Origin of the sequence: Citrobacter sp. Cb023 (genome assembly GCF_030336805.1) — a bacterium.
GTDB classification, from domain to species: domain Bacteria; phylum Pseudomonadota; class Gammaproteobacteria; order Enterobacterales; family Enterobacteriaceae; genus Citrobacter; species Citrobacter braakii.
The window spans coordinates 852,240-1,233,489 of sequence record NZ_JAOWCV010000038.1 but is presented as its reverse complement, the minus strand read 5'-3'; the positions used below and the strand labels follow the sequence as shown (position 1 = coordinate 1,233,489).

The 381,250-nt window shown below is 52.3% G+C and carries 341 protein-coding genes, 3 tRNA genes, 1 other RNA gene, 6 pseudogenes and 1 other annotated feature (1 of these 352 running past the window's edge); of the genes and pseudogenes, 199 read left to right on the top strand and 152 right to left on the bottom strand.

Going from position 1 to position 381,250, the window contains the following annotated elements; translation table 11 throughout:
• Positions 1 to 237 precede the first annotated feature (237 nt).
• Positions 238 to 1,041, top strand: coding sequence for a 2,5-didehydrogluconate reductase DkgB (gene dkgB, locus OGW44_RS19640; RefSeq protein WP_075846670.1), 804 nt, complete (start codon positions 238 to 240; stop codon positions 1,039 to 1,041).
• Positions 1,042 to 1,061: 20 nt separating this feature from the next.
• Here dkgB and yafC read toward each other — a convergent pair whose 3' ends face one another.
• The gene (yafC, locus tag OGW44_RS19635; RefSeq protein WP_047357608.1) at positions 1,062 to 1,976 is read right to left on the bottom strand and encodes a DNA-binding transcriptional regulator YafC; all 915 of its coding nucleotides are present in this window, start codon (positions 1,974 to 1,976) and stop codon (positions 1,062 to 1,064) included.
• A gap of 104 nt (positions 1,977 to 2,080) precedes the next feature.
• On the opposite strand from yafC, the gene OGW44_RS19630 reads away from it, so the two are divergent.
• The 3 genes from OGW44_RS19630 (at position 2,081) to OGW44_RS19620 (ending at position 5,035) form a co-directional block, all read left to right on the top strand.
• Positions 2,081 to 3,256: an MFS transporter gene (locus OGW44_RS19630; protein WP_103284442.1), complete on the top strand. Its 1,176-nt coding sequence runs from the start codon at positions 2,081 to 2,083 to the stop codon at positions 3,254 to 3,256.
• A 131-nt stretch (positions 3,257 to 3,387) separates the two neighbouring features.
• On the top strand, positions 3,388 to 4,188 hold the full coding sequence (locus OGW44_RS19625; RefSeq protein WP_029139415.1) for an endonuclease/exonuclease/phosphatase family protein: 801 nt from the start codon (positions 3,388 to 3,390) through the stop codon (positions 4,186 to 4,188).
• Positions 4,189 to 4,264: 76 nt separating this feature from the next.
• On the top strand, positions 4,265 to 5,035 hold the full coding sequence (locus tag OGW44_RS19620; RefSeq protein ID WP_049271174.1) for a class I SAM-dependent methyltransferase: 771 nt from the start codon (positions 4,265 to 4,267) through the stop codon (positions 5,033 to 5,035).
• 49 nt (positions 5,036 to 5,084) lie between these two features.
• On the opposite strand, the gene mltD is transcribed toward OGW44_RS19620, so the two are convergent.
• Both mltD and gloB read right to left on the bottom strand, forming a co-directional pair.
• Positions 5,085 to 6,443, bottom strand: a complete 1,359-nt coding sequence (mltD, locus tag OGW44_RS19615) for a murein transglycosylase D (RefSeq protein WP_029139416.1) — start codon at positions 6,441 to 6,443, stop codon at positions 5,085 to 5,087.
• A 71-nt stretch (positions 6,444 to 6,514) separates the two neighbouring features.
• The gene (gloB, locus tag OGW44_RS19610) at positions 6,515 to 7,270 is read right to left on the bottom strand and encodes a hydroxyacylglutathione hydrolase (protein ID WP_185654200.1); all 756 of its coding nucleotides are present in this window, start codon (positions 7,268 to 7,270) and stop codon (positions 6,515 to 6,517) included.
• Between the two features lie 33 nt (positions 7,271 to 7,303).
• On the opposite strand from gloB, the gene OGW44_RS19605 reads away from it, so the two are divergent.
• Entirely contained in the window at positions 7,304 to 8,026 is a 723-nt protein-coding gene (locus tag OGW44_RS19605) for a class I SAM-dependent methyltransferase (RefSeq protein WP_047417097.1), read from the top strand.
• Here OGW44_RS19605 and rnhA read toward each other — a convergent pair.
• On the bottom strand, positions 8,023 to 8,490 hold the full coding sequence (gene rnhA / locus OGW44_RS19600; RefSeq protein ID WP_016151805.1) for a ribonuclease HI: 468 nt from the start codon (positions 8,488 to 8,490) through the stop codon (positions 8,023 to 8,025). The two genes, OGW44_RS19605 and rnhA, sit on opposite strands and share 4 nt — an antisense overlap.
• Positions 8,491 to 8,554: 64 nt before the next feature.
• Here rnhA and dnaQ point away from each other — a divergent pair, with 64 nt between their 5' ends.
• Complete coding sequence (gene dnaQ / locus OGW44_RS19595; protein WP_029139417.1) at positions 8,555 to 9,283, top strand: DNA polymerase III subunit epsilon; 729 nt, start codon at positions 8,555 to 8,557, stop codon at positions 9,281 to 9,283.
• A 134-nt stretch (positions 9,284 to 9,417) separates the two neighbouring features.
• A tRNA-Asp gene (locus OGW44_RS19590) sits at positions 9,418 to 9,494 on the top strand.
• A 155-nt stretch (positions 9,495 to 9,649) separates the two neighbouring features.
• Here OGW44_RS19590 and OGW44_RS19585 read toward each other — a convergent pair.
• Together OGW44_RS19585 and OGW44_RS19580 are read right to left on the bottom strand one after the other, a co-directional pair.
• Complete coding sequence (locus OGW44_RS19585) at positions 9,650 to 10,168, bottom strand: FidL-like protein (RefSeq protein ID WP_016155747.1); 519 nt, start codon at positions 10,166 to 10,168, stop codon at positions 9,650 to 9,652.
• 1 nt (position 10,169) lies between these two features.
• A complete protein-coding gene (locus OGW44_RS19580) occupies positions 10,170 to 10,853 on the bottom strand; it encodes a winged helix-turn-helix domain-containing protein (protein WP_223307926.1) in 684 nt (227 codons plus the stop codon).
• 750 nt (positions 10,854 to 11,603) lie between these two features.
• Here OGW44_RS19580 and OGW44_RS19575 point away from each other — a divergent pair.
• From OGW44_RS19575 to OGW44_RS19535, 9 genes are all read left to right on the top strand, one after another.
• Entirely contained in the window at positions 11,604 to 12,152 is a 549-nt protein-coding gene (locus OGW44_RS19575) for a fimbrial protein (protein ID WP_016155749.1), read from the top strand.
• A gap of 69 nt (positions 12,153 to 12,221) precedes the next feature.
• The gene (locus OGW44_RS19570) at positions 12,222 to 12,770 is read left to right on the top strand and encodes a fimbrial protein (protein ID WP_019076063.1); all 549 of its coding nucleotides are present in this window, start codon (positions 12,222 to 12,224) and stop codon (positions 12,768 to 12,770) included.
• A 41-nt stretch (positions 12,771 to 12,811) separates the two neighbouring features.
• Positions 12,812 to 15,283: a fimbria/pilus outer membrane usher protein gene (locus OGW44_RS19565; protein ID WP_016155751.1), complete on the top strand. Its 2,472-nt coding sequence runs from the start codon at positions 12,812 to 12,814 to the stop codon at positions 15,281 to 15,283.
• Between the two features lie 26 nt (positions 15,284 to 15,309).
• Positions 15,310 to 16,086, top strand: coding sequence for a fimbrial biogenesis chaperone (locus tag OGW44_RS19560; protein ID WP_046275745.1), 777 nt, complete (start codon positions 15,310 to 15,312; stop codon positions 16,084 to 16,086).
• Positions 16,087 to 16,098: 12 nt separating this feature from the next.
• The gene (locus OGW44_RS19555) at positions 16,099 to 16,704 is read left to right on the top strand and encodes a fimbrial protein (RefSeq protein WP_185654201.1); all 606 of its coding nucleotides are present in this window, start codon (positions 16,099 to 16,101) and stop codon (positions 16,702 to 16,704) included.
• On the top strand, positions 16,701 to 17,765 hold the full coding sequence (locus OGW44_RS19550; protein WP_016155754.1) for a fimbrial protein: 1,065 nt from the start codon (positions 16,701 to 16,703) through the stop codon (positions 17,763 to 17,765). The genes OGW44_RS19555 and OGW44_RS19550 overlap by 4 nt, the downstream gene beginning before the upstream one ends.
• A gap of 9 nt (positions 17,766 to 17,774) precedes the next feature.
• Positions 17,775 to 18,317, top strand: a complete 543-nt coding sequence (locus OGW44_RS19545) for a fimbrial protein (RefSeq protein ID WP_016155755.1) — start codon at positions 17,775 to 17,777, stop codon at positions 18,315 to 18,317.
• A gap of 1 nt (position 18,318) precedes the next feature.
• The gene (locus tag OGW44_RS19540; protein WP_185654202.1) at positions 18,319 to 19,986 is read left to right on the top strand and encodes an O-antigen ligase family protein; all 1,668 of its coding nucleotides are present in this window, start codon (positions 18,319 to 18,321) and stop codon (positions 19,984 to 19,986) included.
• 1 nt (position 19,987) lies between these two features.
• Positions 19,988 to 20,707: an EAL domain-containing protein gene (locus tag OGW44_RS19535; protein WP_016155757.1), complete on the top strand. Its 720-nt coding sequence runs from the start codon at positions 19,988 to 19,990 to the stop codon at positions 20,705 to 20,707.
• Between the two features lie 15 nt (positions 20,708 to 20,722).
• Here the strand turns inward: OGW44_RS19535 and OGW44_RS19530 are convergent, their stop codons facing one another.
• From OGW44_RS19530 to fadE, 3 genes are all read right to left on the bottom strand, one after another.
• Entirely contained in the window at positions 20,723 to 21,133 is a 411-nt protein-coding gene (locus OGW44_RS19530; RefSeq protein WP_181598568.1) for a Spy/CpxP family protein refolding chaperone, read from the bottom strand.
• Positions 21,134 to 21,310: 177 nt separating this feature from the next.
• Positions 21,311 to 22,078 (bottom strand): amidohydrolase, encoded by a 768-nt coding sequence (locus OGW44_RS19525; RefSeq protein ID WP_016151813.1) that lies wholly within the window; start codon positions 22,076 to 22,078, stop codon positions 21,311 to 21,313.
• Between the two features lie 110 nt (positions 22,079 to 22,188).
• On the bottom strand, positions 22,189 to 24,633 hold the full coding sequence (fadE, locus tag OGW44_RS19520) for an acyl-CoA dehydrogenase FadE (RefSeq protein ID WP_185654203.1): 2,445 nt from the start codon (positions 24,631 to 24,633) through the stop codon (positions 22,189 to 22,191).
• Between the two features lie 239 nt (positions 24,634 to 24,872).
• On the opposite strand from fadE, the gene lpcA reads away from it, so the two are divergent.
• Both lpcA and OGW44_RS19510 read left to right on the top strand, forming a co-directional pair.
• Positions 24,873 to 25,451: a D-sedoheptulose 7-phosphate isomerase gene (gene lpcA, locus OGW44_RS19515; RefSeq protein ID WP_016155760.1), complete on the top strand. Its 579-nt coding sequence runs from the start codon at positions 24,873 to 24,875 to the stop codon at positions 25,449 to 25,451.
• A 149-nt stretch (positions 25,452 to 25,600) separates the two neighbouring features.
• Complete coding sequence (locus tag OGW44_RS19510) at positions 25,601 to 26,368, top strand: class II glutamine amidotransferase (RefSeq protein WP_016151816.1); 768 nt, start codon at positions 25,601 to 25,603, stop codon at positions 26,366 to 26,368.
• On the opposite strand, the gene dpaA is transcribed toward OGW44_RS19510, so the two are convergent.
• Positions 26,339 to 27,079, bottom strand: coding sequence for a peptidoglycan meso-diaminopimelic acid protein amidase (gene dpaA, locus OGW44_RS19505; protein WP_016151817.1), 741 nt, complete (start codon positions 27,077 to 27,079; stop codon positions 26,339 to 26,341). The two genes, OGW44_RS19510 and dpaA, sit on opposite strands and share 30 nt — an antisense overlap.
• 349 nt (positions 27,080 to 27,428) lie before the next feature.
• On the opposite strand from dpaA, the gene OGW44_RS19500 reads away from it, so the two are divergent.
• Positions 27,429 to 28,190: a C40 family peptidase gene (locus OGW44_RS19500; protein WP_169330346.1), complete on the top strand. Its 762-nt coding sequence runs from the start codon at positions 27,429 to 27,431 to the stop codon at positions 28,188 to 28,190.
• Between the two features lie 38 nt (positions 28,191 to 28,228).
• On the opposite strand, the pseudogene OGW44_RS19495 reads toward OGW44_RS19500, so the two are convergent.
• Positions 28,229 to 29,947 (bottom strand): annotated as a pseudogene (locus OGW44_RS19495) (flagellar biosynthesis protein FlhA); the annotation flags it as partial.
• Between OGW44_RS19495 and lafU the strand changes: the two are divergent.
• The 3 genes from lafU to dinB all read left to right on the top strand — a co-directional run bounded on the left by lafU (position 29,859) and on the right by dinB (position 32,583).
• On the top strand, positions 29,859 to 30,764 hold the full coding sequence (gene lafU, locus OGW44_RS19490) for a putative lateral flagellar export/assembly protein LafU (protein ID WP_200045164.1): 906 nt from the start codon (positions 29,859 to 29,861) through the stop codon (positions 30,762 to 30,764). The pseudogene OGW44_RS19495 and the gene lafU overlap by 89 nt on opposite strands.
• A gap of 55 nt (positions 30,765 to 30,819) precedes the next feature.
• Positions 30,820 to 31,461, top strand: a complete 642-nt coding sequence (locus OGW44_RS19485; RefSeq protein ID WP_016151861.1) for a hypothetical protein — start codon at positions 30,820 to 30,822, stop codon at positions 31,459 to 31,461.
• 66 nt (positions 31,462 to 31,527) lie between these two features.
• Positions 31,528 to 32,583, top strand: a complete 1,056-nt coding sequence (dinB, locus tag OGW44_RS19480) for a DNA polymerase IV (RefSeq protein WP_016155765.1) — start codon at positions 31,528 to 31,530, stop codon at positions 32,581 to 32,583.
• A 53-nt stretch (positions 32,584 to 32,636) separates the two neighbouring features.
• On the opposite strand, the gene pepD is transcribed toward dinB, so the two are convergent.
• Positions 32,637 to 34,094: a cytosol nonspecific dipeptidase gene (gene pepD / locus OGW44_RS19475; protein WP_016155766.1), complete on the bottom strand. Its 1,458-nt coding sequence runs from the start codon at positions 34,092 to 34,094 to the stop codon at positions 32,637 to 32,639.
• Positions 34,095 to 34,355: 261 nt separating this feature from the next.
• Between pepD and gpt the strand changes: the two genes are divergently transcribed.
• The 3 genes from gpt (at position 34,356) to crl (ending at position 36,616) form a co-directional block, all read left to right on the top strand.
• Positions 34,356 to 34,814 carry a xanthine phosphoribosyltransferase gene (gene gpt / locus OGW44_RS19470; protein WP_003031380.1) on the top strand — a complete coding sequence of 153 codons (459 nt, stop codon included), beginning with the start codon at positions 34,356 to 34,358 and terminating at the stop codon, positions 34,812 to 34,814.
• Positions 34,815 to 34,912: 98 nt separating this feature from the next.
• Entirely contained in the window at positions 34,913 to 36,157 is a 1,245-nt protein-coding gene (gene frsA, locus OGW44_RS19465; RefSeq protein ID WP_016155767.1) for an esterase FrsA, read from the top strand.
• 57 nt (positions 36,158 to 36,214) lie between these two features.
• Positions 36,215 to 36,616: a sigma factor-binding protein Crl gene (gene crl, locus OGW44_RS19460; RefSeq protein WP_016151866.1), complete on the top strand. Its 402-nt coding sequence runs from the start codon at positions 36,215 to 36,217 to the stop codon at positions 36,614 to 36,616.
• A 57-nt stretch (positions 36,617 to 36,673) separates the two neighbouring features.
• Here crl and phoE read toward each other — a convergent pair whose 3' ends face one another.
• The gene (gene phoE / locus OGW44_RS19455) at positions 36,674 to 37,729 is read right to left on the bottom strand and encodes a phosphoporin PhoE (RefSeq protein ID WP_016151867.1); all 1,056 of its coding nucleotides are present in this window, start codon (positions 37,727 to 37,729) and stop codon (positions 36,674 to 36,676) included.
• A 289-nt stretch (positions 37,730 to 38,018) separates the two neighbouring features.
• Here phoE and proB point away from each other — a divergent pair, with 289 nt between their 5' ends.
• The 13 genes from proB (at position 38,019) to OGW44_RS19390 (ending at position 52,169) form a co-directional block, all read left to right on the top strand.
• Entirely contained in the window at positions 38,019 to 39,122 is a 1,104-nt protein-coding gene (gene proB, locus OGW44_RS19450; RefSeq protein WP_003031373.1) for a glutamate 5-kinase, read from the top strand.
• Positions 39,123 to 39,133: 11 nt separating this feature from the next.
• Complete coding sequence (proA, locus tag OGW44_RS19445; protein ID WP_016151868.1) at positions 39,134 to 40,387, top strand: glutamate-5-semialdehyde dehydrogenase; 1,254 nt, start codon at positions 39,134 to 39,136, stop codon at positions 40,385 to 40,387.
• Between the two features lie 281 nt (positions 40,388 to 40,668).
• Positions 40,669 to 41,388, top strand: coding sequence for a Crp/Fnr family transcriptional regulator (locus OGW44_RS19440; RefSeq protein WP_103765892.1), 720 nt, complete (start codon positions 40,669 to 40,671; stop codon positions 41,386 to 41,388).
• Between the two features lie 595 nt (positions 41,389 to 41,983).
• Positions 41,984 to 42,571, top strand: a complete 588-nt coding sequence (gene ecpA, locus OGW44_RS19435; protein WP_046276283.1) for a common pilus major fimbrillin subunit EcpA — start codon at positions 41,984 to 41,986, stop codon at positions 42,569 to 42,571.
• 53 nt (positions 42,572 to 42,624) lie between these two features.
• The gene (locus tag OGW44_RS19430; protein WP_046276284.1) at positions 42,625 to 43,302 is read left to right on the top strand and encodes an EcpB family pilus assembly chaperone; all 678 of its coding nucleotides are present in this window, start codon (positions 42,625 to 42,627) and stop codon (positions 43,300 to 43,302) included.
• A 47-nt stretch (positions 43,303 to 43,349) separates the two neighbouring features.
• Positions 43,350 to 45,842 (top strand): CS1-pili formation C-terminal domain-containing protein, encoded by a 2,493-nt coding sequence (locus OGW44_RS19425; RefSeq protein ID WP_094169205.1) that lies wholly within the window; start codon positions 43,350 to 43,352, stop codon positions 45,840 to 45,842.
• A 4-nt stretch (positions 45,843 to 45,846) separates the two neighbouring features.
• Positions 45,847 to 47,463 carry a fimbrial adhesin EcpD family protein gene (locus OGW44_RS19420; RefSeq protein ID WP_046276285.1) on the top strand — a complete coding sequence of 539 codons (1,617 nt, stop codon included), beginning with the start codon at positions 45,847 to 45,849 and terminating at the stop codon, positions 47,461 to 47,463.
• A complete protein-coding gene (locus tag OGW44_RS19415) occupies positions 47,460 to 48,155 on the top strand; it encodes a fimbrial biogenesis chaperone (protein WP_047417050.1) in 696 nt (231 codons plus the stop codon). The genes OGW44_RS19420 and OGW44_RS19415 overlap by 4 nt, the downstream gene beginning before the upstream one ends.
• A 144-nt stretch (positions 48,156 to 48,299) precedes the next feature.
• Positions 48,300 to 49,031: a winged helix-turn-helix domain-containing protein gene (locus tag OGW44_RS19410; RefSeq protein ID WP_019076099.1), complete on the top strand. Its 732-nt coding sequence runs from the start codon at positions 48,300 to 48,302 to the stop codon at positions 49,029 to 49,031.
• Positions 49,006 to 49,479, top strand: a complete 474-nt coding sequence (locus OGW44_RS19405; RefSeq protein ID WP_046276288.1) for a FidL-like protein — start codon at positions 49,006 to 49,008, stop codon at positions 49,477 to 49,479. Before OGW44_RS19410 ends, OGW44_RS19405 begins: the two co-directional genes overlap by 26 nt.
• 342 nt (positions 49,480 to 49,821) lie before the next feature.
• A complete protein-coding gene (locus tag OGW44_RS19400) occupies positions 49,822 to 51,270 on the top strand; it encodes an EAL domain-containing protein (protein ID WP_185654205.1) in 1,449 nt (482 codons plus the stop codon).
• Between the two features lie 193 nt (positions 51,271 to 51,463).
• A complete protein-coding gene (locus OGW44_RS19395; protein ID WP_047417042.1) occupies positions 51,464 to 51,928 on the top strand; it encodes a methyltransferase family protein in 465 nt (154 codons plus the stop codon).
• Between the two features lie 165 nt (positions 51,929 to 52,093).
• A tRNA-Thr gene (locus tag OGW44_RS19390) sits at positions 52,094 to 52,169 on the top strand.
• Between the two features lie 251 nt (positions 52,170 to 52,420).
• Here OGW44_RS19390 and cbdX read toward each other — a convergent pair.
• The 13 genes from cbdX to puuD form a co-directional block, all read right to left on the bottom strand.
• A complete protein-coding gene (gene cbdX, locus OGW44_RS19385; RefSeq protein ID WP_094169194.1) occupies positions 52,421 to 52,510 on the bottom strand; it encodes a cytochrome bd-II oxidase subunit CbdX in 90 nt (29 codons plus the stop codon).
• A gap of 13 nt (positions 52,511 to 52,523) precedes the next feature.
• Entirely contained in the window at positions 52,524 to 53,660 is a 1,137-nt protein-coding gene (gene appB / locus OGW44_RS19380; protein ID WP_137352770.1) for a cytochrome d ubiquinol oxidase subunit II, read from the bottom strand.
• A gap of 11 nt (positions 53,661 to 53,671) precedes the next feature.
• On the bottom strand, positions 53,672 to 55,216 hold the full coding sequence (gene appC / locus OGW44_RS19375; protein WP_075846732.1) for a cytochrome bd-II oxidase subunit 1: 1,545 nt from the start codon (positions 55,214 to 55,216) through the stop codon (positions 53,672 to 53,674).
• A gap of 89 nt (positions 55,217 to 55,305) precedes the next feature.
• Positions 55,306 to 56,163, bottom strand: coding sequence for a hydrogenase expression/formation protein (locus tag OGW44_RS19370; protein ID WP_185654206.1), 858 nt, complete (start codon positions 56,161 to 56,163; stop codon positions 55,306 to 55,308).
• 1 nt (position 56,164) lies between these two features.
• Positions 56,165 to 56,563, bottom strand: a complete 399-nt coding sequence (gene hyaE, locus OGW44_RS19365) for a hydrogenase-1 operon protein HyaE (protein ID WP_047417026.1) — start codon at positions 56,561 to 56,563, stop codon at positions 56,165 to 56,167.
• Between the two features lie 5 nt (positions 56,564 to 56,568).
• A complete protein-coding gene (gene hyaD / locus OGW44_RS19360) occupies positions 56,569 to 57,150 on the bottom strand; it encodes a hydrogenase 1 maturation protease (protein WP_046276295.1) in 582 nt (193 codons plus the stop codon).
• Positions 57,147 to 57,881: a Ni/Fe-hydrogenase b-type cytochrome subunit gene (gene hyaC, locus OGW44_RS19355; RefSeq protein WP_185654207.1), complete on the bottom strand. Its 735-nt coding sequence runs from the start codon at positions 57,879 to 57,881 to the stop codon at positions 57,147 to 57,149. Before hyaC ends, hyaD begins: the two co-directional genes overlap by 4 nt.
• 18 nt (positions 57,882 to 57,899) lie before the next feature.
• Positions 57,900 to 59,693 carry a Ni/Fe-hydrogenase large subunit gene (gene hyaB, locus OGW44_RS19350; protein WP_016155782.1) on the bottom strand — a complete coding sequence of 598 codons (1,794 nt, stop codon included), beginning with the start codon at positions 59,691 to 59,693 and terminating at the stop codon, positions 57,900 to 57,902.
• Positions 59,690 to 60,817: a hydrogenase 1 small subunit gene (gene hyaA, locus OGW44_RS19345; RefSeq protein ID WP_185654208.1), complete on the bottom strand. Its 1,128-nt coding sequence runs from the start codon at positions 60,815 to 60,817 to the stop codon at positions 59,690 to 59,692. Before hyaA ends, hyaB begins: the two co-directional genes overlap by 4 nt.
• 208 nt (positions 60,818 to 61,025) lie before the next feature.
• Entirely contained in the window at positions 61,026 to 62,306 is a 1,281-nt protein-coding gene (locus OGW44_RS19340) for an NAD(P)/FAD-dependent oxidoreductase (RefSeq protein WP_016155784.1), read from the bottom strand.
• Positions 62,307 to 62,308: 2 nt separating this feature from the next.
• Positions 62,309 to 63,796, bottom strand: coding sequence for an aldehyde dehydrogenase PuuC (gene puuC / locus OGW44_RS19335; protein WP_185654209.1), 1,488 nt, complete (start codon positions 63,794 to 63,796; stop codon positions 62,309 to 62,311).
• Between the two features lie 137 nt (positions 63,797 to 63,933).
• Positions 63,934 to 64,491 carry an HTH-type transcriptional regulator PuuR gene (gene puuR / locus OGW44_RS19330; protein WP_016151913.1) on the bottom strand — a complete coding sequence of 186 codons (558 nt, stop codon included), beginning with the start codon at positions 64,489 to 64,491 and terminating at the stop codon, positions 63,934 to 63,936.
• A gap of 25 nt (positions 64,492 to 64,516) precedes the next feature.
• Positions 64,517 to 65,281, bottom strand: coding sequence for a gamma-glutamyl-gamma-aminobutyrate hydrolase (gene puuD, locus OGW44_RS19325; RefSeq protein ID WP_016151914.1), 765 nt, complete (start codon positions 65,279 to 65,281; stop codon positions 64,517 to 64,519).
• 211 nt (positions 65,282 to 65,492) lie between these two features.
• On the opposite strand from puuD, the gene OGW44_RS19320 reads away from it, so the two are divergent.
• The 3 genes from OGW44_RS19320 to OGW44_RS19310 all read left to right on the top strand — a co-directional run bounded on the left by OGW44_RS19320 (position 65,493) and on the right by OGW44_RS19310 (position 69,415).
• On the top strand, positions 65,493 to 66,911 hold the full coding sequence (locus OGW44_RS19320) for a glutamine synthetase family protein (protein ID WP_046276299.1): 1,419 nt from the start codon (positions 65,493 to 65,495) through the stop codon (positions 66,909 to 66,911).
• Between the two features lie 386 nt (positions 66,912 to 67,297).
• Positions 67,298 to 68,686, top strand: a complete 1,389-nt coding sequence (locus tag OGW44_RS19315) for an APC family permease (RefSeq protein WP_016151916.1) — start codon at positions 67,298 to 67,300, stop codon at positions 68,684 to 68,686.
• Between the two features lie 165 nt (positions 68,687 to 68,851).
• Entirely contained in the window at positions 68,852 to 69,415 is a 564-nt protein-coding gene (locus tag OGW44_RS19310; protein WP_016151930.1) for a DJ-1/PfpI family protein, read from the top strand.
• 49 nt (positions 69,416 to 69,464) lie between these two features.
• Here OGW44_RS19310 and OGW44_RS19305 read toward each other — a convergent pair whose 3' ends face one another.
• Both OGW44_RS19305 and OGW44_RS19300 read right to left on the bottom strand, forming a co-directional pair.
• Positions 69,465 to 70,211, bottom strand: coding sequence for an SAM-dependent methyltransferase (locus OGW44_RS19305; RefSeq protein WP_109017856.1), 747 nt, complete (start codon positions 70,209 to 70,211; stop codon positions 69,465 to 69,467).
• 11 nt (positions 70,212 to 70,222) lie between these two features.
• Positions 70,223 to 70,480 (bottom strand): YjhX family toxin, encoded by a 258-nt coding sequence (locus tag OGW44_RS19300; RefSeq protein WP_016151932.1) that lies wholly within the window; start codon positions 70,478 to 70,480, stop codon positions 70,223 to 70,225.
• 1,318 nt (positions 70,481 to 71,798) lie between these two features.
• On the opposite strand from OGW44_RS19300, the gene pepT reads away from it, so the two are divergent.
• The 7 genes from pepT to foxA all read left to right on the top strand — a co-directional run bounded on the left by pepT (position 71,799) and on the right by foxA (position 81,184).
• The gene (gene pepT / locus OGW44_RS19295) at positions 71,799 to 73,055 is read left to right on the top strand and encodes a peptidase T (RefSeq protein ID WP_185654210.1); all 1,257 of its coding nucleotides are present in this window, start codon (positions 71,799 to 71,801) and stop codon (positions 73,053 to 73,055) included.
• The gene (dcuC, locus tag OGW44_RS19290) at positions 73,052 to 74,413 is read left to right on the top strand and encodes a C4-dicarboxylate transporter DcuC (RefSeq protein ID WP_016151934.1); all 1,362 of its coding nucleotides are present in this window, start codon (positions 73,052 to 73,054) and stop codon (positions 74,411 to 74,413) included. Before pepT ends, dcuC begins: the two co-directional genes overlap by 4 nt.
• 527 nt (positions 74,414 to 74,940) lie before the next feature.
• Complete coding sequence (locus OGW44_RS19285; RefSeq protein ID WP_016151935.1) at positions 74,941 to 75,576, top strand: DUF2913 family protein; 636 nt, start codon at positions 74,941 to 74,943, stop codon at positions 75,574 to 75,576.
• A gap of 91 nt (positions 75,577 to 75,667) precedes the next feature.
• Positions 75,668 to 75,907, top strand: coding sequence for a hypothetical protein (locus tag OGW44_RS19280; protein ID WP_016151936.1), 240 nt, complete (start codon positions 75,668 to 75,670; stop codon positions 75,905 to 75,907).
• 208 nt (positions 75,908 to 76,115) lie between these two features.
• Positions 76,116 to 77,684, top strand: a complete 1,569-nt coding sequence (locus OGW44_RS19275) for a methyl-accepting chemotaxis protein (RefSeq protein ID WP_075846754.1) — start codon at positions 76,116 to 76,118, stop codon at positions 77,682 to 77,684.
• 286 nt (positions 77,685 to 77,970) lie between these two features.
• A complete protein-coding gene (locus tag OGW44_RS19270) occupies positions 77,971 to 78,954 on the top strand; it encodes a helix-turn-helix transcriptional regulator (RefSeq protein ID WP_185654402.1) in 984 nt (327 codons plus the stop codon).
• A gap of 121 nt (positions 78,955 to 79,075) precedes the next feature.
• Positions 79,076 to 81,184, top strand: a complete 2,109-nt coding sequence (gene foxA, locus OGW44_RS19265; RefSeq protein WP_185654211.1) for a ferrioxamine B receptor FoxA — start codon at positions 79,076 to 79,078, stop codon at positions 81,182 to 81,184.
• A 106-nt stretch (positions 81,185 to 81,290) separates the two neighbouring features.
• Here the strand turns inward: foxA and OGW44_RS19260 are convergent, their stop codons facing one another.
• The 4 genes from OGW44_RS19260 to OGW44_RS19245 form a co-directional block, all read right to left on the bottom strand.
• Positions 81,291 to 81,800 (bottom strand): hypothetical protein, encoded by a 510-nt coding sequence (locus OGW44_RS19260; RefSeq protein ID WP_223307927.1) that lies wholly within the window; start codon positions 81,798 to 81,800, stop codon positions 81,291 to 81,293.
• Positions 81,801 to 81,983: 183 nt separating this feature from the next.
• Entirely contained in the window at positions 81,984 to 83,078 is a 1,095-nt protein-coding gene (locus OGW44_RS19255) for a 4Fe-4S binding protein (RefSeq protein WP_185654212.1), read from the bottom strand.
• Positions 83,079 to 83,297: 219 nt separating this feature from the next.
• Positions 83,298 to 84,686: a diguanylate cyclase gene (locus OGW44_RS19250; protein ID WP_016151942.1), complete on the bottom strand. Its 1,389-nt coding sequence runs from the start codon at positions 84,684 to 84,686 to the stop codon at positions 83,298 to 83,300.
• A gap of 79 nt (positions 84,687 to 84,765) precedes the next feature.
• Positions 84,766 to 85,398 carry a LysE family transporter gene (locus tag OGW44_RS19245; protein WP_065554254.1) on the bottom strand — a complete coding sequence of 211 codons (633 nt, stop codon included), beginning with the start codon at positions 85,396 to 85,398 and terminating at the stop codon, positions 84,766 to 84,768.
• A 273-nt stretch (positions 85,399 to 85,671) separates the two neighbouring features.
• On the opposite strand from OGW44_RS19245, the gene yahO reads away from it, so the two are divergent.
• On the top strand, positions 85,672 to 85,947 hold the full coding sequence (gene yahO, locus OGW44_RS19240; RefSeq protein WP_016151944.1) for a DUF1471 family periplasmic protein YahO: 276 nt from the start codon (positions 85,672 to 85,674) through the stop codon (positions 85,945 to 85,947).
• A gap of 32 nt (positions 85,948 to 85,979) precedes the next feature.
• On the opposite strand, the gene prpR is transcribed toward yahO, so the two are convergent.
• Positions 85,980 to 87,590, bottom strand: a complete 1,611-nt coding sequence (gene prpR, locus OGW44_RS19235) for a propionate catabolism operon regulatory protein PrpR (RefSeq protein ID WP_046275626.1) — start codon at positions 87,588 to 87,590, stop codon at positions 85,980 to 85,982.
• A 252-nt stretch (positions 87,591 to 87,842) separates the two neighbouring features.
• Here prpR and prpB point away from each other — a divergent pair, with 252 nt between their 5' ends.
• The 4 genes from prpB to prpE all read left to right on the top strand — a co-directional run bounded on the left by prpB (position 87,843) and on the right by prpE (position 93,390).
• Complete coding sequence (prpB, locus tag OGW44_RS19230) at positions 87,843 to 88,724, top strand: methylisocitrate lyase (RefSeq protein WP_016151946.1); 882 nt, start codon at positions 87,843 to 87,845, stop codon at positions 88,722 to 88,724.
• An 80-nt stretch (positions 88,725 to 88,804) separates the two neighbouring features.
• Positions 88,805 to 89,974, top strand: a complete 1,170-nt coding sequence (gene prpC / locus OGW44_RS19225; protein ID WP_016151947.1) for a bifunctional 2-methylcitrate synthase/citrate synthase — start codon at positions 88,805 to 88,807, stop codon at positions 89,972 to 89,974.
• A gap of 38 nt (positions 89,975 to 90,012) precedes the next feature.
• Positions 90,013 to 91,464: a bifunctional 2-methylcitrate dehydratase/aconitate hydratase gene (locus tag OGW44_RS19220; RefSeq protein ID WP_016155798.1), complete on the top strand. Its 1,452-nt coding sequence runs from the start codon at positions 90,013 to 90,015 to the stop codon at positions 91,462 to 91,464.
• A gap of 39 nt (positions 91,465 to 91,503) precedes the next feature.
• A complete protein-coding gene (gene prpE / locus OGW44_RS19215) occupies positions 91,504 to 93,390 on the top strand; it encodes a propionate--CoA ligase (RefSeq protein ID WP_047357650.1) in 1,887 nt (628 codons plus the stop codon).
• 44 nt (positions 93,391 to 93,434) lie between these two features.
• Here prpE and OGW44_RS19210 read toward each other — a convergent pair whose 3' ends face one another.
• The 4 genes from OGW44_RS19210 to OGW44_RS19195 all read right to left on the bottom strand — a co-directional run bounded on the left by OGW44_RS19210 (position 93,435) and on the right by OGW44_RS19195 (position 99,456).
• Entirely contained in the window at positions 93,435 to 93,707 is a 273-nt protein-coding gene (locus tag OGW44_RS19210) for a YceK/YidQ family lipoprotein (RefSeq protein ID WP_016151950.1), read from the bottom strand.
• Between the two features lie 155 nt (positions 93,708 to 93,862).
• Entirely contained in the window at positions 93,863 to 95,116 is a 1,254-nt protein-coding gene (locus tag OGW44_RS19205) for an MFS transporter (RefSeq protein WP_046275623.1), read from the bottom strand.
• 52 nt (positions 95,117 to 95,168) lie between these two features.
• A complete protein-coding gene (locus tag OGW44_RS19200; RefSeq protein ID WP_185654213.1) occupies positions 95,169 to 98,252 on the bottom strand; it encodes a beta-galactosidase in 3,084 nt (1,027 codons plus the stop codon).
• A gap of 121 nt (positions 98,253 to 98,373) precedes the next feature.
• Positions 98,374 to 99,456, bottom strand: a complete 1,083-nt coding sequence (locus OGW44_RS19195) for a LacI family DNA-binding transcriptional regulator (protein WP_047497888.1) — start codon at positions 99,454 to 99,456, stop codon at positions 98,374 to 98,376.
• Between the two features lie 164 nt (positions 99,457 to 99,620).
• On the opposite strand from OGW44_RS19195, the gene OGW44_RS19190 reads away from it, so the two are divergent.
• From OGW44_RS19190 to OGW44_RS19145, 11 genes and pseudogenes are all read left to right on the top strand, one after another.
• Positions 99,621 to 100,229, top strand: a complete 609-nt coding sequence (locus tag OGW44_RS19190; RefSeq protein WP_185654214.1) for a class I SAM-dependent DNA methyltransferase — start codon at positions 99,621 to 99,623, stop codon at positions 100,227 to 100,229.
• Positions 100,230 to 101,187: 958 nt separating this feature from the next.
• Positions 101,188 to 102,975: pseudogene (locus OGW44_RS19185) on the top strand (VENN motif pre-toxin domain-containing protein); the annotation flags it as partial.
• A 290-nt stretch (positions 102,976 to 103,265) separates the two neighbouring features.
• Positions 103,266 to 103,400: pseudogene (locus OGW44_RS25690) on the top strand (DUF6862 domain-containing protein); the annotation flags it as partial.
• Between the two features lie 30 nt (positions 103,401 to 103,430).
• Positions 103,431 to 104,114, top strand: a complete 684-nt coding sequence (locus OGW44_RS19180; RefSeq protein ID WP_019076113.1) for a hypothetical protein — start codon at positions 103,431 to 103,433, stop codon at positions 104,112 to 104,114.
• Positions 104,115 to 104,228: 114 nt separating this feature from the next.
• Positions 104,229 to 104,714, top strand: coding sequence for a hypothetical protein (locus tag OGW44_RS19175; protein WP_019076114.1), 486 nt, complete (start codon positions 104,229 to 104,231; stop codon positions 104,712 to 104,714).
• Between the two features lie 352 nt (positions 104,715 to 105,066).
• Complete coding sequence (locus OGW44_RS19170) at positions 105,067 to 105,549, top strand: tRNase toxin domain-containing protein (protein WP_019076115.1); 483 nt, start codon at positions 105,067 to 105,069, stop codon at positions 105,547 to 105,549.
• 146 nt (positions 105,550 to 105,695) lie between these two features.
• Positions 105,696 to 105,917: a hypothetical protein gene (locus OGW44_RS19165; RefSeq protein WP_047416988.1), complete on the top strand. Its 222-nt coding sequence runs from the start codon at positions 105,696 to 105,698 to the stop codon at positions 105,915 to 105,917.
• A gap of 273 nt (positions 105,918 to 106,190) precedes the next feature.
• Entirely contained in the window at positions 106,191 to 106,970 is a 780-nt protein-coding gene (locus OGW44_RS19160) for a hypothetical protein (protein WP_047416986.1), read from the top strand.
• 256 nt (positions 106,971 to 107,226) lie between these two features.
• Positions 107,227 to 107,817 (top strand): annotated as a pseudogene (locus tag OGW44_RS25840) (hypothetical protein); the annotation flags it as partial.
• 394 nt (positions 107,818 to 108,211) lie between these two features.
• The gene (locus tag OGW44_RS19150) at positions 108,212 to 108,457 is read left to right on the top strand and encodes a YmjA family protein (RefSeq protein WP_075846769.1); all 246 of its coding nucleotides are present in this window, start codon (positions 108,212 to 108,214) and stop codon (positions 108,455 to 108,457) included.
• Positions 108,458 to 108,543: 86 nt separating this feature from the next.
• Complete coding sequence (locus tag OGW44_RS19145) at positions 108,544 to 109,020, top strand: cold-shock protein (RefSeq protein ID WP_016151966.1); 477 nt, start codon at positions 108,544 to 108,546, stop codon at positions 109,018 to 109,020.
• Between the two features lie 127 nt (positions 109,021 to 109,147).
• Here the strand turns inward: OGW44_RS19145 and OGW44_RS19140 are convergent, their stop codons facing one another.
• Positions 109,148 to 109,456: a putative quinol monooxygenase gene (locus OGW44_RS19140; protein WP_046275619.1), complete on the bottom strand. Its 309-nt coding sequence runs from the start codon at positions 109,454 to 109,456 to the stop codon at positions 109,148 to 109,150.
• A gap of 135 nt (positions 109,457 to 109,591) precedes the next feature.
• On the bottom strand, positions 109,592 to 110,404 hold the full coding sequence (locus OGW44_RS19135; protein WP_046275638.1) for a DNA-binding transcriptional regulator: 813 nt from the start codon (positions 110,402 to 110,404) through the stop codon (positions 109,592 to 109,594).
• 192 nt (positions 110,405 to 110,596) lie between these two features.
• On the opposite strand from OGW44_RS19135, the gene OGW44_RS19130 reads away from it, so the two are divergent.
• The 9 genes from OGW44_RS19130 to mmuM all read left to right on the top strand — a co-directional run bounded on the left by OGW44_RS19130 (position 110,597) and on the right by mmuM (position 120,764).
• Positions 110,597 to 112,261, top strand: coding sequence for a bifunctional 3-(3-hydroxy-phenyl)propionate/3-hydroxycinnamic acid hydroxylase (locus OGW44_RS19130; RefSeq protein ID WP_047357658.1), 1,665 nt, complete (start codon positions 110,597 to 110,599; stop codon positions 112,259 to 112,261).
• Position 112,262: 1 nt separating this feature from the next.
• A complete protein-coding gene (gene mhpB / locus OGW44_RS19125; protein WP_095715145.1) occupies positions 112,263 to 113,207 on the top strand; it encodes a 2,3-dihydroxyphenylpropionate/2,3-dihydroxicinnamic acid 1,2-dioxygenase in 945 nt (314 codons plus the stop codon).
• A gap of 28 nt (positions 113,208 to 113,235) precedes the next feature.
• Positions 113,236 to 114,102 carry a 2-hydroxy-6-oxonona-2,4-dienedioate hydrolase gene (gene mhpC / locus OGW44_RS19120; protein ID WP_149380636.1) on the top strand — a complete coding sequence of 289 codons (867 nt, stop codon included), beginning with the start codon at positions 113,236 to 113,238 and terminating at the stop codon, positions 114,100 to 114,102.
• 9 nt (positions 114,103 to 114,111) lie between these two features.
• On the top strand, positions 114,112 to 114,921 hold the full coding sequence (gene mhpD / locus OGW44_RS19115; RefSeq protein WP_016151974.1) for a 2-keto-4-pentenoate hydratase: 810 nt from the start codon (positions 114,112 to 114,114) through the stop codon (positions 114,919 to 114,921).
• Entirely contained in the window at positions 114,918 to 115,868 is a 951-nt protein-coding gene (gene mhpF, locus OGW44_RS19110; RefSeq protein WP_046275615.1) for an acetaldehyde dehydrogenase, read from the top strand. Before mhpD ends, mhpF begins: the two co-directional genes overlap by 4 nt.
• Positions 115,865 to 116,878 (top strand): 4-hydroxy-2-oxovalerate aldolase, encoded by a 1,014-nt coding sequence (mhpE, locus tag OGW44_RS19105; RefSeq protein WP_016151976.1) that lies wholly within the window; start codon positions 115,865 to 115,867, stop codon positions 116,876 to 116,878. The genes mhpF and mhpE overlap by 4 nt, the downstream gene beginning before the upstream one ends.
• A 68-nt stretch (positions 116,879 to 116,946) precedes the next feature.
• Positions 116,947 to 118,158, top strand: a complete 1,212-nt coding sequence (mhpT, locus tag OGW44_RS19100; RefSeq protein ID WP_286454246.1) for a 3-(3-hydroxy-phenyl)propionate transporter MhpT — start codon at positions 116,947 to 116,949, stop codon at positions 118,156 to 118,158.
• A 274-nt stretch (positions 118,159 to 118,432) separates the two neighbouring features.
• Positions 118,433 to 119,836 carry an S-methylmethionine permease gene (gene mmuP, locus OGW44_RS19095; RefSeq protein WP_032931277.1) on the top strand — a complete coding sequence of 468 codons (1,404 nt, stop codon included), beginning with the start codon at positions 118,433 to 118,435 and terminating at the stop codon, positions 119,834 to 119,836.
• On the top strand, positions 119,823 to 120,764 hold the full coding sequence (gene mmuM / locus OGW44_RS19090) for a homocysteine S-methyltransferase (RefSeq protein ID WP_016155818.1): 942 nt from the start codon (positions 119,823 to 119,825) through the stop codon (positions 120,762 to 120,764). The genes mmuP and mmuM overlap by 14 nt, the downstream gene beginning before the upstream one ends.
• Positions 120,765 to 120,834: 70 nt before the next feature.
• Here the strand turns inward: mmuM and fbpC are convergent, their stop codons facing one another.
• The 11 genes from fbpC to hemB form a co-directional block, all read right to left on the bottom strand.
• Complete coding sequence (fbpC, locus tag OGW44_RS19085; RefSeq protein ID WP_016155819.1) at positions 120,835 to 121,881, bottom strand: ferric ABC transporter ATP-binding protein; 1,047 nt, start codon at positions 121,879 to 121,881, stop codon at positions 120,835 to 120,837.
• Positions 121,882 to 121,892: 11 nt separating this feature from the next.
• Positions 121,893 to 123,971: an ABC transporter permease gene (locus tag OGW44_RS19080; RefSeq protein WP_016155820.1), complete on the bottom strand. Its 2,079-nt coding sequence runs from the start codon at positions 123,969 to 123,971 to the stop codon at positions 121,893 to 121,895.
• Positions 123,972 to 124,040: 69 nt separating this feature from the next.
• A complete protein-coding gene (locus OGW44_RS19075; RefSeq protein ID WP_016151983.1) occupies positions 124,041 to 125,072 on the bottom strand; it encodes an ABC transporter substrate-binding protein in 1,032 nt (343 codons plus the stop codon).
• Positions 125,069 to 126,373, bottom strand: a complete 1,305-nt coding sequence (gene uhpC / locus OGW44_RS19070) for an MFS transporter family glucose-6-phosphate receptor UhpC (protein WP_016155821.1) — start codon at positions 126,371 to 126,373, stop codon at positions 125,069 to 125,071. Before uhpC ends, OGW44_RS19075 begins: the two co-directional genes overlap by 4 nt.
• An 85-nt stretch (positions 126,374 to 126,458) precedes the next feature.
• Entirely contained in the window at positions 126,459 to 128,000 is a 1,542-nt protein-coding gene (locus tag OGW44_RS19065; RefSeq protein ID WP_016155822.1) for an MASE1 domain-containing sensor histidine kinase, read from the bottom strand.
• A complete protein-coding gene (locus tag OGW44_RS19060) occupies positions 128,000 to 128,629 on the bottom strand; it encodes a response regulator transcription factor (protein ID WP_032931278.1) in 630 nt (209 codons plus the stop codon). The genes OGW44_RS19065 and OGW44_RS19060 overlap by 1 nt, the downstream gene beginning before the upstream one ends.
• Before the next feature lie 229 nt (positions 128,630 to 128,858).
• The gene (locus OGW44_RS19055) at positions 128,859 to 129,641 is read right to left on the bottom strand and encodes a YaiO family outer membrane beta-barrel protein (RefSeq protein WP_278085862.1); all 783 of its coding nucleotides are present in this window, start codon (positions 129,639 to 129,641) and stop codon (positions 128,859 to 128,861) included.
• The gene (locus OGW44_RS19050) at positions 129,638 to 130,267 is read right to left on the bottom strand and encodes an LbetaH domain-containing protein (protein WP_047357665.1); all 630 of its coding nucleotides are present in this window, start codon (positions 130,265 to 130,267) and stop codon (positions 129,638 to 129,640) included. The genes OGW44_RS19055 and OGW44_RS19050 overlap by 4 nt, the downstream gene beginning before the upstream one ends.
• Complete coding sequence (locus OGW44_RS19045) at positions 130,206 to 131,402, bottom strand: glycosyltransferase family 2 protein (RefSeq protein ID WP_115190908.1); 1,197 nt, start codon at positions 131,400 to 131,402, stop codon at positions 130,206 to 130,208. The genes OGW44_RS19050 and OGW44_RS19045 overlap by 62 nt, the downstream gene beginning before the upstream one ends.
• 4 nt (positions 131,403 to 131,406) lie before the next feature.
• Complete coding sequence (locus OGW44_RS19040; protein ID WP_016151990.1) at positions 131,407 to 132,048, bottom strand: PIG-L deacetylase family protein; 642 nt, start codon at positions 132,046 to 132,048, stop codon at positions 131,407 to 131,409.
• A 510-nt stretch (positions 132,049 to 132,558) separates the two neighbouring features.
• Positions 132,559 to 133,533 carry a porphobilinogen synthase gene (gene hemB, locus OGW44_RS19035; RefSeq protein WP_016151991.1) on the bottom strand — a complete coding sequence of 325 codons (975 nt, stop codon included), beginning with the start codon at positions 133,531 to 133,533 and terminating at the stop codon, positions 132,559 to 132,561.
• Between the two features lie 510 nt (positions 133,534 to 134,043).
• Between hemB and ehaB the strand changes: the two genes are divergently transcribed.
• Both ehaB and iprA read left to right on the top strand, forming a co-directional pair.
• Positions 134,044 to 136,968, top strand: coding sequence for an autotransporter adhesin EhaB (ehaB, locus tag OGW44_RS19030; protein ID WP_075846787.1), 2,925 nt, complete (start codon positions 134,044 to 134,046; stop codon positions 136,966 to 136,968).
• Positions 136,969 to 137,057: 89 nt separating this feature from the next.
• Positions 137,058 to 137,681 carry a hydrogen peroxide resistance inhibitor IprA gene (gene iprA / locus OGW44_RS19025; protein ID WP_016155830.1) on the top strand — a complete coding sequence of 208 codons (624 nt, stop codon included), beginning with the start codon at positions 137,058 to 137,060 and terminating at the stop codon, positions 137,679 to 137,681.
• A 1-nt stretch (position 137,682) separates the two neighbouring features.
• Here iprA and ampH read toward each other — a convergent pair whose 3' ends face one another.
• Positions 137,683 to 138,840, bottom strand: a complete 1,158-nt coding sequence (ampH, locus tag OGW44_RS19020) for a D-alanyl-D-alanine-carboxypeptidase/endopeptidase AmpH (protein ID WP_185654216.1) — start codon at positions 138,838 to 138,840, stop codon at positions 137,683 to 137,685.
• A 383-nt stretch (positions 138,841 to 139,223) separates the two neighbouring features.
• Here ampH and sbmA point away from each other — a divergent pair, with 383 nt between their 5' ends.
• Entirely contained in the window at positions 139,224 to 140,444 is a 1,221-nt protein-coding gene (gene sbmA / locus OGW44_RS19015) for a peptide antibiotic transporter SbmA (RefSeq protein ID WP_016155831.1), read from the top strand.
• Between the two features lie 16 nt (positions 140,445 to 140,460).
• Positions 140,461 to 141,564, top strand: a complete 1,104-nt coding sequence (locus tag OGW44_RS19010; RefSeq protein ID WP_047416936.1) for a DUF1615 domain-containing protein — start codon at positions 140,461 to 140,463, stop codon at positions 141,562 to 141,564.
• On the opposite strand, the gene OGW44_RS19005 is transcribed toward OGW44_RS19010, so the two are convergent.
• A complete protein-coding gene (locus OGW44_RS19005) occupies positions 141,549 to 141,872 on the bottom strand; it encodes a DUF2755 family protein (protein WP_016151998.1) in 324 nt (107 codons plus the stop codon). The two genes, OGW44_RS19010 and OGW44_RS19005, sit on opposite strands and share 16 nt — an antisense overlap.
• A 264-nt stretch (positions 141,873 to 142,136) precedes the next feature.
• Here OGW44_RS19005 and OGW44_RS19000 point away from each other — a divergent pair, with 264 nt between their 5' ends.
• Positions 142,137 to 142,358, top strand: coding sequence for a DUF2754 domain-containing protein (locus OGW44_RS19000; protein WP_019076140.1), 222 nt, complete (start codon positions 142,137 to 142,139; stop codon positions 142,356 to 142,358).
• A 25-nt stretch (positions 142,359 to 142,383) separates the two neighbouring features.
• On the opposite strand, the gene ddlA is transcribed toward OGW44_RS19000, so the two are convergent.
• Complete coding sequence (gene ddlA / locus OGW44_RS18995; protein WP_103766482.1) at positions 142,384 to 143,478, bottom strand: D-alanine--D-alanine ligase; 1,095 nt, start codon at positions 143,476 to 143,478, stop codon at positions 142,384 to 142,386.
• Between the two features lie 301 nt (positions 143,479 to 143,779).
• Here ddlA and OGW44_RS18990 point away from each other — a divergent pair, with 301 nt between their 5' ends.
• The 5 genes from OGW44_RS18990 to adrA all read left to right on the top strand — a co-directional run bounded on the left by OGW44_RS18990 (position 143,780) and on the right by adrA (position 148,613).
• On the top strand, positions 143,780 to 144,976 hold the full coding sequence (locus tag OGW44_RS18990; RefSeq protein WP_153646518.1) for a multidrug efflux MFS transporter: 1,197 nt from the start codon (positions 143,780 to 143,782) through the stop codon (positions 144,974 to 144,976).
• 249 nt (positions 144,977 to 145,225) lie between these two features.
• Positions 145,226 to 145,468 carry a sigma-S stabilization anti-adapter protein IraP gene (locus OGW44_RS18985; RefSeq protein WP_016152002.1) on the top strand — a complete coding sequence of 81 codons (243 nt, stop codon included), beginning with the start codon at positions 145,226 to 145,228 and terminating at the stop codon, positions 145,466 to 145,468.
• Between the two features lie 104 nt (positions 145,469 to 145,572).
• Positions 145,573 to 146,988 carry an alkaline phosphatase gene (gene phoA / locus OGW44_RS18980; protein ID WP_019076143.1) on the top strand — a complete coding sequence of 472 codons (1,416 nt, stop codon included), beginning with the start codon at positions 145,573 to 145,575 and terminating at the stop codon, positions 146,986 to 146,988.
• Between the two features lie 97 nt (positions 146,989 to 147,085).
• Positions 147,086 to 147,406 carry a phosphate starvation-inducible protein PsiF gene (psiF, locus tag OGW44_RS18975; RefSeq protein WP_003830956.1) on the top strand — a complete coding sequence of 107 codons (321 nt, stop codon included), beginning with the start codon at positions 147,086 to 147,088 and terminating at the stop codon, positions 147,404 to 147,406.
• Positions 147,407 to 147,497: 91 nt separating this feature from the next.
• Complete coding sequence (adrA, locus tag OGW44_RS18970) at positions 147,498 to 148,613, top strand: diguanylate cyclase AdrA (protein ID WP_088583121.1); 1,116 nt, start codon at positions 147,498 to 147,500, stop codon at positions 148,611 to 148,613.
• Positions 148,614 to 148,630: 17 nt separating this feature from the next.
• Here adrA and proC read toward each other — a convergent pair whose 3' ends face one another.
• A complete protein-coding gene (gene proC / locus OGW44_RS18965) occupies positions 148,631 to 149,440 on the bottom strand; it encodes a pyrroline-5-carboxylate reductase (protein WP_016152005.1) in 810 nt (269 codons plus the stop codon).
• A 148-nt stretch (positions 149,441 to 149,588) separates the two neighbouring features.
• Between proC and OGW44_RS18960 the strand changes: the two genes are divergently transcribed.
• The 5 genes from OGW44_RS18960 (at position 149,589) to ppnP (ending at position 152,274) form a co-directional block, all read left to right on the top strand.
• Positions 149,589 to 150,044, top strand: coding sequence for a YaiI/YqxD family protein (locus OGW44_RS18960; protein WP_016155837.1), 456 nt, complete (start codon positions 149,589 to 149,591; stop codon positions 150,042 to 150,044).
• A 185-nt stretch (positions 150,045 to 150,229) separates the two neighbouring features.
• A complete protein-coding gene (gene aroL / locus OGW44_RS18955; RefSeq protein ID WP_016155838.1) occupies positions 150,230 to 150,775 on the top strand; it encodes a shikimate kinase AroL in 546 nt (181 codons plus the stop codon).
• 26 nt (positions 150,776 to 150,801) lie between these two features.
• On the top strand, positions 150,802 to 150,993 hold the full coding sequence (gene yaiA, locus OGW44_RS18950) for a protein YaiA (protein WP_016155839.1): 192 nt from the start codon (positions 150,802 to 150,804) through the stop codon (positions 150,991 to 150,993).
• A gap of 247 nt (positions 150,994 to 151,240) precedes the next feature.
• Positions 151,241 to 151,918: an AroM family protein gene (locus OGW44_RS18945; protein WP_016155840.1), complete on the top strand. Its 678-nt coding sequence runs from the start codon at positions 151,241 to 151,243 to the stop codon at positions 151,916 to 151,918.
• Positions 151,919 to 151,989: 71 nt separating this feature from the next.
• Positions 151,990 to 152,274, top strand: coding sequence for a pyrimidine/purine nucleoside phosphorylase (gene ppnP, locus OGW44_RS18940; RefSeq protein WP_016152010.1), 285 nt, complete (start codon positions 151,990 to 151,992; stop codon positions 152,272 to 152,274).
• Positions 152,275 to 152,324: 50 nt separating this feature from the next.
• On the opposite strand, the gene rdgC is transcribed toward ppnP, so the two are convergent.
• On the bottom strand, positions 152,325 to 153,236 hold the full coding sequence (gene rdgC, locus OGW44_RS18935) for a recombination-associated protein RdgC (protein ID WP_185654217.1): 912 nt from the start codon (positions 153,234 to 153,236) through the stop codon (positions 152,325 to 152,327).
• 91 nt (positions 153,237 to 153,327) lie between these two features.
• On the opposite strand from rdgC, the gene mak reads away from it, so the two are divergent.
• Entirely contained in the window at positions 153,328 to 154,236 is a 909-nt protein-coding gene (gene mak, locus OGW44_RS18930; protein ID WP_016155842.1) for a fructokinase, read from the top strand.
• Positions 154,237 to 154,263: 27 nt separating this feature from the next.
• On the opposite strand, the gene araJ is transcribed toward mak, so the two are convergent.
• The 3 genes from araJ to sbcD form a co-directional block, all read right to left on the bottom strand.
• On the bottom strand, positions 154,264 to 155,436 hold the full coding sequence (araJ, locus tag OGW44_RS18925; protein ID WP_047416924.1) for an MFS transporter AraJ: 1,173 nt from the start codon (positions 155,434 to 155,436) through the stop codon (positions 154,264 to 154,266).
• Between the two features lie 187 nt (positions 155,437 to 155,623).
• Entirely contained in the window at positions 155,624 to 158,770 is a 3,147-nt protein-coding gene (sbcC, locus tag OGW44_RS18920; RefSeq protein WP_185654218.1) for an exonuclease subunit SbcC, read from the bottom strand.
• Entirely contained in the window at positions 158,767 to 159,969 is a 1,203-nt protein-coding gene (gene sbcD, locus OGW44_RS18915) for an exonuclease subunit SbcD (protein ID WP_016155845.1), read from the bottom strand. The genes sbcC and sbcD overlap by 4 nt, the downstream gene beginning before the upstream one ends.
• Positions 159,970 to 160,159: 190 nt before the next feature.
• On the opposite strand from sbcD, the gene phoB reads away from it, so the two are divergent.
• From phoB to malZ, 5 genes are all read left to right on the top strand, one after another.
• On the top strand, positions 160,160 to 160,849 hold the full coding sequence (gene phoB / locus OGW44_RS18910) for a phosphate response regulator transcription factor PhoB (protein ID WP_003021496.1): 690 nt from the start codon (positions 160,160 to 160,162) through the stop codon (positions 160,847 to 160,849).
• A gap of 50 nt (positions 160,850 to 160,899) precedes the next feature.
• Positions 160,900 to 162,195: a phosphate regulon sensor histidine kinase PhoR gene (phoR, locus tag OGW44_RS18905; RefSeq protein WP_016155846.1), complete on the top strand. Its 1,296-nt coding sequence runs from the start codon at positions 160,900 to 160,902 to the stop codon at positions 162,193 to 162,195.
• Positions 162,196 to 162,600: 405 nt separating this feature from the next.
• Entirely contained in the window at positions 162,601 to 163,920 is a 1,320-nt protein-coding gene (gene brnQ, locus OGW44_RS18900) for a branched-chain amino acid transporter carrier protein BrnQ (RefSeq protein WP_016152017.1), read from the top strand.
• Between the two features lie 80 nt (positions 163,921 to 164,000).
• Positions 164,001 to 165,374 (top strand): proline-specific permease ProY, encoded by a 1,374-nt coding sequence (proY, locus tag OGW44_RS18895; protein ID WP_016152018.1) that lies wholly within the window; start codon positions 164,001 to 164,003, stop codon positions 165,372 to 165,374.
• 138 nt (positions 165,375 to 165,512) lie between these two features.
• Positions 165,513 to 167,330, top strand: coding sequence for a maltodextrin glucosidase (gene malZ, locus OGW44_RS18890; RefSeq protein WP_016152019.1), 1,818 nt, complete (start codon positions 165,513 to 165,515; stop codon positions 167,328 to 167,330).
• Here the strand turns inward: malZ and OGW44_RS18885 are convergent.
• Positions 167,324 to 168,226, bottom strand: a complete 903-nt coding sequence (locus OGW44_RS18885; protein ID WP_047357684.1) for a LysR family transcriptional regulator — start codon at positions 168,224 to 168,226, stop codon at positions 167,324 to 167,326. The two genes, malZ and OGW44_RS18885, sit on opposite strands and share 7 nt — an antisense overlap.
• A 273-nt stretch (positions 168,227 to 168,499) precedes the next feature.
• Between OGW44_RS18885 and OGW44_RS18880 the strand changes: the two genes are divergently transcribed.
• The 5 genes from OGW44_RS18880 (at position 168,500) to OGW44_RS18860 (ending at position 175,920) form a co-directional block, all read left to right on the top strand.
• Positions 168,500 to 169,141, top strand: coding sequence for a hydrolase (locus OGW44_RS18880; protein ID WP_047416914.1), 642 nt, complete (start codon positions 168,500 to 168,502; stop codon positions 169,139 to 169,141).
• Positions 169,142 to 169,314: 173 nt separating this feature from the next.
• The gene (locus OGW44_RS18875; protein WP_016152022.1) at positions 169,315 to 169,860 is read left to right on the top strand and encodes an antibiotic biosynthesis monooxygenase; all 546 of its coding nucleotides are present in this window, start codon (positions 169,315 to 169,317) and stop codon (positions 169,858 to 169,860) included.
• Between the two features lie 21 nt (positions 169,861 to 169,881).
• Positions 169,882 to 171,750, top strand: coding sequence for an amidohydrolase (locus OGW44_RS18870; protein ID WP_016155848.1), 1,869 nt, complete (start codon positions 169,882 to 169,884; stop codon positions 171,748 to 171,750).
• A 136-nt stretch (positions 171,751 to 171,886) separates the two neighbouring features.
• Positions 171,887 to 174,529 (top strand): DUF2339 domain-containing protein, encoded by a 2,643-nt coding sequence (locus tag OGW44_RS18865; protein WP_185654219.1) that lies wholly within the window; start codon positions 171,887 to 171,889, stop codon positions 174,527 to 174,529.
• Entirely contained in the window at positions 174,526 to 175,920 is a 1,395-nt protein-coding gene (locus tag OGW44_RS18860) for a DUF3999 domain-containing protein (RefSeq protein WP_016155850.1), read from the top strand. Before OGW44_RS18865 ends, OGW44_RS18860 begins: the two co-directional genes overlap by 4 nt.
• A 48-nt stretch (positions 175,921 to 175,968) precedes the next feature.
• On the opposite strand, the gene OGW44_RS18855 is transcribed toward OGW44_RS18860, so the two are convergent.
• On the bottom strand, positions 175,969 to 176,571 hold the full coding sequence (locus tag OGW44_RS18855) for a peroxiredoxin (protein WP_003021524.1): 603 nt from the start codon (positions 176,569 to 176,571) through the stop codon (positions 175,969 to 175,971).
• Between the two features lie 168 nt (positions 176,572 to 176,739).
• Positions 176,740 to 177,321, bottom strand: a complete 582-nt coding sequence (gene acpH / locus OGW44_RS18850; protein WP_016155851.1) for an ACP phosphodiesterase — start codon at positions 177,319 to 177,321, stop codon at positions 176,740 to 176,742.
• Between the two features lie 217 nt (positions 177,322 to 177,538).
• On the opposite strand from acpH, the gene queA reads away from it, so the two are divergent.
• The 7 genes from queA (at position 177,539) to OGW44_RS18815 (ending at position 184,255) form a co-directional block, all read left to right on the top strand.
• Positions 177,539 to 178,609, top strand: a complete 1,071-nt coding sequence (gene queA / locus OGW44_RS18845; RefSeq protein ID WP_003021529.1) for a tRNA preQ1(34) S-adenosylmethionine ribosyltransferase-isomerase QueA — start codon at positions 177,539 to 177,541, stop codon at positions 178,607 to 178,609.
• A 55-nt stretch (positions 178,610 to 178,664) separates the two neighbouring features.
• Positions 178,665 to 179,792, top strand: a complete 1,128-nt coding sequence (gene tgt, locus OGW44_RS18840; RefSeq protein WP_003021535.1) for a tRNA guanosine(34) transglycosylase Tgt — start codon at positions 178,665 to 178,667, stop codon at positions 179,790 to 179,792.
• 22 nt (positions 179,793 to 179,814) lie between these two features.
• Positions 179,815 to 180,147 carry a preprotein translocase subunit YajC gene (gene yajC, locus OGW44_RS18835; RefSeq protein ID WP_003021544.1) on the top strand — a complete coding sequence of 111 codons (333 nt, stop codon included), beginning with the start codon at positions 179,815 to 179,817 and terminating at the stop codon, positions 180,145 to 180,147.
• Between the two features lie 27 nt (positions 180,148 to 180,174).
• Complete coding sequence (gene secD / locus OGW44_RS18830; RefSeq protein WP_003021547.1) at positions 180,175 to 182,022, top strand: protein translocase subunit SecD; 1,848 nt, start codon at positions 180,175 to 180,177, stop codon at positions 182,020 to 182,022.
• 10 nt (positions 182,023 to 182,032) lie between these two features.
• Complete coding sequence (gene secF / locus OGW44_RS18825) at positions 182,033 to 183,004, top strand: protein translocase subunit SecF (protein WP_003021550.1); 972 nt, start codon at positions 182,033 to 182,035, stop codon at positions 183,002 to 183,004.
• Between the two features lie 169 nt (positions 183,005 to 183,173).
• On the top strand, positions 183,174 to 183,539 hold the full coding sequence (locus OGW44_RS18820; protein WP_016152028.1) for a VOC family protein: 366 nt from the start codon (positions 183,174 to 183,176) through the stop codon (positions 183,537 to 183,539).
• 23 nt (positions 183,540 to 183,562) lie between these two features.
• Positions 183,563 to 184,255 (top strand): helix-turn-helix transcriptional regulator, encoded by a 693-nt coding sequence (locus tag OGW44_RS18815; RefSeq protein ID WP_049270178.1) that lies wholly within the window; start codon positions 183,563 to 183,565, stop codon positions 184,253 to 184,255.
• 45 nt (positions 184,256 to 184,300) lie between these two features.
• Here OGW44_RS18815 and OGW44_RS18810 read toward each other — a convergent pair whose 3' ends face one another.
• Both OGW44_RS18810 and OGW44_RS18805 read right to left on the bottom strand, forming a co-directional pair.
• Complete coding sequence (locus OGW44_RS18810) at positions 184,301 to 185,164, bottom strand: nucleoside-specific channel-forming protein Tsx (protein WP_003021561.1); 864 nt, start codon at positions 185,162 to 185,164, stop codon at positions 184,301 to 184,303.
• A 298-nt stretch (positions 185,165 to 185,462) separates the two neighbouring features.
• A complete protein-coding gene (locus tag OGW44_RS18805) occupies positions 185,463 to 186,002 on the bottom strand; it encodes a SadB/YajI family lipoprotein (protein WP_016155853.1) in 540 nt (179 codons plus the stop codon).
• Positions 186,003 to 186,155: 153 nt separating this feature from the next.
• On the opposite strand from OGW44_RS18805, the gene nrdR reads away from it, so the two are divergent.
• From nrdR to pgpA, 6 genes are all read left to right on the top strand, one after another.
• Complete coding sequence (gene nrdR, locus OGW44_RS18800; RefSeq protein ID WP_016152032.1) at positions 186,156 to 186,605, top strand: transcriptional regulator NrdR; 450 nt, start codon at positions 186,156 to 186,158, stop codon at positions 186,603 to 186,605.
• Positions 186,606 to 186,608: 3 nt separating this feature from the next.
• Positions 186,609 to 187,712, top strand: coding sequence for a bifunctional diaminohydroxyphosphoribosylaminopyrimidine deaminase/5-amino-6-(5-phosphoribosylamino)uracil reductase RibD (ribD, locus tag OGW44_RS18795; protein WP_185654220.1), 1,104 nt, complete (start codon positions 186,609 to 186,611; stop codon positions 187,710 to 187,712).
• Positions 187,713 to 187,798: 86 nt separating this feature from the next.
• Positions 187,799 to 188,269 carry a 6,7-dimethyl-8-ribityllumazine synthase gene (ribH, locus tag OGW44_RS18790; protein WP_016152034.1) on the top strand — a complete coding sequence of 157 codons (471 nt, stop codon included), beginning with the start codon at positions 187,799 to 187,801 and terminating at the stop codon, positions 188,267 to 188,269.
• 19 nt (positions 188,270 to 188,288) lie between these two features.
• Positions 188,289 to 188,708: a transcription antitermination factor NusB gene (gene nusB / locus OGW44_RS18785; RefSeq protein WP_000801129.1), complete on the top strand. Its 420-nt coding sequence runs from the start codon at positions 188,289 to 188,291 to the stop codon at positions 188,706 to 188,708.
• Between the two features lie 77 nt (positions 188,709 to 188,785).
• Positions 188,786 to 189,763, top strand: a complete 978-nt coding sequence (gene thiL / locus OGW44_RS18780) for a thiamine-phosphate kinase (protein ID WP_075846808.1) — start codon at positions 188,786 to 188,788, stop codon at positions 189,761 to 189,763.
• Positions 189,741 to 190,259, top strand: coding sequence for a phosphatidylglycerophosphatase A (pgpA, locus tag OGW44_RS18775; protein WP_016152036.1), 519 nt, complete (start codon positions 189,741 to 189,743; stop codon positions 190,257 to 190,259). The genes thiL and pgpA overlap by 23 nt, the downstream gene beginning before the upstream one ends.
• Positions 190,260 to 190,359: 100 nt before the next feature.
• Here pgpA and yajO read toward each other — a convergent pair whose 3' ends face one another.
• From yajO to xseB, 4 genes are read right to left on the bottom strand one after another with little or no spacing between them, the layout of a single operon-like run.
• Positions 190,360 to 191,334, bottom strand: a complete 975-nt coding sequence (gene yajO, locus OGW44_RS18770) for a 1-deoxyxylulose-5-phosphate synthase YajO (RefSeq protein WP_131347881.1) — start codon at positions 191,332 to 191,334, stop codon at positions 190,360 to 190,362.
• A gap of 56 nt (positions 191,335 to 191,390) precedes the next feature.
• On the bottom strand, positions 191,391 to 193,253 hold the full coding sequence (dxs, locus tag OGW44_RS18765) for a 1-deoxy-D-xylulose-5-phosphate synthase (RefSeq protein WP_049042283.1): 1,863 nt from the start codon (positions 193,251 to 193,253) through the stop codon (positions 191,391 to 191,393).
• Positions 193,254 to 193,277: 24 nt separating this feature from the next.
• Positions 193,278 to 194,177 carry a (2E,6E)-farnesyl diphosphate synthase gene (gene ispA, locus OGW44_RS18760; protein WP_016152039.1) on the bottom strand — a complete coding sequence of 300 codons (900 nt, stop codon included), beginning with the start codon at positions 194,175 to 194,177 and terminating at the stop codon, positions 193,278 to 193,280.
• Positions 194,178 to 194,420 carry an exodeoxyribonuclease VII small subunit gene (xseB, locus tag OGW44_RS18755; RefSeq protein ID WP_016152040.1) on the bottom strand — a complete coding sequence of 81 codons (243 nt, stop codon included), beginning with the start codon at positions 194,418 to 194,420 and terminating at the stop codon, positions 194,178 to 194,180. It abuts the gene before it with no gap.
• Between the two features lie 208 nt (positions 194,421 to 194,628).
• Here xseB and thiI point away from each other — a divergent pair, with 208 nt between their 5' ends.
• Positions 194,629 to 196,077 carry a tRNA uracil 4-sulfurtransferase ThiI gene (gene thiI / locus OGW44_RS18750; RefSeq protein WP_185654221.1) on the top strand — a complete coding sequence of 483 codons (1,449 nt, stop codon included), beginning with the start codon at positions 194,629 to 194,631 and terminating at the stop codon, positions 196,075 to 196,077.
• 99 nt (positions 196,078 to 196,176) lie between these two features.
• On the opposite strand, the gene OGW44_RS18745 is transcribed toward thiI, so the two are convergent.
• Genes OGW44_RS18745 through panE form a run of 3 tightly spaced genes read right to left on the bottom strand, consistent with a single transcriptional unit; the run spans position 196,177 to position 198,752 of the window.
• On the bottom strand, positions 196,177 to 197,256 hold the full coding sequence (locus OGW44_RS18745) for a hypothetical protein (RefSeq protein ID WP_046276092.1): 1,080 nt from the start codon (positions 197,254 to 197,256) through the stop codon (positions 196,177 to 196,179).
• Between the two features lie 31 nt (positions 197,257 to 197,287).
• Positions 197,288 to 197,878, bottom strand: a complete 591-nt coding sequence (gene yajL / locus OGW44_RS18740) for a protein deglycase YajL (protein ID WP_016152043.1) — start codon at positions 197,876 to 197,878, stop codon at positions 197,288 to 197,290.
• A complete protein-coding gene (gene panE, locus OGW44_RS18735; RefSeq protein WP_016155860.1) occupies positions 197,841 to 198,752 on the bottom strand; it encodes a 2-dehydropantoate 2-reductase in 912 nt (303 codons plus the stop codon). The genes yajL and panE overlap by 38 nt, the downstream gene beginning before the upstream one ends.
• 174 nt (positions 198,753 to 198,926) lie before the next feature.
• Here panE and OGW44_RS18730 point away from each other — a divergent pair, with 174 nt between their 5' ends.
• On the top strand, positions 198,927 to 199,418 hold the full coding sequence (locus OGW44_RS18730) for a YajQ family cyclic di-GMP-binding protein (protein ID WP_003831002.1): 492 nt from the start codon (positions 198,927 to 198,929) through the stop codon (positions 199,416 to 199,418).
• Between the two features lie 94 nt (positions 199,419 to 199,512).
• On the opposite strand, the gene OGW44_RS18725 is transcribed toward OGW44_RS18730, so the two are convergent.
• Entirely contained in the window at positions 199,513 to 200,877 is a 1,365-nt protein-coding gene (locus OGW44_RS18725; RefSeq protein WP_016152045.1) for an MFS transporter, read from the bottom strand.
• Between the two features lie 182 nt (positions 200,878 to 201,059).
• On the opposite strand from OGW44_RS18725, the gene OGW44_RS18720 reads away from it, so the two are divergent.
• The 3 genes from OGW44_RS18720 to OGW44_RS18710 are packed head-to-tail and all read left to right on the top strand — an operon-like array spanning position 201,060 to position 202,344.
• Positions 201,060 to 201,542, top strand: coding sequence for an Hcp family type VI secretion system effector (locus OGW44_RS18720; protein WP_016155861.1), 483 nt, complete (start codon positions 201,060 to 201,062; stop codon positions 201,540 to 201,542).
• An 11-nt stretch (positions 201,543 to 201,553) separates the two neighbouring features.
• On the top strand, positions 201,554 to 202,021 hold the full coding sequence (locus OGW44_RS18715; protein WP_016155862.1) for an STM2901 family protein: 468 nt from the start codon (positions 201,554 to 201,556) through the stop codon (positions 202,019 to 202,021).
• Positions 202,021 to 202,344, top strand: a complete 324-nt coding sequence (locus tag OGW44_RS18710; protein WP_016152048.1) for a DUF1493 family protein — start codon at positions 202,021 to 202,023, stop codon at positions 202,342 to 202,344. Before OGW44_RS18715 ends, OGW44_RS18710 begins: the two co-directional genes overlap by 1 nt.
• Positions 202,345 to 202,403: 59 nt before the next feature.
• Here OGW44_RS18710 and cyoE read toward each other — a convergent pair whose 3' ends face one another.
• The 7 genes from cyoE to OGW44_RS18675 all read right to left on the bottom strand — a co-directional run bounded on the left by cyoE (position 202,404) and on the right by OGW44_RS18675 (position 209,755).
• Positions 202,404 to 203,294, bottom strand: coding sequence for a heme o synthase (cyoE, locus tag OGW44_RS18705; protein ID WP_003831005.1), 891 nt, complete (start codon positions 203,292 to 203,294; stop codon positions 202,404 to 202,406).
• Positions 203,295 to 203,305: 11 nt separating this feature from the next.
• Entirely contained in the window at positions 203,306 to 203,635 is a 330-nt protein-coding gene (locus OGW44_RS18700) for a cytochrome o ubiquinol oxidase subunit IV (RefSeq protein WP_003831006.1), read from the bottom strand.
• Positions 203,635 to 204,249, bottom strand: a complete 615-nt coding sequence (locus OGW44_RS18695; protein ID WP_003831007.1) for a cytochrome o ubiquinol oxidase subunit III — start codon at positions 204,247 to 204,249, stop codon at positions 203,635 to 203,637. The genes OGW44_RS18700 and OGW44_RS18695 overlap by 1 nt, the downstream gene beginning before the upstream one ends.
• Positions 204,239 to 206,230 carry a cytochrome o ubiquinol oxidase subunit I gene (gene cyoB / locus OGW44_RS18690; RefSeq protein WP_185654222.1) on the bottom strand — a complete coding sequence of 664 codons (1,992 nt, stop codon included), beginning with the start codon at positions 206,228 to 206,230 and terminating at the stop codon, positions 204,239 to 204,241. The genes OGW44_RS18695 and cyoB overlap by 11 nt, the downstream gene beginning before the upstream one ends.
• A 19-nt stretch (positions 206,231 to 206,249) precedes the next feature.
• On the bottom strand, positions 206,250 to 207,197 hold the full coding sequence (gene cyoA, locus OGW44_RS18685; protein ID WP_003847580.1) for a cytochrome o ubiquinol oxidase subunit II: 948 nt from the start codon (positions 207,195 to 207,197) through the stop codon (positions 206,250 to 206,252).
• A gap of 459 nt (positions 207,198 to 207,656) precedes the next feature.
• Positions 207,657 to 209,132 (bottom strand): muropeptide MFS transporter AmpG, encoded by a 1,476-nt coding sequence (ampG, locus tag OGW44_RS18680; RefSeq protein ID WP_047357698.1) that lies wholly within the window; start codon positions 209,130 to 209,132, stop codon positions 207,657 to 207,659.
• Between the two features lie 44 nt (positions 209,133 to 209,176).
• Entirely contained in the window at positions 209,177 to 209,755 is a 579-nt protein-coding gene (locus OGW44_RS18675; RefSeq protein ID WP_016152050.1) for a lipoprotein, read from the bottom strand.
• Between the two features lie 306 nt (positions 209,756 to 210,061).
• Between OGW44_RS18675 and bolA the strand changes: the two genes are divergently transcribed.
• The 9 genes from bolA to fadM all read left to right on the top strand — a co-directional run bounded on the left by bolA (position 210,062) and on the right by fadM (position 220,481).
• Positions 210,062 to 210,379: a transcriptional regulator BolA gene (gene bolA / locus OGW44_RS18670; protein WP_016152051.1), complete on the top strand. Its 318-nt coding sequence runs from the start codon at positions 210,062 to 210,064 to the stop codon at positions 210,377 to 210,379.
• Between the two features lie 344 nt (positions 210,380 to 210,723).
• Positions 210,724 to 212,022 (top strand): trigger factor, encoded by a 1,299-nt coding sequence (gene tig / locus OGW44_RS18665; RefSeq protein WP_003021622.1) that lies wholly within the window; start codon positions 210,724 to 210,726, stop codon positions 212,020 to 212,022.
• A gap of 247 nt (positions 212,023 to 212,269) precedes the next feature.
• Positions 212,270 to 212,893 (top strand): ATP-dependent Clp endopeptidase proteolytic subunit ClpP, encoded by a 624-nt coding sequence (gene clpP / locus OGW44_RS18660; protein ID WP_003021624.1) that lies wholly within the window; start codon positions 212,270 to 212,272, stop codon positions 212,891 to 212,893.
• Positions 212,894 to 213,019: 126 nt separating this feature from the next.
• The gene (gene clpX / locus OGW44_RS18655) at positions 213,020 to 214,294 is read left to right on the top strand and encodes an ATP-dependent protease ATP-binding subunit ClpX (RefSeq protein ID WP_003831013.1); all 1,275 of its coding nucleotides are present in this window, start codon (positions 213,020 to 213,022) and stop codon (positions 214,292 to 214,294) included.
• A 184-nt stretch (positions 214,295 to 214,478) separates the two neighbouring features.
• Positions 214,479 to 216,833: an endopeptidase La gene (lon, locus tag OGW44_RS18650; protein ID WP_016152052.1), complete on the top strand. Its 2,355-nt coding sequence runs from the start codon at positions 214,479 to 214,481 to the stop codon at positions 216,831 to 216,833.
• A 190-nt stretch (positions 216,834 to 217,023) separates the two neighbouring features.
• A complete protein-coding gene (gene hupB / locus OGW44_RS18645) occupies positions 217,024 to 217,314 on the top strand; it encodes a nucleoid-associated protein HU-beta (protein ID WP_219352570.1) in 291 nt (96 codons plus the stop codon).
• Positions 217,315 to 217,581: 267 nt separating this feature from the next.
• Positions 217,582 to 219,456, top strand: coding sequence for a peptidylprolyl isomerase (gene ppiD, locus OGW44_RS18640; protein ID WP_185654223.1), 1,875 nt, complete (start codon positions 217,582 to 217,584; stop codon positions 219,454 to 219,456).
• Positions 219,457 to 219,602: 146 nt separating this feature from the next.
• Positions 219,603 to 219,977 (top strand): helix-hairpin-helix domain-containing protein, encoded by a 375-nt coding sequence (locus tag OGW44_RS18635; RefSeq protein ID WP_185654224.1) that lies wholly within the window; start codon positions 219,603 to 219,605, stop codon positions 219,975 to 219,977.
• Positions 219,978 to 220,082: 105 nt separating this feature from the next.
• A complete protein-coding gene (fadM, locus tag OGW44_RS18630) occupies positions 220,083 to 220,481 on the top strand; it encodes a long-chain acyl-CoA thioesterase FadM (protein WP_016152055.1) in 399 nt (132 codons plus the stop codon).
• 106 nt (positions 220,482 to 220,587) lie between these two features.
• On the opposite strand, the gene queC is transcribed toward fadM, so the two are convergent.
• Positions 220,588 to 221,283 carry a 7-cyano-7-deazaguanine synthase QueC gene (gene queC, locus OGW44_RS18625; RefSeq protein WP_185654225.1) on the bottom strand — a complete coding sequence of 232 codons (696 nt, stop codon included), beginning with the start codon at positions 221,281 to 221,283 and terminating at the stop codon, positions 220,588 to 220,590.
• 64 nt (positions 221,284 to 221,347) lie between these two features.
• Positions 221,348 to 223,048 carry an SgrR family transcriptional regulator gene (locus OGW44_RS18620; RefSeq protein WP_016152056.1) on the bottom strand — a complete coding sequence of 567 codons (1,701 nt, stop codon included), beginning with the start codon at positions 223,046 to 223,048 and terminating at the stop codon, positions 221,348 to 221,350.
• A 217-nt stretch (positions 223,049 to 223,265) separates the two neighbouring features.
• Here OGW44_RS18620 and cof point away from each other — a divergent pair, with 217 nt between their 5' ends.
• Positions 223,266 to 224,084 (top strand): HMP-PP phosphatase, encoded by an 819-nt coding sequence (cof, locus tag OGW44_RS18615; RefSeq protein WP_109018129.1) that lies wholly within the window; start codon positions 223,266 to 223,268, stop codon positions 224,082 to 224,084.
• A 49-nt stretch (positions 224,085 to 224,133) separates the two neighbouring features.
• On the opposite strand, the gene OGW44_RS18610 is transcribed toward cof, so the two are convergent.
• Positions 224,134 to 225,189, bottom strand: coding sequence for a PLP-dependent cysteine synthase family protein (locus OGW44_RS18610; protein WP_094168793.1), 1,056 nt, complete (start codon positions 225,187 to 225,189; stop codon positions 224,134 to 224,136).
• Positions 225,190 to 225,305: 116 nt separating this feature from the next.
• On the opposite strand from OGW44_RS18610, the gene decR reads away from it, so the two are divergent.
• The 5 genes from decR (at position 225,306) to amtB (ending at position 231,265) form a co-directional block, all read left to right on the top strand.
• Complete coding sequence (gene decR / locus OGW44_RS18605; RefSeq protein WP_016152059.1) at positions 225,306 to 225,764, top strand: DNA-binding transcriptional regulator DecR; 459 nt, start codon at positions 225,306 to 225,308, stop codon at positions 225,762 to 225,764.
• A 44-nt stretch (positions 225,765 to 225,808) separates the two neighbouring features.
• The gene (locus OGW44_RS18600; protein ID WP_016155869.1) at positions 225,809 to 227,581 is read left to right on the top strand and encodes a SmdA family multidrug ABC transporter permease/ATP-binding protein; all 1,773 of its coding nucleotides are present in this window, start codon (positions 225,809 to 225,811) and stop codon (positions 227,579 to 227,581) included.
• On the top strand, positions 227,574 to 229,352 hold the full coding sequence (locus OGW44_RS18595; RefSeq protein WP_016152061.1) for a SmdB family multidrug efflux ABC transporter permease/ATP-binding protein: 1,779 nt from the start codon (positions 227,574 to 227,576) through the stop codon (positions 229,350 to 229,352). Before OGW44_RS18600 ends, OGW44_RS18595 begins: the two co-directional genes overlap by 8 nt.
• A 256-nt stretch (positions 229,353 to 229,608) precedes the next feature.
• Positions 229,609 to 229,947: a P-II family nitrogen regulator gene (gene glnK / locus OGW44_RS18590; protein ID WP_003021657.1), complete on the top strand. Its 339-nt coding sequence runs from the start codon at positions 229,609 to 229,611 to the stop codon at positions 229,945 to 229,947.
• A gap of 31 nt (positions 229,948 to 229,978) precedes the next feature.
• Complete coding sequence (gene amtB / locus OGW44_RS18585) at positions 229,979 to 231,265, top strand: ammonium transporter AmtB (protein ID WP_008783954.1); 1,287 nt, start codon at positions 229,979 to 229,981, stop codon at positions 231,263 to 231,265.
• A 49-nt stretch (positions 231,266 to 231,314) separates the two neighbouring features.
• Here the strand turns inward: amtB and tesB are convergent, their stop codons facing one another.
• The gene (gene tesB / locus OGW44_RS18580) at positions 231,315 to 232,175 is read right to left on the bottom strand and encodes an acyl-CoA thioesterase II (protein ID WP_016152062.1); all 861 of its coding nucleotides are present in this window, start codon (positions 232,173 to 232,175) and stop codon (positions 231,315 to 231,317) included.
• A 212-nt stretch (positions 232,176 to 232,387) separates the two neighbouring features.
• Here tesB and OGW44_RS18575 point away from each other — a divergent pair, with 212 nt between their 5' ends.
• On the top strand, positions 232,388 to 232,957 hold the full coding sequence (locus tag OGW44_RS18575; protein WP_104651308.1) for a YbaY family lipoprotein: 570 nt from the start codon (positions 232,388 to 232,390) through the stop codon (positions 232,955 to 232,957).
• 31 nt (positions 232,958 to 232,988) lie between these two features.
• On the opposite strand, the gene OGW44_RS18570 is transcribed toward OGW44_RS18575, so the two are convergent.
• Positions 232,989 to 233,300 carry an MGMT family protein gene (locus tag OGW44_RS18570; protein WP_137379482.1) on the bottom strand — a complete coding sequence of 104 codons (312 nt, stop codon included), beginning with the start codon at positions 233,298 to 233,300 and terminating at the stop codon, positions 232,989 to 232,991.
• 162 nt (positions 233,301 to 233,462) lie between these two features.
• Between OGW44_RS18570 and ffs the strand changes: the two genes are divergently transcribed.
• From ffs to OGW44_RS18555, 3 genes are all read left to right on the top strand, one after another.
• An RNA gene (gene ffs / locus OGW44_RS18565) (signal recognition particle sRNA small type) lies at positions 233,463 to 233,559 on the top strand.
• Between the two features lie 197 nt (positions 233,560 to 233,756).
• On the top strand, positions 233,757 to 234,008 hold the full coding sequence (locus OGW44_RS18560; RefSeq protein WP_047501909.1) for a hypothetical protein: 252 nt from the start codon (positions 233,757 to 233,759) through the stop codon (positions 234,006 to 234,008).
• Positions 234,005 to 234,223: a hypothetical protein gene (locus OGW44_RS18555; RefSeq protein WP_016152066.1), complete on the top strand. Its 219-nt coding sequence runs from the start codon at positions 234,005 to 234,007 to the stop codon at positions 234,221 to 234,223. The genes OGW44_RS18560 and OGW44_RS18555 overlap by 4 nt, the downstream gene beginning before the upstream one ends.
• Positions 234,224 to 234,282: 59 nt before the next feature.
• Here the strand turns inward: OGW44_RS18555 and yczR are convergent, their stop codons facing one another.
• A complete protein-coding gene (gene yczR, locus OGW44_RS18550) occupies positions 234,283 to 235,710 on the bottom strand; it encodes a MocR-like transcription factor YczR (protein WP_185654226.1) in 1,428 nt (475 codons plus the stop codon).
• Positions 235,711 to 235,797: 87 nt separating this feature from the next.
• Here yczR and yczE point away from each other — a divergent pair, with 87 nt between their 5' ends.
• The gene (gene yczE / locus OGW44_RS18545) at positions 235,798 to 236,427 is read left to right on the top strand and encodes a membrane protein YczE (RefSeq protein WP_016155872.1); all 630 of its coding nucleotides are present in this window, start codon (positions 235,798 to 235,800) and stop codon (positions 236,425 to 236,427) included.
• A gap of 64 nt (positions 236,428 to 236,491) precedes the next feature.
• Entirely contained in the window at positions 236,492 to 236,845 is a 354-nt protein-coding gene (locus OGW44_RS18540; protein ID WP_003831033.1) for a DUF1428 domain-containing protein, read from the top strand.
• Positions 236,846 to 236,896: 51 nt separating this feature from the next.
• Here OGW44_RS18540 and pdeB read toward each other — a convergent pair whose 3' ends face one another.
• Entirely contained in the window at positions 236,897 to 238,450 is a 1,554-nt protein-coding gene (gene pdeB / locus OGW44_RS18535) for a cyclic di-3',5'-guanosine monophosphate phosphodiesterase PdeB (protein WP_185654227.1), read from the bottom strand.
• Positions 238,451 to 238,638: 188 nt separating this feature from the next.
• On the opposite strand from pdeB, the gene OGW44_RS18530 reads away from it, so the two are divergent.
• Together OGW44_RS18530 and ykgO are read left to right on the top strand one after the other, a co-directional pair.
• Positions 238,639 to 238,899 carry a type B 50S ribosomal protein L31 gene (locus OGW44_RS18530; protein WP_016152070.1) on the top strand — a complete coding sequence of 87 codons (261 nt, stop codon included), beginning with the start codon at positions 238,639 to 238,641 and terminating at the stop codon, positions 238,897 to 238,899.
• Between the two features lies 1 nt (position 238,900).
• Entirely contained in the window at positions 238,901 to 239,041 is a 141-nt protein-coding gene (ykgO, locus tag OGW44_RS18525; RefSeq protein ID WP_005125190.1) for a type B 50S ribosomal protein L36, read from the top strand.
• A gap of 78 nt (positions 239,042 to 239,119) precedes the next feature.
• Here the strand turns inward: ykgO and OGW44_RS18520 are convergent, their stop codons facing one another.
• From OGW44_RS18520 to acrA, 6 genes are all read right to left on the bottom strand, one after another.
• Positions 239,120 to 239,590: a YlaC family protein gene (locus tag OGW44_RS18520; RefSeq protein ID WP_047416865.1), complete on the bottom strand. Its 471-nt coding sequence runs from the start codon at positions 239,588 to 239,590 to the stop codon at positions 239,120 to 239,122.
• Between the two features lie 116 nt (positions 239,591 to 239,706).
• Positions 239,707 to 240,258 carry a maltose O-acetyltransferase gene (gene maa, locus OGW44_RS18515; protein ID WP_185654228.1) on the bottom strand — a complete coding sequence of 184 codons (552 nt, stop codon included), beginning with the start codon at positions 240,256 to 240,258 and terminating at the stop codon, positions 239,707 to 239,709.
• Positions 240,259 to 240,438: 180 nt separating this feature from the next.
• On the bottom strand, positions 240,439 to 240,657 hold the full coding sequence (gene hha, locus OGW44_RS18510; protein WP_002892050.1) for a hemolysin expression-modulating protein Hha: 219 nt from the start codon (positions 240,655 to 240,657) through the stop codon (positions 240,439 to 240,441).
• A gap of 27 nt (positions 240,658 to 240,684) precedes the next feature.
• Complete coding sequence (gene tomB, locus OGW44_RS18505; RefSeq protein WP_019076175.1) at positions 240,685 to 241,059, bottom strand: Hha toxicity modulator TomB; 375 nt, start codon at positions 241,057 to 241,059, stop codon at positions 240,685 to 240,687.
• 487 nt (positions 241,060 to 241,546) lie between these two features.
• Positions 241,547 to 244,696 (bottom strand): efflux RND transporter permease AcrB, encoded by a 3,150-nt coding sequence (acrB, locus tag OGW44_RS18500; protein WP_016152073.1) that lies wholly within the window; start codon positions 244,694 to 244,696, stop codon positions 241,547 to 241,549.
• Between the two features lie 22 nt (positions 244,697 to 244,718).
• A complete protein-coding gene (gene acrA, locus OGW44_RS18495) occupies positions 244,719 to 245,912 on the bottom strand; it encodes a multidrug efflux RND transporter periplasmic adaptor subunit AcrA (protein ID WP_185654229.1) in 1,194 nt (397 codons plus the stop codon).
• Between the two features lie 141 nt (positions 245,913 to 246,053).
• On the opposite strand from acrA, the gene acrR reads away from it, so the two are divergent.
• Complete coding sequence (gene acrR, locus OGW44_RS18490) at positions 246,054 to 246,704, top strand: multidrug efflux transporter transcriptional repressor AcrR (protein WP_016152075.1); 651 nt, start codon at positions 246,054 to 246,056, stop codon at positions 246,702 to 246,704.
• Between the two features lie 127 nt (positions 246,705 to 246,831).
• Entirely contained in the window at positions 246,832 to 250,197 is a 3,366-nt protein-coding gene (gene mscK, locus OGW44_RS18485) for a mechanosensitive channel MscK (protein WP_016152076.1), read from the top strand.
• A 74-nt stretch (positions 250,198 to 250,271) separates the two neighbouring features.
• Here mscK and rsmS read toward each other — a convergent pair whose 3' ends face one another.
• Both rsmS and priC read right to left on the bottom strand, forming a co-directional pair.
• Entirely contained in the window at positions 250,272 to 250,433 is a 162-nt protein-coding gene (gene rsmS / locus OGW44_RS18480; RefSeq protein ID WP_019076177.1) for a pleiotropic regulatory protein RsmS, read from the bottom strand.
• A gap of 14 nt (positions 250,434 to 250,447) precedes the next feature.
• Positions 250,448 to 250,975, bottom strand: a complete 528-nt coding sequence (priC, locus tag OGW44_RS18475; protein WP_016152078.1) for a primosomal replication protein N'' — start codon at positions 250,973 to 250,975, stop codon at positions 250,448 to 250,450.
• A gap of 69 nt (positions 250,976 to 251,044) precedes the next feature.
• On the opposite strand from priC, the gene OGW44_RS18470 reads away from it, so the two are divergent.
• The 8 genes from OGW44_RS18470 to hemH all read left to right on the top strand — a co-directional run bounded on the left by OGW44_RS18470 (position 251,045) and on the right by hemH (position 259,212).
• Positions 251,045 to 251,422: a DUF454 family protein gene (locus OGW44_RS18470; protein WP_029139439.1), complete on the top strand. Its 378-nt coding sequence runs from the start codon at positions 251,045 to 251,047 to the stop codon at positions 251,420 to 251,422.
• Between the two features lie 193 nt (positions 251,423 to 251,615).
• Positions 251,616 to 252,167 carry an adenine phosphoribosyltransferase gene (gene apt, locus OGW44_RS18465; protein WP_006685676.1) on the top strand — a complete coding sequence of 184 codons (552 nt, stop codon included), beginning with the start codon at positions 251,616 to 251,618 and terminating at the stop codon, positions 252,165 to 252,167.
• 118 nt (positions 252,168 to 252,285) lie between these two features.
• A complete protein-coding gene (gene dnaX / locus OGW44_RS18460) occupies positions 252,286 to 254,214 on the top strand; it encodes a DNA polymerase III subunit gamma/tau (protein WP_016152081.1) in 1,929 nt (642 codons plus the stop codon).
• Positions 253,547 to 253,611, top strand: a sequence feature (DnaX frameshifting element). It overlaps the preceding gene by 65 nt.
• 58 nt (positions 254,215 to 254,272) lie before the next feature.
• Entirely contained in the window at positions 254,273 to 254,602 is a 330-nt protein-coding gene (locus tag OGW44_RS18455; RefSeq protein WP_003021764.1) for a YbaB/EbfC family nucleoid-associated protein, read from the top strand.
• On the top strand, positions 254,602 to 255,207 hold the full coding sequence (gene recR / locus OGW44_RS18450) for a recombination mediator RecR (protein WP_016152082.1): 606 nt from the start codon (positions 254,602 to 254,604) through the stop codon (positions 255,205 to 255,207). The genes OGW44_RS18455 and recR overlap by 1 nt, the downstream gene beginning before the upstream one ends.
• A 110-nt stretch (positions 255,208 to 255,317) precedes the next feature.
• Positions 255,318 to 257,192: a molecular chaperone HtpG gene (htpG, locus tag OGW44_RS18445; protein ID WP_016152083.1), complete on the top strand. Its 1,875-nt coding sequence runs from the start codon at positions 255,318 to 255,320 to the stop codon at positions 257,190 to 257,192.
• Positions 257,193 to 257,424: 232 nt separating this feature from the next.
• Positions 257,425 to 258,069: an adenylate kinase gene (gene adk / locus OGW44_RS18440; protein WP_003021773.1), complete on the top strand. Its 645-nt coding sequence runs from the start codon at positions 257,425 to 257,427 to the stop codon at positions 258,067 to 258,069.
• 180 nt (positions 258,070 to 258,249) lie between these two features.
• Entirely contained in the window at positions 258,250 to 259,212 is a 963-nt protein-coding gene (hemH, locus tag OGW44_RS18435; RefSeq protein WP_185654230.1) for a ferrochelatase, read from the top strand.
• On the opposite strand, the gene aes is transcribed toward hemH, so the two are convergent.
• Entirely contained in the window at positions 259,209 to 260,168 is a 960-nt protein-coding gene (gene aes / locus OGW44_RS18430; RefSeq protein WP_185654231.1) for an acetyl esterase, read from the bottom strand. The genes hemH and aes overlap by 4 nt on opposite strands.
• A 152-nt stretch (positions 260,169 to 260,320) precedes the next feature.
• On the opposite strand from aes, the gene gsk reads away from it, so the two are divergent.
• Entirely contained in the window at positions 260,321 to 261,625 is a 1,305-nt protein-coding gene (gsk, locus tag OGW44_RS18425) for an inosine/guanosine kinase (RefSeq protein WP_185654232.1), read from the top strand.
• A 45-nt stretch (positions 261,626 to 261,670) separates the two neighbouring features.
• Here gsk and ybaL read toward each other — a convergent pair whose 3' ends face one another.
• Positions 261,671 to 263,350: a YbaL family putative K(+) efflux transporter gene (ybaL, locus tag OGW44_RS18420; RefSeq protein ID WP_016152087.1), complete on the bottom strand. Its 1,680-nt coding sequence runs from the start codon at positions 263,348 to 263,350 to the stop codon at positions 261,671 to 261,673.
• Positions 263,351 to 263,574: 224 nt separating this feature from the next.
• Positions 263,575 to 264,795 (bottom strand): fosmidomycin MFS transporter, encoded by a 1,221-nt coding sequence (gene fsr / locus OGW44_RS18415; protein ID WP_016155879.1) that lies wholly within the window; start codon positions 264,793 to 264,795, stop codon positions 263,575 to 263,577.
• A 297-nt stretch (positions 264,796 to 265,092) separates the two neighbouring features.
• On the opposite strand from fsr, the gene ushA reads away from it, so the two are divergent.
• The gene (ushA, locus tag OGW44_RS18410; RefSeq protein ID WP_016155880.1) at positions 265,093 to 266,745 is read left to right on the top strand and encodes a bifunctional UDP-sugar hydrolase/5'-nucleotidase UshA; all 1,653 of its coding nucleotides are present in this window, start codon (positions 265,093 to 265,095) and stop codon (positions 266,743 to 266,745) included.
• Between the two features lie 181 nt (positions 266,746 to 266,926).
• Here the strand turns inward: ushA and ybaK are convergent, their stop codons facing one another.
• The 10 genes from ybaK to OGW44_RS18360 all read right to left on the bottom strand — a co-directional run bounded on the left by ybaK (position 266,927) and on the right by OGW44_RS18360 (position 278,520).
• The gene (gene ybaK / locus OGW44_RS18405; RefSeq protein WP_016152092.1) at positions 266,927 to 267,406 is read right to left on the bottom strand and encodes a Cys-tRNA(Pro)/Cys-tRNA(Cys) deacylase YbaK; all 480 of its coding nucleotides are present in this window, start codon (positions 267,404 to 267,406) and stop codon (positions 266,927 to 266,929) included.
• A 200-nt stretch (positions 267,407 to 267,606) separates the two neighbouring features.
• Positions 267,607 to 268,401 carry a TraB/GumN family protein gene (locus OGW44_RS18400; RefSeq protein WP_137352722.1) on the bottom strand — a complete coding sequence of 265 codons (795 nt, stop codon included), beginning with the start codon at positions 268,399 to 268,401 and terminating at the stop codon, positions 267,607 to 267,609.
• A 202-nt stretch (positions 268,402 to 268,603) separates the two neighbouring features.
• Positions 268,604 to 271,105, bottom strand: a complete 2,502-nt coding sequence (copA, locus tag OGW44_RS18395; RefSeq protein ID WP_185654233.1) for a copper-exporting P-type ATPase CopA — start codon at positions 271,103 to 271,105, stop codon at positions 268,604 to 268,606.
• Positions 271,106 to 271,251: 146 nt separating this feature from the next.
• On the bottom strand, positions 271,252 to 272,022 hold the full coding sequence (locus tag OGW44_RS18390; protein ID WP_185654234.1) for a heme ABC transporter ATP-binding protein: 771 nt from the start codon (positions 272,020 to 272,022) through the stop codon (positions 271,252 to 271,254).
• A complete protein-coding gene (locus OGW44_RS18385) occupies positions 272,019 to 273,011 on the bottom strand; it encodes a FecCD family ABC transporter permease (RefSeq protein WP_220131618.1) in 993 nt (330 codons plus the stop codon). The genes OGW44_RS18390 and OGW44_RS18385 overlap by 4 nt, the downstream gene beginning before the upstream one ends.
• 51 nt (positions 273,012 to 273,062) lie before the next feature.
• Complete coding sequence (chuY, locus tag OGW44_RS18380) at positions 273,063 to 273,686, bottom strand: anaerobilin reductase (RefSeq protein ID WP_016152097.1); 624 nt, start codon at positions 273,684 to 273,686, stop codon at positions 273,063 to 273,065.
• The gene (gene hutX / locus OGW44_RS18375) at positions 273,686 to 274,180 is read right to left on the bottom strand and encodes a heme utilization cystosolic carrier protein HutX (RefSeq protein ID WP_185654235.1); all 495 of its coding nucleotides are present in this window, start codon (positions 274,178 to 274,180) and stop codon (positions 273,686 to 273,688) included. Before hutX ends, chuY begins: the two co-directional genes overlap by 1 nt.
• Before the next feature lie 3 nt (positions 274,181 to 274,183).
• Positions 274,184 to 275,530, bottom strand: coding sequence for a heme anaerobic degradation radical SAM methyltransferase ChuW/HutW (gene hutW / locus OGW44_RS18370; protein ID WP_185654236.1), 1,347 nt, complete (start codon positions 275,528 to 275,530; stop codon positions 274,184 to 274,186).
• An 18-nt stretch (positions 275,531 to 275,548) separates the two neighbouring features.
• Positions 275,549 to 276,373: a heme/hemin ABC transporter substrate-binding protein gene (locus OGW44_RS18365; RefSeq protein WP_185654237.1), complete on the bottom strand. Its 825-nt coding sequence runs from the start codon at positions 276,371 to 276,373 to the stop codon at positions 275,549 to 275,551.
• A 2-nt stretch (positions 276,374 to 276,375) separates the two neighbouring features.
• Positions 276,376 to 278,520 carry a TonB-dependent receptor plug domain-containing protein gene (locus OGW44_RS18360; RefSeq protein ID WP_185654238.1) on the bottom strand — a complete coding sequence of 715 codons (2,145 nt, stop codon included), beginning with the start codon at positions 278,518 to 278,520 and terminating at the stop codon, positions 276,376 to 276,378.
• 290 nt (positions 278,521 to 278,810) lie between these two features.
• On the opposite strand from OGW44_RS18360, the gene cueR reads away from it, so the two are divergent.
• Positions 278,811 to 279,221, top strand: coding sequence for a Cu(I)-responsive transcriptional regulator (gene cueR / locus OGW44_RS18355; RefSeq protein ID WP_029139441.1), 411 nt, complete (start codon positions 278,811 to 278,813; stop codon positions 279,219 to 279,221).
• Here cueR and OGW44_RS18350 read toward each other — a convergent pair.
• The 4 genes from OGW44_RS18350 to OGW44_RS18335 are packed head-to-tail and all read right to left on the bottom strand — an operon-like array spanning position 279,218 to position 283,440.
• Positions 279,218 to 279,934 carry a DUF3142 domain-containing protein gene (locus OGW44_RS18350; protein ID WP_185654239.1) on the bottom strand — a complete coding sequence of 239 codons (717 nt, stop codon included), beginning with the start codon at positions 279,932 to 279,934 and terminating at the stop codon, positions 279,218 to 279,220. The two genes, cueR and OGW44_RS18350, sit on opposite strands and share 4 nt — an antisense overlap.
• On the bottom strand, positions 279,904 to 282,048 hold the full coding sequence (locus tag OGW44_RS18345; protein WP_185654240.1) for a PA5441 family protein: 2,145 nt from the start codon (positions 282,046 to 282,048) through the stop codon (positions 279,904 to 279,906). The genes OGW44_RS18350 and OGW44_RS18345 overlap by 31 nt, the downstream gene beginning before the upstream one ends.
• Positions 282,049 to 282,067: 19 nt before the next feature.
• Positions 282,068 to 282,526, bottom strand: coding sequence for an NfeD family protein (locus OGW44_RS18340; protein ID WP_016152105.1), 459 nt, complete (start codon positions 282,524 to 282,526; stop codon positions 282,068 to 282,070).
• Positions 282,523 to 283,440 carry an SPFH domain-containing protein gene (locus OGW44_RS18335; RefSeq protein WP_016152106.1) on the bottom strand — a complete coding sequence of 306 codons (918 nt, stop codon included), beginning with the start codon at positions 283,438 to 283,440 and terminating at the stop codon, positions 282,523 to 282,525. Before OGW44_RS18335 ends, OGW44_RS18340 begins: the two co-directional genes overlap by 4 nt.
• A 134-nt stretch (positions 283,441 to 283,574) precedes the next feature.
• Between OGW44_RS18335 and fetA the strand changes: the two genes are divergently transcribed.
• Positions 283,575 to 284,252, top strand: a complete 678-nt coding sequence (gene fetA / locus OGW44_RS18330; protein WP_181626382.1) for an iron efflux ABC transporter ATP-binding subunit FetA — start codon at positions 283,575 to 283,577, stop codon at positions 284,250 to 284,252.
• The gene (gene fetB, locus OGW44_RS18325; RefSeq protein ID WP_047358028.1) at positions 284,239 to 285,018 is read left to right on the top strand and encodes an iron efflux ABC transporter permease subunit FetB; all 780 of its coding nucleotides are present in this window, start codon (positions 284,239 to 284,241) and stop codon (positions 285,016 to 285,018) included. The genes fetA and fetB overlap by 14 nt, the downstream gene beginning before the upstream one ends.
• Before the next feature lie 78 nt (positions 285,019 to 285,096).
• Here the strand turns inward: fetB and OGW44_RS18320 are convergent, their stop codons facing one another.
• Genes OGW44_RS18320 through tesA form a run of 3 tightly spaced genes read right to left on the bottom strand, consistent with a single transcriptional unit; the run spans position 285,097 to position 287,432 of the window.
• Entirely contained in the window at positions 285,097 to 285,951 is an 855-nt protein-coding gene (locus OGW44_RS18320) for a co-chaperone YbbN (protein WP_185654241.1), read from the bottom strand.
• A gap of 58 nt (positions 285,952 to 286,009) precedes the next feature.
• Positions 286,010 to 286,780: an SDR family oxidoreductase gene (locus tag OGW44_RS18315; RefSeq protein WP_019076196.1), complete on the bottom strand. Its 771-nt coding sequence runs from the start codon at positions 286,778 to 286,780 to the stop codon at positions 286,010 to 286,012.
• Positions 286,781 to 286,808: 28 nt separating this feature from the next.
• A complete protein-coding gene (gene tesA, locus OGW44_RS18310; RefSeq protein WP_029139446.1) occupies positions 286,809 to 287,432 on the bottom strand; it encodes a multifunctional acyl-CoA thioesterase I/protease I/lysophospholipase L1 in 624 nt (207 codons plus the stop codon).
• Between tesA and ybbA the strand changes: the two genes are divergently transcribed.
• The 6 genes from ybbA to OGW44_RS18280 all read left to right on the top strand — a co-directional run bounded on the left by ybbA (position 287,403) and on the right by OGW44_RS18280 (position 294,628).
• Positions 287,403 to 288,089, top strand: coding sequence for a putative ABC transporter ATP-binding protein YbbA (gene ybbA, locus OGW44_RS18305; protein WP_016152113.1), 687 nt, complete (start codon positions 287,403 to 287,405; stop codon positions 288,087 to 288,089). The genes tesA and ybbA overlap by 30 nt on opposite strands.
• Positions 288,086 to 290,500: a putative ABC transporter permease subunit YbbP gene (gene ybbP, locus OGW44_RS18300; protein ID WP_185654242.1), complete on the top strand. Its 2,415-nt coding sequence runs from the start codon at positions 288,086 to 288,088 to the stop codon at positions 290,498 to 290,500. The genes ybbA and ybbP overlap by 4 nt, the downstream gene beginning before the upstream one ends.
• Before the next feature lie 187 nt (positions 290,501 to 290,687).
• Positions 290,688 to 291,821 (top strand): porin, encoded by a 1,134-nt coding sequence (locus OGW44_RS18295; protein WP_016152115.1) that lies wholly within the window; start codon positions 290,688 to 290,690, stop codon positions 291,819 to 291,821.
• A 245-nt stretch (positions 291,822 to 292,066) separates the two neighbouring features.
• Positions 292,067 to 292,897 carry a MetQ/NlpA family ABC transporter substrate-binding protein gene (locus tag OGW44_RS18290; RefSeq protein ID WP_185654243.1) on the top strand — a complete coding sequence of 277 codons (831 nt, stop codon included), beginning with the start codon at positions 292,067 to 292,069 and terminating at the stop codon, positions 292,895 to 292,897.
• A gap of 62 nt (positions 292,898 to 292,959) precedes the next feature.
• The gene (gene sfbB, locus OGW44_RS18285; RefSeq protein WP_047358079.1) at positions 292,960 to 293,976 is read left to right on the top strand and encodes a virulence-associated ABC transporter ATP-binding protein SfbB; all 1,017 of its coding nucleotides are present in this window, start codon (positions 292,960 to 292,962) and stop codon (positions 293,974 to 293,976) included.
• Entirely contained in the window at positions 293,969 to 294,628 is a 660-nt protein-coding gene (locus OGW44_RS18280) for a methionine ABC transporter permease (RefSeq protein WP_003831085.1), read from the top strand. The genes sfbB and OGW44_RS18280 overlap by 8 nt, the downstream gene beginning before the upstream one ends.
• Here OGW44_RS18280 and mnmH read toward each other — a convergent pair whose 3' ends face one another.
• The 5 genes from mnmH to ppiB form a co-directional block, all read right to left on the bottom strand.
• The gene (gene mnmH, locus OGW44_RS18275; RefSeq protein ID WP_185654244.1) at positions 294,629 to 295,714 is read right to left on the bottom strand and encodes a tRNA 2-selenouridine(34) synthase MnmH; all 1,086 of its coding nucleotides are present in this window, start codon (positions 295,712 to 295,714) and stop codon (positions 294,629 to 294,631) included.
• A gap of 97 nt (positions 295,715 to 295,811) precedes the next feature.
• On the bottom strand, positions 295,812 to 296,879 hold the full coding sequence (purK, locus tag OGW44_RS18270) for a 5-(carboxyamino)imidazole ribonucleotide synthase (RefSeq protein WP_185654245.1): 1,068 nt from the start codon (positions 296,877 to 296,879) through the stop codon (positions 295,812 to 295,814).
• Positions 296,876 to 297,385 carry a 5-(carboxyamino)imidazole ribonucleotide mutase gene (purE, locus tag OGW44_RS18265; RefSeq protein WP_016152120.1) on the bottom strand — a complete coding sequence of 170 codons (510 nt, stop codon included), beginning with the start codon at positions 297,383 to 297,385 and terminating at the stop codon, positions 296,876 to 296,878. Before purE ends, purK begins: the two co-directional genes overlap by 4 nt.
• Before the next feature lie 173 nt (positions 297,386 to 297,558).
• Entirely contained in the window at positions 297,559 to 298,281 is a 723-nt protein-coding gene (gene lpxH, locus OGW44_RS18260; protein WP_181626378.1) for a UDP-2,3-diacylglucosamine diphosphatase, read from the bottom strand.
• 2 nt (positions 298,282 to 298,283) lie between these two features.
• Positions 298,284 to 298,778, bottom strand: a complete 495-nt coding sequence (ppiB, locus tag OGW44_RS18255; RefSeq protein ID WP_003021875.1) for a peptidylprolyl isomerase B — start codon at positions 298,776 to 298,778, stop codon at positions 298,284 to 298,286.
• Positions 298,779 to 298,951: 173 nt separating this feature from the next.
• On the opposite strand from ppiB, the gene cysS reads away from it, so the two are divergent.
• Entirely contained in the window at positions 298,952 to 300,337 is a 1,386-nt protein-coding gene (gene cysS / locus OGW44_RS18250; protein ID WP_006685638.1) for a cysteine--tRNA ligase, read from the top strand.
• A gap of 90 nt (positions 300,338 to 300,427) precedes the next feature.
• On the opposite strand, the gene OGW44_RS18245 is transcribed toward cysS, so the two are convergent.
• The 3 genes from OGW44_RS18245 to folD all read right to left on the bottom strand — a co-directional run bounded on the left by OGW44_RS18245 (position 300,428) and on the right by folD (position 302,156).
• The gene (locus tag OGW44_RS18245; protein ID WP_019076201.1) at positions 300,428 to 300,952 is read right to left on the bottom strand and encodes a metal-dependent hydrolase; all 525 of its coding nucleotides are present in this window, start codon (positions 300,950 to 300,952) and stop codon (positions 300,428 to 300,430) included.
• 123 nt (positions 300,953 to 301,075) lie between these two features.
• Positions 301,076 to 301,288, bottom strand: a complete 213-nt coding sequence (gene ybcJ, locus OGW44_RS18240) for a ribosome-associated protein YbcJ (protein ID WP_016152124.1) — start codon at positions 301,286 to 301,288, stop codon at positions 301,076 to 301,078.
• Between the two features lies 1 nt (position 301,289).
• Positions 301,290 to 302,156, bottom strand: a complete 867-nt coding sequence (gene folD / locus OGW44_RS18235; protein ID WP_003021887.1) for a bifunctional methylenetetrahydrofolate dehydrogenase/methenyltetrahydrofolate cyclohydrolase FolD — start codon at positions 302,154 to 302,156, stop codon at positions 301,290 to 301,292.
• A gap of 575 nt (positions 302,157 to 302,731) precedes the next feature.
• Between folD and fimA the strand changes: the two genes are divergently transcribed.
• The 6 genes from fimA to sfmF all read left to right on the top strand — a co-directional run bounded on the left by fimA (position 302,732) and on the right by sfmF (position 308,801).
• Positions 302,732 to 303,286, top strand: coding sequence for a type 1 fimbrial major subunit FimA (gene fimA, locus OGW44_RS18230; protein WP_032946983.1), 555 nt, complete (start codon positions 302,732 to 302,734; stop codon positions 303,284 to 303,286).
• 77 nt (positions 303,287 to 303,363) lie between these two features.
• Positions 303,364 to 303,897, top strand: a complete 534-nt coding sequence (gene fimI, locus OGW44_RS18225) for a type 1 fimbrial protein subunit FimI (protein WP_286454242.1) — start codon at positions 303,364 to 303,366, stop codon at positions 303,895 to 303,897.
• Between the two features lie 41 nt (positions 303,898 to 303,938).
• Complete coding sequence (fimC, locus tag OGW44_RS18220) at positions 303,939 to 304,631, top strand: type 1 fimbria chaperone FimC (RefSeq protein ID WP_016152127.1); 693 nt, start codon at positions 303,939 to 303,941, stop codon at positions 304,629 to 304,631.
• Between the two features lie 7 nt (positions 304,632 to 304,638).
• Entirely contained in the window at positions 304,639 to 307,260 is a 2,622-nt protein-coding gene (locus OGW44_RS18215) for a fimbrial biogenesis usher protein (protein ID WP_185654246.1), read from the top strand.
• A 4-nt stretch (positions 307,261 to 307,264) separates the two neighbouring features.
• Complete coding sequence (gene fimH, locus OGW44_RS18210) at positions 307,265 to 308,272, top strand: type 1 fimbria D-mannose specific adhesin FimH (RefSeq protein WP_046276059.1); 1,008 nt, start codon at positions 307,265 to 307,267, stop codon at positions 308,270 to 308,272.
• On the top strand, positions 308,265 to 308,801 hold the full coding sequence (gene sfmF / locus OGW44_RS18205; protein WP_047416795.1) for a fimbria assembly protein: 537 nt from the start codon (positions 308,265 to 308,267) through the stop codon (positions 308,799 to 308,801). Before fimH ends, sfmF begins: the two co-directional genes overlap by 8 nt.
• A 49-nt stretch (positions 308,802 to 308,850) precedes the next feature.
• On the opposite strand, the gene fimZ is transcribed toward sfmF, so the two are convergent.
• The 3 genes from fimZ to fimW form a co-directional block, all read right to left on the bottom strand.
• Entirely contained in the window at positions 308,851 to 309,483 is a 633-nt protein-coding gene (fimZ, locus tag OGW44_RS18200) for a fimbria biosynthesis transcriptional regulator FimZ (RefSeq protein ID WP_016152131.1), read from the bottom strand.
• 587 nt (positions 309,484 to 310,070) lie between these two features.
• On the bottom strand, positions 310,071 to 310,793 hold the full coding sequence (fimY, locus tag OGW44_RS18195) for a fimbria biosynthesis regulator FimY (protein WP_153646845.1): 723 nt from the start codon (positions 310,791 to 310,793) through the stop codon (positions 310,071 to 310,073).
• A 385-nt stretch (positions 310,794 to 311,178) separates the two neighbouring features.
• The gene (gene fimW / locus OGW44_RS18190) at positions 311,179 to 311,772 is read right to left on the bottom strand and encodes a fimbria biosynthesis transcriptional regulator FimW (protein WP_016155913.1); all 594 of its coding nucleotides are present in this window, start codon (positions 311,770 to 311,772) and stop codon (positions 311,179 to 311,181) included.
• Between the two features lie 36 nt (positions 311,773 to 311,808).
• Here fimW and OGW44_RS18185 point away from each other — a divergent pair, with 36 nt between their 5' ends.
• Together OGW44_RS18185 and OGW44_RS18180 are read left to right on the top strand one after the other, a co-directional pair.
• Positions 311,809 to 311,988 (top strand): hypothetical protein, encoded by a 180-nt coding sequence (locus tag OGW44_RS18185; RefSeq protein ID WP_016152134.1) that lies wholly within the window; start codon positions 311,809 to 311,811, stop codon positions 311,986 to 311,988.
• A gap of 39 nt (positions 311,989 to 312,027) precedes the next feature.
• Positions 312,028 to 312,104: transfer RNA gene (locus OGW44_RS18180), tRNA-Arg, on the top strand.
• On the opposite strand, the pseudogene OGW44_RS18175 reads toward OGW44_RS18180, so the two are convergent.
• Positions 312,105 to 312,865, bottom strand: a pseudogene (locus tag OGW44_RS18175) (site-specific integrase); the annotation flags it as partial.
• Between OGW44_RS18175 and OGW44_RS18170 the strand changes: the two are divergent.
• The 4 genes and pseudogenes from OGW44_RS18170 (at position 312,747) to OGW44_RS18160 (ending at position 314,782) form a co-directional block, all read left to right on the top strand.
• Positions 312,747 to 313,313 carry a baseplate wedge 1 family protein gene (locus tag OGW44_RS18170; protein WP_185654403.1) on the top strand — a complete coding sequence of 189 codons (567 nt, stop codon included), beginning with the start codon at positions 312,747 to 312,749 and terminating at the stop codon, positions 313,311 to 313,313. The pseudogene OGW44_RS18175 and the gene OGW44_RS18170 sit on opposite strands and share 119 nt — an antisense overlap.
• A gap of 2 nt (positions 313,314 to 313,315) precedes the next feature.
• Positions 313,316 to 313,816: a hypothetical protein gene (locus OGW44_RS18165; RefSeq protein ID WP_185654247.1), complete on the top strand. Its 501-nt coding sequence runs from the start codon at positions 313,316 to 313,318 to the stop codon at positions 313,814 to 313,816.
• A 278-nt stretch (positions 313,817 to 314,094) separates the two neighbouring features.
• Positions 314,095 to 314,364 (top strand): annotated as a pseudogene (locus tag OGW44_RS25835) (gp53-like domain-containing protein); the annotation flags it as partial.
• A 265-nt stretch (positions 314,365 to 314,629) separates the two neighbouring features.
• Positions 314,630 to 314,782: a hypothetical protein gene (locus OGW44_RS18160; protein ID WP_185654248.1), complete on the top strand. Its 153-nt coding sequence runs from the start codon at positions 314,630 to 314,632 to the stop codon at positions 314,780 to 314,782.
• A 205-nt stretch (positions 314,783 to 314,987) separates the two neighbouring features.
• Here the strand turns inward: OGW44_RS18160 and OGW44_RS18155 are convergent, their stop codons facing one another.
• From OGW44_RS18155 to torS, 3 genes are all read right to left on the bottom strand, one after another.
• Positions 314,988 to 316,217: a DUF6056 family protein gene (locus OGW44_RS18155; RefSeq protein WP_185654249.1), complete on the bottom strand. Its 1,230-nt coding sequence runs from the start codon at positions 316,215 to 316,217 to the stop codon at positions 314,988 to 314,990.
• A complete protein-coding gene (locus OGW44_RS18150) occupies positions 316,204 to 316,662 on the bottom strand; it encodes a hypothetical protein (RefSeq protein ID WP_185654250.1) in 459 nt (152 codons plus the stop codon). The genes OGW44_RS18155 and OGW44_RS18150 overlap by 14 nt, the downstream gene beginning before the upstream one ends.
• 447 nt (positions 316,663 to 317,109) lie before the next feature.
• Positions 317,110 to 319,944: a TMAO reductase system sensor histidine kinase/response regulator TorS gene (gene torS, locus OGW44_RS18145; protein ID WP_185654251.1), complete on the bottom strand. Its 2,835-nt coding sequence runs from the start codon at positions 319,942 to 319,944 to the stop codon at positions 317,110 to 317,112.
• Between the two features lie 82 nt (positions 319,945 to 320,026).
• Here torS and torT point away from each other — a divergent pair, with 82 nt between their 5' ends.
• Positions 320,027 to 321,058 (top strand): TMAO reductase system periplasmic protein TorT, encoded by a 1,032-nt coding sequence (gene torT / locus OGW44_RS18140; RefSeq protein ID WP_095715165.1) that lies wholly within the window; start codon positions 320,027 to 320,029, stop codon positions 321,056 to 321,058.
• Here the strand turns inward: torT and torR are convergent.
• On the bottom strand, positions 321,031 to 321,723 hold the full coding sequence (torR, locus tag OGW44_RS18135) for a two-component system response regulator TorR (protein WP_019076211.1): 693 nt from the start codon (positions 321,721 to 321,723) through the stop codon (positions 321,031 to 321,033). The two genes, torT and torR, sit on opposite strands and share 28 nt — an antisense overlap.
• Before the next feature lie 131 nt (positions 321,724 to 321,854).
• Between torR and torC the strand changes: the two genes are divergently transcribed.
• The 3 genes from torC to torD are packed head-to-tail and all read left to right on the top strand — an operon-like array spanning position 321,855 to position 326,174.
• The gene (gene torC, locus OGW44_RS18130) at positions 321,855 to 323,033 is read left to right on the top strand and encodes a pentaheme c-type cytochrome TorC (RefSeq protein WP_016152138.1); all 1,179 of its coding nucleotides are present in this window, start codon (positions 321,855 to 321,857) and stop codon (positions 323,031 to 323,033) included.
• Positions 323,023 to 325,563 carry a trimethylamine-N-oxide reductase TorA gene (torA, locus tag OGW44_RS18125; protein WP_185654252.1) on the top strand — a complete coding sequence of 847 codons (2,541 nt, stop codon included), beginning with the start codon at positions 323,023 to 323,025 and terminating at the stop codon, positions 325,561 to 325,563. The genes torC and torA overlap by 11 nt, the downstream gene beginning before the upstream one ends.
• Entirely contained in the window at positions 325,560 to 326,174 is a 615-nt protein-coding gene (gene torD, locus OGW44_RS18120) for a molecular chaperone TorD (RefSeq protein WP_016152140.1), read from the top strand. The genes torA and torD overlap by 4 nt, the downstream gene beginning before the upstream one ends.
• A gap of 240 nt (positions 326,175 to 326,414) precedes the next feature.
• Here torD and uspF read toward each other — a convergent pair whose 3' ends face one another.
• Complete coding sequence (gene uspF, locus OGW44_RS18115) at positions 326,415 to 326,843, bottom strand: universal stress protein UspF (protein ID WP_003021923.1); 429 nt, start codon at positions 326,841 to 326,843, stop codon at positions 326,415 to 326,417.
• A 528-nt stretch (positions 326,844 to 327,371) separates the two neighbouring features.
• On the opposite strand from uspF, the gene OGW44_RS18110 reads away from it, so the two are divergent.
• Positions 327,372 to 328,466 (top strand): NapC/NirT family cytochrome c, encoded by a 1,095-nt coding sequence (locus tag OGW44_RS18110; protein ID WP_016155916.1) that lies wholly within the window; start codon positions 327,372 to 327,374, stop codon positions 328,464 to 328,466.
• A gap of 20 nt (positions 328,467 to 328,486) precedes the next feature.
• On the top strand, positions 328,487 to 330,931 hold the full coding sequence (locus tag OGW44_RS18105) for a trimethylamine-N-oxide reductase 2 (protein ID WP_016152143.1): 2,445 nt from the start codon (positions 328,487 to 328,489) through the stop codon (positions 330,929 to 330,931).
• A gap of 69 nt (positions 330,932 to 331,000) precedes the next feature.
• Here the strand turns inward: OGW44_RS18105 and OGW44_RS18100 are convergent, their stop codons facing one another.
• The 6 genes from OGW44_RS18100 to cusR all read right to left on the bottom strand — a co-directional run bounded on the left by OGW44_RS18100 (position 331,001) and on the right by cusR (position 335,721).
• On the bottom strand, positions 331,001 to 331,804 hold the full coding sequence (locus tag OGW44_RS18100; RefSeq protein ID WP_016155919.1) for an MBL fold metallo-hydrolase: 804 nt from the start codon (positions 331,802 to 331,804) through the stop codon (positions 331,001 to 331,003).
• 80 nt (positions 331,805 to 331,884) lie between these two features.
• Positions 331,885 to 332,136: a membrane lipoprotein lipid attachment site-containing protein gene (locus OGW44_RS18095; RefSeq protein WP_016155920.1), complete on the bottom strand. Its 252-nt coding sequence runs from the start codon at positions 332,134 to 332,136 to the stop codon at positions 331,885 to 331,887.
• 14 nt (positions 332,137 to 332,150) lie between these two features.
• Positions 332,151 to 332,654, bottom strand: coding sequence for a hypothetical protein (locus tag OGW44_RS18090; protein ID WP_185654253.1), 504 nt, complete (start codon positions 332,652 to 332,654; stop codon positions 332,151 to 332,153).
• A gap of 369 nt (positions 332,655 to 333,023) precedes the next feature.
• Complete coding sequence (locus tag OGW44_RS18085) at positions 333,024 to 333,350, bottom strand: PcoE/SilE family metal-binding protein (RefSeq protein ID WP_016152147.1); 327 nt, start codon at positions 333,348 to 333,350, stop codon at positions 333,024 to 333,026.
• Positions 333,351 to 333,596: 246 nt separating this feature from the next.
• Complete coding sequence (locus OGW44_RS18080) at positions 333,597 to 335,048, bottom strand: Cu(+)/Ag(+) sensor histidine kinase (RefSeq protein WP_016155923.1); 1,452 nt, start codon at positions 335,046 to 335,048, stop codon at positions 333,597 to 333,599.
• Positions 335,038 to 335,721 carry a copper response regulator transcription factor CusR gene (gene cusR, locus OGW44_RS18075; protein ID WP_016152149.1) on the bottom strand — a complete coding sequence of 228 codons (684 nt, stop codon included), beginning with the start codon at positions 335,719 to 335,721 and terminating at the stop codon, positions 335,038 to 335,040. The genes OGW44_RS18080 and cusR overlap by 11 nt, the downstream gene beginning before the upstream one ends.
• Positions 335,722 to 335,916: 195 nt before the next feature.
• Here cusR and OGW44_RS18070 point away from each other — a divergent pair, with 195 nt between their 5' ends.
• The 4 genes from OGW44_RS18070 (at position 335,917) to OGW44_RS18055 (ending at position 342,203) form a co-directional block, all read left to right on the top strand.
• Positions 335,917 to 337,299: an efflux transporter outer membrane subunit gene (locus OGW44_RS18070; RefSeq protein ID WP_016155924.1), complete on the top strand. Its 1,383-nt coding sequence runs from the start codon at positions 335,917 to 335,919 to the stop codon at positions 337,297 to 337,299.
• Between the two features lie 32 nt (positions 337,300 to 337,331).
• The gene (cusF, locus tag OGW44_RS18065; protein WP_016155925.1) at positions 337,332 to 337,679 is read left to right on the top strand and encodes a cation efflux system protein CusF; all 348 of its coding nucleotides are present in this window, start codon (positions 337,332 to 337,334) and stop codon (positions 337,677 to 337,679) included.
• A 76-nt stretch (positions 337,680 to 337,755) separates the two neighbouring features.
• The gene (locus tag OGW44_RS18060; protein WP_016155926.1) at positions 337,756 to 339,048 is read left to right on the top strand and encodes an efflux RND transporter periplasmic adaptor subunit; all 1,293 of its coding nucleotides are present in this window, start codon (positions 337,756 to 337,758) and stop codon (positions 339,046 to 339,048) included.
• An 11-nt stretch (positions 339,049 to 339,059) separates the two neighbouring features.
• Entirely contained in the window at positions 339,060 to 342,203 is a 3,144-nt protein-coding gene (locus OGW44_RS18055; protein WP_016152153.1) for a CusA/CzcA family heavy metal efflux RND transporter, read from the top strand.
• Positions 342,204 to 342,254: 51 nt separating this feature from the next.
• Here the strand turns inward: OGW44_RS18055 and rclR are convergent, their stop codons facing one another.
• Positions 342,255 to 343,109 carry a reactive chlorine-specific transcriptional regulator RclR gene (gene rclR / locus OGW44_RS18050; protein WP_185654254.1) on the bottom strand — a complete coding sequence of 285 codons (855 nt, stop codon included), beginning with the start codon at positions 343,107 to 343,109 and terminating at the stop codon, positions 342,255 to 342,257.
• 235 nt (positions 343,110 to 343,344) lie between these two features.
• Between rclR and rclA the strand changes: the two genes are divergently transcribed.
• The 6 genes from rclA (at position 343,345) to OGW44_RS18020 (ending at position 348,390) form a co-directional block, all read left to right on the top strand.
• Complete coding sequence (gene rclA, locus OGW44_RS18045; protein WP_185654255.1) at positions 343,345 to 344,670, top strand: reactive chlorine resistance oxidoreductase RclA; 1,326 nt, start codon at positions 343,345 to 343,347, stop codon at positions 344,668 to 344,670.
• A 164-nt stretch (positions 344,671 to 344,834) separates the two neighbouring features.
• Positions 344,835 to 345,071 carry a reactive chlorine resistance periplasmic protein RclB gene (gene rclB, locus OGW44_RS18040; RefSeq protein WP_029139445.1) on the top strand — a complete coding sequence of 79 codons (237 nt, stop codon included), beginning with the start codon at positions 344,835 to 344,837 and terminating at the stop codon, positions 345,069 to 345,071.
• 11 nt (positions 345,072 to 345,082) lie between these two features.
• Positions 345,083 to 345,643: a reactive chlorine resistance membrane protein RclC gene (gene rclC / locus OGW44_RS18035; RefSeq protein WP_016152157.1), complete on the top strand. Its 561-nt coding sequence runs from the start codon at positions 345,083 to 345,085 to the stop codon at positions 345,641 to 345,643.
• A gap of 579 nt (positions 345,644 to 346,222) precedes the next feature.
• Positions 346,223 to 346,909 carry a flagellar brake protein gene (locus tag OGW44_RS18030; protein WP_016152158.1) on the top strand — a complete coding sequence of 229 codons (687 nt, stop codon included), beginning with the start codon at positions 346,223 to 346,225 and terminating at the stop codon, positions 346,907 to 346,909.
• A 30-nt stretch (positions 346,910 to 346,939) separates the two neighbouring features.
• The gene (locus tag OGW44_RS18025) at positions 346,940 to 347,521 is read left to right on the top strand and encodes a helix-turn-helix domain-containing protein (RefSeq protein WP_170975097.1); all 582 of its coding nucleotides are present in this window, start codon (positions 346,940 to 346,942) and stop codon (positions 347,519 to 347,521) included.
• A gap of 101 nt (positions 347,522 to 347,622) precedes the next feature.
• Entirely contained in the window at positions 347,623 to 348,390 is a 768-nt protein-coding gene (locus OGW44_RS18020; protein WP_016155930.1) for a putative bifunctional diguanylate cyclase/phosphodiesterase, read from the top strand.
• Between the two features lie 189 nt (positions 348,391 to 348,579).
• On the opposite strand, the gene OGW44_RS18015 is transcribed toward OGW44_RS18020, so the two are convergent.
• The 3 genes from OGW44_RS18015 to OGW44_RS18005 form a co-directional block, all read right to left on the bottom strand.
• Positions 348,580 to 357,912 (bottom strand): autotransporter outer membrane beta-barrel domain-containing protein, encoded by a 9,333-nt coding sequence (locus OGW44_RS18015; RefSeq protein ID WP_185654256.1) that lies wholly within the window; start codon positions 357,910 to 357,912, stop codon positions 348,580 to 348,582.
• 196 nt (positions 357,913 to 358,108) lie between these two features.
• Positions 358,109 to 358,687: a helix-turn-helix transcriptional regulator gene (locus tag OGW44_RS18010; RefSeq protein ID WP_016152163.1), complete on the bottom strand. Its 579-nt coding sequence runs from the start codon at positions 358,685 to 358,687 to the stop codon at positions 358,109 to 358,111.
• Positions 358,688 to 359,305: 618 nt separating this feature from the next.
• Entirely contained in the window at positions 359,306 to 360,481 is a 1,176-nt protein-coding gene (locus tag OGW44_RS18005) for a coiled-coil domain-containing protein (RefSeq protein WP_016152164.1), read from the bottom strand.
• 246 nt (positions 360,482 to 360,727) lie between these two features.
• Between OGW44_RS18005 and pheP the strand changes: the two genes are divergently transcribed.
• From pheP to OGW44_RS17980, 5 genes are all read left to right on the top strand, one after another.
• Entirely contained in the window at positions 360,728 to 362,122 is a 1,395-nt protein-coding gene (gene pheP / locus OGW44_RS18000; protein WP_032931079.1) for a phenylalanine transporter, read from the top strand.
• A 165-nt stretch (positions 362,123 to 362,287) separates the two neighbouring features.
• The gene (locus tag OGW44_RS17995) at positions 362,288 to 363,529 is read left to right on the top strand and encodes an MFS transporter (RefSeq protein ID WP_185654257.1); all 1,242 of its coding nucleotides are present in this window, start codon (positions 362,288 to 362,290) and stop codon (positions 363,527 to 363,529) included.
• Positions 363,530 to 363,544: 15 nt separating this feature from the next.
• Positions 363,545 to 364,573, top strand: coding sequence for a sugar phosphate isomerase/epimerase family protein (locus OGW44_RS17990; protein ID WP_185654258.1), 1,029 nt, complete (start codon positions 363,545 to 363,547; stop codon positions 364,571 to 364,573).
• Positions 364,570 to 365,721, top strand: a complete 1,152-nt coding sequence (locus OGW44_RS17985) for a Gfo/Idh/MocA family protein (RefSeq protein ID WP_016155935.1) — start codon at positions 364,570 to 364,572, stop codon at positions 365,719 to 365,721. The genes OGW44_RS17990 and OGW44_RS17985 overlap by 4 nt, the downstream gene beginning before the upstream one ends.
• Positions 365,722 to 365,798: 77 nt before the next feature.
• Complete coding sequence (locus OGW44_RS17980; RefSeq protein ID WP_016155936.1) at positions 365,799 to 366,779, top strand: LacI family DNA-binding transcriptional regulator; 981 nt, start codon at positions 365,799 to 365,801, stop codon at positions 366,777 to 366,779.
• A 3-nt stretch (positions 366,780 to 366,782) separates the two neighbouring features.
• Here OGW44_RS17980 and OGW44_RS17975 read toward each other — a convergent pair whose 3' ends face one another.
• The 4 genes from OGW44_RS17975 to OGW44_RS17960 form a co-directional block, all read right to left on the bottom strand.
• Complete coding sequence (locus tag OGW44_RS17975) at positions 366,783 to 368,027, bottom strand: mechanosensitive ion channel family protein (protein WP_016152170.1); 1,245 nt, start codon at positions 368,025 to 368,027, stop codon at positions 366,783 to 366,785.
• 64 nt (positions 368,028 to 368,091) lie between these two features.
• On the bottom strand, positions 368,092 to 368,745 hold the full coding sequence (nfsB, locus tag OGW44_RS17970) for an oxygen-insensitive NAD(P)H nitroreductase (RefSeq protein ID WP_016155937.1): 654 nt from the start codon (positions 368,743 to 368,745) through the stop codon (positions 368,092 to 368,094).
• Between the two features lie 119 nt (positions 368,746 to 368,864).
• Entirely contained in the window at positions 368,865 to 369,233 is a 369-nt protein-coding gene (locus tag OGW44_RS17965; RefSeq protein WP_016152172.1) for an MmcQ/YjbR family DNA-binding protein, read from the bottom strand.
• Positions 369,233 to 369,814 carry a TetR/AcrR family transcriptional regulator gene (locus OGW44_RS17960; protein WP_016152173.1) on the bottom strand — a complete coding sequence of 194 codons (582 nt, stop codon included), beginning with the start codon at positions 369,812 to 369,814 and terminating at the stop codon, positions 369,233 to 369,235. Before OGW44_RS17960 ends, OGW44_RS17965 begins: the two co-directional genes overlap by 1 nt.
• A 189-nt stretch (positions 369,815 to 370,003) precedes the next feature.
• Here OGW44_RS17960 and OGW44_RS17955 point away from each other — a divergent pair, with 189 nt between their 5' ends.
• Both OGW44_RS17955 and OGW44_RS17950 read left to right on the top strand, forming a co-directional pair.
• Positions 370,004 to 371,116 carry an MBL fold metallo-hydrolase gene (locus OGW44_RS17955; RefSeq protein WP_016152174.1) on the top strand — a complete coding sequence of 371 codons (1,113 nt, stop codon included), beginning with the start codon at positions 370,004 to 370,006 and terminating at the stop codon, positions 371,114 to 371,116.
• Between the two features lie 17 nt (positions 371,117 to 371,133).
• Entirely contained in the window at positions 371,134 to 371,475 is a 342-nt protein-coding gene (locus OGW44_RS17950) for a RamA family antibiotic efflux transcriptional regulator (protein WP_003021996.1), read from the top strand.
• A 21-nt stretch (positions 371,476 to 371,496) separates the two neighbouring features.
• On the opposite strand, the gene OGW44_RS17945 is transcribed toward OGW44_RS17950, so the two are convergent.
• Together OGW44_RS17945 and OGW44_RS17940 are read right to left on the bottom strand one after the other, a co-directional pair.
• Positions 371,497 to 371,745: a DUF1158 domain-containing protein gene (locus OGW44_RS17945; protein ID WP_185654259.1), complete on the bottom strand. Its 249-nt coding sequence runs from the start codon at positions 371,743 to 371,745 to the stop codon at positions 371,497 to 371,499.
• A gap of 66 nt (positions 371,746 to 371,811) precedes the next feature.
• Entirely contained in the window at positions 371,812 to 372,930 is a 1,119-nt protein-coding gene (locus OGW44_RS17940) for a YbdK family carboxylate-amine ligase (RefSeq protein WP_019076232.1), read from the bottom strand.
• 169 nt (positions 372,931 to 373,099) lie between these two features.
• Here OGW44_RS17940 and OGW44_RS17935 point away from each other — a divergent pair, with 169 nt between their 5' ends.
• Positions 373,100 to 373,804 carry a GNAT family N-acetyltransferase gene (locus OGW44_RS17935; protein WP_016152177.1) on the top strand — a complete coding sequence of 235 codons (705 nt, stop codon included), beginning with the start codon at positions 373,100 to 373,102 and terminating at the stop codon, positions 373,802 to 373,804.
• A 75-nt stretch (positions 373,805 to 373,879) separates the two neighbouring features.
• Here the strand turns inward: OGW44_RS17935 and OGW44_RS17930 are convergent, their stop codons facing one another.
• From OGW44_RS17930 to OGW44_RS17915, 4 genes are read right to left on the bottom strand one after another with little or no spacing between them, the layout of a single operon-like run.
• Positions 373,880 to 375,388: an FGGY family carbohydrate kinase gene (locus OGW44_RS17930; protein WP_047358062.1), complete on the bottom strand. Its 1,509-nt coding sequence runs from the start codon at positions 375,386 to 375,388 to the stop codon at positions 373,880 to 373,882.
• A gap of 32 nt (positions 375,389 to 375,420) precedes the next feature.
• The gene (locus OGW44_RS17925) at positions 375,421 to 376,839 is read right to left on the bottom strand and encodes an L-fucose/L-arabinose isomerase family protein (RefSeq protein ID WP_047358063.1); all 1,419 of its coding nucleotides are present in this window, start codon (positions 376,837 to 376,839) and stop codon (positions 375,421 to 375,423) included.
• A gap of 37 nt (positions 376,840 to 376,876) precedes the next feature.
• Positions 376,877 to 377,824 carry a transketolase family protein gene (locus OGW44_RS17920; protein ID WP_047358064.1) on the bottom strand — a complete coding sequence of 316 codons (948 nt, stop codon included), beginning with the start codon at positions 377,822 to 377,824 and terminating at the stop codon, positions 376,877 to 376,879.
• Positions 377,817 to 378,647 carry a transketolase gene (locus OGW44_RS17915; RefSeq protein WP_016152181.1) on the bottom strand — a complete coding sequence of 277 codons (831 nt, stop codon included), beginning with the start codon at positions 378,645 to 378,647 and terminating at the stop codon, positions 377,817 to 377,819. The genes OGW44_RS17920 and OGW44_RS17915 overlap by 8 nt, the downstream gene beginning before the upstream one ends.
• Positions 378,648 to 378,963: 316 nt before the next feature.
• On the opposite strand from OGW44_RS17915, the gene OGW44_RS17910 reads away from it, so the two are divergent.
• Positions 378,964 to 379,914, top strand: coding sequence for a sugar-binding transcriptional regulator (locus tag OGW44_RS17910; RefSeq protein ID WP_047358065.1), 951 nt, complete (start codon positions 378,964 to 378,966; stop codon positions 379,912 to 379,914).
• A gap of 81 nt (positions 379,915 to 379,995) precedes the next feature.
• Here the strand turns inward: OGW44_RS17910 and OGW44_RS17905 are convergent, their stop codons facing one another.
• On the bottom strand, positions 379,996 to 381,084 hold the full coding sequence (locus tag OGW44_RS17905; RefSeq protein WP_103283601.1) for an ABC transporter permease: 1,089 nt from the start codon (positions 381,082 to 381,084) through the stop codon (positions 379,996 to 379,998).
• Between the two features lies 1 nt (position 381,085).
• Positions 381,086 to 381,250: the end of a sugar ABC transporter ATP-binding protein gene (locus OGW44_RS17900; protein ID WP_185654260.1), read on the bottom strand. 1,362 nt of this gene lie beyond the right edge of the window; 165 of the gene's 1,527 nt are visible here — the last part of the coding sequence; its start codon lies beyond the right edge, outside the window; its stop codon occupies positions 381,086 to 381,088.

Here is a 381,250-nt window from a genome sequence, read left to right as displayed (position 1 = left end):
CGGTAGTTCAGTTGGTTAGAATACCTGCCTGTCACGCAGGGGGTCGCGGGTTCGAGTCCCGTCCGTTCCGCCACTTATTAAGAGCCCTGAGCTAACGCTCAGGGCTTTTTCTTTTCCAGCGATTTAATTATTGCTGAATCCGCAAAAATCCTCTGCATTTTTCACTCTTTTTCGGCAAAGAACTTGTGGTCATAATCCTCTCAGTTAACGAACATAGTGATTAAAAAGAGGAATTCTATGACTATCCCTGCATTCGGTTTAGGTACGTTTCGCCTGAAAGACGACGTGGTTATCGCTTCTGTCAAAACGGCGCTTGAGCTGGGCTACCGTGCTGTCGACACTGCGCAAATCTATGAAAATGAAGCGGCTGTTGGTCAGGCAATTGCCGAAAGTGGCGTACCGCGTAACGAGTTGTACATCACCACCAAGATCTGGATTGAAAATCTCAGCAAAGACAAACTGATCCCAAGTCTGAAAGAAAGTCTGAAGAAACTGCGTACGGATTATGTTGATTTGACACTGATCCACTGGCCATCTCCGGGCGATGCGGTATCCGTTGAAGAGTTTATGCAGACGCTGCTTGAAGCGAAAGAGCAGGGGCTGACTCGCGAAATTGGTATCTCAAACTTCACTATTTCGCTGATGGAAAAAGCCATTGCCACAGTAGGTGCAGACAATATCGCGACCAACCAGATTGAGCTGTCTCCGTATCTGCAGAGTCTTAAGGTGGTTGACTGGGCTAAAGCGCACGGTATCCACATCACCTCTTACATGACGCTGGCTTACGGTAAGGCACTAAAAGATGAAGTGATTGCACACATTGCCGCTAAACATAACGCGACCCCAGCGCAGGTTATTCTGGCATGGGCAATGGATGAAGGTTACTCCGTGATCCCTTCATCTACCAAGCGTGAAAACCTGGCAAGCAACCTGCTGGCGCTGGACTTGCATCTGGATACTGAAGATAAAAAAGCGATCGCGGCACTGGACTGCAACGATCGTCTGGTCAGCCCGGAAGGCCTGGCCCCTGATTGGGATTAATTGCCCGACCCTCTGTACCTTTAACCCTCTTTCACAGCTCCTTCGGGAGCTGTTCTTATATACTCACTTAAAAAGTCTATAAATGCCCGAATGCGTGTACTGACCGCACGATCGCTGTAGTAAACGGCGCTGAAAGGCATTTCTACCGGCAGACGTTTATCGGCCAGCAGCTCCACCAGTTCTCCCCGCGCGATCTCTTTATCAATCATATAATCTGAAAGACATGCGATACCATTGCCGCTCAGGCAAAGCTGTTTTAACGTTTCCCCGCTGTTGGAAGAAATCCCACATTCGACCTCATGGAGCTGTCCGTCGCTACGGGCAATCGGCCAGGTATTGAGTGAAACGGGTTCGGAAAACCCCAGACACAGATGCTGCTTTAACTGTTCGACGGTCTCGGGCTTGCCAAAACGGGCAATATAGTCCGGTGAGGCAATAATCTTACGATAACTGGTAAACAACGGACGCGCACGCAGGCTCGAGTCAGTCAGCGTACCTGCTCGTATCGCGACATCCACTTTTCGTTCAATAAGATTGATGAACGTTTCTGAGGAGACAAGAGACAACGTCATCTCAGGATATCGCTCACGGAACGGTCTGATTAGCGGCATCAGGAAATGCAGCATCACCGGCGTTGCCGCGTCGATACGCAGCAGGCCGCGCGGGGTATTGCGTGACTCCATGATTTCCGTTTCTGCTGCTGCCATCTCTTGCAGTATCTGCTGCACACGCCTGAAGTAGCGTTCTCCTTCTTCTGTCAGGCTTAGCTGTCGGGTCGTTCGATTAAGCAGACTCACACCCAATTTCATCTCCAGCTTTTTTACTGCCCGACTGACTGCGGAATTAGCCTGACCGAGTTGTTCTGCCGCCCGGCTGAAGCTGCCGCTTTCCACAACGGCCACAAAAATCGCAAGTTCTTCAGAGGTTGCTTTCATTTTTGCACCTGACGCAAAATTATATTGAGATTTTGAATATTTTTGTTATTAAAACATCCCGGCATATTGCGTGTCATCTGATTACTGATGTTACGGAGTTATTTATGCCTCTCGCATTATTTGCACTAACAATAAGTGCCTTCGCTATTGGCACGACTGAGTTTGTGATTGTTGGCCTGGTGCCGACCATCGCTCAACAACTGGCAATCTCGTTACCTTCAGCCGGGATGCTGGTTTCAATCTATGCGCTGGGTGTGGCGATTGGCGCACCAGTGCTGACCGCTCTGACCGGAAGCCTGCCACGTAAAAAGTTGCTTGTCGCGCTGATGGTCCTGTTTACGGCGGGGAATTTACTGGCATGGCAGGCACCCGGGTATATGACACTTATTGTCGCCCGTCTGCTGACGGGGCTGGCTCACGGCGTATTCTTCTCGATTGGTTCCACTATCGCGACAAGTCTGGTGCCAAAAGAAAAAGCGGCTTCCGCTATCGCTATTATGTTCGGTGGCTTAACCGTTGCGTTGGTCACGGGCGTGCCGCTGGGTACGTTTATCGGCCAGCACTTTGGCTGGCGTGAGACTTTCCTGGCAGTATCAATGTTAGGCGTGATTGCGCTGATTAGTAGTCAACTGCTGATCCCGGCTAACATTCCTGGTCGAGCGGCCGCCAGCATTCGCGACCAGGTGAAAGTGCTGACTCATCCTCGTCTGTTGCTGATTTACGCCGTTACGGCATTGGGCTACGGTGGTGTGTTCACGGCTTTCACCTTCCTGGCACCGATGATGCAGGATCTGGCCGGCTTCTCCCCGGCAGCGGTGAGCTGGATCTTACTGGGTTACGGCGTATCAGTCGCTATCGGCAATATCTGGGGCGGTAAGCTGGCGGATAAGCATGGTGCGGTTCCTGCATTGAAATTCATTTTCGCCGCGCTGTTTGTTCTGCTGATGGTCTTCCAACTGACGGCTTCCACGCAGTACGCCGCGCTGGCTACCATTCTGGTGATGGGGATCTTTGCCTTCGGTAACGTACCAGGGTTGCAGGTCTACGTGGTACAGAAAGCGGAACAATTTACGCCCAATGCTGTTGATGTGGCGTCAGGGCTGAACATTGCAGCGTTTAATATTGGTATTGCACTGGGTTCCGTGATTGGCGGACAAACGGTCGAGCATTATGGGTTGGCGCAGACACCATGGATTGGCGCACTTATTGTTCTGGTGGCTTTCCTGCTGATGGGGCTGAGCGGCCGTCTTGATAAGCCCACGCACGTTGCTCTGGGGTAAATCATTGATGTAAGCGCCCACTTACAAAACAAACTGCAATTGTTCGTTGAAAGTGAGTGCTAAAATCCCTATAACAGAAGAACCAGTCCGGCTGCGGACTGGTTGACGTTACAGAGGTTTGAAAGTCTAAAGTGCGAAAAAACACCTATGCCATGCGTTATGTTGCCGGACAACCCGCCGAGCGGATTTTACCGCCGGGCTCGTTTGCGCATATTGGCCAGGCATTACCCGCAGGCGTACCGTTGAGCAGTGAAGATCGCATTCGCGTGCTGGTATGGAATATTTTTAAACAGCAGCGAGCAGAATGGCAGTCGGTGCTGAAGAATTTTGGCAAAGACGCGCATCTGGTGTTATTGCAGGAAGCGCAAACCACACCAGAACTGGTGCAGTTTGCGACCACTAACTATCTCGCTGCCGACCAGGTTCCCGCCTTTGTGCTGCCACAGCACCCCTCTGGCGTTATGACACTCTCCTCCGCCCATCCAGTTTACTGCTGCCCATTACGCGAGCGTGAGCCTATTTTACGGCTGGCGAAATCGGCGTTGGTGACGGTGTACCCGTTGCCTGACACTCGGTTGTTAATGGTGGTGAATATCCACGCGGTTAACTTTAGCCTTGGCGTTGATGTCTATAGTAAGCAGTTGCTTCCCATTGGCGATCAGATTGCTCATCACAGCGGTCCGGTGATTATGGCCGGCGATTTTAATGCCTGGAGCCGTCGACGGATGAATGCGCTGTACCGCTTTGCGCGTGAAATGTCGCTGCGCCAGGTGCGCTTTACCGACGATCAGCGCCGCCGCGCGTTTGGTCGTCCTCTCGATTTTGTGTTCTATCGCGGTCTGAACGTGAGTGAGGCCTCTGTGCTGGTCACCCGCGCCTCCGACCACAACCCGCTACTCGTTGAATTCAGTCCCGGCAAACCTGAACAATAACGGTGTGTCAGGTCTGCCGTAGGGCAGGCCTGTGATGGTTGCCCTTCATATTTCACAACAACCGAAGGACAACACAATGACAACACGCTCTCATCATGACAACGTCGAAAAACAGTTTGGCTCTCAGGCTAATGCCTACTTAACCAGTGCGGTGCACGCCTCTGGTCGTGACTTGCAACGTCTGGGGGAAAGGTTGCTGGCATTTCCGCAGGCCCGCGTGTTGGATATGGGATGCGGAGCGGGGCACGCCAGCTTTGTGGCCGCGCAATACGTAAAGCAGGTAGTGGCATATGATTTATCGTCGCAGATGCTTGACGTGGTCACTGAAGCGGCAAAGGACAGAGGTCTGGAGAATATCGCCACACGGCAGGGTTATGCTGAAAGCCTGCCGTTTGAAGATAACGTATTTGACGTGGTGATTAGCCGCTATTCCGCGCATCACTGGCATGATGTCGGGCGTGCGTTGCGAGAAGTGAACCGCGTTCTGAAGCCCGGCGGCGTGCTGATTGTGATGGATGTGATGTCGCCAGGCCATCCTGTACGTGACATCTGGTTGCAAACTGTGGAGGCGTTACGCGATACCTCGCACGTACGCAACTATTCCAGCGGAGAATGGCTGTCGTTAATCAATGACGCCAATCTGATTGCCGATACCTTGTTAACCGATCGTCTGCCGCTGGAGTTCAGTTCGTGGGTGGCGCGGATGCGTACGCCTGCAGCGTTGAGCGACGCGATCCGTGTATACCAACAAAGTGCTTCTGCGGAAGTGAAAGCCTATTTTGCGTTACAGGAAGATGGCTCGTTTACCAGCGACACGATAATGGTTGAAGCACATAAAGCGGGATAAATAAAAAAGGCACTGGGGGGAAACCAGTGCCTTCATTTCTACAATGCTATCAGGAGTCCGGCATACCGCTGTTTTTCACAAACAACGTTAGCTGATCGCCTGGCTGCAGATTGTTCGTATCGCTGTTCCAGCGCATCACATCCTTGATGTTAACCCCGTGGCGTTTGGCAATGCTCGAGAGCGAGTCGCCTTTACGCACACGATAGGTGATGCTATCGCTGTTGTTCGCCAGTCGCTGTGCGCTGGTACCAGCGCCCACCGTCAGATTTTGGCCTACTTTCAGCGATGACCCGCGCAGATTATTCCACTGCTTAAGGTCATTGGTGCTCACGCCAAGACGTGAAGCGACGCCAGAAAGCGTATCGCCAGAGCGAACTTTGTAGCTGCGGCTGTTCAGCGGCGTGTTATCCGCAACCAACGTTGACTGCACGGCTGCAATTTCGCCTGAGGCCAGAGACTCACGCAGCTTCTCTGCATGCTTCTTTGGCACCATCACATATTGCGGACCGCTGGCACCCAACGTGGAGCCTTTCACGCCTGCATTGAAGGTTTTCAGCTTGCTGACGGAAATACCCGCCATATCGGCAACCTGAGCCATTTCAACCGGGCTACTCAGGCGAACACGTGCCAACGCGCGGCTTTCGTCTGTTGTTGGCAGACGCACGCCATAGCGTTTGCTGTTTTTGAGTATATCGCTCAATGCCAGCATTTTTGGCACATATAGCTTCGTTTCCTGAGGCAATGGCAACGACCAGAAGTCAGTGGGTTTACCACGGGCTTTGTTCGTTTTAATTGCCTTCATGACACGACCTTCACCGCTATTATAAGCAGCAACGGTCAGCAGCCAGTCGCCATCAAACATTTTGTTCAGACGCTGCATCATGTCCAGTGCGGCGGTGGTGGAAGCCACAACGTCGCGACGTGCATCATAATTGCGGGTCTGTTTTAAACCATAATTGCGCCCCGTGCTCGGAATGATCTGCCAAATACCTGCGGCATTGGCGCCAGACGTTGCGTGAGGATCAAAAGCGCTCTCCACTATGGGTAGTAGTACCAGTTCCATTGGCATGTTACGTTTCTTAACCTGCCCGGCTATCCAGTACATATACGGCTCTGCCCGTAAAGTTACATCGTGGAGATAGCTCTTATTGCGTAAATACTTCTGTTTCTGTTCGCGAATCCGGTTGTTTTCCGGAATTCCCATCTTTAGCTCGTCACCAATGAAAGCCCACAAATCTTGATCAGCAGCGATAGATGTTCCGTCGTCCATCCATCGCGCCTGACTTGTAAACTTTCCTGCTTCCCCTTGACCAGCTGCAGAAAGGCTCTGTGCGTGTTGTTGGACGTTACCAGTATTCTGGCACCCAACAAGCAGGACAGAGGCGAGTAATATCGCTTTTGCCTTCATGTGTGTGTCAATAGTTGCTTAAAAGACGACCGATCATAACGGCGAAGTTTTCAAAAGGCAACCCGCAATTGTCAGAACGTATCTTTCTTTGACCTTAACCAGGCAAAACGCTCTTCAGGTTGTTGCAATATTGTTTTTTTATTTATTTCATTAATTAAATCAATATCTTCTGTTCTTAAAAAAAGATTATTTCGTCGCTCATTTTTCAGAATTACGGGGAGTGTCATTTGTTTTTTTACGCGTAACTCATTAACTTTACGATAATATTCATTTATGAACGGATCGTGCGGAAGAATGCTTAAGGCAAACTTCATGTTTGCTAATGTGTACTCATGTGCGCAACAAATCAATGTATCGTCAGGAAGTGCGTTTAGTTTTTTAAGTGATTGATACATTTGAGATGCTGTGCCTTCAAAAAGCCGACCGCAGCCACCGGAGAAGAGCGTGTCGCCGCAAAACAGGTAAAGGTGGCTAAAGTAACAGATATGTCCTAAAGTGTGACCCGGCGTAGCAATTACTGTAAATTCATGCCCCAAAACGAGTGCAATATCGCCATCTTCGACTATATGCGTCGTTCCCTTATCTTGCGTTTCAGCCGGTCCGTATACCGCTATTTGTGGGAAATGTTGCAGAAGTTCTTTCACGCCGCCCACGTGATCCTGATGATGATGTGTCAGCAGAATGGCCTCGGGAACCCAGTTATGTTCTGCAATAGCTTTCAGAACAGGTGCTGCTTCACCCGGGTCCACAATCAGACAATGTTTGTCATTATTCGACAGGACCCAGATGTAATTGTCCTGAAATGCAGGAATACTGTTAAGATTCATAGATTACCTCTCAATGCGTAACGGAAGGTTGTGATGAAACCGGCAAGGATCCCTCAAACTGTCGTAGCGCCCGTTAGTTGGGATGATTTTCCCTGGGGCGAACACTATCGTCAGGCGCTGGAGCATCAGCTTAACCCGTGGTTCGCAAAAATGTACGGATTTCATCTGCTTAAGATTGGTAATTTAAGCGCAGAAATCAATTCTGAAGCGTGCGCGGTTTCTCATCAGGTAAATGTTTCTTTGCAAGGCGCTCCCATGCAGGTGACTGCCGATCCTTTACATCTGCCTTTTGCCGATAAGTCCGTGGATGTTTGTTTGTTGGCTCATACGCTGCCGTGGTGTTCCGATCCACATCGCTTACTGCATGAAGCCGATCGCGTGCTTATTGATGACGGTTGGTTGATTCTGAGCGGCTTTAACCCGGTAAGTTTGATGGGATTGCGTAAACTGGTGCCCGTATTGCGTAAAACATCGCCCTACAACAGCCGGATGTTTACCCTCATGCGGCAGTTGGACTGGCTCTCATTGCTGAATTTTGAAGTGCTGCACTGTAGCCGTTTTCATGTCCTGCCCTGGAACAAGAAGGGCGGGAAAATGTTAAGCGCCCATATCCCTGCGCTGGGCTGTTTGCAACTGGTGGTTGCGCGTAAGCGAACCATTCCGCTTACGCTCAACCCGATGAAACAAAATAAAAGCAAAACGCCTATCCGCCAGGCCGTTGGCGCAACCCGGCAATACCGTAAACCAGACGTTTAAGCCTCAGCCTGATACCCAATATCATCCTGAGTGGGACGCATTGCAGCAGCGCGGGCAAGCTCATCACAGCGTTCGTTTTCCGGATGGCCCGCATGGCCTTTAACCCATTCCCATTTGATTTGATGCGGCCCCAGCGCGGTATCCAGACGTTTCCACAGATCGACGTTCTTCACTGGTTTTTTATCTGCTGTTTTCCAGCCGCGCTTCTTCCAGTTGTGGATCCACTGCGTAATGCCCTGGCGCACATACTGGCTGTCCGTGCTGAGTATCACTTCACACTGTTCTTTCAGGGCTTCCAGCGCAACGATTGCCGCCATCAGCTCCATGCGATTATTGGTGGTGAGGTTGTAGCCTTCGCTAAAGGTTTTTTCGCGCCCGCGATAGCGTAAAATCGCCCCATAACCACCTGGCCCTGGATTTCCCAGGCAAGAACCATCGGTGAAAATCTCTACCTGTTTAAGCATCTCTGGTAGACTTCCTGTTTTAGCAAATCGAAATCAAACGATAAGTCTGACATAAATGACCGTTATGAGCACTGGAATTACACGACAGATCGTCCTCGATACCGAAACCACCGGTATGAACCAGATTGGCGCCCACTACGAAGGCCACAAGATCATTGAGATCGGTGCGGTTGAAGTGGTGAACCGCCGCCTGACCGGGAATAACTTCCACGTTTACCTGAAACCGGATCGGCTGGTGGACCCGGAAGCGTTTGGTGTACACGGAATCGCAGACGAATTCCTGCTTGATAAACCTACGTTTGCCGATGTGGCCGATGAGTTTCTCGACTACATCCGCGGTGCGGAGCTGGTCATCCATAACGCATCGTTTGATATCGGCTTTATGGATTACGAATTCGCTAAGCTCAGGCGGGATATTCCGAAGACAAACGAATTCTGCAAAATTACCGATAGCCTGGCGCTGGCGAGGAAAATGTTTCCTGGCAAGCGCAACAGCCTTGATGCGTTATGCTCACGCTATGAAATAGACAACAGTAAGCGAACCCTGCACGGCGCATTGCTCGATGCCCAGATTCTGGCCGACGTTTATCTGATGATGACCGGTGGGCAGACCACGATGGCGTTCTCAATGGAAGGTGACAGCCAGCAGCAGAATGACACGGGGATCCAGCGTATTGTGCGACAGTCCAGCAAACTACGCGTTGTTTTCGCCACTGATGAAGAGTTAGCGGCCCATGAGTCGCGCCTTGACCTGGTGCAGAAGAAAGGCGGAAGTTGCCTCTGGCGGGCATAGTTTGTACGTTTTCCGTATGGAAATGACCATTCGGGTGATTTTTGCAGCAAACGATTAAAAAACGTGAGAAAAAGCGTTGACGAGGCGTGAGGCAATCCGTAATATTCGCTTCGTTCCCAAGCGGAACACAACGCGGAGTGGTAGTTCAGTTGGTTAGAATACCTGCCTGTCACGCAGGGGGTCGCGGGTTCGAGTCCCGTCCATTCCGCCACTATTCAGAAAGCCTGAATCAGAAATGATTCAGGCTTTCGTCGTTTTAGCCCGCCACAATAATAATCTCATCATCACACTTTATCGACCACGTCCGTGCTATCGGGCAGGCAACACATCAGGTCATCCTTAACCCGACGCATATCCAGGGGCAGATCAACCTGCGAAGTGATTCATCACGCAGGCGAAGCGGGGGGAAAAGTTATCGCCGATAAGCACCGTTTCTTCATTCAAGTGCTTTAGCATATACAGCTTGTCGGCACGTTCGTAAGCGTCGAAGAAGAGATAATCGACTGCATCCGTTGCTTCATCATCGGGGGATTTTTCACGTCCGTTGGGAGTGAGCATGAAAACACCGGCGGTATGGCCGAGTGGTCGGGCATAGCGAAAGAACAGTTTTCGGTTCACAGCAAACTCGCCATCATCACTTTTGAGTTTCCCTTGTACTGACAATGAAAGGTGTCCGGAGTTGTAGCTGGTAATCAGCATTATTCCATGGAGTACCTTTTTTGTATCCTGGATGTCGAGTATCGACGTGAATTCCGAGGAGCAGGAAAAACTGATTTCTTGTTTTTTCGCATTCCCGGCGATAATAAAAAAAGCGATAGCCGCCAGCCCAAAAATGGCAATCACGACTGACCATAGTAAAGGAGAGTGATCGCTTTCTTGCTTCATATCATTCCTCATGATGGCGATACTGGCTGATGCAATGGTAATAGCCGAGGTTCAGCCCGCATTCAGCGGCAAACGACCACTCAACCAGATTATGGTTGCTCGCCCAGGTATTGAGATACAGATCTTTTGGGTACGAACAGTCGGGGTTAATGCCCACGGACTTGAAAATATCCAGCGCTTTCTTTTCGGTTATGGTATCGGTGAGGGCGTTTCCTAATATATGTACACGGCATTGTTCATAGTCGATAGTCCGCAGGATAGTCGCGTCCGTCATGGCGATTTCATTGGGTATCCATGTTAACCACGCTGTCGCCAGCACGGCGATTCCGGTAATTAACGCGGTTATCGCCACAGGCCAACGGCTTTGTTTCTTTTTGTTGAGCGTCGATGCAACATTGGCAATTCTGGCGGGAGCTTGCGCTTCTTCCAGTTGCTGAATATTGATATTAGCGTCGCCCATCCGAAATCCCATCCGCGGAATTGTGACGATGAGTTCTGCAGGATGACCTGTAGACGTTATTGCTTTGCGCAGAAATGAAATGTGCTGATTGAGATTCGCATCCGTCGCTCTGGCGCCATTATGCTGAAAAACATTTAGCAGAATTTCATCACGCGAGGATATCTCTTTACCATTTTGCAACAAATAGAGCAGTAATTGTGTTGCCACATTATTCAATGTGGCCATTTCACCAGATGCCAGGTCTTTTAGGGTATTTTTATGTGGTCTGAAAACTAAGCCATCACCAATAATTACGGATTTAATTTTGTTTATTGGTATATGAGAAATCACTGATGTCTCCTTTAAAGCAGGATATCTCGCATTCGAGTGGGTGAAGCAATAGCATAACATAATTCATTTATAAAAAATGGTTGTACCATAGATCGCTTTATTAATATTTATATAACAATATTTTAATATCTCTTATAGAATCCTCTTTTCTCCTTCCTCTCTTTCACTATCTTATTGTCATTACTCGCTTTTGATATCCAATTTCATTTTTACAAAAATTTCATAAATACATTTTGCCTGTTGTTCTGGCTAAATAAAAAAATAGTTGATAGATAAAAACTCTATAAAAATGCTAAATGATAGATACTAACACTGGCTAAGTCGTGATTTTTGGCGGTTTTTTAGGTAAACGATCGCTGTGCAGACAGTGTTACAACATGATTCCCTGAGTTTGATTAATACCGGATTTTTGCATTGTGTCATTTTCTCGTCGACTTAATATAAGCCCCGAAACAGCGTAAACAACTGTGGACGGTATTTCGGATGGAATACCAATGAAGTTCAAAATACGGGGCGGCTTGAGATGGATTGTTTGCAAGGATATGCGCTACCGCCACCTGCAGATCAGGATTTTCCGGACATAAATTATCTGCGGAAATAGATCTTCGGAATAACTAAAAAACAGATATAAGGTTAAGTAGTAATATGAAAATGAAAAACGTGGCTGTGGCCTGTGCGCTGATGGCGGGAATGACTTTTACTGCCTCTTCTGCTTTTGCTGCAAAAAATGTCGAACCGACTAACGGTAAAATTCACTTCACCGGTTCTCTGGTTAATTCCGCCTGTGGTCTGGCACCAGAATCCAGCCCGGTACAGGTTAATTTTGGTGAGATCCCAACTTCTCAGTTAAAAGACAACCAACGTGCTGGCGTTAAGCATGCCAAAATCGTTCTGCAGGGCTGTGATACGACCGTCGCGAAAACGGCCACTGTGACCTATACCCCGGCAACGATTGATACAGACAACAACGCGCTGGCTGCGTTCACCTCTGGTACTGCAAAGGGTGCGGGCATCGGTATGATTGACAGTGGCAACCAGGACGTGGAATGGGGTCAAGCCGCCTCTCAGGTCAACATTACCGATGGTGAAACCGACATTGATTTCGTCGCTTACCTGCAGGCAAACAACGCATCTGCCGCGGTAACTCCGGGTGATTTCGAATCTACCGTTAATTTCCAGATCGACTACCAGTAACGATCTGCAGCAGGCGCATTAACGCGCCTGCTTAACCCTTCCTGCGAATAACTGAAAGGAAATGCGGTGATGCCTGGATGGCGAATTTTACTGCTTTTTATCTTCATATCGCCTGCATGGGTTTTGGCTGACACCAATCGTCTTGTCAGTACGCCCGGCAAAATGCGCATGCGCGGAAATATTATTGAGGCTGCCTGTTATGTCGATCCACGCGACCGGTCGCTACTGGTTGAATTTGATGATCTCTCAGCCAGAGATATTTCCGGAAAACCAGAGAAAGTATCAGCGCATGATTTCAGCATTCATTTGTTGGGATGTTCATTAGGGGATTCTCAACACCCCGGGAATCTGTTTCAACGCGCCAATATTACCTTTTCTGGTGCACCGGATAGTGACAATCCTGATTATCTAAGCGTGCAATCGGAAACTGAAAATTTAGCGATAGAAATATATGACAGCAACGGACAGCAAATTCATCTGGGTGAGCCATCACCGGACTATGTGCTTAATCCAGGGAAAAACACGCTCAATTTTACGGCTTATTTGATCTCCCGCGACGGAAGAATGACATCTGGCGAATTTACTGCAGTCACGCATTTTGTTGTGAATTATCTCTGAGCTGCACTGCAATTCGGGTATCTGAAGGTTTGCGAACGAAAATGATCACGCTGAAAACAGATAAAAAACGTCTGGCGCTTTTTATTGCTCTGGTCTGTGCCTCTTCATGGGCTGAAGCGGATGAGGCCATTGAATTTAATACCGACGTACTGGATGCCAGCGACAGGCACAATGTCGATTTGCAGCGTTTTTCCGAAGGCAACTTTGTGACTCCCGGAGAATATCTGCTGGATGTTCGTATTAACAGCCAGGAGATTCCACAGCAGTCGATCCGTTATATCGTCGATCCTGCCAACCCGCATAAATCCATGGCATGTCTGACCCCGCAACAACTCGAATTACTGGCGCTCAAAGAAGAAGCGCTGGCCTATATTCATCCGATTAGCGCGACCTGCTATGACATTTCCCGCCTGCCGGGTGTGGCGTTGAATAATAGCGCAGGCGTACTGGACATTATCGTGCCTCAGGCGTGGATGAAATATACCGATCCAGACTGGACGCCACCGGAGCGCTGGGATAACGGCGTCGCGGGGCTGATTTTTGACTACAGCGTCTCGGGCCAGGCCACACATTATGAACAGGGCGGCGATCGTTATCGCTCTCTGTCTGGCTATGGGCAGACAGGTTTTAACCTCGGCGCGTGGCGATTTCGTGGCCAGTATCAGGCCAATTACGCTTCGGATGATAATCGCGGCCGTATCGACTGGGATCAGATCTATGCCTATCGACCGTTGCCGATGCAGGCTGCAAAACTGACGGTCGGCGAAATCTACCTGAATTCTCAGGTTTTTGATTCGGTACGTTTCACCGGGGCTAACCTCGCCAGCGACGAGCGTATGTTGCCACCGAATTTGCAGGGCTACGCGCCTGAAGTGCACGGCATCGCCCGCAGCAATGCGAAGGTTACCGTCAGTCAGCAGGGCCGTGTTATCTATCAAACTACCGTTCCCGCAGGGCCATTTAATATTCAGGATCTGCACGGTTCGGTACGCGGCACGCTGGATGTTCGCGTCGAGGAGCAGGATGGCAGCGTACACACTTTTCAGGTCAATACGGCCGATATTCCTTATCTGACGCGCCCAGGCTATGTGCGCTACAACGCCGCGGTCGGGAAGCCATCGCGTTATAACCACGACGTTCAGGGGCCTGCGTTTTATAGCGGTGATTTTTCATGGGGGGTCAGCAATGCCTGGTCGCTGTACGGCGGCGCGCTGCTGACTGGCGATCGCTATAACGCCTGGTCGATGGGGATTGGGCGGGACTTGAGCTGGCTGGGGGCGCTGTCGGCTGATGCGACGCAATCCGTGAGTCGGGTAAAGCATCAGGCTGAACAAAAAGGCATGTCTTTTAAGCTCAGCTACGCCAAAACTTTTGATGAGTACAACAGCGCCATCACCTTTGCCGGTTACCGCTTCTCACAGCGTAACTTCCGCACTTTCTCGCAGTTTCTCGACGAGCAGTATGAAAATAACAACAGTGCCGGCAACGAAAAAGAGATGTACACCATCACCGGCAACAAAACCTTCTTTGCTGACGACCCACTATTAGCGACCACGCTGTACCTGACCTATACCCACCAGAACTATTGGGATCGCGGTTCCCAGGATCGTTACGGATTATCGATGGGGCACAGCTTTTCATTTGCTGGCATCCAGGGGATCAGCGCCAACGTTGCGGCTTACCGCTCGGAGTATCAGGGCAAACGAGACGACAGTCTTTCGCTTTCAATCTCGGTGCCATGGAGCGATGGCCGCTCTATGGATTACGAATTACAGAACAGCGGCAACCAGACCAGCCAGATGGTTTCGTATTCCGATAACCGCGACCGTAACAATCCGTGGCGTTTGCGCACAGGGGTTTCCGGTGAAGGGCGTACGGCGTTTGATGGCTATTACAAGCACCGCAGCATGATGGCGGAACTGGAATCTAACGTCAGCTGGCAGCAATCACGTTATTTCTCCGTTGGCGGCACGATGCGCGGCGGCTTTACCGCGACGCGTCACGGTGCGGCGCTGCACAACAGCCAGGCGTCGATGAATACCGCCAGAGTGATGGTTGATACCGACGGGGTGGCGAACGTGCCGCTGAACGGCGAACAGGCGCACTCAAACCGCTTCGGTATTGCCGTCGTACCGGACGTCGTTAGCTATCACAGCTTTGATACCCGTATCGATGTGGACGCAATGGACGAGGACATTTCCGCGACTAAAGCCATCGTGACCAACACCCTGACGGAAGGTGCGATTGGCTACCAGCATTTTGCCGTGGCGCAGGGGCAAAAAATGATGGCGCTGCTGCGCCTGAAGGATGGTTCGGTACCGCCGTTTGGCGCCGAAGTGTTTAACGCTAACGGCGTTAGCGTCGCCATGGTAATGGAAAACGGTATGGCCTGGATTGCGGGTGTGAATCCGGCTGAGCGTCTTTCCGTTGCCTGGGCTGGCCGTGCGCAGTGCCACTTACAGGTGCCACAACAAATCAACCCGGAAGGTAACGTGCTGTTGCCTTGTGAATAATTTCAATAACCTGAATGAATTTTGTCATGAATAATCAAGCTTTTTACTCCGTGCAGCGTTGGCTTAAACCCGTGGCCTGTGGCCTGCTTTTGATTGCAGAGATCAACACCTCATGGGCGGGTATTGCGCTCGACCGTACCCGCATGATCATCACTGGTGATGCGCGCTCAGTCAGTGCGAACTTAACCAATACCAGCCCGAGCATTCCGTTTCTGGCTCAGTCGTGGGTGGAAGATGCCAACGGAACAAAAATTACCTCGCCGCTGATGGTCTTACCGCCGCTGCAACGAATTAACGGCGGGCAAAAGGGAATTGCCCGCGTGACGAAAACCAGCGGGATCAACGCCCTGCCGCAGGATCGCGAGAGCTTGTTCTACCTGAACGTACGTGAAATTCCTCCTAAACCGGATAAGCCGAACGTGCTGCAACTGGCGATGCAGTCGCGCATCAAATTGTTCTACCGTCCGGCCGCCATTGTGCCGGAAACGCCGGGCGCAGTGTGGCAAAACCAACTGGTCTTTCACAAGCAGGGCCAGCGCTGGAGTGTGGATAACCCAACGCCTTACTTCGTCACCTTAATCGGCTTAAGCCGCAAGCCAGAAGCGCAGGGAGGCGGCAGATTGACCGACTTCCCCGGCGTTATGGTCTCACCAAAATCCTCTCTCGATTTCAGCGTCACGGACGGCAGCGTCAGCCAGTTCAGCATGATGTACGTGAACGATTTTGGCGGTCATCCCGAACTGAAATTCAGCTGCACAGGCAATGTATGTAAAGCATTGCCGATGGAGCAACAGCCCCGGTAACAGGAATCGTAAATGAAAAAGATGCTTTGCGCCCTGCTGATGGCGGGCATGGCCTGGCAGGTTCAGGCCACCAGCGGCCGCCAGGATATGAGCAACGTGTCCGGTGAGTATGGCAACGTCCGCTTTCACGGCCGGGTCTACGTGTCGCCGTGCGTGCTGGATATGGCCTCACGCGATCAGACCATCAATCTTGGTGATATTTCCGCCAGTCGGTTTCGCCAGGGCGGCGATCGCAGCGAACCGGTGTTGGTCACGCTGTACCTGAACGGCTGCTTAAAGGGCTCTGGTCATACCCTGAGGGATTTCCCCGGGCAGACCAGCGAAATGCCTGAGCTGGCGCGCAGCACGGTGGAACGTGGCGTTTCGATGACGCTGATGGCCGAAGGCGCGCCGGAAAACAGTGACCTGGGGCGTATTCGTGGTGATGTGCGCGGCGCGGGCATTCGGCTACTGACCGAGCGTAATCAGCTGATCCATCTGAACCAACCGCAACGTATGTGGATCCTCAAACCAGGCGATAACGCCATTCACTTTCTGGCCACGCTGGAATCTTTTGGGCCAGAGGTGACTGCCGGAGAATTTAACGGCCTGGTGAGACTTAAGCTGGAGTATCTATGAGCGTATTACGCAAAGCGCTGTTGTGGGTTGCCCTGGCTGGCTGTCCACTGGCCGGGCAGGCATTTACACAGGGGGAAGGTGAGCCGGAGGGCGGGTCGCCGCATCAGTACGATATCGAATTGAGCTCGCTGGATGTCAGTAAAAACCACGTGGGTGGCAGAACGGATCCGTTTACCTGGAATCTGGGCAGTTGGTATGTGGTGAATTTCTATTGCGAGCAGGCTGACATCTCCCGGTCGCCGATTTACTACACCACCACGACTACGATGCCGCCTTCAAATCAGGGGGCGAACCGTTTTCGGCTAAATGAGTATCTGGATGTGGAAGTGCAGGTGTGGGTTGCCGGGGGCTATAAACAGTATGTTCAGGCGCCTTTTACCAACGTTTCAAACCGCAACAGCAATAACACTTGCAAAAAGCGCAAGGGCTACACGCGCGCCACTAACGTTGAAAGTGGTTCAAAAGGGAAAGTGACGTTTATTGTCACTAAACCCATTATCAACGGCATCAATATCACTTCCCAATCGCTGGTGGAGGTAGCCGGGCGCATGGGGAGCGCGGGACCTACGCCCACTACGGCGATTTCCCGTGTGGTGATTAAATCCGGGCTGATTACCGTACCGGACAAATGCACCTTCAACCGGGGAGACAAAATCAGTATTGAGTTTGGCGATCTGCCAGGATCCGCTGCCCGGCTCAATGGCACTAACTACAGCAAGTCGATCCCCATTCATGTTGTTTGTGAAGGCGGCAGCTTCGATCAGGGCGCGCTGAACATTAATCTTGGCGTACAAACTACCACGGCGTCAGGCACTGCGGGGTTCAACGATCATCTCCTCGGCACGCTGAGCGGCGGACAAAAGCGCGACGATCTCGGCATTATGCTTAAAGACGAGAGCGGTGGCACCGTCGTGCCCAATCAATTCTATAACGTGAAAGGTTTTTACCAGAATCAGGGCGACTGGAATCTCACCGCTGCACCGGTGGCAAAGCCGGGCGTGGGAAGCGTTAAGGAAGGTGAGTTTGAAGCCTCTGCCACCGTTGTTGCGCAGTTTCAGTAGGGGGATGCCATGAGATTTTCGGCGTTATTCGCGATCGGCGTGTTACTGCTTGGCGGCATGGCGCAGGCCGACACCAAACTGGTCGGCGGCGATATGTATTTTCACGGCACTATCAGAGCGCTGGCCTGCAGCCTGGCACCTGGAGGCGACAAAATCGAGGTCGATTTCGGGCAAATCGCAACGCAGGATCTCTATCTTTCGGGGCGCAGTAAGCCGGAAAAATTCAGCATTCAGCTACGCGACTGCAACCCCGAGGTCTTTCGCGGGATCTCGGTCACTTTCAGTGGTAGTGAGGATGCTGAACTGGACGATCATCTGGCGCTGGATAGCAGTGAACAGGGTGGCGCGACAGGGATCGGTATTGGGATGAGCGAAGAGGACGGCACGGCAATTCGCCTTGATGAGAGCACGTCAGTCAAAGAGATAACTGCAGGCTCGATGACGCTAAATTTTTGGGCGTGGGTCGCAGCAGAGCCGTCGGCGATAAAAAATCAGTCTCTCGAATACGGTCCGTTCAGCGCCAGCGGAACCTGGACACTGAACTACCAGTAGCATGATGAACGCACTGAATCGTATTGCCCCGCTGCCTGCGCAGAAATTATTGCTCGTTATTAGTCTGTTTTTCTGGTGTGGGGGAATGCATCTCTACTGGCCGAATAACGGCGGCAGCGGTCTGTCGTTGCCGCTTAATATTACGAGCTGGATTTATGCCGTTGTGCTGGCTGCAAGCGCATCAGTGCTGGTTCCTCGTCAAGACTGGCGCATCACTGTCCCTGCCACGGTTTTTTCGATGGGGGCGCTCATCCTGACGCTGCTTTGTCTGCTGACGCCTGGCGTCTGGCAGTTCGAGGCGCAACTGGTCGCAGGGGCGCTGCTGGGAGGCGTGCTCGTCTATCTGGTGACATTACAGATTCCGCTTGCGGCAAACACCCTGACGGTACTGCTGACCCTGCTATGGGGCGCGTGCGTCATCGAATGTCTGGCGTTTTTGTATCAGTACTGGCATTTGCCGGGTGTTGATTACTGGGAGTTTGCCTGGCGACGCGGTACGCGGCCCTACGGTATTTTTCAGCAGGTCAATCTGATGGCCAGCTTCACTGCATCTGGTGTGCTGCTGTCAGCTCCGCTCTTTGTACGGCTACGCGACAGATATCGAATTGTCATCGGGATTGCCCTGGTGATGATGGGCTTTGTGCTGCATGAATCCCAGTCGCAAACCGGCTATGTGTCTGTGGTGGTAGGTGAAGTCTTGCTGCTGGTGGTTTTCCCGGCGCAACGCCGTATGTTGTTGCTACTTCTGCTGCCGCTGGCGTTAGGCATGGTGGCGGGCACGCTCGCTCGCCATTTTTTGTCCGTTGCTACAGTCGATCACCTGACCACTTCCCAGGTGCGCTGGACGGTGCTTAAAACGTCACTGGCATTATTTGCCGAACGCCCGTGGACGGGGTGGGGCGTGGGCAGTTTTGCCGCCGTGTTTCTCGAACGCGCGGGGCCGTTGGGGCTGAGCAGCATCTCGCATCCGCACAATGAACTGGTGCTGTGGCTGGTGGAGGGCGGCCTGGTGGGGTTGGCGGGGGCGCTGTGCTTTATTACGGGAGGCTTCTGGCTGTGGATGCACGGAAATCGCTGGCGTCGCGCTTGTCTGGTGGCGGCGCTGCCGGTGGTTATTCATATGTTGACGGAATACCCCGTCAGGCAGTCAACACCACACTGGTTACTGCTGATCCTGCTGCTTCGTTGTGCAGATAGCCCGCTAAAAGTGGCTCGCCTGACGCTTACGTCGACGTCGCTGATTCGTGCGCTGGCATTGATCTCGTTTTTAACCTTCACGCCATTGTTGCTTCTCTCACTGCACACGCAACAGCAGTTGACGCTGGCGGAGCGACAGTCAGCGCAGTGGCGTCTGGCCGAGTCGCTCCCGGTAGGAGGCTGGCTCCTTGCCCCTCGCTACCGGTTTGATGTTCAGATGGGGTATCTGCAACGGTATCAGCGTACCCGGGATGCTCGCTGGCTGGAAGCGGTTCGCCGTTGGGCGCCTGACTATGTGCGTGTTCACCCAGACCCGAATGTCTCCTTCACGCAAATCTTGCTGGCGTTACAGCAGCGCGACCTACCTGAGGCGCATCGTCTGGCGACGCGCTTTTACCTGACATACCCGAACGATCGCCGTATCCCGTGGCTGCAGGATGCACGACGTCCTTTCAATCAAAAAATGGAATGATATGAACAGATTCAGCGAACAGACCCGCCATGTGCCAGAGCTTCCCCGCAACGCCGAGCTGCTGCGGATCACCGGGATCCGTTTGCAGCGCATCCATTTTTTTGATGATGCATCGCTGGATGTCTGTGAGGTGTTAAGTCAGGTACGCACGCCGCTACCGCTCGATCTTTTTTTCAAGCACCTTTCCATCACCGCAAAACAGCAGCTATTTCTGTGGCAAATGCGGCAGGTACTGGCACTCTCAGGAAGTTATTCGCTGAATTTATCCGTCAGGATGCTGACCTGTCTGTCGTGGATTGCGCAGCTCGCCCGGCAGGCGCATCAGGGGCGGATTGTTATCGAAATACAGGATCCTGGCACCATGATGCGACTGGAAAAGGCAGAACAGCAGGCCGTATGCATTGCCGTTAAAACCCTGGTGCGTCACGGGTTTCGCGTGTGGCTGGATGATGTTTCGCCTGAGCTATTTTTTGTTTGGCGACTGTCTGGCATCCGTTTCGATGCCATCAAAATTGAAAGCGGAATGTTTCATCAGTTCAGGACGTCGGATTGGCAGTTAAGGGTACTGGTCAATCAATTTCGCGGGCTGGGAGAACGGGTTGTGATCGAGGGGGTGGAAACGCCGCAGGATTACGCCATTTGCCGTATGAGCGGCGCAGATGCTGTGCAGGGATTTTTGTTCGAGCAGGAAGTATTACCGAAAGGCCTGAATCATTGCTGATTCAGGCCATGGTCATTATTCGCTCAGCGTCTGTGCGATATCTTTTTGCACCTGCTGGCGCTGTTCTGGGGTCAGTACTTTGTTCAGGTCGAAATAGTATTTCACGCGGTAATAACGCGCCTGCTGTTCGATATTGCTGAAGGCGGAAAGCTGTTTTTTGACGGCGGCTTCATCCCATTTCCCGGACTTGATGACGTCAATCAACGCGCCGTCTTTAACATCCTTCACCGATATCTGGCTAACGTTGGTTTCAAGCTGCTGGTGCAGCTTTTTAATCTGCGCAACCTGGTCAGTGCTCAGTTTAAGGTGCTGAACTACCGGGTCCTGAGCTGGTGCGGGTACATTGGATACGTTTGCTGCAAGCGTGCTAAAAGAAGCGCCAGCCACGGTTGCCGCCAGCAAAGCCATGCGTACGAAGTTCTTCATTTCGGGATCCTGATAAGGGAATTATTAACATTGTCTGTCACTCGCTGGAGACGAGTGATTATCCTTTGCAGAATACGATGCCCGAAGCACGTCGCCACGCGAATTTGTTTTGCGGTTGGTTACGGAGTGAAACAATCCCGCTACGCAAAACGTTGTGCAGCGGGAAGAAGGCGATATCTACAGCGTGAACGGGTCAGCGTCCTGCCAGGCGGGGAACTTCTCGCGGTACTCGCGCAGCGCCGAGAGTGACAGTTCAGCGTCAATGCGCGTAGCCTGATGTGGCTCGGCGGTGGCAATAATCTCACCCTGTGGATTAATCACCCGGCTGTCACCGCGATAATGATGGCCGTTACCGTCAGTACCCACGCGGTTACATCCTGCTACATAAGCTTGGTTCTCAATTGCCCGCGCGGTGAGCAGAACCTGCCAGTGTAGCGAACGCGGCGCCGGCCAGTTGGCGACATACAATGCCAGGTCGTAATCGTTGCGGTTGCGCGACCATACCGGAAAACGCAGGTCATAACAGACCAACGGCAGAATGCGCCAGCCGCGCCATTCAAAAATAACCCGCGCGTCACCCGCCTGATAATGTTGATGTTCATCCGCCATGCGGAACAGGTGGCGCTTGTCATAGAAATGGACATTACCTTCGGGTTCGACCAGCAAAAAGCGGTTTACCGGGCCACGTTCAGACAAGAGAGCGGCGCTGCCTGCTATAAGGGCGTTCGTCTGTTGCGCCTTAGTGCGCATCCAACTGACAACCTCTTCCTGCGGCAGCGATTTGCTTGCCGCTTCCATGGCAAATCCGCTGGTAAACATTTCAGGTAACACAATGACATCACGTCCGGTGACGGTTTCCAGTTGGCGGTCGAAATGGCGCAGGTTGGCCGGGCCATCCATCCAGATCAGCGGTTGTTGCAGCAGAGTAATTTTCAAACCGGGCACGATCGAGGCTCCTCATTGAACAACATTTTGACACTGTAGCATGAGCTCTAACTGAAATGTGGCAATAAAAAGCCCCGCATTAAGCGGGGCTAAACGTTGTGCGTGTGTCGTTACGCGGCTTCGACTTTACGCACTTTCTCTGGCAGCTTTACCGGCTGAGTCGCCAGCACCTCGGGTTCAAAGTCATCCACGTTGATGCTACGCAGACGACTCACTTCGGCTTTCACCAGAATTGCGGCTTCGTCTTTATCAATCAGCCCTTTAGCCAGCGCATTGTGCGCCAGTTCATCCAGGCGGGTAAACGGCAGGTTTTTACCCAGCTCTTTGCAGATCCGCTGGTGGATAGGGTCGGCTGCAATCACATCCAGCAAAGCCTCTTCCAGCAAACCTACCGGGTTATGCTCGCTCGGCGTCAGGTATTGACCGCGGCCAAGGCGAGAACGAGTGGCGCTCGGAACCTGCAGAATCTTCGCGACTTTATGATCCAGCTTGTCAGACGGTGCATGGTAGTGGCGACCGGTAGGGAAGATAACCACATTCAGCAGGCCCGCGACCAGTCGGTTCGGGAAGTTTTTCAGCAGGTCGTCCATCGCCTGTTCCGCTTTGTACAACGCATCCTGAACACCCCAGTGAACCAACGGCAGGTCTGCTTCATTACGGCCTTCATCGTCATAACGCTTCAGTACCGCAGAGGCCAGATACAGCTGACTTAATACATCGCCCAGACGCGCGGAGATACGTTCACGGCGCTTCAGGCTACCGCCCAGTACGGCCATGGAGACATCCGAAAGCAGTGCCAGGTTAGCACTCAGACGGTTCAGATGCTGGTAGTAACGTTTGGTCGCATCGCCGGTTGGCGTGCTGCTGGTTAAGCCGCGCGTCAGGCCCAGCCAGAAGCTGCGCACTTTGTTACTACCGACGTGGCCGATGTGTTTGAACAGCAGCTTGTCGAACGCATTCACATCGTTACTCTGTGCCGCAGCCATCTCTTCCAGAACGTACGGATGGCAGCGAATCGCCCCCTGACCGAAGATCATCATGCTCCGGGTCAGAATGTTGGCACCTTCAACGGTAATGGCGATAGGCGCGCCCTGATAAGCACGGGCGAGGAAGTTGCTTTCGCCAAGCATAATGCCTTTACCGCCAGTAATATCCATTGCATCGATAATTGACTGCTGTCCACGGTGGGTACAGTGATACTTCACGATGGCCGACAGCACCGCCGGTTTTTCACCCAGCATAATACCGTAGGTAATCAGCGACGCCGCTGCATCCATCACGTACGCGTTACCCGCAATACGTGCCAACGGCTCTTCAATACCTTCCATCTTACCGATAGAGATTTTGAACTGGCGACGAATGTGCGCATACGCGCCGGTTGCCATTGCCACCGATTTCACGCCGCCCGTCGAGTTAGACGGCAGGGTAATACCGCGTCCCACGGACAGACATTCCACCAGCATGCGCCAGCCCTGACCGGCCATTTTTGGGCCACCGATGATGTAATCAATCGGCACGAAGACATCTTTACCCAGCGTCGGACCGTTCTGGAACGGCACGTTCAGCGGGAAGTGTCGACGCCCAATTTGTACGCCTGGGGTTGACGTTGGGATCAGCGCACAGGTAATGCCAAGATCTTCTTCACCACCCAGCAGTTTTTCCGGGTCGGAGAGTTTAAATGCCAGACCCAGTACGGTAGCGATAGGCGCCAGAGTGATATAACGCTTATTCCAGGTCAGGCGCATACCCAGCACCTGCTGGCCCTGCCAGTCGCCCATACAAACCACGCCGGTATCAGGGATCGCGCCTGCGTCGGAACCCGCTTCCGGGCTGGTCAGAGCAAAGCAGGGGATCTCCTGACCACGTGCCAGACGCGGCAGGTAATGATTCTTCTGCTCTTCGGTGCCGTAATGCTGCAGCAGTTCGCCAGGGCCTAAGGAGTTAGGTACGCCAACGGTGATCGCCAGGATCCCGGAAACGCCGGAGAGTTTCTGCAGAACGCGAGCCTGAGCATACGCGGAAAATTCCAGCCCGCCGTACTCTTTCTTAATGATCATCGCGAAGAAGCGGTGCTCTTTCAGATACGCCCACAGTTCCGGCGGCAGATCCGCGAGTTCATGGGTGATCTGGAAGTCGTTCGCCATGCGGCAGGCTTCTTCCACCGGGCCGTCAATAAACGCTTGTTCTTCAGCTGTCAGATGCGGCTGAGGATAGTTATGCAGTTTTTTCCAGTCTGGCTTGCCCTGGAACAGGTCGCCTTCCCACCAGGTTGTACCGGCATCAATCGCCTCTTTCTCAGTACGCGACATCGGCGGCATGACTTTACGGAAACCGCGGAACACTGGCGCAGAGATCATGGATTTGCGCATTGGCGTAAAGTTAAACGGTACGAGGAGAATGGCCAGAGGAACCAGCAGCCAGATTGACCACAGGCCAACCACGCCAAGCGCAGCTGTCCAGGCGAGCAAAATTAAGCTGCTGAGGAATAAGCTCACGCGGTGATAAAACAGAACGCTGAGCAGAACAACCGTAGCGATAATACTCAAAATCATCATAACGAAAAGCTCCCTTGCTTGTAGGAGGTCTGACCACTTGTGATGATATGGTTGTAGTGGATGTAAATTCTTTTAGCAATGTGTTTACAAAATAATTACAACAAAGCTCACATTGTTGCTGTTTTAACCGGCACAAAAAATCAAAAGCCGCAGCCATTCCTGTGGCTTGTACTTCTCGCTGGTAGCGCTATCCGGTACACTGCATCTTGTCATTTACATTCATGCTGAAGGATATCCTCATGTACCAGGATCTTATTCGTAACGAACTGAGCGAAGCGGCGGAAACGCTGGCTAATTTTCTTAAAGATGACGCCAATATTCACGCCATTCAGCGCGCGGCGGTCCTGTTGGCAGACAGCTTTAAAGCTGGCGGTAAGGTACTTTCTTGCGGTAACGGCGGTTCCCATTGCGACGCGATGCACTTCGCCGAAGAGCTGACCGGACGTTATCGCGAAAACCGCCCAGGCTACCCGGCGATCGCTATCTCTGATGTCAGCCATATCTCCTGCGTCAGCAACGATTTCGGTTACGATTATGTCTTCTCCCGCTACGTTGAAGCCGTGGGTCGCGAAGGCGATGTCCTGTTAGGCATCTCTACTTCAGGGAATTCCGCTAACGTGATTAAAGCGATTGCCGCAGCGCGCGAGAAAGGGATGAAAGTCATCACCCTGACTGGTAAAGATGGCGGCAAAATGGCGGGCAGCGCGGATATCGAAATTCGCGTGCCGCACTTTGGCTATGCTGACCGCATTCAGGAAATTCATATCAAAGTGATCCATATCCTGATCCAGTTGATCGAAAAAGAGATGGTGAAGTAAGAAGGCTATTTTATTTGCCATTTTGAATCCGGGCAGTGCCCGAAATCCTCACGTACTACGTGTACGCTCCGGTTTCTGCGCGCTGTCCGAATCTAAACTGGCTGCAACAATTACGCCTTCCCGCTTAAAGGCGTTTGTGGAGGTGATGTATGTGCGAACTGCTCGGGATGAGCGCCAATGTGCCAACCGATATCTGCTTTAGCTTCACCGGGCTGGTTCAGCGCGGCGGAGGTACCGGGCCGCACAAAGACGGCTGGGGTATTACGTTTTATGAAGGTAAGGGCTGCCGTACGTTTAAAGATCCGCAACCCAGCTTTAATTCGCCTATCGCCAAACTGGTACAAGACTATCCCATCAAATCCTGTTCCGTGATTGCCCATATTCGTCAGGCGAATCGTGGCGAAGTGGCATTGGAAAACACCCATCCATTTACGCGTGAACTGTGGGGACGTAACTGGACGTACGCTCATAACGGACAGCTCAGCGGCTATAAATCGCTGGAAACCGGTAATTTCCGCCCGGTCGGGGAAACCGACAGCGAAAAAGCTTTCTGCTGGCTGCTCCACAAGCTGACTGAACGGTATCCGCGTACGCCTGGCAATATGACGGCAGTGTTTAAATATATCGCTATGCTGGCAGGAGAATTGCGTGAGAAGGGCGTCTTCAACATGCTGTTGTCTGACGGGCGTTATGTGATGGCTTTCTGCTCGACCAACCTGTTTTGGATCACCCGTCGTGCGCCGTTTGGCGTGGCGACACTGCTGGATCAGGATGTGGAAATCGATTTTAGCTCAGAGACCACACCCAATGATGTGGTCACCGTGATTGCCACTCAGCCGCTAACCGGCAATGAAACTTGGCAAAAGATTATGCCAGGCGAGTGGGCGTTATTTTGTCTCGGGGAGCGTATAGTTTGATGCCAGCTGCGGCTGAACCACTTCGTGACTCAACGGCTTGCTGATAACGTAACGGCCATCGACGACGGAAACGGTCGGTGGCTTACGCGTTTGTTCAAAGTAATCGTAGCCAGGCTTTAGCTGCGCCCAGAATTCTTTGTAATACGAGAACTTATGGCGCTGCATGTTGGCATCGGTCATGCGGAATGGATAAATGCTAACCTGCACGCTGGACTGCCCAAACACCAGTGCGCCGGTGACAAACTGGAAAATCTCATCAATGCCGTTGTCGGTCATTGCGTAGCAGCCGACGGAAACGCAGGCGCCGTGGATCATCAGGTATTTACCTTCATAACCGTGTGCGCGGTCATAGGCGTTAGGGAAACCAATGTTAATCGCTTTATAAAAGCGGCTATCCGGTTTCAGCTGTCCGCGCTGTACGCTGTAAAACCCTTCCGGGCTTTTGAAATCGCCCTGACGCTGTTTCGGACCTAAGCCGCCGGAATAATTGCAGATCTTATAGCTGTCGAGCAATTGATACTGTTCGCCCATCTTGACGTACAGATCCAGCGTTCGCTCTTCTTTGAAGATCTGGATATAGACGGGGGAGCCCATTAATTGCTGCTTATATTCTTTGCTGACAGGCGTAGTCGGGCTGCTGCTGCTCAGCAAACCGGCAAATGAAACGCACGGCAATAAAAGCATCGCAAGAAAAAATGCGATTTTACGCATACTGCTTATTCCTTGATAAAACGATTACACACGCCAGGACGGCAAAAAGAGTTCCCAAATCGGATAAATCTGGATCTGGAGCGCTCACATTATCACCCAGAGAGTTTTTCGCAAGTCTCTCGTGCGGCGTTTACACTTTAGATTTTCTTTATACGGAAAATTGTGCTTAAAGGCAGTCAGACACTGACGTATTTTGCGGGTTAGCGCACGTCATTAAGTCTTCTGAGTGCAGAATTCCTAATATATTGAATTTAAAAAATTAATAATTTAATAATCGAATATTAAAATGGAATGCCCGGCAATAGCGGTAGACTGCGGCGAACGTGTTTGATTAGGTAGTGTTGTTTTCATGTCTTTTGCCTCTGCGCCCCGACGCTTTTTGCCGGGTCTGCTGTCTTTGTGTGTTGTGTTGTCCTCGCCGTCTGTCGCCAAAGTTCAGCCCCTCTTATCTGACGCCCATTTAAGCTATGCGGCGCAATTACGCATGCGTAACCGCGCCCGGCTGCTGAAGCAGTACCACGCGCAGGTAAAAAAGCAGGCAAGTTATGTGGTGGAAGGTAATGCGCAAAGTAAAAGCGCGCTGCGCCAGCAAAACAGGACGCTGATTAAACAGCACCCGGAGTGGTTCCCGGGGCCACTAAAAGCGAGCGATCAACGCTGGCAGGAGCTGGCTGAGAATGACCATTTTCTCAGTAGCGATCATCTGCACAACATAACCGAAGTGGCAATCCACCGTCTTGAGCAGCAGTTAGGTAAACCCTATTTGTGGGGCGGGACCAGCCCGGAACAAGGCTTTGACTGTAGCGGGCTGATCTTTTATGCCTACAACAAAATTCTGGCAGCAAAATTGCCACGTACGGCGAATGAAATGTATCACTATCGGCGGGCGACCATCGTCGCTAATCGCGACCTTCGTCGTGGTGATTTATTGTTCTTTCATATTCACAGTCGGGATATTGCCGATCATATGGGCGTCTATTTGGGGCAGGGACAATTTATTGAATCGCCGCGTACAGGAGAAACGATTCGTGTGAGCAATTTATCCGAAGACTTCTGGCAGGATCATTATCTCGGCGCTCGTCGTATTCTGACGGAAAATACCATTCTGTAATCAAAAAGGCGGTGCGAATGGCACCGCCTCGTCAGGGGTTAACTCAACGCCCCCATAATCTTTAATTCCAGCTCATCCGGAACTTCGTTATATGACAACACCTGTAAGCCTGGTGCAAACAGGCGCGCATAGCGCGCAAGCAGAGGACGTAGCTGCGGTGCGACCAGCAGTACCGGCTCTTTACCCGCGGCTTTCATCTGTTCTTTAATCTGCGGCATATTGGTCTGGAACTGATTCAGCATATTAGGATCGACCGGTACGCTATCGAGCACCACTTTGCCGCTTTGCTGAGCCTGATTCACTACATTAGCCAGCAGATTCTCCAGCTCATTATTCAGCGTGTAGACCGCCAGCTCATCTTTGCGCACAAACGGATGGGTAATGCTGCGACGGAGCGCCAGACGCACATCTGCCGTTAACAGAATATGATCTTTAGTGACGGCGCTACTGGCGACCAGTACGGTGGCAATGGTAACGATATCGCGCAGCGGCACGCCTTCGACCAGTAGCGCCCGATAAACCTTCAAGAGCTGGCTGTAATTCAGCGCCGCGCTCAGATCTTCCGCCAGACGGGGGGCCATCGAAGAGAGGCGGTTATGCAGTTGGGTAATATCATCGTAGTTAAACAGGTCGGGAATAAAGTTGCGAATGACCTTATTCACATGCGTCGCAATGACGCTGGCACTATCAATGACCTGATACCCCATATTTAGCGCTTTGGCTTTTTGCGCCGGGACAATCCACGTCACCGGCATACCATAGGCCGGATCGTGGCCTAAAACACCATCGATCTCGCCATACGTTTCACTGGAGGGCAGCGCCATCAGTTTATCTGAAGGAATATCGGCCTCATCAGCCTTGATCCCATTGATAAAAATGGCGTACTGGGTCGGTTTTAGACGGAAGTTTTCGCGGATGCGAATTTCCGGGAGCAGCACGCCGTTAGTGTCTGAGATAACCTGCCGTACACCGCGAATACGTTGAGTGAGCGGATTCCCTTTGGATTTGTCTACCAGCGACACCAGCTTGTACCCCAGGCTCAGGCTGATTGGCTCGATCAAAGGGATAGTTTCCCAACTGACCTGTTGCTCGGTGGTTTCAACGATGGTTTTGGTCAGCGTCTCAAGATTTTTCTCTTCAGTTTCAGCCACCTTCGGGCGCTTGCTCATACGCCAGGCGGTGAACCCCATCAGGGCGCTGAACACCAGGAACGGGAAGTGCGGCATTCCCGGTACCACCGCCAGTACAAACATAATGCTGGTGGCGGTATAGAGTACGGAGGGGCTGGCCAGCAACTGGCTACGCACGTCTGTGGCGATATCACCGCTGTCGCTCACGCGAGTAACGATAATCGCCGCCGCCGTCGACAGCAGCAGAGACGGGATCTGGGCGACCAGACCGTCGCCGATGGTCATCAGTACGTATTGCTGGAAGGCGGCTTCGGCGCTTAAATCGTATTTAAAAATACCGATACAGACGCCGCCTATCAGGTTGATGGCCAGGATCATCATCCCGGCGATGGCATCACCGCGCACGAACTTCGACGCACCGTCCATTGCGCCATAGAAATCCGCTTCGCCCGCCACATCTTTACGTCGTGCCTGCGCCTGGGCCTGATTAATCAGGCCTGCGTTCAGATCGGCGTCGATCGCCATCTGCTTCCCGGGCATGGCGTCCAGCGTAAAGCGGGCCGAAACCTCGGAGATACGCTCGGCACCCTTGGTAACCACGATAAAGTTGATTGTGAACAGCGTCAGTAAAGCTGACCGCGAAAATATCGTGGCGGCGCTGCATGGTCAGTCAATCTTTAACGGTGGCGGTATGGCACCGTTAAATAAGCTGGGCAAGCAGCCGATAGCGCAGAAGAAAAACATCACGCGCAACAAACTCGATAAAACCGTCAACCCGCAGGAGACGGCGAAAATTACGGAAGAGAACGCGAAAAAGGCGCTGGATGTGAATGAAAAAGCGGTGCTGCTGAAACAAAAATCAGCCCGCGAATTGGGCGAACTGGCGACCGACATTAACGTTATCGCCCGCAATGCGCATATGGAAACTAACCTCGAGATGGAGATTGTTCCTCAGGGGCTGCGCGTACTGATTAAAGATGACCAGAATCGCAATATGTTTGAGCGCGGTAGCGCCAGGATTATGCCGTTCTTTAAATCGCTGCTGGTCGAACTGACTCCCGTGTTTGACTCGCTGGATAACAAGATAATCATCACCGGGCATACAGACGCGATGAGCTATAAGAGTAACATTTACAACAACTGGAACCTCTCCGGCGACCGCGCTTTGTCGGCGCGACGCGTGCTGGAGGATGCCGGAATGCCGCAGAATAAAGTCATGCAGGTCAGCGCGATGGCGGACCAAATGCTGCTGGATGCGAAAAACCCGGAAAGTGCCGGGAACCGTCGCATTGAGATCATGGTGCTGACGCAAAGCGCTTCCGATACGTTGTATCAATATTTTGGCCAGCAGGGAGAGAAGGTTGTGCAACCGCTGGTGGATAAGCTGGACAAGCAAAAGCAGGTGACTTCTTTACGTCAACAATCTGCTCCCGTCACTCATTAATTCTGTTCTCGTCCCCCACGCAACGTGGGGGCAATTTATTCCTCAGGAAGGCAATGTGATAGATGTAACCCATATTATTCCATTGGAGATTCATACTGATAACGTCACCGATGTAGCCTGTCAGGGGGCGCATTTCGACAAGGTCTCAGGTATCTGGTACACCGAACCCCACGAGCTAAACGGGGCGCTTCGTGACTATGTCTACGACACCGACAATTTTAATATTGTCGCGCCGTACTATCTGGTGATTACCTCGAAGATGCACTGCTGGAGCTGCCACCAAATTACCCGCATCCATGGCGTGATGTTTACCCGCTTTATTAAGAAAAATCAGGATGGTCAGGGCTGGCAGTCGGTCAGGCGTAACAGCTTTTTGTTCCACATTAATTCTCTGCCTGAAGAGATAAAAAAGAACATCAAAGCCAGCAATTACTACCTCGATAAAAGTAAAACCACCGGGCTACGTTACTGGATGAATCACTGTGAAATTTGTGGTGAACGTCTAGGCGACTACGAACTTTTCTGCGTTGAAAATGATGCCTTCCGCCTGATGACAATCGAAAAACTGCTGCGGGCAAATGTTCGCAAAGTGAATAAACTGTTTGTCAGTACGGCGGGGAATCCCGCAGAACATACGAAAAAGGATATTGTGCGTTACCTGTGCGATGCCCGCTTCGTCATGAATGGTCCGGCGTAAGGAATAATCATACTTCTCACACTATAAAAATACTGTATACTTAAACAGTGTTGTGGGAGGCGAGTAATGCGCAAAATCATACATGTTGATATGGACTGCTTTTTCGCAGCGGTGGAAATGCGCGATAACCCCGCTCTGCGTGACATTCCCATTGCCATCGGCGGCAGCCGGGAGCGCCGGGGGGTTATCAGTACAGCCAATTACCCGGCGCGCAAATTTGGCGTGCGTAGCGCGATGCCAACGGGAATGGCGTTAAAGCTATGCCCGCATCTTACCTTATTACCCGGTCGCTACGAGGCCTACAAAGAAGCCTCCCGCCAGATTCAGGCTATTTTCTCCCGCTATACCTCGCTGATTGAACCCCTGTCGCTGGATGAAGCCTATCTGGATGTAACCGACAGCACCCACTGCCACGGTTCTGCCACGCTGATCGCCCAGGAGATCCGCCAGACGATTTTTAACGAGCTGCAGCTAACCGCCTCCGCCGGGATTGCGCCGGTTAAATTTCTGGCAAAAATAGCCTCCGATCTCAACAAGCCCAACGGGCAATATGTGATTACCCCTGCCGATGTTCCTGAATTTCTCAAAACGTTACCGCTCGGCAAAATTCCCGGCGTCGGCAAAGTCTCCGCCGCGAAGCTGGAATCAATGGGATTGCGTACCTGCGAGGATGTTCAAAAATACGACCTGGCAATGCTGCTCAAACGTTTTGGTAAGTTTGGTCGCGTGCTGTGGGAGCGAAGCCAGGGCATTGACGAGCGGGACGTTAACAACGACAGACTGCGCAAATCCGTCGGCGTGGAGCGCACGCTGGCGGAAGATATTCATGAGTGGTCAGAATGCGAGGCGATTATTGAGCGGCTTTATCCCGAACTGGAACGGCGTCTGGCCAAGGTAAAGCCGGATCTCCTTATCGCTCGCCAGGGGATAAAACTCAAGTTTAATGATTTTCAGCAGACCACGCAGGAGCACGTCTGGCCGCGCTTAAATAAAGATGACTTAATTGCGACGGCGCGTAAAACCTGGGAAGAACGTCGGGGAGGGCGAGGCGTGAGGCTGGTGGGATTACACGTCACGCTGCTGGATCCCCAACTGGAAAGACAGCTGCTGTTGGGGCTGTGACTCAGATGGATTGCCGGATAAGCGCAGCGCTATCCGGCATTTAGCGCAGAATCTTACTTCGCCGGAATCGACTTCAGCAGTTCAGTCAGCAGCGTCCAGTAGTGACCAACGCTTTCGATATGAACCTGCTCATCCGGGGAGTGCGGACCGGTGATGGTTGGCCCGATGGAAACCATGTCCATTTCCGGATACGGTTTCTTGAACAGGCCACATTCCAGACCGGCGTGAATGATCTGGATGTTTGGCGTTTTGTTGAACAGACGCTGGTAGGTTTCGCGAACCAGGTGCATAACCGGAGAGTTAGCATCTGGCTGCCAGCCAGGGTATCCGCCTTTGGCCTGGGTTTTCGCGCCAGCCAGTTTACCCAGTGAATCCAGCATGCTTACCACGTAGTCTTTACCGCTGTCGATCAGGGAACGGATCAGGCAGTGAATTTCAACGTTGTCGTCAGTCATGGTTACAACGCCGACGTTCAGGGAGGTTTCTACCACGCCTTTGGCTACGTCGGAGTTGCGGATAACACCGTTCGGGGTGGCGTTCAGCAGACGTACGAAGCTGTCGCGAGACTGAGTGGTCAGCGCGGCTTTGTCGTGAGTAACGGCATCCAGCAGCAGAGCCAGGTTCTTCTCTTTGGCTTCCAGTTCGTTTTTCAGGATTTCCTGGTAGGTGTTGACCAGCGCTTTTAACGCATCAATTTTATCTGCCGCCACGGCGAGGGTGGCAAAGGCTTCACGCGGAATCGCGTTGCGCAGCGTACCGCCGTTGAAATCAACCAGACGCAGATCCAGCTCTTCAGCGTGACCCGCCAGGAAGCGTACCAGCAGCTTGTTAGCGTTACCGAGACCAACGTGGATTTCGCCACCGGAGTGACCGCCTTTCAGGCCTTTCAACGTCAGCTTAAAGCTTTGGAAGCCAGCCGGGATTGCTTCACGGGACAGCGGCAGGTTAGAGGTAAAGTCGATACCGCCTGCGCAACCCATATAGATCTCACCTTCTTCTTCAGAGTCGGTGTTGATCAGGATATCTGCCTGCAGCCAGTTAGCCTGCAGACCAAACGCGCCATCCATACCTGCTTCTTCGGTCATGGTCAGCAGCACTTCGAGCGGACCGTGTACCACGTTGTCATCAGCCAGAACGGCCAGTGCGGACGCCATACCGATGCCGTTATCCGCACCCAGCGTGGTGCCACGGGCTTTTACCCATTCGCCGTCAATATAAGGCTGGATAGGATCTTTAGTGAAGTCGTGCACGGTGTCGTTATTTTTCTGCGGGACCATATCCAGGTGCGCTTGCAGAACGACCGGCTTGCGGTTTTCCATTCCTGCGGTAGCGGGTTTGCGAATCAGGATATTACCGACCTGATCGCGCTCGACGTGGAAACCTTTCTCTTGGGCCCAGCTCAGAATGTGTTCAGCGAGCTGCTCTTCATGGTAGGACGGATGAGGAATAGAACAGATTTTGGCAAAAATATCCCACAGCGGTTGCGGGGATAACTGAGACAGTTCAGACACGTTGAGTCTCCTTGGCGATGTCCTACAAAACTTGCTTGCAGGCCACAGGGTTAGCAGAATTAAAAACATCACAAGTCAGGCTTGCGCGATGCGATTGAGAATACCACTTTCTCCGCTGACGGCTAGCATAAAGCATGCAAAAAGAGGCGCGGATTCCGCGAAACACTGGTTTTTAGTGCGTCAGATCTCTATAATCTCGCGCAACCTATTTCCCCCTCGAACACTTTTTAAGCCGTAGATAAACAGGCTGGGACACTTCACATGAGCGAAAAATACGTCGTCACCTGGGACATGTTGCAGATCCATGCACGTAAACTGGCAAGCCGCCTGATGCCTTCTGAACAATGGAAAGGCATTATTGCCGTTAGCCGTGGTGGTCTGGTGCCGGGCGCATTGCTGGCGCGTGAATTGGGTATTCGTCATGTCGATACCGTATGCATCTCCAGCTACGATCACGACAACCAGCGCGAACTGAAAGTGCTGAAGCGTGCCGAAGGCGACGGTGAAGGTTTCATCGTAATTGATGACCTGGTTGACACCGGTGGTACCGCCGTAGCGATCCGCGAAATGTACCCTAAAGCGCATTTCGTCACTATTTTCGCTAAGCCGGCAGGTCGCCCGCTGGTGAATGATTATGTTGTTGATATCCCTCAGGATACCTGGATTGAGCAGCCGTGGGATATGGGCGTAGTGTTCGTTCCGCCGATCTCGGGTCGCTAATCTAAAAAGTTTTCAACGCCCGCACTGTCGGGCGTTGTTCTTTTTGTGCTGTGTCAGGTTACACTATGCCTTAGTGAGTACTCATGGAGGCTGCAATCATGTCACAGGCTAACCTCAGCGAAGTCCTGTTTAAACCCCGCTTCAAACACCCTGAAACGTCAACGCTGGTTCGTCGTTTTAATCACGGCGCGCAGCCGTCCGTACAATCGACCCTGGATGGCAAAACCATCCCGCACTGGTACCGCATGGTGAACCGCCTGATGTGGATCTGGCGTGGCGTCGATCCGCGCGAAATCCTCGAAGTGCAGGCACGTATCGTCATGAGCGAAGCCGAACGCACCGATAAAGAGCTTTACGACACGGTTATCGGCTATCGCGGCGGAAACTGGATTTACGAGTGGGCGAAGCAGGCGATGGACTGGCAACAGAAAGCCTCTATGGAAGAGGATCCTCAGGTGAGCGGACGTCACTGGCTGCATGCTTCCACGCTCTACAACATCGCCGCTTATCCGCACTTAAAAGGCGATGAGCTGGCAGAGCAGGCGCAGGCTCTGGCCAATCGCGCCTATGAAGAGGCCGCACAGCGTCTGCCGGGCACGCTGCGTGAGATGGAATTTGCCGTTACCGGCGGCGCGCCGATTACCGGCTTCCTGCATATGCCAAAAGGCGACGGTCCGTTCCCTACGGTGCTGATGTGCGGAGGCCTCGATTCCATGCAAACGGATTATTACACTCTGTATGAGCGCTACTTTGCCCCGCGCGGTATTGCCATGCTGACGCTGGATATGCCGTCGGTCGGGTTCTCGTCAAAATGGAAACTGACCCAGGACTCCAGCCTGCTGCACCAGCACGTATTAAAAGCGCTGCCGAATGTTCCGTGGGTGGATCACACTCGTGTGGCGGCCTTCGGCTTCCGCTTTGGCGCCAACGTGGCGGTACGCCTGGCGTATCTGGAATCATCACGTCTGAAGGCGGTGGCCTGTTTGGGTCCGGTGGTTCATGCGCTGCTTAGCGACCCGCAGCGTCAGGCAAGCGTCCCGGAAATGTACCTTGACGTTCTGGCCAGTCGTTTGGGAATGCACGACGCATCCGATGAAGCGTTGCGCGTTGAGCTTAATCGCTATTCATTAAAAGTGCAGGGCCTGCTGGGCCGACGCTGCCCGACGCCAATGCTGTCGGGGTTCTGGAAAAACGATCCGTTTAGCCCGGAAGAGGAGTCGCGTTTAATCACATCTTCATCTTCTGACGGTAAGCTGCTGGAGATTCCATTCAACCCGGTGTATCGCAATTTTGACAAAGGGCTGCAGGAAATAACCGGTTGGATCAATCAGAGATTGTGTTAAAAGTTTGCTAAATTTTATCGATTTGGTAAAACAGGTGCTTCACCTAAGGAGATCGTAATGACGTTACCGAGTGGGCATCCGAAAAGTAGATTGATCAAGAAATTCACCGCGCTTGGCCCGTACATCCGGGAAGGGCAGTGCGAAGATAATCGGTTTTTTTTCGATTGTCTGGCTGTTTGCGTCAATGTGAAACCCGCCCCAGAGAAACGCGAGTTTTGGGGCTGGTGGATGGAACTGGAGGCGCAGGAAAAACGCTTCACGTACAGCTACCAGTTTGGCTTGTTCGATAAAGACGGGAACTGGACTGCGGTGCCGGTGAAAGAGACTGAAGTGGTAGAGCGACTGGAATACACCTTACGTGAATTTCATGAAAAATTACGTGGGTTGTTAACGTCGCTGAATCTGGCTCTGGAGCCTGCTGACGATTTTAACGATGAACCGGTTAAATTAACGGCATAATGAACAGTAAAATGCCGGATGGCGGCGCAACCCCATCCGGCATTTTTTTATGCTACATCAGAACTGATAAACCATACCGACAGCAACGATATCATCATTGTTGATGCCCAGTTTATTGTCGCTATCGAGCTGGTTGATTTTATAATCGACAAACGCGGACATATTTTTGTTGAAATAGTATGTTGCGCCAACGTCGATATAATTCACCAGATCCTCATTGCCTACGCCTTCAATATCTTTCCCTTTTGACAGCACATAACCCAGTGACGGACGCAGACCAAAGTCAAACTGGTACTGAACTACCGCTTCGAAGTTCTGTGTTTTATTGGCGAAGCCGCCGGAAATTGGCGTCATATTGCGCGTTTCAGAATAAAACGTCGCAATATAAATATCGTTAGCATCATATTTTAAACCGGTTGCCCAGGCTTCTGCTTTATCGCCAGTCCCGCGCGTTTGCAGATTCTGCTGGTTGGTACGATCGGAGTTGGTATACGCACCGCTCACCGCGAAATCGCTGCCGCCAAAGTCATAGGTAACGGAAGTACCAAAACCGTCGCCGTTTTGTTTTTTCACATCACGGTCCTGATTTTTCCCCTGGTATTGCAGGGTGAGATCCAGACCATCCACGACGCCGAAGAAGTCGGTGTTACGGTAGGTCGCCAGGCCGCTGGCGCGTTTGGTCATAAAGTTATCGGTCTGCGCGGAGGAGTCGCCGCCGAATTCCGGGAACATATCGGTCCACGCTTCCACGTCGTACAGCGCGCCGAGGTTACGACCGTAATCAAACGAGCCAAGGTTTTTTAATTTCAGACCGGCAAAGGCCAGACGGGTTTTTTGCTGGTTAGAGTCGCTTTCGGCTTTATTGCCGGCGAACTCTGCTTCCCAGCGGCCATATCCCGTCAGTTCATCGTTAATTTGCGTTTCGCCTTTAAAACCTAAACGGATATAGCTCTGGTCGCCGTCTTTGCTGTCATAATCCGTCATGTAATGCATGGCTTTTACTTTGCCGTACAGGTCCAGTTTATTACCGTTCTTGTTATACACTTCCGCTGCCTGTACGGATGCCGACGCAGTAATACCCATCACCACTAATGCCAGAGTGCTCTTTTTCATTTTCATTCCTGATTAAAAGTACGCGCTAATATTCACTGGGTGTGATCCCCGTTAAAAGACAGGAGGGTTTTTAACGTCTGGTAATGAACGTTTTATGACAAAGTAAGAATATTTTTAAAAAAGGATGTTTTTTTGTTTCTGTAATAAATGCGTCAAAATCTGCCGCTACGCTTGCTGATCCTGCGCAATAAAATTTCATGCTTTGTGAGCTGGTTGTTGGCAACCGGGGCCAGTCCTGCTAAAACGTTCGTTTGATATCATTTTCCCCAATTTTGAATGGCAGAGAATCATGAGTGACAGCCAGACGCTGGTGGTAAAACTTGGCACCAGTGTGTTAACGGGCGGATCGCGCCGCCTGAACCGCGCCCATATCGTAGAACTGGTTCGCCAGTGTGCGCAGCTCCATGCCGCAGGGCATCGTATTGTTATCGTTACCTCGGGCGCGATTGCCGCCGGACGTGAGCATCTGGGTTACCCTGAGCTCCCGGCAACGATAGCCTCGAAACAGCTGTTGGCGGCGGTAGGGCAGAGCCGATTGATTCAACTGTGGGAACAGTTGTTCTCGATTTACGGTATTCACATCGGACAGATGCTGCTAACGCGTGCGGATATGGAAGACAGAGAGCGCTTCCTTAACGCCCGCGATACGCTACGCGCGCTGCTGGATAACAACATCGTTCCTGTCATTAATGAGAACGACGCCGTAGCGACCGCCGAAATTAAAGTCGGTGATAACGACAACCTTTCAGCGCTGGCGGCGATTCTGGCCGGGGCCGATAAGCTGCTGCTGCTGACCGATCAGCAAGGGCTGTTTACCGCCGATCCGCGCACCAACCCGCAGGCTGAGCTGATCAAAGACGTTCACGGTATTGATGATGCGCTGCGCGCCATTGCCGGTGATAGCGTCTCGGGTCTGGGAACCGGCGGTATGGGGACTAAACTGCAGGCCGCTGATGTTGCATGCCGCGCCGGGATTGACACCATTATTGCTGCAGGCAGCAAGCCGGGCGTAATTGGCGACGTGATGGAAGGGGTTTCCGTTGGGACGCGTTTCCATGCACAGGCCTCTCCGCTGGAGAACCGTAAACGCTGGATCTTCGGCGCACCGCCTGCCGGGGAAATTACCGTTGATGAGGGTGCGACCGCAGCGATTCTGGAGCGTGGCAGTTCATTACTGCCAAAAGGCATTAAAAGCGTGACAGGCAACTTCTCTCGTGGTGAAGTGATCCGCATCTGCAATCTCGAAGGGCGCGATATTGCCCACGGCGTTACCCGCTATAACAGCGATGCGCTGCGCCGTATTGCCGGACATCACTCACAACAGATCGACACCATCCTGGGCTACGAATACGGTCCGGTTGCTGTCCATCGCGACGACATGATTACCCGTTAAGGAACAGGCATATGCTGGAACAAATGGGCATTGCTGCCAAAGCTGCGTCATACAAGCTGGCGCTGCTCTCCAGTCGCGAAAAAAACCGCGTACTGGAAACGATAGCTGATGAGCTGGAAGCGCAAACGGAAAGCATCCTCAGCGCGAACGTACAAGATGTTGAGCAAGCGCGAGCCAACGGCCTGAGCGAAGCAATGCTCGACCGCCTGGCGCTGACTCCGGCGCGTCTGAAAGCGATTGCCGACGATGTGCGTCAGGTATGTAATCTCGCCGACCCGGTCGGGCAGGTGATTGATGGCGGTCTGCTGGATAGCGGCCTGCGTCTCGAACGTCGTCGCGTTCCGCTGGGCGTGATTGGCGTGATTTATGAAGCGCGTCCAAATGTCACCGTTGACGTGGCTTCCCTGTGCCTGAAAACCGGTAATGCGGCGATCCTGCGCGGTGGGAAAGAGACGTACCGGACGAATGCGGCAACCGTGGCGGTTATCCAAAAGGCGCTGGAAGCCTGTGGTTTACCCGCCGCAGCCGTGCAGTCGATAGATAACCCGGACCGCGCGCTGGTCGCTGAAATGCTGCGCATGGATAAGTACATTGATATGCTGATCCCTCGCGGTGGCGCGGGTCTGCATAAGCTGTGCCGTGAGCAGTCGACTATCCCGGTCATCACCGGCGGCATTGGGGTCTGTCATATTTATGTTGATGATAGCGCGGAGATCGACCCGGCGCTGAAGATTATCGTCAACGCCAAAACTCAGCGACCGAGCACCTGTAACACCGTAGAAACCCTGCTGGTGCATCAGGATATCGCTGCGCGTTTTCTGCCTGCGCTGAGCCAGCAGATGGCACAAAGCGGCGTCACGCTGCATGCCGACGACACCGCGCTGGCCACATTGCAGGCAGGGCCCGCTAACGTGGTTGCGGTGAAAGCCGAAGAATATGACGACGAGTTTCTGTCGTTGGATCTGAACGTGAAAATCGTTACCGATCTGGACGATGCTATCACCCACATTCGCGAGCATGGGACCCAGCATTCCGATGCTATCCTGACGCGCACCCTGCGTAACGCCGATCGTTTCGTGAATGAAGTGGACTCTTCTGCCGTGTACGTTAACGCCTCTACTCGTTTTACCGATGGCGGCCAATTCGGACTGGGGGCGGAAGTGGCTGTGAGTACGCAAAAACTGCACGCGCGTGGCCCAATGGGTCTGGAAGCACTGACCACCTATAAGTGGGTTGGCTTCGGTGACGACACGATTCGTGCGTAATTGAAAACGGGCGATGCCATAATAGGTCTATGCTTTTCAGGTCTGTTAAGGCATTGCCCGGTTAATTCTACTCTTTACCCCGCTACCGCATTTGTTTTCTATCCTGTGTTTTATCATCATCCGCATCAGTCTGGTTTTTAGCCATGTGCTCCCCGGCGTCGAAAAGGCGACGTATCACAGAATTTTCCCTACCAGCATGAATTTTCTGGGTCTGCGGCTCACGTATTGTTCCTATGGTCCAATCTATTAGAATCAGTCTCATTTTTATGAGGAGTAGTTGCGTGAAATCGGATATTCACAAACATAGCATTCCTGTTGTGCCACTCGGCAACCCGTTTCCCCCCCGCCATTGTTCACTGTGTCCAAAGGGAGCGGCGATTGATCGTGATAATCAATACCGATTAATAGACAAAAGAAGGAAGTTTAAAGCGGGGGAGATACTCGCCCGGCAGGATGGAGCCGCGGACATGCTTTTTGTTATTCACGAGGGGTACTGCACGTCCAGCGTGGAATGTGGTGATAACGATTTTATCAGTCGCTTTTATGTTCCGGGAGATATCATGGCGCTGGATGCCGTTGAGGGGGGTAAGTATCTGACAACGATCAAGGCTGCAACGGCTGCGGAGGTATGTCATATCGATATTGCGCGGTTGTTCAAGGCAGCAGAAAAGGAGCCGTCGGTTGCAGCGGCAGTCATCAAGTTTCTCTGCAGGGACAATGGATTCATTGTTGAAAAACTACGGCGTTATGCCAATAAACATGCTGAGGCCAGAATCGCTGCTTTCCTCGTGGAGTTTTACGAAATGCATTTACGTATTGGCAGGCCAGAAACGACGCTTCGCTTGCCATTCTCGCGGGAGGAAATTGCCAGTTATCTCGATCTTAAAATTGAAACCGTTAGCCGCTCATTAAAATCCCTCGAACAACAAAAGTTGATTAGCTTACATCGGGTTCGTACGGTAACAATTAATAGTTACTTGGGGTTAAAAGGTTTCAGCTAACGCTATCTTTGCCGTGTGTTATTTATCTCTTGATATTCCAGGAATATTCGTTTTATATGGAAAATTCCTGGTTTTATTTATGTGAAATAATTATCAATTCGAATAATAATCCTACAGGTCAGCGCTATTTTTATAAGAATATTCCCCCATAACTAAATATTTCATGAGAATTTTCTTGTGAAGTTAAAAAATTAGCATAATTGCAACAAATAATAAGCATTATAGAGAGAATATGGAGATGTTAATTATCTTTATGTTTTGTAAGGGTTTTGCTCTGGTGTTATTTGTATGATCTTTTTGATATTTATCAAAAACATAAAAAAGATGAATTGTTTGATTTTGCTTATCTGGGTGGGTAATGATTCTGAAAATGGATGTGTTTTAAGTGATTGTGTCTTAGGAAACTTCTTAGGCAATGTTTTTTACGGGAAAATTCTTAGTTTTTTGTAATTTTTGCGTTTCAGGGTTTGTTGAGATGTTACTTAATTCAAATGATAATTTTTTGGCGCGGCAATTCTGGCTCGCAATTAATGGAACCGCTGGAGTGACTTAATAATAAGACTCGGTGGTGAGTTTGTTCTTAGGAGAAGATAAAATGAAAAAAATATTATTAGTAACATCTCTGGCTTCTGTATTTGTTGCAGCAAATGCAATGGCAGATGTTACTGCTTCTGCAACAGCCTCGTGGGACGCGACGGCAACGAAAGATACCACCAGCATGTTGGTTGTCACCCCGCTGAACTCTTTAACTTTCCAGTATGCTGAAGGGCTGAATGCCTTCAACTCTCAGGACGGTGCTTTTGATGTGACGATTCAGGGTCAGGAGACGGCAACTGATTTTGAGCTGACTGCTCAGATTATTAGTAACACTCTGATCAACGCCAGTGGTGATGCTTCTACCCTGAACGTAGGGGTGGCATGGAATGGCACTGCGCTGACTAATTCATCAGATACTGTCCTTGTTAACTCCAGCTCCACTTCTGGTCTTGAAAGCTTGATGGCTGATGGCGCTTATAACGGTGCCGATCGTGTCAGCGATCAATCCAACTTCAAATTCACCATCGCGTCAGCGACTTCTGATGGTAGTCAGACAGTAGCAGATTACTCTGCACTGCCAGACGGCTATTGGACTGGCGATGTAAAAGTACAGTTCAATGCAACCTGGACGACTCCGTCTGCCTAAGTAATAAAAAATTCGGGAGAATTTGTTCTCCCGAATTTATCAGGAATGGTGTCATGAAAAAATATTTACCGGCAGCGATGTTGGTAGGGTTAGTAGCATCTTTTCCCGGATGGGCAATTAATGTTGGTGAAATCACATCGATCATGACTTCTGCTGAGAGTTCATTATCGAAAGAAATTATCAATACGACAGATGCGGCGCGTTATGTCAGTGTTTCGGTAAAACAATTGTCATCACCTTTGGCGGGGGGAATCGAAATAAAGCCCGTTAATTCCGGAGAATTACTCTCTACACCTGCCAATCTTATTCTTCCTGGCCAGGCGAAGGATGTATTTCGTTTCTTTTATAAAGGACCTGCAGATGATGTCGAGCGTTATTATCGTCTGCAATGGATAGATGAGCCGGTCACCGAGAGCGCGGAAACCCGGGCGAATAAAATGGCTGTTGCAACAGCGTCGGCTGAAATTGGCACTATCCTGGTAGTCGCGCCGCGCAAGGAGCGTTTTGAATATAGCCGAAATGGCGATGTTATTACTAATACCGGCAATGTATCGTTTCGTGTGATCGCCTATGGGGCTTGTAAAGATAAGGCTCGCGATCGGGGACGAGGCTGTCGCGAACGTTATTACATTATGCCGGGTACAAAAATAAAATTACAGTTTACCGACATTAGTAATAGCCGTTCACGCATCGGTATCTGGCACGGTAAGCAGTTTATTACAGTGAAGTGATGGTCAATAGCAGGGATAAATAAAATTACCGGAATGTAAGGATACAGATGACAACAACAAATATTGTCGGCGGTAGCATTTGTCTTTTTCTTGCGCTGACACCAGGATTTTCACATGCAGCCCCAGTAAAAGTGGGTAATTACGTTATCCCCAGCGCTTTCGCTCGTTCACTGGAGCAGGGAATGACGGTGCCGGTATATATTCGTTACAACGAGACTGATGAGAAAAGTCAGCAAAAAGTTGCCGATGCGGTGATTTCCCTTGTTGATGGCAATATTACGGTTAAAGCCCTGGCTCTTGCTGAATTGCCCAATAATGCCGTGTTATCTGGAAAAACCCGCGCGTTGGTGGAAAAAATTCGTGATGTGAAGTTTCACGATAACACCAACATCGAGCTATCGAATGATGCACGTCTGCAACTCAACGTCTCTTCATTTCACCTGGAGATGATTGTCAGCAAAGATGCGTTAACTGAAGCGATTGTCGCACGCAGCAGCCTGCTTGGACCTTCCAGCGTGGAGACTCTCTCTAACGTCCTGAACTATAACTTTGGCACCTACTACAACGATTATCATAACGGCAGCAGTACCCGCAGCTATCTGACGATGGACAATACAACATCGCTGCGTGAACACCATGTCAACATTAACGGTTCGTTTTACGGCATAGGCGACAGCAACAGCACCAGTAAACTCTATCGCGCGATGTATGAGCGTGATTATGACGGATATCGACTGGCGCTCGGGATGCTCGACACCTGGAATGTCCAGTCTATTGCCAGCCTGAATGCGCTGAATGGTGGGAAAATTTACGGCGTAAGCTACGGAAACAAAGGAAGTACGGTTGTTGAGAATACCTCGCTTTCGCTCACGCCAATTACCGTATTTTTGCCAGCCGCTGGCGAGGTTCATGTATTTCGTGACGGGCGTTTGCTCAGCGTACAGAACTTTAATATGGGCAGTTATGAAATTGATACCAGTCGTTTTCCGTATGGTGTTTATGATGTCACGGTAGATATCGTGGTCAATGGCCGGACAATTAATAGTCGTATCAGTCGGGTTAATAAAATCTTTGCCCGCCAGCAGGCAGCTGGAATTGATCAGCTCTCATGGCAACTGTTTGGTGGCTCACTGGATTATGACCGTGTGAGCTATAAGCGAAACCACTATCAGGATTTAGGCAATGAGCAGACCTGGATTGCCGGCGGTGCCGCATCGGTGACGTTGGCGATATTGTCGGGGCTGGGCCTGAAATCTACGCTCTACGGTTTTGGCAACAATACGGTTAATGAAACGGATGTCACACTCAATGTGAATGAATACGTAAGCATTGGCAATCAGACGCTGGTAGCGAACGATTCGTCATGGCGAAACATCAGTAATATCAATCTCAATATCCCCGAGGGATATGGTTCCCTTTGGGCATCTCGTGAAGACAGTAAAATTGGCGACCGTCTGCCCATGCAGGAGCGTGACAATTATTCCATTGGTGGCACTCTTAACCTCGGGAAGTTTATTCCTCATGGCGGCTCGCTTACCGTGAGTCAGACGGAGAATCGCTACTCGGGAAATAAATACCGTAACCTGGACTACAGCACAAACCTTTATTCAGGCAAGTATGCCACGGTTGGGTTGCGCGCAGGTATTCAGCGTTATTACTACAACAACCGGAATGACGATGGGCGACAGGAACGTTATGTCAGCCTGGATTTATCGTTGCCGTTGGCGTCCTGGATGAGCATGGGCGTCTCCCGGGATCGCTATGGCAGCACTCAGGGTAATCTCAGCGCGCGCAAGCAGTATGCTGAAGGCCCCATTAAATCTGTCGGATTGTCGGCTTCGACACGCCTGAGTGGCGAGCAGTATTACGACAATAATTATTCGGTAAACGGCAATCTGAGTTATGACACGAAATATAACGCCGGCACCGTATCGGTAACGCGTTCTGCGGACAACTCAACCAATATGAACTTCTCTTCTCAAGGTTCCCTGGCGTGGGCAGGAAAAGATTTCGGTCTGAGTAAAGAGAGGCAAAGGTCAGGCATTATTGTGAAAACCGATTTAACCGGCGAAGGGAAACTGGCTGCGAAGATTAATAACCGAAATTATCTTCTCAGCGGTAAATCAAATTTCATTGCACTGCCGCCTTATGCTCAGTACAAGCTGGAGATCCTCAATGATAAAAACTCTGAAGACAGCTTTGATATTGTTTCAGGGCGCAAACAGGAACTGACGCTATATCCGGGTAACGTGGGTGTTATCAACCCTGAAGTGAAAAGTATGGTCACCGTATTCGGGCGTATTCGTTATCCCGATGGGCAGTTGGCTGCAAACACCGATATTCATAATCACATCGGTAAAACGCGTACGGATGAAAAAGGGGAGTTTGCTATCGATATCGATAAGAAATATCCGGTCATCACGTTAATTTCAGCCAATGGCAGCCTATGCGAAGCCGATCTCGATTTGGAAAAAGCACGTGGCGCAGCGTGGGTTGGTGATGTGAAATGTTCCACGCAAACCACGATGGCGCAGAGGTAATAAAATGAAAGTATTAATTAAAGTAGCTACTGTAATCTGTGCCGTGGGGAGTTTCACGCCTGCGCCTGCTTTGGCTTTAAATGCAGTATCTTCCGGCTCAGTCAGTAATAACTATTTGTTTATTGAAAATGCCATTGATAGTGAATACTTTATCACCCCCTCCGCACTCGACCCTCGTTTCAGCGGTTCAAACACGTGGATAAAATACGGTACCTCTCAGGTAAGTCTCGGGTATTTAGGTTTTGTCATCTGGACTGCGCCAGGAAATTATTATCAGGACATGTGGATTGATAATTCCCCGATTAACGGGCCTTTTCGGGGGATCCGTTGTTATAGCGGCAGCCAGTGTCCATCAACTGGATTTATTGCCGGGCAAGGCACTGATAAAAACGGCTTTTATCATGCGCAGGTAGGCTCTGTCGCAGGTGTTATTGGTGGCGCCTACGGATTCGCTTCCCTGACGGATACTGCCTATGAGTACTTTCGCAATGTGCCTACCGGTAGCAGCGAAACCTATGTGTTCAACCGTTGTTATACTTCCGTGGATTATGATTATTCTTCCGGGCAACGTTGCAAAGATCAATCGAAAGGATTATGGAATTACGTCAATTATACGTTAACCAAACGCGGTCATCTGTCACTTGTATCGACTAATGCATTTCAGGAGCTTTGGGTTGCCAGTGACGGTACGCCGAGCATCACCAAAGACACTGGTTATTGCGAGCTTGGCGTGGTTAACGGCGAAGACGGCGTGATTTGCAAAATGGTAAATTATAACCTGCAACAAACCGCCAATCTGACCGCCTCTCTGACGTTTCGCGCTTATGTCGATACGGCGATGCTTGGTTTTACGCCTGGACCGGCCACCGTGAAATACTCCGGGAATGGTTCAAACTGGTATAACTATGGTACTTCAACTGCTTATTACAACGTTTTCACGACCTCTGGAGAGTACATATATATTTTTCTGTCAAAAGTATTCCTGAAAAAACTCGTCGATTCAGGAATCAGCATTACTAACACTCAACCGTTTACCTTCGGTTTTTATAATGGCTTAACACCTGAGTCAGGGCACTACCAGTTTACGCCTTCGCTACAGATCAATATTGTGCCGAAGGAGTATGGGATCAGTATCGTCTCTTCAGACAACACCGCTTCTGCGAGCGGCAGTGGCACGATTGGCGACGCCGCTCCTATAGAAATAGATTACACCGTGACAGTCTCCGGTCCTCGTCAGGCTGATAGCATTACCGCGCAAGTTATTGGAGAAAGTACGACGATAAACAGTGTGCCTTACTGTCTGTTTACCTCCCCTCAAGGCGGGCTGTCAGTCCCAATCCCCGCCTTTCTGCAGTACAACAGTCAGTCGGGGGGCGTGGTGAAGAAACGAAATAGCTGTAGTGAAGCAGCAATCAATATGAGCGATGCGCAGTGGCAACAGACGCCCTGGGACGCAAATAACAATGATGATGGAAGCTACTATACTACGGATTTAAAATTGCTTTTCCCAATGAATGATTCACGGTCGATGTTAACTGTTTCCGGAACAGATTGGGAAGGTGTCGTCAGTGCCAGTGGAGAGATAAAAGTCACGGCGAATTGGGTGGGAGTGACGCCATGAACCGCTGCCGTTTGGTGTTTAGATGGGTATTTATCTTACTTTCCGGGTTGACTATATTCTCCGCACAGGCTGTCTACCTGGAGTCGACCATTTATGAGATGCCATCGGATAAATCATTTATCAGCAAACGGATCTATAACGATAGCCAGAAACAGAATTTGTACAGTATTGGCGCAGTAAAAATTGATAAGCCTGGACCGGGAGGTGAAAACAGAAGTGCCATTGCTGAAGGCGAACTTCTGTTTACGCCGCTGAATTTTTCACTGGCTCCGCAGGCGAGTGAGTTTTTTAAGATTTTCTACCGTGGACCGCAGGATGATAAAGAACGCTATTACCGAATTCTGTTTCGTGAAATGCCGATAACGCTGTTTACCGAGCGTAATCAAGGGAAAGGAGGGCAGGCTCTCCCGGTGATCGCTATGGACACCATATTGGTTGTTCGCCCGAGAAAAATGAATCTGGCCTACACCATTGATGAGGCAAACGGAACACTGAAAAACACCGGGAATACTTTTTTTAAAATCATCGTACACCTGGGGTGCAACTCAACCGATGATGAAGCCACCATGCGTTATGTGTTGCCGGGTGAAACCTGGCGTAGTAGCGAATTGAAATCAAAAAACCGGAAATTTATCGTTGCATTGCAGAAATACATACCAGTAGGTCAGGGGTGCTTCAAACTCAATCAATAGTAAGCATTAAGTCTGATCCGATATGTCATGGTTAGATATCGAACCTATACTGTAACTATCTTTATACAATGCAGTGATCAGCTCGGCACAGATGAAATTTTAGTCATTTGCACTCAACGTCACGGTAATTAAGAGTCAGGTAGTATGAACAGTATAATTAATGAACAGGTTGAGTATGATTCCACCAGAAAAAGCCTGAAACATCGCGATACGACAATAATTCTTTCGGCGTCTACCGCGAGACTACTTGAGCTATTCATTGCCCATAAAAATCAACAAGTCCACCGCGAGTTTATCATTGAAGAAGTCTGGAAAAAGCATGGCATGGCCCCATCGGGTCATAGTCTTAATAAAAGCATCAGTATTTTGCGAAAAGCATTTAGTGAGCTGGGGGCGGGTAATCCCATTGAAACGCTGCCTCGGCAGGGATTTTTGTTCCATGCTTCGATCAGCGATGAATCGTCATCTTCCTCTGAAGATGAAACTGTGCGTTCGGTAACTGAGACGGTGAACTCATCCGTAAGACCAAAACGTAAAAACATTATTCTGTTCATTTTATTATTTGCATTTCTTGGAAGCGCTATTTTTATATTTTTAGCACTTAATTCAAGTTCCAAAAATTTTATCTATATCAGGGCAATAGATGATTGTGAACTTTATACTGCCGATGACAATAATGCTGATAAAACGAAAGCATTTTTATCTTCTGATATGTGGCGAAAAGTAAATGCGGCTTGTCATGATGGCAAGAAAACAATTGTTTTTTATGACGATAATAATTTATCAGCCGGCAATGATCTTAGAGTGAATTTGCTTGGGATTTGTACGTTAGAGAAAGGAGGGGTTGTCCGTGAATGTGAAAATTTTGTTTATTAGTGGGGCAATCTTTCTTGCAGCGATAACAGCATATTTTTTATATCGCCATCAAGAACCTGAGACGCTGACCTGCTCGGCAAAAACTTACCTGCATCTGGAGGCGCAAACTCAGGGGGTAAAAATTGAAGGTGAAGTTCTGCTGGTTTTTCGTATTTCTTCTGCTACCGAAGGGCGGGTATCTCAGATAGGAAGCCTCAATATTCAGGGTAAAAATTATGCTGTAGATCGTAATGTTATCCTGAATTTTATTGGTAAAGATCGTGATGGTTACCTGCAGACCCGTCGTGTAGCTATTGTTAAAAATAAAAATGATAATGTTCCTGATGACGTTACCGAACAACTCATGTCACGACAGGAAATTTTTTATTATAAGATCATCCATATCGCCAAAAATGTCTATGCGATCAGAGATCTGCGACGTACGTTAATGGTTTGTCGGGCAGCATGAGTAACAATAATATGTTATCCTTATGGTTTTAGTAGTTTTATATTTTGTCATTTTTGGTATTCGTGGTTTTTTGTTTTGTCTTGCAGTGAAAATGAGCAATAGGATTTGTATTGATGAAGAATTAGGATTTTTCCTTTTTCAATAATTAAAATGGCCTTAACATTTAATGGTAATATTCATATGGATAATCGTGATTATAAAATCTGAAACTGCGTGAGATGACTTATGGATAAAGTTAATTCGCGGACTGCATTGTAATTTCTGGAGGCTAAAGGTGTTGTATATTCTCTCGTGTATAAAACGAGGGACCTGCCATGCCATAAATTTAAGTTGGTGGTAACTATGAATACGAAAAAGGTTTTTCTGCTCAGTTATGATATTTTTCTTTTCTCAGGGATAAAAGCGTGGTTGCCAAATCTGGTGTTGGTCGATGCGCGGGCATTTATTTCTGGTTCACAGTCAATTATTCCACGGTATCCATCCTGTTTACTGGTGATCGATAACCGGTTACCATTATTCCAGGTCAGGAAGTGGTTTCAGAGAAATAGCACGCAGTTTATCAATATAAACTGTATTGTTCTTCGGATGAATGAAAATCGTTCTATTAATCGGGGGTATGAGGAGTATGCATTCATTAATGGACGGGAACTATCGGATCAGCTGATTTCTCAGTTGAGAGCCAATCTAATGGCTCCCAATGAGGTTGTGGAAGTCACTAAAGGTTCAGCGATATTTACTTTTCATTTGACTGAGTTTGAAGAGAAAATGCTGTATGCATCTTTCACAAAGGAAAAATTGCACGATTTTTGTCTTGCTAACTCGATAACAATTAAGTCAGTGTATCGATATCGGGAACGAATTACCGCTCGTCTGGGATTTTCTCATTTTAATGAAACTATCATTTTTTTAACCAGGAATAATCTATTGCATGAAGGTTCCTCGACGAACAGTTATTCTGGTAAGAATGTAATATACGGCGAAGCATATGATGTCTCAGATTCTAGTCGACTGAGTATGGCAATAAGGAATGAAGAGATCATTCCTTATTTTCAACCCATCGTAAATATCAACGAAGATGTCTGTGGTGTTGAGGTTTTGGCTCGTTGGCCACAGGGGGATAATTATGCTATTTCTCAGCGTGAGTTTATACCGCTGGCTGAAAAAAGTGGCTTAATGAATGAGTTAACGAGCTATTTAATGAACACCGTCGCGCGTAATCTGGTCGACGGAAGCGAGGATTTCAATAAAACTTTATTCGTCTCTTTTAATGTGAGTCCATCAGGTTTAAGTAACCCCGTCTTTTATTGGGAGTGTCTTAATTTTATGGAAATAACGCAAAGGCTACCAATAAAATTGATGATTGAAATAACTGAAAACCAGACTCTCACTATTACTCCTGCAATCAAAGAGCTGATACGATCGTTGCGAAACAGAGGGGTTCTGTTTGCTTTAGATGATTTTGGGACGGGATACGCTAACCTTTGCTATCTCAATGAGTTAGACCTGGATGTTATAAAAATTGATAAAACGTTTATCAAAGCTATTAAAGAAGTTGAGCAACATATCCCTATGCTCGAGTCAATCATTCACCTTTCCGAACTCCTGGGGTTACGCATGGTGGCGGAAGGCGTTGAATATGGCTATCAGCAGCAATGGTTGGGGAAAAATAATGTTGATTACCTGCAGGGTTATCAATTTTTACCGCCAGTGACGTTTGATGATTTTATGCGTTACTACAAGCAGTCTTTAGATTTTTTTGAATCAGCGTCGGATTCTACTTTCTCAACGTAAAGCCTTTCGGGAACATCAGGGGCGGATGCCTCTGATGCAGGTATTTTTGTCGAGGTGAGTACGATAACTCCCGCCTGTCTGGTGAAGGCGATAGCCTGTTGTGAGTGAGGCATCGTTTGTTTATGTATCTAATACGGGGTATTTATAGCGGTATCAGCGTTAATTAAACCGATTCCAAGGTGAGTTCCTGGCCATGCGTCATTTCCTGACAAAATTAAGAGTCTGGTTTCCGCCGCCTCTTATCTTAGTACTTTTTCTCGTTGCGGATGTGCTGACGGCGAGTCCGCGCTTCACATTCGGCGGGGTGAATATCGTGATATGCGCATTGCTGGCCGGCGTCAGTCTGTTGGTGATATTGCATACCGCGTGGCAGATGCGGATGAAACGTACGACCCTGAATCCGCTGCATGCACATAAATCGACCACGCTTGTTACCGACGGATGTTACGCCTGGAGCCGCAACCCGATCTACCTTGGTATGAGTGGACTCCAGTTGGCCTTTGCTCTTTGCATCGGTAGCCTGACTGGAGTACTGGCTGTACCTGTATTTATGCTGGCGGTTGCCAGATTGCATATCGACTTTGAAGAGGAACAACTGCGAAAACATTTCGGGCTGGAATGGGAGCGCTATGAACAACACGTTCGCCGCTGGTTATAGTAATACCCGACCGCGTATAAGCATGCCTGTAACGACACGATTCGTGCGTAATTGAAACCGGATGATGCAAAAATAGGCGTTTGATTCGCAAGGCCATTGACGCATCGCCCGGTTAGTTTTAACCTTCTACCCCGTGCTCACATTCGTGGACATGTCCTTTTCAGGGCCGATATAGCTCAGTTGGTAGAGCAGCGCATTCGTAATGCGAAGGTCGGAGGTTCGACTCCTCTTATCGGCACCATTCAATCAAGCAGTTACAACTCCACATCTTCAATGTAATCCCCTTCTTTTTGTCTCGCGCACTGGTTTAGCACTCTATAGCTTCTCATTTCCTTTCCGCTCTTCGAACACGTCCATTGCAGCACCACTCTGCGGTTTATAGAAAAGCTTGGTGCTAACCAGGGATTGGGTACAGCCATGCTGCTTTTGTGTGAACGAATAAAGACTCCCCGAATAAACAGGGGAGTCAGGAAGCGTAACGCACGCGCAGGGCTATTTCTGCCGTGACTCAAGCCAGACCAGCACCAGCGTGGAGAGCGTGCACATCAGCAGAATGCCGACAAACCAAAACAGATACCACATCGTCCAGTCCTCCCTAATAAAGTTCGTGGTTGTGGCGGCGGATGGTTTCTACGTTGATTCGTCCCAGCATCTTGTAATAACTCCACAAGGTATAAAGCAGAACTATCGGTAGGAAAATCAGCACGATAACCAGCATGATACTGAGCGTCGTCTGGCTGGAGGTACTGTCCCACACCGTCAGGCTAGAGAGTGGATACGCGCTGGATGGCATCACAAATGGAAACAGGGTGATTCCAGCGGTGAAGATCACACAGGTCTGGGTCAATGAAGCAAACAGAAATCCCCACACGGCCCGACGTTGCCCGCAGGCATAGATCGCGAGCATTGGAAAAATCATGCCCAACAGCGGAATAACCAACAGTAGTGGTGAATTTTCAAAGTGTGCCATCCACGCGCCCGGTGCGGTCGTTACTGCCTTTAATAGCGGGTTGGACGGACCATTAGGATCCTGGCTAAGCAGCACATAGCCGTCGATCCCCGTCCACAGCCAGTACCCGGCTAACAGGAAGCAGAGCACCACTAACATCGCGCTGCGGCGGGTGGCAGACAGCGCGCGCAGGTGAAGAAGGCCGTCGGTTTTCAACTGGAGCCACACGCCCCCCTGCATAATGACCAACATCAGGCTTAATGCGCCGCACAGTAGGGCAAAAGGAGAGAGCAATTCCCAGAAAGTGCCCAGATATTGCACATGTAATTGTGGTGTGAACACAAAAGGCACCCCCAGGAACAGATTGCCGAAGGCGACGCCGAAGATAACCGGTGGCACCAGGCTGCCGATAACCAACCCGGTGTCCCACATGGCGCGCCAGCGTGCATTCGCTATTTTACCGCGATAATCAAAGGCCAATGGACGAAAGAAAAGGGCGCACAGCACCAGAATCATCGCCACATAAAACCCCGAAAATGCGGCAGCATAGACGCGCGGCCAGGCTGCGAATAATGCGCCGCCCGCCAGAATGAGCCACACCTGGTTACCTTCCCAGTGCGCCCCTACGCTATTGATTAACACCCGACGTTCATCATCGTTGCGCGCGATCAGCGGTAACAGGCAGCCGACCCCCATATCAAACCCGTCAGTGACCATAAAGGCCACCAGAATAATGCCAATCAGCAGCCACCAAATGAGCCGCAACGTTTCATAATCCAACATGATGCTCTCCTTTATTCCTGTGGTTGTGCCGGTTGTTGACGTTGCATCGCATCTGGACCAAGACGCGCGTATTTTTGCATCAGGTAGACTTCGGCAATTAAAAACAGGGTGTAAAGCGTGAGGATTAGCCCCATGGAGAAGGCCAGTTGGCCCGCGCTCAGCGCAGAGTGGGCGTACCAGGTCGGCAAAATATCCTGAATCGCCCACGGCTGGCGGCCAAACTCCGTCATAAACCAGCCTGCTTCAATGGCAATCCACGGTAGTGGCAGGCTCCACAGCGTTATGTGCAGTACCCAGCGATGCTGGTCGATACGCCAGCGTAAGGTCTGTATCAGCGCAATCGCCATCACCAGCAGCAGAAGGGAACCGCATCCAATCATGATGCGAAAGCTCCAGAACACGGGGGCAACTTGCGGAATAGCGCCGCGTTGTGCGGCCTGATATTGCGCTGGCGTGACATGGTTCATGTCAGGGGCGTAGTTGGCCAACAGGATGCCGTAACCCAGATCTTTTTCCACGGCGTGAAAAGCGTGCAGTAGCTGAGGCGTGCGGTTACCTTTAGCGATTTCCTGCATCAGCAACCATGCTTCCCGGCCCCGCTGCAGGCGGGGTAGCGCGTCTGCCATCAGGTTCTTCAGCCCCGGAACTGGCGTATCTAAAGAGTGAGTCGCCAGGATACCCAGCAGGGCCGGTATCTTCACGGAAAAGGCGTTACGCTCTTGCTCCTGCTGCGGCCAGGCTATCACATGAAAGGGCGCAGGTGCCGGTTCGGTTTGCCATTCCCCTTCCATTGCCGCCAGTTTTACCGGCTGGCGTTGGGCGACCTCATAGGCTGAGCTATCTCCCAGTTGCAGAGTGCCGAGGATAGCCAGTGTGCCAAAGACGGAACCTACCGCGAAGGAGCGCAGGGCGAACTCGCGAGCGCGACCACGCAGCAGATACCAGGCGCTGATGGACATCACAAACATGGCGCCTGTGACATAACCGGACATCACGGTATGCACAAATTTCACCTGGCTGATGGGGTTAAAAACCAGCTCGCTAAAGCTGCTCATCTCCATGCGCAGGGTATCAATATTAAAGTGAGCGCCCGTTGGATATTGCATCCAGCCGTTGGCGTTGAGGATCCACAGGGCCGAGATATTGGAGCCAAACGCTACCAGCCAGGTCACCAGTAAATGCTGGTACTTGTTTAAGCGCTGCCAGCCGAAGAAGAACAGCCCCACGAATGTGGATTCAAGAAAGAAAGCCATCAAGGCTTCCATCGCCAGCGGAGCACCGAAAATATCGCCCACATAGTTGGAATAGAGCGACCAGTTAGTCCCGAACTGAAACTCCATGGTCAGGCCGGTCGCCACACCGAGCGCAAAGTTAATACCGAATAACTTTCCCCAGAAACGCGTCATGTCGCGGTAGACTGTTTTGCCCGTCACCACGAACAGGGTTTCCATGATGGCCAGCAAAAAAATCAGCCCCAGCGTCAGGGGAACAAACAGAAAATGGTACAGCGCGGTCAGCGCAAACTGCCAGCGCGATAAGTCAATGACGTCCCACATGCGAACTCCATCAGGCATTAGAGAGTGAATAGATAAGGAAGAAAACGCCAGACCCGCAGCAGAAAAGTATGCGGGTCGGGAGAAGGGGATCAGGCCGGCGGGCCGGATGCCAGCCAGCTACAGACTTCATCCAGGCGCTGGAGCGAGTCGAGCAGATCCTCCGGAGCAGCCAGTATCAGTTCCGGTAATGGACAGATCTCATAACTCTCGAGCAGAAGCCCTTTCAGGGTATCCAGACAGCGCACATGCCAGACATGGCGCAGCGCCGTGGCGTCGATTTGGCTCTCGCCGTAGCCGATGGTGCGGATCTGGATGCGCCCTTCGCCACACAGGCGGGAGAGGAACTGGCGATCCGCATCGCTAACCGGGAGTTGGGTGAGGTTAATGCTATGAGGTTGCGTGGCCGGATCGCGCACGTGCGCCAGCAGTTCCTGAGCCAGCGTCAGGCCATTCATCAACCCATCGACGGGCGGAGGCAACAGGCTATCGTCTGGCAGCGTCGTGATTGTTGCTGCCTGCCACAGCGCCCGTGGCGCACTGCCTGCCTCCAGATGCTCCTCCCATTGACCCAAGTCATTCTGGCAACGCACCCGCCAGATTCCGCAGAAAATAGACTCCTGAATCTCACTCGCCCTGCCGTCAGCCTGCTGGATACGCACGGAAACTTCGCCTTCGCCGAGCAGCGTATTCAAAAACGTGAGGTCGTCTGCGTTGAGCGTGGATAAATCCCATCCCAGCACGTCCTGTTTTGCGGGAATTTTCTGGCTAAGCTGGTGGCGCACGTCGGCTAACAATGCCATCACCGCCGGGCTGTGCGGACAGTTTTCCAGCCTCGCCATGCTGGGGCTGCTGTTGACCTGGCAGGTGAGGGGCAAGGGATTCATGCTGAAGCTGTCATCGCCCGGCTGGGTTCCCGGCCCCAGCAGATGAAAAAAGGTATCACTCATCTTACAGGCTCCGGGGGATGCGTTCTTCAACGAGGGGGCGCATCAGGTTGAGCAGGTCGGCCCACGGATGGATGCCGCTGAGAATGCCGCGCAGCTCGCCGTGGATAAATACCAGCGTGGCCGGGAAGCGAAATACGCCAAAACGATCGCCGATAGCCTCGCTGTGCTCGAGATCCGCCATAGCGATTTGCCAGTCAAACTGGGGAAACTCGCGGAGCAACTCGGCAATCATTACCGGGTTATCGCTGACTTCCGGCGTGCGGCGGGGATCGCTACTGAGCAGCACCACGCCATCACGCACACGCGTTACCCAGTCATCCAGTTCAGATGCGGTCAGCGGTTGCCAGCCGCGCGCCAGCATGCGTTGCCATAGCGCAGAAAATGGTTTGTCATTCAACATGTTGCTTATCTCTCCAGCGTTACACGATACTGGCGAATACGCACGCCTTCATAGTTTTCCAGCGACAGGCATTCATAGTTCAGGCAACGCGTTTCATCGATTGTCTGTGGCGCGATGCCCCACGCGGCCAGTTGCCTTAGCGCGGCTTGTTCTGCCGCCGGGAGCTGAGCGCGCGCGATGTCGGTCAGGCTGCCGCCATAGTCGTCCAGCTGCACCGGCTGTAGTCCTACGAGGGCGATGTGGGCGGGCAGATGACCGCGAATCTCCGCCAGAGCAAGCACTTCGGAGAAGCTGTTCTGATGCAGACTCATTTTTTTGGCGCTGAGGTAACTGGGGACTTGTTCACCGGCGTAGGATTGCAAAGTGCCTGGCGCGAGTCCGTAGTCGATAGCGTCCAGCAGCAACAAATGGCTGGCCTGCTCAACGTAGCCCAGCAGATTCAGCCCTTGCGTGCCGCCGTCGACAATCTCTACCCATTCCGGCCAGTGATAGTGGGCGTACAGGCGTTCGGCAACGCGAATGCCAAATCCTTCATCTGCCCACAGCAGGTTGCCTAAGCCCATCACGATGACGTTAGGTTCGCTCATGACGCCTCCTTATCGCGCTGGCGTTTGGCAAATTTGTGGCTACGGTAGCCGTTGATCATGGTTGAGATGACGGTATCGTCAGACATGATGTCCTCGCGGATAGCCATATACACATGACCGATGATGAAGGCGGCGATGAACCACATCCCCAACCGATGCCAGCTGTGGATATCGAGAGAGTTACCGCCGGTCCAGTAGAAAAACTCCGTCACATAGTGGAAGGGGGTAAAAATGGCGTACTGGCTATGCTCGCTGTATAAGGCAAAACCGGTGAGGATCATAAAAACTGAGAGCAGGAAATAACCGAACATCGCCGCCTGCGCGACGGGGTTATGGCCGATATCTTCTCCCGGTTTTTTTTCCAGAAACAGATACCAGCGCACCACCGAAAAGGCACCCTGCCACCAGCTGCGACGCCAGACCGGCACGACAAACAGCTCGCGTGAATAGCGATTGCCGACGAAGGCCCAGTAAATGCGACCCAGCAGTATCACCGTAAACACCATGGCTGCGGCGAAATGCACTAACCGGATGTCGCCCATGTAGAACAGGTAAGTGGCCTCGCCGTTGACCGACGGTAGTGGTCGGCCAATGAAGTATCCGGTTACCATCAAAACCAACATGCAGCCCACTGTCAGCCAGTGCCACAAGCGTACGGGTGCTTCAAACACATAGTGGCTGACGGCGGTATCACGCGCCTCCCCGACGCGTGGGGATATCTTTCCAGTCATCGTTCCGTTCCTTAACGCTTAGCGAACCTGGACTGCGATAAGTTCGCTGCCGTCGTCGCCGAGGACGTGGGTTGAACATGCCAGGCAGGGGTCGAAGCTGTGCAAGGTGCGCAGGATCTCCAGCGGTTGATCCGGTATCGCCATTTGGGTGCCCATCAACGCCGCCTCGTAGGCGCCAATTTGCCCCTTCGGATCGCGCGGGCTGGCATTCCAGGTGGTCGGCACTACGCACTGATACACGTCGATCTTCTGGTCGCGAATCGACGCCCAGTGACCGAGTGCTCCGCGCGGCGCCTCGGTAAAACCGATCCCACGGCACTGCTGCGGCCAGCTTGCAGGCTCCCATTTTTCGGTATTCGCCGTAGCCAGATTGCCGTTTTTCAGGTTGGTCATCAGCTTGTCGAAGAAATATTGCAGCTTGCTCACGGCCCACTGCGCCTCGTGCGCGCGGCATAAAATACGCCCCAGCGTCGACTGCATACCCGACAGCGGCAGTTTGAGTGCGGACATCATGCGGTCGACGGATTCAATCGTGGCGGCATCCCCTTTGTGATAGGCAATCAGCGTACGCGCCAACGGTCCAACTTCCATGGCGTGTCCGCGCCAGCGCGGGGCTTTAATCCACGAGTAGCGTTCCTGTTCGTTGAGCTGCTGGATATCGGTATCGCTGCCTTTGACATCGCCGGGGTTGTACCAGGGTTCAGTAATCCCCTCGAACGGGTGACGACCTAATTGATCGTCCGGATAACGGTACCAGGCATGATCGACAAACTCCTGAATTTGCTGCTGATCGGCCAGATCCACCGGCATGACGTTGTTAAAATCACCGTTAATGACCGCGCCGCCAGGCATCAACAGGCTCTTCGCGCTGAAGTCGTTGGCAATATCTGGGAACGCGCCGTAGCTTAAGACGCACTTATCAGACAGCCCGGTGCCAATCTGGCTCCAGGGTTTGTTGAACTGGCCGATAGCCAGCGCGTCAGGAACCATGACGTTGTTGATGAAGTCGGCGGTGCGGGTGATGATTGACTGTACCAGGTTAAGGCGTTCCATATCGACCGCGCCAACCGCGCCGCTCTGATCGATATTGATAGCGCATGGCATGCCGCCGACAATCCAGTTAGGATGCGGATTCTTGCCGCCAAACACCGTATGGATTTTGATAATCTCGCGCTGAAAATCGAGCGCTTCCAGATAATGGGCAAAGCCCATCAGGTTAGCCTCTGGCGACAGTTTGTACTGCGGATGCCCCCAATAACCGTTGCGGAAAATCCCCAACTGACCGCCGTCGACAAATTTCTTCAGGCGGTTTTGTACGTCAAAGAAGTAGCCCGGGGAGGACATCGGCCAGGCTGAAAGGCTTTGTGCCAACTGTGATGTTGCGCGCGGGTCGGCTTTCAGGGCATTCAGAACGTCAATCCAGTCCATTCCGGCTAGCTGGTAAAAGTGGACCAGGTGGTCGTGGCACCACAGCGTCGCCAGCATAATATTGCGAATGATGTTGGCGTTGTCGGGCACCTTGATGCCAATGGCATCTTCAATGGCATAGACCGATGCGAGCGCATGTACGCCAGTGCACACCCCGCAAATTCGTTCGACAAACGCCCAGGCATCGCGCGGGTCGCGCCCTTGCAGAATAATTTCCAGTCCACGGAACATGGTGCCGCAGGACACCGCGTTGGTGATGATGTTCTGCTCATCAATGTTCACCTCACAACGCATATGCCCTTCAATGCGCGTAATGGGGTCGACAACCAGGCGCCGGCCGGCATTATTGACCGTATATCCCTGGGTTTGATACGAATTGCTCATGCCTGTTTATCCTCATTGTCTGGCGACTGTTGTCCGGCGTCGGCTAATTGCTGTTTGTGGCGGTTATGTTGATTGACGGCGCTGGCGACTGCGTGGACACCGACGCTGGCGGCCACCACGCCTAGCGCGGTGAGGCCCACGGTATCGGCGGTTGAATGCGTCCCCATCTGCGGGATATCGACCACGCGGCTGTAGAACGAACCGCGATCCCAGAAGCCGTTCTCTGAACATCCCAGACACCCATGACCGGACTGGATGGGGAAAGAAACGCCGCCATTCCAGTGGGTGGTGGAGCAGGCGTTATAAGTGGTAGGCCCTTTGCAGCCCATTTTGTACAGGCAATAGCCTTTTCGGGCAGCGTCATCGTCCCAACTCTCAACGAACTCCCCGGCGTCAAAGTGGGCGCGGCGGTAGCATTTGTCGTGAATACGCTGACCATAGAACATCAGCGGACGCCCCAGACGATCGAGTTCAGGCAGACGATCAAACGTCACCATATAGGTAATGATGGCGCTCATGACATCCGGAATCGGCGGACAGCCGGGCACTTTCACGATTGGCTTATCGGTGATCACCTTATCGATCGGCGTTGCCTGGGTTGGATTAGGCCGGGCGGCCTGCACGCAGCCCCAGGAGGCACAGGTTCCCCAGGCGATAATCGCGCTGGCGCCTGCCGCGGCTCTTTTTAGCTTTTCAATAAACGGTCGCCCGCCACTGATGCAGAACATTCCTTGTTCACCCAGCGGAGGATTGCCCTCGACGGCCAGAATGTATCGGCCGTGGTAGCGGCTCAGAATGTCTTCAAATACCTCTTCGGCCTGCGTTCCGGCGGCGGCCATCAGGGTGTCGTCGTAATCAAGAGAAATCAGGGAGAGGATGACGTCTTTGGCGAGTGGGTGAGAGGAGCGGATAAATGATTCAGTGCAACAGGTGCATTCCAGCCCGTGGATCCAGACGACCGGGATCCGGGGTTTGTTTTCCAGCGCCCAGGCTATTCTGGGCGTCATTGCGGCTCCCAGCCCAAGCGATGTTGCTGCGAGGCTGCAATATTTGAGAAAACTGCGTCGACTCACCCCTTTGCGGCGCATCGCCTGATAAAAGGTCTCCTCGTTATTCGTATTCATAACACGCGTTTCTTCCCCCGTTGAGTTCTGGCCACGTCGCCAGCGATAATCTAAAAAAGCCTATCCGATCAGCGGGGAGAAACAATGTAAAGTGTAGGGTTATGTCCTATTGCGATATTTTCGTGCCCGTTACCTGTTTTTCACTGTCCGGGAATAAAAAAACGCACAGGGGAGACCGCCCTGTGCGTCGGGTTTATTGCGGAAGAACTTAAACCCCAAGGCGATCGCGTAAGCTGTAATATGCCGCCCCCATGGCGGTAAACGGAATGCGCAGGCTGCGCCCCCCCGGGAACGGGTAGTGCGGCAGTTTGGCGAAAGCGTCAAAGCGCTCGGCATCCCCGCGCAGCAGTTCAGAAATAAGACGTCCTGCCAGGTGGGTACAGGTCACGCCGTGGCCGCTGTAGCCCTGCATATAGTAAATGTTGGTATCAAGACGGCCGAACTGCGGCATGCGAGATAGCGTTAACAGGAAATTACCGGTCCAGCGGTAATCAATTTTTACCCCCTGCAATTGCGGGAAGGTTTTCAGCAGTTTCGGCATTACCAGACGTTCAATATCGTCTGGATCGCGGGCGCCGTAGACCACGCCGCCGCCGTACAACAGGCGGTTATCGCCGGTCAGACGGTAGTAATCCAGCAAATAGTTACAATCTTCTACACAGTAGTTTTTTGGAATCAGCGAGCGTGCCATCTCCGCAGACAACGGTTCGGTGGTTAACACCTGTGTGCCGCATGGCATGCTGCTTTTTGCCAGCGCAGGCTCGAGTTTGTCGCCGAGGTAGGCGTTGCCCGCGACGATCACAAAGCGGGCCGTAACCTGACCTTTTTCGGTGCTGACCACCGCCGGGCTGGTGTGCTGGATACGGGTGACCGGCGACTGTTCGAAGACGCGCCCGCCGTTCAGACGAATGGCGTTAGCTTCGCCAATCGCCAGGTTCAGCGGATGAATATGACCACCGCTGTGGTCGAGCAGCGCGCCGACATAACGATCGCTGCTGACTTCGCGACGAATTTCGCTGCTGTCTAACAGTTCAAGCTGCGTGTTGCCGTAGCGTTCCCAGTTCGACTTCTGCTCCTCCAGCGTTTCCATCTGCTTGTGGTTCAGCGCCACAAACAGTCCGCCGGGGCGATAGTCGCATTCGATCTGATAACGCTTGATACGTTCGCGGATGATATTACCGCCTTCAAACATCATGCTGCCAAGCATTTTGGCGGCGTCCGGGCCATAGGTGCGCTCGATGACGTCGATATCGCGACTGTAGGAGTTCACCAACTGACCGCCGTTACGTCCGCTGGCCCCAAAGCCGATACGCGCGGATTCCAGTAGCACTACGTCGTAACCCATCTCCGCTAAGTGCAGGGCGGAGGAGAGACCGGTATATCCACCGCCCACGACGCAAACATCACAGCTAACCGACTCGCTAAGGGTGGGAAACGGTTCGTACTGATTGGCGCTTGCGGCGTAATAACTGCTGGTATGTTCAGTCATGATTAAGGCTCCAGGGAGATCCAAATGGTTTTCAGTTCGCTAAATTTTTCCAGCGCATGCAGGGACTTATCGCGCCCGTTGCCGCTTTGCTTATAACCGCCGAACGGCACAGTCATATCACCGTCGTTGTAGTTATTAATGAAGACCGAACCGGCCTTCAGGCGACGACTCATGCGGTGGGCGCGCGACAGATCGCGGGTCCAGACCGCGGCCCCCAAGCCGTAGTCACTGTCGTTGGCCAGCGCCAGGGCTTCGGCTTCGCTGCTAAAACGGGTGACGACCAGCACCGGGCCGAAGATCTCATCGCGGCTGACGTGGGCTTGCGGGGCTGTATCGACAAAAATAGTCGGGCCGATAGCCGCTGGGTGGACGTGGCTGCGACCATCCAGCGCCAGCGTGCTTTGCGCTTCACCGTCGCGAATAAAACCGTGCACGGTGTCGGCATGCGCGTTGTCGATAAGCGTGCCCATCGTGGTTTCCGGATCCAGCGGGTTGCCCGGCTGCCAGTTTTTCGCCTGCTCTTTCAGCAGGGCGATGAACTCGTCGGCAATACTCTCTTCCAGTAACAGACGCGTACCGGCGATACAGACCTGACCCTGGTTATAGAAGATGCCTGCTGCAGCATTGGCGGCGGCTTTCGGCAGATCCGGGCAGTCGGCAAAAACGATGTTGGCACTTTTACCACCGGCCTCCAGCCAGACGCGTTTCATATTGCTGTCGCCAGCGTCTTTGAGCAGTTGCTTGCCGGTGCGGGTCGAGCCGGTAAAGGTGATCACATCAACATCCGGATGCTGCGACAACGCCTGGCCCGCTTCGTGGCCATATCCGCTCACCACGCTGAGAACGCCATCTGGCAAACCTGCTTTTTTTGCCAACGCAGCAAGGCGAATGGCGGTCAGCGGTGATTTTTCTGAAGGTTTGAGGATCACGCTGTTGCCTGCAGCCAGTGCCGGGCCAAGTTTCCAGCAGGCCAGCAGCAGGGGAAAATTCCACGGCACGATGGCCGCAATGACGCCCACCGGCTCGCGCACAATCAGCGCCAGATCGCTCACCGAGGTGGTGGCCACTTCGCCATAGACTTTATCTATTGCTTCGGCGTACCAACGGATGGCGCGTGCCGCGCCTGGAATATCATCACGCAGGCTATGGCGAATCGGTTTACCGGTGTCGAGCGTTTCCAGTAGCGCCAGCTCCTCGTGATGCTGCTCCATTAAATCGGCGAACTTGTGCAGGACTGCCTTGCGCTCTGCGGGTGATGCTTGCGACCAGTCTCCGCGTTCAAATACGGTGCGGGCTGCGGTGACCGCGCGGTCTACATCCGCTTTTTTGCCGCGGGCGACTTTGGCGAGCGGGCGTTGTCCTGCCGGATCCTGCGTAATGAAGGTTTCGTTATCGGCGGCTGCGCAATATTCGCCGTTAATAAATAAACGGGTCTCCGGCGAATAATGGCTGGCTTTTTCACGCCAATATTTAAGATTCTGAAAGTTCATAGCTACTCCTTTTATATCAATAAAATAAAGTTCGTTGCTGATCTTTTCAGGCAAAATCAGGCTGCACGATGCCCCAGGGATGTACCCTGTTGATGCGCGTTATTTAAGAAGGCCTGAGAAACTCAGGCCGCTACTTATTAGAAAGTGGTAGGAGTGTGGGCACTGATGATGCGGCAGATCCCTGCCGAGGTGTTGCTGAAGCTATGTGGTATACCGGTGTTAATGGCATAACTTTGTCCTGCAACAAGATGATACGTTTGACCGTTGATGGTCAGTATCACTTCACCTTCCAGTATTGTCCCAATCTCTTCACCCTGGTGTTTAATTCTCTCCCCGGTTGTCGTACCTGGCTGATAGGTTTCAAACATCATGGCCAGCGTACGATTCGGATTTCCGTTGTGTACCAACTTCATGGATACTCCCTGACTCCCGATCTCAATCAAATCATCCTGATTGATAACCACCTGCGGTTCGTCAGGCTTTTCCGGTTCCGCGAAGAACTCGGAGAGCGACAGCCCATAAACTTTCAATAGCTTTTGCAGCGTACTGATGGCAGGACTGACTTTATCCTGCTCTATGGTGCTGATGGCGCTATGCGTTAACCCAGACAGTTCGGCGGCACGACGCTGTGAAAGACCCAATTGCTGGCGGATCTCTGACAAACGTTTACCCGGCGCCAGGCCGTCATCGCTCATAATTGCATTTCCTTAACTGTAGTGGTCAGAGTCGCTGTTTTTCAGCGAGGTGGTTCTGACAAGCGGTGATAAAACCTTCAAGTAACAAACGCGACAGGGCGTATTCGCTACTGTTCCATTCCGGGTGCCACTGCACACCAAGCGCGAAAGGATGGTCGTGAACGCTGGCTGCTTCCACTAATCCATCCTGCGAGCGTGCTTCCACGCGCAGTTGCGGGCCAAGGGTTTTTGCGCCCTGACCATGCAAGGAGTTAACCCAAAACGTGCTGCAACCTGGTATTAGCTGAGATAGCAATCCTCCCTGTTGAACCTGGACTTCATGAGATGGCGCATATTGCTGCTCCACCGGGAGTTCCGCATCTTCACGATGTTCCAGGAACTGTGAGTGATCGCACAGGCGACGATACAGAGTCCCGCCAGTGGCGACAACTAATTCCTGTAAGCCCCGGCAGATGGCGAAAATGGGAATGCGCCTTTCGAGCCCGGCGGTAATTAGCGCCATGCTCAGAAGATCACGCCCGGGATCGGCGTCAGACTCATCGCCATTTTCACCATAAAGGTGCGGCTGCACATTGCTTGGGCTTCCTGGCAGGAAGATACCATCCAGTTTCGGTAACAGCGCGTTCAGTAATTCGGGTTCCGCAAGCGCATGGGGAATCGCTATCGGTAATCCACCGGCGTTCAATACTGCATTCAGGTACTTTTCTTGCAGAGTCTGGGTCTCGTGACCCTTAAGCCTGTTCCTACACATCACTACACCAATAACTGGCTTGTCAAATATATTGCCCATGATCGACCTCACGTTTTGGAATAAATTATTGCCAAACGGTTCCTTGTTATGCCATTCCGTTCATTATTTTCTCAATCTAGCAGTGGAATAACCTTATAGCAAACTTAATTTAACATTTGACAAACAATTTGTTTGCATCCAGAGTCGAAGAGTGGACATTATATTTAACAGTCAAATCACAGAACAGCTTACAGGCCAACGGCGGTGAATCATGGAAACCAATATCGTAGAAGTTGAGAATTTTGTTCAGCATTCTGAAGAGAGACGAAGTAGCGCGTTTGCGCGTGAAGTTAAGCAGTATCTGGAGCGCTACCCCAACACGCAGTTCGTGGATGTGCTGTTAACCGACCTGAATGGTTGTTTTCGTGGTAAACGCATTCCCGTCGCCGGGTTACACAAGTTAGAGAAAGGCTGCTATTTCCCGGCATCCGTTTTCGCGATGGATATTCTTGGCAATGTGGTCGAAGAGGCGGGATTAGGCCAGGAGCTTGGCGAACCGGATCGGACCTGTGTCCCGGTGCCTGGCACGTTAACGCCTTCGGCCGCCGATCCGGAATGTATTGCGCAGATGATGCTGACGATGCTGGATGAAGATGGCGCTCCCTTTGACGTTGAGCCGCGGAACGTACTTAACCGACTCTGGCAGAAACTTCGCCAGCGCGGTCTGTTCCCCGTCGTAGCGGTAGAGCTGGAGTTCTATTTACTCGATCGTAAGCGCGATCCCGAAGGTTATCTGCAGCCGCCGTGCGCGCCGGGAACGGACGATCGGAATACGCAAAGTCAGGTTTACTCGGTTGATAACCTGAACCACTTTGCTGATGTGCTAAACGATATCGATGAACTGGCCCGTTTGCAGCTGATCCCGGCTGACGGCGCGGTGGCTGAAGCCTCCCCTGGGCAGTTTGAAATCAACCTCTACCATACCGATAACGTACTCGACGCCTGCGACGACGCGCTGGCGCTGAAACGGCTGGTACGGCTGGTGGCGGAGAAACATAAGATGCATGCCACGTTTATGGCAAAACCTTATGAGGAGCATGCCGGTAGCGGAATGCATATCCACATCAGCATTATGAATAATAAAGGCGAGAACGTGTTAGCCGATGCGAATGGCGATGATTCCGCGTTACTTAAACGTGCGCTTGCCGGGATGATTGATCTGATGCCTGCGTCAATGGCGCTGCTGGCGCCGAATGTGAACTCTTATCGCCGCTTCCAGCCGGGGATGTATGTTCCGACCCAGGCTTCCTGGGGGCACAACAACCGTACGGTGGCGCTGCGCATTCCCTGCGGCGATCGTGATAACCATCGGGTTGAATATCGCGTGGCGGGGGCTGACGCCAACCCGTATCTGGTGATGTCGACCATTCTGGCGGGGATCCTGCATGGGCTGGATAACGAGCTGCCGTTGCAGGAAGAGGTGGAAGGCAACGGCCTGGAGCAGGAAGGGCTACCGTTCCCGATCCGCCAGAGCGATGCGCTGTGGGAGTTCATGCAAAATGACAGTCTGCGTGAGTTGCTCGGGGAGCGTTTTAGCCATGTGTATCACGCCTGTAAACACGATGAACTGATCCAGTTTGAACGCCTGATTACCGACACTGAAATTGAGTGGATGCTGAAAAACGCCTGACAGGAAAGTGGCCCGGCGGCGGAATGTTTGTCGGGCCTGTCGCATTGTTTAGTCATTGAAAAAAAGAAGTCGCATCATGCGGTCTGAGCGGAGCCAGCCCGTCAATATTGCAGGATCACCTGCCATTTCCCGGATGTCGCGTAATGGAGCGGCTTGCGACAACGGGTCTTCAGATAACCGACAGAGTTTGTGACGAGGAAATGTGATGATGCCAATGTTTAAAAACCCGCCCCGCGTGAGCATCCATGGCTCCCGCAGTAAGTACGGACCGCATCTGTGCCGTGCAACATTGACGCCTTTCTTTTGGCTTTCCACCCCGACACGACCCAGGTCTGCTGTACCCACGTTTCGAACGCAGATCTGGGCCCGTGGCGGGGAGGAAAGCTATGTCGACTAATTCTTCTGTGGATCTCGCGGCCCAGCCGGGCAAAGCACAGTTGCGTAAATCCCTCAAGCTGTGGCAGGTGGTGGTGATGGGGCTGGCCTATCTCACACCGATGACGGTATTTGACACCTTTGGTATTGTTTCGGGTATCAGCAATGGCCATGTTCCGGCCTCCTATCTGCTGGCCCTGGCGGGCGTGCTGTTTACCGCCATCAGTTACGGAAAGCTGGTACGCCAGTTTCCACAAGCCGGTTCTGCCTACACCTATGCGCAAAAAGCAATCAACCCGCATGTGGGGTTTATGGTCGGCTGGTCGTCACTGCTTGATTACCTGTTCCTGCCGATGATTAACGTCCTGCTGGCGAAAATTTACCTTTCCGCGCTGTTCCCGGGCGTTGCGCCATGGATTTGGGTAGTGATGTTTGTAGCGATCCTCACCGCGGCCAATTTGAAAAGCGTAAATCTGGTGGCGAACTTCAATGCGCTGTTTGTACTGGTGCAGGTCGCGATAATCGTGGTGTTCATTGTTCTCGTGGTGCAGGGGCTGCACAAAGGCGAAGGGGTCGGGACCGTCTGGTCGCTGCAACCGTTTATCAGCCAGAATGCGCATTTGATCCCGATTATCACCGGGGCGACCATCGTCTGCTTCTCGTTTCTCGGTTTTGATGCGGTAACCACGCTCTCTGAAGAGACACCGGATGCCGCGCGTACCATTCCAAAAGCAATTTTCCTTACCGCGCTTTACGGTGGACTGATCTTCATTGCTGCCTCGTTCTTTATGCAGCTGTTCTTTCCGGATATTAGCCGATTTAAAGATCCGGACGCGGCGCTGCCGGAGATTGCGCTGTACGTTGGCGGCAAACTGTTCCAGTCTATTTTCTTGTGTACGACCTTTGTGAATACGCTGGCGTCAGGTCTGGCATCCCATGCCAGCGTTTCGCGTCTGCTGTACGTGATGGGCCGCGATAACGTCTTCCCGGAGAAGTACTTCGGCTATGTCCATCCGAAATGGCGTACACCCGCGCTGAACGTCATTATGGTCGGGATTGTGGCACTCTCGGCCCTGTTTTTTGACCTGGTGACCGCCACGGCGTTGATTAACTTTGGCGCGCTGGTGGCCTTTACGTTCGTTAATTTGTCCGTGTTTAACCACTTCTGGCGTCGTGAAGGGCGTAAGCATACCTGGCAGGAAAAGTTGCACTACCTGGTATTGCCAATGGTCGGCGCCGCCACCGTTGCCGTACTGTGGGTGAACCTGGAGGTGACATCGCTGACGCTGGGACTGGTATGGGCTGGCGTGGGGTTGGTGTATCTCGCCTACCTGACCGGACGTTTCCGCAAGCCGCCGCCGCAGTTTGACGCCGCGAAATCTGAGCAAGCCTGGGAGTGATAGAAACTTCAGGTATTAACAACAGGGCACGCCGTCAAGGGCAACCACCTTCAGACGTCCGGTGACGGCGTGTCCTGCGGTATTTATTAATGTCGTGAAATGCGTGGGCTATAGTAAAGATGGCCGTTATTTCTCATCATTAATAACCGTGAGCGGGGGATGTGAATGAAGAAGATACTGATGCTGGTCGGCGATTATGTCGAAGATTATGAAACGATGGTGCCTTTTCAGGCGTTGCAGATGCTGGGCCATCGTGTTGATGCCGTCTGTCCGGATAAAAGTCAGGGGGACTACGTTCAAACCGCTATTCATGATTTTGATGGGGCGCAGACCTACAGTGAAAAACCGGGTCATCGTTTTACGCTGAATGCGAATTTTGCCGAGGCGCGGGCCACCGATTATGACGCGCTGCTGATCCCCGGCGGACGTGCTCCGGAATATCTCCGGCTGAATCCGGATGTTATTAAGCTGGTGCAAGATTTCAACGCTGCCGGTAAGCCTATCGCCGCGGTCTGTCATGGACCTCAGCTGTTAGCGGCGGCGGGGGTGTTAGAAAACCGGACCTGTAGCGCCTATCCGGCCTGTGCGCCAGAAGTTCGTCTGAGCGGCGGGCATTACGCAGATATCGGCATTGATCAAGCCCACGTGGATGGCAATCTGATTACCGCGCCTGCATGGCCCGCGCATCCGCAATGGCTGGCTAAATTTGTTGAAGTATTAATGAAGTAAGCGATGAAAAAAGTCGGTATAACCTGCTTGGTTATACCGACTGTAGATATTACCTCTGTATGAGTGCGAACACGCCCCAACCAATGTACTCCCGGGTGAAGGCTACGTGGCGTGCTGGTGAACTCCTCAGTTGCTCTCTGACTTCCGGGGCAAATTCATCGTCCGGATTTGCCTCCAGCCACCGGCGCATCGTCAGCCATTTGGCCGCCTCGTATCTGTCCCAACCCTCCTGGTCAGCCAGTACCATTTCAACCACGTCATAACCGAGCAGGTCGAAAGATGAAACGAGCTCTGGCAGAGAAAGAAAATCGGTCACCGAAGTCGCGCCGCAAGCCTGGGCGATGCTCTCCGTTGCAGGCGTCTGACGCCAGTAAGGTTCGCCGATGAGCATAATTCCGCCTGGTTTGAGACTTTGTTCCAGTTGTCTGACCGTTCCAGCGACGCCGCCGGCAATCCAGGTCGCACCAACGCAAGCGGCAATATCGAATTTTTCTTCGGCGATATAACCTGTTGCATCGGCATGAATAAAACGCACGTGCTCATTGACACCCAACTCTTTGGCCCGCAGGGTGGCTTGCTCACTGAACAGCCGGCTCATATCGATACCCACGCCGGAAATACCGTGATCGCGTGCCCAGGTGCACAACATCTCACCCGAACCGCTGCCGAGGTCCAGAATGCGTGTTCCCGGTGCCATCCGTAAAACCTGGCCTAACGTGGCGTATTTCTGTGCGGTGAACGGATTATGAATGCGATGTGCGCTTTCGCTGATGGTAAAAATCTTCGGGATATCCATCTCTCTCTCCTTTAGCGATTATCAAGTTGGGCGCGAACGTTGTTCAGGCCGGTCGTATTAATACGGTAGGGCTGACCATTGACGGATTTGATCAGTTTCTTGGTTCTGAGCTTTTTGAACACCTCGAGCGTGCAGTCGCAGAGCAGCAACCCTTCACGGCTATAGCATTCGACGGAAGTGACGCGGCCAGAGGCATCGCGGACGTGAGCAATACGACCACCTTTGGCGAGAACGTGTAAGGTACGTTGTTCCTGACGGGATAAATTCATACTGGAAAACCTGTTTAATCATCATGTGCAAAACGTGCAAACACACAGCGGTGTCCGCATTCGAATTCGGCGCATTGATAACCAGTCCGGCCTGAAAAGGTCGGGAAGCTGATTATCAGATGATTACATTCTCCAGCATCAAAGCCTCGGGTTGAGTTGAAAGGTATTTACATGCTGAATCATACCTGCAAGACACAGTAGGGGAACTTCCTTGTAGTGGAAGTGTGATCTGTAACGAAAAATTGTATTTCTTTTATTTAATGACTTTTTAATTCTCGTTATGTAAATCGCATTTATTCATTAAATTAATTTAATGTTTCAGCGTCGTCAGAAACGCTATCGGTAGCCATACAGCATTGCTATTCTTTTTTTATCACCTCATTGATTAGTATGATTTACTCTTTTTGCTGGTTAATTTTGTTCTTTGATAAATGCTCCTTTATCATAATTGTGGTTTTAAATGAAATTTGCAATTTAATGTTTTTAAGAATTTTCTTAACGTGGCTAAGTGTGTATACTCGGTCCTGCAAGAAGCGCTTCTGTTATCATTAAAACTATAAGTATGTCCTTAACACCCGTATTACCTCTGCCCTGAATCTCTTCTCGGGGGAGAGGTTTTTTTTGCCTGCATATTATTTAGATTATCGTCATAAATAGAAATTTTAATATTATCGTTATTGATGTTAAACATTATTGTTTACGACGATTTAGCTCTACTGACCCCTACGGCAATATTGAAATAGTATCACCCTGAATCTATCTCATAGTGAATAGTATAATTCTGTCTATGTTTATGTGGGTATTATATAGCTTTCCTTATAACTACCTTTTTTTCAGCGCGATAGAAGTTTTTTGCTTTTGAGGTAATTGTGATTTTGTTCACGGATTTTAGTGCGCGAAGTGGCTATTTGTAGAGAGGTGCAAACGGTTGCATGTTGCTGATACAGTATTCGTTCATTAAAAAAATATCGCGATGGTATGTCTTATGCCAGTACAGAGTACAGGAATCTAAATGATTTCTATTATCTCATAGGTATAGGGATGCCGTTTATGACTTCTGTTAGCTTAACACCATGGGAAATAGCAGTAAAAACAGACAGGGAATATGATTTTATCAATCAGAAAGGAGTTTTTTAATCGCAGGTATAATCACTGGCCTTTTTATCTTCCTTTATATAAATCGTTGTCGTAATGCCCATAAAATCAGCGTTCTGGGATGAGCGCTGATTTTATTTGGTTCTCAGATTACTTACCCCACGCTGCATGCAGAACACCTCTCGCAGTACCTCATAAATGATACATTAAAGGATCTCCTGGAATGGATATTGTTGAACGCTTTATTAACTACACGAAAATCAATACCACGACATCAAGGGAAAACGGCGCTAATGGGATAATGCCTTCTTCTCCTGGTCAAATGGAACTGGCAAAACTGCTTGCAGCAGAACTTGAAGCATTAGGACTGGAAAATATTGAGGTCAGGGATACCGCTATAGTGACGGCAACCTTACCTGCAAATACTGATGACACGATCCCGGTGGTCTCTTTTTTTGGTCATCTGGATACCAGTGCGGAACAGACCGCAGATACCAAAGCACAGCGCGTGCATTATCACGGTGGGGATTTATGCCTGAACAAAGAGCTGAATATTTACCTGCGCGAAAGTGAATTTCCGGAACTGAAAAATTATATCGGTGATGACCTGCTGGTGACCGACGGGACCAGTCTGTTGGGCGCTGATGATAAAGCAGCCATCGCCGCGATTATGAATGCTCTTGAGTATCTGGTCGCACACCCGGAAATAAAACATGGGCCGGTAAAAGTGGGTTTTGTCCCGGATGAGGAACAGGGCTTGCGTGGCGCAAAAGCGTTTGATGTTGCCGCGTTTGGTGCTGATTTTGGCTATACCCTGGATTGCTGCGGTATCGGTGAGTTTGTTTACGAGAACTGGAATGCGGGCGATGCGGAAATCATCTTTACCGGCCAGTCCGCACACCCGATGTCGGCCAAAGGGAAGTTAAAGAATTCGCTGCTGATGGCGCATAAGTTTATTGCCATGCTCCCAGGGGGAGAAGCGCCTGAATATACGGAAGGGCGCGAAGGGTATTACTGGGTAAAACAGCTACAGGGTAACAGTGCACGCACGGTACTTAAGCTGGATATCCGCGATTTCAGTGAAGAAGGTTATAAGGCGCGTATGGCGTTTATTCGCCAGCTTGCCGTCAGCACCTGTGCCCTGTGGGGGGAAAACAGCGTGGTCTGTCATTTAGCCGATCGCTACGCGAATGTGTTGAACAGTTTGCAGGGGGACGCTCACTACCCGATTGATATTGCATTCCGCGCGTATCAGAAATGCGGCATAACACCCGCACCTGTCGCCATGCGTGGCGGGTATGATGGCGCGGTACTGTCGCAGAAAGGATTGCCATGCCCGAATATTTTTACCGGTGCTCATAACTTCCATTCAATTTATGAGTATCTGCCGGTGCGTTCTCTGCGGGCCGCCAGTGATGTGGTGGTGGCGGTGATTGAGGAAACTTATACTGAGTTCGCGCAGCGGAGAGCTCAGTCATGATTCAGGTGTTAATCGCACTTCTGGTTATCGTGGTGGTCGCGCGTCTGATTCTGAAAGGTTATCGCGCTGAACCGGTGCTCTTCATTGCGGGTTTAGTCTTGATGATTTGCACCGCGTTAACCGGATGGGGATCCGTATTACCGAAGGGGGTTGCCAGTACGGGAATTTCCTTTCTCGATCCTTTCGAGGTAATGCGCGATCTCTTCAGCACGCGCGCCGCCGATCTCGGCCTGATGATCATGGCGTTAATGGGATTTGCGCATTACATGGATCATATCGGCGCAAATGAGGCGGTCGTGCGGGTAGTAACGAAACCCTTACGGGCGCTGCGTTCGCCCTATGTGCTCCTCTTTTTCTCCTACCTGCTCGCCAGCCTCCTGCAGTTGGCCATTCCTTCTGCAACCGGGCTTGCCGTGTTGCTGATGGGGACGATGTTCCCCATTATGCTGGGGTTAGGGCTCTCAGCGGCCTCGGCTGCCGGGGTCATTGCTACTTCGCTTGGCGTGGCTTACACCCCGACGGCAATCGATGCTATCAGGGGCTCTAAAGCAGTGAATATGGATGTAGTGGAATATGTTGTTTACCACCAGGGACCCGCCGCGCTGGCAACGGTTCTGGTTGTCGGCGTGTGCCATTTTTTCTGGCAGCGGCATTGCGACCGTAAAGCAGGGACGTTACCGCGGGAAATCGGTAGCGCAGAAGTGACTGATTCAGGAAAATCCCCGGCTTTTTACGCGCTGCTCCCCATGCTTCCGATACTGATGGCAGTAGGATCATCCGAAATGTTCGTCAGGGGTATCAACCTGAATATTATCACCATTGTCCTCATTTCAATGACCATCTGTATGCTGATTGAATGGCTGCGAGTGCGTGATTTAAAGTCGGTCTGCGAAGGTTTCAGCCATTTCCTGAAAGGAATGGGCACTGCGTTTACCGGTGTGGTTGGACTGTTGGTTGCGGCAGGGGTTTTTGCTCACGGAATTAAAGTCATCGGTGCGATCGATCAGCTCATTCTGATGGCCGAACACGTGGGATTACCGCCGTTTGCCATGGCGGTAGTATTTGCGCTGGTGACGCTGGCCGCGGCGATCATTATGGGGTCGGGGAATGCGCCATTCCTCGCCTTCGTTGAGCTCATCCCGCAAATTGCCGCCAGTATGGGCGCTAACGCCGTTGCCATGATCCTGCCGATGCAGCAGGCATCGCATATGGGACGGGCCATTTCACCGGTATCCGGCGTCGTGATTGCCGTTTCCAGCGGAGCGAAAATAACCCCATTCGATGTGGTGAAGCGTACCGCCGTACCGCTGATTGTGGGGTTCGTTACTCACACCCTGATCATCGGTATTTTCTATTAACCGTACCAGCGACAAGCCAACTTCCGGTTCATTGAATCCGGAGGTTGGCTTTTTGAATTAGGCGAAATTTAAAAGCGTTAATATTACTGATACCTGTATAAAAAGCCTTGCCTGCTGCTGTGAGGCTGTCTGTCGCTCAGCGGAGGATAAAATGCGATTCCATTAGGATGTTTAATGGCTGTTTAGCGTTGAAATGGGTGTTTGTCTTGGGTGTCTGGTCAAAACTATCAGGATATTTCTTCTAATCAGCAATTTTTGAAGTTTTATGATGATCATATTTTTAACAGTAGGTGGAATTGATAACCTGTGAGTATTATTAGTTTTTATCTTTATCGTATAATTCTTATTATTTATCGCTGAGCCATCCGGGCATCAATGATTAATAAGAGTGATGTGTTAAGTTTGCAATTTTATTACATAGGGATAAATTAATCTGGATCATATTTTGATGTTTTTAGTTGTAGTATTTTTTAAAATGAAATAATGCAAGATTTACATGTAATAATGATTTATTTGGGCAGGTTTAAGTGGTAAGGGATTCAGGAAAAGTTAGTACGTTACGACACCATTATCAGGATGACCTGGAAGCGTTTACCTGGAGTGCATTGGTAGCAATTGGTATCGCAATACGGGACCGTAAGATTCATTCTAAAATGTCAGAGCATCTTTTTATTATGCAATGGCTGGCCATCGCTAAAAAAAGAAAGCTCTTCTCAAGGAACGTAATCAATGAACTTCAATGGCTAATTGATGAAGGCAAGAAAAAAAGCCTCAATGCACAACTTAAATTTAAAATAGAATATCTATACTCGACTTCGAGTGGCGATGTATCGATGCAAAACGACTATTTTAAGTTTACTCATACGATTGAGGTGTTGAGAAATAATGGCTGGGAAAGCTTTCTGCTTACGCCAGAGAAATGGCGAGATCTGCATGAAAAGATTAAGGTAAGAGAAGGTAATTTTATTTTTATGGATGACACTCGGCTGCAGGCGTGTTTTGGCGTGCAGGGTGAGATTGTCAAACCCTTCTGTATCCGGGTATATGGCGATGTTGAGTTTGCAAAGTTAACGTTCATTAAACATAACCTTCCGGCTGAATTTGTAAAGCACGTTTCAAATGAGTTTTATCACTTCCATTTTCTTCTGGTAAGTAATGCTTAACTGACGATGTGAACAATGTGCTGTTAATACAAAGAATAGATTGATCAACTTGTAAATTTATCGGATAGAAACCACGCGCCAAGGACAGCGAATGTTTACTCGAAAGTTAGTGATTGCCAACGAATGGATAAGGTTGTCTGATATTCCAGACAGTGTGTCCATTTCTTTTCGGGGCGTTCTCGAGATAACTGAAAGTACAGGTGTGCCAGACGCCAGCACGCCGTTGTTACGTTTAGAAAATGAAATGGCACCGATCACCGTCGATTCGTTGTCCTGGGTGCGGGTGCCTGTCGATAGTCAGAAAGACATTACCGTTTATATCCATAAATAATATTAATGTTGAATGGTTTTGGCCTTATTTTTGCCAATGTTAGAGGGCTGCTGTTTATCGCAGTATGTCCCCCTGAGTAATTAATTTATTATGTGAGAATGAATGCGGAAACTTTCTAATAATTAACCATTTTACAGGTTAAGGTATTGCGTGATGTGTCGATAACAATTAAGTCGTAGAGGATTTTTATTGTTATGGAGATGTTTAAATGTTAAAGAATATGAGAATTAAAACCAGCCTGTTATTATTGCTGTTGTTATTTACCTTCATGCAGTTCTTTTCCAATGGATTTGAGTTAGTTGATCTCAAAGGAAATCAAAAAAATACGTTATTACTACATAACATCATTAAGGAGCAGGATACCCTGCATAAGGTCGTTGAGGCTGTTTATAAAGTCAGAAGCGTTCGTGATAATATTCAACAACATAATGCGACCGATGCCCGACAGACAGTGAATCAAATGCAAGATCAGATGGCGTATGCCAGAAAACAGTTCGATATTTTCTGGGGTATTCCTGGATTGACGGCTGACGATCCGCAAATTGGTAAAATTATCAGAACGGCTTTTGAGCAACAAATGAATGCTGAGCAAAAGTCTATTGATACATTAAATCAGACGCTTTCCAGCAACAGTATTATTAATGCACAAGAAAATGCTAATGCGGAACTGCTCGCGGCTCGCAAAAATTTCGATAACGAAGTGACGAATTATTACAAATCAACAATGCTGATTGGTGAGAAGATCGTTGCACAAACACACGTTCAGTTTAATACCTCGATCCTGAAAGTATCCGTGATCCTGGTCATTACGGTACTTATCTTCTTTATCTGTAATTTCTGGTTGAACCGGACCATCATTCAGCCTTTAAAAATCGTTTCTGAGCACTTTGCGCGGATTGGTAAAGGCGATCTCAGCCATCCTGTTAAGGTGTCGGGTAACAATGAAATCGGCGTACTGTGCTTAAATTTGCATAATATGCAAAAAGGCCTGCGGGAGACTGTCAGCACTATTCGCGATGGCGTTGAGTCTATTAATATCGGTATGCAGGAAATTGCTTCCGGTAATTCCGATTTATCAACCAGAACGGAACAGCAGGCTGCGGCAGTCGTTGAAACGGCGGCCAGTATGGAGCAGATTTCAGTCACAACAAAAAATAATACTGATAAGTCACATCAGGCATCCGTCATGACCAGCGAAAGCACGGAAATGGCATTGCGTGGCGAGCGTTTAATGAGTGATATGGTTGAGAAAATTCACCTGATCAGCCGTAATGCGCAAGGCGTGAACGAAATATCCAATGTTATTGATAGTATAGCTTTTCAAACCAATATCCTGGCATTAAACGCGGCGGTGGAAGCTGCACGCGCTGGTGAGTCCGGGCGTGGGTTTGCCGTTGTGGCGAGTGAAGTCCGAACGCTTGCTCAGCGCAGCGCCTCCTCGGCGAAAGAAATCAGTGAACTGGTTGCCAAAGCGGCAATTAGCGTCAAGGAAGGGGTAGAGATAGCTGAAAACAGTGGCGCCATGATGGCGGATATTGCGAAGGCAATACGCAACATTAATGTCTTAATGGAAGATATCTCCGGAGCCTCGGGGGAACAGAGTCGCGGCATCGAACAGATCCGGGTTGCGGTAACCCAAATGGAGCAAGTGACTCAGCAAAACGCCTCGCTGGTTGAGGAGATAGCCGCCACGACAGGCAGTGTGGAAGAGCAGTCAGCAATGCTATCCCAGGCTGTGGCGGTGTTCCAGGTGGAGGAAAACCAGCCTTCAGCATAATAAGTAGAGTACAAACTCGGCGGGTATCGTGGTGCGTTTGACGTGCCCGTTTATGACAGTGAGAAAGGTTGAGCTGCACACGGCTCACAGACCGCAGCTCATCAGGTGTCAATGTTGCCTGATGGGCTGCGCGAGAAGAATATCGGGAATGACGTTCTCCAGCGCGATATGAAATCGCATACGTCATGTTGATAATAATTCTCATTATTATTGTTGTGTTGTACAGGTAATGGTAATGTTGCTTCAGTTATCAACCGTTAATCCCATTTCCTGTGCAGAAGACAGCATGAACAACACCACCGCCCTGAATAAGTCCAGACGCGTAGCCCGCACCTTCTCCGTCAGCGAGTTTATGGATTTTGGTGAGCGTTACGGGATCGATTACCGTTTTCCCCTGCTGGCGCAAAAGCCGGATTTGTCGTCTTGCAGTCCCGTTCTGCAGGGGGAGGTTGAGGAGATGACGCTCCCCTGCGGGATGTGTGTCACGCACTCTGATGTGCAGGTGCTACAACCCTACGAAACCACCTCCCGTCACAGCAGTCCTCTGTATATGCTGGTGGTTCTGGAAGGCTGCGTCATCCTGACGCTCAACGGGCAGGAGCATGTGGTACGTTCCGGGATGGCGTTTAGCTCACGCCTGAGCGAGCATCAGACGATGCGTGCCCGCCATCATGCTGACTGCAAACTGCGCACGTTATCGCTCGGTCTGTATCCCGACGGCGCGTGGCGCACGGGGTTGCTCGAATCGTTGATGCGTGAGTGGGAAAGATGCGAAACGCCGACGCTTATCTGGCAGGTGCCGGGGTTTTTACTCAGCGGCCTGCAGTATGCGCAGCGGAGCACGATCGGCCATGTTTCTCGCCAACTGATGCTGGAAGGGCTGATATTACAACTGTTCGGCCATGGCCTCAGCGTGTGTCAGGTCGAGAGTGGCAAGCGGCTTGCGGCAAGCGGTGAACAGCAGCGGCTGGAGGTCGTTCGTCGTCTTCTGGAGCAGAGTCCCGAGAATGACTACACCCTCAATGCCCTGGCCCAACGCGCGGCGATGAGCCCCAGCAGCCTGCGCAGCAAGTTCCGTGCGGCCTATGGCTGTTCCGTCTTTGACTACCTGCGTGATTGCCGTCTGGAACGCGCGCGCGGCTATTTACTGGAAGGATACAGCGTACAGCAGGCGGCCTGGATGTCGGGTTATCAACATGCTACCAACTTCTCTACCGCATTTCGGCGTCGTTACGGCTTTTCGCCTGGCGATGTGCTCAAACTTTGCTAATCCATTTTTACGTTTTGCGCACGTGCCTTCCCGACAATTTGGCACTGCGCATAGGCAACCTGGCATCCTGCATAGCTATCTCCGTTAGCAAAAAGGTAATAATTCTCACTTACAATTAGACATGCCTTTGGAGATATTCATGTTCGCGAAGACTCGGTTGGCGCTATTGGTGGGATGGGTGACCGGTAGCGTGGCTTTTCCTCTGCTGGCGCAGGAAACAACAAAAAACGATACGGTGGTTGTCACCTCGCAAATGCAAAGCGGGGCCACGAAGCTCGCCACACCGGATCTTGAAACGCCTCAGTCGGTATCGATCATTACCCGTGAACAGTTTGAAGAGCAGGGCGCCACCAGCGTGCGCCAGGCCGTAAGCTATACGCCGGGGGTGTACAGCAATCAGATTGGTGCCTCCAACCGCTTTGACTATATTGTGCTGCGTGGTTTCTCGGATGGTAGCCTGGACAACGTCTATCTCGATGGCCTGAAGATGATGGGGGACACCAACTCACACAGCTCGCTGGTGGTTGATCCGTGGTTCCTCGAAGATATCGAAGTGGTACGCGGTCCGGCTTCCGTACTGTATGGCCGTTCTTCTCCGGGCGGTATTGTCGCGCTGACATCACGTAAGCCGTCGTTTGATGCTGGCGGAGAAGTGAAACTGTTTGCTGGCAACAATAACCAGCGCGGCGCGGCGTTTGACGTCACCGGGGCGCTGGATGATAACGATCGCGTGGCGGCACGACTGAGTGGAATGACGCGTTACGCAGACTCGCAGTTTGGTCCATTGAAAGAAGAACGTTATGCGCTGATGCCCAGCCTGACCTGGCGCATCACCGACCAGACGCGTCTGGATCTGATGGCTTATCTGCACTGTGACCCGGAAGGCGGAAGCCACTCCGGTCTGCCGTATGACGGCACCGTGGTTCCACATTACGGGCAAAAGATCTCCAACACCTTTTACGAAGGCGAGGATGATTACGACAAATACGATCGCCGTGAAAACATGGTGGGCTACAACGTTGAGCACCTGTTTGATAACGGCTGGTCGGTGCGGCAAAAACTGCGCTACCTGCATACCGACGTTGAGCTGAATCAGGTGTATGCGGCAGGCTGGCTGAATGAAACCGAGCTTAACCGCGGCTACTCCGGCTCCGATGAAAAAATGTCAGCGATTACGCTGGATAACCAACTCGACGGCAGCTTTGATACCTGGCAGGTCAACCACCGTGTGCTGGTGGGGATCGACTATCAGGATCGCAGCAACAATACCACCGGTTACTACGGTGCATTCCCGCCGATTGACGCCTTTAACCCGGTATATGGCACGCAGCCTGATTACATCAACATGTATGCGCGTGAGAAGCACAAGCTGCGCCAGACAGGCTACTATTTGCAGGATCAGATGTCATGGGATCGCTGGCGTATTACGCTCGGCGGTCGCTACGATCAGGTGAGCGTTTCTAACATTGATAAGATCAACGATACCCGTAGCGATCTGGACAAAAACAACTTCAGCACCCGTGCTGCGCTGCTCTATTTGTTCGATAACGGCTTTGCGCCGTATGTGAGTTATTCCACCGCCTTTACGCCAACCAGCTTTGCCGATGAGAACGGCAATCTGCTGGATCCGATGAAAGGCAAGCAGTGGGAAGCCGGGCTGAAATATGAGCCGGAAGGACTCAACAGTCAGTTCAGCGCGTCGGTATTCCGTATCAATCAGACGAATATCGCCACCAAAGAAGAGCCGACCGATCCGTACCGCTCGATTGGGGAAATTGAGTCTGAAGGGGTAGAGCTGGAGGCCATTAGCCAACTGACGGAGAGCTTCCGTCTGCAGGCGGCGTATACCTATACCGACATTCGCTATAAGAAAAGCAGCCCGGAAGAGCAGGGTAAGCGTGCAGTGTACGCGCCGCGTAACCAGGCCAGTACCTGGCTGAGCTACGATGTGAAAAGCGGTCCGCTGGATGGCCTGACGCTGGGCTCAGGCGTGCGTTATGTCAACGGTATTGCCAGCGATCGCCTGAATACTCACACTCTGCCGTCCTACACGCTGGTGGATATGGCAATTGGCTACGACTTAACGAATATCGGTATTAAAGGGTTGAGCGCTCAGTTGAACGTCAACAACCTGACCGACAAGCGCTACGTTGCGGCTTGTAATTCGCTCTCATACTGCTACTTCGGCGCCGAGCGCAGCATTGTCGGCAGCGTTTCATGGAAGTTCTGAGTATCGTTTTTTAGCCGGATGGCGGTGCTGGCGTCTTATCAAGCCTACAGATGCGTGCAAATTGTAGGCCTGATAAGCGCAGCGCCATCAGGCTGGGAGATTGCGGTTATTGCGTAAAACCGTTTTGCATACAAATCTGCGCGCTGGTTCTCAGGGTAAAGGCGACTTTGTCTGGGTACTGGCTGTAATAGTTATGCTCTTCTTCCAACCCTTTTGCCTGCGCCAGACGTACCGTTTCCAGCGAGCAGGTACGATAGATCAGGTCTTTATTCATATTGGTCTGCTTTTCACGCTGTTTATCTGCGGACAGCGCCAGCCAGCTCTCGGACAGCGAGTAATCGTAGACCACCCGGTTTCCTTTCGCCTGCACATTTTCAATGGTAATGAATTCGTCGATTTTCAGTCTTGGCTGCCCACGCATTTTTTTCTTATCTTCTGCGGCGGCATATTGGGCCAACGCATTAATATCCATGCCTGCTATTTTCTGTTTATAGATATCGACATAAGCGGCGGGCTGCTGATAACGCTGAGCGTAAGCGTTTCTTAATTCTCCATCGCTTACCGTACAACCCGCCAGAAACAGAGGTAAAAGCAGCGCCAGTTTTATTTTAGTCATGATGTTATCCCGTTCATTATTGTGGTCCCAGTCGCCCATAACATAATAAAAAAATGATTACGGGTGATATTTAAGGTTGTATAAACGGGGGCACGATGACACAAGTGCAATAGTCTTAAAATGGCGTAACAGGCAGGAAACCCTGCCAGAATTGGCAGGGGTTTTGAACATACTGGTAAAGAATTAATGGCCGATCATTTTTGCTTTCGGGATCAACTGGAAATACAGGTGATCCGGCACCGGCGTATCCCAGACATTGGCATATACCGCATAACCAATGGTGGCAAACAGAATCCCCAGCACCAGTATTGTCATGGCAACACCCGACAGTGCCGTTTGTCGCCATAACGCTTTACCGCTGCCTTTTACACCCGGCGGTGTCTGCAGGGAAAAGCTCAATGTTGAAGCCACCGGGCAGGATTCAACACAGGTCATGCAGCCAGTGCATTCCACAGTACGCACCTGAATCAGTCTGTCGACCGGGATTTTCGATGGGCAATTTTTCGCGCATTTCCCGCAATCAATGCAACTGTCGGCGTTGCGGCGGATTTTAAACGGCGAGAACAGCGAGAACAGACCAAGCAGTGCGCCGTAAGGACACAGATAACGACACCAGGCGTTGCGAAAAAACAGGCTCAGGAGACTGATAACCACCACGGAGATGAGCGTGGCGGAGCCAATATGGCGAAAGAAATCGAGCATCTTCACATCGATGATGATTCCATAGGCTGACGTCAGAAAGTACTGAATCCCCTGGGCGGGCATTGACAGGGCGATATACAAGAAAAACCCCAGCAGCAGATACTTCAGGCTGAGCAGCGGGATATCCAGCCAGCGCGGCAGCGTAAAGTTACGACCGAATAATTTTCTCCCCAGATTACCGAGCAGTTCGGAAAGCGTCCCCACTGGGCATAACCATGAACAGAAAGCTTTTTTTAACAACAGGCTAATCAGGATAAACGCAACTAACAGCAGCATAGAGGCGGCATGGATGGGCGGAAGAAAACCGGTCTCTAGCGTATAGCGGAGATTCATCAAACCCGCTATCGGCAGCCATCCCTCAATACCGCCGGGCCTTGGAATATAAACGCTGGTGCCGGCGGTTTCGAAATAGCGGACCCAATACCAGAACGCCACGCCAATATAAATATTGATAGCCAGCAGGAGAAACTGGGTGGCTTTTCGCCAGCTGCTGGCGTTGCGCCAGTCATTCCACGGCAGTTTGCCCCCGGTCGTGCCTGGGCGGCGCTGCCAGCGCGTTCTCATCTTCCCGTTCATGGTTTTATAGTATCCCTCATATTTCCCCTTCTGCATTCAGAAGGCGTCATCACCGGGATATGCTAGCGCTATTCAGATTTGGTGTATTTGATTTGCATCTTATTACGCGGCTGTTATTTTCTTCATGCCAATATGCCTGAAAAATAATAACAGCCCGATATTTATCACAGGTCAGATAAATACCCTGAACGGGGTATTTATTTCTCTGCAGGGCAACGATTATTCCTGATAAACCTCAACGCGGTCGCGGCCATTACTTTTCGCCAGATAAAGTGCGCGATCGGCTTTATCAACCAACTGTTTATAGTCGGGATGATAGTCATATTCGGCAATACCAATACTGACGGTAATAGAAAACGTTTCTGTCGCTGAGGCTGCCATGCGCATCTCGGCAATTTTCATACGCAGCGTTTCCAGAATAATACTGGCCTGTGTTTCATCTGACTCGACGAGCAGAATCATAAATTCTTCGCCACCGTAGCGGAACACGTAATCGCTGCTGCGGATATGATCGTAAATGACCGCCGCGACGTTTTTGAGCGTCAGATCGCCAGTATTATGCCCGAAGTTATCGTTAATTTGCTTGAAGTAGTCGATATCCAGCATCGCCAGGGTAAAAGGCTTACGCGTATGTAACGCCAGCGAGATCTCGCGCCGCATGATGGTCGGAATAAAGCGGCGATTAAGCAACTGGGTCAGCGAATCTTTACCATTTTCCTGCTTAACCAGCGCGTCGAACATTGAGGCGAGCAGGAAATGGATTTTTGCCGATAGCTGGCGTACATCCTGCAATAAGCTCATCCGCTCGGGTTCTGTCGGCTGATGCTGATGCGACAGGGTTGTCGTCAGACGACTGTCGATCTCTGCAATCAGTGATTCCATCTTATTCAGCAGATTGCTGTTGCCGAGGATATGTTTTCCCTTATGTGATAACCACATACCGAAGTCAGAATTCGCCAGAAACACCATCTCACCGAAAGGCATTCCGGTGGCGATGTTATAAATAAACTGGTTTTCCCAGTCGGTAAACGAACGGATTTGCCGCTCGCGCTCGACGTTAACGTCATCGTAAATAGTCTGTAGACGGTACTGCTCCTGCGTGTGCATAGAGTTTTGAAAACTGGGGGAATAGGAGACCGTCATGGCCTCCAGCGCAGTATCCATTGCCAGACTGCTGAAACAGATAGCATCGCTCAGCAAGGCGGGAGTGGAATCCGCCTTTGTTTTTAACACCCTGTACAGCTCATCTTTCAGCTTGCGCGCGCCGCGGTTAACCAGATCGATGGGCAGGCCGATACGGGCATGCACCACACCAATTTTGCGCTGTTTGGCCAGCAGTTGTGAGAGATCTTCGTGGGCGCTGCCAAGTACGCTGCGCAGCCAGTCAAACATGCTGCCGCTGAGGCGGGTACTGACCTGTTCTGTATTGAGGAACAATGCGCTCTCCGCATGGGAGAGCATATAGTCATAAAAAACGGTTACTAAATGGCGGATCTCTTCATCGCTTAACGATGTCAGGAGCGTGTGAACTTCAGGCGATGTTTGACGTAACAGCGCCTGCCATTCTGTAAGGAGTAATGTGTCGTTTACCGGTTCAACCTGTTCCATCTTACTGCCACTCAACGTGCGATTAAAAATTCAGGCGGTATTACGGACAATTACCTCACGATGGTCAAGTTAAACTCTCTTATCGATGGCTAATACCTTCATAAATAAGCCTGAGCGCGAAGACACCAATAATGGCGCCGATCACCCGGCTGGCAATCCGTTGGATTCGGCCATACGCACGGCGCACGGCGGGCAACGAAAACGCCTGGCTGAGAAAAATACGCCAGATAACGGAAGACAACACAATGCCGGCCCAGGCCATCAACCTGGCCCACGTTGGCGTGTCTGCGCTTAAGGTGACCGAGAAGATACTAATAAAAAACAGCACGGTTTGCGGATTAGATAAATCCGTTAATAACCCCCGGCGGAAAAACACATACCAGGGGGCGGAAAGCGGCTGCTGTAGCGTTGGCATTTGCGGTGTCGCCTGATGCCGGATGCTGTTCCAGGCGAACCACAGCAGATAGGCGCCGCCGACAATCTTAATCAACGAAAAAATCTCTTCACACTGAGTGATAAGCGTCGCCATGCCAAAGAGCCCGAGGCCGGAGTAGAACGCATCGCCTAAGGCGACGCCCAGACCGGTTATCACGCCCGCGCGTCGCCCTGACGCCAGGCTGGTTTGCACCACCACAAACAGGTTCGCGCCGGGGTTAAAAAAAGTTAAAACAAACAGGCTGACGGTGAGTACGACGGCGTGCAGAGGTTCCATAGACAACAATTCCTCAGATTCTCATAAAGTTAACACTATAATTTCAGTGCGCTGCCTGTTCTGAGGATCAACTCACACTGGCTATTGAAACTTTGAACAGGTTGACGCGCTGCTACCCGGTGACCGGTTTTTTCTGCGCCGCAAAATCTCTATATATTCCTGCTGAATGTGGATTTTTTATCCAGGCTGGACTAGTTATTAATCATCCTTGAATCGCGTTATGTAATGTTCAGGGATCGATGATGGCGTAATAACAAAACCTGGAGCTGGTCTATGAAAACTGGAATTAAAGTACTTATTGGTGCATTAGCTTTTGTCGTGACCAACGCATATGCCGCGGAATTTATGACAAAACTTGAATTTGAAAAGGTTGAATCGCAGTACACAAAAATCGGTGATATCTCAACGAGTAATGAAGTTTCTGTCTCAGACGCTAAAGAAGAGCTGCTGAAGAAAGCAGAAGAGAAAGGGGCCGATGTGGTGGTATTAACCTCCGGTCAAACGGATAATAAAATCCATGGCACAGCCAATATCTACAAGAAAAAATAATACGCTACTGTAAAAATCACGATTCCCGCCGGTCATTGTATCGGCGGGTTTTCTTTTAATCTGCGCCAGAAGGTGGTTCGGCTTACCCCGAGATATCGTGCAGCCGCGGTTTTATCGCCATTGAATTGCGCCAGCACCTGCTGCGGCGTGAGCGATGAGGATACCTGCGGCGCGTCAGCAGCAACGGCCAGTTCCGGTAACAGCTGCTGCAGGAATTGTACGTTCAGCTCCGGCTGCGGCTCGACGCTTAAAAACAGCGCCAGGCGCTCCATCATATTACGCAGTTCACGGATATTCCCAGGCCAGCCATAATTCAGTAACGTCGGTTGACTCAGACCCAGCCCTTTGCGCACAGGTTCAGAAAACGGCACCTCCAGTTCCGCCAGCGACTGTTTTAAAAAGCCTTCCGCCAGCGGCAGGATATCGGGCAATCGCTCGCGTAGCGGCGGTAGCGTGAGGCGCAAAATACTCAGGCGATAAAACAGATCGGTGCGAAATTCTCCCTGTTTTATCTCCTGCTCCAGATGACAGTGGGTGGCGCTAATCACCCGTACATCGACCGGAATCGGCTGATGTCCACCGACCCGGGTGACCTCTTTTTCTTCCAGTACGCGCAACAGTCGGGTTTGTAACGGCAGCGGCATTTCGCCTATCTCATCAAGAAACAGCGTTCCGCCGTGGGCGATTTCAAACAGGCCCGCGCGTCCTCCCCGACGGGAGCCGGTAAAGGCGCCATCCTCATAGCCGAACAGCTCCGCTTCCAGTAATGATTCGGTGATTGCCCCGCAGTTGACGGCAACAAACGGCGGCGAAGGTTTACCGCGCCGGTTCTCCTGACGGGTGAAAAATTCACGATGAATTGCCTGCGCCGCCAGCTCTTTGCCCGTGCCGGTTTCGCCCTGAATCAGCACTGGCGCACGCGAACGGGCATAAAGCATAATGGTGTGCCGCACCTGTTCCATCTGTGCCGAGTGACCGCGCATATCCCCCAGCGCATAGCGGGTGCGCAGCGTATCGCCGGAAACGTACGGACCGTTTCTGCGCAGCGTCAGACGAGTCATATCGAGCGCATCGACAAAGGCCTGGCGCACGGTGGCCGCCGAATAGATAAAGATGCCGGTCATGCCTGCTTCTTCAGCCAGGTCGGTAATTAACCCCGCGCCGACGACCGCCTGCGTGCCGCTGGCCTTCAGCTCGTTGATTTGCCCACGGGCATCTTCTTCCGTGATATAGCTGCGCTGTTCAAGCTGCAAATTGAAGGTTTTTTGAAAAGCGAGCAGCGCGGGGAGGGTTTCCTGATAGGTAATGACGCCAATCGACGAGGTGAGCTTTCCCGCTTTGGCCAGCGCCTGTAGCACGTCAAACCCGCTGGGTTTAATCAGGATCACCGGAATCGATAAACGGCTTTTAAGATACGCCCCGTTGGAACCCGCGGCAATGATGGCATCACAACGCTCGGTGGCTAACTTCTTGCGGATATACGTCACCGCTTTTTCAAAACCAAGCTGAATAGGGGTGATGGTTGCCAGGTGGTCGAACTCCAGGCTGATGTCGCGAAACAGTTCGAACAGGCGCGTGACCGAAACGGTCCAGATAACCGGTTTGTCGTCGTTCACCCGCGGCGGAAGATGCGTATCAGCCATAACCATCCTAAAAAGTAAGGCACCGAGTATTAGGGTTTAGTTGTGTTTCATGAATGTTGCAATGAAACGTGAAGGAACGTTTCATGAAACGATAGCTGACACGCTTTTGTGCAACAAAGATACAATGATTTAATTTAATATATTGTTTTTAAAGGTAAATATATAAAATAATTAAAAATTAAGGTCTTTGGCATACCCCTTGCTTTAAATAAATCAACGAACGATAACAAGTTGATAACAAAAGGACGGGATATGTCTCTACACTCCCCAGGGCAGGCGTTTCGCGCCGCGCTCAGCAAAGAAAACCCATTACAAATCGTTGGCACCATCAACGCCAACCACGCTCTGCTGGCCCAACGCGCCGGATATCAGGCGATTTATCTCTCCGGCGGCGGCGTCGCGGCTGGGTCTCTGGGTCTGCCGGATCTCGGTATTTCTACCCTTGATGATGTGCTAACCGATATTCGCCGCATTACTGATGTTTGCCCGCTGCCATTGCTGGTGGATGCGGATATCGGTTTTGGATCGTCAGCTTTCAACGTGGCGCGGACCGTGAAGTCGATTTCCAAAGCCGGTGCCGCCGCGCTGCATATTGAAGATCAGATCGGCGCCAAACGCTGCGGCCATCGCCCGAACAAGGCGATCGTCTCGAAAGAAGAGATGGTCGACAGGATCCGCGCCGCCGTGGATGCGCGTACCGATCCCAACTTTGTGATCATGGCGCGGACCGATGCATTGGCGGTGGAAGGGTTAGAGGCCGCCATCGATCGTGCCCAGGCGTACGTAGAAGCAGGCGCGGATATGTTGTTCCCGGAAGCCATTACCGAGCTTGCCATGTACCGTCAGTTTGCCGATGCGGTACAGGTGCCGATCCTCGCCAACATTACCGAATTTGGCGCTACGCCACTGTTCACCACTGATGAACTGCGCAGCGCGAACGTCGCGATGGCGTTGTATCCGCTGTCGGCCTTCCGCGCCATGAACCGCGCTGCGGAAAAGGTTTACAACGTGCTGCGCCAGGAAGGAACGCAAAAGAGCGTTATCGACATTATGCAGACGCGCAACGAGCTGTACGAAAGCATCAATTACTACCAGTTCGAAGAGAAACTCGACGCGTTGTATACCAAGAAGTAACCGTCGTAGGCCGGATAAGGCGTAGCTGCCATCCGGCAATAAATTTGTACCCTACATATTATAAAAATGACGAGGACAACATGAGCGACACAACGATCCTGCAAAATAGTACCCATGTCATTAAACCTAAAAAATCGGTTGCGCTGTCAGGCGTCGCCGCCGGAAATACCGCGCTGTGTACCGTAGGCAAAAGCGGTAACGACCTGCACTATCGCGGCTACGATATTCTCGATCTGGCGCAGCAGTGCGAATTTGAAGAAGTCGCGCACCTGCTGATCCACGGGAAATTGCCCACCCGTGATGAGCTCACCGCCTATAAAAGCAAATTAAAAGCGCTGCGCGGGCTGCCCGCAAACGTGCGTACCGTCCTGGAAGCGCTGCCTGCTGCCTCGCACCCGATGGACGTGATGCGCACCGGCGTCTCCGCGCTGGGCTGTACGTTGCCGGAAAAAGAAGGGCATACCGTCTCCGGCGCACGCGATATTGCTGACAAGCTGCTGGCATCGCTCAGTTCTATTCTCCTGTACTGGTATCACTACAGCCATAACGGCGAGCGTATTCAGCCTGAAACTGACGATGATTCCATTGGTGGACACTTCCTGCATCTGCTGCATGGCGAAAAGCCGTCGCGAAGCTGGGAAAAAGCGATGCATATTTCGCTGGTGCTGTACGCCGAACACGAATTCAACGCCTCCACCTTCACCAGCCGCGTGATTGCAGGGACCGGATCCGATATGTATTCCGCGATTATCGGCGCGATTGGCGCATTGCGTGGTCCGAAACACGGCGGGGCGAATGAAGTATCGCTGGAGATCCAACAGCGCTACGAAACGCCAGACGAAGCGGAAGCGGATATCCGTAAACGCGTTGAAAACAAAGAAGTGGTGATTGGCTTTGGTCATCCGGTTTACACCATCGCCGACCCGCGCCATCAGGTGATAAAGCGCGTGGCGAAACAGCTTTCTCAGGAAGGCGGTTCGCTGAAAATGTACAACATCGCCGACCGTCTGGAAGACGTGATGTGGGAAACGAAAAAGATGTTCCCCAACCTCGACTGGTTCTCGGCAGTCTCCTACAACATGATGGGCGTCCCGACCGAAATGTTCACACCGCTGTTTGTCATCGCCCGCGTCACCGGCTGGGCGGCGCATATCATCGAACAGCGCCAGGACAACAAAATTATCCGTCCTTCCGCCAATTACACCGGCCCGGAAGATCGTGTCTTTGTCGCGATAGATCAGCGTTGCTAATGCAAAACCTCTAAATATAAAAAACAGGAACCCTTGTTATGTCTGCACATATTTCGAACGTCCGCCCGGAATTTGACCGTGAAATCGTTGATATCGTTGATTACGTCATGAATTACGAGATCACTTCGACGGTAGCGTATGACACCGCGCATTATTGCCTGCTTGATACCTTAGGCTGCGGCCTGGAAGCGCTGGAATATCCGGCTTGTAAAAAACTGCTGGGGCCGGTAGTCCCAGGGACTGTGGTGCCGAACGGCGTGCGCGTTCCGGGCACCCAGTTCCAGCTCGACCCGGTGCAGGCGGCGTTTAACATCGGCGCGATGATCCGCTGGCTGGACTTTAACGACACCTGGCTGGCCGCGGAATGGGGTCATCCTTCCGATAACCTCGGCGGCATTCTGGCTACGGCTGACTGGCTGTCACGCAATGCGGTAGCGGTGGGGAAAGCGCCGTTAACCATGAAAAAAGTGCTCACCGGAATGATTAAAGCCCATGAAATTCAGGGCTGCATCGCGCTGGAAAACTCTTTTAACCGCGTCGGTCTCGATCACGTCCTGCTGGTCAAAGTGGCCTCCACGGCGGTGGTCGCCGAGATGCTTGGCCTGAACCGGGATGAAATTCTCAACGCGGTGTCGCTGGCGTGGGTTGACGGGCAGTCGCTGCGTACCTATCGCCATGCGCCAAATACCGGCACGCGTAAATCCTGGGCAGCTGGCGATGCAACTTCGCGCGCGGTACGTCTGGCACTGATGGCGAAAACCGGTGAGATGGGGTATCCGTCTGCGCTGACGGCGAAAACCTGGGGCTTTTATGACGTCTCTTTCAAAGGCGAATCGTTCCGCTTCCAGCGCCCGTACGGCTCTTATGTGATGGAAAACGTGCTGTTTAAAATCTCCTTCCCGGCCGAGTTCCACTCGCAGACTGCGGTAGAGGCGGCGATGACGCTGTACGAGCAGCTACAGGCTGCAGGGAAAACGGCGGCGGATATCGAAAAAGTGACCATTCGTACGCACGAAGCCTGTATCCGCATCATCGATAAAAAAGGCCCGCTGAATAACCCGGCGGATCGCGATCACTGCATCCAGTATATGGTCGCCATTCCGCTGCTGTTCGGGCGTTTAACCGCGGCAGATTATGAAGACGGCGTGGCGCAGGACAAACGCATTGATGCCCTGCGCGAGAAGATCAACTGCTTTGAAGATCCGGCTTTTACAGCCGATTACCACGATCCTGAAAAACGCGCCATCGCGAATGCCATCACCCTGGAATTCACCGATGGCTCACGTTTTGAAGAAGTGGTGGTGGAGTACCCAATCGGCCACGCGCGCCGTCGTAACGACGGGATGCCGAAGCTGGTCGAGAAGTTCAAAATCAACCTGGCGCGTCAGTTCCCGACCCGTCAGCAGCAGCGCATTCTGGATGTCTCCCTGGACAGAACTCGCCTGGAGCAGATGCCGGTCAATGAGTATATGGATTTGTTTGTTATCTGAAACCCGACTCATCAGGCGTAAGTTCAACAGGAGAGCATTATGTCTTATAGCGAGTTTTATCAACGTTCTATTACGCAGCCGGAGTCGTTCTGGGCCGAGCAGGCCCAGCGTATTGACTGGCAGCAGCCGTATACGCAGGTACTGGACCACAGCAATCCGCCGTTTGCCCGCTGGTTTTGCGGCGGGACGACCAATCTGTGCCATAACGCCATCGACCGCTGGCTGGAGAAACAGCCCGAGGCGCTGGCGCTGATTGCGGTGTCATCAGAAACCGAAGAAGAACGCACGTTTACCTTTCGTCAGTTGTATGACGAAGTGAATATTGTGGCAGCGATGCTGTTGTCGCTCGGCGTACAGCGCGGGGATCGGGTACTGGTTTATATGCCGATGATCGCCGAAGCGCACATTACGCTGCTGGCCTGCGCGCGCATTGGGGCGATCCATTCGGTAGTGTTCGGTGGTTTTGCTTCGCACAGCGTGGCGGCGCGCATCGATGACGCCCGACCGGTGGTTATCGTTTCGGCGGATGCCGGGGCGCGCGGCGGCAAGATCCTGCCCTATAAAAAGCTACTCGATGATGCGATCGATCAGGCTCAGCATCAGCCGCGTCATGTGGTGCTGGTCGACCGCGGTCTGGCGAAAATGGCGCGGGTGGAGGGGCGTGACCTCGACTTTGCCGCGCTACGCCAACAGCATCTCGGCGCACGGGTGCCGGTTGTCTGGCTGGAGTCGAACGAAACGTCCTGCATTCTCTACACCTCCGGGACAACCGGTAAACCGAAAGGCGTCCAGCGCGACGTTGGTGGTTACGCGGTCGCGCTGGCGACCTCGATGGACACCATTTTCGGCGGCAAAGCGGGCGGCGTGTTCTTCTGCGCGTCGGATATCGGCTGGGTGGTTGGGCATTCCTATATCGTGTATGCCCCGCTGCTGGCAGGGATGGCGACGGTGGTTTACGAAGGGCTGCCAACGTATCCGGACTGCGGCGTATGGTGGAAAATTGTTGAGAAGTATCAGGTCAGCCGGATGTTCTCGGCCCCGACCGCCATCCGCGTGCTGAAAAAATTCCCGACCGCGCAAATCCGCAATCACGATCTCTCCTCGCTGGAGGTGCTGTATCTGGCGGGTGAGCCGCTGGATGAACCGACCGCCAGTTGGGTAACGGAAACGCTGGGCGTCCCGGTTATCGACAACTACTGGCAGACTGAATCCGGCTGGCCGATTATGGCTATCGCCCGCGGGCTGGACGACCGACCGTCGCGGCTGGGCAGTCCTGGCGTGCCGATGTACGGCTATAACGTGCAGTTGCTCAATGAGGTGACCGGTGAACCTTGTGCGGCGAACGAGAAGGGGATGCTGGTGATTGAAGGGCCGCTGCCGCCGGGCTGTATTCAGACTATCTGGGGGGATGACGCGCGGTTTGTGAATACCTACTGGTCGCTGTTTTCCCGCCAGGTGTACGCCACCTTTGACTGGGGCATTCGCGATGCCGATGGCTATTACTTCATTCTGGGCCGTACGGATGACGTGATCAACGTGGCCGGACACCGGCTGGGGACGCGCGAGATAGAGGAGAGTATTTCCAGCTATCCAAACGTCGCCGAGGTGGCGGTAGTTGGCGTGAAGGATGCGCTGAAAGGGCAGGTGGCGGTCGCGTTTGTTATTCCAAAACAGAGCGACAGCCTGGAAGACAGCGACATTGCCCATTCGGAAGAGAAGGCGATTATGGCGCTGGTGGACAGTCAAATTGGTAATTTTGGTCGTCCGGCGCACGTCTGGTTTGTGTCGCAGCTGCCGAAAACACGCTCCGGCAAAATGCTCAGACGGACGATTCAGGCGATCTGCGAAGGCCGCGATCCTGGCGATCTGACGACCATTGACGATCCCGCATCGTTGCAGCAAATCCGTCAGGCAATCGAGGAGTAACGTCGTGTGATGCCCGGTGGCGCAATGCTTACCGGGCCTACGTGTTAATCAACTTTCTTATACGGCCCGTGATAGTAATCAAACGGCGCATAAACCGTATCGGCCACGAACGATAACGGCACATCAACAAATAACAGCGCTAAATCGAAATAGTTATAATCGTAAGCGCCCGGGTTTTTTAGTTTATCAATATCATGGCGCATTCCCACGTAATACGTATCTGAATCCTCGCCTGCCGTGCGCGCATCAATGCTGCCACATCCTGTAAGTAATACGCTGATAAAGAGCGTTGTTACCGCAACCGTCTTTTTGCTCATGCTATGACCTGGCTTCTCGCCCCGTTTTACCATAACGATAAAAAAGCGGCGTGTTGTCCTCGGAACTTAAACCACCAGGTCAGGACTCATCGTGTGAGGATGGCACATCGAAGGCCGGATAAACCACGTGAGTGGTGTATCCGGTAAAGAGGCTTTTACAGTGTGACGCTTTCGCGACGACGCAGCAGAGAAAACGGCCCCGGTCCACTTAGGGTAAATACGGAAATCAACGTGAAGCTTAGCGCAATTATCCCCAGCACCAGATACGCCCCCTGGAAACCAATACTCTCATACATTTTTCCGGCCAGAACTGACATGAAAATCATTGCTAACTGTTTGAAGAAACAGAAGCACACCAGGTAAATTGTGGCCGAGAAGCGCACTTCAAACTGACTGGTGATGTATTTGAAGCAACCGACGATCAGGAACGGTATTTCAAACATATGCAGCGTTTTGAGAATGACGACCTCCAGCGCAGAGGTGGCGAAGGAGGAGCCGATGATCCGCACCGACATTATCGTACCGGCCAGCAGTAGGGCGTTCTTTCCGCCAATGCGGTTCACAATCAGCGGCGCAAAGAACATGATAGAGGCATTAAGTAATTCCCCCATGGTCGTGACGTAGCCAAACACACGGGTACCCTGTTCGCCGGTGGCAAAGAACGAGGTAAAGAAGTTGGCGAACTGCTGGTCAAACACATCATACGTACAGGAAACGCCGACCACGTACAGGGAGAGGAACCAGAGTTTCGGTTGTTTAAATAACTCCAGCGCCAGCTTCAGACTGAATGCTGAGTTGTTGGCGCCTACCGCATCCGCAACTTTTGCAGAAGAGGGGACATCTGTTTTTGAAAAGAGCAGCAGCAATGCCAGAATGACCGCACAGCCGGAACCTAACCAGAAGACAAACTGGTTATTGATGGTGAACATAATCCCGGCAATCGAGGCGCATAGCGCCCAGCCCACGCAGCCAAACATGCGCGCGCGACCAAATTCAAAATTGCTTCGGCGGCTGGCTTTTTCAATATAGGCTTCAATCGCTGGGGCGCCGGCATTGTAGATAAAGCCAAGGTAAATCCCGCCGACAATCGAACCCAGTAAAATATTAACCTGTAATAACGGGCCAAAGACGTAAATAAAGAACGGAGCAAACATTACCAGCATTCCGGTAATTACCCACAGCAGGTGTTTACGCAGGCCAAGCTTATCGGAAAGCAGTCCGAAAACAGGCTGGAATAATAATGAAAATAGTGAAATACAGGCGAAAATGATCCCGGTGTCACCTTTACTGATATGGTTTACATCGTGTAACCAGATAGGGAAGAAGGGGAAATAGGCACCCATAATGAAAAAGTAAAAGAAAAAGAAGAAGCCGAACATCCAAAAGTTAGTGTTTTTCAAATAATACATAATGGACTTCCTTACGATGAATGCGGGCAGGGGGGAACCTGCCCGATTATTATTATTTTTGACCCCAGACCAGCTGGTAGTGGTAGAGTCCGGCACTCAGCAGGAACTCTGGTGAAACGGAAGGACTCCAGGAGTCGTCACCGCCCACGCCCATATGGAAGCCATCAATATTGACCCAGGTACCTGCCTCCGGTTGCAGCAGATGGCGGTGGCTGGTTTCCATCAGTTGCTTCTGGCTAAAGCGGCTGATGTTGAACAGGAAGTCCCCTCGCCATTGATGTTCGCCGTAGCGTAGCTCACGCGTGTTGCAGCGCAGACCGTTTTCGCCAGGGAAAACATACGGGGTGTACATCTCATCAAGCGACAAATCCCAACGATCAAAACAGGCGGCGCTCAGGCGATCCGGGTAGTTCTCATGTGGGCCGAGACCTAACCAGTTCACGCGCTCAGCGATCTGCGCCAGTTGGCAGCTCAGGCCGATGCGGGCCGGATGTGGCGTGCCGCTGGCGACGTCGACATCCACCGTTATCTGCATCTCACCATTGCCGTCAATGCGATAGCTTTTTCGGCTGACGAACAGTGTTTCGCCCTGATACTGCCACGCATGTTCGGTGGCGATCAGTACCGCATGGCTTAGCGTGTCGGCAGCACAGTGCAGTAACGTTGCTTCGACCAGATAATGACCGGCGGCTTTCCAGCGTTCGACCCAGGCGTTAGGGTCGATGCGGGTTGACTCGCTCACGCCGATGTCGTTGTCCAGCGGCGCGCGGGTGAACTGGTCAGTAAGCGGGGTTAACAGCTGGGCTGCGTCGCCAATCCAGTACTGTGTCAGCAGGCCAGACTGACGGTCGAATTGCCAGCGCTTGTCGTTGATCTCAACAGTAAAGGTGTTTTCGCTCACGTTCAGCTGTGGTGCGGTACGGGCAGTTGGCCGTGGCACCAGGCTGAGTTTCTCTTCCAGCTTCCATTGCTGCCAGGCGCTAATGTGCCCGGCATCTGACCATGCGGTGGTCTGAGGTTGCTCTACGCGTACCGTTAGCCATAACTGGCCGGCGGTTTCCGGTAGCGGGACATCTGGCAGGGTAATCACCTGGCGACTCTGTGGGGCGATATCCAGCACGATTTCTCCGGCGGCCAGCGGGTTGCCATCCTGGGCAATCGACCAGTGCAGAACTTCGTTATCGCTGTGGCGGAACAGATATTCGCTGGTTACTTCAATCTGGCGTTTGGGTCCCGGCAGCAGCGTAAACTGGAAAAACTGCTGCACATGTTTGGCCTCGTATAATGCCGGATGCGGGGTGCGATCGGCGAACACCAGGCCGTTCATGCAAAATTGACGATCGTTAGGCGTGTCGCCAAAATCACCACCGTAGGCAGACCATGCCTTGCCGTTCTCATCATATTTAATCAGCGACTGATCTACCCAGTCCCAGACAAACCCGCCCTGTAGGCGCGGAAATTGACGGAACGCTTGCCAGTATTTGGCGAAACCGCCAAAACTGTTGCCCATGGCGTGGGCGTATTCGCAGAGGATCAGCGGACGCTGCTCGCCGGGCATCGACAGCCACTTTTTAATCGACCATTTGGGTACCGCGGGGAAGGACTGATCCTGATCGACGCGGGCGTACATCGGGCAAATAATGTCGGTCGCCGTGGTATTTGCGCCGCCGCCTTCATACTGTACCGGGCGGGACGGATCTTCTGATTTTATCCAGCGGTAGAGCGCGTCATGGTTGGCGCCATGCCCGGATTCATTGCCCAGTGACCAGATGATGATGCTCGGGTGGTTGCGATCGCGTTGCACCATGCGCGTGACGCGCTGGCTCATGGCTGGCAGCCACGCGGGATCGTCGGTGAGGCGATTCATCGGCACCATGCCATGGGTTTCAATGTTGGCTTCGTCGACCACATACAGGCCGTAGCGATCGCACAGGGTGTACCACAATGGATGGTTCGGGTAATGGGAGCAGCGCACGGCGTTAAAGTTATTCTGCTTCATCAGCAGAATATCCTGCACCATCGTCGCCTCGTCCATCACCTGACCGTTGACCGGATGGTGCTCATGACGGTTGGTGCCGCGAATCAACAGCGGCTTACCGTTGAGTAACAGCAGGCCGTTTTCAATACGAACCTGACGAAAGCCGACATCACAGGCTTCCGCTTCAATCAGCACTCCGTCAGCGGTACGTAACTGGACCACAGCGCGGTACAGATTAGGCGTTTCGGCACTCCACAGCGCCGGGTTTTCGACGTTCAGACGCAGGGTAACCCGATCATGATAAGCGCCGCGTTCATCAATAATTTCGCTGCCGAGCGGGGAAGTCGTTTCGTGAGTGAGCGTTTCACCGTCCCACAATTGCAGGGTGACGCGTAAATCTTCGCTCTCGTTGTCCGCCACTCTGACTTCTGTTTCCAGCGTGGCGCGGCTGAAATCGTCGTTAAAACGGGTGTTAATGCGCAGGTCGCGGATTTGCGTAGTGGGCTTATGCAGCAAAGATACATCGCGAAAGATCCCGCTCATGCGCCACATGTCCTGGTCTTCCAGATAACTGCCGTCGCTCCAGCGCAGCACCATCACAGCTAGGCGGTTTTCGCCGTGCAGCAGATAATCGCTAAGATCGAATTCAGACGGCAGGCGGCTGTCCTGACCGTAGCCAACCCAGCGACCATTGCACCACAAATGAAACGCGGAATTCACCCCGTCAAAAATAATGCGCGTCTGACCTTCATCTAACCACGCGTCTTCGATATTAAATGTGAGCGAGTAACATCCTGTCGGATTCTGCGCTGGAACGTACGGGGGGTTAACCGGGATCGGGTAGGTGACGTTGGTATAAATTGGCGCGTCGTAACCGTCCATCTGCCAGTTAGAGGGGACGTTGATAGTATCAGCCTGTGGCAGATCGCTCGTCAGCCAGCTTTCCGGCACGGCCTCAGGCGCGGAAAACCAGGCGAACTGCCACTTGCCATTTAGCGAGCGTAACTGAGTTGATCGCTGATTGGTGCGCGCATCATCCGCTGAGCGCCAGCTACAAAACGGCGGGTGCGCCTCCAGGCGGTTGAGCTGCGTGACGCCGGGATTTTCCCAGTCACGGCGGGCCAGTACAGCGGAGAGTGAATCTGTGTTCAGGTTCATAACGGTATCCTGTTTGAATTTGTTATTCGCTCACAATTTCAATCAAAATACGAATAAGCGATCCTAACTGTAAAGGACGGGGCGCTCAATGAGTGAACTGACTCACACAATTGTTATGCGTTCACAATTTGGGTGTGAGCTGCGAAACTTGCCGCGCTAGCTGGATCAATGAGTCGGCCAGCACCTGGGGTGAGAGGGTTTGCGTATCGGGAGGCAGTACCGTATTGCGCTTAACCAGGGTTACGGGCAGCAGTTGGTTGCCCACGCTTGAGGTCCCACGGGGAAGTTGCAGCAGTCTGTCGACGCTGGTTTCACCCAGTAACGGAAAATCCTGCCTGATGGTGGTCAGTGGTGGGATGTAGCAGGCGCTGTCTTCGGTGTCATCGTAGCCGATCACCGAGATATCAACCGCCACCCGCAGACCGAACTCGCTGATCGCCCGCATCGCGCCCAGCGCCATTTGATCGTTAGCGACCAGCATGGCGGTGGGGAGATTACCACCATTAAGCATATGCAGCGTTTGCTGAAAACCTGACATCGCGCTCCAGTCGCCTTCCAGCTCCGCGGTGGGTTGCAGCTGGTAGTGCGCCAGATATTTATGCCACCCCGCATGGCGAAGTCTTGCCGAAACCGAAGTGTGTGGCCCGCTCAGCAGGGCGATACGCTGATGCCCATGCTGCACCAGATGTTCAACGCCGAGACGTGCGCCGTCGTCATGGGAGAAAATCACGCTGTTAATTGGCGTTTGATCTGAGACATCGAGAAACAGTACCGGCACCGTACCGCAGGCGGCAGCCACGGCAATGGCGTCTTCTTCATCCAGCGGGTAGTTGATGATAAGCCCGGTTACGCGTTGAGAAAGCAGGTTGTGGACTGCGGCTTTACATGCCTCAACGCCGCTACGTTCGACCATGGCGATCACCACGCTGGCCCCGGACTGGTCGGCGCGGGATTTTATGGCGGCAACGATTTGCGAGGGGGCGTGCAGGGCAAGGTTCGCCGTCACGACGCCAATCAGCGGCGTCTGTTTGCCCGCCAGCTGCTGTGCGACACGGTTGGGGATGTAATTGAGCTCCGCCATCGCGGCCTCAACTTTCTGTCGGGTTTTTGCGGAAACGTGGCTGGCCTGATTCACGACGCGCGAGACGGTCTGGTAAGAGACTCCTGCATGGTCTGCCACATCGTATAGCGTTACCGGTTTCACGTTTATCACCCCTGTCATGACGTTATCTGCGCGCTATGATGCCACAGCGGGACGGTTTTGGGGTATTTGCGCATTGGTTCTGCGAGGCGCATTCCAGGGTTGCGGATCGTGTGCTGGAGGATTTATCGTCGTGATGCTTAACAGCATAAAAAAGTGAGGACATCGTGAGCGACTCTGCGGCAAACAACATTCTGTCCATCTACCAACGACATGCGGAGGCCTTTGCCAGCCAGCGTTCACGCGCACTGTTCGAGAAAAGCTGGCTGGATAAGTTCATTACCGTGATGGGCGGGCAAGGCAGCATTGTGGATATTGGCTGCGGCAACGGTCAGCCGATTGCTGGTTATTTTATTCAGCAAGGCTTTCCGCTTACGGGAATTGATGGTTCTGCGGCGATGCTGGCGCGGGCCCGGCACACTTTTCCCGCACAGCGCTGGCTGGCGCAGGATATGCGCGAGCTGGGACTTAACGAGACTTTCGATGGTCTGATCGCCTGGGACAGCTTTTTCCATTTAACTCAGCAGGATCAGCAAAAGATGTTCCCGATTTTTGACCGACTCAGCCGTCCCGGCAGCGCGCTGATGTTTACCAGCGGAACGGAAAACGGTATCGCGATGGGGCAATTTGAGGGCGAACCGCTGTTTCACGCCAGCCTCGCGCCGGATGAATACCGCGCATTGCTGTCAGCGCACGGTTTTGTGGTGGTAGAGATGGTGATGGAAGATCCGCACTGCGCCGGGCATACCATCTGGCTGGCGCAAAAACGTGGCTAAACTCTCAACGTTAAGCGTTCCCTTCTCTTCCTTCCCTTCTGCTTTGGTGAGCCCTATTAAAACAAAAGGCATAATTGTCAAATGAGTGAGTTGGTTGCTAAAAAATACTGATATGGGCTGTATTCGTCGGAACGAAATTTACACAGGGTATAAATCGACAAGAATAAACCCAGGGTTGCAATAAAACCATTGAGCATTGCCAGAATAAGGAAGAAAAGAACGATCGCGGAAGGTTTAATTATGCTGGTATTCATTTCTAATTATTCCATGTTTTTTAACGCTATTACTTTACGACAATTAAGTTAAGCGATAATAGTACAATTTCCAGGTATTGCGGATTCCGCTTATTTAGTGCCGGGGAGGTGTGTCTGTTAGCACGATGCGAGTGGCGTCATCGTAGCGTATTGTCCAGAGCGTTAATGTGGGTAAATGGGCGATTTGCGATGGGATTAGGTCAACAGAGTAAGAATAATTTAACTTAAGAGCATAAGAAATCCTAAAATGCAATTGGAATGAAGTGAAATAGCACTTAATGTCTTTACTTTTGTTTACATTTTGTGCTTTTTTACAAGGATCGGCTGTGCTTTACAGTCAAGTTCGCTTTCGTACTTTTATGGGGGGTGGGGTGAAGTTCAGGGATGAAAGAAAGTTGGCAATATTAATTGGGATGTTAATTTTGCCGTTCACAACTGTTTCTGCGGCGCCACTCTCTCCTGCGGATCGGAATACCATTCAGCAGCAACAGCAGCAGCGACTTAATGAAAACCAGCGCCAGCGTGAAGAGCTGGAGCGTAGCGTTACGCTACCCGAAACCGTAACGCCGAAAACGCCAGCCCAGACTGAAGGGCCGTGTTTTATGATTTCGCGTATTGATATTGACGGCGCAACGAAGTTGTCCGCCGCTGCCTCGGCAAAGCTTACCGCGCCATGGGTGAATCAATGCCTGAATATTCCCCGCCTCAATGCCAGCCGCGACAGGATGAAGAGCGACTATGATTCGGTGCAGGAGCAGAGCGGGATATTCGCGGGAGACGGTGGCTTTGATATCACCGTGGGCAAGCACACCCAACTGGATGGCGCGGTCATTGCTTCTACCGGTTCAGCGGATAAAAACAGTCTGGATACGGGCACGCTGGGCTTTGGCGATATCCACAATCAGGCAGATTACAAAGTGGATCACCAGGGGGGAGGGATCAGTACGGGAGGCAGTATTGGTCAACAGTTCGCGGGTAATCTGGCGAACGCCCTGATTGCCGGAGGTGGCAGCAGCGGGCATGCGGAAGGAACAACGCAGGCGGCGGTGAGTGAGGGGACGTTAACTGTTCGCGACACGGAAAACCAGAAGCAGGATGTCGCCGGTCTGAGCCGGGATGCGGAGCATGCAAACGGCAGCATCAGTCCTATTTTTGACAAGGAAAAAGAGCAGAGGCGTCTGCAAGAAGTGCAACTGATAGCCCAGATAGGTAACCAGGCGGCGGATATCGCGCGGACGCAAGGTGAGATAAATGGCCTGAACGCGGGTAAAAAAGCACTGGCAAAGGAAGGCATTCCTGAGCCGGATGTGAACGCCAGTGATGAAGAAAAAGCAAGATACCAGACGCAACTACGGAACTCAGCGGCATATAAAACCGAGCAGACGAAATACGGTACGGGCAGTGACGTGCAGCGGGGTATTCAGGCTGCAGTAGGCGCTCTGCAGGGGCTGGCTGGCGGTAATATTGGCGCGGCGCTGGCGGGGGCATCGGCACCGGAGCTTGCCAATATCATAGGCCATAAGGCGGGCCTCAGCGAGGATGATATCGCGGCTAAAGCCATCGCGCATGCGATACTGGGTGGTGCTGCGGCGGCTATGCAGGGGAACAATGTAGCAGCCGGAGCGGCTGGCGCAGCGGCAGGAGAGCTTGCTGCAAATGCGATACTGAAAACGATGTATCCGGGCAAGCACGTCAGTGAGCTGGATGAAAGTGACAGGCAGTTAGTCAGCAATCTTGCGACTATTGCATCCGGGCTGGCAGGTAATCTGGCCGGGGGGGATTCGAAAAGCACGACAACAGGGGCGCAGTCTGGTAAAAATTCAGTTGAGAATAATTTACTCGGTGGTAGTGAAGATGCTCAGGCTGCATGGATACGTCAGCATGGGCTCGATATGGCGAGCTGTTCTGATAATCCTGATGGAGCCGCATGCCATAAGGCTAAAAATGAACGGGATGCGGTAGGACTTGCTCTGGCAACAGGTACAGTGGCTCTGCTTCCTGGTGGTGCTCAGGCTATGTGGGGACTGGGAGCAAGTGCGAATGCCGGTATCAGTTATCTGGCTGATGGTACTATAGACCCTGCAAACGCAGCCATTGCTGGTTGGGTGAATGTATTCAGTATGGGGAATGGCCTGGCAGGTACAGTCGGCTGGAATGCCGCAGGTGGTGCGCTGGGTAACTGGATTGACAACAAAGACCCGCTGTCGGGGGCGCTAATCAATGGGGCCGGTTCGGGTATTGGCTATGGCATCGGTAAAGGGGTCTCATGGGGCGTTAATTCTGGTGTTAACTGGTGGAAAGGTGGTTGGGATCCTAAGTTTAATCCTGCTCTGAGGCAGTTTACTGAAGTGAAAGGAGAGCTTGGGCTTTCAAAAGAAATGACACCTAGCTATTTTCCAGGTATAGCTGGCGATATCGGTGGTAGCGTGGGATCTGAACTTAGCGGGAAGTATATAGAGCAGAAATCCTCTCAGGAGGATCGCAAAAAATGAGAAAGCAAAATAAGTTTCTGCACCTGCCTCTTTTTATCGCATTAAGTATTGTGTCCATTTTTTTGACATCAATTACTTTATACGTAGCAGGGGAGTTGTTGTTCTTCTTTTTCAAAGGGATACCAATTAATTTCACTATGGAAAATATATTGCTACTCTGTAAGATTAGTCTCAGTGTCGGAAGCTTTGTCGGTGGTGGGATGTGGATAGCTCGGTTATTGAAATTAAAAGGATTCTAAGTTGTTGTTGAGAATAACTTCCTCAGCGTATCGGATAAGACAGAGCTTGAAATAGCTAAACAGAAGCTCAACAGCAAAGATCAGGCTGTACGTGAAAAAGCGCAGCAAACCATTAATGATCTGCGCGAAAAAGACATCACCAGCGATCAGAAGGTCATCAGTGCCTGCGGCAATGGCAATGCAGCCAGTTCAGCCTGCGCCACTGCCAGGCTGGATGTGATTAAAGCAAGAGGAGAGTACGAAAATACCGGGAACTATAATTCAAAGGCCAGCCAGCAGTACGCAGATGCTTATGGCCAGATAGTTAACCTGCTCGATATCACCGGTGTTGATGCGCAAAATCAGCAGCAGGTGAAGGATGCGATGGTGAACTATGCCATAGTGCAGTTTGGGGTCGATAAGGCGACGGCAGAGGCATACGTTGAAACTTATGATGGAATGAAGGTTGTAGCGGCTTCGATGGCACCAGTAATAGGTGCTGCGGCGGCCAGTAAGATAGAAGTTCTGGCTGGTAAACAACGCTTGTCTAATAGTTTCGAGGTTAGCTCACTCCCAGATGCAAATGGGAAAAATCACATCACGGCTGTAAAAGGTGATGCTAAAATACCTGTCGATAAGATTGAACTATATATGCGTGGTAAAGCTTCTGGTGACCTTGAGTCTTTGCAAATAGAATATAATTCTTTAAAAGATGCAAAAATTAGCAGCCAAAAAGAATTTGCAAAAGATCCAAATAATGCTAAAAGGATGGAAGTGTTAGAAAAACAAATCCATAATATTGAGCGTTCTCAAGATATGGCTCGTGTATTAGAGCAAGCAGGTATAGTGAATACTGCCAGTAATAACAGCATGATAATGGATAAGTTATTGGACTCAGCTCAGGGCTACGTCTGCAAATAGAAAAACATCTGTTGTTGTATCAGGGCCTAACGGTAACGTAAGGGTTTATGCTACATGGACAATATTACCTGATGGCACGAAAAGACTTTCAACTGTTAATACGGGAGCATTCAAATGATAAATGTGAATAGTACCACAAAGGATATTGAAGGTTTAGAAAGTTACCTGGCTAATGGCTATGTAGAGGCTAACTCTTTTAACGACCCAGAGGATGATGCGTTAGAGTGTCTCAGTAATTTATTAGTTAAAGATTCGGGGTGCTGTCTGTCATTTTGTAAAAAAATACTTAATTCAAATAACATTGATGGTGTTTTCATTAAAGGTTCGGCGCTGAATTTCTTATTATTGTCAGAACAGTGGTCTTACGCATTTGAGTATTTGACAGGCAATGCGGATAATATAACTCTTGCAGAGCTTGAAAAGGCGCTTTTCTATTTTTACTGTGCAAAAAATGAGGTAGATCCTTATCCTGTACCAGAGGGTTTATTCAAAAAACTAATGAAAAGATATGAAGAACTGAAAAATGACCCTGATGCAAAATTTTATCATCTTCATGAAACGTACAATGATTTTTCAAAAGCTTACCCTCTGAATAATTAGAAGCTATCGCCCGTGTAATATTGTCTATGACTGCATGGAAGGATGATGGTCATAGTGTGTTGGGAGCTATTCTTTAACAGATTTGGGGGAAATGGTGTAACTGGCTGAAAGGGCGCGTTAGGGCAAAAAGTTAGTGGGCTGGAAGTATAGCAGAGAAAATTAGTTTTAAGTAACTGAAAATAAAGGGGAAGCTGTTATTGTTACGGGGGGCGCACCGGAAAGAGTTGTTGTTGAGAATAATCTGCTCGGCGGTACTGAAAGCGGCCAGGAGAAGTTTGTTCAGGAGCATGGCAAGAATATCGCATCTTGCAGCACTGACCCAAGATCAGCGTCCTGCCAGAAAGGGCTGGCGATGAATGATGCCCTGATGGTGGCCCTTCCGGCGGGTCTTGGTGGTGGTTTACTGGCTGCGGCCACACCTGAAATCGCAGCGGCTGCTAAAGTAGCGATACAAGCGTGTGCAGGTAATGTAGTGCTGTGCCTGAATAATGCTGGTATCCAGATGTCAGAAGCGATAGTGCCAGGCGGTGTTGGAGCTGGCGGTGCTGTAGGTATCGGAAAAACTGCGGCAGAGGCGACTGCGGCTAAAGCTGAGACAGTGGCGGCTAATGCAGTGAGGAGTCTTCAGTCTGGTTTGGGGCCAAAAATTAATACAGGCAAATTTGGTCAACTTGATTTAGATGCAATTTCACAAACCGGTGCTAAAACAGATTCGGCCGTTAAAGCGGGAAATTTCACTGTTGCTGGTAGAGCATTGCAAAAACATGGCAGTCGTGAAGGGAGCGCTTTTCCTGTTGCCAAGGGCACACCGGCTCAGATGAATGAACAAGGGTAAAAAATATTGGATGGCATTGTTAAAACTCCAGGCGCGACGGTCAAAGAAGGTAACCGCTTTGGTGGTTTTGATGTTATAGCGCCTGACGGACGGGGAGCTCGCTTTGACCCTCAGGGTAATTTCCGTGGATTTTTGGAGCCTTAAGAATGACTCAGAAACATCAATTAAAAATTATTGTGGCTAGTGATGTTGATTATGAAAAATTAATAGCTGAAATCTACTGTGATGAAGAGTTTATCGCGCTTTTACAGCAAGAAGACGGTGAGAATAACATCAAAGTTGAGTTTTCACCGAATATTAGGGTGGTAGATTTTGATTGGCTTCAACAAGCATTGTTGGAAGCCAGAAGAGCCTTACTGAAAAAGTAATTGCACAGCCCTGGTCGCTTCGGAAGCGTGTTTCTACAACCTAAAACCTCGCTCTTCACTCCGCTACTGTGCGGCGTTGGGAGGATTACGTAATGGGCTGAAAAAAGCGCGTCGGGGCAAAAAGTAACGGCCAGCGAAACGCCTCATCAAAAAACGGATGTAACTGACGGAAAGGACAGGGAAAAAGCGTGTTCGCCGTCAGACTGTACACCGGAGCGAGTTGTTGTTGAGAATAATTTCCTGAGCAGTACCTCCTCGGAAAAACGTGATGCTTTGGCAGAGAAAGTCTTAAAAGGCGATAAATCCCTGCAAACTGCGAAAGAGTTTTTACAACTTGAGAATGCCGATAAACGTAGCGATGCACTGGTTGCTAAGTTCAATAAAGAACCAGCGGAGTTGAGCACGGCAGAGCGAACCGAGTTGGTAAGTTATTTGAAAATATATGCATCTGACATGCAGGCTAAATATGGTGAGGCAGTAACTAAAGAGCTGATCGCAGGAATGCTGACTGGGCAGGATTATATGAAGTCAGCGCCACAGACAGAGGCGCAGCAGAAAGCACAAACCATCATGAATACATGGGGTTATCATAAATCCAATGCCAGTATTGGAGACCCGGTATTGTTATTTGGCAGCAGTGTCCTTGGCACCACAATAAAAGAAGGTATGGCGGTTAATGCGGCAATCGGTGTGGGCGTGAATACGGGCGTACAACTTAGCGGGAATGATCCTTTCAGCTATGTTGATGCAATTCTCGCCGGTGTGACAGCTGCCGCGACTACAGGTAAAAGTTGGCAGGCATCAGCAGCGATCAATATGGGAGGTGCTGCGATTGGCAGTGCGATTAAAGGGGAAGATCCGACTAACTCTGTGATAAGTACTGGCTTTGGTAGTGCGGCTGGTAGTTTAGGGGGAAAAGTTGTTGATTCATTGTCTCCGGTAACTGATCAAGTGACAAAGGATGTTATTGGTGCAGTTACAGGTTCTACTGCTTCTGAACTTACAGGAAAAGCTGTAAAAGATGAATTAGACAAGCGGGAGAAGAAGCAATGAATCTCTTCAGCAAGGTTGGTACCCTTTGGCTTCTTTTCATGGTTGTGTACTGTACTGCCTTAATCTCTGTTGTTCTTTTCATATGCCAACTAGGAGTGTCAACAATTTTCTACTTCAAGGATGGGGTATTCCTTTTTGCATGGGAAGACGCATTATATATCGCATTGAAAAAAGGGAGCATCGCAGGAGTAGTATTAGGTGCTGGAGTATGGTTGAAAAATAAATTGCATGAGCGTCATAGGAAATAACAGTTGTTGAGAATAACTCGCTCAGTGGTGACCAGGCCCGTGAAGCGGCGAAACAGGCCGCTGAATCGCTGAAAAATCAAGTCAGGGAAAAGCTGGGTGACGGTACAACCTCTTCCATCGCGAACGGTATTATCAATGCCCTCGCTGATACCGGTGATGCAGCACTAGGCTCAGCGGATTATGTTGCTGATGCGGCCATGGCGCTGGCAGCCTGTGCTGCGGGTGATAGTTACTGCAGCAAGGCCATGAGTGACCTGGCCGGGAAGAATCAGGTGGTGGCGGATACGGTTACTGCGCTGATGAAGAGTGAAACCTGGTCGGCGATAGCGGACACAGTTAAAGACGCTTCATCAGGGAACCAGGTTGCGCTTGAAGCGCCAGGTGGTTTGCTGGCTTGCATTATATTGCCAGGTTAGATAGTACCTGGCTCAGTAACTCGAATTGAAACAATATTAAAGTCTGAGAAAAACTGGGAAAGTGCTCGAAATAAGGCGCTAAATATTGTAGGTAATTTAGGTGCTGACTCTACACCTGTAATTGGGGGGTTAGAAGCAAGCGTAGGGAATGGAAAAATAATTGGACGCCAATCGAAGGGATGGACTCGCGGTCTGGCCGCCATCCTGGAGGGGGAGTGGCGGCGAGGATAAATGCTCGATGGCGCTTCGCTTAGCAGGCTAGCAGGGGAATCATTATTTTTTGCTGTTTAATCACCGGAATATCCCCTAAATCATTTAATGCTCCGGGAAAAGACTTTAACTACTTTCCTTCTTTACTACACTATTTAACCTGTGGCTGTTATACCGAGCTGAATAAAAAACGTCATTTAAATAAGAGTAGATTTATTAAATACGAAGCGGCTCCAGAAAATAGTGTTGATATATGCAACGTATTGCAGCCAATAAAACAGATCGCGAACCATGAAATAAGAATGCTATCATTCACACCAGACGCGGCAGGCAACTGCTGGCACACGCATTTACCCCGGAGCACCCGATGAACAACGACATTCCGCTAAAATTTTATGATATCGCCGACGAATACGCGACTGAAGCTGCAAAGCCGGTGAGCGATACAGAACGCGACGCACTGGCATACTACTTCCAGCAGTTGATCACTCGTTTGATGAACAATGAAGAGATCAGCGAAGAAGCGCAGCAGGAGATGGCAACCGAGGCCGGAGTCGACGCACAGCGTATCGATGATATCGCGGAGTTCCTCAATCGTTGGGGTAACGAGTAGCCAAAGACATGGCCTGTGTTTTACACTGCGCGCAAATTGAGTAGGTATACTCTACAAGTAATAGGTTTAATCAGGCGGAAACAGCAATGAACGGAACAATCACAACGTGGTTTAAAGATAAAGGCTTTGGATTTATCAAAGATGAAAACGGCGACAACCGCTATTTTCATGTGATTAAGGTTGCTAATCCTGAGCTGATCAAGAAAGACGCGGCGGTGACCTTTGAGCCTACCACCAACAACAAAGGCTTATCTGCCTACGCGGTAAAAGTCATACCCGACAGCAAATACATCTATATCGCGGGCGAGCGTCTGAAGCTCACGGCGATCAAGTCTTACCTGGTCTACAGCGAAGAAGTCCCTGCTGAGACTCGTATCGACAAAGAAAATGCGGTGCTGTCCGTTGGTGTGCTGATGAACAGCATCCGACCGAAATCAGACGTGAAGCCTGGTGAAATGCGCACGCTGAAAAAGCTGGCCATCACCACCTTCCAGGGCACGACGCTGATCTTCTCGGAAGATGAAATCGACATCGACGAGACGGTGAAACTGCTTAAGGTCTGAAGCCCTTCAGAGTGAATGAAAACCGAAATCCTGCTCTTTTCAGAAGCGGGATTTCGGTTTTTTTATGCGTATTTTTGTCAGAAGGGAATATCCATTTGAGCCAAATAGCAAATTCCATTCTGTTTTTTTATTTTGACGAGGCACCTGGAATTACCACGTCATCCATCAGTATGTAACGTGCTTCCTGGCGCGTGTATTGATCGATTAACGGCACAAGTCGCCGGAAATGCTCACTGGCACAATGTTCATCGAGAGCCGCGTGGTTTGGCCATTCTTCGATAAAAATAAAATGCCCCGGATCTTTTTCATCAATATAGAGGTCATAAGCAATGCATTGCGGCTCTTTCTTCGTCGCCGATATTAGCTCACGGTACCAAGGGAGAACGGTTTCAATATACTCAGGTTTGATGAAATCTTCGGCAATGACCTTTAACATGCAGCCTCCTGGCAGAAAACGAATGCACACTATGTGATGAAGATATATTTAGGGCAAGACGCCACTGTGTTATATCGGTCGGTGAGTGAGTTATCTCAGCTATTAATCCGATGATCCGCTTAACTGTGATCCATCTCACCTCCCGGCAACCAAAATCTCCTGCGACTCAACGCCGTCCTCTATCTGTTTCGCCACCTTTTGTAAGGCCGGAAGATGTTTTTCCGCGGCCTGTTCGATGGTCATGGCGCTGGCCATATACACCAGATTCAGGCAGCCGATCACCCGCTGTTCACTGCGAATGGGGACGGCGATGGAGGCGATTTTCTCCTCCTGATCCCAACCGCGAAAGTTCTGGCCAAAACCGTCTTTTCGCGCACGGCTCAAAATGGCGTCGAGCTTCAGCGGTTCGCGCGCCAACTGGAACTCATCTCCCGGTCGTGAAGCCAGCATTTCAATCAGTTCCTGACGTTCATTCTCCGGGCTAAATGCCAGCCAGGTCAGGCCGGATGCGGTTTTCAGCAGCGGCAAACGACGCCCGACCATCGCCCGATGAAACGACAGGCGGCTGAAGCGATGGGTGGTTTCACGCACCACCATCGCGTCCACATCCAGCGTGGAAACGTCGGTCGGCCAGATGACCTCGCGCAGCAAATCCCCCAACAGCGGGGCGGCGAGCGCAGAAATCCACTGCTCGTCACGAAATCCCTCACTGAGCTGACGGACCTTAATGGTTAAGCGAAAGCTGTCATCGGACAGACTGCGCCGGACGTAACCCTCATCCTGCAGGGTTTCCAGTAGTCGCCTGACCGTGGTGCGGTGCAGGCCGCTCAGCTCTGCCAGCAGGCCAACGCTGGCCCCGCCGTCGAGACGATTTAACATATTTAATAACATTAGTCCGCGCGTTAACCCGCGCACGGTTTTGTATTCGGTACCGTCGTCACTTTTCATATTTATTGACAAATCTACAGTTAAAACAACGTTGTGCACTTAGTGCACATCCAGGCATGTTTTGATTGTAGCGCAAAAACTCACTTCTATACTGACCGCACAATAAAAAATTATTCACATTCTTTTAACAAAAAACAATTGCGCCTCACCAGGGTCTGCAATTGCATTTTGTCCGAGTAGTGAGGTTCTGAAATGACAACAATAAATCCAGATATCCAACCCGCTGTGCAGCACACCGTGCAGGTAGCGATTGCCGGAGCCGGTCCGGTAGGGCTGATGATGGCGAACTATCTTGGCCAGATGGGCATTGAGGTGCTGGTGGTGGAGAAGCTCGATACCCTTATCGACTATCCTCGCGCCATCGGCATTGACGATGAAGCGCTGCGCACCATGCAGTCCGTCGGTCTGGTCGAAAATGTTCTGCCGCACACCACGCCGTGGCATGCGATGCGCTTTCTCACCCCGAAAGGGCGCTGTTTTGCTGATATCCAGCCGATGACCGACGAATTTGGCTGGTCGCGCCGCAACGCGTTTATTCAGCCGCAGGTGGACGCGGTGATGCTGGAAGGGCTGTCGCGTTTTCCCAACGTGCGCTGCCTGTTCTCCCGCGAACTGGAAGCTTTCAGCCAGCAAAATGGTGAAGTGACGTTGAACCTGAAAGCGCCGGATGGCCAGCGTGAAACGGTGAAAGCTCAGTGGCTGGTGGCCTGCGACGGTGGGGCCAGCAACGTCAGACGTTCGCTGAATGTGCCATTTGAAGGCAAAACCGCGCCGAATCAGTGGATTGTGGTGGATATCGCTAACGATCCGCTCAGCACGCCGCATGTGTATCTGTGCTGCGATCCGGTGCGCCCGTATGTCTCCGCCGCGCTGCCGCACGCGGTGCGCCGCTTTGAATTTATGGTAATGCCAGGGGAAACCGAAGCGCAGCTCAACGAACCGCAGAATATGCGCCAGCTTTTGAGCAAAGTGCTGCCGAACCCGGACAACGTCGAGCTGATCCGCCAGCGCGTATATACCCATAACGCACGTCTGGCCGAACGTTTTCGCATTGACCGCGTGCTGCTGGCGGGCGATGCGGCGCACATTATGCCGGTCTGGCAGGGGCAGGGGTACAACAGTGGCATGCGCGATGCTTTCAATCTGGCGTGGAAACTGGCGCTGGTGATTGAGGGCAAAGCCGGTGATGCGCTGTTGGATACCTACCAGCAGGAGCGCCGCGACCACGCCAAAGCGATGATCGATCTCTCGGTGACCGCAGGCAACGTACTTGCGCCGCCGAAACGCTGGCACGGCGCGGTGCGCGACGGGGTTTCCTGGCTGCTGAACTACATTCCGCCGGTCAAACGCTACTTCCTTGAAATGCGCTTTAAGCCGATGCCGCAGTACCACGCCGGGGCGCTGGTGCGTGAAGGCGACGCGAAAACCTCTCCCGTTGGCAAGATGTTTATCCAGCCGAAGGTAACGCTGGAATCAGGTGAAGTGACGCTGCTCGACAACGTCATCGGACCGAATTTCGCGGTGATCGGTTGGGGCTGTAACCCGCTGTGGGGCATGAGCGAGGCGCAGATCCAACAGTGGCAGGCGTTGGGGACGCAGTTTATCCAGGTGGTGCCGGATACACAGATACAAACCGATCAGGATAACCACGACGGCGTTACCCGCATTGGCGATACGCAAAACCGCCTGCGCGCGTGGTTTGCCCAGCACAACGCCGCGCTGGTGGTGATACGCCCGGACCGCTTTGTAGCCGCCATCGCCATTCCGCAAACCCTGGGCAGTACCCTGAATAAACTGGCGTCGGTGATGACGCTCACCCGCGTTAATGCCCACATTCCCGCTGAAAAGGTGGCCTGATATGCACGCTTATCTTCACTGTCTTTCCCACTCGCCGCTGGTGGGTTACGTCGACCCGGCGCAGGCCGTGCTCGACGAGGTTAACGGTGTGATCGCCAGCGCCCGGGCACGTATTGCGGCGTTCGACCCTGAACTGGTGGTGCTGTTTGCCCCCGATCACTACAACGGATTTTTCTACGACGTGATGCCGCCGTTCTGTTTAGGCGTAGGCGCTACGGCGATCGGCGATTTCGGTAGCGCGGCGGGGGAACTGCCGGTGCCGACAGAGCTCGCTGAAGCCTGCGCCCACGCGGTAATGAAAAGCGGCATCGATCTCGCCGTGTCCTACAACATGCAGGTCGATCACGGCTTCGCGCAGCCGCTGGAGTTTTTGCTCGGCGGTCTGGATAACGTGCCGGTGCTGCCGGTGTTTATTAACGGCGTCGCCACGCCGCTGCCGGGCTTTCAGCGTACCCGCATGCTCGGTGAAGCGATTGGCCGATTCGCCAGCTCGCTGAATCAGCGTGTGCTGTTTTTAGGCTCCGGCGGCCTGTCGCATCAGCCGCCGGTCCCGGAGCTGGCGAAGGCTGATGCCCATATGCGCGACCGCCTGCTCGGCAGCGGCAAACAACTGCCTGAAAACGAGCGCGAGCTGCGCCAGCAGCGGGTGATCAGCGCTGCCGAGAAGTTTGTGGCCGATCAAAACACGCTGCATCCGCTTAACCCTGTCTGGGATAACCGCTTTATGACGCTGCTTGAACAGGGACGTTTGCAGGAGCTGGACGCAGTCAGTAACGAAGAACTGTCCGCGATGGCGGGCAAATCAACGCACGAAGTTAAAACCTGGGTTGCTGCCTTCGCCGCTATTTCTGCCTTTGGCAACTGGCGCAGCGAAGGCCGTTATTACCGCCCGATCCCAGAGTGGATCGCTGGATTCGGCTCCCTGAGCGCCACCACACAGAACTGAAACAGAACTGAATATGCAGGAGAACATCATGACATACCAACCGCAAACCGAAGCCGCAACCAGTCGTTTTCTGCAGGTGCAGGAAGCAGGCGAAACGCTGCGCGTGCATTTCAATGACTGTGGGCAGGGCGAAGAGACTGTCGTGCTGTTGCATGGATCTGGTCCGGGTGCGACGGGCTGGGCGAACTTCAGCCGCAATATCGATCCGCTGGTGGAGGCTGGATACCGGGTGATCCTGCTGGATTGTCCTGGCTGGGGCAAAAGCGATGGCATCGTTAATCGCGGTTCGCGATCCGATCTTAATGCTCGCATCCTGAAAAGCGTGGTCGATCAGTTGGATATTCAGAAAATCCATCTGCTGGGCAACTCGATGGGGGGCCACAGTGCCGTGGCGTTCACCCTGAGCTGGCCGGAGCGTGTGGGCAAGCTGGTGCTGATGGGCGGCGGGACGGGGGGCATGAGCCTGTTTACCCCGATGCCGACCGAAGGCATCAAGCGCCTGAATCAGCTGTACCGCGAACCGACCATCGAGAACCTGAAGCTGATGATGGAGATCTTTGTCTTCGACACCAGCGACCTGACCGAGGCGCTGTTTGAGGCGCGTCTGAATAACATGCTGTCGCGTCGCGATCACCTGGAAAACTTTGTCCACAGCCTTGAAGCCAACCCGAAACAGTTTCCGGATTTCAGCCCGCGCCTGGGCGAAATCAAAGCCCAGACCCTGATTGTCTGGGGACGCAACGACCGCTTCGTGCCGATGGACGCCGGCCTGCGCCTGCTCTCCGGGATTGCCGGGTCTGAGCTGCACCTCTACCGCGACTGCGGGCACTGGGCACAGTGGGAACATGCGGATGCTTTTAACCAGCTGGTGCTGAACTTCCTCGCACGCCCTTAAGGAACGGACATGACGAATCTTAATCTTGAGCAGTTAGCCGCCGATTTACGTCAGGCTGAGGAAAAAGGGGACGCTATCGCCCCGCTGCGTGAACTGATCGGCGTGGATAACGCCGAAGCGGCCTACGCCATTCAGCGTATCAATGTGCAGTATGACGTGGCGCGAGGGCGTCGCGTCGTCGGGCGCAAAGTGGGGCTGACACACCCGAAAGTGCAACAGCAGCTGGGCGTCGATCAGCCTGACTTCGGCACGCTGTTCGCCGACATGTGCTACGGCGACAACGACACCATTGCGTTTGCCCGCGTGCTACAACCGCGTATTGAAGCGGAGATTGCGCTGGTGCTGAACCGCGATCTGCCCAATGCCGATACCACCTTTGACGAGCTGTACAACGCCATCGAGTGGGTGCTACCCGCGCTGGAAGTGGTCGGCAGCCGTATTCGCGACTGGTCGATCAAGTTTGTTGATACCGTGGCGGATAACGCCTCCTGTGGCGTGTATGTGGTCGGCGGTCCGGCACAACGTCCGGCAGGATTAGATCTGAAAAACTGCGCGATGAAAATGACGCGCAATAACGAAGAGGTTTCCAGCGGGCGCGGTAGCGAATGTCTGGGACATCCGATCAACGCCGCCGTGTGGCTGGCGCGCAAAATGGCCAGCCTCGGCGAGCCGCTGCGTGCCGGGGACATTATTCTCACCGGGGCGTTAGGCCCGATGGTGGCGGTGAATGCGGGCGATCGTTTCGAAGCCCATATCGACGGTATTGGTTCAGTTGCCGCCACCTTTTCAGCGGCGGTTACAAAAGGAAGTCAGTCATGAGTAAGCGTAAAGTCGCCATTATCGGCTCTGGCAACATCGGCACCGATTTGATGATTAAAATTCTGCGTCACGGCGTACGTCTGGAGATGGCGGTGATGGTGGGGATTGATCCGCAATCCGACGGTCTGGCACGCGCCCGGCGTATGGGCGTTGCCACCACCCATGAAGGGGTGACGGGGCTTCTTGCGATGCCAGAATTCGCTGACATTGACATCGTGTTTGATGCCACCAGCGCGGGCGCGCACGTGAAAAATGACGCCGCGCTGCGCGCCGTAAAACCGGGGATCCGTCTGATCGACCTGACGCCCGCAGCGATCGGCCCGTACTGCGTCCCGGTGGTGAATCTGGAGGCCAACGTTAACCAGCAGAACGTCAATATGGTGACCTGCGGCGGGCAGGCGACCATCCCGATGGTGGCGGCGGTTTCTCGCGTGGCAAAAGTCCATTACGCCGAAATTATCGCCTCGATCGCCAGTAAATCTGCGGGACCGGGCACCCGCGCCAATATCGACGAGTTTACCGAAACCACCTCGAAGGCGATTGAAGTGGTGGGGGGCGCGGCTAAAGGCAAAGCCATTATCGTACTTAACCCGGCTGAGCCGCCGCTGATGATGCGCGACACGGTGTATGTGTTGAGCGAAGCGGCCTCCCAGCTTGAAGTTGAAGCGTCGATTAATGACATGGCGGCGGCGGTGCAGGCGTATGTGCCGGGCTATCGCCTGAAACAGCGCGTCCAGTTTGAAGTCATCCCGCAGGATAAACCGGTGAATCTGCCGGGTATTGGTCAGTTTTCCGGGCTGAAAACCGCGGTGTATCTGGAAGTGGAAGGTGCGGCGCACTATTTACCCGCCTATGCGGGCAACCTCGACATTATGACCTCCAGCGCGCTGGCGACCGCTGAGCAGATGGCGCAGTCACTCACCCGTCAGGCAGGAGAAGCAGCATGAACGGTAAAAAACTCTATATCTCTGACGTGACTCTGCGCGACGGCATGCATGCGATTCGTCACCAGTATTCGCTGGAAAACGTGCGCCAGATTGCCAAAGCGCTGGACGACGCGCGGGTTGATTCCATTGAGGTGGCCCACGGCGACGGTTTACAAGGTTCCAGCTTTAACTACGGCTTTGGCGCGCACAGCGATCTCGAGTGGATTGAAGCGGCAGCAGACGTGGTCAAACACGCAAAGATCGCCACGCTGTTGCTGCCGGGCATCGGCACTCTTCATGACCTGAAAAACGCGTATCAGGCCGGCGCGCGAGTGGTGCGCGTGGCGACCCACTGCACCGAAGCGGACGTGTCGGCCCAGCATATTCAGTACGCGCGTGAGCTCGGCATGGATACCGTCGGCTTTCTGATGATGAGCCATATGACCACGCCGGAGAATCTGGCGCAGCAGGCGAAGCTGATGGAAAACTACGGCGCGACTTGTATCTACGTGGTCGATTCCGGCGGGGCAATGAATATGAGCGATATTCGCGCCCGCTTCCGCGCCCTGAAAGCGGTGCTGAAGCCGGAGACAGAAACCGGAATGCATGCGCATCACAACCTGAGTCTCGGCGTGGCGAACTCGATTGCCGCGGTGGAAGAGGGCTGCGACCGTATCGACGCCAGCCTGGCGGGTATGGGCGCTGGCGCGGGCAATGCGCCGCTGGAAGTGTTTATCGCCGCTGCGGATAAGCTCGGCTGGCAGCACGGCACCGATCTGTATGCGCTGATGGACGCCGCCGACGATCTGGTGCGTCCATTGCAGGACCGTCCGGTGCGGGTGGATCGCGAAACGCTGGCACTGGGCTATGCCGGGGTGTACTCCAGCTTCTTGCGTCACTGCGAAGTGGCGGCGGCGCGTTATGGCCTGAGCGCGGTCGATATTCTGGTTGAACTGGGCAAACGCCGAATGGTGGGCGGCCAGGAAGATATGATCGTCGACGTGGCGCTGGATCTGCGCAATAGCAAATAAAAATGATTACGCGGCTGGCAACGTATCAGCCGCGACTCACCTGCATCGTGACCTCAGAGGTACATCTTATGACTACCCGTACCCCCACATCTTACCGCCTGACGTTAACCGTCGGGCTTTGCTTTTTAGTTGCCCTGATGGAAGGGCTGGATCTACAGGCCGCCGGGATCGCTGCCGTCGGTATCGCCCAGGCGTTTGCGCTGGATAAAATGCAGATGGGCTGGATCTTCAGTGCGGGCATTCTCGGACTGCTGCCCGGCGCGCTGGTGGGCGGCATGCTGGCCGATCGCTATGGCCGCAAGCGTATTCTTATTGCCTCGGTGGCGCTGTTCGGCCTGTTCTCGCTGGCGACGGCGATTTCCTGGGATTTCTCGTCGCTGGTGTTTGCCCGTCTGATGACCGGCGTCGGGTTGGGCGCGGCGTTGCCGAATCTGATCGCGCTGACCTCCGAAGCGGCGGGCCCGCGTTTTCGCGGTACGGCGGTGAGCCTGATGTACTGTGGCGTGCCGATTGGCGCGGCGTTAGCGGCGGCGCTCGGATTTAGCGGTCTGGCCGCCGCCTGGCAAACGGTGTTCTGGGTTGGCGGAGTGATCCCGCTGCTGCTGGTGCCGTTGTTGATGCGCTGGCTGCCAGAATCACAGGTTTATGCCCAGCAAACGCAGGTGGCCGCCGCGCCGTTGCGCGCCCTGTTCGCACCCGCTACCGCCACCGCCACGCTGCTGCTGTGGCTGTGCTATTTCTTCACCCTGCTGGTGGTGTATATGCTGATCAACTGGCTGCCGATGCTGCTGGTGGAGCAGGGCTTTCAGCCCTCGCAGGCGGCTGGCGTGATGTTTGCTCTGCAAATCGGTGCGGCCAGCGGCACGTTAATTCTTGGGGCATTAATGGACAAACTGCGCCCGGTGGTCATGTCGCTTCTGATCTACACCGGGATGTTGGCTTCGTTGCTGGCGCTGGGGACGGTGTTGTCATTGAGCGGTATGCTGATGGCTGGATTTGTGGCGGGGATGTTTGCCACTGGAGGACAAAGCGTGCTGTATGCGCTGGCTCCGCTGTTTTACAGCACGCAGATCCGCGCGACAGGCGTGGGCACCGCCGTCGCCGTTGGGCGTCTGGGGGCGATGAGCGGCCCGCTGCTGGCAGGAAAAATGTTAGCGCTCGGCACTGGAACGGTAGGCGTGATGGCAGCTTCTGCGCCGGGCATTTTACTGGCAGGGCTGGCGGTATTTTTCCTGATGAGCCGTAAATCGCAGATGCCGATCCCGACCAGTGGCTCATAAGCAATCGTTCGGTTGTATGAGTGGGGAGATACGGTTCCCACTTCCGGGTGAACGCCAGCCGGCGATGACGTTGCCAGAGTTTATGTAAAGCCTGGCAACGGAGGCGTTATGAGCTGGCGGCCCTTTTTATATTTGATAATTAACCCCCACCCGATATTAAGCGCCCGGCGCGGTCATCTGCGTCTGGTGCAGGGTTGATTTTGCATTGTGTTAACAAACGCGGTATAACACACCTTCTTTGGATGTTTAGATGTCCATACGTTTGGAAGGTTATATGCAAACAACACAACAAAATGCGCCACTGAAGCGCACGATGAAAACGCGTCACCTGATTATGCTCTCCTTAGGCGGCGTGATTGGCACAGGGTTATTCTTCAATACCGGCTACATCATCTCCACTACCGGGGCCGCGGGAACGCTGCTGGCCTATCTGATTGGCGCGCTGGTGGTCTGGCTGGTTATGCAGTGTCTGGGCGAGCTGTCGGTCGCGATGCCGGAGACCGGGGCGTTTCACGTCTATGCCGCGCGCTATCTCGGCCCGGCGACGGGGTATACCGTGGCCTGGCTCTACTGGCTGACCTGGACCGTGGCGCTTGGTTCGAGTTTTACCGCTGCCGGATTCTGTATGCAGTACTGGTTTCCGTTGGTGCCAGTATGGGTCTGGTGCGTGGTGTTCTGTGTGATTATTTTTGGCCTGAACGTTATCTCCACGCGCTTTTTTGCCGAAGGGGAGTTCTGGTTCTCGCTGGTGAAAGTGGTCACTATCATCGCCTTTATTATCCTCGGCGGGGCAGCGATTTTTGGCTTTATCCCGATGCAGGATGGCTCGCCCGCGCCGGGGCTGAGTAATATCACGGCGGAAGGTTGGTTCCCGCATGGCGGCTTACCGATCCTGATGACGATGGTGGCGGTGAACTTTGCTTTTTCGGGAACTGAGCTTATCGGTATTGCCGCCGGTGAAACGGAAAATCCGCGCAAGGTGATCCCGGTGGCGATTCGTACCACCATCGCGCGACTGATTATTTTCTTTATCGGCACCGTGTTTGTGCTGGCGGCGCTGATCCCGATGCAGCAGGCGGGCGTGGAGAAAAGCCCGTTTGTGCTGGTATTTGAGAAGGTAGGTATTCCGTACGCTGCCGATATTTTTAACTTCGTGATCCTGACAGCCATTCTTTCTGCGGCGAACTCCGGGCTGTATGCCTCCGGGCGCATGCTCTGGTCGCTGTCGAATGAACGTACGCTGCCAGCCTGTTTTGCGCGAGTAACGAAAAACGGCGTGCCGCTGACGGCGCTGTCGGTCAGTATGCTCGGCGGCATACTGGCGTTGTTTTCCAGCGTGGTGGCCCCGGACACGGTATTTGTCGCGCTGTCGGCAATCTCCGGGTTTGCGGTGGTGGCGGTGTGGCTGAGCATCTGCGCCTCGCACTTTGTTTTTCGCCGCCGTCATTTGCAACAGGGTAAGGCATTGAGTGCATTACATTATCGTGCGCCGTGGTATCCGCTGGTGCCGGTATTGGGATTTGTGTTGTGCCTGGTGGCCTGTGTAGGGCTGGCATTCGATCCAGCGCAGAGAATTGCGTTGTGGTGCGGGTTACCGTTTGTTGCGTTGTGCTATGGTGCATATTTCCTTACTCAACCCCGTAACGCAAAACAGGAGCCAGAACATGTCGCAGAATAATCCGTTACGCGCTCTCCTTGAGAAACAGGATGTCCTGTTACTGGATGGCGCGATGGCGACGGAGCTGGAAGCGCGAGGGTGTAACTTAGCCGACAGCCTGTGGTCAGCCAAAGTGCTGGTAGAAAACCCGGAGCTTATCCGCGAAGTGCATCTTGATTATTACCGGGCGGGGGCGCAATGCGCGATCACCGCCAGCTATCAGGCGACACCGGCGGGATTTGCCGCGCGAGGCCTGGATGAAGCGCAGTCGAAAGCGCTGATTGGCAAAAGCGTGGAGCTGGCGCGTAAAGCGCGTGAAGCGTATCTGGCAGAGAACCCGCAAGCGGGCACGCTGTTGGTGGCGGGATCTGTCGGACCTTACGGCGCGTATCTGGCGGACGGCTCTGAATACCGTGGCGATTACCAGCGCAGCGCCGAGGCGTTCCAGGCGTTTCATCGCCCGCGCGTGGAAGCATTGCTGGATGCCGGGGCCGATCTGCTGGCCTGCGAAACCCTGCCGAATTTTGTCGAGATTGGCGCACTGGCTGAGCTGTTGACCGCGTACCCGCGTGCGCGTGCCTGGTTCTCATTTACTCTGCGTGACAGCGAGCACCTGAGCGACGGTACGCCGCTGCGTGACGTGGTCGCGTTGCTGGCGGATTATCCGCAGGTGGTGGCGTTAGGTATTAACTGCATTGCGCTGGAAAACACCACCGCTGCGTTGCTGCATTTACACGGCTTAACGGCGCTGCCGCTGGTGGTGTATCCGAATTCGGGCGAGCAGTACGATGCCGCGAGCAAAACCTGGCATCATCACGGTGAGTCTTGTGCGCAACTGGCGGATTATCTGCCACAGTGGCAGGCCGCTGGCGCACGATTGATTGGCGGGTGCTGTCGCACCACGCCTGCGGATATTGCCGCGTTAAAAGTTCAAGTTCAGGCCCGATAAGACGTAAGCCGCCATCGGGCATTTTTTGCCGGATGGCGATACGGTATGAACCGGAAACATGGGTAACACTTTATGCCGCATCCGCCAGCACAAACATGCCGTACGGATGGATTTCGAGATAATACTGCTCGCCGACGTCCGGCTGCAGACGCGTAGCGTTGACCTGCAATAAAATCTCCTGTCCGTGCCACTCCACCGTGACCTCATATTGGGGTCCCATATACGCGACATGGCTGATCACGCAGCGCTGGCTCTCTTCGCCGCGGTCGCTGAGCGTGATCGCTTCCGGGCGCACGCCTACCATGCCCTCGCCTTGATCGCTAAAGTGCAGTGGGCGCGGCAGATGATAGCCGTAGATATCAACGTATCTGTCGCTGAAGGTGGCCGGGAACAGGTTAGAATCGCCCATAAAGCTCGCCATAAAGCGGGAGGCGGGCTGGCGATAGAGATCCTGCGGCGAGCCGATCTGCATGATGTGTCCCTTGTTCATCACCAGTACGGTATCGGAAACCGCAAAGGCTTCGCTTTGATCGTGGGTGACGTACAGCGAGGTGATATCAAACTGCTTTTGCAGCTCGCGGATCTTGTCGCGCATGCTGCGACGCAGGTTGGCGTCCAGGTTACTTAACGGCTCATCAAACAGCAGCACTTTCGGTTTGAGGATCAACGCACGGGCCAGCGCCACGCGCTGCTGCTGACCGCCGGAGATCTGATCGACAAAGCGGTCTTCAAATCCCTCCAGATCCACCATCGCCAGCGCCTCTTTGACGCGGGTTTTCACCTCCGCGCGCGACACGCCGAGCATCTTCAGGCCATAACCGACGTTCTCCCCTAACGACATGTGCGGGAACAGGGCATATGACTGAAACACCATACAGATATCGCGCTGCTGAATAGAACGATGGGTAACGTCTTCGCTATCAATGAAAATTTGTCCTTCGCTCGGTTTTTCCAGCCCGGCAACCAGACGCAAGATGGTGGTTTTACCGCAGCCGGACGGGCCGAGCAGCGTTACCATTTGCCCCTGCGGAATGGTGAGATTGATATTGTCGATAACCGTGTTGCTGCCAAATCGTTTAGTGACGTTGCGCAGTTCAACGAAATTTTTCTGAGTCATAGTGCGCTCCATTACGCCTGGTTTTTGGCTTTTGAACGGGAGGTACGTGATTCACCGATCAGCCAGTCAAAGATGAAAATAATCGCCAGCATCACCACGATTAAAATGGAACCGTAGGCAATCGCCACGCCGTATTCGCCGTCTTCTACGCGGTTCAGGATGTAGGCCGTGGCCACGCGGGTATCCGGCGTGACGAGGAACACAATGGCGCTGACGGTGGTAATGGCGCGCACAAAGCTGTAGATCAGCGCTGAGAGGATCGCCGGGCGCAGCAGCGGCAACAGGATATGCGTAATGGTGCGCAGGGAACCGGCGCGCAGACTGAGCGAGGCTTCATCCAGCGATTTATCGATTTGGCCTAAGCCCGCAATGCCCGCCCGGATACCGACCGGGACGTTACGCATCACCATTGAGATAATCACGATGGCGGCGGTGCCGGTGAGGTATACCGGGGCGCTGTTAAAGGCCAGAATGTACGACACGCCCGCTACGGTGCCCGGAACGGCAAAGCACAGCATAGTGGTGAACTCGATGGTCTTTTTGCCTTTAAAGTGCTGACGCACCACAACCCATGCGATCAGCAGGCCGAAGATGGCGGTGATCGGCGCGGCAATCCCGGCGTAGAGCAGGGTGTCGAGCAGTGAAGGCCACGCGCCGTCGCTCATTCCCTGACCGAACAGTTTGGTAAAGTTCGCCAGCGTCAGGGTGTAGTCCACGCCCCAGTTTACGGTGAAACTGCCGTAGAAAATGCTGCCGTAGAGCAGGGCGTTAAAGGCAATCCACACCGCCAGCAGCGCGACCACGCTCCATACCAGCGTTACCGGCAGCGGCTGCACGTCGCCCCGATAGGATTTACCAGAAACGGTGACGTACGAGCGTTTACCAATCCACATGTACTGCACGCAGAACACCAGCAGCGAGAACAGCAACAGGAAGGCACCCAGCGTACTGGCGGCCTGGTAGTCGAGCTGGGAGCCGGTGATGTAGAAGTAGATTTGCGTTGCCAGCACGTCGAAGTTACCGCCAAGCACCAGCGGGTTACTGAAGTCGGCCAGCGACTGCACCACCACAATTAAAAAGGCGTTTGCCAGCGCCGGTTTTAGCAGCGGGACAAACACGCCGTTAAAGGTTTGCCAGCGGCTGGCGCGCAGGGTGTATGACGCCTCCTCCAGCGACGGATGAATGGTTTTGATCGCCCCGTCGAGGATCATAAACGCCATCGGAGTGAAGGCCAGCACCTGCGCCAGCCAGATGCCGGTAAAACCGTACAGCCAGTTGGTGTTGGTCAAACCAAACCATTCGACCATAAATTCGGTGATGTAACCGGAGCGTCCCATCATCAGCGTTACACCTAAACCCACAACAAACGGCGGGGTGACGATCGGCAGAATCGAGAAAATTCGTCCGATAATGGCGCTGCGTTTCGCGATACGGGTGGTGTAGATAGCCAGCACCAGGCCAAAGAAGGTACAGCCGACGCCGACGGCAATCGACAGCATAATCGAGTTGAGGATCACCTGAATGATATGCGCCTGCGACAGCACATTCATAAACGCCAGCGGAGCAAATTCTCCGGCGTCGTTGGTGAACATCGGAATGAAAATAGCGATACTTGGCCAGACGATAAAAATACCGATCAGCGCGACAATCGCGGTGAGCGAGCCGATGACGAAACGGTCGCCGCCCAGCCATTCCAGACGGGTGAGCGCTAGGGTCATGATCGCGCCAAGTGCCACAAACAGCACGATGGTGGCATAGCCTAAGCCGCGTCCCTCAAGAGTCGCGCTGGCGACGATAAACGCCATACAGAAAAACGCCCAGCCCGCGTCAAAATAATGGCGGCTGCGCTGTTCGCGTCTGGCTTCATGGAACGGGCGCACCAGCAGCAGGCTTGGCAGCAGATACCAGAGCCAACTGATATTGAACTGTGACCAGCTGTAGGCGGCGAGAATTTCTTCGCGCGTCGACTCAAGCAGACCGTAGTCCAGGCTCCAGCTCGGCAGCAGGGCAAACGCCAGCCAGCCGAGTAAAATCCAAAGAAATATCGCATCCCGTTTTTTCACGGGATGGAGTGCAAGTGTGTGTGACATAGCGGTTCCGGTATTTCAGGCCGGATATGGCGTTGAGGCCGTATCCGGCAAATGAACGCAAATCTGGGGTTATTTACCCATCTTCACTTCGCTGACCCACTTATTGATCAGGGCTTTACGCACGTCGGTCGAGCCGTACTTATCCATGTCGTAATTGATAAGCTTCAGGTCGTCGAGCTTCAGCGAGTTAGGGGACGTCTCGGCGGTGGTGTTGGTCAGGATCTGATAGGATTTACCTTTCTTCCACGCCAGCTCCTGCGCGTCTTTCGACAGTACCCAGTCAACGAACAGTTTGGCGTTATCGAGGTTACGCGCGCCTTTCAGGATGCTGACACCGCCGATTTCATAACCGGTACCTTCGCACGGTGAGACAAGTTCCAGCGGTGCACCCTGTTCTTTTTCCAGCGAGTAGTCGTGCAAGAAACCGATGCCGATAGCCGTTTCGCCACGGGCGGCGTTACGCGCCGGGGCAATGCCGGATTTGGTGTACTGCGAGACGTTGGCGTTGAGCTGTTTCAGGTAGTCAAAGGCCTGATCTTCCCCCCACAGTTGGGCAAAAGTCGCCAGTGCGGTATAGGCGGTACCGGAGCTTTGCGGATCAGCAATCTGGATTTCGCCTTTGTATTCCGGTTTGGTCAGATCCTTCCAGCATTTTGGCACCGGTAGGTTTTTCTCTTTCAGGCGCTGGGTATTGACGCCAAAGCCCAGAATACCGACATAAACCGCCGAGGAGAGGTTGCCTTTCACTTTTGCCGGATCGCGAAACTTCTCCATGATTTGTTCGAGGTTTGGTGATTTATACGGCTGCAGCAGCCCCATTTCACCGGCCTGGGACTGTGGATCCAGCGTACCACCGTACCAGACATCCGCTTGCGGGTTTTTCTTCTCGGCATCCACTTTCGCCAGCGTACTGCCTGAGCCGTTGCGAATGAATGAAGTCTTCACATCATATTTTTCACCGAAGGCTTTGGTTTCGGTTTCGCACATTTCGTTGGTGGCGCTGCAATACACCACCAGACGACCCTGCGCCTGAGCTGCACTGCTGAAGGCTGCCAGCGTCAGAGCGGAGGCAATTAGGGTAGAGGTAAGCGTCAGTTTCATTGTTTTATCCTTTGACTGAGAGAAGGGGGAATGCCCGCAATGAGCAATGGCATCAGCAATAAACCCATAAAGACAGCGGCAACCGAGAGCAAACTGAACATTCCCGACCAGCCGTAGTGTTCTATGACCAGCGACAGCGGCCAACCCGCCAGCGCGGCCCCCAGATAGGCGAACAGCCCGAGAAAACCAGTAATTGAACCTGCCGCCGCTTTATGTCCGCATTCCACGGCCGCGAGGCCAATTAACATCTGTGGGCCAAACACAAAAAAGCCCACGGTAAAGAAACACACTGCCAGTAGCGCGTAGTGGTGCACCGGTGCCAGCCACAGCGCGGCGACGGAGACCATCAGCCCCAGTGTGAACAGCAAAATCATTGGCGCACGCTGACCGCTGAACAGCAGATCCGATCCCCATCCGGCAAACAGCGCCCCCAGCAAGCCACCGACTTCAAACAGCATTACCGTGGCATTGGCGCTGAGCAGGTTCACACCGTGGCTTTCCGTCAGCCAGATGTTGCCCCAGTCGTTGAGCGCAATGCGGATCAAATAGACCAACACATATGACACGCCGAGTAGCCAGATCATCGGGTTCTTCAGCATGGTGGTGCGTAACATTTGCCACAGTCCCATCGGCGGGCTTTGCTGCTCCTGACGCAACTCCAGCGGGTCTTGCCGCCATTCCCCAACCGTGGGTAAGCCTTCTTCCCGGGGCGTGCCTTTCAGTTGCAGGGTGAGCCAGACGCCTAACGCCATGCTGATTATTCCTGGAGTCAGCATGGCTGCCTGCCAACCCCACCAATGGGCGGCAAAGGCGCTAATCAGCGGGATGATGGCCCCACCGATGTTGATCGACATATTCCAGCAGCCCCACCAGAAGCCGCGTTCGTTGCGCGAGTACCAGTGAGTCAGTAGTCGGGCGCAGGGCGGCCAGCCCCAGCCCTGAAAAAATCCGTTCAGCGTCCAGACCACCAGGAGCAGCGTCAGCGATTCACCAAAGGCGAACAGCACGTTTAAAACGCCGGTGGCAAACAGGCCAATGCCCATAAACGCGCGCTGTCCGTGGCTGTCGTGCCATAGCCCGGCGGTGAATTTCGACAGGCCATAGGTCAGATAAAACAGCGATCCCAGCAGGCCGATATCGCCTTTATCCAGACCCAGATCCGTTTGCAGCGCCGGGAGGACGTAGTTAACGCTTTTGCGCGTCAGATAAAACGCGGCGTACCCAATCACCATACACATCAGCAGCCGGGGGCGTAGCGCCCGGTATTGTTGGTCTGTTTCGCGTGATGCACGTGCATGCATGGCAGCCTCCGTTTGTGCTGACTATAGGAAAGTGAAAGCAAAATGGGATGAGATAAAGTCCGCAGTGACTAAGACTTTTTCCTGGTTAACGGCTGATTTGTTGCAAATTTGTGGGCAGGTTAACAATTACCCGCGTGCCGTTGTTCGATTCGAGCGTCAGTTCGCCGCCAAGGGCGCTGACCCGCTCACGCATCCCCTGGATACCGAACCCGGGGATTTTCTCTGCGAGAATACCTACACCGTTGTCAGCGACGTGCAGAAACACGCGGTGTTCCTGCTGGCGCAGCGTAATCGACACTTCGCTGGCGTCGGCATGTTTACAGACGTTATTGAGCAACTCCTGCAGCAGGCGATACAGTGTGAAACGCACCGTTTCATTTTCTGGCGTATTTTCAAGCTGATAGTCAAACCAACAGCGAATGCCGCGTTCGGCAAAGGCAAATTCATTCACCAGATGATGCAGTGCATCTTTAAAGGCCAGTTCATCGAGCGCGGGCGGCCGCAGCTGGCGCAACAGTTGGCGGGTGGAGTGGTGAATGCGCCGGGCAAGGTCGTTGATCTGATTTGCCGCTTCAAGCGTTTGCTCGCGACCCGGCGCGCGCTTGACCAGTTGCGACTGAATTTGAATGGCGGTGATGTTCTGACCAATTTCGTCGTGTAGCTCCCGCGCCAGGCTTTTGCGCGTATTTTCCTCGGTGCGGATCAGTTGTTCGGTCAGCGCGCGTCGCGCTGCCAGTTCGGCTTCCAGACGCTGGCGATAATGGTGCAGGTTTTGCGCCAGATGCTGCTGGCGGCTGATAGCGATCCCCAGCCCTATGCCCAGCAGCGCCTGGGTGGCGAGGAAAATCTCCAGCTCCAGTAAATTGCTGAACCCGACGCCGATTTGCCGGGCGATGGTGATCATCATGCTGCCGAGCAGTCCGGACAACACGCCGCCCTGCCAGCCAAATTTCCACGCCATCACCACGTTCGGTAAGAACACCACGATTAGCAGCAGGCGCTCGATCTCCGGTGACAGCACCATCTGGGTACCTATGCCAATAATGAAAAACAGACTGCACCAGATGATAAGCGAGGTACGCAGGGGGGGATTGGTGGTATCCAGTCCGAGCAAATGATAGCGGTGCTGCTGGCGCAGAAATTCATAGATCAGATAGACAAACGGCGTCAGCAGCACGCCGCCGGTAAACGATGCCAGGCCAATTAACGTTGCCGGGCTTTGGATAAACGGTGAAAGCAGGAGGGTATTGAGCAATGACGTGATCGTCACCGCGGCCAGCAGCAGCGTTAAGCGCTGCCAGTAAAGGGGGAAGCGGTGCCAGTAGGACTGGCCGATACTCGCCGGGATCAGACTAATCAACGGCGCAGCCAGCAGGATATAGCCATTCACTAATTGCTCGCTGTGCAGCCAGAACAGCATCAGCACCGGCGGCAGTACCAGCGCGGGCCAGTAACGGCGAGAAAGCAGGATTAGCAGAGCGAGATAGACGCCGTGCGGCAGGAATAGCGCTGCCTGCTGGCCGTTGTGGGTCAGGTAAAACCCCAGCGTCCACAGCATCAGCCAGCCCGATCCCCAGGCCAGCAGAATAAACAGAGAAATAACCCAATGACGAAGGCTGCGTGACATTAATGCCCCGTCAGCAACTGGTGGTCGAGTGCAAAATGCACCAGATCGATGGTGCTGTGGCATTGCAGTTTGCCCAGCACGTTCGCACGATGAACGTGCACCGTTTTATGGCTGAGGTCGAGCTTGAAGGCGATCTCTTTTACGCTGTCGCCTTTGACCAGCAGATCAAACACTTCGCGCTCGCGCGGGGTCAGTATCTCCAGTACCTGCGCGGGCTGTTCGCCGCCGCGTAGCGCCCGTAGCGCGTCGGCGCACAGGTAATGCCCGCCCATACCAACCGATCGTACCGCCTGCACCAGTTCCTCCGGTCCGCAACGTTTGGTCAGATAACCGCTGGCACCGGCATCCAGTGCGCTTTGCACAAACGTGGGTGAGTCATAGATGCTGAGAATAATGGCGCGAAAACCGGGCTTCTGCGCCCGCAGTCGTTTTAACAGGCTCAGGCCATTTTCATCCGGCATGGCGATATCCATCACCGCAACGTTGACGTCATCATGCAGTAATGCAGGCCACGCCTGTGCCGCGCTGCTGTACTGGCCAGCAACGTTGAGATCGTCTTCGAGACTGAGTAATTGCGCAAAGCCGGAACGCACCACCACATGGTCATCCACCAGCACAACATGAATCATGATCTTGCTCTCTTGCCTGACAATGGCATCTATGATGCCTGCCAGCGCCGCGCTGGCAATCCCCGTGGCGCTGATATGTAACGAATGTAACAAAATCGCAATAATTTGCCGGGTGTTGTAGGACGGATAAGCGTTGCGTATCCGGCATTGATTAATGGATGGCGGCGTGAGGGCTGAGAGAATGGCTATTTCATTGGTGGTTGATTCTCCCCTATCGAGGGGGAGAGATTTAAAACTGCCAGGTGAGATCGGCGAGAATTTGCTGGCTGTGATAGCTCTCAACCGGCGTGTCATACCATTGTTTGCCGAGGGCAAGACCGAGAGTTAATTGATCGGTCAGCGGCTGATTGCGACGCAGGCTGATGCTTTTTAACGTTCCTTTTTGGGTGTCCGGTGACCAGTCATAGGTATAGGCTCCCGTTCCGCGGCTTACCCAGAGCTGCGTATTGCCTTTACCGTTCAGGTCGTTCAGGCGCAGTGAAACGATGTGGCTATAGCTTCCCCCAGCATCTTCAGTATCGTAATGCGTATAACGCCATGAGGTGATAAATGGTCCGGTATACAGAGATATTCCGCCTGAAAAAGCATTGACGTCCGTATCGTCAAAGTAGTTGGCATAGCGATAACCAAAGGTAAATACGGTTTTAGGCAGAACTTTTACGCTGATATCCTGCTGAGCATCGCGTCTGGCAAAAACGGGGGTGTTTTCGGCAATTGCCAGACCCGTTTTTGTTGATAACCACTGATTCCAGTTATACCAAACGGTCGCGCGGCCACGTAACGCGTTCCATGATTCACCGTTGTCGTAATCGCGTCTGCCTTCGGAAATATTGAAAACCGCGGCACCATCGTCAATCTGCGTCTTTAATTCGCTGAACATGACGTTACGGGTGCCATGCCCTGCCGAATAATCAGTAAAGTCGTATCCGGCTGTCAGCTTCAGGTCGGTTGCTTCAGCCGGGAGAGAAGCCGTGCTGAGTATCAACGATACAAATAAAGTCCTTTTCATTATTCTTCACCTACGAGACAGGAGATCTCTTGTTTGAGGATATATTTACCTTTTGGCAGGTTTTGCTCGATGGTTATCCGTGGGCCAATTGTGCTTTCAGCTGCGATATATCGGCCTGGTAAAATAATGACCTGAACACCAAGCCGCGCACCGGGACCGATATAACACCCTAATTTTTCGCAGCCTGTATCAATGTCTTCATCGTCCAGCCTGACATGCACGGTTTTACCATCGAGGCGATGATTGCTGGTTCTTACCTGCGCGCCCAGGTAAGCGCCTTTGCCAATAACCGAGTCAGAAATAAAGCATTGGGGACCGATGGTGGTCGTCGATTCCAATACTGCGTTTTTGATTTCGGTGCCATAGCCAATACGTACTTGATTGCCAATTAAGCAACCTGGTCGAATAAAGGCGTAATTACCAATAATGCAATCGGCCCCAATTACGACAGGCCCCTGAATAACTGCACCATGACAAATTTTACTGCCAGCACCGATCGTCACAGCTCCCGCGCTTTCATCAATAACAACGCCAGGTGCAATGGATACTGACTTATTATTCTGTTCGCTAAGCTTTAGATAGTTCTTCACCACCGCGGGTAGTTGTGGGGGGGTTATTGTTTGGCGCATCCACCACCGCGGTATAGCGTGTGGGTTTGTCACGTAGGGGTTCACGTCCAGTAAAAAAGGCAATAAGTCCATATACAATCCAAATTAAATAAGCCAGAAGTACGTAAAAAACAGAAAAAGGCGCAAGGAAAATAAGTTTCCAGCATCGGTGATACCAGGCACTAAATGCTCCAATTGAGCAAACCACTCCAACCCAAATAATGGGAAACAAGGAAAGCACAATCGCATGTGGGCCGATAGTGAGCGTGATGTGTTGCCATGTAATGAGATAGATTGCTACGCCATACAACACGACCAGCACCATTGGGAGTATGCTGAAGATGCCGAATCTGCTGAGGATGAGTGATTTATGCAGACGCATGCAAACGGCATAACCCACGATCCAGCGCCGCCATCGTTTCCATTCATCACCCAAGGTATTGCACTCCTGAGGATAAACAATGCAGCGGTTTGCCTGACGGATACAATAACCATTCGCGACCAGGGTCCAGGTCAAATCGAGATCCTCCACCTTGGTACGATCGGAAAAACCAAATTTGCGCAGCACATCAGTACGAAACATGCCGCAGGCTCCGCTAATAATAAAAGGTGCACCGCCGAGCAACTGCTGTAATGTCCGCTTCATGACGATCATCGGAAGTTTTACCGTTGCACGGATATGTGGCAGCAATCCAGCACCAGGCAGATGTGTTGAGGGGATTCCACCAACGGCATCGGCGCCATTTTCTATTTCTGCTAACATGAATCCCATACCGTCACCATCAGGAGGGACATAGGTGTCAGCATCGCTTAAAAAAACCTGCTCACAGGTAGCATAGTTTAATCCATTCATTAAGGCGCCACCTTTCCCGGTATTCTTTTGCGTCACGGTAATCAGGCGTTCTCCCCATTTTTCTTTCACTTTATGCATAATGATTTCGGTATCATCAGTGGAACCATCGTTTACACATATGACTCGATGAAAATAGGGATTTAATAACAAGTTTTCCAGCGATTGTGCCAGGCAAGGACCTTCGTTATAGGCCGGAATAATGGCGTCAATACTGTCGTTACGTAAACTAGGTTTTCGTTTTAAGGTTGTGAGGAACCAAAGTAATATACATAGGCTCATCATAATAAAAAATATTGTTTTCATATAATTAGAGAATCATTTTGTGAACAACAAAACCTTCAGATAATTCACATCCGGCCTGTTGCCCTCGGAATTGAGCTACGGTACGCAGACGTTCTGTACGCATATAATCACGTTGCTGCTGGCTTTGGTGAAATGAAAGCGCACGAAGTTTTTGAATGAAACAGTTTTCACTGACCTTTTCAAAAACTTGGGGAATAAACGTCAGCCAGGTACTGGGGGTTTCATAACCGAGAACCTGGGGAATATTTCGGCAGGCAACGATAGAAGCCTTATGTACCGCGCGATGATCCTGATGCCGGTCAGAATCATGCATAGTATAAGTTCGCACGATGTTGATTTGTTCGGGAATGTGATTTGTGATGACGTCTTCAAGTGATTTGATCATCGTATCAACAAAGTACGGTGTGCGTGTGTCCTCAAAATGAAAATGAAAAATCTGATGGCAGCCTAATGATGTTAATGCCGATTGAGATTCTGCGTGTCGGTCGGCTTTTAAAGCGCACCCTTCAGCCCCTGCGGTCATGACGACGGCAGTAACGTGATAGCCTTCTTTTATTAAGCGGGATAACGAGGCACCACATCCGAGTTCGATATCGTCCGGATGCGCACCGATTGCTAATATCCCTTTTTGGTATGATGTAACCATGATCAAATCCTTCACTTTTCTATGAGAGTGTTATCTGGGTGTTCAATGAATATAAACACAATATCTGTTTTTCAGATATTTTAAGCTCTTGTTGGAAAGACAGGATGGATTAGTGTTTGCCGTAATAAAGATATTACAGTGTGTAATTTGATTAGTCAAAAAATAATATTTATTGAAAGTTAGGATGCTTTTTCTTAATCAATAAGAAAAATGAATGCATTAATTTTTTACTGGTTTGATTTTTCTGAATGATTGATTTTTTGTAATTAGATAATGAAGTTATTAAATTGTACTGTAACTATACCTTCAAACAGAAGAATGGAATACATATGTCATTTTAGTATTCATTTATGAATAATTGATATTGATTGTAGTGATGAATTTCAGAGGGGATATTACTTTCAGAATGAATCATAAACAGCAAGACGCTGAGCGCTGGTACTCGTTAGAATCTTTAGGCTGGCGATAACAGGCCGGATGGTTTACGCCACCCGGCATGGAACAATAAAGTTAGCGCAGGATTTTTTTCTCAGCCAGATCCAGTGCGAAGTAGCTGAAGATCAGATCCGCGCCAGCGCGTTTGATCGAGCCTAAGCTTTCCAGCACCACTTTCTCTTCATCTATTGCACCCGCAAGGGCTGCAAACTTGATCATCGCGTATTCACCGCTGACCTGATAAGCGCCAATCGGCAGCTCGGTGCGCTCGCGGATATCGCGCAGAATATCGAGGTATGCGCCAGCCGGTTTGACCATCAAGCAGTCTGCGCCCTGGGCTTCATCCAGCAGCGATTCGCGGATCGCTTCCCGACGGTTCATCGGGTTCATCTGATAGGTTTTACGATCGCCCTTCAGCGCGGTACCTGCGGCTTCACGGAATGGGCCATAGAAAGAAGAGGCAAATTTGGTGGAGTAGGACATGATCGCGGTATCGGTAAAGCCCGCGGCATCCAGCGCCTGGCGAATCGCCTGTACCTGGCCGTCCATTGCGGCGGAAGGGGCGATGAAATCTGCGCCCGCAGCGGCGGCAACGACCGCCTGTTTGCCGAGATTGGCAAGGGTTAAATCGTTATCAACGCCGTGCTCGCATAATACGCCGCAGTGACCGTGCGAGGTGTATTCACAGAAGCAGGTGTCGGACATGACGATCATCTCCGGTACGGTCTGCTTACAGATACGCGACATGCGCGCCACCAGACCGTCTTCTTTCCAGGCATCGCTGCCGGTGTCATCGGTGTGATGGGAAATGCCGAAGGTCATAACCGAGCGGATGCCTGCATTAGCAATGCGTTCAATTTCGCGCGCCAGATGCTTCTCTGGAATGCGCATCACGCCGGGCATGGCCTCGATAGCTTTGTAATCGTCGAGTTCTTCTTCAACAAAGATCGGCAACACCAGGTCATTTAAGCTGAGTGTTGTCTCTTCAAACATAGCGCGCAGCGCAGGTGATTTGCGCAGGCGGCGAGGGCGTTGGATTAGGTCTGTCATGGTATGCCTGATGTTTGTGGAATCGAAGGCCGTAGTATACCCGAACCTGAGGGTGGGTGGTTTACGAAAGTTGGCGTTATATCTGGATTTTCCATCGTGGAAGGCTGAATCATTAGAGCAATTTATTCACATTTATGGCAAGTTATTTATATTCATTATTTTTCTTGTTTCTGTTTTTATTATTTTAAATATTGATGCGTTTATTTCTGTAGGGCTGGTGATAATTTCTCTTTATTTATTGTTTATTTGTTTGGGTGTGTGGTGAGTTATTTATTAATTATATGTTTCAGAGGTGTGTTGTGCAGTATTTCATTGAAAGGATAAGTATTTTTGTTTTTTGTGTCAGAGGCGGGAGTATTCGTAGTGTTGTCCGGTTTCGGACGACTAGCAAAGAATAATTGAACCTTTCCTTTGTGAAACCGCATAATCGTCCCCGCGAAACATAAAATGTTTTCTTTGCATTGATAATTGATGGATCAACTATATTACGTCCCTGAGGAGGGATGACAAATGCACACTTGGAAAAAGAAACTTGTAGTCTCACAATTAGCATTAGCCTGTACTTTGGCAATCACTTCTCAGGCGAATGCTTCTACTGATATTTCTGGAACTACGTACACAACGTTCACCCATTATAATGACGCATCACATGTTGATGACGTTTACTTCGATGGCTATGTCGGTTGGAACAATTACGGCACTGATAGCATTTATAACGGTGATATTTATCCGGTAATCAATAATGCTACTGTCAACGGCGTTATTTCTACTTATTATCTGGATGATGGACTGTCAACTAACGGCAATTATAACAGCCTGACGATTAAAAACAGTACCATTCACGGTATGGTGACATCCGAGTGTATGACCACGGATTGTACTAACCGTACGGGTACCGACTATTACTACGACCGTCTGGCAATGAACGTCATCAACTCCACTATCGATGACAACTACGAACATTATACCTACAACGGTACCTATAATGACGTGGCTGATACGCACGTTGTCGACGTTTATAACCTGGGTACGGCTATCACTCTGGATCAAGAAGTTGATCTGTCTATCTCCAACAACTCTCACGTCGCGGGTATTACCCTGACTCAGGGTTATGAGTGGGAAGATATTGACGATAATACCGTCATCACCGGCGTAAACAGCGGCGAAGTGTTTAACAACACTATCGCTGTTACCGACTCTACCCTGACCTCAGGTTCCTGGTCTGATGAAGGAAGATCCGGCTGGTTTGGTAACACCAGCAATGCGAGCGACTACAACGGTAACGGTTGGAACGCGAATGATATCGCATTGGCGGTTATTGCTAATCCCAATGCAGATAACGCGATGCAGACCACCGCCACGTTTGATAACGCTACGCTGATGGGCGATGTGCTGTTCTCCAGCAACTTTGATGAGAACTTCTTCCCGAACGGTGCTGATACTTACCGCGATACTGATGCCGATCTGGATACCAACGGCTGGGATGGTACTGACCGTCTGGATCTGACCCTGAACCACGGCAGCAAGTGGGTTGGTGCGGCAATGTCCGTCCATCAGGTTGACGTTGATGGTGATGGTGTTTACGAAAGCTATGCTGAGGGCACTGAAGCCACCGCTACGCTGATTGATATCGCTGCCAACAGCCTGTGGCCTTCTTCAACCTACGGTATCGATAGCGACACATCCTCCTATGACGAAAATGGTCATGTGGTTGGCAATACCGTTTATCAGAGCGGTCTGTTCAACGTGACGCTGAACGGCGCTTCCCAGTGGGATACCACCAAAACTTCTCTGATTGACACTTTGAGCATCAACAGCGGTTCCGTTGTCAACGTGGGTGATTCTGCGCTGGTTTCTGACTCCATCTCTCTGACCGGTGCTTCCGCACTGAACATCAATGAAGATGGTCGTGTTGCGACTAATACGCTGTCTATTGACAACAGTACCGTAACGATTGCTGATGATGTCTCTGCCGGCTGGAATGTGCTTAATGCCGCGCTGTATGCCAATACCATTAACGTCACCAACAACGGCGTTCTGGATGTGGGCAACAGCACCGGGAACGCACTGCAAGTTGATACCCTGAATCTGACCAGCTACACCGACGCTTACAACCATGTTAATGCGGGTGTTTTCGACATCAACAGCGCTAACTATGTATTGAATGCTGACCTGACCAACGATCGTACCAACGATACGCGCCAGGCTAACTACGGTTATGGCGTGATCGCGATGAACTCTGATGGTCATCTGACTATCAACGGTAACGGCGATTCTGACACCTCAGGCGATCAGTCTGAAGTTGATAACTACGGTGATCACGTAGCAGCGGCAACCGGTAACTATAAAGTTCGCATCGATAACGCCACTGGCGCAGGTTCTGTTGCTGATTACAACGGTAATGAGCTGATCTACGTTAACGACACGAACAGCACCGCAACCTTCTCTGCAGCCAACAAAGCAGACCTGGGTGCTTACACCTATCAGGCTCAGCAGCAGGGTAACACCGTTGTTCTGCAGCAGATGGAGCTGACCGACTACGCGAACATGGCGCTGAGCATTCCGTCTGCCAATACGAATATCTGGAACCTGGAACAAGACACCGTTGGTACTCGTCTGACTAACGCGCGTCATGGTCTGGTAGATAACGGTGGTGCATGGGTGAGCTACTTCGGCGGCAGCTTCGATGCGGATAACGGCAACATTAACTATGATCAGGATGTTAACGGCATCATGGTCGGTGTTGATTCCAAAATCGATGGTAACAACGCTAAGTGGATTGTCGGTGCTGCGGCAGGCTTCGCGAAAGGTGACATGAGTGATCGTACCGGTCAGGTAGATCAGGATAGCCAGACTGCCTATATCTACTCTTCTGCTCGTTTTGCGAACAACATCTTTGTTGACAGTAACTTAAGCTACTCCCACTTCAACAACGATCTGTCTGCCAGCATGAGCAACGGTCAGTATGTTGATGGCAGCACCTCTTCTGATGCCTGGGGCTTTGGCTTGAAACTGGGTTATGACCTGAAGCTGGGTGACGCAGGTTACGTAACCCCTTACGGTAGCGTATCCGGTCTGTTCCAGTCTGGTGATGACTATAAGCTGAGCAACGACATGAAAGTTGACGGTCAGTCTTATGACAGCATGCGTTATGAACTTGGTGTAGATGCGGGTTATACCTTCGCCTACAGCGATGACCAGGCGCTGACCCCGTACTTCAAACTGGCCTACGTTTACGATGACTCTAACAACGATTCTGATGTAAACGGTGATTCTATCGACAACGGCGTAGAAGGTTCTGCGGTACGCGTTGGGCTGGGTACTCAGTTTAGCTTCACCAAGAACTTCAGCGCGTACACCGATGCTAATTACCTCGGTGGCGGTGATGTCGATCAAGACTGGTCTGCAAACGTTGGTGTTAAATATACCTGGTAACAACTTTCTCGCAGAGAAATAAAAGGTAATTTAATTTAGAATAATGCCCGTCACGGATTTGACGGGCATTTATTGCAAGGAATGCGCACATGCTATCTTCAAATAAACCTCTTCTTGAGTTTGGTAAGCTTGATAAATGTTTGGCGAAATATGGTAAACACTTTGAGTGTGGGAACGAAAAAGAAATAATTTATTCCGGTGATATTAATAGTGATGATACTTTCGTTATTTTAAGTGGTGTTGTTTCCTTGCGTAGAGGGGAATGCGTACTGGTCGGGATTGCACAGGCGCCTTTTATTATGGGCCTTTCTGATGGCGTGATGAAAACAGATGTACAATACAAATTAATAACCGAAAGTAATTGTACGGGATACCACCTGCCTGCTTCGCAAACGATAAATATAATTGAACAATGCCAGCTTTGGCGTGAAGCCTTTTGCTGGTTGGCATGGCAAAACTCCATGTTTGAGTTGCGCGATCTGCAGCTGATCGGCAATAACTCCTACGATCAGATCCGCGCGACGCTGATATCCATGATGAAATGGGACGACGTACTGCGTTCGCGTATCGGCGTCATGAACTATATTCACCAACGCACGCGAATTTCACGCTCAGTTGTCGCTGAGGTTCTCGCGGCATTGCGTAAAGGTGGTTACATTGAAATGAATAAAGGCAAACTGGTGAGCATTAACCGTTTGCCTTTTGAGTATTAAGTCAGGATGCAGGAATAACCTGCGGTTTGTTCCCGCTCAGCTCTGCAACCAGATCGTTGATACCGTCGCTCATATTGGTAAAGCGGGTTAGCGGAGAGCGGGTCACCACGATAAATGCCCCGACGTTTTGCTGCGGGATCATCGCCATATAGGTAATGAAGCCGCCGCCGCCACCGGTTTTTTGAATAATTCCCGGTCGCCCATTTTTCGGCGCCATATAGACCCAGCCCAAACCCAGCGCATCGGCTCTACCCGGAACATCCATCCCTATCACTTTGGTTAACTGCGTACGCTGATAAATCAGCGTCTGCATACGGTCGGCCTGCTGGCTACGATGGTAAAAATCAGATGAGAGATACTGCTGCATCCAGCGCATCATATCGCCGGGCGTTGAATAAACACCGCCGCTGCCCATCGCCGCCAGGGTATTGTTGCAAGGACTGGCGCCTTTTTCCGCGACCATCAGGCGTCTGCATTGATCGGGGGATGGGGTAAAGGTGGTGTCTTTCATCCCCAGCGGACGGGTTATTTTTTCTTCAAACAGCTGCGGATAAGGCTTTCCGGATGCGGTTCCCAGCGCATCAGCCAGCAGGTCAAACGCCAGGTTGGAATAAGAAGCCTGCGAGCCCGGTGCGGCTTTAAGCGTGGCGGTTGAGAGATAGCTCCAACGCTGTTCACGGGTTGGCCAGACAAATACCGGGCGCTTCGCCGCGCCGCCAGGCTGTTCGCGCGGTAGCGCGCTGGTATGCGTCGCCAGATTCACCAGCGTAATCGGCGTGCCCTGATAAGTCGGCACGCGCACACCAGGCGGCGCATATTTGCTCAATGGATCGTTGAGTTTAACCGTACCCTGATCGAGTAATTTCACCAGCATTTCGCTGGTCATTAATTTAGTAATAGAGGCAATTCGAATAACGGAATCCAGCTGCGGATGAACGTTATTGCCAGGGCGTGTTTCGCCGAAGCTGCGAAATACGCGCTGGTTACCATCAATCACCACGAGCGCCATCCCCGTAGCACCACTGCCGTAAAATATATGGTCGGCATAACGATCGACGATATCAGAGGCGAAGACCGGATCGGTTATAGGCTGTGCCGCCTGGACAGATGTCAATGACGCCGCACACAGCGCGGCAGAAAAAAGCAGACTACGTTTCAACGGTGGTGTCCATGAGTTAGAGAAAGTGAAAAAGGATGTCGTGCGTATGCGTATTTATACTACTCATCGGCGTATTGCAAAGCGCTTATCAGCCAATGATAGTGTGAAAAACGTAACGATGAGTAAACGCGAGCGTTTCCCGGATTACGGATGTTCGCTTTTGTGATCTCACGCTGTGATAATCTGCACTTGCTGGAACGTTGTCGAGTGTGAAAATCACAGAAACAATTCTTCATACCCGGGTGCGAACTAAGTGCCGCGGTTTTGGTCACACTTGTCGGTTTCAGCTTGTGTTTTTGGGCGTAAGCCGTCTGGCCGCCGCACTCCACGGTGGCAAATACACAGCAGTCGTCATAACGATAAGAAGTTAGCAGGAGAGCACTATGTTTAAGTCTTTTTTCCCAAAGCCGGGGCCGTTCTTTATTTCGGCATTTATTTGGGCACTGGTCGCCGTTGTATTCTGGCAAGGAGGTGGGGGAGCCTGGGTTGCACATATTACCGGCGCGTCGGGAGACGTACCGATTAGCGCGGCCCGATTCTGGTCACTGGATTACCTGATTTTTTATGCGTATTACATTCTTTGTGTTGGTGTGTTCGCGCTGTTCTGGTTTATCTATAGCCCGCACCGCTGGCAGTACTGGTCCATACTGGGCACGTCGCTGATTATTTTCGTGACCTGGTTTCTGGTTGAAGTTGGTGTCGCCGTCAACGCCTGGTATGCGCCATTCTATGATCTGATTCAATCCGCGTTGAGTGCGCCGCATAAGGTGAAGATTGAGCAGTTCTATCATGAAGTAGGCATCTTTCTTGGCATTGCGCTGATTGCCGTGGTCATTGGGGTGATGAACAACTTCTTCGTCAGCCACTATGTATTCCGCTGGCGTACCGCAATGAACGAACACTATATGGCGCACTGGCAGCATCTGCGTCATATCGAAGGCGCGGCGCAGCGTGTGCAGGAAGATACCATGCGTTTTGCCTCCACGCTTGAAGATATGGGGGTCAGCTTTATCAATGCGATTATGACGCTGATTGCCTTCTTACCTGTCCTGGTCACACTCTCAGCTCATGTGCCGGACCTGCCAATTGTTGGACATGTTCCTTATGGCCTGGTGATTGCCGCGATTGTCTGGTCGCTGATGGGAACCGGCTTGCTGGCGGTAGTCGGCATCAAACTTCCGGGGCTGGAGTTTAAAAACCAGCGCGTGGAAGCGGCCTACCGTAAAGAACTGGTGTACGGTGAAGATGACGCTAATCGTGCGACCCCGCCGACGGTGCGTGAACTGTTCCATGCGGTGCGCCAGAACTACTTCCGCCTCTATTTTCACTATATGTACTTCAATATCGCCCGTATTCTATACCTGCAGGTTGATAACGTTTTCGGCTTGTTCCTGCTGTTCCCGTCGATTGTTGCCGGTACGATTACGCTCGGCCTGATGACGCAAATCACCAACGTGTTTGGCCAGGTGCGAGGCTCGTTCCAGTATTTGATTAACTCCTGGACAACGTTAGTAGAACTGATGTCTATTTATAAGCGTCTGCGCAGCTTTGAACGTGAGCTTGATGGTCAGGATATTCAGGAAGTTACCCATACGCTTAGTTAATAAAAAAGGAGATGTTATGTCGACGGTTTCCCGTCTTTACCCCTTGTCCGGTCTGGCCGCTCTGGTGCTGGTGGGATGTAGTAGCCAACCCGCGCAGCCGCTAAAAAAAGGGGAGAAAGCCGTCGATGTGGCGAGCGTGGTGCGCCAGAAAATGCCCGCCAGCGTGAAAGACCGGGACGCATGGGCGCAGGATTTAGCGAAGACGTTTGAAAGCCAGAAGCTGGCGCCGACGGTTGAAAATATCTGTTCGGTGCTGGCGGTCGCGCAACAGGAGTCAAACTATCAGGCGGATCCGGCCGTTCCAAACTTAAGTAAAATCGCCTGGAAAGAGATCGACCGGCGCGCCGAGCGTATGCATATCCCGCAGTTTGTGGTGCATACCGCACTGAAGATTAACTCGCCAACGGGGAAAAGCTACAGCGAGCGTCTGGATACGGTGAAAACGGAAAAACAGCTTAGCGCCATTTTTGATGATTTTATCAATATGGTACCGATGGGGCAGACGCTGTTTGGTTCGCTTAATCCGGTACATACCGGTGGGCCAATGCAGGTCAGTATCGCGTTTGCCGAGCAGCACGCCGACGGGTATCCGTGGAAAATGGCGGGAACAGTACGTCAGGAAGTGTTCAGCCGCCGCGGTGGGCTGTGGTTCGGTACGTATCATCTGCTTAACTACCCGGCGAATTACAGCGCGCCAATCTTCCGTTTCGCTGATTTCAATGCGGGATGGTATGCCAGCCGCAATGCGGCTTTCCAGAATGCGGTCAGTAAAGCCAGCGGAGTGAAGCTGGCGATGGATGGTGACTTGATTCTCTATGGCAGCAGCGAGCCGGGCAAAACCGAGCTGGCGGTACGTAAACTGGCCGGGAAGCTGGGGATGAGCGAGAGTGAGATCCACCGTCAACTGCAAAAAGGTGACAGTCTGGCTTTTGAAGATACCACTCTGTACGAGAAGGTCTATAAGCTGGCGGAAGCGAAGACTGGGAAAGCGCTACCCCGTGAAATGCTGCCAGGCATTCAGCTGGAAAGCCCGAAGATTACACGTAATCTGACTACCGCGTGGTTTGCGAAACGCGTGGACGATCGTCGGGCGAAATGTATGGGTCAGTCATCATTATGATGACGGCGGCGCCAGCGCACGAATGCCGCGATGGCGCCAAGAATCAGACTTCCGGCAAGGAAAGGGACCAGCCCAAAAAGGGTACCGACGCCTAAGCCAATTTCAACTCGTGGGCGTCCTGTCTCTTGCATTTGCAACTGCATCAGCTGTTCATAGATGCCGGGAGCGTGGGCCAACAGATTTAAAACCTGCGCGCCTGCCCAAAAGCAAAACAGCACAAATACGGCATACGCAATGTTGCCGGGCAGGGAGGAGGTATCCCGATGCTTGCCCTTAAACAGGGATTTTGAGAGCGTAAAATCAGCCATAAAGACCTCCGGAAATAACCTGCTTTTTTTGACGTGATGCCTGGAACTGACAGTGAGTCTGACAGGTGATCGGCAATGTCAATATCAGAATGATGGTAATTTCAGGTAGAGATTATTCCTGGATCTCGGTTTTTTGCTGGTTGTCACAATTACGTAACCTTAAGTGAAATCAAGTTACATTTCAGAAATTCCGCACAGGCCACAGACGTCTATGAGGAAATGTGCGAGGATGCGCTTTCACGTTGTATTTCCACCGGAGCTGTTATGAACCTGCCTGTTAAAATCCGCCGAGACTGGCACTACTATGCCTTCGCTATTGGGCTTATCTTTATTCTGAACGGGGTGGTGGGCTTACTGGGTTTTGAAGCGCAGGGATGGCAGACCTATGCGGTGGGGTTGGTGACGTGGGTGATTAGCTTTTGGCTGGCCGGATTAATTATCCGTCGCCGCGTGGAAGATGAAGAAGAAGCAAAGGATGCCCAATAGCTATCGATCAGGCATCCAGGCGGGTTTACATACTGGTTTTCAACGCGCTATCCGCCGCATGACGTTCCAGCGCCAGTTCGATCAGGCGAGTGATCAAATCGGTATAGCCTAAGCCGCTCGCCTGCCACAATTTTGGATACATGCTGATGTTGGTAAAGCCCGGCAGCGTGTTGATCTCATTGATCACAACATCGTTCTCTGCGGTTAAGAAAACGTCCACGCGCGCCATACCGGCGCAGCCCAGCGCCTGATAGGCCTGAATAGCAATGTCGCGGATCTTATCGTTAACTTCCGGTGCGATCGCTGCCGGAACAACCACTTTGGCACCGTTATCGTCAATGTATTTGGTGTCGTAAGCGTAAAAATCACTGTTCAGCACGATCTCGCCACAGGTACTGGCCTGCGGTTGATCGTTGCCCAGCACCGCGCATTCGATCTCGCGGCCCTTGATCCCTTGTTCCACCACGACTTTATGGTCGAATTCAAATGCCAGCGCGACGGCCTGATCGTATTGCGCTTCGCTGGTCACTTTACTGACGCCAACGGACGAGCCCTGGTTGGCTGGTTTCACAAACAGCGGCAGGCCAAGACGGGATTCCACCTCGGCAAAGCTGATGCGGTTGCGATTGGCGCGAGTGAGCGTAATAAATGGCGCAATGTTTAATCCGGCATCGCGCAGTAGACGTTTGGTCACGTCTTTATCCATACAGGCCGCAGAACCCAGGACATCAGAACCGACGAACGGCAGATTCGCCACGCGCAGCATACCCTGCAGAGAGCCATCTTCACCCAACGTGCCGTGTACGATCGGGAAAATAACATCGACCGTTGGCAGTGGCTGACCGTTTTGCGCATCGATCAACTGGTGCTCTTGTTTACCCGGGACCTGAGCCAGGCTGGTCGCGGAAGGACGCAGCGCAATATGCGCTGGATCATCTGAATTGAGCAGATAGTTACTGGCATCGCTAATGTGCCATTGCCCTTGCTTATCAATACCTAACAGCACAACGTCAAAGCGAGTCTTGTCGATGGCATCGACAATATTTTTTGCCGATTGCAATGACACTTCATGTTCCGCTGATTTACCACCAAATACGATTCCTACCCGCAACTTTGCCATCTTAAAAACCCATTCCATGAATGCAAAGCACATACATTACCACGACAAAACGCAGGTTTCCTCGGCTTCTGGCAGATTGTTTTGGTGGGCAACAGAGGAACAGATAAGCGCAAACGCGCAGAACGGACGCGGAGCATAAACCCCTGCTGATATTGTGGGGTTGATGTGAGGTATATCACAAATATGATGAGCGGGAAGATAAAATCCTAAACTGTGATATATCGCACCTGTGGACCCTTATTTGGCTAAGTAATTTGTTAAGCTGCTCGCAGTTTTCAGCTACTTATCGTTATGAGTCCCTATGGAATCCTGGAGAGTCAACCTCATTTCCGTATGGTTCGGTTGCTTTTTCACCGGCCTGGCAATCAGCCAAATCCTGCCTTTTTTACCGCTCTATATCTCCCAACTGGGGGTAAGCTCCCATGAAGCACTCTCAATGTGGTCTGGCTTAACGTTTAGCGTCACCTTCCTGATTTCAGCCATCGTCTCTCCGATGTGGGGGAGTTTAGCCGACCGTAAAGGACGCAAGCTGATGCTGCTGCGGGCCTCTTTGGGTATGGCGATTGCGATTTTACTGCAGGCCTTTGCCACTAACGTTTGGCAGCTTTTTCTGCTGCGTGGGGTCATGGGGTTAACGTCTGGCTATATTCCCAATGCGATGGCGCTGGTAGCCTCACAGGTTCCGCGCGAACGCAGCGGGTGGGCGCTGAGTACGCTCTCGACGGCGCAAATTAGCGGCGTTATTGGCGGACCACTGATGGGGGGCTTTATTGCCGACCACGTTGGCTTACGGGCGGTATTCTGTATTACCGCGGCTTTGCTGGTAGTGAGTTTTCTGGTCACGCTGTTCTTAATCAAAGAAGGTGTGCGCCCGACAATCAAAAAAAGCGAACGCCTGAGCGGGAAGGCCGTCTTTGCCTCGCTGCCTTATCCGGCGCTGGTGATCAGCCTGTTTTTTACTACGATGGTGATCCAGTTATGTAACGGCTCAATTGGGCCGATTCTGGCGCTGTTTATTAAATCAATGGTCCCAGACAGCTCTAATATTGCCTTTCTCAGCGGGCTGATTGCTTCGGTTCCGGGCATCTCGGCGCTGATTTCTGCGCCCCGGCTAGGTAAATTAGGCGATCGTATTGGGACCGAGCGGATTTTAATGGCCACGTTAATCTTCGCCGTCGTGTTGTTTTTCGCCATGTCATGGGTCACTACGCCGTTGCAGTTGGGGGTCTTACGTTTTCTGCTCGGCTTTGCCGACGGCGCGATGTTGCCCGCGGTGCAGACGCTGCTGGTGAAATACTCCAGCGACCAGATAACCGGGCGCATTTTTGGTTATAACCAGTCATTTATGTACCTCGGCAACGTAGCCGGGCCATTAATGGGGGCAACGGTTTCGGCAATGGCGGGCTTTCGCTGGGTGTTTATTGCCACGGCGTGCATTGTGCTTATCAACATCTGGCAACTGGCTATCGCGTTGCGACGTCGGCGCTGCGCACGCTGAGTACCTGATTAACAACGCTGCCCGTCAGCGTTGTTAATCCATCATTATGCATTTATATATCCAGGTGATTATTAATCCCCTTACCCTTTTATATGGAATAATTCTGCGCTAAGACTCCTTCTCCCTTATTTTGTGTTGTGATTGTTTTCGCAAAACGTTTTATTTCTTATGAAAATACAACTTTCATCCACTAGGCAGTTGTGAGTCTTAATGATAACGTGGCCTATATTTGGTTAAGGGAATACGTAAATGAAAAATCTCGTTACTGAGTTGTTACTTAAGCTCGCCCAAAAAGAAGAAGAGTCGCAAGAACTGACGGCGCAGGTTGAAACGCTGGAGCAGGTAATCATCGAAATGCTGCGCAATATGACGTGTAACGATCGGCAAATATTTATTCGCCAAATTGAGGGGGCTTTGGCTGGAGAAGGCCGTATGCCTGCGTTTCTGACCAACGTTCATAACGCTGGCGAGAGTGTGCCAAAAGCGTTTTGAGTAATCCGTGGTGCGTCATCCACAAATTATCATAAAAGTGTCACATCAAATACTTATAGTCGCTTTGTTTTAATTTTACCGTATTTATACATGGAGAAAATAAAGTGAAACAAAGCGCACTCGCTATTGCCCTGTTACCTTTGCTGTTTACCCCGGTTATTAATGCAGAAACCTCTGCCATAGCGGTTATGGATAATCGTGCCGCTCAGGGTGATATCACCACGCCGGGCGGCGCCCGCCGATTGTCTGCCGATCAAACGGCGGCTCTGCGCGAATCTCTGAGCGATAAACCTGCCAAAAATATTATTTTATTGATTGGCGATGGGATGGGTGACTCAGAAATAACGGCCGCGCGAAATTATGCCGAAGGCGCAGGCGGCTTTTTTAAAGGAATTGATGCTTTACCGTTGACCGGACAATACACGCACTATGCGTTGGATAAGAAAACGGGTAAACCCGATTATGTGACGGATTCTGCGGCATCCGCGACGGCGTGGACCACCGGTGTGAAAACCTATAATGGCGCGCTGGGCGTTGATATTCATGAAAAAGATCACGCCACAATTCTTGAAATGGCAAAAGCGGCGGGGCTGGCGACGGGCAACGTTTCTACCGCTGAATTGCAGGATGCTACTCCGGCGGCGCTGGTTGCCCATGTGACTTCGCGTAAGTGCTATGGCCCAGGCGTGACACGTGAAAAATGCCCAACCAATGCGCTGGAAAAAGGCGGTAAAGGGTCAATCACCGAACAATTACTGAATGCCCGGGCTGACGTTACGCTGGGCGGCGGGGCCAAAACGTTTGCGGAAACCGCTGCGGCGGGCGAGTGGCAGGGTAAAACGTTGCGTGAACAAGCCCTGGCCCGCGGTTATCAGATGGTGAGTGATACCGCGACGCTGGCGGCGATTACCGAAGCTAATCAGGATAAACCGCTGCTGGGCCTGTTCTCTGACGGCAATATGCCCGTGCGCTGGGAAGGTCCGAAAGCGTCTTATCATGGCAATCTGGATAAGCCGGTTGTGACCTGTACGCCAAATCCAAAGCGTGACGACAGCGTGCCAACGCTGGCGCAGATGACGGATAAAGCGATTGAGCTGTTAAGCAAAAATGAGAAAGGTTTCTTCCTGCAAGTGGAAGGGGCGTCAATCGATAAACAGGACCACGCCGCCAACCCGTGCGGACAGATTGGCGAAACGGTCGATCTGGACGAAGCGGTACAGCGCGCGCTTGCCTTTGCGAAGAAAGATGGCAACACCCTGGTGGTGGTAACCGCTGACCACGCACATGCCAGCCAGATTGTCGCGCCGGATACCAAAGCACCAGGCCTGACCCAGGCGCTGAACACCAAAGATGGCGCGGTTATGGTCATCAGCTACGGCAACTCTGAAGAGGAATCTCAGGAGCACACCGGCAGCCAACTGCGAATTGCAGCCTATGGCCCGCATGCGGCGAATGTGGTCGGCCTGACCGATCAAACCGACCTGTTTTACACCATGAAAGCGGCGTTAGGACTGAAATAACCCGACGCCCGGCGGCAATACTTTTGCCGCCGGGTGGTATTTTTATCGTTAGCAGCCAAACTTACCTGTGTGTTGTCGTTCAGAAAAGAAGGATGCTATGAAAATTACATTATTAATGACGCTGCTTTTTGGTCTGATTTTTTTAACTACCGTCGGTGCTGCCGAGAAGACTTTAACCCCGCAACAACAGCGTATGACCACCTGCAATCAGCAGGCAACGGCGCAGACCTTAAAAGGGGATGCGCGTAAGACATATATGAGTGATTGCCTGAAAAACAGTAAATCTGCGCCGGAGGAAAAGAGCCTGACGCCGCAGCAGCAAAAAATGCGTGAATGTAACGTTAAGGCGACGGAGCAGTCTCTGAAAGGTGATGATCGTAATAAATTTATGAGCGCTTGCCTGAAGAAATCTGCGTAGCACTTACGGGTGAGCAGGTAAAATCGCTCACCCGAAATATCATACTTCCGCTACCAGACCCCTTCCTATAATTTGGGAAATTTGTTTCAGAATATTCCCAAATACAATGAATGATGAAAACTTTTATCAAAAGAAGGTCGTCCCGAATGAAGCATTTTTATCGCTTCATCAAAATGACCACCAACGTTCCGGTCTGCGATTCGCCCGACGAATCAGGCTGCCGCGAGCGGTGGGATTGGGGGGAATGTTTTTCCCTATCGCGTCGGTATTAGTTGCTCAGCCCATTACCGGGGGCTGGTGGCTATTACTGGTGGGATGGGCGTTTGTCTGGCCGCATTTGGCCTGGCAGTTGGCCAGCAAAGCCGACGATCCTCTGCATAGCGAATTTACCAACTTAAAAGCCGATGCCATTCTTGCCGGTATGTGGATAGGGATTATGGGCGTAAACCTGTTGCCATCCACGGCGCTGCTGATGATTATCTGCATCAACCTGATGGGCGCAGGCGGGATGCGAATATTCATCGCAGGCGCCGTTTTGATGATGGTTTCATGCCTGGTGACGTTACAGTTAACCGATATCTCCGTCGCTTTTAGCAGTACTCAACTTAGCGTGCTATTGACGCTGCCGGTGCTGGTGATTTATCCGCTGCTGTTTGCCTGGGTCAGCTACCAGACGGTCATCAAGCTGGCGGAACATAAACGCCGTTTACAGGTGATGAGTACGCGAGATGGCATGACTGGGGTGTACAACCGCCGCCATTGGGAACTGTTACTGCGTAATGAATTTGATAATTGCCGCCGCTACCAGCGTGACGCCACGTTACTGATTATCGATATCGACCATTTTAAGAGCATTAATGATACCTGGGGTCATGACGTTGGGGATCAGGCGATTGTCGCGCTGACCCGCCAGTTGCAGATGACCTTACGCGGTAGCGACGTGATCGGGCGCTTTGGCGGTGATGAGTTTGCGGTGATTATGTGCGGCACGCCGGCAACCAGCGCGATTGCGGCGATGTCTCGCGTTCACGAACGACTTGGCCAACTGCGTTTATCCTGCGCGCCGCAGGTTGCTCTGCGGATCAGCGTGGGCGTTGCGCCGCTGACCGCAGAAACCGAGCATTATCGAGAATGGTTAAAGTCGGCGGATATGGCGCTCTACAAAGCAAAGAATTCCGGACGTAACCGCACTGAGGCGGCGGCCTGACGTCCGGCGGTGTTAACTCAGGAGCGGCTGAGTTTTTCCGACTGCTCCATGCACTTAATCATCGCTTCAATCACTGATGAACGGAAACCACGTTCTTCCAGGACGCGTACCGCTTCAATGGTGGTTCCGCCAGGCGAGCACACCATATCCTTCAGTTCTCCGGGATGTTTACCCGTATCCAGCACCATCTTTGCCGACCCCATTACTGCCTGCGCCGCGAATTTATAAGCTTGCGCGCGAGGCATGCCACCCTGCACGGCGGCGTCCGCCATTGCTTCAATAAACATAAAGACATAGGCCGGTGCTGAACCACTGACGCCAACGACCGGATGAATCATTGCCTCCGCAATGACTTCCGCTTCGCCAAAGCAGCGGAAGATATTCAGCACGTCGGCGGTGTCTTCTGGCGTGACTAAGGCGTTCGGTGTGACGGAGGTCATTCCGGCATTCACCAGTGACGGCGTGTTTGGCATCGCGCGAATGATTTTACGGTCATGGCCCAGCGCGCGGGCGAGCTGATCGAGGGTGACGCCAGCGGCAATCGAGACGACCAGGGAGTCTTTGTTCAGGCTGGAGGTAATTTCGCTCAGCACTTTAATCATGATGCCTGGTTTTACGGCCCCAAAAACGATGTCAGCGATTTGCGCGACCTCTTGCGCAGACTGCGCCGCATTAATACCGTACTGGTCGTGCAATGCAGCGACTTTATCGGGGGAAGGGGTGTAGACCCAGATTTGTCCGGGGAGAACCTGGCCGCTGGCGATCATGCCGCCAAGTATCGCTTTGCCCATATTACCGCAGCCGATAAAACCGATTTTCTTGTCCATTTTGTCACTCCCTATGCGTGATATTCATTGTTTTACCTGGGAAAGCTAAGCTTAGCGCGGATTGAATATGTGCAGAAGGATAAACAGCACTTTGCCTGCAAGTAAAAGCACGCGACAATGTGCAACTGCACATCAGTGGGGAGAAATTATGACAATATGGGTGGATGCCGATGCGTGTCCGAATGTGATTAAAGATATTTTGTACCGCGCTTCTGAGCGCATGCAGATGCCGCTTATTTTGGTAGCCAACCAAAGTTTGCGCGTCCCGTCTTCGCGGTTTATCCGCACATTACGTGTTCCCGCCGGGTTTGACGTGGCGGATAACGAGATTGTACGTCAGTGTAGTGCCGGTGATTTAGTGATAACAGCGGATATCCCGCTGGCGGCAGAAGTCATTGAAAAAGGTGCGGCGGCGCTTAATCCGCGCGGTGAACGTTATACCGAAGCCACGATCCGTGAGCGTCTGATGATGCGTGATTTTATGGATACGCTACGCGCCAGCGGTATTCAGACCGGCGGGCCGGACAGCCTTTCACCACGAGACAGGCAGCATTTTGCTGCTGAGCTTGATAAGTGGTGGCTGGAAGTACAGCGCAGAAAATAAAACGTGTAATTTATTATTTACACTTTATTCATGGTGAATTCTTGTTATAGTAGGAGTTAATAGGTATCTCTACCCTGTATGTAATTTTTTCTTTACGTTTTGGCGATGTACTAGTTTGGTGATATGATTATATCTTTAACCGCATCAGATCCCGCTCGCTCGCGGCTCCCTGGGGAATTTCTGTAATGACGCAACCTCTTTATCTTGTCGGCCCCCGGGGGTGTGGTAAGACAACTACCGGTATGGCGCTGGCGAAGGCTATCGATTTCCAGTTTGTCGATACCGATCGCTGGTTGCAATCGCACGTGCAGATGACCGTGGCGGAGATCGTCGAAAGGGAAGGATGGGAAGGGTTTCGTGCCCAGGAGACGAGCGCTCTGCAGGCCGTCACAGCCCCGGCAACGGTTGTTGCGACCGGCGGCGGCATCATTCTTACCGAATTTAATCGTCATTACATGCGCAGCCACGGCGTGGTTATCTATTTAAGCGCACCGGTATCAGTACTGGTTGATCGTCTGGAGGCCACGCCTGAAGAGGGATTGCGCCCAACCTTAACCGGTAAGCCGCTGACTGAAGAGGTGCAGGAAGTGCTCGCTCAGCGCGATGTTCTGTACCGTGAAGCTGCGCACTACATCGTTGATGCCACCCATAAACCTGCGCAGGTGGTGGAAGACATTCTTGAGATACTGGCGCAGGCAGCGCCACGGTTACAGGGCGGTGTCTATACTTAATGTTCATCCAGTGAAAAGGAAGAACTATGCCGACAAAACCACCTTACCCACGTCAAGCGAACATTGTTACGGTTGAAAAGGGGACGCCAGGCCAGACGGTAACCTGGTATCAACTTCGAGCCGATCACCCTAAACCGAATACGTTGATCAGTGAGCATCCTTCTGCGCAGGAAGCCATGGATGCCAAAAAACGCTACGAAGACCCCGATAAAACCTGATATTAAGCACCGTCCTGGCACGAGTCTGAAAAGTGCCACGACGGGCGTTTATCACATTTTCTTAAATTTCGCCGTATACCGTTAAAATTGAAAATTAAGCAATAACAATCCAGTACCGGAATGATTTGGAATCTTTACACAATACACCGCCGATCAGCTGCTACGCTTTTGAGCATTTGTAGCGCAGGTCAGCGCCCGGCACTTGCCCGGGATTTCACAGCAAAGTAAGAAGATGGTGGAGCAACAAATGAGTGCGTCGTTGGCTATCCTCACGATTGGCGTGGTGCCGATGTGTGAGGTGTTACCGCTCCTGACGGAATATATCGATGAACAGCACATTACTCACCACAGTCTGCTTGGACAGATGCGGCGAGAAGATGTGATGGCTGAGTACGGCGTTTCGCCCGGTGACGAGCCTTTATTAACGCTGCTCAGCGACCACCAACTTGCGCATGTCTCACGCCAGAAGGTAGAGCGCTCGCTGCAAAGTATCGTGGAGGTGCTGGATAACCAGGGCTTTGACGTGATCCTACTGATGAGTACCGCCTCAATCGCTCGCCTGACCGCCCGCAATAGCATTCTGCTGGAGCCGTTACGTATTATCCCCCCGCTGGTGGCCTCGATTGTCGATGGGCATCAGGTCGGGGTTATTGTCCCCGTCACCGAATTGCTCAAAGCCCAGACGCAAAAATGGCAGGTGTTACAAACTCCACCAGTGTATGCCGTGGCGAATCCGATCGAAGGTACCGAACAACAATTGATTGATGCCGGGAAAGAACTGCTGGAGCAAGGCGCGGATGTGATCATGCTGGATTGTCTGGGGTTCAATCAACGCCATCGCGATTTACTGCAAAAATCGCTGGATGTCCCGGTTCTTCTGTCTAATGTGTTGATTGCCCGACTGGCTTCGGAGCTGTTGGCGTAATTTTGCGTGACAGGTGGAACGTCAGCCCCCTATATTGGTTCTCAACTTAATCACGAGATAGGGCCAGTTGTATGCTTCAAAGTAATGAATACTTTTCCGGCAAAGTAAAATCGATCGGTTTTACCAGCAGCAGTACTGGCCGCGCCAGTGTTGGCGTGATGGCTGAAGGCGAATATACCTTTAGTACTGCGGCGCCTGAAGAGATGACTGTCGTTAGCGGCGCACTGAACGTGCTGCTGCCGGGGGAAACTGAGTGGAAGGTGTATGCCGCAGGGGACGTGTTCAACGTACCGGGCAACAGTGAGTTTCATCTGCAGGTGGCAGAGCCAACATCCTATCTTTGCCGCTATCTGTAAGCATAGAAATGACGAATGGCGACATTATGCCGCCATTCGGTAAGTACGGCTTAACGTTGCGCTTCGCCGCCTAATCCTTCCACCAGACTTTTAATCAGCGCCGCCAGTTCACCCGTCATCAGGATGAAATCGGCATCAAAACGCTGAGCATAATCTTCGCGGTCAATATCTTCGTTCTGATCGCGCAGCTCGTCGCTAAACTTCAAACGCTTAATAGAGCCGTCGTCACACATCACGAACTGAATGCGCTGCTGCCAGTCGAGGGCCAGTTTGGTGACCAGTTTGCCCGCTTCGATATGCACGGCGATTTCGTCGCAGACCAGATCCTGCTTTTTCGCGCGGATCACGCCGCCGTCTTCAAGGATCGCTTTTAGTTCGGCTTCATCCAATAACTGGAATCCCTGTGCCGTTGTGCCGGAGCGAACCCATTCGGTCAGCGTCAGCTCAATGGGGTTTTCCATCGTCAGCGGAACGACCGGCAGCGAACCGAGACTCTTACGCAGCAGCGCCAGCGTATCTTCGGCTTTCTTCGCACTCGCGCAATCAACCATAATCAGATCGTTGACGGTATCGATCCACATCATCGTCTGGCTGAAACGGCTAAAGGCGCGCGGCAGCAATGAGTGCAGAACTTCATCTTTCAGCGAGTCTTTTTCGGTCTTCTTGAGTTTGCGACCTTGCTCAGCTTCCAGTTTGAAAATTTTGGCTCCCAGCGCCTGTTTAATAACCGGCGACGGCAGAATTTTTTCTTCTTTGCGGGCGCAGATAATAATTTGGCCATTGGCGGTATGCGTTAATGCATCGCTGTGCGATCCCATCGGCGGAACCCAGCCCATTTTTGCCATATCCTGGCTACCGCAAGGGGTGAACGTCATTGATGCCAGCTGTTTTTCCATCTCTTCGGCACGCAAAGAAACATCGCGGCTAAGACGGTAAACCATTAAATTTTTGAACCACAGCATGATAATTTCCACGGCCTTGTCGTTAAATCCAGCGGGCATGATAGCGAATTGTCGCTATGCTTGCATTGTTAATCGTGAAGAGGAGCAAACAGTGCGTATAGGTATCGATTTAGGCGGTACGAAAACGGAAGTTATCGCGCTTGGCGACGCAGGCGAACAGCTTTTTCGCCATCGCCTGCCCACGCCGCGTGATGATTATCGGCAAACGATAGAAACCATCGCCGCGCTGGTGGAGATGGCGGAAAAGGCTACCGGGCAGTCGGGAACCGTCGGGATGGGCATTCCCGGTTCAATTTCGCCCTACACCGGAGTGGTGAAGAATGCCAACTCGACCTGGCTTAACGGGCAACCTTTTGACAAAGACCTGAGTACGCGTCTGAATCGCGAAGTGCGGCTGGCAAATGATGCCAACTGCCTGGCGGTTTCTGAAGCCGTTGATGGTGCAGCGGCGGGGGCGCAAACCGTGTTTGCGGTGATTATCGGTACAGGATGTGGCGCTGGAGTGGCGCTGAACGGCCGAGCGCACACGGGCGGGAACGGTACTGCGGGCGAGTGGGGGCATAATCCGCTGCCGTGGATGGACGAAGACGAACTGCGTTATCGGCAGGAAGTGCCCTGCTATTGCGGCAAGCAAGGCTGTATTGAAACCTTCATTTCCGGAACCGGTTTTGCCACCGACTACCAGCGTCTGAGCGGTAAGTCGCTCAAGGGCAGTGAAATTATCAGTCTTGTTAATGCCCGGGATGCCCAGGCGGAACAGGCGTTGAGTCGGTACGAGCTGCGTCTGGCGAAATCACTGGCGCATGTGGTGAATATTCTCGATCCGGACGTAATCGTGCTGGGCGGCGGAATGAGCAATGTCGACCGACTGTATCAAAACGTGCCAACGTTGATTAAACAGTTTGTCTTTGGCGGCGAGTGCGAAACGCCTCTACGCAAGGCGCTGCACGGTGACTCCAGCGGCGTGCGCGGCGCGGCCTGGTTGTGGCCGCAGGAGTAATGTTCGCGCTGCCGGGTAGCGCAGAGGCTATCCGGCAGCGGGAGTCATCCGGGATACGCTGCGCTTCAGGCGACCATAGAGCAGCAGCGACGACATCGCAGAAAACGACAGCAGCGCCGCCGGCAACGTCACGTAGTTGTAGGCAAAGCCCAGCGTCAGCATCATACCACCGCACCAGGCGCCAATCGCGCTGCCGAGATTAAAGGCAATTTGCCCCCCAGCCGCACCCAGCAGCTCACCCCCTTTAGCATTTTGCAGCAGCAAAATTTGCAGCGGCGCCGACAGGGCAAACAGGCCCGCGCAGCAAATAAAGGCGAAGATCAGCGACGCGGCTTTGATCCCGCCAAAGGCAAAGAGCAGCAGCAGAGCCAGCACAATTACAAAGTCGGTTATTACCGCAATACGCAGCGGCGTATAGCGGCCAGAAAGGCGACCGCTCAGCAGATTTCCCAACACCATCCCCAATCCCACCAGCATCATGATGAAGGTCATCAGCGCTTCGGAAAAGCCGGAGATGAACATCATGTACGGTTTGACGTAGCTGAACCAGGCGAAAACCCCGGCGTTACCAAACATGGTGGCGGAAAAGATGAGCCACGGGGCGGGGGTTTTCAAAAAGTGAAATTGTTCGCGCAGTTTCCCTTTTGCTTCATCGCTGATGTTGGGTACCCAAAAAGTTATCGAGACCATCACGGCGATATTAAAGACGGCTATCAGCAGAAACGTGTAGCGCCAGCTAAATTCCTGGCTCAGCCAGGTGCCGATGGGAATGCCAATCAGATTAGCAACGGTCATACCCGAAACCATGCCCGCGACGGCGGCGGTGACTTTTCCCGGACGGGCCAGCTTCGACAGGATAATCGCGCCAACGCCAAAAAAAGCGCCGTGTGGAAAGCCGGAAACCAGCCTGCCCACCGCCAGCATTAAATATGAGGAGGAGAGGGTGAAGATGGCGTTGCCGATCACGCACAGCGTGACCAGAAACAGCAGAATATGCTTGAGAGAAAAGCGGTTGGAAAAGAGCGCAATAATAGGTGCGCCCAGCACCACGCCAAAAGCGTAAAACGAAATCATATGGCCAGCGGCAGGGATGGAAATTCCCACGTCCCGCGCCAGCTCGGTGAGTACACCCATGATGCCAAACTCGGCCATGCCCAGCCCAAATGTCCCCAGAGCTAAAGAGAAAATGACTTTTTTCATACCACCTGCCAACAAGAAAGACGCACGATGTGCGCCATAGCGGCGAACGTTCGCCGCCAATAGAGATAGCTTGCGGATAAGCGAAGTGGAATGCCATTTCATATCCGTCTTTGTGTATTCACGATCGTGCTATGTGCCGTGCCGGATAGCGCTGGCGCATATCCGGCCTCCAGGAACTGAGATGCTATCAGGCATCAACTGCAAACATTTTATCGAGTTTGCTGTAGCCCAGTCCGTTGATTTTTTTGACCTTGATCTGCACCGGAATGCGTTCTTTCATCGCTTCAACGTGGCTGATGACACCAATGGTTTTGCCAGTGGCGTTGAGCGCATCGAGCGCATCCAGGGCGGTATCCAGCGTTTCGCTGTCCAACGTGCCGAAACCTTCGTCGAGGAACAGGGAGTCAATTCGCGTTTTGTGGCTGACCAGATCGGACAACGCCAGCGCCAGCGCCAGACTCACGAGGAAGCTCTCGCCGCCGGAAAGCGTACGCGTGTCACGCACGGCATCGGCCTGCCAGGTATCAACCACTTCCAGCTCCAGCGCTTCGCTGGCCTTGCGCTGCAACAGATAGCGACCGTGCAGACGGGTCAACTGGTTGTTGGCAAGCCAGACCAGATTATCCAGCGTCAGCCCCTGGGCAAACTTGCGGAATTTATCTCCCTCTTTCGAGCCGATCAGCGCGTTCAGATAGCCCCAGTCTTCGACCTGCTGTGCGACTTTTGCAATCTCGAGCATCAGCGCCTGCTGCTGCTGGCGGTTTTCTCCATCCTGCTTGAGCTGCTGGCGAATTTCGCCCTGACGAGTGGTGTTCTCCCGTAGCTGCTGGGTGAGTTGCGCCAGCGCGTCGTGAAGATGTTGCACGGTGAGCGTGAGATCCACCCCGGTTGGTAGCTGTTGTTGATGAGTCGCCAGCGCCTGCTGCGCCTGATTAAGCAGCGTTTGCGCCTGCTGTCGCTGGCCTTCCAGTGATTGCTTCAATTGTTCAAGGCGGTTAAAGGTCTCTTCATCCAGCAGGGCGGCAACAAAGGCGTCGCGATCGGCAAAGATGCTGGCCTGCAATGCGGTATCAAACTGCGCCTGAATTTCTGCAGCGCGCTGAACCTCCTGCGCCTCCTGCTGCTGTAAGGTTTGCCACTGCCCCTGTAAAGAGAGGCAATCGTCGTGCACCTGCCGCCAGTTTTCCAGCGACAGATTCTCAATGTTTTCACCAAGCGCATCGGTTTCAGGCAGCGTTTCCAGCACCGGCGCAAGCTGGGCGATTCGAGCCTGTAATTCAGTCAGTTCGTTCTGGCGCAGCTGCCACATTTGCGCTTCGTTCGCCCGCTCGCTCAGCCATGAGGCGACTTCACCCTCGGCCGGAAGGGACAGACCATGACGGGCCAGCTCGGCGGTTAACGTTGCCTGACGCTGGTCAATATGCTGCTGGAGCTGAGTAATCTGCTCTGTGTGTGCGGTGATTTGCGCCTGCAGGGTATGACGCAGACTCAACTGGTGAAGCTGCTGCTCGTGCTCTTCCTGGGCGGCAAGCCACGGGGCGATGTCATCCTGCGGTTGCAGCGTCACGTTGAGGCTGGCGGTGACGGTCTGCCACTCTTGAGTAAGTGCTTGCTCTTCCTGAGAAAGCGTTTGTACTTCGCGTTCATCGCGCTGAAGTTGCTGGGTTATCGCCTCAAGTTGACCGCGTAGCGTTGAACCCTCATCGGCCAGCGTTTTGACCTCTTTTTCCAGCGCTTCACGCCGTGTCTGATTCACACTCAGTTCGAGCGTTTGATAGCGCTCAATCGCCGGGTGCGTGGTGGAGCCGCAAAGTGGGCAAGGCATGCCGGATTGCAATAGTGCCCGCTGGCTTTCCAGATCTTTGATCCGGGCTTCCTGCTCGCAAATGATTCTCACATCGGCAAGCTGCTGATTTTTATCTTTATAGCGCTGACGCTTTTCTGTAAGCACCGCATTGCGCTGGGCCAGCTCCTGCTGACGCTGCACAAGCGTGGCGCGTAGCTGCGCCAGTTGCTTTTGCTTCGGGGCGATTTGCCCGTGCAGATTACTCAGCCGCTGGCGTAACGGACGAAGCTGCACATGTTGCGCCAGCGCTTCCGTTACCTGTTGTGCCGAAAGGGTCAGCGTGGGAAGCGCCAGCGCATCGAGCTTGCGCGTGTCGTTCTCCCGCAACTGCTGCCACTGGCGCAGTTGGGCGCTGGCGTCGGACTGTTGGGCCAGTAGCGCTTTCCATCCTGCCAGTTCGCTACTCCACAAACGGAAGCGGTCATGTTCCTTCAACCAGTCGGTTAACGTTTGCTGTCCGGCGAGCATAGCGGCTGACTGCGTTTGTGCCTGCTGACGAATACGTCCGCGCAGCGCTAAGCTGCTTTGTAAGCGAGCATTCACTTCCTGAATCTTCTGTCGCGTACGGTCAATCGTAGCCGTTTGTTCCTGGATTCGCTCCCAGTGTGGGCGTAACGCTCTGGCCGGGAGTGCCAGACTCAGCGCCGCCAGTTGCGGCTGCGCCTCTTCCTGCGCCTGAAGTGCAGCCTGTAATGCCTGCTGGTGGCGGTTTATCTCCGCCTGTAGCTCATTTTGCCGCATGAGCCAGTTGAGGTGCTGCTGCTGGGCTTGTTGGCTGGTAAGGTATTGTTTTTCTTCGTCAGTAAGTACCTGCAAACTTTCTGTCAGAGATTGCAGCTGTTCTGGCGCTAACAGCGCAACACCGCTGGCCTGGGCCTGCAGTTTTTCCAGTTCCGTACGCGCTGATTTGTGCTTTTCAAATACCATGGCGGAGATTTGGCCGTAGATCTCAGTGCCGGTCAGCTCTTCCAGCAGCTCGGCGCGTTCTTTCGGTTTGGCATTGAGAAATGCGGCAAACTGCCCCTGAGACAGCAGCATCGAACGGGTAAAACGTCCGTAATCCAGCCCGGTAAGCTCGGCGGTCATCTCCAGCTTATCTTTGACCTTATCGGCGAGGATTTTACCGTCGGAGCAGCGGGCCAGCTCTACGCGAGGGACCTGCAGATTGCCCTCCGGCTGATTGCGTGCCCGGTTCTGGCTCCAGAATGCGCGGTAGGCTTCGCCCCGCACCTCAAACTCGACCTCGGCCAGACACTCCGCGGTGTCGCGGGTCATCAGGTCGTTTTGCGACTGTGACACGGTATTCAGGCGCGGCGTTTCGTGGTACAGCGCAAGGCAAATTGCGTCCAGCAGGGTCGTTTTCCCCGCGCCCGTTGGCCCGGTGATAGCGAACAACCCGTTGCTGGCAAACGGTTCTGCCGTAAAATCGACTTTCCATTCTCCCTTCAGGGAGTTGAGGTTTTTCAGGCGCAGGCTGAGAATTTTCATGCTTCAGCCTCCCCGGCAAGCGTTTGTAAGGTTGCGCTAAACAGCTGGTTAAGCCGTTCACGCTGCGGTTCTTCGAGTTCTTCCAGCGCCAGGCGGCGGTCAAAAACCTCTGCCACGCTCAGCTCGCTTAACGTTTCACGTCGTTCATTGGCCATAATGCGTTCGCGCTGTTCCCGACTGCGGCGCACCAGTAGCACTTCTACCGGTAAATCTTCGGTTAAGGCCTGGATCTTACGTTGCATATCATGCAGGTAGTCGTCGGTGGTGATTTCAATATCCAGCCACACCGGTGGCTCTTGCTGCACGCCGCGCCACTGCTCAAGCTGGGTAGTAATGGCGGCTAAATCACCTTTCAGTACCGCAAGCTGCTGCGTAACCGGCACGGTGAGATTTTCAACGGCGCTGAGTTTCCCCGCGTCAAAGCTCACCAGATGTACACATTTGCTTTTGCCACACTCGTCAAAACTGAGGGCAATCGGCGAGCCGCAGTAGCGAATATGTTCCGTGCCGCCGATAACCTGCGCCCGGTGAATATGTCCCAGCGCGATGTAGTCTGCCGGTGGGAAGTTTTGCGCCGGGAAGGCGTCCAGCGTACCGATATAAATGTCACGTACGGCGTCGCTTTTACTGGCTCCGACGGTGGTCAAATGCCCGGTCGCAATGATGGGAAGATTGTGGTCGCCGCGCAGCGTGCAGGCATCCTGATACTGCTGCTGATAATAATCGGTGATTGCGCCCAGTAAATGCTGCTGTTTTTCTTGTCCTGTCAGCCCGGCCTGGCTGGTGATGATGTCGCGCGGACGTAAAAAAGGCACCGGACACAGGATCGCCCCCGGTGTACCGTCGCGTAGCGGCAGTATCTGCGGCCCATGGCCAGCGCTGGCAATCACCGTTGTGTTGAGAAACGCCAGAATATCGCGGGATTCATTGAGCGTGGCGACGGAGTCGTGGTTGCCTGCCAGCACCACCAGATGACAGCCGGTTTGCTGCAGATTGACGACAAAACGGTTATACAGCTCACGGGCATAGCTAGGCGGTGAGCCGGTATCGAAAATGTCGCCTGCCACAATAATGGCATCCACCTGCTGGGATTGTGCCGTTTCCAGCAGCCAGTCGAGAAAGGCCTGATGCTCGGCGGCGCGGCTCTTGCTGTAGAAATTTTGGCCCAGATGCCAGTCAGACGTGTGAAGGATGCGCATAAGAGTTCCATGACGGTAAAACAATGGCGGGGATTATAACCCTTCACGAGTGGGAATATCTTGTCTCCGGGCTGTCATAATTCGCCGGGCTGCGTTAAACCTGGACTATCTTTTCATAAATCTGTCATAAAACTGACGCATAATGGCACTGTATTGATGGCAAACGATTTAATTACAAACAGGGCAAATCATGGCGAGACGTATTCTGGTCGTAGAAGATGAAGCTCCAATTCGTGAAATGGTCTGCTTCGTGCTCGAGCAAAACGGATTTCAACCCGTTGAAGCCGAAGACTATGACAGTGCTGTGAACCAACTTAATGAACCCTGGCCGGATCTCGTCCTGCTTGACTGGATGCTTCCAGGCGGCTCGGGTCTACAGTTTATTAAACATCTCAAGCGCGAAGCGATGACGCGGGATATCCCGGTGATGATGCTGACGGCGAGGGGGGAAGAGGAAGATCGCGTCCGGGGGCTGGAAACCGGCGCGGATGACTATATTACCAAGCCTTTTTCTCCCAAGGAGCTGGTGGCGCGTATTAAAGCAGTTCTGCGTCGTATTTCACCGATGGCGGTGGAAGAGGTTATAGAAATGCAGGGGCTAAGCCTTGATCCCACCTCGCATCGCGTGATGACCGGCGAGGATCCGCTGGATATGGGGCCGACCGAATTCAAACTGTTGCACTTCTTTATGACTCATCCCGAGCGTGTCTACAGTCGCGAGCAACTCCTTAATCATGTCTGGGGAACCAATGTGTACGTGGAAGACCGGACAGTGGATGTGCACATCCGCCGCTTACGTAAGGCGCTGGAGCACAGCGGACACGATCGTATGGTGCAGACGGTTCGCGGGACGGGATATCGTTTTTCAACCCGCTTCTGACTGACAAGAATCAGGGCCTGAAGGATTAGGCCGTATAGGGAGTAAGACGTTTGCTAGAACGATTGTCATGGAAAAGGTTGGTACTGGAGCTGATCCTGTGCTGCATACCGGCATTTATCCTTAGCGCTTTTTTCGGTTACCTGCCCTGGTTTTTACTGGCGTCGGTAACGGGCCTGCTTATCTGGCATTTCTGGAATTTATTACGTTTGTCCTGGTGGCTATGGGTCGACAGAAGCATGACGCCGCCGCCGGGGCGAGGCAGTTGGGAGCCGTTGCTGTACGGGCTGCATCAAATGCAACTGCGCAACAAAAAGCGCCGTCGTGAACTGGGTAATCTGATTAAACGTTTTCGCAGCGGGGCGGAATCGCTACCCGACGCGGTGGTGCTGACCACTGAAGAAGGCGGTATCTTCTGGTGTAACGGACTGGCCCAGCAGGTTCTGGGACTGCGCTGGCCGGACGATAGCGGGCAAAATATTCTTAACCTGTTGCGCTACCCGGAATTTACACAATATCTGAAAACGCGCGATTTTAGCCGACCGATCAATCTGGTACTCAATACCGGACGGCATCTGGAAATTCGCGTGATGCCCTATACCGATAAGCAACTGCTGATGGTGGCGCGCGACGTTACCCAGATGCATCAACTGGAAGGTTCACGACGTAACTTTTTCGCCAACGCCAGCCATGAACTGCGTACGCCTCTGACGGTGTTACAAGGGTACCTGGAAATGATGCAGGAGCATCCGCTGGAAGGGACGACGCGTGAAAAAGCGCTGCATACCATGCGTGAACAAACGTATCGCATGGAAGGGCTGGTGAAACAGCTGCTGACGCTGTCAAAAATTGAGGCTGCGCCGACGCTACTGCTGAATGAGAAGGTCGATGTGCCCATGATGCTGCGCGTGCTCGAACACGAAGCGCAAACGCTGAGCCAGCAAAAACATACGTTTACCTTTGATGTTGATAACAGCCTGAATGTGCGGGGTAACGAGGAGCAGTTGCGTAGCGCTATCTCGAATCTCGTCTACAACGCGGTGAACCATACGCCAGCGGGAACGCACATTACCGTACGCTGGCAGCATGTGGCGTCGGGGGCGGAGTTTTGCGTGGAAGACAACGGTCCAGGCATTGCCGCCGAGCATCTTCCACGCTTAACCGAACGTTTTTATCGTGTGGATAAGGCGCGATCGCGGCAAACGGGCGGCAGCGGACTTGGTCTGGCCATCGTTAAGCATGCGCTGCATCATCACGACAGTCGCTTGAATATCGAAAGCGAACCAGGCGTTGGGACGCGATTTAGTTTCGTGATCCCGGAACGTTTAATTGCCAAAATTAACGGTTAAGGCGCATTCGTAAGATAATCTTTCCAAAAGCCAGCGCAAGCTGGCTTTTTCTATGCGGTCAATATAACCATCCTGAATTTTACGACGTTTGGTTGTTTTTTGTTCGAACTATTACCCATACCTTTTTCCATGAAATGGTGTTTTGTGCTAACCCCATTTTTCATATCGCTATATTGTTCTGGTTTTTGGATCCCACCTTGCTTTAAAACGTTATAAGCGTTTAAATTGCGCTCCAGGTGCTGTCATACCGACTGCATTTACGCGGTAAATCGAAAAACTATTCTCCACCGCGCCAGTCTGGGAGTGTTTCCCGCTGGAATTGAGCAAAAATGCCGCTGTATTGTCCCCTAGGGAAAGGCAAAAATTTATTATTTTCAACACCACATCCACAGGCAGTAAGACTTTATGACCCATCAGTTAAAATCGCGCGATATTATCGCTTTGGGATTTATGACATTTGCACTGTTCGTTGGTGCAGGTAACATCATCTTCCCCCCAATGGTTGGTTTGCAGGCAGGTGAACACGTCTGGACTGCGGCTTTTGGCTTTTTGATTACCGCCGTTGGCCTGCCGGTACTTACCGTTGTCGCGCTGGCGAAAGTCGGTGGTGGTGTGGACCGACTGAGCACGCCTATCGGTAAAGTCGCTGGTTTGCTGCTGGCGACCGTGTGCTACCTGGCTGTTGGACCGTTATTTGCTACGCCGCGTACCGCGACGGTCTCTTTCGAAGTCGGGATTGCACCGCTGACCGGTGACTCCGCGCTGCCACTGCTTATCTACAGCGTGGTCTATTTCGCGATTGTGATTCTGGTTTCGCTGTATCCGGGCAAACTGCTGGATACGGTTGGTAATTTCCTGGCTCCGCTGAAAATCCTGGCGCTGGTGGTCCTGTCTGTCGCCGCAATCGTCTGGCCAGCAGGCCCGATCAGCAATGCGATGGAAGCCTATCAAACTGCGGCGTTTTCTAATGGCTTCGTGAACGGGTATCTGACCATGGATACGCTGGGCGCGATGGTATTTGGTATTGTTATCGTCAACGCCGCTCGCTCGCGTGGCGTTACTGAAGCGCGTCTGCTGACCCGTTATACCGTTTGGGCGGGTTTGATGGCGGGTGTGGGCTTAACGCTGCTGTATCTCGCGCTGTTCCGTCTGGGTTCAGATAGCGCAATTCTGGTCGATCAATCTGCTAACGGCGCGGCAATTCTGCATGCGTATGTTCAGCACACCTTTGGTGGCGCAGGGAGCTTCCTGCTGGCGGCGTTGATTTTCATCGCCTGTCTGGTCACCGCTGTTGGCCTGACCTGCGCGTGCGCAGAGTTCTTTGCCCAGTACGTTCCACTGTCTTATCGTACGCTGGTATTTATCCTCGGCGGCTTCTCGATGGTGGTCTCTAACCTGGGGCTGAGCCATCTGATTCAGATCTCTATTCCGGTGCTGACGGCTATCTATCCGCCATGTATCGCACTGGTTGTATTAAGTTTTACCCGCTCATGGTGGCATAATTCTTCCCGCGTCATTGCACCTGCGATGTTTATCAGCCTGATTTTTGGTATCCTTGATGGCATTAAAGCTTCTGCAATTGGCGACGTGTTACCGGCCTGGACCCAGCGTTTACCGCTGGCGGAGCAGGGGCTGGCGTGGTTGATGCCAACAGTCGTGATGGTGGTCCTGGCAGTTATCTGGGATCGTGCAGCGGGTCGACAAGTGACCTCCAGCGCACACTAATATCACTGACAATAAGTTTTAACCACGGGGCTATTAACATGGCCCCGTGGTTTTTTATTGTGTTAACAGGTTAGGAATCGATGGAAAGTAATAACAAGCTAAAGCGTGGGCTGAGCACCCGGCACATTCGCTTTATGGCATTAGGTTCAGCAATTGGTACCGGGCTGTTCTACGGCTCGGCCGATGCCATCAAAATGGCGGGGCCAAGCGTGTTGCTGGCCTATATTATCGGCGGCGTAGCGGCGTATATCATTATGCGCGCGCTGGGCGAAATGTCCGTTCATAACCCTGCTGCCAGCTCCTTCTCGCGCTATGCGCAGGAAAACCTTGGACCGCTGGCAGGCTACATAACCGGCTGGACCTACTGTTTTGAAATCCTGATTGTCGCCATTGCCGATGTTACTGCCTTTGGTATTTACATGGGCGTCTGGTTCCCGGCCGTACCGCACTGGATTTGGGTACTCAGCGTGGTATTGATTATCTGCGCCATCAATCTGATGAGCGTGAAGGTGTTTGGCGAGCTGGAATTTTGGTTCTCGTTCTTTAAAGTCGCCACCATTATCATCATGATTGTCGCCGGTTTTGGCATCATCATTTGGGGGATTGGTAACGGCGGACAGCCTACCGGTATCCATAATCTGTGGAGCAACGGCGGTTTCTTCAGCAACGGCTGGCTCGGCATGGTGATGTCGCTACAAATGGTGATGTTCGCCTACGGCGGGATTGAGATTATCGGGATTACCGCTGGCGAAGCCAAAGACCCGGAAAAATCTATTCCGCGCGCCATCAATTCCGTACCGATGCGTATTCTCGTGTTTTACGTGGGGACGCTGTTCGTCATCATGTCTATTTACCCGTGGAACCAGGTCGGCACTGACGGTAGCCCGTTCGTTCTGACGTTCCAGCATATGGGGATTACCTTTGCCGCCGGGATCCTCAACTTCGTAGTCCTGACCGCGTCGCTGTCGGCCATCAACTCTGACGTCTTTGGCGTGGGGCGTATGCTGCACGGTATGGCGGAGCAGGGCAGCGCGCCGAAAATGTTCGCCAAGACGTCGCGTCGTGGCGTGCCATGGGTGACGGTGATGGTGATGACCATCGCGCTGCTGTTTGCGGTGTATCTAAACTACATCATGCCGGAAAACGTCTTCCTGGTGATCGCCTCTCTGGCGACCTTCGCAACGGTATGGGTGTGGATTATGATCCTGCTGTCACAAATTGCCTTCCGTCGTCGTCTGCCGCCGGAAGAGGTTAAGGCGCTGAAATTTAAAGTGCCGGGTGGGGTTGTGACGACCGTCATTGGCCTGATTTTCCTGGTCTTTATCATCGCGCTTATCGGCTATCATCCGGATACCCGCATTTCGCTATACGTCGGTTTTGCGTGGATTATCCTGCTGCTTGCCGGCTGGGTTTTCAAGCGCCGTCGCGAGCGCCAACTGGCTGAAGCGCAGTAATATTTTTGCCGGGTAGCTTAATGTTACCCGGCAATTTTCTCCTCCCCCGCACTCCTCCCCCAATAATCGTTAAGATGATGAGTGATCCTGCACTTCGCTATGGCAAGGTGACGTCATTATCATCAAAGGGGATACGTGATGTTGAACGCCTGGCACCTTCCGGTTGCCCCATTTGTTAAGCAAAACAAAGATCAACTGACGATTACATTATGGCTGGCGGGGGAAAATCCACCCCAGCGGGTGACGCTACGCGCAGAAAACGATAACGAAGAGATTTCGCTGGGTATGCACAAGCAACGCAGCCAGCCGCAACCGGGCGTGACCGCGTGGAGAGCGGCGATCGATCTCTCCAGCGGACAGCCTCGTCGACGCTATAGTTTTAAATTACTTTGGCTCGATCGTCAGCTGTGGTTTACCCCGCAGGGATTCAGCCGTTTTCCGCCTGCGCGTCTGGAGCAGTTTGCTGTTGATGTGCCGGATAACGGTCCGCAGTGGGCCGCCGATCAGATTTTTTACCAAATTTTCCCGGACCGTTTTGCCCGCAGCCAGTCGCGTGAAGCGACTCAGGATAACGTCTATTACCACCACGCTGCCGGACACGATATTGTGCGGCGCGAGTGGGATGAACCGCTTACGGCCCAGGCCGGTGGCTCCACGTTTTATGGCGGCGATTTGGACGGCATCAGCGAAAAGCTGCCGTATCTGAAAACGTTAGGCGTCACGGCGCTGTACCTGAATCCGGTATTTACCGCGCCGAGCGTGCATAAATACGATACCGAAGATTACCGTCATGTTGATCCGCAGTTTGGCGGCGACAGGGCGCTGCTGCGCCTGCGTCACACCACCCAACAGCAGGGGATGCGCCTGATTCTCGACGGTGTTTTTAACCATAGCGGCGATTCACACGCCTGGTTTGACCGACATAATCGGGGAACGGATGGCGCGTGCCATAATCCGCAATCCCCCTGGCGCGACTGGTATCATTTCTCAGCCGACGGCGTCGCGCTCGACTGGCTGGGGTATTCCAGCCTGCCCAAGCTGGACTTTTCCTCTGAAAGCCTGGTGAATGAAATTTATCGCGGCGAAGACAGCATCGTTCGCCACTGGCTGAAAGCGCCGTGGAGTATGGATGGCTGGCGTCTTGACGTGGTGCATATGCTGGGAGAGGCCGGTGGTGCGCACAACAACCTGCAGCACGTGGCCGGAATTACGCAGGCGGCGAAAGAGACCCAGTCAGAGGCATATGTGGTGGGCGAGCATTTTGGCGACGCGCGCCAATGGTTGCAGGCCGACGCGGAAGATGCCGCCATGAACTATCGCGGTTTTACCTTCCCTGTATGGGGATTTCTCGCCAATACCGATATCTCATACGATCCGCAATTCATTGACGCCCAGACCTGTATGGCGTGGATGGATAACTATCGCGCGGGTTTGTCGCATCAGCAGCAGTTGCGGATGTTCAACCAGCTCGACAGCCACGATACCGCCCGTTTTAAATCTCTGCTCGGTAAAGACGTCGCACGTTTACCGTTGGCGGTGGTGTGGCTGTTTACCTGGCCTGGCGTGCCCTGTATTTACTACGGTGACGAAGTGGGACTGGATGGGAACAACGATCCGTTTTGTCGCAAACCATTCCCGTGGCAACCTGAAAAACAGGACGCTAACCTGCTGGCGTTGTATCAGCGGCTGGCAACATTACGCCACCAGAGCCAGGCGCTGCGCCATGGTGGTTGTCAGGTGATTTACGCCGAGGATAACGTGGTGGTGTTTGTACGCGTGCTAAACCGCCAGCGTGTATTGGTGGCGATTAACCGTGGCCACGCCTGTGAAGTGGTCCTGCCTGCCTCGCCATTACTGAGCGTCAGCCAATGGCAGCACCAGGAGGGCAAAGGCGTGCTTGCCGAGGATATCCTGACGCTGCCGGCGATTTCCGCCTCGGTGTGGATGGGTCATTGATATAAGTGCGTAACATCCGGGCTTGCCAGCAGCGTTTCCCGCCACCAGCGCTGCGCTAATCCATCGCGGTTATTGCGCCAGGCCATATAGGCCACGTCTTTTTGGCGAAATGAGATGACCGTTTTTTCCACCAGCTCGCCCGTGGCAAGCCACGGGTTAGCAATATGGCGGGGGAGAAATCCGCAGCCCAAGCCGGCCCGCAGTAGCATCACCTTACTGTGGAAATCATCAACGCGAATCTGCGCCTGCTCCTCCATCAGATTGGTTTGTAACGGATGACAAAAGCGGGCGCTGTCGCTAATGACAATCGCCCGGTGCAGGCACAGCTGTTCGTTAGTCAGGCCATCCGGTGCTGCGGCCAGCGGATGCTCAGGCGCAACGACAAACACATTGTCCAGCGTGCCAAGCATTTTGTAGGACCAGGCCGCTGACGTAGGCGGTTCATTAATCGCCCCCAAAATAATATCTGCTCCATTATGCGTCAGCTCCTCCCAGGAGCCCGCCAGCGTATGGTGGGTGAAGTTAAGGCGGGTTTGCTTATTCAGCGCGTGAAATTCATCGATAATGGGCAACAGCGAGGCGAAAGGGAAGGAGTCGTCCAGCGCAATCGCCAGCTCTTTTTCCCAGCCTGAACTCAGCTGCACCGCCTGCTTTTCGAGATCTTTTGCCGCACTCAGCAGCAAACGTCCCTTTTCCAGCATCATCTGACCGGTGTCGGTAAATTTTGCCCGGTGACCGGAACGGTCAAGCAACTCGATATTCAAATCACTTTCCAGCTTTTGAATCATATAGCTGAGTGCTGCAGGGGTTTTAAACAGCGATTCGGCCGCCGCGGCAAATGAACCCTGTTTATCAAGTGCGTCGAGAATTAGCAAAACATCCAGATTGATGCGCATAAGCAGAAAATATCCTGAAAATTAAACCCCTCTGTTGTACCGAATGGAGAAAAACAATGCCAGTGAATAAATTAGATGAGTCATGCGCATTTTTTTGATGTTGTTTAGGATATATCGCAACACAAAATTAATAGTTTCACTGGATGGTAAGTTTTCTTTAATAACTCGTTAGAAATTTCCCGCTATACTCAACAAGCTTTCTGATTCAGGATCCTGCTGCTGACGGCAGATACAGACCGTTGCCTTTTAACTTATTGATTAAGAAGGTGTGCTATGTCTATTCGGGAACTGATTGACCCTCAAAACTCAACGCTTATTTTTATTGATCATCAGCCGCAAATGTCATTTGGTGTGGCGAATATTGACCGCCAGACTTTGAAAAATAATACCGTGGCATTAGCGAAGGCCGGGAAAATATTCAATGTTCCGGTGATTTATACTTCTGTGGAAACGAAAAGTTTTAGCGGTTATATCTGGCCGGAATTGTTAGCGGTTCATCCTGATGTTAAACCAATTGAACGCACCTCGATGAACTCCTGGGAAGATGCGGCGTTTGTGAAAGCCGTGGCAGCGACCGGGCGTAAAAAATTGATTATCTCCGCGCTGTGGACCGAAGTATGCCTGACTTTCCCGGCGCTGATGGCGCTGGAAGCGGGTTACGAAGTTTATGTGGTAACTGACACTTCCGGCGGCACGTCCGTGGATGCCCATGAGCGTTCTATCGACCGCATGGTACAGGCGGGTGCCGTACCTGTGACCTGGCAACAGGTTCTTCTCGAGTACCAGCGCGACTGGTCCCGCAAAGAAACCTACGACGCCGTCATGGATCTGGTACGTGAGCACAGCGGCGCCTACGGTATGGGCGTGGATTACGCCTACACCATGGTGCATGGCGCGCCGGAACGTAAAGCCTAAATACACCTCATCCTTCATGTTGCCTCTTTGAAGGCTTCGTTTGCGTACCCCGGTCACTCACTTTGTCAGCTTCCGGGGATACACAATCTTGCCGCTTCGATGCGCCATGAATGATTTTGTGTATTGCTTACGTGGCCTAAGCGGGCCTGTTTCCTCTCCACAAGGAACCCTTTATGGCGCAGAACAAACATGTGACGTTGGTGATTTCCCACACCCTGCTGCCTGAACAAGCGCAGCGGTATGAGCAGTGGCTGGGGAAAATCATGCCGGTGGCGGCCGAGTTTCCCGGTCATCTTGGGGCGAATGTGATTCGTCCTGCAGATGGCAACAATTTGTGGAACATCATTATCCGCTTCGACACGCTTGAGCATCTGTATAACTGGACCCAGTCCGATACGCGCCGCGTGCTGGTCGAAGAGATTGCCCCGCTGCTGGCGGAAGGGGATAAAACTGAAATCCGCACCGAAGCAGCGTTCTGGTTTACACCGCCCGCGCCCCATGTACGTCAGCCCAGGCGCTGGAAACAGTTTCTGATAACTCTGCTGGTGATTTTTCCCAGCACCAATCTGGTGCCGTGGTTGACCGGCATTGTGCTGCCTGCCATGAAGGGCTCGTTACTCCTGCATCTGATCAATGATGCCTGTGTGGTTGCGCTGGTGGTCTGGTTCTGGATGCCCATCGTAACCCGTCTGTTTGCCGGATGGCTGAAAAAAGCCTGACCGGTTTCTCAGGAGATTGTTATGTCTCAAACTGCCACACTGATTCTGACTCACGGAAAAATTCATACTCTCGAAAGACAAAACCCGCAGGTCGAGGCGGTGGCGATCGCCAATGGTAAGATCCTGGCGACCGGTAGCCACGATCGCATCATGAGTTTTGCCACCGACGGGACGCAGGTTGTCGATCTGCAAGGGCATACGGTGATCCCGGGCCTGAACGATTCGCACCTGCACCTCATTCGCGGCGGTCTGAATTACAACCTGGAATTGCGTTGGGAAGGCGTTCCGTCGCTGGCGGACGCGCTACGCATGCTCAAAGAGCAGGCTGACAGAACGCCATCGCCGCAATGGGTGCGCGTGGTGGGCGGCTGGAGCGAATTCCAGTTTGCCGAACGTCGCATGCCAACCCTCGAAGAACTGAATGAAGCTGCCCCGGATACCCCAGTTTTTGTTCTGCACCTCTACGACAGAGCTTTGCTGAACCGTGCCGCACTGAAAGCAGTCGGCTACACCAAAGCGACGCCGGACCCGGCGGGTGGTGAGATTGTGCGTGATAGCAACGGTAACCCAACCGGGATGCTGATCGCCAAACCCAACGCCATGATCCTTTATTCGACGCTGGCAAAAGGACCAAAACTGCCGCTGGAAATGCAGGTCAACTCGACCCGGCAGTTTATGCGCGAGCTGAACCGTCTCGGGCTGACCAGCGCCATCGATGCAGGCGGTGGTTTTCAGAACTACCCGGAAGATTACGAGATAATTGAGCAGCTACACGCCAACAAACAGATGACGGTGCGCATCGCCTACAACTTGTTTACCCAGCGTCCGCAGCAGGAACTGGAAGACTTTGAGCGCTGGACCGATATGCTCAAACCAGGGCAGGGGACCGACTTCTACCGTGCCAATGGGGCAGGGGAAATGCTGGTCTTCTCGGCCGCGGATTTTGAAGACTTTCTCCAGCCACGCCCGGATCTGCCGGAAGGTATGGAAGATGAGCTGGAGCGCGTGGTGCGCCACCTCGTGGAGCACCGCTGGCCGTTCCGCCTGCACGCCACCTACGATGAATCCATCAGCCGAATGCTCGACGTATTCGAGAAGGTGAATCGCGATATCCCGTTCAATGGCCTGCACTGGTTCTTCGATCACGCTGAAACGATTACCGAACGGAATATAGAGCGCGTAAAAGCGCTGGGGGGCGGGATCGCTGTTCAGCACCGTATGGCGTTCCAGGGCGAATATTTTGTCGATCGCTACGGCAAAGATGCGGTCAAACATACCCCGCCAGTGGCGAAAATGCTGGCGGCTGACGTTCCGGTAGGGCTGGGGACTGATGCCACCCGCGTGGCCAGCTACAACCCGTGGACAGCGCTCTACTGGCTGGTTTCGGGCCGTACTGTGGGAGGGATGGCGATGTACGATGATAACAATCGCCTGCCGCGCGATGTGGCGCTGGAATTGTGGACGGCCGGTAGCGCCTGGTTCTCCAGCGAACAGGGTAAGAAAGGGCGCATCGAGAAAGACCAACTGGCCGACCTGGTGGTGCTGTCTAAAGATTACTTCAGTGTGCCGGAAGAGGAGATCAAAGGCATAGAGTCGGTAATGACCATTGTCGATGGCAAAGTGGTGTATGCGGCCGGGCATTTCACTCCGCTGGCGCCGCCGGCCATCCCGGTTGTACCTGACTGGTCGCCGGTGGTAAAAGTGCCGGGGCACTATCGCTCAGCGCCGCCTGCTGCGGCGAAAATTGGCGCAATGGTGCAGATGCACCAGTGTTGCGGCAGCTGCGGCGTACACGGTCATCAGCATGATATAGCGCGTAAATCGGCAATTCCGGTGTCAGATGACCGGGCTTTCTGGGGCGCGCTTGGCTGCTCCTGCTTCGCGTTTTAATCCCTCATCACAGCCCCTGGCCAAACCCAGGGGCTGATTGTCTATTCTGAAAAGCGGTTCATCGTGTTAACCGATATGGCGCAACTGCAACAATTTGTGTCATTCTGGTCTGTCTTTATACAGTGAAGGTGGAAACATGGATGAGCTGCTAACCCTTGGCTGCATTGTATTATTCTTCGCGCTGGTAGTGGTTCCCGGCCTCGCGATCGTGGCATTCAGACGCAGTGCGGCTGTACGTTCTGAGCTGATGGCCTTGCGCTGTCGGGTAGAGGAGCTGGAGCTGCGCGGTGTGGCGCAGACCAGCGCCGTTGAGCCAACGGCAGCAAAAGATATTGTTCCTGCCGATGCGCCAACGGCTGCGATGAGCAGCGTATCGCCGGAGCCAGTAACTGAGCCGCCGCCTGAGCCCGTTAACACGTGGGTTTCACAGCCGAAGCCGGATAATGCGGCGGTATCTACGCCCGACGTCGAGCGGCCTTCTGCTTTTGGCGGGGTAATGTCATCGCTGGTGCGCTGGTTTATGCAGGGTAACCCGTTGGCAAAGCTCGGTATTTTGCTCCTGTTTTTGGGGCTTTCTTTCCTGCTGCGTTATACGGTCGAACATTCTCTGTTTCCGCTGGAGCTGCGTCTGGTGGCGGCCGCGCTGTTCGCTATTGTGCTGTTGGCGTTGGGCTGGCGGCTGCGGCATAAGCAACCGATCTATGCGCTGATATTACAGGGGGGAGCTACCGGAGCACTCTATCTCACCGTGTTTGGCGCGTTCCGGCTGTGGCAAATGCTGCCAATGACGCTGGCATTTGCGCTGCTGGTGGCGATTTGTGCGGCGAGTGTGGGGCTGGCTATTCTGCAAAAGGCGCTCAGCCTGGCGATGCTGGCAAGTCTTGGCGGTTATCTCGCGCCGCTGTTGCTTTCCACCGGCGGCGGCAGTCATGTCGCGCTCTTCTCATTCTATCTTCTGCTCTCGGTCGGCATTCTCGCCATCAGCATTTGGCAGCACTGGCGGGAGCTTAATCTGCTTGGCCTGCTGTTCACCTTCGGCGTTGGCGGGGTATGGGGCCTAGAGGGCTATCGACCAGAGTATTACCTGAGTTGCCAACTGTTCCTGATCGCCAACACGATTATTTTTGGCGTGCTGAGCGTGGCGTTGTCGCTCCGGGCGCAGGAAAAAGGCAAACAGATTATTGACGGCGTACTGCTGTTTGCCCCACCGCTGATCGGTTTTGGAATGCAGTATGCCATTACCCGGCATATGGCTTATGGTCCGGCGCTTAGTGCGCTGGGTTACGGTGGTTTCTATCTGGTGTTAGCAAAGTTTGCGTTGCGCCGTTCCTCTTCTCTGGGGAGACCTCTGGTATTGTCCGCCCTGGCGCTCGGTGGTGCGTTTACCACGCTTGCTATCCCGTTGGCGCTTTCAGCCCGTTGGACGGCGATGGCCTGGTCGCTGGAGGGGCTTGGGATCCTCTGGCTGGGCGTGCAACAACAGCAACGACGCATGAGTTATAGCGGTTCGGCGCTGCTCGTGCTGGCCGTGGGCAGCGCGCTATGGGCGCTGGCGAACGGAACAACCGCGCTCTCAGTCATGCTGATTTTTGCCGTGCTCAGCCTCAGTTGGCTGGTTGCTGCTTGGCTATGGCGCAACATTTGGATGCCGGGCAGTTGGGCGCTACTCGCTGGTGGTTTGGTTTTCTGGATTGTTGCGCTCGTTGCGGCATCGCAACTCGTTCTGAAACAGGAGCGGTGGGTACTGTCTGGCGTGCTGGCATTAATGGCGGTATCGAGCTGGGGCTGGCGAAGTATCGCGGGTCGCCTGGCGTGGCGGGAGCTGGATGCCAGTAAATGGCTGCTGTGGCCGATGATGCTGGTGATGCTGATGTATCAGATCGCTGTACAGCAGATTTTTGCGGCGGGCTGGCCGAATCTGGCCTGGTGCGCGGCGCTAATTGTTGCGGTAGCGCTGCTCTGGCGTGATGCACAAATATTACCGCCAATGCTTTCCAGACTGGCGCATTTATCGTTCTTCTGGATGATTTTACTGGCGCTCGCGGTTGAACTGTTCTGGTTCGCGCAGGGGCTGCCGTGGGGAAGGGCTGCGTGGGGTAGCGGCCTGATGATGGCGGCTGGCGGGCTGCTTATTTTCCTGATTTATCAGTCTGTTCATCGACAAATCTGGCCGTTTCGCATCTGGCCGGCCCTCTATTCTGTTCAGGCGATGGTTCCCGTTGTGCTGGTGCTGGTCGGTCTGCTCGTGCTGACGAATTTACAAGATGGCGTGGTTTATCGTCAGACTTATCTGCCGTTGCTCAACCCGCAGGAAGAGGGCGCAGCTTTTGCCCTGCTGGGCTTGGTGGTGTTTTATCGCGCGTCTGAACGCTATTTCCCGGTGCAGCTTTCGGTATGCCGCCCATGGCCGGTTGTGGCGCTGATGGCGCTCAGCTTTTGGTGGCTCAATGGTGTGCTGCTGCGCGCATTGTCCTGGTATGGCGAGGTTGCGTGGCGTGTAGACGCACTATGGGATTCACGGCTGATTCAAACCTGTTTTGCTCTGTTCTGGATGCTGGCGGCATTGGTGGTGATGCTGCGGGCGACCCGGCGCCGCTCGCGTCGGGAATGGCTGTGTGGCGCGGTATTGTTGGGGATAGTCATTGTGAAACTGATGCTGGTGGACAGCGCAGGAGGCGGCGGCCTGGCGCGCGCGGTTGCGTTTATCGGCGTGGCCATTCTGGTGTTGATTATCGGGTATTTTTCACCATTACCGCCCAAAGCTGGAGAAGAAAAATGAAATGGATGAAAGCGGTGTTATGCAGCGTACTGCTGGGCGCGACAGGCGCGGCGGTAAGCAGCGATGAAGTGAAAGAGTCTCCGGCGGACTACGTAACGGGGGTGACGCTGGAAACTACGGGCACATCGCCGTGGTATCGCGTTTCGCTACCTCCGGCGGTGTATCCGGGTACCGCCTGGGCGGATTTGCGCGATGTCCGGGTCTTTAACCATCTGGGGGAGACGGTGCCGTTTACTCTGGTGGCGCAGAAAACCCAGCCCGTTACGCCAGAGGCAGTGGCGCTGCGTTTTTTCCCGCTTGATATGTCACCGGTTGCGCCGCGTGAGGAGGGGCAACGAGGCGGAGACGCTATTGTTTTACGTTCGAAGAGCGGCATTGAAATTCATTTGCAAAGTGATGATGTCAAAGCGCTCGGCCAGAGCTATTTACTGACGCTCCCGGAAGAGACGAAAGATGCCTTTTCACTGGCGCAGTTACGCCTGAACTGGGACTCGCAGGCGGGCAACTGGCAGGGGAAAGCCTCGGTTTATGCAAGCAGTGATTTGCGCTACTGGCGACCCGTGCAGGAAGATGCGCCGTTAATGGATCTGACGCGTGATAACGATCGCCTGAAAATGGACACCATCAGCGCCAGCCTCACGCTCTCTGTGGAGGCGACTCGCTACCTGCTGGTGATCCTCGACTCGCAAAGTCCGGCGCTGACGTTAAACAGCGTGAGCGCGATAGCGGCCAGCAGCGAGCCGGAATCCGAGCGTATCGTGATTGAAGCCCAGGGGAATAAGGTTTCGGATGACGAAGCCGTCTGGCGATGGGCGCAGCCCCAGCCGCTGACCTCGCTTCGCATCGATCTGGAAAGTGAAGGTGTTTTACCGGTGGAACTGGCCTGGCGCAGCGCTGAAAAAGAGCCCTGGCAGCCGCTGACAAAAACCATGCTTTACAATCTGGACTGGAGGAGTGCGGAAGATATTCATCTTTCCGGTCAGTTGGTTGAGGCCGTCCGGATGACGACCATTAACGCCCGGTTGCCAGAGAGGCTGCCTGAGTTGAGCGGCATGCGCGACAGTTATCAACTGGTGTTTAATACGCAGGGCAAAGGGCCTTATATGCTGGCGTGGGGAAACCGGGCGGCGAAAAAGGCTGATGTTGGTCTCGATATGCTGATCCCGGCGTCGCTGCGTAAATCGCAGGAGATAGATTATCTACCGTGGGCGACTCTTCAGGAGAGCGTGGCGCTTGGTGGTGAAGCGCGATTGACGGCAACGTCAGTAGCTGAGCAACAAAGCCAGTGGAAAACGCTGTTGGTGTGGGGGGCGTTAATTCTTGGGGTCGCCGTACTGGCGCTTATGGCGTGGCGAATCTGGCGTGAAGTGAAAAAGGATAATCCGACATAGACCAATAAAAAAGGCCCGCATTTGCGGGCCTCTTACGATTCATGCCAATTACAGGCTGGAAACGTTCTCGGTCAGGTATTTTGCCACGCCGTCCGGAGACGCGTTCATACCTTCTTTACCTTTTTCCCACTGTGCCGGGCAAACGTCGCCGTGCTCTTCGTGGAACTGCAGCGCGTCAACCATGCGCAGCATTTCGTCGATGTTACGACCCAGCGGCAGATCGTTAACCACCTGGTGGCGAACAACGCCGTTAGCGTCGATCAGGAAAGAACCGCGCAGAGCAACGCCCGCTTCCGGGTGCTCGATGCCGTAGGCTTTCTGGATTTCGCGTTTGATGTCAGCAACCATTGCGTATTTCACTGCACCGATGCCGCCTTTGTCGACAGGGGTGTTACGCCATGCGTTGTGGACAAATTCAGAGTCGAAGGAAACGCCAACAACTTCCACGCCGCGCTTCTGGAATTCTTCGTAACGTTTGTCGAAAGCGATCAGTTCAGACGGGCAAACGAAGGTGAAGTCCATCGGCCAGAAGAACAGAACGGTAGTTTTACCGTTGGTATGCTGTTTGAAGTTGAAGTTTTCAACGATCTCACCGCTACCCAGTACCGCAGCTGCTGTGAAATCCGGAGCCTGACGAGTTACCAGTACCATATAATTCTCCTGCAATGTTAAGGGGTTTTTGGAACGCAACGCGGGCCAGTATAGAGAGTGTTCGGGAATAAGACAAAGAGGCGCTGGCAATCAATGAGACAGGTTTTGTCTATCAATCTTTTGCCGGATGGCGGCTACTGCTTATCCGGCGGCTAATACGGGCTGTAGTCAAAGGGTTTTACGCTGCGCCTGTTCCATCATTTGCGGATAAAACTGCCAGAATCGTTCCTCTAACGCATCGTAATGCGTATCCAGGTCATACCATGAGTCACGCAGGGCATCGAGTCGTGGGCGGCGGCTGGCCATGCCATTCAGGACGTTCTGGATAAAATCCATGTCCCGATAGCGCTCAAGCCATTTCTCTGACCATATATAGTTGTTTAAATTGATAAAGCGCGGTGGCGATTCAGGCAAAATAGTGGTCACCTGGGTGCGAGCATAGCGCACAAAGTCCGCCAGCGGGAAGTCGGGGGATATTTCCGACCAGTGGCGCGACAGAAAATGATCCCACATTACGTCCAGCGTAATTGGCGCGACACGGCGCGTTTCGCTGCGAAACCACTCTTTGGCTTCACGCACCTGCGGCAGGTTATCGGTCATCACGTCGATACGACGGTGCATGAAGATGCCTTCTACCACGTCAGGCGAAAAGTGCGTTTCCGGATTGCCCCGGACAAAGTCGGCCAACAAATTGCCGGAAAGCGAGCTGTCGGCAAGGTGAGCCAGATGCAAATGTGCAAGAAAATTCATATCCACTTCATCCTTCAAACTGCCTCTTTGTTGGCTGCCTTCTCTCACCCCTGTCACTTACTTGAGTAAGCTCCCGGGGACTCATTCAGTTGCCGCCTCGATGCATCTTGAATGATTTTGTGTATAGATTATGTCTTTTAACTTGAGGGGTAAAGGTTGCAGGGAGGACGCCCCGGCACTAGACTACCCGCCTCTTATTTTAGTCTGAGTCAGTGTCATGCGCGTTACCGATTTCACCTTTGAACTACCCGAATCCCTGATTGCCCACTATCCGCAAGCTGAGCGCAGTAGTTGCCGCTTGCTGTCTTTGGACGGGCCGACGGGCGCGCTGACGCACGGTACTTTCACCGATTTGCTCGATAAGCTCAACCCTGGCGATTTGCTGGTCTTTAACAACACCCGCGTTATTCCGGCGCGTCTGTTTGGCCGTAAAGCCAGCGGCGGCAAGATCGAAGTGCTGGTCGAGCGTATGTTGGATGACAAACGTATTCTGGCGCATATTCGCGCCTCGAAAGCGCCAAAGCCGGGGGCCGAGCTGCTGCTGGGCGACGACGAAAGTATTAAAGCAACGATGGTGGCACGCCATGACGCGCTGTTTGAAGTCGAGTTTAACGACGAGCGCAGCGTGCTGGATATCCTTAACGCCATCGGCCATATGCCGCTGCCACCGTATATTGACCGTCCGGATGAAGATGCCGATCGCGAGCTGTATCAGACCGTGTATAGCGAAAAACCGGGTGCGGTCGCCGCGCCGACTGCGGGTCTGCACTTTGACGATCCGCTGCTGGCTAAGCTGCGCGATAAAGGCATTGAAATGGCGTTCGTCACGCTGCACGTGGGCGCGGGGACTTTCCAGCCGGTGCGCGTAGACACCATCGAAGATCACATCATGCACTCCGAATATGCGGAAGTGCCGCAGGATGTCGTTGATGCTGTGCTGGCGGCGAAAGCGCGCGGCAACCGCGTGATTGCGGTGGGCACCACCTCCGTACGTTCACTGGAAAGCGCGGCGCAGGCGGCCAAAAACGACCTTATCGAGCCGTTTTTCGGCGATACGCAAATATTCATTTATCCTGGCTATAAATATCAGGTGATTGATGCCCTGGTAACCAACTTCCACCTGCCGGAATCAACGCTGATCATGCTGGTTTCCGCGTTTGCTGGTTATAAAAACACCATGCACGCCTATCATGAAGCGGTAAAAGCGGAATATCGCTTTTTTAGTTACGGTGATGCGATGTTTATCACGTACAATCCGCAGGCTATTTCTGAGCGTGTCGGGGAATAAATCCGCGATATGAGTATTTAAAACGTCGGACTGTTTTTCTGACGCAGGAGTTAAGATGAAATTTGAACTGGATACCACAGACGGTCGCGCTCGCCGCGGCCGCCTGGTTTTTGATCGTGGCGTAGTAGAAACACCTGCTTTTATGCCGGTCGGTACTTACGGCACCGTGAAAGGCATGACGCCGGAAGAAGTTGAAGCAACTGGCGCGCAGATTATCCTCGGTAACACCTTCCACCTGTGGCTGCGCCCGGGGCAGGAAATCATGAAACTGCATGGCGATCTGCACGATTTTATGCAGTGGAAAGGGCCAATCCTCACCGATTCCGGCGGCTTCCAGGTTTTCAGCCTGGGTGATATCCGTAAGATTACCGAGCAGGGCGTGCATTTCCGTAACCCAATCAACGGCGATCCGATTTTCCTCGATCCCGAGAAGTCGATGGAGATTCAATACGATCTCGGTTCCGATATCGTCATGATCTTCGACGAATGTACACCGTATCCGGCCGACTGGGACTATGCTAAACGCTCGATGGAGATGTCTCTGCGTTGGGCGAAGCGCAGTCGGGATCGTTTTGATAGCCTCGGCAACAAAAATGCGCTTTTTGGCATCATTCAGGGCAGTGTTTACGAAGATTTACGTGATATCTCCGTTAAAGGTCTGGTAGACATCGGTTTTGATGGCTACGCTGTCGGCGGTTTGGCTGTCGGTGAGCCGAAGGAAGATATGCACCGCATCCTGGAGCATGTATGCCCACAGATTCCGGCAGATAAACCTCGTTACCTGATGGGCGTCGGCAAACCAGAAGATCTGGTTGAAGGCGTACGTCGCGGTATCGATATGTTTGACTGCGTGATGCCAACGCGAAATGCCCGTAATGGTCATTTGTTTGTGACTGACGGCGTGGTAAAAATTCGTAACGCGAAACATAAAAGCGACACCAGTCCGCTCGATGCTGAGTGTGATTGCTACACCTGTCGCAATTATTCGCGCGCTTACTTGCATCATCTCGACCGTTGCAACGAAATATTGGGCGCGCGACTCAACACGATTCATAACCTTCGCTACTACCAGCGTTTGATGGCGGGTTTACGCAAGGCTATTGAAGAGGGTAAATTAGAGAGCTTCGTGACCGATTTTTACCAACGTCAGGGTAGACCAGTTCCACCTGTGAACGTTGATTAATTTTAATAATGAGGGAATTTGAATGAGCTTTTTTATTTCTGATGCGGTAGCGGCAACAGGTGCTCCGGCGCAGGGCAGCCCGATGTCTCTGATTCTGATGCTGGTGGTGTTTGGTCTGATTTTCTACTTCATGATCCTGCGCCCGCAGCAAAAGCGCACCAAAGAACACAAAAATCTGATGAACTCCATTGCGAAAGGCGATGAAGTGCTGACTAACGGTGGTCTGGTGGGTCGCGTGACCAAAGTAGCAGAATCTGGCTACATCGCTATCGCGCTGAACGACACCACTGAAGTGGTTATTAAACGTGATTTCGTAGCTGCCGTTCTGCCGAAAGGCACCATGAAGGCGCTGTAATTTATTGTTTTCCCAAAGGGAACTGCCGTGTTAAACCGTTATCCTTTGTGGAAGTATGTCATGCTGATCGTCGTTATTGTCGTCGGTCTGCTCTATGCGCTTCCCAACCTGTATGGTGAGGATCCGGCTGTTCAAATCACTGGCGTGCGCGGTGCCGCCGCCAGTGAGCAAACGCTGATCCAGGTCCAGAAAACGTTACAAGAAGATAAAATCACACCTAAGTCTGTGGCTCTGGAAGAGGGTGCTATTCTTGCGCGCTTCGACTCCACTGATACCCAACTGCGCGCACGTGAAGTGTTAATGGGCGTATTGGGCGATCAATACGTCGTGGCGCTTAACCTTGCACCGGCAACTCCACGCTGGCTGGCAGCCATTCACGCAGAACCGATGAAACTCGGTCTTGACCTGCGTGGCGGCGTTCACTTCCTGATGGAAGTGGATATGGACACCGCGCTGAGTAAGTTGCAGGAACAAAATATCGATAGCCTGCGCAGCGATCTGCGTGAAAAAGGCATTCCTTATACTACCGTTCGCAAAGAAGATAACTACGGTCTGAGCATCACCTTCCGTGATAGCAGCGCCCGTGATGAAGCTATCTCTTACCTGAGCAAGCGTCACCAGGATCTGGTTATTTCCAGCCAGGGCAGCAATGCTCTGCGTGCGGTGATGACCGATGCGCGCCTGAGCGAAGCCCGTGAGTACGCGGTACAGCAGAACATCAACATTCTGCGTAATCGTGTTAACCAACTGGGTGTTGCTGAGCCGGTGGTCCAACGTCAGGGTGCTGACCGCATTGTGGTCGAACTGCCAGGCATTCAGGATACCGCGCGTGCGAAAGAAATTCTGGGCGCTACCGCGACGCTGGAATTCCGTCTGGTGAACACCAACGTTGACCAGTCTGCTGCGGCATCCGGGCGTGTACCGGGTGATTCGGAAGTGAAACAGTCTCGTGAAGGTCAGCCGGTTGTGCTGTACAAACGCGTGATCCTGACCGGTGATCATATCACCGACTCCACTTCCAGCCAGGACGAATACAATCAGCCGCAGGTTAACATCTCGCTGGATAGCGCGGGTGGTAACATCATGTCCAACTTCACCAAGGACAACATCGGTAAGCCGATGGCGACCCTGTTCGTGGAGTACAAAGACAGCGGTAAAAAAGATGCCAACGGTCGCGCAGTGCTGGTGAAACAGGAAGAGGTGATTAACATCGCCAACATCCAGTCTCGCCTGGGCAACAGCTTCCGTATCACCGGTATTAACAACCCGAACGAAGCGCGTCAGCTTTCTCTGCTGTTACGTGCCGGTGCGTTGATTGCGCCGATTCAGATTGTTGAAGAACGTACCATCGGTCCTACCCTGGGTATGCAGAACATTAAACAGGGTCTGGAAGCGTGTCTGGCCGGTCTGGTGGTGTCTATCCTGTTCATGATCTTCTTCTATAAGAAGTTCGGTCTGATCGCGACCAGTGCGCTGATTGCTAACCTGGTACTGATTGTCGGTATTATGTCGCTGCTGCCGGGCGCTACGCTGAGTATGCCGGGGATTGCGGGGATCGTCTTAACCCTTGCCGTCGCGGTCGATGCGAACGTACTGATTAACGAACGTATCAAAGAAGAGTTGAGTAACGGGCGTTCGGTGCAGCAGGCCATCAATGAAGGTTATGCGGGTGCATTTAGCTCCATCTTTGATGCGAACATTACGACGCTGATTAAGGTCATTATCCTGTACGCAGTTGGCACCGGGGCAATTAAAGGGTTCGCGATTACTACCGGTATTGGTGTGGCGACGTCGATGTTTACCGCGATTGTCGGTACACGTGCCATCGTAAACCTGTTGTATGGCGGCAAGCGCGTCAAAAAGCTGTCAATCTGAGGAGTGCGAAGTGGCACAGGAATATACTGTTGAACAATTGAACCACGGCCGTAAAGTCTGGGACTTTATGCGCTGGGACTACTGGGCTTTCGGCATTTCAGGTTTCCTGCTGATTGCGGCCATCGTGGTGATGGGCGTACGCGGGTTTAACTGGGGTCTCGATTTCACCGGTGGTACGGTAATTGAAATCACGCTGGAAAAACCGGCCGATATGGACGTGATGCGCGATGCGCTGGAGAAAGCGGGCTTTGTTGATCCGCTTCTGCAGAACTTCGGCAGCAGCCACGACATTATGGTGCGTATGCCGCCAACTGAAGGCGCAGACGGCGGTCAGGTACTGGGCAGCAAAGTGTTGAGTGTGATTAACGAATCCACCAACCAAAACGCCGCGGTGAAACGAATTGAATTCGTGGGTCCGAGCGTGGGTGCAGACCTGGCGCAAACCGGTGCAATGGCGCTGATGGCGGCGTTAATATCCATCCTGGTGTACGTCGGTTTCCGCTTTGAGTGGCGACTGGCGGCAGGGGTAGTTATCGCTCTGGCGCACGACGTGATTATCACACTTGGGATCCTGTCGTTGTTCCATATCGAGATTGATCTGACTATCGTCGCATCGTTGATGTCGGTAATCGGTTACTCGCTGAACGACAGTATCGTCGTATCTGACCGTATTCGTGAAAACTTCCGCAAAATTCGTCGCGGTACGCCTTACGAAATCTTTAACGTGTCATTGACTCAGACGCTGCACCGTACGTTGATTACGTCCGGTACGACGTTGATGGTTATTCTGATGCTGTTCCTGTTCGGTGGTCCGGTACTGGAAGGCTTCTCGCTGACGATGCTGATCGGTGTTTCCATCGGTACTGCATCTTCTATCTACGTAGCATCGGCGCTGGCGCTGAAGCTGGGTATGAAGCGTGAGCACATGCTGCAGCAGAAGGTTGAGAAAGAAGGGGCGGATCAACCGTCAATTCTGCCTTAAACTATTAAGAGTGAAGATACTGGAATCCCGATCACAAGGTCGGGATTTTTTTTGCCTGCGATTTGCTAGCAGTCCATTATCTTATCCGGTCGCCATACTACTGACAGTATGCTGTCAGTAGCCCTGTCTTATAGTCCTTCTGAGATTACCCACACAGGCAGGAGGAAGTATGAATAACGTAATTAGCTGGTTTGAAATCCCCGTGGCACAAATGGAGCGCGCCATTGCTTTTTATGAGCCAGTGATGCAGGTTTCTTTGCGTCGTGAGAATATGGACAGCGCGGAGCTGGCCGTATTTCCACATCAGGATCCCGCTCCCGGCGGGGCGCTGGCTAAATTTGACGGTATTACGCCTTCAGCGCAGGGCGCTATTATTTATCTGCATACGGATGATTTGGCTGCAACGCTTAAACGCGTCGCCACCGCTGGCGGTCAGTGCGTGTTTGGTCCGCTCGAACTGGGGCAGGATATTGGCACTATTGCGCTGTTTACTGACAGCGAAGGCAATCGTGTTGGTTTACATCAACCCGCGTAATATTTTCAGGACTGAGGATTAAAATGACCAGACGCGCCGACCGCTTGTTTCAGATTGTACAAATCCTGCGTGGCAGGCGAGTGACAACGGCGGCGCTGCTGGCAGAACGTCTTGAGGTTTCTGAACGGACGATTTATCGCGATATCCGCGATCTCTCTTTATCCGGCGTGCCTATTGAAGGAGAAGTGGGCAGTGGATACCGCTTAATGGCGGGGTTTGATCTGCCGCCGTTGATGTTAACGCATCGCGAATCAGAAGCGTTAATGGTAGCGATTCGTTTGCTGAAAACATGGGGCGGGGATTCACTCTCACAGGCGCTGGAATCCGCGCAGGAAAAAGTGCTGGCGATATTGCCGCCAGAGTGTCGGCGCAGAGCCGAGCAAACGCGGGTTTTCGCGCCAGATTTTGGCAATCAGCCGCATTCACGCAGTGCTTTTGATCTCATACATCGCGCGGTTTCGGCGCAGCATGTGTTGGCGCTGCATTATCGCGACGAGTCCGGGAATCTCTCCTGGCGCGACGTTCAGCCGCTGGGGCTATTTTTCTGGGGTGAGCACTGGTTGCTGGTTGCCTGGTGCGAGAAACGTAACGATTATCGCTGCTTTCGCGTTGATCGGTGTCTGAAGATCACGCCGCTCGACAGGCATTTTCGTGAATCTGCGGATCGCTCGCTGAGTGACTTTTTACGTAAAGTACGCTGTGAAGATCAGCCATAAAAAAGCCAGCGGTTAAGCTGGCTTGTCTGCGATAAATTGGCAGGATTAGAAGTTGTAACCTACGACCAGGTAACCACCCCAACCGGTAGATTTCGCGCTGAAGTCGCCTTCGCCCCAGTTCAGAGTATCTCCACCTTTCCACTGGCCGCCGTTATGGAAATAACGCGCTACTACGGAGTAGTGCCAGTGATCGTAGTTCAGCGCCAGGACGTGGCTGGAAGCGATAGAGTTGCTGGTGCGGTTCGGATCATCACCCAAATCGGAGCCCCAGTCGAAGTTGGTGAAGCCGATGTAGGTCAGTTGGCCGCCCCAAACCTGGGTGATCGGCACAAAGTATTTCACTTTGAAACGGTAGCCATCCCACTCGTTTTCGTTGGATGCTCCATAGTTCTGCCACTGGTATTTAGCATACACGTTCAGGGACAGACCCATCGGCAGACCGGTATCGATATCGGTACCCAGACCCATATACCAGGTGCTCTGGCGGCTGGCTTTGTTATCACCCATATCGTAGATGTAGTTGTTGGCGAAATACCATTCTTTGAACGGACCAAAGCTCAGGTCAGCACCGGTCAGTTTATCGATGGAGAAACGCGGTTCGATTTCCATAAACAGCGGGGAACCGTCAGACCAGATGCCTTTATCGTTGCCGTTACCCCAGTCGAAGGTTTTCGGAATATCGATGTAGCCATAGAAGTCAAACCAGTCTTTTTTGGCAAACGCTTCGTATTCCAGATAAACGTCGTTGTTCAGTTTCGGGGAGAAACGGGTGTGGTAGCTTCCCACTACGTTGACGCTCTGGTGCCACCAGTCGGACAGATATTGCGGTTTGTCATTTTCTGCAGCGTTGGCAGTAAAAGACGAGGAGAGCGCCAGCACTGCACCGGCTGCAAGTAATGTTTTTTTCATATGTATGCCACTGTTTGAAATCCCTTTCGGGAGTGAAAAAGGCGCAAATTGCGTTTCTAAATATTTCGTGTTTCTTCGGAGCCTATTATAAAAATCATTGTTCACAAAAATATGTGTTGTTTCACAGTTCTATCATTTACGTAATCGATTGCGTTCACGTTTGCTTACTTTAGGCGGCGAATTGTACTGGCTCCCATGAATGTTGCCAAGTTTTACCAGAAATATCGGTTATGTCAGGTGAGTAACAAAACGGGCCGGAGTGATGTTGCGGAACGCACAAAACGTCCCGCAAAAAAGTTTATTGATTAACAGGCTGGATGTCGTGGATACGAACAAATCCTAACTGGTCCGGAGAGAGGCCATTTATCTGCAGCGGAATGTCTACGTCGCTGGGAGCAAGGATACTTGCCGGGGCCGTTACCAATTGGTTCTGAACGTTCGTTTCCTGATAGTTATCCGTGGTGCCCTGAATTTGTCCATACTCGACGGTGGCGCTAAAGGCGGGTAAAGGCGTAGTGGATTCACCCTGAATACGTAATGTGAGCCGCGTGCCGTCGGCGTTCGGCGCAATATTGACAAGTGACATCCGTAACATGCCAATCTGGCTGTCCAGTCGGGCTGGTGTATTGGAACCCGGCAGCAGATAGGCTCCGCTGGTTGATTTGGCATTCAACATATTTTGTTGTGTAATTTTTACCGTTTCCTGATTTAGCTGTGTCATCTCTTTATTCAACGTACTAACGCTTTGATGCATCTGGCGTACTTCGCTTTGCTGTGCGCATGCGCTAAGACTAAAGAGACTTCCCACCAGGAGAATTCTTAGGTAACGTCTTGTCATTGTGATTACTTCCTTCATTGTCGCGATAGCATAATGGTAGTGCGCACCGAGCACGAAGGCATCGATCCTTTGTCTCAAAAGCGCTGCGCCTTTGTTGTCACGCCAGTTCAGGGTAAAATAGATTTCTGTTAACCACTGAGGACAGGACGCCGTATGCATTGCCCATTCTGTTTCGCCGTAGACACTAAGGTAATTGACTCTCGTCTTGTAGGCGAGGGCTCCTCAGTACGCCGCCGTCGGCAGTGTCTGGTCTGTAACGAACGTTTCACCACTTTTGAAGTGGCTGAACTTGTCATGCCACGCGTTGTGAAAAGCAACGATGTGCGTGAACCCTTTAATGAAGATAAGCTGCGCAGCGGCATGCTCAGAGCGCTTGAGAAACGTCCGGTCAGCTCAGATGACGTCGAAATGGCGTTGAACCATATCAAATCACAACTGCGTGCGACTGGCGAGCGTGAGGTGCCGAGCAAGATGATCGGCAACCTGGTGATGGAGCAGTTGAAAAAACTCGATAAAGTCGCCTACATCCGCTTTGCCTCGGTTTACCGGAGTTTCGAAGATATCAAAGAATTTGGCGAAGAGATTGCTCGCCTACAGGACTAAGCCATGCAGGATGAATTGTACATGGCGCGCGCGCTGAAGCTTGCTGCGCGCGGACGTTTTACCACTCACCCCAATCCCAACGTGGGCTGTGTGATTGTCAAAGATGGGGAGAGCGTCGGTGAAGGGTATCATCACCGCGCGGGCGAACCGCATGCCGAAGTCCACGCTCTGCGCATGGCTGGAGAAAAAGCGCAAGGGGCGACTGCCTATGTAACGCTTGAACCCTGCAGCCATCATGGTCGTACCCCCCCGTGCTGCGATGCGCTGATTGCCGCAGGCGTGTCACGTGTGGTTGCAGCGATGCAGGATCCCAATCCGCAGGTAGCAGGTCGTGGTCTCTACCGTTTGCAGCAGGCGGGCATTGACGTCAGTCACGGGCTGATGATGAGCGAGGTTGAGCAGCTTAATAAAGGCTTTCTCAAGCGTATGCGTACGGGATTCCCCTACGTGCAGCTTAAACTTGGTGCGTCGCTTGATGGGCGTACGGCGATGGCCAGTGGTGAAAGCCAGTGGATAACCTCGCCGCAGGCGCGTCGCGATGTGCAACGATTACGGGCGCAAAGCCACGCCATCTTAACCAGCAGCGCTACGGTGTTGGCTGACGACCCTCAGCTTACCGTGCGTTGGTCGGAACTTGGGGAGTCAACCCAGGCGAGTTACCCGCAGGAAAATCTGCGCCAGCCTATCCGCATTGTTGTTGATAGCCAGAATCAGGTCACGCCGGAACACCGTATTGTGCAACAGCCTGGAGAAACCTGGATTGCCCGGACAAAAGATGATCCTCGTAGTTGGCCGGAGACGGTGCGCAGCCTGAAGGTGCCGGAACATAACGGGCATCTGGATCTGGTGGTGCTGATGATGCTACTGGGCAAGCAGCAAATTAACAGCATTTGGGTTGAAGCAGGTCCAACGCTTGCGGGCGCGTTATTACAGGCCGGTCTGGTCGATGAGCTAATCGTGTATGTTGCGCCTAAACTGTTAGGCAGCGATGCACGAGGATTATGTGTGCTTCCAGGCCTTGAGAAACTGGCTGACGCCCCCCATTTCAAATTCAACGAAATACGCCATGTAGGTCCGGACCTTTGCCTGCATTTAGTGGGCGCATGATCTCCCGGTTCGAAAGGGAAGCAGCGCACAGATTATTATGATAAAATCCGCCCCCCTGCGGGGTCTAGTGAATCCGAAGGAAGAATATGAACATTATTGAAGCTAACGTTGCTACCCCGGACGCTCGCGTCGCCATCACCATTGCGCGTTTCAACAACTTTATCAATGACAGCCTGCTGGAAGGTGCGATCGACGCCCTGAAACGTATTGGTCAGGTTAAAGATGAAAACATTACCGTCGTTTGGGTTCCGGGCGCGTATGAGCTGCCGCTGGCAGCCTCAGTACTTGCAAAATCCGGTAAATACGACGCGGTGATTGCGTTAGGTACGGTGATTCGTGGTGGTACCGCGCACTTCGAATATGTGGCTGGCGGTGCAAGCAATGGCCTGGCGCATGTCGCTCAGGACAGTGGCATTCCGGTAGCCTTCGGTGTTCTGACCACCGAAAGTATTGAACAAGCCATCGAACGTGCTGGCACTAAAGCTGGCAACAAAGGCGCAGAAGCTGCACTGACTGCACTTGAAATGATTAATGTATTGAAAGCCATCAAGGCCTGATTTTTGTAAGGGGAAATCCGTGAAACCTGCTGCTCGTCGCCGCGCCCGTGAGTGTGCCGTCCAGGCGCTCTACTCCTGGCAGTTGTCCCAGAACGACATCGCTGATGTTGAATACCAGTTCCTGGCGGAACAGGACGTAAAAGATGTCGACGTTCTGTATTTCCGTGAACTGCTGTCCGGGGTGGCGACTAACAGCGCGTACCTGGATGGATTAATGAAGCCTTATCTGTCTCGTCTGTTGGAAGAGCTGGGTCAGGTAGAAAAAGCCGTGCTGCGTATTGCGCTGTTTGAACTGTCTAAACGTAGTGATGTGCCGTACAAAGTGGCCATCAACGAAGCGATTGAACTGGCGAAAACCTTCGGCGCTGAAGACAGCCATAAATTCGTGAACGGCGTACTGGATAAAGCAGCACCTGTGATTCGCCCCAACAAAAAGTAATCCCGAGGCCGGCTGGATGGTGGAACTTGTTTCCGCTGCCCCCGGCTTTTTCTTTTTTTTCTGCTGAGGCATAACGTATGGCATGCGGCGAATTTTCCCTGATTGCCCGTTATTTTGACCGCGTAAGAACGTCTCGTCTTGATGTCGAAACCGGTATTGGTGACGATTGCGCACTTCTGAACATCCCTGAAAAACAGACGCTGGCGATCAGCACCGATACGCTGGTGGCAGGCAACCACTTCCTCCCCGACATTGATCCCACCGATCTCGCCTGGAAAGCGCTGGCGGTGAATTTGAGCGATCTGGCGGCGATGGGAGCCGATCCTGCGTGGCTGACGCTGGCGCTCACACTGCCTGACGTCGATGAAGCCTGGCTTGAAGCCTTCAGCGATAGCCTGTTTGAACTCCTCAATTACTATGATATGCAGCTGATAGGTGGTGACACCACGCGTGGGCCACTGTCGATGACGCTGGGTATCCACGGCTACGTCCCTGTTGGACGGGCCTTAAAACGCTCCGGTGCGAAACCGGGGGACTGGATTTATGTGACCGGTACGCCGGGCGACAGCGCGGCCGGGCTGGCGATTTTGCAGGATCGCTTGCAGGTGGCAGATGCAAAAGACGCAGACTATCTGCTTAAACGTCATCTGCGTCCAACGCCGCGTATTTTGCAGGGACAAGCCCTACGCGATCTGGCCAGTGCGGCTATCGATATTTCCGACGGCCTGATTTCCGATCTGGGGCATATCGTCAATGCCTGCGGCTGTGGGGCGCGGGTTAACGTCGATGCGTTGCCATACTCCACGGCATTTGCCCAACACGTTGAGCCGGAACAAGCCCTGCGCTGGGCGCTTTCGGGGGGGGAAGATTATGAGTTATGCTTTACCGTACCGGAAATTAACCGTGGCGCACTGGACGTGGCGCTGGGAAATCTCGGCGCATCGTTTACCTGCATTGGGCAGATGAGCGCGGACGTGGAAGGCATTCACTTTACGCGCGACGGAAAACCCGTCACGTTCGACTGGAAAGGATATGACCATTTTGCCGCGCCTTAAAAAAGATGTCGCCAAAAGCCGCCTGAGTATGCGCAATCCGTGGCACCTGTTGGCCACCGGTTTTGGCAGCGGGCTGAGCCCAATTGTTCCAGGCACGATGGGATCGCTGGCGGCGATCCCTTTTTGGTATTTAATGACGTTTCTGCCGTGGCAGCTGTATTCACTGGTGGTCATGTTGTCTATCTGTATCGGCGTTTATCTGTGCCATCAAACGGCGAAAGATATGGGCGTGCACGATCACGGTAGCATTGTTTGGGACGAGTTTGTCGGGATGTGGATAACCCTGATGGCGCTGCCGACCCACGACTGGCAGTGGGTCGCCGCGGGATTTGTGATTTTCCGTATTCTGGATATGTGGAAGCCGTGGCCGATCCGTTGGTTCGATCGCAACGTGCATGGCGGTACGGGGATCATGATTGATGATATTGTGGCCGGAATACTCTCCGCCGGAATTTTGTATTTTATCGGCCATCACTGGCCGGTAGGGATCATTTAAATAGGTTTGCCGGATGGCAGCGTAAACGCCTTATCTGGCCTGGAAACACGATGGCGGTTTCGTAGGCCCGATAAGCGTAGCGCCATCGGGCAATGCCAGATTATTTAAATCCGACCACCGGATGCTGTTTGTACGGCGTTTCCAGCTCGGCAATCTGCTCTGGCTTCAGCGTCAAATCCACCGCATTAAGTAACTCATCCAGCTGTTCCTCGCGCGAAGTGCCGATAATCGGCGCTGCCACCCCCGGTTTGCTTAGCAGCCAGGCCAGCGCAACCTGCGCACGCGTTACGCCTAATTCCTCACTGACACCGGTCAGCCGCGCGGCAATTTGCGCGTCGTTTTCATCGCTCTCAGAGTATAAATTTTTACCGACTTCATCAGAAACCAGACGTGCGGTCGTTTCTCCCCAGGGGCGCGTCAGGCGACCACGCGCCAGCGGACTCCAAGGGATCACCGCGACGCCTTCCTGATAGCAAAGCGGCAGCATTTCGCGTTCTTCCTCACGGTAGATCAGGTTGTAGTGATCCTGCATGCTAACGAACTGCGCCCAGCCGTGTTGTTTCTGTAAAGCCAGCGCCTGAGCAAACTGAGACGCGTGCATGGATGAGGCGCCAATATAGCGAGCTTTACCGGCTTTCACTACGTCGTTAAGGGCTTCCAGCGTTTCTTCGATAGGCGTATTGTAATCCCAGCGGTGAATTTGCAGGATGTCCACATAGTCCATACCCAGGCGTCTGAGGCTATCGTCGATTGAGCGCAAGATTTGTGCGCGGGATAATCCTTCCGCTAAATCATCAACCTGGTGAAAAACCTTGGTGGCGACCACGACCTCTTCGCGGCGGGCGAAATCACGCAGCGCGCGGCCGACAATCTCTTCGCTGCTACCAGCGGAGTAGCTGTTGGCGGTATCAAAAAAGTTAATGCCGCCTTCAATAGCGTGTTTGATTATCGGGCGGCTGCTTTCTTCAGGTAGCGTCCAGGCGTGATTGCCGCGATTGGGCTCGCCAAACGTCATGCAACCCAGGCAAAGGCGGGAGACCCGTAGGTCGGTTTTTCCTAAGGTGTTGTATTTCATTAATCCACTCCTGCTATGCTCGTGATGAGTTAAGCATAGCAGGAGCGGGGAGGGGATTATGCCAGCCAGGCCTTGATTTTGGCCTCAATTCCAGTGGCATTAAGTCCCAGTTCGGCGCGAGCCTCGTCCTGAGTCCCCTGCGGGATGAAGAAGTCAGGCAGGCCAATGTTCAGCACCGGAACAGGCTTGCGATGGGCCATTAGCACTTCGTTTACGCCGCTACCAGCGCCGCCCATAATGGCATTCTCTTCGAGGGTGACCAGCACCTCGTGTTGGGCTGCCATTTCGAGGATCAACGTTTCATCCAACGGTTTCACAAAGCGCATATCAACCAGCGTGGCGTTCAGTGACTCTGCGACCTGAGCGGCTTCCGGCATTAGGGTGCCGAAGTTGAGGATCGCTACTTTCGCACCGTGACGCTTCACGATGCCTTTGCCGATTGGCAGATGTTCCAGCGGCGCCAGCTCAACGCCCACCGCGTTACCGCGCGGATAACGTACGACCGTTGGACCGTCGTTGTAGTGATAGCCGGTGAACAGCATCTGGCGACATTCGTTCTCATCGCTTGGGGTCATAATGACCATTTCCGGGATACAGCGCAGGAAAGAGAGGTCGAACGCCCCTTGGTGGGTTTGTCCATCTGCGCCAACGATACCCGCCCGGTCGACGGCGAACAGGACCGGCAGTTTCTGGATGGCGACATCATGCAGTACCTGATCGTAAGCGCGTTGCAGGAAGGTGGAGTAAATAGCCACGACCGGCTTATAACCGCCAATCGCCAGACCGGCCGCAAACGTCACCGCGTGCTGCTCGGCAATCGCCACATCAAAGTAGCGGTCCGGGAACTTACGTGAGAACTCCACCATACCGGAGCCTTCGCGCATCGCCGGGGTGATCGCCATCAGCTTATTGTCTTTCGCCGCGGTCTCACACAGCCAGTCACCGAAGATTTTTGAATAGCTCGGCAGGCCGCCGCTGCTTTTCGGCAGACATCCGCTGGATGGATCGAATTTGGGTACCGCGTGGAACGTAATCGGATCTTTTTCCGCAGGCTCGTAGCCACGACCTTTTTTGGTCATGATGTGCAGGAACTGTGGACCTTTGAGATCGCGCATGTTCTTAAGCGTGGTGATAAGCCCCAGCACGTCGTGACCGTCCACCGGACCAATATAGTTAAAGCCCAGCTCTTCAAACAGCGTACCCGGCACAACCATGCCTTTGATGTGCTCTTCGGTACGTTTGAGCAGTTCTTTAATCGGTGGTACACCGGAGAACACTTTCTTCCCGCCTTCGCGCAGCGAGGAGTAGAGTTTGCCAGAGAGCAGTTGCGCCAGGTGATTGTTCAGCGCGCCGACGTTCTCTGAAATCGACATTTCGTTGTCGTTGAGGATAACCAGCATGTCGGGCTTAATATCACCCGCGTGGTTCATCGCTTCAAATGCCATGCCTGCGGTGATTGCACCGTCCCCAATCACACAAACGGTACGGCGTTCCTTGCCTTCTTTCTCGGCGGCAACCGCAATACCGATACCTGCGCTGATGGAGGTTGAGGAGTGCCCAACGCTCAGTACGTCATATTCGCTCTCACCGCGCCATGGGAATGGATGCAAACCGCCTTTCTGCCGAATGGTGCCGATTTTATCGCGGCGGCCGGTCAGAATTTTGTGCGGGTAAGCCTGATGTCCCACATCCCAGATTAACTGGTCAAACGGGGTGTTGTAGACGTAGTGCAGCGCTACGGTGAGTTCCACCGTGCCCAGACCAGAGGCGAAGTGCCCGCTGGAACGGCTTACGCTGTCGAGCAAATAGCGGCGCAGTTCGTCGCAAAGCTTTGGCAGGCTCTCTTTTGGCAGCAGGCGTAACTCCTGAGTGGAGTCGACCAGCGCCAGGGTCGGGTATTTGGCTATATCAAAACTCATCGCAAGCTCATGGGATATGTTGGTTTATTTATCACGCTGGATTATGTAGTCCGCTAGCGCTTCCAGTGCCGAGGTATCGAGTGACTGTGCGGCCAGCAAACTTAGCGACTGGCGGGCATCCTCAATTAAATCCCGGGCTTTATTCTGGGCTTGCTCAAGACCCAGAAGTGCAGGATAGGTACTTTTGCCAAGCTGCTGGTCAGCACCCTGACGTTTACCCAATGTTGCAGTATCGCCTACCACATCCAGGATGTCATCCTGAACCTGGAAGGCCAGACCGATGCTTTCTGCGTACTTGTCGAGTATTGCCAGGCATTCTCGCCCTTTATCGCCTGCGCTTAACGCACCCAGACGCACGGCGGCGCGAATCAATGCCCCGGTTTTATGGCGGTGAATACGCTCCAGCGCATCCAATTCTACCTGATGGCCTTCAGCGTCCAGATCCAACGCCTGACCGCCGCACATACCGGCGATACCGCTGGCCTGGGCCAGTTCAGAGATCATCGCGATGCGGTCACGATCAGAAACTTCCGGCATCGGGGCGTCGCTGATAATGGAGAACGCCAGCGTCTGTAGCGCATCTCCAGCCAGGATCGCATTAGCCTCGCCAAATTTTACGTGGCAGGTCGGCAGACCGCGGCGCAGGTCATCGTCGTCCATCGCGGGTAAGTCATCGTGCATCAGCGAATAGGCATGGATACACTCGACGGCGGCAGCGGGAGCATCAAGCGTACTCAGGCTGACGCCAAACATCTGACCGGTCGCATACACCAGAAACGGGCGCAGACGTTTACCGCCTAATAATGCGCCATATTGCATGGTTTCGACCACGGGAGTGTTCTGAAAGGGCAATGGCGCGATAAAACGGCTCAGTGCCTGGTTGGCCTGCTCAACGCAAGCCTGTAGCTGCTGCGTAAAATCCATTTACTCATTATCCGGTGTGAAAGGCGTAAGGGCGGCGTCTTCAGTATCTGACAGCAGGATTTGTACGCGCTGTTCAGCCTGTTGCAACTTGACCTGTCCCTGACGTGCTAACTGTACGCCACGTTCAAATTCGTTCAACGCTTCTTCCAGCGGCAGGTCGCCGCTTTCCAGACGGGTAACAATCTGTTCCAGGTCGCTCAGCGCTGTTTCAAAACTGGCTGGCGCTTCATTTTTCTTCGGCATAATGAATGTCTGACTCTCTGTATTGGCAGCACAAGGCTATGGTAACGGACTCGCACTGATAAGCAAATAACGCACAATGGTAAGGCGATGTGCACAGGATGACCATGATGGTGGTATACTTGCGCGCCTGGATGCAGCCGCAGGGTATGGGCTGCTGTATTTTTTTCCATTACAAGTCATTCAGACTTGCCAAAGAACCATTGCCGCCATGAAGTTTATCATTAAATTGTTCCCAGAAATCACCATCAAAAGCCAATCTGTGCGTTTGCGCTTTATAAAAATTCTGACAGGGAACATTCGTAACGTTTTAAAGCACTATAATGAAGACCTTGCCGTTGTCCGCCACTGGGATCACGTTGAGGTTCGCGCTAAAGATGAAAGCCAGCGCCTGGATATTCGCGACGCGCTGACCCGTATTCCGGGGATCCACCATATTCTCGAAGTTGAAGACGTGCCGTTTACCGATATGCACGATATTTTCGAGAAAGCGCTGGTGCAGTATCGCGATCAACTGGAAGGCAAAACCTTCTGCGTACGCGTTAAGCGTCGCGGTAAGCATGAGTTTAGCTCTATTGAGGTGGAACGCTATGTTGGCGGTGGACTGAACCAGCATATTGAATCCGCGCGCGTGAAGCTGACGAAGCCGGACGTGACGGTTAATCTTGAAATCGAAAACGACCGTCTGCTGCTGGTTAAAGGCCGCTATGAAGGTATTGGCGGTTTCCCGATCGGGACGCAGGAAGATGTACTGTCGCTGATTTCCGGTGGTTTCGACTCCGGCGTGTCCAGCTATATGCTGATGCGTCGCGGTTGCCGTGTGCACTACTGCTTCTTTAATCTCGGCGGCGCAGCGCATGAAATCGGCGTTCGTCAGGTGGCGCATTATCTGTGGAACCGCTTTGGTAGCTCGCATCGCGTGCGTTTTGTCGCGATCAACTTTGAGCCGGTGGTTGGCGAGATCCTGGAGAAAGTCGACGACGGTCAGATGGGCGTGGTCCTTAAACGTATGATGGTTCGTGCAGCGTCGAAAGTCGCTGAGCGCTACGGCGTACAGGCGCTGGTAACCGGTGAAGCGCTGGGCCAGGTGTCCAGCCAGACGCTGACCAACCTGCGCCTGATCGATAACGTTTCTGACACCCTGATCCTGCGCCCGCTTATCTCCCATGATAAGGAGCACATCATTAATCTGGCGCGTGAAATTGGTACTGAGGACTTTGCCCGTACCATGCCGGAATACTGCGGTGTGATTTCAAAAAGCCCGACGGTGAAAGCGATTAAAGCGAAGATTGAGGCCGAAGAAGAAAACTTCGATTTCTCTATCCTCGATAAAGTGGTTGAAGAAGCGAACAATATCGATATTCGTGATATCGCCCAGCAGACGCAGCAGACCGTGGTGGAAGTGGAAACCGTGAGCGGCTTCGGCCCGAACGATGTGATTCTGGATATCCGCTCTGTGGATGAACAGGATGACAAACCGCTGAAGGTTGACGGTGTGGACGTCGTTTCTCTGCCGTTCTACAAACTGAGCACCAAATTCGGCGATCTGGACCAGAGTAAAACCTGGCTGCTGTGGTGTGAACGCGGGGTGATGAGCCGTCTGCAGGCGCTGTATCTGCGCGAGCAGGGCTTTGAAAACGTGAGGGTATATCGCCCGTAGTGACTTTTGCCTGAGGGTGCTGCGCTTATCAGGCCTGCAAGCGGTATGTTTTGTAGGCCTGATAAATTGTTTACGCTGCCATCCGGCAATATAACAATATTATTCAAAACGGATGGGGAGCTTTTTCCCGTTCGACTCCCAGACACCCTGATAGACGCCGTCTTTTAACTCCAGCGTTATCTTCTCTTCCGATTGTTCAGCGGCAGAGGTCTTCAGTACATAATGTTGATTGTCGGCTGTGTCGCATTTACCGTTTAATTCAATCGGTGCGCCAAATTTCTGGTAAAAGTAAGCCCCTTCAAAAAAATCACCGTATTTGCAGTCGACCTTCAACACAATACGCATGCTTTTTCCCAACGTGCCGTACATGACCTTGCCGTCAATGCCGGGCGCTGGCGAAACCGGTGTAGATCTCTTTGCGGCAGTCAGATACTGGCCGTAAGGCGTGAGCTGATTATGCAGTTCAACGGTCGGGATTTTCGTGGTGAAATCGCCCAGTTCGTCACCCGCGCGATTGGCGTGGTTGCTACAACGTCCGTTCAGGAAAGCCAGATGGTCTTTTTGCAGGGAGAATTTGTCGATGTAGTACAGACCGTCGGTGTAGGTTGCACACGATGCGTAGAATTCGGCAAAGCCAGAATCTCCACCGTCTTCTTTTATTTGCTCCGGCTTTTGTGATTTCTGTGCGGCAACAAAGGTATCAATTTGGCTGCGGATATCTTTTCTGATACGGGTGTTTAATTCGGTCATCGTGGAGCGGGAAAAGAGGTCGTTAAGGGTAATTGTCGCGCCGTTGGCTAAATCGAAGCTGATCGGTACATTGTACGACTCGCAATACGCCCCGCAGCCTTCGACAAACATGTTGAGGGTCAACACTTTGGCGTCGCGATACTCAACCGTGTAGTCAAGGTTTGCGGTGGGATTCATCTCTGATTTCGCAAACTGATTCACGGTCGCTCGTGGATTATTTCCCGGTAGCTGATTGATAAAGCTTGTGAAAATATAATCGTTAATGCGTTTTGCAACCTGTGGGTTATCCGTTGAGGTAAACCACGGCACGCGATATTGCATCTCAGTGCTTGCGGGATAGCGATACTCAAGGCTCTCAATTTCAAGTTGAGTCGCACTGGCGTAGCCGGAAAGGAGCAGTAAAGCCACTCCGCTCAGATATCCTTTCATCATAATTCCTTGAATGCGAGTGGCCTGAAGATTACTCGTAGTAGTTATAAATTCCCGCTGCCATCACCAGTTGTGATGCCACTTCGTAAGCTTTTTCGCGACTCACCAGGAGATCAATGATTTTTAAACCGAAATCGATTGAGGTTCCCGGTCCCTGGCTGGTTAACAGATTGACGCGCGGATCCCATACGACGCGCTTATCCTGCCACTGGTCAGTGGGAATATTGTCTTTCAGCGCCGGAAAACCGGTCATGTTACCGATGGGAAAAATATCGTGTGGGACGAGGACTGTGGCGGCAGCGGCGCAAATTGCCGCGACAATGCGCCCGGAGCGATGAAACTGTTTCACGGTTTCGACAAGCAGAGGGCTGTCGCGAAAACACTCGGCGCCTTTAATACCGCCGGGCAGCACGATAATGTCGAAATCCCCGTCAGCAACTTCCACTAATGGTGCATCCGCCAGTAGTTTTACGCCGCGTGAGCACACGATCGTCAGGCCGCCATCGCTGGCAACGCTTGCGGTCGTGACCTTAATTCCGCCGCGAACCAGCAGATCGATAGTGGTGACCGCTTCGGTCTCTTCACTACCAGGGGCGAGACATACCAGTGCTTGAGCGCTCATACTCACTTTCCTTTCTCTTAACCATTTCAAACAGGCGGGCATTTTCCGGGACGGCGATGCCGTGCGCGCGGGCGCGTTTTAGCAAATAACCGGTAATGTAGTCGATCTCAGTATGGCGCAGGGCATGTATGTCTTGCAGCATTGATGAGATATTTTCCGCCGTACTGTCAATCACTTGCTCAACATAATAGCGTAAATCATCTGCTGATGTGTGGTGGCCTTCGCGTTCAATGACCGCCGCCACCTCCTCGCAGATGAGTGCTATTTTTTCAGGATGATGGCGTAACTCTCCATTCGAGCAATCCCATAATGCGGTCAGCGGGTTAATGACGCAGTTGACGGCCAGCTTGCGCCACAACTCAGCGCGAATATTGTTGTGCCAGGCGACGTCCGGCAGCACCTCTTGCAGGACTTCAGCCAGATAACTGAAATCACCGTCTTGTTCACGCGCCGGACCAATCCTTGTTGTTCCCTGAGCGACATGAATGATCACGTTCCCGTCACGGCGTGCCGCGTGGGTTGTGGTGCCCATCAGCAGAGGTTGCTTAATGTTATGTAACTCTTCAATCGTCCCCATACCGTTGTGAATCAGCAGAATGGGAGTGGTGTCAGGCAGAATGGCGGCCAGGCCTTTGACCGCATCAGAAACCTGCCAGGCTTTCAGAGTGACAAGCAACAGGTCGCTTTTCGCCAAAAAATCGGGGTCGTTTGCCGTCAGGGATTCATTGAATACTGACCCATCCGTGTCGATCAGGTTAACGCTGCAATAGGGTTGCGGTACGCGTAGCCACCCCTGAACCTCATGTCCATGTTTGCACAGCGTGGTTAGCCAAAGCTGTCCTAACGCTCCACATCCCAGTACGGTAATTTTCATTCTTCCTCCTCACCTGCAACATCACCAGGTGTTAATCCATATCGGCCGTACCCCATTATTGTTCGCAGGTATCAGTACCACGTACAATTAAAGGATACAGCCTAGTATAGCGCTGTCTGTTGTGTAACTTTGCAGGTATTATGCTTCGCATCAAAAATGAAGGGAGAGGAAAAGATGCCATCTTTCGATATTGTTTCTGAAGTTGATCTTCAGGAAGCCCGTAACGCGGTAGATAACGCCAGCCGCGAAGTGGAGTCACGCTTTGATTTTCGTGGCGTTGAAGCGACTTTTGAGCTGAACGAGTCGAATAAGACGATTAAGGTGCTAAGCGAGTCTGATTTCCAGGTCAATCAGTTGCTGGATATTTTACGTGCCAAGCTGCTGAAACGTGGTATTGAAGGCACTTCGTTGGACGTACCAGAAACCTTCGTGCACAGCGGTAAAACCTGGTTTGTTGAAGCTAAGCTGAAACAGGGTATTGAAAGCGCGGTGCAAAAGAAAATCGTTAAGCTGATCAAAGACAGCAAACTGAAGGTGCAGGCGCAGATTCAGGGCGAAGAAATCCGCGTGACCGGCAAGGCGCGTGACGATCTGCAATCCGTTATGGCGCTGGTTCGCGGCGGCGATCTCGGCCAGCCGTTCCAGTTTAAGAACTTCCGCGATTAAGTCGTAATGCCTGATGGCGCTACGCTTATCCGGCCTACAGGTTTCACACGCTATTTGTAGGCCGGGTCAAACGATAGTCGCCATCTGGCACTCTTCACGCCTGGCTGATGGCCTGTTCAACCTCAAATCGATTCGTCACTTTGCTGTCGATTTTCACGTAAGCCGAATGCTCTTTCGCTACAATTAACACTTCGCTTATCCCTTCTTTAGCCAGCAGACGCTGCTTAAGGGTGTCATCTGCGGCAATCTCAGGTGGGATTTCCACTCGCAGGCTACTGACATATGGCGGCTCTTTCATTGTGCTTGCCACCAACAACCAAACTGCCGCCAGAAGCGCGCCGGCCAGGAATACCGCCTGACCATCAAACATTTCGACCACCCAACCGCCGAGCGAACCGCCAATCGCCACGCCAAGAAACTGGCTGGTGGAGTAAACGCCCATCGCCGTGCCTTTATAGCCAGCCGGAGACTCTTTGCTGATAAGCGAGGGGAGGAGGGCCTCCATCAGGTTAAAGGCGAGGAAGAATATCTGAACGCCTGCAATCAGCCCCCAAAAACGCACGTTAGCGCTCCACAATACAATCTCTGCGATAAGGATCAGTAACACGCAGGCGAGGAATACGCGCTTCATCCGCCGCTTCACTTCTGCGTAGATGATGAACGGCACCACGGAAACAAAAGACAGCAGCATCGTCACCAGATAAATTTTCCAGTGCTCTGCGGCGGGGAAACCGGCTTTCGCCAGTTGGCCCGGTAAGGCGACGAAAGTGGACATCAACAAAATGTGCAGACACATGATGCCAAAGTTGAGCTTGAGCAGTTTGGGCTCCGCCAGCACTTTGCTGAAGCTGCCTTTTACCATGCCAGATTCGCGGTTCAGCACGTGGCTGGTGCTATTGGGAACGACCCAAATGGTTAGCACGATGCCGGTGGTTGCAAGAGCTGCAATCATCCAGAACAGCGCGTGTAGCCCCAGCGCATGGGTAACGATCGGTCCTAGCACCATCGCAATGGCGAAGGTGATACCAAAGCTGACGCCGATAAACGCCATCGCTTTGGTACGGTTTTGCTCACGGGTTAAGTCGGAAAGCAGCGCCATCACGGCGGCGGCAATCGCGCCAGAGCCTTGCAAAGCGCGACCGAGAATAATGCCCCAGATTGAATCGGAGAGGGCGGCAATCACGCTGCCGAGAACGAACACCGCCAGCCCGCCGACGATAAGCGGCTTACGACCGATGCGGTCAGAAAGCAGACCAAAGGGGATCTGGAAAACGGCTTGCGCCAGACCATAAATGCCAATGGCAAGGCCAATTAGCGCTTCACTGGCACCCTGTAGCGCCATACCGTACGTGGTCAGAACCGGCAGAACCATAAACATGCCAAGCATGCGCAACGAGAATACGGTCCCTAAACCCCAGGTGGCGCGCAACTCACCGGGCGTCATTTTGTAATCGTTCATTCCCACCTCTGTATTAATTTCGCGCCTAGTGTAAAGCGGGGAAGGAGTGCGGTAAACCTCTACGATATGTGGAATTGTGTAGTGGGAAAATCGAAATAATTACAACTGCGACTAATTTACTTGCGATAATTACAGGTGTAGTCTTTTTGTGGTTATTTCTAATGGAAAGAGGGAAAAGGAAAATGGCGATTCCGGGCAATATGTGGATTTATGACGATGGTGGTGCGCTGATTAAGGGCGGGTGTGATGTAAAGGGAAGAGAATACAGTATTGAATTTAAAGGCTTTCATCACAATTTGTCTATTCCCACTGATAACGGTACAGGCAAGCCAACAGGCACACGCCAACATTCACCGATGATGATCGTCAAAGAGTTTGACTACTCTAGCCCGTATTTATACAAAGCTGTCGCTTCTGGTCAGAATCTTAAGTCCGCAGAGATTCGTTGGTACAAAATCAATGATGCCGGTCAGGAAGTTGAATACTTCAATATGTTTCTGGAAGGGGTGCGGATTGTCTCCGTTTCTCCCTCGATGGCTGGTCCAGAGGACATGAATAATAACCATCTTGAAACCATAGAATTACGCTACGAAAAAATCACCTGGAAGCATTGCGACGGGAACATTATCTATACCGACGCATGGAATGACCGGCAGACGGCATAATGGGGGATTGAATGGACACAACTGAAGAGGCGAATGGAACCTATTGGTATCATGGTCACGCTAACGTAACGTCGGGTGAACTGTTTGATTTGATATTCATTGAGCAGTTGGCAGATTCATTAGGTATCACCACGGAAGCTGTTATGCTGGTTTTGATCGGTCAACCATTTATTCCTGTCAAAGGAAAACTATCAGCAGCCACGAACACCCCAGGCACTAGTATTGCATCAATTCTATGTAGAAAACTTCTGAAAGGGGCTCGGTTCCCGTTTGGTTTAAGACTACACGCTCCTATGGGGAAGTTTTCCAAATTGAAGATGGTTCCAACAAACCAAATAGCAACTTACATAGGCCGTTGGGTTCCTTTTGTTGGGCATGCTCAGTTAATCGTGCTTTTGTTCGCGGTGACAAAACATACCCGCGATAAATACAACCTCATCGTACGACCCAAAGATCGCATACAGTGGACATCTTTCTGATGAGAAATTATGAAGCTGAAGTTATTGAGTACATCATGAAGAATTACCCAATCAGGGAACGTTGGTTTAGGCCTGGTCTTAAGCAGGTCACGAAAGAATGGACCCTGGAGGATGATTTTCAGTTTATTCCGGAAGATGCATATGATTTTTTAGCTGATTTATTTGAGCATTTTGATATTGAATATTCGAACTTTGATGGAAGGAATTATATTGAACAAGAATACCCTTTCTGGAAAAAAGATCCTCCTGAAATTGAATTAAAGCCTTTGACAGTAGAGATGATTATAGAGTCAGCAAAGGCGGGGAAATGGCTTTATGACTGAATAACATCCCTGCCAATAAAAAAGGGTGCCGGAGGCACCCTTTTCGTATCAGCAGATCTTTACCAGACGTAAGTCAGAAGGTTCTGCGAGTTTGGCACCATAAAGTCAACGGACATCATCACGGAAAGCGCGGTAATGGCGATGATGGAGAAACCGAACAGCTTGCGTGCCCAGACCCTGTCATCTTCCACTTTATAACCGCGCAGCGCCATGCCCAACCACCAGACGCTCACCGCCGCAGCAACAATCAGGTATTTATAACCAGCATAGCCGCCCAGGGTTAGCATCAGCGTGGCGATAGCAAACGCCACGATGTACAGCGTGATATGGTTCTTCGCGACCGAAATACCTTTCACCACCGGCAGTACCGGGATGTTGGCTGCCTGATAATCCTTAAAGCGGAAAATCGCAATCGCGTAAGAGTGCGGCATCTGCCACAGACTGAAAATAGCCAGCAGAATCAGCGCACCGCTATCGAACTCACCTGTTACGGCGCAGTAGCCAATCACCGGCGGCGCAGCGCCGGAGAGTGAGCCAATCAGCGTGCCATAAACGGAATGGCGCTTCATGTACAGGCTATAGACGCCCACATAGACCACGAAGCCCATTACCCCCAGCCAGCAGGCCAGAGGGTTCGCGCCAAACCACAGCAGCATAAAGCCAGCAATACCCAGCAGGGTGGCGTATACCAGCGAGACCGCAGGGGAAATCAGACCTTTAACCAGCACACGGTTTTTGGTCCTCTCCATCTTCCTGTCGATATCCCTGTCGATGTAGTTGTTAAATACACAACCCGACGCCACAACCAGTGACACCCCAACCAACGTGTAGATAAACAGGGGATAATCAATGCTGCCTTTCGAGGCCAGCAGGAATCCCCCAATCACCGAGATCAGGTTGCCAAAGATGATGCCTGGTTTTGTTACTTGCAGGTATTGCTTAAACATCATAATCGCCGCTCTTAGTGCATCATCATGTTGTAGTTAAGGTTCCACATAATCCAGATGGAGCCCACAACCAGGATGGCGATGATTAGCACAGTAAAGACAAAGGCTGTCATGTTCCAACCTTCATCAGATTTGCTATTCATGTGCAGGAAGCACACCAGGTGCACCAGAATCTGTACCACTGCCATTGCCAGAATAGTTCCCAGAATGACGGCAGGAGAGGCAGAACCTGTCATGACCATCCAGAACGGAATAACCGTCAGGATTATCGACAGGATAAAACCTGTCATGTAGGTTTTTACGCTGCCATGGGATGCGCCGCCGCTCTCGTTAGAATGACTCATTACATCGCCCCCATCAGATAAACAACAGTGAACACACAGATCCACACCACATCCAGGAAGTGCCAGAACAGGCTCAGGCACATGATGCGGGTACGGTTAGTACTGGTCAGGCCGCGACGAGCAACTTGCACCATCAGCACCGCCATCCAGATAAGACCGGAGGTGACGTGCAGACCGTGCGTGCCGACCAGCGCGAAGAACGCAGACAGGAAGCCGCTGCGATCCGGGCCCATACCGTTAACAATCAGGTGATGGAATTCATAGAGTTCCATCCCGATGAATCCGGCACCAAACAAGAAGGTCAACGCCAGCCAGGAGATAACCTGGCTCTTGTTGTTCTTGTACATGGCGATCGCCGCCATGCCGTAAGTAATAGAGCTGAATAACAGCAGGAATGTTTCAACCAGAACGAACGGCAGTTCAAAAATGTCCTTACCTGTTGGGCCTCCTGCGGTGCCGTTCACCAGAACGGCATAGGTTGCAAACAGAATAGAGAACAGAATGCAGTCGCTCATCAGGTAGACCCAGAATCCGAAGATCTTGGTCTGGCCTGCATCGTGGTGCCCGTGTTCGTGCGCGTGGGCAGTCGCGTGCGTTAAAGTATCAGTTGCCATTTTTCAGCCCTGCCTTAGTAATCTCATCGAAATGCTGGTTTTCCAGTTTTTCGACTTCCGGGACCGGCACGTAGTAATCCACGTCTTCATCAAAGCTTTTCACAATCCAGCTGATGATCATGCCTGCGAAGCTTGCAATCGCCAGCCACCAGATATGCCAGATCATGGCGAAACCAAACAGTGTTGCGAAGGCGGTAATGACGATACCGGCACCGCTGTTTTTCGGCATATGAATTTCTTCATAGTGCGCAGGCTGCTTGTACGCTTCACCTTTTTCTTTCATTTCCCAGAAGGCATCACGCTCATGAACGTGCGGCACAACAGCAAAGTTGTAGAACGGAGGCGGGGAAGAGGTTGCCCACTCCAGCGTACGACCACCCCATGGGTCACCGGTCAGGTCGCGGTTCTGCTCGCGGTCGCGAATAGAAACGAAAATCTGAATCAGCTGGCACAGGATACCCAATGCAATCAGCGCGGCACCGCAGGCGGCAACGACCAGCATCGGATGGAACTGCGGGTCAATCTGCTGGCTGAGGCGACGGGTCATCCCCATAAAGCCCAGCACATACAGCGGCATAAACGCCACGAAGAAGCCGATGATCCAGAACCAGAATGCGCGTTTACCCCAGGTTTCGTTCAGCGTGAAGCCAAACGCTTTTGGCCACCAGTAGGTCATACCTGCGAAGCATCCAAATACGACGCCGCCGATGATAACGTTATGGAAGTGCGCAATCAGGAACAGACTGTTGTGCAGCACGAAGTCCGCACCCGGAACCGCCAGCAGTACGCCGGTCATGCCGCCGACTGAGAAGGTAACGATAAAGCCAATCGTCCACAGCATCGCTGAGTGGAATACGATACGACCCTGGTACATGGTGAACAGCCAGTTGAAGATCTTCACCCCGGTCGGGATGGCGATAATCATGGTGGTAATACCGAAGAAGGCGTTTACGTTAGCGCCTGCACCCATGGTGAAGAAGTGGTGCAGCCAAACAACGAACGACAGAACGGTGATACAGACGGTTGCCCACACCAGTGAGGTGTAACCAAACAGACGTTTACGTGAGAAGGTTGCAGCGATTTCGGAGAACACACCGAAGACCGGCAGAACCAGAATGTACACTTCCGGATGGCCCCAGGCCCAAATCAGGTTGATGTACATCATCATGTTGCCGCCCATATCGTTGGTAAAGAAATGGGTGCCCAGATAGCGATCCAGGGTCAGCAACGCGACGGTAACCGTCAGGATTGGGAAAGACGCGATAATCAGGATGTTCGCACACAGCGATGCCCAGCTAAATACCGGCATCTTGAACATGGTCATTCCTGGCGCACGCATCTTAATGATGGTCACAAAGAAGTTGATCCCGGTTAGGGTTGTACCAATACCGGACAACTGGACTGCCCATATCCAATAATCGACCCCGACGCTTGGACTGTACTCTATTCCCGAGAGTGGCGGGTACGCCAGCCAACCGGTCTGTGCGAATTCACCCACGCCCAGAGACAGGTTAACCAGGATTACGCCGACAACGGTGAACCAGAAGCTCAGGTTGTTCAGGAACGGGAATGCAACGTCACGTGCGCCGATCTGCAGCGGAACCACCAGGTTCATCAGACCGATAACAAATGGCATTGCCACGAAGAAGATCATAATCACGCCGTGAGCCGTGAAGATCTGGTCGTAGTGGTGAGGTGGCAGGAAGCCCGCTTCACCTGCAGAAGCCAGCGCTTGCTGACTACGCATCATGATGGCGTCGGCAAAGCCACGAATCAACATGACGATTGCGACAATGACATACATGATGCCAAGGCGTTTGTGGTCAACCGAAGTTAGCCACTCTTTCCACAGGTAGATCCACTTACCGAAGTAAGTGATTAGGCCCAGTAAGGCCGCACCACCGATGATAATGGCAGCGATCGTAACCATGACAATTGGTTCATGGAACGGCACTGCATCCAGCGTCAATTTTCCGAACATCGTATTCTTCCTCGGCCCCTTAGTGAGCGGATTCCGCGTGGCTCATGTCCATGCCTTCCATTCCTTCGTGTGCGCTGTGCTCACCTTCGGGTTGGGTCATGTCCATGCTCTTACCGTGAGCCATAAATTTGTTAATAACGTCTTTAAACAAATCTGGTTTCACGTTGGAGAAGTATTCCACCTGGTTGTATTCGCTTGGCACAGCCACTTTTTCGAACGCAGCCATGTCGCTCATGGTGTTCGTGGACTGTTTAGCTTTAGCAACCCATTGGTCGAATTCGGCGCGGTCCTTTGTTGCGATAGCCTTGAACTTCATACCGGAGAAGCCTGGTCCGCTATAGCTTGCGGAGATACCATCATAAGTACCGACTTCGTTGGCGATCAGATGCAGTCGAGTCTGCATTCCGGCCATGGCATAAATCTGGCTACCCAGACGCGGGATAAAGAAGGAGTTCATCACGGAGTTGGACGTCACTTTGAACTCAACCGGAGTATTCGCCGGGAAGGCGATTTCATTCACGGTAGCGATACCTTGTTCCGGATAGATGAAGAACCATTTCCAGTCCATGGAAACCACTTCAATGGTAATGGGCTTCTCGTCATGCGCCAGCGGTTTGCTTGGCTCAAGAGCGTGAGTGGTTTTCCAGGTCAGTACGGCAAGGAAAATGATGATTAAGATCGGCACCGTCCAGACCACAGCTTCCACTTTATTGGAGTGTGACCAGTTCGGGCTGTACTTCGCATCTTTATTGCTTGCACGATACTTCCAGGCGAAACCAACAGCCATCAAGATGGCAGGAATAACGACAATCAACATCAGGCCAAATGCCGTCAGTATCAGAGAACGTTGTTCCAGTCCAATCTGTCCTTTAGGGTCAAGCAGCGCAGAATTACAGCCACTGAGTAATGCAGTGCCTGCAATTAATGACAACCATCCCAAACTTTTATTGTATTTCCTGAGTCTCATTTAACGACCTCAATTCCACGGGACCGGGTGGCGTTTAAAGTGTGAGGGCATTTTACGGGAAGGTTACATTACTGTAAACATCCTTGGATCTGTGTTACTGGGTTCTGCCGGGCATGTCACATATGTTGCAATATATGTCGTTTTGACTTTAAGAACCTGTTGCAACATCACGTTATAACGAAAGCGGGCAAGCGGGAGACGTGCTGAGGGCAATTGGTATAACCAATACGAAAATAAAACAATTGTTTAACAATTGATTATCAATAAAAAGACAATTGCAGAACAAAAAATAAATCTGTAGTGGCTGAATCGAGTAAGGGAAATAGTATATATAAAAGGCGTCAATAATTTCCAAATTCTTTGGCGCACAAAATAACAAATAATATTTTTAGTAATTGTTGTTTATTTAGCCGTTATAATTACGCAGGGTGATTACAACGGCGATATTAATGTGGATTTTTACGCCAGGCGGGTTTTGCGCAGTGCCAGATAATCCAGCAATCCACCAAAAACGACCCCGCAGACCGCGACCACTACCGAGATTTCCAGCAGTTCCGGCAGGAAGGAGAAGTGGGTGTAATCCAGCGCGTTCATGGTTAACAGCAGCAGCCAAACCACCAGCAGACAGCAGCCCGCAACCAACGTCATTAATGCCAGGCTGTACGCGCCACGAAATTCCGTGCGCGGAATGAAGCTCTCATTTTGCCAGCTATGTTCCAGAGTCTGACGACAAACCAGCAGCAGTATGAGGCCGGGGATAGCGGCAAACACAGAGAACAAATAAAACGTTGGCCACCCGTGCGCTTCAACAAACCAACCTGCTACCGGGCCAACGTAAACGCGACCAACGGCTGAAAGCGCGGAGAGCAGAGCGAACTGGGTCGCTGAGAAGGACTTATTGCACAGCGTCATTAATAAGGCGACAAACGCTGCCGTACCCATGCCACCACACAGGTTTTCAAAGAAGACGGCGGCGGCCATACTGAACATGTGTTTGTCAGTGATGGACAATAACCAGTAGCCCGCATTCGACGCCCCCTGCAGGATGCCGAAAATCAGCAATGCGCGAAACAGCGAAAGGCGTTGCATCAGGATCCCGCCGTACAGCGCGCCAACGATGGTTGCCAGCAGTCCGAGCGTTTTATTCACCACGCCAACTTCACCCGCATCAAATCCGACGCCGCGGATTAAAAAGGTTGTAGTCAGGCTCATGGCAAAGGCATCCCCGAGCTTATACAGAACGATAAGCAGCAGAATTAGCCAGGCGTTGTTACGACCAAAGAAGTCGCGCAGCGGGGCCACAACCGCTTGCTCCAGCGTTTTGGGCACCGGAATGGCATCAGTCGGTTCGGGCGCTAGCAGGGTAGCGATGATGCAAGGTATCAGCAGCGCTGCCATCAGCCAGTACATTCCTTGCCAGCCCAGCCAGCGGTCGGCCATCCACAGAGCCAGCCCACCGGAAACCAGCATCCCTAAACGATAGCCCAGCACGCTGATAGCCGCGCCGGTGCCGCGTTCTTCGGCGGGTAGCACGTCGGTTTTCCATGCGTCAAAGACGATATCCTGCGATGCCGAGCAAAACGCGATCACCACCGCAAGCGCGGCCATCCAGCGTAGCTGCGTGCCAGGCTCCAGAAAGCCCATCGCGGCGATAGAAATCAGTAACAGCACCTGAGTTGCCAGCAACCAACCACGGCGTCGACCTAAAAACGGCGGCGTGTAGCGGTCCATTAGCGGAGACCAGAGGAACTTAAACACGTAGGCCTGGCCGACCAGAGAAAAGAAACCGATAGTTTTAAGATCGATATTCTCGACTGTCATCCATGCCTGAAGCGTACCCGAGGTCAGTGCGAGTGGTAAACCGGAGGCGAATCCCAGTATAAGCAGGATAGCTGAACGTGGTTGCTGAAAAATACGTAAGTAATGACTGGACATGGGCTTCTATAGGCCCGACGAACGCCGGGCCATATGGGCAGAAATTAACGAGCGTTCTGCTTGATGAAATCGTGAACGCTGGTGTCCTGAGACATATCAGCGATGGTATCGGTCAGCACGCTGTTAACGGCGTCAGCGATATTTTTGTTAGAGGCCTGCAGTGCGCCTTCAACAGAATAGCTTGCGCGGTAGTTTTTGGTCATCTTGTTGCCGTTAGCAGCGGTCGCAATGATGGCGATGTCTGCCTTGGTGGCGATGTTATAGCGCACGCTACCCTGGGACACGTCTGCATACAGCTGGCTAACAATGATTTGCAGGTTAACAGCACCGTTTGGCCCAATCATATAACCGCGTGCGGTCATCTGTTTTTCCAGTACTTCTTGCAGCAGGAAGCGCAGATCGCGGGACGCGGTCAGGGTAACAAGCTGGTTGTCACGGGTAACTTTTGCCAGCGCCTGATCCTGACGCTGGTCGGCACCGTTGATGCTAACGGTCACACCCATCAGGCTCGGGTCCTGCTGTGGCAGGGTAATTTTCGGGGAAACTTCAATAGTGGTCGGCGGCGTTGCGCATCCAGCTAACATAAACAGCGCGACAAACGGGACGAGGATTTTTTTAAACATGCCAGGGCTCTCAGCGAATCTAAATTGTATGGTTGGAGAAAATTCCCGCCATCATAACATCGCCAACGATGAGGGGAAGTGGGTAACGCATGTAAATTCATTGTGTTGTCAGTTTTATGTCTTTGTGGAGACCATAAACGGACTTTTTGCAATAAATCGAAGTGAGGATTTAGTGAACTTCATCCATTTGGCTGAGAAAATCAGACAAACGCTAATTTTTTGTTGCTAAGGTGTAATGAAAGCGGTAAAAGCGGCTAGTATTTAAAGGGATGGGTGACATCTCAGCGTTGTCGGAGGAAAAACTTCATGATGATTCGTGAGCAAATAGAAGAAAAATTAAGGGCAGCGTTCCAACCCGTGTTCCTCGAAGTTGTGGATGAAAGCTATCGTCACAATGTCCCGGCAGGTTCTGAAAGCCACTTTAAGGTTGTGCTGGTTAGCGATCGCTTTACAGGTGAGCGTTTTCTGAATCGTCATCGGATGATTTACAGCACCTTAACGGTGGAGCTTTCCACAACCGTTCATGCACTTGCCCTGCATACCTACACCATTAAGGAGTGGGAAGCGTTGCAGGATACGATTTTTGCATCGCCTCCGTGTCGTGGGGCGGGAAGCATCGCGTAAAAACGGATTTGCAACAACCGACGCTTTTCCAGTATGTTGCTACAGATTATGTGAAAACGGCCTGCGGGCCGTTTTGTTTTGTCTGAATTCTGGGGCAGTCGTACAGTATTCAGACAAAAATTAGCCGGGAATTGTGAAAAAAGCCGCAGCAACGCGCGATAACCGTTCTCGACTCATAAAAGTGATGCCGCTATAATGCGCGTCTTATTTTTCGGAATGTCTTCGGGATGATTCTGACGACAGGGAATGTGATTGCTTATGAGAACATCCCAGTTCCGCGAAGCCAACAACCTGTGCTTGCGGAGAAGAGTTGACCGAGCACTGTGATTTTTTGAGGTAACAAGATGCAAGTTTCAGTTGAAACCACTCAAGGCCTTGGCCGCCGTGTAACGATTACTATCGCTGCTGACAGCATCGAGACCGCTGTGAAAAGCGAGCTGGTCAACGTAGCGAAGAAAGTGCGTATTGACGGTTTCCGCAAAGGAAAAGTACCGATGAATGTTGTTGCTCAGCGTTATGGCGCGTCTGTTCGCCAGGACGTTCTGGGCGACCTGATGAGCCGCAACTTCGTTGACGCGATCATCAAAGAAAAAATCAATCCGGCTGGCGCACCGAACTACGTTCCGGGCGAATACAAACTGGGTGAAGATTTTACTTACGCGGTAGAGTTCGAAGTTTACCCGGAAGTTGAGCTGACTGGCCTGGAAGCAATCGAAGTTGAAAAACCGGTTGTTGAAGTCACCGACGCTGACGTTGACGTGATGCTGGACACCCTGCGTAAGCAGCAGGCTACCTGGAAAGACAAAGACGGCGCTGCTGATGCAGAAGACCGTGTAACCATCGACTTCACCGGCTCTGTAGACGGCGAAGAGTTCGAAGGCGGCAAAGCGTCTGACTTCGTACTGGCGATGGGCCAGGGTCGTATGATCCCAGGCTTTGAAGAAGGCGTTAAAGGCCACAAAGCTGGCGAAGAGTTCACTATCGATGTGACCTTCCCGGAAGAGTACCACGCTGAAAACCTGAAAGGTAAAGCCGCTAAGTTCGTTATCAACCTGAAGAAAGTTGAAGAGCGCGAACTGCCGGAACTGACTGAAGAATTCATCAAACGTTTCGGCGTTGAAGATGGTTCCGTAGCGGGTCTGCGCGCTGAAGTACGTAAAAACATGGAACGTGAGCTGAAAGGCGCTGTGCGCAACCGCGTTAAGTCTCAGGCGATCGAAGGTCTGGTAAAAGCTAACGACATCGACGTTCCGGCTGCTCTGATCGACAGCGAAATCGACGTTCTGCGTCGTCAGGCTGCACAGCGTTTTGGCGGCAACGAAAAACAAGCTCTGGAACTGCCGCGTGAACTGTTCGAAGAACAGGCTAAGCGTCGCGTAGTTGTAGGTCTGCTGCTGGGCGAAGTGATTCGTACCAACGAGCTGAAAGCTGACGAAGATCGCGTTAAAGGCCTGATCGAAGAGATGGCTTCTGCTTACGAAGATCCGAAAGAAGTTGTTGAGTTCTACAGCAAAAATAAAGAGCTGATGGACAACATGCGTAACGTCGCTCTGGAAGAGCAGGCTGTTGAAGCTGTTCTGGCGAAAGCGAAAGTGACTGAAAAAGCCACTTCCTTCAACGAGCTGATGAACCAGCAGGCGTAATTCGTCGCTTATTTAGCACGAATTTCGTACGCAAGCCCGTCACCTTTTGGTGGCGGGTTTTTTTTTGTCACGGATTTTGCATGGGAAGAGTGCGAAAACAGCGTTTCAGTGTTAGCGTTACAACAAAAGATTGTTATGCTTGAATTATGGCGATGTCGTACCCATTACAGAGGGACTAGCTGATAATCCGTCCATAAGGTTACAATCAGCACAGCAGGTTTTTTCAAATTTTATCCAGGAGACGGAAATGTCATACAGCGGCGAACGAGATAACTTTGCACCCCATATGGCGCTGGTGCCGATGGTCATTGAACAGACCTCACGTGGTGAGCGCTCTTTTGATATCTATTCTCGTCTACTTAAGGAACGCGTCATTTTTCTGACCGGCCAGGTCGAAGACCATATGGCTAACCTGATCGTGGCGCAGATGCTGTTCCTGGAAGCAGAAAACCCAGAAAAAGATATCTACCTGTACATCAACTCCCCTGGTGGAGTGATCACTGCCGGGATGTCTATCTATGACACCATGCAGTTTATTAAGCCGGACGTCAGCACCATTTGTATGGGCCAGGCGGCCTCAATGGGCGCGTTCCTGCTGACTGCCGGGGCGAAAGGTAAACGTTTTTGCCTGCCTAACTCTCGCGTCATGATCCACCAGCCTCTGGGCGGTTACCAGGGCCAGGCAACGGATATTGAAATTCATGCCCGTGAAATCCTGAAGGTAAAAGGGCGCATGAACGAACTTATGGCGCATCATACGGGTCAATCTCTTGAGCAGATTGAACGTGATACCGAGCGCGATCGCTTCCTCTCCGCTTCTGAAGCGGTAGAGTACGGTCTGGTCGACTCGATTTTGACCCATCGTAATTAATGCCCAGCGCGCAGGTGTACCGCTATAATTACCTGGAGCGGCACAACGCTGACTAGCGTCTTGCGCCTGAGAATGGCATTTGCGTCGTCGTGTGCGGCACAAAGAACAAAGAAGAGGTTTTGACCCATGACAGATAAACGCAAAGATGGCTCGGGCAAATTGTTGTACTGCTCTTTTTGCGGCAAAAGCCAGCATGAAGTGCGTAAGCTGATTGCCGGACCATCCGTGTATATCTGCGACGAATGTGTTGATTTATGTAACGACATCATTCGCGAAGAGATTAAGGAAGTAGCACCGCACCGTGAACGCAGTGCGCTGCCGACGCCGCATGAAATTCGCAACCACCTGGACGATTACGTTATCGGTCAGGAGCAGGCGAAGAAAGTGCTGGCGGTCGCGGTATACAACCATTACAAACGTCTGCGCAACGGCGACACCAGCAATGGCGTCGAGTTGGGCAAAAGTAACATCCTGCTGATTGGCCCAACGGGTTCCGGTAAAACGCTGCTGGCTGAAACGCTGGCACGCCTGCTGGACGTTCCGTTCACTATGGCCGATGCCACCACGCTGACCGAAGCTGGTTATGTGGGTGAAGATGTTGAAAATATTATTCAGAAACTGCTGCAGAAGTGCGATTACGACGTGCAGAAAGCACAGCGCGGGATCGTCTATATCGATGAAATCGACAAGATTTCTCGTAAGTCTGACAACCCGTCCATTACCCGTGACGTTTCCGGCGAAGGCGTACAGCAGGCGCTGTTGAAACTGATCGAAGGTACGGTTGCTGCCGTTCCACCGCAGGGGGGGCGTAAACATCCTCAGCAGGAATTCCTGCAGGTTGATACCTCCAAGATCCTGTTTATCTGCGGCGGTGCCTTTGCCGGTCTGGATAAAGTCATTGCTAACCGTGTTGAAACGGGCTCCGGCATTGGTTTTGGCGCAACGGTAAAAGCGCAGTCTGATAAAGCCAGCGAAGGTGAACTGCTGTCGCAGGTGGAGCCGGAAGATCTGATCAAATTTGGTCTGATCCCTGAGTTCATCGGGCGTCTGCCGGTTGTAGCGACGCTGAGCGAACTGAGTGAAGAAGCGCTGATCCAGATCCTGAAAGAGCCGAAAAACGCCCTGACCAAGCAGTACCAGGCGCTGTTCAATCTTGAAGGTGTTGATCTGGAATTCCGTGAGGAAGCGCTGGATGCGATCGCCAAGAAAGCGATGGCACGTAAAACCGGTGCTCGTGGTCTGCGTTCTATCGTCGAAGCCGCACTGCTTGACACTATGTACGATCTGCCTTCTATGGAAGACGTCGAAAAAGTGGTGATCGATGAGTCGGTGATTGGCGGCCAGAGCAAGCCATTGCTGATTTACGGTAAGCCGGAAGCGCAGCAGGCATCTGGCGAATAATTCATCAATTCATACAGACATTTAATTAATAAGGGGGGATTTTATCTCCCCTTTTATTTTTCCGTAAACATGGCGTTGAATGTGTGGGAAACATCCCCATATACTGACATACATGTTAAAGGTGGTGTGGAGCACAGTCGTACCACCTGATTACCTGGCGGAAACTAAACTAAGAGAGAGCTCTATGAATCCTGAGCGTTCTGAACGCATTGAAATCCCCGTATTGCCGTTGCGCGATGTGGTGGTTTATCCGCACATGGTCATACCCTTATTTGTAGGGCGGGAAAAATCTATCCGTTGTCTGGAAGCGGCTATGGACCATGATAAAAAAATCATGCTGGTTGCCCAGAAAGAAGCGTCAACGGATGAGCCGGGTGTAAACGATCTTTTCACCGTCGGGACCGTGGCCTCTATTTTGCAGATGCTGAAACTGCCTGACGGCACCGTAAAAGTGCTGGTCGAGGGGTTACAGCGCGCGCGTATTTCAGCGCTGTCTGACAACGGTGAGCACTTCTCTGCGAAAGCGGAGTACCTTGACTCGCCTGCTATTGATGAGCGCGAACAGGAAGTGCTGGTGCGTACCGCTATCAGCCAGTTCGAAGGCTATATCAAGCTGAACAAGAAAATCCCGCCCGAAGTGCTGACGTCGCTGAACAGCATTGACGATCCTGCACGTCTGGCGGACACCATCGCTGCGCACATGCCGCTGAAGCTTGCTGACAAGCAGTCCGTACTGGAGATGTCCGACGTTAACGAACGTCTGGAATATCTGATGGCGATGATGGAGTCTGAAATCGATCTGCTGCAGGTTGAGAAACGCATTCGCAACCGCGTGAAAAAGCAGATGGAAAAATCCCAGCGTGAGTACTATCTGAACGAGCAGATGAAAGCCATTCAGAAAGAGCTCGGCGAGATGGACGATGCGCCGGACGAAAACGAAGCGTTGAAGCGTAAAATCGACGCGGCGAAAATGCCGAAAGAGGCAAAAGAGAAAGCGGAAGCAGAACTGCAGAAGCTGAAAATGATGTCTCCGATGTCAGCGGAAGCGACCGTAGTCCGTGGCTACATCGACTGGATGGTTCAGGTGCCGTGGAATGCGCGTAGCAAGGTCAAAAAAGATCTGCGTCAGGCTCAGGAAATCCTCGATACTGACCATTACGGTCTGGAACGCGTCAAAGACCGTATTCTTGAGTATCTCGCGGTTCAAAGCCGTGTGAATAAAATCAAGGGGCCGATCCTGTGCCTGGTTGGGCCGCCGGGGGTAGGTAAAACTTCTCTGGGACAGTCCATCGCTAAAGCAACCGGACGTAAATACATCCGTATGGCGCTGGGCGGCGTGCGTGATGAAGCTGAAATTCGCGGTCACCGCCGGACCTATATTGGTTCGATGCCGGGTAAACTGATCCAGAAAATGGCTAAAGTGGGCGTTAAAAACCCGCTGTTCCTGCTTGATGAGATCGACAAAATGTCTTCCGACATGCGTGGCGATCCGGCTTCCGCACTGCTTGAGGTGCTGGATCCAGAGCAGAACGTGGCGTTCAGCGATCATTACCTGGAAGTGGACTACGATCTCAGCGACGTGATGTTCGTTGCGACCTCTAACTCCATGAATATTCCCGCACCGTTGCTGGATCGTATGGAAGTGATCCGTCTGTCCGGGTATACCGAAGACGAGAAGCTGAACATTGCTAAACGTCATCTGTTGCCGAAACAGATTGAGCGTAACGCGCTGAAAAAAGGCGAGCTGACGGTCGACGATAGCGCCATTGTGGGCATTATTCGTTATTACACCCGTGAAGCTGGCGTGCGTAGTCTGGAGCGTGAAATTTCCAAACTGTGCCGTAAAGCGGTGAAACAGTTGCTGCTCGACAAGTCGCTGAAACATATTGAGATCAATGGCGACAACCTGCACGACTACCTGGGCGTACAGCGCTTTGACTATGGCCGCGCGGACAACGAAAACCGCGTAGGTCAGGTAACCGGTCTGGCATGGACGGAAGTGGGTGGCGATCTGCTGACCATCGAAACCGCTTGCGTACCGGGTAAAGGTAAGCTGACCTACACCGGTTCTCTGGGTGAGGTCATGCAGGAATCCATTCAGGCTGCGCTGACCGTGGTGCGCGCGCGTGCGGAAAAACTGGGTATTAATCCGGACTTTTACGAAAAACGCGACATCCACGTTCACGTACCTGAAGGGGCGACGCCGAAAGACGGTCCAAGTGCGGGTATTGCCATGTGTACCGCGCTGGTTTCTTGTCTGACCGGTAACCCGGTTCGCGCCGACGTGGCGATGACCGGCGAGATCACCCTGCGTGGCCAGGTTCTGCCTATTGGTGGTTTGAAAGAAAAACTGCTGGCAGCACACCGTGGTGGTATTAAAACGGTCTTAATTCCAGACGAAAACAAACGCGACCTGGAAGAGATTCCGGACAACGTAATTGCCGATCTGGACATCCATCCGGTGAAACGCATTGAGGAGGTTCTGACGCTCGCGTTGCAAAATGAGCCCTCCGGAATGCAGGTTGTGACCGCAAAATAGTGACCTCGCGCAAAGAGCACTAATAAAAACAGGGCTGGCAGGCCATTTCGGACTTGCCAGCCTTTTTTTGTATAGCTAATTTAGATGACGGATTGGGCTTGCCATCATTAACGGGTGTTGTAAGGGCATGGCAGGCCTGATATAACTGCTGCGCGTTCGCACTTTGAAGGATTCAGGTGCGATATAAATTATAAAGAGGAAGAGAAGAGTGAATAAATCTCAACTGATCGACAAAATTGCTGCAGGGGCTGATATCTCTAAAGCTGCGGCTGGACGTGCGTTAGATGCAATTATTGCTTCTGTTACTGAATCTCTGAAAGAAGGTGATGACGTAGCGCTGGTAGGTTTTGGTACTTTTGCCGTTAAAGAGCGTGCTGCCCGTACTGGTCGCAACCCGCAAACAGGTAAAGAGATCACCATCGCCGCGGCTAAAGTACCGGGCTTCCGTGCAGGTAAAGCACTGAAAGACGCGGTAAACTAAGTGATTTCCCCTTTGGGGATGTGACGAAGTACAAGGGCGCATCGACTGATGTGCCTTTTTTATTTGTAATTCCGGTACTTTCTACGCGTTGTGGGCTGACAATTGCCCCTGTTTCTTGTCACAATAGGCCTTTGTACGCAGCGTTCAGGAAACGCTATGCTGCGTGAAGCATATATACTCAAAATCCTTGCCGCCGCTGTTGTGACAACGCGCAGGCGGCTTGAGAGATAACGCGTATAGTCATCTACAGCGGAGTGTGGTTACACCATGATGGACAGCTTACGCACGGCTGCTAACAGTCTCGTGCTCAAGATTATTTTCGGTATCATTATCGTGTCGTTCATTTTGACCGGCGTGAGTGGTTACCTGATTGGCGGGGGCAATAACTTCGCCGCCAAAGTGAATGGCCAGGAGATTAGCCGCGGGCAGTTCGAGAATGCGTTCAACAGCGAACGTAACCGCATGCAGCAACAGCTGGGCGATCAATACTCCGAGCTGGCTGCGAACGAAGGCTACATGAAAACGCTGCGTCAGCAGGTGCTGAATCGTCTTATTGACGAAGCGCTGCTGGATCAGTACTCCCGCGAGCTTAATCTCAACATCAGCGACGATCAGGTTAAACAGGCTATTTTCGCCACGCCTGCGTTCCAGGTGGACGGTAAATTTGATAACAATCGCTACAACGCGATTGTTAATCAGATGGGAATGACCGCAGACCAGTACGCTCAGGCATTACGTAATCAGCTTACTACCCAGCAACTGATTAACGGTGTTGCCGGTACGGACTTCATGCTGAAAGGCGAAACGGACGAGCTGGCGGCGCTGGTCGCACAGCAGCGTATCGTTCGCGAGGCGACAATTGACGTTAACGCACTGGCCGCGAAGCAGTCTGTTACCGAGCAGGAAGTTGCCAGCTACTACGAGCAGAATAAAAACAACTTTATGACGCCGGATCAGTTCCGCGTGAGCTACATCAAGCTGGATGCTGCTGCTATGCAGGAGACGGCCAGCGATGCTGATATTCAGGCTTATTATGACCAGCATCAGGATCAGTTCACTCAGCCGCAGCGTAACCGCTACAGCATCATTCAGACCAAAACGGAAGATGAAGCCAAAGCGGTACTGGACGAGCTGAACAAAGGCGGTGATTTCGCTGCGCTGGCAAAAGAAAAATCTGCTGACATCATCTCTGCCCGTAAAGGCGGCGATATGGGATGGCTGGAAGATTCCACCACCCCGGATGAGCTGAAGAATGCCGGTCTGAAAGAGAAAGGCCAACTGTCAGGTGTGATTAAGTCTTCCGTTGGTTTCCTCGTTGCGCGTCTTGACGACGTGCAGCCTGTGCAGGTTAAACCGCTGAGCGAAGCCCGCGACGACATTGCGGCGAAAGTGAAGCAGGAAAAAGCGCTGGATGCCTACTATGCGCTGCAGCAGAAAGTGAGCGATGCCGCCAGCAACGATAACGAATCCCTGGCGGGCGCGGAGCAGGCGGCGGGTATGAAAGCGGTTGAAACGGGCTGGTTTAGCCGTGACAGCCTGCCGGAAGAGCTGAACTTCAAACCGGTCGCTGACATCATTTTCAATGGTGGTTTGGTTGGTGAGAACGGTACGCCTGGCAGTAACTCCGACATCATCACCGTGGATGGCGATCGCGCGTTTGTACTGCGTATTGCAGAGCACAAAGCTGAAGCCGTTAAACCACTGGCTGAAGTGAAAGATCAGGTAACTGCGCTTGTTAAGCACAATAAAGCAGAGCAGCAGGCGAAGCTTGATGCCGATAAACTGCTGGCGGATCTGAAAGCTGGTAAAGGCGATGAAGCCATGAAAGCGGCGGGTCTGAGCTTTGGCGAGGCGAAAACGCTGAGCCGTACGGGTCAGGATCCGCTGAGTCAGGCGGCCTTTGGCCTGAGCCTGCCGGCGAAAGACAAACCGAGCTACGGCGTGGCGAACGACATGCAGGGTAACGTTGTACTGCTGGCGCTGGACGAGGTGAAAGCCGGTTCTATGCCTGAAGAGCAGAAGAAAGCGATGGTTCAGGGGATTACCCAGAACAATGCGCAGATTGTCTTTGAAGCGCTGATGAGCAACCTGCGTAAAGCCGCAAAAATTAAAGTCGGTGACGCATTGGAACAGCAGCAATAACCGAGGCTACTCGCAAAAAATTGCAAAAAGTTGTATCAACCAAAGGCCGCTTTCGCGGCCTTTTCCATTTCTGATATTTGCCGTTTGTCTGCCGTTCTGCACCTCGCTATCGTGATTCCACTGTTAACAAACAAGGAGAAAACAGTATGAAACATGGAATCAAAGCCCTGCTTATTACCCTTTCATTGACCTGCGCCGGTATGGCTCAAAGCGCACTGGCTGCAGAGCCAGTCGCCAAAAGCCAGGCGACTCAAGCCAAAGTGGATGCTACGGGAGTAGCACAAAGCAAAGCCACGCAACCGGCTAAAGCGAGCGATGATGAAGGCACCAGGGTAAGCATCAACAGCGCTTCTGCGGAGGATTTAGCGCGAGTCATGAATGGCGTAGGTCTGAAGAAAGCACAGGCGATTGTCAGCTATCGTGAGGAGTACGGGCCGTTTAAAACGGTGGAGGACTTAAGGCAGGTGCCGGGCATGGGGAGTTCGCTGGTAGAGCGCAATCTGGCAGTTTTAACACTTTAATAACTTGCAGAGTGCTGAAAGTTTGCCAGACTGAAGAGGTCATACCAGTTATGACCTCTTACCCTGAAGTGTGTTCCTATAAAAACAACGTAAGGCTCCTGCGCTATGCAAACACAAATCAAAGTTCGTGGTTTTCATCTTGATGTCTATCAGCACGTTAACAATGCTCGCTATCTTGAGTTTCTGGAAGAAGCCCGCTGGGATGGCCTGGAAAACAGCGACAGCTTTCAGTGGATGACCGCACACAACATCGCTTTTGTGGTCGTGAATATTAACATTAACTACCGCCGCCCTGCGGTGCTGAGCGACCTGCTGACCATTACCAGTCAGGTGCAACAGTTAAATGGCAAAAGCGGTGTGTTGAACCAGACTATCACCCTGGAGCCGGAAGGACAGGTGGTGGCAGACGCGTTGATTACCTTCGTCTGTATTGATTTGAAAACGCAAAAGGCGCTACCGCTGGAAGGGGAGTTGCGCGAAAAACTGGAGCAGATGGTGAAGTGATGGAAGGAAGCCTGACGGCGCTTCGCTTATCAGGCTTACGGCGATATTGACCACGGTGAATGTCGAAAGCCGGATAAGGTGCGTGCACCGCCATCCGGCAAAACGATCACTTTAGTCCTGTTTTCTGCTTCATTGCCGCCATCACTGCCGGTTTATCTGCCAGATAATGGTTCAGGCCGTTGGCGCGCAGATTACAGGCCGCGCAGTGACCGCAACCGTCACCTTTGATACCGTTATAGCAGGTCAGCGTTTCTTCGCGTACCAGGTCCAGCTTGCCCCAGAAATCGGCCAGTGCCCAGGTTTCGGCTTTATCGATCCACATCAGCGGGGTTTCAAAGCGGATATCTTTCGCCATTCCCAGGCTTACGGCATGGTTCAAGGCTTTGACGAACTCATCGCGGCAGTCCGGATATCCAGAGAAATCCGTTTCACAAACGCCGGTAATGACCGCCTCCGCCTGCACCTGATACGCGTAAATCGCCGCCAGCGTTAAAAACAGAATATTGCGTCCTGGCACAAAGGTATTGGGAATGCCGTTCGCATCCGGTTCGTAATCGGGTACCGGAATGTTATCGCGGGTCAGGCTACTGACGGCCAGTTCGCTGAGCAGCGTTACATCAAGTACCTTGTGCGCACGCGCGCCAAGTTTTAAGGCCAGGTCACGTGCGACATCAATCTCAGCGCGATGGCGCTGACCATAATCAAAGGTCACGCAGTGCACTTCATCATACTGATGCAGCGCTTGCGCCAGACAGGTTGTGGAGTCCTGACCCCCACTGAATACAACAACGGCACGTTTCATGGTTTTTCCTGACAAATAACGAAACCCTTATGGTAGCGCCTGGGCGTGTCGCCGACCAGCTTCTTCACGCCGACGGAGGCGGTAGCCAGGCTTCGGTAAATTCAAACCAGCCGCGAGGATTCAGGCGTACGCCGTTCACGCCCGGCGGAGCGCTAATACGATAGTGATAATTGAACAGCGGTGTCAGGGTCGCGTCATGCATCAGTGAGGCGAAAACGTGTTGTAAAGCCGCATGACGATCGTCTTCATCGGCCTGGATTTGCAGGGCATCCAGGGTGGTTTGCAGATGAGTATATGCCGGCGAGCTCAATACATGTGACCAGAGCTGATCGCAGCGCAGCCACTGTTCGAGGGTATATTCAGGCGCTTCGCCAATCAGCCTGTCGCCCATCATCAGGTCGGCCTGGGCTAAAGGATGGTCGCCATCCCAGTTTTTAGCATTATGAAAAATAAGCGTTAATTCACAGCCGAGTAGCGCCAGCGCCTGGCGAAGCTGTTCAGCCATGGCGTGCAATTCTACCGGCAGGTGATAGGCCAGCGTAAGTTTTTCCGGTAGCGGCACGTCGTCCAGTTCATCCCATTGGGGGATCGTCCATCCCGGCAGCAGCGCATTGCTTGGCGTGATCAGGTTTTCATCCACGTCAAGCGTTTGTAGCAGGGAAGAGCGGTGGATAATATTGACCAGGCGACGGGCCTGCTGCGTATTCAGCCGCGCGCTTTTTCTGAGCGTGAGATAGCAGAAACCGAGGCTGATCCCGCTGCTTACCTGGCTTAGCATGGGAAGCTCTTCGGGTTTACCAATTGCAATTTGAACCGGATGGCGACAGCTGGTGCCCAAATCCTGGGAGAAAAGCTGCGGGGTTATCCAGTATTCAATGGCTTTTAGTAGCGGGTGACTCAGGTGGTAGTGATCGTGACTCTCGATGCGCACCAGGTCTGGGGTAAACAGCGTCAACCGGAACGGACCGGTACCAACAAACGGGAGTTCGGGATGTGCCAGGTGACTGCTGTAGCTTGCCAGACGATGCGCCAGCCAGAAGTCGGGGCGATGCAAAATAAAGGTTAGGCACTGGGGATGCGTCACCTCAATGCGCTTTACGCTGATAAACAGCTTGTTTAACGCGGGTAGCTCTAACAGCTTCAGCAACTGTTGATGTAGCTGTGTGCTGCTGACCGCATCGCCGTTATGCCAGTACAGGGTGGAACGAATATAGAAATCCCAGCGCTGGCCGTCGGCGGAGATATTCCAGTGGTGGGCTAAATCTCCGCAGGGGCGTTGCGTAACACTGTCGAACCGGGTCAGGCCCGAGAATATTTGTCCGGCGAGGTGTTGTTCTGCGCGACCAGGGAGAAATCCAGGGTGCAAAGGGTCGAGCTGGCGGTAATAGGGGATGCGCAGGGTTGGCGTGTCGTTTTGCCACTGCCCGCCCATAAACGGCTGGAGCAGCGTTCTTAATTCTCCCGGCGCCAGCTGAGCCAGCTCCAGTACGCTAAGTTGCTCCCCCTTTTGCAGCGCTTGCTCCATCATAATGCTGCGTAGCGAATCTGGCGTCACCAAAAAGCGCAGTTGCCCGCGTTTCCCACGCCCCGACTGGGCATGCCACTCCAGCCAGCCAGCATCCTGCGCTTGCTTCAGCAGGGTACGCACGTGGCGCTCGCTGCAAAAACAGCGTTCTGCCAGCTCCCCGACGGTCACCGACTGCGGTTCTCCCGCCGAAGGCTGCCACAGGCGTTGGTACTGATTCAGGCGATTCAACAATCTCATATACACGTCATCCTTCAAGCTGCCTCTTTGTTGGCGGCGTTAATTCACCCCAGTCACTGCATGCTCCTGGACGTTCATTCACTTGCCGCCTGGATGCAACTTGAATGATTTTGTGTAATAAACCCGGAACAATTCATTTTATCTATTCACTATTACTTCCGTATATCTCAGGTGATACTGAATCACAAGTTAACCGCGTCACAGTGTGGAGAAAGAAATGGCTCGTCTGGCTGCATTTGATATGGATGGCACCCTTTTGATGCCGAATCACCATTTAGGTGACGAAACGCTTTCAACGCTGGCGCGCCTGCGTGAACGCGATATCACACTGACATTTGCTACCGGCCGCCATGTGCTGGAGATGCGCCATATTTTGGGGTCTATCTCACTGGACGCCTTTTTGATTACGGGTAACGGCACGCGCATTCACTCTGTTGAGGGCGATGTATTGCACCGTCAGGATCTGGATCCGACTGTGGCGGATATCGTGTTACATCAGAAGTGGGATACTACAGCCAGCATGCATGTCTTTAATGACAACGGTTGGTTCACCGGACAAGAGATCCCATCGCTGCTACAGGCGCATGTGTATAGCGGATTTCGCTACCAGATCGTCGATGTGAAACGTATCCCGGCTCATCAGGTAACGAAAGTCTGTTTCTGTGGGGATCATGACTCCCTGATCCAATTACGCATTCAACTGAATGAGGCGCTGGGTGAGCAGGCAAATCTCTGTTTTTCCGCGGTTGATTGCCTTGAGGTGCTGCCGGTGGGCTGTAACAAAGGATCGGCGCTGGCGGTACTAAGCGACCACTTAGGTTATTCAATGGCCGAATGTATGGCATTTGGCGATGCCATGAACGATCGCGAAATGTTAGGCAGCGTTGGGCGCGGCCTGATTATGGGCAACGCGATGCCACAACTGATTGCTGAACTGCCGCATTTGTCGGTGATTGGGCATTGCCGCAATCAGGCGGTGTCACACTTTTTGACGCATTGGCTGGACAATCCGCATCTACCTTATTCCCCCGAATGAGAGATCCCTTCCAGCAAGCCAGACTTCGCGTCTGGCTTTTTTTATCCCATTAATGGGTGTTCAGAAGCCGGGTGAGTTCCGCTTTCCACGGCGTTAAATCACCGATGTGCGTGTCGATCCACTGCGGGTTGTAGTAGGTTTCAAGATAGCGTTCGCCGCTGTCGCACAGCAGCGTGACCAGTGAACCGCTTTCTCCTGCATCGCGCATACGGGCGGCAAGTTGCAGCGTTCCCCACATGTTGGTGCCAGTTGAAGCGCCGACTTTGCGGCCCAACTGCGTTTCCAGCCAGTGTGCGGTGGCCACGCTTGCGGCATCCGGTACGCGCAGCATTTCATCGACTACGTCAGGAATGAAGGAGGGTTCGACACGTGGGCGGCCGATGCCTTCGATTTTGCTTCCTACCGGGCTGCGTAACGTTGCATCGCGATCCTGCCAGAAGGGCAGAAAGACTGAGTTTTCCGGATCCACCACCATCAGGCGGGTGTCGTAGCCCTGACAGCGAATATAGCGGCCAATGGTTGCAGAGGTGCCGCCGGTTCCGGCGCTCATCACAATATGGCGGGGGACGGGGTTGGGCTCGCACTGCATCTGACGGAAGATGCTGTCAGCAATATTGTTATTGCCACGCCAGTCGGTAGCGCGCTCAGCATAAGTGAACTGGTCCATGTAATGACCGTTCAGCTCACGCGCCAGCTGTTCAGAAGCCGCATAGATTTCACAGGCGCTTTCCACGAAATGACAGCGACCACCGTAAAACTCTATCTGTTCAATTTTACGCTTCGCCGTACAGGAAGGCATGACGGCAATAAACGGCAGCCCTAACAGTCGGGCGAAATAAGCCTCAGAGACCGCCGTTGAACCGGACGATGATTCAATGATGGTGGTGCCTTCTTTAATCCAGCCATTGCACAATCCGTACAGAAACAGTGAACGCGCCAGACGATGCTTCAGGCTCCCGGTGGGATGCGTGCTCTCATCTTTTAAATAGATCTGAATGCCCGGGAACGCCGGTAGCGACAGACGAATGAGATGCGTATCCGCAGAACGCTGATAATCCGCGTTGATTTCATTGATGGCGTTTTTAACCCAGGAGCTATTCATCATTAATAGATATCCATTTGTCATTTTGTGCCAAGAATAGCGAAAAGCACGGAAAAAATTGTTGCCATTTAGCCTTTAAAATAGAATGTAAGGAGAAAATTCTTCTCTGTGGAGTGGATATGTTAGACAAAATTGACCGTAAGCTGCTTAGCTTACTGCAACAGGACTGCACCCTTTCTTTGCAGGCGTTAGCAGATGCCGTTAATCTGACTACCACCCCCTGCTGGAAACGCCTCAAACGGCTTGAGGATGACGGTATCCTGCTGGGTAGAGTCGCCCTGTTAGATCCAGAAAAACTGGGGCTGGGGCTGACCGCGTTTGTGCTGATTAAGACTCAGCATCACAGCAGTGAATGGTATTGCCGCTTTGTCACCGAAGTCACCGGTATGCCGGAGGTTCTGGGGTTCTGGCGTATGGCAGGGGAATATGATTACCTGATGCGAGTGCAGGTCGCCGATATGAAAAGCTACGATGAATTTTATAAGCGCCTGGTGAACAGCGTACCGGGCCTGTCTGACGTCACCTCCAGCTTTGCGATGGAACAGATTAAATACACAACTGCGCTCCCTATTGAATAACTCTCCCGGCGCTTATTGCCGGAAATCTTGTCAGGACATAACGCGTGCGATTATTTGCTCAATTAAGCTGGTACTTCCGCCGGGAGTGGCGTCGCTACCTCGGGGCGGTGGCCCTGCTTATCATCATCGCTATCCTTCAGCTTATTCCGCCGAAAGTGGTCGGGATCATTGTGGATGGCGTGACGACTCAACGCTTCACCACCGAGCGACTGCTGATGTGGGTGGGAACAATTGCCCTGATTGCAGTGGTGGTTTATTTGCTGCGCTATGTCTGGCGCGTGCTGCTGTTTGGCGCATCCTACCAACTAGCGGTTGAGCTGCGGGAAGATTATTACCGTCAGTTGAGTCGCCAGCATCCAGAATTTTATCTGCGTCACCGCACGGGCGATCTGATGGCGCGTGCGACCAACGATGTCGATCGCGTCGTATTTGCCGCCGGAGAAGGCGTGCTGACGCTGGTAGATTCGCTGGTAATGGGATGTGCGGTGCTGATCGTGATGTCAACGCAGATAAGCTGGCAGTTGACGTTAATTGCGCTGCTGCCGATGCCGGTGATGGCGTTGATGATCAAACGTTACGGCGATCGACTGCATAACCGCTTTAAGCTGGCGCAGGCGGCGTTTTCCAGTCTCAACGACCGTACTCAGGAAAGCCTGACCAGTATTCGCATGATCAAGGCCTTCGGTCTGGAGGATCGGCAATCGGCATTATTTGCCGCCGATGCCGAAGATACCGGTAAGAAAAACCTGCGCGTGGCGCGCATTGACGCCCGCTTTGATCCCACGATTTATATCGCCATTGGCATGGCTAACCTACTGGCGATTGCTGGGGGAAGCTGGATGGTGGTGCACGGCTCGCTGACGCTCGGCCAGCTCACCAGCTTTATGATGTATCTCGGTTTGATGATTTGGCCGATGCTGGCGCTGGCATGGATGTTTAACATCGTCGAACGTGGCAGCGCGGCGTACAGCCGTATTCGCGCCATGCTGTCTGAAGCGCCGGTGGTGGATGACGGCACTGAACCGGTACCGGAAGGGCGTGGAGAGCTGGCGGTGGCGATTCGTGAATTTTGCTACCCGCAAACGGCACATCCGGCGCTGGAAAATGTGAACTTCCAGCTTAAACCTGGGCAGATGTTGGGTATTTGTGGGCCTACCGGCGCGGGGAAAAGTACGGTGCTGTCGCTGATTCAGCGTCATTTTGATATCACCCACGGCGATGTGCGCTTTCATGATATCCCCTTAACGCGATTACAACTGGATAGCTGGCGCAGCCGGCTGGCAGTTGTCAGCCAGACGCCATTCCTGTTTTCGGATACCGTTGGCAATAACATCGCGTTAGGACGCCCTCAGGCCACGCAGGAAGAGATCGAGTATGTGGCACGCCTTGCCAGCGTTCATGAGGATATTTTACGTCTTCCGCAGGGCTACGACACCGAAGTGGGCGAACGTGGGGTGATGCTGTCTGGTGGGCAAAAACAGCGTATTTCTATCGCTCGAGCGCTACTCCTGAACGCTGAAATCCTGATTCTGGATGATGCGCTGTCGGCGGTAGATGGTCGTACCGAGCATCAGATCCTGCATAACCTGCGCCAGTGGGGCGAAGGCAGAACCGTCATTATTAGCGCCCACCGTTTATCGGCCCTGACGGAAGCCAGTGAGATTATCGTGATGCAGCATGGGCATATTGCCCAGCGCGGCGAGCATGATGCGTTAGTGCAGCAGCCTGGCTGGTATCGCGATATGTACCGCTATCAGCAACTGGAAGCGGCGCTGACTGATGCACCAGAGATAAACGAGGAGGCGGCTAATGCGTAGTTTTGGGCAATTATGGCCGACCCTGAAAAGATTGCTGGCGTATGGCTCTCCATGGCGAAAACAGCTGGCTATTGCGGTAGTCATGCTGTGGGTGGCAGCTGCGGCGGAAGTCAGCGGTCCGCTGCTGATTAGCTATTTTATCGATAACATGGTGGCGAAGAATAATCTGCCGCTGGCGATGGTCGCCGGGCTGGTTGCGGCATATATCGGTCTACAACTGCTGGCGGCTGGTCTGCATTACGCGCAGTCATTGTTGTTTAACCAGGCGGCAGTTGGCGTAGTACAACAGTTGCGCACCGACGTAATGGACGCTGCGCTGCGCCAGCCGCTCAGCGCCTTTGATACTCAACCTGTCGGGCAGCTAATCTCCCGTGTGACCAATGACACTGAAGTTATTCGCGACCTGTACGTGACGGTGGTAGCAACAGTCCTGCGCAGCGCGGCATTAATTGGCGCCATGCTGGTAGCGATGTTCAGCCTTGAGTGGCGTATGGCGCTAGTGGCGATGGCCATTTTCCCGGCCGTGCTGGTGGTGATGGTGATTTATCAACGCTACAGCACCCCGATTGTGCGCCGGGTTCGCGCTTATCTGGCGGATATTAACGATGGCTTTAACGAAGTCATCAACGGCATGAGTGTTATCCAGCAGTTCCGCCAGCAGGCGCGATTTGGCGAGAGAATGGGCGAAGCAAGCCGCTCGCACTATATGGCGCGTATGCAAACCCTGCGACTGGATGGTTTTTTGTTGCGCCCGCTGCTTAGCCTTTTCTCGGCGCTGATCCTCTGCGGATTGCTGATGCTGTTCAGTTTTACCTCTGGCAGCTCGATCGAGGTTGGCGTGCTGTACGCGTTTATCAGCTACCTCGGCCGTTTGAACGAACCGCTGATCGAGTTGACCACTCAGCAATCAATGTTGCAGCAGGCGGTTGTCGCCGGTGAGCGAGTGTTCGAACTGATGGATGGGCCACGTCAGCGCTATGGTGAAGATGAGCGGCCGCTAAAGAGCGGGGACATTGAGGTGGATAACGTTTCATTTGCCTATCGCGACGACAATCTGGTGCTGCAAAATATCAGTTTGTCCGTGCCTTCGCGCAGCTTTGTGGCTTTGGTCGGACACACCGGCAGTGGTAAAAGCACGCTCGCCAGCCTGTTGATGGGTTACTACCCGCTGACGCAGGGGGAAATCCGCCTTGATGGACGGCCGCTGTCTTCACTGAGCCACGGTGCGTTACGTCAGGGCATCGCCATGGTGCAGCAGGATCCGGTGGTGATGGCAGATACCTTCCTGGCGAACGTCACGCTGGGCCGCGATATCTCAGAAGAGCGGGTATGGCAGGCGCTGGAGACCGTGCAACTGGCAGAACTGGCGCGAGGTCTGAGCGAGGGGATTCATACCCGGCTGGGCGAGCAGGGCAATAATCTCTCCGTTGGTCAAAAACAGCTGCTGGCGTTGGCGCGGGTGTTGGTTGAAACGCCACAGGTGTTGATCCTCGACGAAGCCACGGCCAGTATTGACTCCGGTACTGAACAGGCCATTCAGCAAGCTCTGGCGGCGGTACGTGAACACACCACGCTGGTGGTGATTGCGCATCGGTTATCGACGATTGTCGATGCGGACACCATTCTGGTGCTGCATCGCGGTCAGGCGGTTGAGCGTGGTACGCACCAGCAATTACTCGCGGCGCAAGGCCGTTACTGGCAGATGTATCAGCTGCAGCTGGCGGGTGAAGAGTTAGCCGCCAGTACGCAAGACGATTCTGTTATCGCCTGATGGCGCGGCGCTTATCCGGTCTGGGGCCTGCGCGGTCTCGTAGGCCGGATAAGGCGTTTACGCTGCCATCCGGCAATCAACAATCTGGTGCAAAAATGTAACGCACTATGCACCGTTATAGTGCGTTTTTTCTTTTTCTCTCCCGGAAGTACCCTGAGAACCTGAATCATCCCGCCTTTTTCATTTCTGGCACATCCCTTGCAATATTCCTCTCGTGTATCTGCAGCCACTACTGAATTCTGACTGGAGGGGATCTATGAAGCTGGTTACCGTGGTAATCAAACCGTTCAAACTGGAAGACGTCCGTGAAGCATTGTCGTCTATTGGTATTCAGGGGCTGACCGTCACCGAAGTGAAGGGGTTTGGCCGACAGAAAGGTCATGCTGAGCTGTACCGTGGGGCTGAATATAGCGTCAATTTTCTGCCGAAGGTGAAGATTGATGTGGCGATTGCCGACGACCAACTGGATGGCGTGATTGATGTCATCAGTAAGGCGGCATACACCGGAAAAATTGGCGACGGCAAAATCTTCGTCGCCGAGCTGCAACGTGTGATTCGTATTCGTACCGGCGAAGCCGACGAAGCCGCACTGTAACGTCTGGCACACAGTGATAGGAAACCAAAAAATGAAGATAGCAACGATGAAAACAGGTATTGCTTCACTGGCGCTGCTGCCGGGACTGGCGATGGCGGCACCGGCGGTTGCGGATAAAGCGGATAACGCTTTTATGATGATCTGTACCGCGCTGGTGCTGTTTATGACCATCCCTGGCATTGCGCTGTTCTACGGCGGTTTGATTCGCGGTAAGAACGTGCTGTCGATGCTGACTCAGGTTACGGTGACATTTGCTCTGGTTTGTATTTTATGGGTGGTTTATGGCTACTCACTGGCCTTTGGCGAAGGAAATAATTTCTTCGGCAACTTCAACTGGGTATTGCTGAAGAATATTGCGCTGACGGCAGTAACGGGGAGCTTCTACCAGTACATTCACGTTGCTTTTCAGGGCTCGTTCGCCTGCATCACCGTTGGGCTAATCGTCGGTGCGCTGGCTGAACGTATTCGCTTCTCCGCGGTGCTGATTTTTGTGGTGGTATGGTTAACGCTGTCGTACATCCCCATTGCCCATATGGTCTGGGGCGGCGGCTTGCTGGCTTCCCACGGCGCGCTGGATTTTGCCGGCGGAACGGTTGTGCACATCAACGCGGCGATTGCCGGTCTGGTAGGCGCGTATCTGATTGGCAAACGTGTCGGTTTTGGCAAAGAAGCTTTTAAACCGCATAACCTGCCGATGGTCTTCACCGGTACCGCTATTCTCTACATTGGTTGGTTTGGCTTTAACGCTGGTTCAGCGGGTACGGCAAATGAAATCGCCGCACTGGCCTTCGTCAATACCGTGGTCGCCACCGCTGCAGCCATCCTCGGATGGATCTTCGGTGAATGGGCGCTGCGTGGTAAACCGTCTCTGCTGGGCGCCTGCTCTGGTGCCATTGCGGGTCTGGTGGGCGTAACACCTGCATGTGGCTACATCGGTGTCGGCGGCGCGCTGATAATCGGTGTCGTTGCGGGTTTGGCAGGCCTGTGGGGCGTGACCATGCTGAAGCGTTTTCTGCGTGTGGACGATCCGTGTGACGTGTTTGGCGTTCACGGCGTGTGCGGCATTGTCGGCTGTATCCTGACCGGAGTTTTCGCTGCCAGCTCTTTGGGAGGCGTGGGCTTTGCCGAGGGCGTGACCATGGGGCATCAGCTGCTGGTGCAACTGGAAAGCGTGGCGATCACCATCGTCTGGTCTGGCGTGGTGGCTTTCATTGGCTATAAGCTGGCGGATATGACGGTTGGTTTGCGCGTACCGGAAGAGCAGGAGCGCGAAGGTCTGGATGTAAACAGTCACGGCGAGAACGCTTACAACGCCTGATTCTCAATTTGCCGGATGGCAACGCTTTTGCGCCACCATCCGGTAATTCTCAATTGCGATTACGCATTACCCCTTCCTGTACGGTAGAAGCGACCAGCACGCCATCCTGGGTATAAAACTCTCCGCGTACAAAGCCCCGGGCACCGGATGCCGAAGTACTCTCGACGTTATACAGCAGCCATTCATTGATATTAAACGGACGGTGGAACCACATGGAATGGTCAATGGTGGCGATCTGAATCCCTTTTTCCAGGAAGCCAATCCCGTACGGTTGCAGCGCAACAGGCAGGAAGTTCAGGTCTGAGGCATAACCCAGCAGATACTGATGGACGCGCAGATCGTCCTGCAGCACGCCGTTAGCTCGGATCCATACCTGGCGCGTCGGAGGTGCGACGTGACCTTTTAGGGGGTTATGAAACTCGACAGGGCGTACTTCCAACGGACGATCGTTGATAAATTTTTCTTTCAACAGCGGCGGCAGCAAATGCGCCACTGAGCGGGCAATTTCCGTTTCTGATTTCAGCTCATCGGGACCCGGCGCATCCGGCATGGTTTTCTGATGTTCAAATCCGTCTTCCGGTGCCTGAAAAGAGGCAGTCATGTAAAAAATGGGTTTACCATTCTGGATCGCGGCAACGCGGCGCGCGCTGAAGCTGTTACCATCACGCAGGACTTCCACATCATAGATGATGGGCTTTTGGCTATCGCCGGGGCGTAAAAAGTAGCTGTGAAAAGAGTGTACCAGACGCTCTTCCGGTACGGTTTCTTTTGCGGCATATAGCGCCTGACCGACAACCTGTCCCCCAAAAACCTGACGTAACCCTAAGTCTTCACTTTGGCCCCGAAAGAGTCCTTCTTCAATTTTTTCCAGATTTAACAATGTCAGCAAATTTTTCAGTGCCAGACTCATACGTGCTCTCCAGGTGATATCGATGTCGCAGCGAGGTAGGCAGAGTATAACGCAATTTTAAAAGTGGTCCGATGGGTGCAATTGTCTGAATTACTGGCCTATTACAGGCAAAAATAGCTGTCTTGTGCCACACTTAGTCACGTTATGTTTTTGTTAACCACTCTTCTGGCGAGGAAAGTTCTCGCTGGTGCATAGATGATAAGGAGAATTTAATGAAACTCGTGCACATGGTAAGTGGTTTAGCGGTTGCAGTCGCTCTGGCGGCCTGTGCCGATAAAAGCGCTGATATTCAGACACCTGCGCCAAGCCCTAATACGTCAATTTCTGACACACAGTCTAAAATTCAGCAGCCAAATGTCTCCGGTACAGTATGGATCCGTCAGAAAGTGGCCTTGCCACCCGATGCGGTACTAACCGTTACGCTGTCAGATGCTTCACTGGCCGATGCGCCGTCAAAAGTGCTGTCGCAAAAAGCGGTTCGTACTGAAGGTAAACAAGCGCCATTCAGCTTTGTATTACCGTTTAACCCGGCAGATATTCAACCTAACGCCCGTATTCTGCTGAGTGCGGCTATTACGGTAAATGATAAACTGGTCTTTATTACTGATACCGTTCAGACGGTCATCAATCAGGGTGGGACTAAAGCCGACCTGACGTTGGTCCCGGTACAGCAAACAGCAGTACCGGTTCAGGCGAGCGGTGGGGCTACTTCCACGGTTCCGTCTACTTCACCAACCCAGGTGAATCCATCATCTGCGGTTCCGGCTCCCACGCAGTACTAAGGTCGTTGTAACCCTCTCCGCCTGGAGAGGGTTAGTACACCCAGCGATAGCGCTGTAAATCGATCTGTCCGCTTCCTGAAACCACTATTCCTTCTGCGAGCAACGCCTGACGTTGTCGTTGCAGGTCGGGACCTGTCAGCGAAATGACCCCATGGCGATTGACCACCCGATGCCAGGGCAGGGCGCTGCCTTCGGGGAGACGCTTAAGCACGCCGCCTACCTGACGCGCAGCGCGCGGCGATCCCGCAAGCCGGGCAACATCGCCATACGTGGTGACGAAACCTTCGGGGATTGAAGCGACGATTTGCCAGACGCGTTGGGGGAAAGAGTCCTGTATATCCATCATTTATTCCTGCGCTAATCCTCCAGCATAATGCCGAATGGCGAAGGAGTGAAGCCGCATTGCACAAGAAAACAGCATCCGATGCTGGATGGGTTGCAATTACAGGGTGCAGCAGTGATAATGCGCCTGCGCGTTGGTTAACAACGCTCTCAATGGGGGCTCTGTTGGTTCTCCCGCAACACTACTCTGTTTACCAGGTCAGGTCCGGAAGGAAGCAGCCAAGGCAGATGACGTGTGTGCCGGGATGTAGCTGGCAGGGCCCCCACCCAATTCTGCCGTCCGGTAATTTCTCTTCTGTTTATCTTCTTTTCTTTGTCATCGTATCGTCATTTTATTGTCATCAAATACTGTCACTGTGTTTTGGGGATGTTATTTGAGCTTTTGCCGCCGCCATTGCGCTGTAATGACATGGTCTTACATCCGGTGTGTTGTGGCTGACCACAAGGATTTTCTACGATGTCGACCGCTGTATTGAATGTCAAAGTTGATGAGACGCTAAAAGAAAAGCTTCGCCATTATGCTGAAGTGCATAATGAAAATTTGAGTATCGCCACGGAAAAACTGCTACTGATCGCGTTTTCCGCCATTGAAGAGGTGGGAGTCTCCGCTGAGGATATCGATAGCCAGCATACGGAAGAATCCGTAGTTGATGCACTGACTCCTAAAGAAATCAAAGCATTGCGAAGATTACTGAAGAAGAAAAAATGAAACAACAATCGCTCTCAACCGCCTGTAATTATGGCGAAGCCTGTGAAATGCTGCGCTCCGGTTATGTGAAACACGTTCGTCTGAGCTGGAATGTCGGTAGCGATGAGTTCTTCCGTATTGCCTCCGACTGGTGTGATGCTGGGGCAAAAATTAAGAAAGATGGTGAGAATTTCGTGATTTCCCTGAAGGGTTTTCCGGTTCCTCCTCAGCGGTAGTATTGCCTGGACCTCCTCGTCCATCACGGCATTCAAGAGCGAGTCCTTTAACTCGTCGTTTAGATTATTTTACGCATTTTCCCACTGCTGGCCTGCAAGCGCAAGCTATCCCAAATGGGTTGCAACACTCTGAAGGCGCCACACGCTGTGTCATCCGGCAACGTGAAGGGCATACGCAAAAATCGGTCGAATGCGCCATCAAGGCCGAACCGCGTACCGGTTCCCAACTGAATGCCTGCACTTTCGGCGCGCGTGGCAAAGAGCGTCGCCAGCGTATCAGGCAGTTCAACCCAGAAAGAGAGTCCTCCTTGTGGCTGGGTAAACTGCCATTCCGGGAAATGTGAGTTCATCAGGCGCGAGCACAGGTCTCGCTGTGATGTGAGTCGGCGTCTTCTGTCAGGAAGAAAGTCCTCGGCGTTATCCAGCAGCCAGCTGGTGGCGAGTTGTTCAAGCACCGGGGAGCCCAAATCGAAGGTGTCGCGGGTTTGGACCAGCGCGGCAATGGTACGCGCCGACGCCCGAATCCAGCCCAGACGTAATCCGCCCCAAAAGCTTTTCCCTGCTGAACCGAGCAGGATGATTGGGGCATCGCGATTGAATGCGGCAAGCGGCGGTGGCGGTGGGGCGTCATACCACAGGTTCACCATGGTCTCATCGACCACCAACGTCGTGCGGGTTCTTTCAGCAATATCCGCCACGACCTGGCGAGTAGCGGTGTCCATACAGCGCCCGGTCGGGTTGTGAAAATCCGGCATCAGATAGGCCATTCTCGGTGCAGTTTGCGCGATGGTGGCGACCAGACCCGCCGTATCCCAACCGTGCTCGGGCAGCGACACGCCGACGGGGCGACATGACGCCCCTTGTATTGCTGCAATGGCCAGCGGATAAGTGGGGTGATCTACCACTACGCGATCGCCGGGGCCGGTGAGTAAACGCAGGATCAGTGCCAGACCGCTGACCGCGCCGTTCACGACCATTATTTCGTCGGGCTGCGTCGGGAGTCCGCGTTCGCAATAATGCCGGGCGATGGATTCACGCAAAACCGACAGTCCCTGCGGTAGATACCCGGAGCTCAGCAGATGCTGCGGCATTGCGAACAGTGCCTGCTGGTAAGCCTGATGAATTTCAGGACCGGCACTCAGCGCTGCCGTGGACAAATCAAGCGCTGTTCCAGTGCTGGTCCGCGTTGGCACATGGCGAATGTGCTCCGGCAGGATCACCCGTGAACCGCTACCATGTCGGCTTTCCAGATATCCCTCCTCACGCAGTTGTGCCATGGCGCTGGCGACGGTGGTTCGGCTGACTTGCAGAACGGCAGCGAGCTCGCGTTCACCGGGCAAGCGGCTATCCAGCGCCAGTCGCCCATCGAGGATCAGCAAACGTAACGCTTCTGCCAACTGTCGCCAGATGGGCGTTCGCGAGGGACTTTCTTGCCAGTGTCCGAGCAGGCGTTGCAAAGACTGGCTTCCGTAACGGCGAGATGACATAGCAGTCCACTTTTTGAAAACTGGACATTAATCATAGTGCCAATTGCGGTGAAGATGAAAGTTATCTGAGAGTAAGAGGGGAAGAACATGCTGCGTCGTTTACTTCAGCTGTTTATCGGGCTGACGCTGTACGGTGTGTCGACGGCGATGTTTGTCCGTGCCGATTTAGGGGCCGATCCGTGGAACGTGTTTCACCTGGGGGTGGCAAATTTACTGTCGATGAATATCGGCGTGGTGATTATTGCCGTGGGTGTGTTGGTGCTTCTGGCGTGGATACCGCTACGCCAGCGCCCAGGGTTTGGCACGTTAAGCAACGTGATTATGATTGGGCTGGCGGCAGATGTCGCGCTGCTGGTGATTCCGGGATTTGAATCCCTGCTGGCGCGCAGCGGGCTGCTGGTGTCAGCGGTGATACTGAATGCGTTAGCAACCGCTCTGTACATTGGTGCCGGTTTTGGCGCGGGCCCGCGTGACGGTCTGATGACTGGAATTCACGCGCGTACCGGCTGGCCAGTACGACGAATTCGAACCGCAATTGAAGTGTCGGTGCTGCTTATTGGTTGGCTGTTGGGTGGAACCGTTGGGTTTGGAACGGTGCTGTATGCACTGGCTATTGGGCCGCTGATTCAAATTTGCCTGCCATGGTTTTGCCATCAGCCGCAGGCGCGTATTCGTATCAGGAATGCGCCTGGGGCACGATCGCCTGCTGGCGACTAAACTTAACCTCGACTGACGCGGCCGGAATCGGCTTGCCGCGCAGTACACTTCGGAGGTTTTTCTCATGAAGTATGTTGATGGCTTTGTGGTTGCCGTACCCGCTGAAAACAAGGAGGCGTACATTGCGATGGCGGCAAAAGCAGCTCCGCTTTTCAAGGAGTTCGGTGCATTGCGCGTGGTGGAGTGCTGGGCAGATGATGTCCCCGACGGCAAACTGACCGATTTTCGCATGGCTGTGAAAGCGCAGGATCATGAAGAAGTGGTATTCAGCTGGATTGAATACCCTTCCAAAGAGGTCCGCGATGCGGCGAATCAGAAGATGATGTCCGATCCCCGTATGAAGGAATTCGGTGAATCTATGCCATTTGATGGCAAGCGAATGATCTACGGTGGATTTGCGCCCATTATGGAAGAGTGATGTGACTGGCTGTGCGGCGTGCCGCCAGCCATCTCAACATCAAGAGCCATGCTAAAGCCGTTTTTCTGCCCACAGAATAAATTCCGCTTTCGGCAGCGCTTTACTGTAGAGCCAGCCCTGACCGTACTGCACGCCGTGCTGGCGTAGCCAGGCTTCCTGATTCTCGGTTTCAATACCTTCTGCCACCATCTCCAGCTTCAGCGTTTTCGCGATCTCGATGATATGCGGCGTGACGTTGTTGTACTCCAGCGCATCGACGAACGATTTGTCGATCTTCAAGATATCCACATCCAGATCCTGCAAATAGCTAAGACTTGAATAGCCGGTACCAAAGTCATCAATATAGATCGAATGGCCTGCCTGTCGGTATTTAGCAATAAACGGCGCGCTGTTTTTTGGGTCGGCAAATTCGCGTTCGGTCAGTTCCAGCGCGATTTGTGCAGGCTTAAGTTGCCAGTGGTTCACCTTCTGGCTTAACAGAGCAGGAAGTGTTTCGGAGGTCAGATCGGCTGACTCAAGGTTAATGGATATATGCTGGTGGGGATATTGACGCAGCCATTTTCCTAAATCGTCAAATACGCTTTCAATAATCAAACGGGTGAGCGGCTCTGAAAGCCCGGTCTCTTGCGCCAGTGCGACGAAAATCTCAGGCGACAGATAGCTCCCGTCGGCCTGTGGCCAGCGAGCCAGCGCCTCTGCCCCGACCACTTTCCCCGTTTTGAGCGAGATAATCGGTTGGTAGTAGACCTTGATATCCCGATGCTGGATAGCGTCCTGCAACTGGTGATGAGGGGACTGCAAACGGCGCAAAATACGCAGAATAAAGGCTGCGGTGAGTAAGCCGAGAAGGATCCCTGCCGGCAGCCAGATTAGCGCTTGTCGGTGCCAGCTCTTTTGCAAAGGTACAGTGGATGCCCAGGTTACAACCGTAATGCCCAGTTCGGGGAAGGGGCGGGCGTTATAAATACTGCCGTCTTTCTGCAGATGGGTAATCGAACGCTCTAGTTGCACATGTTGTAAAACATCCGGTGGCAGATCGGTGCTACTGGCTACCACCGTGTTACGCGCGGTACCAAGGATAGCGACTTCAATCGGCCATGAGCCAAACGGGATGACATCAATAAAAGAACCGGGATCGATCATCACGACGTAATGCTTGCTACCTAATGCCGCCATAAAACGCTTGATGCCCAAATCGTTTTGCATGGTCAACCATGCGTGGTAGCCATCGGGCGTGATTTTCATTGCAGGAGGAAACGCGGCTGCCCGGCTTCTTTTTTCCAGGGATGAGCATTGTGGAACGTTATCTTTGAGGTACAGCACTTCCTGAATATAGCGATAGCTATATGACAAACGACGCATTTCAAGCAGATGCTCTTCACTACAAGGTTCACCCTGAAAAGCTTCAATATGGCGCAACGCTTTTTTGGCCTGTTCACCTACGCGTTCCGTACGTAATGCGACTCGGGTTGAGAACATATCGAGCTCATCGATAAATTTCGTTTCGACCTGACGATGCGCCAGCCACAGGCTTAAACCTACGGGCGCGAGGATGGAAAGAAACAGCACCCCAGTCACCAGGCTTATCAGATGTCGTGTTATCACAGTGATATCCTTATTAACACAGCGTAGGGAAAGTATATCCGAAAGCCGAAAAAGCTATTCGATTGGCATCATATATTTACGGCCACTTATCATCCCGTTTAACTCTTAATCGCGTAAACCGGGTTGTGATTTATACAAGAGTGGTGTATTTTTATGGTTATGTTATAACGTAACAAATTGAGGTTACCATGAAGCCGGATATTCATCCTTTTTACCGCACTGTGGTGTTTCACGATACCAGCGCCAATGAATTTTTTAAGGTCGGCTCGACCATTAAAACGGAACGTGAGATTGAGTTTGAGGGGAAAATGTACCCGTACGTGACCCTGGATATCTCTTCCAAATCGCATCCGTACTATACCGGGAAACAAAAAACCTTTGATAACGAAGGCAGTGCAGCACGTTTCCAGAAACGTTTTGGTCATTTTATTGGCACTAAGCGAGGTTAAGATGCAGGTACTCAATTCACTTCGTAGTGCAAAACAGCGTCATCCTGACTGCCAGATAGTGAAACGCAAAGGGCGTTTGTACGTAATCTGTAAAACGAATCCGCGCTTTAAAGCTGTTCAGGGGCGTAAAAAAAGACGTTAGTTTCTTTACAAAAATTTCAGGAATTAAAGTGCGTTTCCTTCACCGGGACGCACTTTTTTTATCTGTGTTGAGATGTCGTTACTGGCTGGCCTGGGGACGGGTTAGCGTAAAGACATCGTAAAACGAGAGTTCACCCTTACGCGATATCATCTTTTGCAGCTGCGCTTTATGTTCGCTATCGACGGAAGGTGAGTGCAGGATGGTATCGATGAGTGAAGGGGGGACAAAGCGCGTGTTATACCATTCCCCGTTATAGCAAACTCTGAAATCCAGTACGTCGATATCTTCAAAGCGGTATCGCGGCGCAACGTCGAAAAAGAAAAACGCGTTGAGTATGACGAACAGAACCACCAGCAGCCATACTGAATCGACTAACGTTTCTGACTGCAGCATCACCGCCAGCGTGGCAAACCACGCAACATACATGCCGATGAACAAGCCGGGATGTTTGCGAATAAAGCTGATGCTAAAGCGCGGTTTGTTGTCGCGCTTTTCGCGAATATTTAAGTCGTCGATGGTTTCGGTAAGCAGGCGCTGTATTTCTGTCATCTCTTGCCTTTGTGGTGTCTGCGATATTCAGATGCGATCGCCCTATTTTAAAAGGGGATACCTTGTGAAGAAAGTAACAGATTAACCACAATTTAGCATAACAGTTACATTTAAGATCACAGCGTTTTGATAATTCTGGCGGGATTGCCCCCAACCACGCAGTTTGCCGGAACGCTTTTCGTGACCACCGCGCCCGAGGCCACAACCACGTTATCACCCAACGTTACGCCAGGGTTTATCACTGCGCGTCCACCTATCCAGACGTTGTGGCCAATAGTCACGGGTTTGCCGAGCTCCAGGCCACTGTTTCGCTCGGTGGCATCCAGCGGGTGGGTGGCGGTATAAATATGGACTCCTGGGGCTAACATGCAGTTGTCGCCAATATGGATCGGGCAGACGTCGAGCATAACGCAGTCGAAGTTGGCGTAAAATTCTTTACCGAGATAAATGTTATAGCCGTAATCACAACGAAAAGAGGGTTCAATGTAAGCCCCTTCGCTCTGGCCCAACAGCTCATGCAGGATAGCTTGTCGCGCATTTTTTTCATCGGGAGCGGTGAGGTTGTAGCGATGGGTCAACTGACGAGCGCGTAGTCGGTCGTGGCGCAATGTTTCATCCGCCGGGCGATAAAGTTTACCGGCGATCATTTTTTGCTTTTCATTACTCATTACGAATTTCCTGTGTACTGGAGGTCATTTCAACACAGTAAAACGCAATGCAAACAAGGGGAACGTTCCCACTTCTTCGCTGTGATCGTAGTCACGTGATTTGATTTAAATAACCATTGTAAATACGAAAATGGTCAGCCAGACAAATGTACCGCTATACCTGACTTAACCCGTGAGCAATTAGCGAATGAATTTCCAAACAGAAGTTGGAATCTTGTCGTAGAGCTTATTCATGGTCAATTCAGCAAGGCGGTGATCTGCTGCTGAGTAAAATACAGCCAGTTCGTTGTCGGACAATTCATATTTATTTTTTTCAATAACGCGCTCAAGTGTGTCAATTGTCTGACAACGTCGCAGGCGCATCAAATAATCAGTTTTAGTTAATGGTTTATCGGACATAAATCTTACCTATGATTGTAATAATTTTTAACAAGACAAACTAACAGGATTAGCCCTGGTGGCATTGACAAAACAGCGAAACAGTCGATTACCTGACTTCCGCCATTTCTGCAGATCCTGCGTATTAATACCATAACTGCTGAACAACATAAAAGTGTCATCCAGGTATTCATCTATCTGCGCGACCAGCTTATTGTCCTCATTGTACTTAATTTTATAATTAAGTGCGAAGGTTGCAATATGCTCTATCAGTTCATTGAGCTGCAAGCTGGTGGCAGAGGTAGGGTCATTAACCCAGCCATGGTTACTTTGTTCAAGGTTTGCAAGACAGTCATGATACAGGGTTTCGCAGAGAAATTTAAGCTGCGCGATATCATGTCTTTTGGGTGAGTATTCATCCATAACGCATCCCCTTCTTCGTGGCTTAAACTAACCGAACACCTTCGGGATGGATACAACAGACTACCTGGAACTTGCCCGCGACTCCTGATGATTTAACTATAATCTAGTCTAAAAAAGATTTCATCGTCATATCACGAAAAATTACAATTATGCAAACTTATGATGTCAGGTCATTTTTACATTTTAACAGATAAATGCGGTTATTCGGAATCGGACAATTTCTTTATCCTTCGGGCAATCATTGAGTTATCTTGATTAGGTTTAGCAACGAAAGGTAACAATCGACAATGTGAACCGCTTACCAGGAATAATCTTAATATTTATTAAAGTAAATAAGAACTCTCAATGATTTTTAAGAATAGCCTTTAAGGCTACAGGGATTATATCGCTTATTTACCCTGGAGAAAATAAACGAAATAGCAATAAGTGATTTTTATGATTTTTCCAGAAAAAAGGCCGCTTGCGCGGCCTTATCTTTAGAGATCTATCAATGATGGTCTACTGAGTGGCTATGCTCAAGATCTTCACTTTTGCGGCTAAAGCGGCGGCGTACCACCACAAAGAACACCGGAACAAAGAAGATAGCCAACACGGTTGCCGTCACCATCCCGCCCATTACGCCAGTACCAACGGCGTTCTGCGCGCCGGAGCCTGCGCCGGAGCTGATAACCAGCGGCATTACGCCCAGAATAAAGGCCAGCGATGTCATCAGGATCGGACGTAAACGCATGCGGACCGCATCCAGCGTCGCCTCTATCAGACCTTTACCCTCTTTATCCATCAAGTCTTTGGCGAATTCGACGATAAGTATCGCGTTCTTCGCCGACAACCCAATGGTTGTGAGCAGGCCTACCTGGAAGTAAACGTCGTTGGTCAGGCCGCGGAACGTTGCCGCCAGCAATGCACCGATAACACCTAACGGTACCACCAGCATGACGGAGAACGGAATTGACCAGCTCTCGTACAATGCCGCCAGACACAGGAATACGACAATCAGTGAAATGGCATACAGAGCAGGGGCCTGGTTGCCGGACAGTCGTTCCTGGTAGGACATACCGGTCCAGTCATAGCCGATACCGGATGGCAGTTTGCTGGCCAGTTCCTCCATCATTGCCATGGCTTCACCGGTACTTTTACCCGGTGCGGCCTGGCCTAAGATTTCCATGGAAGGCAGACCGTTATAGCGTTCCAGACGCGGTGAACCATATTCCCAACGTGAGGTAGAGAAGGCGGAGAACGGTACCATCTGTCCATCGCTGCCGCGGACATACCAGTTTCCAATATCTTCCGGCAACATACGGTATTTCGCTTCAGACATGATGTAAACTTTCTTCACACGACCACGGTCGATGAAGTCATTTACGTAGCTTCCGCCCCATGCTGCACCCAGCGTTGTATTAATATCACTAATGGATACACCCAGAGCCTGCGCTTTTTCCTGATCGATATCGATCTTGAACTGCGGCGTGTCTTCCAGACCGTTAGGACGTACGCCGACTAACAGATCAGGATGTTTCGCAACTTCACCAAACAGCTGGTTACGCGCCTGAGTCAGCTTCTCATGACCTAAACCTGCCTGGTCAATCAGCTGGAAGTCGAAACCGGTCGCGGTCCCTAACTCCACAATCGCTGGCAGGTTAAAAGCGAAGACCATCGCGTCTTTAATCTGCGAGAATGCGCCCATCGCACGTTGAGTAATTGCCTCAACCTTGTTCTCCTCGCCTGGACGTTCACTCCAGTCTTTCAGAGACACGAACGCGATACCGGTGTTCTGACCACGTCCTGCAAAACCGAAGCCGTTAACGGCAAACACCGATTCAACGTTCGCTTTTTCTTTGGTCAGATAGTAATCCGTCATTTCGTCCAGCACCTTCTGGGTACGCTCTTGCGTTGCACCCGCTGGCAGCTGAGCCATTGACAGGAATACCCCCTGGTCTTCATCCGGCAGGAACGAGCTTGGCAGACGAACAAACAGATAGGCCATACCCACGACGATGATCAGATACAGCGCCAGATAACGACCGGTGCTGCGCAGAATTCCGCCCACGCTGTCGGTGTAATGGTGCGTGCTCTTATCGAACATGCGGTTAAACCAGCCGAAGAAACCTTTTTTGCCTTCTCCGTGATCGCCTTTAGCAACCGGTTTGAGCATGGTCGCACACAGGGCAGGGGTCAGAATCAATGCCACCAGGACTGATAACGCCATCGCCGAAACAATAGTGATGGAGAACTGACGGTAAATTGCACCGGTAGATCCCCCGAAGAAGGCCATCGGAATAAATACCGCTGAAAGCACCATAGCGATACCAACCAGTGCGCCCTGAATCTGGCCCATCGATTTACGCGTTGCTTCCTTCGGTGGTAGCCCTTCCTCAGCCATTACACGTTCAACGTTCTCGACCACAACGATGGCGTCATCCACCAACAGGCCGATGGCGAGCACCATCCCGAACATCGTCAGCGTGTTTATCGAGAAGCCGAAAATCGCAAGGACGGCAAACGTACCCAATAGCACCACCGGCACGGCGATAGTCGGAATCAGCGTCGCGCGGAAGTTCTGCAGGAACAGATACATTACCAGGAACACGAGGATGATGGCTTCCGCCAGCGTTTTCACTACTTCGTGAATAGAGATTTTCACGAACGGCGTGGTGTCATACGGGTAAACGATCTTCAGACCTGACGGGAAGAACGGTTCCATCTTCTTCAGTTCATCGCGGATAGCGTTTGCGGTGTCCAGGGCGTTAGCGCCTGTCGCCAGCTTGATACCCAGACCGGATGCCGGTTTACCGTTGAACTTCGCAATGATGTCGTAGTTCTCACCACCCAGTTCGACTTTCGCTACGTCACGCAGGCGCACCTGGGAACCGTCCTGATTCACTTTCAGCAGAATTTTGCTGAACTCATCGGCGGAGGTTAGACGGGTTTGCGCGATGATCGAAGCGTTAAGCTGCTGGCCTTTCACCGGCGGCGTACCGCCTAACTGACCGGCTGCAACCTGGGCGTTCTGCGCTTTGATGGCGCTAATCACATCAACCGGCGTCAGCTGGAAGTTATTCAGTTTGTTCGGATCCATCCAGATGCGCATCGCGTACTGGGAACCGAACAGCTGAACATCACCCACACCTGAAGTACGGCTGATGGCGTCCTTCATGTTGGCGCCCACGTAGTCGGAAATATCCTCCTGCGTCATGGTGCCGTTGGTGTTGATAACGCCGACAACCATCAGGAAGCTACTGGATGATTTCTCAACGCTCACACCCTGTTGTTGTACTTCCTGCGGCAGAAGCGGCATTGCCAACTGCAGTTTGTTCTGCACCTGTACCTGCGCGATATCCGCATCAGTACCAGACTGAAAGGTAAGCGTGATCTGCACGGTACCCGTGGAGTCACTGTTTGAGGACATGTACATCAGGTTATCGATACCGTTCATATTCTGTTCGATAACCTGCGTAACAGTATCCTGTACTGTTTTGGCATCAGCGCCAGGGTAGGTCGCGGAGATCGTCACTGCTGGCGGTGCAATAGTCGGATATTGCGCTACCGGCAATTTGAGGATCGCGAGCCCCCCTGCCAACATGATGATAATGGCGATCACCCACGCAAATATTGGGCGATCGATAAAGAAATTAGGCATGTCTTAACGGCTCCTGTTTAAGTTAAGACTTGGACTGTTCAGGCTGGCTACCGCTTGCAGCTTGCTGGTTGTTATCAGCGGTGATTTCCTGCGCTTTTACCTGCGCGCCAGGACGTACTTTTTGCAGCCCAGTGACAATCACGCGGTCGCCCGGTTTAAGTCCATCAGTGACTAACCATTTGTCGCCAATCGCTTGTGCGGCGACAATTTGACGGGTTTCAACTTTGTTGTCTGCACCGATAACCAATGCACTGGCATCGCCACGCGGTGTGCGGGTAACGCCTTGCTGTGGAACCAGTAATGCAGTTGGGTTAGTCCCTTCTTCCAGACGAGCACGGACGAACATACCCGGCAGTAAGGTGTGATCCGGGTTAGGGAAGATTGCGCGTAACGTAATCGACCCGGTGGTTTGATCTACCGTGACATCAGAAAATTCCAGCGTACCGGACTGCGGGAATTTAATGCCGTCATTGGTCACCAGTTCGACTTTCGCTTTACCGTTTTCCTGCTTCAGCGTGCCGTTGGTCAACTCTTGTTTCAGGCGCAGGAAATCGTTGCTTGACTGCGTCACGTCCACATAGATGGGATCCAACTGCTGAACGGTTGCCAGTGCGGTTGCCTGACCGTTTTGCACCAGAGCGCCTTCAGTAACGGATGATTTACCAATGCGGCCGCTGATCGGCGACGTCACTTTGGTATAAGCCAGATTGATGCGTGCAGTTTCTACCGCGGCTTTCGCGGCGACAACGGAGGCGTTCGCCTGCTGTGCGTCTGCCAGTGCACTATCGTAATCCTGTTGACTGATGTACTTAGTACCCAACAGTTTCTGATAACGTTTGACCGTCAGTTGAGCGATATTTGCTGCGGCTTGCGCTTTTGCCAGATCGCCTTTTGCGCTTTCATAAGCGGCCTGGTAAGTAGCAGGATCAATCTGATAGAGAGATACACCCGCTTCGATGTCACCACCTTCCGTGAAATTACGCTTCAGGATAATACCGCTAACCTGAGGACGAACTTCTGCAATGCGATACGCACTGGTGCGACCCGGGAGTTCGGTTGTTATCTGTAGAGGTTCAGTTTTGAGCGTAACAACTCCAACCTCTGGCATCTGCTGGCCCCCTTGTTGGGCCTGTTTGTCGTCACATCCTGTTAGCGCTAAGCTGCCTGAGAGCATCAGAACGACTGCCAGAGGCGTTAACCCTCTGTTTTTGTTCATATGTAAACCTCGAGTGTCCGATTTCAAATTGATCAATGGCTGAAAGCCCATAAACCCATTGCTGCGTTTATATTATCGTCGTGCTATGGTACATACATTCACAAATGTATGTAAATCTAACGCCTGTAAATTCACTGACCTATGGCACGAAAAACCAAACAACAAGCACAGGAAACTCGACAGCACATTCTCGATGTCGCTCTGCGTTTGTTTTCGCAACAAGGGGTATCATCCACCTCGCTTGCGGAGATCGCAGCAGCCGCTGGTGTCACGCGCGGCGCGATCTATTGGCATTTCAAAAACAAATCGGATTTATTCAGTGAAATCTGGGAGCTAGCAAAACCTAACATTGATGAGTTAGAGACTGAGTATCAGGCAAAATTCCCCGACGATCCACTATCAGTATTAAGAGAAATTTTAATTTACGTTCTTGAAGCTACCGTGACAGAAGAACGCCGACGTTTATTGTTGGAAATTATATTCCACAAATGCGAATTTGTCGGGGAAATGGCCTCAGTTCAGCTAGCTCAACGCAGTCTGTGTATTGAAAATTACGACCGTATCGAACAAACATTGCGGCACTGCATGAACGCCAACATGCTGCCGGAAAATCTGAACACGCGTCGCGTGGCGGTGCTGCTGCGTAGTTATGTTACCGGAATTATCGAGAACTGGTTATTTGCCCCTGAATCTTTTGATCTGAAAAAAGAGGCTCGGGAATATGTCGCCGTGCTGCTTGAGATGTGTCTTCTCTGCCCAACCTTGCGGGTTAACGTAGCGGAAACCTGTTAACTCTCTGAGTCTGTACCAGGAATTCTCCTGGTCATTTTGCCTCCTGCTATTCTGCCGGTCACAGCCGTGATATTCTTGCCGCTTGACTATTTTCGGTCACTTTTCCGGTTCAGAAACCTTCATTCTCATGACTATGTTGCAGCTCTATAAACGTTCACAGCATCTTATTGCTATTACCATTCTTTTCTTCATTCTATTGCTATCCTGCCAGTCATCTGCATTTGCGCGGGCGCAACAGAGTGGTGAACTGCCGACGAAAGCGGATATTCAGAGCCAGTTAGACACGCTGAATAAACAAAAAGATCTCTCCGCACAGGATAAGCTGGTTCAACAGGATCTCATCGATACCATTGCCACGCTGGATAAAATCGATCGTGTGAAGGATGAAACCGTACAGCTTCGGCAAAAAGTTGCCCAGGCGCCGGAGAAAATGCGTCAGGCGACGGATGCGCTAAATTCGCTTAGCGATGTCGATAATGACGATGAAACGCGAAAAACGCTGAGTACGCTCTCCTTACGACAGCTTGAGTCGCGCGTGTCGCAGGTCCTGGATGACCTGCAAAGCTCGCAAAATGATCTGGCCGCTTACAACAGCCAACTGGTATCGCTGCAGACACAGCCAGAGCGCGTACAAAATGCGATGTACACCGCGTCGCAACAGATGCAGCAAATCCGCAATCGACTCGATGGCACCACTGTGGGAGAGGCGGCTTTACGCCCCAGCCAGCAGGTGCTGCTGCAGGCGCAGCAAGCGTTGCTGAACGCGCAGATCGACCAGCAGCGTAAGAGCCTCGAAGGGAATACCGTTTTGCAGGATACCCTGCAAAAACAACGCGATTATGTGACGGCGCACAGTAACCGCCTTGAACACCAGCTCCAGCTCCTGCAAGAGGCGGTGAACAGCAAACGACTGACGTTAACCGAAAAGACGGCACAGGAAGCGGTAACGCCGGACGAAGCCGAGCGTATTCAGTCCAATCCGTTAGTGAAGCAGGAGCTTGATGTTAACCATCAGCTCAGCCAGCGCCTGATTGCCGCGACTGAAAACGGCAACAGCCTGATGCAGCAAAATATCAAGGTCAAAAACTGGCTTGACCGCGCGCTGCAATCCGAACGCAACATTAAAGAGCAGATCGCCGTTCTGAAAGGCAGTCTGCTGCTGTCGCGCATTTTATATCAGCAACAACAAACGCTGCCGTCGGCGGATGAGCTTGCCGATATGACCAACCGGATCGCCGATTTGCGTCTGGAGCAGTTCGAAGTCAACCAGCAGCGCGATACGTTGTTCCAGAATGATGCGTTTGTCGCCAAACTGGAAGAAGGGCACAGCAACGACGTTAACCCTGAAGTCCATGATGCCCTGCTGCAGGTCGTGGATATGCGTCGTGAACTGTTGGATCAGCTAAATAAGCAGCTGGGCAACCAGTTGATGATGGCGATTAATCTGCAAATCAACCAGCAGCAGTTAATGAGCGTGTCGAAAAACCTGAAAGAGATCCTCACGCAGCAAATCTTCTGGGTTAACAGTAACCGTCCGATGGACTGGGACTGGATCAAAGCCTTCCCGCAAACCCTAAAAGACCAGTTTAAGTCGATGAAAATCACGGTGAACTGGGAAAAAGCCTGGCCCGCCGTGTTTATTGCGTTCCTGGCAGGGCTGCCGCTGCTGCTTATCGCCGGGTTAATCCGCTGGCGTTTGAAGTGGCTGAAGGATTATCAGGCAAAATTAGCCGCCGCGGTGGGTAACCTGCGCAATGACAGTCAGCTTAATACGCCAAAAGCGATTCTGATCGATCTCATCAGAGCCTTGCCGGCATGTCTGATTATCCTCGCGGTGGGTCTGATTCTGCTGACTATGCAGCTGAATATTAGCGACCTGCTGTGGGCGTTCAGTAAGAAGATGACCATCTTCTGGCTGGTGTTTGGTCTGTGCTGGAAGGTGCTGGAAAAAGATGGCGTGGCGATACGTCATTTTGGCATGCCAGCGAAGCAGACCAGCCACTGGCGTCGCCAGATTGTGCGTATTAGCCTTGCGCTGTTGCCGCTTAACTTCTGGTCGGTCATTGCTGAGCTGTCGCCGCTTAATTTGATGGACGATGTGCTTGGCCAGGTGGTCATTTTCCTCAACCTGCTGCTGATCGCCTTCCTGGTATGGCCAATGTGCCGCGAAAGCTGGCGTGACAAAGAGTCGCATGGTCTGCGTCTGGTCACTATTACCGTGCTGTCTATTATTCCGATTGCATTAATGGTGCTGACGGCGACAGGGTATTTCTACACCACGCTGCGCCTGGCGGGCCGCTGGATTGAAACGGTCTATCTGGTTATCCTCTGGAATCTGCTGTACCAGACGGTGCTGCGAGGGTTGAGCGTAGCGGCACGCCGTATCGCCTGGCGTCGTGCGTTAGCGCGTCGTCAAAACCTGGTGAAAGAAGGGGCCGAAGGCGCAGAGCCGCAGGAAGAACCGACTATTGCGCTGGAACAGGTTAACCAGCAAACGCTGCGTATAACCATGCTGGTGATGGTTGCCCTGTTTGGTGTTCTGTTCTGGGCCATTTGGTCTGATTTGATCACCGTGTTCAGCTATCTCGACAGCATAACGCTCTGGCATTACAACGGCACCGAAGCGGGTGCGGCAGTGGTGAAAGACGTCACCATGGGCAGCCTGTTGTTTGCGATTATTGCGTCAATGGTCGCGTGGGCGCTGATCCGCAACTTACCCGGCCTGCTGGAAGTGCTGGTGCTCTCGCGACTGAAGATGCGCCAGGGGGCTTCTTATGCGATCACCACGATCCTGAATTACGCCATCATCGCCATCGGTGCGATGACGGTCTTCGGATCGCTCGGCGTCTCGTGGGATAAGCTACAGTGGCTGGCCGCTGCTCTCTCGGTTGGTCTTGGTTTCGGCTTGCAGGAAATTTTCGGTAACTTTGTTTCCGGTCTGATTATTCTGTTTGAACGCCCGGTACGCATCGGCGATACCGTGACCATCGGTACGTTCTCCGGAACGGTCAGCAAGATCCGTATCCGTGCCACCACCATTACTGACTTCGATCGTAAAGAGGTGATCATCCCGAACAAAGCATTCGTGACGGAGCGTTTGATCAACTGGTCGCTCTCCGATACCACCACGCGTCTGGTGATCCGCATTGGCGTGGCCTATGGTTCGGATCTGGACAAAGTGAAGAAGGTGCTGTTGCAGGCGGCGACAGAACACCCGAAAGTGATGCACGATCCGGAGCCTGCAGTGTTCTTTACCGCCTTCGGTGCCAGCACGCTGGATCATGAGCTGCGTTTATACGTGCGTGAATTGCGCGATCGTAGCCACACGGTTGATGAACTTAACCGGGCGGTCGATCGTTTGTGCCGTGAAAATGACATTGATATCGCCTTTAACCAGCTCGAAGTTCACCTGCATAACGCGAAAGGTGACACCGTGACCGAGGTTAAGCGTGACATCATTAAAGGTGACGATCCGACGCCTTCGGTAGGTTAACAGAAATAATCATCAGGCCTGCGAGCTTCGATTCATTCGTAGGCCTGATAAGTGCAACGCCATCAGGTTTTCAGTTACCGCTCTTTTTTAGATAAAGAGAGCAGTTTCTTCTCGTAATCTTGCTTCACAATCTCCAGTGCTTTCAGAACTGTTTCAGGCTCCATCTGATTCTCTTCAAGCAGGACAATCAAATCGACGGCCAGTTTGACTTCATCTGGGGCGTTCTCTAATGACATAAATTCTCCGGGGATTAGCGGGTTAAACGCGCCAGCACATTATCTATTCTTGCCAGTGCATGACGACAGCGTGCCAGTCGTGCTTCGAATGCCTCTACTTCGCGATGCAGTTTTTGCTGTTCTTCAAAGCCCGTAACCTGTGCCAGGCGTTCTTTACGTTCACGCGTCATTTCAACCAGGCGGCGCTCAAACTCCTGGTGTTGAACTCGCTTACGCTGCCAGCGCGCCAGGCCAGGAGAGGCGCTGTCCCACTCCCGGAGCGACCAACTGGCGGTTTCACGTGAAATCGCCTCTAACTGTGAGGCAAGGTGTTCCGTAAGCCAGGTAATTTGTGGTAGTTGTTGCTGTTCAACTGCGCGACGTAGAGCAGTGAGATTATCATCAGCTTCATCCAGACAGGCCTGTAGCAACGTGCTGCGGGTGTGAAACAGATGCCTGTCAAAGCGGGCGCTAAGCGTGGCATGGTGTGCCAGTGGGGCACAACGCTGCCGCAAGCGGTTAAGCTGGTTTTCGAGCGTCTGAAGCAGCATGACGGTTTTCACGACAACACTCCGATGAAAATGAGAACTGTTATGATAAAGTAGCGATTCTCTGTGTTAAGTATTCATATTATGCAACGCATTATTCTAATCATCATAGGCTGGATAGCGGTAGTGTTAGGAACGCTGGGCGTTGTATTGCCTCTGTTGCCGACAACGCCGTTTATCTTGCTGGCCGCCTGGTGTTTTGCTCGCTCATCGCCGCGTTTTCACGACTGGTTGCTGTACCGTTCGTGGTTCGGCGGGTATCTGCGCCACTGGCAAAAACACCGCGCGATGCCGCCGGGAGCAAAGCCGCGCGCTATTTTGTTGATCCTGGTGACGTTTAGTATTTCACTGTGGCTGGTCAATATGATGTGGGTACGCGGCCTGCTGCTGGTTATTCTCGCCTGTTTACTGATTTTTATGTGGCGGATCCCGGTGATTGATGAAAAACAACAAAAGCAGTAAAGCGCAATAAACGCTGTTGCAATTGTCTCTCACAGCCAGTAAATTCGACCGTTTTCGAGCACAGGCGCAGGTGGTCAAAGGTTAAGCAAATATAACCTTGGCTCTTATACAGACACAAAATCATTCAAGATACGTCGAGGATGAAGTGTATAGTGCGCCGTGAAGTAATACTGTATTAATCAGGCACAAACTTATGACCGCGACTGCACAGCAGCTTGAGTTTCTCAAAAATAGCATCAAAAGCATCCACGACTACCCAAAACCGGGCATTCTTTTTCGTGATGTCACCAGTTTACTGGAAGACCCGAAAGCCTACGCCCTCAGTATTGAATTGCTGGTTGAACGCTACAAAAATGCGGGTATCACTAAAGTGGTTGGTACCGAAGCGCGTGGCTTCCTGTTTGGCGCGCCGGTAGCGTTGGGTCTGGGTGTTGGTTTTGTTCCGGTACGTAAACCCCGTAAGCTTCCGCGTGAAGTTATTGCTGAGAGCTATGAGCTGGAATACGGCACCGATCAACTGGAAATCCACGTAGATGCCATCAAACCTGGTGATAAAGTCCTGGTTGTGGACGACCTGCTGGCAACTGGCGGCACGATTGAAGCGACCGTGAAACTGATCCGCCGTCTGGGTGGCGAAGTGACCGATGCTGCATTTATCATTAACCTGTTTGATCTGGGTGGCGAGCAGCGTCTGGAAAAGCAGGGACTGACCTGTTATAGCCTGGTTCCATTCCCGGGCCACTAATTTCGGGCTATCTTATCTCGGCAGATTAATACCGAGACACACAACCTCGCCGTCGCTGCGAGGTTGTGTTAGCATTATCCCCCTGTGAATCCACCCTCCAGCCTTTCAGAGCCTGCCAATGAGTTATCAGGTCTTAGCCCGAAAATGGCGCCCACAAACCTTTGCTGACGTCGTCGGCCAGGAACATGTGCTGACGGCACTGGCGAACGGCTTGTCGTTAGGGCGTATTCATCATGCTTATTTGTTTTCCGGCACCCGTGGCGTCGGGAAAACGTCAATCGCCCGTTTGCTGGCGAAGGGATTAAACTGTGAAACCGGCATCACCGCTACGCCGTGCGGCGTGTGTGATAACTGCCGTGAAATCGAGCAGGGGCGCTTTGTCGATTTGATTGAAATCGACGCCGCCTCACGCACCAAAGTCGAAGACACCCGTGACCTGCTGGATAACGTCCAGTACGCGCCAGCGCGCGGTCGCTTTAAGGTCTATTTGATTGACGAAGTGCACATGCTGTCGCGCCACAGTTTTAACGCCTTGCTGAAAACGCTCGAAGAGCCGCCCGCACACGTTAAGTTCCTGCTGGCGACCACCGATCCGCAGAAGCTGCCGGTGACTATCCTGTCGCGCTGTCTGCAATTCCATCTTAAAGCGTTGGATGTCGAACAGATTCGCCATCAGCTTGAGCATATCCTCAAAGAAGAGCATATCGCCCATGAGCCACGTGCGTTGCAACTGCTGGCTCGCGCCGCGGACGGCAGCCTGCGCGATGCGCTGAGCCTGACCGATCAAGCGATCGCCAGCGGCGATGGTCAGGTCTCGACCGACGCGGTCAGCACCATGCTTGGTACGCTGGACGACGACCAGGCGCTCTCGCTGGTTGAAGCGGTTGTGGCTGCGGACGGCGAACGCGTTATGACGCTGGTGAACGATGCCGCCGCGCGCGGTATTGAATGGGAAGCGCTACTGGTTGAGATGTCGGCTCTGCTGCATCGTATTGCCATGGTTCAGCTTTCACCTGCCGCGCTCGGCAGCGATATGGCCGCGATTGAACAGCGTATGCGCGAACTGGCGCGAATCGTCCCGCCAACCGATGTGCAGCTTTACTACCAGACCCTGTTAATCGGGCGCAAAGAACTGCCGTATGCGCCGGACAGGCGAATGGGCGTTGAAATGACGCTGCTACGTGCGCTGGCTTTTCATCCGCGCATGCCGCTCCCGGAACCTGAAGCCCCGCGACAGTCTTTTGCCCCGGTCGCACCCACTGCGGTGATGAACCCGACGCAGGTGCCGCAGCAGCCTGCGGCAGCGCAACAGCAACAGAATGTGCCGCTCTCCGATGCTACCAGCCAGGTGCTGGCGGCACGCAGCCAGCTGCAACGCGCTCAGGGAGCAACCAAACCAAAAAAGAGTGAACCGGCAGCCGCTTCCCGCGCGCGGCCGGTGAATAATGCTGCGCTGGAAAGACTGGCTTCGGTGTCGGAACGTGTTCAGGCGCGCCCAACTGTCTCTGCGCTGGAAAAAGCGCCAGCGAAGAAAGAAGCGTATCGCTGGAAAGCGACCAATCCTGTTGCAGAAGTCAAAGAAGTCGTCGCTACGCCGAAAGCGCTGAAAAAAGCGCTTGAGCATGAAAAAACGCCAGAACTGGCGGCAAAGCTGGCGGCTGAGGCCATCGAACGCGACCCGTGGGCCGCACAGGTAAGCCAGCTCTCGCTGCCTAAACTGGTGGAGCAGGTGGCGCTTAATGCCTGGAAAGAAGAGAATGGCAACGTGGTTTGCCTGCACCTGCGTTCCACGCAGCGACACCTTAACTCCAGTGGCGCGCAGCAAAAACTGGCCGAAGCATTGAGTTCCTTAACGGGGTCAACGGTTGAATTGACCATCGTTGAAGATGATAATCCAGCGGTGCGCACGCCGCTGGAGTGGCGTCAGGCCATTTATGAAGAGAAACTCGCGCAGGCGCGTGAGTCGATTATTGCGGATAATAACATTCAGACGCTGCGTCGTTTTTTCGATGCGGACCTGGACGAAGAGAGTATTCGCCCCATTTGATCGTCAGCCCTTACGGTTTGACGGTCGTCATCCCTTAACGTGATTGAGAGAGAAGCCTATGTTTGGTAAAGGCGGTCTGGGTAACCTGATGAAACAGGCCCAGCAGATGCAAGAAAAAATGCAGCAGATGCAGGAAGAAGTCGCCAAGCTGGAAGTGACCGGCGAATCTGGCGCGGGTCTGGTAAAAGTAACCATCAACGGCGCGCATAACTGCCGTCGTGTGGAGATCGATCCAAGCCTGCTGGAAGACGACAAAGAGATGCTGGAAGACTTGGTTGCTGCGGCATTCAACGACGCCGCGCGCCGTATTGAAGAGACGCAGAAAGAGAAGATGGCCTCTGTTTCCTCCGGAATGCAGCTGCCGCCTGGCTTTAAGATGCCGTTCTGATGCAAACCAGCCCGCTGTTAACTCAGCTTATGGAAGCGCTGCGCTGTCTGCCGGGCGTTGGCCCGAAGTCTGCGCAGCGCATGGCGTTCACGCTGCTTCAGCGCGATCGCAGCGGCGGGATGCGTCTGGCGCAGGCGTTAACGAAGGCGATGTCGGAAATCGGCCACTGTGCCGATTGCCGCACATTCACAGAACAAGACGTCTGCAACATCTGCTCGAACCCGCGTCGCCAGGAAAACGGTCAGATTTGCGTGGTGGAGAGTCCGGCGGACATCTACGCCATTGAGCAAACCGGGCAATTTTCTGGACGTTACTTCGTGCTGATGGGACACCTGTCGCCGCTGGACGGTATTGGCCCTGATGATATCGGACTGGATCGTCTTGAGCAGCGGCTGGCATCTGAGCAAATCAGCGAACTGATCCTGGCGACCAATCCCACGGTCGAAGGAGAGGCGACCGCCAACTATATTGCTGAGCTTTGCATGCAATATGACGTTGAAGCCAGCCGTATCGCCCATGGCGTTCCGGTTGGTGGCGAGCTGGAAATGGTCGATGGCACCACGCTGTCGCACTCTCTGGCAGGACGACACAAGATTAAATTCTGAACAAACGGAGGCCGCGACGGCGGCTTCCGCTTGAAATCCTTCCCGCTTGTCCCCATTTCACCCTCAACCTGTTTTTACCATTGAAAATGGCATTGTTGAGGTAGACCTACATGAAAGGACAAGAAACTCGTGGTTTTCAGTCAGAAGTAAAACAGCTTCTGCACCTGATGATCCATTCTCTGTATTCCAATAAAGAAATCTTCCTGCGTGAGCTTATCTCTAACGCCTCGGATGCGGCAGACAAGCTGCGTTTTCGCGCACTGTCTAACCCGGACCTGTATGAAGGTGACGGTGAGCTGCGTGTGCGTGTTTCCTTCGATAAAGATAAGCGTACGTTGACCATTGCCGATAACGGCGTGGGGATGAACCGTGATGACGTTATCGATCATCTGGGGACCATTGCGAAATCCGGTACTAAATCTTTCCTTGAATCCATGGGATCCGATCAGGCAAAAGACAGCCAGTTGATCGGCCAGTTCGGGGTTGGCTTCTACTCTGCGTTCATCGTGGCGGATAAAGTCACCGTGCGTACCCGCGCAGCGGGCGATAAACCGGAAAATGGTGTGTTCTGGGAATCTGCGGGTGAAGGTGAGTACACCGTTGCCGACATCACCAAAGACGATCGCGGCACCGAAATCACGCTGCATCTGCGCGAAGGCGAAGACGAGTTCCTTGATGACTGGCGCGTACGTTCCATCATCAGCAAATATTCCGACCATATCGCGCTGCCGGTAGAGATCGAAAAATCCGAAGAGAAAGACGGCGAGACCGTAGTTTCCTGGGAAAAGATCAACAAGGCGCAGGCGCTGTGGACCCGTAACAAGTCGGAAATCAAAGACGACGAGTACAACGAATTCTACAAACATATCGCGCACGACTTCACTGATCCGCTGACCTGGAGTCATAACCGTGTGGAAGGTAAGCAGGAGTACACCAGCCTGCTGTACATCCCATCTCAGGCTCCGTGGGATATGTGGAACCGCGATCACAAGCATGGTCTGAAACTGTACGTTCAGCGCGTGTTCATTATGGACGACGCCGAGCAGTTTATGCCGAATTACCTGCGCTTTGTGCGTGGCCTGATAGATTCTAACGATCTGCCGCTGAACGTTTCTCGTGAGATCCTGCAGGACAGCACCGTCACCCGTAACCTGCGTAGCGCGCTGACCAAACGCGTACTGCAGATGCTGGAAAAACTGGCGAAAGACGACGCGGAAAAATACCAGACCTTCTGGAAACAGTTCGGCCTGGTGCTGAAAGAAGGCCCGGCGGAAGACAACGCTAACCAGGAAACGATCGCTAAGCTGATGCGCTTCGCGTCCACGCACACTGACTCCTCCGCACAAACCGTGTCGCTGGAAGACTACGTGTCGCGTATGAAAGAAGGGCAGGAGAAAATCTACTACATCACCGCAGACAGCTATGCGGCGGCGAAGAGCAGCCCGCACCTGGAACTGTTGCGTAAGAAAGGCATCGAAGTGCTGCTGCTTTCTGACCGTATCGATGAGTGGATGATGAACTACCTGACCGAGTTCGACGGTAAGGCATTCCAGTCCGTAGCCAAAGCTGACGAGTCCATCGACAAGCTGGCGGATGACGTTGACGAATCGGCAAAAGAAGCGGAAAAAGCGCTGACGCCGTTCGTTGAGCGCGTGAAAACCCTGCTGGGCGATCGCGTAAAAGAAGTGCGTCTGACTCACCGTCTGACCGACACGCCGGCCATCGTTACCACCGATGCGGACGAAATGAGCACCCAGATGGCGAAACTGTTCGCAGCTGCTGGCCAGGCCGTACCGGAAGTGAAATATATCTTTGAACTCAACCCGGATCACGTGCTGGTCAAACGCACGGCGGATACCCAGGACGAAGCGCAGTTCAAAGAGTGGGTTGAACTGCTGCTGGATCAGGCGCTGTTTGCTGAACGCGGCACGCTGGAAGATCCAAACCAGTTCATTCGTCGTATGAACCAGTTGCTGGTGTCCTGATAGCCGTAAGGTAATGCCGGATGATGCTAACGCGTGTCCGGCTTACACCATCTCGTCGATCCCTGGCCGGATACGGTGTTTACACCGCGATCCGGCATTTTCTCTCCTCATTTTTAATTTTCCCACCGTTAACCGTTTCAGCGTCGGGTGTCTTCCTTGAGCCAATTGCGTGATGGTGGTATCGTTTAGCGCTTTTTAAAAAATATCGACAACCTTTAAGGGGATTTTCGTAATGCGTATCATTCTGCTTGGCGCTCCGGGCGCGGGTAAAGGAACTCAGGCTCAGTTCATCATGGAGAAGTATGGTATTCCGCAAATCTCCACCGGTGATATGCTGCGTGCTGCCGTGAAATCTGGCTCCGAGCTGGGCAAACAAGCGAAAGACATCATGGACGCCGGTAAGCTGGTGACTGATGAGCTGGTGATCGCGCTGGTAAAAGAGCGTATTGCTCAGGAAGACTGCCGTAATGGTTTCCTGCTTGATGGCTTCCCACGTACTATTCCGCAGGCTGATGCCATGAAAGAAGCAGGCATCAACGTGGACTACGTTCTTGAATTCGACGTTCCGGACGAGCTGATCGTTGACCGTATCGTGGGTCGTCGCGTACACGCTGCTTCTGGCCGCGTTTACCACATCAAATTCAACCCGCCTAAGGTTGAAGGCAAAGACGACGTGACCGGCGAAGAGCTGACCACCCGTAAAGACGATCAGGAAGAGACTGTACGTAAGCGCCTGGTGGAATACCATCAGATGACCGCTCCGCTGATCGGCTACTACTCTAAAGAAGCGCAGGCGGGTAACACCAAATACGCGAAAGTTGACGGCACCCAGGCTGTGGCTGACGTTCGCGCAGCGCTGGAAAAAATCCTCGGTTAAGTTTTAGCGCAGTCAATGCCGGATGGCGGTGTAAACACCTTATCCGGCCTACGATTTTATGTAGGCCTGATAAGCGCAGCGCCATCAGGCAAATTCTCGTCTTACCTTTCACAGCAATTAGTTCTTCTTTATCGCTTTTCCGCTACAATTATCAACAATTTGAATCGATAAGAGGCGGTAATGCGTCAGACGAAAACCGGTATCCTGCTGGCAAACCTCGGCACTCCCGATGCCCCAACCCCCGAAGCCGTTAAGCGCTACCTGCGCCAGTTTTTAAGCGATCAACGCGTAGTCGATACGTCACCTGCGCTGTGGTGGCCGCTGCTGCGTGGTGTGATTTTGCCGCTGCGTGCGCCACGCGTGGCAAAGCTGTACCAGTCAATCTGGATGGAAGACGGTTCCCCGCTGATGGTCTACAGTAAGGCGCAACAGCAGGCGCTGGCACAACGTCTGCCACATACGCCTGTCGCGCTGGGGATGAGCTACGGTTCACCGTCGCTTGAAAGCGCGGTCGATGAACTGCTGGCAAGCGGAGTTGAACACATGGTGGTGTTACCGCTGTACCCGCAATATTCCTGTTCTACCGTGGCGGCAGTCTGGGACGAACTGGCGCGAATCTTAGCGCGTAAACGCAGTATTCCTGGTATCTCATTTATTCGTGATTACGCCGATGACAGCAGCTACATTGATGCGCTGGCCAAGAGCGTCCGTGATTCATTTGCTCAACATGGTGAACCCGATTTGCTGCTGCTTTCCTACCACGGTATTCCGCAGCGCTACGCCGATGAAGGCGATGACTACCCGCAGCGCTGCCGCGATACGACTCGTGAGCTGGTTTCAGCGCTTGGCTTGCCGCCGGAAAAAGTGATGATGACCTTCCAGTCTCGCTTTGGCCGTGAACCGTGGTTGACGCCATATACCGATGAAACGTTAAAAATGCTGGCGGAGAAAGGGACCCGACATATCCAGGTCATGTGTCCGGGCTTCGCGGCTGATTGTCTCGAAACGCTGGAAGAGATAGCGGTGCAAAACCGGGAGATTTTCCTTGAGGCAGGCGGTAAGCAATATGAGTATATTCCGGCGCTGAATGCCACACCGGAACATATCGAAATGATGGTTAAACTGACCGCAGCCTACCGTTAAAGCTGCGCTCTGAAGTAACGCGCGCCCTCCCGCAACGCATCGTCGGCGGTTTTCATCATCCGCGAATAGTGCAGGAAGGCGTGCAACGTACCGGGGTACATTTTGTACTGGCAGGGCTGCTGATGCGCCTGTAGCGTCTGGAATAATAAGCGGCTATCGTCAATCAGCGGATCAAACTCCGCACCGGCGATAAAACACGGCGGTACGTCGCGCGTCAGGTCGTTATTAAACAGGCAATAGTATGGTGATTCGCGATCGTCGGCGCTACGCAGGTACGCGTTTTCGTACATCTGCAGATCCTCGCGGGTTAAACCATCCCAGGCGCCGCCCATTAGCCGTCGGCTCAGTGAATCCTGCAGGCCGTAAAGCCCATACCACAACAGCACGCCAGCCACCTTGCCGCAGGCAATTTGTTTATCCCGCAACCACAACGCGCTGGCAAGCGCCAGCATGGCCCCGGCGGAATCGCCCGCAAAACCAATATGATTCACATTAAGGGAATAATCGCCAGAGTGCTGATAAAAGTACTGACAGACGGCGACAATCTCTTCGATGGCTTGCGGGTAGCGGGCCTCTGGCGCAAGCGAATAGTCGATGCCAATTATCGTGCACTGCGTATAGCGCGCCAGTAAACGCATAATGCGATCGTGGGTATCCAGATTACCGAGAATAAAACCGCCGCCGTGCAGGTAATATAGCGTCGCCTGGCTATGGGGCTGCGGAGCGTAAATTCGTGTGGCAACGGGGCCGTATGCGGTGGAAATAACACATTCTCGGGTATTTATCTGTGGGGCATCGGCATTCCACAACTGCCGTTCATGAATGTAGTGTTTACGCTGGGCCACAAAGTCATCGGCAGCGGGCCACGGCGGCAAATCTTCGCGATGAAAATTCACCACACTTTTCATTTCATCCGAAATGTTGTCGAGTACGGGGATCTTGTTTTCCGGCTTCATAAAGCGCTCCTTGTGAAGGTGAGTTATTGTAGAAATTCATCCCGGATAAACTGCGATCTCACCGTCCGATATTGAAACTCAGCGCCGCATCGCATGCGCAGCGGGGAATGTGCTACCATGCATCGCTCAGCTAACCACCCGTAAAATCGACCATGAAATTTCCCGGTAAACGTAAATCCAAACACTATTTCCCCGTCAGCGCGCGCGATCCGTTGCTGCAACAAATTCAGCCAGAAAATGAAACCAGCGCAGCCTGGGTGGTGGGTATTGACCAGACGCTGGTGGATATTGAAGCCAAAGTTGATGATAACTTTGTAAAACGTTATGGATTAAGTGCCGGGCACTCTCTGGTGATTGCAGATGATGTCGCTGAAGCGCTCTACCAGGAACTGGTATGTGAAAATTTGATCACCCATCAGTTTGCGGGCGGTACTATCGGTAATACGATGCACAACTACTCCGTGCTGGCGGATGACCGCTCGGTGCTGCTGGGGGTGATGTGCAGCAATATCGAGATTGGCAGCTATGCGTATCGCTATTTATGCAATACCTCCAGTCGTACCGATCTGAACTACCTGCAGGGTGTAGATGGACCGATTGGTCGCTGCTTTACGCTGATTGGCGAGTCCGGTGAGCGTACCTTTGCAATCAGCCCTGGGCATATGAACAAGCTGCGGGCGGATAGCATCCCTGAATCGGTGATTGCCGGAGCGTCCGCGCTGGTGCTGACGTCCTATCTGGTGCGCTGCGAGCCGGGCGAGCCAATGCCGGAAGCGACCATGAAGGCGATCGAATTTGCTAAAAAACACAATGTACCGGTGGTACTGACGCTGGGCACCAAATTTGTCATTGCCGATAATCCGCAGTGGTGGCAGGCATTCCTGAAAGAGCATGTCTCAATTCTGGCGATGAATGAAGAAGAGGCCGAAGCGCTGACCGGCGAAAACGATCCGCTGCTGGCGTCCGACAAGGCGCTGGATTGGGTGGATCTGGTGCTGTGCACAGCGGGACCGGCGGGTCTTTATATGGCGGGCTTTACGGAAGAAGAAGTCAAACGTAAAACCCAGCATCCGCTGCTGCCTGGGGCCATTGCCGAATTCAACCAGTACGAGTTTAGCCGCGCCATGCGCCATAAAGATTGTACCAATCCGCTGCGTGTGTATTCGCACATCGCACCGTATATGGGCGGTCCAGAGAAGATCATGAATACCAACGGCGCTGGCGACGGCGCGCTGGCGGCATTGCTGCATGATATTACCGCTAACAGCTATCACCGCAGCAACGTGCCTAACTCCAGCAAGCACAAGTTCACCTGGCTGACCTATTCGTCGTTAGCCCAGGTGTGTAAATATGCTAATCGCGTGAGTTATCAGGTGCTGAACCAGCATTCCCCGCGCCTGACGCGCGGTTTGCCGGAACGCGAAGATAGTCTCGAAGAGTCGTACTGGGATCGTTAAATCATGCACATGCCGGATAAGCGATAGCGTCATCCGGCAACGACATCAGCCTGTAACGACCACCTCACCTGCAGGCGGCGTTTCAATCAGTTCCAGCATGGTACGGGCGATTTCACGCTCACCCATGACGACCTGATTGGCGCCGCGTTCGGTAATGTATTCCACCTCGTCGTCATAATGCGCGCGCGCGATAATTTCAATCGACGGGCACTTCTCGCGTGCTGAAGCGACAATTTCACCCGCTTCATAGCCATTGGGAATAGTCAGCAGCAGCCAGCGTGCGCAATCCAGATGCGCCAGATTCATAATTTCTTCGTTGGCGGCATTTCCCAGCACCGCGCGGATCCCGCGCTCGCGCAGTTCATCCACTCGGGTGCGTGAGGTTTCGATAACTACCAGCGGGATCCCCGCAGCCATCAATTTCTCGCCCAGCAGGCTACCGACGCGCCCAAAGCCAACCAGCAGGGCGTGATTGCAGATATCCACCGGAATTTGCTTCTCTTCTTCAATAGCCTCTTCCAGCGTCTGTTCTTCCAGCGTTTCTGTTTTGGCGAGATATTTTTCTAACACCGCGAACAGCACCGGGTTAAGCATGATAGACAGGATCGCCCCCGCCAGCACCAGATTCTGTCCGGCCTGCGGCAGCAGGTTTAACGCCATGCCCAGACCCGCCAGGATAAAGGCAAATTCACCAATCTGCGCCAGGCTGGTGGCAATGGTGAGCGCTGTGCGTTGGGAGTGACCAAACAGGCGCACCAGGAAATAGGCGGCAAGGGATTTACCAAAGATGATAATCGCCAGCGTGCCCAGCACCGCCAGCGGTTGCTGAATCAGAATCATGGGATCAAAGAGCATCCCGACGGAAACGAAGAACAGTACGGCGAACGCATCGCGCAGCGGCAGGGTGTCATGCGCCGCACGGTGACTCAGTTCAGATTCGTTCAGCACCATGCCGGCGAAGAATGCCCCCAGTGCAAAGGAGACATCGAACAGCTCCACTGCGCCAAATGCGATACCTAATGCGAGGGCGAGGACTGACAGGGTAAACAGTTCGCGTGAGCCGGTTGCGGCGCTACGGGCCATAATCCACGGTACCAGGCGACGACCGACCAGCATCATAATTGCGATAAATGCCACCACCTTACCGATGGTAATGCCCATATCTACGGCCAGCGAGGCAAAGCCGACATCTTCTTTTTCCAGCATTCCAGCGACGGCTGGCAGGAGAACCAGCGTCAGCACCATCATCAGGTCTTCGACAATCAGCCAGCCAATGGCGATTTGCCCGCGCTGACTGTCAATGAGCTGCCTTTCTTCAAGCGCACGCAATAGCACCACGGTACTGGCGGTTGAAAGACACAGACCAAACACGATCCCTACCATCAGCGACCAGCCCATCACCGCTGAAAGCGCCATGCCCAGCAGCGTTGCCACCGCTATCTGGGCAATCGCGCCGGGAATGGCGATAGACTTTACCGCCATCAAATCCTTCAGCGAAAAGTGCAGCCCCACGCCGAACATCAGCAGGATTACGCCAAGCTCGGCCAGTTCAGGCGCTAACTTGGTATCAGCAACAAAACCAGGTGTAAATGGACCGGCCAGAACGCCCGCTAACAGATATCCCACCAGAGGAGAAATACGTAGTTTATTGGCAATCATGCCTAATATAAAAGCGAGCACAAGGCCGCCGACAATGGTGGTGATAAGCGGGGTGGCGTGATGCATTCCGTCTCCTTTGGTTGCTGTGATAATCCTGAAAACTCAAACGACGAGTAATAGTTTATGACAATTTTGATGTTTTTGTTTGTGAATAATTATTGAATTTTGATGAAAATAGGATTTTAGACGTAAAAAAGCACGGATCGGAAAAGTACAGCGGTATGTGAGAGGCAAAGGCTGATGGCTACTGTAAGTCTGACGGCCAAAATTTACTTTTGGCCGTCAGGAAATCACGCTTTATGTCGGTTATCAGGTAAGAATATGGTCAGTATCCCCAGTAGTGGCAGGAAAGCACATATTTTGTAGACCAAATCGATGCTGGTATGGTCGGCAATCAGCCCTAACACCGCGGCTCCCAAGCCGCCCATGCCGAAGGCAAAACCGAAAAATAGCCCAGAAACCATACCGATACGGCCAGGAAGCAGCTCCTGCGCGTAGACCAGAATGGCAGAAAACGCCGATGCGAGGATAAAACCAATGATCACGGTTAAAATCCCGGTCCATTCCAGCGTTGCGTAGGGTAAAAAGAGGGTAAAGGGTGCTACGCCGAGGATAGAGCCCCAAATAACATATTTTCTGCCAATTTTATCGCCCAATGGTCCACCAATCACCGTCCCGGCTGCGACGGCAAACAGGAAGGCAAACAGGTGAAACTGGGCATTTTGTACCGATAATCCGAATTTTTGCATCAGATAAAAGGTGTAATAGCTGCTGATGCTCGCCATATAGAAGTATTTGGAGAAAATCAGCACCAGCAGGATGCTTACCGCCAACACCACTTTATTCCGTGGTAACGGATTCACGATGGCGACTTTCGGTTTTCCTTTACTCATCCGGTGCTGCGCGGCATACCAACGGCTGATTTGCGCCAGAACGACAATCGCTAATAACGCAGCCAGCACAAACCAGGCCACATTACCCTTACCATATGGCGCGATGATGACAGCCGCCAGTAACGGTCCCAGAGAGCTACCGAAGTTGCCGCCAACCTGGAAAATTGACTGGGCAAGACCGTGACGACCGCCGGAGGCCATTCGCGCCACGCGGGATGATTCCGGGTGAAATACCGAAGAGCCGGTACCAACCAGCGCCGCGGCGAGCAGGACCATATGGAAACTGCCGGCCATGGCCAGCAAAACAAGCCCACTCAGCGTGAAGCACATCCCAATGGGCAGCGACCACGGCATCGGGTATTTATCCGTCCAGTAACCCACAACCGGTTGCAGCAGTGAGGAAGCAAGCTGGAAGGTCAGGGTAATCATCCCTATCTGCATAAACGTCAGCGAGAACTCTGACTGCAATAGCGGATAAATCGCCAGGATCAGCGACTGGATCATATCGTTTAGCAGATGGGAGAGGCTGATTGCCCCTAAAATGCCAAATGAGGTGCGTGCTTTAGCAACCGACGCTGACGCGCCAGCCACTGGCTGGGTTGGTTCACTTATTGCCATAGAAAGTCACTTCTGTTTGGGTTGCGATTATGAGGGTAATCTAATTTGTTATTATTACCTGACTAACATACCTGCGGAAGGTGTTTGAAGGAAGTCTCATTTCTGAAAACATTTTCGGCTATTATTTTCAGTAGCTGTAATTTTATGCCCGAACTAATTCGACTTACAGGCAGGCGGCAAACGCGAGAGTCCCAGGAGCTTACTGCATAAGCGACAGGGGGAAGTGAGCGCAGCCAACGCACATGTAATTTGAAGGATAACGGGTATGGCGGTTGATATTGAGTCAGGGAGTGAAATATGAAGTTTTTAAAACGGGGCGTGGCGCTGGCGTTATTAGCCGCATTTGCGCTGGCAGGTCAACCTGCGCAGGCGTACGAAAAAGATAAAACCTACAAAATTACCATTCTGCATACCAACGATCATCACGGTCACTTCTGGCGCAGCGAATACGGTGAATACGGGCTGGCGGCACAAAAAACGCTGGTGGACGGTATTCGTAAAGAGGTGGCTGAGGAAGGAGGCAGCGTACTGCTGCTTTCCGGTGGCGACATTAATACCGGCGTACCGGAGTCCGATCTGCAGGATGCGGAACCTGATTTTCGCGGAATGAACCTGATTGGCTATGATGCGATGGCGGTCGGAAACCACGAGTTTGATAATCCGCTTAGCGTATTGCGCCAGCAGGAAAAATGGTCCAAATTCCCGTTTCTCTCGGCCAATATCTATCAGAAAAGCACCGGCGAGCGTTTGTTTAAGCCGTGGGCCATCTTTAAGCGTCAGGATTTAAAAATTGCCGTACTCGGTTTAACCACTGACGATACGGCGAAAATTGGCAACCCAGAGTTCTTTACCGATATAGAGTTCCGTAAACCTGCTGATGAAGCCAAACTGGTTATCCAGGAACTGAATATGGGGGAAAAGCCGGACATCATTATTGCGACCACCCATATGGGACATTATGACAATGGCAATCACGGCTCGAACGCGCCTGGCGACGTAGAAATGGCGCGCAGCCTGCCGGCGGGATCGCTGGCAATGATTGTGGGTGGTCACTCGCAGGATCCGGTATGTATGGCCGCGGAAAACAAGAAGCAGGTTGATTACGTACCGGGTACGCCGTGTGCGCCAGACAAGCAAAACGGGATCTGGATTGTGCAGGCGCATGAGTGGGGGAAATACGTGGGGCGGGCGGACTTTGAGTTCCGCAATGGCGAAATGAAAATGGTTAACTACCAGCTCATCCCCGTCAACCTTAAGAAAAAAGTGACCTGGGACAACGGTAAAAGTGAGCGCGTACTCTACACCCCGGAAATTGCAGAAAATCAGCAAATGCTTTCACTGCTGACGCCGTTCCAGAATAAAGGTAAAGCGCAGCTCGACGTGAAAATTGGTAGCGTCAATGCGCGCCTCGAAGGCGACCGTAGCAAAGTCCGTTTCGTACAGACCAACATGGGGCATTTACTGCTGGCTGCGCAAATGGCGCGAACCAGCGCTGATTTTGGCGTGATGAGCGGCGGCGGTATCCGTGACTCCATCGAAGGCGGTGATATCACCTATAAGAGCGTGCTGAAAGTGCAGCCGTTCGGTAACATCGTGGTGTACGCCGACATGAGCGGGAAAGAGGTGATTGACTATCTGACCGCCGTGGCACAAATGAAGCCGGATTCCGGGGCCTATCCGCAGTTTGCCAACGTCAGCTTCGTGGCGAAAGACGGCAAGCTTAACGATTTGAAAATTAAAGGCGAACCCGTTGATCCAGCCAAAACCTATCGCATGGCAACGCTGAGCTTCAATGCCACCGGCGGCGATGGCTATCCGCGAATTGATAACAAGCCTGGCTATGTGAATACCGGGTTTATTGATGCGGAGGTGCTGAAAGAGTACGTGCAGAAGAACTCACCGCTCGATGCTGGTGCGTATGAGCCGAAGGGCGAGGTAAGCTGGCAGTAACAGGGCAATTTGGGGCATCATTTTATCCGCTCCTCCGGGCCGCCCTTCATGGCGGCCCAATAATCCTACTTATTACCTCTATGCTCCGGTACCTGCGCGCTGGCCGAGTCCAAACTGTCTTCACCAATCACACCCTGTAATCGCAGTAGGCGCAATCGCCGTATCACCGGGCAAAAGACAATTAATCACGGCGTGCGATATCGGCGAATTTCGCATCCAGAATTTTCGCCAAATCGCCTGCTGCCAGTTCAATATCCAGCCCGCGTTTGCCGCCGGACACATAAATGGTGTCAAACGTCTGGGCGGGAGCGTCGATGAGCGTCGGCAATCTTTTTTTCTGCCCCAGCGGGCTGATGCCGCCTACCAGATACCCGGTGGTTCGCTGCGCGATCATCGGATCGGCCATATCGACCTTTTTGGCTCCCAACGCCCTGGCGACCTTTTTGAGATCCAGTTGACCGGCTACCGGCGTAACGGCAACCGCCAGGTGCTTCATATCGCCATTCACGGCAACCAGTAGCGTTTTGTAGACCTGGTCCGCATTCAGACCTAACTTGCGTACCACTTCGTCACCAAAGTTCGTCTCGGACGGATCGTGATCGTAGGTGTGGATCTGGAAAGAAATTTTGTTTTTTTCGAGTAATTTAACGGCGGGTGTCATAGCAATTTTCCTGGCCCAGACAAAATACGACACAAGCATACGCCTGATGTCTGTCTAAAAAATAGTACCATCTTGCGCAATAGTGTTGGCAGGATGATGACTTTGAGCGACAATCGAACTACACCGATGCTTTAAGCGTCGGGATCATAATAATGATGAAATTCCTCTTTGACGGGCCAATAGCAATATTGGCCATTTTTTTACCGTAACATCTCCGGCAAATTTCCTTCTCCATACAAATGCAGCGCACCAACGGCCACGACATAGTGCCCGGCGGGCATCGCCCTGAGTCGATCGCGCCAGGCCGCATTACGCTGATGCATCAAAACGTCATACAGCGACTGGCTAAAAGTATTGGGTAGAGTGAGTTCGCTATTGCGTGGCGGCGTTTTAAGCCACCAGCCCATCATCTGTTGTAGCAGTCTGGCATTGGTATGCCAGTGCGTCAGGGTATCGTCCAGCAGAGCCAGTCCGTTATCGGGTAACTGACACAACAGCTCGATTTGGCTGGATGCGCCTTCCAGCTCGATTATGGGTTTATGCACCTGTTTTGCCGCATTCAGAAGTTGGTAATCAATGCCGTATTCTGCCCGCAACCCCAACTGTTGCGCCTGCGTTGCCTGCAAGACCATGGCGATTTGCCACAGCGGCTGGGTAGACAGCAGGGAAGGGGAAATACCCAGCTCGTCGGTGACTTTGTGCAAATTATCTAGCAGCTCTGGGCTGATGCGCTCTTCCAGTGCGGCAAAGGTCGGAAGGTTGGCAAACGGCGCGTCGTCGCCGGAAACATCGGCTTCGACAATGAGCGCATCGGCACGCTGGAGCTTTTTGAGTAATTTGGCAGGCAGAGGCGCCATATCGCGGCTGCCCATGTGAATACTGCCAATCAGATGAAAATGGCGGTTTCCGGGCAAGGAGATGTCGATGGCAGGCCAGGTATGGTGGTTGCCGCGTAGCGCGGTGAAAAATGATTTTACCCGGTACAACAGATCCATACGGCCTCCCTAAGTAGACTTCCATGCTAGCGCGTGGTCCTGGAAGGTGCAAATACACTTCATCATTCGCTCAGCCTCTTTATTGGTAGCGAGCAAAAACCCCAGTCACATAGTTGGCTATGCTCCTGGGGTTTTTATACTTGCAGCTTTGAGGCAACGCGAATGATTTGGGGCTCCGTTCAGAGCGACATCCGGTAAAGGCTTACTCTTTAGGTTTGAAGCGCAGCAGTCGATTAGCGTTGCTCACCACGGTAATGGAGGAGAGCGCCATCGCCGCCCCGGCTACGACCGGGTTGAGCAGTGTTCCGGTGAACGGCCACAAAATCCCGGCGGCAACGGGGATACCGATGCTGTTATAGATAAACGCGCCGAGCAGGTTCTGCTTCATATTGCGCAGCGTTGCCCGGGAGATAGACAGCGCATCTGCAACGCCCATCAGGCTATGGCGCATCAGCGTAATCGCGGCGGTTTCAATCGCCACATCGCTGCCGCCACCCATGGCAATCCCTACGTCAGCCTGAGCCAGCGCAGGCGCATCGTTGATACCGTCACCGACCATGGCAACCTGACGCCCCTGGCTCTGCAGACGTTTAATCGCCTCGGCTTTACCGTCCGGCAGAACGCCAGCAATCACCTCATCAATACCCGCCTCTTTGGCAATGGCGTTGGCGGTCGTTGGGTTGTCGCCGGTGAGCATCACCAGACGATACCTGGCGCGGTGCAGACGCTGGAGTGCTGCCACGCTGTCGCTACGCAGAGGATCACGTACCGCTAACAGCGCTGCTGCTTTACCGTCAATCGCTAACAGTACCGGGGTTGAGCCTTGGGAAGCCTGAGCGGTGATTTCAGCCTCCATTTCAGTGGTATCTACCTGCTGTTCATTGAGCAGCGCCTGGTTTCCCAGCAGCAGCGTGTGACCTTCCGTTTCGCCACTGACGCCTAAACCGCGCAGCGTACGGAAACCGTTGACCTGCGGCAGCGTGACATCACCTGCTTTGTCCAGAATCGCCCTGGCTAACGGGTGGCTGGAACCCTGTTCAAGGGCCGCTGCCAGACGAATTGCCAGCGCTTCGTCGGTATTGCCAAACGTTTTGATGGCGACAACCTGTGGTTTGCCTTCAGTTAGCGTCCCGGTTTTATCAAACACGATGGTATCGAGCGTGCTGGCGCGCTGCAGCGCATCGGCATCACGTACCAGCACCCCAAATTCAGCGGCACGCCCGACGCCGGAAATAATCGACATCGGCGTTGCCAGACCCAGCGCACAAGGGCAGGCAATAATCAGGACGGTGGTGGCGATTACCAGCGTATAGACAATCTGCGGCGCCGGTCCAAAGAAATACCAGATAGCCGCACTGACCAGCGCAATGGCGACCACGACCGGAACGAACACCGACGAGATGCGGTCGGCCAGTTTGCCAATCTCCGGTTTGCTGCTTTGCGCCTGGCGCACCATACGAATAATGCGCGACAGCGTGGTGTGACTGCCAACAGCGCTGGCGCGGAACAGCACGCTACCGTCCTGTACGACCGTACCGGCGTGGACGCTATCGCCTGCACCTTTTTGCTGTGGAATCGGCTCACCGGTCAGCATGGCCTCATCCAGCCAGGCTTCACCCTGAGTGATTTCGCCATCAACCGGAACGCGGTCACCGGTGGTCAGGCGCAGCAACATTCCAGCCTGCACCTCTGCCAGCGGCACGTTCTTTTCACCTTCGTCAGTGACGACGCGTGCGGTCGGCGGTGTCAGATCGAGCAGTTTTTCCAGTGCTTTAGACGAGCGTTGGCGAGCCCGCGCTTCCAGCATGTGTCCGAGGTTAATCAGACCGATAATCATGGCACTGGCTTCATAATAGAGGTGTCGCGCTTCCATCGGGAACCATTGTGGCCAGAGGTTGACGCTCATGGAATAGAGCCATGCCACCCCCGTACCCAGCGCCACCAGCGTATCCATGGTCGCGGTGCCGTTCATCAGACTTTTCCACGCATTGCGGTAAAAGTGACCGCCCGCGAAAACCATCACGGCAAGCGTTGCCAGACCAATCATCAGCCACAGGCTGCGGTTGTCGTCGCTCACCATCATGTTGTCGCCAATCATGCCCCATACCATGACCGGGATACCCAGGAGCAGCGCGACGGCTGCCTGCCAGCGAAAACGTTTCATGGTTGCCACGGCGGTTTCTTGCTGACGTTCGCGACGCTTAGCATCATCTTCAATCGCTTCTGCGCCGTAGCCCGCTTTTTCAACCGCCTGTACTAAATCTGCGGCGGAGGCACTGCCCATTACCAGCGCAGTGCGTTCCGCCAGGTTTACCCGTGCCTGCGTGACGCCCGGTACACTTTGCAATGCATTTTGTACGCGGGTCACACAACTGGCGCAGCTCATGCCGTTTAACAGCAACTGTTGGCTGTCATCATCAGCCGTAGCTGCCGGAAGCTCGGAAGGGACCGCTGCCAGTGCTTCCGACGGGATTGATGACTCCGTCAGCGGTTTAGCCTTTGGGTAGCTTAACTCCGCGCCGTAACCGGCTTGTTTGATGGTTTCAATCAGCGCTTCTGCGCTGGCGCTCCCGGTAACATGCGCTTCTGTCACGGTGACATCCGCTTGCTCAACGTCCGGACGTTGTTCCAGACTTTCTTTAACGCGTTTTACGCAGTGACCACAGGACAGGCCGTCCAGGGTTAGATCGATTGTTTGAGACATAACCAACTCCTTTTTTGCAGGATTAACTGACTGTGATAAAGGTTAAACCTTCCAGCAAGGGGAAGGTCAAGGGCGTTTTTAGAAAAGGTGAAAAAAGGGTGTAAAGGGAGAAAAACGGGAACGCCACGCCAGGGGTTCCCGGTCTGTTATTGATTGAGGACGATAATCGGCGTTCGATGCTCCGGTTCATTTATGACCGTGAGATCGGCACCGTACAGCGCGTTCAGCGACCGTTGCTTCAGGACATCCTGCGGATATCCGTTATCAACTATCCTGCCGCGCTCCATCAATACCACGCGGTCGGCATAGCGCGCCGCGAGGTTGAGATCGTGCAGGACGCAGCAGACGTTAAACTGCCGTTCACGCACCAGACGACGTAGCAGACGAAAAAGGTGCTGCTGGTGGTGAATATCCAGCGCGGAGGTGGGTTCATCAAGAAACAGCCATTTCGGCCCAGGCTCGGGCTCCCAAAGCTGAACCAGCAGGCGCGCCAGCTGTACCCGTTGTTGTTCTCCTCCCGAGAGATGCCGGTAATCGCGTGCGGCCAGCGCCTGGCAATCACACAATGCCATGATGTACTCCGTTTCATCGCCCGTGTTGCGCGTACGATACGGATGTCTGCCCATGCGAATGACCTCCTGAACGCTAAACGGGAAGGCCATATGACTATTCTGGCGCATCACGGCACGGGTTTTTGCCAGCTCGGTGATTGACCACTTGTCCAGCGGCTTGCCAAACATGCTACAACGCCCACTGTGGGGCTGCAGATATCCCGTAAGCTGGCGTAGCAGCGTCGATTTCCCGGCTCCGTTCGGGCCAAGAATCGCGATGATCTCTCCATCAGGTAGCGTCAGGGAAACTTCGTCGGTCAGTCGTCTTCCCTGAATATGGTAGACCAGATTTTCAGCGACGATCATGACACCCTCCGGCTACGCAGTATTAACCACAGGAAATACGGTCCACCGATCAGGCTGGTTAACAGGCCAACGGGCATTTCGGCTGGCTGAACAAGTGTGCGGGCCAACGTGTCGGCAATCAGAAGTAAACAGGCACCGGCCAGCGTAGAGCAGGGAATCAACCAGCGATGATCGGCGCCGGTCGTCATTCTGATCAGATGTGGGATCACCAGGCCAATAAAACCAATTACGCCGCTGACGGAAACCGCAGCGCCAACCAGGAGCGAACTGAGCAACAGTAACTGCTGCCGCTTACGTTTGACGTTTACGCCGAGGTAATGCGCCTCTTCATCACCTAACTGCAGTAAATTAAGCGTTCCCGCCATGCAGACGGTGACAACAATGGCTGGAAGAATAAACGTGCTGGCAACCAACAGCGTTGGCCACTGGGCCTGGCCGAGATTTCCCATCATCCACAATGTAAGTTGACGTAGCTGCTGCTCGTCGCCCACATAGCTCAGTACGCCAATAGCCGAACCGCACAGGGCATTGATAGCGATACCGGCTAACAGCAGTTGCATCATTCCACCGTGGTTATGACGCTGGCTTATCAGGAAAATAATCGTGCAGACCACCATGCTGCCTGCGACGGCAAAAATCATCTGCTCATACAGCACCAGCACTACGGGGAACGAAAATGGGATAACTATCGCGATGCCGACCATCAGCGCGGAGCCGCTGCTGACGCCAAGCAGGCCAGGATCGGCCATCGGATTGCGAAAAAGTCCCTGCATGATGACCCCTGCCGTCGCCAGCGCAGCACCGACCAGAACGGCCAGCAGCACGCGAGGCAAGCGGATGTTTAACCAGATATCACGATATTCGTCGTTGAACAGGGCGCTGAAGCTAATGTTCAGCGCTCCCTGGCTGGCACCGAAGAGCATCAGAGCAACCAGCAAAAGAGAAAGACCCGTCAGGATGCTGACGGAAGAAAGCGAGTCCTTAAGCACGTAACGCTCCATAACGTCTTTGCGGCGCGGAGTTCCCGCGCCGTGAGGGGTTTACGCGGGTTTCAGTCCCGGCTCAACCAAACTGTAAATCTGGTTATTGAGTGCCGGCGCAGTGGCCAGTTCGTGAATATGCTTCGCAACATCTGCACGCATTACAAAGCCGTGACACTCCTGAGCCTGTATTCGTTGCGCCTGGCCGGTGGCTGCACCGTTCAGCAAACCGCCGGGGCGGAGAATGGCGTAGTCCAGTCGACTGGTTTGTAGCCAGCTTTCAGCCAACGATTTTTCGCGTACAGCCTGACCAAATGCGGCCTTTGCGCGTGAAGAAAGAAAAGGCCAACTGTCACCGCAGCCGAGTGAGGTCACCAGAATCATGCGCTTGATCTCCGCTTTTTCTGCTTCATCAATGACGGTTCTGTGCGCCAGATAATCTTGGGCGCCGCCCATGGAGGAGATCACCGTGGCATGTTGACCCGCTGCGCGACAGGCACAGGCGGTGACCTGACTATCGCAGGCGTCGCCGATGAAGACCTGCACACCTTTTTCCTGCAACCCTGCAGCGACCTGTGCGTTGCGAACGACGGCAATCACCGGACGTTGTTCCGCCAGTGCGAGTTCAAGCGTTTTCGCGCCGACGCCGCTACCACCCGCACCAAAAATGAGCCATGGAGCCATCAGGCATGTTCCTTTAAAGATGAAGACAACGCGTGAAAGGCGCTGACCTGTTCGGCCAGTAACTGTCGATGCTCATCCCGACCGAGGAAAATTTTGAACATTGCGCTACCCGCCTGGTTAAAGAAGAGAATGGACGCGGTGTCCATTCCCATAAATTTGCGTTCAATCAGGGCAATATGCGTACAGTTTTCTGCCTTGATATGACCGGTCATGCTTTTTTTGCCGCGCAGGTTGAAGTAGCCATGACGGTGGAATCCGGAAGGTAATTCACCGGTGAATTCCAGAATGACATCAGCAGTATGGACCAGGGTGGTGACTTTGCCCCATTCGCTGACGGTTTCCCAGACGGTATCAAATTGATCGCCGGAAACCAGCGTCGGGGAGGGGAGGTTTTTCACCACCTCCAGCAGCGTGGTGTTGTACTGGGCAGCGATAGCTTCCAGCGTACCGTCCGGTTCAGTTTTCAAAAAATCCTGTAAAGAGACATGGCTCATAATTCACTCCTGGTATGGTTGTTCTACCGCAATGCGCGGCGCGTTAAGTGCCTGAATAAGTTCATCAAGAGACTGCAAAATATTGCTTGCCCAAAAACGCCCTTCATTGGTCAGGCGCACGCAGGTGCTGGCATCTCGCGTCAGTCCTGCGTGATGCCATTGGGTCAGTAGCGGGGTTAGTTTTTGTGCATGAGGCGTCAGTTCATCCAGCGGAACGCGGGCCGTTTCAATGCCCGCCTGGAGAGTGTGTCGCCACTGGAAACCACGCTCGGCGGTACGCATCATCATCATTAGCGGTTTTTTCCCGGCGGCGATAGATTCATGCCATGTCGTCAGATTGCGCTCGACCATCCAGGAATAGCCATTGACTGATCCCCCGGCGCCTGAGCCGAATGCCAGACAGTCCGCTCCCTGTTTAATCAGCAGGTTGTACAGATTGCGTTCACGCGTGGTACGCGCCCAGTGGCTGTTGCTGATGCAGCGCCAGCCCGCGCTGTCCATGAAATCGCAACCCTGAAGATAGAGATCGCGACGTTCGGCGGGAGAGGGAACGGTTGTGCGCCCGGTTTCAACTGCTTTGCCAAGCGGTGTATTGGGGATCAGGTTCAGCGCATAAAGATCTACGCCGTCGAGGCCGATGTCACGGGCAATCGCCAGATCGTCGCCCCACAGTTTTGCATCTTGTCCTGGCAGACCAAACAACAGATCGCATACCACGGCGGCACGATCCCGTTTTACCAGCCCCTGCATAAAGGCAATTGCGCTCGGGCCGTCTGAGGTGCGCGCCATTTTTTTGCGGATCCGGCTGTTAAAAGATTGAATACCGATCGAAAACCGATTGGCGCCAGCGTCAAGGCAGGCATCAATTCGCGCATCGTCAAAATTGAGCACTCGTCCCTCAATGGTAATTTCGCAGTCCGGCGCCAGCGGTAACTTTTCACGAAGCGCGGTGATGATTCTGCCCAGATCCAGTGCTGACAGCGCTGAAGGCGTACCGCCGCCAAAATAGACGGCGTGAATTGGGGCTGACTGATGTAATGCGCTATCGGCTTCCATCTCGATTTCGCGCAACAGCGCGTTGGTGTAGCGGGCGCAGTGATCTTCTTCGAACCGGTTTTGATAAAAACCACAGAAAGTACAATGCGTTGCACAAAAAGGGATATGCAAGTACACCAGCCGTTTACGCGGCGGGGTAGGCTGGCTGATAACATCCTGCCAGGTTTGTGACAATAGCTCTTTGGCAATCGGGATCGCCCCGCGCCATGGCATTGTGGCGCGGCGATCCTTAAAGGGCTGACTTCCCTCAAGCGCAAAATGCGCGGTAAGATTCAGCGAGTGTTCAGTCTTCATTCTTTTTTATAAATCCAGTTAGTGAGGCCAGAATTGCTGGTGCAGGGCTTCAACCGCATCGGCGACGCGAGGCCCTATTCCCAGAATCAGCGCCTGGTCTACCGCCACAATGCGCTGGTTTTTCCAGGCCGCAGTGTGGGTAATACCGGCAATCGCGCTCAGACGAGCCAGATCGCCATCCACCATTTGCGACGTCACCACGATCACCTCCGGGTTGGCGGCGATCAGCGACTCCGCGCTGTAACTTTTATACTGCGCGTGGGTGGCGACATTTTGTGCGCCCGCAAGGGTCATAATGGCATCTGCAACGCTGCCCTTGCCGGCGACCTGCGGCGCGCTGCCGCCAGCGGAGAGAATGAACATGGCTTTGACCGGCGCATTCTTCGCCGCCACGCTGTGCTGAACACGATCCAGACGTTGATGCAGGCGATTGACCAGCGCTTCACCTTGTTCAGGAATGCGCAGCGTTTGAGCCAGCTCCCGAATGTTGGCGTACATCTGCTCGACGGTGGCCGGTACGCGCGGCAATGTAACGACGTTAACTTTCTGCGCCCGGAGCTGATCCAAAACGATTTGAGGGCCTGCATCCTGCCAGGTGATAAAGCTGTCCGGGTGCAGCGATAAAATGCCCTCGCTGCTTAACTGCTTCCAGTAGCCGATATGCGGGAGTGCGGCAGTTTCAGGTGGGTACGAGGTGGTTTCATCGACGCCAACCACTCGGTTGCCGACGCCCATGGCGTAAATCAGTTCGCTAAGCGAACCGCCCGCCACCACCAGGCGGTCAGCGGACTGGGCGCTGAAAACACAGGCGAGGCTCAGTAAGCCAATCATGAGTTTTTTCATCGTCAGAAATTCCACGCAAAGCCAACAGCGGCATTGAAACCAGCGTCTGGGATAGATTCATGCGCGGTTCTGTAACGCTTGTCGGTCAGGTTGTTGAGCGCGAGGTTGACCTGATACTGGTCCTGCGGACCAAACTCGGTGTTGAATGCGAGGTTAAGCGTGGCCCAGCCTGGGTAGTTTATTTCCGTGGTGCCGGTATTATCTTTGGCGCGGGACGCCGCGCGAATAAAGACATCGGACGTCACGTTAGCGACATTCATCAACCAGGTATGTTTCAGGCCAACGCGCCCGGTCAGCGTGGGTTCGCCGGTATCCCAGGTTTTTATGGTGTTGCCTTCGTATTGACGGCGAATGAGATTACCGCTCAGGTAGGGGGAAACCGCCCAGCCGTTGTATTCTGCAGTTAATTCCATGCCCCAGGTTTTGGCACGATCGATGTTGTCGTAGTAGTAATAGCCGCCGCGGGAAGAGGTGGTGTTGCCGTTGCAAACGGGTTGGCCTGAACAGGCCAGACTGGCGATATAGTCTTTGGCTTCGGAGTAATAAATGGCGCCGTCAATCAGCCACATATTCCCTTTATACCGCGCGCCCAACTCATAGTTATTTGAGTGTTCCGCCTTCAGGTTTGGGTTGCCGTAGGTAACGCTGCCGCCAGCGGATGTCTGCATGAACAATTGAGTAAGCGTGGGGAAGACATAGCCCTGGGCGTATGCAGCCCGAAGTTCAAGATCTTCAAAGCCGGAATAGCGCAGGCTGGTCGAGGTCACCAGTTCATCATCGTGAACGGAATTTCCCCCGGTGGATTGCCAGGTGGTGCCGCTGCTTTGGATGGTTTGCGTATCGTTGCGATTGAGTTTCGAAGACAGCCAGTACTGGCGTGCGCCCACGGTCCACGTCCAGTCATCGGCAAAGCGCCAGTCGTTTTGCGCGAACAGTGAGGTGTTGCTTTGTTCCGCTTCGTTATATGACAGGGTACGGGTTTGCGTATCAAAGAAGCCGGTAGCCGCGGTCTGGCGCGTACTGCCGTCCGTGTCCTGTTTTATTTTGTCATGCTGATACTGGGTGCCAATCACCAGCGTGTTGTTAGCCGGAAGGGAGATATTGCCCTGCAGCGTTACACCCTGGGTATATTGTTTGTCGTTGGTATTGGTTTGATTGCTTACCGTCAGCGCTTTAATCATCGGGCTGGGGATAATCTGGGTCGTTTTGACCCGGTTTTCAAATTTGCGCTCTATTGTCTGGGTATATGCGTCAAAATGGATATTCTTCAGATAATCCCCGTCGGCCGCGTAGTCGTAGAAAAGACCGATTTTCTCGCGTTCCAGCTTAGGAATTTTGACGCTAAAGTCATCGAACTGACCTTCGGGATCGTCAAACCAGGTTTGAGTGGATAGCTTATAACGGTCGAGTGAGAGCCCAATTTTGTGGCGATCGAGGTTGTAGCCAAGCCACACTCCCTGACCGTTATTACGGAAGTTGGTGTCGGGCAATCTTCCGTCAGGTGTATCGCGATCCCCCTGGTCGGAATAGCTGCCATTGATGCGGTAGTCAAAGTTACCGATGCTTCCCCAGGCTGCCGCTGACTCTTCCCATCCTGCCGTTGCGGAGTTATAAACAGCCTTAACGCTACCACCCAAAGGCTTATCGCCGCCTTTTTTGGTAATAAAGTTCACGACGCCGCCAATTGCCTGCGAACCATAGAGGACAGAATAAGGGCCTTTGACCACTTCAATACGTTCCAGCGCGGATTCGTCAATCAGTAAACCGGCTCCGTAGTTTTGTCCGGCACGTTGGTAGCTGACGACCTGGCCGTCTATCAAAATCAGCACCCGCGAAGAAGCTTCGCCACGGATACGAATTTGTTTCCGACCTGCGAGAGCGTTATCGGTAACTTCGACGCCGGGGATATCTTGTAAATCATCAGCAAGAGAAACGCTGGTGGAGTTTTGTAGCGTCTGGCGATCGATAACCTGAATGGTTGCCGGGCTATCCCAGAGACTACTTTCTGTGCGGTTAGCCGTAACGATCACCGTATCTTCGTCGGACGTTGAACCGTGTGTTGGAGAGGTCGCTGCAAAAGTAGCGCCGGACATGCATAATGTCAGGGCTGAAAGAATAAATGGCCTTTGGTTAATCCGTGACAACATAAGAGAACCTTTATTGAATGTAAATGATCATCATTATCATTCGCGTTTGTATATAAAATTGTTTCCCTTTGTTCAAGATGAAAGGTGCAGAACCGATACATCTTTTGATTTGAGTCAATTTTGCGTGGTCAATAAATGCTGAAATGTGATCTGAATCGGATATAACGATGTGAATTAAAAGGATTTGTGCATCGCTGTGATGGTGGAAAATGCGCGGGGTTCTTGGGTAAAGGATTACGGCAATGTGGGCTATAATGTGGCTCAGTACCAACAAGATCAGCGGGGGAAATGTGAATATTAGCGATGTTGCGAAAAAAACCGGTTTAACCAGCAAAGCGATACGCTTTTACGAAGAAAAGGGGTTAGTGACGCCGCCGCTGCGTAGCGAAAATGGCTATCGCACATACAACCAACAGCATCTGAATGAGCTTACGCTGTTACGACAGGCACGACAGGTTGGTTTTAACCTGGAAGAGTGCGGCGAGTTGGTGAACCTGTTTAACGATCCGGCGCGTCACAGCGCAGATGTGAAAAAGCGTACGTTAGAAAAGGTGGCGGACATTGAGCGCCATATCAGCGAGCTGCAGGCTATGCGCTTGCATTTGTTGGCGCTGGCGGAGAGTTGCCCTGGCGATGACAGCGCTGAATGCCCGATTATTGATAATCTCTCCGGCTGCTGCCACCATAAAGCGAAGGCTTAACGGGGTGGCGGATTAAGCATAAACACCACAGTGCCGCGGTACCACGGTGATTTCTCAAGCTGCGCTTCAGCCTGCGGGTCCCGGCTACCGTTTTGTACCAGCCCCAGCTTAAATGGAATGCGCAGACGACTGAGGGCGGGCAGATACGCCTGATAATTCGGTACCGTGTGACGTCCCTGATAGCTCTGGACCACCAGTTCATCGACCGCCAGCGCGTTCAGCGTGGCGACGTCGCCCGTTTTTGCCCAATCCAGTAGTCCGGTTACGCCAAGTGCAAACTCGGTCGGTAGCCGTTGGCGTAACTGCTGCAGAAAGTAGGCGTAATCGGCAAGCTGATGGGTCGCCGCGTCAAAATCAACCTGCAGGCCGATGACGTGATTCCCGGCCGTCTGCCAGCGTTGCATCAAGCGTATGATGCGCGCCGGGATCTCCTCCGGTACGTCGAGTGTGGTAAAGCGCACGGTCAACCAGATAGAGGGGAAAGTCAGGCGATTAACCGGCAGCCCGAGACGCTGGAACACCACGTGACCTGAACGAACCAGGACTTCGCCCTGATGCAGATAGACTGTTTGTGCGTTTTTTAGCTCGTCACTGGCCTTCACTCCGGACCATAGCCAGAAGGCCGGATGTTCACGGGCGGCGACGATTTCCGCCGCCTGTGCCTGGCCCAGCAGCAGCGCAGTTACCAGTAGTATTTGAGTTTTTGCGCCCACGGACTTCCCGGATACTGCGTTTTCAGTTGGGTGAACCAGCCTTTACGCTGTAGTTTATCCACTTCCTCACCGCCGCACTCGTTAGAGCCTGACGGCGCATAGCACATGATGGCGCGATACAGCGCAAAGCTCTTATCTTCAACCTCTGCTTTTGGCGATGTGATCACCTGCTGGTAGTAGCTTTGCCTGTCGAACTGGCCGAACGGTTTCTTGCGCGAGATTGCTGATTCAAGCACATCGTTGCCGGAACTGTTTTTCCATAAATCAACGTGGGTTTGCGTAGTGCGGAAAAATTCGCCTAAGCAGTTCAGGGCGTGGGCATCATGCGCTTGTTTGCTCAGAACTGTTACCGTTTCATTGAGGCTGCGACAGGTATAACCGCTCTCGGCAGAGTCGCCGTTCCAGTCGAAAATACTCAGATTAACGTCATCAAACGCTTCGCCAATGACCGGCGGCGTAATGGCGCTGGCCAGTTTTCTGTCATTCAGCCAGTCGTCAAAGCGATGCTCAGTGAGATCCCGCACCAGCAGCGTATGCAGGGCGATGGTACGCTCTTCGTTATTAGGACCGTGGACGGCTTGCTGGCGCAGTAGTTCAGGCGTGGCCTGGGTTTTCAGCACCTGCGAGCGAAAGCGCAGGTTGGTTACTGCGCTTTCTGGGGCGAAAATTGCCGCCACGTCGCCGCTATAAACCAGCGTCGCGGCTAGCTTAGCCTGCACATACTGCTGCTGTTCGTTATCCTGGCTGAGCTTCAGCAATGTCTGCCAGAAATCACGTGCCGTGGTCCATTTCTGCTGGCCCATCAGCGCTTCGCCGTACAGCACCTGTTCGCTGAAGGCCAGCGTATCGTGGGCCGGAAGTTTCTGCGCTGGGGTAACTGCCGAAATAATCGCCGCGTAGTTGCCCGTTGCCAGCCACAGATTCAGCTGCAGATCGCGCCATAGCGGCAGTTTTTGGCTCTGCTCAAACACCGGTTTGCTGGCGTCAAGCTGGGCCTGCGTCAGCGTTGGTTTGTTGTTGTTATTCAGGCGCAATGCGCGCAGCAGTTCGATATAGCTGACAAGCGGCGCATCCGGGAAAGCCTCCACCACGGACTGTTCGTAGAACGCCATGCCGTAGACATTATCGTATTCGATGACGATCTCACGCAGTTGCTGTGCGTCAGCCGACTGCTGGAGCGTCTGCTCATACAATCCCGCCAATTGCGGCCACGCCTGTAAATACCAGTTGATACGACGCAGCATACCGTGCGAGGAAGCGGCGTACAGGCCTTGCGGGTAGTGTTGCAGATAGGCTTGCGCCAGCGTCTGAGCCTGAGAAGCGTCCTCGCGGTTAATTTTTGTGATATCAAAATCGCCGTACTCGCCCACGCTGTTCTGGCTGCTTTTGTTCAACGCCGCACGTATCAGCATGTATTGCGCGGTCTCAGCCAGCCACGGACGATCGCTTTTGGCTAGCTGAGCGAAATCCTGTTCGGCGCTGGCATAATCACCGGCATAAAAACTGGCGGCCGCTGCCAGATAGCTTTTGTAGGACTGAGCTGGAGAATCTGCCGGGAGAGTGGCAAGCGATGACTCAATCTGCTCGCGGGTTGCCCCGGATAACAGTCCTGTACGCGCCTGGGCCAGGGCCTGACGCTGATTTGCCGTTAACGTTGAGTCGGCCAGCAGTGCGGCAAAAAACGCGCTGACGCTCGCGGTATTGTTCGAAACATGACGGTTCTCAAGCTCAGCGTCGTTGACGTTTATTTCGTCTGCGCTAATGTTCAATTCGGCTATCTGTCGGGACAGGGGGCTGTCTTCGGCAGATACCTGCGCTGCGGCTGGCTGCGGGGCAATTTCATCCCACTGCGGATGATACGCAAAATAGAAATCGCGGGAGCGGGTGATGTCCGCCGGCATCGACTGCACCGGCAGAGCAAATGATTTCTCCTGGCTCAGCAGCCGCAGCAGGTTATCGCGGCTGTCGTTTTCCGGGTTGAAGGTGGGCGTGCCTTTCAGCAGGCAGCTGTCGTCGCTCCATTTGCAGTCTTCCATATCGAAAGAGGCGAATACCTGCGGGGCGGCGACCAATAATGAGCAAAGGGCAAAGGCAAGGGGTGTCTTCCTGACCATAGTCTTATTTCCTGTCTTTTTAGTGTGATACCGCTGTAATAATCAGGGTAATTCCCTCAACGGCAATGACTTCAACCTGCGTTCCGGCGCTCAAATCGTCGCGGGCGCTGACGGGCCATGAGCTGTCGCCGACGCGCATATGTCCGCGGCCATTGACCAGGGCGGTTTCCAGAATAAATCGACGGCCAACCAACTGCTGCCCGCGCTGGTTAAGATGGCTGTCGGCGGGTTTCTGATCTTGTACACGCCTTGCCAGCCACTTCCACCACAGCCAGGCCGCCAGCAGGGTGAGTACGGCGAACATCGCCCCCTGCCACGCCCAGTCAAGCGGGATAAGCCACACCACCAGGCCGGTAATCACCGCCGCCACGCCGCTCCACAGCAGATAGCCGTTACCGCCCAGCATCTCGGCGGCGAGTAGCAGACCGCCGAGGCTGAGCCAGAAGATGTGCGGGTGCACCAGAATCATCGCTATCATGATTTTTTCCGTTCGCTGGCGCTGTCTTTCACCAGTTCGGCGATCCCGGCAATGGACCCCATCAGGCTGCTGGCATCCAGCGGCATCATCACCACTTTGCTGTTATTCGACGAACCGATGTGCTGCAGCGCTTCGGTGTATTTCTGCGCCACGAAGTAGTTCACGGCCTGAATATCCCCGGCGGCAATGGCCTCCGAAACCATCTGCGTCGCGCGGGCCTCGGCTTCTGCGGAACGTTCACGCGCTTCAGCCTGTAAAAATGCCGACTGGCGTTCACCTTCCGCTTTGAGGATTTTCGACTGCTTCTCACCTTCAGCCTTGACGATTTCTGCCTGACGGATCCCTTCCGCTTCAAGAATATAGGCGCGCTTGGTACGTTCGGCTTTCATCTGCGCGTTCATGGCGTCGATAAGTTCCGCCGGCGGACGTACATCGCGGATTTCAATACGGGTGATTTTGATGCCCCAGGGATTCGTGGCCTCGTCAACGATATGCAGCAGGCGCGTGTTAATGTTGTCGCGCTGGGAGAGCATTTCATCGAGTTCCATTGAGCCGAGAACGGTACGAATGTTGGTCATGGTCAGGTTGATGATCGCCAGTTCCAGGTTGCTGACCTCATAAGCCGCTTTTGGCGCGTCGATCACCTGAATAAAGCAGACGGCATCAATCGCGACGTTGGCGTTGTCTTTGGAGATGACTTCCTGAGAGGGGATATCAAGCACCTGTTCCATCATGTTGATCTTACGACCGATGCGGTCCATGAACGGTACAACAAGGTTTAAACCCGGTTGCAGGGTTTTGGTGTAACGGCCAAAACGCTCGACCGTCCACTGATATCCCTGCGGGACGATTTTGACGCCAGCACCGACGATGACCAGCGCGACAAAAATGAGAATAGGAATAAAAATGAGCATTGATGAAACCTCCTGTTGTGTTGTCCTTTACTGCCTCATTAGTCAAATTATACCCGATTTATCAGGGTGGGCTCCCCTATAATAAATTACAGGGATAGACTGTCTGCACGAAAGAGGTAAAAAAGGGATTGGTAATGGACGAAAGCAGCATTCTGCTTCAGTTAAAAAATGTCGCATGGCAGGCAGGGGCGACGCAGGTTCTCAATAACATCTGTTTTAATCTCCGGGCCGGAGAATTTAAGCTGATTACCGGCCAGTCTGGTTGCGGTAAAAGTACGTTACTCAAGATAGTGGCGTCATTAATTAGCCCGACTGCCGGTGAAATTCTCTTTGAGGGCAAGGAGATAAACACTCTTAAGCCTGAAACATATCGCCAGCAGGTCTCTTATTGTGCGCAAACGCCCGCGTTGTTTGGTGACACCGTTTACGACAACCTCATTTTCCCCTGGCAAATCCGCGATAAACGTCCGGAGCCGGATGTGTTTCTTGCCGATCTGGCCCGTTTTGAGCTACCCGAAACGATCCTCAAAAAAAACATCAATGAGCTGTCTGGCGGCGAAAAGCAACGCGTCTCGTTAATTCGTAATTTACAGTTTCTGCCAAAAATCCTGCTGCTTGATGAAATTACCAGCGCGCTGGATGAAGCCAATAAACGGAATGTGAACGAATTAATTCACCACTATGTTCGCGATAAGAATATTGCTGTGCTGTGGGTGACGCACGACAAAGATGAAATTAATCATGCGGATAATGTCATAACCCTTCAACCGCACGCCGGGGAAATGCAGGAAGTAAGCAATGAACGAGCATAATATTACCAATGAATCACTGGCGTTAGCGATGATGCTGGTGGTGGTCGCGATACTGATCAGCAACAAAGAAAAACTGGCGCTGGAAAAAGATATTCTCTGGAGCGTTTGCCGGGCGGTGGTTCAGCTTATTATCGTTGGTTATGTGCTGAAATATATTTTCGGCGTTAACCACAGCATTCTGACCTTATTGATGGTGCTATTTATCTGTTTCAACGCGGCCTATAACGCGCAAAAGCGCAGTAAATATATTGATAAAGCTTTTCTCTCGTCATTTATCGCCATCACGGCGGGGGCGGGGTTAACGCTGGCGGTGCTGGTTCTGTCAGGCTCTATCGAGTTTACCCCAATGCAGGTGATCCCAATTTCCGGCATGATTGCAGGCAATGCGATGGTTGCGGTAGGGCTGTGTTACAACAATCTGGGGCAGCGGTTTAACAGCGAACAGCAGCAAATTCAGGAAAAACTCAGCCTCGGTGCGACGCCGAAAGTGGCCTCCGCGCCGCTGATTCGCGACAGTATTCGCGCTTCGCTGATCCCGACGATCGATTCAGCGAAGACCGTGGGACTGGTGAGTTTACCGGGGATGATGTCCGGGTTGATCTTTGCAGGTATTGATCCGGTAAAAGCGATTAAGTATCAGATTATGGTGACGTTTATGCTGCTTTCGACCGCCAGTCTGTCAACCATTATCGCCTGCTACCTGACCTATCGGAAGTTCTATAATTCACGTCACCAACTGGTGGTGACGCATTTGAAAAAAACCTAATGGAGTACCGGATGGCGCGGGCCTACGGGGAGATTGTAGGCCCGATTAGCACAAGCGCCATCAGGCAAATGCAGCGGATTAGTACAACAGCGCGTACAGCTGGCGGCGGTATTTCGAGGCCAGCGCATCGCCGGTGCCCAGTGCGGCAAGGATCTCCTGGAAGGTTTTACGCGCCTGACCGTCGGCTGCAGTGAGATCTTTCTTCAGGTGACTGAACAGCAATTCCAGCGATTCCTCGTTACGTCCAACCTGGTGTAACTGAATGGCCAGTTGAGTTGCCAGCGCCGCATCCTGTGGATTGCTGGCGACCTGCTGCTGCAACTGTTGGATTTCAGGCGTATCAGCCGCCTGCTTCAGCAGTTCGATCTGTGCCACCAGGCCCTGATAACGGGTGTCCTGATCCTGCAATGGGATAGTTTTCAGCACCGCTTCAGCTTCGTCTGAACGGTTCAGGGCGATTTGCGTTTCCGCCAATAGCAGGCCAATTTTGCTGCTCTGATTGGAGATCTGCCAGGCTTCTTTCAGCAGCGGCAGCGCATCAGCGTGATTGCCGGCTTCGATGAACTCGATCGCCTGGCGCGCTTTCAGCTCTTCCTCGCTCGGTAACACTTTCTCCAGCAGCGCGCGAATAACTTCTTCCGGCTGCGGGCCCTGGAATCCATCTACCGGCTGACCGTTCTGGAACAGATAAACCGTGGGGATCGCGCGCAGACCAAACTGGGAGGCGATCATCTGCTCGGCGTCGCAATCTAACTTGGCGAGAATAAACTGACCGTTATACTGAGCAACAAGGCTCTCCAGTACCGGCGTTAATTGCAGACAATGCTGGCTGCGCTCAGACCAAAAATAGAACAGGACCGGCGTGGTCATCGACTGTTCAAGGGTCTGCTGGAGGTTCGATTCGTTAATGTTAACAATATTCTGTGTGGACATGGAGTTACTCTCTTTTGTCGATTTCTTGTTACATGGGGGCTGACGCGCGTGCTTCAACTCAACCGTGTAAAATTTTGTCCATTATGCGGCCTGGCAACAGGCGCTTCAGTAGCATAACTGCCCAGGTCACCAGCGTAACCGGATAACGCAGCTTTGGTTTGTCGCTCTCAAACGCATGACGCACTTTGGCGACAACCGCTTGTGGCCCCAGCGTAAAACGCGCGGCAATTCCGGGGTTTTCCACGGGAGCATCGCTCTGGGTCTGGTTGACGTTTTCGGTAAAGCGGGTGCGAATAGGGCCAGGCTCAATCAGGCTGACCTTAATCCCGCTGTGGCGCAACTCCATACGCAGCGCGTCGGACCAGGCTTCCAGCGCATATTTGCTGGCGGCATAGGCCCCGCGCCCCGGCGTTGAGATCAATCCCATTACCGACGAGGTCATCACAATTCGTCCTTCGCCGTGGGGTAGCATGGCGGGTAACAGGCGCATGGTAAGCTGATGTGCGCCGAAGAAGTTGGCGGAAAACTGCTGTTCCATCTGCTCGCGGCTGATGGTGGGCAGTGGGCCATATACGCCGTATCCGGCGTTGTTAAAGATCCCATACAAACGATTATCGGTCAGGGCGATCACCTCATCAGCCGCGCGATCTACGCTCTCGGGTGAATCCAGATCCAGCAATATGCCGGTGAATCCCATGCTGTTCATACGCGCCACATCGTCAGGTTTGCGACAGCCTGCCAGAATTTGAAAACCCTGGCGCTTTAGCTCAAGCGCGCTTTCCAGACCGATTCCGCTGGAACATCCTGTTATTAAGACCGATTTTTGCATAACTTTACCTGTCAGGATCTCCGTTGTTTTACGAGTCGTGATTTACTAGAGGAGTGAGATGTTGCGCCATCCAGTCGGCAATAAACGGCTGGGCGTCACGGTTAGGATGAATACCATCATCCTGCATCCACTGGGGTTTCAGATAAACCTCTTCCATAAAAAAGGGCAGCAGAGGTATATCAAACTCTTTGGCGAGTTTTGGATAAATCGCGCTAAAGCTTTCATTATAACGGCGACCGTAGTTTGCCGGCAGACGAATTTGCATCAGCAGCGGTTCGGCATTTGCTGCTTTCACATCCTGCAGAATCGTGCGCAGGGTTTGTTCGGTTTGCGCAGGCGCAAATCCGCGCAGACCGTCGTTGCCGCCAAGTTCGACCAGCACCCAGCGCGGCTGGTGCTGCTTCAGTAATGCAGGCAGACGGGCCAGCCCCTGCTGCGAGGTGTCGCCGCTAATACTGGCATTCACCACAGGCGTTTTGGTTTGCCATTTATCATTAAGTAGCGCAGGCCACGCGGCGCTGGCGGACATACGGTATCCGGCGCTCAGGCTGTCACCCAGAATTAATAACGTGTCCGCTGCGGCGGCGCGGAAAGTTAACAGGACCAGGAACAGGAAAGGCCAATGCCAGCGGAAAACATTGTTGAAGTTCATCATCTTAAGAAATCCGTCGGTCAGGGTGATCATGAGCTATCCATCCTTACCGGAGTTGAACTGGTTGTCAAACGCGCCGAGACCATTGCGCTGATTGGCGAGTCGGGTTCAGGAAAATCCACACTGCTGGCGATCCTCGCCGGGCTGGACGATGGCACCAGCGGTGAAGTCAGCCTGGTGGGGCAGGCGCTGCACACCATGGATGAAGAAGCCCGGGCACAGCTGCGGGCGCGACACGTGGGTTTTGTCTTCCAGTCATTCATGTTAATTCCGACCCTGAACGCGCTGGAAAACGTCGAGTTGCCCGCGTTGTTGCGCGGCGAAAACAGCGGAAAAAGTCGCGACGGGGCAAAAACGTTGCTGGAGCAACTGGGGCTGGGAAAACGTCTTGATCATCTTCCGGCCCAGCTTTCCGGTGGGGAGCAGCAGCGCGTAGCGCTGGCGCGGGCGTTTAACGGTCGTCCTGACGTACTGTTTGCCGATGAACCGACGGGCAATCTGGACCGCCAGACCGGAGACAAAATCGCCGATCTGCTGTTTTCTCTGAACCGGGAACATGGCACCACCCTGATTCTGGTGACCCATGATTCTCAACTGGCGGCGCGTTGCGATCGGCGTTTACGTCTGGTGAACGGACAGTTGCAGGAGGAGGCATGATTGCACGCTGGTTCTGGCGCGAATGGCGCTCGCCTTCATTACTGATTGTCTGGCTGGCGCTGAGCCTGGCCGTGGCCTGCGTGCTGGCGCTGGGCAATATCAGCGATCGTATGGAAAAAGGGTTGAGCCAGCAAAGCCGTGAGTTTATGGCGGGAGATCGGTCGCTACAAAGTTCGCGTACCGTGCCGAAAGCGTGGATTGACGAGGCGCGACAGCGTGGCCTGAAAGTGGGCGAACAGCTGACCTTTGCCACTATGACCTTTGCCCGGGATACGCCGCAGTTGGCGAACGTCAAAGCGGTGGATGATGTGTATCCGATGTATGGCACGTTGCAAACCAATCCGCCGGGACTGAAACCTCAGCCAGGCTCGGTGCTGCTGGCTCCGCGTCTGATGGCGTTGCTGAACTTAAAAATCGGTGATTCCATCGATGTTGGCGATGCCACGCTGCGCATCGCCGGAGAAGTGGTGCAGGAGCCGGACGCCGGTTTTAATCCGTTCCAGATAGCGCCGCGCCTGATGATGAACATGGCGGATGTCGAAAAAACGGCGGCGGTCCAGCCGGGGAGCCGGGTGACCTGGCGCTATAAATTTGGCGGGACACCGCAGCAACTGGAAGCCTATGAAAAATGGCTGCTCCCGCAGTTAAAGCCTGAACAGCGCTGGTATGGGCTGGAGCAGGATGAAGGGGCGCTGGGGAAATCACTGGAGCGTTCGCAACAGTTCCTGCTGCTGTCGGCGCTGCTAACCCTGCTGCTGGCGGTCGCTGCGGTTGCCGTGGCGATGAGCCATTACTGCCGCAGTCGTTACGATCTGGTGGCTATTCTGAAAACCCTTGGCGCGGGCAGAGCACAGTTGCGCAGGCTAATTGTTGGTCAATGGCTGATGGTGCTGGTGCTGTCTGGCGTGACCGGAGGGTTATTCGGGCTGTTGTTTGAACGCGTGCTGGTGGTATTACTTAAGCCGGTACTGCCCGGCGAACTGCCGCCTGCCAGTCCCTGGCCGTGGCTATGGGCATTAGGCACCATGACGGTCATTTCTCTGCTGGTGGGGTTACGCCCTTACCGTTTGCTGCTGGCGACTCAGCCACTGCGGGTACTGCGCCGTGACGTGGTGGCAAACGTCTGGCCGCTGAAGTTTTATTTGCCGGTGGTATTGATAGTCGTGATTGCCCTGCTCGCCGGACTGATGGGCGGAAGTCCGCTGCTGTGGGCCGTGCTGGCCGGAGCGGTAGTGCTGGCGCTTTTGTGCGGGGTGCTCGGCTGGATGCTGCTCAACGTGCTGCGTGGCCTGACGCTCACCTCGCTGCCGCTGCGTTTAGCGGTTAGTCGGCTGTTGCGCCAGCCGTGGTCAACGCTCAGTCAGCTGTCGGCATTTTCGCTTTCCTTTATGTTGCTGGCGCTGCTGCTGGTACTGCGTGGCGACCTGCTCGACCGCTGGCAGCAGCAAATGCCGCCGGAAAGCCCGAACTATTTTCTCATCAACATTGCCACCGAACAGGTGGTTCCACTCAAGGCTTTCCTGGCTGAGCATCAGGTGATCCCGGAATCGTTCTATCCGATTGTGCGGGCGCGTCTGACGGCGATCAATGAGAAGCCGACCGAAGGCAATCACGATGAGGCGCTGAACCGTGAGCTTAATCTGACCTGGCAGGATACCCGACCGGATCATAACCCGATCGTTGCCGGAAGCTGGCCGCCAAAAGTGGGCGAAGTCTCGATGGAAGAGGGGCTGGCGAAACGGCTGAACGTCAAGCTTGGCGATCGGGTGACCTTTATGGGCGATACCCAGGATTTCAGCGCCACGGTCAGCAGTCTGCGCAAAGTGGACTGGGAAAGCCTGCGCCCCAACTTCTTCTTTATCTTTCCCTCCGGCGCGCTGGACGCTCAGCCGCAAAGCTGGTTAACCAGCTTTCGCTGGGAGAACGGCAACGGCATGCTGACGCAGCTTAACCGCGAATTCCCGACTATCAGCCTGTTGGATATTGGCGCAATCCTCAAACAGGTGAGCCAGGTGCTGGAGCAGGTGAGCCGGGCACTGGAGGTGATGGTGGTGCTGGTTACCGCTTGCGGTATGTTGCTGCTATTGGCGCAGGTCCAGGTCGGAATGCGTCAGCGTCATCAGGAACTGGTGGTCTGGCGCACGCTGGGCGCGGGTAAGAAGCTGCTGCGTACCACGCTATGGTGCGAGTTCGCCATGCTCGGGATGGTCGCTGGACTGGTGGCTGCCATCGGCGCGGAAACCGCACTGGCGGTGCTGCAAACCCGAGTGTTTGATTTTCCGTGGGAGCCAGACTGGCGACTGTGGGTCGTGTTGCCGCTTTGTGGGGCATTGTTGCTCTCGTTATGCGGCGGATGGCTCGGTTCACGTCTGCTAAAAGGCAAAGCGCTGTTCCGTCAATTCAGTAGTTAATTTATATTCGTGATGATTACGCACCGGTTTTTTAAATCGGTGCGTTTTTTTATCTATGTAGCACAAATTGATAACTCATTGATATTTAACAGCACAGAACAATAAAAACCCGACAACACGAGTGTATTAATAAACGTTAATATTTGTATGCTGAATAATTGGCAGGCTATCTATCAAGGTACAAATAATGACTATAAAAAAAACGGCGCTGGCGGTATCGATCGGCGCAGCAGTGGCATTAACGACGTTCGCCTCCCAGGCGGAAATCACGGTCCTGAAACAAGATCCACAGGCGGGCAACCCGCTGAGCCGTCTTAACTTCACCGTTGGCGGGAGTATTCGTCCGCAGTTCCAGAATATGGCCGGTGATGATGGTAAGAATGGCTACAAGCGTAATGGCTTCGACGGTGGGACGCGTTTTCGCTTCGCCGCTGATTACTATCTGTTTGATGACATCAGCTGGGTGAGTTATTACGAGCTGGGCGTTAACTTCCCGGCAATGTTCAACTGGGATAATCACTATGCTAACGGCGCCAACGATACCACGCGTCGTATGTTGTACACCGGTCTGAAGAGCGCGACCTGGGGTACGCTGACCTTCGGTCAACAGAACAGCATTTACTATGATGTGGTTGGTGCGAAAACGGATATCTGGGACTACGACATGATCGGTCAGGCACCAGGTAACGGTATCAATGGCGACTATGACGGTTCCTATCGTACGCGTAAATCACTGAAGTATAAGAAAACGGTTGGCGATGTTGATCTCTACGCATCTTATCTGTTCAGCGATGATTACAACCCGAACAACGGTCTGCGCTACAAGCGCAAAGGCGGTGGCTCGCTGGGTGTGGATTATCACATCACCGATGACCTGACCTGGGGTACGGCGTGGAACTACACCCGCGCGGAAATGCGTGGCGACACCAGCAAAACCTACGATCAAAACATCGTCGGTACCGCGCTGAGCTGGAAACCGGACAACTGGACCTTCTCGATGGGCGGCGGTTGGTATCAAAACTTCATGACCACCAAAAAAGTCTCTGTTAACGATTACTTTGCCGGTGATGCCTGGGGTCTGGAATACTTCGCGGGTTACACCTTCCCGGTTGGTCAGTATGCGCTGAAATCCGTTCAACCCTACGTTATGGGCGACCGTATTGAATACGTGAATGGTCGTAACTACCTGCGTACCGACAATGGTGTGGGTATCAGCTTCCAGCTGGACTACGGTTTCCGTGTGGATTACGAACACGTCTTCACCTCCAGCACCGACAATCTGGGTGATATGAACCTGGTTCGTCTGCGTTACGATTTCTAAGTCAATTTCCCTGCCAAAACCGGGTAACCAGAAGGTTATCCGGTTTTTTACTATCCTTTGCTGAAAAACACATTAGTACCTTCAACGTACATTCAACGACATATCCCGCAACATCATGAAATAATTTCAAGGACAGCAGGTTGTGATCTGTGTCATGTTAACAATCAGCCTGTTAACAGGCCAACAAGAACAACGCCGCAAGAACGGCGTGAGACATGACACCACAACGTTAAAATGGAGAAATTATGGGATTGCGTCAGAGTTTACGCGTCGCGACCGGATCGCTGTTACTGGCCTGTGGATTACAACTTGCTCATGCGAACAGTGACCCGCATACCATCGTGTTTGGCGTCGCACCTGGTCCGTACGGCGATATGGTGAAACAGGCCATTGCCCCTACGCTGAAAGAGAAAGGCTATAAGGTAGTGGTGCGCGAATTCAGCGACTACGTGCAGCCGAACATGGCGCTTTCCAACGGCAGTATTGATGCCAACTTGTTCCAGCACTCGCTCTACTTTGACAAATTCACCGCTGATAAAGGACTGAAGCTGAGCAAGCTGATTGTGGTCCCGACGGCCGGGATGGGTTTTTACTCACATAAAATCAAAAGCCTGGATGAGTTAAAAAAAGGGGATGTGATCACGCTTTCCAATGATCCAACCAACCTGGCTCGCGGTCTGCGTTTCCTGCAGTCTATTGGCCTTATTACCATCAAAGACACTATCGATCCGACTAAAGCCTCTGAGCGCGATATCGCCAGCAACCCGAAAGGGCTGGTGTTTAAACCGCTGGAAGCGGCACAGCTGCCACGTACCCTGGACGGTGTGACCGGCGCGCTGGTCAACGGTAACTTTGCTGTGGCGGCAAAACTGGATCTCGCCAGTGCCATCAAGCAAGAGCATCTGGACGAAAATCTGAAAAATATCATAGCGGTACGCAGTGAAGATGCAGATAAACCGTTCGCGAAAGATATTGTGGCGGCGGTGAAATCTCCGGCGTATCGCGCGGTGATCGACGATCCGCAAAATATCTACAGCGCCTTCCAGAAACCGGAATGGATGTCGGCAGCCCAATAATCGCTGCGCACAAGGTTAACAGGGGCAGCGGCGACTGCCCTTTTCGCATTTCTGAGGTGGCTATGATTGAGATAGAAAAGGTTTGCGTGGATTTTAGCGCAGGCCGTGGACCATCAACCCGGGCGGTTGATGACGTCAGCTTGCGCATAGGCGCAGGTGAGATATTTGGCATTGTCGGGACCAGCGGCGCGGGGAAAAGTACGCTGCTGCGCACCCTGAACGCCTTAACGCGACCAGGCCTGGGAAGCGTAAAGGTTAACGGCGTAGAAATTTCCGCGCTGGAAGGGGCGCAACTACGTAAAGCCCGTCAGCGTATTGGGATGATTTTTCAGCATTTTAATCTGATGCATACCCGTACCGTGGCGCAAAACGTCGCTTTCAGCCTGAAGGCTGCCGGATGGGAGCGCAGTAAAATTGGCCCACGCGTCAGCGAAATCCTGACGCTGGTGGGGCTGTCTGACAAGGCGAACCGCTTTCCTGTGCAGCTCAGCGGCGGGCAAAAGCAGCGCGTTGGTATTGCCCGTGCGATTGCCAATCACCCCGATGTGCTGCTGTGTGATGAACCGACCTCTGCGCTGGATCTGGAAACGTCGGCCACTATTCTGGCATTGCTTAAGCAGATCAACCAACAGCTGGGGATCACGATCGTGCTGATCACTCACGAGATGAACGTGATCAAATCGATTTGCGATCGTGTGGCGGTGATGTCCGGCGGCAAGGTGGTGGAGTCCGGTGAAGTGTTTGACGTTTTTGCTCACCCGCAGCACGCTTTTACGCAGCAACTGGTGTCGCATACCCTCAATCTGACGCTACCCGAACGCTTGCGCCAGCATTTGCCTGGCCAGTTGCTGAAAATTCTGTTCATCGGCGATTCGGCGGAACAGCCAGTGTTGTCAGAAGTCGCGGTTAAATTTGGTGTGGCGGTGAACATTCTGCACGGCAAAATTGAATATATCGGCGAGCGTGCGCTGGGGATTCTGGTGGTGCAACTTACCGCGCCGCATAACCCTTCTGCGGTGGATGTCGCCGTGGAGCATATTCGTCAACGCACGGCACAGGTGGAGGTGATTCGTGGATGATTTATTGCCTGATTTGACGCTGGCGTTTAATGAAACCTTTCAGATGCTGAGCATCTCTACGGTGCTGGCGATTATTGGCGGTTTGCCGCTCGGTTTTCTTATTTTCGTCACCGACCGGCATTTATTCTGGCAAAACCGTTTTGTGTATCTGCTCAGCTCCGTGCTGGTGAATATCATCCGTTCGGTGCCGTTTGTGATCCTGCTGGTGCTGCTGCTGCCGCTCACCCAGTTTTTACTCGGAAATACCATTGGGCCGATTGCGGCGTCGGTTCCGCTCTCGGTGGCGGCAATCGCTTTTTATGCCCGTCTGGTCGACAGCGCACTGCGCGAAGTCGATAAAGGCATTATTGAAGCGGCGGAAGCCTTTGGCGCCAGCCCGATGCGCATCATCTGCACCGTTCTGTTACCTGAAGCGAGCGCGGGTCTGCTGCGTGGGTTGACGATAACGCTGGTGAGTCTGATCGGTTACTCCGCGATGGCCGGAATCGTTGGCGGCGGTGGGGTAGGCGACCTGGCGATTCGCTTTGGTTATTACCGCTACGAAACCCAGGTCATGATTGTCACCGTGGTGGCGCTGATTATTCTGGTGCAGGTCGTTCAGGTGCTGGGCGACTGGCTGGCGAAACGCGCGGATAAGCGCGACAGACACTGATCACTGTGCGTTAAGCCAGTCGGCAACGTCCTGCCATGTGCCGCGAAAGACGACTTTCGCGGCTTTCTTTTCCAGTTGATAACGATACATCGGGTCGTAATACTCGTTGAGCAACGGTACCAGCCAGCCCATATGGGTGTCGGTACTGCCCGTCGCTTGCTGTTCGCGCAGAGCCACGTCGAGCAGGGCGGTCAGCTCGGCAAAACGTTGTAAACCCAGACGGCGGCGAATAGCAAACAGGCCGTGGTGCAGATACTCGCTATACTCCTGCCAGCCCTGACTCTCGCCATAAGCATGGGTAAAATCGTGGTGCATCCGCACGAAATACTCTTCGCGCAGTCGCTCCAGACGACGCTCAAAAGGATCGTCTACCACTGCAATAGATGCCTGGGTCATGCGTTCGCGCAGGCATTCGGGTAGATGATTAGCCCCTATCATGCGGCCTTCATCTTCCAGTACCCACAGACGCAGATCCTGACGGCTGTCGATTCTGAGCATTTCGACCGCCAGCAGGTTTTCAAAACTCGCCTGACTCAGTTGCGGTTCAACGGTGCGACCAAACGAGGAACCGCGATGGTGCGCCAGACCTTCGAGATCCACGCCGTTCGGCTGCTGTTGCACCAGCTGCGTTTTACCGTTCCCGGTACAGCCGCCAATTAAGACGATCGGCTTTTGCACTAATTTTTCAGTCAGTTGAATCGCCGCCTGACGCAGGGCTTTGTAGCCACCGTGTATCAGCGGGTAGTCAATCCCGGACTCGTGCAGCCACTGTTGCACAATGTGCGAACGCTGACCGCCGCGCGCGCAGCATAAATAACCCGCAGGATTTTGACGACAGGCATCCAGCCAGGCCTTCATACGTTGTTGGCGAGTCTCGCCGCAGACCAGTTGATGGCCGAGCGTGAGGGCTGCCTCGGGTCCCTGACGTTTATAACAGGTACCCACGGCGGCACGTTCGTCATCGTTCATTAGGGGAAGGTTGATTGCGCCCGGCATTGCGCCTTGCAGAAATTCGACGGGGGCGCGTACATCGATTATAGGCGTACCAGCGAGCAAAATTGCGCGATAGTCCGTTCCATCGTTCATGTGTGATCCTGAAAATACAAAAACAGCAATGGAGGGGATTTTACGCGCCAGAGGAGGGGCCGGGGAAGGATAAAATCAAATCCCCGGCATTAATGGCTTATTTCAGCGTTGACTGCGCCCAGATAATACCGCTGGCATATTCCGGCGGCAGCAGGGGGATAAGCGCTTCCAGCGTCGCGCTAAGACGCGCGGTATCGCTGTCGCTCAGGTTCAGGTGTCCCACCTTACGCCCTTCACGCACCTCTTTGTCATACCAGTGCAGATGCACCAGCGGCAGCTTCAGCCAGTCATAGTTCAGGTCGCTACCAATCAGATTTACCATCACCGAAGGAGTGTTCACTATCGGCGTGGGTAACGGCAGGTTGGTAATGGCGCGCAGGTGCAGCTCAAACTGGCTGATGCTGGCACCGTTTTGCGTCCAGTGCCCGCTGTTGTGCACGCGTGGAGCCAGTTCGTTAATCAGCAGACCTTCCGGGGTGATGAAACATTCCATCGCCATCACGCCGACATAGCCCAGCTCCTGCATGATGGCAGAGAGCATCGCTTCGGCCTGTTTCTGCTGTTTGCCGTTAGCCTGCGGGAAGACCACGCTGGTGCGCAGAATGCCGTCCTGGTGCAGGTTATGGGTCAGCGGATAGAAGACGGTGCTACCGTCGTGCGCACGAGCGCCAACCAGTGAGACTTCACCAGAGAAGTTGATTCCCTGCTCAACGATGCACTCGCCGTAGCAGTCGTCCGGCAGTTGTTCGGTGTCATATGCGCGCAAACGCCACTGCCCACGACCGTCGTAGCCGCCGACGCGACGTTTCACGATCGCCAACTCACCGAGTTTGTCGAATACTGCAGGCCATTCGCTTTTATCTGCCAGCAACTGCCACGGCGCAGTTGCCAGGCCGAGCTTGTCAAAAAGCTGCTTTTGCGTCAGACGGTCGGCAATAATTGGGAAAACGTCGCGGTTGACAAATGCCGGATGGCGCGCGAGCTCGCGGGTGAGCGCCGTTTCCGGCCAGCGCTCAATCTCAGCGGTGATCACGCTTTGCTGAAAAGGGACCGCTGCTGGTTCGGCATCCAGCCCGACGGGCCAGACCGCAATGCCCAGCGGCTCACCGGCCTGGCGCAGCATGCGCCCTAGCTGACCGTTACCGAGTACGCAGACCTGCTTCATGCCGCACCTCGCGGGTCCGGATTCTCCAGCACCTCGTCGGTTTGTGCTTTGCGCCAGTCGTTCAGACGCTGGTGTAATGCTTTGTCGTGTGTTGCCAGAATTTGTGCTGCCAGCAGGGCCGCATTTGCCGCGCCCGCTTTGCCGATAGCCAGCGTTCCGACCGGAATACCGCGCGGCATCTGTACGATGGAGTAAAGGCTATCTACGCCGCTCAGCGCCGCGCTTTGCACCGGGACGCCTAAAACAGGCACCAGCGTTTTCGCCGCAATCATGCCTGGCAGATGTGCAGCGCCACCAGCACCGGCAATAATCACCTGATAGCCGTTCTCTTCTGCGCTTTCGGCGAAGCTAAACAGCTTGTCAGGGGTGCGGTGGGCGGAGACGACTTCAACATGATGCGGCACGTTCAGAATTTCGAAGATTTCGGCGGCGAACTGCATGGTAGCCCAGTCGCTTTTGGACCCCATCACGATGGCGACACGCGCCGGGTTATTGCGGGAAGACATGCGTCTGAAAACTCCTGTGATGCACTACACTCGACTTTTGAGGCCACAGAGAATAGCATAATTCGCCGTCAAGGAAAACGATTGCGCGCTTTACACTTCACCCTTCAGGCAGCCTCTGTAGCTGGCTGCATCTCAACGAGTTTTGTGTAAAGAGGAACTGGATATCTGCGGAATTAAAACGGAAATGCGATCAGTTCAACGTCATCTGGCGTGGCTTTGATCATCGACCCTTCGGTGTGCCATGCGCCTAATACCACGCGGAAAGCGGGTTGCTCATTGGCCGTAAGCTCGTGGACTGCCGGGCGGTGGGTGTGGCCGTGAATTAACCACTGGACCTGATGCTTTTCCATCTCGGTGATGACGGCCTGCGGATTCACATCCATGATCGCCAGTGACTTGCTGCTGTTGGCCGCTTTGCTGTTGGCGCGCATTTTCGCGGCGATACGTTGGCGAACGAACAGAGGTAAGGAGAGGAACAGCTTCTGTAGCCAGGGTTGATGTACTTTGGCGCGAAACGCCTGATAGCCTGCATCGTCGGTACACAAAGTGTCGCCATGCATGATCAATACCTTGCGGCCATACAGGTTGAGTACTTTTTTCTCAGGCAGCAAGCTCATGCCGCTTTCACGGGCAAAACGTTTGCCGAGCAGAAAATCTCGATTGCCGTGAATAAAAAAGCAGGGAACGCCGGAATCAACCAGTGATTTTATCGCCGCGGCTATTTCATGATGCAGTGGGGTTGGGTCGTCGTCGCCAATCCAGGCTTCAAACAGGTCGCCGAGAATGTACAGTGCATCAGCTTTTCGCGCATCACCGGCTAAAAAACGCAGAAAACCGGCGGTGATCGCCGGTTCTTCTGTGCAGAGGTGAAGATCTGCAATAAACAGTGTCGTCACGATTACTCGCTGACGGTCACGTTTTCGATGATGACGTCTTCTTTTGGCACATCCTGGTGCATACCGCTGCGACCAGTGGAAACGCCTTTGATTTTATCAACCACGTCCATGCCTTCAACAACTTCGGCAAACACGCAATAACCCCAACCCTGCATGCTTTCGCCGGAGAAGTTCAGGAAGTCGTTGTCTGCAACGTTGATGAAGAACTGTGCGGTTGCGGAGTGCGGAGCCTGAGTACGCGCCATCGCCAGCGTACCACGGGTGTTTTTCAGACCGTTGTTCGCTTCGTTTTTGATCGCTTCTTTCGTGGCTTTTTGCTTCATGCCCGGTTCGAAACCGCCGCCCTGGATCATGAAACCGTTAATAACACGGTGGAAAATGGTGTTGTTGTAAAAACCTTCGCGGCAGTAGTCCAGGAAGTTTTTAACTGTTTCAGGCGCTTTATCATCAAACGTTTTGATTACGATATCGCCGTGATTAGTGTGGAAAGTAACCATTTTTGCATCCTGTTCCGATAGATTGGTGCTTCGACCCCGTGAAGGGTCAGAGTTAGGGGTGTGTTATAGCATAACCGCAAGCTGCGATCACCTCGCAAAGTGTGCTGCTTCCGGTCTAAATTATGGGTATTATACAGACTTTACTATCCACACACGTCTACACGGAATCTTCGATGTTAAAAATCTTTAATACACTGACGCGCCAAAAAGAGGAATTCAAACCTATTCATGCCGGGGAAGTCGGCATGTACGTGTGTGGTATTACCGTTTACGATCTCTGTCATATTGGCCACGGACGTACCTTCGTTTCTTTCGACGTTGTCGCGCGCTATTTGCGCTTCCTCGGCTATAAGCTGAAATATGTGCGCAACATTACCGATATTGATGACAAAATCATCAAGCGCGCGAATGAAAACGGTGAGAGCTTTGTGGCGTTGGTCGACAGAATGATCGCGGAAATGCATAGCGATTTCGACGCACTGAATATTCTGCGCCCGGATCTGGAGCCGCGCGCTACGCACCATATCGCTGAGATCATTGAAATCACTGAACAGCTGATTGCCAAAGGTCACGCTTATGTCGCTGATAACGGCGACGTGATGTTCGACGTGCCGACTGACCCGAACTATGGTCAGCTGTCACGCCAGGATCTGGATCAGCTGCAGGCGGGCGCACGCGTTGATGTGGTTGATGTGAAGCGCAACCCGATGGACTTCGTGCTGTGGAAAATGTCCAAAGAAGGCGAGCCGAGCTGGCCGTCTCCATGGGGCGCGGGTCGTCCTGGCTGGCACATCGAATGTTCGGCGATGAACTGCAAACAGTTGGGCAACCATTTTGATATTCATGGAGGTGGTTCGGATCTGATGTTCCCGCACCATGAAAACGAAATCGCTCAATCTACCTGTGCGCATGACGGTGAATACGTTAATTACTGGATGCACTCCGGAATGGTGATGGTTGACCGGGAGAAAATGTCCAAATCGTTGGGCAACTTCTTTACCGTGCGTGACGTGCTGAAATACTACGACGCCGAAACCATTCGCTACTTCCTGATGTCTGGTCATTACCGTAGCCAGTTAAACTACAGCGAAGAGAACCTGAAGCAGGCGCGCTCTGCACTGGAGCGTCTGTATACCGCGCTGCGCGGCACCGATAAGTCCGTTGCCCCAGCCGGTGGCGAAGCCTTTGAAGCACGCTTCATTGAAGCGATGGACGATGACTTCAATACGCCGGAAGCCTACTCCGTGCTGTTTGATATGGCGCGTGAGGTTAACCGCCTGAAGGGTGAAGATATGGCGGCGGCTAACGGTATGGCTTCGCATCTGCGTAAGCTTTCCAGCGTGCTGGGCCTGCTGGAACAGGAGCCCGAAGCATTCCTGCAAAGCGGTGCGCAGGCGGATGACGGTGAAGTTGCTGAAATTGAAGCGTTAATCCAGCAGCGTCTGGATGCCCGTAAAGCCAAAGACTGGGCGGCAGCTGACGCCGCGCGTGACCGTCTCAATGAGATGGGTATCGTGCTGGAAGATGGCCCGCAGGGCACTACCTGGCGCCGTAAGTAATGATATTGATTGCCGGATGGCGGCTCGCGCCCTGTCCGGCAATCAATGTACGAATGTCGGTCGGATAAGACGCTTGTCGTATCCGGCAAATTAATATTTCCGATACCACCACAGCACACCCATCATCATAACTCCCGGTAGCCATACCCATATCAACTCCGAAATTATCACCTGGTGCCCGTATGGTGTGGCGTAGCGTGATAGCGCAAACGGGGCGACTTTAATCACCTGCCACGGTGCAAAGAAGCGTTCATCCGACCACGGCCACAGCCAGCCGACGCCTTTGCCGCCAGTGGTGACCGAATCCAACAGGCTGTGCGACAGCAGTGAAACCGTCAGGAATAGCCAGCAGCGAATTAAGCCTGCCTTGAACCATCGTCGACCCATCCATACGCCGAGCAGCGGTACCACGAAGGCGAACAGCAGCGAATGGGTAAAACCACGGTGACCAAACACGTTGCCGTAGGCGACGCCAAGCTTAAACGACAGTACGTCGGCATCCGGCAACATAGCCAGAATGACGCCAGTAAACAGTAATTGCGGGGGGATGACTTTACGCCCGAGACCTAATCCTAAACAGAGAGGAACGGCAGCGTGGGTAACGATTGTTGGCATGATGATCGCTTCATGTGGAAAAACAACATGCTAACAGTTCACTGTGAAGTGGTGATGAAGTCATTATCTGAAAAGGAGAGAGGAAGTGGCCGGACAGGGGTTAACCTCATCCGGCACCTGGGATCACGCCACGACGTTAATGCTGTGGCCTTCAAAGCTGACGGTCTGTCCTGCAACGATTTTGCAGCGTTTACGCGTTTCTACCGCACCATCGACCTTCACTAACCCTTCGCCAATAGCAATTTTTGCCTGGGCGCCGCTTTCGCTCCAGCCTTCCAGCTTCAGTAAATCGCAGAGTTCAACGTGTGGGTGTTTACCCAGTGAAAATGTGGCCATCTTAAACGTCCTTTACATCATGATATTCAACACACGCCTGCAGCGTGTTTTCGATAAGTGTGGCGACCGTCATTGGGCCTACGCCGCCGGGTACCGGCGTGATGTATGACGCGCGTGCGGCAGCATCTTCAAAGACCACATCGCCAACAACCTTACCATTCTCCAGACGGTTGATGCCGACATCAATCACAATCGCACCTTCTTTGATCCACTCGCCGGGAATAAAGCCAGGTTTGCCGACGGCAACAATCAGCAGGTCTGCATGCTCTACATGGCGACGCAGATCTTTGGTGAACCGGTGGGTGACGGTGGTGGTGCAGCCAGCCAGCAGCAGCTCCATGCTCATCGGGCGGCCAACAATATTCGACGCGCCAATAACGACCGCATTCAGACCGTAGGTGTCGATATTGTAACGCTCAAGCAGAGTCACAATACCGCGCGGAGTACACGGGCGCAGGCGCGGCGCACGCTGGCACAGGCGACCAACGTTATACGGGTGGAAACCGTCAACGTCTTTATCCGGCGCAATACGCTCGAGAACTTTAACGTTGTCGATACCCGCAGGTAACGGCAGCTGGACCAGAATACCGTCGATGGTGGTATCTGCATTGAGCGTATCGATCAGCTCGAGCAGCTCTGCCTCGCTGGTGGTTTCAGGCAGGTCATAGGAGCGGGAGACAAACCCCACCTCGTCACAGGCTTTGCGTTTACTCGCGACATAAATCTGCGAAGCCGGGTTGCTACCTACCAGCACAACAGCCAGGCCTGGGGCGCGTAATCCAGCCGCTAAACGCGCCTGAACTTTTTGAGCAACCTCAGAGCGCACCTGCTGCGCAATCGTTTTACCGTCAATAATCTTTGCTGCCATCAGAGAGAGGATTCCGTCTGTTACGTTAAATCGAAGGGGATGCCGCTATTTTGTCAGAAGCGGGACGTGCTGTCAGTTTTCGTTTGCATTTTTACGTGCGCCAGGGGGCGTCACGATCTGCGAATGGGGTCAGTACAGAGGCTTAAGCCTTACGGATAATTAATGAGCATGCTAATTAAAATTAACGTGAATGAAACAACTCATCACCCTAGTATATTCAGGGGTAATGCGCCACAAACCAGTCTGTTACGGTTAATTATGAGGGATTTTACCTCATTCCCACCCAGATTTTTCCTGGGTCCCATTAAGAATTAGCCAGGGTCATTAAAAGGATTTGCAGGTATTTTTCATTAATTGAAATGTTTAATTTATCGCTGTGACGAATAGTCATATTCGCGAGGAATAATTAGTGAATCAAATACTCAGGAGAGTTGGGGTAAAAGGTTAGCTAATTCTCATGCGATATATATCTTTACAGGATGCAGAGATAATTAGCCTGACATTTAATGTCGATAATGATTCAAACGGATCCCGCAGGATGCCGGAGCCGGATGTGTGTAATTCAAGGGAAATCCATGAAACGTAAATTAATGACCTCTTCTGTTATTGCCAGCCTGATGTTAGTCGCCGGTGCAGCGGTTGCAGCCGATCCGGTAAGCGTTAGCGGCGGTACTGTGCATTTTGAAGGTGAACTGGTCAATGCAGCCTGTGCAGTCAGTACTCAGTCATCCGATCAGGTTGTGACGTTAGGCCAGTATCGTACTGCCAGTTTTGCCGCAGTGGGTGACACTACAGCACAAATTCCGTTCTCTATCGTGCTGAACGACTGTGACCCGAACGTTGCCGCAACCGCAGCCGTTGCTTTCTCAGGCCAGTCCGATATTACCAATAACAACCTGCTGGCCGTCACTTCTGCAGACAACGGTACCACTGCAGGCGGTGTTGGGATTGAAATTCTGGACAATACGTCCACCGCGCTGAAGCCGGATGGCGCAACCTTCTCTACCGCTCAGGCGCTGGTAGAAGGGACCAACACCCTGCGTTTCTCTGCGCGTTACAAAGCCACTGCCGCAAGCGCAACGCCGGGTCAGGCAAATGCCGACGCGACGTTCATCATGAAGTACGAATAAGCCGTTTTGATTTGCGCAAGGATGATGTTCGCCTCAATGGATGAGGCAATATCCGGGGATGATGAAGGATGCGGCAGATGATAGGGAAAGGCGTGGCGCTGGCGGGAATGCTGTGCGTAATGCCTGTGCTTTCACATACGGTAATACTGGAAAGTGGCCGCGTCCACTTACGGGGGCAGCTCTTCAACGGCGCCTGTACGGTCGCCACTGACAGTCAGGATATGCGGGTGCAAATGGGGCAGTATCGCACCAATGCTTTCTCTGGGACGGGAAGCTTCGCCTCTACCAACGTACCGTTTTCACTGCGCTTAACGTCGTGCAGCTCCGATGTTTATGACCATGTTGGGATTGCGTTTGCGGGCGTGACGCCAGCAGAAGATCCGCAGGTTTTTCTTGCCAGCGGTGATGCGTCTGCGGCTTCGGGGATTGGTCTGGCGTTATTTGACGAGCGCCAACGGCAAATTATACCGAATGCCCTGCCGCTTCATTATGTGCCGATTATAACGCAAGAGATGACGTTTCATTTCACTGCCCGCTATCGGGCTGTCTCGGAAAATATAACGCCGGGAACGCTTCGCTCAGACGTGTGGTTTACGTTGGTTTATCCCTGATTTATTTCCCAACGATAATCGCATCAAAGGTATTTTTAGCTATGTTTAATTATCTAAAATCAGGTTTTATCCTTTTACTGGCCTTATTTTCTGCTGCCAGTGTTCAGGCTGCCGGAGGCATTGCATTAGGCGCCACTCGCGTTATTTATCCGGCCGATGCCAAACAAACGTCCCTGTCTATTAGCAATAGCGATACCAAAGAACGTTACCTGGTAAATTCATGGATTGAGAATAGCGCAGGCGCTAAAGAAAAATCGTTTGTGGTTACGCCTCCGCTGTTTGTTAGTGAACCCAAAAGCGAAAACACGCTGCGTATCATCTATGCCGGTGAACCGCTGCCCAAAGACCGTGAGTCGCTGTTCTGGATGAACGTCAAAGCCATTCCGTCAGTCAATAAAAACAGCCTTGAGGGCAAAAACGTTCTGCAACTGGCGATTCTGTCACGCATCAAACTTTTCGTTCGTCCGAATAATCTGCCGCAAATCCCGGAAGATGCACCAGGAATGCTGACCTTTTCCCGCTCCGGCAACCACCTGAAGATCAACAATCCGTCAGCGTATTACGTCACGTTGGTCAATCTCAATGTGGGGAAAACGAAGGTCGATAACGTGATGGTTGCGCCGAAAAGCGATGCGCAGGTCCTGCTACCCACGGGCGTTCAGGGCAACGTCACGTTCCAGACGGTCAATGATTATGGCGCTGTGACCCCGGCTAAAACGGTTAGTGTGCGTTGAGATAACGATGAATAAGACAACGTATTTTCCTGGCCTGTTACCGGGGGTTACGCCACCGCTGGCGGGGGTGGCGTTGTCCACGCTGGCGGCGCTCTTTCCCTCTCTAAGCTATGGAGAAAGCTATTTTAATCCGGCTTTTTTATCTGCGGATACGGCAACCGTGGCGGATTTATCACGTTTTGAAAAAGGCAATCACCAGCCTGAAGGCGTTTATCGCGTGGATATCTGGCGCAACGATGAGTTTGTTGCCACTCAGGATATTCGTTTTACTACCAGTGCGGCAAAAGCCGGGGAGAAGTCCGGTGGGCTGATGCCGTGCTTTGGACTCGACTGGGTAAAGCGCCTTGGCGTCAATATCGCCGCGTTTCCGGCACTCAGTAAGGATCCGAACGATACCTGTATCAATCTACCTGAGGCGATTCCCGGCAGCGAGATTGCGTTTGATTTTTCTACCCTGCGCTTAAACGTCAGCCTGCCACAGGCGTCAATGTTAAACAGCGCGCGCGGCTATATTCCACCGGAAGAGTGGGATGAAGGGATCCCGGCCGCGCTGGTTAACTACAGCTTTACCGGCAGCCGCGGCAGTGATACTGACAGTTACTTCCTCAGTATGCTCAGTGGTCTGAACTATGGCCCCTGGCGGTTGAGAAACAACGGTGCATGGAGCTACTCCAGGGGCGACGGATACCACTCACAAAGCTGGAAAAACATCGGTACATGGCTTCAGCGCGCAATTATCCCGCTGAAAGGCGAACTGGTGATGGGCGACAGCAACACTGGCAACGACGTTTTTGACAGCGTCGGGTTTCGCGGTGCGCGGCTCTATTCCTCAGACAGTATGTATCCCGACAGCTTACAGGGCTACGCGCCTACCGTTCGCGGCATTGCGCGTACCGCAGCGAAACTGACCATTCGTCAGAATGGCTATGTGATTTATCAAAGCTATGTTTCACCCGGCGCTTTCTCGATAACCGATCTCAACCCAACGTCATCCAGCGGTGATCTTGAGGTCACGGTGGATGAGAAGGACGGCAGCCAGCAACGCTATACGGTGCCGTACTCCACCGTTCCCTTATTACAACGAGAAGGGCGTTTCAAATATGACGTTGTCGCCGGGGATTTTCGCAGCGGCAATAGCCAGCAATCTTCACCGTTCTTTTTCCAGGGAACATTAATTGCCGGGTTACCAGAGGGCTATACCGCATACGGTGGTACGCAGTTGGCCTCACGTTACACCGCGGTGGTTTTAGGCACCGGTCGAAACCTAGGGGACTGGGGGGCGGTTTCTGTCGATCTCACCCATGCGCGCAGCCAACTGGCGGATGACAGTACGCACCAGGGGCAGTCTCTACGTTTCTTGTATGCGAAATCGCTGAACAATTTTGGCACTAACTTCCAGCTGTTGGGGTATCGCTACTCAACGCGTGGCTTCTATACCCTCGACGATGTGGCGTATCGCAGTATGGAAGGCTATGAGTACGAATACGACAGTGAGGGCAATCGCCACGACGTGCCCAATGTGACGAGTTACCACAACCTGAGCTACAGCAAAAAGGGCCGTTTCCAGATCAACATTTCGCAGAATCTGGGGGATTACGGATCGCTGTATATCTCGGGTAGTCAGCAGACGTACTGGAATACTTCAGACACCAATACCTGGTATCAACTGGGTTATGCCAGCGGCTGGCAGGGGATTAGCTATTCACTCTCCTGGTCGTGGAATGAATCGGTTGGCATCTCCGACACCGACCGTATTCTGGCGTTCAATATGTCTGTACCGTTCAGCCTGCTGAGCGGACGGCGTTACTCGCGTGATAACGCCCTCGATCGCACCTACGCGACCTTTAATGCCAACCGTAATAGCAACGGACAGAACAGTTGGCAGAGCGGGATCGGCGGTACGTTGCTGGATGGGCGCAACCTGAGCTACAGCGTGAATCAGGGGCACAGCAGCACCAATGGCTATAGCGGAAACGCCAGCGCCAACTGGCAGGCGGCCTACGGTACGCTGGGCGTGGGTTACAACTACGACCGTGACCAGCATGACTACAACTGGCAGCTCTCCGGCGGCGTGGTGGGGCATGCGGACGGCATTACGCTCAGTCAGCCTCTGGGCGATACCAACGTGCTGATTAAAGCGCCGGGCGCGCAGGGTGTACGGATAGAGAACCAGACCGGCGTTCAAACCGACTGGCGCGGATACGCGGTGATGCCGTATGCCACCGTCTATCGCTATAACCGCGTCGCGTTAGATACCAATTCCATGAACAACAATACCGATGTGGAGAATAACGTCAGCAGCGTAGTGCCAACGCAAGGGGCGCTGGTGCGGGCGGCATTTGATACACGAATCGGTGTGCGGGCGCTGATTACCGCCAAACATGCCGGTAAACCAGTGCCGTTTGGCTCCGTCGTGCGTGAAAACACCAGCGGCGTGACCAGCATGGTGGGTGAAGACGGGCAAATCTACCTGAGCGGCCTGCCGCTAAAAGGCGAGTTGTTGATCCAATGGGGGGAAGGCGCAAACGCGCGCTGCGTGGCGCGCTATGCCTTGCCAGAGGAGAGCCTGAAACAAGCGGTAACGCTCACGAACGTGACGTGCGAATCTCCGTCAGTACGACAGGAATAATACGATGAAACGACAAACGGGTTTGTTACTGGGAAGCGCTTTACTGCTGATGGCCCATTCGTCCTGGGCGACGGTCTGCCAAAACTCGAATGGCACGCCAACGGATGTTTTTTACGATCTGTCGAATGTCTTCAACAGTAGTAACAACCAGCCGGGACAGGTGGTGACGTTACCGGAAAAATCTGGCTGGATTGGCGTGAATGCCACCTGTCCGGCCGGGACAACGGTAAATTACACCTATCGAAGCTATGTCACTGAACTTCCGGTTCAAAGTACCGAAGGCGGCTTCCAGTATCTGAAGCTCAATGACTACCTGCTGGGGGCCATGAGCATAACCGATAGCTATGCCGGGTTATTTTATCCCCCACGTAATTACATTCGCATGGGGACTCACCCTAACGTACCTAAGCAGCAGCCTTTTGGCGTGATGGATTCAAAGCTGGTGTTTAAGCTCAAAGTAATCCGCCCGTTTATTAACATGGTGCCGATTCCGCGGCAGACGATGTTCAGCGTCTATGTCACGACCAGTACCGGAGATGCACTAAGCGTGCCGGTTTATACCATCAGCTACAGCGGCAAGGTGGAGGTTCCACAAAACTGCGAAGTAAACGCCGGGCAGATTGTTGAGTTTGATTTTGGTGATATTGGCGCATCGCTCTTTAGCAAGGCAGGAGCGGGAAACCGGCCTGAAGGCATCAATCCGCAGACCAAAACGGTAGCGATAAAATGCACCAACGTCGCTGCACAGGCCTACTTAACCATGCGTGTAGAGGCCGAGAAAGCCACCGGGCAAATGATGGTATCTGACAATCCCGATTTAGGTTTTATTGTCGCCGACAGCAGCGGTAAACCGCTGACGCCCAATAATCTGTCCAGCACTATCCCGTTTCAACTGGATGATAACGCCGCGGCGAGCGTGGGTATTCGAACATGGCCGGTTAGCGTGACGGGCAATAAACCTACCGAAGGACCTTTTACAGCCCGTGGCTATCTGCGAGTGGATTATGACTAACAAGCAAACGCCAGCCGCAGGGAAACGCCTGGCAATGGTGTGCCTGCTGACATTCAGCTCGTTGTGCCATGCCGCTTCGTCGCTGGGGGAAATCAATATTGAACTGCGCGGAAACGTGGTGGACTTTACCTGCGCGGTAATTGCCAGCGACAGCAATAAGTCGGTGGAGCTAGGCACCTGGCCGACCAAGCAGCTTCAGAACAGCGGAGATACTACTCAACCGGTCGCGTTTACGCTGAAGCTAGAAGGCTGCCCGCCGGGTTCCGCTTCGATAACGTTTTCCGGAACTCCGGCCCCGGGCACGACGTTGCTGGCGCTTGATGATGCGGTGATGGCGCAAAAGGTGGCGATCGAACTGCACGACAGCGACCGTACGCGATTGCCGCTCGAACAGGCCAGCCAGACGGTGGGGATTGATGAGAACGGCAATGCCACGCTGACCTTTTTCGCAAACTATATCGCGTTAGCTGCTGGGGTTCAGCCTGGCATTGCCAAGGCTGATGCCACGTTCATGATTAACTATAACTAATCAATGCGCTAACAAAACACTCCCGAACGAAATCTCGCCGGGAGTGTTATTACATTAATTCATGCATTTTTGCGTAATCGATCAGCTCAACGATGGTGTGCAACCCGAGCTTGGAGTAGATATTAGCCTTGTGAGCGCTAATCGTTTTATTGCTGAGTAACAACTGCTCAGCAATTTCCTTATTGGATAGCCCGTTTGCCAGATAACGCAAAACGGTAACTTCACGGTTAGAGAGCGGCATGTCATGTAAGACGCCTTTTTGTGCATTTATATTGTTAATGAAATTAAGGGTATCCGAAGGAAAAAAGGAATATCCCGATAAAATCATTTTTACCGCATTGTAGATATCATTGAGATCCTTTCGTTTACTGACAAACCCATTTGCACCGGCCCGGATAGCACGCCCGGCATAAAACGACTCGGATTTTGAGGACAGAAACAGTACCCGAGTTTTCTCCTGCAATGACTTTATTCTTTTGAGTAATGTAAACCCATCAGAACCAGGCAGTTCAATATCCAGGATGACAAGATCGACCGGGTACGTGCGCAGATGTTCTATTGCCGTACGGCTGTCATCGGTTTTCAACACTACCTGAATATTACTGTTTTTCTCGAGTAGTACTTCTATCGACATTCTGACAATAGGGTGTTCGTCCATAATGATAACGGATGCTGGTTTCATTGTTGTATGCCTCAAACTGTTTGCGTATCTTGCGAATTTGATAAAACATCAGGCGTTATAATATTGTCAAATAGCCAAGAATTGTTCTGAGGGAGAGCCGAATAAATATTATTTCATCCTTGTTTATTCGGTTGTTCTTCTGCAGAACAATGAATTTGTGGAAAATCCATTTCACACCGGGAAAACTAACAATTAATCAGGAAACTGTGGGGATTATACCTGCTCTGCTCATTCGGAAAAGACTTACAACATCCTGGTTGTTAATGTCAGTTAGGATATTCTGAAAGATCCAGATGTGTTAATGACTATTGGTATTATTTATCTGTGGTTCGAATTATGGCAGATTGAAAATTTTTTTTAAACAGTAAAAACGACACAATAAACCAATTGTTTAGGTTTTGTTAAGGCTGCAATAGGACTATTTTTTATTGAAATGCACAGGATCAGTAAGGTTAAGTGTGAGTGTGCCTCCAGGCATAATACCAGGAATAGTTGTAAATATTAAATATTTGTAAAAATTAGATCTTTTTTCTTATTCAAGAATAAGTAATTTCCTAAAAAATCTTATAGCACAATGAGTTATGGTGTTAAATTAAATGGGGTGAGGTAACGTTGAGGCGGTGTATCAGATGCAAAAAACGCTGCCTGCTGGATAATCCAAGGCGCGTAATCAACTGGTTCAGGCGATAGATGATGCGGTGGTAGGGTTGTTCCTGTAACAATGCAATCTTTTTTAAGGAGTTACCCTGCAATAGTAAGGTAATCAGCTCCCAGTCGAGCTGATTTATACGCCTGGAATGAATATAGTTAAGAACCGGAGATAATAAGGCATGGCGCATCTCGGGGAGGCGCAAATTGCGTGGCAAGATATAAAATGGACCGGACAGTGAAATAAATGTAGTGAGGTCTTCATCGCGACTGGAAAGCATTATGAAGATTTGGATGTCATTATGCTTCTTAATTAGCTGGCGCAGGCTTTCAAGTATATCGAAATAAGGGATTGTTAAGCTTTCAATGTCAATCACTAACTGGCTTATTACCGGCTCTTGCATGCTGAGCAAAGTCGATTCAACGCTCTGGAAGATCGCCGTGCGAGTACCTGAGAATAAATGTCGACTCAGCGCATAGGCCAGATAGTAGTCTGTCGTAATTATCGCCTGAGATATAGTGCCGTCCGGTAAGGTGTATTCGAGTTTTTGCGCCAGATACTCGATCCGGTCAAATACCTGTGAGGTACAGTGGGGAAATTGCCAGCTACAGTTAGCGTTTCGTATACGGCGATAGCGGTCCCGGCGTTTTGCACTGTGCATCCTTTTCCATTCCATTTCTGTTGCGGCAGGTCTGGATAAATTGCTGACTACAGGCATCCCTGAACCAAACTTTTGTCAGCGCAAATGTGAGTTGACTTGTGCCGTTGGGTTTCAGTGCTTCAACAATCATCAGACTGGCAATTGCGTACTCCATCAGAATAATCTGCCGGAAGTTTTCTGATGTCTTACTCAATGCCCAAAAGATCGTTTTATCCAGTTCAACCTCTCTCTGAGATTAGATAAAATATTACCGGGTGTGTCTTTCTGTTACCCCGGAAATAGTATGGCCGGATTATTCTCGCAGCCTGAAGCCAGGTACAGTAGGAGCCGATGCTTAATCGATGATGAGATATTTCTCAATAAAAATTAGGCAGAGACACCCCGTCTAATTTTGCAGAAAGTTCAGATGTGCGCGGATGTATCTTAAGAATTGCTGATCGTTTTTCACATGCAGCTTTTTCATAATGCTGCGGCGGGTCGCTTTGGCCTGGATATCACTGACTGAGAGCAGATGAGCCGTTTCGGCTAACGTATACCCGCTGGCGAGAAACATTAAGAACTGGCGTTCTTCGATAGAAAAGTTGCGGGTGGTGCAGTAATGGCAGATAGTCGCGGGCACGCTAGTGCGCAGTGCGCGTTTTTGCAGGATGAGGACCAGTTTTTTGGTTATCTCGTCGACGTCATCTTCCCGATAAATCAGTGGCAACATGTACAGGCAGGGGCGGAACATCAGCTTATCTTTGTCGTTTTTGCTACAGATGACCACCCGGTGTTGGCGCCTGGTGTGGACAGGAACCATGTAACAATCGGCGCTGAGCCAATCTTCATCCAGTGAGATAAACGCGATTTCAGCGCGATCGATATCTTCGACAGGTAAAAAGCTAATCTCCTGATGCCACTGATTTGCCAGATGGGAGATGATGATTTTCAGTCCATGTTCGAAGTGACTGTTTTCTTCCTTGATGGCGATACTTAACATTAAAGAGTTCCTGACCACTGGAGAGGGGATAAAGGAATGTTAAGCAAAATCATAAATATTCTAAATACATGTATCCCTAAATCTGACGTTTTGCGGGCTGAGTTGTTACCAGGTGATTTCCTGGATACCTTTGAACGAGCAGAAAAAATCAACATTCGTACACTTCGCCAGCAACCGAAACAAAAGGCATTGACTCAGCAAGCGCTGACCGTATAATTCACGCGTTTCATCTGCATGAAGTAATCACTTCGCAATGCGCCCTTAGCTCAGTTGGATAGAGCAACGGCCTTCTAAGCCGTAGGTCGTAGGTTCGAATCCTACAGGGCGTACCATTATATTTCAGTAACATACCCATTTTCTGCAAGTTCCTTATTTTCCAGATGGGACATATTTGGGACATCATCACTAAAAATCGAGTCGATTTGCTTCGCGTGTTCCGTTAAATGGTTCGGCGCAAGATGAGCATACCGGCGTACCATCTCTATGCTTTCCCATCCCCCCACGGAACGCCGGACTGAATTAACCAACTGGCCCAGGTGTGTCTCAGATCGTGGAAGCGAAAGTCTTCTATTCCAGCCCGGCGGCAAGCTGCATTCCATGCCCGCTGATCATCGACGCGCATCTTTCTGATGGTCCGCGTCTTGGAACCGTCTGGCCAGATACCTTCTTTCGTATGCACGAACACTCATTTATGATGTTTACCAATCTGGTCACGCAAAACCTTACAGGCGGTATCATTCAGCGCTACGCCAATAGCGCGGTTTGACTTGCTGTCTTCAGGATTTACCCAGGCAACACGACGCTGCATGTTTATCTGCTGCCACTCCATATTGATGATATTCGAACGGCGAAGGCTGGTTGCCAGCGCAAACTTAACAACCGACTTCAGCGGATCCGGACATTCATCAATCAACCTCTTCGCCTCATCAGCCTCAAGCCAACGTACGCGCTTATTACGTACAGATGGGACCTTAATAACCGGCGCTTTCTCCAGCCATTTCCAGTCACGTTCTGCCGCCCGCAGAATTGCCTTCATCAATGAAACCTTTGGTCTTGATATATGGGGGAAGATTGTAGGTATTGGCAGGTATATAACTGCGCCGATTGACAGTGATTCTTTCGGATTTTCAGAAGCTGATAATGGAGCATCCGAATACCCACTGCCATTTAATGATTCTCCATTCTATGCAGGGGTTCAGGAAACAACATCGGTAAGACTTGCAGACGATGCTTACCGAACACTGATTCTCTGCAAGGCGTTTTCAAATATCAGCATCGCCACAATCCCTGACATCAACAAATTCCTGCGTATGCTGTTCGCGGGCAGGGGGAGGACGTACTGCGTTAATTATCGTGACATGACAATCGGCATCACCTTTGAATTCGATTTAGCACCTTATGAGGAATCGATCCTCACTAATTATGACGTCGTATCTGTCCCTAGTGGAGTCCAGTTGAATATATCCCAGATTGTCCCTCCATATTTCGGATTCGCTGCAGACGCATACCCGTTTAATGACGGAACATTTTACAGAGAATAAACATGAATAGATCTGACGCACCAGCTAAAAAGCCAGAACCATTTGCTATAAATGCCTCACGCGAAGCAATTCTTGACACAACCCCTGTAGGCGATAACCAGGCATCATATGATGCTGGATTCCCTCCTATTACGATGACTCTGAAATCAGCAGGGGGCAAGCCGCCAAAAGGCGAGGATATGAACCAGATCCTCTATGAGCTTGCCCAAAATGCTCGCTGGAATCAGGCCGGCGCGGGATATCAATTTGACAACGCCTTTTCCACAGGAATTAGTGGCTATCCTTTGGGAGCAATTGTCCAGAATTTAACTGGTGACGGAACATGGATTAACACCCTGGATGGCAACACTAATAATCCTGAAGTATCCACAGCCACTCCGCTAACAGGATGGATTCCCCTGAATTCCAATGGCACAACCACAATCACGGGTTTGGCAAATGCCGATGTAACCCCCACGACCCTACAAGCATCCAAAATAATATTACTCTTGCAGGGACGCTAGCGGCTAACATCAATATTATTCTTCCAGCATGGCGGAAATCATGGAGAATCACCAATAACACTTCTGGAGCATTTTCGATCACAGTAAAAACCATATCTGGAACAGGTGTTATTTGTCCTCAGAATGCGTCTATCGAGGTTATCGGTGATGGTACCAATATCACACTGAAGACAGGAACAGCAGCGAGTCAAAACGTAGGGAATGGCACTGGCATTATCCCTGATATGTCATCGGGCACATCTAGCTTATCAACAAATGGCTGACAAAAGCTTCCTTCTGGATTAATCATCCAATGGGGGCAGAAAAATAACACAGCATCAGCAACATCTACAGCAATATATCCAATACCGTTCCCTAATGGAGCTCTTCAGGTTGTTGCATCAGGATATCAGGTGGCAGCTAATGTTCAGGATTATGTAACCATAAACGGAGTTGCCAATAGTGGTTTCTTTACCTGGCAGGTATTTTACGCAAATGGTGGATCCGCTCCCTCTCTTGCCTCTATAGCCGGACAAGTTCAATGTCGATATATCGCTATTGGGTGGTAATAAATGTATAAATATTCAGCATCAAAAAACGCATTTTATCCTGAGTCTCTTATTCCAGAATACATAAAGGCAGGAACCATGCCTGATGATCTAATTGATGTGTCTGCTGATATTTTCATGGAATACACTGGCATTCCACCGAGTGGTGAGGTGGGGGGGTGACGAAAATGGGATGCCGACATGGTTAAATGAACCTGATATTCCAAATTAGAAAAAGTTAAGTGCCGCCTTATCTGCTCTTGGTAAACAATATCAGGAGGATGTTATGACCATGAATATTGAATGGCTTGCTGCCGCAGTTAACGATGGTGTTAACGAGACTGCTAAAAAAGATGTTGTAATCGCTCAAATTCACGATAGAAAAACAAAATATGCCGCTGATCGTGCCACTATCATTGCTCAATATCCAGAGGATTAAATATGGCGAATGAAAATGAAGTTCAGGAAAACAAAGAAAACTCAGAAAGCTTGGGCACTGTCAGATTTTGTCCGATTTGTGGCGAGCAGATGTTCCAGGGAATTAGGTACGGATTTTTGTGTTGGATCTGCCCGGAATGTGATTTTGACGAACCAGTAGCATAAATAAAGAAAACCGCCTCCAAATGGAGGCGGTTTTAAATTCCTCACTCCCTTCCTTTTAAACATCTACATATCAATACAGAAGATATATACACGATGTATAAATTGAAAATGAATAACACCCTGTAAGCCGATGCATAAACGGTGGGGCTAAACCCTATAGCAATAACGGAAAGAATTCCAAGAACGAAAGGGATAGGGAGATAAAAATAATCATCCAAGTTTTTACATAATGATACCAACAGAGTTAAGATGCTGAAAATAACGAGAAGAGAAAAAATATACGGGGCAAATCGAGAAAAATGGCCAATATCACCAAGAGACAAAAATGTAGAATTAGTGTAATATCCCACCTGTTCAGACTTAACTGAAATCAAAAGTGAAGCGGCCAGCTTGAGAGAAATAATTAAAGACGCCCCAGTAGTGGCAACAGTCTGTCGAGGCGACTTAAAAAATACATATAACAACAAAGCAAGGAATAAATTAAATAAAACATTTACCTCAGTGATATGTGAACTAAGTCTGTCGAGCCCAATTGCGGTCTTGTCAATAATGTTGAAATTAACATAATCCGGCATCCATGTTAGAATTTCCGCCGATTTCCGCACTGAATTTCCTGGGGCAGTGAGTGATATTGCTGTACTAATGATTACAACTAGCAAGTAACTAATATTATATCTAGTATAATCTTTTTTGAAAATTACATACATGGCAGGATATGGCAGGGCTACAAGCACTGAAAATTGTTCGTTAAAACAAGCTATAGCAATAAAAAACAAAGATAGTGCTTTTAAAAACGCACCAGTGCTTTTAGATGATTTAAAAATTAGTAAAGAAAGCAGGCCTGCCGCAATGGGCTGAAGATAAAAATAAGACCCCGTTACCCACCACCCAGACTCAGACATTACGTTCTGGTTGATGAGAAGCATCAGTGCAGAAACTAGGCATAATGGCGTAATGGTTCCATTATTTACAAACCCAGCAAACCTCGATATGGCATAAGCTACAGAGAAGAAGGAAACTGGGATTGCAATTTTCCAGTACAATTCTGAATTGATTGTTAACGCTATTATAGCCTCTATTGGTATGCGACCTGACCATGTGTGGTAGCGCATACTAATGTATTCAAGCAAGCCACGATTTGTTAATGCGGACGTAAAATAATGATCATCTCCGTGACTGAGAACTTGTAGGCTAGGAATAAAAAAATATGCCACGGCAATAATAAATGCTAGGCATGACAGGTTTATGCTTGTCCTTTTATTTACATTCATGTTTAATCTCATGATTTTTGCCATTTCTTAAAATATGAATTGAAATATTAATTTTATTAAACCCACTCCCTACATTTAATGAAGATGAGAATCCAGATCGGTCATATAACCCAGGTTTTTTAAAGTATTGACTGACATCCGGTCTATTTTCAATCGACGTTCTGAGATATATTTTTTTTCCATCTATATCTGCTGAAACAAGAATAGAGCCATACCCTTCTTTATCAGTCGCCCACCCATTAACCTTTAGTATCCCATCACTGTATGAACACTCATCAACTCCGTATATGACACTTTCAGTTGTAGGCGCATTTGTTTCTAAGTATGGGACTACTCTATTCAAAGATAAATAAAAAGAAAATGGAATTAAAAATGACAAGATAAGACCAGCAAAAAAAATTAATGTTGCTGGATTTTTTTTAAAAGGAACAATACTGTAACGCATAATATTACCCTGGTGTTAATTAACTATCGCTGCCTTTACTTTAAAATCCCCCAGAAAATCCCAAAAGATGTAGTCCCGTTTGCAACTAAAGATAGAAACAAAAGTAATGCCAAAGTAATCGGGAGTGCCAAGGTCCCGCAAATTACATCGCTGATATCAGTTTTTTTCTTGCGTATACGATTTTTTAAGAAAATAGTACATACAGGAAAGAATAATATGGCAACAATTGTTATTGAGATCCATTGCATAAAAACACCCTCAAGAGAAATGATTTCCATAAAAACAAACGTGGAAAATACCATTAATACAACATGTTGTACATATGTTGATTGACTGCAATGTGAGACAAAAACGGGACACACAAAGCTTTGCATCGGTTTGCAAGGCTTTGCATGTTTTTCGAAGATGGGACGCGTGAGCGCAGTATTGACGGGGTATGTTATTGACTTAGAAGGTAGTTCTAGGAACTTCTAAGCCGTAGGTCGTAGGTTCGAATCCTACAGGGCGTTCAGCTTCTGCTAATCGCGACAAATTTTCTTTTGCCAACCACATTTCCACTTCTGTAAGACTTAGTTGTACTTCCTCTCTGAGTGAAAAATCAGCTAGCGGCTGCTGTTCAAGCGCTGCGCACATCCTGCTGGCAGAACGCATCCCCATGCTGGCGCAGCTGCTTTTTAGCTGATGTGCCAGACGTTTTATCTTCTCGTACTCATATGCTGCGCGCGCTGCGTCAATCTCATCTAATACAGGAAGGGTGTGTTGCTTAAAGAGCGCTAACCATTCGTGCACCTTTTGCCATCCCATTAGCTGGATATCCCCGGCTAATTGCTGGGTATCTAACCGTTGGTTGTCATTTTCTAATGCAACCGGGAGAGGGGCGTTACCATGCAGATAATGGGTAATGAGCCGACTGAGTTCATCCTGGGGAACCGGTTTTTGAATAACGCCGAGAAACAGGGTGCTGGTTCTTTGGCTTAGCGTTTCGTCGATGACGTGTGCGCTAAAGCCTATTAGCTTTAACGTCGGAAACTCGCGGGTTAACTGTTGCGCCAGCGTGATGCCGTCGATATCCGGAAGATCAAAATCAACCAGCGCGGCATTATACTGGGTGTCTTGCTGCAGTATGGTGAGCGCCGCAGCCGCACTGTCTGCAGCCGTGACCTGGGCGCCATTGAGGGTGAGCATTTCTGTACTGATGCGCTGCGTGAGGGGGTTATCCTCGATTAGCAGTAAGCGTAAACCCTGTAACGATATGGCACGTGGAACGGATTTAGCTACTGGCATCGCGCCAGCCCGTAATGGCAGACGCAGACGAAAGCAGCTTCCGACTCCCGGCGTACTGGTGACGCTCAGTTCTCCCTGCATCGCCTGCGCAAGGCTGGCACTGATAGTGAGTCCAAGCCCGGTCCCCCCACGTTTACCGCTAACCTGAACAAACGGCTGAAAAATATCGCGCTGATGGACAGGGTCAATCCCGCATCCCGTGTCCTCAACCTCAATATACCAGTCCTGATCTTTACATCGGCTACGCAGGGTGATGTGTCCGCGATCGGTAAAGCGCAGCGCGTTGTTTAATAGGTTAGTTATGATTTGCCGAATGCGGCGCGGATCGCCGCGTAGGGAGTCGGGGACATCGTCGGCAAAATCCGTAACCAGCACGACCGGGCGACCCACAACGCGACCGTGCATGAGCTGAAGCGTACTTTCCAGCAAGGGTCTGGGCTCAAAAGGTTCATCGCCGATCGCCACATTTTTTCCGCCCGCTTCGATGGCGGAATAGTCCAGGATATCGTTGAGGATGGTCAGCAGAGACTCGCCAGAGTCGGTGATTGCGCGCAGATTCTCCTGATGCTGCGCCAGAGCGGGATTGTCTGAGAGCAACTGCGCAGTGCCGAGGATCCCATACAGCGGGGTGCGTATTTCATGGCTCATGGCGGCAAGAAACGCCGATTTTGCCTGGTTGGCTTTTTCGGCTTCTGCCCGCGCCTGACGGTGTTCAGACACCATAGAACGCAGTTCGGCGGTGCGAGCTTTTACCTGAGCGGCCAGATGTTCGCGATGGCTATTAAGGGCGTGAACGCTACCGCGAAAGGCGTCCATTAACCGACCGATGGTATCCAGTTCGCGAACGCCCGCTGTTTCCGAAAATGGGGAGTCAATATCACCTTCAAGCAGACGCTGTAACGCCTGGGTTTGCTGCGCCAACGGGCGCGTGACCGAGCGGTAAACTACGCGCCAAAGAATGAGAATTAACAAGCACAATGACACCGCACCTAACAGCAGCAGCAGCGTTTGCCCGCGCTGGCTGGCCTGTTTGAGATGCGCCAGCCCGGTCTGATTGCGTTGACCAATGATTTCTACCAACTGACTGACTTCGCTACTGAAACGGGTAAATTGCTCGATATTGTTCTGCGATAAGATCTGTAAGCGGGTGGTGATGTCATTATCCTGACGATACAGGGCCAGCAGATCGACATAACGGCTTATCGAATTTACAGCGCCGGCAACCTGAGTGCGTACCACCGGATCTTCAATGCGTATTTGTCGGCGGTGAAGCACTCTGACGGCGGCATTAAGCTGGGTTTCCAGCGCTGCAAGGTTATTCTGCGCCTGGTTATTCCCCAGATTCATCACCATTTGCTGCACGCGTAGCGCGCTCAGGCGCAGTTCATTCATCTGGTTATAATATTCCAGATCGATATCGATAAGCCTGTCGAGAGCGTGTTCCGCCGCCTGCCCCTGATGGCTCTCAATCAAATCATAAATGCTTGCCTGCGTAGCGCCCGCCGAGGTGGCGGCATTACTGGCCTGACCGCGCGCCATTTCGGCAACGTCGGCGGTAGCCTCAACAATATGTTGGCTGAGCTGTTGCTGCCGATTGCGCAGTTTCAGACGTTCGCCAACCAACTCCCCCTGATGGCTTAACGACTGGGCGATCTCTTTTTCCTGTTGTTCAATGGCCGACGTGTCAAAGCCCTGCTCGCGCAGGGTTTTCAGTAAAGCGGTTATTTTCAGGCTTTGGGCGGTTAACATACGCCCCTGAGCCAGCCACATATTTTCATTATCTGCGGTGGTCAGATTCTGCGCGGAAAACAGTTCCCAGGCGCTGGCTTCGCTGAGCTGGCGCGCCATGTCCATGGTCGGGATCAGCGCCTGGGTATTGGCCTGCTCAACCTGGCTTACAAAACGCAGGTTATACCAGCCTACCAGCGTACTAATGAGGGTCAGTGCCGCCATCAGCCCGAAGCCTATCCACAGTCGTTTGGTCAGAGATAAATTCACTGTCGGGTCGCCACAGATTAAAAAGGTTGAGTCCAAAAGAGGAAAGCAACTAGGATAAAGCCTTATCAATGTTGAGGCTATCATGCGCGTATTGGTTTTCCTGCTTATCACACTTTTTCCCGGCTTAGGTCACGCGACCGGGTCCGCACTGCTGCGCTGGCCGGATACCCAGCAGGCAGTGCCGGAGCCGCTAACGGACGTTACTGCAAACAAAGTCTGGAAACTGTGCGCGCTGTATCCGAGCCTGAAGGATTCCTACTGGCTTTCCGTGAATTACGGCATGCTGGAGGCGGCGAAAAAATACGGCGTAAGCCTGAAGGTGCTCGAGGCGGGAGGGTATCGCCAGTTCGACACGCAAAAATCACAAATCGCTCAATGCCAGCAATGGGGCGCGGATGCCATTTTGTTGGGCAGCAGCACGACGACTTTTCCGGATTTGCAGGCGCAGGTTGGCACGCTGCCGGTTATCGAGGTGGTGAATGCTATCCATGACGCAACGGTAAAAGCCCGGGTTGGGGTTCCGTGGTTCCAGATGGGTTATCAGCCTGGCCGCTATTTGGTTAAGTGGAGCGCGGGCAAACCGCTAAAGGTCTTATTATTGCCAGGACCTGATGACGCCGGGGGCAGTCGTGAGATGGTGGCCGGATTCCGTCAGGCAATTGCCGGCAGTCAGGTGCGCATCGTGGATGTGGCGTTGGGCGATAATGATATTGAAATACAGCGTAACCTTTTGCAGGAGATGCTTGAGCGTCACCCGGATGTCGACGTGGTGGCCGGTACGGCAATTGCTGCGGAAGCGGCAATGGGGGAGAAGCGCAATCAGGGCGCGCCGTTAACTGTCGTCTCTTTTTATCTGTCGCATCAGGTGTATCGCGGGCTTAAACGCGAAAGAATCATTATGGCTGCCAGCGATCAAATGGTCTGGCAAGGTGAACTGGCGATTCAGCAGGCTATCAGAGTATTACAAGGGCAGCCGGTGCCGGAAAATATCAGCCCACCGATCCTGGTGCTCACCCCGAAAAATGCCGACAGCCAGCATGTAAAGTGCTCGTTGTCACCCGGCGGATTCCGTCCTGTTTATCTGTATCAGTACACGTCGGCTGCTAAAAAATAGCCTTCCCCGTGCTGCGTCACCAGTAAATCAGCCCGCAGCTTGTGGCGTAAACGGCGGATGAGTACGTCCACGGTGCGTAAGTCCGGATTGTCTACCCGTCGTGCCGAAAGCATGCGCAGTAAACGTTCGCGACTGAGAATTTCCCCCGGATTGGTGACAAACGCGACCAGCATTTCATACTCGGCGCGGGTGAGTTTGATTGCCTCGTCGCCCAGTTCCAGAGTATGACGGGAGACGTTCAGACAATACCCGGCAAACTGATAGCAGTTGTCTTTAGCCTCCGGTCGCGCCTCGCGGGTAAGGTCGATACGCCAGAGTAAATTTTTCACTCTCACCACCAGTTCACGTAGCTCCAGCGGCTTGGTGACATAATCATCAGCACCCATTTCCAGGCCAACGATACGGTCAATTTGGTCACTACGACCCGTGACCAGGATGATCCCCACCGTTGAGCGTTCACGCAGGGCGCGGGTCAGCATTAAGCCATTTTCATCCGGGAGATTGATATCTAACAGAATAAGATCGACAGAGTGTTGTGACATGATTTCACGCAGGCCGGCTCCGCTGGCTGTGACCGAGACGTGATAACCTTCCTGTTCAAAATAAGCCTGTAATCGTGCCTGGGTAACGGGTTCATCCTCAACAATGACAATGTGATGCGACATCCTGGTTGTTGTCTCTTTCTGTTCATATCTGTTCACATTGTGCCGTAAGCCATTCATCCTGACCAGTGTTGCTGTTCACATTTGCGAAATAAGATCCTCTGTAACTAAACCATATATTTACAGGGGCTATTATGCGGAAACTATGGAGGGCGCTGCTCAGACCGAGCGCACGTTGGTCAGTGTTGGCGCTGGTCGTCATCGGGATGGTGGTCGGTATCGCGCTGATCGTCTTACCGCACGTTGGCATTAAATTAACCAGTTCAACCGAATTTTGCGTGAGCTGCCACAGCATGCAGCCGGTTTATGAAGAATATAAACAGTCTGCGCATTTTCAGAATGCCTCCGGGGTACGCGCAGAGTGTCATGATTGCCACATTCCATCCGATATCCCTGGCATGGTGAAACGTAAGCTGGAGGCCAGCAACGATATTTACCAGACCTTTGTTGCCCACTCTATTGATACTCCTGAGAAATTCGAAGCCAAACGTGCCGAGCTGGCGGAGCGCGAATGGGCGCGAATGAAAGAGAACAACTCCGCGACCTGTCGTTCCTGTCATAACTATGATGCGATGGATCACGCGAAACAGCACCCTGAAGCTGCGCGTCAGATGAAGATTGCGGCCAAGGACAATCAATCCTGTATTGACTGCCATAAAGGTATTGCGCATCAGCTTCCCGATATGAGCAGCGGTTTCCGTAAGCAGTTTGACCAGTTACGCGCCAACGCAAACGACGATGGCGATACGCTCTATTCCCTGGACATCAAACCTATTTATGCCGCCAAAGGGGATAAAGAACCTGCGGGCTCACTGCTGCCTGCTTCTGAAGTAAAAGTGTTAAAGCGTGACGGCGACTGGCTGCAAATTGAAATTGTGGGCTGGACCGAGAGTAACGGGCGTCAGCGCGTGCTGGCCCAATTGCCAGGTAAACGCATTTTTGTGGCCTCCATTCGTGGCGACATTCAGCAGCATGTGAAAACCCTGGAGCAAACGACCGTCGCGGAAACGAACACGCAGTGGAGCAAGCTGCAGGCCACCGCCTGGATGCAGAAGGGCGATATGGTTAACGACATTAAGCCAATCTGGGCTTATGCCGACTCGCTCTATAACGGAACCTGTAACCAGTGCCACGGCGCACCTGAGAAAGAACACTTTGACGCCAACGGCTGGATTGGCACGTTGAACGGCATGATTGGATTTACCAGTCTGGATAAACGTGAAGAACGTACCTTACTGAAATATCTGCAGATGAATGCCTCTGACACCACGGACAAGCCGCATGGCGATAAGGGAGAAAGCAATGAAAAATAACGATCTCTTTCAGGCATCTCGCCGTCGTTTTCTACTGCAGTTGGGCGGCTTGACCGTCGCCGGTATGTTAGGACCTTCGCTGCTCACACCGCGCAGCGCCAACGCCGCAGAGGTGCAGGGAACTGGCGTCAAAGAGGGGATCCTGACCGGATCTCACTGGGGGGCAATCCGCGCCACCGTGGTTGATGGGCGTTTTATTGAAGCCAAACCGTTTGAGCGTGATAAGTACCCGTCAAAAATGATCGCCGGACTGCCGGATCACGTGCATGGCGGGGCGCGTATTCGCTATCCAATGGTCCGCGTCGACTGGTTGCGTAAACGCCATCAGAGCGATACCACGCAGCGTGGAGATAACCGCTTTGTGCGCGTTTCGTGGGATGAAGCGCTGGACTTCTTCTATCAGGAGCTGGAGCGAATTCAGAAGACCTATGGCCCGAGCGCGCTGCTGACGGCCAGCGGTTGGCAATCAACCGGCATGTTCCATAACGCCTCGGGGATGCTGGCGCGCGCCATTGCGCTGCACGGCAACAGCGTAAGTACCGGGGGCGACTATTCCACTGGTGCTGCCCAGGTGATTCTGCCGCGCGTGGTCGGGTCAATGGAGGTATATGAACAGCAGACCTCCTGGCCGCTGGTGCTGAAAAACAGCAAAACGATTGTGCTGTGGGGTTCCGACCTGATTAAAAACCAGCAGGCGAACTGGTGGTGCCCGGATCATGATGTTTATGAATACTACGAACAACTGAAAGAAAAAGTGGCGCGCGGCGAGATCTCGGTTATCAGTGTTGATCCGGTCATCACCTCGACGCACGACTACCTGGGCCGCGACAAGGTTAAACACGTCGCCGTGAATCCGCAGGCCGATGTGCCGCTACAGCTGGCGCTGGCGCACACACTTTATACCGAGAAGCTCTACGATAAGCATTTTCTCGATAACTACTGCGTAGGGTTTGAGCAGTTTCTGCCTTATCTGCTGGGGGAAAGTGACGGACAGCCTAAAGGTGCCCGGTGGGCGGAAAAAATATGCGGGATTGATGCCGATACGATTCGTGAACTGGCGCGGCAAATGGCGGGCGGAAGAACGCAGATTATTGCCGGCTGGTGCGTCCAGCGTATGCAGCACGGGGAACAGTGGGCGTGGATGATCGTGGTGCTGGCCTCAATGCTTGGACAAATCGGCTTACCCGGCGGTGGCTTCGGCTTTGGCTGGCACTACAACGGCGCGGGCACGCCAAGCCGCAAAGGGATTATCCTGAGCGGTTTTTCTGGCTCCACCACCGTACCTCCTGTGCATGACAGCACTGATTATAAGGGGTACAGCAGCACCATCCCGATCGCGCGTTTTATCGATGCGATTCTTGAGCCGGGTAAACAAATTAACTGGAACGGCAAAACCGTCAAGTTGCCGCCATTGAAGATGTGCGTTTTTGCCGGGACCAACCCTTTCCATCGTCACCAGCAGATCAATCGTATTATTGAGGGCTGGCGTAAGCTGGAAACCGTTATCGCCATCGATAATCAGTGGACCTCGACCTGTCGATTCGCTGACATCGTATTGCCCGCGACGACCCAGTTTGAGCGTAACGATCTTGACCAGTATGGCAACCACTCCAACCGCGGCATTATCGCCATGAAACAGTTGGTGCAGCCGCAATTTGAAGCACGTAATGATTTCGATATTTTCCGCGATCTCTGCCGCCGCTTTAATCGTGAAGAAGCCTTTACCGAAGGGCTGGATGAGATGGGGTGGCTGAAACGGATCTGGCAGGAAGGAAGCCAGCAGGGGAAAGGGCGCGGCGTTCATCTCCCCGCTTTTGACGTTTTCTGGAATCAGCAAGAGTACGTTGAGTTCGAACATCCGCAGATGTTTGTACGTCATCAGGCATTCCGCGAAGACCCCGATCTTGAGCCGCTGGGCACGCCGAGCGGTTTGATCGAAATTTTCTCGAAAACCATTGCCGGTATGCAGTATGACGACTGCCAGGGGCATCCGATGTGGTTTGAGAAAATCGAACGCTCACATGGTGGACCCGGGTCGCAGCGTTGGCCACTGCATCTGCAATCTGTTCACCCTGATTTCCGTCTGCACTCGCAGCTTTGTGAATCTGAAGCGCTGCGTAAGCATTATGCGGTAAGTGGTAAAGAGCCGGTGTTTATCAACCCGCAGGATGCCAGCGTCAGGGGGATTCGCAACGGTGATATTGTCCGTGTGTTTAACGCACGTGGACAAGTACTGGCCGGGGCGGTTGTCTCCGATCTCTACTCGCCAGGCGTGGCGCGTATTCATGAAGGTGCCTGGTACGACCCTGATAACGGCGGAGAAACTGGGGCGCTGTGTAAATACGGCAATCCAAACGTATTAACAATCGATATCGGCACGTCTCAACTGGCGCAGGCGACCAGCGCTCATACTACGCTGGTGGAAATTGAGAAATATACCGGCAAGGTGGATAACGTGACGGCGTTTAGCGGCCCGATAAAAATGGTGGCGCAGTGCGAATATGTTCCGGCGGAGAAGGTATCGTCATGATAAAACACTCTTCCCTTACAACAGAACAGATGGCCTGCGTTTACGCCTGGCTGGCGCAGTTGTTTTCCCGGGAACGGGACGATGACAGCCTGGCACTTTTGCAGTCCAGCGAAATGGCTGAGTGGTTCGCGGTGCTAAAAGGTGAACCGTCGCTTGAAGCGGAAGTCCTTCAGCTGGAGGAGAAAATTGCTGCGCTTCAGGTGCGTGAGGACGCAACCCTCGAACTGGCGGCTGATTTTTGTAGCCTGTTTCTGATGTCGGAAAAACACGCGGCGTTACCCTATGCGTCGGCCCATCTTGAAGGAGGGCCGAATTACGGGGTCATTAAACGATTGTTAGCCGATGCTGGCATGCAGGTAAGCGAAACGTTTAGCGAGTCAGCCGATCATCTGGCAATTTTTATCGAACTGCTGAGTCATCTGCATTTTTCTCTGGGAGAGTCCGGGCTTAGCCGCCAGCGTATTGATGCGCTGCGCAGAGAAACGCTGGCGGGGCTGTTACGCTGGTTACCGGAATTCACCGCCAAATGCCGCCGCTATGATGACTTTGGTTTCTACGGTGCGCTGAGTCAGCTGTTGCTGGCACTGGTCAGGCTGGATATTCAGAACTGAGTGATGGCCTAAGCCACAGAACAACGGGAATACATTCGCTCTAATGCTTGTCATTTTAGCGAAAATGAATGGGCGTAATGAGTAACTGAGAGTGGGACATCCGGAGGCAATGAATCTGTTGCCTCCGGTATATTGCTACATTTACCGCTGAGGTGAACGGAACCCTGAGTAAGAATCACATGTTCTCAAGAATGCTTAACTTATAAACGTTAGTGCAAATTCGCCCCCATTTTGACCCTATCACCGCACAACCAGCACGGGACATTTTGCATGGCGTACTACGGCAGCCGCCGTTGAACCCAGCAGATAAGTGCTAAAACCAGGCTTATGTGAGGCAATGACGATAAGCTCAGCGTCTACCGCCTCCGCCAGTTTGAGGATCTGATCCTTCGGCGGGCCGTAAACGACGTGAGTCTGACTCCTGCCTGCAGGAATATTGAACTGCTTAATAATCTCTTCGAGTTTTTCGCTGGCCTTGGCCTGCAGACCGCTTCTGTCCGGGAATTCTGTTGAGTAAGCCAGCCCCAGCGAGGCATAGAACGGAACGGTAGGAATAACGGCTAAAAAGTGGACCTTAGCGGTTTTGGCATGCGCCTGGACCTGTGGAACAACATGGCGGGTTAAATCGGTTTCAGAGATATCAATGGGTACCAGAATTGAGCGATACATATTCACTACCTCCTGTTTGTTTACCTCTACCCAGAGTGTAGCGAAAATCGAATTTGTATAATAAGTGACCAGATCAAGGTTGCATGCATAAATGCGCGTCAATGATAGCTGTGTGTCACAAGTCTTGTCGTGAATGTATATCTGAGCACAACCACAAGAGGGGGATCTTCATTAATACGTGTTATCACGTAATAGAAAAGGGTTCGTTTTTATGTTTTTTCATTGTATATTTTGTTATATAGCGACTATTGCCAAGGGCATAATTTTAATGCCATTCAGCACTCATCAAACTTTTATTCTGACGTTTTCATGATTAATGGTTAATTAAACCTTGGATTTGGTTTAATTCTCTGAATTTAAAAGGGTATTTTATATTTAATTTCGTTCGTATTAATTATGCGAGCGCCTTCAAACTTACCCACATGCTGATTCTCATTTCCCTCTGCGTTTGATGAATATCAATAAGTAACCGCGTTAGGGTAATTATTGTCTACCTATTAAAGGGTATTCGTCTTGTGGGAATAAAAGATGAGAAAAATAAATAAAACCATCCTCGGGACGATGCTGCTGTGCATTGTTCTTGGTGCTGTTATCGTTTTGGCAGGGCAATGGACGTTGCACAAAACCTCAAGCACGGAATTCTGTTTATCGTGCCATACGATGCAGGCACCGTATGAGGAATATACCGGTTCGGTTCACTTTCAGAATCAGAAAGGTATTCGTGCAGAGTGTGCTGATTGTCATATCCCCCAGGGCGGTCTGGATTATCTGGTGGCTAAACTGCGGGCCTCAAAAGATGTTTATCATCAGTTCATAACCAAAAAAATCGATACCCCAGAAAAATTTGAAGAACACCGTCTGGAGATGGCGCAAACCGTCTGGGCACAGCTAAAAGCGAGCGATTCTGCGACCTGCCGTAGCTGTCACAGCATGGACGCGATGGATCTTGCCGCACAAAGCGCGGAGGCCCAGAAAATGCACAAAATGGGCATTGAGGAAAAGCAAACCTGTATTGATTGCCACAAAGGCGTCGCCCATTTCCCACCTGAAATAAAAATGGATGACAGCGCGCTCAAAGGGCTTGAAGCGCAGTCAGCCTCCACCCCTGCTTCGGCAACAGAGCTTTATGCCGTAAGCAACACTGCGCTGGGCGATTTGGGAACCGTTTACCCGGCAACAAAAATGCAGGTTCTGAAAACAACGGACAATACGCGACAGGTCGAGATTCGCGGTAGCCAGATGCAGGGAAATGAACAGGTCATTTACTACGCGGCAGGACAGCGTTTGATTCTTGCCAGCCTGAGTGAAAAAGGTCAGCAATCGCTGAAGATCCTCTCCGACTGGAAAAAAGATGATTACGGCAATGTGTGGCGAGATGTCGTGCTGCAGGGTGAATGGAGCGGTTCCGCTCTCGCCAGCCGTGAACCGATGTGGGATTACGCGCGCAAACTCGACAATGTGTACTGCGCGGGCTGCCATGCGCCAATTCCGGCGAATCATTTCACGCTCAACGCCTGGCCTTCAGTAGCAAAAGGGATGGGAGCTCGCACCAATATCAGTGAAAACGAACTGGATATCCTGAGCCGTTACTTCCAGTACAACGCTAAAGACATGAACAAATAAGCGATAAATCAGGAGAAATCATGAAACTCACAAGACGTGACTTTATTAAGACGGCCGGCGCGGCAACCGGGACAATGGCGATTTCTTCGGTGATCCCAATGCCGGCCTGGGCCGAAGGCCAAAATGGCGGAGCGATTCTGACGGCAGCGCGTTGGGGCGCGGTATACGTGGAAGTAAAAGATGGCAAAGTGGTTTCCTCAAAAGGCGCGTTGCCTAAAACGGTGCCGAACTCGTTACAGCAAACCGCGCCGGATCAGGTCCATACCAATATCCGCGTAAAATATCCGATGGTGCGCAAAAGCTATCTGGAAAACCCGGGTAATGCGGATGGTAAACGTGGAAGCGATCCTTTCGTGCGGGTTAGCTGGGAGCAGGCACTGAAACTGATACACGAGCAGCATAGCCGGATCCGTAGCAGCTATGGCCCAGCGTCGATATTTGCTGGTTCTTATGGCTGGCGCTCTAGCGGCGTTCTGCATAAAGCGCAAACCTTACTGCAACGCTATATGAGCATGGCCGGTGGTTACGCAGGTCATACCGGAGATTATTCAACCGGTGCCGCGCAGGTGATCATGCCTTACGTTGTGGGATCGGTTGAAGTCTATGAGCAGCAAACCACCTGGCCGATGGTGCTTGAGCACAGTCAGGTCGTGGTGCTGTGGGGGATGAACCCGCTCAATACCCTCAAGATTGCCTGGAGCAGCACGGATGAACAGGGGATTGAATACTTTAATCTGCTGAAGAAATCAGGGAAAAGCGTCATCGCCATCGATCCGATGCGTTCCGAAACCATTGAGTTCTTTGGTGATAATGCGACCTGGATTGCGCCACATATGGGGACCGATGTGGCGATGATGTTAGGGATCGCCCATACGCTGGTGAAGAAAAATCTCCATGACAAAGCCTTCCTGGAAAAATACACCACTGGATATCCGCAGTTTGAAGAGTATTTGCTCGGCAAGAGCGACAAAATAGAGAAAACCGCCGAGTGGGCTTCCGGCGTGTGCGGCGTACCTGCTGAGCAACTGGAGAAGCTGGCGGAAATTTTCTCCAGCAATAAAACCATGCTCATGGCGGGTTGGGGGATTCAGCGCCAGCAATACGGTGAGCAAAAACACTGGATGCTGGTGACTCTGGCGGCGATGCTGGGGCAAATTGGTACCGAAGGCGGTGGTTTCGGATTCTCTTATCACTATTCCAACGGCGGTAACCCAACGCGTACCGGGGGAGTATTGCCAGCCATCTCCGCCCAAATTGAGGGTGGGTCATCTGCGGGTAACGACTGGGCGGTTTCCGATGCGGTGATCAGCCTGCCGGTAGCGCGAATTGTCGAAGCGCTGGAAAATCCAGGCGGCAAATATCAGCATAACGGTAAAGAGCAAACCTTCCCGGATATCAAAATGATCTGGTGGGCGGGCGGCGCTAACTTTACCCATCATCAGGATACTAACCGTTTAATCAAAGCCTGGCAGAAGCCTGAACTGGTTGTCATCTCTGAGTGCTACTGGACCGCAGCGGCCAAACATGCCGATATAGTTCTGCCGATAACCACGTCGTTTGAGCGCAACGATCTGACCATGACCGGTGATTACAGTAACCAACATCTGGTGCCGATGAAGCAGGTCATTGAGCCGCAGTTTGAAGCACGCAGTGATTTTGACGTATTTGCCGATCTGGCGGAGATGCTCAAGCCTGGCGGTAAGGCGGTCTACACCGAGGGCAAAGATGAAATGGCGTGGCTGAAGCAGTTCTATGATGCCGCGCAAAAAGCCGCCCGCGCCCAGCGTATCGCCATGCCTCAGTTCAACGCGTTTTGGCAGCAAAACAAACTGATCGAAATGCGTGAGAATGAAAAGAATAACAAATATGTACGCTACGCGGATTTCCGCAGCGATCCGGTGATGAATGCGCTTGGAACGCCGAGCGGTAAGATAGAAATCTACTCAAAAACGATTGAAGGCTATCAATACAAAGATTGCCCGCCGCATGCGTCATGGATTGAACCCGATGAATGGAAAGGAACTGCGGATAAAGATCAACTGCAGCTACTGACGGCGCACCCGGCACATCGTCTGCATAGTCAGTTGAACTACGCTTCGCTGCGCAAAGAGTACGCGATTGCCAATCGTGAGCCGGTAACGATTCACCCGGATGATGCGAAAGCCAGAGGTATTGCCGAGGGTGATCTGGTACGCGTATGGAACGCGCGTGGACAGGTGCTGGTGGGGGCACACATCAGTGACGGTATCAAACCGGGAATCATCTGTATCCATGAAGGCGCATGGCCAGATATTGAGAACGGTATCTGCAAAAATGGCGGCGCGAACGTGCTGACGGCGGATATCCCAACCTCAAGGCTGGCGAATGGCTGTGCGGGGAATACCAGCCTGGTATACGCAGAGAAATTCACCGGCGAAGCGCCAAAACTCACCGTCTTTGATGAGCCAGCAATCGTCACTCTGTAATGATGGTTGAAAAGCGGGGGCCGTAAGGCTCCCGCTTTTTATTGCTGTTTCGGCAATGTCTTATCGCCGTTACTCTGCCAGCACAATCACATCTCCCGTTGCCGGGGCGTCAGTTCCCGGTAGCCACAATCGACCCCACGAACCGGTGCAATGACAGCCGAGTAGTTTTTCTGGTTGTTGTTGCTTAATAAATTGTCGGGTTCGCCATAGCTTAGCGGGGGAGGCAGTGCGTAAATGGAACCCACCGACGAGGGCGTAAATTTGGTTAACGCCGGTGATGTTTTGGCAATGGCGTACGATATTCTCTATTCCCCGATGCCCGCATCCGGTAATGATGACTAACCCGCGATCAGATTTATAGATCAATACGCCTTCGTCGCTGATGTAATCCGGTTGAGGTGTTTTCTCGCTAATAACGCCATAGGCCTGTGGAGTGGCGACACTAATTTCCCCGGACCACAAAAATCGATCGCTGATCGCCAACGGTTCACGGGTGTATTCCATGATTAGTCGAGAATAGTCGTTATCACGCGAGAGTTTTTTTATTTTTCTTGGCGTTCCCGCCAGGGTTATTGAGGCGTACCGCTCGCAGGCTATTTGGGGATGGCAAATGATACGACTGTTATCCGCCAGCCACGGCACGCCGCCACAGTGATCGTAATGGCCGTGCGAAAGAACCACGGCGGTCAATTGCGTCAGGTCTACGCCCATTTGCGCGGCATTAAGTATGAAGCTGTCGTCCGGGCCGGTATCAAATAGTATGGTGGTGGTTTCATCCTGAACTAACAGACTTAATCCAGGCTTTGCCCGTAAGGATTTATCTGCGCTCGCAGCGCGCCTGTTTTCAAGCAATACCGTGAGGGTTAATGCCATGCCTGACTCCAGTATTAAAACGGCATACTGTAATACATGACCGTTGAGAGCGCTGTGATCGCAGCGCTCTTTGTGCTGACTTAGCGGTGATAGTAATGGCCGTCATCATCAGAGTGATGGTGACGATGCCGCCACGCATGCTGGTTCTCCCTTTGCTCGCGCTCCTGGCGTTCATGCTCTTTATCACGGTTGGCTTCACGGTTTTTGTGATTAGCGATCGCCGTGGCAACTGCTGCGGCCCCAATACCAGCAGCGGCTGCAGAAAGATAAGGATGTTCGGCACAGCCCGACAGACTAGCCATAATAACCAACGTGGAAATCAGTTTTTTCATTGTGGCGGTATCCGTCACTCGCGCACAATTTTGCCAGCATTCCCGGCATCGCTGTCATTCCAGCTACCGCGACCATTCGTTTTAATGGTGTAAGTGGCATAGCCGACACGGAAGGTCATCGTATCCTGATAGGTATTTACGTCACGCACTTCATTACCATTGACGTACACGCTGGAACCCTCGACGTGAATATCAACGCTGCGTTGACCATTGGCAAATTTGGCTACGTAATTTCCGCTGAATTTGCCGTAAATATCGGCATTATCGTGGTTATCCCGGTCAGCGGTATTTTGCTGCTCTTCACCATGATGATTACGGCTCTGCTGGCTGTTGCCGTTCTCAATAAAGCCATGATCGCGGTTCCACTGATAGGATTTATTGATATCGCAGCCATTGAGTTCACTCATTTGTGTACAACCTGAATGTTCATACTTTTTCTGCATTGCCGGGGTAATTGCGCATGCCGTTGTGGCCGTTGTCAGGCCGAGGACAAAGAGGGTCAGCAGACGTTTTTTCATTTTTTTGCTCACTATCATCATTAAGTTTATTTATAGGAATACGAACTGTTCGAATGTCATGTTTACGACGACGGCAGTCTCCCATTAAATATTAATGACGCATACCAGGGGGAATCCTAATTTATATTAATGGTGAGGGTGTGGGGGCTGTAATATGCAACATTACAGGCAGGTGGATTACGTATTTTATACAAGTGAGATAAAGCGCTTAATTATATTTACTTTTTAATGAAGTGTTTAAAGAAATATTAATATTGACATTAACGGCAGGAACGCAGGCTTGTAAATGTACAGGCCTGCGTGGCGCGTTTTGTCCGCAATATTCATACATAGCGTATTGATGGACATTTTATTCAACACAGGGCAACGTTACCCTTGCGCGGGGATCTGTGCGCGGTGCTGCCTGGCCTGAACCTCATGGGCATATGAATGACCGTTATTCACTGACTGGTGAACGACCATCGCTTTTTCATGTTTATTCATTTGTGAAAAAGGGCGTGCCTGGGATGGCGTTGACGTTGAATTATTCGTCTGCGCGACGTGTTCTTGCGCCATTTGTTGATGTGCAGGGGCACTGCTGTTATTCATCATTTCATGGGCTGCTGCGGCCTGCTGATGCATTTTGGGTGTGTCTGCCGCATTAACGCCAGCTGAAATAAAAAACGCGATAGCGAAAAAAGAGGATATCTTATTCATCATATTTCTCCTGTTTGGGTTTACGGAAGAAATTATAATTGGTGAGGGCTGTCAGCGGCGTGACAGGATTATGACGGTTACGTCAGAGAATCGGTGATGATATATATCGTTCATACTTCAAGTTGCATATGCGTTGGCTGCGCTCGTTCACCCCAGTCATTTACTTAAGTAAGTGACTGGGGATTCCCTCTCTTGCCGCCTTCCTGCAACTCGAATTGTTTAAGGTATCAACGCCATTACCATAAATTACATCGCATGCTTGGGCAGCGTCAGAATAAATCGGGTGGCAAGCTGATCGGATGTCACCGAGACTTTCCCCTGATGGGCGATAACAATCGATTTCACAATCGCCAGGCCAATACCGCTGCCTTCGCCTTTACGCTGTCGCGAAGGGTCAACCCGATAAAAACGATCAAATAGCCGCGATAGATGCTGTGGGGGAATGGGGGGGCCGGGATTTTCCACGACTATCTGGACCAGGCCATCCGCCTCTTTCACCCGCACGGTTACCGACTCGCCCTTTGGCGTGTAGCGCATGGCATTTGAAAGCAGATTACTCATTGCCCGGCGTAGCATTAACGGATCGCCTGAAACCCAGCATGCGCGTCCTTCAAAACGTAAGCCAACCTCGCGCTCTTCTGCCCAGGCTTCGAAAAAATCGAACACTTTACCAACCTCATCGGCCAGATTAAGCGCTGTCTTTTCCGGGATAAGCTGATTGTTGTCTGCCTGCGCCAGAAACAGCATGTCGCTTACCATTTTCGACATACGACCAAACTCTTCAAGATTGGAATACAGCACGTCTTCCAGCTCTTTTTGGCTACGGGTTTGGCTGAGCGCAATTTCCGTTTGTGTGACCAGGTTGGTTATTGGCGTGCGGATCTCATGGGCAATATCCGCCGAGAAGTTCGACTGACGTTTAAATACATCCTCGATGCGTTCGATCATGTGATTAAACGAACTTACCAGCTGTTCCAGTTCAATAGGGACCGCTTGCGGATCGAGGCGCACATCAAGATCTTTTGAAGTGATATTTTGGATGCGCCGACTGACATTACGGATCGGTTCATGGCCTTTATACACAGCGAACAGCACGATAAATACAATCATCATGCTAATCAGCGATGCCGTCATAATCAGTTTGTTTTTCAGGTCGTTAATATAGTGCAGATGAAAATCGATCGATAACGCCAGATACAGCGTATACGCCGCTTTTCCATCAGTCAGCTTTCCTACCGGCAGGCGAATCATTCGCCAGTTAGACGACGTTTTTTGTCCGTGAATATGTTTGGCCGTTTGCAGTGTTGGGCCGGATATAATAAAAACATCGCTGGCATGGGCATTTTTATCCGGTCTTGCGCTGGCGATAAATTGCCGGAGATCCGGCGCATTTGGCGAATGAAAAATGGCTTTCTGCTTACTGTCTTCCAGAGAAATAATGACGTTCGAGTAGCCCTCAACCACGTTTTTTAGCGTTTCCAGGCGGCGTGATTCTGGCTCGTTGGGTTGGTTAATAATCCGCTCCAGCGTGGCGCTGATCTCTTGTAAATCATTGATGTCCTGCTCGGCGAAATGGACCTTCACGGAGTGGATCATTATCCATGCAAAGGCGAAAAATGAAGCGATCGTCGCCAGACTGATAAAAAAGGTCAGTCGTGTCGCCAGCGAAAAAGGGCGCCGCCATCGTTTACTGGGCATCAGGAACCTCAAGCATATATCCCACGCCGCGTACGGTCTGAATCAGTTTCGGCTCAAAATCGTTATCAATTTTGGCGCGCAGACGCTTAACGGCGACGTCGATGGCATTGGTATCGCTGTCAAAATTCATATCCCAAACCTGGGAGGCGATCAGCGAGCGGGGTAAAACTTCCCCTTGATGACGAAGGAAAAACTCAAGCAGGGTAAACTCTTTGCTGGTCAGGGTAATACGCGTCCCGCTGCGAGTGACTTTTCTGCTGACCAGATCGACCATTAAATCCGCGACCTGAAACTGGCTTTCGACAATCACCGCCGCACCCCGGCGCAGCAGCGTTCTGACCCGCGCCAGCAGTTCGGCGAAGGCGAACGGTTTGACCAGATAATCATCAGCGCCTAATTCCAGACCCTTAACCCGATGTTCGATGGTACCCAGCGCGGTGAGGAGAAGAATGGGCATCCCTTTGTTAGCGGAACGCAGCATCCGTACGATATCCCAGCCGTTTACATCCGGCAGCATGATGTCGAGTATGAGCAGGTCGTAATCGCCGGTCATCGCCAGGTGGTACCCGTTCAGGCCGTTATCCGCTAAATCCACGACAAAACCCGCTTCCGTCAGGCCTTTCGTCAGGTATTCACCGGTTTTTTTCTCATCTTCGACTATCAACACCTTCATCGCATTCTCCTTCTCACACGGGTTGTGCGGACTTTCAATTCTAGGGAAGCGGGATCGGATAGCAATCGGTTATTGGGAAAATGACAGTTTTGTCATTTTCCTGTCACCGCTTAAACAGAGTCACTTCGTTAAAGTACAACGCTATAAATTCCTACATTTTTTAGGGCCATCAGTCCGGTCAGGACGAGAAGAACTATGAGCAAATTTAAGCTTCTTACCCTCAGCGCTGTATTCGTTCTCGCCGGTTGTTCATTGGCGCCGGACTATCAGCGTCCGACATTGCCTGTGCCGCAGCAATTCTCCTTAAGCCAGAACGCCCTGGTTTCTGCACCGGTGGGATATCAGGACACGGGCTGGCGGAGCTTCTTCGTTGACTCCCAGGTAAAGGCGCTGATTGGCGAGGCGCTGGTCAATAACCGCGATTTACGTATGGCAGTGCTAAAAGTTCAGGAAGCGAGAGCGCAATATGGCGTCACGGATGCTGACCGCTATCCGCAAATCACGGCAGGTTCCAGCGGTACTTACAGCGGCAAATTAAAAGGCGATAGCAGCACCGATCGTGAATTCGAAGCTGGACTCAATCTCAGTTTCGATCTGGACTTCTTTGGTCGGCTGAAAAATATGAGTGAAGCCGAGCGACAGAACTTCTTTGCCAGCGAAGAGGCGCGTCGGGCGGTACACATCTCATTAATCTCCAACGTATCGCAAAGTTATTTCAATCAGCGTCTGGCTTATGCACAACTGCAAATTGCCGAAGAAACGCTGCAAAACTATCAGCGTTCTTACGCTTTTGTTGAGAAGCAGTTGCTGACCGGAAGCACCAACGTGCTGGCGCTGGAACAGGCGCGGGGCGTGATTGAAAGCACGCGCAGCGAAATCGCGAAGCGTAAAGGTGAACTGGCGCAGGCGAACAACGCGCTGCAACTGTTGCTGGGTACGTACGGGAAATTACCCAACGACCAGATGCGCAGCAGCGGGGATATTAAACCAGTAACGCTGCCGCCATCGCTCTCGTCGCAAATCCTGTTGCAGCGCCCGGATATTTTGGAAGCTGAACACGGATTAATGGCGGCGAATGCCAATATCGGCGCCGCACGGGCAGCGTTTTTCCCGTCGATTACCTTGACCAGTTCGGTTTCCAGCAGCAGCAGCGATCTCTCCAGCTTATTTAATGCGACCAGCGGTATGTGGAATTTTGTCCCCAAAATAGATATTCCCATTTTTAACGCCGGACGTAATCAGTCCAATCTCGACCTCGCTGAAATTCGCCAACAGCAGTCGGTGGTGAATTACGAACAAAAAATTCAGAACGCGTTTAAAGAGGTGGCGGATGCGCTGGTGTTGCGCCAAAGCATTGCCGATCAAATTAGTGGTCAGCAGCGCTACCTGACGTCATTGCAAATCACCTTACAACGCGCCAGAGCGCTTTATCAAAATGGTGCGGTTAGCTACATCGAAGTACTGGACGCCGAACGTTCTTTATTCGCTACGCAGCAATCGCTGCTCGATCTTAATTACGCCCAACAGGTTAATGAAATTAAGCTGTTTGCTGCCTTAGGCGGCGGTTGGGTGGAGTAATCCTTAATATTAACTTTTCAGGAGCATCAAGTATGAATACTACCGCCAAAGCCGTGTTGTTTAGCTTTTTCTCTGTGGTCATGTTTAACGCTCAGGCCAATGAGCATCAGCATGGCGAGATGATGAACATGCAGCCAGCGGCCCAACAGGAAGACGTCATTAGCGCCACCGGGGTGATTGAAGCTATTGATAAAGAAAGTAAAAAAATCACGATCAAGCATGATCCCATTGCCGCGGTGAACTGGCCTGCCATGACGATGCGTTTTACGCGGGTTGCCGACACCAAGGCTGACGATATTAAACCCGGCGATAAGGTTGCGTTTACGTTTGTTCAGCAGGGAAATCTCTCTGTGTTACGCGATATTCACATCAGTAAATAACGTTCTCGCTGGTCTCTTTTATTCTTGCCCGGATTCTTCGAAATGCGGGTGAGACTATCGCGCAATGGAAATCACTATGGCGTCTTTAAATATTAAAAATACCGCGCTTATTCTCGCTGGCATGATTGTCGGTGGGGTTATTTCTGTCGGTATTTATACTTATTATTCATCAGCAAACGTAACGGCTGAAACCGGGCAGGCTTCGCAAAAAGAAGCCAGAAAAGTGTTGTTCTGGTATGACCCCATGTACCCGAACACGCGCTTTGATAAGCCGGGTAAATCACCGTTTATGGATATGGATCTGATCCCCAAATATGCCGATGAAGAGACCGCGAGCGCGTCAGCGCCTGGCGTGCGTATCGATCCTACTCAGACCCAAAATTTGGGTCTGAAAACAGAACCTGTGCGCCGTGGCCCGCTGCACTATGCGCAAACTTTCCCGGCTAACGTTAGCTATAACGAATACCAGTTTGTTATTGTCCAGGCTCGCTCCGCAGGCTTTATCGAAAAGGTTTACCCGCTAACCGTGGGCGACAAAATTAAGCAAGGTGCGCCGCTTATCGATCTGACGATTCCCGACTGGGTTGAGGCGCAGAGCGAATATTTGTTACTGCGGGAGACTGGCGGCAGTGCGACGCAGGTGGAAGGGATTCTGGAGAGATTACGTCTGGCCGGTATGCCGGAAGCGGATATTCAGCGCTTAAAATCGACGCGTAAAATTCAGACCCGCTTTACCCTGAAAGCCCCTATTGATGGGGTGATTACCGCATTCGATTTGCGTACCGGCATGAACATTTCCAAAGACAATGTGGTCGCGAAAATTCAGGGGATGGACCCGGTATGGGTCAGCGCGTCGGTCCCGGAATCTATCGCCTGGCTGATCAAAGACGCCTCGCAATTTACCATCACTGTGCCCGCCTGGCCGGATAAGCCTTTCACCATTAGCAAGTGGAATATCTTGCCAAGTGTCGATGCCACCACGCGTACGCTGCAGATCCGTTTGCAGGTCAATAACCCTGATGAGGCGCTCAAGCCGGGGATGAATGCTTACCTGCAACTGAAAACGCAAAGTGAACCGATGCTGCTGATCCCCTCAAAGGCGTTGATTGATACAGGCACCGAGCAACGGGTGATCACCGTCGATAACGAAGGTCGATTTGTACCGAAGCAGGTTGCGGTATTCCATGAATCTCAAGGGCTGACGGCTATCCGCTCAGGCCTGACTGAAGGTGAAAAAGTGGTGTCCAGTGGTCTGTTCCTGATTGATTCCGAGGCGAATATCTCTGGCGCACTGGACCGTATGCGCGCGCAGAACAGTGGTGCGCAAGACGCATCCGCAAAGCCAGCCCAGGCGACCCATTCACACTGAGGACATGATAAATGATTGAATGGATTATCCGCCGTTCGGTGGCAAACCGTTTTCTGGTGATGATGGGGGCGCTGTTTCTCAGTATCTGGGGAACCTGGACTATCATTAATACCCCGGTTGATGCGTTGCCCGATCTCTCTGATGTTCAGGTGATCGTCAAAACCAGCTATCCAGGGCAGGCACCGCAAATCGTTGAAAATCAGGTGACTTACCCGCTGACCACCACCATGCTGTCGGTACCGGGCGCGAAGACCGTGCGTGGTTTCTCGCAGTTTGGTGATTCCTATGTGTACGTCATTTTCGAGGATGGCACCGATCCTTACTGGGCGCGCTCGCGCGTACTGGAGTATCTCAACCAGGTTCAGGGGAAATTACCGGCAGGGGTTAGCGCGGAGATGGGACCGGACGCCACGGGCGTCGGCTGGATCTTTGAATATGCGCTGGTCGATCGCAGCGGTAAACACGATCTGGCAGAGTTACGTACTCTTCAGGACTGGTTTTTAAAGTATGAGTTAAAAACGATTCCGAACGTGGCAGAGGTGGCCTCGGTAGGCGGCGTGGTTAAACAGTACCAGGTTGTTATCGACCCGATGAAGCTGACGCAATATGGCATCAGCCTGGCGGAGGTGAAATCTGCACTGGATACGTCGAATCAGGAGGCGGGCGGCTCGTCTGTAGAGATGGCTGAAGCGGAATATATGGTCCGCGCCAGTGGGTATCTACAAACGCTTGATGACTTCAATAATATCGTCCTGAAAACAGGGGCCGACGGTGTACCTGTTTACCTGCGCGATGTCGCGCGTGTGCAGATTGGGCCGGAAATGCGCCGTGGGATCGCCGAACTGAATGGTGAAGGCGAAGTGGCGGGCGGGGTGGTAATTCTGCGTTCCGGTAAAAATGCGCGTGAAGTGATCTCCGCCGTCAAAGCCAAACTCGACACGCTGAAAAGCAGCCTGCCGGAAGGCGTTGAGGTAGTTACAACATACGATCGCAGTCAGCTCATCGATCGCGCTATTGATAACCTGAGCTATAAGCTGCTGGAAGAGTTTATCGTTGTTGCGCTGGTGTGCGCGCTGTTCCTGTGGCATCTGCGTTCGGCGCTGGTGGCGATTATTTCCCTGCCGCTGGGACTGTGTATCGCGTTTATCGTGATGCATTTCCAGGGGCTGAACGCCAATATCATGTCGCTTGGGGGCATTGCCATTGCCGTCGGGGCGATGGTCGATGCCGCGATCGTGATGATTGAAAACGCCCATAAGCGGCTTGAAGAGTGGGGACATCAGCATCCGGATGAAAAACTGGATAACGCAACGCGCTGGAAGGTTATTACTGATGCCTCGGTAGAGGTCGGCCCGGCATTGTTCATCAGCTTGCTGATTATCACCCTGTCGTTTATCCCTATTTTCACGCTCGAGGGGCAAGAGGGGCGACTGTTCGGCCCGCTGGCGTTCACCAAAACGTATGCCATGGCAGGCGCGGCGTTTCTGGCTATTGTCGTCATTCCGATCCTGATGGGATTCTGGATCCGTGGCAAAATACCGGCGGAAAGCAGTAACCCGCTTAACCGTTTCCTGATCCGTATTTATCATCCGCTGTTGTTGAAGGTGCTGCATTGGCCTAAAACCACCCTGCTGGTGGCGGTGCTTTCAATACTGACGGTTATCTACCCGCTGAATAAAGTCGGTGGTGAATTCCTGCCGCAGATTAACGAAGGCGATCTACTGTATATGCCGTCAACCCTGCCGGGGATTTCGGCGGCGCAGGCGGCGGATATGCTGCAAAAAACCGACAAGCTGATCATGACCGTTCCGGAAGTGGCGCGTGTGTTTGGTAAAACCGGTAAGGCGGAAACCGCAACGGATTCCGCGCCGCTGGAAATGGTCGAAACAACGATCCAACTGAAGCCGCAGGATCAGTGGCGTCCGGGGATGACGATGGACAAAATCATCGCCGAACTCGACAAAACCGTGCGCTTGCCAGGGCTGGCGAATCTGTGGGTTCCGCCTATTCGTAACCGTATCGACATGCTTTCTACCGGCATCAAAAGCCCGATTGGGATAAAGGTGTCAGGTAACGTTCTGGCTGATATCGACGCCACGGCAGAACAAATCGAAGAGGTAGCCAGAACCGTGCCGGGCGTCGCTTCGGCGCTGGCTGAGCGGCTGGTGGGCGGGCGCTATATTAATGTGGACATTAATCGGGAGAAAGCAGCCCGCTACGGTATGACCGTTGGCGCGGTACAGTTGTTTGTCACCTCCGCGGTCGGAGGCGCGATGGTGGGCGAAACGGTGGAAGGGATTGCACGTTATCCGATTAACCTTCGCTATGCGCAGAGCTATCGTGATAGCCCGGAAGCGCTGCGTAATCTGCCTATTCTGACGCCCATGAAGCAGCAAATCACGCTGGCTGATGTTGCAGATGTGACAGTGGTTTCTGGTCCGTCGATGTTGAAAACCGAAGATGCGCGACCCACCAGCTGGATTTATATCGACGCCCGCGACCGTGACATGGTTTCGGTGGTGAACGATCTGAAAAAAGCGATCGCTGAAAACGTGCAGTTAAAGCCGGGGACCAGCGTGGCGTTTTCCGGGCAGTTCGAGCTGCTTGAACGCGCCAGCCATAAGCTCAAACTGATGGTGCCGATGACGCTGATGATTATCTTTGTCCTGCTTTATCTGGCTTTCCGTCGCTTTGGTGAAGCGCTGCTGATTATCACCAGCGTGCCCTTTGCGCTGGTAGGGGGGATCTGGTTTCTCTACTGGATGGGGTTCCATATGTCGGTTGCGACCGGAACCGGGTTTATCGCCCTGGCCGGTGTTGCCGCGGAGTTTGGCGTAGTGATGCTGATGTACTTGCGCCATGCTATTGAAGCCGAGCCTGCGCTGGAAAATCCGCAAACCTTTACGGCGGATAAGCTGGATGAAGCGTTGTATCACGGCGCGGTGCTGCGTGTGCGTCCGAAAGCGATGACCGTGGCGGTGATTATCGCGGGCCTGTTGCCAATCTTGTGGGGGACAGGGGCGGGCTCAGAAGTGATGAGCCGCATTGCCGCGCCAATGATTGGCGGCATGATTACCGCGCCATTGCTGTCGCTGTTTATTATTCCGGCAGCTTATAAGCTGATGTGGCTGCACAGGCATCGCAGCCAAAAGTAGTGCCTTGAAGCGCTCGCCTGCGTCGGTTTTGTTGCCGAAGCAGGCGGTGCGTTATGCCGCCAGCGCTTTCACGCGTTTTCGGTACTCGCCCGGCGTGCAGCCAAATCCCCGTAAAAAGACTTTGTGAAACGATGATTCGCTGGCGTAACCCACCGACTCGGCAATAACGATCAACGGCTGCGATCCGCGTGACAGCATCTGGGCGGCGAATTGCAGGCGTAGCTCGGTTAACACCGCCAGCGGCGTGGAGTTTGAGACTTCACGAAATAGCTGCGCAAAGCTGGCCCGCGACATATGGGCACGCTTTGCCAGTTCTTCGACAGTCCAGGGAAAAGCCGGTGACTCCAGCATCATGAAGACAACGGCACCCAGCCTTGGGTGCAGCAGTAAATTCAGCACATTTTTAGCGGGTGTCGGCTCGGCTAGCCACTCACGAACGGCTAACGCGAACAGCGTAGCGCATTGCTGGCTGCAAACGATGTTGGAGCCAGGCAGATCGTTGATGTATTCCTGCTGCATCAGCGCAATCATGGCTTTCAGCCAGTGGCTAATGGGACTGTCATCTTCTGGTGCCAGTATTAATACTTCTGGAAGGGCAGTTAAAAAATAGCGTGAAGATGCCTGCAATCGCAGGCTTCCGCAGACAATATGCGTTTGTTCTTCCCCTGTCTGGCACAGCCGATGCGCGGAGTTTTGAGGCAGAATGACTATTGTTCCTGGGCGTAACGTAGAAGACGTTCCGTCTGGCATATCCAGTTGAGCAAACCCCTGGGTTACCGTATGCCAGCGGATAACGGACAGCTCACCCGCCGCGTGCGGCAGTTGCCAGTCCCTGCTCAGCAGGCAGTTTTGATCAATCGAGCCCTGCGGGTCGTTAAGCATAAGTAATCGGCTAAGTGCATCCATAAAGACTCCTGAGCAGTTCTTGTTGATGCTTGTCGAGATAAAGTAACGCTGTTACTCATTATTTCTTAAATAAATTTATGATGTTATTTTATTGCCTCGATGGATTGAGTGGAAGAGAGATAGTAGTTATTTAGACGATTTGACAGTAATTTGCGCGATATGGATACATTGTTCATGCATCGTTAAACCTATACTTCAGTTCAACAAACGAACAGTGACATGGCGGAGAGACAGCATGAATCAGTATCAGGCGATTATTATCGGATTTGGCAAAGCGGGTAAAACGCTGGCGGCTACCCTGGCGAAAACGGGCTGGCGAGTGGCGATTATTGAACAGTCAAACACCATGTATGGCGGGACATGTATCAATATCGGCTGCATTCCCACCAAAACCCTGGTACACGATGCTGAACTTCAGCATGACTTTGCTGCGGCGATGCAGCGCAAGGCCTCCGTTGTCAGCTTTCTGCGTGATAAAAACTTCCATAATCTTGCCGATCTGGAAAATGTAGATGTGATTGAAGGTCGTGCTGAATTCATTGATAACCATACGGTGCGGGTCGTGCAGCCAACAGGCGCGATTGAGCTAAGCGGCGAAAAGATCTTTATTAATACCGGCGCACAGGCAACGATGCCAAACGTGGCAGGGTTAATGACTACACCGGGCGTGTTTGACAGTACCGGGTTGTTAAATTTGACGCAACGTCCGGAACGTTTGGGGATTTTGGGCGGTGGTTATATTGGTGTTGAATTCGCATCAATGTTTGCCAACTTTGGCAGTAAGGTCACCATTTATGAAGCCGCCCCACTGTTTTTAGCCCGCGAAGATCGGGATATTGCCGACGCTATCGCCAACATTTTACGCGACAAAGGGGTTGAGATTATCCTCAATGCCAGGGTGCAGGCGATTTCGTCCCATGACGGCGCGGTGCAGGTGCAAATGCCGGAAGGCGTCCAGACTGTGGATGCGCTACTGGTGGCATCGGGTCGCAAACCGGCAACTGAAAATCTGCAGTTGCAGAATGCGGGTGTGGATGTCAACGAGCGCGGTGCCATTGTGGTGAATAAATATCTGCGTACTTCGGCAGACAATATCTGGGCCATGGGCGATGTGACGGGGGGGTTACAATTTACCTATATCTCGCTGGATGACTTCCGTATTGTGCGCGACAACCTGTTAGGCGAGGGATTACGTAACACCGGCGATCGCCAAAACGTACCGTATTCTGTTTTTATGACGCCGCCGCTTTCCCGCGTGGGAATGACAGAAGAACAAGCTCGCGCCAGCGGCGCGGCGGTCCAGGTTGTCACCCTGCCTGTCGCGGCTATCCCGCGTGCCCGGGTGATGAATGACACGCGTGGCGTACTTAAAGCGGTGGTAAATCGCGAAACGAAACAGATATTAGGCGTATCGCTGCTGTGCGTGGATTCTCATGAGATGATTAATATCATTAAAACCGTTATGGATGCTGGTTTACCTTACACGACATTGCGCGATCAAATATTTACTCATCCGAGCATGAGCGAATCACTGAACGATCTCTTCTCTCTAATAAAATAATAATATAGTTTGCATGATTGCCCCACCTGTCTGGGGCTTTTTTTTATCATATATAAAGAAATACTCATGAACAGTTATTCTGGCGTTATGGAGGAAATAAGATAAGCAACAATGTTTTATTCTATTACGAGTGAAATCACTAGTTAATGGAAATAGAAATGAACATGCTTAAAACTTCATTATTGTTGACTGCTTTACTGACTGCGCCGGTGACATTTTCTGCACTGGCACAGCAGCCGGTCGAAGTAGCCCGCGTCAGCGTGTCGGCAATTGCCGCCGCACCTTCTGTTGTTGAACATGCAATCGCCAGGCTGGCGCAGGAAAAGAAGGCAACTTCCTGGAAAATTACCTCAATGCGCATTGATAGCAGCACTCACGCAACCGCAATTTTGTACAAGTGAGGAGAGTCTGAATGGAAAAGTATCTGCGTTTACTCAGCAAGGGCGATAGAATTGGATTAACATTGATTCGCCTGAGTATTGCCATTGTTTTTATCTGGATTGGCTTATTGAAATTTGTACCTTACGAAGCCGATAGTATTACGCCATTTGTTGCCAATAGTCCGGTAATGTCATTTTTTTATGAACATCCAGAAGAATATAAGCAGCATTTAACCCACGAAGGTGAGTTTAAACCGCAGGAGCGGGAATGGCAGAAGGCGAATAACACCTATACGTTCTCCAATGGTCTGGGCGTAGTCGAAGTGCTGATCGCATTGCTGGTGCTGGCTAATCCTGTTAGCCGTTGGTTGGGATTAATTGGTGGCGTACTGGCATTTGCTACTCCGATTGTGACGTTATCATTTTTAATTACCACACCGGAAGCATGGGTGATGCCACTGGGCGATTTGCACCACGGTTTTCCGTACTTGTCCGGAGCCGGGCGTCTGGTGTTGAAAGACACATTAATGCTGGCGGGAGCGGTGATGATCATCGCAGATTCATCGCGATCAATTATTAAGCAAAAGTATTGAATTTTTAACGTTGTACCCTCTGTAAGACAGTAAGCCTCTATAGTTCGATTCGGTAATTACCGGGCCAGCAGGATGCTGGCCTTTTTTCTGCCCTAAGGTAAATTTATTTTACAGGTGAAATATAATTATTCACTTTTTCACAATTACTAGTCGGAGCTATATTCCTGGTTAATGATATAGTGCCGTAAGCATTTTCTCTTCTTCTTGCGATAGCACGCCAGTCCGCATACTGCGTGGTCCTTCCATCAAAACCCATTCATTTCCCTCTATTTTTTTTCTGTGTAGTTCTTGCTATTTGTTATCTCAAAATGACATCTCAAAAAATTTTATTATTCTCTTTTGTTATAGTTAGCCAACAACTTCATGTGGTTTTAGGCATGGCTTCAGCTAGAATTAACTTTGATTAAATGTTTTTACGTATCAATAAATGGCTAAAGATAGTTAAAAACTTAATTTTTAACCAACTGTTCGACATGGAATCCACTATGGTAATTAAGCACCAGGGGTGGATGCTGATCTCGCGTTTTGTGAGTAACCAAAAGCGAGACATATCTTAAATATGGAAATAAGGGTTTTAGAATGAGCTTTGGATTAGCAAAGGACAACAAGTTTGAAATCATCGCTACCCTTCGTGAAGAGTTGCACAAGAAAACGAAACTGGAAGTTTTATGTGAAAACCATAGTGTTATCACGCAGTTAGAGAAGATTGATTTCGAGCGGTTTGTCATCTCCGGACACGAAGACATTGTTCCTGAAAAGGTCCAGTACTTTATCCTGCACAGTGAAAGTGGGATTGTAAAATTTAGTGCCAGATTCGAACAAACCTTATCAGCAGGTGCACAAGCAGGATTATCCTACTTCATCCCGGATATGATTTTCTTTGCCCAGCAGCGACAAAATCAGCGTTTTTCCTTCCTGAAGGGTTACGACTTTTTCTGTTTTGGTCGTTACAAAAACGGAGAAAACTACTCTCTGAAGATTAAAAACATCTCGCAGGGCGGTTGTGCATTAATTGTTAAAGATGTGAACTCCCGTTTTCTCTATAAAGATGCGGTGATTAAAAATGCCGCGCTGGATTTTGATACGTTTGGCAGTTTACAGCTGGATTTGAAAGTGATCGATGTCGTCATGATCAATGAATTTGATGAGGATAATCAATTGTATGCCTGTCATCAGATCTCATGTGAGTTCGATTTTAAAAATCGTCGTGAAGAGGCAGAGGTCGAAAAGATTATTATTAAATTTTTAATGAGTAACAAGATTTGATGCTGATAAGGAGCGATAAACAGGATGTTGATGTGTGGCAGTGATAATTTTGTGGGCAACGGTTTGTTCGCCTACCTGACAAGCAAACATGTACCGATACAAACATTCCAGTTTGAGGATATGTTGCATCAGTCATCATTATGCCAGCATCAAACCATGGTTTTTAATATCATTGATAACGAACAACCATGTTCAGCTATCGTGCAGTTTTTGAATAAAAACCGCTTCAAGTTTTATAATAATGTCGTGGTAATTATTGCTGATAGTTTGGTGGCGAAATTATGTGTAGAGTTATTATATGTTGAAAAAACGATAGTTTTGACGGAGAAATCTTCTCTGCGCGATTTCGGTCAACTGGCATCGTTAACGGCCGGGAAATGGAATCCCCGGCTGTATCGTTCACAGAAAAGATTAACCGAGAGAGAGCAGCAGATTCTGAATTTATTGGTAAACGGATATACCGCCAGAGAAATTTCAGAGTTAGTCAGCCTGAATTATAAAACTATCCAGGCGCATAAAATGAGGGTCGTCACCAAGCTGGGACTGACCAATACCTCGGAATTAAATAAATTAATTGTCAGATTTACCCATCGTATGTCTTTTTTACCCTAACCTGGCCATTCTATTCTGATGTAACACACCTAATAGTAGATACAATTCGGGAGTGATATTGACTGGTTTTTAATTTTTATGATTTGTTGAGGGAGAGATGAATGTTTAATTCTAGTGAGGTGTTAACCGCGCTTGAAAAGGCATTGAATACCAGTCAGCTTTATATGGTTTATCAACCAATTTTTAATTTGTGTAATCAGCGTATTAGCGGGTTTGAAGCATTAATGCGTTGGAATAGCCCCCAGATGGGGATGATCTCTCCCGATGTTTTTATTACCTTGCTGGAAGACAGCGGTAATATCATGTCAATTGAAGATATGGTTACCCACACTCCCTGGGATGTGGCAACCCGTTGGCCAGAGCCCCTTGTATTGTCCGTCAATATTTCCGCGCTTGAATTCTGCGATCCGCTGTTACCCCAACGCGTCAGAAAAAATCTTACTGTATGTGGTCTCCCGCCCCATCGATGCCAGATAGAGGTCACCGAAACGTCGCCGCTTTGCGACAGTCAGGTCGCGGCTAAAAATATGACGGAGCTGAAGGCGATAGGGGTCAAAATTGCCCTTGATGATTTTGGAACCGGCCACGCCAATCTTAACTATTTGTTGAAATATCCTTTTGATACCTTAAAAATTGATAAGGAATTTATCGCCGGCATTGAACCCGATACCCGCTCAACAAAGATTGTCGAGGGTATAATTTCACTGGCGCACAATTTTGGTATTGAAGTTCTTGCTGAAGGGGTGGAAACCCAGTCCGAACTGGACCGGCTGATGCAGATTGGTTGTGACAAAATTCAAGGCTTTTTCATTTCTCCCCCGGTGTTGGCAGAAGAGATCCCGTTACTCCTGACGCAGTATAATCCTTAATCTTCTCCCTCTCCGTTGTTCCCCAGAACCTCGATTGTTTCGCGTTGCCAGAGGGCCGCTCCCGCGCTTTTCCTGCCTATAAAAATAAGTCCGTAGGCCTGATACGTTAAGCGCATCAGGTAGCTTTTTATCCGGGACAGGCAAAAAAAAGCCCCCTGTTAAACAGAGGGCTAGCGAGTTTATGTCAGCTTAGAACGATTTCTTAAAGCCAATTGATGCATTAACCGGCGCTTCAACCTGCGACTTACTGCCACCGTTGCTAAATTGCGTACCCAACTCTCCGTAGACCTGCAGGTTTCTGTCGATAGACCATGACAGACCGGCTGCAACTTCAGTGCTGGAGTACTGTTGTGAAGACTCAAGCGTGGTGGTGGCTACCGCATTGCTAAAGTGCGTTTTGTCTTTTGAACCCAGACCCTGCCAGACGTTGACCCTGCCGTAAGGCTGGAATTTGCCATGGTTGGTGTCATAGTCAGCGACCAGACGCACGCCCAGACGGGCGGTAAAGGAATCCGCGGTATCCATTTTCACTTTCGTTTGGGTCACACCATCAAGCCGCCCGTTATCAAAGTTGCTGTATTGATAGATCAGCTGAGCCTGAGGTTCCAGACTCCATGCGCTGGCGCCTAAACGGAACGATTTACCCACTTCTGTTGACGCCGTCAGCGTGTTGCCTCTGACGGTATACGAGCCGTTGTTACCGGTCGCCGCCAGGCGGGATTTATGGTTACCGTATTGCAGGACGTTATCAACATACATCCCGTCGCCCGAGAACCAGGTGGCGTAGCCGCCGACATAAAACGCGTTGTCGTCGATGTTGCCGCCTTTGCCGTCGCTGCCTGTCTTCGTGCCTTTCACGTTGCTGTCGATATCAAGAATGCTGGTATACATCCCGGCTTTCCAGCTTTCGTTGGCATACATATCGACGCCAACCTGAATCCCCATGGTGTGGGAGCTGGTTTGCGTTCCAGCCGCATCATCCAGTTTGGTTTTACCGGAGTAGCCAATCATTCTTGCCCAGGCGCGATTGTCTTCATCAATACCTGGTTTAACCTCGTCACCCATACGCTGGTGCATGTTGCCTAACAGGCTGATGTCGCCCTGACGAACGACGCTGGCGAGACCAGAATACAGCATAGTTTCTGGACGATATTCGCTTCTCAGATACCAGTTTTCACCCTGACCCTGAGCGTTACCCGCATGCAGTTGATACTCAAATGCGCCTGCTGCCATACGATCGGCGGCAAGATGGAAGGCGTCTCGTGACGTTTGTGCCGTAGTGGTTGCGCCATTGAGCGCGGTTACCACTTCGATACCATCACCAATAGTTGGTGCGCCGAGACCAGAACCATCGACATCCAATAGCGTACTACCGCTGGCTTTACCGCCATCGATAATCAGACGGTCGGCAATGCCTGCGCCGCTGCCAGTTTGTGTGGCCGCCATGTTGATAGTCCCTTTTTCGCCGGTGTAATCCCCTTTGACGGTTAACGTTGTGCCAGTCTGCTGGCCGATGAGTGAAACATCGCCGCCGTTGCTCAGTCCCGCTACCGTCTGGTTGTAACCTTGCGTGTTGAGGGTAGTGTCAGCGACAACGTAGTGGTGTGATGCGCTACTCAGAGTGTTGGTATTACCCGCCTGCAGTACACCGTTGGCAATCAGCGTTGCGCCGCTGTAGCTGTTTTCACCATGCAACTCCGTAACACCGCTGCCGGTTTGATGCAGTTGGCCTTCGCCGCTGATATTACCGGTCAGCGCCAGGGTATCGCCACGATTGACGTTGAGTACGCCGTTATCAACGATATCCCCCTGAATGCTGCCGATATCACCGCCGTTACCCAGCTGTAAAACGCCTTGCTCGATGGTGGTGCCACCGGTGTAGGTGTTATCCAGCGTCAGGGTGAGGGAGCCTTTACCGGTTTTGGTCAACTGACCGTTACCTTCGACTTCCGTCAGCAGAGAAACGTTATGTCCGTTGGTGTCGAATGTCCCGCCGCCGGATTCCAGAGTCACCTGACGAGCGGTATCAAACGCTTCACCATATTTCAGCGTACCACCATTAAAGGTAATTCCCGTCTCTGGTGCGCCAAGGTTGGTATCACCCGCCACCTGCAGCGTACCTGAGGTGATGGTGGTTCCACCGCTGTAAGTATTGTCGCCAGTGAGGATGAGCGTACCGAGGTCGCCTTTATTCAAGCCGCCGGTGCCGCGGATCACGCTGTCGATAGTCGCGGTGTAGTTAGCGCCGTCTACTGTGCCATCGCCGACGCGAATCAGCGTATTAGCCGTATCGGTGGTAATGGCTTCTCCGCCCACGCGATAACCATCGGTGGCGAACTGTGCGCCACTGATAATGACGTCGCCTTTGCTGTTATCGACGGTTACGTTGCCCGCTTCACCCTGGAAGACGGCGAACGCAGCATCGGTAAACGGTGCATTCAGCGCGCCTTCTGGCGTTGATTCATCCGTTGTCCAGTTGTCATTACCCTGGCTGGATTGCCAGATACCGTCGCCGCCGTTGATGACGCCGTTGTTTTTCAGCTCGCCATTCTCACCGCCGGTGCCGTCCCAGAAGCGCAGCGTCAGTCCGGCATGGTTGACCAGGTTAACCTGGTTTTTAACCGAGGTTTGTACGTACAGGCTGTCCGCAGCTTCCGGCGCGTCGGCAATGTCCATCACATTGTTGGTTAGTGTGCCGGTGTAGTTGATGACGCGGTAAACACCAACGTCAAAGCTTCCGCCTGGAGAGGTCTGGATATTGAGCTTACCATCGAGCGTCAGATCGCCATTCACATCTATCAGGTCATTGAAGGCTCCGCCTGGGGTATAGGCCTGACCAAACTGGTAATCAAGCTGTGCGTTATCGCTGAGCGTCAGTGAACCGGTAGTCAGTTTACCCACGCTGTTGATGGCCGCACCCGCGGTAATATGGCCGTCATCCAGTACATCAACAGCGCCGCCGATAATACCGTTCCCGCCGAGCGTTGACCCAGATTTCACCGTCACCTGACCGGTCGCGGCAGACTGATTACCGTTGACCAGCAGTACGCCTTCATTGACGTCCGTGGTGCCGGTCCAGGTGTTATCGCCGGTCAGCGTTAACGTGCCGTCACCGATTTTCACCAGGCTGCCGTCGTTGCCGCTGATAATGCCGCTGATGGTGTCATCAAGATGCAGATTACCCAGCGACAATTCTTTATTGCCCAGTTCGACATTCCCCGCACCGGACAACGAGCCGATAGATGTTGCGCTGTCGACTGCGCTGATATCGACCTTGCCGCCCGCCAGGTTTTTAACGACGGTATTCTCTGCTAACGCCTGGTCCGCAAAGGTCATCAGTCCGCTGTTATTCACGCTAGCAGAACCACCGCTGGCGTTTTCTTCCAGCGCCAACGTACTGTCTTTTGACACGTTAACCGTCGCCTCTCCCGCGGTGGCATTATCGGTTAACAGCGCTTTCGCTGTGCCCGTCAGGTTCAGTTTTGCGCTCGCGGCGGTGACGTTATCCGCCAGCGTTAACAGACTGTCGGCAATGTTCATGGTCAGGGATTTCAGGCTGGTCTCTGTTCCGCTGATATTGAGCGTTGCCCCGTTATTGACGTTCACGGTGCTGCTTTCATTGCTACCAAAGGCCCCGGTTTTGCTGACGTTGACCGTCACATTGTTGGCATTTCCGGTACCGGCAATTTCTGTGTCGCCTTTATAGCTGTTCGCGCGATTGAGCGACAGAGTACTGCCCGCATCGCTTGAGCTGCTGGTGACTTTCAGTTTACCGTCGCCGGTAATCTCACCGGTTGGCGTGAAATCATGTGAATTGAGGTCAAACACCGCCGCGTTATCATTCGCGCCCAGCACAATGGTGCGATTGCTGGTCAGGTCCGCGCCCATCTGCAGCGTGGAGCCGTTGTTGATAGCCAGGTCGGTTCCGCTCTGACCGAGGTTGCTGTCGGCGGAAATCTGCAACGTACCGCCATCAATGCGTGTGCCGCCGCGATACGCGTTATCACCGCTGAGGATTAGACGACCAAGGTCGGTTTTCACCAGCGTCAGCTTGTCAGTCGTGCTGGCTTCGCGGATGACGGACTCAATGGTCGCGGTATAGTTTTGCCCCGCGCCACCCGCGCCAACGCGCAGCAGCAGTTCACCGGTTCCCGGCGTCTGGCCTGCGTGAGTCGCGTTTTCCGTGGTGGCATAAGCGTTAAGTGCGTCGCCTTTAACGACATAGCCATCGGCGTCAAACTGTGCCCCGGAGAAGTTAACTTCTCCCGCGGCGTTATCCACGGTAACGGTGCCTCCTTTGGTGGTGAAGACGGCAAAGGACTTCTGCGCCCAAGGTGCGTTACCTTCGCCCGTTGCCGTGGTCCAGTTGTTATCACCCTGACTGCCGATCGCCATCCATTTGCCATCGCCACCGTCAATTTTGCTGTCGCCCTCAATGCCCGACGCGCCGTGGCTCTGACTTACCGTCGCCCCGTCCCAGAACTGCAGGGTAACGCCGTTGGCGTTCACCAGGTTGACCTGTTTGTCGATAGAGGTCTGGACAAAAATATTGCTCTTATCCTGACTGTCCGGTATTGCGCCCAGCTCCAGCGTCTGGTTATCCAGCGTACCGCCGTAATTATAGATACGGTACACGCCCGGTCCGAAGTTACCGCCTTGCGAAGTGGTAACATCCAGGGTCCCGTCCAGTTGCAGATCGCCTGCCACGTTCACCAGATCGTTTAGCGCACCGCCTGGCGTAAAGGCCTGGCCCAGTTCGAAAGCGGAGGTCGTTTTGCTGCCAAGCTGCAGATTACCGTTAACAGATAGCGTACCCGCACCGCCGTCACCGGCGCTGATGGTTGTGGCATCGTTCATCAGCACGTTACCGCCGATAATGCCCTTACCACCAAGTGTGGACGTGCCGCTGACGGTGGTGACGCCGCGCGCCGCGCTTTGATCGCCATTCACCAGCAACGTGCCGTTGGTAACGGTGGTGTTACCGGTATAGGTATTGTTACCGTTCAGACGGGTAATGCCGCCGCCGATTTGCTGTAGCGCGCCGATACCGGAGATCACACCGTTGAGCAGCACGGTGTTGGCGCGATTAATCGCCAATACGCCGTTGTCGATGATGTCAGAGACGGCGCTCACTTCGCCTTCATTTCCACCGTCACCTAACTGCAGCGTACCGGTTTGATCAATGGTGGTAGAGCCGGTGTAGCTATTGTTGGCGGTAAATACCGTGGTACCGCCCGCCGCACGTTCAAATTTCCCGTCGCCGCTGATGATGCCGCGATAGATCTGTGCTGTTGAGGTATCCCCCTGAGTATCGAAGATAACCTTGCTGTCTGCGCCCTGGGTGGTGACATTGTAATCGCCAATGCTTGCGGCAGTGCTGGTTGGTTCGACGTGGTCGCCGGTACGCAGCGTGGCGCCATTGTTTACAGCAAGGGTTTCGCTCGCCAGATTCAGGTTTTCAACGATGCGTACATCTGCATTTGACCCGCTGATGGTCAGTGAATCCCAGCCAGTGCCAATGTTGGTACCGGTATTCAGGTTGTCGCTAGCCAGCGTACCAATCTTCGCACCTTTTGTATCAGTGAAGGTGAGGGCGTTGCCCGTTCCCGCTGCGGTAAGGATGTGGCGCGTTTTATCCAGCGTCACATTGCCAATGTTGGCTTTATTGTTACCGCCAGTACCCGCGAAATTCACTTCGCCAGCATAAGAGCCGCTACGCCAGTTGAAGGTATCCGTACCTTCACCGGTGTTGATTACGCCGCTGGTCACACCGCCGCTGATATCGATGGTGTCATTGCCTTTACCAGACTGAACTGCCACGGCCGAGTCGTTGATTGCCTGCAGGGTTCCCGTGTTGGTGATGGCTTTACTGCTGTCGCCGCTGGCGTCTATTACTGGTGAGGTGGTGCTGGCAGAGATAATCTTGCCGCTGTTGGTCAATGCGCTAACGTTTTTCGCGATGATTGCAGAACCACCTGCGCTGTCATGCACGTTGATGTCGGCATTGGTGGTGATACGACCGTCCGTATTGGCGCGGATACCGCTGCCTTCGCTGTTGAGTACCTCAATGGTATAGCCTTTGCCGATGGTTAGATTACCCGTCACCGCGTCGCCATTACGTTGTTCAAAGGCGAAGCCGGTACCTTTACCGTTGACGTTGAGGATATTGTTCAGCCCATCGTTCATGGTCAGCGCCACGCTGGTGCGGATCCCTGGGCCATCGTTGGAGTCGATGGTGACATCACGCAGCGTGATATTGGTGTTGTTGGCATCGTTTTGAATACCGGCACCGGTACCATCAGCGCGGATCATCACGCTTTGCGCGGCCAGAGCGCCAGCGCCTTCGGCCAGGCGAATACCGTCAGCGGAGCCATCGGTGGTAATGCTGTCGCCAGTCATACCGTTAATCAGCAGGCTTGCCCCTTGGGTCAACAGAACGCCAGCGGTGCCATCATCAACCTGAATTTTGCCCAGCTTATTAATCTGCGCGCTGGAGCCTGAGGCGCGTACGCCGATGCCGTTGCTGACATGCAGGGCGAGGGAGGAGTTATTGGTTAAGCTACCGCCTTTTTGAACATCGACACCGATGCTGTCGACGCTGGCCAGATCGATAATCGATTTGGTATCGAGGATCAGGTTGCCCAGATTCCTCGCCACATAGGCGATTACCTTGTTGCCGCTGGCTTCAGAGGTGATCTTCGCGTTTGAGGTGAGGGTCGTGCTCGTGGCATTGCCCTGCGTATTACCATTCAACTGATGCGCCTGACCATCCACAACCCCGGCAACGGTTCTTTCACCGGTTAAATTGATGGTGGTTTTATCGCTGATGGTCCCTTTCGCGCCGCCTTCGATAACCAGCGCCGCAGAGTCAGTGCCCTTAACGGTAAACGTTGCTTCACCGGTATCTACGTTACTGCCTGCGCCGGTGGCGAGTACGCCCACGGAATTGTTACCGCTGAGAGTCAAATCCAGGTTGGAGGTGGACTGATCTTTCGGGTTAGTGGTATTACCGGCCAGCAATGCGCCATTGGCGATACGGAAAATGGTGGTGCGATCCTGACCGTTGTCATTCATCACCGCCTGACCAATATTGGCGGTAGCGCCCTTACCATACAGGTAATAACCAATCTGATCGGTGCTGTTAAATGAGGGGCTACTTAAGCTGTCAACGTTAGCGATGGCGTTATCACGCACGTGGACGCCGATGTTACCGGCTTTATCCAGCGTAATATTAGAGTAGACGTTGACCACTGCCTGACCGTTGGCGCCACCTTCCGCCCAGATGGCGTAGTTACGATTACCGACGCCGCCTTCACCGTCCACCACGATAGAGCCTGCAGCGCTGGTGGTGACTTCGGCATTTTTGTTATTGGCGCTAACGTGGATCCCTACGTTGTTGGTGCCATTCACGTTAATCTTGCCGTCGTTACGGATTTCCTGATTATTTTCTGCGCCGCTGTCGTGTACGGAGATGCCGTAGTTTTTACTGCTGCCCCCTTTAGAACCGCCATTGATCACGATATTGCCGGTATTGAGGACGTTGCCCGTGGCATTTCCGACCAAAATCCCTGCGGCGTTACGGACGCCGGTTCCCAGCGTGATAAGGCCGTTGTTAATCACCTCTTTGGCGCTCTTGATCATAATACCGGCGCTCAGGCTGGAACCGCCTGCCATGGTGACATCTTTAGCCGGATCGCTTGCGTCGCGACCAAGATAAATAGAGGCATTCTGAGCATTGGTAAAGGTGGCATTCCCGGCGACTTCTACGCCATAAGCGGTGCCGCTGGCAAAGGATGTACCGCTTTTACGTCCGTCTACGACGTTAATCTCGCCATTGTTGACCCCTTGCGCATCGTCAGACAATTGCATACCAATCGCCAGCGTCAGCGAAGAAGCGGGGACGTCTTTGCTCCAGGGATCGGCTGCCGAAGCGGTACCAAAGTTATCGGTGGTGATCGCCTGGTTGATGATGCCGTTGTTAGTGATCTGGCTGGTGCCTTGACCTTGCATACCAAATGCGCCATAGCTGTTGACGTTTTGGTTGCCGTCTTTATCGATAAACAGCCCGGAGTTGATCATCCCGTTGTTGGTTGCCGTCGCGTCTTTTGCCAGCATGCCAATCGCCAGGCTCTGCCCGGTAGACGTTCGTAATGCGTTCAGTTCGCCAAAGTTTGTGATAACCCCGCCATCAACGGCTTTCATGACGCCATTAATACTGCCGTCAACGGCAAGAATCGCATCTTTGTTCAGGGTGCCGGAGGTGCCTGCGCCGTTGGCGTAAATAGCATGCAGCTCACCGCGGTCAGCGGTCGCGTTATTGGCATGCGATAAGCCGTCTGTCCAGACGTCGTAATCCCAACTGAGCACGTCTGAGGGCTTGCTGGAATTGATCAGACCATCAATCAGCTCGGCATACTTCGTTTGTGCTGCGGTGACGGTAGTGACTTCATTCGCTTCCAGCCACAGCTGGATTTGGCTGACTTTTTCGCCTTCCGGGTTTTCCGCCGCGTCGCTGCTATTACCCAACAGCCAGTCGTTAAATTCGGCCAACTCCTGCGTGTTGGTGATGTTAAATGTGCGCTTACCCGTTTCGACGACTTTGCCGTCCGTATCATAGCCGTAGGTCATGAGCGTGACATCATCGCCAAACACGGAGGTTTGCGCTGAGCCGGCGAAGGTTTTTTCAGGAATAACCGGGGCGGCGTTAAATTTTATAAAGTTATCGGATTGCCAGTAAACCTGGCTACCCGCGTCCTGAGCCTCCAGTAAGGAGGAGTCTTTGGCCAGTAATTCGATGGTATTGGCTTTGGCGCGTACATTGAGCGTGTCGTCGCCCAAATTCAGATTGGCCGTGGAGCCGTTTGTCGCCAGTGCGATGCCAAATTGTTTGTAGATTTTAGACTGCGCCGGATCGTAAGTGTTTAGTGCCGAATCGCCAATCTGTGATTCGGTAAGAAAGTTACTTAACGCGTTAGTATCAAAGACTTTAATGGTTGTTTTTTCGCCGGGGAACGCCGGGTCGTTAATCTCAAATTCTGTGCTCTGCGAAGGCGTTGATGATTGGTTATAAGTCAGGTATTCCGCCAGCTCCTCGGCGGTAGTAATCGTTTTTACGTCCTGGTCAGGGCTGGTGGCCTGTAGGGTGATTTTGCCGGTTTGCAGTAGCTCTCTGATGGTCGTTGATTCAACAACGCCACTTTGACCCGGACTGATGGTTGGGATCGCGCCGCTGATATTGAGCGCCTGACCAGCAGTGATATCTTCATATAAGAATCCGTAGTCGTGGACACCCTCATAATCCCCAACAGAAATACCTGTCTGGTAGTCGGCGAAAATATTATGTTCACCGATGTCGATGATCGGAGTTGCTGAAGCTTGCATTGAAGCAGCGCTTAATGCGCCGGCCGCCAGTACGGCGACAGTTTTACGTGAGCTGCTTTTTTTCTTTCCTTTGGTTAATTCGGAAACGACCACCCAGATACCGAGCACCGCGTTCCAAATAATGCTGTAAACTTTGTTCATATATAACCCTCGTCTACATTCCTGTTATGTGTATTGTTAATACATTGAGTTGTTGGCTATGGTTGGCACGCGGATGTGCTACCCGGTAATAGATTTTTGGAAATAGGATTTCCTTCCGTGCGATGCGGAATTAAAAAGTGAGCCGAAAGAAAATCTTTTAAATAATAACCGTGATAATTGTCCTTAAATAAGTCAGTTACGGCTGGCTATAGTGAGAAATGGTGTACTTGAGTCGGGAGTTATTTTTCCCGAGTTTTCTGGCAATGTTGCTTTTGTACGCCCCGATGGTTTTTTCACTTTTTTGTGATGCCCCAGCGATTTGAGTCAATGACCAACCCCGGGCAAGCATCATCATTACGTTAAATTCGTTTGCTGTGATTTTGTTATTTATTTCTTTGATATTACGTGGTTTTTTGTTTTGTGATATACACGTCACGGCATGCAGTAACCGATCAAGGCTGGCGTCTTGATCGAGGAACAGCATGTTCCTCCCGCAAACGGTTTGAAAAATAGAAAAAGTAGCTTCATCTGCCAAAACAATAATTTTTGTGGCAGGGCGTAAAGCCATGTTGCGGATAATCCTGGCATATTTTAAAAAATCTGAGTTGTCAGGATTAATAATGATGCAATCCATTTCATAAGGGATTTTGTTGACGGCAGAAAGCGTCTGAGAGGAGTAGTACGCGATATCAATATATAATGATGAACCACGTAGGATTTCACGCATGCCTAGCCATGGATAAATTGATTCACCCAAAAAAATAGCCTTAGACATAACGATCTCCTTGAAATTTTGGTGCAAGCGGTCGCCTCTTTTTTTAGGCTAAAAAAAGAGTTTCTTGCGACGCATGAAATGTTAATTAAATCTCGTATGACGTTCTTTGGTGTGAACGCATCCTTATTTATTGCAGATTCAACAGGTATTTTCTGTATTAATTTGAATCATTAACTATTCTTAAAGTAGATATTACACTTTGTTAAAATTTAAGATAAATCGTTTATTTCAGCTCTGAGTAAATGATTGATAGATTTCGCTTATGGATCACGCGAATAATGTTTCAGCCATTTCTATAAAGACAGGGTATTCCTATTTGTACTGGAGGAGATTTATATGAAAAATCTTATATTTCAAACAGATAACCATTATTCTTAATGGGACTATTGGCAGGTAGGAGAATTCTTAATCAAGGCCAGGATAAAGAGAAAGGGAGAGCGGTGGGAGAGAGAAATATTGTCTTATTTGCAGTTATCGACCTAAAACTCGAGTATTTAAGTTGATAACTCTGACTTATATTAATAACTAAGCATTTTGTGCTATTTTTATCATTTGGTGCTTAATCTTCAAATCTCGCTTGAAGATGTTGTATTTTCTGCTTGCTATCGCTGATAGCGCTTAGCCCGCCAACAGCTCCTGCTCAACCTGTTGCACCTGTTGTTCCAGCGTATTGCGGATTTCCGTAAGCGCCCGTTGTTGATCTGAGAAGTAAGCCTCTTTATCCGTCACGGAGGTGGCAAGGCGCCAGGCGTTCTCAGCTTCCAGTTCGGTAATCTCTTTGAGCAGTGCGTTAATTTGTTCTCTGAGCTGTTGTATTTTGCTGCGTAAATGCTGCAGATCGTTCAATCGGTCACTCGCCATCATCGGTTCGAGGCCGCTTTGCAATTGAGTCAGTAGCGCCCGAACGGCAGCAAGGTCGGCATTTTGGCGCGCCTGGTTAAGCTGCACCATCATCTGATGCGCTTTCTCTTTCAGATCGTCCGCCACCACGTCCGGATGACAAAGACGGCTGGCCTGACGCCACAGGCGTTTTAACTCATTACGCTCTTCAGAAGAAAGTCGTTGGTCCCGGCTAAAACGATGTTGCGCATCCTGCTGCTGCTCCTGATATTCATCATACTCATGGCTGGCTTCTTCCTGTGCCTGACGGGCTGCGCTGTCGTCCTGGCGAGAAAAGTCGTTTTCCAGCTCACGAATCTCCGCCAGCAGGGCGGTAATAAGCTCCGTTTGTTGCTGAATTCGTTGACGTGTTTCCACCGATTCGCGCGAATCTGAATTCTGGTTCATCCAGAGCTGCTTAAGCCTGGCCAGTTGATCAACGGCCTGGGAAATATAGTGCTGGCAGGATTGATAGTCTTGTTCCCGGCGTTTTCGCTCCGCTTCCTGTTTGCGCTGGGCGCTGGCGGCGAGCTGTTTACGCAACTCGAGGATCCGGCTCATCAGCGGCCCAAGGCGAAGATGATACAGATCGTTGAAATCATCGAGGATTTGAATGCGCGTGTTGCGCTTATCGATCAGGTCACGCAGCTGTGTTTCGAGCGCTTTTAGTTCCAGTTTACTGGCGGCAATGGCAGGATCCTGCCATGTTGAGACTGCCCGTTGAGATTGCAGCCAGGCCGTGATTTCACGTAGGGCGTCACTAAAGCGCCGTGCTTCGAGCGCCTGAACGATGGCGCCTGGCAAGACTGACATAGGCTCATTTTTCAGATGATCTACCTGCTGGAAAATAATCTCCTCATCTTCCAGTTCAATAGCGCTTTTGACGATTTCCAGTCGTTTGATGATCTTATTCATGACAGTCGTTGCCTGGCCTGGCTCAAAAACGAGTGGCTGAAACACAGCGGGTTCACCCGTTTGAAAATGTTAGAAAAACAGTAAAGCGCATTCTGTGGCCTGCGATGCCTTTTCGTCCAGAATAATTCACTGTAATTATGAACAAACGCAATGCCACGGGCACAGAGGGTCCTTATTGCGCCTTGCGACAACCAGGTTGAAATGTTAAAAGAAGCCCCTTCAATAAAAACGACACAGGGGAAGGGCGTGAAAAACGCGTCAACTGCATCTGACACCAGCGTGTCTGATGCCGCGTCAACGAATGAGCCGACGCTTCAGCGGGGGTTGCAAAACCGCCATATTCAGTTAATTGCGCTGGGCGGCGCAATTGGTACCGGCCTGTTTTTGGGCATTGGCCCGGCTATTCAGATGGCGGGACCTGCGGTGTTACTGGGTTACGGCGTTGCCGGGATCATCGCTTTTTTGATTATGCGTCAACTGGGCGAAATGGTGGTGGAAGAACCCGTTTCCGGATCGTTTGCCCATTTTGCCTATAAATACTGGGGACCGTTCGCCGGATTTCTGTCCGGCTGGAACTACTGGGTGATGTTTGTGCTGGTTGGCATGGCGGAACTGACCGCGGCTGGGATCTACATGCAGTACTGGCTGCCCGATGTCCCGACCTGGATTTGGGCCGCGGCATTCTTCGTGATCATCAACGCGGTTAACCTGGTCAACGTACGTCTGTATGGCGAAACGGAATTCTGGTTTGCACTGATTAAAGTGCTGGCCATTATCGGCATGATTGGTTTTGGCGTGTGGATGCTGTTTTCCGGTCACGGCGGGGAACATGCCAGCATTGATAACCTGTGGCGTTACAACGGCTTTTTTGCCACCGGCTGGAACGGGTTGATCCTGTCGCTGGCGGTGATTATGTTCTCCTTTGGCGGACTTGAGCTTATCGGGATTACTGCCGCAGAAGCGCAGGATCCGCAGAAAAGCATTCCAAAGGCGGTAAACCAGGTGGTGTACCGTATTCTGCTGTTTTACATCGGTTCTCTGGTGGTGCTGCTGGCGCTGTACCCGTGGGTGGAAGTGAAATCCAACAGCAGCCCGTTTGTGATGATCTTCCATAATCTTGATAGCAACGTGGTGGCTTCAGCGCTGAACTTTGTCATTCTGGTGGCTTCGCTGTCGGTATATAACAGTGGCGTCTACTCTAACAGCCGTATGCTGTTTGGTCTCTCTGTCCAGGGGAACGCGCCGAAGTTCTTAACCCGCGTCAGCCGTCGCGGCGTACCGGTGAATTCACTGATCCTCTCCGGTGCTATTACGTCTCTGGTCGTACTGATCAACTATGTCCTGCCGCAAAAGGCCTTTAGTCTGCTGATGGCGCTGGTTGTGGCGACACTGCTGTTGAACTGGATTATGATCTGCCTGGCCCATCTGCGATTCCGGGCGGCGATGCGTCGTAAGGGACGTGACACGCAGTTCAAAGCGCTGCTGTACCCGGCAGGAAACTACCTGTGTATTGCTTTCCTTGGCATGATTCTGGTGCTGATGTGTACGATGGACGATATGCGCCTGTCAGCTATCCTCCTGCCGGTGTGGATCCTGTTCCTGTTCGTTGCCTTCAAACTGCTGTGTCGTAAGTCCCGCTAAGTTTCTACCGATCCCATCGTCAGGATGGGATCGGATCTTCTCTCAATGTTTATCGTGACCGCTCTCGCAATTTTGCCTTTGCTGGCAGGATCTTTATTTTGTAATCGATTACTTTTCTATTGAATCTATTTTGTAATCGATTACTTTTTAAAGGTGAGGCAAAAAATGGTGTCAACAACCGAAAGTAGTGGAAAACAGAACGTACAGTACCGGCTGCTGGTACTCCGGCTGTCGCTAATGATGTTCTTACAGTTCTTTATTTGGGGAAGTTGGTCCGTCACGCTGGGGTTAGTGATGAGCCAGCACAACATGTCGCTGCTGATTGGCGATGCGTTTTCAGCCGGGCCCATTGCCTCTATTCTGTCGCCGTTCGTCTTAGGGATGCTGGTAGACCGCTTCTTTGCCTCGCAAAAGGTGATGGCGGTGATGCACCTTGCAGGCGCGGCGATCCTCTGGTTTGTTCCGCAGGCATTGGTGGCGCAAAACGGTGCGCTGTTGATTGGTCTGCTGTTTGGCTACACATTGTGCTACATGCCAACGCTGGCGCTTACCAACAACATTGCTTTTCATAGCCTGTCGGATAAAGACAAAACTTTCCCGGTGGTGCGGGTGTTTGGCACCATTGGCTGGATTGTCGCGGGGATTTTTATCGGCGTAACCGGAATCTCGGATACTACCGGCATCTTTACGCTGGCGGCGGTTATTTCTGTGATTCTGGCGCTCTACAGCCTGACGTTGCCCAACACGCCAGCACCGGCGAAAGGACTGCCGGTAAAAGTGCGCGATCTGTTTTGTGCGGATGCTTTCGCCTTACTCAAGGTTCGTCACTTTTTTGTCTTCTCGCTCTGCGCGATGCTTATTTCTGTACCGTTGGGAACCTATTACGCATATACCGCGTCGTTTCTGGCTGATGCGGGCGTTGGCGATGTCAGTACGGCGATGTCGTTTGGTCAGATGTCTGAAATTTTCTTCATGCTGGTGATCCCGTTCCTGTTCAGGCGTCTGGGCGTGAAATACATGTTGTTAATCGGGATGTGCGCCTGGTTTGTGCGCTACGCATTCTTTGCCCTCGGCATCAGCGAAGAGGGCCGATTCCTGCTGTATCTCGGCATTCTGCTGCACGGCGTGTGCTACGACTTCTTCTTCGTGGTCGGCTTTATTTACACCGATCGTATCGCCGGGGAGAAAGTTAAAGGTCAGGCGCAAAGCATGATCGTTATGTTTACCTATGGGATCGGTATGCTGCTTGGTTCGCAAATTTCAGGCGCACTTTACAACCGTCTGGTGGCGGGGCAAACGGTGCCTCAGGCGTGGACCACATTCTGGTGGATCCCGGCAGTGGCTGCCGCAGTGATTGCCGTGATTTTCCTTTTCTCTTTCAAGTATGACGACAAAGAGCAGGCGTAATTTTCAGGAGGGGTTATGAAAACCATCAAGGGGCCTGGCATTTTTCTGGCGCAATTTATCGGGGATCGTCCCCCATTTAACACCCTGGAAGGCGTGGCAAAGTGGGCGGCGGAGCTGGGCTATAAGGCATTACAAATCCCGTGTAATCACAAGTCTTTGTTTGATGTCGAACAAGCAGCCAGAAGTCAGGCCTATTGTGATGATATTCGTGGGATGCTGGCCGGGCATGGGCTGGTGATTAGCGAACTATCTACCCATCTTGAAGGCCAACTGGTTGCCGTCCATCCGGCTTACGATGACGCTTTTGACGGATTTGCTCCGCCATCTGTACGCGCTAATCCGCAGGCCAGGCAGGCGTGGGCCATCGAAACCCTCCACCAGGCCGCTGCGGCTTCGCAAAGGCTGGGGCTGACGGCGCATGCTACGTTTTCAGGTTCGCTCGCCTGGCCCTTCTTTTATCCGTGGCCACCGCATAACCGTCAGCGCTTTGAAGAGGCTTTTCTGGAACTGGCACGCCGCTGGAGGCCCATTCTCGATCGCTTTGATCATCATGGGGTGGATGTTTGCTTTGAAATCCATCCCGGTGAAGATCTGCACGATGGCGTAACGTTTGAGCGCTTTCTGGCGCTGGTTAATCATCATCCTCGCTGCAACATTCTCTATGACCCGAGCCATCTGTTATTGCAGCAGATGGATTACCTTGGGTTTATCGATGTTTACCACTCGCGCATTAAAGCGTTTCACGTCAAGGACGCTGAGTACCACGCCAGTAGCCGCAGTGGTGTCTATGGCGGTTATCAGCCGTGGCTCGATCGTGCTGGGCGTTTCCGTTCCCTGGGGGACGGTCAGGTCGATTTCAAAACCATCTTCAGCAAGCTCGCGCAATATGATTTCCCTGGCTGGGCGGTACTGGAATGGGAGTGTTGCCTGAAAGACGCGCAAACCGGGGCGCGTGAGGGGAGCGATTTTATACGCCGCCACATTATTCCGGTTTCTTCACGCGCATTTGATGATTTCGCCGCTGGCGATGAGGTACGCAAATGATACAGGTTGGCATTATTGGCAGCGGTTTTATTGGGCCTGCACATATCGAGGCGTTGCGTAGACTCGGCGGTGTGAACGTGGTGGCGCTCTGTGATAGCTCGCTGGCGGTTGCTCAGGAACGTGCAGATGCTCTTCATATTCCTCAGGCGTACGGCAGCGTTGAGGCGCTGCTGGCGCATCCCGGGCTGCAGGTGGTGCATAACTGTACGCCGAATCATCTGCATGCCGACATCAATCGGCAAATTCTACGCGCGGGTCTGCACGTGTTTTCAGAAAAGCCGCTGTGTATGACGCCTGATGAGGCTCGTGAACTGGAAACGCTGGCGGAGCAGGTAGGAGTGGTGCACGGCGTGAGCTTTGTCTATCGTCAGTTTGCGATGGTACAACAGGCTGCCAGCATGGTCAGGCGCGGTAGCGTGGGGCGTCTGTTTGCCGTCCAGGGGAGCTATTTGCAGGACTGGATGCTGCTGGAAACTGACTACAACTGGCGGGTCGATGCCAAACAAGGCGGCAACTCACGGGCGGTTGCGGATATCGGTTCCCACTGGTGTGACACGGTGCAATTCGTCACTGGAAAACGTATTGTCGAGGTGATGGCCGATCTGGCTATCGTCTGGCCGGTACGAAAAGCCAGCATCGCCAGTAACGCTACGTTTGGCCAGCAAACGGCTGACCTGCAATTTGAGAATAAAGCGGTGACGACGGAAGATTGTGGATCGGTGCTGGTACGTTTTGACGATGGTAGCAAAGGCTGCTTTAGCGTTTCACAGGTGAGTGCCGGGCGCAAGAATCACCTGAGCTTTGAAATTAACGGTAGCCAGAGTTCACTGCACTGGGATCAGGAAACGCCGCAACAGCTTTGGATCGGGCACCGTCAGCAGGCGAACCAGATCCTGACGGATGACCCAGGATTGATGAATGCGGATGTTGCTGCCAGTGCGCACTTTCCGGGTGGGCATATTGAGGGCTGGCCGGATGCGTTCAAGAATATGATGCAACAGTTCTATCAGGCGGTGCAGGCAGGCAAAATGCCCGCGACGGCTGAGCGTCGATTTGCGTCATTTTCTGATGGTGCGGATGTGATGTATATCATTGATGCGATTATAAAAAGCCATCAGCAGCAGCGCTGGGTATCAGTGCAGCGCTAAACACGCACCCGGTTCGCCGGGCAGTGATTTTATGGTAGCCTCAACGTAAAGCCTAAACCGCAGGACTTGTCGTCGTTATGTCTATTCAAAAAATCGCCCAGCTTGCCGGTGTGTCGGTGGCGACGGTATCGCGTGTGCTGAATCACAGTGATACCGTCAAAGCCAAAAATCGCGAGCGCGTGCTACAGGCTATTAAAGAAAGCAATTATCAGCCCAACCTGCTGGCTCGTCAGCTGCGTACGGCACGCAGTTCGATGATTCTGGTGATGGTTTCCAACATTGCCAACCCTTTTTGTGCAGAGGTTGTTAAAGGCATTGAAGAAGAGGCGGAAAAGAATGGCTATCGCATTTTGCTGTGTAATTCCGGCTCGGATACCGCCCGCTCAAAATCGGCGCTAAAGCTGCTATCGGGGAAAATCGTTGATGGCATTATCACCATGGATGCATTCTCAAAATTACCGGAACTGACCACGCTGATTGGCGACGCTCCCTGGGTTCAGTGTGCGGAATATGCTGATAAAGGCGCGGTTTCCTGCGTAGGGATTAACGATGTTGACGCTGCGCAGTCGGTAATATCTCACCTGGTGGAAAAGGGCTATCGACGCATTGCGCTAATCAATCATGATCTGAGTTATAAATACGCCCGGTTGCGCGAACGTGGCTATAAAGCGGCGCTGCATGCGCTGTCGCTTGAGTATCAGGCCGTAGAATACGCCAGCGAGTTAAGTTCCAGTGCAGGAATTGCGGCGATGAAAACATTGCTTGCCGCAGAGGTGAAACCCGACGCGGTGTTTGCCGTATCGGACACGCTTGCCGCTGGGGCGATGCGTGCTATTTTCAATGCCGGATTACAGATCCCGCAGGATATCGCCGTCGTGGGCTTCGACGGTACGGAACTGGCAGAAATGGTTTCCCCACAGCTTTCGACCATTGAGCAGCCCTCGCGGGATATAGGCCGCAAAGCGGTAGGATTGCTGCTGAATAAAATAGAAAATCCTGACGCGCAGACGGAAAGGGTGATGATGGACTGGCGCTATATTTCACGCGCCAGTACCTGAGCGTTAGCGTTGAAACGCGCCTGACAGCGCGCGAATATCATTTCCGGTGGGTGACTGATGAATGCGCAAGCCAAATTCTTCGATCACGGCGAATATATGGTCGAAAATATCAGCCTGAATACTTTCATATTCCAGCCAGACCACCGTATTGGTAAAGGCATAAATTTCGATCGGTAAGCCGTGATCGTCTGGCGCAAGCTGGCGCACCATTAACGTCATATCTTTGCGAATCCGCGGATGATGACGCAAATATTCGTTCAGATAGGCGCGGAAGGTGCCAATATTCGTCATCCGACGGTGGTTTAATACCGATTCAGGCGCATCTAACTGTTGATTCCACTCGTCAATTTCCTGATGGCGCGTGGTCAAATACGGTTTCAGCAGGTGCGCTTTATGCAGCCGCTGACGCTCATCTTCATCAAGAAAATGAATGCTGGTGGCATCAATGCTGATGCTGCGTTTAATGCGTCGCCCACCGGAAGCCGACATCCCACTCCAGTTTTTAAAAGAGTCCGATACCAGTGACCAGGTTGGGATAGTGGTGATGGTGTTATCCCAGTTGCGCACTTTTACGGTGGTTAAGCCAATATCAATCACTGCGCCATCTGCGCCGTATTTAGGCATTTCCAGCCAGTCACCCAACTTCAACATATCGTTGGCTGAAAGCTGTATTCCGGCCACCAGCCCGAGGATCGGATCTTTAAACACCAGCATTAACACGGCGGCCATGGCACCCAGACCGCTTATCAATATTGCCGGTGACTGACCAATCAGTAGGGAAATCATCAATATTCCGACGACAATAGCGCTGATGAGCTTGATGCCCTGAAATATGCCTTTTAGCGGCAATTGCGATGCGGCAGGGAATTTTTGCGACAGATTGAGAATGACGTCCAGCAGGGAAAACAAGGACAACAGGGCGTACATCATGATCCACAGCTGTGCGCAGGTCACTAATATTTCTGCTGCTTCACTGCCTTTCTGCAACCAGAGTGCGGCCTGTATATTGACAATGATACCCTGCAGGGTGAATGCCAGCCGGTGAAATAACTTGTTCTGCGTGATGATTTGTAGCCACAGGCGGGAGCTGGCGTTGGCGCGCTTTTCAAATGCGCGTAATACCACCCAGTGCAAAATAACGTGAACAATAATGGCGGTGATAAAAATAATGCCAAAAATCATCACCAGTGAGGTGGTGTGATTTATTTCAATGCCGAGTTCTTCTACCTGAGATATCAATTCCTGCATAACGTCTCCTTAATAAACAGCGGTCTATGATGACCGCTGTGTAGAGCTTATGCAAATGCGGGGATTAAACTTCCGTCAGTGTTGTTTCCAGCGGCAGACGAGATTTTGGCAGCGCGGCGTTGAAATCTTCTACGCTGTGATGACCCACCGGGACCACAACTACGCTGGTGAACCCTTTTTCTTTCAGGCCAAATTCTGCATCCATGACCGCCGCATCGAAACCTTCGATCGGCACCGCATCCAGACCCATCGCCGCCACGCCCAGCAGGAAGTTACCGACGTTCAGGTACACCTGTTTTGCCATCCAGTGGTTGTCATCTTTCAGCTCTTTGCGATGCATGTCGGCAAAGAAGGTGCGGCCTTTGTGGTTTGCGGCTTTGGCTTCAGGGGTGGCGAAACGGCCATCGTGCTCTTCTTGATCCACCACGCGCTCCAGCCAGGCATCGTCCATCGCCGTTTTGGCGCAGAACACCACGACGTGGGAAGCATCCAGCATTTTACGTTCGTTGAATACAAAGCCGCCGGCTGCGGATTTCGCCACGCGCGCTTTACCTTCGTCAGTGCTGGCAACGATAAAGTGCCACGGCTGAGAGTTGGTGCTGGACGGACTAAACTGCAGCAGCGTTTTTAATTTTTCGGCCTGCTCAGCGGTCAGTTTTTTATTCGGATCGAATGCCTTAGTGGAGTAACGTTTTAAGGCGACAGAAACAATATCCATAACTACTCCTGGTGATTTTTCATACCCTGCGGGTGCGTTTTGTTTCAGCAGGGTACAGGGTTAGCAAGAAAAAGATAAGACAGGAAAATGCAAAAACACTTATCGGAGTTAACGATAAATCAACCTGGACGCAGGCGTTTTTGATCCCGCTTCGCCAGGCCGTCTACGACGCGATGCCATGAATCATTTACCAACTCCGTCAGTAATGACTCGGTAATGTCGTCGCCTGGGTAGACCGATATCCAGTGCTTTTTATTCATGTGATAGCCGGGTTCAATGCTGGGGTAGATCTGCTGGTTTAACAGTGACTTTTGCGGATCGGCTTTCAGGTTAACCAGCGGGCGTCCGCGAAGCTCTGAGACCAGCATAAAAATTTTGCCGCCGACTTTGAAGACATCGTATTCCGGGCCGAATGGCCAGCAGTGCTCGGTAAAAGGCAGTTCGAGCGCAAGGCGCTTTGCACAGGCATGTAAGGTCTGGCCGTCCATTATTTTTCCTCACGGGTGAGTGCGCGCCACATCGCCTCAAATCCCATCGAAATATATTCTTTTGCGCGAGCTGCATCGCGGGCGGCGAACTCCATGGTGGTCTCTGCCAGAGAAAGAAACAGCGCGTCGCCAAAGGCGCGATACTCGTCAGACATAAACTCAGGTCGTACGGAGCGATGACAAAGATCGCGCAGTTCCGGGAACATATCGTCAGCCTGCTGTTCCGTTTCTTTGCTGATTTTCTCGCTGACGGCCAACTGACGAATCGTGCGATGCCCGCAGGTATGGTTCAGGCCCCAGCTAATGTAGCTGTTCCAGATGTAGTGAGTCATGGTTTTGGCATCGGTCACCGATCGATCCAAATTTGCCATCATCGACTGACAAAGGTCTTGCTTCAAAAAGAGGTAAAGCTCGTTGATCAAATCATCTTTGGTTGCGAAATAGCGAAACAACGTCCCCTCCGCAACCCCTGCATTGCGGGCTATCACGGCGGTAGATGCCGCAATGCCTGATTGTGCAAATGCTGTGGTTGCAGCTTCCAGTAATGCCAGTTTTTTGTCTTCACTCTTCGGACGAGCCACTACACTTTACCCTTAAGTCTGTAAAAAACATGATTGAATCACGGCCTTTGCAGCACCGCAACGGCGAATGTCAAAGATTGAAAATCATCTTGACGGCGAACTTTCGATTTCTATAATGAGTGCTTACTCACTCATAATCAAGAGTCAGTCGCGCAAACCAGCGGAAAGGGGCGCGTTTAAGGTCAGGATATGAAGCGTCTCACAGTTTGTGTGGTTGTTATTATGCTTATTGCCGCAGCTGCAAGTTTACCGTTTGTACTCAATGCCGGGTTTGGTCAGGCCCCGCAAGGGGCACAACTGAGTTTGGTTGAACAGTCACCTCACTATCGTGATGGACAGTTTCATAACCAGGTGCCGACACCGGGCTATACCGGCAACAAAGGCATGCTGGCGGCCTGGTGGGAGTTTCTGGTCGCTAAGCGTGATAATGCGCGCCCGGCGCAGCCGTTACCGCTGGTGGCAACCGATCTCGCCGGACTTTCGCCACAGCAGGATACTCTGGTCTGGCTGGGCCACTCCTCATGGTATTTGCAGCTGGCGGGTCAACGTATCCTGATTGATCCGGTATTTAGCAATTATGCCGCACCGTTTTCATTCCTGAACAAAGCCTTTGCCGGGGATTATCCGTGGACTGCGCAGACGATGCCGGAGATCGATCTGCTCATTATCTCGCACGATCACTATGACCATCTGGATCTCGCCACTATCAAGGCGTTAATGCCGAAAATTAAGCGAGTGATTACGCCGCTCGGCGTAGGGTCGCATCTGCGTTACTGGGGGATGCGCAGCGAGATAATCGAAGAGCGGGACTGGAATCAGTCCGTCAGAGTGACGGATTCGCTGATCGTTCATGTGCTGCCTGCTCGTCATTTTTCGGGGCGCGGTATCAAGCGCAACCAGACGCTATGGGCGAGCTTCATGTTCGAAACGCCGGAGCAGAACGTTTATTACAGCGGAGATTCCGGCTATGGACCGCATTTTAAAGCCATCGGTGAGCAGTTTGGCTCGGTTGATTTGGCGATTATGGAGAACGGTCAATATGACCAGGACTGGAAGTTTATTCACATGATGCCTGAAGAGACGGCGCAGGCTGCGGCCGATCTGCATGCGAAAGCCGTGTTGCCAGGGCATGCCGGTCGTTTTGTACTGGCGAAACATACCTGGGATGATCCCTACAAACGACTGGCGCTTGCCAGCCGTCGTCAGGATTACCGACTACTGACGCCAATGCTGGGTGAACCGGTAATACTGTCCGAACCGGACCAACCGTTTACGGCCTGGTGGCAACAGGCGACTCAATGAATACAGGGGAGAGCATGATGACGATTTCTGCTCAGGTCATTGATACGATTGTTGAATGGATTGATGATAATTTGAATCAGCCATTGCGCATTGATGATATTGCACGCCATGCGGGATATTCCAAATGGCACCTGCAGCGTCTTTTTATGCAGTACAAAGGCGAAAGCCTCGGGCGCTACATCCGCGAGCGTAAGCTGCTATTGGCGGCGCGCGATCTACGCGATACCGACCAGAAAGTGTATGACATCTGTTTGAAATACGGATTCGATTCGCAGCAGACCTTTACGCGAATTTTCACCCGTACGTTCAGCCAGCCGCCGGGCGCGTATCGCAAAGAAAATCATAGCCGAACGCATTAACGGCAAAGGGTTCTCGCGGGTCTAATCCGCCAGCGAGAACCAGCGCCGCCAGATAAAACGCAGTACAAAATATTCAATCACCCCCAGCAGTAAAAACCACAGACAAAACAGCAAAGTATAAAATTGGTTGAGATCCATTAGATGAAAGGTGGCGACGAGTTTTTGCGCCAGCACAATGCCCTGTGAGGGGGCGGGCAGCAGCAGGCAAGACAAAAAAGCCAGCAGCAGGATCCCTGCGGCGGTCATCAGTGATTCAAGCGGGTGTTTCATGGCATTGTTAAACTTGAGTTAAAAAGCCATTGTCCGGGATCTCTGTGGGCAACGCAAACGCCACGCTTACAGCCCGGCCCAAATCTCACAGTGTTTTTTCACCAGACCACTCAGAGATCCGCCGTCGGCGACGAAATCACGCATGCTCTGCGCTTCATCATGACCATTTTTAACCTGCAGGCGTAAGGATTCAATCGCGCTGGTCGCGCCCACTTTGTCCGCAGAAGCGGCGACATTCTCCAGTAGCCGTAGCGTGTCATCTGACAGGCGGTGCCCATCGCCGGTATTGACGTCGGTGATGATTCCCGCCATGCCAAAGCGGCAGGCCTGGAAACGGTTAAATTTATACAGCAGGTAATCACGCTCCTGGTGCTTGAATGGCCGTTTAGTGAGCAACCAGTGGGCGGTAGCCTGAATAAGTCCCGCCATATTGACTGCGTGTTCAAGGGTTAGCGGAGTGTCCATGACGCGAACCTCTACCGTACCAAAGTGCGGGCTGGGGCGGATATCCCAGTGTAAATCTTTAATGCTATCAATCATGCTGGTGTAAGCCAGTCGACGAAATAACCCCTCGAATTCCTGCCAGTTATTCACCCACGGCATCGGGCCATTATCGGGAAATCCGGAGAAAATATTCAGCCGCGCGCAGGCAAACCGCGTGTCGGACGTCTGCATATAAGGTGAGGCGGCAGAGAGTGCAATAAAATGGGGAACAAATCGCGACAGGCCGTGCAGGAGGTAAATAGCATCATCGCCGTTTGCGCAGCCGATATGCACATGTTGGCCGAATACCGTCGCCTGCTGAATAAGATAGCCAAAATTTTCCAGGTTGCGCCGATAGCGTTCGTCATCGCAGACTTCCTGACGTTGCCATTTTTGAAACGGATGCGTACCGCCGCCACAGATGGCGAGGTGATGCTCGGCAGCAACCCGTGAGATTATCTGCTGCATGGCGGATAATTCAGCACTCGCCTGGTCGATATTGCGACAAACCCCGGTCGCCATCTCCAGCATACTTTCAGTGATATCGTGCTTTACTTCTCCGGCGGTGAGCTGCGGCTTTACGGCGTCAATCAGTCGGGAAGAGTCCTGGCTCAGGTCGTAGCCCGGAGGATTGACCACCTGCATTTCCAGTTCAATGCCTAACGTAAAAGGGTCAGAAACATGAAAATCGGGTAGGGACATAGTGTTCTCTTCAGCGTTGATTTTTAATCAGTATAGACGCGTCATCTTGCAAGCTGCATATAGAAGGGCCGCTGATTTTCTGTTCGTTGTCAGAAATCCCCCCGCGATGCTTTGAAGGCGAAATGGCCGGTGTTATAACTATTTTTTACTTCGCAACAGGGGTTGAATCGTGCCGGAAATTAATCTTTATGGACAGACCGTCGGCGATATTGTGCCTGACTGGAATGGTGCTGCCGTACTGCCGCGGGAAGAACTTGCAGGGCAATATTGTCGACTGGTTCCCCTGGATGCCGACAGCCATGCCGCCGATCTGTTTGATGCTTACGCGCAGGCGCCAGACGATCGCGACTGGACCTGGCTTGCAAGTTCTCGTCCCACGAGCGTTGAGGCCACAGCTTGCTGGGTAGAGGGCAAATCCACGGATGCATCTCTGGTTCCCTATGCTGTCATTGAACAGCGTTCCGGTCGTGCGGTGGGACTGGTGTGCTTTATGGCGATCGAACGGGAGCATGGTTCGGTTGAAATTGGTCATGTAACCTGGTCACCGCGCATGAAAAATACGGTACTCGGCACCGAAAGCATCTGGCTGTTGCTGCGCCAGGCGTTTGCGTTGGGCTATCGTCGCGTGGAGTGGAAATGTGACTCTCTGAACACGGCTTCCCGTCGGGCGGCGGAGCGCCTTGGGTTTATCTTCGAAGGACGTTTTCGCCAGAAGATTGTGCGCAAGGGGCGTAATCGCGACAGCGACTGGTTATCGATGATTGATAGTGAATGGCCCCAGTGCGACGCTGTTTTGCAGCGCTGGCTGGCTGCCGACAACTTCGATGAAAAAGGGCAGCAACGCCGATCGCTGGCGGCGTGTCAGCCGCAGTAACTCGCTTTTGAAGAATTAACAGTGCACCCACAGTCAGTTATGGCTGCGGGCGCATTTATCATTAGCGTTGATTTATTAACGGGTTTGCCAACGGGTGCGTTCGACGGCTCCTTGCCATTCATGCCAGCGTTTTTGCAATCTCCCATGGCGCGCCATGTTTGGCTGGAACGATACGTGATCGGGCAGATAATCTCGCAACTGGCTGGTAGATGCACCTTGCAGCTTCTTGCGTGCCAGCAATCCGGCACCGATAGCGGAAAGTTCAGGGATATCGCTGCGCATCACCGGACAGCCCAATAAATCGGCTTGATACTGCATTAGCCAGTCATTTTTTGTTGGCCCGCCATCAACCATTAACGCGCTGAGTCGAAAACCGTTGTGCTGGCGCATCGCTAAAACAACATCGGCAATCTGATAGGTAATCGACTCCAGTGCCGCACGTACCAGATGTGCGCGTTTAACTCCGCGGCTGAGACCGTGAATCAACCCCCGGGCATCTTCATCCCACCAGGGCGCGCCCAGCCCGGTAAGTGCCGGAACAAAATAGACGCCCAGCGTGGAGTCAACCGTGGCGGGCAGCGTATTGAGCTCATGAAGCAGTTGCTCTTCCGGTAATTCGCTAAGACCTGTGCTATCGGCCATCCATGCGACGGCATCTCCCGTATGCGGAATATTACCTTCCAGTCCGTAGACCAGGGTGTCACCGTCATGCCAGGCTATGGTCGTTGCCAGCGCGCTCACCTCGGACTGCGCCGAGAATACGGGTGCCATAACGGAAGATCCGGTGCCATAGGTCGCTTTGACGCAGCCTTCCATACCCAGCCCATGGGCAAAAAGCGCAGCATGAGAGTCGCCAATCATCGCCAGAATAGGGATTCCATCAGGTATCCTCTCCAGACCTTTTGTTACGCCAAAATGGTGGCTGGAAGGGCAAACTTCGGGCAACGCCTGCTGCGGAATACCGAATAGAGCCAACATCTCGTTATCCCATTGTCCGCTGTTGAGATTGAGCAACTGCGTGCGTGAAGCGTTGGAGATATCGCAACGAAATTCCTCGCCGTGCGTTAAGTTCCACAGTAACCAGCTATCGATGGTCCCGAGACATATTTCCCCTTGCTGTGCGAGCGTCATACCGTTGGGAACTGACTCCAGCAGCCAGCGCATTTTAGAGGCGGAAAAGAGTGGGGCAACGGGTAATCCGGTGATGGATTTTATGTACGCCTCGTGCCCCTGTTCACGTAATGCACGGCAAAAATCGGCCGTGCGCGAACATTGCCAGGTGATAGCAGGGCCGAGAGGGCGACCGCTGGCACGATACCAGCCTATCGCCGTTTCACGTTGATTGCTGATCGCCAGCGCTGCGACGCGTTGTGCGCCGACGCAGGTAATGGCTTGTGCCACAACATCCAGTGATGCGTCCAGAAGTGCATCACCTGACTGCTCAACCCAGCCTTCACGGGGCGTGTGGATCGCCAGCGCGCGGGAGAACTTCGCGACCACGTTTCCCTGACCATCCAGCGCTACGGCTTTGGCATTGGTGGTGCCTTCATCAAGCGCAATAATAATGTCTTTTTGTGCTGACATTGTTTTCTCCAGCCCTTCGGTTTCCCTGAGTATTAGCGATGGAAAAAGGTATCCACCCCGAGATAGCGGGTGAAAGCTTCATGCAGTACCTCTGCGCTGGCGGAATGGTTCATTGCCACGTGATGCTCAAAGCCATTACGACAAATCCAGGCCAGTAGGTTCTCCAGATGAGGCACCTGGATTACCGCTCGGCAGCCGACAGTGTCCAGCGGATCGTCAACCGATAGCCCTTCACCAACGTAGGCTTTGATTTCGCCGGTTAAATCGTCGGTACTCAGGCGGAAGTAGGTCAAGGCACCGCTTTTCATACGACCGTGAACTGCACCGCAGGTGTTCTCTTTACCGACGGTGGTACCGATGATATCCGCCGTCCCCATCTTCGGGCTGTCCAGACTGGCTGATGCGAAATTACCGCAGTGAAAAAGAACGCATTTATCACGATCGTCGCCGAAATTATTGTTCCAGTCGGCAATGGATGCTGGACTTAAGTTGCTGCTGGCGAGGGCGTACATTGACAACGCGCCCATCACATCCACTTCGCAGGCACTGGGCATTAACTGCCCGGACATCACGCTCATGATTGAGCACACGTTGATGCCCAAATTTTCCTGCAGCGAGGTCCAGCACTGGATGGCAGTTGTATCAATATCATTAGCGATGACCCATTCGCTGATAACGACAAACAGTTTTGCCATGGTGACCAGTTTGTCGGCTGGAATGGCGCTGGCGTCGGCGTTATCCATCAACAGGCGGCGTTTTTCATCCACTCGGATATCGTCGTCGCGCAGTCGTTTGATGCGGGTAAATACTTCAGACAGATCCAGTGTTTCAACGGCAATACCCAGTCTTTCGAGCAATTTTTCGCTGTAACGGACGGTATTAAACCCGGCTGGACGTGCGCCGATAGCGCCGACGCGAACTCCGCGCATGCTGGCGACCACGCGACAGATTTGTTCGAAACGTTTCAGGTCTTGTGCAAACACCTCGCCTGACAGGTCGCAGACATGCTGGGTGGTTAGCGTAAACGGAATACCGTACTGGCGCATGTTATTGCACAGAGAGATCTTGCCGCAGAAGCTGTCACGGCGAGTGGCAAGCCCCATTTTATCCAGGTTGTCTTCCTGCGCCTGGATCAGCACCGGGACATCTAAACCGGAAAGTCGCAGCGTTTCCGCTATCGCTTTTTCATCGCCAAAGTTCGGCAGTAGTACCACCACACCGTGAATCTTGTCGCGGTGAGCGCGGAAAAGTTCAGCACAAACTTTCGCATCCTGACGGGTTTCAACACCGCCGAGTTCTGTCTGCGTTTCGTTGAGCATTATGGTGTTAATGCCCAGCCGCTCAAAGAGCACGCTGGCTTGTTCGCGGGCTTCAGCAACCAGATAGCTCGGGAAAAATCCCCGATTGCCAATAATCACCGCCATGGTCAACTGATGAGGAATTCGTGACATCGCTTTCTCCAGTAAGTGTTCTGTTGTTGTTATTGTTTTATCGTGTTGCCAGCAACAGTGCGGTGGCGTTTTTCACGACACCCGCCGCGTCAATTTCATGGCGTGCGCGCGTTGCTGCACGATCGGCTGCGATTGCATATTGGCCATCGGCAATCCCCAATCTACGCAGTGGAATGGCACAGCCAGCTTCTGCCAGCACTTCAGCCACCAGACTTCCCACGCCGCCATTAATGTTATGTTCTTCCACGCTAACCACTGCCTTGCAGTGGGTTAAAGCCGCCAGTAACTGTTGGGTGTTGCAGGGACGAATTGACGGTACACTGATTACGCTGGCGTCAATACCCGCCTGTTCCAGCACTGTGGCAGCCTCGACAATTTCATGCACAGTTGAGCCCATTGCCACCAGTGCGACATCTTTTCCTTTGCGCAAAATATCGATATTACCCGGCGCGAACTGGTAGTTTTCGTCGTGTAATTCGGGTAAGGCTTTGCCATCCAGGCGAATATAAACCGGACCTATGTGGCTTAAGGCGTAATCGAGAATCTGTCGGCATTCCACCGGACAGGACGGGGCGTAAATCTCAATATTGCCAAAACCGCGTAGCACGGAAATATCATCAATGCTGTGGTGCGTACTGGCGAGTGGGCCGTAGCTGGCCCCTGCGTTCAGGCCAATCAACTTCACGTTGGTATTGTTGTAGCAAATATCGACTTTAATTTGCTCATTGGCCCGTGAAATCAAGAAGGGCGCAGCGTTACAGGTGACGGCGATTTTACCGCCCAGCGCCAGTCCGGCAGCAGCACCGACCAACGTCTGTTCGGCAATACCCACGTTGACCAGACGACCGGGAAATTCCTTCATAAATGGGGCGATTTTTGCTGTTGATGTTGAGTCAGCCACCACCGGCACAACATCCATTCCACGTTTGACCGCGGCAATTAACGTGTTCACCATGACGGTGGCGAGGTGTTCGCTATTACGCATCTTTCAGTTCCTCCAGCGCCAGTTCAACTTCTTCTCCTTTTGGCACGCGGTGGTGCCATTCCGGGCGGCCCTGGATAAAAGAGATCCCGGCTCCTTTGGTGGTGTGTGCAATGACGACATATGGCTTGCCTTCAGGGGTTAATCCTTCCAGCGTGCGCACCACATCGCTCATATCGTTCCCGCGACACTCTGTGACTTGCATACCGAAGGCTCGCCATTTTTCATCCAGCGGATCGGTGTTCATGATCTCTTTGGTTGATCCGGCAAGCTGGAGGTTATTTTTGTCGTTGATGATAATCAGGTTATCCAGTTTATAGTGGGCAGCGACCAGTGCCGCTTCCCAGTTGCTGCCTTCGGCCAGTTCACCATCACCGGTGACGACAAACACCCGGCGTTTGCTGTTGCTGCGTTTAGCCGCCAGCGCAATCCCTACTGCAACCGGCAGACCGTGACCAAGAGCTCCGGTATTCAATTCAATTCCTGGCGTTTTATGTTTTACCGGATGCCCCGGCAGATGCGAATCAGCGTGTTGATAGGTCGCCAGCCAGTCCACAGGAATAAAACCGGCTTCTGCCAAGACACAGTAGTAACCGCCCACAGCGTGACCTTTTGACTGGATGTAGATATCGCGCTCGTCGCTCTCTTTAATCTCCGGGGAGCAATTCAGGATGCGAAAATAGAGTGCTGTCAGCAGTTCAACCTGCGACAGGTCTGCGCCAGTGTGCCCGCCAGCCGGGCTTTCAGCATTCAACACGATAATGCGGCGACGCACGGCACGTGCTTTCTTTTCTAGCTCAGGTATTGAGAGCGAAAACGGATTCATAAGACACCTCTTGAATGTTTAATCTTGAATGAATAAATATTCCATGTGAGTGCAGTAGTGCAACTGTCTCTCTACCCACCACGTAATCTGCAGATAAAACAGTCAGTCGTTATTGGTTAGAATAAATATTCACTACTGATTTATTATTCATAATTAAAGATATGCCTTGTCTGGCGGTTTGTCTACGGCTTGTGCCACCAAATTTTGGAGAAAAGAGAAAAGGATCACACTAACGTGATAACTGGAAAGGTACTGATGACTTGTTATCTATTCAGGTATGAATAAAAATAACAGGCAGTTTATCAGGGGGAATGCCATGTCAAAGCAGGATGAACAGCGGTTGCTGGTTAAGATTGCCACGCTTTACTACGCCGAAAATAAAAAACAGTCTGAAATCGCCACGCTGCTGCATTTGTCGCAGTCCTTTGTCTCCCGTGCTTTAACGCGTTGTCAGAAAGAAGGGCTGGTGAAAATCACCGTCGTACAGCCGACCAATATCTTTGTGGCGCTGGAAAAAGCCATTGAAGAGCAGTTTGGTATTCGTCAGGCGATTGTCGTGGATGTCGGTGACAACCCCAGCAATACGCAAATTAAGCATGCAATTGGCAGTGCGGCGGCGCATTACGTTGAAACCCGCCTGCGAGCCGAGGACTTGGTTGGAATTTCCTCCTGGAGTAGCACCATTCGCTGTATGGTCGATGAGATGCACCCGCAAAATATCCGTGCGGCGGGGGTGATCCAACTGCTGGGCGGCGTAGGGCCGAATGGTAACGTGCAGGCCACGATTCTTACGCAACAGTTGGCAGCGCACCTTGGCTGTCCGGCCTGGTTGCTGCCTTCACAAAGTATTGAGCATTCGGTTGAAGAGCGTACACGGTTGGTTAACAGCCCTGACGTTGCCGCGGTGGTTGAAAAGTTTGCTGAAGTGGATGTGGCAATTGTCGGTATTGGCGAACTGGAGCCTTCTCAATTGCTGAAAAACTCAGGCAACTACTACAACGAAGAAATGTTGCGACTGCTCGCCGAGCGCGGCGCAGTAGGCGATATCTGTCTGCATTATTACGATGCAGCAGGTAACCCGGTACTCAGCCATGAGGAAGACCCGGTCATCGGAATGGAGCTTTCGCAGATCCGGGAGTGTAACCACGTGATTGCTTTGGCTGGTGGTGTGGAAAAACAGAATGCGATACGCGGGGCATTGCAGGGGAATTATATTGACGTATTGATCACCGACTACCCGACAGCCCGCAGTCTGGTGAAAGGGTGATGTCACGGTGAGTTAAACAATTGACAGCCCCAGGAGGCCCTGGAGCTGTCTGGTTGTGCATATCAGACTTTTCAGAGGGGATTACTGACTTTCCATCGCCGCCTTTTGTGCTACCACCGCGGCTTTTTGCTGCATCCGGTTTTGCATCTGGTCGATGATGACCGCGACGATAATCACGATACCTTTAATCACCATTTGCCAGAACTCGCTGACGCCCATCATCACCAGACCATCGGCCAGAAAACCGATAACGAAAGCGCCAATCAGCGTGCCTAAAATCGTGCCCCGTCCACCGGCCAGTGACGTACCGCCGAGAACCACTGCGGCAATGGCGTTCATCTCAAATGCCGTACCGTTGGCCGGATGGCTGGCGGAAAGCTGTGCCGAGACCACAATTCCAGCAATCGCGGCACACAGTCCGGATAGGGTATACACCCAGATTTTCACCTGTTTTACTTTTACCCCTGACAGCTCAGCAGCGCGCTCGTTATCCCCGATGGCGTAAACGTGGCGACCAAAGGGTAGACGACGAGCGACGTAAGCAATGACCAGTGCCAGCACAATCATCATCCAGATGGCCCACGGAATCCCAAACAGTGTACCGGCACCAATCTCATCAAAACCGGTATTGCCGAGCTGCGGATTGCCGGAAAGCCCGGGAAAGGTTTGCCCATCGGAGGTCAGCATCGCCGCCCCGCGCAAAACGTACATGGTTCCGAGCGTACAAATAAACGGTGCGACGTTATAGTGGGTGATGATCCAACCATTCGCCGCGCCAATCAGCCCACCAATCAACAAGACGACAGGCACAATCACCCAGACGCTGGGGAAAATTGCGATGCCGAACATTGGCAATACAATGCCTTTAGTGATTAGCCATCCTGCGACCATGCCGCACAGCCCAAGCGTAGCGCCAATTGAGAGATCAATCCCGGCGGTAATAATGACAAACGTGATCCCCAGCGCCAGAAAGGCGTTAATGGCGATATGCTTGATCATAATGACCATGCTGCCGCCAGAGAGAAATCCCGGTACGGTGAAGGCAAAGAACCCGACGATTAAAAACAGTGCAATAAAAGTGCGCAGTTTTAGGATTAGTAGCAGGATATTTTCCCGAGAGAAGGCGACTGTGGAGCGAGGCGCGTTGGCGGCAGATTGTAGTGTTTTCATATCAGAACCCCTGAGCACTTGCGGTTACCAGCGCCGATTCTTCGGCACGATCGCGGGCGATATCGGCAGTTAGCTTGCCGCCGGACATCACCAGAATGCGGTCAGAAACCGCCATAATTTCTTTTAAATCTGAGGTGGAGAAGACCACAGCAATACCCTGCTGGGA

Excerpts from the sequence above, each read along its gene's own strand:
- dkgB (WP_075846670.1), top strand. The coding sequence starts at position 238 with ATGACTATCCCTGCATTCGGTTTAGGTACGTTTCGCCTGAAAGACGAC.
- yafC (WP_047357608.1), bottom strand. The coding sequence starts at position 1,976 with ATGAAAGCAACCTCTGAAGAACTTGCGATTTTTGTGGCCGTTGTGGAA.
- OGW44_RS19630 (WP_103284442.1), top strand. The coding sequence starts at position 2,081 with ATGCCTCTCGCATTATTTGCACTAACAATAAGTGCCTTCGCTATTGGC.
- OGW44_RS19620 (WP_049271174.1), top strand. The coding sequence starts at position 4,265 with ATGACAACACGCTCTCATCATGACAACGTCGAAAAACAGTTTGGCTCT.
- mltD (WP_029139416.1), bottom strand. The coding sequence starts at position 6,443 with ATGAAGGCAAAAGCGATATTACTCGCCTCTGTCCTGCTTGTTGGGTGC.
- gloB (WP_185654200.1), bottom strand. The coding sequence starts at position 7,270 with ATGAATCTTAACAGTATTCCTGCATTTCAGGACAATTACATCTGGGTC.
- OGW44_RS19605 (WP_047417097.1), top strand. The coding sequence starts at position 7,304 with ATGAAACCGGCAAGGATCCCTCAAACTGTCGTAGCGCCCGTTAGTTGG.
- rnhA (WP_016151805.1), bottom strand. The coding sequence starts at position 8,490 with ATGCTTAAACAGGTAGAGATTTTCACCGATGGTTCTTGCCTGGGAAAT.
- dnaQ (WP_029139417.1), top strand. The coding sequence starts at position 8,555 with ATGAGCACTGGAATTACACGACAGATCGTCCTCGATACCGAAACCACC.
- OGW44_RS19585 (WP_016155747.1), bottom strand. The coding sequence starts at position 10,168 with ATGAAGCAAGAAAGCGATCACTCTCCTTTACTATGGTCAGTCGTGATT.
- OGW44_RS19580 (WP_223307926.1), bottom strand. The coding sequence starts at position 10,853 with ATGGCCACATTGAATAATGTGGCAACACAATTACTGCTCTATTTGTTG.
- OGW44_RS19575 (WP_016155749.1), top strand. The coding sequence starts at position 11,604 with ATGAAAATGAAAAACGTGGCTGTGGCCTGTGCGCTGATGGCGGGAATG.
- OGW44_RS19570 (WP_019076063.1), top strand. The coding sequence starts at position 12,222 with ATGCCTGGATGGCGAATTTTACTGCTTTTTATCTTCATATCGCCTGCA.
- OGW44_RS19565 (WP_016155751.1), top strand. The coding sequence starts at position 12,812 with ATGATCACGCTGAAAACAGATAAAAAACGTCTGGCGCTTTTTATTGCT.
- OGW44_RS19560 (WP_046275745.1), top strand. The coding sequence starts at position 15,310 with ATGAATAATCAAGCTTTTTACTCCGTGCAGCGTTGGCTTAAACCCGTG.
- OGW44_RS19555 (WP_185654201.1), top strand. The coding sequence starts at position 16,099 with ATGAAAAAGATGCTTTGCGCCCTGCTGATGGCGGGCATGGCCTGGCAG.
- OGW44_RS19550 (WP_016155754.1), top strand. The coding sequence starts at position 16,701 with ATGAGCGTATTACGCAAAGCGCTGTTGTGGGTTGCCCTGGCTGGCTGT.
- OGW44_RS19545 (WP_016155755.1), top strand. The coding sequence starts at position 17,775 with ATGAGATTTTCGGCGTTATTCGCGATCGGCGTGTTACTGCTTGGCGGC.
- OGW44_RS19540 (WP_185654202.1), top strand. The coding sequence starts at position 18,319 with ATGATGAACGCACTGAATCGTATTGCCCCGCTGCCTGCGCAGAAATTA.
- OGW44_RS19535 (WP_016155757.1), top strand. The coding sequence starts at position 19,988 with ATGAACAGATTCAGCGAACAGACCCGCCATGTGCCAGAGCTTCCCCGC.
- OGW44_RS19530 (WP_181598568.1), bottom strand. The coding sequence starts at position 21,133 with ATGAAGAACTTCGTACGCATGGCTTTGCTGGCGGCAACCGTGGCTGGC.
- fadE (WP_185654203.1), bottom strand. The coding sequence starts at position 24,633 with ATGATGATTTTGAGTATTATCGCTACGGTTGTTCTGCTCAGCGTTCTG.
- lpcA (WP_016155760.1), top strand. The coding sequence starts at position 24,873 with ATGTACCAGGATCTTATTCGTAACGAACTGAGCGAAGCGGCGGAAACG.
- OGW44_RS19510 (WP_016151816.1), top strand. The coding sequence starts at position 25,601 with ATGTGCGAACTGCTCGGGATGAGCGCCAATGTGCCAACCGATATCTGC.
- dpaA (WP_016151817.1), bottom strand. The coding sequence starts at position 27,079 with ATGCGTAAAATCGCATTTTTTCTTGCGATGCTTTTATTGCCGTGCGTT.
- OGW44_RS19500 (WP_169330346.1), top strand. The coding sequence starts at position 27,429 with ATGTCTTTTGCCTCTGCGCCCCGACGCTTTTTGCCGGGTCTGCTGTCT.
- lafU (WP_200045164.1), top strand. The coding sequence starts at position 29,859 with ATGGCGTCCAGCGTAAAGCGGGCCGAAACCTCGGAGATACGCTCGGCA.
- dinB (WP_016155765.1), top strand. The coding sequence starts at position 31,528 with ATGCGCAAAATCATACATGTTGATATGGACTGCTTTTTCGCAGCGGTG.
- gpt (WP_003031380.1), top strand. The coding sequence starts at position 34,356 with ATGAGCGAAAAATACGTCGTCACCTGGGACATGTTGCAGATCCATGCA.
- frsA (WP_016155767.1), top strand. The coding sequence starts at position 34,913 with ATGTCACAGGCTAACCTCAGCGAAGTCCTGTTTAAACCCCGCTTCAAA.
- crl (WP_016151866.1), top strand. The coding sequence starts at position 36,215 with ATGACGTTACCGAGTGGGCATCCGAAAAGTAGATTGATCAAGAAATTC.
- phoE (WP_016151867.1), bottom strand. The coding sequence starts at position 37,729 with ATGAAAAAGAGCACTCTGGCATTAGTGGTGATGGGTATTACTGCGTCG.
- proB (WP_003031373.1), top strand. The coding sequence starts at position 38,019 with ATGAGTGACAGCCAGACGCTGGTGGTAAAACTTGGCACCAGTGTGTTA.
- proA (WP_016151868.1), top strand. The coding sequence starts at position 39,134 with ATGCTGGAACAAATGGGCATTGCTGCCAAAGCTGCGTCATACAAGCTG.
- ecpA (WP_046276283.1), top strand. The coding sequence starts at position 41,984 with ATGAAAAAAATATTATTAGTAACATCTCTGGCTTCTGTATTTGTTGCA.
- OGW44_RS19430 (WP_046276284.1), top strand. The coding sequence starts at position 42,625 with ATGAAAAAATATTTACCGGCAGCGATGTTGGTAGGGTTAGTAGCATCT.
- OGW44_RS19425 (WP_094169205.1), top strand. The coding sequence starts at position 43,350 with ATGACAACAACAAATATTGTCGGCGGTAGCATTTGTCTTTTTCTTGCG.
- OGW44_RS19420 (WP_046276285.1), top strand. The coding sequence starts at position 45,847 with ATGAAAGTATTAATTAAAGTAGCTACTGTAATCTGTGCCGTGGGGAGT.
- OGW44_RS19415 (WP_047417050.1), top strand. The coding sequence starts at position 47,460 with ATGAACCGCTGCCGTTTGGTGTTTAGATGGGTATTTATCTTACTTTCC.
- OGW44_RS19410 (WP_019076099.1), top strand. The coding sequence starts at position 48,300 with ATGAACAGTATAATTAATGAACAGGTTGAGTATGATTCCACCAGAAAA.
- OGW44_RS19400 (WP_185654205.1), top strand. The coding sequence starts at position 49,822 with ATGAATACGAAAAAGGTTTTTCTGCTCAGTTATGATATTTTTCTTTTC.
- OGW44_RS19395 (WP_047417042.1), top strand. The coding sequence starts at position 51,464 with ATGCGTCATTTCCTGACAAAATTAAGAGTCTGGTTTCCGCCGCCTCTT.
- cbdX (WP_094169194.1), bottom strand. The coding sequence starts at position 52,510 with ATGTGGTATCTGTTTTGGTTTGTCGGCATTCTGCTGATGTGCACGCTC.
- appB (WP_137352770.1), bottom strand. The coding sequence starts at position 53,660 with ATGTTGGATTATGAAACGTTGCGGCTCATTTGGTGGCTGCTGATTGGC.
- appC (WP_075846732.1), bottom strand. The coding sequence starts at position 55,216 with ATGTGGGACGTCATTGACTTATCGCGCTGGCAGTTTGCGCTGACCGCG.
- OGW44_RS19370 (WP_185654206.1), bottom strand. The coding sequence starts at position 56,163 with ATGAGTGATACCTTTTTTCATCTGCTGGGGCCGGGAACCCAGCCGGGC.
- hyaE (WP_047417026.1), bottom strand. The coding sequence starts at position 56,563 with ATGTTGAATGACAAACCATTTTCTGCGCTATGGCAACGCATGCTGGCG.
- hyaD (WP_046276295.1), bottom strand. The coding sequence starts at position 57,150 with ATGAGCGAACCTAACGTCATCGTGATGGGCTTAGGCAACCTGCTGTGG.
- hyaC (WP_185654207.1), bottom strand. The coding sequence starts at position 57,881 with ATGACTGGAAAGATATCCCCACGCGTCGGGGAGGCGCGTGATACCGCC.
- hyaB (WP_016155782.1), bottom strand. The coding sequence starts at position 59,693 with ATGAGCAATTCGTATCAAACCCAGGGATATACGGTCAATAATGCCGGC.
- hyaA (WP_185654208.1), bottom strand. The coding sequence starts at position 60,817 with ATGAATACGAATAACGAGGAGACCTTTTATCAGGCGATGCGCCGCAAA.
- OGW44_RS19340 (WP_016155784.1), bottom strand. The coding sequence starts at position 62,306 with ATGACTGAACATACCAGCAGTTATTACGCCGCAAGCGCCAATCAGTAC.
- puuC (WP_185654209.1), bottom strand. The coding sequence starts at position 63,796 with ATGAACTTTCAGAATCTTAAATATTGGCGTGAAAAAGCCAGCCATTAT.
- puuR (WP_016151913.1), bottom strand. The coding sequence starts at position 64,491 with ATGAGCGATGACGGCCTGGCGCCGGGTAAACGTTTGTCAGAGATCCGC.
- puuD (WP_016151914.1), bottom strand. The coding sequence starts at position 65,281 with ATGGGCAATATATTTGACAAGCCAGTTATTGGTGTAGTGATGTGTAGG.
- OGW44_RS19320 (WP_046276299.1), top strand. The coding sequence starts at position 65,493 with ATGGAAACCAATATCGTAGAAGTTGAGAATTTTGTTCAGCATTCTGAA.
- OGW44_RS19315 (WP_016151916.1), top strand. The coding sequence starts at position 67,298 with ATGTCGACTAATTCTTCTGTGGATCTCGCGGCCCAGCCGGGCAAAGCA.
- OGW44_RS19310 (WP_016151930.1), top strand. The coding sequence starts at position 68,852 with ATGAAGAAGATACTGATGCTGGTCGGCGATTATGTCGAAGATTATGAA.
- OGW44_RS19305 (WP_109017856.1), bottom strand. The coding sequence starts at position 70,211 with ATGGATATCCCGAAGATTTTTACCATCAGCGAAAGCGCACATCGCATT.
- OGW44_RS19300 (WP_016151932.1), bottom strand. The coding sequence starts at position 70,480 with ATGAATTTATCCCGTCAGGAACAACGTACCTTACACGTTCTCGCCAAA.
- pepT (WP_185654210.1), top strand. The coding sequence starts at position 71,799 with ATGGATATTGTTGAACGCTTTATTAACTACACGAAAATCAATACCACG.
- dcuC (WP_016151934.1), top strand. The coding sequence starts at position 73,052 with ATGATTCAGGTGTTAATCGCACTTCTGGTTATCGTGGTGGTCGCGCGT.
- OGW44_RS19280 (WP_016151936.1), top strand. The coding sequence starts at position 75,668 with ATGTTTACTCGAAAGTTAGTGATTGCCAACGAATGGATAAGGTTGTCT.
- OGW44_RS19275 (WP_075846754.1), top strand. The coding sequence starts at position 76,116 with ATGTTAAAGAATATGAGAATTAAAACCAGCCTGTTATTATTGCTGTTG.
- OGW44_RS19270 (WP_185654402.1), top strand. The coding sequence starts at position 77,971 with ATGAACAACACCACCGCCCTGAATAAGTCCAGACGCGTAGCCCGCACC.
- foxA (WP_185654211.1), top strand. The coding sequence starts at position 79,076 with ATGCCTTTGGAGATATTCATGTTCGCGAAGACTCGGTTGGCGCTATTG.
- OGW44_RS19260 (WP_223307927.1), bottom strand. The coding sequence starts at position 81,800 with ATGACTAAAATAAAACTGGCGCTGCTTTTACCTCTGTTTCTGGCGGGT.
- OGW44_RS19255 (WP_185654212.1), bottom strand. The coding sequence starts at position 83,078 with ATGAACGGGAAGATGAGAACGCGCTGGCAGCGCCGCCCAGGCACGACC.
- OGW44_RS19250 (WP_016151942.1), bottom strand. The coding sequence starts at position 84,686 with ATGGAACAGGTTGAACCGGTAAACGACACATTACTCCTTACAGAATGG.
- OGW44_RS19245 (WP_065554254.1), bottom strand. The coding sequence starts at position 85,398 with ATGGAACCTCTGCACGCCGTCGTACTCACCGTCAGCCTGTTTGTTTTA.
- yahO (WP_016151944.1), top strand. The coding sequence starts at position 85,672 with ATGAAAACTGGAATTAAAGTACTTATTGGTGCATTAGCTTTTGTCGTG.
- prpR (WP_046275626.1), bottom strand. The coding sequence starts at position 87,590 with ATGGCTGATACGCATCTTCCGCCGCGGGTGAACGACGACAAACCGGTT.
- prpB (WP_016151946.1), top strand. The coding sequence starts at position 87,843 with ATGTCTCTACACTCCCCAGGGCAGGCGTTTCGCGCCGCGCTCAGCAAA.
- prpC (WP_016151947.1), top strand. The coding sequence starts at position 88,805 with ATGAGCGACACAACGATCCTGCAAAATAGTACCCATGTCATTAAACCT.
- OGW44_RS19220 (WP_016155798.1), top strand. The coding sequence starts at position 90,013 with ATGTCTGCACATATTTCGAACGTCCGCCCGGAATTTGACCGTGAAATC.
- prpE (WP_047357650.1), top strand. The coding sequence starts at position 91,504 with ATGTCTTATAGCGAGTTTTATCAACGTTCTATTACGCAGCCGGAGTCG.
- OGW44_RS19210 (WP_016151950.1), bottom strand. The coding sequence starts at position 93,707 with ATGAGCAAAAAGACGGTTGCGGTAACAACGCTCTTTATCAGCGTATTA.
- OGW44_RS19205 (WP_046275623.1), bottom strand. The coding sequence starts at position 95,116 with ATGTATTATTTGAAAAACACTAACTTTTGGATGTTCGGCTTCTTCTTT.
- OGW44_RS19200 (WP_185654213.1), bottom strand. The coding sequence starts at position 98,252 with ATGAACCTGAACACAGATTCACTCTCCGCTGTACTGGCCCGCCGTGAC.
- OGW44_RS19175 (WP_019076114.1), top strand. The coding sequence starts at position 104,229 with ATGATAAATGTGAATAGTACCACAAAGGATATTGAAGGTTTAGAAAGT.
- OGW44_RS19170 (WP_019076115.1), top strand. The coding sequence starts at position 105,067 with ATGAATGATGCCCTGATGGTGGCCCTTCCGGCGGGTCTTGGTGGTGGT.
- OGW44_RS19165 (WP_047416988.1), top strand. The coding sequence starts at position 105,696 with ATGACTCAGAAACATCAATTAAAAATTATTGTGGCTAGTGATGTTGAT.
- OGW44_RS19150 (WP_075846769.1), top strand. The coding sequence starts at position 108,212 with ATGAACAACGACATTCCGCTAAAATTTTATGATATCGCCGACGAATAC.
- OGW44_RS19145 (WP_016151966.1), top strand. The coding sequence starts at position 108,544 with ATGAACGGAACAATCACAACGTGGTTTAAAGATAAAGGCTTTGGATTT.
- OGW44_RS19140 (WP_046275619.1), bottom strand. The coding sequence starts at position 109,456 with ATGTTAAAGGTCATTGCCGAAGATTTCATCAAACCTGAGTATATTGAA.
- OGW44_RS19135 (WP_046275638.1), bottom strand. The coding sequence starts at position 110,404 with ATGAAAAGTGACGACGGTACCGAATACAAAACCGTGCGCGGGTTAACG.
- OGW44_RS19130 (WP_047357658.1), top strand. The coding sequence starts at position 110,597 with ATGACAACAATAAATCCAGATATCCAACCCGCTGTGCAGCACACCGTG.
- mhpB (WP_095715145.1), top strand. The coding sequence starts at position 112,263 with ATGCACGCTTATCTTCACTGTCTTTCCCACTCGCCGCTGGTGGGTTAC.
- mhpC (WP_149380636.1), top strand. The coding sequence starts at position 113,236 with ATGACATACCAACCGCAAACCGAAGCCGCAACCAGTCGTTTTCTGCAG.
- mhpD (WP_016151974.1), top strand. The coding sequence starts at position 114,112 with ATGACGAATCTTAATCTTGAGCAGTTAGCCGCCGATTTACGTCAGGCT.
- mhpF (WP_046275615.1), top strand. The coding sequence starts at position 114,918 with ATGAGTAAGCGTAAAGTCGCCATTATCGGCTCTGGCAACATCGGCACC.
- mhpE (WP_016151976.1), top strand. The coding sequence starts at position 115,865 with ATGAACGGTAAAAAACTCTATATCTCTGACGTGACTCTGCGCGACGGC.
- mhpT (WP_286454246.1), top strand. The coding sequence starts at position 116,947 with ATGACTACCCGTACCCCCACATCTTACCGCCTGACGTTAACCGTCGGG.
- mmuP (WP_032931277.1), top strand. The coding sequence starts at position 118,433 with ATGCAAACAACACAACAAAATGCGCCACTGAAGCGCACGATGAAAACG.
- mmuM (WP_016155818.1), top strand. The coding sequence starts at position 119,823 with ATGTCGCAGAATAATCCGTTACGCGCTCTCCTTGAGAAACAGGATGTC.
- fbpC (WP_016155819.1), bottom strand. The coding sequence starts at position 121,881 with ATGACTCAGAAAAATTTCGTTGAACTGCGCAACGTCACTAAACGATTT.
- OGW44_RS19080 (WP_016155820.1), bottom strand. The coding sequence starts at position 123,971 with ATGTCACACACACTTGCACTCCATCCCGTGAAAAAACGGGATGCGATA.
- OGW44_RS19075 (WP_016151983.1), bottom strand. The coding sequence starts at position 125,072 with ATGAAACTGACGCTTACCTCTACCCTAATTGCCTCCGCTCTGACGCTG.
- uhpC (WP_016155821.1), bottom strand. The coding sequence starts at position 126,373 with ATGCATGCACGTGCATCACGCGAAACAGACCAACAATACCGGGCGCTA.
- OGW44_RS19065 (WP_016155822.1), bottom strand. The coding sequence starts at position 128,000 with ATGTCACGCAGCCTTCGTCATTGGGTTATTTCTCTGTTTATTCTGCTG.
- OGW44_RS19060 (WP_032931278.1), bottom strand. The coding sequence starts at position 128,629 with ATGATTCATGTTGTGCTGGTGGATGACCATGTGGTGGTGCGTTCCGGC.
- OGW44_RS19050 (WP_047357665.1), bottom strand. The coding sequence starts at position 130,267 with ATGCGCCAAACAATAACCCCCCCACAACTACCCGCGGTGGTGAAGAAC.
- OGW44_RS19045 (WP_115190908.1), bottom strand. The coding sequence starts at position 131,402 with ATGAAAACAATATTTTTTATTATGATGAGCCTATGTATATTACTTTGG.
- OGW44_RS19040 (WP_016151990.1), bottom strand. The coding sequence starts at position 132,048 with ATGGTTACATCATACCAAAAAGGGATATTAGCAATCGGTGCGCATCCG.
- hemB (WP_016151991.1), bottom strand. The coding sequence starts at position 133,533 with ATGACAGACCTAATCCAACGCCCTCGCCGCCTGCGCAAATCACCTGCG.
- ehaB (WP_075846787.1), top strand. The coding sequence starts at position 134,044 with ATGCACACTTGGAAAAAGAAACTTGTAGTCTCACAATTAGCATTAGCC.
- iprA (WP_016155830.1), top strand. The coding sequence starts at position 137,058 with ATGCTATCTTCAAATAAACCTCTTCTTGAGTTTGGTAAGCTTGATAAA.
- sbmA (WP_016155831.1), top strand. The coding sequence starts at position 139,224 with ATGTTTAAGTCTTTTTTCCCAAAGCCGGGGCCGTTCTTTATTTCGGCA.
- OGW44_RS19010 (WP_047416936.1), top strand. The coding sequence starts at position 140,461 with ATGTCGACGGTTTCCCGTCTTTACCCCTTGTCCGGTCTGGCCGCTCTG.
- OGW44_RS19005 (WP_016151998.1), bottom strand. The coding sequence starts at position 141,872 with ATGGCTGATTTTACGCTCTCAAAATCCCTGTTTAAGGGCAAGCATCGG.
- OGW44_RS19000 (WP_019076140.1), top strand. The coding sequence starts at position 142,137 with ATGAACCTGCCTGTTAAAATCCGCCGAGACTGGCACTACTATGCCTTC.
- ddlA (WP_103766482.1), bottom strand. The coding sequence starts at position 143,478 with ATGGCAAAGTTGCGGGTAGGAATCGTATTTGGTGGTAAATCAGCGGAA.
- OGW44_RS18990 (WP_153646518.1), top strand. The coding sequence starts at position 143,780 with ATGGAATCCTGGAGAGTCAACCTCATTTCCGTATGGTTCGGTTGCTTT.
- OGW44_RS18985 (WP_016152002.1), top strand. The coding sequence starts at position 145,226 with ATGAAAAATCTCGTTACTGAGTTGTTACTTAAGCTCGCCCAAAAAGAA.
- psiF (WP_003830956.1), top strand. The coding sequence starts at position 147,086 with ATGAAAATTACATTATTAATGACGCTGCTTTTTGGTCTGATTTTTTTA.
- proC (WP_016152005.1), bottom strand. The coding sequence starts at position 149,440 with ATGGACAAGAAAATCGGTTTTATCGGCTGCGGTAATATGGGCAAAGCG.
- OGW44_RS18960 (WP_016155837.1), top strand. The coding sequence starts at position 149,589 with ATGACAATATGGGTGGATGCCGATGCGTGTCCGAATGTGATTAAAGAT.
- aroL (WP_016155838.1), top strand. The coding sequence starts at position 150,230 with ATGACGCAACCTCTTTATCTTGTCGGCCCCCGGGGGTGTGGTAAGACA.
- yaiA (WP_016155839.1), top strand. The coding sequence starts at position 150,802 with ATGCCGACAAAACCACCTTACCCACGTCAAGCGAACATTGTTACGGTT.
- OGW44_RS18945 (WP_016155840.1), top strand. The coding sequence starts at position 151,241 with ATGAGTGCGTCGTTGGCTATCCTCACGATTGGCGTGGTGCCGATGTGT.
- ppnP (WP_016152010.1), top strand. The coding sequence starts at position 151,990 with ATGCTTCAAAGTAATGAATACTTTTCCGGCAAAGTAAAATCGATCGGT.
- rdgC (WP_185654217.1), bottom strand. The coding sequence starts at position 153,236 with ATGCTGTGGTTCAAAAATTTAATGGTTTACCGTCTTAGCCGCGATGTT.
- araJ (WP_047416924.1), bottom strand. The coding sequence starts at position 155,436 with ATGAAAAAAGTCATTTTCTCTTTAGCTCTGGGGACATTTGGGCTGGGC.
- sbcC (WP_185654218.1), bottom strand. The coding sequence starts at position 158,770 with ATGAAAATTCTCAGCCTGCGCCTGAAAAACCTCAACTCCCTGAAGGGA.
- sbcD (WP_016155845.1), bottom strand. The coding sequence starts at position 159,969 with ATGCGCATCCTTCACACGTCTGACTGGCATCTGGGCCAAAATTTCTAC.
- phoB (WP_003021496.1), top strand. The coding sequence starts at position 160,160 with ATGGCGAGACGTATTCTGGTCGTAGAAGATGAAGCTCCAATTCGTGAA.
- brnQ (WP_016152017.1), top strand. The coding sequence starts at position 162,601 with ATGACCCATCAGTTAAAATCGCGCGATATTATCGCTTTGGGATTTATG.
- proY (WP_016152018.1), top strand. The coding sequence starts at position 164,001 with ATGGAAAGTAATAACAAGCTAAAGCGTGGGCTGAGCACCCGGCACATT.
- malZ (WP_016152019.1), top strand. The coding sequence starts at position 165,513 with ATGTTGAACGCCTGGCACCTTCCGGTTGCCCCATTTGTTAAGCAAAAC.
- OGW44_RS18885 (WP_047357684.1), bottom strand. The coding sequence starts at position 168,226 with ATGCGCATCAATCTGGATGTTTTGCTAATTCTCGACGCACTTGATAAA.
- OGW44_RS18880 (WP_047416914.1), top strand. The coding sequence starts at position 168,500 with ATGTCTATTCGGGAACTGATTGACCCTCAAAACTCAACGCTTATTTTT.
- OGW44_RS18875 (WP_016152022.1), top strand. The coding sequence starts at position 169,315 with ATGGCGCAGAACAAACATGTGACGTTGGTGATTTCCCACACCCTGCTG.
- OGW44_RS18870 (WP_016155848.1), top strand. The coding sequence starts at position 169,882 with ATGTCTCAAACTGCCACACTGATTCTGACTCACGGAAAAATTCATACT.
- OGW44_RS18865 (WP_185654219.1), top strand. The coding sequence starts at position 171,887 with ATGGATGAGCTGCTAACCCTTGGCTGCATTGTATTATTCTTCGCGCTG.
- OGW44_RS18860 (WP_016155850.1), top strand. The coding sequence starts at position 174,526 with ATGAAATGGATGAAAGCGGTGTTATGCAGCGTACTGCTGGGCGCGACA.
- OGW44_RS18855 (WP_003021524.1), bottom strand. The coding sequence starts at position 176,571 with ATGGTACTGGTAACTCGTCAGGCTCCGGATTTCACAGCAGCTGCGGTA.
- acpH (WP_016155851.1), bottom strand. The coding sequence starts at position 177,321 with ATGAATTTTCTTGCACATTTGCATCTGGCTCACCTTGCCGACAGCTCG.
- queA (WP_003021529.1), top strand. The coding sequence starts at position 177,539 with ATGCGCGTTACCGATTTCACCTTTGAACTACCCGAATCCCTGATTGCC.
- tgt (WP_003021535.1), top strand. The coding sequence starts at position 178,665 with ATGAAATTTGAACTGGATACCACAGACGGTCGCGCTCGCCGCGGCCGC.
- yajC (WP_003021544.1), top strand. The coding sequence starts at position 179,815 with ATGAGCTTTTTTATTTCTGATGCGGTAGCGGCAACAGGTGCTCCGGCG.
- OGW44_RS18820 (WP_016152028.1), top strand. The coding sequence starts at position 183,174 with ATGAATAACGTAATTAGCTGGTTTGAAATCCCCGTGGCACAAATGGAG.
- OGW44_RS18815 (WP_049270178.1), top strand. The coding sequence starts at position 183,563 with ATGACCAGACGCGCCGACCGCTTGTTTCAGATTGTACAAATCCTGCGT.
- OGW44_RS18810 (WP_003021561.1), bottom strand. The coding sequence starts at position 185,164 with ATGAAAAAAACATTACTTGCAGCCGGTGCAGTGCTGGCGCTCTCCTCG.
- OGW44_RS18805 (WP_016155853.1), bottom strand. The coding sequence starts at position 186,002 with ATGACAAGACGTTACCTAAGAATTCTCCTGGTGGGAAGTCTCTTTAGT.
- nrdR (WP_016152032.1), top strand. The coding sequence starts at position 186,156 with ATGCATTGCCCATTCTGTTTCGCCGTAGACACTAAGGTAATTGACTCT.
- ribD (WP_185654220.1), top strand. The coding sequence starts at position 186,609 with ATGCAGGATGAATTGTACATGGCGCGCGCGCTGAAGCTTGCTGCGCGC.
- ribH (WP_016152034.1), top strand. The coding sequence starts at position 187,799 with ATGAACATTATTGAAGCTAACGTTGCTACCCCGGACGCTCGCGTCGCC.
- thiL (WP_075846808.1), top strand. The coding sequence starts at position 188,786 with ATGGCATGCGGCGAATTTTCCCTGATTGCCCGTTATTTTGACCGCGTA.
- pgpA (WP_016152036.1), top strand. The coding sequence starts at position 189,741 with ATGACCATTTTGCCGCGCCTTAAAAAAGATGTCGCCAAAAGCCGCCTG.
- yajO (WP_131347881.1), bottom strand. The coding sequence starts at position 191,334 with ATGAAATACAACACCTTAGGAAAAACCGACCTACGGGTCTCCCGCCTT.
- dxs (WP_049042283.1), bottom strand. The coding sequence starts at position 193,253 with ATGAGTTTTGATATAGCCAAATACCCGACCCTGGCGCTGGTCGACTCC.
- ispA (WP_016152039.1), bottom strand. The coding sequence starts at position 194,177 with ATGGATTTTACGCAGCAGCTACAGGCTTGCGTTGAGCAGGCCAACCAG.
- xseB (WP_016152040.1), bottom strand. The coding sequence starts at position 194,420 with ATGCCGAAGAAAAATGAAGCGCCAGCCAGTTTTGAAACAGCGCTGAGC.
- thiI (WP_185654221.1), top strand. The coding sequence starts at position 194,629 with ATGAAGTTTATCATTAAATTGTTCCCAGAAATCACCATCAAAAGCCAA.
- OGW44_RS18745 (WP_046276092.1), bottom strand. The coding sequence starts at position 197,256 with ATGAAAGGATATCTGAGCGGAGTGGCTTTACTGCTCCTTTCCGGCTAC.
- yajL (WP_016152043.1), bottom strand. The coding sequence starts at position 197,878 with ATGAGCGCTCAAGCACTGGTATGTCTCGCCCCTGGTAGTGAAGAGACC.
- panE (WP_016155860.1), bottom strand. The coding sequence starts at position 198,752 with ATGAAAATTACCGTACTGGGATGTGGAGCGTTAGGACAGCTTTGGCTA.
- OGW44_RS18730 (WP_003831002.1), top strand. The coding sequence starts at position 198,927 with ATGCCATCTTTCGATATTGTTTCTGAAGTTGATCTTCAGGAAGCCCGT.
- OGW44_RS18725 (WP_016152045.1), bottom strand. The coding sequence starts at position 200,877 with ATGAACGATTACAAAATGACGCCCGGTGAGTTGCGCGCCACCTGGGGT.
- OGW44_RS18720 (WP_016155861.1), top strand. The coding sequence starts at position 201,060 with ATGGCGATTCCGGGCAATATGTGGATTTATGACGATGGTGGTGCGCTG.
- OGW44_RS18715 (WP_016155862.1), top strand. The coding sequence starts at position 201,554 with ATGGACACAACTGAAGAGGCGAATGGAACCTATTGGTATCATGGTCAC.
- OGW44_RS18710 (WP_016152048.1), top strand. The coding sequence starts at position 202,021 with ATGAGAAATTATGAAGCTGAAGTTATTGAGTACATCATGAAGAATTAC.
- cyoE (WP_003831005.1), bottom strand. The coding sequence starts at position 203,294 with ATGATGTTTAAGCAATACCTGCAAGTAACAAAACCAGGCATCATCTTT.
- OGW44_RS18700 (WP_003831006.1), bottom strand. The coding sequence starts at position 203,635 with ATGAGTCATTCTAACGAGAGCGGCGGCGCATCCCATGGCAGCGTAAAA.
- OGW44_RS18695 (WP_003831007.1), bottom strand. The coding sequence starts at position 204,249 with ATGGCAACTGATACTTTAACGCACGCGACTGCCCACGCGCACGAACAC.
- cyoB (WP_185654222.1), bottom strand. The coding sequence starts at position 206,230 with ATGTTCGGAAAATTGACGCTGGATGCAGTGCCGTTCCATGAACCAATT.
- cyoA (WP_003847580.1), bottom strand. The coding sequence starts at position 207,197 with ATGAGACTCAGGAAATACAATAAAAGTTTGGGATGGTTGTCATTAATT.
- ampG (WP_047357698.1), bottom strand. The coding sequence starts at position 209,132 with ATGTCCAGTCATTACTTACGTATTTTTCAGCAACCACGTTCAGCTATC.
- OGW44_RS18675 (WP_016152050.1), bottom strand. The coding sequence starts at position 209,755 with ATGTTTAAAAAAATCCTCGTCCCGTTTGTCGCGCTGTTTATGTTAGCT.
- bolA (WP_016152051.1), top strand. The coding sequence starts at position 210,062 with ATGATGATTCGTGAGCAAATAGAAGAAAAATTAAGGGCAGCGTTCCAA.
- tig (WP_003021622.1), top strand. The coding sequence starts at position 210,724 with ATGCAAGTTTCAGTTGAAACCACTCAAGGCCTTGGCCGCCGTGTAACG.
- clpP (WP_003021624.1), top strand. The coding sequence starts at position 212,270 with ATGTCATACAGCGGCGAACGAGATAACTTTGCACCCCATATGGCGCTG.
- clpX (WP_003831013.1), top strand. The coding sequence starts at position 213,020 with ATGACAGATAAACGCAAAGATGGCTCGGGCAAATTGTTGTACTGCTCT.
- lon (WP_016152052.1), top strand. The coding sequence starts at position 214,479 with ATGAATCCTGAGCGTTCTGAACGCATTGAAATCCCCGTATTGCCGTTG.
- ppiD (WP_185654223.1), top strand. The coding sequence starts at position 217,582 with ATGATGGACAGCTTACGCACGGCTGCTAACAGTCTCGTGCTCAAGATT.
- OGW44_RS18635 (WP_185654224.1), top strand. The coding sequence starts at position 219,603 with ATGAAACATGGAATCAAAGCCCTGCTTATTACCCTTTCATTGACCTGC.
- fadM (WP_016152055.1), top strand. The coding sequence starts at position 220,083 with ATGCAAACACAAATCAAAGTTCGTGGTTTTCATCTTGATGTCTATCAG.
- queC (WP_185654225.1), bottom strand. The coding sequence starts at position 221,283 with ATGAAACGTGCCGTTGTTGTATTCAGTGGGGGTCAGGACTCCACAACC.
- OGW44_RS18620 (WP_016152056.1), bottom strand. The coding sequence starts at position 223,048 with ATGAGATTGTTGAATCGCCTGAATCAGTACCAACGCCTGTGGCAGCCT.
- cof (WP_109018129.1), top strand. The coding sequence starts at position 223,266 with ATGGCTCGTCTGGCTGCATTTGATATGGATGGCACCCTTTTGATGCCG.
- OGW44_RS18610 (WP_094168793.1), bottom strand. The coding sequence starts at position 225,189 with ATGATGAATAGCTCCTGGGTTAAAAACGCCATCAATGAAATCAACGCG.
- decR (WP_016152059.1), top strand. The coding sequence starts at position 225,306 with ATGTTAGACAAAATTGACCGTAAGCTGCTTAGCTTACTGCAACAGGAC.
- OGW44_RS18595 (WP_016152061.1), top strand. The coding sequence starts at position 227,574 with ATGCGTAGTTTTGGGCAATTATGGCCGACCCTGAAAAGATTGCTGGCG.
- glnK (WP_003021657.1), top strand. The coding sequence starts at position 229,609 with ATGAAGCTGGTTACCGTGGTAATCAAACCGTTCAAACTGGAAGACGTC.
- amtB (WP_008783954.1), top strand. The coding sequence starts at position 229,979 with ATGAAGATAGCAACGATGAAAACAGGTATTGCTTCACTGGCGCTGCTG.
- tesB (WP_016152062.1), bottom strand. The coding sequence starts at position 232,175 with ATGAGTCTGGCACTGAAAAATTTGCTGACATTGTTAAATCTGGAAAAA.
- OGW44_RS18575 (WP_104651308.1), top strand. The coding sequence starts at position 232,388 with ATGAAACTCGTGCACATGGTAAGTGGTTTAGCGGTTGCAGTCGCTCTG.
- OGW44_RS18570 (WP_137379482.1), bottom strand. The coding sequence starts at position 233,300 with ATGGATATACAGGACTCTTTCCCCCAACGCGTCTGGCAAATCGTCGCT.
- OGW44_RS18560 (WP_047501909.1), top strand. The coding sequence starts at position 233,757 with ATGTCGACCGCTGTATTGAATGTCAAAGTTGATGAGACGCTAAAAGAA.
- OGW44_RS18555 (WP_016152066.1), top strand. The coding sequence starts at position 234,005 with ATGAAACAACAATCGCTCTCAACCGCCTGTAATTATGGCGAAGCCTGT.
- yczR (WP_185654226.1), bottom strand. The coding sequence starts at position 235,710 with ATGTCATCTCGCCGTTACGGAAGCCAGTCTTTGCAACGCCTGCTCGGA.
- yczE (WP_016155872.1), top strand. The coding sequence starts at position 235,798 with ATGCTGCGTCGTTTACTTCAGCTGTTTATCGGGCTGACGCTGTACGGT.
- OGW44_RS18540 (WP_003831033.1), top strand. The coding sequence starts at position 236,492 with ATGAAGTATGTTGATGGCTTTGTGGTTGCCGTACCCGCTGAAAACAAG.
- OGW44_RS18530 (WP_016152070.1), top strand. The coding sequence starts at position 238,639 with ATGAAGCCGGATATTCATCCTTTTTACCGCACTGTGGTGTTTCACGAT.
- ykgO (WP_005125190.1), top strand. The coding sequence starts at position 238,901 with ATGCAGGTACTCAATTCACTTCGTAGTGCAAAACAGCGTCATCCTGAC.
- OGW44_RS18520 (WP_047416865.1), bottom strand. The coding sequence starts at position 239,590 with ATGACAGAAATACAGCGCCTGCTTACCGAAACCATCGACGACTTAAAT.
- maa (WP_185654228.1), bottom strand. The coding sequence starts at position 240,258 with ATGAGTAATGAAAAGCAAAAAATGATCGCCGGTAAACTTTATCGCCCG.
- hha (WP_002892050.1), bottom strand. The coding sequence starts at position 240,657 with ATGTCCGATAAACCATTAACTAAAACTGATTATTTGATGCGCCTGCGA.
- tomB (WP_019076175.1), bottom strand. The coding sequence starts at position 241,059 with ATGGATGAATACTCACCCAAAAGACATGATATCGCGCAGCTTAAATTT.
- acrB (WP_016152073.1), bottom strand. The coding sequence starts at position 244,696 with ATGCCTAATTTCTTTATCGATCGCCCAATATTTGCGTGGGTGATCGCC.
- acrA (WP_185654229.1), bottom strand. The coding sequence starts at position 245,912 with ATGAACAAAAACAGAGGGTTAACGCCTCTGGCAGTCGTTCTGATGCTC.
- acrR (WP_016152075.1), top strand. The coding sequence starts at position 246,054 with ATGGCACGAAAAACCAAACAACAAGCACAGGAAACTCGACAGCACATT.
- mscK (WP_016152076.1), top strand. The coding sequence starts at position 246,832 with ATGACTATGTTGCAGCTCTATAAACGTTCACAGCATCTTATTGCTATT.
- rsmS (WP_019076177.1), bottom strand. The coding sequence starts at position 250,433 with ATGTCATTAGAGAACGCCCCAGATGAAGTCAAACTGGCCGTCGATTTG.
- OGW44_RS18470 (WP_029139439.1), top strand. The coding sequence starts at position 251,045 with ATGCAACGCATTATTCTAATCATCATAGGCTGGATAGCGGTAGTGTTA.
- apt (WP_006685676.1), top strand. The coding sequence starts at position 251,616 with ATGACCGCGACTGCACAGCAGCTTGAGTTTCTCAAAAATAGCATCAAA.
- dnaX (WP_016152081.1), top strand. The coding sequence starts at position 252,286 with ATGAGTTATCAGGTCTTAGCCCGAAAATGGCGCCCACAAACCTTTGCT.
- OGW44_RS18455 (WP_003021764.1), top strand. The coding sequence starts at position 254,273 with ATGTTTGGTAAAGGCGGTCTGGGTAACCTGATGAAACAGGCCCAGCAG.
- recR (WP_016152082.1), top strand. The coding sequence starts at position 254,602 with ATGCAAACCAGCCCGCTGTTAACTCAGCTTATGGAAGCGCTGCGCTGT.
- htpG (WP_016152083.1), top strand. The coding sequence starts at position 255,318 with ATGAAAGGACAAGAAACTCGTGGTTTTCAGTCAGAAGTAAAACAGCTT.
- adk (WP_003021773.1), top strand. The coding sequence starts at position 257,425 with ATGCGTATCATTCTGCTTGGCGCTCCGGGCGCGGGTAAAGGAACTCAG.
- hemH (WP_185654230.1), top strand. The coding sequence starts at position 258,250 with ATGCGTCAGACGAAAACCGGTATCCTGCTGGCAAACCTCGGCACTCCC.
- aes (WP_185654231.1), bottom strand. The coding sequence starts at position 260,168 with ATGAAGCCGGAAAACAAGATCCCCGTACTCGACAACATTTCGGATGAA.
- gsk (WP_185654232.1), top strand. The coding sequence starts at position 260,321 with ATGAAATTTCCCGGTAAACGTAAATCCAAACACTATTTCCCCGTCAGC.
- ybaL (WP_016152087.1), bottom strand. The coding sequence starts at position 263,350 with ATGCATCACGCCACCCCGCTTATCACCACCATTGTCGGCGGCCTTGTG.
- fsr (WP_016155879.1), bottom strand. The coding sequence starts at position 264,795 with ATGGCAATAAGTGAACCAACCCAGCCAGTGGCTGGCGCGTCAGCGTCG.
- ushA (WP_016155880.1), top strand. The coding sequence starts at position 265,093 with ATGAAGTTTTTAAAACGGGGCGTGGCGCTGGCGTTATTAGCCGCATTT.
- ybaK (WP_016152092.1), bottom strand. The coding sequence starts at position 267,406 with ATGACACCCGCCGTTAAATTACTCGAAAAAAACAAAATTTCTTTCCAG.
- OGW44_RS18400 (WP_137352722.1), bottom strand. The coding sequence starts at position 268,401 with ATGGATCTGTTGTACCGGGTAAAATCATTTTTCACCGCGCTACGCGGC.
- copA (WP_185654233.1), bottom strand. The coding sequence starts at position 271,105 with ATGTCTCAAACAATCGATCTAACCCTGGACGGCCTGTCCTGTGGTCAC.
- OGW44_RS18390 (WP_185654234.1), bottom strand. The coding sequence starts at position 272,022 with ATGATCGTCGCTGAAAATCTGGTCTACCATATTCAGGGAAGACGACTG.
- chuY (WP_016152097.1), bottom strand. The coding sequence starts at position 273,686 with ATGGCTCCATGGCTCATTTTTGGTGCGGGTGGTAGCGGCGTCGGCGCG.
- hutX (WP_185654235.1), bottom strand. The coding sequence starts at position 274,180 with ATGAGCCATGTCTCTTTACAGGATTTTTTGAAAACTGAACCGGACGGT.
- hutW (WP_185654236.1), bottom strand. The coding sequence starts at position 275,530 with ATGAAGACTGAACACTCGCTGAATCTTACCGCGCATTTTGCGCTTGAG.
- OGW44_RS18365 (WP_185654237.1), bottom strand. The coding sequence starts at position 276,373 with ATGAAAAAACTCATGATTGGCTTACTGAGCCTCGCCTGTGTTTTCAGC.
- OGW44_RS18360 (WP_185654238.1), bottom strand. The coding sequence starts at position 278,520 with ATGTTGTCACGGATTAACCAAAGGCCATTTATTCTTTCAGCCCTGACA.
- OGW44_RS18345 (WP_185654240.1), bottom strand. The coding sequence starts at position 282,048 with ATGGTCAGGAAGACACCCCTTGCCTTTGCCCTTTGCTCATTATTGGTC.
- OGW44_RS18340 (WP_016152105.1), bottom strand. The coding sequence starts at position 282,526 with ATGATAGCGATGATTCTGGTGCACCCGCACATCTTCTGGCTCAGCCTC.
- OGW44_RS18335 (WP_016152106.1), bottom strand. The coding sequence starts at position 283,440 with ATGCTCATTTTTATTCCTATTCTCATTTTTGTCGCGCTGGTCATCGTC.
- fetA (WP_181626382.1), top strand. The coding sequence starts at position 283,575 with ATGGACGAAAGCAGCATTCTGCTTCAGTTAAAAAATGTCGCATGGCAG.
- fetB (WP_047358028.1), top strand. The coding sequence starts at position 284,239 with ATGAACGAGCATAATATTACCAATGAATCACTGGCGTTAGCGATGATG.
- OGW44_RS18320 (WP_185654241.1), bottom strand. The coding sequence starts at position 285,951 with ATGTCCACACAGAATATTGTTAACATTAACGAATCGAACCTCCAGCAG.
- OGW44_RS18315 (WP_019076196.1), bottom strand. The coding sequence starts at position 286,780 with ATGCAAAAATCGGTCTTAATAACAGGATGTTCCAGCGGAATCGGTCTG.
- ybbA (WP_016152113.1), top strand. The coding sequence starts at position 287,403 with ATGCCAGCGGAAAACATTGTTGAAGTTCATCATCTTAAGAAATCCGTC.
- tesA (WP_029139446.1), bottom strand. The coding sequence starts at position 287,432 with ATGAACTTCAACAATGTTTTCCGCTGGCATTGGCCTTTCCTGTTCCTG.
- ybbP (WP_185654242.1), top strand. The coding sequence starts at position 288,086 with ATGATTGCACGCTGGTTCTGGCGCGAATGGCGCTCGCCTTCATTACTG.
- OGW44_RS18295 (WP_016152115.1), top strand. The coding sequence starts at position 290,688 with ATGACTATAAAAAAAACGGCGCTGGCGGTATCGATCGGCGCAGCAGTG.
- OGW44_RS18290 (WP_185654243.1), top strand. The coding sequence starts at position 292,067 with ATGGGATTGCGTCAGAGTTTACGCGTCGCGACCGGATCGCTGTTACTG.
- sfbB (WP_047358079.1), top strand. The coding sequence starts at position 292,960 with ATGATTGAGATAGAAAAGGTTTGCGTGGATTTTAGCGCAGGCCGTGGA.
- mnmH (WP_185654244.1), bottom strand. The coding sequence starts at position 295,714 with ATGAACGATGGAACGGACTATCGCGCAATTTTGCTCGCTGGTACGCCT.
- purK (WP_185654245.1), bottom strand. The coding sequence starts at position 296,879 with ATGAAGCAGGTCTGCGTACTCGGTAACGGTCAGCTAGGGCGCATGCTG.
- purE (WP_016152120.1), bottom strand. The coding sequence starts at position 297,385 with ATGTCTTCCCGCAATAACCCGGCGCGTGTCGCCATCGTGATGGGGTCC.
- ppiB (WP_003021875.1), bottom strand. The coding sequence starts at position 298,778 with ATGGTTACTTTCCACACTAATCACGGCGATATCGTAATCAAAACGTTT.
- cysS (WP_006685638.1), top strand. The coding sequence starts at position 298,952 with ATGTTAAAAATCTTTAATACACTGACGCGCCAAAAAGAGGAATTCAAA.
- OGW44_RS18245 (WP_019076201.1), bottom strand. The coding sequence starts at position 300,952 with ATGCCAACAATCGTTACCCACGCTGCCGTTCCTCTCTGTTTAGGATTA.
- ybcJ (WP_016152124.1), bottom strand. The coding sequence starts at position 301,288 with ATGGCCACATTTTCACTGGGTAAACACCCACACGTTGAACTCTGCGAT.
- folD (WP_003021887.1), bottom strand. The coding sequence starts at position 302,156 with ATGGCAGCAAAGATTATTGACGGTAAAACGATTGCGCAGCAGGTGCGC.
- fimA (WP_032946983.1), top strand. The coding sequence starts at position 302,732 with ATGAAACGTAAATTAATGACCTCTTCTGTTATTGCCAGCCTGATGTTA.
- fimI (WP_286454242.1), top strand. The coding sequence starts at position 303,364 with ATGATAGGGAAAGGCGTGGCGCTGGCGGGAATGCTGTGCGTAATGCCT.
- fimC (WP_016152127.1), top strand. The coding sequence starts at position 303,939 with ATGTTTAATTATCTAAAATCAGGTTTTATCCTTTTACTGGCCTTATTT.
- OGW44_RS18215 (WP_185654246.1), top strand. The coding sequence starts at position 304,639 with ATGAATAAGACAACGTATTTTCCTGGCCTGTTACCGGGGGTTACGCCA.
- fimH (WP_046276059.1), top strand. The coding sequence starts at position 307,265 with ATGAAACGACAAACGGGTTTGTTACTGGGAAGCGCTTTACTGCTGATG.
- sfmF (WP_047416795.1), top strand. The coding sequence starts at position 308,265 with ATGACTAACAAGCAAACGCCAGCCGCAGGGAAACGCCTGGCAATGGTG.
- fimZ (WP_016152131.1), bottom strand. The coding sequence starts at position 309,483 with ATGAAACCAGCATCCGTTATCATTATGGACGAACACCCTATTGTCAGA.
- fimY (WP_153646845.1), bottom strand. The coding sequence starts at position 310,793 with ATGCACAGTGCAAAACGCCGGGACCGCTATCGCCGTATACGAAACGCT.
- fimW (WP_016155913.1), bottom strand. The coding sequence starts at position 311,772 with ATGTTAAGTATCGCCATCAAGGAAGAAAACAGTCACTTCGAACATGGA.
- OGW44_RS18185 (WP_016152134.1), top strand. The coding sequence starts at position 311,809 with ATGTTAAGCAAAATCATAAATATTCTAAATACATGTATCCCTAAATCT.
- OGW44_RS18165 (WP_185654247.1), top strand. The coding sequence starts at position 313,316 with ATGAATAGATCTGACGCACCAGCTAAAAAGCCAGAACCATTTGCTATA.
- OGW44_RS18160 (WP_185654248.1), top strand. The coding sequence starts at position 314,630 with ATGACCATGAATATTGAATGGCTTGCTGCCGCAGTTAACGATGGTGTT.
- OGW44_RS18155 (WP_185654249.1), bottom strand. The coding sequence starts at position 316,217 with ATGAATGTAAATAAAAGGACAAGCATAAACCTGTCATGCCTAGCATTT.
- OGW44_RS18150 (WP_185654250.1), bottom strand. The coding sequence starts at position 316,662 with ATGCGTTACAGTATTGTTCCTTTTAAAAAAAATCCAGCAACATTAATT.
- torT (WP_095715165.1), top strand. The coding sequence starts at position 320,027 with ATGCGCGTATTGGTTTTCCTGCTTATCACACTTTTTCCCGGCTTAGGT.
- torR (WP_019076211.1), bottom strand. The coding sequence starts at position 321,723 with ATGTCGCATCACATTGTCATTGTTGAGGATGAACCCGTTACCCAGGCA.
- torC (WP_016152138.1), top strand. The coding sequence starts at position 321,855 with ATGCGGAAACTATGGAGGGCGCTGCTCAGACCGAGCGCACGTTGGTCA.
- torA (WP_185654252.1), top strand. The coding sequence starts at position 323,023 with ATGAAAAATAACGATCTCTTTCAGGCATCTCGCCGTCGTTTTCTACTG.
- torD (WP_016152140.1), top strand. The coding sequence starts at position 325,560 with ATGATAAAACACTCTTCCCTTACAACAGAACAGATGGCCTGCGTTTAC.
- uspF (WP_003021923.1), bottom strand. The coding sequence starts at position 326,843 with ATGTATCGCTCAATTCTGGTACCCATTGATATCTCTGAAACCGATTTA.
- OGW44_RS18110 (WP_016155916.1), top strand. The coding sequence starts at position 327,372 with ATGAGAAAAATAAATAAAACCATCCTCGGGACGATGCTGCTGTGCATT.
- OGW44_RS18105 (WP_016152143.1), top strand. The coding sequence starts at position 328,487 with ATGAAACTCACAAGACGTGACTTTATTAAGACGGCCGGCGCGGCAACC.
- OGW44_RS18100 (WP_016155919.1), bottom strand. The coding sequence starts at position 331,804 with ATGGCATTAACCCTCACGGTATTGCTTGAAAACAGGCGCGCTGCGAGC.
- OGW44_RS18095 (WP_016155920.1), bottom strand. The coding sequence starts at position 332,136 with ATGAAAAAACTGATTTCCACGTTGGTTATTATGGCTAGTCTGTCGGGC.
- OGW44_RS18090 (WP_185654253.1), bottom strand. The coding sequence starts at position 332,654 with ATGAAAAAACGTCTGCTGACCCTCTTTGTCCTCGGCCTGACAACGGCC.
- OGW44_RS18085 (WP_016152147.1), bottom strand. The coding sequence starts at position 333,350 with ATGAATAAGATATCCTCTTTTTTCGCTATCGCGTTTTTTATTTCAGCT.
- OGW44_RS18080 (WP_016155923.1), bottom strand. The coding sequence starts at position 335,048 with ATGCCCAGTAAACGATGGCGGCGCCCTTTTTCGCTGGCGACACGACTG.
- cusR (WP_016152149.1), bottom strand. The coding sequence starts at position 335,721 with ATGAAGGTGTTGATAGTCGAAGATGAGAAAAAAACCGGTGAATACCTG.
- OGW44_RS18070 (WP_016155924.1), top strand. The coding sequence starts at position 335,917 with ATGAGCAAATTTAAGCTTCTTACCCTCAGCGCTGTATTCGTTCTCGCC.
- cusF (WP_016155925.1), top strand. The coding sequence starts at position 337,332 with ATGAATACTACCGCCAAAGCCGTGTTGTTTAGCTTTTTCTCTGTGGTC.
- OGW44_RS18060 (WP_016155926.1), top strand. The coding sequence starts at position 337,756 with ATGGCGTCTTTAAATATTAAAAATACCGCGCTTATTCTCGCTGGCATG.
- OGW44_RS18055 (WP_016152153.1), top strand. The coding sequence starts at position 339,060 with ATGATTGAATGGATTATCCGCCGTTCGGTGGCAAACCGTTTTCTGGTG.
- rclR (WP_185654254.1), bottom strand. The coding sequence starts at position 343,109 with ATGGATGCACTTAGCCGATTACTTATGCTTAACGACCCGCAGGGCTCG.
- rclA (WP_185654255.1), top strand. The coding sequence starts at position 343,345 with ATGAATCAGTATCAGGCGATTATTATCGGATTTGGCAAAGCGGGTAAA.
- rclB (WP_029139445.1), top strand. The coding sequence starts at position 344,835 with ATGCTTAAAACTTCATTATTGTTGACTGCTTTACTGACTGCGCCGGTG.
- rclC (WP_016152157.1), top strand. The coding sequence starts at position 345,083 with ATGGAAAAGTATCTGCGTTTACTCAGCAAGGGCGATAGAATTGGATTA.
- OGW44_RS18030 (WP_016152158.1), top strand. The coding sequence starts at position 346,223 with ATGAGCTTTGGATTAGCAAAGGACAACAAGTTTGAAATCATCGCTACC.
- OGW44_RS18025 (WP_170975097.1), top strand. The coding sequence starts at position 346,940 with ATGTGTGGCAGTGATAATTTTGTGGGCAACGGTTTGTTCGCCTACCTG.
- OGW44_RS18020 (WP_016155930.1), top strand. The coding sequence starts at position 347,623 with ATGTTTAATTCTAGTGAGGTGTTAACCGCGCTTGAAAAGGCATTGAAT.
- OGW44_RS18015 (WP_185654256.1), bottom strand. The coding sequence starts at position 357,912 with ATGAACAAAGTTTACAGCATTATTTGGAACGCGGTGCTCGGTATCTGG.
- OGW44_RS18010 (WP_016152163.1), bottom strand. The coding sequence starts at position 358,687 with ATGTCTAAGGCTATTTTTTTGGGTGAATCAATTTATCCATGGCTAGGC.
- OGW44_RS18005 (WP_016152164.1), bottom strand. The coding sequence starts at position 360,481 with ATGAATAAGATCATCAAACGACTGGAAATCGTCAAAAGCGCTATTGAA.
- OGW44_RS17995 (WP_185654257.1), top strand. The coding sequence starts at position 362,288 with ATGGTGTCAACAACCGAAAGTAGTGGAAAACAGAACGTACAGTACCGG.
- OGW44_RS17990 (WP_185654258.1), top strand. The coding sequence starts at position 363,545 with ATGAAAACCATCAAGGGGCCTGGCATTTTTCTGGCGCAATTTATCGGG.
- OGW44_RS17985 (WP_016155935.1), top strand. The coding sequence starts at position 364,570 with ATGATACAGGTTGGCATTATTGGCAGCGGTTTTATTGGGCCTGCACAT.
- OGW44_RS17980 (WP_016155936.1), top strand. The coding sequence starts at position 365,799 with ATGTCTATTCAAAAAATCGCCCAGCTTGCCGGTGTGTCGGTGGCGACG.
- OGW44_RS17975 (WP_016152170.1), bottom strand. The coding sequence starts at position 368,027 with ATGCAGGAATTGATATCTCAGGTAGAAGAACTCGGCATTGAAATAAAT.
- nfsB (WP_016155937.1), bottom strand. The coding sequence starts at position 368,745 with ATGGATATTGTTTCTGTCGCCTTAAAACGTTACTCCACTAAGGCATTC.
- OGW44_RS17965 (WP_016152172.1), bottom strand. The coding sequence starts at position 369,233 with ATGGACGGCCAGACCTTACATGCCTGTGCAAAGCGCCTTGCGCTCGAA.
- OGW44_RS17955 (WP_016152174.1), top strand. The coding sequence starts at position 370,004 with ATGAAGCGTCTCACAGTTTGTGTGGTTGTTATTATGCTTATTGCCGCA.
- OGW44_RS17950 (WP_003021996.1), top strand. The coding sequence starts at position 371,134 with ATGACGATTTCTGCTCAGGTCATTGATACGATTGTTGAATGGATTGAT.
- OGW44_RS17945 (WP_185654259.1), bottom strand. The coding sequence starts at position 371,745 with ATGAAACACCCGCTTGAATCACTGATGACCGCCGCAGGGATCCTGCTG.
- OGW44_RS17940 (WP_019076232.1), bottom strand. The coding sequence starts at position 372,930 with ATGTCCCTACCCGATTTTCATGTTTCTGACCCTTTTACGTTAGGCATT.
- OGW44_RS17930 (WP_047358062.1), bottom strand. The coding sequence starts at position 375,388 with ATGTCAGCACAAAAAGACATTATTATTGCGCTTGATGAAGGCACCACC.
- OGW44_RS17925 (WP_047358063.1), bottom strand. The coding sequence starts at position 376,839 with ATGTCACGAATTCCTCATCAGTTGACCATGGCGGTGATTATTGGCAAT.
- OGW44_RS17920 (WP_047358064.1), bottom strand. The coding sequence starts at position 377,824 with ATGCGTAATAGCGAACACCTCGCCACCGTCATGGTGAACACGTTAATT.
- OGW44_RS17915 (WP_016152181.1), bottom strand. The coding sequence starts at position 378,647 with ATGAATCCGTTTTCGCTCTCAATACCTGAGCTAGAAAAGAAAGCACGT.
- OGW44_RS17910 (WP_047358065.1), top strand. The coding sequence starts at position 378,964 with ATGTCAAAGCAGGATGAACAGCGGTTGCTGGTTAAGATTGCCACGCTT.
- OGW44_RS17905 (WP_103283601.1), bottom strand. The coding sequence starts at position 381,084 with ATGAAAACACTACAATCTGCCGCCAACGCGCCTCGCTCCACAGTCGCC.